The organism is Nocardioides daejeonensis (assembly GCF_003194585.1).
Lineage (GTDB): Bacteria > Actinomycetota > Actinomycetes > Propionibacteriales > Nocardioidaceae > Nocardioides > Nocardioides daejeonensis.
In genome coordinates this window covers 225,364-648,957 of the sequence record NZ_QHKZ01000003.1, presented here as the reverse complement: position 1 = coordinate 648,957, position 423,594 = coordinate 225,364, and the positions used below count along the sequence as shown (strand labels likewise).

Annotated in this window: 383 protein-coding genes and 6 tRNA genes; 269 read left to right on the top strand and 120 right to left on the bottom strand. The window is 69.9% G+C overall.

The window, feature by feature from the left end; translation table 11 throughout:
- Positions 1 to 120: 120 nt before the first annotated feature.
- The 5 genes from DNK54_RS11120 to DNK54_RS11105 all read right to left on the bottom strand — a co-directional run bounded on the left by DNK54_RS11120 (position 121) and on the right by DNK54_RS11105 (position 4,265).
- Positions 121 to 1,482, bottom strand: coding sequence for a TrpB-like pyridoxal phosphate-dependent enzyme (locus DNK54_RS11120; RefSeq protein WP_110207005.1), 1,362 nt, complete (start codon positions 1,480 to 1,482; stop codon positions 121 to 123).
- 255 nt (positions 1,483 to 1,737) lie between these two features.
- On the bottom strand, positions 1,738 to 1,860 hold the full coding sequence (locus DNK54_RS21700) for a hypothetical protein (RefSeq protein ID WP_275426257.1): 123 nt from the start codon (positions 1,858 to 1,860) through the stop codon (positions 1,738 to 1,740).
- A gap of 65 nt (positions 1,861 to 1,925) precedes the next feature.
- Entirely contained in the window at positions 1,926 to 2,771 is an 846-nt protein-coding gene (locus tag DNK54_RS11115) for an acyl-CoA thioesterase domain-containing protein (protein WP_110207004.1), read from the bottom strand.
- 85 nt (positions 2,772 to 2,856) lie between these two features.
- Positions 2,857 to 3,744, bottom strand: a complete 888-nt coding sequence (locus DNK54_RS11110; RefSeq protein ID WP_110207003.1) for a 1,4-dihydroxy-2-naphthoate polyprenyltransferase — start codon at positions 3,742 to 3,744, stop codon at positions 2,857 to 2,859.
- Between the two features lie 35 nt (positions 3,745 to 3,779).
- Positions 3,780 to 4,265, bottom strand: a complete 486-nt coding sequence (locus DNK54_RS11105; protein ID WP_110207002.1) for a GNAT family N-acetyltransferase — start codon at positions 4,263 to 4,265, stop codon at positions 3,780 to 3,782.
- Positions 4,266 to 4,366: 101 nt separating this feature from the next.
- Here DNK54_RS11105 and DNK54_RS11100 point away from each other — a divergent pair, with 101 nt between their 5' ends.
- From DNK54_RS11100 to menD, 3 genes are all read left to right on the top strand, one after another.
- Positions 4,367 to 5,506 (top strand): AMP-binding protein, encoded by a 1,140-nt coding sequence (locus DNK54_RS11100; RefSeq protein WP_110207001.1) that lies wholly within the window; start codon positions 4,367 to 4,369, stop codon positions 5,504 to 5,506.
- 121 nt (positions 5,507 to 5,627) lie between these two features.
- On the top strand, positions 5,628 to 6,605 hold the full coding sequence (locus DNK54_RS11095) for an o-succinylbenzoate synthase (protein WP_239460044.1): 978 nt from the start codon (positions 5,628 to 5,630) through the stop codon (positions 6,603 to 6,605).
- Positions 6,602 to 8,227, top strand: a complete 1,626-nt coding sequence (menD, locus tag DNK54_RS11090) for a 2-succinyl-5-enolpyruvyl-6-hydroxy-3-cyclohexene-1-carboxylic-acid synthase (protein WP_110206999.1) — start codon at positions 6,602 to 6,604, stop codon at positions 8,225 to 8,227. Before DNK54_RS11095 ends, menD begins: the two co-directional genes overlap by 4 nt.
- Positions 8,228 to 8,235: 8 nt before the next feature.
- Here the strand turns inward: menD and DNK54_RS11085 are convergent, their stop codons facing one another.
- Positions 8,236 to 10,080 carry a sensor histidine kinase gene (locus DNK54_RS11085; protein WP_162602405.1) on the bottom strand — a complete coding sequence of 615 codons (1,845 nt, stop codon included), beginning with the start codon at positions 10,078 to 10,080 and terminating at the stop codon, positions 8,236 to 8,238.
- A 181-nt stretch (positions 10,081 to 10,261) separates the two neighbouring features.
- Between DNK54_RS11085 and DNK54_RS11080 the strand changes: the two genes are divergently transcribed.
- The 14 genes from DNK54_RS11080 to DNK54_RS11015 all read left to right on the top strand — a co-directional run bounded on the left by DNK54_RS11080 (position 10,262) and on the right by DNK54_RS11015 (position 26,561).
- A complete protein-coding gene (locus DNK54_RS11080; protein ID WP_110206997.1) occupies positions 10,262 to 11,296 on the top strand; it encodes a DUF1707 SHOCT-like domain-containing protein in 1,035 nt (344 codons plus the stop codon).
- A 135-nt stretch (positions 11,297 to 11,431) separates the two neighbouring features.
- Positions 11,432 to 12,070, top strand: coding sequence for an MBL fold metallo-hydrolase (locus DNK54_RS11075; protein ID WP_110206996.1), 639 nt, complete (start codon positions 11,432 to 11,434; stop codon positions 12,068 to 12,070).
- 284 nt (positions 12,071 to 12,354) lie between these two features.
- On the top strand, positions 12,355 to 13,407 hold the full coding sequence (locus tag DNK54_RS11070; protein ID WP_204164521.1) for a polyamine ABC transporter substrate-binding protein: 1,053 nt from the start codon (positions 12,355 to 12,357) through the stop codon (positions 13,405 to 13,407).
- Positions 13,404 to 14,309, top strand: coding sequence for an ABC transporter permease (locus DNK54_RS11065; RefSeq protein WP_204164520.1), 906 nt, complete (start codon positions 13,404 to 13,406; stop codon positions 14,307 to 14,309). The genes DNK54_RS11070 and DNK54_RS11065 overlap by 4 nt, the downstream gene beginning before the upstream one ends.
- Entirely contained in the window at positions 14,306 to 15,130 is an 825-nt protein-coding gene (locus DNK54_RS11060) for an ABC transporter permease (RefSeq protein ID WP_110206995.1), read from the top strand. The genes DNK54_RS11065 and DNK54_RS11060 overlap by 4 nt, the downstream gene beginning before the upstream one ends.
- A gap of 1 nt (position 15,131) precedes the next feature.
- Positions 15,132 to 16,238 carry an ABC transporter ATP-binding protein gene (locus tag DNK54_RS11055; protein ID WP_110206994.1) on the top strand — a complete coding sequence of 369 codons (1,107 nt, stop codon included), beginning with the start codon at positions 15,132 to 15,134 and terminating at the stop codon, positions 16,236 to 16,238.
- On the top strand, positions 16,235 to 17,935 hold the full coding sequence (locus DNK54_RS11050) for a thiamine pyrophosphate-binding protein (protein WP_110206993.1): 1,701 nt from the start codon (positions 16,235 to 16,237) through the stop codon (positions 17,933 to 17,935). The genes DNK54_RS11055 and DNK54_RS11050 overlap by 4 nt, the downstream gene beginning before the upstream one ends.
- Positions 17,932 to 18,891 (top strand): C-terminal binding protein, encoded by a 960-nt coding sequence (locus DNK54_RS11045; protein ID WP_204164519.1) that lies wholly within the window; start codon positions 17,932 to 17,934, stop codon positions 18,889 to 18,891. The genes DNK54_RS11050 and DNK54_RS11045 overlap by 4 nt, the downstream gene beginning before the upstream one ends.
- A complete protein-coding gene (locus DNK54_RS11040; RefSeq protein ID WP_110206992.1) occupies positions 18,888 to 19,832 on the top strand; it encodes a DMT family transporter in 945 nt (314 codons plus the stop codon). Before DNK54_RS11045 ends, DNK54_RS11040 begins: the two co-directional genes overlap by 4 nt.
- 2 nt (positions 19,833 to 19,834) lie before the next feature.
- Entirely contained in the window at positions 19,835 to 20,815 is a 981-nt protein-coding gene (locus tag DNK54_RS11035; protein ID WP_110206991.1) for an NAD(P)H-dependent flavin oxidoreductase, read from the top strand.
- 296 nt (positions 20,816 to 21,111) lie between these two features.
- The gene (locus tag DNK54_RS11030; protein ID WP_110206990.1) at positions 21,112 to 21,720 is read left to right on the top strand and encodes a TetR/AcrR family transcriptional regulator; all 609 of its coding nucleotides are present in this window, start codon (positions 21,112 to 21,114) and stop codon (positions 21,718 to 21,720) included.
- A 172-nt stretch (positions 21,721 to 21,892) separates the two neighbouring features.
- Positions 21,893 to 23,056 (top strand): acyl-CoA dehydrogenase family protein, encoded by a 1,164-nt coding sequence (locus DNK54_RS11025; RefSeq protein WP_110206989.1) that lies wholly within the window; start codon positions 21,893 to 21,895, stop codon positions 23,054 to 23,056.
- Positions 23,056 to 25,137: an acetate--CoA ligase family protein gene (locus DNK54_RS11020; protein ID WP_110206988.1), complete on the top strand. Its 2,082-nt coding sequence runs from the start codon at positions 23,056 to 23,058 to the stop codon at positions 25,135 to 25,137. The genes DNK54_RS11025 and DNK54_RS11020 overlap by 1 nt, the downstream gene beginning before the upstream one ends.
- Positions 25,134 to 26,561: an aldehyde dehydrogenase family protein gene (locus tag DNK54_RS11015; protein WP_110206987.1), complete on the top strand. Its 1,428-nt coding sequence runs from the start codon at positions 25,134 to 25,136 to the stop codon at positions 26,559 to 26,561. The genes DNK54_RS11020 and DNK54_RS11015 overlap by 4 nt, the downstream gene beginning before the upstream one ends.
- Before the next feature lie 133 nt (positions 26,562 to 26,694).
- Here DNK54_RS11015 and DNK54_RS11010 read toward each other — a convergent pair whose 3' ends face one another.
- From DNK54_RS11010 to DNK54_RS10995, 4 genes are read right to left on the bottom strand one after another with little or no spacing between them, the layout of a single operon-like run.
- A complete protein-coding gene (locus DNK54_RS11010; protein ID WP_110206986.1) occupies positions 26,695 to 27,954 on the bottom strand; it encodes an isochorismate synthase in 1,260 nt (419 codons plus the stop codon).
- 60 nt (positions 27,955 to 28,014) lie between these two features.
- The gene (locus DNK54_RS11005; protein ID WP_110206985.1) at positions 28,015 to 28,389 is read right to left on the bottom strand and encodes a hypothetical protein; all 375 of its coding nucleotides are present in this window, start codon (positions 28,387 to 28,389) and stop codon (positions 28,015 to 28,017) included.
- A complete protein-coding gene (locus tag DNK54_RS11000) occupies positions 28,386 to 29,111 on the bottom strand; it encodes a hypothetical protein (protein WP_110206984.1) in 726 nt (241 codons plus the stop codon). The genes DNK54_RS11005 and DNK54_RS11000 overlap by 4 nt, the downstream gene beginning before the upstream one ends.
- Positions 29,108 to 29,602, bottom strand: coding sequence for a hypothetical protein (locus tag DNK54_RS10995; RefSeq protein ID WP_110206983.1), 495 nt, complete (start codon positions 29,600 to 29,602; stop codon positions 29,108 to 29,110). Before DNK54_RS10995 ends, DNK54_RS11000 begins: the two co-directional genes overlap by 4 nt.
- Positions 29,603 to 29,639: 37 nt before the next feature.
- Between DNK54_RS10995 and DNK54_RS10990 the strand changes: the two genes are divergently transcribed.
- Positions 29,640 to 29,960, top strand: a complete 321-nt coding sequence (locus DNK54_RS10990; RefSeq protein ID WP_110206982.1) for a hypothetical protein — start codon at positions 29,640 to 29,642, stop codon at positions 29,958 to 29,960.
- Here the strand turns inward: DNK54_RS10990 and DNK54_RS10985 are convergent.
- A complete protein-coding gene (locus DNK54_RS10985; RefSeq protein ID WP_110206981.1) occupies positions 29,948 to 30,916 on the bottom strand; it encodes a L,D-transpeptidase family protein in 969 nt (322 codons plus the stop codon). The genes DNK54_RS10990 and DNK54_RS10985 overlap by 13 nt on opposite strands.
- Positions 30,917 to 31,173: 257 nt before the next feature.
- On the opposite strand from DNK54_RS10985, the gene DNK54_RS10980 reads away from it, so the two are divergent.
- The 18 genes from DNK54_RS10980 to DNK54_RS10895 all read left to right on the top strand — a co-directional run bounded on the left by DNK54_RS10980 (position 31,174) and on the right by DNK54_RS10895 (position 51,311).
- Positions 31,174 to 32,115 carry a hypothetical protein gene (locus DNK54_RS10980; protein WP_110206980.1) on the top strand — a complete coding sequence of 314 codons (942 nt, stop codon included), beginning with the start codon at positions 31,174 to 31,176 and terminating at the stop codon, positions 32,113 to 32,115.
- 100 nt (positions 32,116 to 32,215) lie between these two features.
- On the top strand, positions 32,216 to 32,905 hold the full coding sequence (locus DNK54_RS10975) for a demethylmenaquinone methyltransferase (RefSeq protein WP_110206979.1): 690 nt from the start codon (positions 32,216 to 32,218) through the stop codon (positions 32,903 to 32,905).
- Between the two features lie 247 nt (positions 32,906 to 33,152).
- Positions 33,153 to 34,460, top strand: a complete 1,308-nt coding sequence (locus tag DNK54_RS10970; RefSeq protein WP_110206978.1) for a geranylgeranyl reductase family protein — start codon at positions 33,153 to 33,155, stop codon at positions 34,458 to 34,460.
- Between the two features lie 19 nt (positions 34,461 to 34,479).
- Complete coding sequence (locus tag DNK54_RS10965; RefSeq protein WP_110206977.1) at positions 34,480 to 34,839, top strand: NADH-quinone oxidoreductase subunit A; 360 nt, start codon at positions 34,480 to 34,482, stop codon at positions 34,837 to 34,839.
- Positions 34,840 to 34,852: 13 nt separating this feature from the next.
- A complete protein-coding gene (locus tag DNK54_RS10960; RefSeq protein WP_110206976.1) occupies positions 34,853 to 35,407 on the top strand; it encodes a NuoB/complex I 20 kDa subunit family protein in 555 nt (184 codons plus the stop codon).
- 94 nt (positions 35,408 to 35,501) lie between these two features.
- Complete coding sequence (locus DNK54_RS10955) at positions 35,502 to 36,206, top strand: NADH-quinone oxidoreductase subunit C (RefSeq protein ID WP_110206975.1); 705 nt, start codon at positions 35,502 to 35,504, stop codon at positions 36,204 to 36,206.
- On the top strand, positions 36,206 to 37,591 hold the full coding sequence (locus DNK54_RS10950) for an NADH-quinone oxidoreductase subunit D (protein WP_110206974.1): 1,386 nt from the start codon (positions 36,206 to 36,208) through the stop codon (positions 37,589 to 37,591). The genes DNK54_RS10955 and DNK54_RS10950 overlap by 1 nt, the downstream gene beginning before the upstream one ends.
- 52 nt (positions 37,592 to 37,643) lie before the next feature.
- Complete coding sequence (gene nuoE / locus DNK54_RS10945) at positions 37,644 to 38,324, top strand: NADH-quinone oxidoreductase subunit NuoE (RefSeq protein ID WP_110206973.1); 681 nt, start codon at positions 37,644 to 37,646, stop codon at positions 38,322 to 38,324.
- Position 38,325: 1 nt separating this feature from the next.
- On the top strand, positions 38,326 to 39,687 hold the full coding sequence (nuoF, locus tag DNK54_RS10940; protein ID WP_110206972.1) for an NADH-quinone oxidoreductase subunit NuoF: 1,362 nt from the start codon (positions 38,326 to 38,328) through the stop codon (positions 39,685 to 39,687).
- Entirely contained in the window at positions 39,684 to 42,143 is a 2,460-nt protein-coding gene (locus DNK54_RS10935) for an NADH-quinone oxidoreductase subunit G (protein WP_239460034.1), read from the top strand. The genes nuoF and DNK54_RS10935 overlap by 4 nt, the downstream gene beginning before the upstream one ends.
- Before the next feature lie 5 nt (positions 42,144 to 42,148).
- Positions 42,149 to 43,417 carry an NADH-quinone oxidoreductase subunit NuoH gene (gene nuoH / locus DNK54_RS10930; RefSeq protein WP_110207071.1) on the top strand — a complete coding sequence of 423 codons (1,269 nt, stop codon included), beginning with the start codon at positions 42,149 to 42,151 and terminating at the stop codon, positions 43,415 to 43,417.
- Positions 43,417 to 43,986 carry an NADH-quinone oxidoreductase subunit NuoI gene (gene nuoI, locus DNK54_RS10925; RefSeq protein WP_110206970.1) on the top strand — a complete coding sequence of 190 codons (570 nt, stop codon included), beginning with the start codon at positions 43,417 to 43,419 and terminating at the stop codon, positions 43,984 to 43,986. Before nuoH ends, nuoI begins: the two co-directional genes overlap by 1 nt.
- Positions 43,983 to 44,864, top strand: coding sequence for an NADH-quinone oxidoreductase subunit J (locus DNK54_RS10920; RefSeq protein WP_110206969.1), 882 nt, complete (start codon positions 43,983 to 43,985; stop codon positions 44,862 to 44,864). The genes nuoI and DNK54_RS10920 overlap by 4 nt, the downstream gene beginning before the upstream one ends.
- Positions 44,864 to 45,163 carry an NADH-quinone oxidoreductase subunit NuoK gene (nuoK, locus tag DNK54_RS10915; RefSeq protein ID WP_110206968.1) on the top strand — a complete coding sequence of 100 codons (300 nt, stop codon included), beginning with the start codon at positions 44,864 to 44,866 and terminating at the stop codon, positions 45,161 to 45,163. Before DNK54_RS10920 ends, nuoK begins: the two co-directional genes overlap by 1 nt.
- An 82-nt stretch (positions 45,164 to 45,245) precedes the next feature.
- On the top strand, positions 45,246 to 47,129 hold the full coding sequence (gene nuoL, locus DNK54_RS10910; protein WP_110207070.1) for an NADH-quinone oxidoreductase subunit L: 1,884 nt from the start codon (positions 45,246 to 45,248) through the stop codon (positions 47,127 to 47,129).
- Positions 47,129 to 48,721: an NADH-quinone oxidoreductase subunit M gene (locus DNK54_RS10905; RefSeq protein WP_110206967.1), complete on the top strand. Its 1,593-nt coding sequence runs from the start codon at positions 47,129 to 47,131 to the stop codon at positions 48,719 to 48,721. Before nuoL ends, DNK54_RS10905 begins: the two co-directional genes overlap by 1 nt.
- Complete coding sequence (gene nuoN / locus DNK54_RS10900) at positions 48,718 to 50,304, top strand: NADH-quinone oxidoreductase subunit NuoN (RefSeq protein WP_110206966.1); 1,587 nt, start codon at positions 48,718 to 48,720, stop codon at positions 50,302 to 50,304. Before DNK54_RS10905 ends, nuoN begins: the two co-directional genes overlap by 4 nt.
- The gene (locus DNK54_RS10895) at positions 50,301 to 51,311 is read left to right on the top strand and encodes a polyprenyl synthetase family protein (RefSeq protein ID WP_110206965.1); all 1,011 of its coding nucleotides are present in this window, start codon (positions 50,301 to 50,303) and stop codon (positions 51,309 to 51,311) included. Before nuoN ends, DNK54_RS10895 begins: the two co-directional genes overlap by 4 nt.
- A gap of 154 nt (positions 51,312 to 51,465) precedes the next feature.
- Here DNK54_RS10895 and DNK54_RS10890 read toward each other — a convergent pair whose 3' ends face one another.
- Entirely contained in the window at positions 51,466 to 51,825 is a 360-nt protein-coding gene (locus tag DNK54_RS10890; protein WP_110206964.1) for a hypothetical protein, read from the bottom strand.
- A 158-nt stretch (positions 51,826 to 51,983) separates the two neighbouring features.
- Between DNK54_RS10890 and DNK54_RS10885 the strand changes: the two genes are divergently transcribed.
- The 4 genes from DNK54_RS10885 to DNK54_RS10870 are packed head-to-tail and all read left to right on the top strand — an operon-like array spanning position 51,984 to position 55,406.
- Entirely contained in the window at positions 51,984 to 52,304 is a 321-nt protein-coding gene (locus DNK54_RS10885) for a hypothetical protein (RefSeq protein WP_204164518.1), read from the top strand.
- Complete coding sequence (locus tag DNK54_RS10880; protein ID WP_110206963.1) at positions 52,304 to 52,750, top strand: Zn-ribbon domain-containing OB-fold protein; 447 nt, start codon at positions 52,304 to 52,306, stop codon at positions 52,748 to 52,750. Before DNK54_RS10885 ends, DNK54_RS10880 begins: the two co-directional genes overlap by 1 nt.
- Positions 52,747 to 53,931 carry a thiolase C-terminal domain-containing protein gene (locus DNK54_RS10875; protein WP_110206962.1) on the top strand — a complete coding sequence of 395 codons (1,185 nt, stop codon included), beginning with the start codon at positions 52,747 to 52,749 and terminating at the stop codon, positions 53,929 to 53,931. The genes DNK54_RS10880 and DNK54_RS10875 overlap by 4 nt, the downstream gene beginning before the upstream one ends.
- Positions 53,932 to 53,969: 38 nt before the next feature.
- A complete protein-coding gene (locus DNK54_RS10870; protein ID WP_110206961.1) occupies positions 53,970 to 55,406 on the top strand; it encodes an aldehyde dehydrogenase in 1,437 nt (478 codons plus the stop codon).
- 90 nt (positions 55,407 to 55,496) lie between these two features.
- Here DNK54_RS10870 and DNK54_RS10865 read toward each other — a convergent pair whose 3' ends face one another.
- Entirely contained in the window at positions 55,497 to 56,630 is a 1,134-nt protein-coding gene (locus DNK54_RS10865) for an acyl-CoA dehydrogenase family protein (protein ID WP_110206960.1), read from the bottom strand.
- Positions 56,631 to 56,734: 104 nt separating this feature from the next.
- Positions 56,735 to 57,364 carry a TetR family transcriptional regulator gene (locus DNK54_RS10860; protein WP_110206959.1) on the bottom strand — a complete coding sequence of 210 codons (630 nt, stop codon included), beginning with the start codon at positions 57,362 to 57,364 and terminating at the stop codon, positions 56,735 to 56,737.
- A 161-nt stretch (positions 57,365 to 57,525) separates the two neighbouring features.
- Between DNK54_RS10860 and DNK54_RS10855 the strand changes: the two genes are divergently transcribed.
- Complete coding sequence (locus DNK54_RS10855; RefSeq protein ID WP_110206958.1) at positions 57,526 to 58,185, top strand: hotdog domain-containing protein; 660 nt, start codon at positions 57,526 to 57,528, stop codon at positions 58,183 to 58,185.
- On the opposite strand, the gene mftF is transcribed toward DNK54_RS10855, so the two are convergent.
- Genes mftF through mftA form a run of 7 tightly spaced genes read right to left on the bottom strand, consistent with a single transcriptional unit; the run spans position 58,157 to position 64,041 of the window.
- Positions 58,157 to 59,563 (bottom strand): mycofactocin biosynthesis glycosyltransferase MftF, encoded by a 1,407-nt coding sequence (gene mftF / locus DNK54_RS10850; RefSeq protein ID WP_239460033.1) that lies wholly within the window; start codon positions 59,561 to 59,563, stop codon positions 58,157 to 58,159. The genes DNK54_RS10855 and mftF overlap by 29 nt on opposite strands.
- A 35-nt stretch (positions 59,564 to 59,598) precedes the next feature.
- Complete coding sequence (locus DNK54_RS10845; RefSeq protein ID WP_239460032.1) at positions 59,599 to 60,357, bottom strand: mycofactocin-coupled SDR family oxidoreductase; 759 nt, start codon at positions 60,355 to 60,357, stop codon at positions 59,599 to 59,601.
- A gap of 11 nt (positions 60,358 to 60,368) precedes the next feature.
- Positions 60,369 to 61,040 carry a mycofactocin biosynthesis peptidyl-dipeptidase MftE gene (gene mftE, locus DNK54_RS10840; protein WP_110206955.1) on the bottom strand — a complete coding sequence of 224 codons (672 nt, stop codon included), beginning with the start codon at positions 61,038 to 61,040 and terminating at the stop codon, positions 60,369 to 60,371.
- Between the two features lies 1 nt (position 61,041).
- Positions 61,042 to 62,289 (bottom strand): pre-mycofactocin synthase MftD, encoded by a 1,248-nt coding sequence (gene mftD, locus DNK54_RS10835; protein WP_110206954.1) that lies wholly within the window; start codon positions 62,287 to 62,289, stop codon positions 61,042 to 61,044.
- Positions 62,290 to 63,615 carry a mycofactocin radical SAM maturase gene (mftC, locus tag DNK54_RS10830; protein ID WP_110206953.1) on the bottom strand — a complete coding sequence of 442 codons (1,326 nt, stop codon included), beginning with the start codon at positions 63,613 to 63,615 and terminating at the stop codon, positions 62,290 to 62,292.
- On the bottom strand, positions 63,612 to 63,932 hold the full coding sequence (gene mftB, locus DNK54_RS10825) for a mycofactocin biosynthesis chaperone MftB (protein ID WP_239460031.1): 321 nt from the start codon (positions 63,930 to 63,932) through the stop codon (positions 63,612 to 63,614). The genes mftC and mftB overlap by 4 nt, the downstream gene beginning before the upstream one ends.
- 16 nt (positions 63,933 to 63,948) lie before the next feature.
- On the bottom strand, positions 63,949 to 64,041 hold the full coding sequence (gene mftA / locus DNK54_RS10820; protein WP_110206952.1) for a mycofactocin precursor MftA: 93 nt from the start codon (positions 64,039 to 64,041) through the stop codon (positions 63,949 to 63,951).
- A 99-nt stretch (positions 64,042 to 64,140) separates the two neighbouring features.
- Here mftA and mftR point away from each other — a divergent pair, with 99 nt between their 5' ends.
- The 3 genes from mftR to DNK54_RS10805 all read left to right on the top strand — a co-directional run bounded on the left by mftR (position 64,141) and on the right by DNK54_RS10805 (position 67,223).
- Entirely contained in the window at positions 64,141 to 64,749 is a 609-nt protein-coding gene (gene mftR / locus DNK54_RS10815) for a mycofactocin system transcriptional regulator (protein ID WP_110206951.1), read from the top strand.
- Between the two features lie 100 nt (positions 64,750 to 64,849).
- Entirely contained in the window at positions 64,850 to 65,842 is a 993-nt protein-coding gene (locus DNK54_RS10810) for an alpha/beta fold hydrolase (protein ID WP_162602404.1), read from the top strand.
- Positions 65,832 to 67,223 (top strand): wax ester/triacylglycerol synthase domain-containing protein, encoded by a 1,392-nt coding sequence (locus DNK54_RS10805; RefSeq protein WP_110206949.1) that lies wholly within the window; start codon positions 65,832 to 65,834, stop codon positions 67,221 to 67,223. The genes DNK54_RS10810 and DNK54_RS10805 overlap by 11 nt, the downstream gene beginning before the upstream one ends.
- A gap of 156 nt (positions 67,224 to 67,379) precedes the next feature.
- On the opposite strand, the gene DNK54_RS10800 is transcribed toward DNK54_RS10805, so the two are convergent.
- Genes DNK54_RS10800 through DNK54_RS10790 form a run of 3 tightly spaced genes read right to left on the bottom strand, consistent with a single transcriptional unit; the run spans position 67,380 to position 72,107 of the window.
- Entirely contained in the window at positions 67,380 to 68,018 is a 639-nt protein-coding gene (locus DNK54_RS10800) for a DUF2461 domain-containing protein (RefSeq protein WP_110206948.1), read from the bottom strand.
- Positions 68,019 to 68,071: 53 nt separating this feature from the next.
- Complete coding sequence (locus DNK54_RS10795) at positions 68,072 to 69,712, bottom strand: ABC-F family ATP-binding cassette domain-containing protein (RefSeq protein WP_110206947.1); 1,641 nt, start codon at positions 69,710 to 69,712, stop codon at positions 68,072 to 68,074.
- A 31-nt stretch (positions 69,713 to 69,743) separates the two neighbouring features.
- A complete protein-coding gene (locus tag DNK54_RS10790) occupies positions 69,744 to 72,107 on the bottom strand; it encodes an ATP-binding protein (RefSeq protein ID WP_110206946.1) in 2,364 nt (787 codons plus the stop codon).
- A 185-nt stretch (positions 72,108 to 72,292) separates the two neighbouring features.
- Between DNK54_RS10790 and DNK54_RS10785 the strand changes: the two genes are divergently transcribed.
- From DNK54_RS10785 to DNK54_RS10760, 6 genes are all read left to right on the top strand, one after another.
- Complete coding sequence (locus tag DNK54_RS10785) at positions 72,293 to 72,841, top strand: DUF4232 domain-containing protein (protein WP_162602403.1); 549 nt, start codon at positions 72,293 to 72,295, stop codon at positions 72,839 to 72,841.
- 99 nt (positions 72,842 to 72,940) lie between these two features.
- Positions 72,941 to 73,366, top strand: coding sequence for a VOC family protein (locus tag DNK54_RS10780; protein ID WP_110206944.1), 426 nt, complete (start codon positions 72,941 to 72,943; stop codon positions 73,364 to 73,366).
- 76 nt (positions 73,367 to 73,442) lie between these two features.
- Positions 73,443 to 74,399 (top strand): siderophore-interacting protein, encoded by a 957-nt coding sequence (locus DNK54_RS10775; protein WP_110206943.1) that lies wholly within the window; start codon positions 73,443 to 73,445, stop codon positions 74,397 to 74,399.
- Between the two features lie 99 nt (positions 74,400 to 74,498).
- Complete coding sequence (locus tag DNK54_RS21475; protein ID WP_239460042.1) at positions 74,499 to 75,716, top strand: helix-turn-helix transcriptional regulator; 1,218 nt, start codon at positions 74,499 to 74,501, stop codon at positions 75,714 to 75,716.
- Entirely contained in the window at positions 75,713 to 76,264 is a 552-nt protein-coding gene (locus DNK54_RS10765; protein WP_110206941.1) for a hypothetical protein, read from the top strand. The genes DNK54_RS21475 and DNK54_RS10765 overlap by 4 nt, the downstream gene beginning before the upstream one ends.
- A 154-nt stretch (positions 76,265 to 76,418) precedes the next feature.
- Positions 76,419 to 78,311 (top strand): hypothetical protein, encoded by a 1,893-nt coding sequence (locus tag DNK54_RS10760; protein WP_110206940.1) that lies wholly within the window; start codon positions 76,419 to 76,421, stop codon positions 78,309 to 78,311.
- 56 nt (positions 78,312 to 78,367) lie between these two features.
- Here DNK54_RS10760 and DNK54_RS10755 read toward each other — a convergent pair.
- From DNK54_RS10755 to dcd, 3 genes are all read right to left on the bottom strand, one after another.
- Positions 78,368 to 78,443 (bottom strand) — tRNA-Gly (locus tag DNK54_RS10755).
- A 27-nt stretch (positions 78,444 to 78,470) separates the two neighbouring features.
- Positions 78,471 to 79,235 carry an SGNH/GDSL hydrolase family protein gene (locus DNK54_RS10750; RefSeq protein WP_110206939.1) on the bottom strand — a complete coding sequence of 255 codons (765 nt, stop codon included), beginning with the start codon at positions 79,233 to 79,235 and terminating at the stop codon, positions 78,471 to 78,473.
- Complete coding sequence (dcd, locus tag DNK54_RS10745) at positions 79,235 to 79,810, bottom strand: dCTP deaminase (RefSeq protein WP_110206938.1); 576 nt, start codon at positions 79,808 to 79,810, stop codon at positions 79,235 to 79,237. Before dcd ends, DNK54_RS10750 begins: the two co-directional genes overlap by 1 nt.
- Positions 79,811 to 79,914: 104 nt before the next feature.
- Between dcd and DNK54_RS10740 the strand changes: the two genes are divergently transcribed.
- Positions 79,915 to 80,436, top strand: coding sequence for a hypothetical protein (locus DNK54_RS10740; protein ID WP_162602401.1), 522 nt, complete (start codon positions 79,915 to 79,917; stop codon positions 80,434 to 80,436).
- 101 nt (positions 80,437 to 80,537) lie between these two features.
- Here DNK54_RS10740 and DNK54_RS10735 read toward each other — a convergent pair whose 3' ends face one another.
- Entirely contained in the window at positions 80,538 to 80,900 is a 363-nt protein-coding gene (locus DNK54_RS10735; protein WP_110206936.1) for a hypothetical protein, read from the bottom strand.
- 216 nt (positions 80,901 to 81,116) lie between these two features.
- Entirely contained in the window at positions 81,117 to 84,386 is a 3,270-nt protein-coding gene (locus DNK54_RS10730; RefSeq protein ID WP_110206935.1) for a heterodisulfide reductase-related iron-sulfur binding cluster, read from the bottom strand.
- Between the two features lie 219 nt (positions 84,387 to 84,605).
- Between DNK54_RS10730 and DNK54_RS10725 the strand changes: the two genes are divergently transcribed.
- Positions 84,606 to 85,574, top strand: a complete 969-nt coding sequence (locus DNK54_RS10725) for an EamA family transporter (protein ID WP_204164517.1) — start codon at positions 84,606 to 84,608, stop codon at positions 85,572 to 85,574.
- Positions 85,575 to 85,643: 69 nt separating this feature from the next.
- On the opposite strand, the gene DNK54_RS10720 is transcribed toward DNK54_RS10725, so the two are convergent.
- Complete coding sequence (locus DNK54_RS10720) at positions 85,644 to 88,103, bottom strand: hypothetical protein (protein WP_162602400.1); 2,460 nt, start codon at positions 88,101 to 88,103, stop codon at positions 85,644 to 85,646.
- 30 nt (positions 88,104 to 88,133) lie between these two features.
- Complete coding sequence (locus DNK54_RS10715; protein ID WP_110206933.1) at positions 88,134 to 88,907, bottom strand: IclR family transcriptional regulator; 774 nt, start codon at positions 88,905 to 88,907, stop codon at positions 88,134 to 88,136.
- 164 nt (positions 88,908 to 89,071) lie between these two features.
- On the opposite strand from DNK54_RS10715, the gene DNK54_RS10710 reads away from it, so the two are divergent.
- Together DNK54_RS10710 and DNK54_RS10705 are read left to right on the top strand one after the other, a co-directional pair.
- On the top strand, positions 89,072 to 89,752 hold the full coding sequence (locus DNK54_RS10710; RefSeq protein ID WP_110206932.1) for a nitroreductase: 681 nt from the start codon (positions 89,072 to 89,074) through the stop codon (positions 89,750 to 89,752).
- Positions 89,749 to 90,816, top strand: a complete 1,068-nt coding sequence (locus tag DNK54_RS10705) for an MBL fold metallo-hydrolase (protein WP_110206931.1) — start codon at positions 89,749 to 89,751, stop codon at positions 90,814 to 90,816. Before DNK54_RS10710 ends, DNK54_RS10705 begins: the two co-directional genes overlap by 4 nt.
- Positions 90,817 to 91,210: 394 nt before the next feature.
- Here DNK54_RS10705 and DNK54_RS10700 read toward each other — a convergent pair whose 3' ends face one another.
- Together DNK54_RS10700 and DNK54_RS10695 are read right to left on the bottom strand one after the other, a co-directional pair.
- Complete coding sequence (locus tag DNK54_RS10700; RefSeq protein ID WP_204164516.1) at positions 91,211 to 92,407, bottom strand: MFS transporter; 1,197 nt, start codon at positions 92,405 to 92,407, stop codon at positions 91,211 to 91,213.
- Between the two features lie 56 nt (positions 92,408 to 92,463).
- Positions 92,464 to 92,967 (bottom strand): PGPGW domain-containing protein, encoded by a 504-nt coding sequence (locus DNK54_RS10695; protein ID WP_110206930.1) that lies wholly within the window; start codon positions 92,965 to 92,967, stop codon positions 92,464 to 92,466.
- A gap of 103 nt (positions 92,968 to 93,070) precedes the next feature.
- On the opposite strand from DNK54_RS10695, the gene DNK54_RS10690 reads away from it, so the two are divergent.
- Positions 93,071 to 93,907, top strand: a complete 837-nt coding sequence (locus DNK54_RS10690) for a PhzF family phenazine biosynthesis protein (protein ID WP_110206929.1) — start codon at positions 93,071 to 93,073, stop codon at positions 93,905 to 93,907.
- Positions 93,908 to 94,009: 102 nt separating this feature from the next.
- Here the strand turns inward: DNK54_RS10690 and DNK54_RS10685 are convergent, their stop codons facing one another.
- Positions 94,010 to 94,675, bottom strand: a complete 666-nt coding sequence (locus DNK54_RS10685; protein WP_239460030.1) for a response regulator transcription factor — start codon at positions 94,673 to 94,675, stop codon at positions 94,010 to 94,012.
- A complete protein-coding gene (locus DNK54_RS10680; RefSeq protein WP_110206928.1) occupies positions 94,660 to 95,937 on the bottom strand; it encodes a sensor histidine kinase in 1,278 nt (425 codons plus the stop codon). The genes DNK54_RS10685 and DNK54_RS10680 overlap by 16 nt, the downstream gene beginning before the upstream one ends.
- 197 nt (positions 95,938 to 96,134) lie before the next feature.
- Here DNK54_RS10680 and DNK54_RS10675 point away from each other — a divergent pair, with 197 nt between their 5' ends.
- From DNK54_RS10675 to DNK54_RS10640, 7 genes are all read left to right on the top strand, one after another.
- Complete coding sequence (locus DNK54_RS10675) at positions 96,135 to 96,851, top strand: ABC transporter ATP-binding protein (protein ID WP_239460029.1); 717 nt, start codon at positions 96,135 to 96,137, stop codon at positions 96,849 to 96,851.
- Positions 96,848 to 98,746 (top strand): FtsX-like permease family protein, encoded by a 1,899-nt coding sequence (locus tag DNK54_RS10670; protein WP_110206926.1) that lies wholly within the window; start codon positions 96,848 to 96,850, stop codon positions 98,744 to 98,746. The genes DNK54_RS10675 and DNK54_RS10670 overlap by 4 nt, the downstream gene beginning before the upstream one ends.
- Before the next feature lie 99 nt (positions 98,747 to 98,845).
- Positions 98,846 to 99,739, top strand: coding sequence for a sulfite exporter TauE/SafE family protein (locus DNK54_RS10665; RefSeq protein ID WP_110206925.1), 894 nt, complete (start codon positions 98,846 to 98,848; stop codon positions 99,737 to 99,739).
- A 116-nt stretch (positions 99,740 to 99,855) separates the two neighbouring features.
- A complete protein-coding gene (locus DNK54_RS10660; RefSeq protein WP_110206924.1) occupies positions 99,856 to 101,085 on the top strand; it encodes a M20 metallopeptidase family protein in 1,230 nt (409 codons plus the stop codon).
- 110 nt (positions 101,086 to 101,195) lie between these two features.
- Positions 101,196 to 102,914, top strand: a complete 1,719-nt coding sequence (gene hutH, locus DNK54_RS10655; protein ID WP_239460028.1) for a histidine ammonia-lyase — start codon at positions 101,196 to 101,198, stop codon at positions 102,912 to 102,914.
- Positions 102,911 to 104,584 (top strand): urocanate hydratase, encoded by a 1,674-nt coding sequence (gene hutU / locus DNK54_RS10645; RefSeq protein WP_110206923.1) that lies wholly within the window; start codon positions 102,911 to 102,913, stop codon positions 104,582 to 104,584. The genes hutH and hutU overlap by 4 nt, the downstream gene beginning before the upstream one ends.
- 119 nt (positions 104,585 to 104,703) lie before the next feature.
- Positions 104,704 to 105,087: a hypothetical protein gene (locus DNK54_RS10640; protein WP_110206922.1), complete on the top strand. Its 384-nt coding sequence runs from the start codon at positions 104,704 to 104,706 to the stop codon at positions 105,085 to 105,087.
- Between the two features lie 137 nt (positions 105,088 to 105,224).
- On the opposite strand, the gene DNK54_RS10635 is transcribed toward DNK54_RS10640, so the two are convergent.
- On the bottom strand, positions 105,225 to 106,058 hold the full coding sequence (locus DNK54_RS10635) for a hypothetical protein (RefSeq protein WP_110206921.1): 834 nt from the start codon (positions 106,056 to 106,058) through the stop codon (positions 105,225 to 105,227).
- A 438-nt stretch (positions 106,059 to 106,496) separates the two neighbouring features.
- On the opposite strand from DNK54_RS10635, the gene DNK54_RS10630 reads away from it, so the two are divergent.
- The 7 genes from DNK54_RS10630 (at position 106,497) to DNK54_RS10605 (ending at position 115,300) form a co-directional block, all read left to right on the top strand.
- Positions 106,497 to 107,105: a nitroreductase family protein gene (locus tag DNK54_RS10630; protein ID WP_110206920.1), complete on the top strand. Its 609-nt coding sequence runs from the start codon at positions 106,497 to 106,499 to the stop codon at positions 107,103 to 107,105.
- 90 nt (positions 107,106 to 107,195) lie between these two features.
- A complete protein-coding gene (locus DNK54_RS10625) occupies positions 107,196 to 108,392 on the top strand; it encodes an allantoate amidohydrolase (protein WP_110206919.1) in 1,197 nt (398 codons plus the stop codon).
- A gap of 13 nt (positions 108,393 to 108,405) precedes the next feature.
- On the top strand, positions 108,406 to 109,719 hold the full coding sequence (locus DNK54_RS10620; protein WP_110206918.1) for a formimidoylglutamate deiminase: 1,314 nt from the start codon (positions 108,406 to 108,408) through the stop codon (positions 109,717 to 109,719).
- 28 nt (positions 109,720 to 109,747) lie between these two features.
- Entirely contained in the window at positions 109,748 to 110,911 is a 1,164-nt protein-coding gene (gene hutI / locus DNK54_RS10615) for an imidazolonepropionase (protein WP_110206917.1), read from the top strand.
- 223 nt (positions 110,912 to 111,134) lie between these two features.
- Positions 111,135 to 111,281, top strand: a complete 147-nt coding sequence (locus DNK54_RS21100) for a hypothetical protein (RefSeq protein ID WP_162602399.1) — start codon at positions 111,135 to 111,137, stop codon at positions 111,279 to 111,281.
- Positions 111,282 to 111,316: 35 nt separating this feature from the next.
- Entirely contained in the window at positions 111,317 to 114,265 is a 2,949-nt protein-coding gene (locus DNK54_RS10610) for a helix-turn-helix transcriptional regulator (protein ID WP_162602398.1), read from the top strand.
- A gap of 126 nt (positions 114,266 to 114,391) precedes the next feature.
- A complete protein-coding gene (locus DNK54_RS10605) occupies positions 114,392 to 115,300 on the top strand; it encodes a sucrase ferredoxin (protein WP_110206915.1) in 909 nt (302 codons plus the stop codon).
- 48 nt (positions 115,301 to 115,348) lie between these two features.
- Here the strand turns inward: DNK54_RS10605 and DNK54_RS10600 are convergent, their stop codons facing one another.
- The 5 genes from DNK54_RS10600 to DNK54_RS10580 all read right to left on the bottom strand — a co-directional run bounded on the left by DNK54_RS10600 (position 115,349) and on the right by DNK54_RS10580 (position 120,242).
- Positions 115,349 to 115,789 (bottom strand): hypothetical protein, encoded by a 441-nt coding sequence (locus DNK54_RS10600; RefSeq protein WP_110206914.1) that lies wholly within the window; start codon positions 115,787 to 115,789, stop codon positions 115,349 to 115,351.
- A 222-nt stretch (positions 115,790 to 116,011) separates the two neighbouring features.
- A complete protein-coding gene (locus tag DNK54_RS10595; protein ID WP_110206913.1) occupies positions 116,012 to 117,148 on the bottom strand; it encodes a sulfotransferase family protein in 1,137 nt (378 codons plus the stop codon).
- Positions 117,149 to 117,215: 67 nt separating this feature from the next.
- Positions 117,216 to 118,001 carry an SDR family oxidoreductase gene (locus DNK54_RS10590; RefSeq protein ID WP_110206912.1) on the bottom strand — a complete coding sequence of 262 codons (786 nt, stop codon included), beginning with the start codon at positions 117,999 to 118,001 and terminating at the stop codon, positions 117,216 to 117,218.
- A gap of 157 nt (positions 118,002 to 118,158) precedes the next feature.
- Positions 118,159 to 119,364, bottom strand: a complete 1,206-nt coding sequence (locus tag DNK54_RS10585) for a hypothetical protein (RefSeq protein ID WP_110206911.1) — start codon at positions 119,362 to 119,364, stop codon at positions 118,159 to 118,161.
- Between the two features lie 2 nt (positions 119,365 to 119,366).
- Complete coding sequence (locus DNK54_RS10580) at positions 119,367 to 120,242, bottom strand: TIGR03619 family F420-dependent LLM class oxidoreductase (protein ID WP_110206910.1); 876 nt, start codon at positions 120,240 to 120,242, stop codon at positions 119,367 to 119,369.
- An 84-nt stretch (positions 120,243 to 120,326) separates the two neighbouring features.
- Here DNK54_RS10580 and DNK54_RS10575 point away from each other — a divergent pair, with 84 nt between their 5' ends.
- A complete protein-coding gene (locus DNK54_RS10575) occupies positions 120,327 to 120,761 on the top strand; it encodes a nuclear transport factor 2 family protein (RefSeq protein ID WP_110206909.1) in 435 nt (144 codons plus the stop codon).
- A gap of 196 nt (positions 120,762 to 120,957) precedes the next feature.
- Positions 120,958 to 121,572 (top strand): hypothetical protein, encoded by a 615-nt coding sequence (locus DNK54_RS10570; protein WP_110206908.1) that lies wholly within the window; start codon positions 120,958 to 120,960, stop codon positions 121,570 to 121,572.
- A 199-nt stretch (positions 121,573 to 121,771) separates the two neighbouring features.
- On the opposite strand, the gene DNK54_RS10565 is transcribed toward DNK54_RS10570, so the two are convergent.
- Both DNK54_RS10565 and DNK54_RS10560 read right to left on the bottom strand, forming a co-directional pair.
- Positions 121,772 to 122,338, bottom strand: coding sequence for a mismatch-specific DNA-glycosylase (locus tag DNK54_RS10565; protein WP_110206907.1), 567 nt, complete (start codon positions 122,336 to 122,338; stop codon positions 121,772 to 121,774).
- A gap of 47 nt (positions 122,339 to 122,385) precedes the next feature.
- Positions 122,386 to 123,228, bottom strand: coding sequence for an aldo/keto reductase (locus tag DNK54_RS10560; protein WP_110206906.1), 843 nt, complete (start codon positions 123,226 to 123,228; stop codon positions 122,386 to 122,388).
- Between the two features lie 279 nt (positions 123,229 to 123,507).
- On the opposite strand from DNK54_RS10560, the gene dnaK reads away from it, so the two are divergent.
- The 8 genes from dnaK (at position 123,508) to DNK54_RS10520 (ending at position 134,206) form a co-directional block, all read left to right on the top strand.
- The gene (gene dnaK, locus DNK54_RS10555; protein ID WP_110206905.1) at positions 123,508 to 125,355 is read left to right on the top strand and encodes a molecular chaperone DnaK; all 1,848 of its coding nucleotides are present in this window, start codon (positions 123,508 to 123,510) and stop codon (positions 125,353 to 125,355) included.
- A complete protein-coding gene (gene grpE, locus DNK54_RS10550; protein ID WP_239460027.1) occupies positions 125,352 to 126,014 on the top strand; it encodes a nucleotide exchange factor GrpE in 663 nt (220 codons plus the stop codon). Before dnaK ends, grpE begins: the two co-directional genes overlap by 4 nt.
- Positions 126,015 to 126,053: 39 nt before the next feature.
- The gene (gene dnaJ, locus DNK54_RS10545; RefSeq protein ID WP_110206904.1) at positions 126,054 to 127,184 is read left to right on the top strand and encodes a molecular chaperone DnaJ; all 1,131 of its coding nucleotides are present in this window, start codon (positions 126,054 to 126,056) and stop codon (positions 127,182 to 127,184) included.
- 5 nt (positions 127,185 to 127,189) lie between these two features.
- Positions 127,190 to 127,615: a heat shock protein transcriptional repressor HspR gene (locus DNK54_RS10540; RefSeq protein WP_204164515.1), complete on the top strand. Its 426-nt coding sequence runs from the start codon at positions 127,190 to 127,192 to the stop codon at positions 127,613 to 127,615.
- Positions 127,616 to 127,836: 221 nt separating this feature from the next.
- Positions 127,837 to 129,186, top strand: coding sequence for a DUF445 domain-containing protein (locus tag DNK54_RS10535; protein ID WP_110206902.1), 1,350 nt, complete (start codon positions 127,837 to 127,839; stop codon positions 129,184 to 129,186).
- A gap of 14 nt (positions 129,187 to 129,200) precedes the next feature.
- Positions 129,201 to 130,121 (top strand): Abi-alpha family protein, encoded by a 921-nt coding sequence (locus DNK54_RS10530; protein WP_239460026.1) that lies wholly within the window; start codon positions 129,201 to 129,203, stop codon positions 130,119 to 130,121.
- Between the two features lie 224 nt (positions 130,122 to 130,345).
- Positions 130,346 to 132,931 carry an ATP-dependent chaperone ClpB gene (gene clpB / locus DNK54_RS10525; protein ID WP_110206900.1) on the top strand — a complete coding sequence of 862 codons (2,586 nt, stop codon included), beginning with the start codon at positions 130,346 to 130,348 and terminating at the stop codon, positions 132,929 to 132,931.
- Between the two features lie 171 nt (positions 132,932 to 133,102).
- Positions 133,103 to 134,206, top strand: coding sequence for a hypothetical protein (locus tag DNK54_RS10520; RefSeq protein ID WP_110206899.1), 1,104 nt, complete (start codon positions 133,103 to 133,105; stop codon positions 134,204 to 134,206).
- A gap of 9 nt (positions 134,207 to 134,215) precedes the next feature.
- On the opposite strand, the gene DNK54_RS10515 is transcribed toward DNK54_RS10520, so the two are convergent.
- Positions 134,216 to 135,103, bottom strand: coding sequence for a carboxymuconolactone decarboxylase family protein (locus DNK54_RS10515; RefSeq protein ID WP_110206898.1), 888 nt, complete (start codon positions 135,101 to 135,103; stop codon positions 134,216 to 134,218).
- Positions 135,104 to 135,169: 66 nt separating this feature from the next.
- Positions 135,170 to 136,354: a pyridoxal phosphate-dependent aminotransferase gene (locus DNK54_RS10510; protein WP_110206897.1), complete on the bottom strand. Its 1,185-nt coding sequence runs from the start codon at positions 136,352 to 136,354 to the stop codon at positions 135,170 to 135,172.
- Between the two features lie 20 nt (positions 136,355 to 136,374).
- Here DNK54_RS10510 and DNK54_RS10505 point away from each other — a divergent pair, with 20 nt between their 5' ends.
- Positions 136,375 to 137,049, top strand: coding sequence for a class E sortase (locus DNK54_RS10505; protein WP_110206896.1), 675 nt, complete (start codon positions 136,375 to 136,377; stop codon positions 137,047 to 137,049).
- A gap of 269 nt (positions 137,050 to 137,318) precedes the next feature.
- Here DNK54_RS10505 and DNK54_RS10500 read toward each other — a convergent pair whose 3' ends face one another.
- A complete protein-coding gene (locus tag DNK54_RS10500; protein ID WP_239460025.1) occupies positions 137,319 to 137,978 on the bottom strand; it encodes a VTT domain-containing protein in 660 nt (219 codons plus the stop codon).
- 191 nt (positions 137,979 to 138,169) lie between these two features.
- Here DNK54_RS10500 and DNK54_RS10495 point away from each other — a divergent pair, with 191 nt between their 5' ends.
- The 3 genes from DNK54_RS10495 to DNK54_RS10485 all read left to right on the top strand — a co-directional run bounded on the left by DNK54_RS10495 (position 138,170) and on the right by DNK54_RS10485 (position 140,336).
- Positions 138,170 to 138,817, top strand: a complete 648-nt coding sequence (locus tag DNK54_RS10495; protein ID WP_110207062.1) for a TrmH family RNA methyltransferase — start codon at positions 138,170 to 138,172, stop codon at positions 138,815 to 138,817.
- Between the two features lie 64 nt (positions 138,818 to 138,881).
- Positions 138,882 to 139,916, top strand: coding sequence for a class II fructose-bisphosphate aldolase (gene fbaA, locus DNK54_RS10490; RefSeq protein WP_110206895.1), 1,035 nt, complete (start codon positions 138,882 to 138,884; stop codon positions 139,914 to 139,916).
- Between the two features lie 6 nt (positions 139,917 to 139,922).
- Positions 139,923 to 140,336, top strand: a complete 414-nt coding sequence (locus DNK54_RS10485) for a DUF3151 domain-containing protein (RefSeq protein WP_239460024.1) — start codon at positions 139,923 to 139,925, stop codon at positions 140,334 to 140,336.
- An 81-nt stretch (positions 140,337 to 140,417) separates the two neighbouring features.
- Here the strand turns inward: DNK54_RS10485 and lysS are convergent, their stop codons facing one another.
- A complete protein-coding gene (lysS, locus tag DNK54_RS10480) occupies positions 140,418 to 142,067 on the bottom strand; it encodes a lysine--tRNA ligase (protein WP_110206894.1) in 1,650 nt (549 codons plus the stop codon).
- A gap of 216 nt (positions 142,068 to 142,283) precedes the next feature.
- Here lysS and DNK54_RS10475 point away from each other — a divergent pair, with 216 nt between their 5' ends.
- Positions 142,284 to 143,282, top strand: a complete 999-nt coding sequence (locus DNK54_RS10475; protein ID WP_110206893.1) for a helix-turn-helix transcriptional regulator — start codon at positions 142,284 to 142,286, stop codon at positions 143,280 to 143,282.
- Between the two features lie 102 nt (positions 143,283 to 143,384).
- On the opposite strand, the gene DNK54_RS10470 is transcribed toward DNK54_RS10475, so the two are convergent.
- Both DNK54_RS10470 and DNK54_RS10465 read right to left on the bottom strand, forming a co-directional pair.
- The gene (locus tag DNK54_RS10470) at positions 143,385 to 144,983 is read right to left on the bottom strand and encodes a TolB family protein (protein ID WP_110206892.1); all 1,599 of its coding nucleotides are present in this window, start codon (positions 144,981 to 144,983) and stop codon (positions 143,385 to 143,387) included.
- Positions 144,984 to 145,141: 158 nt separating this feature from the next.
- Complete coding sequence (locus DNK54_RS10465; protein WP_239460023.1) at positions 145,142 to 146,056, bottom strand: diacylglycerol/lipid kinase family protein; 915 nt, start codon at positions 146,054 to 146,056, stop codon at positions 145,142 to 145,144.
- A gap of 121 nt (positions 146,057 to 146,177) precedes the next feature.
- Between DNK54_RS10465 and DNK54_RS10460 the strand changes: the two genes are divergently transcribed.
- The 8 genes from DNK54_RS10460 to DNK54_RS10430 all read left to right on the top strand — a co-directional run bounded on the left by DNK54_RS10460 (position 146,178) and on the right by DNK54_RS10430 (position 160,007).
- Positions 146,178 to 147,461 carry an adenylosuccinate synthase gene (locus DNK54_RS10460; RefSeq protein WP_110206890.1) on the top strand — a complete coding sequence of 428 codons (1,284 nt, stop codon included), beginning with the start codon at positions 146,178 to 146,180 and terminating at the stop codon, positions 147,459 to 147,461.
- Positions 147,462 to 147,556: 95 nt separating this feature from the next.
- Positions 147,557 to 152,269, top strand: coding sequence for an AAA family ATPase (locus DNK54_RS10455; RefSeq protein ID WP_162602397.1), 4,713 nt, complete (start codon positions 147,557 to 147,559; stop codon positions 152,267 to 152,269).
- Between the two features lie 44 nt (positions 152,270 to 152,313).
- Complete coding sequence (gene purD, locus DNK54_RS10450; RefSeq protein ID WP_110206888.1) at positions 152,314 to 153,594, top strand: phosphoribosylamine--glycine ligase; 1,281 nt, start codon at positions 152,314 to 152,316, stop codon at positions 153,592 to 153,594.
- Between the two features lie 51 nt (positions 153,595 to 153,645).
- The gene (locus DNK54_RS21095) at positions 153,646 to 153,804 is read left to right on the top strand and encodes a hypothetical protein (RefSeq protein WP_162602396.1); all 159 of its coding nucleotides are present in this window, start codon (positions 153,646 to 153,648) and stop codon (positions 153,802 to 153,804) included.
- 59 nt (positions 153,805 to 153,863) lie between these two features.
- On the top strand, positions 153,864 to 155,282 hold the full coding sequence (gene purB, locus DNK54_RS10445) for an adenylosuccinate lyase (protein ID WP_239460022.1): 1,419 nt from the start codon (positions 153,864 to 153,866) through the stop codon (positions 155,280 to 155,282).
- Between the two features lie 466 nt (positions 155,283 to 155,748).
- On the top strand, positions 155,749 to 157,470 hold the full coding sequence (locus DNK54_RS10440) for a BCCT family transporter (RefSeq protein WP_239460021.1): 1,722 nt from the start codon (positions 155,749 to 155,751) through the stop codon (positions 157,468 to 157,470).
- 119 nt (positions 157,471 to 157,589) lie between these two features.
- Complete coding sequence (locus tag DNK54_RS21285; RefSeq protein WP_204164513.1) at positions 157,590 to 158,465, top strand: hypothetical protein; 876 nt, start codon at positions 157,590 to 157,592, stop codon at positions 158,463 to 158,465.
- Positions 158,466 to 158,696: 231 nt separating this feature from the next.
- Positions 158,697 to 160,007, top strand: coding sequence for a hypothetical protein (locus DNK54_RS10430; RefSeq protein WP_110206885.1), 1,311 nt, complete (start codon positions 158,697 to 158,699; stop codon positions 160,005 to 160,007).
- A 72-nt stretch (positions 160,008 to 160,079) separates the two neighbouring features.
- Here DNK54_RS10430 and DNK54_RS10425 read toward each other — a convergent pair whose 3' ends face one another.
- The 4 genes from DNK54_RS10425 to DNK54_RS10410 all read right to left on the bottom strand — a co-directional run bounded on the left by DNK54_RS10425 (position 160,080) and on the right by DNK54_RS10410 (position 162,760).
- Positions 160,080 to 160,388 (bottom strand): antibiotic biosynthesis monooxygenase family protein, encoded by a 309-nt coding sequence (locus tag DNK54_RS10425; protein ID WP_110206884.1) that lies wholly within the window; start codon positions 160,386 to 160,388, stop codon positions 160,080 to 160,082.
- A 127-nt stretch (positions 160,389 to 160,515) separates the two neighbouring features.
- Entirely contained in the window at positions 160,516 to 161,313 is a 798-nt protein-coding gene (locus tag DNK54_RS10420) for an SDR family NAD(P)-dependent oxidoreductase (RefSeq protein WP_110206883.1), read from the bottom strand.
- Positions 161,310 to 161,624, bottom strand: a complete 315-nt coding sequence (locus tag DNK54_RS10415) for a ferredoxin (protein ID WP_110206882.1) — start codon at positions 161,622 to 161,624, stop codon at positions 161,310 to 161,312. The genes DNK54_RS10420 and DNK54_RS10415 overlap by 4 nt, the downstream gene beginning before the upstream one ends.
- Positions 161,624 to 162,760, bottom strand: a complete 1,137-nt coding sequence (locus DNK54_RS10410; protein ID WP_110206881.1) for a 3-ketosteroid-9-alpha-monooxygenase, oxygenase component — start codon at positions 162,758 to 162,760, stop codon at positions 161,624 to 161,626. The genes DNK54_RS10415 and DNK54_RS10410 overlap by 1 nt, the downstream gene beginning before the upstream one ends.
- Positions 162,761 to 162,945: 185 nt before the next feature.
- Here DNK54_RS10410 and DNK54_RS10405 point away from each other — a divergent pair, with 185 nt between their 5' ends.
- Both DNK54_RS10405 and DNK54_RS10400 read left to right on the top strand, forming a co-directional pair.
- Entirely contained in the window at positions 162,946 to 163,575 is a 630-nt protein-coding gene (locus DNK54_RS10405; RefSeq protein WP_110206880.1) for a TetR/AcrR family transcriptional regulator, read from the top strand.
- Between the two features lie 2 nt (positions 163,576 to 163,577).
- A complete protein-coding gene (locus tag DNK54_RS10400; RefSeq protein WP_110206879.1) occupies positions 163,578 to 164,342 on the top strand; it encodes an SDR family oxidoreductase in 765 nt (254 codons plus the stop codon).
- A 110-nt stretch (positions 164,343 to 164,452) separates the two neighbouring features.
- On the opposite strand, the gene DNK54_RS10395 is transcribed toward DNK54_RS10400, so the two are convergent.
- On the bottom strand, positions 164,453 to 165,214 hold the full coding sequence (locus DNK54_RS10395; protein WP_110206878.1) for an SDR family NAD(P)-dependent oxidoreductase: 762 nt from the start codon (positions 165,212 to 165,214) through the stop codon (positions 164,453 to 164,455).
- Positions 165,215 to 165,419: 205 nt separating this feature from the next.
- Between DNK54_RS10395 and casG (DNK54_RS10390) the strand changes: the two genes are divergently transcribed.
- From casG (DNK54_RS10390) to DNK54_RS10370, 5 genes are all read left to right on the top strand, one after another.
- Positions 165,420 to 167,078, top strand: coding sequence for a steroid-24-oyl-CoA synthetase (gene casG, locus DNK54_RS10390; protein WP_110206877.1), 1,659 nt, complete (start codon positions 165,420 to 165,422; stop codon positions 167,076 to 167,078).
- 158 nt (positions 167,079 to 167,236) lie between these two features.
- Positions 167,237 to 168,175: an ABC transporter permease gene (locus tag DNK54_RS10385; protein ID WP_204164512.1), complete on the top strand. Its 939-nt coding sequence runs from the start codon at positions 167,237 to 167,239 to the stop codon at positions 168,173 to 168,175.
- Positions 168,162 to 169,283: an ABC transporter permease gene (locus DNK54_RS10380; protein WP_204164511.1), complete on the top strand. Its 1,122-nt coding sequence runs from the start codon at positions 168,162 to 168,164 to the stop codon at positions 169,281 to 169,283. Before DNK54_RS10385 ends, DNK54_RS10380 begins: the two co-directional genes overlap by 14 nt.
- Positions 169,280 to 170,311 carry an ABC transporter ATP-binding protein gene (locus tag DNK54_RS10375; RefSeq protein WP_110206875.1) on the top strand — a complete coding sequence of 344 codons (1,032 nt, stop codon included), beginning with the start codon at positions 169,280 to 169,282 and terminating at the stop codon, positions 170,309 to 170,311. The genes DNK54_RS10380 and DNK54_RS10375 overlap by 4 nt, the downstream gene beginning before the upstream one ends.
- Positions 170,289 to 171,305, top strand: coding sequence for an ABC transporter ATP-binding protein (locus tag DNK54_RS10370; protein ID WP_204164510.1), 1,017 nt, complete (start codon positions 170,289 to 170,291; stop codon positions 171,303 to 171,305). Before DNK54_RS10375 ends, DNK54_RS10370 begins: the two co-directional genes overlap by 23 nt.
- A 297-nt stretch (positions 171,306 to 171,602) precedes the next feature.
- Here the strand turns inward: DNK54_RS10370 and DNK54_RS10365 are convergent, their stop codons facing one another.
- Entirely contained in the window at positions 171,603 to 173,228 is a 1,626-nt protein-coding gene (locus DNK54_RS10365) for an ABC transporter substrate-binding protein (RefSeq protein WP_162602395.1), read from the bottom strand.
- Positions 173,229 to 173,402: 174 nt separating this feature from the next.
- On the opposite strand from DNK54_RS10365, the gene DNK54_RS10360 reads away from it, so the two are divergent.
- Positions 173,403 to 174,143 (top strand): TSUP family transporter, encoded by a 741-nt coding sequence (locus DNK54_RS10360; protein ID WP_162602394.1) that lies wholly within the window; start codon positions 173,403 to 173,405, stop codon positions 174,141 to 174,143.
- A gap of 130 nt (positions 174,144 to 174,273) precedes the next feature.
- Here the strand turns inward: DNK54_RS10360 and DNK54_RS10355 are convergent, their stop codons facing one another.
- From DNK54_RS10355 to DNK54_RS10345, 3 genes are all read right to left on the bottom strand, one after another.
- Positions 174,274 to 174,675, bottom strand: coding sequence for a hypothetical protein (locus tag DNK54_RS10355; RefSeq protein ID WP_110206871.1), 402 nt, complete (start codon positions 174,673 to 174,675; stop codon positions 174,274 to 174,276).
- Positions 174,672 to 174,908: a methyl-accepting chemotaxis domain-containing protein gene (locus DNK54_RS10350; protein ID WP_110206870.1), complete on the bottom strand. Its 237-nt coding sequence runs from the start codon at positions 174,906 to 174,908 to the stop codon at positions 174,672 to 174,674. Before DNK54_RS10350 ends, DNK54_RS10355 begins: the two co-directional genes overlap by 4 nt.
- Before the next feature lie 99 nt (positions 174,909 to 175,007).
- Positions 175,008 to 175,583, bottom strand: coding sequence for a TetR/AcrR family transcriptional regulator (locus DNK54_RS10345; protein ID WP_110206869.1), 576 nt, complete (start codon positions 175,581 to 175,583; stop codon positions 175,008 to 175,010).
- Between the two features lie 112 nt (positions 175,584 to 175,695).
- On the opposite strand from DNK54_RS10345, the gene DNK54_RS10340 reads away from it, so the two are divergent.
- The 12 genes from DNK54_RS10340 (at position 175,696) to DNK54_RS10285 (ending at position 188,175) form a co-directional block, all read left to right on the top strand.
- A complete protein-coding gene (locus DNK54_RS10340; protein WP_204164509.1) occupies positions 175,696 to 176,268 on the top strand; it encodes an FAS1-like dehydratase domain-containing protein in 573 nt (190 codons plus the stop codon).
- A complete protein-coding gene (locus DNK54_RS10335) occupies positions 176,265 to 176,702 on the top strand; it encodes a Zn-ribbon domain-containing OB-fold protein (RefSeq protein WP_110206868.1) in 438 nt (145 codons plus the stop codon). The genes DNK54_RS10340 and DNK54_RS10335 overlap by 4 nt, the downstream gene beginning before the upstream one ends.
- Positions 176,699 to 177,139, top strand: coding sequence for a hotdog family protein (locus tag DNK54_RS10330; protein WP_110206867.1), 441 nt, complete (start codon positions 176,699 to 176,701; stop codon positions 177,137 to 177,139). Before DNK54_RS10335 ends, DNK54_RS10330 begins: the two co-directional genes overlap by 4 nt.
- Positions 177,136 to 178,314 carry a lipid-transfer protein gene (locus DNK54_RS10325; RefSeq protein WP_110206866.1) on the top strand — a complete coding sequence of 393 codons (1,179 nt, stop codon included), beginning with the start codon at positions 177,136 to 177,138 and terminating at the stop codon, positions 178,312 to 178,314. Before DNK54_RS10330 ends, DNK54_RS10325 begins: the two co-directional genes overlap by 4 nt.
- A gap of 41 nt (positions 178,315 to 178,355) precedes the next feature.
- Positions 178,356 to 179,606, top strand: a complete 1,251-nt coding sequence (locus DNK54_RS10320; RefSeq protein ID WP_204164508.1) for a DegT/DnrJ/EryC1/StrS family aminotransferase — start codon at positions 178,356 to 178,358, stop codon at positions 179,604 to 179,606.
- Positions 179,606 to 180,442, top strand: a complete 837-nt coding sequence (locus tag DNK54_RS10315; RefSeq protein WP_110206865.1) for an SDR family NAD(P)-dependent oxidoreductase — start codon at positions 179,606 to 179,608, stop codon at positions 180,440 to 180,442. Before DNK54_RS10320 ends, DNK54_RS10315 begins: the two co-directional genes overlap by 1 nt.
- Positions 180,439 to 181,581 carry a steroid 3-ketoacyl-CoA thiolase gene (locus DNK54_RS10310; RefSeq protein ID WP_110206864.1) on the top strand — a complete coding sequence of 381 codons (1,143 nt, stop codon included), beginning with the start codon at positions 180,439 to 180,441 and terminating at the stop codon, positions 181,579 to 181,581. The genes DNK54_RS10315 and DNK54_RS10310 overlap by 4 nt, the downstream gene beginning before the upstream one ends.
- Before the next feature lie 12 nt (positions 181,582 to 181,593).
- Positions 181,594 to 182,775, top strand: coding sequence for an acyl-CoA dehydrogenase family protein (locus DNK54_RS10305; protein WP_110206863.1), 1,182 nt, complete (start codon positions 181,594 to 181,596; stop codon positions 182,773 to 182,775).
- An 82-nt stretch (positions 182,776 to 182,857) separates the two neighbouring features.
- Entirely contained in the window at positions 182,858 to 184,006 is a 1,149-nt protein-coding gene (locus tag DNK54_RS10300; RefSeq protein WP_204164507.1) for an acyl-CoA dehydrogenase family protein, read from the top strand.
- A complete protein-coding gene (locus DNK54_RS10295; RefSeq protein WP_110206862.1) occupies positions 184,003 to 184,923 on the top strand; it encodes an SDR family NAD(P)-dependent oxidoreductase in 921 nt (306 codons plus the stop codon). The genes DNK54_RS10300 and DNK54_RS10295 overlap by 4 nt, the downstream gene beginning before the upstream one ends.
- A 262-nt stretch (positions 184,924 to 185,185) precedes the next feature.
- Complete coding sequence (locus DNK54_RS10290) at positions 185,186 to 187,372, top strand: acyl-CoA dehydrogenase family protein (protein ID WP_110206861.1); 2,187 nt, start codon at positions 185,186 to 185,188, stop codon at positions 187,370 to 187,372.
- Between the two features lie 14 nt (positions 187,373 to 187,386).
- A complete protein-coding gene (locus DNK54_RS10285) occupies positions 187,387 to 188,175 on the top strand; it encodes an enoyl-CoA hydratase/isomerase family protein (RefSeq protein WP_110206860.1) in 789 nt (262 codons plus the stop codon).
- A gap of 120 nt (positions 188,176 to 188,295) precedes the next feature.
- Here the strand turns inward: DNK54_RS10285 and DNK54_RS10280 are convergent, their stop codons facing one another.
- Both DNK54_RS10280 and DNK54_RS10275 read right to left on the bottom strand, forming a co-directional pair.
- Entirely contained in the window at positions 188,296 to 189,900 is a 1,605-nt protein-coding gene (locus DNK54_RS10280; protein WP_110206859.1) for an ABC transporter substrate-binding protein, read from the bottom strand.
- 89 nt (positions 189,901 to 189,989) lie between these two features.
- Complete coding sequence (locus tag DNK54_RS10275) at positions 189,990 to 191,042, bottom strand: hypothetical protein (protein WP_110206858.1); 1,053 nt, start codon at positions 191,040 to 191,042, stop codon at positions 189,990 to 189,992.
- 191 nt (positions 191,043 to 191,233) lie between these two features.
- Between DNK54_RS10275 and DNK54_RS10270 the strand changes: the two genes are divergently transcribed.
- A complete protein-coding gene (locus tag DNK54_RS10270; RefSeq protein ID WP_110206857.1) occupies positions 191,234 to 191,851 on the top strand; it encodes a TetR/AcrR family transcriptional regulator in 618 nt (205 codons plus the stop codon).
- Positions 191,852 to 191,948: 97 nt separating this feature from the next.
- Here the strand turns inward: DNK54_RS10270 and DNK54_RS10265 are convergent, their stop codons facing one another.
- From DNK54_RS10265 to DNK54_RS10225, 9 genes are all read right to left on the bottom strand, one after another.
- Positions 191,949 to 192,713 (bottom strand): enoyl-CoA hydratase/isomerase family protein, encoded by a 765-nt coding sequence (locus DNK54_RS10265; RefSeq protein ID WP_110206856.1) that lies wholly within the window; start codon positions 192,711 to 192,713, stop codon positions 191,949 to 191,951.
- Complete coding sequence (locus DNK54_RS10260; protein ID WP_110206855.1) at positions 192,710 to 193,117, bottom strand: VOC family protein; 408 nt, start codon at positions 193,115 to 193,117, stop codon at positions 192,710 to 192,712. The genes DNK54_RS10265 and DNK54_RS10260 overlap by 4 nt, the downstream gene beginning before the upstream one ends.
- On the bottom strand, positions 193,114 to 194,568 hold the full coding sequence (locus tag DNK54_RS10255) for an AMP-binding protein (protein WP_162602393.1): 1,455 nt from the start codon (positions 194,566 to 194,568) through the stop codon (positions 193,114 to 193,116). The genes DNK54_RS10260 and DNK54_RS10255 overlap by 4 nt, the downstream gene beginning before the upstream one ends.
- Positions 194,565 to 195,308: an SDR family NAD(P)-dependent oxidoreductase gene (locus DNK54_RS10250; protein ID WP_110206853.1), complete on the bottom strand. Its 744-nt coding sequence runs from the start codon at positions 195,306 to 195,308 to the stop codon at positions 194,565 to 194,567. Before DNK54_RS10250 ends, DNK54_RS10255 begins: the two co-directional genes overlap by 4 nt.
- 147 nt (positions 195,309 to 195,455) lie before the next feature.
- A complete protein-coding gene (locus DNK54_RS10245; RefSeq protein WP_110206852.1) occupies positions 195,456 to 196,466 on the bottom strand; it encodes a TIGR03617 family F420-dependent LLM class oxidoreductase in 1,011 nt (336 codons plus the stop codon).
- A gap of 19 nt (positions 196,467 to 196,485) precedes the next feature.
- Complete coding sequence (locus tag DNK54_RS10240; RefSeq protein ID WP_110206851.1) at positions 196,486 to 196,977, bottom strand: nuclear transport factor 2 family protein; 492 nt, start codon at positions 196,975 to 196,977, stop codon at positions 196,486 to 196,488.
- Positions 196,978 to 196,988: 11 nt separating this feature from the next.
- Positions 196,989 to 197,792 (bottom strand): SDR family NAD(P)-dependent oxidoreductase, encoded by an 804-nt coding sequence (locus DNK54_RS10235; RefSeq protein WP_110206850.1) that lies wholly within the window; start codon positions 197,790 to 197,792, stop codon positions 196,989 to 196,991.
- Positions 197,789 to 198,277: a nuclear transport factor 2 family protein gene (locus DNK54_RS10230; protein ID WP_162602392.1), complete on the bottom strand. Its 489-nt coding sequence runs from the start codon at positions 198,275 to 198,277 to the stop codon at positions 197,789 to 197,791. Before DNK54_RS10230 ends, DNK54_RS10235 begins: the two co-directional genes overlap by 4 nt.
- A complete protein-coding gene (locus DNK54_RS10225; RefSeq protein WP_110206848.1) occupies positions 198,274 to 199,161 on the bottom strand; it encodes an LLM class F420-dependent oxidoreductase in 888 nt (295 codons plus the stop codon). The genes DNK54_RS10230 and DNK54_RS10225 overlap by 4 nt, the downstream gene beginning before the upstream one ends.
- A 151-nt stretch (positions 199,162 to 199,312) precedes the next feature.
- Here DNK54_RS10225 and DNK54_RS10220 point away from each other — a divergent pair, with 151 nt between their 5' ends.
- From DNK54_RS10220 to DNK54_RS10195, 6 genes are read left to right on the top strand one after another with little or no spacing between them, the layout of a single operon-like run.
- On the top strand, positions 199,313 to 200,443 hold the full coding sequence (locus DNK54_RS10220) for a steroid 3-ketoacyl-CoA thiolase (RefSeq protein ID WP_110206847.1): 1,131 nt from the start codon (positions 199,313 to 199,315) through the stop codon (positions 200,441 to 200,443).
- A gap of 1 nt (position 200,444) precedes the next feature.
- Complete coding sequence (locus DNK54_RS10215) at positions 200,445 to 201,029, top strand: PaaI family thioesterase (protein WP_110206846.1); 585 nt, start codon at positions 200,445 to 200,447, stop codon at positions 201,027 to 201,029.
- Positions 201,026 to 201,850: an SDR family NAD(P)-dependent oxidoreductase gene (locus DNK54_RS10210; RefSeq protein ID WP_110206845.1), complete on the top strand. Its 825-nt coding sequence runs from the start codon at positions 201,026 to 201,028 to the stop codon at positions 201,848 to 201,850. Before DNK54_RS10215 ends, DNK54_RS10210 begins: the two co-directional genes overlap by 4 nt.
- A gap of 35 nt (positions 201,851 to 201,885) precedes the next feature.
- Positions 201,886 to 203,502 (top strand): steroid-24-oyl-CoA synthetase, encoded by a 1,617-nt coding sequence (casG, locus tag DNK54_RS10205; protein ID WP_110206844.1) that lies wholly within the window; start codon positions 201,886 to 201,888, stop codon positions 203,500 to 203,502.
- Entirely contained in the window at positions 203,499 to 205,106 is a 1,608-nt protein-coding gene (locus tag DNK54_RS21470) for an acyl-CoA carboxylase subunit beta (RefSeq protein ID WP_239460020.1), read from the top strand. The genes casG (DNK54_RS10205) and DNK54_RS21470 overlap by 4 nt, the downstream gene beginning before the upstream one ends.
- Positions 205,103 to 206,074: an SDR family NAD(P)-dependent oxidoreductase gene (locus tag DNK54_RS10195; RefSeq protein WP_239460019.1), complete on the top strand. Its 972-nt coding sequence runs from the start codon at positions 205,103 to 205,105 to the stop codon at positions 206,072 to 206,074. The genes DNK54_RS21470 and DNK54_RS10195 overlap by 4 nt, the downstream gene beginning before the upstream one ends.
- 176 nt (positions 206,075 to 206,250) lie before the next feature.
- Here DNK54_RS10195 and DNK54_RS10190 read toward each other — a convergent pair whose 3' ends face one another.
- Together DNK54_RS10190 and DNK54_RS10185 are read right to left on the bottom strand one after the other, a co-directional pair.
- A complete protein-coding gene (locus DNK54_RS10190; protein ID WP_110206843.1) occupies positions 206,251 to 206,592 on the bottom strand; it encodes a DUF2200 domain-containing protein in 342 nt (113 codons plus the stop codon).
- A 136-nt stretch (positions 206,593 to 206,728) separates the two neighbouring features.
- Positions 206,729 to 207,547 (bottom strand): IclR family transcriptional regulator, encoded by an 819-nt coding sequence (locus DNK54_RS10185; RefSeq protein WP_204164506.1) that lies wholly within the window; start codon positions 207,545 to 207,547, stop codon positions 206,729 to 206,731.
- Between the two features lie 156 nt (positions 207,548 to 207,703).
- Here DNK54_RS10185 and DNK54_RS10180 point away from each other — a divergent pair, with 156 nt between their 5' ends.
- From DNK54_RS10180 to DNK54_RS10130, 11 genes are all read left to right on the top strand, one after another.
- Positions 207,704 to 208,888, top strand: coding sequence for an acyl-CoA dehydrogenase family protein (locus DNK54_RS10180; protein WP_110206842.1), 1,185 nt, complete (start codon positions 207,704 to 207,706; stop codon positions 208,886 to 208,888).
- Positions 208,889 to 208,906: 18 nt separating this feature from the next.
- A complete protein-coding gene (locus DNK54_RS10175; RefSeq protein ID WP_110206841.1) occupies positions 208,907 to 210,019 on the top strand; it encodes an acyl-CoA dehydrogenase family protein in 1,113 nt (370 codons plus the stop codon).
- Positions 210,009 to 211,220 carry a CaiB/BaiF CoA transferase family protein gene (locus DNK54_RS10170; RefSeq protein WP_110206840.1) on the top strand — a complete coding sequence of 404 codons (1,212 nt, stop codon included), beginning with the start codon at positions 210,009 to 210,011 and terminating at the stop codon, positions 211,218 to 211,220. The genes DNK54_RS10175 and DNK54_RS10170 overlap by 11 nt, the downstream gene beginning before the upstream one ends.
- Positions 211,220 to 212,503: a CaiB/BaiF CoA transferase family protein gene (locus DNK54_RS10165; protein WP_110206839.1), complete on the top strand. Its 1,284-nt coding sequence runs from the start codon at positions 211,220 to 211,222 to the stop codon at positions 212,501 to 212,503. The genes DNK54_RS10170 and DNK54_RS10165 overlap by 1 nt, the downstream gene beginning before the upstream one ends.
- 34 nt (positions 212,504 to 212,537) lie before the next feature.
- Entirely contained in the window at positions 212,538 to 213,038 is a 501-nt protein-coding gene (locus DNK54_RS10160; protein WP_110206838.1) for a MaoC family dehydratase, read from the top strand.
- A gap of 13 nt (positions 213,039 to 213,051) precedes the next feature.
- On the top strand, positions 213,052 to 213,504 hold the full coding sequence (locus DNK54_RS10155; RefSeq protein WP_204164505.1) for a hotdog family protein: 453 nt from the start codon (positions 213,052 to 213,054) through the stop codon (positions 213,502 to 213,504).
- Positions 213,504 to 214,703 carry a thiolase family protein gene (locus DNK54_RS10150; RefSeq protein ID WP_110206836.1) on the top strand — a complete coding sequence of 400 codons (1,200 nt, stop codon included), beginning with the start codon at positions 213,504 to 213,506 and terminating at the stop codon, positions 214,701 to 214,703. The genes DNK54_RS10155 and DNK54_RS10150 overlap by 1 nt, the downstream gene beginning before the upstream one ends.
- A 2-nt stretch (positions 214,704 to 214,705) precedes the next feature.
- Positions 214,706 to 215,134: a Zn-ribbon domain-containing OB-fold protein gene (locus DNK54_RS10145; protein WP_110206835.1), complete on the top strand. Its 429-nt coding sequence runs from the start codon at positions 214,706 to 214,708 to the stop codon at positions 215,132 to 215,134.
- Positions 215,135 to 215,180: 46 nt separating this feature from the next.
- A complete protein-coding gene (locus tag DNK54_RS10140) occupies positions 215,181 to 216,908 on the top strand; it encodes an N-acyl-D-amino-acid deacylase family protein (RefSeq protein ID WP_110206834.1) in 1,728 nt (575 codons plus the stop codon).
- Between the two features lie 275 nt (positions 216,909 to 217,183).
- Positions 217,184 to 218,773, top strand: a complete 1,590-nt coding sequence (locus DNK54_RS10135; protein ID WP_110206833.1) for an ABC transporter substrate-binding protein — start codon at positions 217,184 to 217,186, stop codon at positions 218,771 to 218,773.
- A 215-nt stretch (positions 218,774 to 218,988) separates the two neighbouring features.
- A complete protein-coding gene (locus tag DNK54_RS10130) occupies positions 218,989 to 219,942 on the top strand; it encodes a hypothetical protein (protein WP_110206832.1) in 954 nt (317 codons plus the stop codon).
- 151 nt (positions 219,943 to 220,093) lie between these two features.
- Here the strand turns inward: DNK54_RS10130 and DNK54_RS10125 are convergent, their stop codons facing one another.
- Genes DNK54_RS10125 through DNK54_RS10110 form a run of 4 tightly spaced genes read right to left on the bottom strand, consistent with a single transcriptional unit; the run spans position 220,094 to position 225,142 of the window.
- A complete protein-coding gene (locus DNK54_RS10125) occupies positions 220,094 to 221,692 on the bottom strand; it encodes a flavin-containing monooxygenase (RefSeq protein WP_110206831.1) in 1,599 nt (532 codons plus the stop codon).
- Positions 221,689 to 222,627 carry an alpha/beta hydrolase gene (locus tag DNK54_RS10120; RefSeq protein WP_110206830.1) on the bottom strand — a complete coding sequence of 313 codons (939 nt, stop codon included), beginning with the start codon at positions 222,625 to 222,627 and terminating at the stop codon, positions 221,689 to 221,691. The genes DNK54_RS10125 and DNK54_RS10120 overlap by 4 nt, the downstream gene beginning before the upstream one ends.
- A complete protein-coding gene (locus DNK54_RS10115) occupies positions 222,624 to 223,727 on the bottom strand; it encodes a Zn-dependent alcohol dehydrogenase (protein WP_110206829.1) in 1,104 nt (367 codons plus the stop codon). Before DNK54_RS10115 ends, DNK54_RS10120 begins: the two co-directional genes overlap by 4 nt.
- Positions 223,727 to 225,142, bottom strand: coding sequence for an aldehyde dehydrogenase family protein (locus DNK54_RS10110; protein ID WP_110206828.1), 1,416 nt, complete (start codon positions 225,140 to 225,142; stop codon positions 223,727 to 223,729). Before DNK54_RS10110 ends, DNK54_RS10115 begins: the two co-directional genes overlap by 1 nt.
- A 291-nt stretch (positions 225,143 to 225,433) precedes the next feature.
- On the opposite strand from DNK54_RS10110, the gene DNK54_RS10105 reads away from it, so the two are divergent.
- From DNK54_RS10105 to DNK54_RS10085, 5 genes are read left to right on the top strand one after another with little or no spacing between them, the layout of a single operon-like run.
- Complete coding sequence (locus tag DNK54_RS10105) at positions 225,434 to 226,375, top strand: ABC transporter permease (RefSeq protein ID WP_239460041.1); 942 nt, start codon at positions 225,434 to 225,436, stop codon at positions 226,373 to 226,375.
- Positions 226,368 to 227,471 carry an ABC transporter permease gene (locus DNK54_RS10100; RefSeq protein ID WP_110206827.1) on the top strand — a complete coding sequence of 368 codons (1,104 nt, stop codon included), beginning with the start codon at positions 226,368 to 226,370 and terminating at the stop codon, positions 227,469 to 227,471. Before DNK54_RS10105 ends, DNK54_RS10100 begins: the two co-directional genes overlap by 8 nt.
- A gap of 10 nt (positions 227,472 to 227,481) precedes the next feature.
- The gene (locus tag DNK54_RS10095) at positions 227,482 to 228,516 is read left to right on the top strand and encodes an ABC transporter ATP-binding protein (protein ID WP_204164503.1); all 1,035 of its coding nucleotides are present in this window, start codon (positions 227,482 to 227,484) and stop codon (positions 228,514 to 228,516) included.
- Positions 228,516 to 229,523 (top strand): ABC transporter ATP-binding protein, encoded by a 1,008-nt coding sequence (locus DNK54_RS10090; protein WP_110206826.1) that lies wholly within the window; start codon positions 228,516 to 228,518, stop codon positions 229,521 to 229,523. The genes DNK54_RS10095 and DNK54_RS10090 overlap by 1 nt, the downstream gene beginning before the upstream one ends.
- A gap of 2 nt (positions 229,524 to 229,525) precedes the next feature.
- Positions 229,526 to 231,214 (top strand): AMP-binding protein, encoded by a 1,689-nt coding sequence (locus tag DNK54_RS10085; protein ID WP_110206825.1) that lies wholly within the window; start codon positions 229,526 to 229,528, stop codon positions 231,212 to 231,214.
- 243 nt (positions 231,215 to 231,457) lie between these two features.
- Here DNK54_RS10085 and DNK54_RS10080 read toward each other — a convergent pair whose 3' ends face one another.
- Positions 231,458 to 232,108: a PadR family transcriptional regulator gene (locus DNK54_RS10080; RefSeq protein ID WP_110206824.1), complete on the bottom strand. Its 651-nt coding sequence runs from the start codon at positions 232,106 to 232,108 to the stop codon at positions 231,458 to 231,460.
- 144 nt (positions 232,109 to 232,252) lie between these two features.
- Here DNK54_RS10080 and DNK54_RS10075 point away from each other — a divergent pair, with 144 nt between their 5' ends.
- From DNK54_RS10075 to DNK54_RS10055, 5 genes are all read left to right on the top strand, one after another.
- Entirely contained in the window at positions 232,253 to 233,191 is a 939-nt protein-coding gene (locus DNK54_RS10075; protein ID WP_110206823.1) for an alpha/beta hydrolase, read from the top strand.
- Positions 233,188 to 234,801: a flavin-containing monooxygenase gene (locus tag DNK54_RS10070; RefSeq protein WP_110206822.1), complete on the top strand. Its 1,614-nt coding sequence runs from the start codon at positions 233,188 to 233,190 to the stop codon at positions 234,799 to 234,801. The genes DNK54_RS10075 and DNK54_RS10070 overlap by 4 nt, the downstream gene beginning before the upstream one ends.
- Before the next feature lie 17 nt (positions 234,802 to 234,818).
- Complete coding sequence (locus DNK54_RS10065; RefSeq protein WP_110206821.1) at positions 234,819 to 235,532, top strand: SDR family NAD(P)-dependent oxidoreductase; 714 nt, start codon at positions 234,819 to 234,821, stop codon at positions 235,530 to 235,532.
- A gap of 78 nt (positions 235,533 to 235,610) precedes the next feature.
- Positions 235,611 to 237,080, top strand: coding sequence for an AMP-binding protein (locus DNK54_RS10060; RefSeq protein ID WP_162602390.1), 1,470 nt, complete (start codon positions 235,611 to 235,613; stop codon positions 237,078 to 237,080).
- A 20-nt stretch (positions 237,081 to 237,100) separates the two neighbouring features.
- Positions 237,101 to 238,501, top strand: a complete 1,401-nt coding sequence (locus DNK54_RS10055) for an MFS transporter (protein ID WP_162602389.1) — start codon at positions 237,101 to 237,103, stop codon at positions 238,499 to 238,501.
- Positions 238,502 to 238,587: 86 nt separating this feature from the next.
- Here DNK54_RS10055 and DNK54_RS10050 read toward each other — a convergent pair whose 3' ends face one another.
- The gene (locus tag DNK54_RS10050; RefSeq protein WP_110206818.1) at positions 238,588 to 239,325 is read right to left on the bottom strand and encodes a GntR family transcriptional regulator; all 738 of its coding nucleotides are present in this window, start codon (positions 239,323 to 239,325) and stop codon (positions 238,588 to 238,590) included.
- A 118-nt stretch (positions 239,326 to 239,443) separates the two neighbouring features.
- Between DNK54_RS10050 and DNK54_RS10045 the strand changes: the two genes are divergently transcribed.
- From DNK54_RS10045 to DNK54_RS10035, 3 genes are all read left to right on the top strand, one after another.
- Positions 239,444 to 240,247 (top strand): enoyl-CoA hydratase/isomerase family protein, encoded by an 804-nt coding sequence (locus DNK54_RS10045; RefSeq protein WP_204164502.1) that lies wholly within the window; start codon positions 239,444 to 239,446, stop codon positions 240,245 to 240,247.
- Positions 240,248 to 240,297: 50 nt separating this feature from the next.
- The gene (locus DNK54_RS10040) at positions 240,298 to 241,902 is read left to right on the top strand and encodes an ABC transporter substrate-binding protein (protein ID WP_110206816.1); all 1,605 of its coding nucleotides are present in this window, start codon (positions 240,298 to 240,300) and stop codon (positions 241,900 to 241,902) included.
- 167 nt (positions 241,903 to 242,069) lie between these two features.
- Positions 242,070 to 242,819 carry an SDR family NAD(P)-dependent oxidoreductase gene (locus DNK54_RS10035; RefSeq protein ID WP_110206815.1) on the top strand — a complete coding sequence of 250 codons (750 nt, stop codon included), beginning with the start codon at positions 242,070 to 242,072 and terminating at the stop codon, positions 242,817 to 242,819.
- 189 nt (positions 242,820 to 243,008) lie between these two features.
- Here DNK54_RS10035 and DNK54_RS10030 read toward each other — a convergent pair whose 3' ends face one another.
- The 3 genes from DNK54_RS10030 to DNK54_RS10020 all read right to left on the bottom strand — a co-directional run bounded on the left by DNK54_RS10030 (position 243,009) and on the right by DNK54_RS10020 (position 246,965).
- A complete protein-coding gene (locus DNK54_RS10030; RefSeq protein ID WP_110206814.1) occupies positions 243,009 to 243,692 on the bottom strand; it encodes a response regulator in 684 nt (227 codons plus the stop codon).
- Complete coding sequence (locus DNK54_RS10025) at positions 243,689 to 245,707, bottom strand: sensor histidine kinase (RefSeq protein WP_110206813.1); 2,019 nt, start codon at positions 245,705 to 245,707, stop codon at positions 243,689 to 243,691. The genes DNK54_RS10030 and DNK54_RS10025 overlap by 4 nt, the downstream gene beginning before the upstream one ends.
- Positions 245,708 to 246,362: 655 nt before the next feature.
- A complete protein-coding gene (locus DNK54_RS10020) occupies positions 246,363 to 246,965 on the bottom strand; it encodes a TetR/AcrR family transcriptional regulator (protein WP_110206812.1) in 603 nt (200 codons plus the stop codon).
- 116 nt (positions 246,966 to 247,081) lie between these two features.
- On the opposite strand from DNK54_RS10020, the gene DNK54_RS10015 reads away from it, so the two are divergent.
- The 9 genes from DNK54_RS10015 to kynA all read left to right on the top strand — a co-directional run bounded on the left by DNK54_RS10015 (position 247,082) and on the right by kynA (position 256,078).
- Positions 247,082 to 248,242 (top strand): acyl-CoA dehydrogenase family protein, encoded by a 1,161-nt coding sequence (locus DNK54_RS10015; RefSeq protein WP_110206811.1) that lies wholly within the window; start codon positions 247,082 to 247,084, stop codon positions 248,240 to 248,242.
- Positions 248,239 to 249,204 carry a bifunctional MaoC family dehydratase N-terminal/OB-fold nucleic acid binding domain-containing protein gene (locus DNK54_RS10010; protein ID WP_110206810.1) on the top strand — a complete coding sequence of 322 codons (966 nt, stop codon included), beginning with the start codon at positions 248,239 to 248,241 and terminating at the stop codon, positions 249,202 to 249,204. Before DNK54_RS10015 ends, DNK54_RS10010 begins: the two co-directional genes overlap by 4 nt.
- Positions 249,204 to 250,334: an acyl-CoA dehydrogenase family protein gene (locus DNK54_RS10005; protein ID WP_110206809.1), complete on the top strand. Its 1,131-nt coding sequence runs from the start codon at positions 249,204 to 249,206 to the stop codon at positions 250,332 to 250,334. The genes DNK54_RS10010 and DNK54_RS10005 overlap by 1 nt, the downstream gene beginning before the upstream one ends.
- The gene (locus tag DNK54_RS10000; protein WP_110206808.1) at positions 250,331 to 250,756 is read left to right on the top strand and encodes a MaoC family dehydratase; all 426 of its coding nucleotides are present in this window, start codon (positions 250,331 to 250,333) and stop codon (positions 250,754 to 250,756) included. Before DNK54_RS10005 ends, DNK54_RS10000 begins: the two co-directional genes overlap by 4 nt.
- On the top strand, positions 250,753 to 251,925 hold the full coding sequence (locus DNK54_RS09995; RefSeq protein ID WP_110206807.1) for a lipid-transfer protein: 1,173 nt from the start codon (positions 250,753 to 250,755) through the stop codon (positions 251,923 to 251,925). Before DNK54_RS10000 ends, DNK54_RS09995 begins: the two co-directional genes overlap by 4 nt.
- Positions 251,926 to 252,090: 165 nt before the next feature.
- On the top strand, positions 252,091 to 252,741 hold the full coding sequence (locus DNK54_RS09990; RefSeq protein WP_110206806.1) for a hypothetical protein: 651 nt from the start codon (positions 252,091 to 252,093) through the stop codon (positions 252,739 to 252,741).
- A gap of 172 nt (positions 252,742 to 252,913) precedes the next feature.
- Complete coding sequence (locus tag DNK54_RS09985; RefSeq protein ID WP_110206805.1) at positions 252,914 to 254,332, top strand: amidase; 1,419 nt, start codon at positions 252,914 to 252,916, stop codon at positions 254,330 to 254,332.
- Complete coding sequence (locus DNK54_RS09980) at positions 254,332 to 255,078, top strand: hypothetical protein (RefSeq protein ID WP_110206804.1); 747 nt, start codon at positions 254,332 to 254,334, stop codon at positions 255,076 to 255,078. Before DNK54_RS09985 ends, DNK54_RS09980 begins: the two co-directional genes overlap by 1 nt.
- Before the next feature lie 151 nt (positions 255,079 to 255,229).
- Positions 255,230 to 256,078 carry a tryptophan 2,3-dioxygenase gene (kynA, locus tag DNK54_RS09975; RefSeq protein ID WP_110206803.1) on the top strand — a complete coding sequence of 283 codons (849 nt, stop codon included), beginning with the start codon at positions 255,230 to 255,232 and terminating at the stop codon, positions 256,076 to 256,078.
- A gap of 144 nt (positions 256,079 to 256,222) precedes the next feature.
- On the opposite strand, the gene DNK54_RS09970 is transcribed toward kynA, so the two are convergent.
- Genes DNK54_RS09970 through DNK54_RS09960 form a run of 3 tightly spaced genes read right to left on the bottom strand, consistent with a single transcriptional unit; the run spans position 256,223 to position 260,963 of the window.
- Complete coding sequence (locus tag DNK54_RS09970; RefSeq protein ID WP_110206802.1) at positions 256,223 to 257,638, bottom strand: phytoene desaturase family protein; 1,416 nt, start codon at positions 257,636 to 257,638, stop codon at positions 256,223 to 256,225.
- Entirely contained in the window at positions 257,635 to 259,452 is a 1,818-nt protein-coding gene (locus tag DNK54_RS09965; RefSeq protein ID WP_110206801.1) for a DUF3556 domain-containing protein, read from the bottom strand. Before DNK54_RS09965 ends, DNK54_RS09970 begins: the two co-directional genes overlap by 4 nt.
- A 47-nt stretch (positions 259,453 to 259,499) precedes the next feature.
- A complete protein-coding gene (locus DNK54_RS09960) occupies positions 259,500 to 260,963 on the bottom strand; it encodes a class I adenylate-forming enzyme family protein (protein WP_110206800.1) in 1,464 nt (487 codons plus the stop codon).
- Between the two features lie 326 nt (positions 260,964 to 261,289).
- Between DNK54_RS09960 and DNK54_RS09955 the strand changes: the two genes are divergently transcribed.
- Together DNK54_RS09955 and DNK54_RS09950 are read left to right on the top strand one after the other, a co-directional pair.
- On the top strand, positions 261,290 to 262,570 hold the full coding sequence (locus DNK54_RS09955; RefSeq protein WP_110206799.1) for a PucR family transcriptional regulator: 1,281 nt from the start codon (positions 261,290 to 261,292) through the stop codon (positions 262,568 to 262,570).
- Positions 262,571 to 262,580: 10 nt separating this feature from the next.
- Complete coding sequence (locus tag DNK54_RS09950; protein WP_204164501.1) at positions 262,581 to 262,985, top strand: hypothetical protein; 405 nt, start codon at positions 262,581 to 262,583, stop codon at positions 262,983 to 262,985.
- 103 nt (positions 262,986 to 263,088) lie between these two features.
- Here the strand turns inward: DNK54_RS09950 and DNK54_RS09945 are convergent, their stop codons facing one another.
- Positions 263,089 to 264,801, bottom strand: coding sequence for an aldehyde dehydrogenase family protein (locus tag DNK54_RS09945; protein ID WP_110206797.1), 1,713 nt, complete (start codon positions 264,799 to 264,801; stop codon positions 263,089 to 263,091).
- 1 nt (position 264,802) lies between these two features.
- The gene (locus DNK54_RS09940; protein ID WP_110206796.1) at positions 264,803 to 266,386 is read right to left on the bottom strand and encodes a GMC family oxidoreductase; all 1,584 of its coding nucleotides are present in this window, start codon (positions 266,384 to 266,386) and stop codon (positions 264,803 to 264,805) included.
- Between the two features lie 184 nt (positions 266,387 to 266,570).
- Here DNK54_RS09940 and DNK54_RS09935 point away from each other — a divergent pair, with 184 nt between their 5' ends.
- The 14 genes from DNK54_RS09935 to DNK54_RS09870 all read left to right on the top strand — a co-directional run bounded on the left by DNK54_RS09935 (position 266,571) and on the right by DNK54_RS09870 (position 282,748).
- Positions 266,571 to 267,815: a PucR family transcriptional regulator gene (locus tag DNK54_RS09935; protein ID WP_110206795.1), complete on the top strand. Its 1,245-nt coding sequence runs from the start codon at positions 266,571 to 266,573 to the stop codon at positions 267,813 to 267,815.
- A gap of 134 nt (positions 267,816 to 267,949) precedes the next feature.
- A complete protein-coding gene (locus DNK54_RS09930) occupies positions 267,950 to 268,786 on the top strand; it encodes an MlaE family ABC transporter permease (protein WP_204164500.1) in 837 nt (278 codons plus the stop codon).
- 13 nt (positions 268,787 to 268,799) lie between these two features.
- Positions 268,800 to 269,657, top strand: a complete 858-nt coding sequence (locus DNK54_RS09925; RefSeq protein WP_204164499.1) for an ABC transporter permease — start codon at positions 268,800 to 268,802, stop codon at positions 269,655 to 269,657.
- A 40-nt stretch (positions 269,658 to 269,697) separates the two neighbouring features.
- On the top strand, positions 269,698 to 270,510 hold the full coding sequence (locus DNK54_RS09920; RefSeq protein WP_110206794.1) for an ABC transporter ATP-binding protein: 813 nt from the start codon (positions 269,698 to 269,700) through the stop codon (positions 270,508 to 270,510).
- A complete protein-coding gene (locus DNK54_RS09915; protein WP_110206793.1) occupies positions 270,510 to 271,736 on the top strand; it encodes an MlaD family protein in 1,227 nt (408 codons plus the stop codon). The genes DNK54_RS09920 and DNK54_RS09915 overlap by 1 nt, the downstream gene beginning before the upstream one ends.
- Positions 271,733 to 273,103 carry an MlaD family protein gene (locus DNK54_RS09910; protein ID WP_110206792.1) on the top strand — a complete coding sequence of 457 codons (1,371 nt, stop codon included), beginning with the start codon at positions 271,733 to 271,735 and terminating at the stop codon, positions 273,101 to 273,103. Before DNK54_RS09915 ends, DNK54_RS09910 begins: the two co-directional genes overlap by 4 nt.
- 1 nt (position 273,104) lies before the next feature.
- Complete coding sequence (locus DNK54_RS09905; RefSeq protein ID WP_110206791.1) at positions 273,105 to 274,331, top strand: MlaD family protein; 1,227 nt, start codon at positions 273,105 to 273,107, stop codon at positions 274,329 to 274,331.
- A 9-nt stretch (positions 274,332 to 274,340) separates the two neighbouring features.
- On the top strand, positions 274,341 to 275,705 hold the full coding sequence (locus tag DNK54_RS09900; RefSeq protein ID WP_110206790.1) for an MlaD family protein: 1,365 nt from the start codon (positions 274,341 to 274,343) through the stop codon (positions 275,703 to 275,705).
- On the top strand, positions 275,702 to 276,934 hold the full coding sequence (locus DNK54_RS09895) for an MlaD family protein (RefSeq protein WP_110206789.1): 1,233 nt from the start codon (positions 275,702 to 275,704) through the stop codon (positions 276,932 to 276,934). The genes DNK54_RS09900 and DNK54_RS09895 overlap by 4 nt, the downstream gene beginning before the upstream one ends.
- On the top strand, positions 276,931 to 278,223 hold the full coding sequence (locus tag DNK54_RS09890) for an MlaD family protein (protein WP_110206788.1): 1,293 nt from the start codon (positions 276,931 to 276,933) through the stop codon (positions 278,221 to 278,223). Before DNK54_RS09895 ends, DNK54_RS09890 begins: the two co-directional genes overlap by 4 nt.
- Entirely contained in the window at positions 278,220 to 280,562 is a 2,343-nt protein-coding gene (locus DNK54_RS09885) for an RND transporter family protein (protein WP_162602388.1), read from the top strand. The genes DNK54_RS09890 and DNK54_RS09885 overlap by 4 nt, the downstream gene beginning before the upstream one ends.
- Positions 280,559 to 281,575, top strand: coding sequence for a peptidylprolyl isomerase (locus DNK54_RS21085; protein WP_162602387.1), 1,017 nt, complete (start codon positions 280,559 to 280,561; stop codon positions 281,573 to 281,575). The genes DNK54_RS09885 and DNK54_RS21085 overlap by 4 nt, the downstream gene beginning before the upstream one ends.
- Positions 281,572 to 281,793, top strand: coding sequence for a hypothetical protein (locus DNK54_RS09875; RefSeq protein WP_110206786.1), 222 nt, complete (start codon positions 281,572 to 281,574; stop codon positions 281,791 to 281,793). Before DNK54_RS21085 ends, DNK54_RS09875 begins: the two co-directional genes overlap by 4 nt.
- Positions 281,794 to 281,818: 25 nt before the next feature.
- Complete coding sequence (locus DNK54_RS09870) at positions 281,819 to 282,748, top strand: alpha/beta hydrolase (RefSeq protein WP_110206785.1); 930 nt, start codon at positions 281,819 to 281,821, stop codon at positions 282,746 to 282,748.
- Between the two features lie 263 nt (positions 282,749 to 283,011).
- On the opposite strand, the gene DNK54_RS09865 is transcribed toward DNK54_RS09870, so the two are convergent.
- The 4 genes from DNK54_RS09865 to DNK54_RS09850 are packed head-to-tail and all read right to left on the bottom strand — an operon-like array spanning position 283,012 to position 287,606.
- On the bottom strand, positions 283,012 to 283,218 hold the full coding sequence (locus DNK54_RS09865; RefSeq protein WP_110206784.1) for a YgaP family membrane protein: 207 nt from the start codon (positions 283,216 to 283,218) through the stop codon (positions 283,012 to 283,014).
- 19 nt (positions 283,219 to 283,237) lie between these two features.
- Positions 283,238 to 285,382, bottom strand: coding sequence for an MMPL family transporter (locus DNK54_RS09860; RefSeq protein ID WP_110206783.1), 2,145 nt, complete (start codon positions 285,380 to 285,382; stop codon positions 283,238 to 283,240).
- Between the two features lie 44 nt (positions 285,383 to 285,426).
- A complete protein-coding gene (locus tag DNK54_RS09855; RefSeq protein WP_110206782.1) occupies positions 285,427 to 286,215 on the bottom strand; it encodes a sulfite exporter TauE/SafE family protein in 789 nt (262 codons plus the stop codon).
- The gene (locus tag DNK54_RS09850) at positions 286,212 to 287,606 is read right to left on the bottom strand and encodes an MBL fold metallo-hydrolase (protein ID WP_110206781.1); all 1,395 of its coding nucleotides are present in this window, start codon (positions 287,604 to 287,606) and stop codon (positions 286,212 to 286,214) included. Before DNK54_RS09850 ends, DNK54_RS09855 begins: the two co-directional genes overlap by 4 nt.
- A gap of 117 nt (positions 287,607 to 287,723) precedes the next feature.
- Between DNK54_RS09850 and DNK54_RS09845 the strand changes: the two genes are divergently transcribed.
- Together DNK54_RS09845 and DNK54_RS09840 are read left to right on the top strand one after the other, a co-directional pair.
- Positions 287,724 to 287,984, top strand: a complete 261-nt coding sequence (locus DNK54_RS09845) for a metal-sensitive transcriptional regulator (protein ID WP_110206780.1) — start codon at positions 287,724 to 287,726, stop codon at positions 287,982 to 287,984.
- A 23-nt stretch (positions 287,985 to 288,007) separates the two neighbouring features.
- Positions 288,008 to 288,661, top strand: coding sequence for a GyrI-like domain-containing protein (locus DNK54_RS09840; protein ID WP_110206779.1), 654 nt, complete (start codon positions 288,008 to 288,010; stop codon positions 288,659 to 288,661).
- A gap of 107 nt (positions 288,662 to 288,768) precedes the next feature.
- On the opposite strand, the gene fahA is transcribed toward DNK54_RS09840, so the two are convergent.
- Together fahA and DNK54_RS09830 are read right to left on the bottom strand one after the other, a co-directional pair.
- Positions 288,769 to 289,962 (bottom strand): fumarylacetoacetase, encoded by a 1,194-nt coding sequence (gene fahA / locus DNK54_RS09835; protein WP_110206778.1) that lies wholly within the window; start codon positions 289,960 to 289,962, stop codon positions 288,769 to 288,771.
- Positions 289,963 to 290,823, bottom strand: a complete 861-nt coding sequence (locus DNK54_RS09830; protein ID WP_239460018.1) for a hypothetical protein — start codon at positions 290,821 to 290,823, stop codon at positions 289,963 to 289,965.
- Between the two features lie 66 nt (positions 290,824 to 290,889).
- On the opposite strand from DNK54_RS09830, the gene DNK54_RS09825 reads away from it, so the two are divergent.
- The 6 genes from DNK54_RS09825 to catC all read left to right on the top strand — a co-directional run bounded on the left by DNK54_RS09825 (position 290,890) and on the right by catC (position 296,606).
- Entirely contained in the window at positions 290,890 to 292,089 is a 1,200-nt protein-coding gene (locus DNK54_RS09825) for a homogentisate 1,2-dioxygenase (RefSeq protein WP_110206777.1), read from the top strand.
- A gap of 335 nt (positions 292,090 to 292,424) precedes the next feature.
- A complete protein-coding gene (locus tag DNK54_RS09820; RefSeq protein ID WP_162602386.1) occupies positions 292,425 to 293,219 on the top strand; it encodes a DUF3152 domain-containing protein in 795 nt (264 codons plus the stop codon).
- Between the two features lie 27 nt (positions 293,220 to 293,246).
- A complete protein-coding gene (locus DNK54_RS09815) occupies positions 293,247 to 294,242 on the top strand; it encodes a pirin family protein (RefSeq protein ID WP_110206775.1) in 996 nt (331 codons plus the stop codon).
- Between the two features lie 119 nt (positions 294,243 to 294,361).
- On the top strand, positions 294,362 to 295,465 hold the full coding sequence (locus DNK54_RS09810; RefSeq protein WP_110206774.1) for a mandelate racemase/muconate lactonizing enzyme family protein: 1,104 nt from the start codon (positions 294,362 to 294,364) through the stop codon (positions 295,463 to 295,465).
- A 26-nt stretch (positions 295,466 to 295,491) separates the two neighbouring features.
- Positions 295,492 to 296,325: a catechol 1,2-dioxygenase gene (catA, locus tag DNK54_RS09805; RefSeq protein ID WP_239460017.1), complete on the top strand. Its 834-nt coding sequence runs from the start codon at positions 295,492 to 295,494 to the stop codon at positions 296,323 to 296,325.
- Positions 296,325 to 296,606, top strand: a complete 282-nt coding sequence (gene catC, locus DNK54_RS09800; protein WP_110206772.1) for a muconolactone Delta-isomerase — start codon at positions 296,325 to 296,327, stop codon at positions 296,604 to 296,606. The genes catA and catC overlap by 1 nt, the downstream gene beginning before the upstream one ends.
- Positions 296,607 to 296,718: 112 nt before the next feature.
- On the opposite strand, the gene pcaD is transcribed toward catC, so the two are convergent.
- On the bottom strand, positions 296,719 to 297,501 hold the full coding sequence (gene pcaD, locus DNK54_RS09795) for a 3-oxoadipate enol-lactonase (RefSeq protein ID WP_110206771.1): 783 nt from the start codon (positions 297,499 to 297,501) through the stop codon (positions 296,719 to 296,721).
- The gene (locus DNK54_RS09790) at positions 297,498 to 298,724 is read right to left on the bottom strand and encodes an acetyl-CoA C-acetyltransferase (RefSeq protein ID WP_110206770.1); all 1,227 of its coding nucleotides are present in this window, start codon (positions 298,722 to 298,724) and stop codon (positions 297,498 to 297,500) included. Before DNK54_RS09790 ends, pcaD begins: the two co-directional genes overlap by 4 nt.
- A 79-nt stretch (positions 298,725 to 298,803) precedes the next feature.
- On the opposite strand from DNK54_RS09790, the gene DNK54_RS09785 reads away from it, so the two are divergent.
- Positions 298,804 to 299,697, top strand: a complete 894-nt coding sequence (locus DNK54_RS09785) for a LysR substrate-binding domain-containing protein (protein ID WP_110206769.1) — start codon at positions 298,804 to 298,806, stop codon at positions 299,695 to 299,697.
- Positions 299,698 to 299,721: 24 nt separating this feature from the next.
- On the opposite strand, the gene DNK54_RS09780 is transcribed toward DNK54_RS09785, so the two are convergent.
- Entirely contained in the window at positions 299,722 to 300,540 is an 819-nt protein-coding gene (locus DNK54_RS09780) for an IclR family transcriptional regulator domain-containing protein (protein ID WP_110206768.1), read from the bottom strand.
- A 143-nt stretch (positions 300,541 to 300,683) separates the two neighbouring features.
- Here DNK54_RS09780 and DNK54_RS09775 point away from each other — a divergent pair, with 143 nt between their 5' ends.
- The 4 genes from DNK54_RS09775 to DNK54_RS09760 all read left to right on the top strand — a co-directional run bounded on the left by DNK54_RS09775 (position 300,684) and on the right by DNK54_RS09760 (position 304,124).
- Positions 300,684 to 301,244 carry a flavin reductase family protein gene (locus DNK54_RS09775; RefSeq protein WP_110206767.1) on the top strand — a complete coding sequence of 187 codons (561 nt, stop codon included), beginning with the start codon at positions 300,684 to 300,686 and terminating at the stop codon, positions 301,242 to 301,244.
- A gap of 32 nt (positions 301,245 to 301,276) precedes the next feature.
- Positions 301,277 to 302,851, top strand: a complete 1,575-nt coding sequence (locus DNK54_RS09770) for a 4-hydroxyphenylacetate 3-hydroxylase family protein (protein WP_110206766.1) — start codon at positions 301,277 to 301,279, stop codon at positions 302,849 to 302,851.
- A gap of 68 nt (positions 302,852 to 302,919) precedes the next feature.
- A complete protein-coding gene (locus tag DNK54_RS09765) occupies positions 302,920 to 303,519 on the top strand; it encodes an FAD synthetase family protein (protein WP_110206765.1) in 600 nt (199 codons plus the stop codon).
- 17 nt (positions 303,520 to 303,536) lie between these two features.
- Entirely contained in the window at positions 303,537 to 304,124 is a 588-nt protein-coding gene (locus DNK54_RS09760) for a flavin reductase family protein (RefSeq protein WP_110206764.1), read from the top strand.
- Here the strand turns inward: DNK54_RS09760 and DNK54_RS09755 are convergent.
- Both DNK54_RS09755 and DNK54_RS09750 read right to left on the bottom strand, forming a co-directional pair.
- On the bottom strand, positions 304,108 to 304,731 hold the full coding sequence (locus DNK54_RS09755; protein ID WP_110206763.1) for an RNA polymerase sigma factor: 624 nt from the start codon (positions 304,729 to 304,731) through the stop codon (positions 304,108 to 304,110). The two genes, DNK54_RS09760 and DNK54_RS09755, sit on opposite strands and share 17 nt — an antisense overlap.
- Position 304,732: 1 nt before the next feature.
- Entirely contained in the window at positions 304,733 to 305,647 is a 915-nt protein-coding gene (locus tag DNK54_RS09750) for a hypothetical protein (RefSeq protein ID WP_110206762.1), read from the bottom strand.
- 184 nt (positions 305,648 to 305,831) lie between these two features.
- Here DNK54_RS09750 and DNK54_RS09745 point away from each other — a divergent pair, with 184 nt between their 5' ends.
- The 10 genes from DNK54_RS09745 (at position 305,832) to DNK54_RS09700 (ending at position 311,567) form a co-directional block, all read left to right on the top strand.
- Positions 305,832 to 306,443, top strand: a complete 612-nt coding sequence (locus DNK54_RS09745; protein ID WP_110207046.1) for a DNA-3-methyladenine glycosylase I — start codon at positions 305,832 to 305,834, stop codon at positions 306,441 to 306,443.
- Entirely contained in the window at positions 306,437 to 306,814 is a 378-nt protein-coding gene (locus tag DNK54_RS09740) for a CidA/LrgA family protein (protein ID WP_204164498.1), read from the top strand. Before DNK54_RS09745 ends, DNK54_RS09740 begins: the two co-directional genes overlap by 7 nt.
- Positions 306,811 to 307,518: an LrgB family protein gene (locus DNK54_RS09735; protein WP_204164497.1), complete on the top strand. Its 708-nt coding sequence runs from the start codon at positions 306,811 to 306,813 to the stop codon at positions 307,516 to 307,518. Before DNK54_RS09740 ends, DNK54_RS09735 begins: the two co-directional genes overlap by 4 nt.
- Before the next feature lie 181 nt (positions 307,519 to 307,699).
- Positions 307,700 to 309,112 carry an amidase gene (locus tag DNK54_RS09730; RefSeq protein WP_110206761.1) on the top strand — a complete coding sequence of 471 codons (1,413 nt, stop codon included), beginning with the start codon at positions 307,700 to 307,702 and terminating at the stop codon, positions 309,110 to 309,112.
- Positions 309,113 to 309,163: 51 nt separating this feature from the next.
- Positions 309,164 to 309,236 (top strand) — tRNA-Thr (locus tag DNK54_RS09725).
- A gap of 49 nt (positions 309,237 to 309,285) precedes the next feature.
- Positions 309,286 to 309,359 (top strand) — tRNA-Met (locus DNK54_RS09720).
- 55 nt (positions 309,360 to 309,414) lie between these two features.
- Positions 309,415 to 309,585, top strand: coding sequence for a 50S ribosomal protein L33 (rpmG, locus tag DNK54_RS09715; RefSeq protein WP_110206760.1), 171 nt, complete (start codon positions 309,415 to 309,417; stop codon positions 309,583 to 309,585).
- 164 nt (positions 309,586 to 309,749) lie between these two features.
- Positions 309,750 to 310,148: an FAS1-like dehydratase domain-containing protein gene (locus DNK54_RS09710; protein WP_110206759.1), complete on the top strand. Its 399-nt coding sequence runs from the start codon at positions 309,750 to 309,752 to the stop codon at positions 310,146 to 310,148.
- Positions 310,148 to 310,534 (top strand): MaoC/PaaZ C-terminal domain-containing protein, encoded by a 387-nt coding sequence (locus tag DNK54_RS09705; protein ID WP_110206758.1) that lies wholly within the window; start codon positions 310,148 to 310,150, stop codon positions 310,532 to 310,534. The genes DNK54_RS09710 and DNK54_RS09705 overlap by 1 nt, the downstream gene beginning before the upstream one ends.
- Entirely contained in the window at positions 310,527 to 311,567 is a 1,041-nt protein-coding gene (locus DNK54_RS09700) for a UDP-N-acetylmuramate dehydrogenase (protein ID WP_239460016.1), read from the top strand. The genes DNK54_RS09705 and DNK54_RS09700 overlap by 8 nt, the downstream gene beginning before the upstream one ends.
- Before the next feature lie 52 nt (positions 311,568 to 311,619).
- On the opposite strand, the gene DNK54_RS09695 is transcribed toward DNK54_RS09700, so the two are convergent.
- Together DNK54_RS09695 and DNK54_RS09690 are read right to left on the bottom strand one after the other, a co-directional pair.
- Positions 311,620 to 312,663, bottom strand: a complete 1,044-nt coding sequence (locus DNK54_RS09695; protein WP_110206757.1) for an adenosine deaminase — start codon at positions 312,661 to 312,663, stop codon at positions 311,620 to 311,622.
- Positions 312,664 to 312,671: 8 nt separating this feature from the next.
- Positions 312,672 to 313,940, bottom strand: a complete 1,269-nt coding sequence (locus DNK54_RS09690; RefSeq protein ID WP_204164528.1) for an aspartate aminotransferase type Ic — start codon at positions 313,938 to 313,940, stop codon at positions 312,672 to 312,674.
- Between the two features lie 223 nt (positions 313,941 to 314,163).
- On the opposite strand from DNK54_RS09690, the gene DNK54_RS09685 reads away from it, so the two are divergent.
- The 21 genes from DNK54_RS09685 to DNK54_RS09585 all read left to right on the top strand — a co-directional run bounded on the left by DNK54_RS09685 (position 314,164) and on the right by DNK54_RS09585 (position 338,209).
- A tRNA-Trp gene (locus tag DNK54_RS09685) sits at positions 314,164 to 314,236 on the top strand.
- A gap of 48 nt (positions 314,237 to 314,284) precedes the next feature.
- Positions 314,285 to 314,554 carry a preprotein translocase subunit SecE gene (gene secE, locus DNK54_RS09680; RefSeq protein ID WP_204164496.1) on the top strand — a complete coding sequence of 90 codons (270 nt, stop codon included), beginning with the start codon at positions 314,285 to 314,287 and terminating at the stop codon, positions 314,552 to 314,554.
- 49 nt (positions 314,555 to 314,603) lie between these two features.
- Positions 314,604 to 315,431 carry a transcription termination/antitermination protein NusG gene (nusG, locus tag DNK54_RS09675; protein WP_110206755.1) on the top strand — a complete coding sequence of 276 codons (828 nt, stop codon included), beginning with the start codon at positions 314,604 to 314,606 and terminating at the stop codon, positions 315,429 to 315,431.
- 89 nt (positions 315,432 to 315,520) lie between these two features.
- Positions 315,521 to 315,949 carry a 50S ribosomal protein L11 gene (rplK, locus tag DNK54_RS09670; protein WP_110206754.1) on the top strand — a complete coding sequence of 143 codons (429 nt, stop codon included), beginning with the start codon at positions 315,521 to 315,523 and terminating at the stop codon, positions 315,947 to 315,949.
- A gap of 97 nt (positions 315,950 to 316,046) precedes the next feature.
- Positions 316,047 to 316,760 carry a 50S ribosomal protein L1 gene (rplA, locus tag DNK54_RS09665; protein ID WP_110206753.1) on the top strand — a complete coding sequence of 238 codons (714 nt, stop codon included), beginning with the start codon at positions 316,047 to 316,049 and terminating at the stop codon, positions 316,758 to 316,760.
- A gap of 146 nt (positions 316,761 to 316,906) precedes the next feature.
- On the top strand, positions 316,907 to 317,743 hold the full coding sequence (locus DNK54_RS09660; protein WP_110206752.1) for a hypothetical protein: 837 nt from the start codon (positions 316,907 to 316,909) through the stop codon (positions 317,741 to 317,743).
- A 265-nt stretch (positions 317,744 to 318,008) separates the two neighbouring features.
- Positions 318,009 to 318,638, top strand: coding sequence for a 50S ribosomal protein L10 (rplJ, locus tag DNK54_RS09655; protein WP_110206751.1), 630 nt, complete (start codon positions 318,009 to 318,011; stop codon positions 318,636 to 318,638).
- Positions 318,639 to 318,714: 76 nt separating this feature from the next.
- Positions 318,715 to 319,107, top strand: coding sequence for a 50S ribosomal protein L7/L12 (gene rplL, locus DNK54_RS09650; RefSeq protein WP_110206750.1), 393 nt, complete (start codon positions 318,715 to 318,717; stop codon positions 319,105 to 319,107).
- Between the two features lie 249 nt (positions 319,108 to 319,356).
- The gene (locus DNK54_RS09645) at positions 319,357 to 320,313 is read left to right on the top strand and encodes an ABC transporter ATP-binding protein (protein WP_110206749.1); all 957 of its coding nucleotides are present in this window, start codon (positions 319,357 to 319,359) and stop codon (positions 320,311 to 320,313) included.
- A 15-nt stretch (positions 320,314 to 320,328) separates the two neighbouring features.
- Entirely contained in the window at positions 320,329 to 321,111 is a 783-nt protein-coding gene (locus DNK54_RS09640; protein ID WP_110206748.1) for an MlaE family ABC transporter permease, read from the top strand.
- 5 nt (positions 321,112 to 321,116) lie between these two features.
- Positions 321,117 to 321,944: an MlaE family ABC transporter permease gene (locus DNK54_RS09635; protein ID WP_110206747.1), complete on the top strand. Its 828-nt coding sequence runs from the start codon at positions 321,117 to 321,119 to the stop codon at positions 321,942 to 321,944.
- Positions 321,945 to 321,947: 3 nt separating this feature from the next.
- The gene (locus DNK54_RS09630) at positions 321,948 to 323,234 is read left to right on the top strand and encodes an MCE family protein (protein WP_110206746.1); all 1,287 of its coding nucleotides are present in this window, start codon (positions 321,948 to 321,950) and stop codon (positions 323,232 to 323,234) included.
- Positions 323,235 to 323,289: 55 nt separating this feature from the next.
- Positions 323,290 to 324,336, top strand: coding sequence for an MCE family protein (locus tag DNK54_RS09625; RefSeq protein ID WP_110206745.1), 1,047 nt, complete (start codon positions 323,290 to 323,292; stop codon positions 324,334 to 324,336).
- Positions 324,333 to 325,307 carry an MCE family protein gene (locus DNK54_RS09620; protein WP_239460015.1) on the top strand — a complete coding sequence of 325 codons (975 nt, stop codon included), beginning with the start codon at positions 324,333 to 324,335 and terminating at the stop codon, positions 325,305 to 325,307. The genes DNK54_RS09625 and DNK54_RS09620 overlap by 4 nt, the downstream gene beginning before the upstream one ends.
- A 1-nt stretch (position 325,308) precedes the next feature.
- Positions 325,309 to 326,421: an MCE family protein gene (locus DNK54_RS09615; protein WP_110206744.1), complete on the top strand. Its 1,113-nt coding sequence runs from the start codon at positions 325,309 to 325,311 to the stop codon at positions 326,419 to 326,421.
- A complete protein-coding gene (locus DNK54_RS09610) occupies positions 326,418 to 327,695 on the top strand; it encodes an MCE family protein (RefSeq protein ID WP_110206743.1) in 1,278 nt (425 codons plus the stop codon). Before DNK54_RS09615 ends, DNK54_RS09610 begins: the two co-directional genes overlap by 4 nt.
- On the top strand, positions 327,692 to 328,966 hold the full coding sequence (locus DNK54_RS09605; protein WP_110206742.1) for an MCE family protein: 1,275 nt from the start codon (positions 327,692 to 327,694) through the stop codon (positions 328,964 to 328,966). The genes DNK54_RS09610 and DNK54_RS09605 overlap by 4 nt, the downstream gene beginning before the upstream one ends.
- A gap of 2 nt (positions 328,967 to 328,968) precedes the next feature.
- On the top strand, positions 328,969 to 329,631 hold the full coding sequence (locus DNK54_RS09600) for a hypothetical protein (RefSeq protein ID WP_110206741.1): 663 nt from the start codon (positions 328,969 to 328,971) through the stop codon (positions 329,629 to 329,631).
- The gene (locus DNK54_RS09595) at positions 329,628 to 330,485 is read left to right on the top strand and encodes a J domain-containing protein (RefSeq protein WP_110206740.1); all 858 of its coding nucleotides are present in this window, start codon (positions 329,628 to 329,630) and stop codon (positions 330,483 to 330,485) included. The genes DNK54_RS09600 and DNK54_RS09595 overlap by 4 nt, the downstream gene beginning before the upstream one ends.
- Positions 330,486 to 330,741: 256 nt before the next feature.
- Positions 330,742 to 334,257, top strand: a complete 3,516-nt coding sequence (gene rpoB, locus DNK54_RS09590; RefSeq protein WP_110206739.1) for a DNA-directed RNA polymerase subunit beta — start codon at positions 330,742 to 330,744, stop codon at positions 334,255 to 334,257.
- A 127-nt stretch (positions 334,258 to 334,384) separates the two neighbouring features.
- Positions 334,385 to 338,209 carry a DNA-directed RNA polymerase subunit beta' gene (locus DNK54_RS09585; RefSeq protein ID WP_110206738.1) on the top strand — a complete coding sequence of 1,275 codons (3,825 nt, stop codon included), beginning with the start codon at positions 334,385 to 334,387 and terminating at the stop codon, positions 338,207 to 338,209.
- A gap of 165 nt (positions 338,210 to 338,374) precedes the next feature.
- Here the strand turns inward: DNK54_RS09585 and DNK54_RS09580 are convergent, their stop codons facing one another.
- Both DNK54_RS09580 and DNK54_RS09575 read right to left on the bottom strand, forming a co-directional pair.
- Complete coding sequence (locus DNK54_RS09580; protein ID WP_110206737.1) at positions 338,375 to 339,397, bottom strand: acyltransferase family protein; 1,023 nt, start codon at positions 339,395 to 339,397, stop codon at positions 338,375 to 338,377.
- A 9-nt stretch (positions 339,398 to 339,406) separates the two neighbouring features.
- Entirely contained in the window at positions 339,407 to 340,477 is a 1,071-nt protein-coding gene (locus DNK54_RS09575) for an acyltransferase family protein (protein WP_110206736.1), read from the bottom strand.
- A 143-nt stretch (positions 340,478 to 340,620) separates the two neighbouring features.
- Here DNK54_RS09575 and DNK54_RS09570 point away from each other — a divergent pair, with 143 nt between their 5' ends.
- From DNK54_RS09570 to DNK54_RS09555, 4 genes are all read left to right on the top strand, one after another.
- Entirely contained in the window at positions 340,621 to 341,514 is an 894-nt protein-coding gene (locus DNK54_RS09570) for an NUDIX hydrolase (RefSeq protein WP_110206735.1), read from the top strand.
- Between the two features lie 88 nt (positions 341,515 to 341,602).
- Positions 341,603 to 342,820 carry a class I SAM-dependent methyltransferase gene (locus DNK54_RS09565; protein WP_110206734.1) on the top strand — a complete coding sequence of 406 codons (1,218 nt, stop codon included), beginning with the start codon at positions 341,603 to 341,605 and terminating at the stop codon, positions 342,818 to 342,820.
- Between the two features lies 1 nt (position 342,821).
- Positions 342,822 to 343,793, top strand: a complete 972-nt coding sequence (locus DNK54_RS09560; protein ID WP_110206733.1) for a hypothetical protein — start codon at positions 342,822 to 342,824, stop codon at positions 343,791 to 343,793.
- Positions 343,790 to 344,095 carry a DUF1905 domain-containing protein gene (locus tag DNK54_RS09555; protein ID WP_110206732.1) on the top strand — a complete coding sequence of 102 codons (306 nt, stop codon included), beginning with the start codon at positions 343,790 to 343,792 and terminating at the stop codon, positions 344,093 to 344,095. Before DNK54_RS09560 ends, DNK54_RS09555 begins: the two co-directional genes overlap by 4 nt.
- Positions 344,096 to 344,379: 284 nt before the next feature.
- On the opposite strand, the gene serC is transcribed toward DNK54_RS09555, so the two are convergent.
- Complete coding sequence (serC, locus tag DNK54_RS09550) at positions 344,380 to 345,501, bottom strand: phosphoserine transaminase (protein ID WP_110206731.1); 1,122 nt, start codon at positions 345,499 to 345,501, stop codon at positions 344,380 to 344,382.
- A 96-nt stretch (positions 345,502 to 345,597) separates the two neighbouring features.
- Here serC and DNK54_RS09545 point away from each other — a divergent pair, with 96 nt between their 5' ends.
- The 3 genes from DNK54_RS09545 (at position 345,598) to DNK54_RS09535 (ending at position 346,960) form a co-directional block, all read left to right on the top strand.
- Complete coding sequence (locus tag DNK54_RS09545; protein ID WP_110206730.1) at positions 345,598 to 346,035, top strand: zinc ribbon domain-containing protein; 438 nt, start codon at positions 345,598 to 345,600, stop codon at positions 346,033 to 346,035.
- Between the two features lie 113 nt (positions 346,036 to 346,148).
- Positions 346,149 to 346,436: a ribosomal protein L7/L12 gene (locus tag DNK54_RS09540; RefSeq protein ID WP_110206729.1), complete on the top strand. Its 288-nt coding sequence runs from the start codon at positions 346,149 to 346,151 to the stop codon at positions 346,434 to 346,436.
- On the top strand, positions 346,436 to 346,960 hold the full coding sequence (locus tag DNK54_RS09535) for a GNAT family N-acetyltransferase (protein WP_110206728.1): 525 nt from the start codon (positions 346,436 to 346,438) through the stop codon (positions 346,958 to 346,960). The genes DNK54_RS09540 and DNK54_RS09535 overlap by 1 nt, the downstream gene beginning before the upstream one ends.
- A gap of 9 nt (positions 346,961 to 346,969) precedes the next feature.
- On the opposite strand, the gene DNK54_RS09530 is transcribed toward DNK54_RS09535, so the two are convergent.
- Both DNK54_RS09530 and DNK54_RS09525 read right to left on the bottom strand, forming a co-directional pair.
- Complete coding sequence (locus DNK54_RS09530; RefSeq protein ID WP_110206727.1) at positions 346,970 to 347,824, bottom strand: ABC transporter permease; 855 nt, start codon at positions 347,822 to 347,824, stop codon at positions 346,970 to 346,972.
- Entirely contained in the window at positions 347,821 to 348,747 is a 927-nt protein-coding gene (locus DNK54_RS09525; RefSeq protein WP_110207040.1) for an ABC transporter ATP-binding protein, read from the bottom strand. Before DNK54_RS09525 ends, DNK54_RS09530 begins: the two co-directional genes overlap by 4 nt.
- A 132-nt stretch (positions 348,748 to 348,879) precedes the next feature.
- On the opposite strand from DNK54_RS09525, the gene DNK54_RS09520 reads away from it, so the two are divergent.
- Positions 348,880 to 349,983, top strand: coding sequence for a sensor histidine kinase (locus tag DNK54_RS09520; protein WP_110206726.1), 1,104 nt, complete (start codon positions 348,880 to 348,882; stop codon positions 349,981 to 349,983).
- Positions 349,980 to 350,648, top strand: a complete 669-nt coding sequence (locus tag DNK54_RS09515; protein WP_110206725.1) for a response regulator — start codon at positions 349,980 to 349,982, stop codon at positions 350,646 to 350,648. The genes DNK54_RS09520 and DNK54_RS09515 overlap by 4 nt, the downstream gene beginning before the upstream one ends.
- A gap of 103 nt (positions 350,649 to 350,751) precedes the next feature.
- Here DNK54_RS09515 and DNK54_RS09510 read toward each other — a convergent pair whose 3' ends face one another.
- Positions 350,752 to 351,855, bottom strand: coding sequence for a citrate synthase 2 (locus tag DNK54_RS09510; protein ID WP_110206724.1), 1,104 nt, complete (start codon positions 351,853 to 351,855; stop codon positions 350,752 to 350,754).
- Between the two features lie 151 nt (positions 351,856 to 352,006).
- Between DNK54_RS09510 and pdxH the strand changes: the two genes are divergently transcribed.
- A complete protein-coding gene (gene pdxH, locus DNK54_RS09505) occupies positions 352,007 to 352,645 on the top strand; it encodes a pyridoxamine 5'-phosphate oxidase (RefSeq protein WP_239460013.1) in 639 nt (212 codons plus the stop codon).
- 84 nt (positions 352,646 to 352,729) lie between these two features.
- On the top strand, positions 352,730 to 354,313 hold the full coding sequence (locus tag DNK54_RS09500) for a GAF domain-containing sensor histidine kinase (protein ID WP_110206723.1): 1,584 nt from the start codon (positions 352,730 to 352,732) through the stop codon (positions 354,311 to 354,313).
- On the opposite strand, the gene DNK54_RS09495 is transcribed toward DNK54_RS09500, so the two are convergent.
- Entirely contained in the window at positions 354,300 to 355,331 is a 1,032-nt protein-coding gene (locus DNK54_RS09495) for a DUF4349 domain-containing protein (protein WP_162602385.1), read from the bottom strand. The two genes, DNK54_RS09500 and DNK54_RS09495, sit on opposite strands and share 14 nt — an antisense overlap.
- Before the next feature lie 58 nt (positions 355,332 to 355,389).
- Between DNK54_RS09495 and hemG the strand changes: the two genes are divergently transcribed.
- Positions 355,390 to 356,754 (top strand): protoporphyrinogen oxidase, encoded by a 1,365-nt coding sequence (gene hemG, locus DNK54_RS09490; protein ID WP_110206721.1) that lies wholly within the window; start codon positions 355,390 to 355,392, stop codon positions 356,752 to 356,754.
- A gap of 63 nt (positions 356,755 to 356,817) precedes the next feature.
- Here hemG and hemQ read toward each other — a convergent pair whose 3' ends face one another.
- Together hemQ and msrB are read right to left on the bottom strand one after the other, a co-directional pair.
- Positions 356,818 to 357,516, bottom strand: a complete 699-nt coding sequence (gene hemQ / locus DNK54_RS09485; RefSeq protein WP_110206720.1) for a hydrogen peroxide-dependent heme synthase — start codon at positions 357,514 to 357,516, stop codon at positions 356,818 to 356,820.
- 42 nt (positions 357,517 to 357,558) lie between these two features.
- Positions 357,559 to 357,963 (bottom strand): peptide-methionine (R)-S-oxide reductase MsrB, encoded by a 405-nt coding sequence (gene msrB, locus DNK54_RS09480; RefSeq protein WP_110206719.1) that lies wholly within the window; start codon positions 357,961 to 357,963, stop codon positions 357,559 to 357,561.
- 75 nt (positions 357,964 to 358,038) lie between these two features.
- Here msrB and DNK54_RS09475 point away from each other — a divergent pair, with 75 nt between their 5' ends.
- Positions 358,039 to 359,127, top strand: coding sequence for a DNA polymerase domain-containing protein (locus DNK54_RS09475; protein ID WP_110206718.1), 1,089 nt, complete (start codon positions 358,039 to 358,041; stop codon positions 359,125 to 359,127).
- A 325-nt stretch (positions 359,128 to 359,452) separates the two neighbouring features.
- On the opposite strand, the gene DNK54_RS09470 is transcribed toward DNK54_RS09475, so the two are convergent.
- Together DNK54_RS09470 and DNK54_RS09465 are read right to left on the bottom strand one after the other, a co-directional pair.
- Positions 359,453 to 360,007 carry a hypothetical protein gene (locus DNK54_RS09470; RefSeq protein ID WP_110206717.1) on the bottom strand — a complete coding sequence of 185 codons (555 nt, stop codon included), beginning with the start codon at positions 360,005 to 360,007 and terminating at the stop codon, positions 359,453 to 359,455.
- A 17-nt stretch (positions 360,008 to 360,024) separates the two neighbouring features.
- On the bottom strand, positions 360,025 to 361,113 hold the full coding sequence (locus DNK54_RS09465) for an ATP-dependent DNA ligase (RefSeq protein WP_204164495.1): 1,089 nt from the start codon (positions 361,111 to 361,113) through the stop codon (positions 360,025 to 360,027).
- Positions 361,114 to 361,305: 192 nt separating this feature from the next.
- Between DNK54_RS09465 and DNK54_RS09460 the strand changes: the two genes are divergently transcribed.
- Positions 361,306 to 361,387: transfer RNA gene (locus DNK54_RS09460), tRNA-Gln, on the top strand.
- 20 nt (positions 361,388 to 361,407) lie between these two features.
- Here DNK54_RS09460 and DNK54_RS09455 read toward each other — a convergent pair.
- Positions 361,408 to 362,292 carry a LysR substrate-binding domain-containing protein gene (locus DNK54_RS09455; RefSeq protein WP_110206716.1) on the bottom strand — a complete coding sequence of 295 codons (885 nt, stop codon included), beginning with the start codon at positions 362,290 to 362,292 and terminating at the stop codon, positions 361,408 to 361,410.
- A 73-nt stretch (positions 362,293 to 362,365) separates the two neighbouring features.
- Between DNK54_RS09455 and DNK54_RS09450 the strand changes: the two genes are divergently transcribed.
- From DNK54_RS09450 to DNK54_RS09440, 3 genes are read left to right on the top strand one after another with little or no spacing between them, the layout of a single operon-like run.
- Entirely contained in the window at positions 362,366 to 363,550 is a 1,185-nt protein-coding gene (locus DNK54_RS09450) for a thiolase family protein (RefSeq protein WP_110206715.1), read from the top strand.
- On the top strand, positions 363,550 to 364,245 hold the full coding sequence (locus tag DNK54_RS09445; protein WP_110206714.1) for a 3-oxoacid CoA-transferase subunit A: 696 nt from the start codon (positions 363,550 to 363,552) through the stop codon (positions 364,243 to 364,245). The genes DNK54_RS09450 and DNK54_RS09445 overlap by 1 nt, the downstream gene beginning before the upstream one ends.
- Positions 364,242 to 364,952, top strand: coding sequence for a 3-oxoacid CoA-transferase subunit B (locus DNK54_RS09440; protein WP_110206713.1), 711 nt, complete (start codon positions 364,242 to 364,244; stop codon positions 364,950 to 364,952). Before DNK54_RS09445 ends, DNK54_RS09440 begins: the two co-directional genes overlap by 4 nt.
- A 16-nt stretch (positions 364,953 to 364,968) precedes the next feature.
- Here DNK54_RS09440 and DNK54_RS21080 read toward each other — a convergent pair whose 3' ends face one another.
- A complete protein-coding gene (locus tag DNK54_RS21080) occupies positions 364,969 to 365,967 on the bottom strand; it encodes a YeiH family protein (RefSeq protein WP_162602384.1) in 999 nt (332 codons plus the stop codon).
- 70 nt (positions 365,968 to 366,037) lie between these two features.
- On the opposite strand from DNK54_RS21080, the gene DNK54_RS21075 reads away from it, so the two are divergent.
- The 4 genes from DNK54_RS21075 to DNK54_RS09420 all read left to right on the top strand — a co-directional run bounded on the left by DNK54_RS21075 (position 366,038) and on the right by DNK54_RS09420 (position 371,191).
- Positions 366,038 to 366,919, top strand: coding sequence for a LysR family transcriptional regulator (locus tag DNK54_RS21075; RefSeq protein WP_162602383.1), 882 nt, complete (start codon positions 366,038 to 366,040; stop codon positions 366,917 to 366,919).
- A 119-nt stretch (positions 366,920 to 367,038) separates the two neighbouring features.
- On the top strand, positions 367,039 to 368,442 hold the full coding sequence (glmU, locus tag DNK54_RS09430; protein WP_110206711.1) for a bifunctional UDP-N-acetylglucosamine diphosphorylase/glucosamine-1-phosphate N-acetyltransferase GlmU: 1,404 nt from the start codon (positions 367,039 to 367,041) through the stop codon (positions 368,440 to 368,442).
- A gap of 100 nt (positions 368,443 to 368,542) precedes the next feature.
- Positions 368,543 to 369,523 carry a ribose-phosphate diphosphokinase gene (locus DNK54_RS09425; protein ID WP_204164494.1) on the top strand — a complete coding sequence of 327 codons (981 nt, stop codon included), beginning with the start codon at positions 368,543 to 368,545 and terminating at the stop codon, positions 369,521 to 369,523.
- 87 nt (positions 369,524 to 369,610) lie between these two features.
- The gene (locus DNK54_RS09420) at positions 369,611 to 371,191 is read left to right on the top strand and encodes an MXAN_6640 family putative metalloprotease (protein WP_110206709.1); all 1,581 of its coding nucleotides are present in this window, start codon (positions 369,611 to 369,613) and stop codon (positions 371,189 to 371,191) included.
- A 30-nt stretch (positions 371,192 to 371,221) separates the two neighbouring features.
- Here DNK54_RS09420 and DNK54_RS09415 read toward each other — a convergent pair whose 3' ends face one another.
- Positions 371,222 to 371,869, bottom strand: coding sequence for a maleylpyruvate isomerase family mycothiol-dependent enzyme (locus DNK54_RS09415; protein ID WP_162602382.1), 648 nt, complete (start codon positions 371,867 to 371,869; stop codon positions 371,222 to 371,224).
- Positions 371,870 to 372,143: 274 nt separating this feature from the next.
- On the opposite strand from DNK54_RS09415, the gene DNK54_RS09410 reads away from it, so the two are divergent.
- The 16 genes from DNK54_RS09410 (at position 372,144) to DNK54_RS09335 (ending at position 395,624) form a co-directional block, all read left to right on the top strand.
- A complete protein-coding gene (locus DNK54_RS09410) occupies positions 372,144 to 372,755 on the top strand; it encodes a 50S ribosomal protein L25/general stress protein Ctc (RefSeq protein ID WP_110206707.1) in 612 nt (203 codons plus the stop codon).
- A gap of 41 nt (positions 372,756 to 372,796) precedes the next feature.
- The gene (gene pth / locus DNK54_RS09405) at positions 372,797 to 373,384 is read left to right on the top strand and encodes an aminoacyl-tRNA hydrolase (protein WP_110206706.1); all 588 of its coding nucleotides are present in this window, start codon (positions 372,797 to 372,799) and stop codon (positions 373,382 to 373,384) included.
- Between the two features lie 26 nt (positions 373,385 to 373,410).
- On the top strand, positions 373,411 to 374,178 hold the full coding sequence (locus DNK54_RS09400) for a 3'(2'),5'-bisphosphate nucleotidase CysQ (protein WP_110206705.1): 768 nt from the start codon (positions 373,411 to 373,413) through the stop codon (positions 374,176 to 374,178).
- Entirely contained in the window at positions 374,175 to 374,780 is a 606-nt protein-coding gene (locus tag DNK54_RS09395; RefSeq protein ID WP_162602381.1) for an HAD family hydrolase, read from the top strand. Before DNK54_RS09400 ends, DNK54_RS09395 begins: the two co-directional genes overlap by 4 nt.
- Positions 374,781 to 374,903: 123 nt before the next feature.
- Complete coding sequence (locus DNK54_RS09390; RefSeq protein WP_239460012.1) at positions 374,904 to 375,665, top strand: lytic transglycosylase domain-containing protein; 762 nt, start codon at positions 374,904 to 374,906, stop codon at positions 375,663 to 375,665.
- A 357-nt stretch (positions 375,666 to 376,022) separates the two neighbouring features.
- The gene (gene pstC, locus DNK54_RS09385) at positions 376,023 to 377,030 is read left to right on the top strand and encodes a phosphate ABC transporter permease subunit PstC (protein ID WP_110206703.1); all 1,008 of its coding nucleotides are present in this window, start codon (positions 376,023 to 376,025) and stop codon (positions 377,028 to 377,030) included.
- Positions 377,030 to 378,226 carry a phosphate ABC transporter permease PstA gene (pstA, locus tag DNK54_RS09380; RefSeq protein ID WP_110206702.1) on the top strand — a complete coding sequence of 399 codons (1,197 nt, stop codon included), beginning with the start codon at positions 377,030 to 377,032 and terminating at the stop codon, positions 378,224 to 378,226. Before pstC ends, pstA begins: the two co-directional genes overlap by 1 nt.
- Positions 378,227 to 378,267: 41 nt before the next feature.
- Positions 378,268 to 379,866 (top strand): substrate-binding domain-containing protein, encoded by a 1,599-nt coding sequence (locus tag DNK54_RS09375; protein ID WP_239460011.1) that lies wholly within the window; start codon positions 378,268 to 378,270, stop codon positions 379,864 to 379,866.
- The gene (locus DNK54_RS09370; RefSeq protein WP_110206701.1) at positions 379,866 to 382,397 is read left to right on the top strand and encodes a hypothetical protein; all 2,532 of its coding nucleotides are present in this window, start codon (positions 379,866 to 379,868) and stop codon (positions 382,395 to 382,397) included. The genes DNK54_RS09375 and DNK54_RS09370 overlap by 1 nt, the downstream gene beginning before the upstream one ends.
- Positions 382,394 to 383,302: a sortase gene (locus tag DNK54_RS09365; RefSeq protein WP_110206700.1), complete on the top strand. Its 909-nt coding sequence runs from the start codon at positions 382,394 to 382,396 to the stop codon at positions 383,300 to 383,302. The genes DNK54_RS09370 and DNK54_RS09365 overlap by 4 nt, the downstream gene beginning before the upstream one ends.
- Positions 383,303 to 383,377: 75 nt before the next feature.
- On the top strand, positions 383,378 to 385,207 hold the full coding sequence (locus tag DNK54_RS09360) for an Ig-like domain repeat protein (protein WP_110206699.1): 1,830 nt from the start codon (positions 383,378 to 383,380) through the stop codon (positions 385,205 to 385,207).
- Between the two features lie 147 nt (positions 385,208 to 385,354).
- The gene (locus tag DNK54_RS09355) at positions 385,355 to 386,170 is read left to right on the top strand and encodes a phosphate ABC transporter ATP-binding protein (RefSeq protein ID WP_476739115.1); all 816 of its coding nucleotides are present in this window, start codon (positions 385,355 to 385,357) and stop codon (positions 386,168 to 386,170) included.
- 256 nt (positions 386,171 to 386,426) lie between these two features.
- On the top strand, positions 386,427 to 386,870 hold the full coding sequence (locus DNK54_RS09350; RefSeq protein ID WP_110206698.1) for a Zn-ribbon domain-containing OB-fold protein: 444 nt from the start codon (positions 386,427 to 386,429) through the stop codon (positions 386,868 to 386,870).
- The gene (locus tag DNK54_RS09345) at positions 386,870 to 388,060 is read left to right on the top strand and encodes a lipid-transfer protein (protein WP_110206697.1); all 1,191 of its coding nucleotides are present in this window, start codon (positions 386,870 to 386,872) and stop codon (positions 388,058 to 388,060) included. Before DNK54_RS09350 ends, DNK54_RS09345 begins: the two co-directional genes overlap by 1 nt.
- A gap of 353 nt (positions 388,061 to 388,413) precedes the next feature.
- Positions 388,414 to 392,211, top strand: coding sequence for an Ig-like domain-containing protein (locus DNK54_RS09340; RefSeq protein WP_162602380.1), 3,798 nt, complete (start codon positions 388,414 to 388,416; stop codon positions 392,209 to 392,211).
- Between the two features lie 23 nt (positions 392,212 to 392,234).
- On the top strand, positions 392,235 to 395,624 hold the full coding sequence (locus tag DNK54_RS09335) for an Ig-like domain repeat protein (protein WP_110206695.1): 3,390 nt from the start codon (positions 392,235 to 392,237) through the stop codon (positions 395,622 to 395,624).
- A 124-nt stretch (positions 395,625 to 395,748) separates the two neighbouring features.
- Here DNK54_RS09335 and DNK54_RS09330 read toward each other — a convergent pair whose 3' ends face one another.
- The gene (locus tag DNK54_RS09330) at positions 395,749 to 396,138 is read right to left on the bottom strand and encodes a VOC family protein (RefSeq protein ID WP_110206694.1); all 390 of its coding nucleotides are present in this window, start codon (positions 396,136 to 396,138) and stop codon (positions 395,749 to 395,751) included.
- Between the two features lie 194 nt (positions 396,139 to 396,332).
- On the opposite strand from DNK54_RS09330, the gene mfd reads away from it, so the two are divergent.
- From mfd to DNK54_RS09315, 3 genes are all read left to right on the top strand, one after another.
- Entirely contained in the window at positions 396,333 to 399,854 is a 3,522-nt protein-coding gene (mfd, locus tag DNK54_RS09325) for a transcription-repair coupling factor (RefSeq protein WP_420846373.1), read from the top strand.
- Positions 399,855 to 399,922: 68 nt separating this feature from the next.
- On the top strand, positions 399,923 to 400,642 hold the full coding sequence (locus DNK54_RS09320) for a hypothetical protein (protein ID WP_110206693.1): 720 nt from the start codon (positions 399,923 to 399,925) through the stop codon (positions 400,640 to 400,642).
- A 95-nt stretch (positions 400,643 to 400,737) separates the two neighbouring features.
- Positions 400,738 to 401,190 (top strand): MazG nucleotide pyrophosphohydrolase domain-containing protein, encoded by a 453-nt coding sequence (locus DNK54_RS09315; RefSeq protein ID WP_204164493.1) that lies wholly within the window; start codon positions 400,738 to 400,740, stop codon positions 401,188 to 401,190.
- 94 nt (positions 401,191 to 401,284) lie between these two features.
- On the opposite strand, the gene DNK54_RS09310 is transcribed toward DNK54_RS09315, so the two are convergent.
- The 4 genes from DNK54_RS09310 to DNK54_RS09295 all read right to left on the bottom strand — a co-directional run bounded on the left by DNK54_RS09310 (position 401,285) and on the right by DNK54_RS09295 (position 406,280).
- On the bottom strand, positions 401,285 to 403,912 hold the full coding sequence (locus DNK54_RS09310; protein WP_162602379.1) for an esterase-like activity of phytase family protein: 2,628 nt from the start codon (positions 403,910 to 403,912) through the stop codon (positions 401,285 to 401,287).
- 189 nt (positions 403,913 to 404,101) lie between these two features.
- A complete protein-coding gene (locus tag DNK54_RS21695) occupies positions 404,102 to 405,133 on the bottom strand; it encodes a collagen-like domain-containing protein (protein WP_110206691.1) in 1,032 nt (343 codons plus the stop codon).
- A gap of 79 nt (positions 405,134 to 405,212) precedes the next feature.
- Positions 405,213 to 405,776 (bottom strand): tetratricopeptide repeat protein, encoded by a 564-nt coding sequence (locus tag DNK54_RS09300; protein ID WP_110206690.1) that lies wholly within the window; start codon positions 405,774 to 405,776, stop codon positions 405,213 to 405,215.
- A 69-nt stretch (positions 405,777 to 405,845) separates the two neighbouring features.
- Entirely contained in the window at positions 405,846 to 406,280 is a 435-nt protein-coding gene (locus DNK54_RS09295; RefSeq protein WP_110206689.1) for a YybH family protein, read from the bottom strand.
- Positions 406,281 to 406,676: 396 nt separating this feature from the next.
- Here DNK54_RS09295 and eno point away from each other — a divergent pair, with 396 nt between their 5' ends.
- The 8 genes from eno (at position 406,677) to DNK54_RS09255 (ending at position 412,246) form a co-directional block, all read left to right on the top strand.
- A complete protein-coding gene (gene eno / locus DNK54_RS09290; protein ID WP_110206688.1) occupies positions 406,677 to 407,957 on the top strand; it encodes a phosphopyruvate hydratase in 1,281 nt (426 codons plus the stop codon).
- 3 nt (positions 407,958 to 407,960) lie between these two features.
- The gene (locus DNK54_RS09285) at positions 407,961 to 408,524 is read left to right on the top strand and encodes an FtsB family cell division protein (RefSeq protein ID WP_110206687.1); all 564 of its coding nucleotides are present in this window, start codon (positions 407,961 to 407,963) and stop codon (positions 408,522 to 408,524) included.
- On the top strand, positions 408,521 to 409,045 hold the full coding sequence (locus tag DNK54_RS09280; protein ID WP_110206686.1) for a DUF501 domain-containing protein: 525 nt from the start codon (positions 408,521 to 408,523) through the stop codon (positions 409,043 to 409,045). The genes DNK54_RS09285 and DNK54_RS09280 overlap by 4 nt, the downstream gene beginning before the upstream one ends.
- A gap of 4 nt (positions 409,046 to 409,049) precedes the next feature.
- Positions 409,050 to 409,970 carry a Ppx/GppA phosphatase family protein gene (locus tag DNK54_RS09275; protein WP_110206685.1) on the top strand — a complete coding sequence of 307 codons (921 nt, stop codon included), beginning with the start codon at positions 409,050 to 409,052 and terminating at the stop codon, positions 409,968 to 409,970.
- 2 nt (positions 409,971 to 409,972) lie between these two features.
- Entirely contained in the window at positions 409,973 to 410,830 is an 858-nt protein-coding gene (locus DNK54_RS09270) for a uracil-DNA glycosylase (RefSeq protein WP_275426256.1), read from the top strand.
- A 235-nt stretch (positions 410,831 to 411,065) separates the two neighbouring features.
- Positions 411,066 to 411,584: a glycine cleavage system transcriptional repressor gene (locus DNK54_RS09265; RefSeq protein WP_110206684.1), complete on the top strand. Its 519-nt coding sequence runs from the start codon at positions 411,066 to 411,068 to the stop codon at positions 411,582 to 411,584.
- Entirely contained in the window at positions 411,581 to 412,141 is a 561-nt protein-coding gene (gene def, locus DNK54_RS09260) for a peptide deformylase (RefSeq protein WP_239460010.1), read from the top strand. Before DNK54_RS09265 ends, def begins: the two co-directional genes overlap by 4 nt.
- Before the next feature lie 32 nt (positions 412,142 to 412,173).
- Positions 412,174 to 412,246 (top strand) — tRNA-Leu (locus DNK54_RS09255).
- 17 nt (positions 412,247 to 412,263) lie between these two features.
- Here DNK54_RS09255 and DNK54_RS21280 read toward each other — a convergent pair.
- Positions 412,264 to 413,040 (bottom strand): LysR family transcriptional regulator, encoded by a 777-nt coding sequence (locus DNK54_RS21280; RefSeq protein ID WP_204164492.1) that lies wholly within the window; start codon positions 413,038 to 413,040, stop codon positions 412,264 to 412,266.
- Positions 413,041 to 413,172: 132 nt separating this feature from the next.
- Between DNK54_RS21280 and DNK54_RS09245 the strand changes: the two genes are divergently transcribed.
- The 5 genes from DNK54_RS09245 to DNK54_RS09225 all read left to right on the top strand — a co-directional run bounded on the left by DNK54_RS09245 (position 413,173) and on the right by DNK54_RS09225 (position 418,344).
- Positions 413,173 to 414,444 carry an acyl-CoA dehydrogenase family protein gene (locus DNK54_RS09245; RefSeq protein ID WP_239460009.1) on the top strand — a complete coding sequence of 424 codons (1,272 nt, stop codon included), beginning with the start codon at positions 413,173 to 413,175 and terminating at the stop codon, positions 414,442 to 414,444.
- Complete coding sequence (locus DNK54_RS09240) at positions 414,441 to 415,649, top strand: SfnB family sulfur acquisition oxidoreductase (protein WP_110206683.1); 1,209 nt, start codon at positions 414,441 to 414,443, stop codon at positions 415,647 to 415,649. The genes DNK54_RS09245 and DNK54_RS09240 overlap by 4 nt, the downstream gene beginning before the upstream one ends.
- Positions 415,650 to 415,667: 18 nt before the next feature.
- On the top strand, positions 415,668 to 416,870 hold the full coding sequence (locus DNK54_RS09235; protein WP_110206682.1) for an LLM class flavin-dependent oxidoreductase: 1,203 nt from the start codon (positions 415,668 to 415,670) through the stop codon (positions 416,868 to 416,870).
- A complete protein-coding gene (locus DNK54_RS09230) occupies positions 416,867 to 417,433 on the top strand; it encodes a flavin reductase family protein (RefSeq protein ID WP_110206681.1) in 567 nt (188 codons plus the stop codon). The genes DNK54_RS09235 and DNK54_RS09230 overlap by 4 nt, the downstream gene beginning before the upstream one ends.
- Positions 417,434 to 417,522: 89 nt before the next feature.
- Positions 417,523 to 418,344: a Bax inhibitor-1/YccA family protein gene (locus DNK54_RS09225; RefSeq protein WP_110206680.1), complete on the top strand. Its 822-nt coding sequence runs from the start codon at positions 417,523 to 417,525 to the stop codon at positions 418,342 to 418,344.
- A gap of 119 nt (positions 418,345 to 418,463) precedes the next feature.
- On the opposite strand, the gene DNK54_RS09220 is transcribed toward DNK54_RS09225, so the two are convergent.
- On the bottom strand, positions 418,464 to 419,489 hold the full coding sequence (locus tag DNK54_RS09220; protein ID WP_110206679.1) for an SGNH/GDSL hydrolase family protein: 1,026 nt from the start codon (positions 419,487 to 419,489) through the stop codon (positions 418,464 to 418,466).
- Positions 419,490 to 419,688: 199 nt separating this feature from the next.
- On the opposite strand from DNK54_RS09220, the gene DNK54_RS09215 reads away from it, so the two are divergent.
- The 4 genes from DNK54_RS09215 (at position 419,689) to DNK54_RS09200 (ending at position 423,171) form a co-directional block, all read left to right on the top strand.
- Positions 419,689 to 421,101: a cystathionine beta-synthase gene (locus tag DNK54_RS09215; RefSeq protein WP_110206678.1), complete on the top strand. Its 1,413-nt coding sequence runs from the start codon at positions 419,689 to 419,691 to the stop codon at positions 421,099 to 421,101.
- Positions 421,102 to 421,291: 190 nt separating this feature from the next.
- Positions 421,292 to 421,996, top strand: coding sequence for a collagen-like triple helix repeat-containing protein (locus DNK54_RS09210; RefSeq protein ID WP_110206677.1), 705 nt, complete (start codon positions 421,292 to 421,294; stop codon positions 421,994 to 421,996).
- Between the two features lie 82 nt (positions 421,997 to 422,078).
- Positions 422,079 to 422,528 (top strand): acyl-CoA thioesterase, encoded by a 450-nt coding sequence (locus DNK54_RS09205; protein ID WP_110206676.1) that lies wholly within the window; start codon positions 422,079 to 422,081, stop codon positions 422,526 to 422,528.
- Between the two features lie 4 nt (positions 422,529 to 422,532).
- Positions 422,533 to 423,171, top strand: coding sequence for a YigZ family protein (locus DNK54_RS09200; RefSeq protein WP_110206675.1), 639 nt, complete (start codon positions 422,533 to 422,535; stop codon positions 423,169 to 423,171).
- A gap of 59 nt (positions 423,172 to 423,230) precedes the next feature.
- Here DNK54_RS09200 and DNK54_RS09195 read toward each other — a convergent pair whose 3' ends face one another.
- On the bottom strand, positions 423,231 to 423,431 hold the full coding sequence (locus DNK54_RS09195) for a hypothetical protein (protein WP_162602378.1): 201 nt from the start codon (positions 423,429 to 423,431) through the stop codon (positions 423,231 to 423,233).
- Positions 423,432 to 423,594 lie beyond the last annotated feature (163 nt).

The window sequence follows — 423,594 nt, the reverse complement described above, 5'->3', positions numbered from 1 at the left end:
CCGCGTGCGTCGCCAGACACGCTCCGCCCGTCGCGACCCCCAACCCAGAACAGAGACGCCGCCGCAGCAACCAGCCGCGGCGGCGTCTCGCCATGCCTCTTGACAGACAGGGACTACATATCAGTAGCCCTCGACCACCGGGACCGCGGCGAGGGCCTGCTGGAGGTCCGCGTCGGAGAGCGGGTCGTCCTCAAGGCGACCGCCGAGGTAGGAGTCGTAGGCGCCGAGCTCGAGCAGCCCGTGGCCCGAGAGCAGGATCACGATGACCTTCTCCTCGCCCAACTCCTTGGCGGCAAGCGCCTCGCGACGGGCCTGGGCAAGAGCGTGCGAGGACTCGGGGGCGGGCACGATGCCTTCGGTACGGGCGAACTCGACCGCTGCTTCGAAGCACTCGCTCTGGTGCAGCGAGGTGGCCTCGATCAGACCCTCGTGCACGGTGTGCGAGACCAGCGGTGCCATGCCGTGGTAGCGAAGGCCGCCGGCGTGGATCGGGGATGGCACGAAGTCGTGGCCCAGCGTATACATCTTCATCAGCGGCGTCAGGCCCGCGGTGTCGCCGAAGTCGTAGCGGTACTCGCCGCGGGTCAGTGTCGGGCAGGAGGCGGGCTCGACCGCGAGGATCCGCGGGCTCTGGTTGCCCGCCAGCTTCTCCCGCAGGAACGGGAACGCCAGTCCGGCGAAGTTCGACCCGCCGCCGGCGCAACCGATCACCAGGTCGGCGCCGGACTCGCCGGCCTTCGCCAGCTGCTTGAGCGTCTCCTCGCCGGAGATCGTCTGGTGCAGCAGCACGTGGTTGAGCACGGAACCGAGGGCGTACTTCGCTCCCTCGTCCTGCGCGGCGAGCTCGACGGCCTCGGAGATCGCGATGCCCAGCGAACCTGGGTGGTCCTCGGGGAACGCCTTGCCGGACTCGGTCATCCGGCTCGGCGACCGGTGCACCTTGCCGCCGAAGACCTCGATCAGCGTGCGGCGCTGCGGCTTCGTGTCGTACGACGCCCCGACCTGCCAGACCTCGCACTCCAGGCCGAAGAGCGAGCAGGCGTAGGAGAGCGCTGTACCCCACTGGCCTGCGCCGGTCTCGGTGGTCAGCCGGGTGATGCCGTTGATCTTGTTGTAGTAGACCTGCGGCACGGAGGTGTTGACCTTGTGCGAGCCAGCCGGCGAGACGCCCTCGTACTTGTAGTAGATCCGCGCCGGTGTGCCGAGCTTCTGCTCCAGGTTGAGGGCACGGTAGAGCGGGGAGGGCCGGTACTGCTGGTAGACCTCGCGGACCGGCTCCGGGATCTCCACGTAACGCTCGGTGGTGACCTCCTGGGCGATCAGCTCCGGCGGGAAGAGCGGCGCCAGGTCGTCAGGCCCGACGGGCTGGTGGGTCGCCGGGTGCAACGGCGGCGGCGGAGGAGTCGGCAGGTCCGCGACGATGTTGTACCAATGCGTCGGCATCTCCGACTCGTCGAGAAGGATCTTGCGGGGCTCGCTCATGGGTGTCTCTCCCGGGTGGTCGCGGCTCGGATGAGCACATCCAACACCACAGGGAGGGCGCGGCGGCGGCCGGTCCTAGTGATTGCGCCAGTCGGGCAGAGGCCGGCTGGCCGCCGCCCCAGCACGCACCTGAGCACATTCTCCTCAGTCGCGGTGGCTCCGCCACGGCTCCCTCGTCGGCAGCACTCGTGCACGCACTGGAACTGCGCCCACCTCGCCAGCCCCTACTGGCGCAACACTGACAACGAGGACCGTCTACTTCAGGTGCCGGTCGATCCGCGAGCGCGACTGCCCGAGCACCTTCGCGAGGATCGGTGCCCGCAGCTTGTAGACCGCGAAGCCGACGGCGACGACCAACAGCAGGATCAAGAGCCACATGCTGTCAGCCTACGGCGCGGCAGGATGCGCTGCTCGCGACGGCCGAGCCTTCTGTGAACAGGTGCTCAGACGCGGGTGGTGGGGTCGCTGCCCTTGCTGTTGCGCTTGAAGGCGTTGCCGAAGTCGACGGTGCGCTTGGCGTTGGAGACCGCGGTGACGATCGACGTACCGAGGGGGCCCTCGCGGTCGAAGACGAGCGCGCTGCCCACCGAGACCCCGTCGTACGACGTGTGGTCGAGCGCGCAGAGCCCGATCTCGGGGCTGACCGGGCGACGGGCAAGGGTCAGAGTGACGTCGGCGTTGATGTAGTTCACGCCGGCGGTGCCCCAGTTGGTGACCAGCGTCGTCGAGTCGGCGACCGCCGCGGCGGCGGCGAAGCCGCTCGGCTGCTCACCCGAGACGATCCAGGGCACGGTGTTCCAGATCGTCTTGTGCTCGGCGTTCTGGTGCGCCAGGAAGTCGGGCGACCAGCCCTCGGCGCTGTGGAAGAGCGGTGGCCGTGGTCCCGAGGCCGGCGGGGCCACGTCGAGCGGAGGCGGCACGGGCAGGTCGGTGGGCTTCCAGACCTGGCCGGGCGGCTCCTCGGTGGGCTTGAGGAAGAGCACGGACGCACGCGCCATCAGCTCACCCTCCTGCTCGAGGCGCACGTCGACCAGTGCCAACCGGTTGCCTTCGCGGACCACGTCGGCGACCAGGTCGCAGGGAGCCATCGCCGCTGGTCGGAAGAGGTCGACCGTGTGCCGGCTGGGCACCAGGTCGTCGCGTCCCAGGCCGAGGATCGTGTGCTCGGCCGTGAGGCCGAGGGCACCGCTGATCGCGACGCCGTGCATCTGCTCCGCGGACCACAGGCTGCGGGCCACCTCGGTGGGCACGAGCTGCTCACCCTCGCGGCGGAAGAACGAGATGTCCACGGGCGCTCCTCAGTTGTAGGACCCAGCAATTGTGGCAGGTGCTGCCGGCCGGCGTACGACGCCCGCCCACTCTGCGGGCTGGCAGTCAGGCGGTGAGCGTGAGCGCTGCGAAGATCGCGACGGCACAGCCAAGCTGCGCGACACCGATCTGCTGCAGCACCGGGATCAGCGCCGGTCCGGTCTTGCCGGTCAGCACCCGGCGCAGTGGCCGACCCGCCATCGGCACCAGCACCAGCCCGGTCAGCGCCCACCAGGTCGTGGTGGCGGCCAGTCCGACCACACCGACCGCCGCCAGGAGCACCAGAGCGGCGAAGAAGAGCCGGGTCCGCTCCGCGCCCAGCCGTACGGCGAGCGTCAGCTTCCCCGACTCGGTGTCGGTCGGGATGTCACGCAGGTTGTTGGCCACCAGGACCGCGCACGCGAGGGCGCCGATCGGCACCGCGGCCCAGAGGGAGTCGAGCACCGGAGCGCGGCTGGTCGAGCCGGTCTGCACGAAGGTGGTGCCCATGACGGCGACCAGGCCGAAGAAGACGAAGACCATCACCTCGCCGAGGCCGAGGTAGCCGTAGGGCTTGGAGCCGCCGGTGTAGAACCAGGCAGCGATGACGCAGACCAGGCCGACCGCCACCAGCCACCAGGCGGTGGTGGCCGCGAGTACCAGCCCCGCGGCAGCGGCCACGCCGAAGCTGAGGAAGGCGGCGCGCTTGACCAGGGCCGGCTCGACGAGCCCGGAGCCGACCAGGCGCTGTGGGCCGACCCGGTCGGCGTCGGTGCCGCGGATCCCGTCGGAGTAGTCGTTGGCGTAGTTGACGCCGACCTGGAGGGCGAGCGAGACGACGAGGGCGAGCAGCGCCTTCCACCCCACTGCCTCGTGGTGGTGCGCGGCCACCGCGGTACCGGTGAGCACCGGTGCGAGGGCTGCGGGGAGGGTCCGGGGCCGGGCACCGGCGATCCACTGCGAGGGGGAGGCCATGGCTGACGATTCAACCGCACCGAGCCGCGCTGCGCCTACTGAGTGCGGGATGCGGGCGCGCCGCCGTCGACTCGGAGCTGCATGTCGAGGTGCGGGATGCCGTCCTCGTCGTACTCCGATCCGGTCGCGACGAACCCGAACTCCTCGTAGAACCGGCGCAGATGCGCCTGTGCGGAGATCAGCACCGGTCGCCCGGGCCAGTGGGCGAGGCAGAGGTCGATGCTGCGGGCCACCAGCTCGCGGCCCAGACCGGTGCCGCGGCCGCCCGGCGCGACGACGATGCGACCGATCCGCACGGCCGCCGGTCCGGCGAGGAACCGGCTGCAGGCAAGCAGGTTGTCGCCGTCGAGCGCGAGCAGGTGACGGGTCGTGGCTGCCAGGTCGTGTCCGTCGATGTCGGGATAGGGGCAGTCCTGCTCGACGATGAACACCTCGTTGCGCAGTCGGAGCAGGTCGTGGAGCTGGCGGGTGCTGAGGTCGGCGGGCGCGAGGTCGAGCCAGGTCGGCGTTGTGGTGGGCACAGATCCATTCAACCCGGCTGTCGGGCCGCAGACCGTGCCCGTCGCGCACGGTCCTCGCCACCGGACGCCGGTGACCGCCCCTGGAGCGATAGCGTGACCGGGTGACGTCACTGAGGCCGGTGCGGGGTGAGACGACCGACGTGGTCGCGGCCCTGAGCCGATGGCTGGCGGAGGTGGACGAACCGGCCGCGCTGATCGTCGAGACCTCCGGATCGACAGGTCGGCCGAAGCGGGTCGAGCTCTCCCGACGCGCGCTGCTCGCGTCTGCGGACGCGACCCACGAACGGTTGGGGGGCGCCGGGTGCTGGCTGCTCGCGCTCCCGGTCACCTATGTCGCCGGACTCCAGGTCGCGCTCCGCTCCCTGCGAGCCGGCCGGCCGCCGATCGTCGTCGACGGCGACTGGGTCGCCGCGGTCCAGGAGGCCGGGTCCGGGCGCTGCTACACGTCGCTGGTGCCGACCCAACTGCACCGGCTGCTGGAGGATCCCGCGACGACCGACGCGCTCGCGAGGCTTGACGCCGTACTGCTCGGGGGCGGGCCGATCGACCCGGTGCTGCGCGCTCGTGCCGAGGATGCCGGCGTGACGGTCGTGGCGACGTACGGGTCGAGCGAGACGAGCGGTGGCTGCGTCTACGACGGCGTGCCGCTGGCCGGTGTCGAGATCACCATCGACGACTCCGGCCGCCTCCTGATCGGCGGGCCGATGCTCTTCGACGGCTACGAGGGCGACCCCGAGCTCACTGCTGCCACCCTCGTCGGCGGGTGGTTGGTGACCAGCGATCTCGGCCGCTTCGAGGACGGGCGGTTGCAGGTGCTCGGCCGCGTCGACGATGTGGTGATCAGCGGCGGCGTCAACGTGCCGACCCCGGCCGTCGCAGCCAGGTTGCGCGAACACCCAGAGGTCGCGGAGTGCCACGTGATCGGCGTACCGGATGAGGAGTGGGGGCAGCGCGTGGTCGCCTTCGTGCGACCGAACGTGGCTTCTCAACCTGATGAAGCTGGCGCTTCGACCTGCCGAAGCTGGCCACTCGACCTGCCGAAGGTGGCCACTCGACCTGTTCTCGGTGACGCCTCGGCGGTAGGAGCGGTGCGGGAGTGGGTCGCGTCGGGGGCGGGGATCGATCGGCGCTGGGCGCCCCGGCAGGTGGTCGTGGTCGATGCGTTCCCGCTGCTGGAGAACGGCAAGCTCGACCGCCTCGCGCTCCGCTCCCTCGCCACGTCGAGACGCCAGCTTCAGTAGGTCGAGACGCCACCTTCGACAGGTCGAGACGCCACCTTCGGCAGGTCGAGATGCCAGCTTCAGTAGGTTGAGACGCCACCTTCATTCATCGAAGCAGTGCGAAAGGGGAGCTGTGAGTGAGCTGATCGCCTGGCGACTGCCGCTGCACACCCGCTTTCGTGGGCTGGACGTGCGTGAGGGGGCACTGATCGGCGGCCCTGGCGGTTGGGGGGAGTGGAGCCCGTTCGTCGAGTACGACGTCGCGGAGGTCGAGCCCTGGCTGCGGTGCGCCGAGGAGGCGGCAGCCGGTGACTGGCCGACGCCGGTGCGGGAGGAGGTGCCGGTCAACGTCACGGTGCCGGCGACCGATCCCGAGCGGGCCCATGCCATCACCACGTCCGGGGGCTGCCGCACCGCGAAGGTCAAGGTCGCCGAGCGGGGACAGCGGCTCGCCGACGACATAGCTCGGGTGGAGGCCGTCCGCGATGCCCTCGGCCCGGGCGGGCTGATCCGGGTCGACGCCAACGGCGGCTGGGACGTCGACACCGCGGTGGCTGCGATCGCTGCCCTCGACCGCGCCGCGCGGGGTCTGGAGTACGTCGAGCAGCCGGTCCCCGATGTCGAGTCCTTGGCCGTCGTTCGCCGCCGGGTGGCGGTGCCGATCGCGGCCGACGAGTCGATCCGACGAGCAGCGGACCCCTACCGCGTCCGTGATCTGGAGGCCGCCGACATCGCGGTGCTGAAGGTCCAGCCGCTGGGGGGCGTCCGCGCCTGCCTGCGGATCGCGGAGGAGATCGGCCTGCCGGTCGTGGTCTCCAGCGCGCTCGAGTCGAGTCTCGGTCTCGCGGCCGGAGTCGCGTTGGCCGCTGCGCTGCCGGACCTTCCGCACGCCTGCGGGCTGGCCACCGCACAGCTCATGCAAGCCGACCTCCTCGCCGAGCGGCTGCTGCCCGATCAAGGCGTCCTGCGGGTGCCGCCGACCGGCGCGCTGCGTCCCGAACCAGCGCTGCTCGCCGGTGCACGCGCCCCGGAGGAGCGTCAACGCTGGTGGCGGCGCCGGCACCAGGAGGTGCTCGACTACCGCGCTGCCGCCGGGGTGAGGGAGGATCCACCCCGATGATCCCGCCGCCCGTGAACCCGTCCACCCGCCTTGCGCGGGAGCTCGTCGAGGAGATCGTGGCCGCCGGCACTACCGACGTGGTGCTCTCGCCGGGGTCACGCAATGCGCCGCTCGGCTTCGCCGTCTGGGAGGCGGACCGGGCGGGAGCGCTGCGTCTGCACACTCGCATCGACGAGCGCTCGGCCGGGTTCCTCGCCCTCGGGCTGGGAAAGGCCGGGCGACCGACCGCGGTGGTCTGCACCTCCGGAACCGCGGTGGCCAACCTGCATCCGGCGGTGCTCGAAGCGGCGCATGCCGGGGTGCCGCTGACCCTGCTGACCGCCGACCGTCCGGCCCGCCTCCGAGGCACCGGCGCTGCGCAGACGACCGACCAGGTCGGCATCTTCGGTGCCGCTGCCCGCTGCTTCGACGTGGCCGCCGGAGATGATCGCACCGACTTGCGCAAGGCGCTCGGTGCACCCGACCGCCCGATCCACATCAACGTCCAGCTGGAGCTTCCGCTGGTGCCCGACGGTCGCTGGGAGTCGCGGGCCGAGCCCGCCCTGCCGCGCCGCCGGATGATCTGGCCGACGGTGGAGCCCGAGCCGATCGACCTCGGCCCGCGCACCGTCGTGGTCGCCGGGGACGACGCCGGTCCCGCCGTACGCCGCCTGGCCGAGCAGGCCGGTTGGCCGCTGCTGGCCGAGCCGAGCAGCGGGGCGCGCACCGGTGAGCACGCGATCCGCGCCTATCGCCTGCTGCTGGGGACCGCCCTCGGGGCAGAGATCCAGCGGGTCGTGGTCGGTGGTCACCCGACGCTGTCGCGCCCGGTGACCCGGCTGCTGGAGCGCCCCGACGTAGAGGTGGTGGCGCTCCCGGCGCCGGGAGTCTGGAGGGAGCGGCCGTTCCCGGTACGGCGGCACGCGGAGGCACTGGCACCGCAGGGAACCGCAGACCCGCACTGGTTGGCTCGATGGCAGCAGGCCGACCGGGACCTCTCCCGCAGGATCGGGCGCCTGCTGGCCCAGGAGGGTGAGCTCACGGCCTATCAGGTGGCGGCGACGGTGAGCGATGCCGTACCGCCGGGGGGTCTGCTCTTCATCGGCGCGTCCAGCCCGATCCGCGATCTTGACCTGCTCGCCCGCCCCCATCCCGTCGGGGAGCACCGGATGTATCTGTCCAACCGTGGCCTGGCTGGCATCGACGGCACCGTCTCGGCGGCGATCGGTGCCGCTCTCGGCCGCCCGCAGTCCACCCGCAGCTTCGCGCTGCTCGGCGATGTGACGTTCCTGCACGACGCGGGAGGCCTGGTGCTCGGCCCGGACGAGCCGCGACCGGACCTGACCCTCATCGTGGTGAACGACGACGGCGGCTCGATCTTCACCGTGCTCGAGCAGGGCGACCCGGCGTACGCCGAGAGCTTCGACCGGGTCTTCGGCACGCCGCACGGCGTCGACCTCGCCGCGCTGTGTGCCGCGACCCGTACGCCGCACTGGCGGGTCGAGTCGCGAGCCGAGCTGGAGCAGGCCCTGGCGTCACCCAACGGCGGGATCGAGGTGGTCGAGGTCCGCGTACGCCGCGACAACCGCCGCGAGCTCGATGCCCGGATCCGGGAGCTCGCGCAGTCGCTCACCCTGGAGTGAGCCAGCCGTCAGAGCATCGGGAGCCGCACCCACACGGTGGTGCCCACCTGCGGCTCCGAGGCGATCTCGACCTGGCCGCCGAGGTCGGCGACGAGCCGCGCGACGATGACCATCCCCAACCCCGTCCCGGGGCGCGAGCGCACCCAGGGATCGTCACTGCGCCAGAAGTCGTCCCAGATCCGCTCCAGCTCGGGTGCGCTCATCCCGATCCCGGTGTCGGTCCAGCTCAGCGTCACCTGGTGCTCGGACCGATCGACGCGGATCACCACCTTGCCGCCGCTCGGCGTGTACTTGATCGCGTTCGAGGTCAGGTTGCTCAGGACCCGGCGCAGCTCGGTCGCCGAACCGCTCACCAGTGCCTCGGAGGCGGTCGCCTCGAGGGTCAGGGTGAGGTCGGCGTTCTCGGCGCGCACGGTGTAGAGCTCGGTTGTCTCCCGCAGCAGGGCGACCACGTCGACGGGTACGTCGTCGAGGACGTCGCCGGCCTCCTCGGCGCGGTGGAAGGCATGGAGAGCCTGCGCCACCTCCTGCACCTCCGCGGTGCCGACTCGGAGGGCGTCGAGGATGCGTTGATGCAGTTGCGGGTTGTCCTGCGCGGTGGTCAACAGATCGAGGTAGTTGCGGATGGCGCCGAGCGGTGCGCCCAGGTCGTGGCGGACCCCCGCGGCGAGGCGGGAGTGCTCCTCGACGGTCTCGCGTAGCTCGTCGACCAGCTGCTGCTCCTCGCGGCGGCCGAGGTGCTGTTGGGCGGCGTGGGCGAGCTCGGCGGCGAACTCGCGCGCCCCGCGGACCTCGGCGCGCGTCCACGGCGCCCGGATGGCGCTGCGCTCCAGGGCGAGGGCACCGAGACAGGCACGGTCGGTCCCGATCGGTACGACCAGGAGGCCGGCCTGCCGGCTGCCGTCGTCACGCCGTCGCGGCGGTGTGCGCCCGACCTCGTCGTGGCTCCACCAGGCGACGACCTGGTCGCGGTCGACGACCGCGTCCGTCCAGCGAGGGCGCCCCACCATGGTGGGAGTCACGGTGCGCTGCTCGACGGTGAGGTCGGACGCGAACCACACCACCCCCACCCGGTCGGCGACGACGCCGGCCTCCAGGGCCGCGGTGGCGGCGTACATGACCTGACCGAAGGAGCTCTCGTCGCTCGGGGCGGCTGCGGCCCGCACGGCATGCAGCAGCCGGAGCCGCTGCCGGGTCTCCTCGCGCTCGATGGCGGCAAGGATGGCGCGCGAGGCCAGGGCCCCGACCTGGTTGAGGTGCTGCCGTCGCGCCGCGCCGGGCAGCTTGCCGTCGCCCGGCACGTCGACCAGCAAGCTGGCGACCAGGCGCTCCTCGGTGTCGTAGATCGGGCAGACGAGCTCGTTGCGCGGATCCCAGTCGTCCTCGCCGGTGGCGTCGGGCAGGTCTGCGATCCAGGTGTGGGCCAGCACCTCCTCCGAGACGTCCTCGGCGGAGGAGAACTTCCATAGGCCCCAGTCGCCCGACTGGCCGACACAGGCCAGCCAGAGGTCGAGGGGGATGGCTGACTCCTCCATCTGCTCGGGGCTGATCCCGGCCCCGACCTCGGCGATCATCTGGAGATGGTCGTCGTCGCGCAGCCGCGCGACGGCCGCCACCTGGAAGCCGGTCAGCTCGACCACGTCGCGCAGGATCGCCTCCAGTTCCCCGCGCAGGTGCTCGTCGACCAAGGCCAGTGCGCTCACCGCGACGCCCGCGCGCACGGCATCGAACGGCTGGAGCACCTCGACCGCGGTCGCCGACCGGGGCGGGGTACGCCGGGGGCGCCGATAGCGGGAGCCGCCAGGCGCGGAAGGGCGTGGCGACCCCTCCGCTGATCCGGCTGCTGTGGTCACGTCGCTCTCTCCGATCAGGAGACTGCTGACGCGTCTCCTGATGATGAGACGGTCGGCTCGGTGGTTCATGACGGAGGTGCGTCCTGCTCGCGGGCGCTCGAGACGTGCTGGTCGATCTCGCCTGTGGCGTGCCGCGACCTGAACCAGCGCTTCCCTCTAGGGCGTGACCTAGCATCGAGGGGTGATCTTCGGGCGAAAGCACCAGGCGGAGCGCGACGCCGCCATGGCCATGGTGCGGGAGGCAGCCGCGGCCGGCCGGATCACCGCGCTCGACCGTGACCGCAGGATCCAGGACCTGGCGCATGCGAGCTCGCTGGACGATATCGAGGTGCACCTGCGCGACCTGCGGTTGCCGGCCGGTGCGTTTCAGGAGCCGGAGGTCGTCCCGGCGCCGACGGTGGAGCCCGCGCTCGGCGCCTCCTCGCCCGCAGAAGCCGCGCCGATTCCCCGCTCCGAGCCGCCTCCTGGCGTCGGCACGACGTCGCCGAACCCGCCGCCGTGGGCGCATCCCGCCGGGCCGGCTCTGCCGGCCTCGAACGCTCCCGCGCCGTGGGCCGCGGTGGGAAGCCCGCGCCCGGGAGCCGCTCCGGCGCCGGGCCCACCCGGCTTCGCCGGTTTCCGGACGCGACCTGCGGCACCGCAGTTCCCCGTCAGGCCCGCGAACCGGAAGGGCTGCCTCTTCGCGGTGATCGCCGCGTTCGTGGGTATCTCGCTGGTCGGTCCGCTCATCGGGCTGATCGGGATCGTCTCCTCCTTCGACAGCGGTTCGGAGTCGAGCAGTCGCAGCGTTGTGGCGAAGGAGTCGCCGGAGCTGCTCACCCGCCGGGGCTGGGACCGGATGGTCGCCACACTCGCCGCAGAGGTGGGCAGTACGGAGGTGACGATGGCGACGGTCTACGACGGCTACGCGGTGCTGATGGTGCCCTCCGGCTCCAGGTCCACGCTCTATTACTACGACGGCGCGCTGGAGGCCCAGAGCCGGGGGACATCCACTGACCCGGCCTTCGACCTGGCAGACCTCTCCCCACGGCTCCTGCCCGGTCTGCTGCGCAAGGCCGGCCGAGGCGTGGACGACGTGGAGAGCCGCTATGTCGTGGTACGCCGCGACTCGGACTCGGCGCCGACGCTGTGGGTGTACGTGAACGGCGGTGGTCAGACCGGCTACGTCCAGTCGGACTTCAGCGGCCGGGTCCGCTACGACAGCCACGACCACTGACCGACCCGCCGGCCCGGCCCCGGTTCGCATCTGCGTGGTCTTGGAGGTTCCGCCACCAGGGCGAATGCCGGCAGGCCCTGACGGGTGGAGCCTCCTGTGGTGCGGCCACGGGGCTCGCGTGCGTAGGCTGGCCGGGTGCGGATCACGAAGTTCGGCCACGCATGCGTGCGGTTGGAGCACGCCGGGGTGCGCCTGGTGATCGACCCCGGCATGTTCACCGAGGTCGACGCCGTCGCCGGGGCCGACGCACTGCTGATCACCCACGAGCATCCGGACCACTACACCGCGGACCTGCTGCGCGCGAGCGATGCGCCGATCGTCACGATCGATGCGGTGGCTCGGAAGATCGCCGCCGAGGCGCCGGAGCTCGCCTCCCGGGTCCGTGTGGTGGCGCCGGGGGAGCTGCTCGATCTCGGTCTGCCGGTCACCGTCGTCGGTGAGCTGCACGCGGTGATCCACCCCGACCTGCCGCGCTTCTCCAACAGCGGCTATCTCGTCGGACTGGGCGACGCCACCGTCTACCACCCCGGCGACTCGCTGACCCTGCCGGAGGTGCGTGTCGACGTCCTCTGCGGACCGGCCAGTGCGCCGTGGCTCAAGGCCAGCGAGGCGGTCGACTTCGCCCGAGCCGTCGCGGCACCCCGCAACCTCGCGATCCACGACCGCATCTACACCGAGGCCGCTCACGGCATCCTCCAGACGCAGATGGACGCCCTCCTGCCGTCCGGTCAGAGCTGGCAGCGGATCCCGGACGGCAGCGACCTCGACCTCTGACCCGCTTGCGGCGCCGCTGAGGGCCGATGCCGATGCCGCCGTGGCGTCGTACGCCGCGTCGTTGCGTCCTGCCTTGCGGCTGCCTCGGTGACCAGGAAGCAGGACGTTGCGCGGTGCGTCCTGCGAGGTGGTCGCCCGCGCCGCCGATGGGCAGGACGTCCGCCTGAAGGCGCCCGGTTCGAGGCTGTCGGACGGCCCTCGGGAACTTTTCTGGCGGGAGGTCTTGACGGGTGACCCGGGTCACGCTTTCATATATAACTAATCCATCAGTCAAAAAAGGAGCCATGATGCGGACGAAGGCGATCTCTCTGGTGTCGACGGCGGCACTCGTGCTCTCCGTTGCAGCGTGTGGCGGTGGCGAGGACTCGGACTCAGTGACCGTCACCATGTGGGGTGGGCAGGCGCAGGAGGCGCACGTCAAGTCCTACTTCACGCCGTGGGCGAAGGAGGCGGACGTCAGCATCCGCCAGGACTCGCCGACCGACTACGCCAAGCTGGACGCCCAGGTGAAGTCGGGCAAGGTCAGCTGGGGTCTGGCCGAGGTCGAACCCAACTACGCCAAGAGCGCCTGCGACGCGGGCAAGCTCGAGAAGCTGCCGGAGCGCGTCGTCGAGGCGGCGCAGAAGGCGGAGATCGACCCCGCGCAGATGAACGACTGCGCCATCCCGATCCTCCAGTACACCTTCAGCATCGCCTACAACACCGACAAGTTCGGCGACAAGCACCCGACCAACTGGGCGGAGTTCTTCGACACGAAGGCGTTCCCCGGCAAGCGCGGCTTCTGGAAGTACGTCACCGGCGGCATCTTCGAGGCAGCGCTCCTGGCCGACGGCGTCGCGCCCGACGAGCTCTACCCGCTCGACCTCGACCGCGCCTTCCGCAAGCTCGACTCCATCAAGGACGACATCGTCTGGTACGACACCGGTGACCAGCAGATCCAGCTGGTGGCCAGCGGTGAGGCGCCCCTGGTCCAGGCCTGGAACGGTCGCGTCACGCAGGCCGCGAAGGCCGGCGAGCCGGTGGCCAACGAGTACGGCCAGAACCTGATCTCCTACGACCAGATCGTCATCCCCAAGGGATACAAGAACGCCGAGCTGGCGCAGGACTGGATGGTCTGGTTCCTCGAGAACCCGCAGGCCCAGGCCGACGACGTGACCGCGTCCGGCTACGGCCCGGCCTCGCCGCAGGCGGTGGAGCTGGTGCCCGCCGACGTCCAGCCCGACGTCGCCGGTGGTGCCGAGGTCAACGAGCAGTCCGCCGCCCTGATGAACTACGACTACTGGGCGGAGAACTACGACGAGGTCACCAAGCGCTTCAACACCTGGATCGCCAAGTGAGTCTCGCGCAGACCACCGGGCGGGGAGGGGCCGGGCGCCGCAGCGCCCGCCCCTCCCGGCTCCGGGCCTACTTCACCGTGGACGGCTGGGGTCTGCTGATCCTGCCGCTGGTGGTGTTCCTGGCCGTGATCTTCGTGGTCCCGCTGGGCATGCTCATCGCCAAGAGCTTCACCGACCCGACGCTGGGCCTGGACAACTACCGCGAGATCTTCGCGGAGTCGCTCTACCTCAAGATCCTCACCAACACCTTCGTCATCGCCCTGAGCGTGACCGCGGTGACGCTGCTGCTCGCGTACCCGTACGCCTACCTCATGACGATCGCGACGCCCGTCTGGCGCACCGTGCTGCTGCTCCTGGTGCTGGTGCCGTTCTGGACCAGTGTCCTGGTGCGGAGCTTCGCGCTGGTGCTGCTGCTGCGCGACACGGGAGTGCTCAACACGATTGCCCAGGACGTCGGTCTGATCAGTGAGCCGTTCCCGATCATGCGCACGATGAAGGGCGTCATCTTCGGCATGGTCCAGGTGGCCCTGCCCTTCGCCGTTCTCCCGATCTACGCCACGATGCGCAACATCGACACCCGGCTGACCAAGGCCGCCCAGGGTCTGGGCGACCGGCCGTCCGGTGCCTTCTGGCGGGTGTTCGTCCCGCTGAGCATGCCGGGCGTGGCCGCCGGTCTTCTGCTGACCTTCATCCAGGCGCTCGGCTACTACATCACCCCGGCGATGCTGGGCGGGCCGAAGAACACCATGATCGGCGAGCTCATCGTGCAGCAGGTGAGCACCGTGCTGCAGTTCGGCTTCGCCGCTGCCCTCGCGGTCCTCCTGCTCTCCACCACCTTCGTCCTGCTCGCCATCGCGAGCCGGTTCATGAACCTCGAACGCATGTTGATGGGGCGGTCATGACGCGTGTACTCACCCGGGCCGGCCTGATCCTGCTGGCCGCCCTGATCGGTGCCTACATCCTGCTGCCGATCCTGATCATCCTGCCGATGTCGGTCTCCGACAGCGCCTTCCTCACGTTCCCGCCGAAGGGCTTCACCTGGCAGTGGTTCGAGGAGCTCAAGCTCGACCCCACCTGGCTGGAGGCGGCAACCGCCAGCCTTCGCGTCGCTGCGCTCTCGGCCATCCTCAGCGTGGTGCTGGGCACCTTGGCGGCGCTCGCTCTGGTGCGCGGCAGGTTCCCCTTCCGGGGGCCCGTGCTCATGGTGCTGCTGGCCCCGCTGATCGTGCCGTACGTGATCGTCGGCCTTGCCGTCTATATCGCGTTCCTCGAAGTGGGACTCACCGAGACCACTCTCGGGTTCGTCCTGGTGCACACCTGTCTGGGCGTGCCCTACGTGATGATCAACGTCTGTGCCGGACTGGTCGCCGTCGACCGGCGCCTCGAGATGGCCTCGATGAACCTCGGTGCCGGACCGGTCAGCACCTTCTTCCGGATCACGCTCCCGGCGATCCTGCCCAACATGCTGGCCGGGGCGCTCTTCGCCTTCATCACCAGCTGGGACGAGGTGGTCGTCGCGATCTTCATGTCCGGCCCGACGCTCACCACCTTGCCGGTCAAGATGTGGGCCGGTATCCGGGTCCAGATCGATCCCACCCTGGCCGCCATCTCCAGCCTGGCGCTGCTCGTCATCGTCGGCTGCTTCCTGATCATCGGCCTGGGCCGACTGGTGCAACGCCTGCTCGCCCGCCGCAACCTCTCCTCCGACAGCACAGGTGCCTGACATGCCCAAGAACGCCAACACCCAGGAGCCGCTGACCGGTGCCTCGATCGAGGTGGACCGGATCCGCAAGGTCTACGGCTCCACGACGATCCTCAACGACATCGACCTCGACATCAGGGCCGGCGAGTTCCTGACCCTGCTCGGCGCCAGCGGCTCCGGCAAGTCGACGCTGCTCAACATCATCGCGGGCTTCATCAAGGCCGACGGCGGCGACGTGCGGGTCGACGGGAAAAGCATCACCTCGGTGCCCGCCCACAAGCGCGGCCTGGGGATGGTCTTCCAGCACTACGCGCTCTTCCCGCACATGTCGGTCTACGACAACGTCGCCTACGGCCTGCGGCGCCACGGTTTCCCGAAGGCAGAGATCCCGGGTCTGGTCGCCGATGCGCTGGAGATGGTGGAGATGGGCCACCTCGGCAAGCGTCGCCCGGCCGAGCTCTCCGGTGGCCAGCAGCAGCGCGTGGCCCTGGCCCGCGCGGTCGTCTTCCGCCCCCGCGTACTGCTCATGGACGAGCCGCTCGGTGCGCTCGACAAGATGCTGCGCGAGCAGCTCCAGCTGGAGATCCGCCGGCTGCACAAGGAGATGGGCATCACCTTCGTCTTCGTCACCCACGACCAGGAGGAGGCGCTCACCATGTCGGACCGCATCGCCCTCCTGGAGAAGGGCGACATCGTGCAGCTCGGCACCCCCGAGGAGCTGTACGACGCCCCGAGCTGCCGCTACGCCGCCGAGTTCATCGGCGTCTCCAACATCATGACTGGCTCCCGCGCCGGGGACGTCTTCACCGACACCCGCAACCAGACCACCCACAAGGTGTCGGGCGGGGCCGCGGACGGCACCGTCCTCATGGTTCGTCCGGAGCGCCTGCGGGTGAGTGCCGGCCAGGTGGGCCCCGCTGGACATGAGAACGCCTTGCCGGCGATCGTCTCGGACTGCGTCTACCTAGGGAGCGACCGCACCGTGCACGTGCGCACCGCCTCCGGTGAGGAGATGGTCGCGCGCACCGAGGTGCCGCGTACCGACGACGGCATCCAGCCCGGCGTGCCCGTCACCTTGACCTGGAACATCGAGGACGCGCGCGTGCTCGCCGAGGAGGCTGCGCGATGAGCGGCGCCGCGAGCACCAGCATGACCGGCGGCGAGGCGCTGGTCCGGGCCTTGGCCGACCACGGTGTCGACACCGTCTTCGGCATCCCGGGCACGCACAACCTGTCGGCGTACGCCGCCCTGGCGAGGCACGGGATCACCCACGTCTCCCCGCGGCACGAGCAGGGCGCCGGCTATGCCGCCGACGGCTACGCCCGCTCCAGCGGGCGCGTGGGCGTGGCGCTGACCACCACCGGGCCGGCGATCCTCAACGCCGCCGCGGCAGCCGCGCAGGCCTACTCCGACTCGGTCCCGGTGCTCTTCATCTCGCCGGGCATGCCGTTGCAGCATCCCGGCATGGGCAACGGCCTGCTGCACGAGATCAAGAACCAGCCGGGATCGATGGAGGCCGTCCTCGGGGTCAGCATCCGGGTCACCAGCGTCGCCGAGATCCCCTTGGCGGTCGCGCAGGCCTTCGCCACGATGCTCGAGGGGCGGCCGCGCCCGGTCCACCTGGAGATCCCGCTCGACCTCCTCGACGTCGTCGCCGAGGTCGCCGGCGTACCTCCGGTCCTCTTCGGCACGCTGCAGCCGGCTCCCGCGGCGGTGGAGGCTGCGGTCTCGCTGCTCGACGGGGCCGAGCGTGTGGTCATGGTGACCGGTGGCGGCGCCTTCCACGCCGCCGACCAGGCTCGCCGGCTCGCGGAGCGGCTCGACGCCGCCGTGCTCAGCACCGCCAACGGCAAGGGCACGGTCCCCGAGGACCACCCGCTCTTCGTCGGCACCGGCCTCCAGCACGCGGCCGCCCGTGAGCTCTGCGGCGGCGCCGACGTGGTGCTGGCGGTCGGCACCGAGTTCGCGCCCTCCGACTGGTGGGGCGGCCTGCCGGACTTCTCCGGCCGGGTGATCCGCATCGACATCGACGGCGCCGAGATCAACGCCAACGTGGTGCCCGACGTCGCGGTCGTCGGCGACGCCGCCGCCACTCTCGATCAGCTCCTCGAACGCACCCGTGTGCACGATCCTGCGGAGTGGACAGCACCGTGGCGGGCTCGGCTCCTCGAGCAGGCCGCCGTCGAGGGTGCCCCCTGGTTGGAGATGGTGCAGGCGCTCACCGAGGTCCTGCCTCGCGACACGATCGTGGCCGCCGACAACGCGATGGCCGTCTACTACGGCGCGCTCTCGAACCTGCCGCTGCACCGCCCGCACGCCTTCCTCTACCCGACGGGCGCCGGCACGCTCGGCTTCGGCCTCCCCGCGGGCATCGGGGCGAAGGTGGCGCAGCCGGAGGCGCCGGTCCTGGTGCTGCAGGGCGACGGCGGGATCATGTTCACGATCGCCGAGCTCGCGATGGCGGCCGAGGCGCGCCTTGCCCTGCCCGTCGTGATCGTCGACAACGGCGGCTACGGCGAGATCCGCAACGAGATGGAGGACCGTGGCGAGCCGATCCACGCCGTCGGGCTCGGCCACCCGGACTTCGTCCAGCTCGGTCGATCGCTGGGCTGCCACGGCATCCATGTCGAGGACGCCCTCGGCCTGGCCGCTGCGGTCAAGGAGGCGTTCGACGCCGACCGCCCCACCGTGATCCACATCCGCGAGCACAGCCGCGCCTCCGGCGACGGTGTCGACTCGAGCCGCGCCTCCGGCGACGGTGTCGACTCGAGCCGCGCCTCCGGCGACGGTGTCGACTCGAGCCGCGCCTCCGGCGACGGGGCATGACCGCCACGATGACCAGTCGCCCGATCGCGGTGTACGCCGACATCGTCGACCTCGACCCCACCCCCGGGGTGCGGCGGCTGGAGGAGGCGGGCTTCGACGTACGCATCCTCGACACCGCCGATCCGGCGGCGATCGTCGCCGGGGCCCGGGACGCCCAGGCGCTGCTGGTCGGCTACGCGCCGGTCACGGCACAGATGTTGGCCGAGCTTCCGGAGCTTCGGGTGGTCGCGACGCAGTCCGTCGGCGTCGACACCGTCGACCTGGAGGCCTGTCGCACCCGGGGCGTCGCCGTGCGCAACGTGCCGGGAGCTGCCACCGAGGAGGTGGCCGCCCACGCGCTCGCGATGTCGCTGGCACTCGTGCGTGGCCTGCCCTTCCTCGGTCGTGCCGTCGCCGGCGGCGTGTGGGACGGCACAGACGAGCGGTTGCTGCGCCCCTCCGAGCTGACCATCGGGGTGCTCGGCCTGGGTCGGATCGGCGCCGCCTACGCCCGGATGATCCGCCCGCTGGTGGCCCGCGTCGTCGGCTACGACCCGCTGGCCGCCGCGCCCGTCGGCGTCGAGCAGGGCACGCTGGACGAGGTCCTCGCGGCCAGCGACCTGATCAGCCTGCACCTGCCCTCGACCGAACAGACCCGGGGCATGTTCGACGCCGAACGCCTCGCGCAGCTGCGTCCTGGTGCCCTCCTGGTGAACGTCTCCCGTGGCGACCTGGTGGTGTCCGAGGCGTTGATCGGTGCGCTCGACGACGGACGCGTCGGCGCCGCGGCGCTCGACGTGCTCGGTCAGGAGCCGCCGGCGGCCGACGATCCGCTGGTCGCCCATCCCCGCACGCTCGTGACGCCGCACGTCGCCTATCTCTCGGCGGCGAGCGCGCGCGACTACGTGCTGCACCAGGCCGAGGCTGTGGTCGATCAGCTGGCACCGGTCGCCCCGCGCGCTCGGGACCGCGGGTGACCGCCCAGGCCGACCTCGCCCGTACCCCCACCCGCACGCTGCCCACCGCGGCGCTCGCCCTGCTGGGGGTGGCGGTCATGTGGGGATCGTCGTTCCCGATCTCGAAGGACCTCCTGGTCCACCTGCCGGTGAGCGACTACCTGGCGGTCCGCTTCGCGCTGGCGTCGCTAGCCGTCTGGGTCTTCCGGCCGCGGATCCTCTTCACCCTGACCCGGCGCCAGCTCGGGGTGGGGGTGCTGCTCGGGCTGATCTACGGCACCGGACAGTTCCTCCAGTTCGTAGGTCTGAGCCACGCAGCGGTGACCGTCTCAGCCTTCCTGGTCTCCATGTACGTCGTCGTGGTGCCGATCTTCAGCGCCGTCGTACATCGCACCCGGGTGCCGCTCGCCACGGGAGTCGCCGTACTGCTGGCCGTCACCGGCGTGATGGCGATGTCGTTGCGTGGCTGGTCCTTCGGCTATGGCGAGTCGCTCGTGCTCTCGAGCTCCCTGCTGTACGCCGCCCACATCCTCACCACCGGCCGTCTGGTCCGCACTGGCGAGGCGCATGCGATCACGCTCGTGCAGATGGTGACCATCTCCGTGGTCTGTGCTGCGGCCGGCGTGCACGACGGCATCACCCTCCCGCACGGCGCCGACTGGTGGCCGATGCTCTATCTCGCGCTCGTCTGCGGCGGCCTGGCGATGGTGGTGCAGGCCTGGTCGCAGGCGCGGATCACCGTCTCCCAGGCCTCGGTGGTGATGGTCACCGAGCCCGTCTGGGCCTCGATGTTCGCCGTCGTGATCTGGTCCGAGGCCCTCGACCTCCGCACCGTGCTCGGTGCGGGCCTGGTGCTGGCCGCCGCCGTCCTGGTGCTGACCGACCGGGGGCGGCCCGTCCCTGTGGTCGATCCCCTACCCGTTCAACCGTCCCCGACCGAGTTCCCCCATCACGAGGAGTGACCATGGCCTTCAACAACGAGTTCACCGAGACCTTCGGCATCGAGCACCCGATCGTCTGCGGCGGCATGCTCGCCGTCGGTACGGCGGAGCTGATCGCCGGCGTCGCCAACGCCGGTGCGCTGGGCTTCCTCAGTGCGCTCACCCAACCGACCCCGGAGGCTCTGGCAGCGGAGATCAGCCGCTGCCAGGAGATGACGGACAAGCCGTTCGGCGTGAACCTGACCATCCTGCCGACCATCGACCCGGTGCCCTATGACGAGTACCGCGAGGCGATCATCGAGTCCGGGATCAAGATCGTCGAGACCGCCGGCAGCAACCCGGCGCCGCACCTTCCCTCGTTCAAGGCTGCCGGAGTCAAGGTCATCCACAAGGCGGTCGCGGTGCGGCACGCGGTCAAGGCGCAGTCGCTCGGCGTGGACGCGGTGAGCATCGACGGCTTCGAGTGCGCCGGCCACCCTGGCGACGACGACATCCCTGGCCTGGTGCTCATCCCGGCCGCCGCGCGCAAGCTGGACATCCCGATCATCGCCTCGGGCGGCTTCGCCACCGGCAGCGGCCTGGTCGCCGCACTCGCGCTGGGTGCGTGCGCGATCAACATGGGCACCCGGTTCGAGGCGACCGTCGAGGCGCCGATCCACCAGAACGTGAAGGACCAGATCGTCGCCAACAGCGAACTCGACACCACGCTGGTGTTCCGCGAGTTCCGCAACACTGCCCGCGTCGCCAAGAACGCGGTCTCCGACGAGATCAAGCGGATCGGCTCCCAGCCGGATGCCACCTTCGCCGACGTCGCACACCTGGCCTCGGGTGCACGCGGCCGCAAGGAGGTGCTTGCTGGTGGCGATGTCGACGGCGGCATGTGGTGGGCCAGCCAGGCGCAGGGCCTGATCGACAGCGTCGAGACCTGCCAGGAGGTGGTGACCTCGATCATCGCCGAGGCCGAGGAGTTGATCGGCAAGCGTCTTCCGGCGCAGCTCGCCTGAGCCGTCCGCCGCCGGACGTCCTGCCCCTAGGTCGCTGGAGCAGCCAGGTGGCAGGACGTTGTGGGGAGGTCCTGCGGGGTGGTTGCTCGGGCAGCCAGGTGGCAGGACGTTGTGGGGGAGGTCCTGCGGGGTGGTTGCTGGAGCAGCCAGGTGGCAGGACGTTGTGGAGGAAGCCGGCGGGAACGGCCGGTGCCACGGGTGGAACCCAAGGTTGACCAATGGGTCAATCAACCCGGAGAGTGAGGGCGGGCGCAGCGCGCGCGTCTCGACAACGGAAAGGATCGGTGCAAGCCGACATGGCCAGACCGAGTGTGGAAGCCGAGCGCAAGGCGCAGATCCTCGGGGCCGCGTGCGCGGTGCTCGCCGACGTGGGCTTCACCGCGTTGCGCATCTCCGACGTCGCGAAGAGGGTCGGCACCAGCACCGGCACGGTGCACTACTACTTCCCCACCAAGCGCGACCTGACGACAGCGGCGTTCGAATGGAACTTCGAGCGCTCCCTGGAGCGGCGGCAGCACATCCTCGAGCTCCACGACGATCCGCGGACGGAGCTGCGCGCCTTCGTCGACTCGTACCTGCCCGGCGACGAGGTCACCGTGCAGGCCTGGCACGTGTGGGCGGAGCTCTGGGTGGAGGCCCTGCACGACGACGACCTCGCGGCGCTCAACGAGCGGGTCTACGGCGCCTGGCGCAAGATCGTCTGCCGGATCATCGAGGAGGGGCAGGCGGCCGGCCACTTCCGGGCCGGAGACGCGCTGAACCTCGCCAACGGCCTCATCGGCCTGATCGACGGGCTGAGCCTGCAGGTCCTGCTGGGCTCGAAGGAGATGGACGTCGAGCGGATGCGTGTGGTCTGCGACGAGTGGCTCGCCGCCCTCGATGTGGTGGAGCCGATCCGCTCCTAGGGCACACCTGTGCGGTAACCCCCGACGACCCCGACCGATCCCGGTCGGGGTCGTCGGGCATTTCGGCCCAGAAAGTACGACGTGACCCTTGACACGTCGCCGTTCCCGGCTCCATGCTTGATGCATAACTGATCCGTCAGTCAAAAATAAGTGCCGACCAAGGAGACGCCTCATGTCCCGTCCGATCCGCGACGCCTTCCCCCGCACCGAGGAGCAGGAGGAGTTCATCCGCCTCGCCCGTGAGTTCGCGGCCAAGGAGATCCGTCCCCGCGCCGCCGAGGTGGACGCGGCGGACACCCAGTCGCCCCTCGACCTGTGGAAGAAGGCCGCCGAGATCGGCCTCACCCACTACATGCTTCCCGAGGAGTACGGCGGCGGCGGGATCACCGACCTGACCACCCAGGCGCTGGTCCAGCAGGAGCTCTGCTACGGCGACATCTCCATCGGCAACTTCCTCACCTCCAACGGCTTCTTCTCGGGCCCGATCGAGGCGCTGGGCACCGAGGAGCAGAAGAAGAAGTGGCTCGGCCTGATCTGCTCCGACAACCCGCCGATCACCGCCCTGGCCACCACCGAGCCGGGCAGCGGCTCCGACGCCGCCAGCATCCAGACCCGCGCGGTGCTCGACGGCGACCACTACGTGCTCAACGGCCAGAAGACCTGGATCTCCAACGCGCCGTACGCCGAGTACTTCGTCGTCTTCGCCACCGTCGACCCGAGCAAGCGCTCCCGTGGCGTCACCGCGTTCATCGTGCCCCGCACCGCTGAGGGCCTCACCGTCGGTCAGCCGATGACCAAGCACGGTCAGAAGGGCATCGTCAACGCCGAGGTGTTCCTCGACAACGTGCGGGTGCCCGTCGAGGACCGGCTCGGCGAGGAGGGCCAGGGCTTCTACGGCCTGATGAGCACCTTCGACGCCTCCCGGATCCTTATCGGCTCCTCGGCGACCGGCCTCGCCCGCGCCGCCCTGGACACGGCCCTGCAGTACGCCCAGGAGCGGGAGCAGTTCGGCACCGCGATCATCAACCACCAGGCTGTGGCGTTCCGCCTCGCTGAGATGGCCACCAAGGTCGACACCTCGCACCTGCTCACCATGCGCGCCGCCCGCCTCTTCGACGAGATCGGCTCGGCCACCGAGGAAGCAGCCATCGCCAAGCTGGTGGCGTCCGAGAACGCGACCTTCGTCGCCTCCGCCGCACTGGCCACCCACGGTGGTTGGGGCTACTCCCGCGAGTTCCCGGTCGAGCGCTGGCTGCGCGACGCCAAGCTCGAGGAGATCGAGGAGGGCACCTCCGACATCCAGAAGCTCATCATCTCCCGCTCGATCGCCAAGTGATGACCACCCAGTTGACCCGTACGCCGGAGCTCGCCGGCCTCGACGGCATGTGGGACCCCGAGGTGGTCACCGTCGTCGGCGCCTCCGCCGACACCTCGAAGTGGGGCTGGTTCCTGGCCCGCGGAGCCCTCCGCGGTGCTGGGCGGCGCACCGTCCACCTCGTCAACCGGCGCGGCGTCGACGTCGAGGGCGTGCCGACCGTGCGCTCGCTGGAGGAGATCGACGGCCCGCTCGGCCTCGTGGTGCTCTCCGTGCCGGCCGCCTCGGTGCCGGAGGTCGTGGAGGAGGCGCTGCGTCGCGGAGCCACCGGCTTCCTGGGCATCACCGCGGGCATCGACCGTGCCGTCGGCCGAGTAGGCGCCGAACGCGAGCTGGCCGAGCGGATCCGCTCCGCCGGTGCGCGGATCATCGGCCCCAACTGCCTGGGCATCTTCGACGTGGAGACCGACCTGCACCTGGCCTGGGGCGAGTTCGCTCCGGGGCACATCGGTGTGGTCTCCCAGAGTGGTCAGCTGGGCTCCGAGATCGCCGGCCTGGCCGCCCAGCGTGGCCTGGGCGTCTCCCGATTCGTCTCCGTCGGCAACCAGGTCGACGTCAGTGCCGCCGAGGCGCTGGCGGCACTGGCCGACCACGACCGGACCCGGGTGGCCATCCTCTACGCCGAGAGCTTCGGGGACGGCACCGCCGTCGTCGACGCGGTGCAGAGGCTGCGTGCCGCGGGCAAGCAGACGGTCGTCCTCACGGTCGGCGCCAGCGGCGCCAGCCAGGCGGCCGCCGCCTCCCACACCGGGTCGATGACCTCCGGCATGGACATCGTCGACGCCGCCTGCCGGGCGGCTGGGGCGATCCGCGTCGCGACGCCCACCCAGGCCGTCGAGCTGGCGGCCCTGCTCAGCCAGGCGCCGCTCCCGACCGGGGGCCGGGTCGCGCTGATCGCCGACAGCGGCGGTCAGGGAGCCGTCGCTGCCGACGTCGCCGATGCCGCGGGACTCGACGTGGTGCCCTTCTCCGACGAGCGTCGTGGGCTCGTCGCCGGGCTGCTTCCGGCAGATGCCGGCGTGGGCAACCCGATCGATCTGGCCGGTGGCGGCGAGCAGGACCTCGCCACCTATGCGCGGGTCGTGGAGACCTGCCTCGAGGACACCGAGGTCGACGCGGTCGTGCTGTCGGGCTACTTCGGCAGCTACGCGGTCGATACCCCGGCACAGGCCGACCAGGAGCGAGCCGTCGTCGAGACCCTCGCCGCCGCAGTGGCCGGGCACGGCAAGCCGGTGCTGCTGCACTCGATGTGCACCGACTCGAGCAGCCTCGACCGGGCCCGCGAGCTCGGCCTGCCGGTCTTCGCGAGCATCGAGGCCGCGCTCCACGCCCTCGCCGGCGCAGCCCGGATCGGTCGTGACGCACGGCCGATCAGCGTGCCCCAGCTGCCGGTCGAGCTGCCTCGTGTGCGGCCCGGCTACCTGGCGGCGCGTGAGCTGCTGCAGACCGTCGGCATCGCCTTCCCCGGCGCCGCCGAGGTGCGTACCGTCGAGACCGTGCGTGTCGCGACCGAGCAGTTGCAGGGCCCCTGGGTGCTCAAGGCCGACTGGATCGAGCACAAGACGGAGCACGGGGCCGTCGTGATCGGGCTGCGGGACGCCGACGCCGCGGTCGCCGCGTTCGAGGAGATGCACGCCCGTCTCGGCGACGGCGCCTACGTCCTGGAGGAGATGGACCAGCGGTCGCAGACCGTCGAGGTCATCGCCGGCCTGCGCCACGACGCCGCCTTCGGGCCGGTCATCATGGTCGGCGCCGGCGGCACCGAGGCCGAGCTGTGGCGCGACACCGTGTTGGAGCTCGCCCCGGTCACCGTCGAGACCGCCCACACGATGCTGGAGCGGCTGGTCAGCTACCGGCTGCTGACCGGCTGGCGCGGCCGGCCGGGCGTCGACTTGGATGCACTGGCCCGCACCGTCTCCGCGCTCTCCCAGCTTGCCGGCGTACCCGGTGTGGGCGAGGTGGAGGTGAACCCGCTGCGTGCGGCAGCCGACGGCGTCCTCGCCGTCGACGCTCTGGTGATCCAGGAGAAGGAGCAGCCATGACGATCGTCGACCCGACCCGGGCCGAGTGGCAGCGCGACTCGGCCCTGGTCGGCGGCCGGTGGGTGGCGGTCGCCGAGACCGAAGCCGTCGAGAACCCGGCCACTGCCGAGCTCTTCGGTCGCGCGGCCCGCTGCGACGCCGTCCTGGTGGACGCGGCGGTACGCGCGGCGCGCGCCGCCTTCGACGGCTGGTCGACGCGTGACCGGGCCGACCGCTTGGCGCTGCTGCGTCGGTGGCAGGCCGAGACGGAGGCGCGACGCGACCTGATGGTCGAGGCGACCGTCTTGGAGGTCGGAGCTCCGGTCACCGTGGCCCGCGAGGCCCACGTCGACCTGGCTCTCGACATCATCCGCACCACCCTGGACGAGTTGGAGGGTCCCGAGCCGATCGAGCGGATCGGCAACTCGCTCGTCGTCCGGGAGCCGGTCGGGGTGGTCGCCTCGATCACCCCCTGGAACTACCCGCTCTACCAGCTGGTGCTCAAGGTGGTCGCCGCGATCGCAGCCGGCTGCACGGTGGTCGCCAAGCCCGCGGAGCTGACCCCGTTGTCGGCGTACCTGCTGGCCGATGCCGCGGTCGCTGCGGGTCTGCCCGACGGGGTCTTCAACCTGGTGCCGGGGCGCGGCCGCGAGGTCGGCCAGGTGCTGGCCGAGCACGAGGAGGTGGACCTCGTCTCCTTCACCGGCTCGACCGGCGTCGGTGCCGGTGTCGCTGCGACGGCGGCAACCTCCATCAAGCGGGTCTGCCTGGAGCTCGGGGGCAAGTCGGCGAGCGTCGTGCTCGACGGTGCCGACTTCGAGACCGCTGTGCGCACCACCGTCGACATGGCGATGCTCAACACCGGCCAGACCTGCAGCGCGTGGACCCGGTTGCTGGTCCCGGCCGCGCGGCTCGACGAGGCGGTGGAGCTCGCCGCCGCCCACGCGGGTGCGCTCGTGGTGGGCGACCCGACGGCCGAGGAGACCGATCTCGGCCCGCTGGCCTCGGCCCAGCAGTTGGCCACCGTCCGGTCGATGGTGGCGCGCGCCCGGGAGGCGGGTGCGCGCATCCTCGGCGATCGCCCGGTCCCCGAGCAGGGGCACTTCCACCCGCCGCTGGTCGTCGCCGACGTGGATGCCTCCGACGAGATCGTCCAGGACGAGGTCTTCGGGCCGGTGCTGGTCGTGCTGGGACACGCCGGCACCGACGACGCGGTGCGCCTGGCCAACGACAGCGACTACGGGCTGGCGGGTGCCGTCTGGGCCGCCGACACCGAGGCCGGTGTGGCTGTCGCCCGCCGCCTGCGCACCGGTCAGGTCGACGTCAACGGCGCCGACTTCAACGTGCGAGCGCCGTTCGGCGGCTTCAAGAAGTCCGGTTATGGCCGGGAGCTGGGTGCCTTCGGCATCGAGGAGTTCACCGAGATCAAGTCGATCCAGATCTGACCCTTCGCCTCACGTCCTGCCCTCCGGTCGCTCCCGCGACCGAGGCGCAGGACGTCAGCACGTGGGTGCCTCAGGACGTCCTGCGCAGCGGTTGCTCCGGCGACCACAGCGCAGGACGTCGTGCGTGGGCGGGTCAGGAGAGGGCGTCGCGCACCGGCACGAACTTGGCCTGCGACTCGGCGAGCTCGGCCTCCGGCGCGGAGTCGCCGACGATGCCGCACCCTGCGAAGAGGCGTACGGCGTTGCCCGCCACCTCGCCCGACCGCAGCGCGATGCCCCACTCGCCGTCACCCGAGGCATCCATCCAACCCACCGGGCCGGCGTACCGGCTGCGCTCCATGCCCTCGATCTCGGAGATGAGGGCGACCGCAGCAGGGGTCGGGGTGCCGCCGACCGCGGCCGAGGGGTGCAGTGCCTCGGCCAGGCGCAGCGACGAGACCGACTCCGCGGTGTGCGGCGCATCGTGCACCACGCCCGCGACATCGGTGGCCAGGTGCATCACGTTGGGCAGGTGCAGCACGAACGGGATCTCCGGCACGTTCATGCCGGAGCAGTGCGGCTCGAGCGCCTCGGCGACCGAACGGACGGCGTACTCGTGCTCCTCGAGATCCTTCGAGGAGCGGGCGAGAGCGGCGGCCAGGGCGAGGTCGCGCTCGTCGTCCCCGGTGCGTCGGATCGTGCCGGCCAGCACCCGTGAAGTGACCAGTCCGCGCTCGCGGCGGACCAGCATCTCGGGGGTCGCGCCGAACATGCCGTCCACGTGGAAGGTCCAGCACATCGGGTAGTCCTGGGCGAGTCGGCGTAGCGGCCAGCGCACGTCGATGTCGGTCTCGGCGGTGGCGAGGAGGTCGCGCGCCAGGACGACCTTCTCCAGGTCGCCTCGGTTGATGCGGGCCACCGCTTCGGCGACGACGGCCATCCACTCCTCGCCGTTGCGCGAGCCGTCGGCGAAGGTGACCACCGGGGGAGTCGGCGTCTCAGCGGCGACCAGCTCGGGTGACGGATGGTCGACGGTGGTCACCCAGGCATGCGGCCCGCGCCGTCCCACGACGATGCGCGGCAGCACCAGCACGGAGTCGCCTGGCTCGTCGGCGAAGCCGAAGGTGCCGAAGCAGATCGGCCCGGTGCCCGGCTCCCGCAGCTGGTCATGGATCTCCATCCGGGCGACGAGCTCGGCCCACCACTTGGCGGCGTCGGAGAAACGGGTCGGGCCCGAGGTGCGGACCACTGCCGCCACGCCCCAGCCCACCAGGCCCTCACCCTGGCGAACCCAGGAGACCGGGGCGTCGGCGGGCAGCAGGGCCATCAGGTCGCCGTCGGCGGGGAGGCTGTCGAGGTCGATCGGCACCGTGCGTACGACGAGACCGGCCGCGGTCGTCGCACGGGTGCTCATGACTGCTCAGCCTACGAGATCGCGCGAACAGGACGCATGCCGACCGGAGCAAGCGGTCGGTCAGTCCTCGCGGAGCAGCGGGTTGTCGCCGGGCCGTGCCTCGGGCTCCCGGGTAGGTGGCAGTCCGGCGGCGAGCCGGCGCTGGTCCTCCTCGGCGATGCCCTGGTTGACCAGCGCGGCGCGCTGCTCGGGGCTCAGGTCGGACCACTGTCGAGCGAAGGCGTCCATCCCACGGTCGAGCTCGGCGACCATCGCCGGCTCACGCACCAGCTCGCGGACGGTACGCCGCCCGTCGAGCACCTCCTGCACCAGGCGGCGTACCTCGGGCTGATCGGTCTGCTCCGCGATGCGGGTGAGATTGGCCCGGAGGGCCTCGGCGCGCAGCGGATCGCCGCGGGTGAAGGCGGCGATCGGGTCCCAGTCCTCCGGCATCATGCCGACACCTGCGGGTGGTCGTACGCGCTGCCGGGCAGCTCCAGCTTGTCGTCGACGTTCAGGAGCGCGAGCGAGCCGGCGGTGAGGCCCACCACCCCCTTGGCGATCGTCGATGCGTTGCCATGGGCCTCGACGACCTTCATCCAGGTGCTCGTCGCCTTGTAGGCGAGGTAGGCGGTCCCCGCGCCGCCGATGGCCAGCCCCACGCCGGTCCACGAGAAGGCACCCGTCGCGCACGCAGCGATGCCGATCTCGATCAGGTAGTCGAGGAGCAGGCCGAGCAGGTCGCTGATCGTCTCGCCGGTGCTCTTGATGCCGGTCGCGGTGGTGTTGAACGCGGTGGCGAGGTCGTGCAGGGGCGCGCGCAGCTCGTCGATGTCGACGGCCAGCCGCTCGAACCAGATCTGGGCGTTCTCTGCCGCATGACCGTCCCACTTCGGAGCCATCGTGAGGTTCGCGCTCTGGACCTCGGCCGCCAGCACCTCGGCGTACTCGGCGAGCTGGTCCAGCGCGGAGGCTGCCTGGGCGACCTTCTGCCAGTCGCCCGCGAGCTCCTCGGAGAGCCAGGTGGCAGGATCGGTGCCGATGACGATCTCGATGCCCTTGCGCAGATAGAACGAGGGGGAGATCCAGTCGGAGAGGCCGAGCAGCACGTCGACCCCCGACGGCATCTGGGCCTGCGGCCAGGGATAGTCCAGGGCCGCGCTCGGGAGTCCGCTCATGCCTGTACCCCCGTGCCGGAGCCGGTGCCGTAGCCGCCCGTGTAGGGGTCGAACGGTCCGGGCGCCATGATCACCCCGTCCTCGTCGTCCTCGTGCTCCTCCGGCACGTAGTCGCCCGGATCCTCGGGCGCGGTATCGACGACCGGGTCGTCGACGTAGCGCTCGTCCTTGGGGATCTTGGGCTCTGGGGGGATCTGCGCGTCCATCCGGGCCAGGCTGTTGTGGTCGCTCTGGTCGTAGTGGCGGGCGACGAGCCCCAGCTCGTTGCCGGAGTCGTGCAGCAGGCTGTCGAGCCGGCTGAGCACGTCGAGCACCTTGAGCCGGGTGTCGGTGCAGACGTTGTCGACGTGGACGAAGAGCACACCGTTGTCGGCGCCGCTGACGTCCAGGTGCTCGATGGCGTAGGAGGTGGCAACGCTGGTGTCCGACCCGAGTTCCTTCAAGCGGGTCTTCGCGGTGCGCAGGGCGGCCGTCTCGACTCGGAAGTTCATGTTTGTCTGCTCTCCCGGCGGGGGCAGGTTGAAACCCATGGAGCGAACGGAGGCCGGGATGGATGCGGCACAGGAGGCGGCTGTCCTCGCGCGTTGGCGGATCCGCCTGGGCATCGCCGTCGCTGTGATGGCAGGCATCGTCCTCGTGCACACCGCACTGGCGGTCGGCTACGGCGAGCTCTCTCTCACCACGCTGTCGTGGTGGGGCGGCCTGGCAGCCGTCGTCCTGGCCAGGCGGTCGGTGCCCCGGGGCCTGTCACCGGAGCACCGACCGCAGCTCGCGGCCTCGGCGAGATGGACGGTCCTGGCGCTGCTGCTCTTCGTCGCCGTCCCGGTGCTGATCGCTCAGCTCCAGTAGACGATCACCTTGTCGCCGACCTGCACCTGGTCGAAGAGCCACTTGATGCCCTCGTAGTCGCGCACGTTGACGCAGCCGTGCGAGGCGCCGCTGTAGCCCCGGGCAGCGAAGTCCGAGGAGTAGTGCACGGCCTGACCGCCGGAGAAGAACATCGCGAAGGGCATCTCGCTGTCGTAGAGCGAGGAGACGTGGTCGCGCGACTTGCTCTGCACGGTGAAGGCGCCCTCCCTGGTCGGGGTGGAGCTGGCGCCGAAGCGCACGTCGAACGTGGTGACCACCTTGCCGTCCACAACCCAGCGCACGGTGCGGCTGCTCTTGTCGACGCAGAGCGCGCGTCCCGTGGTGCAGCGCGGGCCCAGGGCGGCCTGGGTGGTGCCGGACGGCGGCGCGATGTTGTGCTTCTCCTCGTGCGTCGGGGCGTGCGTCATCCCGTGCAGGCGGTCCAGGGTGCGCTGGTCGACCTCCCCGGTCACCGGGATCTCGCGCTTCTCCTGGAAGCCGCGGACGGCGGTGACCGTCGTCGCGTCGTAGGTGCCGGTGATGGTGCCGCTCAGCCAGGCGATCTGCTTCAGCCGGGCCTGGAGGTCACGAACCTCCTCGCCGTCGTCGCCGCTCGCATAGAGCGCCGGCCCGGGGGTCAGCTCGGGCTTGGCAGGCTTCGTCGGCTTGGCGGGCTTGGTCGGGTCGTTGCTGGCGGAGCCGCTCGGGTCGACGCTCTCGGGGCTCGTGGTGTCACCTGGCGTCTCGTCAGCGCCTAGGGTCGGCGAGCCGTCTTCCTTCGGTGACTGGTCGTCGCGCGGCGTGACCTTCCCGGGCGTCTGGGTGGGCCTCTGCTGCGCGCTGGTCGCTGCCGGGTCATGTTCGAGGTGCGTGACGGCGTACCCCGCGCCGTAGGCGGTTGCTGTCAGCAGCACCCCCGCCGCCATGGTCAACAAGACGATTCGTAGCGCGCGCATGGTTCCTCCCCTGTGTCCCGAGTTGGTTCACTTTTCAGACGCATCGGCGGGTGGCCAGGTTGCGTCGAAACTCCAGAAATTTTTGACCGGGCGGTGGTGCGAGGGGTTCACGTGCGCGATTCGTGCCGATGATCTGCCCGGGTGATGGCATGAGGGGTTCATGTGCACGATTCGCGCCGGTAGCCCGCGCGGCTCCGTCTGCGGGGTGCCTGTGGAGAGCGCCAGCGGAGAGCGTCCAGCGCGGGCATGCTGCGGTTATGGCTGCCAAGGCCCTCATGCTGGATACACGTCTCCCGTTCACGCTACGAGAGGCGGTTGCGGCAGGCGTGCCCGCCTACGCCCTGCGGTCCAGGCGTTTCAAGCAGGTACTGCGCGGGATCTACGTCTCGAGAGAGGTGGTGGTGACCGATGAGGTGATGTGCCGCGCGGCGCTCAAGGCGGTGCCGGACCCAAGCGCCCACGTCAGCCATGTCAGCGCCGCGCGACTGCATGGCCTGCCCGTCCCTGAACTCCCCGACGAACACGTCACGGTGACCACGGCCGCCGCCCGGCGCCGGCGACGTGGCGTCGTCTGCCACGTTGGTCCTCCGGGGGCCGTGACGACGAGGCGTGGTCTGAGGGTGTCATCGCCCGAGCGGGTGTTTGCTGAACTTGCCGCCCTGGTCTCGCTGGTTGACCTTGTGGTCGTGGGCGATCACGTGGTGCGGCGTGAGCTGTGCGCCGTCGAGCGGTTGCGTGCGGCTGCGAGCAACTCGCCGCTGCCCGGTCGGGTACGAGCTAAAGAAGCGGCGGACCTCGTGCGCGAGCGGGTCGACTCGCCGGTCGAAACCCGCCTGCGGCTGCTGCTGCGCTTTGCGGGGTTGCCCGAGCCGGTGACCAACTACGAGGTCCGTGATGCTCGGGGACTTCTGTTGCGGCGTCATGACCTAGCGCTCCCGGAGCAGCGTTTGGCGTTCGAAGTGCAGGGCAGGCATCACGTCGAGGCGCAGCAGACCTGGGAGTCTGATATCGACCGGCTGGAGGAGAGCAACGCCGAAGACTGGAGAACGGTTCAGGTCCCCGGCCGGGCGACCTACCAAGCGCCGGGTCGAGTCCTTCGTACCGCGTGGCGGGCCATGCGTCAGTGTGGTGCTCCCGGCGTACCGGCTGACTTCGGGCAGTTGAGTGACCTGTGGCGCCAACACTTCCGCTCCGACTGATGTCGCCACGGGTGCATGTGCGCGATTCATGCCGATGAGCTGCGCTGGGGGTGGCATGACAGGTGCACGTGGGCGATTCGCGACACCGTAGGGTGACCACGTGACCCGTGCCGACCTCGACAAGGACCCCCGCGACGTACGCCGGATGTTCGACGCAGTGGCCAAGCGCTACGACATCACCAACGACGTGCTCTCGCTCGGGCAGGACCGGCGGTGGCGCAAGGACGTGATCGACGCGGTCGCCCCGAAGCCGGGGGAGCGGGTGCTCGATCTCGCCGCCGGCACCGGTACGTCGAGCCAGCCGTTCGCCGACCGCGGCGCGGTGGTGGTGCCCTGCGACTTCTCGCTCGGCATGCTGCAGGTGGGCAAGCGTGCGAAGCCTGCGTTGCCGTTCACCGCGGGCGACGGGACCAAGCTGCCGTTCGCCGACGCGACCTTCGACGCGGTGACCATCTCCTTCGGACTGCGCAACATCGTCGACCCGGTCGCCGGGCTGGCCGAGATGCGGCGGGTCACCAAGCCGGGCGGCCGGATCGTGGTGTGCGAGTTCAGCCACCCCACCAACGCAGCGTTCCGGACGGTCTACATCGAGTACCTGATGCGAGCGCTGCCGCCGGTCGCGCGGGCCATCTCCTCGAGCCCCGACGCCTACGTCTACCTGGCCGAGTCGATCCGGGCCTGGCCGGACCAGCAGGGCCTGGCTCGCCAGATCCACCAGGCCGGCTGGCACTCCTGCGAGATCCGCAACCTGAGCGGCGGCATCGTCGCGCTCCACCGCGCCTGGGCATGAGCCCCCGGCCTGCGACGTACCCGCCACGGTCGCTGCTCCGCGCCGCGGAGTAGAGCCAGGGCGAAGGGCACGGCGGCAGCGAGCTACCCATTTTCGGCACGTTGCCGTGCCTTAAATCCCCAGGTCAGCCCACGAATGTGAGCTGACCCACCCCCCTTCACTCCTGTGATTCACAACTCATACACTGTGAGGAGCACCACTCGTGAATGCATTCACAAGGTCACAACCAGAAGGACGGGAGGCCCCGATGAGCACCGCCGCAGCCCACTCCTTCCTGGAGGCTGATGCGCAGGTGATCGTCGTCGGTGCTGGCCCCGCTGGTGCCGCCACGGCCTATCACCTGGCGACTGCTGGTGTTGACGTGCTGCTGCTGGAGAAGGGGGCCTTCCCCCGCGACAAGATCTGCGGAGACGGGCTCACGCCGCGGGCGGTCAAGCAGCTGCTGGCGATGGGCATCGACCTCGACCAGCCGGGGTGGCAGCGCAACAAGGGCCTGCGGATCGTCGGTGCCGGGCACCGGATCGAGCTGCCCTGGCCCGAGCTCTCGGACTTCCCGTCGTTCGGCATGGCGCGGGCACGGATGGAGCTCGACGAGCTGCTCGCCCGCCATGCTCAGAAGGCCGGCGCCCGGTTGCAGGAGCAGACCGCGGTTACCGGCCCGATCGTCGACGAGCGCACCGGCCGGGTGGTCGGGGTGACGGCTCGGGCGACCGACGAACGCGGTCGGAAGGTCGGCCCGGAGCTCTCCTACCGGGCCCCTCTGGTCGTCGCCTGCGACGGCGTCAGTGCCCGGTTGGCGATGGCGTTGGGCCTGGCCCGGCGTGAAGACCGTCCGATGGCGGTCGCCTGCCGTGCCTACTACCGCACGCCGATGCACGACGACCCGTGGATGGAGTCGTGGCTGGAGCTGTGGGACGGCAAGCCGGGGGAGAGCAACAAGCTGCCCGGCTACGGCTGGATCTTCCCGCTCGGCGACGGCACCGCCAACGTGGGACTGGGAATCCTCAACTCCAGCTCCTTCTTCCAGCAGATGGACTACAAGGAGTCGATGCGCACGTGGCTCGGGCAGCTCGATCCGGGCCTGGGGTTCACCGACGACAACCTGGTAGCGCCGATCCGCTCCGCCGCGCTGCCGATGGGCTTCAACCGCAAGCCGCACTACACCCGCGGCACCCTGCTCGTCGGGGACTCTGGCGGCATGGTGAACCCGTTCAACGGCGAGGGGATCGACTACGCACTCGAGGCCGGCCACATCGCTGCCGAGGTGATCGTCCAGGCCCTCGCCCGGCCCGAGGGCCCGGCTCGGGAGCGGGTGCTGCACGGCTATCAGACGGCGCTCGACGAGGCGTACGGCGGCTACTTCACGCTGGGACGCTGGTTTGCCAAGCTCGTCGGCAGCCCCGCCTTCATGAAGTACGCGACGACGTACGGCCTGCCGCGCAAGCACCTCATGCGCTTCACCCTCAAGCTCATGGCCAACCTCACCGACGCGCGTGGTGGAGACGCCCATGACCGGATCATCAACGCGCTCGCGAAGGCGGTCCCGGATGCCTAGATTGGCGAAGGAGATCTAGATGGAGCTCTATACCCCCGTCCTGGCGCTCGCGGTCCTGGCCGCCGGATTCGCGATCTTCTCGATCGTGATGAGCGTGCTGGTCGGACCCAAGCGCTACAACCGGGCGCGACTCGACGCCTACGAGTGCGGGATCGAGCCGACGCCGCAGGCCATCGGGGGTGGCCGCTTCCCGGTGAAGTACTACATCACCGCGATGCTCTTCATCGTCTTCGACATCGAGATCATCTTCCTCTACCCGTGGGCGGTGCGCTTCGACGCGCTCGGCTTCTTCGGTCTCGCGGAGATGGTCATCTTCATCGCCACGGTCTTCGTCGCCTACGCCTACGTGTGGCGACGCGGCGGCCTGGATTGGGAATGAGAGGGGTTCACTGATGGGACTCGAGGAGAAGCTCCCCTCCGGAGTGCTGCTGACCACTGTCGAGGGCGTCGCCGGCTACATGCGCAAGGCGTCCTTCTGGCCGGCCACCTTCGGTCTCGCCTGCTGCGCCATCGAGATGATGACGACCGGCGGCCCGAAGTACGACCTCTCCCGCTTCGGCATGGAGGTCTTCCGCGCCAGCCCGCGTCAGGCCGACCTGATGATCGTCGCTGGCCGGGTGAGCCAGAAGATGGCGCCGGTGCTGCGCCAGATCTACGACCAGATGGCTGAGCCCAAGTGGGTGCTGGCGATGGGCGTCTGCGCCAGCTCCGGCGGCATGTTCAACAACTACGCGATCGTGCAGGGCGTCGACCATGTCGTGCCGGTCGACATGTACCTGCCCGGCTGCCCGCCGCGCCCGGAGATGCTGATCGACGCGATCCTCAAGCTGCACGACCAGGTGCAGCACACCAAGCTGGGCAAGAACCGCCGCGACCAGATCCTCGAGTTGGAGAGCGCTGGACTCAACGCGCTGCCGACCTCCGAGCAGAAGGGGATGCTGCGATGAGCCCGGGTCTCGACAGGCTCGACCACCGATCTGGGGTGCGACAGGCTCGCCCGCCGGTGGAGGCACCGTGGGGCTCGTCGCGAGAGGAGAACCGATGACCGAGGAGCCGCAGAACAAGGAGCTCGCCGAGGCCGGCGGCCCGGCTGCGGTCGAGAGCATCGGTCAGCGCGCCGGGATGTTCGGCGTGAAGGGGAGTGGCGACACCAGCGGCTTCGGCGGCCTCGTGCAGCCGACCCTCTATCCCGGCCCCGCGCAGCGTCCCTTCGGCCCTTCGACGAGTTCAGGAGAGTCGGGCTGGTTCGACATCGTGGCCGACGGCCTGGACGGGCTGATCGAGAGAGTGGTGATCCACCGCGGCGAGATCACCTTCCACGTGCACCGTGACCACCTGGTCGAGGCGATGCAGCGCCTCCGTGACGAGCCGAGCCTTCGCTTCGAGTTCTCCGCAGGCGTCAGTGGCGTGCACTACCCCGACGACACGGGCCGCGAGCTGCACGCTGTCTACAGCCTGGTGTCTATGACCTGGAACCGGCGGATCCGGGTCGAGGTGAGCTGCCCCGACAGCGACCCGCACCTGCCGAGCACCGTGGCCCTCTATCCCACCCACGACTGGCACGAGCGAGAGGTCTGGGACTTCTTCGGGGTGATCTTCGACGGCCATCCCGCGCTCGTGCGCATCCAGATGCCCGACGACTGGCCGGGGCATCCGCAGCGCAAGGACTACCCCCTGGGCGGCATCCCGGTGGAATACAAGGGCGCCACCGTGCCGCCGCCGGACCAGCGGAGGAGCTACAACTGATGGACGTTTCGACGAGCTCAACGCGAGCGACAGGCTCAACCGACGGCACCGAGACGACCGACGCCTACGCGGGCACCTCGGAGACCACCTCCGGGCGCGTCTACACCGTCACCGGTCAGGACTGGGACACCCTGGTGGAGGGCGTCGGCGAGCACGCCGACGAGCGGATCGTCGTCAACATGGGTCCGCAGCATCCGTCCACGCACGGTGTCCTCCGGCTCATCCTCGAGCTCGAGGGAGAGACGGTGACCGAGGCGCGCTGCGGGATCGGCTACCTGCACACCGGCATCGAGAAGAACATGGAGTTCCGCACCTGGACCCAGGGCGTGACCTTCTGCACCCGGATGGACTACCTGTCGCCGTTCTACAACGAGGCGACCTACGTGCTGGGTGTCGAGCGGCTGCTCGACATCGAGGACGACATCCCGGAGAAGGCACAGGTCATGCGGGTGCTCCTGATGGAGCTCAACCGCATCTCCAGCCACCTGGTCGCGATCGCCACCGGCGGCATGGAGATCGGTGCTCTCACCGTGATGACCGTCGGCTTCCGTGAGCGTGAGCTGGTGCTCGACCTCTTCGAGCTGATCACCGGGCTGCGGATGAACCACGCGTTCTTCCGCCCTGGCGGCGTGGCCCAGGACCTGCCGGCCGGTGCGCTCGACGAGATCCGCGACTTCGTGAAGCTCATGAAGAAGCGGCTCCCGGAGTACGCCGACCTCTGCAACGCCAACCCGATCTTCAAGGCCCGCCTCGAGGGCGTCGGCTACCTGGATCTGGCCGGCTGCCTCTCGCTGGGTCTCTCCGGCCCGGTGCTCCGGTCGACCGGGTACGCGTGGGACCTGCGCAAGACCCAGCCGTACTGCGGGTACGAGGACTACGAGTTCGACGTGCAGACCTGGGACACCTCCGACTCCTACGGCCGGTTCCGGATCCGGCTCAACGAGATGTGGGAGTCGCTGCGGATCGTCGAACAGGCCGTCGATCGACTGGCCGGCCTCGAAGGTGCGCCGGTCATGGTGGCCGACAAGAAGATCGCCTGGCCCAGCCAGCTGGCCATCGGCTCCGACGGCATGGGCAACAGCCTCGACCACATCAAGCACATCATGGGCGAGTCGATGGAGGCCCTGATCCACCACTTCAAGCTGGTGACCGAGGGCTTCCGGGTGCCGCCGGGCCAGGCCTATGTGCCGGTGGAGTCGCCCCGCGGGGAGCTCGGAGCCCACGTCGTCTCCGACGGCGGCACCCGGCCCTTCCGGGTGCACTTCCGAGACCCGTCCTTCACGAACCTTCAGGCGACCAGCGTGATGAGCGAGGGCGGCATGGTGGCTGACGTCATTGTCGCCATCGCCTCCATCGACCCGGTGATGGGAGGCGTCGACCGATGAGGTCTCGACAGGCTCGACCACCGATGGCGCGCGAGGAGAAGGGTGGGCACCGATGAGCGAGGCACTGGACAGCAAGGCGATCGAGGAGCTGCGGCAGATCGCGGGCCGCTATCCGCAGGCACGTTCCGGGCTGCTGCCGATGCTGCATCTGGTGCAGAGCGTCCAGGGGCGGATCACTCCTGAGGGCATCGAGACGTGCGCGGAGATCCTCGGGATCAGTGCCGCCGAGGTCTCCGGCGTGGCGACCTTCTACACGATGTACAAGCGGCGCCCGGTCGGTGACTACCACGTCGGCGTCTGTACCAACACGCTCTGCGCGGTGATGGGCGGCGACGCGATCTTCGAGCGGCTCAAGGATCACCTGGGCGTCGGCAACGACGAGGTGGCCGATGAGCGTGCCGGTGACAAGGCGACGGTCTCGTTGGAGCACGTCGAGTGCAACGCCGCCTGCGACTTCGCGCCGGTCGTGATGGTCAACTGGGAGTTCATGGACAACCAGACGCCGGAGTCCGCGACCCAGCTGGTCGACGATCTGCGAGCAGGCACCCCGGTGCAGTCCACCCGCGGCCCGAGACTCTGCACCTGGCGGGAGGCGGAGCGCGTGCTGGCCGGCTTCGAGGACGGCCTGGCCGACGAGGGCCCGGCAGCAGGACCGGCCTCGCTGGTCGGGTTGGAGATTGCCCGCGAGCAGGGCTGGACGGCGCCGGCCACGGCACCGGGAAAGGGTGAGTGAGATGGTCTCGACAAGCTCGACCGACGGCGGCGCAGCTCCCAGCACCCTGACCCCCGTCCTCACCGACAACTGGGACGCGGAGCGCTCCTGGACGCTGGCGGCGTACGAGGCCGGCGGCGGGTACGCAGCGCTGCGCAAGGCCCTCTCGACGCTGCAGCCCGACGAGATCATCACGATGGTCAAGGACTCCGGTCTTCGTGGCCGCGGCGGTGCCGGCTTCCCGACGGGCATGAAGTGGAGCTTCATCCCGCAGGACAACCCGAACCCGAAGTACCTCGTCGTCAACGCCGACGAGTCCGAGCCGGGCACCTGCAAAGACATCCCGCTGATGATGGCCAGCCCCCACACGCTGGTCGAGGGCGTCATCCTCAGCTCCTACGCGATCCGCGCCAACCACGCCTTCATCTACGTACGTGGCGAGGTGTTGCACGTGGTGCGGCGCTTGCGGGCCGCCGTACGGGAGGCGTACGACGCTGGGCACCTCGGCAAGGACATTCACGGATCCGGCTACGACCTCGACCTGGTGATCCACGCCGGTGCTGGTGCCTACATCTGCGGCGAGGAGACCGCCCTCCTCGACTCGCTGGAGGGGCGTCGCGGCCAACCGCGGTTGCGTCCGCCGTTCCCCGCGGTCGCGGGTCTCTATGCCAGCCCGACGGTGATCAACAACGTTGAGTCGATCAGCTCGGTGCCGAGCATCGTCGCCAACGGCGCCGACTGGTTCGCCTCGATGGGCACCGAGAAGTCCAAGGGCTACGTGATCTACAGCCTCTCGGGCCACGTGAAGCGGCCCGGCCAGTACGAGGCGCCGCTCGGCATCACCCTGCGCGAGCTGCTTGACCTTGGCGGCGGGATGCGCGACGGCCACGAGCTGAAGTTCTGGACCCCCGGTGGCTCGAGCACACCGCTGCTCACCCCCGAGCACCTCGACATGCCGCTCGACTATGAGTCGGTCGGTGCCGCGGGCTCGATGCTCGGCACCCGGGCGCTGCAGATCTTCGACGAGACCACCTGCGTAGTGCGCGCGGTGCTGCGCTGGCTCGAGTTCTACAAGCACGAGTCCTGTGGCAAGTGCACGCCGTGCCGTGAGGGCACCTGGTGGCTGGTGCAGAACCTGGCGAAGCTTGAGAAGGGTGAGTTCCGTCGTGATGAGGGCGAGCAGATCCTCGACCTGCTCCTCGACCAGTGCGACAACATCCTGGGTCGTGCGTTCTGTGCACTCGGCGACGGCGCCACCAGCCCGGTCACGTCGTCGGTGCAGTACTTCCGCGATGAGTATCTGGCCCACCTCGACGGTGGTGGCTGTCCGTTCGATCCGGCTGCCTCCACGGCATGGGCCGTGCGGGAAGGAGTCAAGCAATGAGTGAGCCGGTTGCCACCGTCACCCTCACCATCGACGGCGTCGAGGTGACGGTGCCCAGGGACACGCTGGTGATCCGGGCCGCCGAGCAGATCGGCATCCAGATCCCGCGCTTCTGCGACCACCCGCTGCTGGCCCCGGCCGGGGCCTGCCGCCAGTGCCTGGTCGAGGTTGCCCTGCCGGGCCCCGACGGGAGCCTGCGGCAGATGCAGGGGCCACCCGGTCGGATGAAGCCACAGGCCTCCTGCACCCTCGTCGCCTCGCAGGGGATGGTGGTCAACACACAGCTCACCTCCGCGGCCGCCGACAAGGCCCAGCACGGAGTCATGGAGCTGCTGCTGATCAACCATCCGCTCGACTGCCCGGTCTGCGACAAGGGTGGCGAGTGCCCCTTGCAGAACCAGGCGATGAGCAACGGCCAGGGCGAGTCGCGGTTCCACGAGACCGGCGGCATCAAGCGCACCTTCCCCAAGCCGATCAACATCTCCGAGCAGATCCTGCTCGACCGAGAGCGGTGCATCGTGTGCCAGCGTTGCACTCGCTTCGCGGCCGAGATCCCCGGCGACACCTTCATCTCGTTGCTGGAGCGTGGTGCGCAGCAGCAGATCGGCATCGCCCCGGCCGCCGACGGCGAGCACGGTCCGGGCGACCTGTCGGTCAACGGCGAGCCGTTCGCGTCGTACTTCTCCGGCAACACGATCCAGATCTGTCCGGTGGGCGCGCTCACCAGCGCCGAGTACCGGTTCCGCTCCCGCCCCTTCGACCTGGTCTCGACGCCGGGCGTCGCCGAGCACGACGCGTGCGGCTCCGCGATCCGGATCGACCACCGTCGCGGCAAGGTGATGCGCCGTCTCTCCGGGAACGACCCCGAAGTCAACGAGGAGTGGATCACCGACAAGGACCGTTTCGCCTTCCACTACGCGCGTACGCCGGACCGTCTCAAGCACCCGCTGGTACGCGACGCCGCGACAGGTGAGCTGCGGGCCGCCTCCTGGCCGGAGGCCTTCGCCGTCGCCGCCCGCGGACTGGCCGCAGCCAAGGCCGCCGGCGGTGTCGGCGTGCTCACCGGCGGGCGTCTCATCGCCGAGGACGCCTACGCCTACAGCAAGTTCGCTCGGACGGTGCTCGACACCAACGACATCGACTTCCGCGCTCGCCCGCACTCGGCCGAGGAGGCGGAGTTCCTGGCGAGCGAGGTCGTGCTCACCATGCCGGTGACGTACGCCGACCTGGAGAAGGCGGCGACCGTCGTACTCGTGGGCCTCGAGCCCGAGGACGAGGCAGGCGCGATCTTCCTGCGGCTGCGCAAGGCGACGCGAGCCGGCCGCACCAAGGTCGTGGCGATCGCGCCGTTCACCTCACGCGGGCTCGCGAAGCTCGACGCCACGGTCCTCCTCACCGCCCCCGGTGAGGAGGCCGCCGCCCTGGCTGCGCTCGCCGAGCGCGCCGGTGTCACCGTCGACGCCGACACGGTGGTGCTGGCCGGGGAGCGTCTGGCCACCTCGACCGGTGCGCTGACGGCCGCCGCCGATCTCGCCCGGAGCACCGGTGCGCGGCTCGCCTGGGTGCCACGGCGCGCCGGCGACCGGGGTGCCGTGGAGACCGGCTGCCTGCCCAACCTGCTGCCCGGTGGACGTCCCGTGGGGGACGCCGCCGCCCGGGTCGATGTGGCCACCGCCTGGGGCATCGACGCGGTGCCCGGCGCACCCGGCCGCGACGGCGACGCGATCCTTGCCGCGGCCGCCTCGGGCGAGCTCGGCGGCCTGGTCGTGGCCGGGGTCGGCCTGGAGGACCTCGCAGACCCGACGGTAGCCCGGGCGGCGATCGATGCTGCCGGCTTCGTGGTGGCGCTCGAGCTGTGCGCCACCGACGTCACCCGGGCTGCGGACGTCGTCTTCCCGGTGGCTCCGGTCACCGACAAGCCCGGCATGTTCGTCACCTGGGAGGGCCGGCCGCGCACTTTCGAGGCGGTGTTCGACGTGCCCGGATCGCTCCCCGACCTGCGTGCGCTGGCCGGCATCGCCGACGAGCTCGGCAGGCCGCTCGGCTTCCGCACGGTCACCGAGGCGCGCGCCGAGATGATGCAGGTGGGGCCCTGGGACGGTGCCCGCGCAGCGGCCGGCACGGCGCCTCCCGCCAAGCCGCGGCGCCTGGCCGCCAACCGGTTCTGGTTGGCGCACTGGAAGCTGATGCTCGACAACGGTGTGATGCAGGTCGGCGACAAGGCCCTGGCCGCGACCGCCCGCGCCGCTGTCGTGCGCGTCTCGGCCTCCACGGCCGCCGCGTTGCACGGCGCCTCCGCGGTGACCCTGACCGGTGACCGCGGTGAGATCACGCTCCCGGTGGAGGTCGCCGACGTACCGGACGACACCGTGTGGATGCCCAGCAACAGCCACGGGAGCGGGGTGCTGGCCGGACTGGCCTCGCCCGGCTCCTCCGTCACCGTGAAGGGTGCGTGAGCGGCATGACCGTGATGGCTGCGGACAGCCTGGCCGCGTTCGGCAACGACCCCGTCTGGCTCAGCTTCGTCAAGGCTGGCCTGATCTTCGTGGTGCTCGTGCTGCTGACCCTCTTCAACATCTGGTTCGAGCGCCGGGTCGTGGCGCGGATGCAGCACCGCGTCGGCCCGAACGTGCATGGGCCCTTCGGTCTCCTCCAGTCGCTGGCCGACGGCGTGAAGCTCGCGCTCAAGGAGGACCTGATCCCGAAGAACGCCGACAAGATCGTCTTCATCCTGGCGCCGGTGTTGGCGACCATCCCGGCCTTCGTCACCTTCGCGGTGATCCCCTTCGGTCCCGAGGTGAATCTCTTCGGCGAGCACACGCCGTTGCAGCTGACCGACATGCCCGTCGCGGTGCTTTTCGTGATGGCGATCGCCTCGATCGGGATCTACGGCATCGTGCTCGGCGGCTGGTCCTCCGGATCGACCTACTCCCTGCTCGGCGGGTTGCGATCGAGCGCGCAGATGATCTCCTACGAGGTTGCGATGGGTCTCGCCCTGGTCGCGGTCTTCCTCTACGCCGGGTCGATGTCGACCTCGGAGATCGTGGCAGCACAGGACGACGTCTGGTTCGCGTTCGTGCTGGTGCCGTCCTTCGTGATCTACGTGATCGCGATGGTCGGCGAGACCAACCGGGCGCCCTTCGACCTCCCCGAGGCCGAAGGCGAGCTGGTGGGCGGCTTCCACACCGAGTACTCCTCGCTGAAGTTCGCCCTCTTCTTCCTCGCCGAGTACATCAACATGGCGACCGTCTCCGCGCTGGCGACGACGCTCTTCCTCGGTGGCTGGCACGCGCCGTGGCCGATCTCCCAGCTCTGGGACGGCGCCAACGCGGGCTACTGGCCGCTGATCTGGTTCTTCGGGAAGATGTATCTCTTCATCTTCATGTTCATCTGGCTGCGCGGGTCGCTCCCTCGACTGCGCTACGACCAGTTCATGGCCTTCGGGTGGAAGCGCCTCATCCCCATTGCGTTGGTATGGATCGTCGCCGTGGCCACCATCCGAGCCGCTACCAACGACGACGGCCTCAACCGTGAGCAGCTGCTCACGGTGGTCGGTGTGCTCGCCGCCGTCTGCCTGGTGCTCTTCCTGATCCCGGAGCGCAAGAAGCCTGTCGTCGACGAGGTCGACGACGCCGACACGGCGGCGGGGGCCTTCCCGGTGCCGCCGATGCCGGCCGGGGGTGCCGTCCGCGGTGCCGCCGCCCCGCTCACCTTCCGTGAGGAGAAGTGATGGCCGACCAGCCGAGTCTCAAGGAACAGTTCTGGGACCCGATCGCCGGGTTCGGGGTCACCTTCCGGACGATGTTCCGCAAGGTGGTCACCGAGCAGTACCCCTTCGAGAAGCTGCCGACAGCGCCGCGGTTCCACGGTCGACACCAGCTCAACCGCTGGCCCGACGGCCTGGAGAAGTGTGTGGGCTGCGAGCTCTGTGCCTGGGCCTGCCCGGCCGACGCGATCTATGTCGAGGGCGCCTCCAACAGCGATGCGCCCGACGCCGAGGGGAACTCGCAGCGGTTCAGCCCCGGTGAGCGCTACGGCCGCGTCTACCAGATCAACTACCTGCGCTGCATCCTGTGCGGACTCTGCATCGAGGCCTGCCCCACCCGGGCGCTCACGATGACCAACGAGTACGAGCTCGCCGACTCCTCGCGCGAGTCGCTGATCTACGAGAAGTCCGACCTGCTCGCACCGTTGCTGCCCGGGATGGAGCAGCCGCCGCACGCGATGCTCCTGGGCGACGACGAGGGCGACTACTACCGGGGCACTCACCGGCAGCCCGAGAGCGAGGTGACCTCGTGACGGCCTTCTGGATCCTTGCGCCGATCATGGTCCTCGCGGCCCTCGGCATCCTCTTCGTGCGCAAGGCGGTGCATGCGGCGTTGCTCCTCGCCGTCGTGATGGTGTCGCTCGCCGTGCTGTATGCCGGTCTCGACGCCCCGTTCCTCTTCGCGGTGCAGATCATCGTCTACACCGGCGCGATCCTGATGCTCTTCCTCTTCGTGCTGATGCTGGTCGGGGTCGACGCCTCCGACTCGGTGGTCGAGACGATCAAGGGCCAGCGCTTCCTGGCTGCCGTCCTCGGCGTGCTCATGGTCGTCACCTTGGTGGTCGGTCTGTCGCAGGTCAGCTTCGGCACCGTGGTCGGTCTGGACTCGGCCAACGAGGGCGGCAACGTGGAGGCGCTGGCGGACCTGCTCTTCAGCAAGTACGTCTTCGCCTTCGAGGTCACCTCCGCCCTGCTCATCACCGCCGCCCTCGGCGCGATGCTGCTGGCCCACCGCGAGCGGGTCACGCCCAAGGCCGGCCAGCGAGAGCAGGCCGAGCAGCGGATGCGCGACTACGCGGCCAGCGGGAAGCACCCGGGGCCGCTCCCGGCGCCCGGTGTCTACGCGCGGCACAACGCGGTCGACACGCCTGCGCTGCTCCCCGACGGCTCGCCCTCGGAGGCGTCCATCTCGCGGGTGCTGGCCGCCCGGGGTGCGGTCCGCACCGCGCGCGCCGACCAGGTCGACGAGGTGGTGCGCCAGCTGGCAGCACCGGGCGCGCAGACCGAGGTGGTCGACGTACCGGACCTGGAAGGGGACGAAGTGACCAGCGCCAGCGACGTGGCCGTGGGGAAGAGCGACGCCTCGGAGCCCGGAAGCGACTCCACGTCGGGAGAGGGGGACCGGGCCTGATGGAGACCGAGCCCTACATCCTGCTCTCCGCCATCCTGTTCACGATCGGCGCGGTCGGGGTCCTGGTACGCCGCAACGCGATCGTGGTGTTCATGTGCGTCGAGCTGATGCTCAACGCGTCCAACCTGGCGCTCGTGACGTTCGCCAAGGCCAACGGCAACCTCGAGGGGCAGGTGGCGGCCTTCTTCGTGATGGTCGTCGCCGCTGCGGAGGTCGTGGTCGGCCTGGCGATCATCATGACCATCTTCCGCACCCGCCGCTCGGCCTCGGTCGACGACGCCAGTCTGTTGAGGTTCTGAGGTGACCGAGTTGCATCCCGCTGTCACGACGCTGATCACCTCCGCGCACGGCGAGACCGTGGTCCCGTCGGTCGCCGAGGGCATCTACTCCCTCGGCTGGCTGATCATCGCGCTGCCGCTTGCCGGCGCTGCCCTCCTGCTCGTCGGGGGCCGCCGTACCGACCGGTGGGGCCACCTGCTCGGCACCGCCACCGCGGTCGGCTCCTTCGTCATCGGCCTGGTGATGTTCATCAGCCTGCTGGGCGAGGACGAGGGGGCGCGCAGCCAGACCCAGCATCTGTGGACCTGGTTCGCCACCGACTCGCTCGACGTCGGCTTCGACCTGCTCTACGACCCGCTGTCGTCACTCTTCGTGCTGCTGATCACCGGCGTGGGCTCGCTGATCCACATCTACTCGATCGGCTACATGGCGCACGACGAGCGCCGTCGCCGTTTCTTCGCCTACCTGAACCTCTTCATCGCGGCGATGCTGATGCTGGTGCTGGCCGGCAACTACCTCGGCATCTTCCTGGGCTGGGAGGGCGTGGGCCTCGCCTCGTACCTGCTCATCGGCTTCTGGCAGCACAAGCCGTCCGCCGCTGCCGCGGCCAAGAAGGCGTTCGTGATGAACCGGGTCGGCGACGTCGGCATGTCGTTGGCGATCTACCTGATGGTGGTCACCTTCGGGAGCACCGCCTTCACGGTGATCTCTGCCAACAACCACGGCGCCAGCGAGGCCACGATGAACGCGATCGGGCTGCTGCTCCTGCTCGGTGCCTGCGGAAAGAGTGCCCAGGTGCCGCTGCAGGGTTGGTTGCTGGACGCGATGGAGGGCCCTACTCCGGTCTCCGCCCTCATCCACGCCGCCACGATGGTGACCGCCGGGGTCTACCTGATCATCCGGTCCAACTTCATCTTCGAGAACGCGCCGGTCGCACAGACCGTGGTGGTCATCGTCGCCGTTGTCACGCTGTTGTGGGGCGCGGTCATCGGTTGCGCCAAGGACGACATCAAGAAGGCCCTGGCCGGCTCGACCATGAGCCAGATCGGCTACATGATGCTGGGCGCCGGCCTCGGCGTCGCCGGCTACGCGTTTGCGATCTTCCACCTGATCACGCACGGCTTCTTCAAGGCCAACATGTTCCTGGGGGCCGGGTCGGTGATGCACGGCATGGACGACGACGTGAACATGCGCCACTACGGCGCACTCAACAAGGTCATGCCGATCACCTTCCTCACCTTCGCGATGGGCTACCTCGCCATCATCGGCTTCCCCGGCTTCTCGGGGTTCTGGTCGAAGGACAAGCTGATCGAGACCGCGTTCGTCGAGAACACCTGGGTCGGCCTGGCCGCACTCCTCGGAGCCGGCATCACCGCGTTCTACATGACGCGGCTGATGCTGATGACCTTCTTCACCCAGAAGCGGTGGAAGGATCCCGAGACCGGCCACGAGCCGCATCCGCACGAGTCGCCCGCCGTGATGACGGTGCCGTTGATCGTGCTGGGTGCGCTCTCGGTCGTCGGTGGCATCATGCTCGCCGGCAACTGGATCGTCGACTTCCTCGCACCCGTCGTCGGCCACGCGGAGCACCACGAGCCGCCGATTCCCGCCCTGGCCCTGACCGCGATCATCGTCGCCGTGGTGGCCGTCGGCGTGGCGATCGCCTGGTTCACCGTCGGCAGGCAGGAGGTCCCGCGGGTCGCCCCGCAGGATGTCTCTCCGCTGACCAAGGCGGCCCGTGCCGACCTCTACGGCGACGCGATCAACGACACGCTGGTGGTCGCCCCGACGATGTCGCTGGCGCGTACCCTCGACTCCCTCGACCGGCACGTCATCGACGGCGCGGTCGAAGGTCAGGGCAACGCGACCAGCGGCCTGGCTGAGCTCCTGCGCAAGACGCAGAACGGCTACGTCCGGTCCTATGCCCTGTCCGTGCTGGCGGGCGCAGTGATCCTCGCCCTGGCTCTCCTGGCGGTGAACTGGTGATGAGTGACTTTCCCTGGCTGACCACGCTCGGCCTGCTGCCACTGGTCGGCGCGGTGGTGACGGCGTACCTGCCCTCCGAGCCGGGTGCCGCCCTGCCGAAGCAGCTGGCGCTGGTCTTCTCCGTGCTCACCCTCGCCATCACCGTCGGGCTCGCGTTCGACTACGACGCGGGTGCGGGCATGCAGTACACGGAGTCGCACACCTGGATCGAGGCGTTCGGGGCGCACTATGCGCTCGGGCTCGATGGTCTGGCGCTCACCCTGGTGCTGCTCACGGCGCTGCTCGTTCCGGTCGTCGTCCTGGCCTCGTGGCACGACGCCGACGATCGCAACACCTCGGCGTTCTTCGCGTGGATCCTCGCCCTCGAGGGCCTGGCGATGTTCGTCTTCCTCGCGCAGGACGTCTTCCTCTTCTACATGGCCTTCGAGGCGACGCTGATCCCGGCGTACTTCCTGATCGGCTCCTTCGGGCACGGCGCGGAGCGCGCGCATGCTGCCATGAAGTTCCTGCTCTACATGCTGGCCGGCGGTCTGATCATGCTGGCATCGGTGGTGGGGCTCTATGCCGTCTCCGCAGCGAACGGCAACCCGACCTACCTCATCTCCGAGCTGGCCGCGATGGGCTTCGACAAGGAGACGGGCCGCTGGCTGTTCCTCGGTTTCTTCATCGCCTTCGCGATCAAGGCACCGCTCTTCCCGGTGCACACGTGGCTGCCGGACACCACGGCCAACGCCACCCCGGGTACGTCGGTGCTGCTGATCTGCGTGCTCGACAAGATCGGCACCTACGGGATGCTGCGCTTCTGCTTGGAGCTCTTCCCAGAGGCGTCGAAGTGGGCGACCCCGGCAGTCATCGTCATCGCGGTCATCTCGATCATCTACGGCGCCCTGCTGGCGATCGTCCAGGACGACATGCTCAAGCTCATCGGTCTGACCTCGCTGTCGCACTTCGGCCTGATCACCCTGGGCATCTTCGTGATGAACAGCAACGGCATCTCGGGCGCCATCTTCTACATGTTCAACCACGGCCTGGCGACCGCGGTGATGTTCCTGGTCGCCGGCTACCTGATGCGACGCAGCGGCTCGCAGCTGATCCCCGACCACGGTGGCGTGGAGAAGAAGGCGCCGCTCCTGGCCGGCCTCTTCCTGGTGGGCGGCCTCGGCACCTTGGGCCTGCCCGGCCTCTCGCCGTTCGTCTCAGAGTTCCTGGTGCTGCTGGGCGGCTTCGACTACCACTGGGTCGTGGGTGCCTTCTCGGTGACCGCGATCGTGCTGGCCGCGATCTACGTGCTGCGGATGTACCAGCGCCTGATGACCGGGCCGGCGTACGCCGGGGAGCTGAGCGACCTGCGACCGCGCGAGGTGCTGGCGGTCGCGCCGCTGGTGCTGGCCATGGTCGGCTTCGGCTTCTATCCGCAGCCGGTGATGGACATCGTCAACCCGGCGGTCGAGACGGTGATGGTCGCGATCGACCAGCAGGACGATCCCCCGACGGTGCCTCTGGACTGGGCCGAGCATGCCGAGCACGGTGACGGACACGGTGGTGCCGACGAGGGACATGCCGACGACGAGCAGGGTGGTGACCACCAGTGAAGGACTTCGTGAAGCCCGTCATCGACTACGCCGAGCTGTGGCCGCTCTTCGCGGTCTTCGGCGTCGCGTGCATCGGGGTGGCCGTCGAGGCGTTCGCTCCGCGCCGGGTGCGCTACCCGGTGCAGCTGGTGCTGGCCCTGGCGGGTTCGATCGCTGCTCTGGTCGGCGTCGTGCTGATCGGCCGCGACCTCAGCTCCGGCGGCTCGGTGAAGGGCGAGGTCGTCATGATGGGCGCGCTCGCCGTCGACGGGCCGACGCTCTTCGGCTGGGGACTGCTCTTGGTGGTCGCCATCGCAGGTGCGCTGCTCTTCGGTGAGCGGCGCCTCGAAGGCGGGGTCAGCGCGTTCGCCGGCCAGGCCGCCGCGCTGCCCGGCGCTGAGCCGGAGCGCGACGCCGACGCCGTGCGTCTCGACCACACCGAGGTCTTCCCCCTGCTCATGTTCGCCGTCGGCGGCATGATGGTCTTCGCGGCCGCCAACGACCTCCTGACCTTCTTCGTCGGCCTCGAAGTGCTGTCGCTGCCGCTCTACCTGCTCACTGGTCTGGCGCGTCGCCGTCGGCTGCTGAGCCAGGAGGCGGCGCTCAAGTACTTCCTGCTCGGCGCCTTCTCCTCCGGGTTCGTGATCTACGGCATCGCCTTGATCTACGGCTACGCCGGCACGATGTCGTTCGCCGGGATCCACGAGGCGATCAGCAACAACCTGGGCAACCGGACGATGCTGCTGATCGGCCTCGCGATGGTGCTGGTCGGCCTGCTCTTCAAGGTCGGCGCCGCGCCGTTCCAGGCCTGGACCCCCGACGTCTACCAGGGCGCGCCCACCCAGGTCACCGCCTTCATGGGGGCCGCGACCAAGGTCGCGGCGTTCTTCGCGATGATGCGCTTCCTCTACGTGGCGTTCGGCTCCGAGCGGTGGAGCTGGGTGCCGGTGCTCTCGGTGATCGCGGTGCTCACGATGGTGATCGGCGCGATCCTGGCCGTCGCCCAGACCGACGTGAAGCGGATGCTCGCCTACTCCTCGATCACGCACACCGGCTTCCTGATCACCGGCCTCGTCGGTGCTCGGTCGGCGGGCCTGCTGACCGACAACGAGATCACCTCCACCCAGTCGGTGCTCTTCTATCTCGTCACCTACTCCTTCATGACGCTGGGAGCCTTCGCCGTGGTCTCGCTGGTGCGCGACGCCTCCGGGGAGACCACCGACTTCTCACGGTGGGCCGGACTCGGCAAGGAGTCTCCGCTGGTGGCGGGCGTCTTCGCGCTCTTCCTCCTCGGCTTCGCCGGGATCCCGCTGACGGCCGGATTCGCCGGGAAGTGGGCAGTCTTCGCCTCGGCGATGTCCGCGGGCCTCTGGCAGGTCGTGATCGCCGCGGTGCTGACGTCGGCACTCGCCGTCTTCTTCTACGTCCGGCTGATCGTGGTCATGTACTTCCACGAGCCCGAGGGTGAGGGGCCGTCGGTCGCGTTGCCGAGCGTGATGACCGCGGTGACGATCGCCGCCGCCGCGGTGGTGACCGTCGCGCTGGGCATTCTGCCCGGCCCGGTGCTCGATCTTGCGGCGCATGCGGGAGACTTCATCAGGTGAGCCCCAGCAACTCCGCCCCCGCCCTCGCCCTGCCGATCACCGACGAGGCGCTCGCTGAGCGCCTGCGCCGCCGGATGGCGGTCGTCGAGGAAGCCTTGGCCGGACACGCCCGGAGCGAGGCGGACTTCGTCACCGAGGCGGCCCAGCACCTCATGGAGGCTGGCGGCAAGCGCTTCCGGCCGCTCCTGGTGCTCCTGGCTGCCGAGGCAGGGGACCGAGCGGACTCGGACGAGGTCATCACCGCGGCCTGCGTCGTCGAGCTCACCCACCTGGCGTCGCTCTACCACGACGACGTGATGGACGAGGCGGAACTGCGTCGTGGCGCCGACTCGGCCAACGCCCGCTGGGACAACCACGTCGCGATCCTCACCGGCGACTGGCTGTTCTCGAAGTCCTCGGAGCTGACCGCCGACCTCGGTGCCGACGCCGTGCGGATCCAGGCCCAGACCTTCACCCGGCTGGTCGAGGGCCAGATCCTGGAGACGGTGAAGCCGGGCCCGGGGGTCTCGGCGCTCGACCACTACCTGCGGGTGGTGGCCGGCAAGACCGGCTCCCTGATCGCCACCTCCGCGCTCTACGGTGCCCGATTCGGCGGCGCCAGCAACGAGGTCGAAGAGGCGCTCGCCGCCTACGGCGAGATGGTCGGCTCCGCCTTCCAGCTCTCCGACGACATCCTCGACGTCGCCTCCGAGACCGACGAGTCCGGGAAGACCCCCGGCACCGACCTGCGTGAGGGTGTGATGACCCTCCCGGTGCTGATGGCTCTCGAGTCCGAGGACCCGGCCGACGCACGTCTCCACGAACTGCTGCGCGGTGACCTCACCGACGACGCCCTCCTCGCCGAGACCCTCACCCTCCTCCGCGCCCACTCGGCGATGGACGAGGCCCGCCGCTACGTCATCGCCCGTGCCGGCGAGGCGAAGGCGCGGCTCGCCGTACTCCCCGACGGCCCCGTGCGCTCGGCCCTCGAGGCCTTCGCCGACGCCGTCGCCATCCGCTCCGCCTGAGCTGGTGTGGATTCCCCGCCCGGGCGGGGAACTTGTCGCTTGTATGCCGTAGCTACGCACACCAAGCAACAGTTTTGGGCACACAGTGTGACGGTTGTGACTCGCGTCTGACGCAAGGTCGCTGCGTGGCTCGTCTGGCGCGTGGCGTGGTGCGTCAGTCGCCCGTGTCGGCGCTGGCGTCACCCTCGGCGTCGAGGACCTTCTTGGCCAAGCCGAAGAGGGTGCCTGCGCGGAAGGCGAGGTCGGCCGCCTCCTGGATGTGCGCTTGGCACTGTGCCAGGCGCTCCGGAGTGAGCTCCGGGTACTTCTCGGGGTCGACGGAGGCGTCGAGGCTCTCGCTGAGCTCGTCGAGGACCTCGGGAAGCAGGTGACCGGCGACGTTGAGATGACCGAGCAGGGCACGCAAGGTCACCGGTGAGGTGGCGTCGGCGCTGATCTGCTTCATGGCGCGGATGGACTCGTAGAGCAGTTCCGCGTCCTGGACGACGTTGAGCTGTTCCATCTCGTTGGGCATGTGTCCTCCGCGCCGTTGGGCTGTTGAACTCACGATCGGGACTTCGCTCAGCATAGGCGCGTAGCAGCGTCCTGGGGGAGAGGTTGCGCCATCGCGGGACCGTTGCCGATTTTAACTAATATCGTTAGGCTGAACTTCGACCTATCCCAGGAGGAGTTGTGGCTGTGCAGGGTGTTGATCAAGAGGGCTTCGAGAGCGTCTATCGACGCCATGTCGACAACGTGGTCGCCGGCAACATGCGCGATGTGCTCGCCGATATGGCCCCTGGCTCCGTGCCCTCCGTCTTCGAGGGGGTGCGGACTCCCCAGGGGCCGGTGCGCTCCGCGGACGTCCTGGCGGCACGGGTCGACGGCCAACGGGCGGTCGGTGAGGCCGTCTACCGGCTCGAGGACGAGGTTGTGGGGCTGCGCTCCGGCTGGGTGTACGACGGCAGCCGGTGGGTCGCGGACCAGCTGGAGAACTTCGACGCGGAGGCGTGATGGCGCGCCCTGCTCAGTCGTCGACCACCCTGCCGCTGCCCTGTGGCCCGGCGTCCGATGAGGTCGATCGACCCTATTGGGACGGGTTGCGGGCGGGTCGCCTCCTGCTCCCGCGATGCTCCGACTGCGGTGCCTGGCGTGAGCCCGGCCGGATCCTCTGTGACGGATGTTGGTCCTTCGCGGTCGACTGGGCCGAGGTGCGAGCCGCCGGCCGGATCTTCACGTGGATCCGCAGCCGTCGCGACTTCATGGACGATCTCGACGTGCTGGCGCCGTACGAGACCGTCGTGGTGGCACTCGACGACGTGCCGGTGCGGCTGCTCGGGCTACTGAGTGACGACGCCGCACTGGAGCCGGAGATCGGGCAGGCGGTGGCCGGTTGGATCGACGAACCGGCCAATGCTGCTTGGCCGGTGCTGCGTTGGACGAGGGAGGGCGACCGATGAGTGCGTTGCGTGGAGCAACGGCCGTTGTCGGGGTCGCTGAGTTCCACTACCCCCGCGGTACGGCGCCCGTCGGCGAGCGAGCGATGGTCCTGCGCGCGATCCTCGAGGCGTGTGCCGACGCGGGAATCTCGCCGCGCGAGGTGGACGGATTCTGCTCCTATGCAGGTGGCGACAACAGCGGCCCGGTGCTCGCCTCGGAGCTCGGCATCGACGAGTTGCGATGGTCGAGCATGGTCTGGGGCGGCGGGGGCGGCGGTGCTGCAGCCGCCATCAACGCTGCGGCGGCCGCGATCGTCTCCGGCCAGGCTGAGTGTGTGGTGGCCTTCCGGGGCATGTCCCAGGCCGACTCGGGTCGCCTCGGCTATGCGAAGTACTACTTCGACAACCACTACCTGCCGCATGGCGCAGCCACCCCTGCGCACGTGTGCGCGCTGCGGACCCAGCGCCTGCTCGAGCACGATGGCGTGCCCGCCAGCGCGATGCGCAACCTGGTGCTGGCGGCGTATGCGCATGCCCAGCAGAACCCGTCGGCCGCTGCCTACGGCAAGCCGCTGGACGAGGCCGGCTATCTGGCCGGCGCGCCGATCGTGGAGCCCTTCCGGCTCTACGACTGCTCCCGCGAGAACGACGGCGCGGTCGCGCTGCTCCTGGTCTCCGCCGAGCGCGCGAAGCGACTCGGAACGCGGGCGGCGCACGTGCTTGCCGGCGTGCAGGGCGCGCCCGGTGGCTATTCGGCGCGCAACGACAGCGAGGACGCCTCGATCTACACCTCGGCCGGCTTCGGCCCAGGGCCGCGGACGGCCGGCGTCGCGGCGCGTCTGTGGAAGCAGGCCGGCGTCGCACCCAGCGAGGTGGATGTCGTGCAGGTGTACGAGAACTTCAGCGGCCCCGCCGTCGCCTCACTGATCGACCACGGCCTCTGTCCGCCGGGACCGGGCGCGGGGGAGTTCATGACCGTGGAGAACCTGACCGCACCGGCGGGCCGGCTTCCGGTCAACACGGCTGGCGGCAACGTCGCCGACTCCTTCGTCAACGGTATGGGGCTCGCGGTCGAGGCGGTCCGCCAGATCCGCGGGGAGTCGGTCAACCAGGTCACCGGTGCCGAGACGTCCCTGTTCATCGGCGGTCCGATGGCGCCGCTGGTGAGCTCCGTGCTCTTCGGCAGCGCGAGCACTCTCTGATGACGAAGCAGGACCCGAAACCGCCCCAGGAGAAGCACATGAGCGAGCAGATCGAGCGTCCCGAGGTGTACGTCGACGGCACCTGGCGCCGCCCGGCCACGGGTGGGAGCGCCGCGATGGTCGAGGCCGCCACCGGCCGCCCCTTCGGACGCGTGGGGCTCGGCGGTGTGGAGGAGATCGATGCCGCGGTGGCTGCGGCCCGTGCGGCGCTGTCCGGACCGTGGGCGGCGTACTCCCCCGAGGAACGGGCGGCGTCGATTGAGGCGTTCGCTGCAGAGCTGAAGCGGCGTGCCCGTGACACCGCGACCCTGGTGACCAGGGAGAACGGAATGCCGATCAGCCTCTCCGGCATCGTCAACGGGTTGGCGCCGTATGCGATCACCCGCTACTACGCGAGCCTTGCCGCTGGCCTGGGGGAGAGCGACGTGCGCCCCAGCCCGACCGGTGGCCGGACCATCGTGACTCGACAGCCGGTCGGCGTGGTCGCTGCGATCACCCCGTGGAACTACCCCCAGGCCTTGGCGATCATGAAGGTGGCGCCCGCGCTTGCGGCCGGATGTGCAGTGGTGCTGAAGCCGCCTCCGGAAGCTGCGCTCGACGGCCTGGTGCTCGCCGATGCAGCGGCCGCCGCCGGCCTGCCGCCAGGTGTGCTCAACGTGGTCCCCGGGGGCCGCGAGGCTGGAGCGCATCTGGTGGCGCACCCTGGCGTCGACAAGGTTGCCTTCACTGGCTCCACCGGAGCCGGCCGGGCGATCGGGGCGACGACCGGCGACCTGTTGCGTCCTACCACCCTTGAGCTCGGCGGCAAGTCGGTCTCCCTCGTTGCACCAGACGCCGACCTCGACCTCGTTGCCGCCAAGCTCTGGGAGGTCTCGTTGCCCAACAACGGCCAGACCTGCCACGCCGCCACGCGCATCCTCGCGCCGCGAGGACGCTACGACGAGGTGGTCGAGGCCGTCACGGAGACGGTCGGCGGCCTGCGCGTCGGCGATCCACTCGATCCAGGCACTCAGATCGGGCCCGTCGTCTCGTCGCTCCAGCAAGAGCGCGTCCTCGGCTATGTGGAGAAGGGGCGTGGGGAGGGCGCCCGGGTCACCACGGGCGGCGGGCGTCCGGACCGTCCGGGATGGTACGTCGAGCCGACGGTCTTCGCCGACGTCACCAACGACATGGCGGTGGCACGCGAGGAGATCTTCGGACCGGTGCTGTGCGTGATCCCCTACGCCGACGAGGCAGAGGCGATCGCGATCGCGAACGACTCCGACTACGGTCTCGGCGGTGTCGTATGGACCTCCGACGAGGAGCGGGGCATCGCCTTGGCGCAGCAGATCGAGACCGGCACCGTCGGCGTCAACCATTACGAGCTGCACATCAACGCGCCGTTCGGCGGAGTGAAGGCGAGCGGGGTGGGACGGGAGCTGGGTCCGGAAGGGCTGAGCCCGTACCTGCGCACGACCTCGATCTACCTGCCCTGAGCCGGCTAGGCCCCTGGCTGGGGGAGGCGGGTCGAGGGGCCAGGGTCCGCCGGTGCGTGTGCGCCGGCGGACCCTCGGTGTCCGGTGACGTCAGCGCAGCAGGTCCTTCGCGACGATCTCCATCATGATCTCGTTGGTCCCGCCGTAGATCCGCTGCACCCGCGCATCGATGAACGCCCGGGCGACGGGGTACTCGAGCATGTAGCCGTATCCGCCGTGCAGCTGGACGCCGGCGTCGATCACGTCATGCTGCAGCTGGGTCGCCCAGGCCTTGGCCTTGGCGGCATCGATCGCCGAGAGGTCGCCGGCATTGTGCAGGCGGACGCAGCGGTCGATGTAGGCGCGGGAGACCTCGACCGCAGTGCGCAGCTCTGCGAGCTGGTGGGCGGGTCGTTGGAAGTCGGCGATGCGCTTGCCGAAGGCGGTGCGTTCCTTCACGTAGTCGATGGTCCACGTGAGGACGGCCTCGGCGGAGGCCTGCCCGGCGATCGCGATGCCGAGGCGCTCCAGCGGCAGGCTCTGCTTGAGATAGGTGAGGCCTTGCCCGATCTCGCCGAGCACGTCAGCATCGGGCACGAAGACCTGGTCGAAGAAGAGCTCGGCGGTGTCCTGGGCATGCAGGCCCACCTTGTCGAGCTTGCGGCCGCGAGCGAAGCCCTCGGCCCCATCGGGTACGACGAAGAGGCTGAACGACTCGTCGGTGCGGGCGAAGACGATCACCAGGTCGGCCAGGATGCCCGACGTGATGAAGGTCTTCGCGCCCGAGACCCGCCAGCCTCCCTCCACGCGTGTTGCCCGGGTCGTGATGCCACGCAGGTCGGAGCCGGCGCCCGGCTCGGTCATGGCGATGGCGCCGATGGTGGCCCCCGATACGAAGCCCGGCAGCCAACGGGCCGACTGCTCGGCGGTCGCATGTCGGAGCAGGTAGTTGAGGACGATGTCGTCGTTGGTCGAGAAGCCCGACTGCAACGACGAGGCGCCGGCGCGGGCGATCTCGTACTGGAGCACGGCCCGGTACCGGTAGTCGCGCTCGCCGGGGCCGCCGTACTGCTCGGGAACCGCCAGGCCGAGCAGGCCCTGCTTGCCGGCCTCCAGCCAGGTCTCGCGGTCGATCAGCCGCTGCTCGGTCCACCGGTCGAGGTGCGGCTCGACCGAACGAGCCACGAACTCGCGGACCACGGTGCGATAGGCCTCGTGGTCCGGTTCGAAGAGATCGCTCTCCATGTCATCTCCCTTGACGCATAATCTATTGTCAATAGATTATGCGTCACGTGGGTCGCTGGCGCCAAGGGCCGCCCGGGGCGATGTCCTTCGTGTCGCGTGGCTGGTCAGGCGTCGTGGGCGCCGAAGTGCGAGACGCCGAGCAGGTAGCTGCGGATGCCGTTCTCGAAGATCTGCTTCGCGTTGAGCTGGTTCGCCTCGGCGGCCCGGGTCAGGACGGGGTGGTTCTCGGGATCGGCGTGCTCGAAGCGGACCCGTGCGCGTGACGGCGGCCGCATCGCCTCCGCGAGCGTGGCGCCGATGGAGAACTTCTCCAGTCCGTCCAGGATCTGGATCCACTGGTCCTCGGCCACGCCGCAATCCTGGAGGTACTCCGCGGCCTCCTCGTAGAGATCGGTGAGGGCGTCGCGGGGGAGCAACTGGAGCAAGATGGGCGCGGCGCGCCGGTGCTTGAGCACGGCGGTCCGGAAGTTCATGCTCAACTGGGTGAACCAGTCCTGCCAGTCGCCGCTGCGAGGCTTCGGCGGAAGGTGGGTGCCGGCGACGATGGTGCGTGCGACCTCGGCCAGGATCTCGTTCTTGTCGCTGAAGTGGTGGTAGAGCGAGGGTGCTTTGACGTTCAGCTCGCGGGCAAGGCGGGGGAGGCTGAGGGACTCGAGCCCATCCTCGTCGATGATGCGCAGGGCGGCCTGGATCGTCGCCTCCCTGCTGATCAGGGGGGTGCTCGGTCGAGCCATCGACTCCGCTCCTTGGGTGGCGGCTGCGGGGCGCAGGTAGTGAGCGATTGCTAACCGAAAGGTTCTCGGTCTGGGCACAGGTTACCGCGTGCCGTCCTGTGTCGGTGCGGGCCGCAGGGATCGAGGGCAAGAAGATACCTAATGAGGTAAGATTGATTGCCATGTCCGACGATCATGTGCTGAGCCGACCCTGGTCGGAGCGGATCGGTGTGCCCGAGTCCTTCACGGGCCGTGAGGCTCCGGTCGACCAGGAGCTGCTGCCCGGGGGCGCGCACTGGGGGCCGTTGCTGGAGGAGGCACGTCGTTGGCTCGACGCGTTGACGGAGGCCGCTCCGCCCCAGGGGCTCGGCGTCGAGATGCGGACGACCCTGGCCCGGTGGGCGTCCGAGCTCACCGAGCACCGCGTTGCGGAGATCGATCAACCCTGGGGGCATCGCGTCGACCTGGCCGCCCGTGGCCAGGCGCTGGCACCGCACTTCGAGCTGACGCGGCGTGAACCTGACCGGCTCACCGGCACGGTGACCTTCGGCCGCTTCCACCTCGGCGGCCATGGTGCTGTCCACGGTGGCGCGGTCGCGCTCTTCTTCGACGAGGTGCTCGGTCGCTTCAGCGACACTGGCGGACGCCCCGCCGCGCGCACCGTCTCGCTGGATGTCTCCTTCCGATCGATCACGCCCGTGGGACGACGACTCGACGTCCACGTGTGGTTCGACTCCGAACGCGGACGCAAGCGCACGCTGCGTGGTGAGATCCGCGATGGCGACGTGCTGTGTGCGGAGGCGACCGGGCTCTTCATCGCCCTGCTGGCGCACCAGGTCTGAGTCGGCCGCGGGGTGGGAGCCGGGGCGCCAGGCAACGTGCTGACTGACGTGTGCGTGCCCGGAGTACGCCGCTCCACAGACCGGCGCCGTAGGCGAGATCGTGCAGCCGCCGCCCGGCGACCCGCGCGAGGTACGGCGGGTCGCCGGCCTTCGTAGGCACGCAGGCGGCGAGTTCGAGGACGACTGCCGTCGCCGCCGTACGCCGGCCGGCGCGGCTGAGCAGGCCGGCAGCGGCAAGCGGCCACCAGTGACGCAGGGTCAGGTCACGCGCCTGCCCGACCGCTCCGGTGAGGGCGTGCGCCGTGATCCGTGTCGTCTCCCAGGAGCCTTCCCGGCCCGCGGGGAGTGCTGGTCGCACCTTCCGGTAGGTCGCGACGGCAGCGGCGGCCACCAGCGGTGTGGCCAGGCGTGACCGCGCGAGCACCGAGAAGGCGGCAAGGCCTTGGAGACGTGTGAACGCTGCGGGAGCCACGGTGTCGCCGTGACGCTCGGCCAGCGCTGCGCCGCTGCCGCCGTAGGTGAAGACCCGGCCGAGCCAGGTGCGTGCGCTGCCGCGGACGTCGTGCTCGGCGATGACCTCCGGGGCGTAGCGAACCCGGTGCCCGCGCCGCAGCATCCGCCAGACCAGGTCGACGTCCTCGCCTGCGCGCAGCGCAGCATCGAATCCGTCGCCGAGCGTCGCGCGCCTGGCGACCAGGCACGCGCTGGGGAGCCACGCGACCCGCGAGCCGCGGGCCACCGCGGCCGGCTGATCGCCCTGGTCCAGGGAGGAGCGAGCGGCATCGAACCGTTGGAACCAGCGGGCTTGCTGCTCCCGCGCCACTCCGCGGACCCGGGGGCCGACCAGCGCCACCTGTGGATCGGAGAGATGCCGCGTCAGGTCGAGCAGCCGGTCTGCGTCGATGACCACGTCGGAGTCGACGAAGGCCACCAGCGGGGTGTCGATGTGGGCGACACCTGCGTTGCGGGCGCCGCCGGGGCCGAGGTTCTCCGGGAGCGAGAGCAGCCGCGCGCCGTGACGTGCAGTCACCTCGGCGATGCGACCAGGCCTCAGTGACGCGTCGTCGACGACCACGCACGTCAGTGGTGCGAGGGCGCGCAGGCAGCGATCGAGCTGCTCGGGCCGATCCCGCACCGGCACGACGACGGTGAGCTCGGTGGCGTCGTGCCGCGGGAGGCAACCGACCTCGGGGTAGGCCAGGTTAGTGGCCAGCAGGCGGTCCGCGATCGTCGCCGACATCGCGCCTCGCACCTCGATCGGAGGTGCCGCGCCGACCATGCGGGCAGCGGCGGCGCTCAGGCGGAGCGTCGTCAGCGGAGTGCCGCCGACAAGGAGGCTGCCGCCGGCGAGACGCCGGACGTCGGGAGCGACGCGCACCGTGAACCCACGCGGCAGCCTCGCCGGAACCGGGCTCACCGGAAGCCGCCGTCTGCGCGCACCACACCACCGTTGAGGGCGGCACCGCCGAGCGGGGAGCAGCAGTGGGCGATCGAGGCCGCCACCTCCTCGGGTGCGAGCGGGCGGGCGAGGAGCTGGTGCGCGACGAGTTCGTCGGTGGTGACGCCGTACAACTCAGCGGTGCGGTCGAGCATCGCAGTCCGTGTGGAGCCGGGGGAGACGGCGCTGGCGGTGACGCCGGTGCCGGCGAGGTCGGCGGCGAGTCCGCGCACGATGCCGAGGGCGGCGTGCTTGCTGGCGTTGTAGGCGGCCAGATGAAAGAGGCCGGTGTGATCGGCCGCGGAGACGACCGCGACGAATCGGCAGCCGGCCGGGTCGGGTCCGGCGAGCATGGCTGGTACGGCGGCTGCGGCCAGGTGCCAGACGCCGGCCGCATTCACTGACCAGGCCAGCGCCAGGTCGCTCGCCGGTGCGTCCCACAGCGAGGTGCCGCCGGTGAGGATGCCGGCCGCCGCGACGGCGACGTCGAGCCGCCCCCAGGTCTGTATCGCCCGGTCCGTCGCGGCTCGGATCGCGGCTATGTTCCGCACGTCGGCGACGTGCCCGATCACCTGTCCCGGAGCGGAGGAGACGACCGAGGCGAGGTCGGCCTCCGTGCCCTGGGGGTAGGGCGCGTCGGCACCGGCGCACCAGTCGACGGCCAGCACGTGGCAGCCGTCGGCGACCAGGCGGCGTACGGTGGCGGCACCGATGCCGCGGGCCGCACCGGTCACCACCGCAACCCTCATGGTGAGCCCAGGCGCTGCCGGATCCGCTTGATCATCAGCTCCATGATCTGCGCTCCTTCGAGGGCGCTCGCTCCGTGCGGATCGCCGAGCACCCCGTTGGCCGAGACGGCGCGCACGCCCGCCGAGACCAGCGTGGGCAGGATCTCCCGCAGGGGCTGGCGATTGCCGGCCTCCGCCCGGTCCAGGCGCACGTGCCACGGCGCGAGATGGAGCATCAGCGACGTCTCGGTCCGACCGGCGTGAAGGTCGACCTCTTCGGTGGCACAGGGAACCCACCGCACCTCGTGCCCCTCGCTCACCAGCTGTCCGACCGCCGCATCGAGGGCGTTGACGTTGCCGCCGTGTGCGTTGACCAGCACGGTACGGCGGGCCCAGCAGTGCAGGGAGCGAACCAGCTCGACGACGACCTGGGTGAGTGCCGGCGTACCGATGGAGCAGGTGCCGGGGAACTCCTGATGCTCCCCGGAGGCTGCATAGGCGAGGGGCGGTGCCAGCCACCCGCCCGACAGCGTGCCGTCGGCGATCAGCGCCTGTGCGACGGCGACCGCGATGACCGTGTCGGTCTCCAGGGGCAGGTGTGGTCCGTGCTGCTCGATGGAGCCGACCGGCACCACGACGAGGTCGGCCGCCTCGGTGTCCGGCCACGTGGCGGAGGCGAGGGTAGCCATCTCAGGCCTCAAGGACCGCCGGACGAGGGGCACCCAAGGCGCGGTGGAAGTCGGGGGGCACCAGCAGCTGGTCGGGGCTGAGCTCGTGCACGGAGGAGAGGCCCATGCCCATCAGCGCGGAGTCGATGCCGCTGCGTAGCACGTCGAGGACGTTCTCCACGCCGGCTTGACCGTTGGCGGCCAGGCCCCAGAGATAGGCGCGCCCGATCATCACCGCCTTCGCGCCGAGTGCGACGGCCTTGACCACGTCGGAGCCCCGGCGGATCCCGCCGTCCATGAGGACGTCGATCTGGTCCCCGACCGCCGAGCTGATGGGATGCACCATCCTGATGGCGGCGGGGGTGCCGTCGAGGTTGTTGCCGCCATGGTTGGAGACCGAGATGGCCTGCACCCCGGCGTCGACCGCCCGGCGGGCATCGTCAATCCTGCAGACACCCTTGAGCATGAAGGGCTTCTCGCCGGAGATCTGCGCCCACTGCTCCCGCATCCAGGCGACGTCCTCCCAGGACGGCGGGGTGGTGGTCATCCACTCGTAGTAGGCGCCGAAGAAGGTCGGGGCTGGGCCGAGACGTCCGTCGGCGCCGCTGGGAGCCAGGTTGGGTGCGGTGAGGTCCGGGATCTGGCCGGTGCGGCCGAACTGGTAGAGCCAGCGCGGCTTGGTGGCGACCTTCGGCGCCATGCGCACCATCGTCTTGAGGTCGACCTTCTCGGGGATTTCGGGGCTGCCCCAGTCGCGGCCCATCGAGAACGACCAGTCCAGCGTCGCGATCAGGCCGAGGGCGCCGGCGTCGGCGGCGCGCTGCATGCGTTGCAGCATGACGTCCCGCTCGCCGGTCCAGTACATCTGGAAGAAGGTACGGGCTCCGGTGGCGACGACCTCCTCGATCGGCTTGGAGGCGAAGTTCGACAATCCCATCAGCGTGCCTCGTGCCGCTGCTGCGTGCGCGACGGCCACCTCGCCCTCGGGATGCACGGCCTGGACGCCGGTTGGGGAGATGAGCACGGGCAGCGAGACTTCCTGGCCCATCACCGTCGTGCGCTGGTCACGGTCCGGCAGCTGCCCGGCGACGTGCGGCGCAAAGCCGATCTCAGCGAAGGCGGTCTGGTTGCTCTGGGCGCTCTGGCCTCGTTCGGAGCCGGCGACCAGGGCGCCGTACACGGGCCGGGGGAGTCGCCTGCGGGCCCGTTCCTGCGCCACCGCGACGGACTCGAACCAGGGGTTCTGCTTCCACGGATTCTCGATCTTCATCTAGCGGCAGGCCTTTCCGGGCTCGGCGCTGCACCCGCAGCCGCCGGAGGTGGTGGGCGTGAAGCCCGCCAGTGGGCTCTCCGCGCAAGCAGAGACCGGTGGCGATGCCGGCGCGGCAGCCCTCTGGTCGGTGTCAGGGCGTCGGCTGAGCGTGAGCATCACTGGCTGGTTGCGTGGGGGTGTGGCTCTGGAGTGGTCCTGGCTGGCTGCGGGGATGGTGCGTCCGCCGGCCTCGTTGAGCCGCTCGAGGGCGGTCTCGCCGTAGCCCTGCACGCATTCGGGGTCGGGGCCGTCCATCGGCAGGCCGGTGAAGAACTTCGCGGCCATGCAGCCGCCGCGGCAGGAGTCGAAGAACGAGCACTTCGAACACGCGCCGCCGGTCTGCGGGCGACGCAGGTCGGTGAAGAGGTCGGACTCCTGCCACACCCGTCGGAAGCCACCCTCGTCGAGCAGGTTGCCGGCAAGGAAGTTGTCGTGGATGGCGAACGGGCAGGCATAGACGTCGCCGATCGGGTCGATCAGGCAGACCACCCGGCCGGCGCCGCACAGGTTCAGGCCCGGGAGTGCCTCGCCGAAGGCGGAGAGGTGGAAGAAGGAGTCTCCGGTGAGCACCTTCTCTCCGTTGGCCATCAGCCAGTCGTAGAGCTCGCGCTGCTGCTCCGGGAGCGGGTGCAGCTCGTCCCACACGTCCGCGCCGCGGCCGGAGGGACGCAGCCGGGTCAGCCGCAGCGTGGCGCCGTAACGGTCGGCGATCGCCTTGAACTCGTCGAGTTGGCTGAGGTTCTGCCGGGTGCAGACCACCGAGATCTTCGCGTCGGCGAAGCCGGCCGCCTGCAGGTTCTCCAGGGCGCGGATCGCGGTGTCGAAGGAGCCCGGGCCGCGCACGTAGTCGTTGACCTCCGCGGTGGCGCCGTCGAGGGAGATCTGTACGTCGACGTAGCCGTTGCAGGCGGGGGAGGCCAGGAACGCCGCGCGGTCGGGGGTGAGCCGGACGCCGTTGGTGGAGAACTTCACGCCGACCTGGTGGTCGATGGCGTATTGCAGCAGGTGCCAGAAGTCAGGACGGATCGTCGGCTCGCCGCCGCCGATGTTGACGTAGAAGACCTGCATCCGCTGCAGCTCGTCGATCACGGCCTCGCACTGCTCGGTGGTCAGCTCGCGCGGGTCGCGACGACCCGAGGACGACAGGCAGTGGGCGCAGGCGAGGTTGCAGGCGTAGGTGAGCTCCCAGGTCAGGCAGATCGGGGCATCGAGGCCGTACTCGAACTGCTGCACCAGGCTGCCGCCGGTGGGGCGCACCCGGGGCAGGGAGGGGGCGAGGGTCATCGGGGATCTCCGTGGTGAGCGGCGCCGGCCGGACGCGGCGCGAGCATGTCGGTGGCAACGAGCCCGGCGAGAGCCCGCTGATAGGCGGGATGGTCGGCTTCGGGCACGCCGACCATGAGCAGCGCCTCGCGCGCTGTGGGGTGCTCGCCGAGCCGGGTGACGACCTCCACCAGAAGCGGATGCTTCAAGAAGGTCAGCCGCCGGTTGCCGAAGTGGTAGGCGAGTGCGCCGAACGGCTCGGGGCGGAGCGCGACGGCGGGCGACAGTGTCCATCCCTGGTCCAGCACGGTCATCTCCGATGTGGGCTGCGTCGGCACGGCGAGCACCTCGGCGTCAGTAGACGCCGCACATCCCGTCGATCGAGACCTCTTCGATGAGCTCCTCGACGACGGGTGCAGGACTCTCCTGCTCGGGGGTGTGGGTCATGTCAGCCTCCTGACGGTCGTGCCACGGTGGTCGCCGCCACATTAAGTGCACCGATGGCAACAATGGAAGAGATTTACCGAAAATGATTAGGTAATCGCCATGACGCATGGGCGACGCTCTCCGGCGGGCCGGCCCGAGGTGACCTCGCACGCGGAGATCGAGCGCGTCGCCTTCCAGCTCTTCGCCGCGCGCGGGTTCGAGGGCACCCCCTTGGAGGCCATTGCCGAGGGTGTCGGGGTGAGCCGGCGGACACTGTTCCGCTACTTCGCCTCGAAGAACGACATCCCCTGGGGGCGGTTCGATCGGACCCTGGAGCACTTCCGTGAGCTGTTGGCGGTGATGCCCGAGGATCTCCCGCTGGAGGAGGCGGTGCATCGCGGCGTCGTCGCCTTCAATCGGTTCCCCGACGATGCCGATCCGGGGCACCGGGAGCGGATGCGGCTGATCTTGGAGACGCCGACCCTCCAGGCCCATTCGGTGCTCCGCTACCGGCAGTGGCGCCGGGTGATCCAGGAGTACGTCGCCGAGCGGCGGGCGGAGCGAGTCGACGACCTCGTCCCTCGGCTCGTCGGTCATGTCTCGCTCGGCGTCGCCATCGCGGCGTACGAGCAATGGCTCGAGGATGAGTCGCTCGGCCTGGAGCGGCTCCTGGGTGACCTGCGGGACGCCTTGCGGCTCTACCTGGCTGACCCCTGTTGTCGCGAATAGCGCGGTCCGGCAGCGTGCTCCTCGGCCCTTGCTGCCGACGCGGCACTGAGTTAATCTAATGATGTTAGATAACTGAAGGGCGGACTCGATGACACCCACGATGAGGCGGACGATCCGCTGCGCCACCGCCGGCGCAGCGGGCCTTGCTGCCGCTGGCTTCGCCTCCCGCTGCGTGACGCGGTGCCGGCAGGCGCCGGGGCCCGAGGAGTGGACGGGCTCCGATTGGAGCCAGCAGGTGCGCGACTACGCCTACGTCGAGGGTCGCATCCGCTACCTCGACCATGGCAGCGGTCCGGCGCTGGTGCTCCTGCACGGGATGGCCAGCAGTTGGCAATGGTGGTTGCCCGTCCTTCCCGAACTGGGGCGTCGCTTCCGTGTGATTGCGATCGACCTGCCGGGCTTTGGCGGATCCGATCCGCTGACGCCGGGGTGGACGATGGCCGACCAGGCCGATGCGGTCGCCGCGCTGTGCGCGCACCTCGACGTCGACCACCCGGTGGTGCTCGGTCATTCGATGGGTGGTCTTGTCGCGCTGGCGCTGGAGGCGGGATACCCCGAGCTGGTCCAGCGGCTGGTGCTGGTCGGCGCCGGAGGCGTCCCGATGAGCGAGCGACACCTCGAGATCGTGCTGGCCGGCCTGCGCTTCGCCCAGCGCCTGGTGGCCAGTCCGCGGGTGCTCAGGCTGCTCGCCCGCAGGCCGGGACTGCTCCGGGCCATGCTCGCCTCCGCCATGGTCCACCCGGGCCGCCTGTCGGATGCTCTCGCCGTCCAGGTGGCGCCCTCGCTGGCTGCGCCTGCCTTCGCCGACTCGATCGCGGCCAGCGCGGTTGCCGTCCGTCACTCGGAGCAGGAGCAGGTCCAGGCGCCCACGCTGCTTCTCTGGGGCGAGCGTGACCGGTTCGCTCCGCTGAGCAGTGCGTTCCAGATGAGGGCCCGCGTCCCCCACGCGCACCTCGAGGCGATCGCTGACGTCGGGCATCTCCCGATGATCGAGGAGCCGGAGCGATTCGCCCGCCTCCTCCATCGCTACGCCGATCCGACCCGCCCGCTGCCGGGACACAACCCTCCAGGAAGGGACCGCCATGTCCGTTGAGAACCCGTCCGAGCCGCCCTGGGGTGGCGGTCAGGAGATGACCGAGCTCGAGTCGACGATGTGGCGTGCCAACAGGCATCCGGAGAACTCCACGCAGGGTGGCGTGCTGGAGGTGCTGGACGGCACGCCGGACTGGGACGAGTTGGTCGCCTGGCATCGCTTCGGGCTCGAGCAGTACCCGCGCTTCACCCAGAAGGTCGTCGAGCCGGCGTTGCCGGTGGGGCCGCCGGTCTGGGTGGATGACCCGGAGTTCGATCTCGACCATCATCTGACGCGCGTCCGGCTCGACGGTGCCGGCACCATGGAGCAACTGCTCGACGTCGCTCGCGACGCGGCGCTGGTTCCGCTGGACGCGGCGCGTGCGCCGTGGCGCGGGGTGTTCATCGAGGGCCTGGAGGGCGGCCGGTCGGCGTACTTCCTCGTCGTCCACCACTGCCTGATGGACGGTCACGGCAGTGTGCAACTGCTCGCCGACCTGCACGGTCGCGACCGCAAGGCCGTCGAAGGAGCTACTCGGTCGACGCGTCGGGATGGCTCCGCCAACACATGGGCAGTGGCGGCCGGTCAGGTCGTCGGCAGGGCGCGGAGGGCACCCCGTCTCGCCACTCGCACGCTGGGGCTCGCCGTGCGCGCGCTGCGCGATCCGGCGGGCTCGGTCGGTTTCGTCGGCTCGGTCGGACGCGTGCTCGCGCAGCCGCAACCCAGTGAGTCGCCGCTGCTCAGCTCGGGTGCACGGACCAACTGGCAGTACGGCGTGCTCTCCTGCGACCTCGGCCGGCTCAAGGCGGCAGGGCGATCGGTCGGTGGCACCATCAACGATGCCTACGTCAGCGCCGTTCTCGGCGGCCTGCGGCGATACCACGAGGCACATGGCGAGCCCATCGGCGACGTGGTGATCAACATGCCGGTGTCGATGCGTGGCAACGACGACCCGCGTGGCGGCAACCGGTTCGCGGCTGCATTCCTCAACGCGCCGTCGTCGGTGGTCGACCCTGCCGAGCGCATGAGAGTGCTGCGGTCGCAGGTGCAACGGATCAGCAAGGAGCCGGCGCTGGACTTCTTCAGCATCGTCCTGCCGGTGCTCAACCGGGCACCGGTGCAGCTGCTCACACCGCTCTTCACCGGCATGCAGAACCGCACCGACGTCACCATCAGCAACGTCCCCGGCATTCGTCACGAGGTCAAGATGCTCGGGGTGCCCGTCTCAGGCATCTACTACTTCGGCCCGCTCCCCGGCTCGCCGGTGATGGTCGTCCTCTATTCGCTCAACGGCTCCGCCCACATCGGCATCAACTGCGACGGCGACGTCTTCGACCCGAGCGAGCTGTTCGCGCACCTGCAGGACGGGCTCGACGAGATCCTCGCCCTTGCCGGGCCCTGACCTCGTGTGTGGATTCCCCGCCCGGGCGGGGAACTTGTCGCTTGTATGCCGTAGCTACGCACACCAAGCAACAGTTTTGGGCACACAGTGTGACGCGTGGTGTCGCGTGAGCCGGAGGGCACGTGGGCGCGGTGAGTCCCTGGATGGCGATTGGGGTTACTCCAGCGTGTCGGTCCGGGGAGCCACCCACTCGATGAGAGGCCGGAGCTGTCGCCAACCGTCGCGGACGACGCCCACCAGCTCCGGGCCCTGGATCACCGAGCCGAAGCCGAGGCTGCGGGTGACCACGAGGGAGCGGTGCCGCAGCAGCTCGATCCGCGGGTGATCGGCGTCGTACCCGCGGGGTTTGGTCTTGAGTCGGTCGCCACCGACCTCCCAGTCGTCGCTGGCGAGTCGTTCGACGGTCCGGACGAGCTCCGGTCCGGTCAGGTCCGAGTCGATCGCGGCACGTACGGCGGCCAGCCGGGTGGCGCTCGCCTCGTAGAAGCCTCCGCCGATCCGGACCCCGCGCGCCGAGAGCTCGACGTACCACCCGGTTGCCGGGGCGACGCCCACGAACGCCCCCTGATGGGTCTTGTACGGTGTCTTGTCCTTCGCGAACCGTACGTCCCGGTAGGGCCGGAACACCTTGGCGGTGCCGAACTCCTCAGCCAGCGCTTCGGTCAACGTGACCATCGGAGCCTTCACACTCTCCGCGTATACGTGCTTGTTGGCCTCCCAGAAGGACTTGGTGTTGTCGACCTCGAGGTCGTCGTAGAAGTCGAGCGCCGCCTCGGGAAATCCTTGGAAACTCACGGACCGAGCCTACGGTCACGCGTCGTCGTGACGAAGGCGACCGGGACGGGTGCTCACACCCGCACCGTCACCTGGCCGTCCGAGACCTCCCAGTGCTGGTCGGTGCGCAGGTTGGCCAGCAGGCGCCGGTCATGGGTCACCACCAGCAGGGTGCCCTCGTAGCGGTCGAGAGCCTGCTCGAGCTGGAGGATCGCCGGTAGGTCGAGGTGGTTCGTCGGCTCGTCGAGCACCAGCAGGTTCACGCCGCGGGCCTGCAGCAGAGCCATCGCGGCGCGGGTCCGTTCCCCGCCGGACAGTCGATCGACCCGACTCGCCACGTGATCGGCCTTCAGGCCGAACTTGGCGAGCAGGGTGCGTACGTCGGCCGGGCTCATCTCTGGGACGACGGCCTCGAACGCATCGCCCAGAGGCCGGTCCTCGGCGAATCCGGTGCGCGCCTGATCGATGCCGCCCACCGCGATCGTGGCGCCCAGTGAGGCGCGTCCCGCGCTCGGGGACAACTCGCCGAGCAACAGGCGCAGCAGCGTCGACTTGCCCGCCCCGTTGGGCCCGGTGATCGCAACCCGGTCGCCGGCGTCGACCTGCAGCGACACCGGTCCCAGGGTGAAGTCTCCCTGCTGCACCACTGCCTGGTCCAAGGTCGCGGCCACGGTCGAGCCGCGCGGTGCTGCCGCGATCTCGAACTGCAGCACCCATTCCTTGCGCGGCTCCTCGACCTCTTCGAGCCGGGCGATCCGCGACTCCATCTGGCGGACCTTCTGCGCCTGCTTCTCGCTTGACTCGGACTGTGCTCGGCGCCGGATCTTGTCGTTGTCGGGACTCTTCTTCATCGCGTTGCGCACGCCCTGGGAGGACCACTCCCGCTGGGTGCGGGCACGCGCCACCAGGTCACCCTTCTTGGCCGCGAACTCCTCGTAGGCGTCGCGAGCGTGCTGCTTGGCGACGGCTCGTTCGTGCAGGAAAGACTCGTAACCGCCATCGTGGACCGTCACCTGGTTCTGGGCCAGGTCGAGTTCCACGATCCGCGTGGCGACCCTGGACAGGAACTCCCGATCGTGCGAGATCAGCACGACACCGGCTCGTAGGCCGGTCACGAACGCCTCCAGGCGCTCGAGGCCGGGCAGGTCCAGGTCGTTGGTGGGCTCGTCCAGCAACACCACGTCGAAGCGGCTCAGCAGCAGTGCAGCCAACGCCGCGCGCGCTGCCTGACCGCCGGAGAGCCCGGTCATCGGCGCGTCGGGGCCGACGGTGAGGCCCAGTTCGGCCAGGGTTGCGGGAATCCGGTCGTCCAGGTCTGCGGCGCCGCTGGCCATCCACCGGTCGAACGCCGCGGCATAGGCGTCGTCGGCCCCTGGCGCATCACTGCCGAGCAGGGCGGCGCTCGCCTCCATGGCCCGGGTTGCCTCGCGAGCGCCGGTACGGCGGGCGATGTAGTCCGCGATGGTCTCGCCGTCGATGCGCTCGTGCTCCTGGGGCAGGTGGCCCACGAAGGCGTCCGGAGGGGCGGTCGTGACCGAGCCGTCGAGGGGTTCGTCCAATCCGCCGAGGAGCCGCAGCAGGGTCGACTTGCCCGCGCCGTTGGCGCCGAGGATCCCGACCACCTCGCCGGGCGAGACCGTGAGGTTCAGGCCTTCGAACAGGGTGCGGTGGCCGAATCCTCCAGCGAGGTCCTTGGCCACGAGAGTGCCGGTCACGGCAACAACCGTAGTGGTGGTGCTGGGATGCCTACCGGGCGGACAGGTTGTGCACGGGAGGGTCAGTGAGATCGAACGTGATCTCGACCAGGTCCTGCCCGCCGAGCGACTGGACGCTCATCGCCTCGGTGTTCCGGGCTTCACGGGCGAGCCGGTCCGCGAGGAGCGGCGTCGGCGCGACGAGCGTCATCACCAAGCCGCGGCCGGTGACGAAGAGAGAGGTGGTGAGGGTGGTCCCACGAGGCAGCGTCCCGATGACGGAGAGGAGCGTCGGGCCCAGCTCTCCTGCCTGCTCCGTCCCGGCGTCCGTCGCGCCCGACCGCACGGTCAGACCGATGCCTCGTTCGCTCGCGGCGCTCAGTGCATGGGCGAACCAGGTGCCCATCCGGGTGAGCTGAGGGTCCAGCGTCGTCAGCTGCCGGAGGAAGTGCTCCTGGTTGCCGCAGCGGGTCTGCACGTCCGGGTCGTGGGGGCTCATCCGCCCTTCGCCGATGGCACGCAGCAGGTCGACGGATTGATCGAGCCCAGCCTGCCGCCACCGGCGCCGGGCCTCGTCGGCGGCGTCGACGGCGGCCGTCTCGACCCGGATGGCGAACCGCTCCTGGTGATCGCGGGAGGCCCGCCTGACGACGGCGGTGAGCGTACTCATGAACGCCGCGACGCCGAGGACGACGCCGACGCCCGCGGTGGCTGCTGCGACGTTGATCAGTGCTGCGTCGGTCGAGCGCGGTGCTACGGCCGCTGCCACGGCGAGCCCGGTGCCGAAGTAGGTCATCAGAGCGAGGATCCTCGTTGCTCGTGAGGCCGCGAGGAGGACCAGCGCCAGCGTCGGGCCGACCGGTGCCACCGCCTGCCAGAGCAGCGGGTCCTCCTGCCCGAAACCGACCGACCACGCAGAAGCCAGATAGGCCGCAGGCCCGGCGACAAGCAGGATCACCGCGGTCCCGCGGGGGAGTCGGGGTCGGGAGCGCACGCGCCAGGCCATCCAGCATGCCCACGCGACCAGGGGCGGCATCAGCCACTCCGGCGTGGGCCGCGCCTGGTGATTGAAGAGGGCCAGTGAGGTCGCGACCACGATGAGGCCGCCCAGGACCAGGGCGGAGGCTCGGGCTCGCACCTCCCGCAGCAGCTCCTCGGCGTCGACCGACTCGACGGCGACGGAGCTGCCGTCGGAGAGGAGGCCGCTGAGTGGATAGGTCATCCGCACCGTGGTGCCCTTGCCCGGTGCGCTGTCGAAGGATGCGGTGATCCCGACCTCGCGAGCGCGGTCGAGGATCGAGCGCTGGACGCCGCCCTCCGGTCGGAGCGCCGCGTCCGTACCTCTGCCGTCGTCGCGGATCTCCACGACGGCCAGGCCCGCGCGGCGGTCGACGGTGACGGTGACCTCCTCGCTTCCCGAGTGCTTGGCGGCGTTCTGCACGGCTTCGGCAGTCGCCCGGCCGAACGCCCGTACGACGGGGGCGGGGAGGAGCGCCTCCAGCTGTGCGATCGAGTCGTCCGGCATCCCGGAGTGCCGCACGCGGATGCCGGAGGGACGGGCGGCGTCCCGAAGGCGCTCGCGGGCCGGCGGCTCCTCCGGAGTGCTGGCGCGGAGGAGCTCCAGTGCCTCGACGTCGTCGAGGCACCGTCTGCGGACGGCATGGTGGTCGTCGAGAGCCGAGCCACCGTTGGCGATCGCCCCCAGCGTGTTGATCGCGGTGTCATGCAGGACCCGGGCGTCCTCGGCGACCTGCTTGCGTGCAGAGCCCCGCGCTTCCAGGTCAGCGAGCGCGGACTCCAGCTCCTTCGCCTCCCGGTCCACGTCGTGGGTGTAGTCGATGATGAAGGAGAGCCCTACGCGTGCCGACGGCGTGGTCGCGAGCAGGAAGACCGCGAACGAGAGGGGCAGGATGTGCGGCCAGTCAGGTCGAGTCGCCACCATGGTGGCGGGTACGACGAGCAGCGCGACCCCGGGCACCAGCCGCCACCAGCGACCATCGAGGACGTAAGCGTGCGCGAGGACCACCATCCACCACGCCGCGAACAGGAGCACGCTGTCGGTCGACGGGGCGACGTTCCAGTCGAGGAGGAAGGTGGCATAGACGCTGGCGACCACGGCGGTCCGATTCCATCCGCATCGCAGTGTCGCCAGGCTCAGAAGCAGGCAGGCCGCGTGCGCCGCAGCGACTCCGGTGGCGAGCGGGGTCCAGCCGAGCGAGGTGAAGGCGGACAGGACGAGCGCGCCCTGCCATCCCGCCATGCCCACGAGCAGAGCAGTGCGGATCGACCGCTCCAGGCTGGCCGTCGCCCATCCGTCGGTGGCCTGCTCTCCGCGGGGGTAGCGCAGGCGGCGGATCCCCTCGGCGGCCAGGGTCGTCAGGGGGATCGCAGCGAGGCGTCGGCGGTGAAGAGCCACCGGGCGATCCTAGTGAGGAGGAAGAGGAGGGATCGGGCGTTTCCCCCGGTTCTGCCGGGATGGCCGCATGTCGGCGAACGATTCTTCGTCACTTCTCAGCCGTTCGGGGTCGCGTGGCAGCCGGGGCGGGTGTGTCCTGGAAGTCCCCGTCGGTTCTCGGCGGGGTCGACACGAGAGGAGAGACCATGCACATCACGCGCATCCCCAGGCGAACGCGTCTGCGCGGACTCGGCGCCGTGCTCGCCGCGCTCATGGTGGTGGGTCTGCCGACCCCGACGCTCGCGGCGGCGAGCGCAAGGACGCCGTCCGCGGCGTCGCCGCCCGCCTGTACGGCGGCGATGACGAAGATCTCCTTCCGCGCCGGCCAGGGTGCCGCCGGATCGATCTACGGCCACGTCCGGGTGAAGAACGTGTCGAGGCAGACGTGCACGACCCATGGGTACGGCGGCATCTCCTATGTCGGCTACGGCGACGGCACGCAGGTGGGCGCCGCGGCGCAGCGGACCCGGGCGAAGGTCCGGACGGTCACGTTGGCTCCGGGGCAGCGGGCCCGGGCGCGGGTGCAGATGGTGGAGGCGGGCAACTACCCGCGGCGTACGTGTGGCCCGACGAAGGTCGACGGCTTCCGGGTGTATCTGCCCGGCGAGACGCACGCCGCCTTCGCCCGCTACCGGACAACGGGGTGTGCGAACGCCCACGTGCAGCTGCTCTACAACAAGCCCTACCGGCGCTGACCGATGCGCTGGTCGAGCACCAGTGTCGGTCGTCCGCGCGATGATTTCCCGGCACCGCGATGGTCTCCATGACAACCGAACCACTACCGAGGAGGACGTATGACCACCACGTTGAACCCGTACCTGAACTTCCGCGGCGCCGCGCGTGAGGCGCTGGCCTTCTACCAGGAGGTCTTCGGCGGCGACGTCAGCACGATGACCTACGCCGACATGGGCGGCATGGGCCTGCCGGAGGAGCACAGTGCCTGGGTCATGCACGGTCAGCTCACCACCGGCGACGGACTGACGCTGATGGGGGCCGACGTACCGCCGTCGCATCAGGAGCAGATCATCGAGGTCGCGCAGATCGCGTTGAGCGGCGGTCCGGAGGACGAGGAGCTGCTGCGGACCCGGTTCGCACGACTCTGCGAGGGCGGCCAGATGCACGTGCCGCTGGAGAAGGCGCCGTGGGGTGACTGGTTCGGCATGTGCGCCGACCGCTACGGGCAGCACTGGATGATCAACATCGCGGGGGAGGTCGCCTGACGATCGACGGGCAGGGTCCCCACCGGGATCGTATTTAGGTTAGGCTCCCCTTGGTCAATTCAGAAGGGATCCTTCCATGACCACGACCCTCGTGACTCCGCCCCGCATCCTCGACGTCGTCGAGGTGACCCGCGTCGAGTTGCTGAGCCCGACGTTCGTGAGGATCGAGCTCGGCGGTCCCGCGTTGGCCGACTTCGGTGTGGACGGGCCGCTCATGGACCAGCGGATCAAGCTGATCTTCCCCAATGACGCCGGAGTGCTGCCGCCGCTGGAGAGCGACGATCACGAGAACTGGTACGCCGCGTGGTCCGCACTTCCCGACGAGGAGCGCGGGCACATGCGCACCTACACGGCCCGGAAGGTGATCGGCGAGGGCGAGCAGACCCGGCTCGTGGTGGACTTCGTGCTGCACTTGGCGCCTGGTGCCAGCGGCCCGGCCGCACGTTGGGCCGCAGCGGCGAAGGTGGGCGACCGGCTGGCGATCGTCGCGCCGCGGCGCGGCTACGACTTCGGTGGGATCGAGTTCCTGCCGGGCACCGCTCGCTCGCTGCTGCTGGTGGGCGACGAGACCGCCGTCCCTGCTGTCTCCGCGATCCTCGAGCAGCTCCCGGCCAATGCCATCGGCACCGCCTTCCTCGAGGTGCCGGTGAGCGCAGACATCTTGCACCTGGTCGCTCCAGCCGGGGTCGAGGTGATCTGGCTACCGCGTAACGGCCAGCCGCACGGCGACCGACTGACCGTCGCTGTGCGTGATCACTTCGGGCTGGCGGAGGTCGTGGGCGAGGTCGCGACTGTCGCCGACGACGCCGTCGACCCCGACCTGTGGGAGACGCCCACCTGGTCGTCGTCGGGGGAGGAGATCGCTGCCACCCGCCTGGTGGGCCACGATCTGGCCGGGCTCTACGCCTGGATCGCGGGCGAGTCGAAGGTGGTCACGGCGCTGCGTCGTGTGCTCGTCAACGAGCTGGAGGTGGACCGCAGCCAGGTGGCCTTCATGGGCTACTGGCGCGAGGGCGTGGCCATGCGCTCCTGACGCCTGCCCCTCGGCGGAGCGCTGACCCGAAGGTGCCGCGCGCGTCCGCTGCGCTGGCTGTCGAGGCTACTGTCGGGGCAGGACGTCACGGGGGTGGAGATGAGAGGCGGCGCTCCGGGGTCGGGGCTGGTGGGGCGGCGCGCGGAGTTCGCGCAGCTGGTCCGCAGCATCGACGAGCCCGGAGGCGTTGGCGCCGTGATCGGCGAGCCAGGTATCGGCAAGACCGCTCTGGTCCACCGGCTGCTCGCCGAGGCCGGCGAGGGCCGCGGACATCTCGGCGGTGCCCTCGCCACCGTCTCCCAGATCTCCTACCTCGCCCTGCGGCGTGCCGTCGCGGCGGGTCTGCCGTCCGGCGCCTGGGTGCGCGAGCCGGCGCACGTCGCCGCTGCCGTCGCCGCTCACGTGGCTGACGGGGTGCTGGCGGTCGAGGACCTGCAGTGGGCGGACCCGGGGACCCTCGCAGTGCTGGAGCTCCTGGCGGGTCGCGTGCGCCTGGTGCTCTCCGTGCGCAGCGGTGACACAGGGAGCGAACCGGCGCTCGCGCTCGTACGCCGGATGGATGCGACCGAGGTGCTCCTCCGGCCGCTGGAGACCGCTGATGCGCTCACCTTGCTCGACAGCCGCGCGCCCGGCACGCCGCCGAACGCGGCGGCCGCGCTGCTCCACCGGGCTGCAGGGAACCCGATGCTGCTGGTGGAGCTGGCAGCGGGAGAGGAACGGGTGGCGAGCGTCGTCCTGGGGCTCCTGGCACGGCTCCGGCCGCTACCTCAGCTGGCACGGCAGTCGATGACGCTCCTGGCGCTGGCCGGGGGCGAGCTGCCTATCGAGCTCGTGGCCGGCGTCACGGAGCTGCAGGCGAGCGAGCTCGTCGAGGTCGGCGACGGCCGCGTGGTTGCACGCCACGCCCTGCTGCTCGACGCGATCGTCGAGCGGATCGACCCGGCTCGACGACGCGGCCTGCGCGCGGCGTTGGCGGCGGTGCTCGGGCCGTCGGGCGGCCCGACCCCGACGGCAGGCGACGATCGGCTTCGCGAGCTTCGGGCGGCGGTCGCGGTCTTGAGCACTGGCGCCGAGGCTGGAGACGACGCGGCTGGCGCCTCGGCTCTCGACGCTGCGACCGGGGCGGGAGCCGGCGGTCTCACAGCGCGTGAGCTCGACGTGGTGGCGTTGGTGGGCGAAGGTCTCACCGACCGGGCGATCGCAAATCGGCTCGGCCTCTCCGTACGGACCGTCGAGACCCACCTCGCCTCCGCGCGCCGCAAGCTGGGCGCGGGTAACCGGAGGCAGGCTGCGCTCCTCGCCGGAGCCGACCGGTGAGGCCCCTGATCGTCGTCGAAGGTCGCGACGAGGAGTGGGTGCACGCCGTCCACCAGGTGCGGGCGGTGGGCTGGCCGGTGAGCTCGGGACTCTGCGACCACGCGGCGTTTCCGGTCACGGGCTGCTCCGGCGTGGTGTGCAGCGCTGTGGTCAGCGACTCGGCTGGGGCGGCGCGTGCGGTCCTTGCCGGGGTAGCGGGGCACGGCTTGGTGGTCCTGGCCGGTGCCGGTCGAGACGTCAACGATCGACTCTGCGACGACCTGCGCCACCTCGGCGAGCTGGATCACCGGGTCGGGGTGAGAAGGACACCGGTTCTGACCGCCGAGCAGCATGCTCTCCTCGACGGCCTGCGGGCCGGAGAGCAGATCGGCACCCTCGCGGAGCGGCTCTTCCTCTCCCGCCGCTCCGTGGAGCGCCGGCTCGCGCTGCTGCGTGAGCTCTTCGCTGTCGACGGCAACGTGGCGCTGGCCGCGGCGTACGGCACGCAGTTGGCAGAAGTCCCGGTGCCAGGCCCGGACCAGCCGGGCCGCGGTGTCGCATTTCCCTGATGTGGGGTCGCTGGGCGGCGTCCTAGCGTCTGTGTGACGAAGACCGAGCCGGCCCCAGAGGCGTGCCAGGGCAGCCGGAGTGCTGCGTCTGTCCCTCCGGTCCGCCGGCCTTGCTGTGGCCATCGCAACGACGGTCACTGGAGAGGACACCTGCATGGGCGCCCTGCGCACTCTGACCGCTGCCATGGCACTGACCGTGTCAGCAGCATCGGCCACCATCGTTCCCACGTCGTCAGCCACGGCCGCGACGACCTACATCTGGAACCAGGGGTGGGACGATGCCGGCAACTCGATTCCCGGCTCGGACCACAGGAGTTGGGACAACGCCAAGAATTGGTCCCCGCAGGGGGTGCCGGGCCCAGGCGACAGCGTGGTCCTGGAGCAGGCACCCTTCCAAGGCGCGACGACGCTCACGGTGCCGGAGGGCATGGTCCTGGACTCGTTCGTCGTGCGTGGCAGCACGACCGGCAACGTCTACCTGCAGGGAGCCCCTCTGCGTGTCACCGGCTCGTTCGACTGGACCGGCGGGCAGATCGGCATCCCGATCGAAGTCGCCGGCACCGGTCGGCTGGCCGCCGGGCAGGTGAAGAGCCTGGCCTACCTCGCCGGCCGGGTGGGCATGCTGAAGGTGACCGGCAGCCTCCTGCTCGACGACATCGGGACGGCGGACGATCAGCGCCTGACCACGACGCCCGACGCGCAGGGTGACGAGGACGGCATCTACGTCGCCCCCGGCGGCGAGCTGCGAACCGAGGGCACCAACCTGGTCGCGGGCACGAACTGCTGCGTCGACCCGGCGCGCGTCGTCATCGACGGCACGCTCCACGTGGGCACCGGGACGACGACCGTCCGTGCGGCCGAGCTCGGTCTCCACGGCACGACCCGCATCGTCCCGGACGCGACGCTCGTCTCGACGGTGGGGCCGGTGAGACTCGGCGACGGTGCCCGCTACATCGGGGGAGGGACGCTCGACTTCACCGCGACCGCCGCGGTCGTGACGAACCCGGCTCAGGAGCGGGTGCCGGGCGGGATCCTCATGGAAGGCATGGGCGAGCTGGCAGACGGGACCCGCATCCATCTCGGCCCGGCCGCCAAGCTGACCGGCGTCGGTGGCTTCGACGGACCCGGGACGCTGGACGTCTCCGCCCCTGCCGGTAGTGGAAGCCAGGGCGCCGTCATCCATGCCGACCTCACCACCGGCGCCGCGACCCGCCTGCGTCTGGGGGGTGGGGTGCCGTCACGTCTGGAGGCGTGGAAGGCCGATCTGCCCGGCTACCAGGGAGTGCTCCGGGTCGAGGGCGAGGCCGAGCTGGCTGCCGGGTCGGCGTTCGTCACCCAGGCCAGGACGAGGACCGTGATCGCCCGTGGCGGCTCGTTGCGTCTTGAGCCGCGGACGACGTGGGGCAACGGCGACTGCTGCCTCGCGCCGGCGCGTCTGACGAACGACGGCACGCTCACCGTTGCGGCCGGAGCGGGCGCGGATCCGAAGGTCGTGCGTGTGGACCTGAGGACGACGGGCGTGCTCTCGGTTGCGGCCGGTCGGCAGCTGCGGACCGAGGATCAGCCGGTCCGGTTGGGTGGCACGTTGCAGGTCTCCGGCGGCGGTGCGCCGGACAAGGAGCGCGCCGTCGTCACCGGCCAGAAGATCATCGGCAGCTTCGCCTGCGTACGCCCTTCAGGCCAGGTTGCGACGTACACCGCCACTCGGGTGAGCGTGACCGGGGTGATCGGCAGCCTGACGGGCTGTCCCCCGCGCGGGAAGCCCGTGAGCCTCGGGACGAAGAAGGTCGCGAAGAAGAGCTCGGCCCGATTCACCGCCACCAAGGGCGTGTCGACGAAGGCGACGAAGGTGCTGGTCGCCGTCACCGTCGTCAAGGCCAAGGGCGTGGTCAAGATCGCTGTCGACGGCGCTCCTGCCTTCACCGTCGGCAAGGGCACCACGACTCGCTACGTGGTCGCCAAGCGTGTGAAGAAGAAGTTCGTCGTCGTCGGTAACGGAGGGAAGAAGCCGATCACGGTGAAGGTGACCATGCTCGGCGCCGCCTGACGGATGCCTGAGATGCGACGAGGCCCTGACTGTCATCAGTCAGGGCCTCGTCGTTGTGGAGCGGACGACGAGGTTCGAACTCGCGACATTCAGCTTGGGAAGCTGACGCTCTACCAACTGAGCTACGTCCGCACGACCACGAAAGCGGTCGGTGAGATGCTACTCGATCGGCGCCAACGTGGGCCGTTTGGGGGTGACCGTGTCGCCGGAGGAACGACCGGTCAGGCGACGGTGCACCCAGGGGAGAGCGGAGGTGCGGGCCCAGTCGAGATTCTCGCGGCGCTGCTCGCGGGCCGTGCGCAGCGGCAACGGGGGGAGGAGCGGATCGTCGATGGCGTGCGGGATCCCGAGCGTCTCCAGCACGTGCTGGGCCATCCGTTGGTGGCCGGCCGGACCCATGTGCAGGCGGTCGGTGTCCCAGTAGCGCCAGTCGCGGTACTCCCGCATGCGCCAGAAGTCGACGACCGTGGCGCCGTACCGGTCGGCTGACTCGCGGACGAGCTCGTTGTAGAGGGCGAACCGGCCGCGCAGCGAGCCGAAGATCCCATGGGGACCCGCATCGAACGCAGTCCACACCAGCAGTCGCGCTCCGGTCCCGGCGAGTCGGCCGAGGGCTTCGTCGTACGCCGCCACGGCACCGTCGAGGTCGACCTTGGGTCGGAGCATGTCGTTGCCGCCGGCGTAGATGGTGACCAGGTCGGGCTGCATCGCCAGCGCCGGCTCGATCTGCTCCTCGAGGATCGCGGGCAGCTTGCGTCCGCGGATCGCCAGGTTGGCGTACCGGAAGTCGGGGTGGTGCCTGGCGAGCTGCTCCGCGACCCGGTCCGCCCAGCCGCGCAGCCCGTTCGGGTGGCGGGGGTCGGGGTCACCGACGCCCTCGGTGAAGGAGTCGCCCAGGGCCACGTAGCGCTGGAACGACACCATCAGATCTCGGTCCGGTGGAAGTTCTGGAAGGAGCGCGACGGCGTGGGGCCGCGCTGGCCCTGGTAGCGGGAGCCGTACTTCTCCGAGCCGTAGGGGTGCTGCGCCGGCGACGAGAGCCGGAAGAAGCAGAGCTGTCCGACCTTCATGCCTGGGTAGAGCTTGATCGGCAGGGTGGCGACGTTGGCGAGCTCGAGCGTCACGTGGCCGCTGAAGCCGGGGTCGACGAATCCCGCCGTGGCATGCGTGAGGAGGCCGAGTCGGCCCAGGGAGGACTTGCCCTCCACCCGCGCAGCGATGTCGTCGGGCAGGGTCACGACCTCGTAGGTGGAGCCGAGCACGAACTCGCCCGGGTGCAGGATGAAGGGCTCGTCGCCCATCGGCTCCACCATGCGGGTCAGGTCGGACTGGTCGGCCGCGGGGTCGATGTGCGGATAGCGGTGGTTCTCGAAGACCCGGAAGAAGCGATCCAGCCGGAAGTCGATGCTGGACGGCTGCACCATGGCAGGGTCGTAGGGCTCGATGGCGATCCGTTGGGCCTCGATCTCGGCGAGGATGTCGCGGTCGGAGAGCAGCATTCTGGCAGCCTAGTGGTCCCGGTGACGTGGTGAGCGATCAGCCTCTGCGCCGCCGGGCGCGGAGTGGCAGCGTCACGTGAGGGCCGGTCGATTAGATTGGTGCGGTGAGTACGCCGCCACCTGACTCCCGCGGGACCGCGCACATTGGCCACGAGGTCGTCGTGACCGGACCCGGCGTCGACACGCGGCGGCGCTGGATCCTGCTCGGCGTCGCGATCGTGATCTTCCTGATCGTCCTCTTCCTTCTGAGCCGTGTCGGCGCGGAGCGGGGGAACGAGGTGCGCTTCGGATTCCCCGATGCCGTCGACGGGATGGCGCTGACGAAGCCCGACCGCGCTCCCGAGGCACGCAACCGGACCATCGTCGCCCACTACGACCGCCGCGGCGACGGCCTGCCGACCGTCGTCGTCGAGTGGCTGCCGCACCAGCGCCTCGACGCGGCGCTCGACGGTGGCGAGCAGGTGACGGACGGGATGCGCTGCGTACGAGCTCCGCAGCCCACCTGCGCGACCAAGGTCCGCGACGGCGTGGTGCGGGTGACCCAGGGATCCAGCGACATCAACGAGGTGCGCCACCTGACTCAGGCCTTCCTCGCCGCCCGGGTCAAGCCCGATACTCGCGACTGACCCTTCCCTCGGTCAGTTTCCCCGCCCGGGCGGGGAAACCGATGCTTGTAGGCCGTAGCTACACACGCCAGGCAAGCAATTTCCCCGGCAGGTGGGGCGGTCTAGCGCTCGAGGGCCTGGTTGTGGAGGTGGACCAGGCCGGGGGCGTCGGCGCGGAGCTGCTGGAGCAGTGCGAAGACCTCGCGGGTGCCGAGACCCCTGGAGGAGGAGGGCATGCCGGTGATCCGGTCGAGGGCGAGATCCTCGGGGAGACGGATGCCGATCTCGAAGCGGTAGTGGGTGTCCTCGAGGCTGAAGTCGATGTCGGCAACCGTGCCGGAGTGGTAGTCGCCGGAGAGGGCGTCCCACAGGACGACCCGCTCCCCGGGCTCCAGGCCGCGGTCGAGAGCCAGGTCGGAGTGGTTGAGCAGGATCGAGCGGGCGCGGCGAGTGAACTCGCTCATCTCGATGCCGATCAACTCCATGACTGCTCCTCCCGGGTGCTTCGCTGCTGCTTCAACGACGGCGACCGCCGGATGTCACGCATCATGGGCTGTGTCACATCACTGGTGCAGACCAGGGATGCAGATCTCCCTCATATCGGGGAGACCAGCAGGTGTTGTGCGGGAGGCCACACGCAACAGCGCCGCTCCTGATGCCACCAGGTGGCACCGAAGAGCGGCGCTGTCAGACGCGACGGGTCAGAGGTCGAACAACGAGCCGGCCTGGTTGATGTCGGCCTGCTTCGGGGTGTTCTCCGGCCCGGGTGCTGCCTTCGGCGCCTCCGCCTCGGGCTCGGTCTCAGCCTCGGGCTCAGCGACCTCCGCCTCGGGCTCAGCGACCTTCGTCTCGGTCTCGGGCTCGGTCTCGGACCCAGCTGCTGCCGGAGTCTCCTCCGGGACCTCGGGCTCGGCCGCCGCGGCCGGGTGGGCCGCGGGTGCGGTCGGCTCGGGCGCCACAATGTCGAAGAGCGAGCCGCCGGCGCTGAGATCGGGCACCTCGGCAGCCGGCACGGCTGCGGGAGCCGCAGGAGTGGCGACCTCCGAAGTCGCGGCTTCGGCTGGGGTCGACTCTTCAGCCTCTGGCTCGACCGCGACCTCGGTGGCCGACTCGGCCGGCCCAACCGGCTCGGGTGCAGGTGCAGCGATGTCGAAGAGCGAGCCGCTGCCCAGGTCGGCGACCGGTTCGGCAGGCTTCGACGCGGCAGGCTTGCTCTCGACGGGCTTCGCCTTGGTTGCGGGCGCCTCGGCGGGCTTCTCGGCCGCCGGCGCTTCGGCGGGCGCGGCGATGTCGAAGAGCGATCCACCGGAACCGAGGTCCGGGCTCGGTGCCGCGGCAGGTGCGGCCTTCGCCTCCGGCTCGGGGGTGGCGGCCGGAGCCGTCTCCTCAGGAGCGCCGAGGTCGAAGAGCGAGCCGCTTGCGGGCTTCTCCTCCGCGGGTGCGGGCGTATCGAAGAGAGACCCGCCCTCCTGCTTCGCCGGAGCCTCGTCGAAGAGCGAGCCGCCCGACGAGCCCTCGTCGAAGAGCGAACCGCCTGCCTGCTTGGTCGACGCTGCGGGTGCCTCCTCCGCAGGGGCATCGAAGAGCGAGCTTCCCCCGCTGGCCTTGGCGTTCGGCCCGACGTCGGCCGGCTTGGCGACGGTCTCGTCGGTGAGTGTGACGTCGCCGGCCTCCGGCTCCGCCTTGGTGGCGACCGAACCGGACTTGGCGACCGGGGCGGCGGACTGACCGGGCTTGAACTTGGTGGCGACCTCGCCCTTGACCGAGGCGAGCAGCATCTGCGCGACGTCGAGCACCTCGACCTCTTCGCGGGCGTTGCCGGCAGCCTGCTCGGCGGTGAGGCCGTCGGCCAGCATCACCCGGCAGAAGGGGCAGCCGACGGCGATCTGGTCGGCACCGGTGCCCACGGCCTCCTTGGTGCGGTTGACGTTGATCCGCTCGCCGAGCGTCTCCTCCATCCACATGCGCGCGCCACCGGCGCCGCAGCAGAACGAGCGCTCCGAGTTGCGCTCCATCTCGTGGAACTCAGCCCCGGGCAGCACCTGCAGCAGCTCGCGCGGCGGCGAGTAGACACCGTTGTGGCGACCGATGTAGCAGGGGTCGTGGTAGGTGATCGAGCGCTTGTGCGCACCCTCGCCGGTCTTGATCGGGGTCAGCTTGCCTTCGCGCACAAGGCGGTTGAGCAGCTGCGTGTGGTGCACGACCTCGAGCTCGATGCCGAAGTCCTTGTACTCGTTCTTCAGGGTGTTGAAGCAGTGCGCACAGGTCGAGACGACCTTCTTGACCTTGTACTCCTTGAAGGTCTCGACGTTCTGTGCGGCCAGGCCCTGGAAGACGAACTCGTTGCCGGCCCGGCGAGCCGGGTCGCCGGTGCAGGTCTCCCCGTTGCCCAGTACGCCGAAGCTCACCCCGGCCATGTCGAGCAGCTCGGCCACCGCGCGGGTCGTCTTCTTGGCGCGGTCCTCGTAGGCACCGGCGCAGCCGACCCAGAAGAGCCAGTCGACGGACTCGAGCGACTCCAGGTCCTCCCCGACGACCTTCACGTCGAAGGGGAGGTCCTTCGCCCAGTCCATGCGGGCGTTCGCCGACATGTTCCACGGGTTGCCCTTGTTCTCCAGGCCCTTGAAGAGCCCGTTGAGCTCGGCCGGGAAGTTGGACTCGACCAGCACCTGGTAGCGACGCATGTCGACGATGTGGTCGACGTGCTCGATATCGACCGGGCACTGCTGCACGCAGGCACCGCACGAGGTGCAGCTCCACAGGACGTCCTCGTCGATGACGTAGTCCGCGCCCTCGGGGTTGTAGAACCAGTCGTAGACCTCGGTGCCGGCGCCCTGCGCCTCGTCGCCAGCGCCGGAGCCGATCAGCGAGGTGCGGGCGGTGGCGGACTCTTCGCCGCCCACGGTCGCGTAGGCGTGCTCGCGAAGGCCCATCATCAGCAGCTTCGGGGAGAGCGGCTTCTCGGTGTTCCAGGCCGGGCACTGCGACTGGCAGCGACCGCACTCGGTGCAGGTGGTGAAGTCGAGGATGCCCTTCCAGGAGAAGTCCTGGATCGAGCCGACGCCGAGGGTGGAGTCCTCGTCGAGGTCGTCGATGTCGTCGAGCGTGATCGGCTTGCCGGCCGAGGTCAGCGGCTTCAACGCACCCAGCGCCGTGGTGAGCGGAGTCGCGTCGAGCGAGGTGCGCGGGGTGGACTCGCGCTTGAACCAGATGTTGAACCAGGCGGTGAAGCGGTGCCAGGCAACGCCCATGGTCAGGTTGGTGCTGATGACGATCAGCCAGACCATCGCGGAGACGATCTTGACCATCGCGATGAAGAAGATGATGTTCTCCAGCGTGCCGATCGAGCCGTGGCCGGTCGGGTACAGGTTGCCGAAGACCTGGGACACCGGGAAGTGGGCGCCGGTGGCGTGCTCGGCGTGCTCCCCGCCGTGCGCCTGCGCAAGGTTGTACTCCGCGCCCCGGATGAAGAGGATCGCGGAGCTCTCCAGCAGCACCATCGCCTCGACGAAGTACGCCTGCCACATGGTGGAGCCGAAGAAGCGGCTGCGACGTCCCTCGGAGTCGGGGCGGTGCTGGAGCCGGTAGACGATCAGCGGAATGATCGCCAGGGTGCCGAAGAGGCCGAGGAGTTCGGCGATCCACTCGTAGACGGCCCACTTGCCGATGATCGGGATCGTCCACTCGGGATCGAAGAGCTGGAAGAAGGCCGCGCCGACCGCTGTCGACAGCACGATGAATGCCGCGAACGCGAACCAGTGCAGCGCACCGACCCACGTCCATTGCAGCATCCGTGTGTGCAGCACGGTTTCCTTCAGCATGGTCAGCGTGCGCGCGCCCGGCTGGTCGGCGCGACCGGTGGCCGCCTGGCCGACCCGGATCGTCGCCAGCATCGCCCGCACGGCGCGGACGGTCAGGGCGATCGCCACAACGCTGACGGCGAGCGACACCACGATGGCAATGGTCTGCATGGATCAAGCTCCTGAGCCTGGTGGAGACATACGTCGACCGAGCCTATTCCGGCCAACGGTCAGCCGTCAGGTAAGGCAAGGGTGACCTCTATCTTACCGACTGGTAACTTTTCCTCTGCTGCGGCCGGGGAAGTCGGCATCACGACTTCGGCGGGGGATCGACGCAAGCTGGCCGGAAAACGCCGTGCGGCAGGATCTCGTGACCACCAGAATGGGCCGGTGACCGCCACTATCGAGCCGACGACTGCCCCGCGACGTACCGCCTCGGTCGCGGCGATCGCGGTCGCGCTGCTTCTCGTCTATGTGATCTGGGGCTCGACGTACCTGGGCATCCGTGTGGTGGTGGAAGACGTCCCGCCGATGCTCGGGATGGGCGCGCGGTTCCTCTGCGCGGCTGCACTGCTGGCGCTGGTGTTGGGGCTGCGCAAGGGCTTCGGGGCGCTTCGTGTCAGCCGCGCGGAGCTGCTTGGCTGTGGGTTCCTGGGACTGATGCTGCCGGTGCTGGGGAACGGTGTGGTCGCCCTGGGTGAGAGCAAGGGGGCGCCGTCGGGGCTGACCGCGCTGCTCGTGGCGACGGCGCCGTTGACCATCATGGTCTTCCGTGCGGCAACCGGCGATCGTCCGGGCCGTTGGTCGGTGCTGGGGGTGCTGATCGGCCTGGTCGGGGTCGCGTTCCTGGTGCTCACCAGCAACTCCTCCGAGCAGAACCGGGTGCCGTTGGTGGCGACGTTGCTGGTGCTCATGGCGGCGACCTTCTGGGCCTTCGGGTCGTGGTACCAGCCGCGCCTCACCATGCCGACGGATCCGCTGGTCGCGACGGTGCACGAGATGTGGACCGGTGGCGTGATCCTGCTGCTGTTCGGCTTCCTGCGCGGTGAGCGTGCCGGGTTCACGGGCCACCCCACGCAGGCCTGGGTCGCCTGGGTCTACCTCGTGGTCTTCGGGTCGATGGTCGGCTACACCGCCTACGTGTGGCTGCTCGCCAATGCGCCGATCTCGCTGGTGGCGACGTATGCCTACGTCAACCCGGTGGTGGCTGTCGCGCTGGGCGCTCTCATCCTCGACGAGGTGGTGACCGGCGCGATGCTCGTCGGCGGCCTCCTGATCGTGGTCGCCGTCGCCGTGGTGATCAGCGTTGAGCGACCGCGGGTGGAGAGGCCCGACGAACCCGCTCCGGTCGAGCCCTGAGCCGCTGGGTCTCGACCCTTCCACAGGATCAGGACGGCGCAGGCCCGACCGCCGGGTCTCGACCGCTGGTCAGGCGCGGCGTACGGCGGAGACCTTGCCCTTGTTGGTGAAGGTGACCTTCATCTTCACCGACTTGCCGCCGTGCCAGGCGCAGAGCACGTAGGCGTTGCCCAAGCGCTGGTAGGGCTGGCCGACCTTCTTCATCACCTTGCGGGTGGTCATGCCGCGCTTCACCAGCTTGCCCACCTTCGCCACGCTCTTGCGGAGGTTGGCGTTGCGGCAGGAGTCGGCGCGGAGGCCGTAGGCGCGCTCCCAGGTCTGCAGGTAGGCCTCCGCCCCGCGGCCCAGGTCCTTCTGGATCGCCTGGCCGCCGCCGAGGTTGACCAGGTCTTGGATCCAGTCGGGGTAGAGGCCGTAGTGCGCGACGCCGTCGACGTTGACGTCGTACACCCGCTCGCCGCTGCGCTGCTTGTTGATCTTCACGCCGTTGAGGCCGCGGATCGGGTAGGTCACCTTGTTCTTGGCGTCGGCGCCGCGCGGCATGCCCTGCTGGGCCAGGCCGTTGATGTCGGCGCCGTAGCCGAAGCCGAAGTAGTAGCGCTTGTCAGCCCAGCCGAGGTGCCGCTTCCACTTCTGCACGAAGCCGGTGGAGTCGCCGGCCATCGGGGCGATGAAGCCGCCGAGCTTGTAGATCCGCGGGTAGGCGTCGGGGGTGGACCACGAGTGGCTGGAGACGACGCCGGAGTACTTCCACTCGTCCATCAGGTCGAGGGTCGACTGTCGCGCCTTGACGCTCATGTGGTCGGGGTCGATCAGGCTGTGCTTGTCACGCAGCAGCTCGAGGACGTACTCGCCCAGGTCGGTCAGGCCGCGCCGGTTGCAGTGCATCGGCCGTCCATAGATCGGCAGCGCGATCGGCAGCTTCAGGCCGAAGGCGATGTCGGCGACCGCGCCGAAGAGTGCGTCCTGCTGCGAGCCGGCGATGTCGGGGAACGCCAGCTGCGTCTTGTCGGCGGACTCGCCGTCGCTCGGCTCGCAGTGCTTCATCGCCCAGAACGAGCCGGTCTCCAAGAAGTTCGCCACGTTGACCAGGGGGCCGACCGCGCCCTCGTCACCGGCGACGCCGGCAAGCGCGTTGTCGAACTTGTTCACCAGCTCCCACTGACGCACGCCGATCTTGTGCAGCTCATTGAGCTGCCGGGTGATGGATGCCTTGTTGCACTGCGGGATGTCGAGCTTCATGGTGCAGCCGAAGGGGATGCTCACCTCGATACCCATGATCACGGCGAGCTTGCCCTGGTTGATCACCTTCCGCGCCTGGAACGGGTCGGTGACGATGCGGTACCAACCCTTGCCCGGCCCGCCGTACTGCGCGTCGATGTAGCGCTCCATCTGGCGCATCCGCTGGGCCTGGAGACGCGCGGAGTCCATGTCGTCGCAGGAGTTGCGCTTCGACGGATAGATCTGGCAGAGCTTGCCGTTCTCGACGAGCAGGTTGACGAAGACGCGCTGCCCGCCGCGCCAAGAGCGCTCCAGCCACTTGTAGTAGGTGCCCTCGTGGGTGAGCGACTCCGGTGCCGGCCAGTCGGTGAGCTTGGGCCAGCCCGCCGGGTCGTGGCTCATCTTGCCGGAGAGCACCGACTCCAGGAGCGCGCCCTTGCCGTCGGTGAGCTTGTGATCCTTGCAGTCCTGCAGGGCGTACGGCGCGCCGTACTTGTCCCAGGGCTTTCCGCAGTGGATGTTGCCGCCGAGGAACTCGAAGGCCATGCCGTGCACGTGCGGGTCGACGTACCCCCGGACCTCCTGGAAGTCGGTGATGCCGGCGTGCGGGTTGCCGGTGACGTTGACCTGCGCCTCCGGGTACGCCGCGCAGCCCTTGGTGCGCCGCAGCTTGAACTTGGTCGGGGTCGAGCCGGTCGCGAACCCGGGGCCGGCCTTGGTCAGCCAGCTGCCGTCGCCGAGCTGGAAGGTGAACTTCTTGCCAACGGTGCGGGTCACCCACTCGCCGGCGGTGGACGGTTGCGCGGCCCAGTTCGCGGTGCCCTTGCCGCCGGTGAGGAAGGTGCGCTGCTTGGAGTAGAGGAGGTTGACGCCCAGGTCGGTCGGCTGGAACCAGACCGGCGTGCCGGCCACCGAGTAGCAGCCGCCGGCGACGGCGTAGCGGTTCTGCGGCACCTTGCGCCGGGCCGGCTGCAGGTCGACGCGCTTGAGCTTCGGGTCCGGGAGCTTGCGCTGGGAGGCGACGTAGTTGGTGTTGCGACGCGCCTGCACGGCGGTCGTCGGGTCCTCCGTGCCGGGCTCGAGGCCGGCACGAGTGATCGTGTTCTTGGTCGTCGGATCGTCGTGGCGGTGGTTGTGGCCGTCGTCGGCCAGGGCCAGGGCGATCGACTGCTCGCTGGTCGCCTGATAGAGCGACCGCACCGACTCGGTGCGGCTGAAGGAGAAGTCAGGAAGGACGACTGCGGCGCCGACGAGGGCGACTGCGACAGTCGAGGTGAGCACGAGTCGAACCGAAGAACTGCTTCTCATGGTTGCCTCAACGAGTAGGGGAGACCTGGGTCACGCTGATTCTGGGTCAGATGACCCGATCCGTCCAGAGACGCGACCGGATATGAGACGCGCGGTGCGGCGTACCTCGTCGGCGAAGCGGAGCTCGGCGGCCGGGCTGGGGAAGGTGAGTGCCACCCCCGCCACCGGATAGCCGTTGTGGTCGACCACGGCTGCCGCGACACTGGCGAAGCCGGGAGTCACCTCGCCGTCCTCGGCCGCGTGGCCGCGCTGGCGCGTCTCGCTCAGCAGGGTCCGCAGTGCACTCAGGCTGGTAGGCCCGGCGCCGTGACGGTCGACGAAGCTGGCTCGGTCCGGATGCAGTGCCCGCACCTGCGCGGCGGGGAGCCCGGCCAGGATCGCCCGACCGCTCGCGGTCAGATGAGCAGGAAGGCGGACGCCGACATCGGTGACCAGCGGCGGGCGACCGGGTGCGCGCTCCTCCAGGACGTAGAGGACGTCACGCCCGTGCAGCACCGCGAGGTGGGCGTTGTGGCCGGTGCGGTCGACCAGCTCGGCCAAGGGGCGGCGGGCGATCCGGGCCAGCGGCTCCTGGCGGCTGTAGCCGGAGCCGACCTCGAAGGCGGCCACGCCGAGCCCGTAGCGCCTCTCGTCCGGGAGATGGCTGACGAAGCCTTCGGCGGCCATCACGTTGAGGAGGTGGTAGGCCGAGGAGCGAGGCAGGTCGCAATCGCGGGCGATCCGCTCCAGCGGCACCGGCCCGGGCTGGGTCGCCAGGTAGCGCAGCACGCGAAGGGCGCGGGTGGCGGCCGGGACCTGGCTCATGACTCACTTTCTCACGTGGAGGACGTGGCAGCGCCTCGCGCTCGGCGGCTCGTGGTGCCACGGTGTGGTTCCTGCTCCGCCTGTCGACCGGGAGTGGTGCGCCGTCGTCGCCGGGCGGTCGCCATACTGGGAATCTGCAACAACTCACTGTCCAGGAGGGCGACATGGAACTCGAGACCGTGCTCAAGGAGCGCTGGAGCTGTCGTGGGTTCCGGCCCGACCCGGTGCCGGAGGAGACGCTGCGCTCCGTGCTGACGCTGGCTCAGCGGACCCCGTCGTGGTGCAACACCCAGCCGTGGCACACCCACCTGGTCAGCGGCGAGGCGCTCGCGCAGTTGGCGAAGGTGCTTACCGAGGCCGCCACCTCTGCGCCGCTCGACACCGACTTCCCGATCCCCGCCGGCTACCACGGTGCCTACGACGAGCGGCGGCGTACCGCCGGCTACGCGCTCTACGCCAGCCTCGGCATCGAGCGTTCGGACCGCCCGGCTCGTGACCTGCAGATTCTGAAGAACTTCTCCTTCTTCGGCGCTCCGCACGCCGCGATCATCACGACCGACCGCGATCTCGGCGTGTACGGCGCGATCGACTGCGGCGGCTATGTCGCCAACCTCGTCAATGCGGCGCACGACGCTGGCTTGGCGACGGTTCCGCAGGCTGCGCTGGCCTTCTACTCCAGTCACCTCAGGGAGTTCCTCGGCCTGCCCGAGGATCGTCAGGTGGTCTGCGGCGTCTCCCTCGGGTACGCCGACCCGGAGCATCCGGCGAACTCTTTCCGCACGGAGCGGGCCGAGGTGACCGACGCGGTCACCTTCGTCTCCGACGTGGCGGGTGAGGGCCGATGAGCAAGGGCGGGGTGGCGACCGGCCACGCGATCTCTCCGGACTCCGGGCGGCACTGGGCCGACGAGGGCGCCTGGAAGGTCGCCGACGGGATCTACCGGGTGCCGTTGCCGCTGCCGATGGACGCGCTGAAGGCAGTCAACGTCTATGTGATCGAGAGCGATGACGGCCTGACGCTCGTCGACGGTGGGTGGTCGATCCCGGTCGCCCGCGAGATCCTCGATCGGTCGCTCCGCTCGATCGGCTCCGGGTTCGGCGACATCAGGCGCTTCCTGGTCACGCACGTGCACCGCGACCACTACACGATGGCGGCGGTGCTCGGCGCCGAGTTCGGCGCCGAGGTCGCGCTGGGTGTCGAAGAGCGACCGGCGCTCGAACTGCTGCTCAATGTCGACGAGCTGACCGAGAGTCCCTTCGCTGCTGTCCTGCGGACCGCGGGCGCTCAGGAGATCGCCGAGGCATGGGCGGCCGGCAGCGACGGCGAGCTGCCGGATCCGGTGCAGTGGGCGCTGCCGGACCTGTGGATCGAGAGGGACCGGACCTTCGAGGTCGGAACCAGGACGCTCGACGCCGTGCACACGCCGGGGCACACGCCGGGGCACTACGTCTACGCCGACCGCTCCGAAGGGGTGCTCTTCTCCGGTGACCACGTGCTTCCGACGATCACGCCCTCGATCGGCTTCACGGTGCCGCCGGCCGACCAGCCGCTCAGCCAGTTCATGGCGTCGCTGGCGAAGGTGCGCTCGCTTCCCGACCTCCGCGTGCTGCCGGCTCACGGGCCGGTGGCGCCGTCCGCCTATGCACGGGTCGACGAGCTCCTGGCGCACCACGAGGAGCGTCTCGATCTCTGTCTGAAGTCCCTGCTGGAGCGTGGCTCGGCGACCTCGCTGGTGGTCGCCAAGGACCTCGGGTGGACGCGGCACGAACGCAGCTTCTCCGAGCTCGACATGTTCAGTCAGGGGATGGCCGCGATGGAGACCAAGGCCCACCTCGAGGTGCTGGTCGCCCGCGGCCTCGCCACCCAGGTGGACAACCCGGACGGGATCGTCTTCACTCCCACCCCCTAGCGGCCGAGTGCGCGCGAACGACACGTCGAGTACGCGCGAATGATGCGTTGAGTGCGCGCGAACGATGCGTTGAGTGCGCGAAAGTAGCGGGGCGCTTTCCGAGCGCTCTGCCCTGTCCGAGTCCTGCGCTGAGCGTTTGCGCGTGATCCCACCTAGGTGCGCGACGCCCCAAGGGCCGTGTGAGGCACGACGGTGAGTCGCAGCTCCACGTGGTCGCCGGCAACTGCCGACTCCGTACGCGATGGAGTGACTGCCACGTCGCTGGCGCTGTCCACTTGCGCTGCTCGACGCACCATTCGCGCGTACTCAACGCACCATGCGCGCGCACTCAACGCACCATTCGCGCGCACTCAACGCACCATTCGCGCGTACTCGACGCTTCATTTGCGCGTAGTCAACGGGGTTGTGGGGAGTCGTCGGCAGGGTTGGCGCGTTCGCCGGCGAGTGGCACCAGGGCGACGGCGAGCGCGGGGAAGAGGGCGGCCAGCGCGAACGCCGTGGCGTAGGAGGTCTGCGTGATCGCCCACGCGGCGACCGGAGGCACGGCGGAGGCGGCGAGGTACTGGCTGGTGTTCTGGATGCCGAGTGCCCGGCCGGACCAGTAGGCGCCGGCGCGCTCGGCGACAGCGGTGAAGGCCAGCCCGTTGTCGGCGACCGTGATGACGGTGGCCAGCACGAGCAGGAGTACGGCGACCGGCCAGTCGAGTGCGGCGGTGGCGCCGAGCGCGACCATCACTCCGGCAGCCACCACAGTGATCCATCGCAGCGGACGCATCCTGCTGCCGACGCGGTCGGAGAGGTGCCCCGCGGTGATCCGGCCGGCGGCCCCGGCGAGCTGCATGGCGGCGACGAGACCGCCGGCGGCGGCCGCCGACCAGTGCCGGTCCTCGACCAGCCACACCAGGGCGAAGGTCCAGACCAGGAACTGCGGGACGACCAGCAGCACGGAGACCGCGTGGATGCGCAGCAGGTAGTCGTCACGCCGGTAGGGGTTGGCCGACGTGGCAGCCGTCCGCGGCGGACGAGGAGGATCGGTGACCACGAGGGCCACGACCGTGGCGGCGAGCGCCGCCGCCAGCACGGGTACGCCGAGCGCTCGGGTGACGCCGTACCGCTCGGCGACGACGGCGAGGCTGATCGCCGCGACTCCGACTCCGAGGGGCTGTGCGGTCTGTCGGATGCCCATGGCGAGTCCGCGCCGTTCGGGCGGGAACCAGCCGACGACGACCCTGCCGCTGGCGGCCGCGGTGCTGGCGGCGCACGCTCCGGCGGCGAAGAGAGCAACGGCCAGCGTGACGGGATGGTGCACCGCCATCGCGACGCAGCCGGCGGCTGCGGTGCTGGTCAGCCCGGCCAGGAGCGCCAATCGTTCGCCGTAGCGGTCGGTGATCAGGCCCCAGGGCACCAGCATCAGCATCACGCCCAGTGTGGGCGCCGCTGCGACGGTGCTGGCCTCGGTCAGGGAGAGGCCGTCAGCGCGCAGCGCCGGGATGAGGAAGGCGGCGCCGTGGATGCTGACGGCGGCCGCTCCCTGTGCCAGCGTGCTGGCGCCGAGCATCGCCCAACGGCGGCGGTTGCTCGGGTGCAGCATGCGGCCAGTGAATCACGGCGTCCGATATTCAAGACGCGGCGTCTCGAAAATTGAGATCAATCGCGCAAGTGGTGCATCGCCTCTCGGAAGTCCTCGTCTGCCTCCTTGATCTCGGCCTCGATCTCAGCGACCGCCTCCGGCTTGTCGTGGAAGCGGCGGTAGGAGTAGACGATCAGCACCAGCGCCACGATGCCGGAGACGATCTGGGTGATGCCGGTGACGATGCCGCCCGGCAACCACCACTTGTCGTCGAACCACCACCAGTCGGGTGCCTCCGGGCCGGCGATCCACAGCACGCCGCAGGCGATCAGGCCGAGTGCGAGCGTCGAGGACATCACGATGCGCGGCCAGGTCTCCACGCCCTCGGCGGCGCCTTTGAGAGCGCGGTACTTGATCGGAGCCAGTCGGCGCTCTGCCCACTCGTACTGCTGGGAGAGGATCGCCATGCCGCCGAAGATCATCAGCAGCCCGGGCCCGGGAAGGACCAGCGCCGCCACGCCCGCGATCACCAGCACCCAGCCGGTGATCTCGAGGAGGATGCGTTTGGTGGTGGCGATCATGGGGTCCACTCTTCCAGACTCCGTCGACACGCAAACCCGTCCGGTCGCGGCAGCTGGGAGGCTCGGTCGGTGTCCGTCACCGCGCAGGGTGCAGGATCGGACCATGCGCAGCTACGACTTCTCCCAAGTGGACGTCTTCGCCCCCGGCCCGCTCACCGGTAACCCCGTCGCCGTCGTGCACGACGCGGAGGGGCTCGACGATGCCGAGATGGCAGCGTTCGCGCGCTGGACGAACCTCTCTGAGACGACGTTCCTGCTGCCGCCGCGGGACCCCGCCGCCGACTACCGGCTGCGGATCTTCACGCCCGGCGGAGAGCTGCCCTTCGCCGGGCATCCGACCTTGGGCAGTGCGCACGCCTGGCTGGCGTTGGGCGGTGCCGTAGCCGGCGATGCGCTGGTGCAGGAGTGCGGCATCGGCAACGTGACGCTGCGGCGTACGGGGGACCGGTTGGCGTTCCAGGCTCCCGACTTCCTGCGCGAGGGCCCGGTCGAGGACCGTGATCGTGCCCGCGCGATTGCCTCCCTCGGCCTGCCCGAGGAGGCGGCTGTCGACGCCTGGTGGCTCGACAACGGTCCGGGTTGGCTCGGGCTCCGGCTGCGCAGTGCCGACGACGTCTTGGCCATCCGGCCGGACCCGGCGCTGATGGGCGACCTCAAGATCGGTGTGATCGGGCCGCATGCTCCCGGCGGGCCAGCCGACTTCGAGGTGCGCGCGTTCGCCTCGTCGATCGGGGTGGACGAGGATCCCGTGACTGGCTCGCTCAATGCCGGCTTCGCCCGCTGGCTGATCCGTTCCGGCGTCGCCCCCGCGTCGTACGTCGCCCGGCAGGGGACCGCCCTCGGGCGCGACGGACGGGTGCACATCGACACGGACGCTGACGGTGAGCAGTGGGTGGGCGGCGAATGCCGGACCCTCATCTCCGGCTCACTCGCGCTCTGAGGTCCCGCGCCGGAGCCGTCTGGCGCTGATCGTCGAACTTGGCGTCTCGACGCACGAATCCTGGCGTTTCAACGCGCTGATCCTGGCGTTTCGACGGCTCGGTCAGCGGCGGCGGAGCCAGGTGAGGACGGCGGAGACCCGTCGATCGCTGTCGGGGTCGAGGTCGAGGGCGGCGTAGATGTTGCCGATGTGCTTGCGCACGGCGGCCTCGCTGACGACGAGCTCGTCGGCGATGGAGGCGTTCGTGCGCCCCTCCGCCATGAGGGAGAGCACTTCCCGCTCCCGGTCGGTCAGGGTCGCGAGCGGCCCGTCGTCGCGACGCCGGGCAAGGAGCTGCCGCACCACTTCGGGGTCGACCACCAGCCCGCCCCGGGCCACGCGATAGACGGAGTCCAGGAACTCCCGGACATGTCCCACGCGCTCCTTGAGCAGGTAGCCCGTGCCCGCGGTGCCCGGTGCCTCCAGCAGCGTGTCGAGATAGGCGTCGGCGACGTACTGACTCAGCACCAGGATCGCGATCTCCGGATGCGTCTCACGGATGGCGGCCGCGGCCCGGAGTCCCTCGTCGGAGTGGCCCGGCGGCATTCGCACGTCGGTGATGACCAGGTCGGGAAGCTCGTGGCGGGTGAGGGTGACGAGAGCGTCAGCATCGGCGACGGCTGCGGCGACCACGTGACCGGCCCTCTCCAGGATCCCGACCAAGCCCTCACGCAGCAACGCGAAGTCCTCCGCCACCACCACGCGCAGCGACCTCATCTGCTCGGCCATGGGCACCGCATCCTCACCTCGGTCGGCCCGCCCGGCGGGCTGCTCACCGTCAGCGTGCCACCCAGGGCCGCGAGCCGGTGAGCGAGGCCGGTCAGCCCGCTGCCGGCTGCGGGATCCGCGCCGCCGCGACCGTCGTCGCTGACCGCCAGCTCCAGCCAGCCACCTGCTCTCGTCCCCGCGACCTGGGCCCGCTGAGCGTCCGCGTGGCGCACCACGTTGGTGAGCGCTTCGCTGACCACGAAGTACGCCGCCGCCTCCGCCGGCCCCGTCGCGCGCTCGACCGTCGCCAGGTCGACGGCCACGGGGAAGGGCAGTCGGTCCGCGATCTCGCGGACGGCCGCCTCCAACCCCCGGTCGACCAGGACGCGCGGGTGGATGCCGCGCAGCGTCGCGCGCAGGTCGGCGAGCGCCTCCTCTGCTTGGGTCTGCGCAGCGCGCACCAGGTCACGTGCCGGGCCGTCCTCAAGCTCGTAGTCGGCGCTGCCCAGGGTCATGGACAGCGCGACGAGCCGCTGCTGGACGCCGTCGTGGAGATCGCGCTCGATCCGCTGCCGCTCGACCTCGAACGCGTCGACCAGATGCAGTCGGGAGCGGTTGAGCTCGCTCACGCGACGAGCCAGCTCCTCCTCCGAGGAGGCGAGGAGCAGGCGTGCGAGCGCGGCCTGGGCTCCGGCGAGAGCGGTCACCAGATAGCTGCCGACGAGCCAGAGCACGGGCAGGCCGACCAGCGTGAAGGGAACCGCCTGCCAGGCTGAGGTCAGCGTCCAGGGGCCGAGCGCCACCGCGTCGGCAGAGGCCAACGCTGGCGCGGCCGCCAGCACCACGAGAAACAGCAGCGTGTTGGCAACCACGACGAGATCGGCCAGCCAGAGGGGCAGAGCCAGCAGGACGGCGTACCCCAGCTCCCGGGCCGTAGGCAGCTCCCGGCGGCGTTGCCGCCACCGCGTGAGAGGGCCACCGGTCGCCGGTGGCCGCGCTTCCGGAAGTACGCCGGCACCCGGCTGGATCCGGGCCAGCCGACGCCGCTCGATCCGGGCCAGCGCCGTCGGGAGCATCGGTAGGGAGAGCAGCAGCGGGATGCCGAGCAGGATGGGCGCGGTGACCATGCCGGTCGCCAGCAGGAGGAGCGTGCTGCACAGGAAGGCGAGGCCGAGGAGCGCGGAGCCGGCGAGGTAGCGCCAGGAGCGGAGCGGCCACCCCGAGCACAGGAAGCGCCACGGTGGCTGGCGCATCGCTGCCCATGCGTCGGCTGGTCGCTCCATGCCGGCCAGCCTAGGGCCGCTCCGGCCTCGCTCCGGTCGCCCAGGCGCCCCGGCTGGGGTAGCGCGCACGCTACCGGGAACGGGCGTGGGCGCCAGCGCGCTCGCCGCTTGCGTTCCGGTGTGCTGGAGTCATGTCCGTTCACCTGCAGCACACTCCTCCCGCCGCCCCTGCCTCCGCACCCCGTCAGGAGCCTGCCGTGCGCCTCGATCAGGTGGCGCGCCACCACGGCACCGGGGGAAGCCGTGTCGACGCGCTCCGCGGCATCAGCCATGTCTTCGCCGCCGGCACCTTCACGGCCGTCATGGGCCCGTCGGGGTCGGGCAAGTCGACGCTGCTCCAGTGCGCGGCGGGTCTTGATCGACCCGACGCCGGATCGGTCTGGATCGGCGGCCTCGAGATCACCCGGATCTCGGAGACGATGCGGACGGCACTGCGACGCGATCGCATCGGGTTCGTCTTTCAGGCCTACAACCTGCTTCCGGCACTCACCGCCGCCGACAACGTGGCGCTGCCGCTGCGGCTGGCGGGGCGGCGCCCGGACCGGCGCTCGGTGCGGGAGGCGCTGGCGCGGGTCGGACTGACGGACCAGGCCGGCCGCCGGCCCGGGCAGCTCTCCGGTGGCCAGCAGCAGCGGGTCGCCCTGGCCCGCGCGCTGCTCACCCGCCCGGAAGTGCTCTTCGCCGACGAACCGACCGGCGCGCTGGACCGGAGCACCGGTCGGCTCGTGCTCGAGCTGCTCCGCAGGTCTGTCGACGAGGAAGGCCTGACCATCGTCATGGTGACGCACGACCCGGTGGCCGCGGCGTACGCCGACGAAGTGCTCTTCCTTGCGGATGGCGCCCTGGTGGGCCGTCTGGATGCCTCGACGCCCGACCGGATCGCGGCAGCGATGAACCACCTGGAGCCGGCATGATCGGCGTCGCCGTGCGGACTGCGCGGCACGGCGCGGGCCGGCACCTCGGCAGCTTCGTCGCCACGGGACTCGGGGTGGCGCTCATCGCCCTGGTCGGGCTGCTGATCGCCTCTGTCGAGACCTACCTCGACCGACTCGGTCCCGGGGAGCAGGAGCTGCGAACCGCCTTGCAGGACACCACGTCACTGCTGGGCGTGATGGCCGGCTTCGCGGGTTTCATGGCGATCTTCGTCGTGGCCAGCACCTGCAGCTTCGTGGTGGCTTCCCGATCCCGTGAGCTCGGGCTGCTGCGCCTGGTCGGCGCTTCGCCGCGTCAGGTGAAGCGACTGATCCGGATCGAGACCCTGGTGGTTGCCGCCGCGGCCTCCGCCGCCGGCTCGGCGCTCGGGCTGTTGCTCTTCCCCGCGGCCTCGGCCTTGCTGGCGGCGCGTGACCTCGCCCCCGGCGGACTGCCGGTGCCCGATCCCGGGCTTCCCCTGCTGGTCGCTTCCTCGATCGGCGTGATGGTGGCGTGGCTCGGAGGCTGGACCGCCTCCCGCAGAGCTGCGCGAGTCAGCCCGGCGGCGGCGCTTCAAGAAGCCGATGAGCTCGGCGCCCGCACCGGCGTACTGAGGCTGGTCGTGGGCACGCTGTGCCTGGCCGGGGGAGCGGCGATGCTCCTCGGGATCCGTGCCGGGGATCCGCTGCTGGCGATGATCCTCGCGATCTTCGTCCCCGAGGTCTGGGTGGTCGCGCTGATCTGTCTGGGGCCGCTGCTGCTGCCGCCGTTGGTCCGGGTGGCCACCTGGCCGGTGCGCCGGCACCCGCTCTGGGCGCTGGCGCGGGAGAACGCGGCTGCCCGGGCGCGTCGTACGACGTCACTCGCCGCGCCGGTGCTGGCGCTGTCGGCGATCGCGGGCTCGTTGATGGTGACGCTGGCCTTCGCCGCCGACTGGGAGTACGGCATCGCCGACGACCAGCTGCAGGTGCCCTTGGTGGTGACCACCTCCACGCCGGACCAGGTGGCACGGCTCCGGGAACTGCCGGGGCTGGAGCTGGAGCCGCGCGAGGTGACCAGCATGGACACGCTGGGGGAGATGGGCGACTCGGATGTGCAGGTCGAGGGGATCGATCCCGCGCTCAGCGCCAGGCTCCGGGGCATCCGAGCGCACCGTGGTGACCTCGCCGACCTGACCGGGCGCAGCGTCGCCGTCGCGAGGTCGGTGGCCTGGGACAGTGGCATCAAGCTCGGCGGCATGCTCCCGGTGCGGTTCGCCGACGGGCGACGGGAGTCGTTGCGCGTCGTGGCCCTGGTCGACGACGCTGCCACCCTGCAGAGCGACTACCTCGTCCCGGCGGCGTTGGCGCGCAAGCACGGCGTCCGCCCGCAGGGCACCTGGTTCGTCCGCCCCACCACCGTCGCGCCGAGCATGGTGCTCGCCGACTGGGATCCGGTGGCCGGCCGGGCGCAGAGCAAGGCGGCCTGGCTGGCCGACCGTGACGCCGAGCTGCGCGAGCAGAACCAGATCGGGCTGTGGGCAGTGCTCGGGCCGACCGGCCTCTACGCGGGGCTGGCGATCGCGAACACGCTGCTGCTCGGCAGCGTCCAGCGGCGCCAGGAGTTTCGCGCGCTGCGGCTGGTCGGAGCGACCGTGCGCCAGGTGCGACGGATGGTGGCCGCGGAGGCCATGGCTGTGGCCGCCGTCGCGCTCGTGCTCGGCGGACTGGTGACCGCGGTGACCGGCTGGCTGTTGCGGGCGCCGATGACGGCCGGCCTGGGGGAGGTGCCGCTGACGGTGCCGTGGCTCCCGCTGGCTGCCATCGCTGCCACGTGCGTGACGGTGGCGACCGCCTCAGCCCTGGGCGGTACGGCGGCGCTCGGCCGGGAAGGCACCGTGCCCGTGGCTGCCGGGTGAGGGTCGGGTCACGCGGGCTTGCGTCCACCAAGGCGATAATGTTTACTAATCCACTATATAAAGGAAATCTATGGTGAATCATCTGGAAGGAGTGGGGCGATGCGCAAGCTGCTGGTCCTCGGCTTCGTGGGTCTGTTGGCCCAACTCATCGACGGCTCGCTCGGGATGGCCTACGGCGTCACGTCGTCCACCCTGCTGCTGACCGCCGGCATCGCGCCCGCGGCGGCCTCTGCGGCGGTCCACTTCTCGGAGATCGGCACCTCACTGGTCTCCGGCATCTCCCACTCCAAGTTCGGCAACGTCGACTGGCGCACCGTGGGGATCCTGGCCGTGCCCGGCTTCGTCGGCGCTTTCGCCGGAGCGACTTTCCTGGTCAGCCTCGACGGGGACGTTGCCAAGCCCTGGGTGGCCGGCATCCTGCTCGCCCTGGGGGCCTACGTGATCTGGCGGTTTCTGGTGCTGGGCGGTCGGCGACCGGAGTTCAAGGGCCGGCCGGGCGTCGGCTTCCTCGCCCCGATGGGCCTCTTCGGTGGGGCGCTCGACGCCGTCGGCGGCGGTGGCTGGGGTCCGGTCGGCACCACCACTCTGCTCTCGTCGGGACGCCTGGAGCCGCGCAAGGTGATCGGCTCGATCGACACCTCCGAGTTCGTCGTGGCCGTCGGTGGCTCGCTCGGCTTCCTGCTCGCCCTCGGATCTGCGGGCATCGACTGGCAGATCGTCGCCGCGCTGCTGATCGGCGGCGTGATCGCCGCACCCGTGGCGGCCTGGCTGGTGCGCGTGTTGCCGGCCCGGGTCCTGGGCGTTGCTGCCGGTGGGATGATCGTGCTGACCAACTCCCGCACGCTGCTGCTCACCCTCGGTCTGGAGGAGGCGCAGGTGTGGTGGACCGTCGCCGGCCTTGCTGCGATCTGGGTCGCCGGTCTGGTCTGGGCTGTCCGTCAGGAGCGGTCCTCGCTCGCCGGTGCCGAGGAGAAGGTGCTCGTCGAGGCGTGAGTCCCGGCCGGGTCCGCACGAGTGCGTGTGAACGATTGCGGACGCAGTCGGTGGCCGCCGCCTTACTGACCGGGAGGCGGCGGCCATCGGCGTCGTGGCGCTGGCAGCATGACTGCATGTCTGAGTCTCCTGTGTTGCGGTCGGCTCCGGATCTGCGCGCCGATGCGGCGCAGCTCCTGGACGACCTCGTCGCGCTGCGGCGTGACCTCCACCAGCACCCCGAGGTCGGGCTCGACCTCCCGCGCACCCAGCAGGCGGTGCTCGAGGCGTTGGCGGGTCTCGACCTGGAGATCACCCTGGGCCGCTCGTCGACGTCGATCGTCGCGGTGCTGCGTGGCGCCGAGCCGGGGCCGACCGTGCTCCTGCGCGGCGACATGGATGCGCTGCCGATCGTCGAGCAGGTCGAGCTGCCCTATCGCGCCAACAACGGACTCATGCACGCCTGCGGCCACGACCTCCACGCGGCTGGACTGGTCGGCGCCGCCCACCTGCTTGCGGCCCGGCGCGACCAGATCGCTGGGTCGGTCGTCTTCATGTTCCAGCCCGGCGAGGAGGGGCACGATGGTGCCGGGCACATGCTGGAGGAGGGCGTCCTCGAGGCTTCGGGGCAGGCCCCCGAGGCGGCGTACGCGATCCATGTCGGGACGGGGGAGCGCGGCATGTTCTGGACGGGTGTCGGCCCGGTTCTGGCCAGCTCCAGCACGCTGCGAGTCGCCCTGACCGGGCGCGGTGGGCACGCCAGCACGCCGTCGGCCGCGCTCGACCCGGTGCCGGCGCTGGCCGAGCTGGTGCCGGCGATGCAGGTTGTGGTGACCCGCGCGGTCAACGTCAGCGACCCGGCAGTCCTGACGGTCACCCGGCTCGGCGCCGGTGACGCGGACAACGTGATTCCCGACCGGGCCTGGCTCTCGGGCACGCTGCGCACCTTCTCCGCCGCGACCCTCGACCTCCTGGAGGAACGGCTGGCCGCGCTGGTCGACGGGATCGCTGCGGCCCACGGCCTCAGTGCCGACTTCGAGCTCGAGCGCGGCTATCCGGCGACTGTCAACGACGAGGCGACGACCGTGCGGGTCGAGGAGCTGATTCGCGCGGAGTTCGGTGCCGAGCGGCACGCTCGCATCGCGACGCCTTATATGGGTTCCGAGGACTTCTCGCGGGTGCTGGAGCGGGTGCCGGGCTGCTACATCTTCCTCGGCGCCAAGCCGGATCACGTCGCCGCCGGCGCGACGTACCCACACGCGTCCGACGCGGAGTACGACGACGCGGTGCTGGCCGACCAGGCCGCGCTGCTCGCGCTCCTCGCCTGGCAGCACGTGGGTGCTGACGAGCCGCCGCCGCAGCGCTGAAGCTGGCGTCTCGACGGCTGACGCAGGCGCCTCGACGTGGGTCTCGGATCTGAGACACCGCCGAGGCGGGGCCGCTGGACGCCGGCGGTGCGGCGGATCACGCTGGAGGCATGACTTTGATCCAGATCGGCGTCGGACCGCTCAGCTTCGCCGACGTCGTCGCGGTGGCCCGTGACGGCGCCCAGGTCGCGCTCAGCCCCGAGGCGTTGCAGGCGATCGATCGGGCGCGGGCGGTGGTCGAGGAGCTAGCGGCAGGCGAGCAGCCGGCGTACGGCGTCTCCACCGGCTTCGGTGCGCTTGCGACCCGACACATCCCCACCGAGATGCGGCAGCAACTGCAGCGCAGCCTGGTGCGCAGCCACGCCGCCGGCTCCGGTCCGGAGGTGGAGCGCGAGGTGGTGCGGGCGCTGATGCTGTTGCGGCTCTCCACGCTGGCCACCGGTCACACCGGCGTGCGCCGGGAGACCGCGCAGCTGATCGCCGCGCTGCTCAACCACCAGATCACCCCGGTGGTACACGAGTTCGGCTCGCTGGGCTGCTCGGGCGACCTCGCCCCGCTGGCCCACTGCGCGCTCGCGCTGATGGGCGAAGGACCTGTGCGCGACGCGGACGGGCGGCGTACCAGTGCGGCGGAGGCGCTGGAGGCAGCGGGGTTGGCGCCCGTGCAGCTCCAGGCCAAGGAGGGACTGGCACTGATCAACGGCACCGACGGGATGCTGGGCATGCTGGTGTTGTCCCTGACCGACCTGACCGCGCTGCTCAAGGTCGCCGACGTGACTGCCGCGATGTCGGTGGAGGGTCAGCTCGGCACCGACCGGGTCTTCGCCCCGGAGCTGCAGGCCATCCGCCCGCACCCCGGGCAAGCGGCGTCGGCGGCCAACCTGCGACGGCTGCTGGCCGACTCCGGCGTCGTCGCCTCGCACCGCGGGCCCGACTGCAACCGGGTGCAGGACGCCTACTCGCTGCGCTGCTCGCCGCAGGTGCACGGAGCTGTGCGTGACACGATCGCCCACGCCGCGAGCGTCGCCGAACGCGAGTTGGCCAGCGCCGTGGACAACCCGGTGGTCCTGGTGGAGGCCGACGGCACCGGACGACTGGAGTCCAACGGCAACTTCCACGGGGCGCCGGTCGCCTATGTGCTCGACTTCCTGGCGATCGCCGTCGCCGATCTGGCCTCACTGGCCGAGCGGCGTACCGACCGGTTCCTCGACAAGGCCCGCAACCACGGGCTGCCGCCCTTCCTGGCCGACGACCCCGGCGTCGACTCCGGGCTGATGATCGCCCAATACACCCAGGCCTCGATCGTCTCGGAGCTCAAGCGCCTCGCCGCCCCGGCGTCGGCCGACTCGATCCCCTCCAGCGCCATGCAGGAGGACCACGTCTCGATGGGCTGGAACGGCGCTCGCAAGCTGCGTCGCGCCGTCGACGGCCTCTCCCGCGTGCTGGCCATCGAGATGATCGCCGGCGTTCGGGCCCTGCAACTTCGGGTCTCGACAAGCTCGACCACCGGGGGGACAGGCTCGACCACCGGGGGGACAAGCTCGACCACCGGGGGGACAGGCTCGACCACCGGGGGGACAAGCTCGACCACCGGGGGGACAGGCTCGACCACCGGGGGGACAAGCTCGACCACCGGGGGGACAAGCTCGACCACCGGGATGGAGCCGGCGCCCGCCTCGCGCGCACTCATCGACCTGCTCGGGCGCCATCACGTCGGCACGCCGGGGCCGGACCGCTTCCTGGCGCCGGAGATCGAGACCGCCCACCACCTGCTCATCGACGGCGCCGTGCTGGCAGCCGTCCAGGATGCGATCGGAGAACTGCAGTGACCAGCCAGTCGTCCCGCACCATCAAGGCGGCCACCGGGGCCGCGCTCACCGCCCGTTCCTGGCAGACCGAGGCGCCCCTGCGGATGCTGATGAACAACCTCGACCCGGAGAACGCGGAGAACCCGGCCGAGCTCGTGGTCTACGGCGGCACCGGCAAGGCGGCACGCAACTGGGAGTCGTACGACGCCCTGGTGCGGACCCTCAGCACCCTCGCCCACGACGAGACGATGCTCGTGCAGTCCGGCAAGCCGGTCGGCGTCATGCGGACCCATGAATGGGCGCCCCGGGTGCTGATCGCCAACTCCAACCTGGTCGGCGACTGGGCAAACTGGGAGGAGTTCCGGCGACTCGAGGAGCTCGGGCTCACCATGTACGGCCAGATGACGGCCGGCTCCTGGATCTATATCGGCACCCAGGGGATCCTGCAGGGCACCTTCGAGACGTTCGCCGCGGTCGCCGACAAGAGGTTCGAGGGCACGCTGGCCGGCACCATCACGCTGACCGCGGGCCTCGGTGGCATGGGCGGTGCCCAGCCGCTAGCCGTCACCATGAACGACGGCGTCGCGATCTGTGTCGACGTCGACGACTCCCGGATCAGGCGGCGCATCGAGCACCGCTACCTCGACGTACGCGCGGAGTCACTCGAGCACGCCCTCGAGTTGGCCGTCGCCGCCCGGGACGAGCGACGCCCTCTCTCGATCGGGGTGCTCGGCAACGCCGCCGAGATCTTCCCGCGCCTGCTGGAGTCGGGCGCGCCGATCGACATCGTCACCGACCAGACCTCCGCGCACGACCCGCTCTCCTACCTTCCCCTCGGGGTCCCGTTCGAGGAATGGCACGAGCGGGCCGCCGCGGATCCGGAGGGGTTCACCCGCGCGGCGCAGGCGTCGATGGCGGCGCACGTCCGCGCGATGGTCGAGTTCCAAGATGCCGGTGCCGAGGTGTTCGACTACGGCAACTCGATCCGGGACGAGGCACGCAAGGGCGGCTACGACCGTGCCTTCGCGTTCCCAGGCTTCGTGCCGGCGTACATCCGCCCGCTCTTCTGTGAGGGCAAGGGACCGTTCCGGTGGGCAGCGCTGTCGGGGGACCCGGCCGACATCGCGGCCACCGACCGCGCCATCCTCGAGCTCTTCCCCGACAACGCGCGACTTCGCAAGTGGATCACCATGGCGCAGGAGCGGGTGCACTTCCAGGGGCTGCCGGCGCGCATCTGCTGGCTCGGGTACGGCGAACGGCACTTGGCCGGACTGAAGTTCAACGAGATGGTGGCCTCGGGTGAGCTGAAGGCGCCGATCGTGATCGGCCGCGACCACCTCGACTGCGGTTCGGTCGCGTCGCCCTACCGGGAGACCGAGGCGATGCTCGACGGCTCCGACGCGATCGCCGACTGGGCACTGCTCAACGCGCTGGTCAACACCGCCTCAGGTGCCACCTGGGTCTCGATCCACCACGGTGGCGGCGTCGGCATGGGCCGCTCGATCCACGCCGGGCAGGTCTGCGTCGCCGACGGCACCGACCTCGCGGCACAGAAGATCGAGCGCGTGCTCACCAACGACCCCGGGATGGGGGTCATCCGATACGTCGACGCCGGCTACGACCGCGCGCGCGAGGTGGCGGCTGAGCGCGGGGTGCGGATCCCGATGGCGGAGGAGGGGCTCCGCCCGTAGCGAACGCGGACTGGCCGCCGCCCAGTGCCCACCGGAACAACGTCCACCTCGACAGCCCAGGACCTTCTTATGCGCGTACTAGGGTCGCTCGGGTGCGGGCGATGCAGTGGAGGCGGCCGGTGAGCGCCGTGCTTGTTGTGACCGTGCTCGTCGGCGCCTATCTCGTCCCGTCCACCTGGAGCACCGACGCGCTCACCTGGCGCGACCTGCTCCGTGCCTGGGGCGCTGTCGTCGCCGTGACTGCTGTCGTTGCCGTGGTCGTCGAGCGACTGCGATCGTGGGACTGGCCGGTGGAGGGCCTGGTGCTGGGGTCGCCGCTTCTGGGGGCCGCAGTCGGCGCGGCGCTCCTGATCGGCGGGGGCCACGAGACCTCGGGTGAGGCGACCAACGGGCTGGTGTTCATGACCGGCTTCTCCGGCATCGTGGGCCTGGTCGCAGCGCTGCTCTGCGTGGCGGCCGGGTGGCTGTTCGAGAGCCGCGCGAGGCGTCGGCGTTCCGACTGAGGGTGCACGTGCACCTGTGGTGACGGCGGCGTCGGTTACGCGTGCTGGACAGGGTGCACGTCCCCGCGGTTGCCGCCCCTCGGCACGTCGGGAGTCGGGCACCGTTCGCACGGGTCGCCCCGGCGCGGGACTCGCGTTCAGCCTTGATGGGTGCGGGGCCGCATGCCCAACCCCACTGCGATCCGGACCGCGAGCGCTACGAGTGCCGCGACCAGCCCGATGATCAGGGTGGAGCGCAGTCCGGCGACCAGGGCGTCCCAGATGGCGCCGCCGGCGTCGTTGACCTCGTCGCGGACCAAGGAGCCGGCTACCGAGAGCGCGATCAGGCTGACCCCGAGCGTGACGGCGACGGCGCCGGCGAGCTGGCCGACGGTCGCGAGTCGTCGCCGAGCGGTGGCCAGGGTGATCACGATGAGAACGAAGGCCATGATCGGCAGCCAGTAGCCGGCCGTCTCCAGGAGCTGCCATGCGGTGCGCGCCTGTTCGAGCTCCTTCGGCGCCACCATCTGCACGGTCAGGTCGGCCGCGGAGAGGTCGACGGTGACACCCTGCTTGGCGAGCTCGCCGGTGAGCTGGGCGGCCAACGGGGCGAGATCGATCTGCACGGTCTGGCCGGGGGGCAGGGTGTCGCCGGAGAGCAGCTTGACGACCTCGCGATGCAGCACCCGGTTCGCCTCGCGCCAGACGGCGGGGAACTCGGGACCGGTCACCGCCCGGGCGGCCGCCTGCCGCACCTGTGCCTGTATCTCGGCGCGGGTGTTGAGCGGTGCGCCGACGGCTTGGAGTGCCGCCCGGCTCAGGCCCGCTGCCATGGTGGTGGTCACGGCGTTGTCGGTCGCGATCGGCTCGACCGTCTCCACGTAGGCGTCGGTGTCGTCGAGCATCGTGGCCGCCCAGGCGGAGACGATGCCCAGCGGCACCAACAGGGCGCAGACGAGCACGAGCAGCCAGGTCACGAGGCGTGGGATCACGGCCCCACGCTACGGGGACGCCGGGCGTAGGTCCGGTGGTGACAGCCGCGACACGGACGCGACACGCCGCCCTGGGGGCTGAAGGGGCGACGCGCCGAAGGCACAGGGCGCCGTACGAGCAGGACGGTCGTCGGTGGCGACGGGGCAGGCCCGGGCAGAACGAACACGCAGGGGCGAGCCTCCTGTTCGTGCGGGCGCTTCATCGGCCGCCGGCGGCACTCTGCGCGCCGGTCTCGGGACGCAAGGTTTGGGGACGCAAGGTTTGCGCGGTCGGAGGCCCGGGTAGGAGAGGTCGTGGTAGCCCCGGTCACGGTGGCATCTCGGGAGTCACCGGGCCGGGGCGTTCGTGAGCCTCGCCGGAGGGTGTGTGGCGTGTTCCGCGCCCGGGTACCCACCTCCACCGGACGAGCGCGTGGCGATGGGCCTGAGAATGGTGGCATGGAGTTCCGTGAGGTCGTACGCCGTCGCCGCATGATCCGTCGCTACGCCGACCGGCCGGTCGACCCGGCTCTCATCGACCGCATGCTCGAGCACGCAGTGCGGGCCCCCAGTGCCGGGTTCAGTCAGGGCTGGGCGTTCCTGCGGCTCGACACCCCGGAGGACGTCGAGCGCTTCTGGAACGCCACCTCGCCCGACCCGGGGGCGAGCAACCGGTGGCTCGACGGCATGAGGACCGCTCCGGTCGTCCTCGTGCCGCTGTCGATCAAGGACGCCTACCTCGACCGCTACGCCGAGCCCGACAAGGGCTGGACCGACCGCGACGAGGCGCGCTGGCCGGTGCCCTACTGGCACACCGACACGGCGATGGCCGCGATGCTCGCACTGCTCACCGCGGTCGACGAGGGTCTGGGTGCCTGCTTCTTCGGCATCCCGCCCGAGCGCATCCCGGCCTTCCGCGACTCCTTCGACGTGCCGGAGAGCCACGTGCCCGTCGGCGCCATCACGGTGGGCCACCGGCTGCCCGACAGCGGGGCACCCGGGTCGGCCGTGCGGCGTACTCGACGGCCGATCGAGGAGGTCGTGCACCGGGGGCGGTTCCGCGCCTGAGCGGGACCGTGTGTCTCCGGAGTCTGGGATCCGAGACGCTGTCGGCGCGGATGCGTTGACCGCGCCGGGCGGGTTCGCTGGACTGTTCCCATGACCTTCGAGGCGATGTGGCACGACCTGGCTCCGATCGGGCGCACCGCCTCCGGCGGCTACTTCCGGCAACCGTTCACCGCGGCCGAGCGCGAATGTCACGCCTGGTTCCTCACCGAGTGCGCCCGCCGCGACCTCACCGTCCACACCGACGGCGTCGGCAACGTGGTCGCCTGGTGGCGACCGGAGGGAGCCGCCGGTCCGGGCGTGCTCACCGGGTCCCACCTCGACTCGGTCCTCGACGGCGGGGCGTACGACGGACCGCTGGGCGTGGTGTCGGCGTTGGCCGCCCTCGACCTGCTGCGCGAGCGTGGCGTCGCGCCGTCGCGCCCGCTGGGCATCGGGGTGTTCGTCGAGGAGGAGGGCTCGCGATTCGGCTCCGCCTGCCTGGGCAGCCGGCTGGCGACCGGTGCGCTCACCCCGGCCGCCGCGACGGAGCTGCGGGACCGTGACGGGGTCTGGCTTGCCGACGCGATGGCCGAGCACGGGTTGGCGCCGACGTCGTCGGACCTCCTCGACGGGGTGGGCGTCTTCCTCGAGCTGCACGTCGAGCAGGGGCGCGCGTTGATCGACCACGATGCAGCGGTCGGTGTCGCCAGTGGCATCTGGCCGCACGGTCGCTATCGGTTCGACTTCACCGGGGTGGCCGACCACGCCGGCACGACGCGCATGGAGGACCGTCACGACCCGATGCTCACGCACGCGATGACGGTGCTCGCGGCCAACAAGCAGGCGCGGTTGCAGGGAGCCCGGGCCACTTTCGGCCGGATCGAGGTGGTGCCGAACGGGACCAACGCCGTACCGTCGCGGGTCACCGGGTGGCTCGACGCCCGCGCTCGGGACGAAGAGGCGTTGACCGCGCTGGTCGCCGCCATCTCCACCCAGGCGCAGGACAGAGCCGGTCGCGACGGCACCAGCCTCCAGGTCACGCCCGAGTCGGTCTCGGCGTCCGTGCACTTCGAGCCCGAGCTGGCGGCGCGGCTCGCCACCGAGCACGACGGCGGTGCCTGGCCGGTGCTGCCTACCCAGGCGGGGCACGACGCCGGGGTGCTCTCGCTGGCCGGCATCCCGACCGCGATGCTCTTCGTCCGCAATCCCACGGGGGTCTCGCACTCGCCGCACGAGCATGCGGAGATGGCTGACTGCCTGCTCGGCGTGCACGCTCTCGCCGACTCCCTGGAACGGCTGCTCCGATGAGCCGGCTCGTGCCATGAGCCGCGCGACGAGACTCCGTCTGGAGCGGGCATTCATCGACGGCGTCGTCCGCGACGACGTCACCGTCGAGATCGCCGACGGCCGGTTCTCCGCGGTCGGCGTGGACCCGGCGGCGGACGCCGAGCGAGTCGAGGGACTCGCCGTCCCCGGCTTCGCCAACTGCCACAGCCACGTCTTCCACCGGGCGCTGCGCGGCCGGACCCAGACCGGCGGGGGAACCTTCTGGACCTGGCGCGAGCAGATGTACGCCGTCGCGCAACGCCTCGACCCCGACACGTTGCATGCCCTGGCCACCGCGACGTTCCGCGAGATGCTCGCCGCCGGCTACACCTCCGTGGGGGAGTTCCACTACCTGCACCACGCCCCTTCCGGTGCCCGCTACACCGAGGCGAACGTCATGGGGACCGCACTGCTCACCGCTGCCGCCGAGGTCGGGATCCGGATCACGCTGCTCGACACCTGCTACCTGGCGGCGGGTATCGGTCGTGATCCCGAGGGCGTCCAGCGGCGCTTCAGCGACGGCGACGCGCAGACCTGGGCCGAGCGGGTGGCCGAGCTCGACGCTCTCGACGGCCGGGCCCGCATCGGTGCTGCGATCCACTCGGTGCGAGCGGTGCCGCGGGAGCAACTGTCGATCGTGGTCGCGGCCGCGCGCAACCGGCCGCTGCACGTGCACCTCAGCGAGCAGGTTGCCGAGAACGAGCAGTGCTTGGCCGCCCACGGGATGACCCCGACCGCGCTGCTCCACGACGCGGGTGCCCTCACGCCGCTCACCTCCGCGGTCCATGCCACGCATCTCACCGAGACCGACATCGCACTGCTCGGCAGCAGCGGTACCCATGCCTGCTTCTGCCCCACCACGGAACGGGACCTCGGCGACGGGGTCGGCCCCAGCCGCGCCCTGCACGCAGCGGGCTCCTCCCTCACTCTGGGCAGCGACAGCCATGCCGTGATCGACCCGTTCGAAGAGATGCGAGCTGTAGAGCTGGACGAGCGACTGGTCAGCATGACCCGCGGGCACTGGTCGGCCACCGAGCTGCTGGACGCGGGCGGCCGCATCGGGCAGGCGAGCCTGGGCTACGCAGACGCCGGGCGGATCGCCGTCGGTCAACGCGCCGACCTCGTCGTGCTCGACCTTGGCTCGCCACGCACGGCCGGCACTGGTGCGGGTGCCGAGACGGCGGTCTTCGCCGCGAGTGCTGCGGACGTGCGTGAGGTCTGGGCCGACGGCGTTCGCCACGATGCCGGTGTCCTGCGGGAGCAGGCCGGCCTCGAGCTGGCGCGGGTGATCGGAGGGTTGTGGGGATGATGAGGGCGTGTACCGAGAGAGGTAGCGGATGAGCAGCCTGCTGGTCGACAACATCGGCGAACTCACCACCTGGGACTCCGAGCGCCCCCAGCGCCTGGACGCTGCGCTCGTGATCGAAGGCGACCGGGTGGTGTGGAGCGGGCCGGCCGGTGCCGCCCCGGCGGCGGATGCGGCGTACGACGCGGGTGGGCGGGCGGTGCTCCCGGGGTTCGTCGACAGCCACAGCCACCTGGTCTTCGCCGGCGACCGGGCTGCGGAGTTCGCCGCGCGGATGAGCGGGGAGCCGTACGCCGCGGGCGGGATCCGCACCACAGTGGCCGCCACCCGGGCCGCCAGCGACGAGATACTGAGTGCGAACGTCGCTCGGCTCGTCGCCGAGATGCGGCGCCAGGGCACCACCACGGTGGAGATCAAGAGCGGCTACGGACTCACGGTCGCGGACGAGGCGCGTTCGCTCGCCGTCGCCCGCGGCTTCACCGAGGAGACGACCTTCCTCGGTGCCCACGTGGTGCCGGAGGGGAGCGATGCCGACGAGTACGTCGCGCTGGTGACGGGGCCGATGCTGGCCGCCGCGGCGCCGTACGCCAGGTGGATCGACGTCTTCTGCGAGGCCGGTGCGTTCGATGCGGACCAGGCGCGGGCGGTGCTGGGCGCCGGGGCATCGACCGGTCTGGCGGGGCGGCTGCACGCCAACCAACTGGGCCACGGCCCGGGGGTGCTGCTGGCCTGCGAGCTGGGCCTGGCGGCGGTCGACCACTGCACCTACCTCAGCGATGCGGACGTGGCGGCGCTGGCCGAGTCGGGCACGGTCGCCACCTTGCTGCCCGGCGTGGACTTCTCCACGCGGCAGCCCTGGCCCGATGCGCGCCGGCTGCTGGACGCGGGCGCTCGGGTCGCGCTCGCCTCCGACTGCAACCCCGGCTCGTGCTACACCTCCTCGCTCCCGTTCTGCATCGCCCTGGCGGTCCGCGACCTGCGGATGACGCCGCTCGAAGCGGTCCGGGCGGCCACCCTCGGCGGAGCCGAGGCGCTGCGTCGTGCCGATGTCGGGCACCTGCGGGTCGGGGCGCGGGCTGACCTCACCGTCCTGGAGGCACCCTCCGCCGTCCACCTCGCCTACCGTCCCGGTGTCCCTCTCGTCCGGGAGGTCCTGGTCGCGGGACGCCCCACCCACTCCGCGGATCTGCGCTGAGTCGGTGGGTGTCCGCGTTGACGGGTGCGAGCGCGCCGCGACGGGGTGCGACCGCCGGGGAGCCTGAATCGGGTGCGAGCCGATGCGCGGCGTCGCGCGCCCGGGCTGCCGACGTACTGAATCTGAGGCACCTGAGCTCCGCGCCTAAGGCACCTTCCCGATGTGCGCGGCTACCTCAGACGCGCAGAGTCGACCCATCGAACGCAGCAGATGGGAGATCGCCATGGACACCACGAACTACTACTTCGCCCGGGCCGAGCTCGCCTACCGTCAGGAGCAGGCTCGCCGGGAGGTGCGCTCGGCGCGCCGCAAGCGTCGCCAGGACGCCGCACCCTCCAGCAAGCCGTGGGACCTCGAAGGCCTGCGCTGACCGTGCGAGGCGTCGCCGTCGAAACCCAGGAGCAGATGTCGGGGCCAACCGGCATCATGGGGGACGTGGCGACCACCGGCATCCGACAGACCCTGGTCGGACGCGACCGCGAACTGGCCGAGATGTGTGCCCTCCTGGGTATCACCTCCTCCCCGACACCGCGGCCCGAGATGCACGTCGTCCTGTTGTCCGGCGATGCCGGTGTAGGCAAGACGCGTCTTCTCACCGAGCTGCGCGACAGGGCGTTCGCCAAGGGCTGGCAGGTGGTGGCAGGGCACTGTCTCGACTTCGGTGACAGCGCCCTGCCCTATCTCCCCTTCTCTGAGGTGCTCGGGCGCTTGGCAGGCGACCACCCCGAGGTGGTGGCGGGGGTCGCGACCGCTCACCCCGGCCTGGCCCGACTGCAGCCCGGCAGGCGGATGCTGACCGATGCCAGCGACGAGCGCGTCTCGGTCGACAGGGCCGAGCTCTTCGATGCGTTCCATGCGCTGCTCGGCGAGGCGGGCGCGGTCCAGCCACTGCTGATGGTGATCGAGGATGCGCACTGGGCCGATCCATCGACCCGGGACCTGATCAGCTTCCTCTGCTCGCGGCCGCACCCGACGCAGGTCGCCGTGGTCGTCAGCTATCGCGGCGAGGACCTGCACCGTCGGCATCCGCTGCGCGCCAAGGCCGCCGAGTGGGCGCGGATCCAGGGCGTGGCCCGGATGCAGCTCGATCCGCTCGATGACTCGTCGGTGCGCGAGCTGGTGCGTGGCCTTCACCCCGAGCCGTTGACCGAGTCCGACCTGGCCGGCATCGTGGGGCGCGCCGAAGGCAACGCCTTCTTCGTCGAGGAGCTCGTCGGCGCCTCGCGCGGAGGTGTCCCGGTCGATCTCGCCGACCTGCTGCTCCTCCGACTCGACCGCCTCGACGAGATCGCCCGGCAGGTGGTGCGCACCATGTCCGTGGCTGGACGCCGTGTCTCGCACGACCTGTTGGCGGCAGTCAGCGGCGTCACGCCGACCGAGCTCGATCAGGCACTGCGCAACGCGGTCGAGACCCATGTCGTGATCACTGCCGGCAGCCACGGCTACGCGTTCCGTCATGCCCTCTTGGCCGAGGCCGTGTACGACGACCTGCTGCCGGGTGAGCGAGTCCGGATCCACGCGTCGTACGTCGAGGCGCTGCGGTCCGGCGTCGCCGCGGGTACCGCTGCCGAACTGGCTCGGCACGCCCGCTCCGCGCTCGACCTCTCGACCGCACTCGTGGCGAGCATCCAGGCGGGCGACGAGGCGGCCTCGGTGGGCGGACCTGACGAGGCTGCCCGACACTACGAGCACGCATTGGAGATCGCCGAGGACCCTCAGCATGCCGGTGACCTGGACGTGTCGGCGCTGGTGCTCAAGACGGCCGATGCGCTGGTCGACAGCGGCAGCGTGATCCGCGCCCAGAACCTGCTGGCCCGGCATCTTCGTGCGGTCTCGGGCACGGCCAGCCCGACGACCTCCGCCCAGTTGCATCTTCAGGTCGCCTACACCGCGTTGATGACCGACAACGACATCGACTGGCACGCCCACCTCCGCAGTGCACAGGCGCTGATCCCGGCCGAACCCTGCCGTGATCGTGCCCGGCTGTTGGCCGCCTCCGCGCGGATCATGGCGCTGCGCAAGCTGCCCGAGGCCAGGGAGACCGCGACGGAGGCGCTGGCGCTGGCCGAGACCCTGAAGATGCCACGGACGGCGAGCGACGCGACGACCACCCTGGTCGGCCTCGATCGTGAGGTGCCGATCGAGCAGCTCGCAGCGGCATTGGAGGAGAGCGCCGCCCGGGCTGTGCAGACCGGTGCGGTGGCTGCCGAGCTGCGTGCGCTCTTCCTGCTCGGACGTGCCTACCAGGATCGCGGGCTCCTGACCGAGTCGGTCGACACCTACGCACGCGCGGTGGAGCGCGCCCGCAAGCGGGGCATTCCCTGGGCGCCGTTCGCCTTCGACGCGCGGTTGCAGTGGGCTCAGGTCGCCTATCTGCTCGGTGACTGGACGGAGGTGCTCCGCCTGACCGACGTGGAGGGGCAGGCGCCGCCGCCGCTGCTCGAGGCACTCCTAGCGGTCTGGCGGAGCGCGGTGCTCTCTGCCCGCGGCGAGTCGCAGCTCGACGAGTTGCGGCGTCACCGGCGCTATTGGGAGCGCGACGGGATGGTGGCCATCGTCGGTGCTCCCGTAGAGATCGCCGAGCTCGGCAGGCAGGGGAGCGCCGAGGAGGCGTACGCCGTCGCGCAGTCGGCGCTCGAGATGCTGAGCGCCAACTGGGGGCCGATGTTCCAGGCGCGGGTGCGGCTCAGCGCCGAGACGATCGCCGCCCTAGCCACGAACGTCTCCGACGGAACAAGTGACGAGCGCTCGAAGCAGGCTGCACGCGCCGAGGAGCTCTTCGCCCAGGCGCTCACCGTGGTGCAGAACCATCAAGAGGGCTTCGGCTTCTGGGGCCCGGAGTCGCGCGCCTGGGCCTGCCGGATCGAGGCGGAGATCCTGCGGATGCGCTGGCTCTCCGGTATCGACGCCCCACCGCTGGATGCGCTGATCGATGCGTGGCAGGACGCAGCCGAGCATTTCGCCGGGCTCGGCCATCCTTTCGAGGTCGCGGTCTCCCGGCTACGTCTCGCCGAGGTGATGCGCGCATCGGGCGACACGCTCCGGGCGCGCGAGGAGGCCGATCTCGCCCGCGACGACGCGGCACGCCTCGGTGCTCAGCCCCTCCTCGGCGCGTTACGGCAGTTGGGCACGACTCCGGTGCGGCTGGTGGCAGACGAGGAGAGCTTGACGCCGCGTGAGAGCGAGATCCTGGCGCTGGTTGCGGCCGGACGGAGCAACGGCGAGATCGGTCAGCAGCTCTTCATCAGCACCAAGACGGTCTCCGTGCACGTCTCCAACATGCTGCGCAAGCTCGGCGCCTCCGGGCGCACCGAGGCAGTGGCCATCGCGAGGCGCCGCGGCATCGAGCTGTAGCTCGCCGGCTCGCGCGGCAGCCGGCACGTGCGGTAGCCGGGTCCGCGGCAGCCGGCACGCGCGACATCCGGCACGTGCGGCAGCCGGGGTCCGTGGCAGAGCGTGGCGGTCCGGCAGACTGGAGGGGTGGATGCACCCTCCGATCCGGTCGGCGATGTGCCGAGCCCGCAGCGTCGGCCTTGCGCGCTCGGGGCTGGGGCCGAGCAGCTTGCCGGCACGGCGTCGTACGACGTCACGCACCTGCTCATTGAGCACTCCGGACGTTGGGGCCGCAAAGCCTTCGCGGAGAGCGACCTGCCCGATCACGTGCGGGCGACGGTGGCAGCCCGGGCGGAGAGTGCCGGCGTACGGGTGCACCTGATCCGTCGGCACGGACGAGCCGGCACTGCGGACGGCTTCCGGATCTATGGGGCGAACACCATGCCCGGGAGCCGGTGGCTCGGCACGGCACTCCTCGCTGACCCCGACGAGCTGCTCGATCTCGACCTTCGGGCCTGGGGCCGGGGACGGATGGCTGGCTTGGACCGGGTCGGCCATCCGCTGCTCCTGGTCTGCACCAACGGAAGGCGAGACGCCTGCTGCGCCGAGTTCGGTCGGCCGATCGCCAAGGCTCTGGCACGGGACTATCCGGAGGAGACCTGGGAGGTGACGCACCTGGGGGGCCATCGCTTCGCCGGAGCGATGCTGACCTTGCCCTCCGGACTCTCCTACGGCCGGCTCGATCCGGCGGCCGCACTCGCCGTCGCCGAGAGCACGCAGCGCGGCGACCTGGTGCCGAGCCACCTGCGCGGCCGGGTCTGCTATCCGCCTGCCGCACAGGTGGCTGAGGTGCTGCTGCGGGAGCAGCACGGGTGGCGCGGGATCGATGACCTGGAGCTGGCGACGGTCACCGAGTCAGGCCAACGGGCAACGGCCACGTTCGTGCGCGAGGGCGGGCACGTGACGGTGGAGCTGGAACAGGAGGAGGGGCCCGCGGTGCGGGCGAGCTGCAGCGACCTGGCGCCGAGGCCGACCGTCCGGTGGCGCCGACTCTGACGAGGTGTGGGCTGCCGGCCCCGCGAGCGTGCCCCAGCCTGTGCCCGATCATGCGGCTGTCCCCGACGCGCCTGGCTGGAACGAGGTGGCCAGGAGCTCGAAGGTGTCGCAGAAGTCCACGTAGTCGCGATGGTCGACGGTCGCGGTGAGGGTCCAGGCGGTATCGGCCAGCAACCAGACCCAGATCTCGGTGATGACGTCACGTGAGTCGAGGCGGTGCAGCACTCGTACGTAGCAGGCATCAGTGATGCCGAGGTCGTGGATCTCCGCATCCTCCACGTCGACGTCCTGCAGAGCTTCGCGCAACTCCTCGACCCGGACCCGCAGGAGGTCGCGCAGGCTCAACGCGGAGGGTGCACTGGTGAGCGTCGCTCGTGGTCGGAAGCTGCTGTCGGGCAGGTGATCGGAGAGGAGCAGGTCGACGCCCGTCTCAAGACATCGTTCGAAGCTCCACCCTGCCGGGATGACGACACTCGGAGAAGAATCCATGCCGTCACGCTAGGCACGCCGACCGACACGCGGCGTACTCCGCAGAGCCTCTTGTGGAGAAACAGCAAGGTGCACAGCCAGTACGCCCCAGAACGGGCCACGCGTGGTCTCCCACGCCTCGCCACACGCGTCACACTGTGTGACAGAAACTGTTGCTTGGTGTGTGTAGCTACGGCCTACAAGCGTCAGTTTCCCCGCCCGGGCGGGGAAACTGACGGAGGGTTAGAAGGCAGCGCGCACCTGCTCCTCGGTGAGCCCGTAGTCGGCGAGGGAGTACTGGTGAGCGGGGCGGCGTCCGCCCTTCTTGGACTCGGCGTCCATCGCCTCGACCTCGGTGGCGACCTGCTTCGACCAGTCCAGGCCGAAGGCGTCGTAGATCGAGCGGGTGACCGAGATCGGGTTGGCGACGAACTCGCGGTAGTCGACGTCGACGAACTGCGCCGGGTCGTACTTCTTGCGAGCCTCGGCGAAGGAGGCGTGCGAGCGGGCCAGCATCTCGAGCTGGGTCTCGCCGATGCGTTCGCCGACGAAGGTCGTGGACCAGCCGGCGGTGGCCTCGGCGGAGAGCGAGCAGGCCGAGGCGATGGAGACCACCGGGTCCCGATGGGTCTGCACGACGAGCGCGTCCGGGAAGACAGCCATCAGCGCATCGAGCGCAGCCAGGTGCGACGGGTTCTTGAGCACCCAGCGGCGATCCTGGTCGTTCATGCCGATGAGCTGCAGGTTCGCCTTGTAGCGCTCGTACGCGGGGGTCCAGTCCTGCGCGGCCAGCCAGGCGGAGTAGTTGGGCACGTCAGCGAGCGACTCGTAGCTGATCGACATGCCTGCCTGACGCAGGATCCGCCAGCACTCCTCGACGGTGGTGGCGTCGATGTAGTGGATCCCCATGAACTCGGGGCTCTCGATGTGGTGCTGGGAGTAGGCGGCGTTGATCCCGGCGAAGATCGGATCTGCCTCCCAGGTCTCCCGCGGCGGACGGGGCTGCGGGTACTCGGTCAGCCACACCTCCAGCCCCTGGTGCCGTTCGTCGACGGTGAGCAGGCGGTGCAGTGCCGTGGTGCCGGTGCGCGGGAGGCCGACCACGAAGATCGGCCGCTCGATCTTGACCTCGGCGTAGCCCGGGTGGGCGCCGAAGCCGTGCTGGCTCAGCAGGCGGCCGACGAGGGCGCTCTTCACCTGAGCGCGCTGCATGTAGTTGCCGACCCCGGTCAGGCCGGCCGTCGGCGCGTTGAGGTCGTCGACGAGCAGGCGCAGGCCCGCCTCGTGCTCGGTGCCGCCGAAGTCGCTCAGCCCGGTGGTGCGTACTGCCGCAGCGGCGATGTCGTCGTAGGTGCCGACGTCGGAGCGTTCGCGGGCCATGGGGTCTCCTCGTTCGTGGGTGGTCTCGACGGGCTCGACTGCCGTCTGTCGGGCTCGACCTTCGTGGTCAGTTGTTGTGGAACTCGCCGCAGTCGACGTTGAGCATGGTGCCGGTGACGGCGCTCGACCAGTCGCTGGCGAAGAAGAGCGCGGCGCGGGCGACCTCGTCGGGTGTCGCCAGACGCTTGAGGTCGGTGGGGTCCGCCTTCTCGGCGTACACCTCCTCGTGGGTGCGCCCGGACTCGCTGGCGATCCAGTCGAAGTAGGCCTTGTTGACGTCTTCGTAGATGTACGACGGCGCGATCGAGTTGACGCGGATGCCTCGAGGCCCGAGCTCGGTAGCGAGCGACGAGGCAAGGTGGGCCAGCGTGCCCTTGGAGAGCTTGTAGCCGGAGTACTCGGGCTGGGAGGAGTGCACCACGCACGAGTTCACCATGATGATCGAGCCCTTCGACTCGGCAAGGGCGTCGGCGAAGAGCGAAGAGAGCCGGAGCGGGGCGAAGACGTTGGTCTCCTGCGCGGTCCGCAGGCTCTCGACCGTCAGTGTGCTGATCGGGTCCATTGGCGGGATGGCGAACGCGTTGTTGATCAGGCAGTCGACCCGACCGAACTCCGCCAACGTCGCCTCGACCAATGCGGCCCGCTGCTCCTCGTCGTTGATATCAGTCGGTACGACGAGCGCGCGGCGTCCGTAGGACCGGACCACCTCGGCCATCTTCTCCAGTCGACGCTCGGTCCGGGAGACGAGCACCAGATCGGCTCCTGCCTGCGCTGCCTCCTCACCCAGTGCACGGCCGAGGCCGGGGCCGACGCCGGAGAGCACGATCACCTTGTCCTGCAGCAAGTTCACCATGTCGAGAGGGTAGAACGTGTTTCAGTTCACGTCGAGTGCCGGTTTCGGTGCGCGGGCGGCTGGGCTCGCCTGGGCGGTGCCGCCATCGCAAGCGACCCCTTGGCTCAAGCCCTGCGAAGCGACCAGAACCGGGCGGTTATAGCGACGGGGGATCGAGTCAGGAGAGCATGCGGCGCGCGATGCCGACCTGGCGGGCCTCGATGCGGGTAGCCCACTCCTCGGGTGTCACCCGGTTGCACTCGACGTACGGCAGGTGCTGCTCGAGCTCGTCGAGCCAGACCACCTCGACCTGCGGGCCGTCGTCCGGGGTCAGGGCGCGGGCGGTGCGCTGCCAGCGCAGCATCATGACCCCCTGCTCGTGACCGGTCGTCTCGAGCCAGTTCGCGACGCCCGGGTTCGACTCCGAGATCACGTAGCGCAGGACGCCGTCGGGGTCGGCCTGCGACTGGGCGCGGGTCAGCGAGGTCTGGTGGTGCTCGTAGTCGGTGGAGACATACCAGCGCGATCCGATCTGGATGGCCTGGTAGGGCGCGGCGTTGCAGACGGGGACGCTGACGATCATCGCCCGTTCCCGGCCGTCGACCGGTGCGAGGTCGTAGTGGCCGATCGAGGAGAACTGGCTGGTCAGGCCGCCCGGGGTCGACTGCGGGGCGGTCAGGGTGTTGACCGGCTCCTTGTAGGTGAACCACTCGGGGAAGGCGAACCAGGTGGGGATCCGGCCGGTGAGCAGCTTGGCCGCGACGCCGAACCGCTTCGCCACCTTGGCCGGGTCGAAGGCCGCGCGGGGACGCCCGGCGGTGTCGAGCCGCTGGATCCGGATCTGGCCCCGCTCCTCGGTCGTCCAGTCGTCGTAGACCTCGCGGATGATCAGAGTGGAGCCCTTCTTCAGCCCCAGCTCCGGGCCGAAGCGCCATTCGAAGGTGCCGTCGTCGGCCACCTCCAGCTCCCGGTCGTCGAACGCCGCCAGGCTGGTCGGGCTGCCGTCAGCGGTGTAGCCGCCGTCCATGATCTGGAAGGAGAGGTCGGCGGTCGTGCCGCGCACCCCTGAGACGACGTACGACGCACCCTCGGTCAGGTAGGCGTTGAAGTAGATCGCATCGGGGTTGTCCAGGCCCTGGCGCGCGTACTGGTGGGTGGGGTTGATGAGCACCGGGTGCTCGAGGTCGTGGTCGAAGGCCATCTGCACCGCCGAGCGGATGCTGCCGGCGAGATAGTCGTAGCCCTCGGCCAGGTCCTGAGGACCGACCGGGAACGGTGGGTTGGCGATCAGCTGCTCCGCCTCGCGAACGGCGTCGGCGAAGGCCTGAGTGGCGGCGGTGAGGCCGGCCGCGGCGTCGTATCCCGTGTGCTCCCGGTCGGTCATGATCACTCCACCTTCGAGATGATGCTGTCTGCGTAGCGGTTCAGGGCCTCGATCTTCGTCTCGATCGGCTCGGGGTCCGGGCCCACGATGTAGGGCACCCGGAAGCCGACGATGCAGTCGGTGACGCCCTTGTCCTCCAGGCGCTTGATGCCGTCCAGGGTGTAGGCGTCGTAGGAGATCACGTGGATCTCGAAGTCGTCGCGAGTGTCGCCCTCTTCCTTGCGGATCTCGGCGAGACGACCGAGCAGGCGGTCGAGCTCCTCGCCGTCGCCGCCGGCGTGCATCCAGCCATCGCCCTTGCGTACGGCGCGGCGCAGCGCGGCGTCGCTGTGTCCACCGACAAGCAGGGGGATCGGCTTGGTCGGGGCGGGAGTCTGCTTCATCTCGGCGATCTCATAGAACTCGCCCGCGTAGCCGAAGAACTCACCGGAGGTGAGGCCGCGGAAGATGTCGATGCACTCGTCCATCCGCTTGCCACGCTTGGCCCACGGCACGCCCAGGGCCTCGAAGTCCTCGGGCCAGGGCGAGAGGCCCACGCCCATGGTGAGGCGGTTGTCGGAGAGGAAGGCGACCGAGGATGCCTGCTTGGCGATGAGCACGGGCGGCCGCACCGGCAGCTTGAGCACGAAGGGGGTGAGCCGCAGCGTCTTGGTGACTGCGAAGACGTGCGCGCAGAAGATCATCGTCTCGATGAACTCCTTGTCCTCGAGGAACTCGCGGTCGCCGGTGTCCGTGTACGGATAGCGGGAGTCGGACTCCCTGGGGTAGATCAGCGAGTCGGCGACGGTCATCGAGGTGTACCCGGCCGCCTCCGCAGCCTGGGCGAGCGGGGCGTAGTAGTGGGCCCGGGTCATGGCTTCGGCGTAGGTGAATCGCATGGATGCACACTAGAACTCGTTTCACTTTTCTGGAAGTGTGCATCCCGGTGGACGAACCCCGTCCCGCATGGCTGGGAGGCTTCCGTGGACCTGTCCGAGATCGGTGATCGGCTCGAGGTGACCGACGTGATCACCCGCTACACCCGCGCGATCGACACGCGCAGCTTCGCCGACCTGCCCGGCGATGTCTTCACCCCCGATGCGGTGCTCGACTACTCCTCGGTGGGCGGGCCGATCGGGCCGCCGGACGAGGTGGTGCCGTGGGTGGAGCGCGGGTTGAGCGGCTTCGCGCGCTACCAGCACATCATCGGCCAGGTCTCCATCGCCTTCGCCGGGCCGGAGCGTGCTGAGGCGCGGGTGACGGCGTACTTCACCAACCCGATGGTCGCAACGGCGCCCGACGGCACGGAGAACCTGGTCGAGGTCGGCGGTTACTACCACCACACGATGGTGCGTACGGTCGATGGCTGGCGCTCCCGGCACCTGATCGACGAGAACGTCTGGATGCGCGGGTTCTGACCCGGCTCCCGGGCCGGAGCGTCCGGGACGCGCCCCGGCGTGCGCGGACTGAGTAGGGCGGATGCGTCCGGTTGCCGCCCCGCCTGACAGCCCCTGCTGACGGAACCGCCGGCAGGAGAGGCCCGCGAGAGCGGGATATTCGCCGACCTTTGCAAGAATGGCCCCTCAACCTCCGAACCGAGCCTGTGGAGCCACCGTGTCCGAGAAGGACAGTCGAGAAGAGAACCCGGTCGTCAACGGGTTGGTCGCGCTGGCGGCCGTCGCGGTGGTCGTCGGCGTGCTCGGCGGGATCGGCGTGGTCACCGCGACCCGGGTGCTGGGCCTCAGCGACGCGAGTGACGCGGCAGCGAACTCGTCCGGCGAGGGAGGCGCCTCGCTCTACATGCCGAAGCCGTCCCGCACCACGGAGGCCTCCGGTCCGCTGGTGACCCTCGCTCCCACGGACGACGAGGCGAGCGGCAGTGGCTCCGAGTCGGCCGACCCGGAGGAGAGCGAGACCAGTGAGGATCCGACCGAGAGCGAGAGCGCCGCGGAGGGTCGGATCACGCTGAGCCAAGGTGCTTTCGAGGTCTCCCCGGGGGAGCAGCTCTACCTCTCCGGCATCTACCCGGGCGGCGAGGGCACCGTGCTCGACATCGAGTACAAGAGCGGCAACGGCGCCTGGGAGGAGTTCCCGCTCGACGTCAACGTCGCCAACGAGACCTTCTCCACCTACGTCGAGACCTACCGCAGCGGCGAGGTCTCCTGGCGTGTCGTCGACAGCGCCAAGAACGTGCGCTCCAACGAGGTCACCGTCAAGTACGCCAACTGAGCACGGCGTACGTCGGGTCGAGTGCGCGCGTACGCCGGGTCGAGTGCGCGCAAATGAGGTGTTCACTTCGCGCATACGACGCGTTGAGTGCGCGCGAATGGTGCGTTGAGTTAGCGCGAATGGCAGTGCCTGCGCAATACGCGCGCACTCAACGCGCCATATGCGCTGACTCGAACCGTGATTTGCGCGAACTCGACGCTCAGAGCACGCCGGCGGCGCGGGCAGCCTCGGCGTAGGCGCGAGCCAGCGAGTCGACGGTGTCGTGGGCGTTGAGCCCGCTGGGATTCGGCACCACCCAGACCTGGCTCGTTCCCCAGTCGTAGGGCTGCAGGCCCGCCTTCGCCTTCGGCTCCCGGAAGGCGGTGCGGTACGCCGTGATCCCGGCGACCGCCACCACCCGCGGCGCGCGCTCCTCGACCAGTCGTCGCAACCGCTCGCCGCCGGCGACCAGCTCCTGACGGCTCAGCTCGTCGGCCCGGGCGGTGGCTCGTGCCACGACGTTGGTGATGCCGATGCCGCGCGCCTTCATCGCGGCCCGGTCGGCGTCGGTCATCCCGTCGGAGGGCGAGATCGGCTCGAGGATGATCCCGGCCCTCAGCAGCGCCGGGTAGAAGCGGTTGCCGGGGTGGGCGAAGTGCGTCTGCGTGGCGGCCGTCCAGAGCCCGGGATTGATGCCGACGAAGAGGAGTCGCAGGTCCGGCCCGAGCAGGTCGGGCACCTCCTGGTCGCGGTAGCTCTCCAGCTCGGCACGGGTGAAGGACGCCATGCAGCGCAGTATCCCCGGAGCGCCGGTGCGACGCTCCGGGAGGGGGATCAGCCGATCCAGTCGAAGACGGCGGGGTTCGGTCCCATCCGGCCTTCGGCGCCCTTGTCGAGGGTCCCCAGGGCAGCCATGTCGTCCTCGGTGAGTTCGAAGTCGGTGACCGCGAAGTTGGAGCGCATCCGCCCGGGGTCGACGCTCTTGGGGAAGACGATGGCGCCGCGCTGCAGGTGCCAGCGGAGTGCGACCTGGGTCTCGCTCCGACCGAGCCGGTCGGCGATCGCCTTCACGACGGGGTCTCCGACCACCTTGCCGCGCGCGATCGGCGACCAGGCCTCCGTGAGTACGCCGTGGGCCGCGTTGGCCGCACGCACGGCGGTGTTGTCGAAGTAGGGGTGCACCTCGACCTGGTTGACGACGGGGATGATCCCGGTCTCCGCGACGATCCGGTCGAGGTGGTCGGGCTCGAAGTTCGACACGCCGACCGAGCGGGCCCGGCCGTCGGCGGTGAGCTCGGTCATCGCCCGCCAGGTGGAGACGTAGTCGCCGTCGTACTGGGTGGGCACGGGCCAGTGGATGAGGAAGAGGTCGACGTGGTCGAGGCCGAGCGCGCTGAGCGACTCGTCGAAGGAGCGCCGTACGTCGTCGGGGCGGTGGTAGCTGTTGTGCAGCTTGGTGGTGATGAAGAGCTCGTCCCGGGGCAGGCCGGACGCGCGGACGGCCTCGCCGACACCCTGCTCGTTGCCGTACATCTGGGCGGTGTCGATGTGGCGGTAGCCGACCTCGAGGGCCTGGGCGACGACGCCGGCGGTCTCGGCCGGGTCGACCTGGAAGACCCCGAAGCCGAGCTGCGGGATCGTGTGTCCGTCGTTCATGGTGAGTGCGGGAACCGTCATGGCACTCAGCCTTCCATGGTGTGCGAAATCGCCCGTGCCGCCCGGGCCGGAGAGTCCGTCGAACGCGGGACGGCTCGCCGAAGAAATGTTCGCCGGGAGGGAATGATCCGCGCAGCCTGCCCGTTGGACTGAGCAGAAACCTGAGTCGATACGACTCAACTAATGTGACTGAGTGGGCACCACCGTGGCACACTGGCCACATCCGGCCCTCGGCGGCGTACCTCGCGCCGGCGTGGCCGCCATCAGACCAACGCAATCAGCACACGACTAGGAGATCCCATGGCCCGCGCAGTCGGCATCGACCTCGGCACCACCAACTCGGTGGTCGCTGTTCTTGAGGGTGGCGAGCCCACCGTCATCGCAAACGCAGAGGGCGCTCGCACCACCCCGTCGGTGGTCGCGTTCGCCAAGTCCGGCGAGGTCCTCGTCGGCGAGGTGGCCAAGCGCCAGGCGGTCACCAACGTCGACCGCACCATCCGCTCGGTGAAGCGCCACATGGGCACCGACTGGAAGACCCAGGTCGACGACAAGTCGTTCACGCCCCAGCAGATCAGCGCGTTCGTGCTGCAGAAGCTCAAGCGGGACGCCGAGGCCTACCTGGGCGAGACCGTCACCGACGCGGTGATCACCGTTCCGGCGTACTTCTCCGACGCGCAGCGCCAGGCCACCAAGGAGGCCGGTGAGATCGCGGGCCTCAACGTCTCCCGCATCGTCAACGAGCCCACCGCGGCCGCACTGGCCTATGGCCTCGACAAGGGCGACGACCAGACGATTCTCGTCTTCGACCTCGGTGGCGGCACGTTCGACGTCTCGCTGTTGGAGATCGGCGAGGGCGTCGTGGAGGTCAAGGCCACCTCGGGTGACAACCACCTCGGTGGCGACGACTGGGACAACCGCATCGTCGACTGGATGGTCGACAAGTTCAAGGCCGGCAACGGCGTCGACCTCTCCGGCGACAAGATCGCCAAGCAGCGCCTCCAGGAGGCCGCGGAGAAGGCGAAGATCGAGCTCTCCAGCTCCAGCGAGACCACGATCCACCTGCCCTACATCACCCACGGCGAGTCCGGCCCGCTCCACTTCGAGGAGAAGCTGACCCGCGCCGAGTTCCAGAAGCTGACCGCCGACCTGCTCGAGCGCACCAAGGCGCCGTTCCAGGCGGTGCTCAAGGACGGTGGCGTGCCGATCTCCGGTATCGACCACGTCGTCCTCGTCGGTGGCTCCACCCGGATGCCTGCGGTGACCGAGGTCGTCAAGGACCTGCTCGGCGGCAAGGAGCCCAACAAGGGCGTCAACCCCGACGAGGTCGTCGCACTGGGCGCGGCCCTGCAGGCGGGCGTCCTCAAGGGCGAGGTCAAGGACGTGCTGCTCCTCGACGTCACCCCCCTGAGCCTCGGCATCGAGACCAAGGGCGGCGTGATGACCACCCTGATCGAGCGCAACACCACCATCCCGACCAAGCGTTCGGAGATCTTCACCACCGCCGACGACAACCAGCCGTCGGTGGAGATCAAGGTCGCCCAGGGCGAGCGTCAGATGTGGGGCCAGAACCAGCCGCTCGGCAACTTCGAGCTGACCGGCCTCCCGCCGGCCCCGCGCGGCGTGCCGAAGATCGAGGTCACCTTCGACATCGACGCCAACGGCATCGTGCACGTCTCCGCGAAGGACCACGCCTCGGGTCGCGAGCAGTCGATGACCATCTCCGGCGGCTCGGCACTGAGCAAGGACGAGATCGACCGGATGGTCAAGGAGGCGGAGCAGTACGCCGCCGAGGACGCCGACCGCCGCAAGGTCGTCGACGCCCGCAACCAGGCCGACAGCCTCGTCTACACGACCGAGAAGTTCCTCGCCGACAACGGTGACAAGATCCCCGACGACGTGAAGACCGAGGTCCAGGCCGACGTCGACGCGCTGAAGGCCACCCTGGAGAACGCCGAGGCGACCGCCGAGGAGCTCGAGGCCGGTGTCGCCAAGCTCGGTGAGTCCAGCCAGAAGATGGGTGCCGCGATGTACGCCGCCGCCGAGGCCGACCAGGCCGCTGCGGGTGGCAGCACCGGCAGCACCGGCGAGGCGGACGACGACGTGGTCGACGCGGAGATCGTCGACGACGCCGAGGGTGACGACAAGTGACCTCGCCCCACGAGCAGGAGTCGGCCGGGGCGTCGCAGGACGCTCCGGCCGACGCCGAGGTCATCGGTGAGGCGTCTGACATCAGCGGCGCCGCCAACATGGTCGAGGAGGGTGCCCCGTTGGAGCCCGGTGACCAGGCCATGGTCGACGGCGAGCAGTCCGCCGGTGGTGATGCAGGCCAGGTCGACGAGGTGGCTGCCGCGCGTGCCGAGGCCGCAGAGCGCACCGCTGATCTGCAGCGGCTGCAGGCGGAGTTCCTCAACTACAAGCGGCGGGTCGAGCGCGATCGCGAGCTGATCAAGGAGAACGCCACGTTCTCCGCGCTCTCCCCGATCACCGAGGTGCTCGACACTATCGATCGGGCCCGCGAGCACGGCGAACTCGATGACGGACTGCGTGCCGTCGCCGAGCAGCTCGAGCAGGTCGTCGCCCGCCAGGGCCTCGTCCGCTTCGGGGCGCCCGGGGATGCGTTCGACCCGAACCTCCACGACGCCCTCTCCCATGTGGGGGAGGACCCGGAGATCACGGTCACCACGTGCAAGGTCGTGGTGCGCGCCGGCTACCGCATCGGCGAGCGAGTGGTCCGCGCCGCCCAGGTGCTGGTGGCGGACCCGGCCGGACCTGCGCCGGCAGCAGACACGGAAGAGAGCCAGGGCTGACGCCCGGTTCGTTCAAGACGAGGGAAGGGAGGTGCGCGCATGACGACCGGTAAGGCCGACTGGGCCAACAAGGACTACTACGCCGAGCTCGGTGTCTCCAAGGACGCGAGCGCCGAGGAGATCAAGAAGGCCTACCGCAAGCTTGCGCGCGCCAACCACCCCGACTCCAATCCGGGGGACACCGCCAAGCACGACAAGTTCAAGGCGGTCGCCGAGGCCTATGACGTCGTCGGCGACGCCGACAAGCGCAAGCAGTACGACGAGATCCGCAGCATGCCGGTCGGTGGCTTCGGCGGCGCCGGCGGTTTCGACCTGAGCGACCTGCTCCGGGACCGAGCGGGCGGCTCGGGCGGCGGGTTCGGCGACATGTTCGGCGACCTCTTCGGCGGTGGCCGGCAGCGCGGCCGCCGCGCGCGCAAGGGCCCCGACGTCGAGACCGGAGCCACGATCAGCTTCACCGACGCGCTCGACGGCGTCACGATCAGCCTCCGGCTGACCAGCGACTCACCGTGTGCCACCTGCGGAGGCAGCGGCGGCAAGCCGGGCACCAAGCCGCATATCTGTCCCCAGTGCGAGGGCTCCGGCATGGTCGCCGGCTCCGTCGGTGGCGCCTTCACCCTCAACGAGACCTGCCCCGCTTGCGGTGGTCGGCAGCTCGTGTACGACGAGCCGTGCCCGACCTGCCTCGGCTCCGGCCGCGGTCAGTCGGCGCGCACGATCCAGGCGCGCATCCCTGCCGGGGTCAAGGACGGCCAGCGGATCCGGCTCCGCGGCAAGGGCGGCGCCGGCGAGAACGGTGGCCCCGCCGGGGACCTCTACGTCACGGTCAAGGTGACCCCGCACCGCCTCTTCGCACGCAAGGGCGACAACCTGACCCTCGACGTACCTGTGGGGTTCGATGAGCTGGCGCTGGGGGCCGACATCAAGGTGCCCACCTTGGGCGGCGCGCCGGTGACCCTGAAGATCCCTGCCGGCACGCCCGACGGCCGCACCTTCCGGGTGCGGGGCAAGGGCCCGAAGCGGGCCGACGGCACCCACGGCGACCTGCTGGTCGCGGTCAAGGTGCAGGTACCGGCGGTCCTCGACGAGGCGACCCGAGCCGCCGTCGAGGCCTATCGTGAGGCCACGGCAGGGAAGCCGCTGCGCGGCAATCTCTTCGAAGGGAGCTGATGGCCATGGCGTCCGTGGAGCGTCCCGACCCCGAGGTCGGCGTCTACGTGATCAGTGTCGCCGCCCAGCTCGCCGGACTGCATCCCCAGACGCTCCGCACCTACGAGCGCATGGGCCTGATCCTCCCGCAGCGCACCGGCGGCGGTGGTCGCCGCTACTCCCACCGCGACATCGAGAAGTTGCGCACCATCGCCGAGCTCACCGCCAGCGGCATCGGCATCGAAGGGGTGCGCCGCATCGTCGAGCTGGAGAACCAGGCCGCCGCCCTCGCTGCCCGCAACGAGGAGCTGATAGCCGAGCTCGAGGCCACCCGCGCGGCGCTGCGGCAGGCGCTCGCCACCCGCGGCGCCCCCCGCCCCGACAACAAGCTCCCCGTCCTCCGCACCCCCGACCCTGGCCAGTCCGTCGTCGTCTGGCGGCGCGGCCGCTGAGCGTCAGATTCCCCGCCCGGGCGGGGAATCTGACGCTTGGTGTGCGTAGCTACGGCACACAGGCAAACAATTTCGTCACACAGTCCGGCGTACGGCGCCACCACAGTCGCGGCGGGCGGGGAATGAAACGCTGTTCGGACTCCGAGTTACTCCGGTAACCTCCGCGTGGGGAGAAGAGGGACTACTCGACGCACGCGTGATCGGCGTCCGGCAACAAGGTGGTGAGTGCGACGTTCGATCGAGTCCTCGACTGGTTGGCCGACGTCGACTGGTTCCTCCAGGACCTTCACGGCACGTGGGAATGGTTCGCCTTCCTGAGCATCCCGCTCTTCACCGGGGTGATCGGTTGGCTGATCAACTGGACCGGCCTGATCATGCTCTTCTCTCCGATCAACTTCCACGGCTTCCGGGTGCCCGGCATGTCCGAGCTGGCCAGGCTCGCTCCCCGCAAGCTGCAGGAGGTTCCCGGTGTCCTGATCGGCGGCGTGGGCTGGCAGGGCATCGTCCCCGCGCGTGCAGCCAAGATGGGCAGCATCGCCGTCGACAAGGCGATCGCCAAGCTGGGAACCCCTGCCGAGTTCTACCAGCAGCTTGAGCCGGAGAAGATCGGCGAGCACATCGTCAACATGTTCGAGCCGGAGATCCCGCAGCTCGTCGACGAGGTGATGCGGCGCAGCCATCCGGCCTTCTGGCGCGACCTCCCGGCGACTGGCAAGCGGGCGATCATCGCCCGGGTGCAGGCGCAGCTGCCGAGCGTTGTCGGCACCGTGACCACCGAGATCGGCGTGCACATCGACCAGCTCCTCGACCCGAAGATCATGGTCATCGACCACTTCCGCAAGAACCCGGCGCTGGTGGTGCGGGTGTTCAAGGACATCGGGCAGAAGGAGCTCAACCTGATGGTGAACTTCGGGTTCATCTTCGGCTTCCTGCTCGGCGTCCCGGCTGCCTTCGTCTACCACTGGGTGCACCTGTGGTGGGTGTTGCCGGTGCTCGGCGTGATCATCGGGTGGATCACCAATGCCCTCGGCATGTGGCTGATCTTCGAACCCACGGAGCCAAAGCGCTATTTCGGGGTCCGCTTCCACGGTCTCTTCCTGCGCCGGCAGAACGAGGCGGCGGAGGTCTATGCCCAGATCATCGCCGACGACGTGATCACGCTGGAGCGGATCGGTGACTTCCTCATGGACGGCCCCCGCGGGGACCGTACGCGCCAGATGCTCGCCGCCGCCCTCGGTCCTGCCATCGACAAGGCCGCCGGTCCCGCTCGCGGCGCCGCTCGGATCGCGTTGGGTGGCTCGACCTACGACCGCATCAAGGACGAGTTCGCCACGGAGGCGGTCGGTCGCACCCTCACCCCCTTCAAGGACGCCGAGTTCAGCAAGCAGCAGTCGGAGAAGATCCGGACCCTGATCGCCGCGCGCACCAAGGAGCTTCCGCCGCGGGACTTCGTGGAGATGATGCGCTCCGCCATCCGCGAGGACGAGTGGATGCTCTACGCTCACGGCGCCATCATGGGAGCGGCCGGTGGTCTCATCCACGAGCTGATCTTCAAGGTCGGCGGAGCCTGATGACGGAGGAACCTGTGAGCGACGGAGCCGAGCGAGGCGCGAGCGGGCGACCGAGCAACGAACGACTGCCCGAGCGTCGCCCCGGCGCGACCCCGGCGGTGGACGCACTGCCAGGCCTGGTCCGGCTGGCGGCCACGTCGTGGCTGCGGACCGCCGAGTGGGGCGTCGTCGCCGGCGTGAAGACCGGACGCCGGATGCTCAAGGCCGCCACGAACCCGCAGACCGCCGTCGAGGTGGCGCAAGGTTTCGCAGCCGCCTCGGGCGTGATCGCCGACCTGGCCAAGGCGGTCAGCAGCGGGATGCCGGTGCCCGAAGCGGTGATCCAGGTCAGTACGTCGCTGAGCAACTCCGAGCAGCGGGCCGAGGCGCAGGAGAAGCAGGTCGAGCTGCGCCAGCTCCGCCAGCAGCAGTCGCTGCGGGAGCAGGGCGAGGCGCTGCTGGCGCGCTCCCGCGACGTCTGGAACAACGAGCAGGGCCACCCGGCGTACGCGCGGATCCTCGACGAGATGGCGCCCGACGAGGGCCGCATCCTGCTGCTGCTCCTACGCGGCGGACCTCAGCCGAGTGTCGACGTACGCACGGGGGGCGCGGTAGGGCTGGTCAGCTCGACGCTGGTGGCGCCCGGGCTCAACATGATCGGGCCGCGGGCGGGCGTTCGCTACCTCGACCAGGTGCCGTCGTACCTCAACAACCTCTTCCGGCTCGGGCTGGTCTGGTTCTCGCGCGAGCAGCTGCGCGATCCGCTGGAGTACCAGGTGGTGGAGGCGCAGCCCGACGTGCTCGCGGCGATGCACTCGGTGCGCTCCGCGAAGGTGGTGCGCCGCAGCATCCACCTGACCCCGTTCGGGGAGGACTTCTGCAGGACCTGCCTGCTTCCCGAGGGCGCCGACGTCTCCGAACTGCCCGAACACCAGGCGCCACACGATCTGGACTGAGCCCCGAGGGCAGTCTCCTGCGGTGTCAGCGACGGGAGCCGGCCGTCATAGCGGGGAGTGCGAGGCGGAGCAAAAAAGCCAGGGTTGAGCGGAATGGACTCAACTTTCCTGATGTTGTGATGAGTGAGGCCCGTCGGGTCTCGACAAGCCGCCGTACGACGCGATGGTCTTGTCACACGATGGTGGTCCAGTGACGGGCCATCCGCACCAGGAGGGAAGCTGCGTTGAGCCAGTTCGGAGCCGACAAGTTCACCACCCGCAGCCGCGAGGCGATCGAGGCTGCCCAGCTCAGCGCCACGCGCAGTGGCAACACCCAGACCGAGCCGATCCACCTGCTGGTGGCCCTGCTCGACGATGCCGAAGGCACCGCCCGCAACCTCATCGGCAAGGCGGGGGTGGACCCGCTCACCGTGCTTGCCGCCGCGCAGGCCGCGCAGGCCGCGCTGCCCAGTGCTACCGGTGCCACCGTGCAGCAGCCGGGCGCCTCCCCCGCGTTGACCCGGGTGCTGGCCGCCGCCCTCGACCTCGCGTCGTCCATGAAGGACGACTACGTCGCCTCCGAGCACCTGCTGATCGGCCTGGCGGGAGTGGAGAGCAGCGCCAGCGCTGTGCTCCGCGACGCCGGCCTCACCGAGGAGGGGCTGCGGGACGGGCTCACCGCCGTACGCGGGAACCGACGGGTGACCAGTCAGGAGGCCGAGTCGACGTACGAGAGCCTGGAGAAGTACTCCGTCGACCTCACCAGGGCCGCCGAGGAGGGACGGCTCGACCCGGTGATCGGACGGGACGCCGAGATCCGCCGCGTCATCCAGGTGCTGAGCCGCCGCACCAAGAACAACCCGGTGCTGATCGGCGAGCCCGGCGTCGGCAAGACCGCCGTCGTCGAGGGGCTCGCCCAGCGCGTGGTCGCCGGCGATGTGCCCGACTCCCTCAAGGGACGCCGGGTGCTCAGCCTCGACCTGGCGGCGATGGTCGCGGGTGCGAAGTACCGTGGCGAGTTCGAGGAGCGCCTTAAGGCCGTCCTGGAGGAGATCAAGGACGCCGGCGGCCAAGTGGTCACCTTCATCGACGAGCTGCACACCGTCGTCGGAGCGGGCGCGGGTGGCGACAGCCAGATGGACGCCGGCAACATGCTCAAGCCGATGCTCGCCCGCGGTGAGCTGCACATGATCGGCGCTACGACGCTCGACGAGTACCGGGAGTCCATCGAGAAGGACCCGGCGCTGGAGCGGCGCTTCCAGCAGGTGTACGTCGGCGAGCCGAGTGTCGAGGACACCATCCAGATCCTGCGCGGCATCCAGGAGAAGTACGAGGCCCACCACGGCGTGCGGATCACCGACGCCGCGCTGGTGGCCGCCGCCAGCCTGAGCGACCGTTACATCACCGGCCGGCAGCTCCCCGACAAGGCGATCGACCTGATCGACGAGGCCGCCTCGCGGCTGCGGATGGAGCGGGAATCCTCCCCGGAGGAGATCGACGTGCTCCGCCGTGCGGTGGACCGCCTCAAGATGGAGGAGTTCGCCCTCGCCAAGGAGAGCGACGAGGCCAGCAAGGAGCGGCTGGAGCGGTTGCGCGCAGACCTCGCCGACCGTGAGGAGCGACTCCGCGCCCTGGAGGTGCGGTGGGAGCGCGAGAAGGCGTCGCTGGAGGGTGAGGGTGAGCTGCGCCGTCGCCTCGACGCGATCAAGGTGCAGGCCGACAAGCTGATGCGCGAGGGCAAGCTCGACGAGGCCAGCGCCATCCTCTACGGCCAGATCCCGGAGCTGGAGAAGGCACTCGCCGCCTCCGCCGAGGCCGAGGCAGCCGAGGTCGAGCCACTGGTCGGCGACGAGGTCGGTGCCCAGGAGATCGCCGACGTGGTCGAGGCCTGGACCGGGATCCCCACCGGCAAGATGCTGCAGGGCGAGACCGCCAAGCTGCTCGAGATGGAGCAGGTCATCGGCGAGCGCCTGATCGGACAGGAGGCCGCGGTCAATGCCGTGAGCGACGCGGTGCGCCGTTCACGTGCGGGGGTCGCCGACCCCAACCGGCCGACCGGCTCCTTCCTCTTCCTCGGGCCTACCGGCACCGGCAAGACCGAGCTGGCCAAGTCGCTGGCCGACTTCCTCTTCGACGACGAGCGCGCGATCGTGCGCATCGACATGAGCGAGTACTCCGAGAAGCACTCGGTCGCCCGCCTCGTCGGTGCCCCTCCCGGCTATGTCGGCTACGACGAGGGCGGTCAGCTCACCGAGGCCGTGCGCCGGCGCCCGTACTCGGTGGTGTTGCTGGACGAGGTCGAGAAGGCGCACCCGGAGGTCTTCGACATCCTGCTGCAGGTGCTCGACGACGGCCGGTTGACCGACGGCCAGGGCCGCACGGTCGACTTCCGCAACACGCTGCTGATCCTCACCAGCAACCTCGGCTCGACCTACCTGGTCGACCCGTCGCTGTCGCCCGAGGCCAAGCACGAGTCGGTGATGGGGGTCGTTCGCGGGCACTTCAAGCCGGAGTTCCTCAACAGGCTCGACGAGATCGTGCTCTTCGAGGCCCTCTCGAAGGAGGCGCTCACCCACATCGTCGACCTGCAGCTGGGTCTGCTGGAGAAGCGCCTGGCCGTACGCCGCATCACCATCTCGGTGACCGACGAGGCCAAGACCTGGCTCGCCGACCATGGCTACGACCCGGCGTACGGTGCCCGGCCGCTGCGGCGCTTGATCCAGACCGCGATCGGCGACCCCCTGGCCCGGCTGCTGATCGCGGGCGCCGTGACCGATGGCGGCGAGGTGCGGGTGACGTTGGGAGCCGACGGGCTCGAGCTCAACGCCTGAGCACGTCGCTCATCGAGGTGCGCCGAGGGCTGCTGACACCGGTTCCAGCCCTCGGCGCACCGAAAGCGCTCGGTACGGCTGCTCTCCGGCATGTGCCGAACCGGTGTCGGCGGAGCACCTTCGCCGTCACCGGTTCGCGGTCGTTTCGACGTGGCTGAGAGACTGGTCGGCATGAGTGAACGCACCGTGCCGCGTCCGCCCCAGGTCACGTTCTCGGGGTGGGCGATCCTCGTCGGCTCGGTCGTGGTGCTCATCTCGGTCTACGACACCGTCGCGCGACTGCGCTCGATCGACACCCGCGAGCAGATCGAGAAGTCGCTCTCGGAGCCGCCGCTGAGCGGCACCGGACTCGACCTGCAGCGGGTCATCGACCTGATGCACGGCGCCTCCCTGGTGGCGGGCGCGTGCGCCGCCGCCATGGCGATCCTCGGCGTCTTCGTGCTGCAGCGGCACCAGCAGGCGCGTGTGGTGATCAGCGTGCTCGCTGTCCCGCTCTTCGTGAGCGGCCTGCTGGTCGGTGGGTTCGCGGCCTCCTTGGTCGCGGTCTCCGTCGTGCTGCTCTGGACGCGCCCGGCGCGGGACTGGTTCGCCGGGCGCGCACCCCAGCCGCGGACGCGCGAGGCGGGGGAGTGGCCCGCGGCGGGTGGCAGCGGCGCTTGGCCGCAGCAGACGGGCCAGGCCCCGCAGGAGACGCAGGGTCACGAGCATCTGCCCGGGTCCGGGCAGGACGCCCTGCCGACGCCTCAGGCCGAGGTGCCGCCCGCGGGGCCGGAGGGCCCTCGCCCCTGGGCGGGGTACGGCGCTGCCAACCCGGCGCTCGCTCGTCGCGCCCCGCGCCGCCCAGGCGAGCTCGTCGCGGCTTGTGTGCTGGTGTGGGTGTTCGCCGGTTTCTCGTTGGCGAGCACCCTGACCGCGATGCTCGTGCTGCCGGCCGACGACACGATCCTGCGGGACCTCTACGAGTCCGACGAGCGGTTCTCTGACAGCGGAGTCGCCCTCTCCACGCTGCGCACCATGGTCGTGGTGATGAGCGTGCTGCTCTCTGCCTGGGCGCTGGCCGCCCTGGCGATGGCCGGGTTCGCCTTCGCCGGATTCGGCTGGGCGCGCTGGATCCTCTTCGCCTCGTGCGTCGCCACCGCGCTCTTCTCGCTGCTCCTGGCCGCCGGCGCTCCGATGATGCTCGTGCTCACCGGAGCTTCGGCGTACGCCGCGGTGCTGCTCACCCGGTCGCCGGTCACCGCCTGGTACTCCAACCGGCGCGATGCGCGGCGCTGACGGGCCTCCTCAGACCTCTGCGAAGACCGGGATGCCGTCGCTTCCCACGTGGTAGTGCTCCACGCCGTCGGTCACCCGGGCCGCGTCCGCGCCGAGTGCGACCATGATCTTGTTGACGCCGTTGCGCGCCACATCGAGCACGACCTCCAGCTGCTCCTCCGGGCTCAGGTGACGCCGTACGTCGGCGAGCAGGTCGTCGGAGAGGTGAGCGGGCGACCAGATCACCGCATCGGCAAGTGCCACGGCGGCGCGGTGACGCGGCTCGAGGTCGACCTGCGCCTGCGCGTCGTCGGCGAGTCCCGACAGGACGCTCTCGTCGGCGCCGGCCGCGATCGCGGTGGTGTCCCGCAGCGACTTGCAGAGCCGGCAGTTGTGTGCCGCCGCCCCGCGTAGCCTGACCACCTCGGTGGTCACCGCATCGAGAGCCTGGAGCTGGCCCATGGCGGGGATGAGCCGGGCGACCACGTCGGTGAGCAGGTCGCTCGGGGTGCGCCACGCGATCTCGTCGTAGTCACTGTCGGCGTCCTCGGGGAAGAGCCGAGTGAGCGCGTGGTCGACCCGCGGCAGCATGTCGGCGACCCAGAGCGCCGCCACCACGTTGCCGCTCTCGGCCCCGACTGCCTCGGTGAACCGGCCCCTCAGCTCGTCGTCGACGGAGGAGACGTCGACGCAGAACTGCTCAGCGAACTCGACCACGACCGGCGCGTACTCCGGCAGGGTGGGTATGCCCGGCGGCAGCGGCAAGCCGTCCAACCCGTTGGCGGCGGCGCAGGTGCTCCGGAGCAGGCCGACGAGCGCAGCGGTCTCGCCGGTGCCGGCCTGGGCGACCAGGGCCTGCCAAGGTCGCACGACGTCGGGAGCCCAGCGGGCCAGGACGGTGGTAGTGCCTCGTGACATGGCGGCACGGTAGTGCGTTCGCGCGCGGTCGGGAAGGTCCCGGTGTCACCGACCAGGAGTCGGGTGTCACCCGGAGCGCGATCCGGGCGGCGCCCGGAGGTCGGCGCGCGCCAGCCTCTCCAGGCCCTCTGTGGTGACCGCGGCGTCCTTGCAGAAAGCCCAACGGACCAGGTGTCGCCCGGCCTCCTGATCGTCATGGAAGCCCTGGGTCGGGATCGCCACGACCCCCGCCCGCTCGGGCAGGGCGAGGCAGAAGGCGCGGCCGTCGGGCCAGCCGAGCGCGCGAACGTCGGTCAGTGCGAAGTAGGTGCCCTCGGGGATGCGCACGTCGAGGTCAAGCGCAGCAAGCCCGGAGCAGAGCAGGTCGCGCCGCAGCTGCAGATCGGCGGCGAGCTCCTCGTACGCCCGCCACTCATGGTCGAGGGCATGTGCGATGGCGGGTTGCAGGGGGCTGCCGCTGGTGAAGGAGAGCCACTGCTTCGCCGCCAGGACCGCGCCGACCAAGTCGGCCGGCCCGGTTGCCCAGCCGACCTTCCACCCGGTGAACGAGAAGGACTTGCCGGCGCTGGAGAGAGTCACGGTGCGCTCGAACATTCCCGGGAGCGTGCACAACGGCACGTGGCGGTGGCCGTCGAAGACGAGATGCTCGTAGACCTCGTCCGTGACGACCACCAGGTCGTGTTCGATCGCGAGGTCGGCGATCGCCTGCAGCTCCTCGGGGCGGAGCACGGTTCCGGTCGGGTTGTGCGGGCTGTTGAGCAGGATCACCCGGGTTCGGTCGGTGACCGCGGCCTGCAACGCAGCCACGTCGAGACGGTAGTCCGGGGCGCGCAGGGTGACCGGGCGGCGTACCCCACCGGCGAAGGCGATCATTGCGAGGTAGGAGTCGTAGTAGGGCTCCAGCACCACCACCTCGTCGCCCGGGTCGACGAGGCCCAGGAGGGCAGCCGCGATGCCCTCGGTCGCGCCGGTGGTCACGACCACCTCGGTGTCGGGATCCAGATCGAGCCCGTAGTGCCGGTGCTGGTGGCGCGCGATCGCCTCCCGCAGCTCGCGCACCCCGATGCCCGGGGCGTACTGGTTGCGTCCGTTCCGCAGCGCGGAGACCGCGGCCTCGACGACGCTCGCCGGGCCGTCGGCGTCGGGAAAGCCTTGTCCGAGGTTGATCGCCCCGGTACGTACCGCGAGCGCGGACATCTCGGAGAAGATCGTGGGAGGGATGCCGTCCAGGCGTTGCGCGTGACCAGCCATGCTGTTGAGAGTATGGCCTCGTGGGTGGGAGACGACAGCGGCCTCGCCGGCCGTGGAGCTGGTGGCTGGGCCTCGGGCTGGTGGTGGCCGGACTCGGCGTGCTCGGCTGGTTCGGCTGGCAGTTCTGGGGGACCAACTGGGTCGCCAAGCGTGCTCACGCTCGCATCATCGAGCAGGTGGAGAAGGACTGGGCCGAGCACCCGGACGGACGTGACCCGGTGCGTGTTCCGGAAGGGGACGTGGAGGCGATCATCCGGATCCCCCGCTTCGGGGGTGAGTACGCCGTCCCGGTGCTTCGTGGCACCTCGGACGCGGTGCTGGCGCGAGGTTATGGCCACTTCACGGAGAGCGTGGGTGCGGGTGAGCGCGGCAACTACGCCCTCACCGCGCATCGGGTCACACACGGGGAGCCGCTCCGCGACCTGCCCTCGCTCCGTGCCGGCGACGAGGTGCTGGTCGAGACGCGCGAGGCGACGTACACCTATCGGCTGGTGACCGGGGGCGACGACCTGGAAGTGACCTTCCGCGACACGTGGGTGGTCGACACGTTGCCGACCAACCCGGATCCCGACGGCCCGCAACCGAGGCAGAAGAAGGGCCAGCGCCTGCTCACCTTGGCCACCTGCGCCGAGCTCTTCCACACCGACAACCGGCTCGTCGTCTTCGGCGAGCTCACGGACAAGCAACTCCGCTGACCCCGTCGAGACGCCAGCTTCAGCACGTTGAGACGCCACTTTCAGCACGTTGAGGCGCCAGCTTCAGCACGTTGAGGCGCCAGCTTCAGCGCGTTGAGGCGCCAGCTTCAGCGCGTTGAGGCGCCAGCTTCAGCGCGTTGAGGCGCCACTTTCAGCACGTTGAGGCGCCACTTTCAGCACGTCGAGACGCCAACTTCAGTGCGGCGAGTCATCGTGTCAGCCTGTTGAAACTGGCTTCTCGACGTGTTGAAAGTGGCTTCTCGACAGGGTCAGGCGGAGGGCTGACGGCGGTGGCGCCACCATTCGAAGGCCATCGGCAGCACCGAGATGGCCACGATCACCAGGAGCGCGGCCTCGATGTTGTGCTGCAGGAACTCGACGCCTCCGAGGAAGTAGCCGAGCAGGGTGATTCCGACGGCCCAGAGCAGGGCGCCGACGAAGGACCAGAGGAAGAAGTGGCGCCGGTCCATCTTGCCGACGCCTGCGACGAGGGTGATGAAGGTGCGGACGATCGGCACGAAGCGGCCCAGTACCAGCGCCTTCGCGCCGTGCTTCGCGAAGAACTCCTCGGTCTTCGTGAAGTACTCGGGTCTCAGGAAGCGTCCACGCCGTTCATAGATCTTCGGTCCGAGGAAGCGCCCGATCTCGTAGCCGGTGACGTTGCCGAGGAAGGCGGCGCCCGCGAGGAGCGCACAGGCGACACCGATGTTGACGTCGATCCCGGCCTCACCTGCTCCGGCCCGGTGGATGAAGAGCCCGACGCTGAAGAGCAGCGAGTCACCCGGCAGGATCGGGAAGAGCAGCCCGCACTCGATGAAGACGATGGCCACGCTCACCCAGAACATCTCCTGGCCGAACTGGTCCAGGAGCCACTCGGGGTCCATCCACTTCATGCCGAGCAGCATCGGGGCGAGAAGGTCCGCGGTCACGGGCGAAGCGTAGCCGGGACGTCCTGCGGGAGGGTTGTTCGGGCGACTGGGGGGCAGGACGTTGGGTGGGAGGTCCTGCGGGAGGGCTGCTCGGGCGACCGGGGGGCAGGACGTTGGGCGGGAGGTACGACGGAGCATCGCCCCGGGTAGCGTGACCCGCCGTGGAGGACGAGCGCGCGCCGTACGACCCGATGCCGCACGGACCGGCCGAGGTCGGAGTGGGTCCGTGGCCGGGCGGGGACGCCGACTGGCCGGAGGATCCGCGCTTGGACCCCGAGTTGCTTCGGCACGGCGACCGCCGCAACGTCGTCGACCGTTACCGCTACTGGTCGATGGAGGCGATCGTTGCCGACCTCGACACCCGTCGGCACGATTTCCACGTCGCCATCGAGAACTGGCAGCACGACTTCAACATCGGCACCATCGTGCGCACCGCCAACGCCTTCCTCGCCGCCGAGGTGCACATCGTCGGCAACCGCCGGTGGAACAAGCGTGGCGCGATGGTGACCGACCGCTACCAGCACGTGCGCCACCACGCCACGCCCGACGACCTGGCGGCCTACCTGCACGAGCGAGACGTGCGGCTGTTGGGCATCGACAACCTGCCGGGATCGGACCACCTGGAGACCATGGCGATGCCGCGCCGGGTCTGCTTCCTCTTCGGGCAGGAGGGGCCCGGCCTCTCCGAACGGGCCCGTGAGGTCGTCGACGGCACCTTCTCGATCGCCCAGTTCGGCTCCACCCGCTCGATCAACGCCTCCGCCGCCGGCGCGATCGCCATGCACTCCTGGATCCGCCAGTACGCCGACCTCTCGGGCGAGGAGGCCTGGCGCGGGTAGGCATGGCCTGGCGCCGGTAGGGTGAGTGGCGTCGTACCGGAGCACCTGATGGAGGACCGCCCCCATGCCCATCGCCACCCCCGAGATCTACGCCGAGATGCTCGACGCGGCCAAGGCGAAGTCGTTCGCCTACCCGGCGATCAACGTCTCGTCGTCGCAGACGCTCAATGCGGCGTTGAAGGGCTTCGCGGACGCCGGCTCCGACGGCATCATCCAGATCTCCACCGGGGGCGCGGAGTATCTCTCCGGGCCGAGCGTGAAGGACATGGTGACCGGCTCGGTCGCCTTCGCCGCCTATGCCGCCGAGGTCGCCAAGAACTACCCGGTCAACATCGCGCTGCACACCGACCACTGCCCGAAGGACAAGCTCGACGGCTTCGTGCGGCCGCTGCTGGCGATCTCCGCCGAGCGGGTCGCCCGCGGTGAGGCACCGCTCTTCCAGTCGCACATGTGGGACGGCTCCGCGGTGCCGCTGGAGGAGAACCTCCAGATCGCCGAGGAGCTCCTGGCCGCCTGCGCTGCGGCCAAGATCGTCCTCGAGATCGAGGTCGGCGTGGTCGGCGGCGAGGAGGACGGCGTCGTCGCCGAGATCGACGAGAAGCTCTACACGACCCCCGAGGACGCGCTGGCGACCGTGCGCGCGCTCGGTGTCGGCGAGCGCGGCCGCTACCTGACGGCGCTGACCTTCGGCAACGTCCACGGGGTCTACAAGCCGGGCAACGTGAAGCTCCGCCCCGAGATCCTCAAGCAGGCCCAGGAGGCCGTGGTCGCCGAGCTCGGCCTGGCAGCGGGCAGCTCGCCCTTCGACCTCGTCTTCCACGGCGGCTCGGGCTCGACCCCGGAGGAGATCGCCGCCGCCGTCGACTACGGCGTGGTGAAGATGAACGTCGACACCGACACCCAGTACGCCTTCACGCGGCCCGCCGCTGCGCACATGTTCGCCAACTACGATGGTGTGCTCAAGGTCGACGGCGAGGTGGGCAACAAGAAGGCCTACGACCCGCGCGCCTGGGGCAAGGCGGCCGAGGCGGGCATGGCCGCCCGCATCGTCGAGGCCTGCGAGAACCTCCGCTCCGCCGGCACCTCCCTGAAGGGCTGATCCACCGTGAACTTTCCCGACCTGATGGCCGGACCTCCGCCCACCCACCTTCCCGTCGACCCGGCCTCGGCCGAGCTGACCGCGGGTACGACGCCCGTCGACGTGGTCCGTACGCACCCGGCCTCGCCGGCCGCATGGGCGGCGCTCGCCCAGCAGGCGGTCGAGACCGGTGCCGACGACGTCACCCTCTATGCCTACGCCCGGGTCGGCTACCACCGCAGCCTCGACCTGCTGCGTCGCAACGGCTGGAAGGGGCACGGCCCCGTCCCGTGGGAGCACGAGCCCAACCGAGGCTTCCTCACCTGCCTCGCGCTGCTGACCAAGGCCGCGCGGGCGATCGGCGAGGTCGACGAGGCGGAGCGCTGCGCGACCTTCCTGCGGGACTCCAGCCCGACGGCGTACGACGTGCTCCTCGGCTGAGTGCCGACCAGACGGCGCCTGGTGGGGTGCTGTCGGCGAGAAGGGGCGTCACCGTCCCCGTGAGGCGACCACAACCCCGCGCTACGGCGTGAGGAGGCGGCGGACCCGCTCCGCGCCGAGCGCCACGATCAGCGTCGGGAGGCGGGGCCCCCGGTCGGCGTCGACGAGCAGGTTGTAGAGCAGCTTGAAGAAGACCTTCTGGTCGGCCTTGACCTCGTCGCTCGGCTTCTCCTCGACGGCGAAGCCGCGGGCCAGCTTGGGCACGCCGTAGACCAGGGTGGTCACCTCGTCCTGGTCGAGGTCGCCGTCGAAGTCGGCGAGGCCGTCGACCAGCAGCCGCAGCCAGCCGGACTCCTGCTCGTCGAGCGCAGCGAGCCGGTCAGCGTCGGGCGCCTCGCGCACCGTTGTGCGCTCCTCGGCGGGCACGAACTCGTGGGTCCACTGCATCGCCTTGGCCAGCCGCGGCTCGAGCTCGGATACCGATGCGTGCGGGAAGCCCACGTGCGAGATCACCTGGGAGATCAGGTCGGCGGAGCCTGCGGTCACGTCGGCGACGGAGGAGAGCGTGCGGAACGGCACCCGAACCGTCGGCGTGGGCAGTGTGGTGTCGGCAGTCGCGGCGGCGCGCTCCCAGGCGAGCACCGCGACGTCGCGCTTGGCAGGGTCGGCGGCCTTCTTGGTGAGGGCGTCCCACTCGTCGTACAGGCGCACGACCTCGGGACCGAAGTCGATGTCGAAGGTCTGCTTCGGGGCGCGGCGCACGTAGAGCCAGCGCAGGATCGCCGGCTCCAGGATGCGGAGCGCGTCGGCGGCCGTGGGCACGCCGCCGGCCGACGAGGACATCTTCTGCATGCCCGCGAACCCCACGAAGCCGTAGGCGACGAACGACGGAGCGGTGGCGCCGAAGATCTTCACGACGTCCTTGCCGACGGTGTACGACGACCCGGGGGTCGCGTGGTCGGCGCCGCCGGGCTCGAAGTCGACGCCCTCGAAGGCCCAGCGCATCGGCCAGTCGACCTTCCAGACCAGCTTGCCTTCGTCCTGGGTGGCGACGTTGGTGGTGTGGGACTCGCCGCAGGCCTGGCACCGGTAGGCGAGGTCGGTGGTCGCGTCGTCGTAGGAGAGCAGGGTGACGGTGTCGCGTCCGCAGCCGCGGCAGTAGGGCTTGTAGGGGAAGCGGCTCAGGTCTTCTGCCGGCTCGGCCTCCGCCGCCTCGTCGTCGCCCTTCTTGGTGCGGTAGCGGCTCAGCACGGTCTCGACCTGCGCCCGCTCGCGGATCGCCAGCAGGATCTGGTCGCGGTAGGTGCCGGCGCGGTACTTCTCGGTCTGGGAGACCTCGACCATCTCCACGCCCATCTCGGCGAGCGCCTCGCGCAGCGGCGCCTTGTAGTGCTCGGCCCACGAGGTGTGGCACTCCCACGGGTCCGGCACCGCGGAGAGTGGCCGGCCGATGTGGTCGGCCCACTCGGCAGGGACACCGGCGGGCACCTTGCGGAAGCGGTCGTAGTCGTCCCAGCTGTGCAGATGGCGTACGTCGACGCCGCGGCGGCGCAGTTCGTCGGCGACGAAGTGCACGGTCAGGAACTCGCGCAGGTTGCCGAGGTGGACCGGCCCGCTGGGGGAGGCCCCGGACGCACAGGTCACCGGCTTGCCCTCGCCGGCGTGACGGACCGCCTCGTCGGCGGCCCGGGTCACCCAGTCGGTGGGAACCTGCGAGGCGTTTCGGGCCATGGATCGATGCTCCTGAGCTCAGAGGTCACGCGGGCGCGTGACTGATCCCAGGCTACTGGTGGCGACCGCTGGCCTGCGGACGAGGGCCAGGGCCGGGAACGAGGAAGGACGACGGAACAGTCCCCCGCCCTGTTCCGCCGTCCTTCGGGTGGATTTTTGCAAAGCCGCGCGACCGCATGCTGTCGCCAATCGGACGTTGGCAGTAACCTGCCAGCAATGCTGATCACACCGCTGCTCCGCGAACTAGGTCTGGATTCCGGGGAGCAGGCGCTCTACCTGCGTCTCCGCCCCTGTTCCGGCATGTCGCTGGACGCGCTCGCACGGGACTGGTCGACCACCGAGGACGAACTGGCCGAGATCGTGCGCCCGCTGGTCGGATGCGGGCTGGTCGCCTGGGGTGATCCCCTGATCGTCCGGAGCCCGGCCCAGGCGCTCGCCGCCGGTCTCGAGGTGGAGCTCGCCGCTGCTCGCCGGGCGCTGACCGGGTTGGGCCGGGTGCGGGAGCTGGTCGAGCTGCTGCCGACGCTTCCGGCGGAGGACCCTTCCGTCCCCGGCCCCCGGCCCCTCCTCGGAGAGACGGTCGAGGAGGAGTCCGTCGAGCAGGTCCTGGTGTCGTGGTTGGGTCGGGCCGAGGGTGAGCTGCTGTGGTTCCGCCCCGGGCCCTGGCATCTCTACGACCAGGGCCTGGTCGCGCAGGCTGTCGCTGCCGCCGTCGCCCGGGGTGTGCGCTCACGAGCCGTCTACCCCGCGCGGGTGCTGGTGGAGGAGCCGCAGATCGTCCTGGCCCGTGCCGAGGCGGGGGAGGAGGTCCGTCTGGTCGCCGACCTGCCCAGCCCGCTGGGGATCGTTGGCGGAGTAGGTGCGATGCTCCCCGAGCCGTTCGGCGTTCCGCGCTCGGGACTGCCGGGCCACCCCGGCAACCGGCGGGTCCAGGTCCGGCAGCCGGCTCTGGTCGCCGCCCTCACCGGCTACGCGGAGGAGGTCTGGGAGCGGGCCGTCTCGCTGCCGGGCTCCGCTCGCGACCGTGCCGCGGCCGGGCGACACCGGCTCCTGCTGGAGCAGTTGGTCGACGGGGCCAAGGACGAGCAGATCGCACGAGCGCTGGGCCTCTCGCTGCGCACCGTCCGGCGGCGGATCGCTGCCCTGATGGAGGAGCTGGCCGTCGAAAGCCGCTTCCAGGCAGGGGTGGAGGCGGTCCGCCGGGGCTGGATCTGAGCCGTGGCGCGTGCTTCATGCTCAATGGCCGAGATGGGGTGTCGTGGGGCACACACGCACTCCACGACACCCCTAATCCTTTTGGGTGGACTTCTCCACCGATCAGCGGATGGTGACTCTGCCCTTGCGGAGCTGATGGCCGGCGTACCGGACGGTGACGTTGTATCTGCCGCGGGCCCGTGGCGCCTTGAGTACCAACTTCTTGCTCTTGACCGTCACCGTCGTCGTGATCTTCTTCTTGCCGCTCTTCCAGATGACCTGCAGTGACTGCTTGGCGGCGATTCCGGAGGTAGCGACCTTGGCCTTCGGATGCTTGCGCTTCCACGTCATCTTCTTGGGCAGTTTACCGACCTTCGCGAGCAGCGCCGGATAGGCGCCGTTGAGCGATCGGACGAACACCTGGCCCCAGCCGCCCGTGCCGACGGGGGTGAGGTTGCCGCCATGAGTCTCGAAGAGCACGTGTTGCCCGTCGCCGCTGATCGCCGACCTGCGGCTGCTCAGTGCGTTCTGACCGCCGTTCCTGCGCACGCTGACCCGGGTCGTTTGACCGGTCACGGCGTCGTGACGGAAGACGTCGGCCTGTCCGTTAGTGTCGCCAGCGACCAGATTGCTCGCGCTTGAGGTGAAGCTGATGTAGCGGCCATCAGCACTGATGGCCGGTGCCGTGCTGTGGGCATTGCCCCAAGCGCCAGTTGAGCTGCGGCTAACCGCGGCTGTGGTGCCGTTCACCAGGTTGTGCACATAGACGACGTCGATTGCCGCCGGGGCACCGGCGACCAATGCAGGCGTGTTCCGAGCCACGAACGCAATGCGCGTCCCGTCGGCGCTGAGTGCGGGTTGCCCGCTTCCATCTTCGCCGACCGGCACCATGGCTGTCGTTCCTGCGGTCCGGTCGCGGATGAAGATGTCCGGATCGCTGTTGGTGTCGCCCGGGACTACCGTCGAGCTGCCGGAGTGGAAGGCGACCCGCCTAGCGTGACGGCTGATGCCAAGCGAGGATGCAGGTAGGACGCTTTCTGCAAGCCCGTGCTGTCCCCGGCTGACCATCTCAAGTTCTCCGGTCACGGTGTCTTTGAGGTAGGCCTCTGTCGCCGTGCTGTCGCCGCTGACCAAGCCGGAGGCGCCGCTGACGAAGCCAACGTAGCGACCCTCGGGGCTGATCGCCGGCGACCCGGCGCCATAGGTGGACGGGCCGGGGATTGTCAACTGGGCGCCGTTGGTGCTGGTGCTGACCCGCGTTGTGGTCCTCGCCTTGAGGTCGCGTACGAAGATGTCTGACTTGCCGTTGGTATCGTCGGGAACCAGGTTAGTTGCGTAGGACTGGAAGGCAACGTACCGCGCATCGTCGCTCATGACAGGGTCAAAGCTGCCTTGGTTCGCCAGTTGGCCCCGGTGGCCTACGGACACCAGCGTGGTCGTCCCTAGCTTGCGGTCGCGCAGAAAGACTTGGACGTTTAGTGTGTGGTGCGTCTTCCCTGTCAGCGGGGCTGCCGACTCAATGAGCGCGTAGCGTCCATCTTTGCTCAGCGAGTCCCTCTGGATAGGTCGGTCGCCGAGCGTGCTTCCTCCGTGCCCGCCGTGAAAGCCGCCGGTGGTGACGCTGACACGGTCGGTGAAGGGCTTGGTGGTCGCGGCGGCGCTGGGGCTCGCGAGTGCGCTGCCGACGATCGCCGTCGCACTGAGCAGTGCGACGGCAGACATGCGGCGGAGGGTGCCTGGAGTACTAGTCTCGAGGGGACGCAAGAGATGGCCTTTCGATCAAGAGAGCGAAGGGCCACCATCGCCGGGGGTCTTACAGGTTTCTTAAAGCGCGCCATGAGCGTACGCGCAGCTGCTGAGTCGGCGACCATTGTTGGCGCTCAGCTCGTCGTGGGGGAGACGCGCGGCCGGAGCAGGCGGTAGGCGCCCTCCTCCACGTGCCAGGTGCGGCGGCGTACGGGACCGTCGATCTCGCCGTCGGCACTGCACCAGAACTTCTCACCCGAGACGCTCACCCGACTGCCGCGGACGGTGGTCACGTCGTGTCGCTCGGTGTGCTCCCCCCGCCCCAGACGTACGACGTACCCCAGCTGGGCGCGCCGGCTCACCGCCCGCGAGACCATCACGTCGGCCCGGCCGTCCGAAGGGTCGGCGTCCGGAGTCAGGGTGGTGCCGCCGCCGACATCGGAGCCGATCCCGACCGACACCATGAGCACCCGCTGGCCGGGCGGGTTGACGACCTCGCCGTCGACCTCCACCCGGAGCCGGAGCACCCGCGGGTTGATCGCCGACAGCACCGCGCCGATCGGGTAGCCGACCCGACCGAGTCCTACCTTGCCGAGCACCGACTTCACCCCAGCGCCGAGCCGGCCGGCTTCCGCGGAGACGCCGAGATGGACGTGGTTGACCACGACGTTGCCCGCGTCGTCGACCAGCAGGTCGGTCGGCGTGGGCGTGCCGGTGAGCACCGCCTCCGCCGCCTCCGCCGGGTCCAGGGGCAGCCCGGTCCCGCGGGCGAAGTCGTTGCCAGTGCCGAGCGGGATCAGGCCGAGGGTGTGGTCCCCCAGCTCACGCCGCCGGTGCAGGGTGGAGACCACGGCGTGGAGGCTGCCGTCGCCGCCCGCGACGACCAGGGTGCGACTGCCGGCGCGATGCAGGACACCGTCGAGCTCCCCGGGATTGCTGGTCTCCGCAACTTCCACGGAGCTCTTCGCACGGAGCACGTCCAAGGCGCGCTCCAGCTCTGCCGGATCGCCGCCGGCGCCCGGGTTGGTGATGACGAGAATCGGCTTCACCCGGAGAGCGTGCCATGAGTTCGCGAATCGTGGTCGGCCTGGGCCGAGGTGGTAGCGTGCGGGCGCAAGAGCCCCGTGCATTGCATCGGGGCTGTTTCTTTGTCTAAGGGGTGACTCCCAGATGCCCGCAGTTGTTGTTCTCGGTGCCCAGTGGGGCGATGAAGGCAAGGGCAAGGCCACCGACCTGTTGGCGACCTCCAGCCCGATCGACTACGTGGTGCGGACCAGTGGCGGCCACAACGCCGGTCACACCATCGTGGTGAACGGTGAGAAGTACGCCACCCATCTCCTGCCGAGCGGCATCCTCACGCCGGGAGCGACCAGCGTCATCGCGAACGGCGTCGTGGTCTCTCCCGAGGCGCTCTTCCGGGAGCTCGACGGGCTGATCGAGCGCGGCGTCGAGGTGGCGGATCTCGTGGTCAGCGCCAATGCACACATCATCGCCTCCTACCACTCGACGATCGACAAGGTCTCCGAGCGGTTCCTCGGGAAGAACCAGATCGGCACGACCGGGCGGGGCATCGGGCCTGCGTACGGCGACAAGGTCAACCGGGTCGGTGTGCGGGTCGCGGACCTCTTCGACGAAGACGTGCTGCGCACCAAGATCGAGGCAGCGCTCGACATCCGCAACCACGTGCTCACCAAGGTCTACAACCGCCGTGCGATCCAGGTCGACGCGGTCGTGGAGGAGCTGACGGCGTACGTCGATCGGCTGCGCCCGATGGTCGCCGACACCTCGCTGCTGCTCAACCGGGCGCTCGACGAGGGTAAGACGGTGCTCTTCGAGGGCGCCCAGGCGACCATGCTCGACGTCGACCACGGCACTTACCCGTTCGTGACCTCCTCCTCGCCGATCGCGGGCGGGGTGTGCACCGGTGCCGGCATCGGCCCGACCCGGATCGACCGCGTCATCGGCGTGATCAAGGCCTACACGACGCGGGTGGGCTCCGGCCCGTTCCCGACCGAGCTCTTCGACGAGGACGGCGAGAACCTGCAGCGGATCGGCGGCGAGATCGGCGTCTCCACCGGCCGGACCCGGCGCTGCGGCTGGTACGACGCGGTGATCGCCCGCTACGCCGCGCGCATCAACGGCCTCACTGAGTTCTTCCTCACCAAGCTCGACGTGCTCGACTCGTGGGCGCGGATCCCGGTCTGCGTCGCCTACGAGATCGACGGCGTGCGGGTCGAGGAGATGCCGATGACCCAGCCGGAGTTCGAGCGGGCGACGCCCGTCTACGAGTACTTCGAGGGCTGGCAGACCGACATCTCCGGGTGCCGTACCTTCGCCGACCTGCCGCCGAACGCGCAGGTCTATGTGAAGGCGCTCGAGGAGCTGAGCGGCGCGAAGTTCTGGGGGATCGGCGTCGGCCCCGGCCGTGAGCAGACCATCGTCGTCCACGACTGACCTTCGGATCGATCGGATCGTGGCACCCTGCTGGGGTTCTTCGGGAATGTCCTGAACGCGTCGCTTGTCTGGGCTAGGGTCTGGATCTCAGTCAGGTGGAGGGGGTTCGGGACGTGCTGGCCGCAGGCGTGCCCTGGGTCGGTAGGACCCGAGAACTGGAGCAGCTGGGCAAGGCGTGGGAGCGCGCGCCGTACGGCCTGCGGGTCATCACGATCACCGGCGAGCCGGGGATCGGAAAGACTCGCCTCGCCGCCGAGTTCCTCGCCGAGCTGAGCGGGCAAGGAGCCCGGGTGCTTCGGGGTCGCTGCCCCGAGTTCCTCGGCAGCGCCTTCACGCCCCTCGTGGAGGCACTGCGTGCGGATCTCGCTGGCCGTGGTCCCGCGGACCTGGTGCAACGTCTCGGCTCCGGAGCGGGCGAGCTCGTCCGACTGGTCCCGGAGCTCTCCGAGGCCGTCCCGCTGGCGAGGACGGAAGTGAGCGCCGACCCGGCGCTGGCGCGGATGCGGATCCTGGAGGCGCTGGCCGCTTGGCTCCGTTCCGCCGCGGCGACGGATCGGGTCTGTCTCTTCCTTGACGACGTGCATTGGGCAGACCCGGAGACGATGAGCGTCATCGAGTACCTCGTCGGCGCCTGCCGGGAGCTGCCACTGCTGGTGTTGCTGACATCGCGCGAACTCGAGTCGGCGCAGGCCGACGCCTTCCTGGCCGGCCCTCTGCAGCCCTCGGGAACGGTCGCCAGGATTCCGCTGACCGGGCTCAGCGATGACGAGGTCGACCGGCTCATCGGGGCCGAACTGCTGCTCGGTGGCGCGGCGCCGCAACGGTCCAAAGAGTTCGTGGGGCGGGTCCGTGACGTGGCAGGCGGCAACCCGCTCTTCGTGCGGGAACTCGCCCGTCAACGGGGCGACGGGCATGGGGGGTCGCGGGCGGGGGACGAAGCGTCCGCCGTGGTGCCAGCAGCGCTTGCTGACGTGATCCGTCAGCGGGCCGCTCGACTACCTGACCCGGTTCGCCTCAGCCTGCAGACGGCGGCCGTGATCGGTCGCGAGTTCGACCCCGCGGTGCTTGCCGAGGCGGTCGAGTTGCCCGTCAGCGAGGTCGACCGGCACCTCACGGCGGCGACAGCGGCGTCGTTGGTGGAGGAGCATTCGGCCGCCCCGCTGCGCTATCGCTTCTGCCACGACGCGGTACGGACCGCCTTGTACGACGGGCATGGTCCGTTGCAACGCGCCGACCTGCACCGCCGGGTCGGCGGGGTGCTGCAGAAGCGGGTGCCGGCCGCTGCCTCCGAGAGCCACCATCGCGCGCTCGGTCACCACCTCGGTCGCTCCGGTGAGCCCGAGCTGGAGCGGCGCGCGAGCATGCACCTGCGCCGGGCGGCCGAGCTCAGCAGCGACCGCCGCGGGCACGCGGCCGCGGCGCAGCTCTACTCTCGCGCTGAGTCTCTGCTTGGTGAAGGTGCGCCGGCTGCGGAGCGGTGCGACTTGATGATCGCCCGCGGCACGGTCGAGTTCTACGCCGGCATCCCGGCGTTCCGCGACACGTTGCTCGACGCAGCCCGCGAGGCCGCCAGGACGGACCAGGTCGACCAACTGGTGCGCGCCGTCGTCGCGAACCATCGTGGGTGGTACTCGAGCACGACCGGCGTCGACAGGGAGCGCGTCGAGCTCATCGAGCTGGCGCTGCTGCGCTGCCCGCGCGAGGACTCGGAGGCGTTGGCCAGGCTCAACGCGATGTGGGCGATGGAGAACGTCCGCGATCCAGGGGAGCGAGCAAGGGTGTTGGAGCGCAGCATCGCGGCTGCGACGATCGCCGAGGAGGTCGCCGACCCCGACCTGCTCATCAGCATCCTGTGTGACCGCTTCTCGGTGATGTACGCCAGCTTCGAGAACCCGCGTGGATGCGTCGAGCTGGCCAAGCGGATCGAGCAGCTGGCGCGCACCAGCGGCGACGAGGGGCACCTGCTCAACGCCGCAGTCGCTGTCGCACAGTCCACGATGATGACCGGCGACTTCGCCACCTCCGATGACGCGCTGGCGTTGGCCGAAGTCCTGGCAGCCCGGGTTCACCGACCGGTCCGGCTCTGGTTGGCCCAGGTCTGGATCGCTACGCGGACGGCGATGCGCGGCGACCTGGAACGCGGCGAGAGCCTCGCCGGTGCGGCCCTCGAGTACGGCGTCTCGTTGGACCAGCCGGACGCCTTCACCTGGTATGCAGGGCAGCTGTTCAGCCTGCGGTTCCTCGGGAACCGGATCGCGGAGCTGGTCGACGCCATCGAGGAACAGGTCGCCGAGCACGCCGCTGCGGTACCCGCCTGGCAGGCGGGCCTCGCCTATGCGTTCGCCGTCGTCGGCCGTACCGAGGAGGCGAAGCAGATCGTCTCGGAGTTCGCCGCCCAGGAGCTCGGGCAGCTGCCGTACGACATGATCCGGCTCCCCGGCTTGGCCTTCTTGGCCAGCGCGGTCGCAGCCCTGGAAGATCGCGGGACCGCGCGGATGGTCTACGACGCCCTCGCCCCGTACACGACGATGTTCGCCCACAACGGCACCGTCGACGCCGGACCGATCGACCTCCATCTCGGCGCTCTGGCAGTCACCCTCGAGGACCCGGCGCTGGCCCGGGTCCATCTCGCCGACGCCGCCTGGCAGTGTGAGTCCGTCGGAGCTGCCGCGTGGCAGCCACACGTGGACCACTGGCTCCGCGCTGCCGAAGCACTCACCGCTCGTCGCGCCTCGCACTATCTTGCGCAGGGCCAACGCCACTGGTTCGTCGGAGAGCAGCTTGCGGCGTACGGGGCCTATGACCACGCTTGGGAGATCGCCGCCGCGGAAGGCGCCCACACCGAGGCGGCGCGAGCGGCGGTCGGACCAGAGCTCGACCACGAGTCGACGGGGCAGCGCGCGATGGAATCCGCCCGGCGCTGCGCTGCTGTGCTTCCGCACCTTGCCCCGCACGAGACGGCGCTCCGCAGGCAGGTGCTGCTGACGATGGCGCTGGCCGAGTTCGCCACCGATCCAACCCGCGGCCGGGAGTCGGTGCAGCGCGTTCGACGCTCCGCCGATCAGAGTGCCACGGGCGATCCGGTCGCCGAGCTGACGCAGCTCGTGGCGGAGGCACTTGCCGCAGGTCCCTTCGAGCCGAGGGCCGACCGGCTCGTGACGGCACAACGGATCCTGACCGAGGTGGAGACCCAGAACATCCGGTGGCTGGCCAACGCCGCGTACTTCCTGCTGCTCTCCGCGTTGTTGGAAGCCGGTGAGACCCCCGCCCTCGACGCCGCGTTGAGCTGGCGCAGCAGCTTCCTCACCAGGATGCCGCATCTGATGACCGGCCGGATCCGGGGCCGGTTCCGGTGTGCTCGCGCGCTCCTCGACGGGGACACGGACCGGGCCGCCGCGATCGCGGCGGAGCTGCTCGCCGACACGGAGGCGGTCGATGACGGCGGAAGGAGCGGGGCATGGCTCGCCCAGAGCGCGGTCATCGCCTGGCAGCGAGGTGACAGCGCAGCCCTCGAGTCCCTCTTCCTGCGGGCTCGACAGGAGGAGCCCCACGAGCCGCTGTGGCCGACCTCGCTGGCCTGGCTCTGGCAGAGCCAAGGTCGCGCGGATGCTGCTGCCGCGCTGGTGGCGCTGCTGCCGGAGCCGGCCACGCTCCTGCAGGGTCGCAACGGACTTGCGACCCTGACGGTGTGGGCAGAGCTCGCCCGCGTGACAGGCGATCGCGGACGCATGACGGAGCTCCTCGAACTGCTTGTCCCTCACGCCGGTCGTGTCGTCACGATCGGTTCTGGTCTCGTGTTCTGGGGCACGGTCGATCGACCCCTCGGGCTGGTGCACGAGTGCCTGGGTCGGCCAGCGCAGGCACGTCGTCATCTCGAGGCGGCACGGGACCTGTGCCTACGGGTCGGCGCCCAGCCGTGGCTCGTCGAGGCCCAGCTGACGCTTGCGGAGTTCGGCGACCGTAACGCCGATCCCGACCTCGACGTCGCGGGGCTGGCAAGCCAGGCACTCGCCGGAGCGCGGCGGATGGGAATGCCAGCCCTCGCCGCGTCGGCCCAGCGCCTCCTCGACGCTCGGGCGACCGCCGAGGCGCACGAGGGACGCCTTCCGGCCGTGGCGACGAACCTTGTGGAGAACGCAGCCGAGGGTCGGACGCAGATCCGTGTGCTCGGAGGATTCGCGGTGGTGGGTGCTGACGGCAGCCACGTGCGGTGGACCTCGCGCAAGGCACGGACCCTGCTGAAGTACCTGGTCGCCAGCCGTGGCGCCGCCGTACACAGGGAGTCGGCCATGCACCTGCTGTGGCCGGACGAGGAGCCTGAGAATCTCGCCAATCGGTTCTCGGTCGCCCTCGCGACCGTGCGGCGGGCACTGGATCCGGCGCGGGCCGCCGCGACCCAGCACCATGTCCAGCTGCACGACGATCTGCTTCGGCTCAATCTCGAACACCTCGACATCGATCTCGACGAGTTCCATGCGCTGGCGGTCTCGGGCGATCGTGCCGCGTTGAGGAAGGCGCTGAAGCTCTACCGGGGTGACCCGTTTGCCGACGAGGCCGATGCGGAGTGGACGCTCGGGGTCCGTGCGCAGGCGCAGTTGGCAGTGCGGCACGCCACCACCAGGTTGGCGAGACTGGAGGCGGAGCGCGGCGATCTGATCGGTGCGGCGGGACTCTTCCGGAAGGTGTTGGCGGACGACCCCCACTCCGAGGCGGCGGGACGGGGACTTGCCGGCGTCCTCAGGGCGCTGGGAGCTCACGCGGAGGCGGACCAGGTTGAGGCTGGCATGGCCGAGTTCGCGCCGGGCTGACGCTGTCGCATCGGTGGCGCAGGTGCCGACTAGACTCCGCGCACGTGAAGACCTTGGTGATCGGCACTGGCGGCCGCGAGCACGCGTTGGCGCTCGCCCTCTCCCGGGATCCCGCGGTGAGCGAGGTGCATGCGGCACCCGGCAACCCGGGGATCGGCGCCTTCGCCACGCTCCACCCGGTCGACCCGATGGACGGCGCCGCTGTGGCTGCTCTCGCGGTGGAGGTGGGTGCCGAGCTGGTCGTGGTCGGCCCCGAGGCGCCGCTCGTCGCCGGTGTCGCCGACGCGGTCACCGCAGCCGGGATCGCCTGCTTCGGCCCCTCGTCCGCCGCCGCTCAGCTCGAGGGCTCCAAGGCCTTCTCGAAGGAGGTCATGGCAGCCGCGGGGGTGCCCACGGCGGGCTCGCGCGTCTGCACCACTCCTGACGAGGTCGCGGCTGCGCTCGACGCCTTCGGGGCGCCGTACGTCGTGAAGGACGATGCGCTCGCCGCAGGCAAGGGCGTCGTGGTCACGACCGACCGCGCTGAGGCACTTGCGCACGCCGCGGGTTGCGGCCGCGTGGTCGTGGAGGAGTTCCTCGACGGTCCGGAGGTCTCCCTCTTCGCGGTCTGCGACGGTCACGCGGCCTACCCGCTGCAGCCGGCTCAGGACTTCAAGCGGATCTTCGACGGTGGCCGCGGGCCCAACACCGGCGGGATGGGCTCCTACTCGCCACTCCCGTGGGCGCCGGACGACCTGGCCGCCACCGTGATGGCGCAGGTGGTCGACCCCACGCTCGCCGAGATGGAGCGCCGGGGCGCGCCGTTCGTCGGCTGCCTCTACGTCGGACTCGCCCTGACCGACGACGGGCCCAAGGTCATCGAGTTCAACTGCCGCTTCGGTGATCCCGACATTCAGCCGGTCCTGGCGGTCCTGGAGTCGCCGCTCGGCGAGCTGCTGCTGGCTGCTGCCCGAGGCAGGCTGCCCGAGATCGCTCCGCCCCGCTTCCGTGACGGCGCCTCCGTGACCGTCGTGTTGGCTTCGGCCGGCTACCCCGAGTCGTCCTCGAAGGGCGACGTCATCACCGGCGTCGGCCGTGCCAACGGGGTCGCCGACGTCGACGTGATCCACGCCGGCACCGCCGTCACCGGATCCGGCGGTGAGCAGGCGCTGGTCACCGCCGGCGGCCGGGTGCTCGCCGTCCGTGCGCTCGGGTACGACGTCGCCGACGCCCGCGCCCGGGCCTACGCAGCCGCCGACCTGATCTCGTTCGACGGCATGCAGCGGCGCAGCGACATCGCCGCCGAGCCGCTCGGCGTGACCGAAGGCGCCTCCCTCCGCGACTGAGCTGCCGCTCTGACGCACCCCCATGCGTCGGAGGTGCTTGCCAGCCTTCCTTTGAGCCCGATCGCGGGTGATCATGGAGAGGAGTCTGGATGTGTCGAGGGGCGCTGGGAGTTGCTGGCGAGTTTCGATGCGCGGGATCCGACCGGGGAGGTCGAGGTGCCCGGCTATGGCGCCGTGGTGATCCGGCTCGACGATGTGCTGCCCGACTGACGTCTCGTCAGCGGAGGCGGTGATCTCCTCGGGCGGGTGCGGGTGAGATCATGGGCACCGTGACTGTGCCCAACGTGCTTGCCACCCGCTACGCCGCTGCCGACCTCGCCGAGATCTGGTCTCCCGAGCACAAGATCGTCCTGGAGCGACAGCTGTGGATCGCGGTGCTGAAGGCGCAGCGCGACCTGGGGATCGACGTACCGGACGGGGTCGTGGAGGCCTACGAAGCGGTCGTCGACCAAGTCGACCTCGCCTCGATCGCCGCGCGAGAGCGGGTCACCCGACACGACGTGAAGGCGCGCATCGAGGAGTTCTGCGCGCTCGCCGGGCACGAGCACATCCACAAGGGCATGACTTCGCGCGACCTCACCGAGAACGTCGAGCAGCTGCAGGTACGCCGCTCGCTCGAGGTGGTCCGCGACCGCGCTGTCGCAACACTCGCCCGGCTGGCTCGCCTGGCCGCCGAGCACGAGGCGACGGTCATGGCGGGCCGCTCCCACAACGTCGCCGCACAGGCGACCACGCTGGGCAAGCGGTTCGCCACCGTTGCCGACGAGATGCTGGTTGCGGTGCAGCGCGTCGAGGAGCTGTTGGCCCGCTACCCGCTGCGCGGCATCAAGGGTCCGGTGGGCACCGCGCAGGACATGCTCGACCTGCTCGACGGCGACGCCACCAAGCTCGCCGAGCTCGAGCACCGGGTCGCGGTGCACCTGGGCTTCGAGGCCGTGCTGACCTCGGTCGGTCAGGTCTATCCGCGCTCGCTCGACTTCGAGGTCGTCTCGGCGCTGGTGCAGTTGGTCGCCGGCCCCTCCAACCTCGCCACCACGATCCGGCTGATGGCCGGCATCGAACTGGTCACCGAGGGTTTCAAGGAGGGCCAGGTCGGCTCGTCGGCGATGCCGCACAAGATGAACACCCGCTCCTGCGAGCGGGTCAACGGTCTCGCCGTGATCCTGCGCGGTCACCTCTCCATGGTCGGCGAGCTCGCCGGTGACCAGTGGAACGAGGGCGACGTCTCCTGCTCGGTCGTGCGCCGGGTCGCCCTGCCCGACGCCTTCTTCGCGGCCGACGGCCTCTTCCAGACCTTCCTCACCGTGCTCGACGAGTTCGGTGCTTTCCCTGCCGTCATCCAGCGTGAGCTCGACCGCTACCTGCCGTTCCTGGCCACCACGAAGGTGCTCATGTCGGCGGTGCGCAACGGAGTCGGACGCGAGGCCGCGCACGAGGCGATCAAGGAGCACGCGGTCGGTGTGGCCCTGGAGATGCGCCAGGGCCTCGCGGTCAACGATCTCTTCGACCGGCTGGCAGCCGACACGCGGCTCGGCCTCACCCGCGAGCAGATCGGTGCGCTGGTCGCGGAGCCGATCGATTTCACCGGTGCCGCCGTCGACCAGGTGCGCGCCGTGGTGAGCGCCGTCGAGACGCTGGCTGCGCGTTACCCGGAGGCTGCGTCGTACGCCCCGGGTGAGATCCTCTGACCCGCCGAAACGCCACGTGTAGACAGTTGACTAGCCACTTTCAGACACTTGAGACGCCAGTTTCACGGCGTCGTGCAAGGAAACTGGCGTCTCAAGTGTCTGAAAGTGGCGTCTCAACACGCTGAACTTGGCGTTTCGACGCAGGCTCTGGACGTGTCGAGTAGCGCTTCGAGGATTCGGGTTTGTCGGGCGGTTTGCCGGGTATGGTCAGTTGGTCTTGTGACCCGATCCCGTGAGGAGGAGGCGCGGACCGCGCCTGCGAATCGTGACTCAGAACAATGCGCCAGACCCTACCGAACAGACCGAGACCGACAGCGCTTCCACTGCACCACCCAGCAACGCAGCATCACGTAGCAGCTCAGGACCCAGCAGCTCAGCAGCACCCAAGAACGCCACCACCCTGATCGGCACCGGCCCTGGTGCCGACCATGCCGCGACCCAGGTCCACCCTGCCCTCGACTTCCCTGTGGAGGTCGAGGAGGCCCAGGACACCAGCAAGCTCGACCGCGTCGTCTTCGGCATCACCGCCGGCCTGGCGATCGGCTTCCTCGTCTGGGGCTTCGTGAGCACCAACTCGCTCAGCAACGCCTCGGGCGATGCGCTCGGGTGGGCGATGGAGTACCTCGGCTGGTTCTTCGTGCTGACCGCCTCCGGGTTCGTGGTCTTCGCGATCTGGCTGGCCCTCGGCAAGTACGGCGGCATCCCGCTCGGGCGTGACGACGACGAGCCGGAGTTCCGCACCTCCTCGTGGATCGCCATGATGTTCTCCGCTGGCATGGGCATCGGGCTGATGTTCTACGGCGTGAGCGAGCCGCTCACCTTCTTCGCCGGTGATGCGACCGATCCGGACCTGCCTGCCGGCATTCCCGGAACCGACGGGATGGACCAGGTGGAGCTGGCCCGGCAGGCGATGGCCCAGACACTCTTCCACTGGACGCTGCACCCCTGGGCGATCTACGCGGTCGTCGGTCTCGCCATCGCCTACGGCGTCTTCCGCAAGGGTCGGCTCCAGCTGGTCAGCTCGGCGTTCGAGTCGCTGCTGGGCAAGCGGGTGCATGGTCCGGTCGGCAAGGTCATCGACATGCTGGCGATCTTCGCGACGCTCTTCGGCTCCGCTGCCTCACTGGGCCTGGGTGCGCTGCAGATCAAGGAAGGCGTGCAGATCTTCGGTGGCGCGGGCGAGATCGGCAACGGGGTCCTGGTCGGCATCATCACCTTCCTCACGATCTGCTTCATCCTGTCGGCGGTCTCCGGGGTCTCCCGGGGCATCCAGTACCTGTCGAACATCAACATGGTGTTGGCGCTGCTGCTGGCGCTCTTCGTCTTCATCGTGGGGCCGACGATGTTCATCCTGAACTTCCTGCCCAGCGTGATGACCGAGTACGTCGGCCTGATGCCGGAAATGGCCGGCCGGGTCAACGGCCAAGGCGCCTACACCGAGTCCTGGCTGACCTACTACACCGTCTTCTACTGGGCCTGGTGGATCTCTTGGACGCCCTTCGTCGGCATGTTCATCGCTCGGATCTCCAAGGGCCGCACCATCCGCCAGTTCGTCACAGGGGTGCTGCTGGTGCCGAGCCTGGTCAGCCTGGTCTGGTTCGCCATCTTCGGCGGTGCCGCCATCAAGTTCGAGATGGACGGCAAGGGCGTCTACGACGGCGGCGCCGAGGCGCAGCTCTTCAACACGCTCGACCAGCTGCCGTGGGCCTCGATCGCGACCGTGCTGGTGATCATCCTGGTGGGCATCTTCTTCGTCTCGGGCGCCGACGCGGCCTCGATCGTGATGGGTTCGCTCTCCCAGCACGGGGCGCTTGAGCCGAAGCGCGCACCGGTCATCTTCTGGGGTGTCGCCACCGGCGCCGTGGCCGCGGTGATGCTGCTGATCGGTGGGCAGACCGCGTTGGACGGACTCAAGAACATCACCATCGTGGCGGCCGTGCCCTTCGTCTTCGTGATGGTGGGTCTCTGCGTCGCCCTGGTGAAGGACCTCGCCCACGACCCGCTCGTCGTCCGCCGTCAGTACGCCGTCGAGGCGGTCCATCAGGCGGTAGTCACCGGCGTCACGGAGCACGGCGACGACTTCATGCTCTCCGTGGAGCGAGACGAGTCCGTCGAGGAGCCGGAGGAGACATCCGCGGACGATCCGGAGGCGACGGACGGGAAGGCCGCAGGCCCGGCCACCGGGTGAAATTCCTTCTGGGCCATGCCGGCTGTCCGATCGGTCGGTTTTAGGGGCATCCCCTCCCCATGTCCGGGTGACCGAGCGCACACTCGTGAGCGGTATCCGTGACATGGGGAGGAAACCCGATGAGTAGTGCATTGAAGCGAGTCCTGGTCGCCATCACGATGGTGGCGCTGGCACTCGGTCTGACCGCGTTGCCGGCCGGCACCGCCAACGCCGCGCCGGGCGATCCGGGGTGCGTTGCCGCTCAGCAGTCGGCGAGCACCGCCAAGACCGCTGTCGCGAAGGCGAAGCAGAAGGTCAAGAAGGCCAAGCAGAAGGTCAAGAAGGCCAAGGCCACCCACCAGAAGGCCAAGGTCAAGAAGGCCAAGAAGAAGGTCACCAAGGCGAAGAAGAACCTCGCCAACAAGAAGGCCGCCCTCTCGCGGGCGAAGTCGAACGCCGCGGCGAAGTGTGCGGCACCGGCAGCGGACCCGACCGACGCCTTCAGCCAGCTGCTCGCCCTCTTCATGCAGGGGGCCGGGGGGCTCCCGGGCGGCGGTCTGCCCGACGGCTTCGACCTCGACGCCTTCACCGAGCTGCTCAACGGCTTCGGCGGCGGCACCGGCGGCCTGCCGATCCCGGACGGCTTCGACCCGACCCAGCTGGCTGGCATGTTCGAGATGTTCACGCAGTACCTGGACCCGTCGATGCTCGACCCTGAGATGCTGACCGGCCTGTTGGGCGGCATGGACCCGGCGATGCTGACCGACCTGCTCGGTGGGCTTGCCGGAGGCGGCATCCCGACCGACATGGACCCGGCTGCGTTGCTGGAGATCTTCACCGCGATGGCGGGCCAGTTCGGCTCGATCCCGGGGGCCGGCGACCTGCCGATCCCCACCGACCCGGGCGCGCTCATCGAGCTGCTCACCGGTCTCGGTGACCTGCTCGGCGGACTGGGCCTGGACCTGGGTGGGCTGTTGGGTGGCGGTGGCCTCCCGATCCCGCTGCCCTTTCCCTGAGTAGCGAACACGACAAGGACCGCGGTCCTCGCCTTCCGGGGCGGGGGCCGCGGTCTTCTTGCGTGGCACTCAACCCGGTCGGCAGCCTTCCGGAGCGCCGGCGTACGACGCATGGCCCGTCCGGGTGATGCCGGTCTGGCTGTTCGGTGCGGTTTTTCCGATTAGGCAGGGAGAGCGCTGCCGGCGCCCCCAGACTTGTCGCGGTATCACCGATGGGGAGGGAGACCCTGGATGATCAAGCTGAAGCGCCTGCTCGTGTCCACCACGCTGGTGGCCGTCACGGCCGGATTGATGGCGTTGCCGATGACCGCGGCGGAGGCCGCTCCCGCCGACCAGGCAGCGTGCGTCGCCGCGCAGCGTGCAGAGGGCGCGCGGGCAGCCGAGGTGCATGCGGCCAAGGCGAAGGTGGCCAAGGCCAAGAAGTTGGTCAAGAAGGCGAAGAAGTCCGCTCGGCCCGCGACGGTCAAGAAGGCCAAGGTGCGCAAGGCCAAGAAGGCCGTGACCAAGGCAAAGAGCAAGCTGCACCGGGCCAAGGCGGCGCACGCCACTGCCCGGCAGAAGACGGCCAAGGCCTGCGCTGAGGTTCCTGCCAGCCCAGCCGGCAACCAGCTCGGCCAGCTGCTCGCACTGCTGAGCCAGAGTGGCGCGAAGAGCCCCTCGCTGCCGGGTGGCATCGGTGGCGCGAACGGTGCGCCGGTCGATGCGGCGCAGCTCACCAACCTGCTCGCGGTGCTCGGCGGTGGCCAGCTGCCGGCTCTCGACGCCGGCCTGCTCGCTGGGATCACCGAGGGCTTCGGCATGCCGCTCGACGCAGGCCTCCTCTCGGAGCTGCTCGGCGGCGCTCTGGACCCGGCACAGATCACCTCGCTCCTCAGCGGTGGAGCCGACCCTGCGATGCTGCTGGAGGTCTTCAAGGGGATCGCCGGACAGTTCGGCGCGCTCGGCGGCGGTGCGCTTCCCATCCCGACCGACCCGATGGCGTTGTTCACCCTCTTCCGTACCGGTCTGGACGCTCTCGTCGGTCACCTCGATCCCGCCGCGCTCGGATCGGTGCTCCGGCTCTTCACCCAGTTCGCCCAACTGGCCGGTGGCGACACCAGCACGTTGCCGACGCTCGGCGTCGAGCAGCTCAAGCAGCTGCTCACCGGGTTCCTTCCGGCAGAGGTGATCGGCGCTCTCGACCCGACGGACCTGCTGAGCCTGCTGGGTGGCTTCAACAACCTGCCGACCAGCCCGGAGCAGGTGCTGGCGCTCTTCGGAGGTCTGCTCTCGCCAGCTCAGCTCGAGGCACTCCTCACCGGGAGCGCCGATGCCAGCACCATGGCGGTCGCCTTCGGTGACCTGCTGAAGAACTTCTCCGTGCTCACCGACCTGGAGCTGCCCGGTGGCGTCGACCTCGGTGTGTTGACCGGCCTGATCGACAACGTCGTCAGCCTTGTCACGGACCTGCTCGGTGGACTACTCGGTGGCGGCCCCACGCTGCCGATCCCGGAGATCCCGATCGTCTGCGACATCCTGCCGCTGCCGATCCTCTGCAAGTGACGCGCTGAGCAGCACGACGGCCCCGGGACCGCTCGGTCCCGGGGCCGTCGTCCTGCTCTGGACTCGAAGGAGTCAGGAGCCCGGGCGCACCTCCAACACCACGTCGAACTCCAGCAGCTGGGCACCTGTGGCGACCGGCTTGCCGTGCTCCCCGGCGTGGGCGGCCCGGGCCGACCCGTCGCGCCAGGCGGCGTACGACTCCTCGTCCTCCCACTCGGTCAGCACGAAGTACCGGTCCTCACCTGCCGTCGGGCGGAGCAGCTGGAAGCCGAGGAACCCCGGAGAGTCCTCGACGGTGCCGGCGCGCGCTGCGAAGCGGCGCTCCAACTCGGCGTGGGCCTGCGGAGGGACGGCGATGGCGTTGATCTTCACGACAGACATGTCCGCAGACTATCGGCGTGACCCCGGTCCGTGCCCCCAGCTGTCCGACGTACCAACGGAAGGTGGCTCCCATCATCACGATGAGAGCCACCTTCCGTTGGTACGTCGGGAGCGGTGCGTCGGCTGTCTAGCCGTGTCGCGGCACCATCATCCTCATGACCTTCTCGGTGCCGAGCACCAGCTTCGCCCGGTCGGGGATGGAGCGCATCTCGACGACCTTGGCGCCGGTGGAGATGACCTGCACCGGCCCGTCGGCGATGGCGTCGAGCGCTTCACGAGCGGCGTCCGCCGGCTCCGTCACGGCAACACCGGGCACGTCGAAGTTGAGGCCGGCGCGCACCATCGCGGGGGTGCGGGTGAGGCCGAGGACGAACTCGAGCACATCGACGCCGTACTCGCGCAGCTCCGACCAGAGTCCCTCCGCGAAGATACGGCTGAACGCCTTCACGCCACCGTAGATGCTCTCGGAGGTGCAGCCGACGTAGCCTGCCAGCGAGCCGATGAGGATGATTCCGCCGCGACCGCGCTCCTTCATCTGCCGGCCGTAGTGGTGGGTCAGCGCCAGCATCGCGGTGAGGTTGAGGTCGATGACGCCCTGGAACCCCTCCAGCTCGCCCTGCAGGAACGGCCCGCCGTAGCTGTTGGCGCCGGCGTTGTAGATCAGCAGACCGACCTCGACGTCAGCGGTGGCGCCGGTGATCCGGGTGATGGCGGCCGGATCGGTGAGGTCTGCGGACAAGGTACGCACCTCGACCCCGTGGGTCGACCGCACCTTCTCTGCCGTCTCCTCCAGGGGGCCGGGCTTGCGAGCGACGAGCAACAGGTGGAAGCCGTCCGCAGCGAGCTGGTCGGCGAACTCGGCGCCCACCCCCTCGGAGCCGCCGGCGATGACGGCCCACGGGCCGTACTTGGCGAGGTCGGTCACTGATGTCCTTCCGGGTTGGTCTTCAGGGGATCCTGGTCCTGGATCTCGAGGGAGCCGCGCACAGCGGCCTCGCGGATCGACTCCTTGAGGGCCGAACAGCCCAGGAACGCGTTCCGGTTCGGCCGCTCCTGCGGCGGCAGCGTCTGACGCCGTTCGTTGCAGGCGGCCAGGGCCTGCTCCGTCCACTGCACCGAGGTCTGGTCCCAACTGCTCTTGCGAGCCAGCACCTGGGCCGCGCACGCGGTGCAGGTGACCGACTGCATCGGCCCGTCGTCGAGGCGTACGTCGGGCCGTGGCGCCGGCGTACCCATCAGCTCGTGGCCGCGCGGGCCGCCAGGTTCGCCTCGACCTCGGTGCGCCACGCCTCGTTGGGTCGGGTGGTGTCGATCTCGAACTCGAACCGGTCGGTCATCTCCGGCGTCACCTCGGCGGCGTCGACGTAGAACTGCTCGTACCAGCGGCGCAGCTGGTAGACCGGGCCGTCCTCCTCGCAGAGCAGCGGGTTGTCGATCTTCGTCTTGCTCTTCCAGATAGCGACGTCCTGCTCGAAGCCGTACTTGATGAACTTGCCGGTGGTGGCGGCGAGCTGCTCGGCCTCGTCGTCGGAGACGCCCTCCTTCTTCTCCACGATGATCCCGTACTGCAGCACGAAGGAGTTGGAGTCGATGGGGTAGTGGCAGTTGATCAGGATCGTGTCGACGTCCATGTCCTCGTAGTGGTACGTGACCTCGTCGATCATGAACGACGGTCCGTGGTACGCCGCCACGGAGGTGGTGCCGAGCACCACCGGGCTGCTGCCACCCCGGGCCGCGCGGATGTCCTCACGCCCGGTGCCGTTCATGTACTGGTAGGCGCTGGTGCCCTCGAAGACGTTCTTGAAGTACGTCGGGAAGGAGTAGTGGATGTAGAAGAAGTGGGCCATGTCGACGACGTTGTCCACGATCTCGCGGCAGTTGGCGCCCTCGATGACGGTCTCGTACCAGAGCCAGTCGGTCCAGCGGTCGCTGTCGACCTGCGGGATCCGGGGGATCGTCACGTCGGCGGGGGGCGGGTTGCCCTCCGGGTCGTTCCAGACGAAGACCATGCCGTCCTGGATCATCGTCGGCCAGGCGGCGGTGCGGGCCCGCAGCGGGACGCGGCGCGCGTAGGGGATCTGCTTGCAGCGACCGTCGCCGCCCCAGCGCCAGTCGTGGAACGGGCAGGCGATCTCGTTGCCCTTGACGGTGCCCTGGGAGAGGTCACCGCCCATGTGCCGGCAGTAGGCGTCCAGCACGTTGACCGCGCCGTCCTCGCCGGCGAACACGACGAGCTTCTGCCCGAACGCGTTGATCTGATGGGGCTTTCCGTCGCTGAGATCGCGCTCGAGCCCCAAGCAGTGCCAGCCCCGGGCGAACCGCGTGGGCGCGGCGTCAACCTCGATCCGGCGTACGGCAGTGTCCTCGGTCATCTGGCACCCTCCTGAAAGCATCTGCTGACTTCCCCTGAGTGTGGCCGCCTTCCGCGATTCGAGCCCCCTGGCATTCCCACTCAGCGGTAAGGCAAAGTCGGGGCGATCGGACGGTGGGAAACACTGGACGTGCTGTGAGCCGAGCCACACCCCCGGTGTGGGCGGATCGAACAAGGGGGAAGACAGTGCCGCGAATCGCGGAGAACAGGGCGCCGGCCGAGCCGGTGTCGGCCGACCAGAAGGAGCGCTACCAACGCATCCTCCGGGCGGCTGCGCGGCTGGGCACCCAGCACGGCCACGAACGGATGCAGATGACCGACGTGGCCAAGGAGGCCGGCGTCGCCATCGCCACCCTCTACCGCTACTTCCCCTCCAAGAACGACCTGTTCCTCGGTCTGCTCCGCAGCCAGGTGAACACGCTGGTGCCGGTGACGGTCGATGCCGGCGCGCTGCCGTCGCAGGCAGTCGCCGAGACCCTGCTCATCGCCAGCCGTCGGCTCCTGGAGCGGCCTCTCCTCGCGACGGCGATGCTGCAGGCGAACAACGCGGCGCAGCTCAAGATCGGGCCTGAAGGCTCCGACGTCACCAACTCGTTCCACGTCGTGCTCTTCCGGGCGCTCGGGATCACCGATGCCACCGCCCAGGACGAGCGCATGGTGCGGTTGGTCGAGCAGGCCTGGTACGGCGTCCTGATCTCCGTGCTCAACAGCGTGATCACCGCCGAGGAGAGTGAGGACGACATCCGCCTCACCTGTGAGCTGCTTCTCGGCCCCACCTATGACCGATCCCGCGGCGACGCGGAGAACCAGGAGTGAAGATGAGTCGCAAGGTCGCCCTGACCGGATCCGCCGCCGGCATCGGCGCCGCCACCGCCGCGCTGTTGCGCGAGCGCGGTGACGAGGTGATCGGGGTCGACATCCGGGACGCCGACGTGGTTGCCGACCTCTCCACCCCGGAGGGGCGCCAGGCCGCTATTGCCGGGGTGCTGGAGCGTTGCGGAGGCGAGCTGGACGGGCTGATCACCGTGGCCGGCCTCAGCCAGGCAGGACCGCCCCAGGTGAGTGTCAACTACTTCGGCACCGTCGACCTGGTCACCGGGCTGCAGCCTGCGCTTGCCGCCGCCCGCGGCAAGGTGGCACTGGTCGGCTCGATCGCGGGCACCCAGCCGAACTCCCCGGACATCGTGGCCGCATGCCTGGCAGGCGATGAGGCGGCGGCCCTGGAGGCTGCGGCAGCCGCGAGCCATCCCACCGCGATCTACCCCTCGACCAAGAGCGCAGTCGCCCAGTGGATGCGCAGCGTGGCAGCCACCCCGGAGTTCGCCGGCGCAGGCATCCCGATCAACGCGGTCGCGCCTGGCGTGGTGCTCACCGCCATGTCCGCCGGGCTGATCAGCGACCCGGAGTGGAAGAAGATCATGGATCAGGCCGTCCCGATGCCGCTCAACGGGTACTCGGAGCCCGAGGTGATCGGCAACGCCCTGCTGTGGCTCATCGCGCCGGAGAACACCCACATGACCGGGCAGGTCATCTACGTCGACGGTGGCGCCGAGGTCAGCCTCCGGCCGCATGACCTCTTCTGAGCCTGGCCTCGCCTGAGCCTGGGTCTCGACAGGCTCGACCGCCGGTGGACGGGTCTCGACAGGCTCGACCACCGGTGGATGGGTCAACCACCGGCGGTCGAGAGGGCCGGTCAGCCGAAGTGGGCCTGGCCGCCGTCAAGGGGGATGGTGGCACCGGTGAGGTAGCGCATGTCCTGGCCGCAGAGGGCGACCACGGCGCGGCCGATGTCGGTCTCGGGATCGCCGACGTACTTCATCGGGATCGAGGCGATGAACTCCTCCGCCTCCTCCGGGTTGTTCTCGATCCACCACTTCAGGCCGGGGGAGAGGGCGTGCGGCGCGATGCTGTTGACCCGGATCCCGTCACTCGCCCACTCGACGGCCGCGGTGCGGCTGACCGAGCGGAGCGCGGACTTCGCGGCGGCGTACGCGCCGTAGTTCGAGAGGTCCCAGCGGACCATCGCGGCGGTCACCAGGTTGATGATCGAGCCACCGCCCGCCGCCTTGAGGTGCGGGTGCGCTGCGGTCATGAACGCGAAGGCAGCGAAGGGGCCGCTGACGAAGCCCTTCGTGAACTGCTTGAGGTTGGTCTGCAGCAGCGGGCCGAGGGTGCCCGAGTAGGCGTTGTTGACGAGGATGTCGAGCCTGCCCATCTCCTCGGCGACCTGGTCGACCAGGCCGGGGATCGACTCAGTGTCCATGACGTCGGCGGTGTAGATCTCGGCGCGCACGCCGCGGGCCCGCAGTTGCTCGGCAGTGTCGGCCAGCTTGGCCTCGGTACGGCCCACGACCGCCACGTCCACGCCCTCGGTGGCGAGCGCCAGCGCGATGCCCTGGCCCACGCCCTGGCCGGCGCCGGTCACCAGCGCCACCTTGCCCTTGAACTCGCTCATCGCCTGTCTCCTGCCTCGTCGCGTCACCGGGGGACGGGGTCGTCCCTACCTGTCGGGGAACATCGTGGTGGGACCCGCCGACGGCACGCGATGGGTTCCCGGTCATCGGGAACCTCGGAACCCCGCAGGTGAGCCCGCACACATACTTCCTGATGCGTCGACGCCGGGGGAGCGTCGGCGGCCGACGCATCCGAGTGGAGGAACGATGACGCAGACCGACGCAGCGCTCGCGGCCCAGCAGCTTCTGGCAGGGCTGAGCGGCCCGGGCGGCCAGTGGGAGCTGGAGCCGGCTGAGATCCTCGGCGTCGAGGTGCCGGTCTTCAAGAACCGCTTCCGCTCCCTCCACGAGATGCTCGCCAGTTCGCAGCAGTGGGGCGACAGCCCCTACGTCGTCTCCCTCGACGGCACCTTGACGTACGCCGAGCACCTGGCTCGTGTCTCCTCCCTCGCCCGGGCGCTCCGTGAGGAGCACGGCATCGGCAAGGGCGACCGCGTGGCGATCGCCTCGGCCAACAACGTCGGGTGGATCCAGGCGTTCTGGGCGACGGTCTCGATCGGCGCGATCGCCGTCGGCTACAACGCCTGGTGGTCGCCGCGGGAGCTCGCCTACGGTCTTGAGCACGCCACCCCCAAGCTGATCTTCGCCGACGGCAAGCGACAAGCGGCGTACGCCTCCCTGGGGGTGACGGTGCCGGTCCTCGACATCGAGGCAGACCTGGACCGGATGGCGACCGCCCACCCCGACGCGCCGCCGCCGAGCGAGGACGTGGCCGAGGACGACCCGGCCGTCATCCTCTACACCTCGGGCACGTCGGGCCGGCCGAAGGGCGCCGTGCACTCGCACCGCAACGTGGCCGCTGTCGTGGAGTACCACCGCTACTCCGACGCGCTCGCTGCTGCGTTCGGCGACCCGACCGACCCGCGCCAGAAGACCTACCTGCTTGCCATGCCGCTCTTCCACGTCGGCAGCCTCCACAACCTGATCGCTCCGCGGCTCGCCACCGGCAGCAAGGTCGCCCTGCACCTGGGCGCCTTCGACGTGGCGAAGGTGCTGGAGCTGGTCGAGAAGGCACACGTCACCCACTGGGGCGCCGTGCCCACGATGGCCAACAGGCTGCTCGCCTTCGACCGTGTCGGCGACTACGACACCTCGTCGCTCTACGCCTTCTCGCTGGCCTCGGCGCCGTCATCGGTGGAGTTCAAGCAGCGGCTGCGTGAGGGGCTGCCCTTCGCGTCGGCGCTGGTCGACTCCTACGGCATGACCGAGACCTGCACCGCGATCTGCGTGGCGACGCCGATCGATCTGGCCGAGGCCCCGGGGTCCCTCGGGCGGCCGATCATCGGTGTGGAGATGCAGGTGCGGGACGTGAACGGCCGAGTGCTCCCTCCCGGCGAGGAGGGCGAGGTGCACACTCGTTCGTGCTTCACGATGCTCGGCTACTGGAACAACCCCGAGGCCACCGCCGCGGCATTCACGGAGGACCGCTGGCTGCGTACCGGCGACCTCGGTACGCTCGACGAGCAGGGCCGGCTGCGGCTCTCCAGTCGGCGCTCCGACCTCATCATCCGCGGTGGCGAGAACGTCTACCCGGCCGAGGTCGAGGGAGTGCTGGCCGAGCACCCCTCGGTCGCCGAGTGCGTCGTGCTCGGCGTCCCGCACTCCGACCTGGGCCAGGAGGTCGGGGCGGTGGTTGTCGCGCAGGGTGCCGACGATCCGGGCGCGCTGGAGCTCGAGCTGCGCAGGCACGCCGCGGAGAACCTGGCCCACTACAAGGTGCCGACGCACTGGAAGATCGTCGACTCCCCGCTGCCGCGCAACGCCACCGGCAAGGTGATCCGCACCGCCGTCAGCCTGGCGCCGTGACCGCCTCGCCGCCCCGCTGAACCTCGTCCCGCCGACCCGAGCGACCGCTACGCCCCTCACCGTTCGAACTGCCGCCGCGCAGGGCTTCCGGTGAGTGGGACAGGTCACATCCCGGGTCTCGACCCGATGGGAAATTCACTCCTGTGTTGCGTCAATTCGTGTTGCGAGTCCTGGAGCTCCTGGCAGTCCTGCTGCTGGTGAGCTTCGGCGTCTTCGCGCTTCTCTCCCTGGTGCCGGGCGATCCGGCGGTCGCCGTCCTGGGTGAAGGCCGGGAACCGTCGGAGTACGCCGCCCTCCGGGACGAGATGGGTCTCAACGACCCCTTCTTCACCCGCTACTTCGACTGGTTCGGCGGCGTACTGCACGGCGACCTCGGCAGCTCGCTGATCCCGCCGGTGGTGCCGGTCTGGGATCGTCTCGTGGCAGCCATGCCGGTGAGCCTGGAGCTCGCCGGGCTCGGCCTGCTGATCGCGCTGGTCGTCTCCGTGCCGCTGGCGATGTGGTCGGCCTACAACGAGGGCGGCCGGATCGACCGGGCCATCGGCGCCTTCACCTTCGGGCTGCTGTCGTTGCCTTCGTTCCTCGTCGGCCTGGTGCTCATCGCGGTCCTGGTCAACTCGATGGGCTGGTTCCCGCGGACAGGCTGGGTGCGGATCACCGACGACTTCGGTGGCAATCTGAGCCATGTCTTCCTGCCGGCGCTGACGATCGCCCTGATGGAGATGGCGATGTTCACCCGGATCCTGCGCAACGACCTGGTGACCACGCTCAACGAGGACTTCATCCTCGCTGCCCGGGCCAAGGGCATGCCGCCGCTGCGGATCATGGTGAGCGACGCGCTCCGCCCCTCCTCGTTCTCGTTGGTGACCATCCTGGGGCTGAGCATCGGCCGCCTGGTCGGGTCCACGGTGATCGTGGAGTATCTCTTCTCCTTGCCGGGCATGGGCCGTCTCGTGATCGAGGCCGCCAGCACCGGCAACTACCCGATGGTGCAGGGCGCCGTGTTGCTGATCGCCGTGGTCTACGTCCTCAGCAGCGCTCTCATCGACCTCTCCTATGGCTATCTCGACCCGAGGACGCGCCGTGCCCGAGCCTGACATCAACCACACCGGTGACCCCGTGGACGCACCGGTCCCTGCCGCCGCTGCGGGCACCGCGCTGCTCGATCCGGGTGAGGAGACCGCTGCCAAGCCGCGGGTCTCCCGCAGGACGCAGCTGCTCGTCGGCGCACCCATGCTCGTCGGCGGTCTGGCCCTGGCCGGCTTCGCCGCCACCACCGCGTTGCTGATCACGCTGGCGAAGGTGCTGCTCCTGGTGGTCGGCCTGCTGGTCGCGATGAACGGCCTCGGCCGGATCGCCGAGGCCGTCCGCGGCAAGTCGGTCGACATCGTCTTCGTGCTCGGCATGACCTGGCTGACCGTGCTCATCGGCCTTGCGGTGCTGGCGCCGCTGCTGCCGTTGGGCAACCACAACGACGCGACCCAGGGCCTGTACGCTCCGATCTTCGCCGAGCCGGAGCTCGGCTCGGAGTACCCGCTGGGCACCAACAACTACGGTCTGGACATGCTCGCCCGGGCCATCTACGGCGCCCGTACGTCGTTGGTCGTCTCGCTCTTCGCGATCCTGATCGGCACCACCGTGGGCGGTCTGATCGGCATGGTTGCGGGCTTCCTGCGCGGTGCGACCGACCGAGTGGTCGGCATCCTCGCCAACGCACTGCTCGCGGTGCCGCCGCTGGTCTTGCTCATCGCGCTCGGCACGGTGCTGTCGCCGAACCTGCGCAACCTGTCGATCGCCCTCTCGCTGTTGACCATCCCGAGCATGGTGCGCGTCGCCCGCGCCAACACGATCACCTTCGCCCAGCGCGAGTTCGTGCTGGCCGCCCAGGCGATCGGCGCCACCCGCATGCGCCTGCTGCGCAAGGAGCTGCTGCCCAACGTGGTGCTTCCGGTCGCGTCGATGGGCGTCGTGATGGTCTCGATGCTGATCGTCGCGGAGGCGTCGCTCTCCTACCTGGGCCTTGGCATCCGTGCGCCCGAGCCGACCTGGGGCAACATGATCGCCGAGGGTGAGGGCGGGGTCATGGAGGCCCACCCGTTCATCGTGATCGTCCCGGGCCTGTGCCTCTTCCTGACCGTCTTCTCCTTCAACCTGCTGGGCGAGAAGGTCCAGAAGCGCTGGGACCCGAGGAGTGCCAAGCTGTGACCAGTGAATCCAAGAGCCCCATCCTGGTGGTGGAGAACCTCCGCACCGTCTTCCATACCCCACGGGGCGACGTACGGGCGGTCGACGGGGTCTCCTTCGAGCTGCGACCGGGCGAGACGCTCGGCCTGGTGGGTGAGTCCGGCTCCGGCAAGTCGGTGCTGGGCCGCACCGTCATGGGTCTCATCTCGAACGACGCCCGCACCACCGTCACCGGCAAGGTGACGCTGGGCGGGGTCGACGTGCACGGGGTGAAGCGCGCCGTACGCCGCAAGCTGTGGGGCACCGAGGTCGCGATGGTCTTCCAGGACCCGATGACCTCTCTCAACCCGGTCAAGCGGATCGGCACCCACCTCACCGAGACCTTGCGCTTCCACCTGCGCTGCACGCGCAAGGAGGCGGAGGAGCGCGCCGTTGAGCTGCTTACGCAGGTCGGCATCCCCGAGCCGAAGCGCCGGATGCGGCAGTACCCGCACGAGATGTCGGGTGGCATGCGGCAGCGGGTCGTCATCGCGATGGCACTGGCCTGCGACCCGCGCCTGCTGATCGCCGACGAGCCCACCACTGCCCTCGACGTGACCGTGCAGAAGCAGATCCTCGACCTGCTCGGCAATCTCACCACCGAGCGGGACATGGCCACGGTGCTGGTCAGCCACGATCTCGGCGCCGTCGCCGGGCGGACCGACCGGGTGCAGGTGATGTACGCCGGCCGAACCGTCGAACAGGGCCGGACCAGCGAGGTCTTCGCGGCGCCGACGCACCCCTACACCGATGCGCTGCTCGCCTCGATCCCGCAGATCGAGAACGCACCGCACAGCCTGCTGCGTGCGATCGAGGGCAACCCGCCCGACATGGCGAACCCGCCCGGCGGATGCCGCTTCGCTCCGCGCTGTGGGTACGCCGACACGACCTGCACGAGCGACCTCCCGCTCCTTCAGCCGCTCGCCGGCCCCGGTCGGTCGGTCGCCTGCCACCATCCGCTTCTGGCCGGTGCGGCCCCCGTAGGAAGTGAGCACACCCATGGCCGGTAGCGGCATCGCGCACCTGCGCGCAGACGAGAAGCGCGCCTTGACCGTCGAGAACCTCGTGGTCGAGTTCCCGGTGACCGGCGGCGTCGTGCATGCCGTCTCCGACCTGAGCATCGACGTACTCCCGGGGGAGACGCTCGGGATCCTGGGTGAGTCCGGCTGCGGCAAGTCCAGCGCCGGCCGAGCCCTGATGCAGCTGCCGGCGCCCACCTCGGGGCGGGTGCTGCTCGGTGACGCCGAGCTGACTGCGCTCAAGAAGAACGACATGCGTCGGGCGCGCGCCAAGATGCAGATGATCATGCAGGATCCGGTCTCTGCGCTGAACCCGCGGCGCAAGGTCAAGGACCTGGTCGCCGAGGGTCTCGAGGTCTGGGGCTTCGAGGGCAAGGACCGCGCGAAGTTCGTCGACGACCTGCTCTCCTCCGTCGGCCTGGACCCGGCTGTGGTCCGGGACCGGCGTCCCCACGAGCTCTCTGGTGGCCAGTGCCAGCGTGTCTGCATCGCCCGCTCGCTCGCCTTGGACCCCGACGTGCTCATCTGCGACGAGCCGGTCTCCAGTCTGGATGTCTCGGTCCAGGCGCAGGTCCTCAACCTGCTCGAGGAGACGCGCGAGCGCTACGACCTGAGCATGATCTTCATCGCCCACGACGTAGCCGTGGTGAAGAACATCAGCGACCGGGTCATGGTCATGTATCTCGGCAAGACCTGCGAGGTCATTCCGTCCGACGACATGCAGAACAAGGCCCTGCACCCCTACACGCGGCTGCTCCTCGCCTCCGTCCCCAGCGCTGCCGATGCGCAGGCTCGGGCCGCCGGCGAGGCCACCGCCGAAGCTCCGGTCAAGGACGTCGAGCTGCCGTCGCCGCTCAACCCCCCGAGCGGCTGCCGGTTCCGGACCCGCTGCCCCTTGGCCACCGAGCAGTGTGCTGCCGAGGAGCCCGTGCTCCGCGAGATGCGCCCGGGCCAGTTCGTGGCCTGCCACAACGTCAGCGCCTGACCTGACGCCGTCGCGTCGAGACGCCAGCTTCGACACGTTGAGTCGCCAGCTTCGACACGTTGAGTCGCCAAGATTTGCGCGAACACCGCGCACTAAAGCTGGCGCCTCAACTCACTGAAGCTGGCGTTTCGACGTGCTGAAGGTGGCGTGTCGACGAAGCGGGCCGGCGTCCCCTCCTGGGGGATGCCGGCCCGCTTCTTGGTGCTGTTCCGTCGGTTCGAGCGTTGACCCGTCGGTTCGAGCGTTGACCCGTCGGTTCGAGCGTGGCCCGTCGGACGGAGGTGGCGCTGGGGAGGGTCAGCTCTTCCAGGCCTGGTGGTAGAGCATCAGGAACTCGCTGCTGGGCAGGATGCCGTGGACGTTCTCGTTCCAGGGGAAGAAGAAGCCGCCGGGAGCGATGGCGATGCCGGGGACCGTCTCCTGCCACAGCTCGTTGATCTGGGTGAGGATCGAGGTCGCCTCCTCGCCGGTGGCCGCCTGCAGGCTGCCGATCAGCTTGTCCATCTCGGGGTTGCTGTAGCCGGACGGGTTGGCGGGCGAGGCTCCGATGAGCTGGCTGGAGAAGCGCGAATAGGGGTCGTCGACCGGGATGCTCATCGACGACGACGCGATGTCGTAGTCATGCGTGACATAGATGCGGCTGGTCTGGTCGGCGATGTTGTTGAGCAGCTCGACCTGGACCGTGAAGCCGGCCGCCTCGAGCATCGCCTGGATGGTCACGGCGGCGGTCTTGGAGGTCTGGTCGGACTGACCCAGGTAGACGAGCTTGGTGCTCACGCCGTCGGCCTTGGCCTCCTCGACGAGCTTCTTCGCCTCCGCGATGTTGGTCTCCGGGGTGGTCACCTCGGTGTAGTACGGCGCCGAGGGCGTGTAGATGTTGCGGCTCGCGATGCCGTGGCCGTCGGCCGTGCGCTCAAGGAACGCCTCCGGGTCGAAGGCGAGGTCCATCGCCTTGCGGAGCCGCTCGTCGGCACCGGGGCGCCCCTCGCGGTTGTTGATCCAGACCATCGAGCCCAGGCCGACCGGCACCAGCGCCCCGGCGGTGCCGCTGGTGCGCGCCTCCTCGACAACACCCGGAGTGCGGACGGAGGCCTGGTCGATGTCACCGCGCTTCAGGGAGTCCATCCGCGCCTGGTCGGAGGCAGGCCAGACGAAACGAAGCTTGTCGAGGTGGGGACGCTCGCCGAAGTAGTCGTCGTTGCGGGTCAGCACGAGCTCCTCGCTCGGCTTGTAGTCCTCGAAGACGAACGGACCGGCGCCGATCGGCTTGAACTTGTCCTTGCCGCCGGCGATCGCCTTCGGCGCGACGATCATGCCGGGACCGGTAGCGAGCATGGCCGGGAAGCTCGCCCACGGTGCCTTCATGACGAAGTCGATGGTGGTGGCGTCGACCGGCTTCATCTCGCTGAGGTTGGTGTAGAGCAGCAGCGTGTTGAAGCCCTGGTTGGACATGTAGTAGCCGATGCTGCCCATCACCGCGGCGGCGTCCACGGGGGTGCCGTCGGAGAACTTCACACCCTTGCGCAGGGTAAGTCGCCAGGTGGTGTTGTCGTCGCTGGTGAGGGATTCGGCCAACTGCGGCACGTAGGCGCCGGCCTCGTCGTCCCAGCGCATCAGCACGTCGTAGATCGCCGCCATCGCGGAGGCTCCTACAGCCCCGTTGGGAATGGTCACGGTGGGGTCGAGGGAGCGAGGCTCGCCGTAGTCGCCAACCGTGAGGGTGCCGCCGTCCTTCGGGGTGCCGCCGTCGTCGGCACCGTAGACGCCACCGGCCCAGATCTCGTCCTTGCTCATGGACGATTTCTCGCTCTTGTCCTTGTCGTTGTCCTTGTCACCGCCCGAGTCGGCACATCCCGTGACGAGCAGGGTGCTCGCCAGGAAGGCGGCACCGACGCGCGTCAGTGTTGTGGTGCGAATCCTCACTGGGTCCTCCATCTCAACGGCGCAGGAAGGCGCCCCTCCCGCTGATGTGTCGGCGGTCACAGTAGGTGTGAGGAACGCCACTGCTGACGAGGCGTCCCGTTGAGTGGGAGGCTCGCTCCGGCGGGGGTGGTTCATGCGATCAGGTGGGGCGGCCAGAGCGTAGGTACGCCGGAAGTGGAGTTTCTCGTGGAAGTGGCCGGCCTGCTTGCCCTGGGGGCGGTCGTCTACCTCTTGGCGTCGGCGGCCCAGGCGATCACCGGCTTCGGCATGGCGCTGCTCGCCGTCCCGGTGCTGATCCCCGTGGTGGGTCCGGTCCCAGCTGTCGTCTCGAGCGTCCTGGTGAGCGTGGTGCTGTGTGCGCGGGCCTGGTGGCGCGAGCGCGACGAGGTCGACGTCCGCCTGGCCATGCGGGTCTCGGTGGCCGCCGCCTTCGGGCTGCCGTTGGGCCTGGTGCTGCTCCTGCTCTTGACCGAGGTGCAACTCTCCCTTGCGGTCGCTGTGTCGGTCGTCCTCGGGGTGCTGGTGCTTGCCCTGGTCAAGCTGCCGCCGGTGGGACGGGTCGGCGAGGTCGCCGGAGGCTTCGTGAGCGGGGCGCTGCTCACCTCGACCGGGCTCAACGGGCCGCCGTTGGTCATCACCTTCCAGGCCGCAGGGCTGGAGCCGCGCCGTTTCCGGGCGACGCTGCAGGCAGCGTTCCTCGCTCAGGACGTGGTGGCCGTGATCGGATTCCTGGTCGTCGCCAAGATCGACCTGACTGCCGGACTCGTCGCGCTCGGCGGCATCGCGGGAGTCCCTGCCGGATGGGCGCTGGGAGACAAGGTGTTCGGCGCCTTGCGCCCCGAGACGTTCCGCAAGGTCGTCCTGGCCGGACTCGTGATGACCGCATGCGCGTCGGTCGCCCTGGTGCTGCGTTGAGTGCGCGCCACCCCGCGGGGTGACGTTCCGCTGCCGTGCGGGGAGATGGCGAAGGCGGGGAGGCGGCGTGTTCTCCGTCCTCCCCGCCTTCGGCGGGCCGACCATGCGTCGGTCTGTGACCGGGATCGGGTCACTTGCTGAGCTTGGCCAGCTTGCGAGCCTGCTTGCCGATCTCCTCGATCTGCTCACGGATGCCGTCCACGTCCTTCTTGGACGGACGGACCGCGTCGGCGGTGCGCTTGGCGCCCTTGCGCGCCTTCTTCTCGACCTTGCCGGCGACGTCGATGATGTCGTCGAGGATCTCCAAGGTGTCGTCGATCAGCGACCCGAGGCAGTTGGCCGCCGGGGCGTCCTTGCGCTTCTTCTTGCTGGGGGACTTCTTGGCGGCCTTGGCGGGCGCAGAGGTCTCGACGGTGGGGGCCTCGGGTGCCGCGGGCGCCTTCTTGGCCGGGGTGCGCTTGGCCGGGGTGCGCTTGGCCGGCGCGCGCTTCGTCGCGCTCGCCGCGGCGGGCGACGCGGTGGCGGTGGTCACTTGCCTACCTTGGCGAGCTTCTTGGTCTGCTTGCCCAGGTCCTCGATCTGGTTGCGCAGCGCCTTGACGTCCTTCTTGGAGGGGCGGGCGGCCTTCAGTGCCTTCTTGGAGCCCTTGCGGCTCTTCTTCTCAATGTCGCCGGCGGTGTCGACCAGGTCGTCGAGCAGGTCCTTGGTGGCGTCGATCATGCCGCTGAGGTAGTTGCTGACCTGCTTGTTCTTGTTCTTCGCCATCGTTCTCACTCCTTGGTGTGGGTTGTTCGATGACGTGAACTTTACGCAGTGCGTAGGTTATTACGCAACGCATTATGACGCACGTCACGCACCGCTGGCTCAGTCGGCCAGGAAGCCCTGAAGGAAGAGGCGCACCATCTGCTCGGTGAACTCGGTGCGCGAGTGCTGCTCGCGCACCGGCCAGTGGCGGCTGGCCCACAGTGCGTCGCGCACGGTGCGGTAGAAGGTCTCCACAGGTACGTCGTCGCGGAAGGTGCCCTCCGACACGCCCGCCTTGATCGCCGTGATCCAGTAGTTGCGCATCTCGCGCGAAGCGTCGTCGACGGCGTCCAGTAGGCCGTGGGCGCGCAGGTACTGCCGATCCTGCTGGTAGATCGCGGTGGGCTGCGGGTGCTCCTCGATGATCGCCAGAGTGGCTGCGATCAGTCGCTCCACCGTCTCTCGAGGAGTCGCCGCCTCGGCGCTCGCGGCCGCGAACCGGCGCTGGATGTCGGCCATGTAGTCCGCCATCAGCTCGGCGACGATCGCATCCTTGGAGCGGAACCAGTGATAGAGGCTGCCGGAGTGCACGCCTGCCCGGTCGCCGATCTCGCGGACGGTGGTCGCGCCGACGCCGCGGCTGGCGAAGAGGTCGGCGGCGACCTCGAGGATCTCGGAGCGGGTGTCGCGTGCCATGGCATTCCTTCGCTGGTCGCTGCGGTCCGACTGAGTGAGACCTCCGTATACCGGAGTCCCGGTGTGGAGCATTCTTGCACCAAGCGCTTGCTCAAATCCGAAGGAGTGGCCGGTGAGTGGACCAGAGACCGACGCCCTGCATGCACAGTTGACGGCTTTCGTCGGCCAACAGGCCGAGCCAGACCGGGTCTCCCGGTACGCCGTCAACGAGGCGATGATCCGCAACTGGGTCGAGGCCCATGAGGACGAGAACCCCATCTATGTCGACGCCGGGGCCGCCGCTGCGACCGGCCGCGCCTCGGTGATCTGCCCGCCTGCCATGGCCTCCACGTGGGTGATGAGCGGGCTCAAGCGTTACCGCGAGGTGCAGCGGCTTCGAGCAGAGGGGGTCCAGGAGGACTTCGCCTACTCTCGGATGCTCGCGTTGCTCGACGAGCACGGCTACACCTCCGTCGTCGCCACCGACCTCGAGCAGAGCTACCTGCGCGAGATGGTGCCCGGCGACCGGATCCGCTGTGAGTTCACGATCGAGGCGGTCTCCCCGTTCAAGCAGACGGGCTTGGGGCACGGCTGCTGGATCACCCTGCTCAAGCGGTACGTCAACCAGCACGACGAGCTCCTCGTCGAGGAGCGGTTCAAGTTGCTGCGCTTCGACCCGACCCAGAAGAAGGCGGTGGCCTCGTGACCGGCATCCCCCATCTGATCCGTACCCAGGACAACAGCTTCTTCTTCGACGCGGCCGCCGCCGGCCGGTTGGAGATCCAGCGCTGCGTCACCTGCGGCGCCCTGCGCCACCCGCCCGGCCCGGCCTGTCCGGCCTGCCGCTCGTTCGCGTGGGACACGGTCGTCTCCAGTCGGCTGGGCACGCTCCACTCCTGGACGGTGCTGCACCACCCCAAGGACGACGCCTTCACCTATCCGCTCGGCGTCGCGCTGGTCGACCTCGAGGAGGGCACCCGGTTCGTCGCCGACATGAGTGGCTTCGACCTCGACGCCCTCGAGATCGGCATGGAGGTCGAGATCGGGTTCGGCGAGCATGCGCACGGCGAGATCCTGCCGCGCGTCTTCCCGCGAGGTGCCGCCGAGGGCGTGGCGACCGAGGCCGGGGGTGCGCAGTGAGCGACTTCCCGGCGTACGACGTGGGCACTGTGCTGCCCACGTTGGAGATCCCGCTCGACCGGACCACCATCGTGGCCACGGCGATCGCCTCTCAGGACTTCGAGGATGTGCATCACGATCCCGGCAAGGCCCAGGGTCGCGGGACCCCCGACATCTTCATGAGCATCAACTCCACCAACGGCTTCATCGACCGTTATGTCACCGACTGGGCCGGCCCGAACGGTCAGATCCGCAAGGTGTCGCTGCGGTTGGGGGTGCCGAACTTCCCCGGTGACGTGATGACGATGACCGGCGAGGTCGTCGCCGTTCGCCAGGCAGAGGCGCCGGGAGGGGCCGACGAGGTCGAGATCAAGGTCGTGGGCCGCAACTCCCAGGGGCCGCACGTGACAGCCACGGTCGTCGTGGCGCCGTACCGTCGAGAAGGAGCAGCACGATGAGCGGATTCGCCCGCCAGACCGCGATCGCCGGCATCGGCGCCACCGACTTCTCCAAGGACTCCGGGCGCAGCGAGTGGCAGCTCGCCTGTGAGGCGACCCTCGCCGCCCTCCAGGATGCGCAGATCGGCGTGGAGGAGGTTGACGGCTTCGCGCTCTTCACCATGGAGACCAACCCGGAGATCGCCGTCGCCCGCGCACTCGGCATCCCGGAGCTGAAGTTCTTCAGCCGGATCCCGCACGGTGGCGGAGGGGCCTGCGCGCCGGTCCAGCAGGCAGCGCTGGCGGTCTCCAGCGGTGTCGCCGACGTGGTCGTCGTCTACCGCGCGTTCAACGAGCGCTCCGGGCACCGCTTCGGTGCCGGACCGCCGCCGTTCGCCTACACCGCGAACACGGACCAGGAGTACCGGAACTGGATCAACCCCTACGGGCTGCTCACCCCGGCCCAGCAGGAGGCGTTCCTGGCCCGCCGCTACATGCATGAGTACGGCGCCACCTCCGAGGACTTCGGCCGCATCAGCGTGTTGTCACGCAAGCATGCGGCCAAGAACCCGAAGGCCTGGTTCTACGAGCGCCCGATCACGTTGGAGGACCACCAGAACTCCCGCATGATCGCCGACCCGATGCGACTGCTCGACTGCTGCCAGGAGAGCGACGGCGGGGTGGCGTTGGTCATCGTCAGTGCCGAGCGAGCCCGCGACCTGCCGCACCCACCGGCGATCATCGCCGGCGCGGCGCAGGGTGTCGGGCCGCAGCAGATCTCGATGAGCTCCTACTACCGCGACGACATCGACGCGATGCCGGAGGTCGAGCTCGTCGCCCGTCAGCTGTGGGCGCAGGCCGGCATCCGCCCCGACGACGTCGACGCAGCGATCCTCTACGACGCCTTCACGCCGATGGTGCTGCTCCAGCTGGAGGAGTACGGCTTCTGTGGCCGTGGCGAGGCTCCGGCCTTCATCCGCGACGGCCATCTCGAGCTCGACGGACGACTCCCGATCAACACGCACGGGGGCCAGCTCGGCGAGGGCTACATCCACGGCGTCAACGGCATCGCCGAGGGTGTCCGCCTGATCCGCGGCACCTCGGTCAACCAGCCCGGCAAGCAGCTCGACCACGTGCTCGTCACCGGCGGATCGCCGGTGCCGCACTCCGCGATCGTGCTTGCCACCGACCACTGAGCGGTCACTCCGCCCATCCCACCCAGCAAGGAGAGACATCCGTGACTGCAGAAGCCGCCGCGACCCCCGACGTGCTCACTGAGCGCATCACCTATGCCCGCGCCACCCACGGCCAGGCCGAGATCGACGCCGTCCTCGAGGTGCTGCACCGAGGCCATCAAGGCCTGCGCATCGGCCCGTCCGTCTTCGAGCTGGAGCGCCGCGTCCCCGAGCTCTCGGGCAAGAAGTACGGCGTGATGTGCAACTCGGGCTCGTCCGGGCTCTACCTGGCGGTCGAGCTGCTCGACCTGCCGAAGGGGAGCGAGGTGATCACCTCGCCGCTCACCTTCTCGACCGACGTCGCGCCGATCGTGCGGGCCGGGCTGGTGCCGGTCTTCGTCGACGTGCGGCCCAACACGTTCAACATCGACGAGGACAAGATCGAGGCGATGGTCACCGAGAACACCTCGGCGATCCTGGTGCCGAACCTGGCCGGCAACTGCCCCGACTGGGACAAGATCCGCGAGGTCGCGGACCGACACGGTCTCAAGGTCATCGAGGATTCGTGCGACGCCCTCGGTGCGACCCTGCGGGGCACCCCGACCGGAGCCCGCGCGGACATCTCGGTGACCAGCTTCTCGATGGCGCACATCATCACCTGCGCCGGCACCGGCGGCATGGTGATGATGGACGACGTGGAGACCCGTGACCGTGCGCTGCTGCTGCGTCGCTGGGGACGGCGCTCGGAGCCGAACCTCTTCGGCTCCGCTGCCGAGAACGGTGGCGGCCGGGTCTTCCGCGAGGATCTCGACGGCGTCGACTACGACAACGACTTCATCTTCGACGAGCTCTCCTGGAACTTCGAGCCGCAGGAGCTGGGGGCGGCGTACGGCGTCGTGCAGCTCAACAAGCTCGCGGAGAACTACCGAATCCGCAAGGCGACCTGGCAGGCCTACACCGATGCCTATGGCCGGTTCCCGCAGTTCTTCACCACGCCGGTGGAGACCGAGGGGCTCGACACCGCCTGGCTCTGCTACCCGGTGATGGTCAACGCCGACGCTCCCTTCACCCGTAGTGACCTGCAGGAGCACCTCGATGCGTGTGGCATCGACACGCGCACCGTCTGGAGCGGCAACATCGTCCGGCACCCGATGATGGCCGGCATCACGCACCGCGTGCCGGAGGAGGGTCTTCCGGAGGCGGACGCCGTCTTCGAGCGCGGCATGACGCTCGGCATGAGCCACGGGCTGCCTCCGGAGCACGTGCAGCGGATCGCGGACGCGATCGCGTCGATGGCGGAGAAGCACCTCTGATGGCCGGCGCTCGCTTCGCCGGCCGCCGGGCACTCGTCTCCGGAGCCAGCCGGGGGATCGGGGCCGCAGCCGTCGAGCGTCTGGCGGCCGAGGGTGCCGACGTCGTTGCGGTCGCGCGCACCTGGGAGCGCCACGACCACCTCGACGGCAACCTGAAGGAGGTTGTCGAGGGAGCGCGCCGGTACGGCACCACGGTCGAGGCGATCATGGCCGACCTCGCGTCGCCGGAGAGCCGCGCCGGGCTGGTCGGCCGTGCCGCCGAGGCGCTCGGAGGGCCGATCGACCTCCTGATCAACAACGCTGCGGCAGCGATGTACCAGCCGCTGGTCGACTACCCGTCGAAGCGCAGCCACCTGACGTTCGAGGTCAACGTGCATGCGCCGCTCGACCTGGCACAGCAGGCGATCCCGGCGATGGTGGAGCGCGGCGAGGGGTGGATCGTCAACGTCTCCAGTGCCACCGCCAACCTGCGTCCCGGCCCCCCCTTCCACCTGCCGCCGCCCGGGAGCCACATGGCCGTGTACGGCGCCTCGAAGGCCGCGCTCAACCGGCTCACCAACGGCCTCGGCGCCGAGCTCTACGGCACCGGAGTGCGCGTCAACACGGTGGAGCCGCGCTTCGGCGTGCTCACCGAGGGTGCTGCCGAGCTCGTCGGGGACAAGTTCGAGGCGGATGTCTTCGAGTCGATGGAGGAGATGGTCGAGGGGATGCTGGTGCTCTGCGACTGCGCTCCCGACCTGACCGGCGGGGTCCGGGTCAGCCTGGATCTCCTGGAGGAGCGCGACATCACCGCCCTGGGTCTGGACGCCCGCCCACGAGAAGGAGCAGGACGATGAGCACGCCGGTGCTGGTGGACATGGTCCGCACCCCGTTCGGCAAGCGAGAGGGATGGGTCTCCGGGCTGCATGCCACCGAGCTGCTCGGGCACGTGCAGCGTGGAGTGCTGGACCGCAACGGCGTGGACCCGACCGTGGTCGACCAGGCCATCGGCGGCTGCGTCACGCCCATCGGTGAGCAGTTCGGCAACATCACCCGCACCTCCTGGATGCATGCCGGGCTGCCCGCCGAGGTCGGATGCACCACCATCGACGCCCAGTGCGGGACCTCCTCGCAGGCGGTCCAGCTGCTGCTCGGCCAGGTCGCCTTCGGCGCCGTCGACGCTGGTGTCGCCTGCGGCGTCGAGGTGATGAGCAGGGTGCCGTTGACCTACAAGCAGGGCAGCGGACTCGGCACGCCGCGACCTGCCGACTGGTCGCTGAACACCCCCGACCAGTACACGGCCGCCGACCGGATCGCCGTACGTCGCGGCTTCGGTCGCGAGGATCTCGACGCCTTCGGGGTGCGCTCCCAGGAGCGGGCTGCCGCAGCCTGGGCCGCGGGGCGCTTCGACCGCCAGGTGCTGCCGGTGGAGGTGCCGCAGGCCGACGGCTCGACGATGCGGATCGAGCGCGACCAGGGGCTGCGCGCCAGCACGCTCGAAGGATTGGCCGGGCTGAAGCCGGTCAAGGAAGGCGGCCTGCACACCGCCGGCACTTCTTCGCAGGTCTCCGACGGGGCCAGCGCTGCCCTGATCACCTCGGCTGCCCGCGCGGCCGAGCTGGGCCTGACGCCGCGAGCCCGGGTGCTCGGCCAGACGGTCGTCGGCGGCGATCTGGAGTACATGCTCGACAACCCGATTCTCGCGGCTCGCAAGGTGCTCGACCGGGCCGGTGTCGCTCTCGCCGACATCGACGTCTTCGAGGTCAACGAGGCGTTCGCCTCGGTTCCGATGTCGTTCGCCCAGGTGCTGGAGATCGACCCGGAGCGCTTGAACGTCAACGGCGGGGCCATCGCACTGGGGCATCCCGCGGGCGCCACCGGCATCCGCCTGCTGGCCACCGCCGTGGAGGAGCTGGAGCGTCGCGACGCCGCGCTGGCCCTCGTCGCCATCTGCGCCTCCGCCGCCACAACCTGCGTCTTGCTCGAACGACTCTGAAAGGACGCTGCCATGCATCCCGAACTCTCCGCCGCCTCCCGGCGGCTGCGCCAGGAGCTGCGCGACTACTTCTCCTCGGTCATCAACGACGAGGACCGCGCCGCCCTGGTCGACCAGACCGAGGGTGGCCCCGTCTTCGACCGGATCTACCGGCAGATGGGCGCCGACGGCTGGCTCGGGTTGGGCTGGCCCGAGGAGTACGGCGGCCGGGGCGAGGACCCCGAGGCGCTCTACGTCTTCTACGACGAGGCACTGCGCGCGGGCGCGCCGCTGTCGCTGGTCACGCTCAACACCGTGGCACCGACCCTGATGGCCCACGGCACGGCCGAGCAGAAGGACTACTTCCTGCCCCGGATCCTCTCCGGCGAGCTCGTCTTCGCGATCGGCTACACCGAGCCCTCGGCCGGCACCGACCTCGCATCGCTCCAGACGCGCGCGGTGGTCGATGGTGACGACCTGGTGATCAACGGCAACAAGATCTTCACCAGTGCCGGCGTCTTCGCCGACTGGATCTGGCTGGCGGTACGCACCGATCCCGATGCGCCGCGCCACCAGGGCATCTCGGTGGTCCTGGTGCCGACCTCCTCGCCCGGCTTCTCGGTGACGGAGATCCACACGGTCGGCGGCATCTCCACCTCCGCGACCTACTACGAGGACGTGCGGGTGCCGCGCACCAACCTCGTGGGGGAGATGAACCAGGGGTGGGGTCTGGTGACCAACCAGCTCAACCACGAGCGGGTGGCCCTGGCCGCCCGCAACGGCATCGCCAACGAGCTGCTCGACGAGACGATCGCCTGGGCACGCTCACAGCCCCTCGGCTCCGGCACCCTGTACGACGTCCCGTGGGTCCGCTCGACCCTCGCCGAGGTCTACGCGCTGCTGAGCGCCGCGGACCTGCTCAGCCTGCGGCTGGTCTCCGACGTGGCCGCCAACACGCTGGCCGGTGGCGACTCCGCGGCCGCGAAGGTGTTCGGCACCGAGGCCGTCGTCACCAGCTACGGCCGCCTGCAGGACGTGCTCGGCGCCTACGGCCTGCTGCGTCCCGGCTCGCCGGGCGCTGCGGTCGCGGGCCGGGTGGAGACCCTGGCCCGCCGGGCGCAGAACAACACCTTCGGCGGCGGCACCAACGAGGTCATGCGCGAGATCGTCGCCGGCAAGACCCTCGGCATGACCCTCTCCGCCCGCCGCCGCTGACCCCCCACGTCGAGACGCCAACTTCAGCACGTCGAGACGCCAACTTCAGCGTCGCACCGTCACCCACACATGAGGTTTCCTGATGGACAGCACCATTGAAGAGATGAGCTTCACTCTCCCCGAGGACCACGCGGCGCTGGCGGCGTTGGCCGAGGAGATCTTCGCCGACCAGGCGTCCACCGAGCGCGTTGTGGAGGTGGAGCGCGCCGAGGGCGGGTTCGACCGCCGCCTGTGGAAGCTGTTGGCCGACTCCGGACTGCTCGCCGCCTGCCTGCCCGAATCCACCGGCGGTGGCGGGATGGGCGTACTCGGCCTGGTGACCATCGCCGAGCAGCAGGGGCGCAGGGTCGCGCCGGTGCCGTTCTGGTCGGTGGTGGCCGCGGCGGCCTGGCCGATCGCGGAGTTCGGCTCCGTGACGCTGAAGGAGCGGTTGCTCGACCGGATCCTGAGCGGGGACGCTCTCGTCGTCGGTGCCTTCGACGGTGTGGCCGGCGAGGTTGGCGTGACCGGGGTGCGTGACGCGGACGCGGTCGTCGTCGAGGGCACGGCCGTGGGCGTTCCGGCGGCGGCCGAGGCGGAGGCTGTCGTCGTTCCGGTGCGACTGGCCGACGGCACGACGAACGTGGTGGTCGTGGCCACGGGCGCCTCGGGAGTGACCGTGACGCCTGTTGCCGCGACTGGCCAGGGAAGCGCCGCGACGGTGCGCTTCCAGGGCGTCCGGGTGAGCAACGAGGACGTGCTCGACGGAGGCGACGTCGACGTGGCCGCCTGGACCCTGCAGCGCGCCCGACTCGCCCTCTGCGGCGTGCAGCTCGGCACCTGCGCCGAGGCACTGACGGCGACGGCGGCGTACGTCTCGCAGCGGGAGCAGTTCGGCCGCCCGATCTCGACCAACCAGGCGGTGGCGGTGCGCGCCGCCGATGCGCACCTGGACACGGAGGCGATCCGGCTGACCACGCTGCGTGCCGCCTGGCTGCTCGACTCCGGACGCGACCAGGAGGCGGAGTCCGCGGTGCTGGTCGCGAAGTTCTGGGCCGCACGCGGGGGACTGCGCGTGGTCCACGCGACCCAGCACCTCCACGGCGGCATCGGCGCCGACATCGACTACCCCATCCATCGCTACTTCCTCTGGGGGCGGCAGGCGGCCTTCAGCCTGGGTGGCTCCGACCAGCTCGCGGCTGAGCTGGGGGCCGTCCTCGAGTCGGCGCCTCCGATCGGCGCGCCGGCGTGACCGACCACGTCGCCGTCGTCACCGGTGCCGCCCGCGGCATCGGCCGTGCGATCGCGCGGCGGCTGGCTGCCGAGGGCATCGCGGTGGCTGCGGTCTCCCGCACCCGGCGCGGGGGCGACGGCGCGCTCGCCGGCTCGTTGGAAGAGACCGTGGCGCTGATCCGTGGAGCCGGCGGCAGGGCCGACGCCTTCGTCGTCGATCTGGGACGCCCCGATCTGGACCGGCCCGCGCTCATCGGGGAGGTCGAGCAGAAGCTGGGCGGCACCGTCGACATCCTCGTCAACAACGTCGCCGCGACCCGGCGCTACGACGTGCCGTTCGAGGAGATGACGCGCGCCTGGTTCCAGGACTCGGTGGAGACGAACGTCTGGAACACCTGGGACCTGATGCGGGCGGTGGTTCCCGGCATGCGACGCCGGGGTGCCGGCTGGGTGCTCAACATCTCCTCCCGTCAGGCCGGTCCTCGGGTCGGTCCACCCTTCGCCTTCCACCCGCTCGCCGGCTCGGTGCTGTACGGCGGCACGAAGGCGATGCTCGACCGGCTGACGACCGGGGCGGCGATGGAGCTGCATCCGCACGGGATCGCGGTCAACGCGCTCTCCCCCAACCGCGGGGTGGCGACCGAGCACGCCGCAGGGGTCGTGCCGGGGTGGCCCTCGGAGCCGGAAGAGACCATGGCCGAGGCGGCGCTGCTGCTGTGCACCGGCGACCCGGCGACACTCACCGGCCGGGTCGCCTACAGCCTGCCGCTGCTGCACGAGTTCCGGCGCCCGGTCCGCTCGGTCGACGGCTCCGACCTCGTCGCAGGCTGGCAGCCCGATGACCTCGACCCCTCGGGCTTCCTGCCCGACTACCTCCGCTTCGCCCCCGCGCCGCCGGTGCCGGAGAGCCTCCGCGAGGCTGTGCCCAGCGCTTGAGCGCGTTGGAGAAGGTCATGGCCTGCTGCGCACATGGGATGTGCTGCTTGCGACGGCCGATTCTTCTCCACCACGTACTGAGCCGACTGTGCTGGGGTCCCACTCAGCAACACTTTGCAACCACCCGCGACGGGGCGGCTGGATCATCGGGGCGGACGCCGTCATGCGCCGCCCTAGGCCCCCGGGCGACGTGCGGCCGTGCGCGGCCGACACGATCCGCTGCCACACGCTGTCGCTTCGAGTCCAGGAAGTCAGGACCCTCATGCCCATCGCCCTAGACGAAGACCTCCGCGCCCTCGCCGACTCGGTCGGTGGCCTCGCCGCTCGGCACGCCGCCACCGAAGACACGCGTGGACGCTTCGCCGACCTCGCTGCCGGCGTACGGCCGCCGGTGTGGCAGGTCCTGCTCGACAACGGCCTGCACGCCTTGCACCTCCCGGAGGAGGTCGGGGGAGCAGGCGTCGGACTGCCTGAGCTGGCGGTCGTCGCCGAGCAGTCCGGCACCGCGTTGCTTCCCGGCCCCTGGCTGCCCACGGTGACTGCGAGCGCCGCCCTGCTCCGCCTGGACCCGGCCCACGAGCTGGTGGCCGACTTCGCCGGAGGAGCCACCGGCGCCCTGGTGCGCGGCGGATTGACGGCTGAACCGGCCGGCGACGCCTGGAGGCTGCACGGCACCTCGGCTCCCGCGCTCGGGCTCGTCGGTGCGGACCACGCGCTCGTGGGCGCGCGGTCCGCGGCGGGCGAGACCCGCTGGTTCGTCCTGTCCGGCAGCGAGCTCGCCGACCGCGTCGAGGCAGGCGACGCCGTCGACCTCACCCGCTCCATCGGCCGGCTGCGGGCCGACGGACTCACGCTGCTCCCGCTGGCGACGACCGGCGACGTGGCGGTCGACCTCGTGATGGCCGCCCTGTACGGCGCCGAGGCGGCCGGAGTGTCGGCGTGGGCGCTGCGCACCGCCGTCGACTACGTGAAGACCCGGGTTCAGTTCGGGCAGCCGGTCGGTGCCTTCCAGGCGGTGCAGCACAAGGCGGCGATGATGCTGGTGCGCGCCGAGGTGGCAGCCGCCTCTGCCTGGGATGCGGCGCGAGCCGGTGGGGACGCCGCGGAGCAGCAGCAGCTCGCCGCGGCCCAGGCGGCCCTCAACGCCGTGGCACCGTCGGTCGACCTCACGCTCGACCTGGTCTCGCTGCTGGGTGGCATCGGCTTCACCTGGGAGCACGACGCGCATCTCTACCAACGCCGTGCGCTGTCGCTCGCCGCGCTCATCGGCACCACCGACTCGTGGGCCCAGCGGTTGGGCGAGCGCGCCATCGAGGTACGGCGCGACTTCTCGTTCCTCGACCCCTCGACGCTTCCGGAGCTGCGCGCGGAGGTCGGTCCGGTGCTCGACCGGGTCGCTGCCCTCACCGGCGCGGACGCCAACCAGACGTGGGCCCGGATCACGCCCGGGCCGATCGCCGACCTGCTCACCGAGGCGCGCCTGGTCTCACCGCACTACCCCGCGCCGTACGGACGGGATGCGGGGGTGCAGGAACAGGCGGTCATCGCCGACGAGTTCGAGGCGCGTGGGCTGACTCCGCCAAGCACCGTGATCGGCGAGTGGGTGCTGCCGACGCTGCTGGTGCACGGCAGCGCTGCGCAGCAGGAGCGCTTCATCGCGCCATCGCTGCGTGGCGAGATCATCTGGTGCCAGCTCTTCAGCGAGCCCGGCGCAGGCTCCGACCTGGCCTCGCTCAGCACCAAGGCCACCAAGGTCGACGGAGGCTGGCTGCTCAACGGCCAGAAGGTGTGGAACTCCGGTGCTCACGAGGCCCACTGGGGGGTCTGCCTGGCGCGGTCGGACGCCTCGGCGCCCAAGCACAAGGGCATCTCCTACTTCCTCGTCGACATGAGCTCGCCCGGTGTCGACGTGCGTCCCCTGAAGCAGTCGACCGGACGAGCGGAGTTCAACGAGGTCTTCCTCGACGACGTCTTCGTGCCCGACGACTGCCTGGTCGGCGCGCGTGAGCAGGGCTGGCGCCTGGCCGTCACCACGCTCGGCAACGAGCGGCTCAGCATGGGCGGGCGCCTGACCCACGGAAGCGCTGACCGCTTCCTGGAACTGCTCCAGGAGGAGCGCACCGACGTCGACCGTGCCGAGGTGCTGCGCGCCTTCGGGCGTTCGACCGCGCGCGAGATCGCCCTCTCGGCGCTCAACCTGCGCAGCATCCTGGCCCGGCTCTCGGGCCTCGAGATCGGTGCCGAGACGAGCGTGCAGAAGGTCTTCAACACGCTTGCTCAGAAGGACGGCTCCTTCGACCTGCTCCGCGTGCTCGGCCCGGAGGGTGCGGTGCTCGAAGGCGGCCACGCGATCGACCACATCGGCCTGCCGGCCGTTCTCTTCGGGGGAGGCACCACCGAGATCCAGCTCAACGTCATCGCCCAGCGCGTGTTGGGTCTGCCACGCTGAGCGAGACTGCGCCCATGGACCTGCGCACCCTTCGGTACGACGTCACGGACGGCATCGCCACGATCACGCTGGACCGCCCGGCCCGCCGCAACGCCTTCGGCAGCGGCATGGGTCGTGAGCTGGCCGAGGCGTACCGCCGGTGCGACCTCGACGATGACGTCAGGGTCGTCGTACTCACCGGGGCCCCGCCGGCGTTCTGCGCAGGTGCGGACCTGGAGGCCGGTACGGAGACGTTCGCCGGCACGGGGGAGGGCTTCAGCGCTGCGGGCGTACGCTTTCCCGCCTTCCGGGTGCGCAAGCCCGTGCTGGCCGCGGTCAACGGTCATGCGATCGGCATCGGCCTGACGCTGGCGCTCCAGTGCGACGTGCGGGTGATGGCAGCGGACGCGAAGTACGGCGTCGTGCAGGCTCGACTCGGACTGCTCGGCGACGCCTACGTGCACTGGGTGCTGCCGCGTCTCGTCGGGGTCTCCCGGGCCGCGGAGCTTCTCTTCACGGGCCGCACCTTCGACGGCCGCCAGGCCGAGGCATGGGGGCTGTGCAGCCAGGTCCAGCCGGCCGCCGAGGTGCTCCCGGCGACGTTGGCGATCGCGACGGAGATGGCTGAGGCCGCGCCGATGTCGTTGGCGGCCAGCAAGCAGACGCTGTGGGCCTCGCTCGCTCGTGACGCCGCCGAGGTGGAGCGGCTGGAGACGCATTGGCACGAGGTGCTGATGGCGCACGACGACGTGCGCGAGGGCATGCGGGCGGCGCTGGAGCGCCGCCCGGCTCGGTGGACCGGGCGGGTCAGCGACCTGCCCTGACGGTCACGGCCTCGGCGCCCGGATCCGCGGCGACGTTTGTCGGCCACCGGTGACAGCGGCCCCGCAACGCGCAGACGGTGCCGCTGCGCGAGGCAGCGGCACCGTCGACGGAGACGAGGGTCAGCTCTTCCAGGTCTTGGAGTAGAGCACCATCGAGTTGGCGGCACCGGTCACCGCGCGGACGTTCTCGTTCCAGACCACCGTCTCGGCGTAGGGACCGAAGACGAGGAACGGCACATCGGCGTTGACCTGCTGCTGGATGCGGTCCATCACCGCCTTCTGCTCCTCGTAGCTGGGCGCTACCTGGAACTCCTCGAGCAGCGCGTCCATCGCCTTGCTGGTGTAGGAGCCGTAGAGCTGGTTGCCGGTGCTGTGCATGATCGCGAACATCTTGGGGATCGGGTCGGACTCGCGGAAGGAGTGTCCCCATGCCGAGACGTCGTAGTCCCGGTCGATGACGACCTTGTTGATCAGATCGGCGACGGTGCGCATGAGGTCGATCTCGACCTCGAAGCCGACCGCCTCCAGGAGCGCCTTCACGGCCAGAGCGGTGTCGCGCGAGGCAGGGTCGGAGCCGTCGACGTAGTGGATCTTGCCGTCGAAGCCGTCGGCCTTGGCCTGCTCCAGCAACTCCTTGGCGGCGTCCGGGTCGTAGGCAAGCCCCTCGGTGTCGCCGTGCCAGCGCGAGTACCCCGGGAAGATCGTCGGGCTGCCGCCGCCCGCGCCCTTGAAGGCGCGCTCGGTGAGCAGCTGCGTGTCGATCGCCAGCTGCATCGCCTTGCGGACCCGCGGGTCCTCGCCGGGGCGCCCTTCGGAGGCGTTGATGAGTGCGCTGTTCTGCGCGGCGGTCATGTTGACGTAGGCATGCGGCTTCGACTTGAGCACGTCCTCGACCTGGTCGGGCTCACGCACGAAGGCGACGTCGATCTCGCCCTTGCGCTGCGACTCCAGTGCGGTCAGTGCGCTGGGCAGGTAGACGAACTTCACGGAGTCCAGGTGCGGCTTGCCGTCCCAGTAGTCGGCGCGGGCGTTGAGCGTCAGTGACTCCTGAGGTGCCCACGGGCCGAGGGTGAACGGCCCCGCCCCGATCGGCTTGAAGCTCTCTCCCTCGCCGGACTTCTCTCCGACGACCATCCCCGGACCGGTGGAGAGGATGCCCGGGAACTGTGCCCACGGCTTCGCCAGGGTGTAGACCACCGTGCTCGGATCCGGCGTCTCGACCTTCGTCACGTTCGCCTTCCACAGGGCCGACTCGGGCCCGGACAGCGCGACGTACCGCTCCTGGCTGCGCTTGACGGCGGCTGAGTCGAGGGTGCTGCCGTCAGAGAAGAGGACGCCGTCGCGCAGTCGGAGGGTCCAGGTGACGTTGTCGTCGGACTCCAGCGACTCCGCGAGCTGCGGCACGAAGGTGGTGTCGCTCGCCTCGTAGCGCATCAGGGTGTCGTAGATGTTCAGCATCTCCGAGCCGCCGGTGGTGAGCGCGGCGATGGTGACGGCAGGATCGAGCGAGCGCGGCTCGGCGAAGGAGGCCATAGTCAATGTGCCGCCGTCGACGGGGTCCCCGGCCTTGTCGGTGCCGATGTAGCCCTCGGTGATCGAGCTGAGATCGACCGCCTCGCGCTTCGGGCCACCGCCCGAGGTCGCCGACGAGCAGCCGGCCACCAGCAACGTGGCGAGCCCGGCAGCGAGCAGCGCCTGGACTCTCTTGGTTCTGCGTCGGATCATCCGACTCTCCTGTCGTGTCGCCCCGAGGGGCCGGTTTGTTGTTGATCTGCACGGCCGTGTGCCGTGCGGTGCCCGAGACGTTGGGTGGGTCAGGAGACCCGGTCGAGTGGAGCCTCGGCGGGGTACGCCGTCGGTGCGACCGCGTACGCCGTGGCGAGGGTCTTGACGAACTCGTCGTCGTGCAGGGGGTCGCTCGGCTCGGTGAAGCGGATGCCGCGAGCCCGGAGATCGCGGATCAACAGGTTGAAGACGGTCTCGAGGTCCAGGTCGTCGGTGTGGTCGTAGTAGCGCGACACCTCTGCCAGGTCCCGGAAGACCCGGGCGCCGTAGTGGAAGAGGAAGCGCATGTCCCGCACCGGATGCCGCGCGATCACCTGGTCGCCGTTGCGGATCACCCAGTGCTGGGGGTCCTCCGCCGCGATCACGCTGTCGAGCCGGAACTCGGGCGGGTTCGCACGGCGCTGGACGGGTCCGCTGGCTTCGCCGCGGTGGAACATCCGCGGGTTGTGGACGACGACCGCGTCGTTCCAGAAGGGCGCGGCGATGCGCTGTGGGGGTGCTGCGGGGCCCTCGGGCCAGTAGGTGAACCCGCCGTCGACCTCTGAGCGGTAGAAGTAGGTGATCACCTGGCCGGTGGGGACCTCCCAGCGATCGAAGAGGCCGGACTTGGCCATCACGGCGCTCAGCCACACGGGCACCTTCATCATGTCCATGCCACGCCACACCTGTGGATCGAAGTGACCGGCGTCGAGGCTGTGCGCCGGAGCCCTGAGGTTGAAGAAGAACTGCGCCGGGATCGCATACGGCGCACCGAACATCTCCTTCACGAGGTTCAGCAGCCTGGTGCTGTAGAAGACGTCCTGGATCTCCTCGTGCAGCGCCACCGCCTGCTGGGCGAAGTAGCCCCGGAAGGTGGGCGTGATGAGGTCGCTCAACGAGAGCTCGGTAGCGGGCCGGCCTGCGCCGGCGACCGCGAGGAACTCCTCCGCGCTGGAGAAGGTCTGAGCGGCGATCGACTGCCACGGGCCCTTCTCCTGGAGGACGCCGAAGAGCCGGTCGAGCTCGTCGGGTGTGTAGAGGTCGGGGACCAGGCGCGGGGCGGCGACCGGCGTGAAGGCCTGCTGGGCGCGAGCGATGTCCATCAACGCTCCTCTCGATAACTGAAACAAGGTTCTAGTTAGTGGCGCGTGTCACGGTAGTTGCGAGGTCCGTTGGCTGTCGCTTCGGTTCCACTGGGCTGGAGTGAGAGGTGCGGTAGCGGTTGCAGGATGCATGGGCAGTAGCACGGAGAATCCGAGAACCACGTTCCGGTTGTGTTGCTAGGGTGCGCGCCATGCCCTCCACTGCCGACCGCCCGCTCGATATCGAGCCGTTGACCGCCAGTCAGCGCTTGCGACGGACGGCGGTGACCCGTGCGGTGCTCGACCTGCTCGAGGGCCTGCCGTCGGAGCAGATCCAGATGCGTGAGGTCTCCGCGCGCTCCGGCGTCGCACTGGCGACGGTCTACCGCTACTTCCCGACGAAGGAGCAGCTCCTTGCGGCCGCCATGGCGGCATGGAACGACCACCACGTCGAGCGCTTCAAGAAGCGCCGTGCGGCGATCGACTTCAGCACGCCTGCGGCGGAGCGGGCGCTGGTGCTGGCCAGCGCCAACCTCGGCGTCTATCGCCACCGGCCGCACCACGCCCGCTTGGAGATCGAGCTGCACGCCTCAGCGGATCCCTACGTCATCGAGACGCTGGAGCAGCGTGCGGTCAACAACCGGGCCACTCTCTTCGAGCTCATTCCCGACGTCAGCCCCGACGTGGCCCGGGTGGCGTCGCTGGCGATCGGCGGCACCCTCTTCACCGCGTTGGCGCTCTGGACGACGGGTCGGATCAGCTTCGCCCGCGCGCAGGCCAACATCACCGATGTCGTGCGGCTGACGCTGGCGCCACGCCTGACGACCTAGGAGGTCGCCTGGGCGTCGACAGCGCCCCCTGGCGGAACCTCCAGGCGTGGCCCGAGGTTTCGGTGGGCTCCTGCGAGGCTTTCCAGCCCGGACCGGTTCAGGTCCATTGGGGCGTACGCCGCTCCAGGAAGGCCTGCGCACCCTCGCGGGCGTCGGGTCCGGCGAGGACCTCGGTCACCGCGGCATCGACGTGGCTCCATGCCTCGGCCGCGGAGAGGTCGGTGGCGTCGCGGAGCAGGCCACGGGTGAGCCGCACCGCATGGGGGCTGTTGGCGGCGATGGTGGTGGCGAGCGCCAGTGCTCGGGGCAGCACCTCGTCTGCCGGGACGACGTGGTTGACCAGGCCCAGCGCGTGGGCCCGCGTCGCGTCGATCGCCTCGGCGGTCAGCGCCAGCTCGAAGGCCACCGCGCGGGGGATGCGCAAGGGCAGGAACGTCCCGCCCGCCCCCGCGACCAGGCCTCGGGCCACCTCCGGCAGGCCGAAGCGAGCGTGGGGGGCGGAGATCACCAGGTCGCACGCCAGCATGAGCTCGAAGCCCCCGGCGACCGCGGTGCCGTTGACGGCCGCGATGAGCGGCTTGGTGCTGCCGTCGGTCAGCAGCCGCTTGTAGGTGGAGGTCTCGGGTCGCGTCGTCGGCGCGCCGGGCTCGCTGCTGCTGACCCGGGTGAGGTCCATGCCCGCGCAGAAGGCACGGTCGCCGGTGCCGGTGAGGACGATGGCCCGCACGGCAGGGTCCGCCTCGTGAGCCTCGAGGGCGTGCACGATGCCGTCGATCATCGCGGCATTCAGCGCGTTGCGCTTCTCCGGCCGATCCAAGGTGATGAGGCCGACCGGGCCGTCGGTGTGGGCAGTGACAGTCACGAGGTGACCTCCAGAAACTCGATCCAGTTGCGGTCCGGGTCCTCGACTGCGGCAGCGCGCATGCCGGGACCTACGGGGGTGGGTCTCATCGCCACGCGGTGGCCGGCCTGCCGGCAGGCCTCCGCGAGGTCATCGAGGGCGTGCACGTTCAGGGTGAGGTAGCGCATGCCGGTCACGCCGGCACGGAGCCCGCCCGCGGGTGAGGCGCCGGTGGGCGGGCGCAGGGGCGCCACCAGCTTGAGGGTGCTCGCGCCGAGGTCGAGCAGCAGCAGGCGGCCGACCTCGGGCACCTCGAGATCGCCGCGCACCGGGAGGCCGAGCAGGTCGCGATAGAAGCCGAGCGAGGCGTCGAGGTCGGAGACGACCAGGCCGATGTCGAGGTGGGGACGGGCCAGCTGCATCATCGGGCCGCCTCCCGCGCTGCGAGACGGGCATCGCGGATGGCGGAGCGTCGTACCTTGCCGGCGTCGTCGCGCAGCTGGTCGGTGACGAACTCGAACCGGCGGGGGACCTTCACCCGGGCGAGACGCTCGCGCAGGTAGGCCCGCAGCTCCTGGTCGGGATCCTGCGCCTCCCACTCCGGCGCCAGTTGTACGACGGCATGGACGTACTGCCCGAGGTCTTCGTCGGGGAGCCCGATCACCACGGCGCCCACCACGTGGGGGTGGGCCTCCAAGGCGCCCTCGATCTCCGCCGGATAGACGTTGACGCCACCGGAGACGATCATGTCGGTGCGGCGATCGGTCAGGTGCACGTAGCCGGTATCGTCGATGAAGGCCAGGTCGCCGTAGCCTCGCCACTCCCCGGCCGGGTCCGGTTGGCCGATGTAGGCATGATGACCGGTGCCGCGAGTGCGGAAGACGAGCTCGCCGATCTCGCCGGCGGGCACGTCGCGGCCCTCCGCGTCGATCACCCGCACGTCGTCGTCGGCACGGCCGATGGCACCCGGGTGGGCCACCGCCTCGTCGCCGGTGATCCGCAGGCCGCCCTGCTCCTCCGTGCCGCCGTACCACTCCAGGACGCGGTCGGAGCCGAGCCAGGCCATCCACTCCTGCTTGAGCCAGGTCGGCCAGGGGGCGCCGGTGCTGAAGAGCAGGCGCAGCCGGCTCAGGTCCGTGCTCGCTCGTGCTTCGTCGCCGAGGCGCCAGATCCGGTGGGTCATCGTCGGGACGAGGAAGGTCCAGGTGACCTGCTGCTCCTCCAGGAGGAGGAGCGCCTCAGCGGCGTCGAACCGCTCCGCGATGACGACGGAGGCGCCGGTGATCAGGCCAGCGGTGGTGAAGATGAACGGGCCCTGGTGATACAGCGGACCGGGCACGAAGACGGTGTCGGAGCCGCGGATCGTGTAGCGCTCGGTGGCCGGGTCTGCGGCGGCGGGCACGCCGGCCAGGATCAGCTTCGGCCGACCGGTGCTGCCGCCGGAGCCGATCAGCTTCCACGGGTGCGTACCGGTCGGTGCGTCGAGGTCGATGGCCGGGTCGGTCTCGGCGGCGAGCGCGGTGGGGGCCAGGGAGCGCCACCTCGGGTCGGGGTCGCCGACGACGAGCGCGGGGGAGGCAAGCTCGAGAAGTGCGCTGCGTTCGGCGTCCGGCAGGTGGCTGGCGAGCGGGAACGGGACCGCGTCCAGACGCCAGGCGGCGAAGGTGGTGACCAGGAAGGCGATGCCGTTGGGCAGGGCGATCGCGACCGTGTCGCCGGCCCGCACTCCGCTTGCCTGCAGGTGTCGTGCGGCGCGCTCCACGGCATCGGCGAACTCGCGACGGGTCAGCGACGTGGCTCCGCACCGAAGCGCGAGCCGGTCGGGATCCGCGGCGGCGTGATGGGCCGGGATCAGTCCGAGAGGAAGTGCGGTCACCGGCCGAACACCGTCCCGCCGTTGAGGTGGATGACCTGGCCGTTGACCAGGCCGCCGTCGTCGGAGGCGAGCCACGTCACGGCTGCGCCGACCTCCTCGGGCCGGCCGAGCCGCTTGATCGGTACCGAGTTGATGAGCCGGTCGACGCTCGGGTCGCCAGCGCGGGCGACGCCCTCCATCAGGCCGAGCGCCAGCGAGTTGGCGGTGATCCCGGCCGGGCCGTACTCGACCGCGAGATGTCGCACCAGGCTCTCGCCCCCGGCCTTCGCTGCGCCGTACGCCGCGACGCCGATGGCGAGGCCCCGACTCGAAGCGCCCGAAGAGATCTGGACGATCCGGCCCCAGCCGGCCTCGACCTGGCCGGGCAGCACCAGCTGGGACAGGTGCATGAAGGCGGCAAGGTTGAGGGAGAGCTGCAGCTGCCAGTCCGCCTCGGGCATCTCGGCGAAGCGGTTCGGGCGACCTCCGCCGGGCGGGACCCCCGCGTTGTTGACCAGGATGTCGACCCGACGGTCCTGCAGGGCGGCTGCGACCGCCCCGCGGTCGGTGACGTCGAAGGGCAGCGCCTCGGCGTGCTCGATCTCCTCTGCCGTCTGGCGAGCGCGGTCGGCGTCCAGGTCGTTGACGAGGACCCGGGCGCCGGCGGCCGAGAGACGCGCGGCGATGCCGCGGCCGACACCTTGGCCGGCGCCGGTGACGAGGGCGGTTCTGCCTTGCAGGACTGGGGGATGGGCGGCCATCGGTGCGGCAACCTCCGTCGGATCGGTGGCGGGACGCAGGGGAGCGTCTTGGCGATAGCGGCGATCATGCGCAGCAAACTGGAACCGGGTTCTCGTTGTTCCCGTCAGGCGGGAGCAGTCCGCCAGGCCCCGGAGGTGGTTCGCCGCTCAGCTCTCGTGGATCGCCGTGGCCAGGTCGGCGATGGCGGGCAGCGGTGGTACGCCGCCCGTGAAGTAGGCGCAGACCCGGTCCGAGAGCGCGCCGAAGCGGGCCGCGATCTTGGCCGCGCACTCCTCGGGCGTGCCGCGCACCGCGATGGCGTCGAGCAGGTCGTCGTCGATAGCGGCCGCCATCTCCTGGAGCCTGCCCTCACGCTGCAGCCCCTGCAGGTAGGGCTGGAGATCGCCGATCCCCTCCGCGTCGAGCACCGGCGCGTAGGCCGGGGTGGAGGCGTAGAACGCGAGGAGCGACCGGGCGCCCGCCACCGCCGCCTGGTACTGCTCGTCGGTCGTGCCCATCGCGGTGATCACCTCGGGCACCAGGGCGACCTCGTCCGGCGCGCGGCCGGCCCGCTCCAAGCCCTCGCGCAGCGCCGGCAACGTGCGCTCCTCGATGTGCCGGATCGTGTTGAAGGGCATCACCAGCAGCCCGTCGGAGACTTCGCCTGCAGTACGCGTCATCAACGGGCCCAAGGCGCCCATCATCACGGGAGGCGGGCCCCAGGGCAGTGGCTCGGGCGTGAAGGTGGGCGGCATGAAGTCGTGCCGGGTGAACTCGCCGCGGAACTCCGGCCGACGTCCCTCCGCCCAGGCTGCGAGGATCTCGCGGGTGGCGGCGACGGCCTCCCGCATCCGCTTGGCGGGCTGCGACCAGGTGCTGCCGTAGCGCCGCTCGATGTGGGTCTTCACCTGCGAGCCCAGTCCGAGGGTGAACTGCCCCCCGGAGAGGGCATGCAGATCGTGGGCGAGGTGCGCCAGGTGCATCGGGCTGCGGGGCAGTGCGACCGCGATGTTGGTCATGATGGGCAGGTCGGTGGCCTGAGCTGCGAGAGCAAGGGGCAGGAAGACGTCATGCTGGCCCTCGAAGGTGAAGAGGCCGTCGATGCCGGTGGCGGCGAGCTCGACGGCACGCGCGGCGGCGTCGGTGGGGGCGGCGTCGAGCCGGAGGTCGATGCGCATCTGCAGTGTCCTTCCAGGGTCAGCCGAGCAGTCGCGTCCGCAGCCGCTCGATCGGGTCCGTGCCGTCCCGTCGTGCCAGTGTGCCGGCGGGGGCGCTCAGCCGGCCGGCGTCCTGTCGGGTCCACTCCCGCACCGCCCAGCGTTCGACGATCCCCCACCGGTCGTCGCGCCGCTCGAGGTGGTCGACGTAGCGGACGCCGGTGGTGAAGAAGCGCGACGGCGGATCCTCAGGTCCGCCCCAGTGCGTGGCGTGCGCGTAGGTCTCCGCCACCGCGACGTCGCCGCGGACCTCGGCCAGATGGTTGCCGACCATGTGGTGGGTGCCGCCGGCCGAACGACCCAGCAGCGGACGCAGCCACTCGACGTACTCCTCGACGGGGCCGTCGAAGCCGGTGTGATGGTCGATCCCACCCGGGTGATAGCAGCTGCGCACCAGCTCGAGGTCGATCCGATCGATGCCTCGGCAGTAGCGCAGCACCAGGTCGTGTATCGCCCGCCGGTCGGCCTCCATGGACGCTCCGCTCACGGGTGGTCGGGCATGTTGGTCCAGCCCTTGCCGTCGACGCGTCCGTACCAGCCCGATGCGGCCAGGGTGCCCCCGTCGACCGGCACCGTGTGGCCGGTGACGAAGCGGGCCTGGTCCGAGGCGAGGAAGGCGACCACGGAGGCATAGTCGGCGACCTCGCCGTAGTGCCCCAGCGGGATCCAGTGCTTCACCAGCTCGGGGTCGCGACCGCGCAGCATCGCTTCCCGCGAGGTCTGCGGGGTGTCGGCCAGGTCGGGGGCGATCGCGTTGACCCGCACGCCATACCGGCCGACCTCGACGGCCAGGCTCCTGGTGAAGGCCGAGACGCCTGCGTTGTAGGCCGAGTAGGCCGCATGGCCCGGGATGCCTCGGAACGCCTCGACCGTGGAGTTGTTGACGATCGCTCCGGCGCCCTGCGCCACCATCGTGGGCAGCAGCGCGTGCGTCACCTTGAGCACGTGCAGCAGGTTGAGCTCGTAGAGCCGCTGCCACTGCTCCGGCTTGGAGTGCAGGAACGTCTTCGACGCGGGCCGGAAGTCCCCGACGTTGTTGACCAGGACGTCGACCCGGCCGTGCCGCTCGACCGCCGCGGCGATCTCAGCCACCGTCTCGTCGGTCGACACGTCGCCCACGACGGTCTCGACTCGTCCGCCGGCCGCCGTGATCTCCGCGGCCGTGGTGGCCGCTGCCTGGGCGTCGATGTCGACCAGAAGCACATGGTCTCCGTCGGCCGCCAGACGGCGGCTGATCGCTCCGCCGATGCCCAGAGCCCCTCCCGTGACGACGCTGGTCCGGCTCATCTGGTGTCCTCCTGGGGATTGTGGGTGGGCCCGACGGCCCGGGGGCTCCGGGACTCGATGGAGACGATCCGCAGCTCCCGTCGAGCGAAGCGCCACCCGGCGTCGGTGCGGCGATAGGCATCGCGGTAGACCAGATGCCAGACCAGGTCGCGCGCATCGCGCCCGGCAGTGGGTGCGCTCAGGTGATGGGCGGTGCAGGTGACCCGCCCGGCGGCGGTCCGCTCGTCGAGCGCATCGACCACGACCCCGTGCACGGCATGGAAGGTGGCGGTGAAGCCGCCGAGGGCGGCCATCGCCGCCGCGAGCGCTGGACGGCCCTCGTGCACCACCGTCGGCCCGAGCTCGTGCGGGGGAGCGGGGGCGACCAGCACGCCGTCGGCAACGAAGAGCTGCGCGGCCTCCGCCGGCCGATGGTCGTCGACCTCGGCGGCGTAGCGATCGACGAGGGCGCGGATCGCCTCGCGATCTGTGGCCGCGTCGCTCACGGCGCGGTCAGCTCCAGACGCTCCGCGCACGCGCTGAGCTCGTCCTTGGCCTGCCGCAGGTCCGCAGTGGGCGTCATCGCCAGCACGATCCGGTCGGCCCCCTGAGCGGCCAGCTTCTCGGCGCGTGCGAGGTCGATCTTCGCTACCAGGTGACCCAGCGACAGTTCCAGGGCGTCGGCGTCGCGACCCGCCTCGTCGGCGGTCCGGCGCATCAGGTCGACGATCTCGGCGAGCTGCTCACCCATGACGCCGAGCGGCTGCAACCCGTCGCCGTACCGGCCCGCGCGTCGCGCCGCCGCCTTGGAGTGACCGCCGATGTGCAGCGGCACACCGCCGCGCTGCACCGGCTTGGGGTAGCTCATTGCGTTGTCGAAGCGGAAGAACTCCCCGTCGAAGTCAGCGCCCTCGGGCGAGGTGTCGGCCCACAGCGCTCGCAGCACCTGCAACTGCTCGTCCGCACGCCGGCCGCGCGTGGCGAAGTCGACGCCGCTGGCCTCGATCTCCTCCTTCATCCACCCCATGCCAGCACACACGCGGAGCCGGCCGCCGGAGAGGACGTCGATGGTGGCGAGCCGCTTGGCGAGCACCACCGGGTGGTGGTGGGGAAGCACCAGGACGCCGGTCGCCAGGCCCAGCGTCGTCGTCTTGGCGGCCAGGAAGGCCATCAGGTCGAGCGGGTCGGGGATGACCTGGTCGTCGGCGAGCTCCATCTTGCCGGAGGCGTCGTAGGGGTACTCGCTGGAGTACCTGCTGACCACGACGGCGTGCTCGACCGCGACGAGCGACTCGAAGCCGCACGCCTCGACGTGCTGGGCGAAGGCCGTCATCCACTCTGGGTCGGCGGTGACGTTGGCAGCGACGGGTGCGATGACGGCGTACTTCATGCACGCGACCCTAGGGAGCCGCTCGGCCTGCCCCGGTTGCGTTCCCGGTAGCCGGAACCGGGCAGTTTCACCTGCCGGGATCGCGCTCAGAGGCGGCCTCGGCCACTCCCTACGGTGCGGAGGCACCAGCCCCACCGTCCCAGGAGTTCCCATGTCGCACCCGGTGATCGTCGATGCCGCTCGTACCCCCTACGGCAAGAGGGGTGGAGCGTTGGCCGACATCCACGCGGTCGACCTTCTGGCCCACACCCAGCGGGCCGCACTCGACCGGGTCGGCCTCGACCCGACCGCTGTGGAGCAGGTGATCGGCGGCTGTGTGACGCAAGCAGGGGAGCAGTCCGGAAACGTGGCGCGCTTCGCCTGGCTGCATGCCGGGCTGCCGGAGGAGACCGGCGTGACCACGATCGACGTGCAGTGCGGCTCCGCCCAGCACTCCGTCACCCTGCTCGCGGCGCAGATCGCGGCCGGCCAGATCGAGGTCGGCCTGGCGTGCGGTGTCGAGGCGATGACCCGGGTGCCGCTGCTCTCCAACCTCGGCGAGGTCGGCAAGCCGCGCCCGGAGAGCTGGGAGGTCGACCTGCCCGCCCAGTTCGAGGGCGCCGATCGGATCGCGGAGCGCCGTGGTCTCAGCCGGTCCGATCTCGACGCCTTCGGTCTCCGCTCCCAGCAGCGTGCCCGGGATGCGTGGGACGCCGGCCGGCTGGACCGCCAGATCCTGCCCGTCACCCTGCCCGACGGCCGGACCTTCGATCGTGATGAGGGGCTGCGCGAGACCAGCCTCGATGCGCTGGCCGGTCTGCGTACGATCCGCGAGGGCGGACTGCACACCGCCGGCACCTCCTCACAGATCTCCGACGGCGCGACGGCCGCGGTGCTGATGAGCGAGGAGAAGGCGCACGCGCTCGGCCTGCGTCCGCGGGCTCGCATGGTGGCGCAGACCTTGGTCGGCGGCGAGCCGCGCTACTTGCTCGACGGTCCGGTGCGGGCCGGGGAGCGGCTCTTCGCCAGGAGCGGGTTGACGGTGAAGGACATCGAGGTCTTCGAGGTCAACGAGGCGTTCGCGGCCGTGCCGATGTCGTTCGCGCAGGTGCACGGCGTCGACCCGGAGCGCCTCAACGTCAACGGCGGAGCCATCGCGATCGGCCACCCGGTCGGATCGACCGGCATCCGCCTGATCGCCAACGTGATCGACGAACTGGAGCGCCGCGATGCGCAGTTCGGTCTGGTCGCCATCTGCACTGGTGGCGCTCAGGCCACCGGCGCCATCATCGAGAGGATCTGACATGGACGACGAGGCTCAGCGGGCCGCGGTGGGAGAGCTGGTGCTCTCGACCCGGGACCTGATGCTTGCCGTGGGCACCACGGAGCTCCCACCTGAGGAGGTCGCTGCGGCCCGTGCCGAGATCGACGCGCTGGCAGCTCGTCTCGGGGTCGGCCGCCGGGACCGCGTGCTTCGCGCCGGCTTCGACGGCCCGGCCAAGGCCAAGGCGAACGGCGTCCCCTGGCGCTCCTTCGCCTACAACCCGATGGCGATCCCCTTCGACATGACGTTCGAGGGCACCACCGCTCGCGGTCGGCTGGAGGCGAACGCCATCCACGAGGGCCCGGCCGACTCGCTGCACGGGGGCTACGCCGCACACCTCATGGACTGTGTGCTCGGCACGATGATGCAGGCCAACGGCTACCGGGCCGTCACCGGAACCCTGGAGATCCGCTACGTGCGTCGTACGCCGCTCGACCAGCCGCTCGAGCTCTTCGGCGAGATCGTCCGCTCGGCCGGGCGCAAGCACACCGCACGCGGATGGATCAGCCATGACGGTGAACCCACCGTAGAAGCAACGGGACTCTTCGTGGAGGTAGCTCGATGACCTATGCACTCACCGGACTGGACGGCAAGGTGGCAGTGGTCACCGGAGCCGGGCGGATGCGCTCGATCGGGCGCTCGATCGCGGTCGAGCTGGCACGCGCCGGCTGCGACGTGGTGCTCACCGGCACCGGACGCGACCCGTCGACGTACCCCGCCGACGAGCAGGAGGTGGGCTGGCGCGACATCGAGCAGGTCGCCGAGGAGGTGCGGGCGCTCGGGCGCCGTGCGCTCCCGGTGATCTCGGACGTCTCCGACGCCGAGGCGGTAGAGACGCTGCGCGACCGTACGCTCGCCGAGTTCGGCCGCGTCGACGTGCTGGTCAACAACGCCGCTGCCTCCCGCGGCGGCGACCGCGTGCCTGTGCTGGACCTCGACATCGAGGCGTGGGACCGGGTGATCCGGATCAACCTGCGGGGTCCGTTCCTGATGACGCGCGCCTTCGGCCGGGTGATGGCCGACAGCGGGAACGGCGGCGCGATCATCAACATCTCCTCGATCGGCGGGAAGCTGGGCGGCCCGGGCACCGGGGCGTACTCCGCCTCGAAGGCCGGCCTGCAGTCGCTCACGTCGTCGACGGCGAAGGAACTCGGCCCGTCCGGCGTTCGCGTCAACGCGCTCTGCCCGGGAGTCACCGGCACGAGTCGTCTCGACGACTGGGACCACGACACCTGGCAGGCCTACGTGCGCGCCAACCTGCCTCTGCAGCGTGTCGGCGAGCCGACCGAGGTGGCCCATGCGGCTGTCTTCCTCGCCAGCGACCAGGCGGCGTGGGTGACCGGCCAGGCGTGGAACATCGACGGCGGTCAGCTCACTATCCGCTGATGGCCATCGAACCGAGAACGCAAGGAAAGAGCCCCATGACCACACGAGACGAAGTCGTTGCTCGGCTGACCGCGCTCGGTGCCCCCTTCGAGATCGGTCTGGAGGACGTGCTCGGCCACGACCTCGAGGTCTTCTCCCACCGTGAGCGTTCCGTGGGCGAGCTGCTACGTCGCTCGCTGGAGTTCGGTGACCGTGAGTACCTGGTGACGCCGCGGTTGCGGCTCACCTTCGCCGAGCACCTCTCCCGGGTGGCCGCGCTGGCCACCGCACTTCGGGACCGGTACGGCGTGCAACCTGGCGACCGCGTCGCGATCTGCGCCGCCAACTCGCCCGAGTGGGTGATGGTCTTCTGGGCGACCACGGCGCTCGGTGCCGTGACGGTCGGCATGAACGCGATGGGCGCTGCTCCGGAGCTCGCCCATGCGCTCGACCTCACCGAGCCGGCCGTGGTCATCGCCGATGACCCGCGCCGCCGCGTGCTCGGCGAGTCGGAGGTGCCGCTGCTCGCCATCGAGGACGACGTGCCGCGGCTGATCGAGGAGTTCCGGGGCGCTGACCTGCCCGAGGTGAAGGTGGCCGAGGACGATCCTGCGGTCATCTTCTTCACCTCCGGCACCACGGGGCGACCGAAGGGCGCCACCCACTCGCACCGCAACGTCGTGGCGGCAGTCTGGTTCCACCTGCTCAACGACGCGGTGGCGGCCGAGCTCGGTCACCCGCAGACGGATCGTCGCTACCTGCTGGTGACGCCGCTCTTCCACATCGCGGCGCTGCACAACCTCGCCGTCGTGCGGATGGCGGTCGGTGACACCGCCGTGATCCACGAGGGGAAGTTCGACATCGACCGTGTGCTGCGGCTGATCGAGCAGGAGCGGGTGACCAACTGGGGAGCCGTGCCGACGATGCTGTCGCGGCTCGTCGAGGCCGACCTGTCGGCGTACGACCTCTCCTCGTTGCGCACCATCTCGGTAGGCAGCGCACCGTCTTCGCCGAGTCTCAAGCAGCGGTTGCGGGAGGCCCTCCCGGCTGCCGGCCAGTCGCTGGGCACGACGTACGGGCTCACCGAATCGTCGACGGCGGCGACCCTCGCGACCGCGGCCGAACTGGCTGCCGACCCGGAGACGGTGGGCCGTCCCGTGCCCACCCAGCAGGTGCAGGTGCGCGACGCCGACGGGAACCCGGTGGCCGACGGCGTGGAAGGGGAGATCCATCTGCGCGGCGTCCACATGATGCTCGGCTACTGGCGTGACCCGGGGGCCACGATGGAGGCGCACACCGATGACGGCTGGTTCCGTACTGGGGACCTCGGCAGCATGCGCGACGGCCAGCTGCGCATCGCGTCGCGTCGGTCCGACCTGATCATCCGGGGCGGGGAGAACGTCTATCCCGCTGAGGTGGAGGCGCAGCTGGTCACACACCCGTCGGTGCGGGAGTGCATCGTGCTCGGCGTCCCGGATGCCGACTTCGGCCAGGCGGTCAGTGCGGTCGTCGTGGTCGACCCGGACGGTGCCTGCAGCGAGGAGGAGCTGCGCGAGTTCCTGCGGGAGCGGCTGGCACGCTACAAGGTGCCGACACGATGGCGAGTCACGACCGAGGAGCTGCCGCGCAATGCCACCGGCAAGGTGAACCGGCGTCAGGTGGTGCTCCCGTGAGTGAGCGTCAGCGAGCGAGCCAACCCGTGCCGAGTGAGCGTCAGCGAGCGAGCCAACCCGTGCCGAGCGAGCGTCAGCGAGCGAGCCAGACGGGGTCGAGCGAGCACCGGGACGCCTGGGAGCCGCTGCTGGCAGGCCTGGAGCGGCGCCGTGAGCAGGCCCGCCGGATGGGTGGGCCCGAGAAGCTCGACAAGGTACGCCGCAGCGGCCGTCTCGACGCGCGTGCCCGGATCGCCGCGTTGCTGGATGTGGGCAGCTTCACCGAGCTCGGCCTGCTTGCCGGTGACGCCGACACTCCGGCCGACGCGTTCGTAGCCGGCTCGGGCACCATCGACGGCCGACCGGTGCTGGTCGGGTCGGAGGACTTCACGGTTGCCGGCGGGTCCATCGGAGTGGCTGCGGCGAGCAAGCGCGCCCGGCTCGCCGAGCTGGCCCGTCGCGAGCTGTGTCCGCTGGTGCTCTTCCTTGAGGGTGCCGGCCACCGGGCCACGAACCAGCTGCATCCGCATCGGCCCGCCCCCAACGACCTGCAGGCGCTGGTGGAGCTTTCGGGGCTGGTGCCGACCGTGGCGATCGTGACCGGACCGTCGGCCGGCCACGGCGCCCTCGCTGCGCCGCTCTCCGACCTGACGGTGATGGTGCGCGGCGACGCCTCGCTCTTCACCGCCGGTCCGCCGCTGGTGAAGGCCGCGCTGGGCGAGACGGTGACGAAGGAGCAGCTGGGGGGCGTCGACGTACATGCCGGGGCCAGTGGGCTGGCCCAGCTGGTGGTCGACGATCAGGCGCAGGCCGTTGCCGTGGTTCGGCGCTGGCTCGGCCACCTTCCCTCCAACGCATGGCAGCGACCGCCGGTGCAGGCGGGGGCGCCCGGGCGCCGGCTCCTCGAGGGGATCCTCGACGTCGTGCCGCCGAACGACCGGCAGCCCTACGACATGCGCCTGGTCCTTGCGGACCTCGTCGACGCGGACAGCCTGTTGGAGCTCTCCCCGGACTATGGGCGCTCCCTGATCACCGCAGTGGGCCGCATCCAGGGCGAGCCGGTCGCGATCGTCGCCAACCAGCCGTCGGTGCTGGCCGGCGCCATCGACGTGGCGGCGGCGGAGAAGGGGGCACGGTTCGTCGAGCACGTCACCGCCTTCCACCTGCCGTTGCTGCAGTTGGCCGACAATCCCGGCGTCCTTGCGGGAAGCGTCTCCGAACGTGCCGGGATCCTCCGCTCCGCGGCCCGCTTCTTCGCGGCGCAGCACCGCACGACCGTGCCCAAGATCCATGTCACGCTGCGCAAGGCCTTCGGCTTCGGCAGCTCGGTGATGGGACAGAACGCCTACGGCGGGCAGACCGTCTCGCTTGCCTTCCCCGGCGCCACGCTCGGTGGCATCCCGGCCGCGGTCGGCGGCGCCACCTCCGGGGCCGACGAGCAGACCAAGCAGGCGCTGGTCGCCAACGAGGCTGCGGGACCATGGCGACTCGCCTCCTCGGCGACGTACGACGACGTGATCGATCCGCGGGAGCTGCGCAACGCCGTGATCGACGCGCTGCGTCTGGCTCGGGGGCGCCAGGCGGAGCCGGTCGCGCCGGTCGCTCACGTCGGTGGGCTGCCGTGAGCTCGCTCGATCCGGCGCTCGTTCGGCTGTTGGACGGTGTCGACCTCACCGGCCGGACCGTGGTGGTCACCGGTGCCACCACCGGCATGGGCCTGGAGACGGCGTACGCACTTGCCGCGGCTGGGGCCTCGACGGTCCTGGCCGGTCGCGATGCGGAGCGTCTGTCGGCGGCGCGGGCGCGGGTGGCCGAGGTGGCGACCGCCCTGGTGCACACGGTGGAGCTGGACCTCGCCGACCTCGTCTCTGTCGGCCGGGGTGCCGTCGAGCTCGCCGGGCTCGTGGAGCGGATCGACGTGCTGATCAACAACGCCGGGGTGATGTTCACGCCGCTGTTGCGCACGGCTCAGGGGCACGAGCTTCAGTTCGGCACCAACCACCTCGGCCACTTCGCGCTCACCACCGCCCTGCGCCCCCTGCTGGGCGACGGCTCGCGGATCGTCAACCTCTCCTCCGCAGGTCACCGCCTGGGCGAGGTGGAGCTGGGCGACGTCGACTGGCGCCGACGCGACTACGACAAGTTCGCGGCGTATGGCGCAGCGAAGAGCGCCAACATCCTCTTCACGGTCGAGGCCGACCGGCGCTGGCGGGCCGCTGGGGTCCGCTCCTTCGCTGTGCACCCCGGCACCGTCGCCACCGACCTCGCCCGCCACATGGACCGCGACGACTTCAAGGAGATGGTGCGGCTCGCGAGCTCCGCCTCCACGGCGCCCTCTGGCTCCTCGTCGGTGTCGGTCGAGGAGCCGCCGCGGAGGATGACCTTCGCGACCCCCGCCCAGGGTGCCGCGACCAGCGTGTGGGCAGCCACCACCCCCGAACTCGACGGCCGCGGCGGGCTCTACCTCGCCGACTGTGCCGTCTCCTCCGACGTTCGTCCCTCCGCCACCGACCCCGAGCGCGCCACCGCGCTCTGGGCGCTCAGCGAGGAGCTCGTCTCGGCCGCCTCCTCCGCCTCCACAGACGGGCGGTAACGCGGGGTTCGGGTCGCTTCGCCAGGCTGTGACGCGTCTTTCGACACCAGCGCCGCACCAGGCAGCGGTGTGCTCACGGCAGCCTGGACGACGCGGCAGCCCCGGAGCACGCGGCAGTCTGGACGACGGTGCAGCCCGGAGCACGCGGCAGTCTGGACGACGCGGCAGCCCGGAGCTCAGCCGCGCAGCACCTTCCCCATCGCCTTGCCCCGAGCGAGCTCGTCGACCAGCTTGTCGAGGTAGCGGATCTGCTGCATCAACGGGTCCTCGACCTCCTCGACGCGGATCCCGCAGACGACACCCTTGATCAGGCTGACGTTCGGGTGGATCCGGGCAGCGGCGAAGAACTCCTCGAACGTCGTGCCGGCGGCAAGGCGCCGCGCCAGCTCAGTCTCGTCGTACCCGGTCAGCCAGCAGATCACCTCGTCCAACTCAGCCTTCGTCCGTCCCTTCCGCTCCACCTTCGCCAGGTAGTGCGGATAGACCGACGCGACGCTCGTGGTGAAGATCCGGTGCACCTGCCCGAGCCTAGCCGCGCTCGTCAGTTTCCCCGCCCGGGCGGGGAAACTCACGCTTGTGTGCTGTAGCTACGGCCTACAAGCGACAAGTTCCCCGCTTGGGCGGGGAATCTTGAGGCGTATGGGGCTGGTGGGGTCAACGCCCGCGGCGGCGGGTGGTGGGCGGGGTCCAGTTGGGGAAGAGGATCTGGGAGGTACGGCGAGCGGCGTGGGCGACGAGGGGGGCGATCTGGTCGATGCGTGGGCCGCCGCGGAGGGCGACGGAGATGGCGGCGACCGGGCCCTGGGGGCCGAGGACCGGGGCGGCGACGGTGCCGATGCCGAGACGGCAGACCTCGGGGCGGGTGATGGAGAGGCCGTGCTGCTGGCGCACCCGGACCAGCATCCGGTGCAGGGCGGAGAGCTCGCCAGGGGGAGTGGAGAAGCGGGTGAACATCGCGTCGACGCTCTCGGGCTCGATGCCCGCGAGCAGCGCGCGGCCGCTGGCGGTGGTGTCGGCGCGGAGGCGAGACCCGACTGCGGAGGGGATGCTTGCCAACGCCTGGCCGCCGACCTTGTCGAGGTAGTGGACGCTCGATCCCTCGAGGACGGAGAGGTGCGCGACGCCGCCGGTGCGCAGCTGCAGCACGTTGAGCTGGTCGGCGGCGGCCGCGCGTACGTTGGAGTGATCATGGCCGCGCATCCCGATCCGCAGGGCACGCGCGCCGAGCTGGTAGCCGGCGACGTCGTGCTCCAGCCAGTCGAGCTCGACCATCTGCGTCAGCAGCCGGAAGGCCGTGGAGCGAGGCAGCCCGGTGGCGTCGGTGATGTCGTCGAGCAGGAGCCGATCGGTGGCGTGGGTGAAGACATCAAGGATCTGGGTGAGGCGTTCCACCACACCGGGCCGCGGCGACCGATCGTCCGCGGCACCCCTGGTGATCGCCGTCGTGGACAGGTCTACCGGCATCGTCGTCATGGCGCGTCGTCCTCCGTTCCCGGAACAGTTGCTGTTCACAACCTAGCATTTGCTTGGGTGACCCGAGTCTCATTCTGCTGGATTGATCCTGGCGAGACCAGAGTACGGCCTGTTATTACTGTTCGAAATAGTTCGAATCGACGGACGGTTGGTGTGATGCAGTTCGAGTTGGACGACGACCAGCGGGCCTGGCTGGCGGAGGTGCGGGAGTTCCTCAGTGCCCACGTGACGCCGGCCTTGAAGGCCGAGCTCGCCGAGCACGATCTCGAGTTCAAGGGCGGCGAGGTTGCGGCGTTCCGGCGGGCCATCGGGGAGAAGGGCTGGTTCGGGCTCAACTGGCCGGTGGAGTACGGCGGACTCGGCCTCAGCGCCGTGCACCAACACCTGCTGGTGAGCGAGTTCGAGTACTGGGGCGTGCCGGGCCCGGACCTCACGGTCACCTCGGTGGCACCGATGATCATGCGGCACGGCACCGAGCAGAACAAGGCCGAGTTCCTGCCGCCCATCGCCCGTGGCGAGATGATCTGCGCGGTCGGCTACTCCGAGCCGGACGCCGGCACCGACCTCGCCTCGCTGCGCACCCGGGCGGTGCTCGACGAGAGCACGGGCGAGTGGGTGATCAACGGCTCCAAGATCTGGAACAGCGGCGCGCAGCGCTCCACGCACGAGTGGCTCTGCGTGCGTACCGACCCGGACGCTCCGCGTCACAAGGGCATCTCGGTGATCATCGTGCCGATCGACCACCCCGGAGTGCAGATCCGCCCGCTCATCGCCTGGTCGGGCTACCGCACCAACGAGGCCTTCTTCGACGACGTGCGGGTGCCTGCCACGAACCTGATCGGCGAGGTCAACCAGGGCTGGCGCTACATCACCGGTGCTCTCGACCTCGAGCGCGGCGCGCTCACCAACGCCGGAGACCTGCGTCGTTCCGTCGAGGACCTGGTCGAGCTCGCTCGCCAGCCTCAGGCCGACGGCACCGTCCCCGCCGACGATCCGGTCGCCGTACGCCGTCTCGCGGGCCTGGTCGCCGACGTGGAAGCCGCCACCCTGATGGGCTACGAGGCGGCTTCGCTGCTGGCGGAGGGAACCATCCCCACGGTGCAGGTGAGCACCGAGAAGATCTTCACCAGCGAGCTGCGGCAGCGGATCGCCGACACGGCGATGGATCTGCTCGGGCCCGCGGGTCTGCTGGCGCACCGCAACCCCGAGGCTCCGCTGGCCGGCGCCTACGAGCGCCTCTACCGCACTGCGCCGCTGCTCCGCTTCGGCGCCGGCACCAACGAGGTGCTGCGCGACGTCATCGCGCAACGCGGCCACGCCCTGCCCAGCTATGGACGCTGACCGAGACCAGGAGGAAGCATGAAACTCGTCGCGAGCCCGGAGGAACGAGACCTCCGCGCGATGTTGCACGACCTGTTGGCGGCCGAGTGCCCGACCACCCTGGTGCGGTCGCTGCGCGAACCCGGCGCCGACCGGTTCCCCGCCACGCTGTGGAAGTCGTTGACCGCCGCCGGGGTGCTCGGCCTCCCCTTCGCCGAGGAGTACGGCGGCATGGGAGGTCGTCTCGACGACGTCGCCACCTACGTGCTCGAGGCCGGACGTGCGCTGGCGCCCTCGGTGGTGACCAGCACGCTGGCGTTCGGCATCGCCGTCGATCGCCTCGGCGGAGACGACCTGCGGGCCCGCCACCTACCCGCGCTGAGTGCCGGCGAGCTGCGCGGCACGATCGCCCTGGCCGCCCCCGGCAACGCCCACGACGCCCGCCCAGCCTTCACGGCGCAGCGCGACGGCGCGAGGTGGCGGATCTCCGGGCAGGCCGAGTACGTTCCCGATCTCGACCTTGCTGACCGGGTGCTGGTCACCGCGGACGCGGAGGGGGAGACGATCGGAGTCGTCCTCGCCGCGCGGGCCGACGGTGTCCGGTCGGAGCCGCTCGACGTCATGGGCGGGCCCGGGCAGTTCCGGCTCGTTCTCGACGGGGTCGGTGTCGAGGATGCCGACGTGACGGCTCCGCTGGGCGCGCCGCAGCTGCGGGCCGTCTCCCACGCCGTGGCCGCGCTGCACTGCGTCGAGCTGGTCGGCGTGGCCGAGGAGGCACTGCGCCGGGCGGTCGAGCACGTGCGCGAGCGCCACCAGTTCGGGCGGCCCCTCGGCTCCTTCCAGGCGGCCCAGCACCTGGTCGCCGACATGCACATCGGCATCCAGGCAGCACGGCTCTCCGCGCTCGCCGCGGTAGCCGCGCTGGGCCGCGGCGAGTCGGGAGTGCGTGAGTCGGCCGTGGCCCGGATGCACGCCACCAAGGCGGCGAAGGTCGCCACCCTCGATGCCCATCAGTTGCACGGAGGCATGGGCTACGTGCTCGAGACCGACCTGCACCTGTGGTCCGAGCGGGCCCGGGTGCTCGCCACGCTCGACGGCACCGCCGACACCGCCGCTTCCTGGCTCGCCGAGGAGGTCGGCCTTGACTCCTGACTCCACTGCACAGCAGGGCCGCCAGGTGCTCTCCGACATTCGGGTGCTCGACCTCTCTCGGTGGGTCGCCGGCGAGTTCGCCACCAAGACGTTCGCCGACTTCGGCGCCGACGTGATCAAGGTCGAGAAGCCAGGGGAGGGCAGCTTCACTCGTGCCTGGGGACCATTTCCCGAGGACCGTCCCGACCCGGAGCGGAGCGCGCTCTTCCTGCACCTCAACACCAACAAGCGCTCGGTCGTGCTCGACCTGCGCGACGACGCCGACCGCGAGGTGCTGCTCGCCCTGGTGCGACGCTCGCATGCCGTGGTGGAGTCGTTCCGCCCCGGCCACCTCGAAGATCTCGGCCTCGGCCCCGACGTGCTGCGGGCCGTCAATCCGGGTCTCGTCCTCACCCGGATCAGTGCCTTCGGCCAGACCGGGCCCTATCGGGACCGGGAGGCCAGTGGCCTCGTGCTGCAGGCCACCGGCGGGCCGATGAACGCGACCGGCCAGGCCGACCGTGCTCCGCTGCGCAAGCCCGGCCTGCTCGAGCACTACACGGTGGGCCGTTCGGCAGCGCAGGCGACGATGGCCGCCGTGCTGCGGGCGCGGCGTACCGGCAAGGGCGCGACGCTGGACGTCTCCGGCCAGGAGGTGCTGCTTGCCGGTGCCGACCGGAGGGCGTCCTACCTGCTCTCGGCGGCGTACTCGGGCATGACCGCACCGCGCGGCGCGCGCAGTCCGCACCGGCACGGGGCGACGTTCACCGGGCCTTTCCGCGCCAGCGACGGCTTCGTCATGGTCTATGTGACCAACCAGGTCTTCTGGAACCGTTTCGTGGAGCTCGTCGGTGCCGACGACCCCGGCTTCCGGGAGCGCTACCTGGACAGACAGACCGTCGCCGGGCAGGACCGTGAGGAGTTCCTCGCCTACGTTGCGGACTGGATCGCGCAGCGTCCCAAGGTCGAGGTGATGGAGGCCGCGGAGGCGCGCCGCATCCCGGTGACGGCGTACCTGTCCGTCTCCGAGGTGATGGACCACGAGCACTTCCGGCAGCGCGGTGTCTTCGTCGCCGCCGACCACCCGGTTGCCGGGCGTCTGGAGTACGCCGGAGCCCCCTGGCGCATGGAGCGTGGCTTCGCGCTGCGCACCACCGCGCCCCTGCTGGACCAGCACGGCGCGGAGATCCGCGCGGAGCTCGCAGAAGAGGGAGTTGCCTGATGACGGACGCGACCGATCTGCCGCTGAGCGGCATCCGCGTGGTCGATCTGACCGTGGTCTGGTCCGGGCCGGGGGCAGCGGCGCTGCTCGGCGACCTGGGCGCCGAGGTCATCCGGGTCGAGGGCAACGACCGGATGAGCCGCCAGGTCTCGGCCCGCACGACCAAGGAGTCGATCGCCGCCACGGGCTACCACGGGGGCACCTATCCCGACAAGGATCCGGGTGCGCGCCCCTACGATCGGTCCGCGGTCTTCAACTGGCACGCACGCAACAAGCTCGCCGTCAGCATGAACCTGGACACCCCCGAGGGGCACGAGGCATTCCTCGATCTGGTCCGGATCAGCGACGTCCTTCTCGAGAACAACACCAATGGCGTGTTGGAGAAGCTCGGCATCGGCCACGAGCGGCTGCTGGAGGTGAATCCGCGCCTCGTCGTCGCCCGGATGCCCCCCTTGGGCATGACCGGTCCGATGAGCGGTTACCTCGGCTACGGACCGAACTTCAACTCGCTCGTCGGGATCGCCGCGATGGACGGCTACGAGGGCGAGGAGCCCGACTCCGCCGGCGAGAACTACCACATGGACGAGGCCGCACCGGCCGGCGTCGCCTTTGCGGTGGAGGCCGCTTTGTGGGACCGGGAGAACACCGGACGCGGCGGACTCGTCGAGATCGCCCAGGCCGAGAACGTACTGGTCGAGATCGGCGAGTACTTCCTCGACCGGCAGTTCAACGACCGCGACCCCGAGGTGCTCGGCAACACCGACCCGCATGCCCTGCAGGACGTCTTCGCCACCGCGGACGCCGACCGCTGGGTCGCGGTCTCGGTACGCGACGACCGCGACTGGGCGGCCCTGAACGGCGTCCTGGACGACGACGAGCTGCGTGCGCTGGGGGCGGATGCGGCCGGGCGGCGTACGCACAGCGCGGCCGTCCGGCAGCGGATCGGCACTTGGTGCGCAGCCCGGCCTGTGGACGCGGTGGTGGCGGAGCTGGTCGCCGCGGGTGTCCCGGTGGCCGAGGTGATGTCTGAGCCACGGCTGCTCGAAGACCCGCACCTGGCCGCCCGCGGCTGGTTCCGAGAGCGGAGCCACCCGTCGATCGGCACCCACCGCTACCCGGGGCACCCGTGGCGCAGCGACGACTTCGAGCTCGCCTGGGGACGGCCGGTGCCGGGCTTCGGCGAGGACAACGAGTACGTCTACCTCACCCTCCTGGGCATGCCCCGTGAGAAGTACGACGACCTGGTCGCACGCGGCCTGGTCACCGATCACCAACTGGTCTGAGACCCGAGACCAGCCTGAGTTCCGAGAGGCAACGATGACCGAGCTTTCGCTGATCCCCGACGAGGTGGCCGCCCGCGTGGGCACCGAGGCCGCCCGCGCCACCGGCGAGGTGAACCGCCGTGACTGGCAGCGCTGGGCGGTCGCGGTCGGCGACGAGAACCCGCTGTGGTTCGACGCCGAACACGCCCGAGCCCACGGGTACGACGACGTGATCTGCCCGCCGCTCTACCTGCAGTACGCGGTGCTCGGGGTGACCCCGATGTCCGCGCTGCGCGCCGACGGCTCCTCGGGTGCGGCCAGCGGCAACCTGCAGTTCCCCGATGCTCCCAAGCGGATGGCCGGTGGCGAGTCGACGACGTTCCACCTGCCGGCCTATCACCGCGACGAGCTGACCATGGTGCGCGTCATCGATTCGATCGTGGAGAAGCATGGCCGCTCGGGCCGCTTCGTGCTGGTCACCTGGCGCACCACCTACACCAACCAACGCGACGAGCTGGTGGCCGAGGCCACCACCTCGATGATCGCCCGACCCTGAGCGAGGGATGACGATGAGCGAGCAGGTCTGCTTCGAAGACGTCGCGATCGGCGACGTCCTGCCGACGCTGGAGGTGGTGGTCGACGAGACCCAGATGTTCCTCTTCTCGGCGGCCACCTACAACGCGCACCGGATCCACTACGACAAGGACTGGGCGCGTGACAAGGAGGGCTACGACAACGTCCTGGTGCAGGGGCCGCTCCAGGCGGCCCTGTTGGCCCGCGCGGTGACCGACTGGGTAGGCGCCTCGGGCCGCCTAGTCACCTTCTCGGTGCAGAACCGCGCCACGGCACTGCCCGGCGAGACGCTGCTCTTCGGCGGCACCGTCACCGCGGTGCGCGGCCAGGGCGACGGCACCGGCCTGGTCGACTTGGAGATCGCCGGTCGACGTGGGGAGACCGTGCTGATGCCGGGCACTGCGATCGTTTCGCTTCCGGCCCGGGCCGTCATCGGGGCTGGTGCCTGATGGGGCTGCGCGGAGAGGCCGCGATCGTCGGCATCGCCGAGCTCCCGGCGCTGAAGCTCAAGGATGCCCAGCCCGCGTTCACGATCGACCAGTACGCACGGCTGGCGCAGCAGGTCTGTGCCGACGCAGGCCTCGAGCCGACGCTGGTCAATGGCCTGGTCACGCATGGGATCGGCGAGTCGGCGATGTTCGCGCCGGCCACGCTCTCGGAGTACCTGGGACTTCCGCTCGACTTCGGTGAGCGGGTGGACCTGGGCGGCGCGACCGCGGCCGGCATGGTGTGGCGCGCCGCTGCCGCCGTCGAGCTCGGCATCTGTGACGCCGTACTCGCGGTGGTTCCGGGGTCGCTGGCCGTCCCCCGCTCGCAGCGCCGTCCTGCGGTCGACCCCGGCTGGTACGGCGCTTCCAGCAACAACTACGGCTCGCCCCAGGCTGAGTTCGAGATTCCCTACGGCAACGTCGGCCAGAACGGCCCGTACGCCCAGATCGCCCAGCGGTACGCCGCCGAGTTCGGCTACGACCCGGAGGCGACGGCGGCGATCGCGGTCGCCCAGCGCACCAACGCGTGCGCGCACCCCGGTGCGATCTTCCACGGCAAGCCGATCACGACCCAGGACGTGCTGGACTCGCCGATGATCGCCGACCCGATCCACATGCTCGAGGTCGTGATGCGGGTGCACGGCGGGGCCGGCGTGCTGATCGTCAACGCCGATCTCGCCAAGCGAGCACGCAACCGTCCGGTGTGGGTCAAGGGCTTCGGCGAGCACGTCGCCTTCAAGACCCCGACGTACGCCGACGACCTGGTGCGCACGCCCATCGCACGTGCCGCGGACCGGGCGTTCACGATGGCCGGGCTCGAGCGGACGGACGTCGACATGGCGTCGATCTACGACTGCTACACGATCACCGTGCTGATGAGTCTCGAGGACGCCGGATTCTGCGCCAAGGGCACCGGCATGTCCTGGGTGCGCGAGCACGACCTGACCTTCCGCGGCGACTTCCCGGTGAACACGGCGGGTGGCCAGCTCTCCTTCGGCCAGGCGGGGATGGCCGGCGGCATGCACCACGTCGTCGACGGTGCCCGCCAGGTGATGGGTCGCGCGGGTGACGCTCAGGTCGCCGACTGTCATACCGCCTTCGTCACCGGCAACGGCGGAATCATGAGCGAGCAGGTCGCCCTGCTCCTGCAGGGAGAGTGACGATGAACGCCCCGACGACGCAACCCAAGCCGATGCCCGAGCCGACGCCGGTGTCCCAGCCGTTCTGGGATGCGCTTGCGGAGGGCCGGGTGCTCATCCAGTACTCGCCCTCGGCGGGGGAGTACGTCTTCTACCCGCGCACACTGGCGCCTCGCACGCTTGCGGACGACCTGGAGTGGCGGGAGATCTCCGGCCGCGGCACCGTCTACACCTTCACCGTCGCCGACCGTCCGACCGCACCTCCGTGGGTCGACGCGGTGCCTCAGTTGCTGGCCGTCGTGGAGTGGGACGAGGGACCGCGGGTGAGCACCGAACTCGTCGGCGTCGAGCCGGCCGACATCCGCATCGGCATGCGGGTCGAGCCGGTCTTCGACCGCGACCCCGACTCCGGCACGACCCTGCTCCGCTACCGACCCGACACCACTTCCTGACCGCGCAACCTGACCAGGTGCAGCGCCTCCGAGAGGAACCAAGAGCATGAGTGAGTTCGATCTGATCGTTCGCGGCGGCACGCTGGTGGACGGCACCGGTGAGCCGCGCCGTACCGCCGACGTCGCCGTGAGGGACGGCATCGTCGTCGAGGTCGGCCAGGTGAGTGGCCGCGCCAGCCAGGAGATCGATGCCGACGGCGCGATCGTCGCGCCCGGCTTCGTCGACGTGCACACGCACTACGACGGACAGGCGACCTGGGACAGCTACCTGCAGCCTTCCTCCTGGCACGGCGTGACCACCGTGGTGATGGGCAACTGCGGCGTCGGGTTCGCGCCGGTGCAGCCGCAGGACCGCAACCGGCTGGTGGAGCTGATGGAGGGCGTCGAGGACATCCCCGGCGTCGCCCTCACCGAGGGGCTGCCGTGGACCTGGCAGTCCTTCCCCGAGTACCTGGACGCGCTGGAGACCCGCGCTCACGACCTCGACTTCGCCGCCCAGGTGCCGCACGCGGCGCTGCGGGTCCGGGTGATGGGGGAGCGCGCCGCGGCGCACACGCTCTCCACCGAGGAGGAGTCGCAGCTGATGGCGAAGCTCGCGGTCGAGGCGATCGAGGCCGGTGCGGTGGGCTTCAGCACGTCGCGGACGCTCAACCACAAGTCGATCTCGGGGGAGCTCACGCCGTCGTACGCCGCCGGGCGGGACGAGCTCACCACCATCTCCCGTGCCATCGGTGCGTCGGGCAAGGGTGTGCTGCAGCTCGTCACCGACTGGGACGACGAGTCGATCGAGACCGACTTCGACCTGATCCGGTCGATGGTCGCCGCGGCCGGTCGGCCGATGTCCTTCTCGCTCTCGCAGACGGCTGCCCACCCGGACCGCTTCCGCAAGGCTCTTGCCTTCCTCGAGGAGGCGAACGCGGAGGGGCATCGGCTCCGTGCCCAGGTCGCCGTCCGCGGCATCGGCATCCTGCTCGGCCTGGACCTCACCCTCAACCCGTTCGTCTCCAACCCGGCGTACCAGCGCATCGCCGACCTGCCGTTGGCTGAGCGGGCGCGGCGGATGGCGGATCCCGAGGTACGGCGGGAGATCCTCGAGATCGGGATCGTCAAGAACCCGAACCTGATCGGCGGTCAGTTCCTGGACCGGATCGAGGTGATGTTCGAGCTGGAGAACCAGCCGAACTACGAGCCGGACGCCAGCCAGACCCTCGCCCGCAGGGCGGCTGCTGCGGGTGTCGACCCGACCGAACTGATCTACGACATCCTGGTCAGTGACGGCGGCCGCGGCATGATCTACCAGCCCTTCACGAACTACGTCGACGGATCGTTGAACGGGGCACGCGAGCAGCTCGTGCACCCGTTCACCATCCCGGGACTCTCCGACGGCGGTGCCCACGTCGGCACGATCTGCGACGGCAGCTTCCCGACCACCCTGCTGCAGCACTGGGTGCGGGATCGGGCAGCGGACCGGTTGGCTCTGGAGTTCGTGGTGGCTCGTCAGGCGCGCGCGACCGCGGAGGCTGTGGGCTTCTTCGACAGGGGCCTGCTGGCGCCCGGCTACAAGGCGGACCTCAACGTCATCGACTTCGAGGGGCTGCTTCTTCACAAGCCTGAGGTCCACCACGACCTTCCTGCCGGCGGTCGGCGGCTGCTGCAGCGGGCCGACGGCTATCTCCACACGGTCGTCTCGGGCCAGGAGACCTACCGCAACGGCGAGGCGACCGGTGCGCTGCCTGGCCGCCTCGTGCGAGGCGCGCAGCCCACCCCGCGTTGAGTGCGCGCAAGTGGTGGGTTGAGTGCGCGCAAGTGGTGGGTTGAGTGCGCGCAAGTAGCGCGTTGAGTGCGCGCAAGTGGTGGGTTGAGTGCGCGCAAGTGGTGCGTTGAGTTCGCGCAAGTGGTGGGTTGAGTGCGCGCAAGTGGTGCGTTGAGTGGGAGGCAGGCGCCGCGCAAGCCCCAGTCTCACTGATATGAAATAGGGCTGGTCGATGTATGTCTAATAGGTATAGCGTCGCTGAGAGCAATCCCGAGATCCAAACAAGGAGAACAGTCATGCGCAGGTTCCCAGTGCTTCGCACCGCGGTGGCAGCGGTGGCAGCGACCGCCCTGCTGGCGGCCTGCAGCGAGTCGGAGGGTGTCGACTCCGGCCCCAAGGAGCGTACGTACCAGGAGGGCATGGTGGGGGACTCCTCCACGGGCACTCCCACGAAGGGCGGTACCTTCACCTGGGCCTCGTTCAGCGAGCCCCGCTCGCTGGACCCGGCCGTGACCATCGCCGCGGCCACCACTGGTGGCGTGGAGATGGCGGCCATCTACGACACGCTGATGCGGTACGACCCGGAGAAGACCGACTTCGTGCCGAAGCTCGCCGAGTCGCTGGAGAGCAACGCCGAGGGCACGGAGTGGACCCTCAAGCTGCGTGAGGGCATCACCTTCAGCGACGGCACCGCGCTCGATGCTGAGGCGGTCAAGTGGAGCCAGGAGCGCTACGCGACCAACAAGGGTCCCGAGGCCGCGCTGTGGGCGGGCAACGTCCAGGAGGTCCAGGTCGTCGACCCGCAGACCATCGTCTACAAGCTCGGCAACCCCTGGTTCCTCTTCCCGAGCATCCTCAGCACGGGACCCGGCATGATCGTGGCGAAGTCCGCGGACAAGGGCGCGGAGTTCGCGCCGGTCGGTGCCGGTGCCTACGCGCTGGACAAGTGGGCGCCGCAGGAGTCGATCACCCTCAAGGCTCGCTCGGACTACTGGGACGGTGCGCCGAACCTCGACTCGTTCAAGATCGTCTACCTTCCGGACCAGAAGACCGGCATCGACTCGATGGAGAAGGGCGACATCGACAGCGTGCTGCTGCGTGACCCCGACCTGGTCGACGCCATGCTCGACACCGACCCCAACGGCTACATGAACGTGGTGGCCGCCAGCAACGTGGCGCTGATCAACGCCACGGAGGGTCACCCTGGTGCCGACGCGCGGGTGCGCAAGGCGCTTGCCATGGGCATCGACCCGGACCTGGTGCGCGAGCGCGCCTACAGCGGCCACGGCCTGGCCGGCTCGTCCATGTTCATGGACTACTCGCGCTGGCACACCGACACCGAGGGTCTCGCCTACGACCCGGACGAGGCGAAGAAGCTCCTCGAGGAGGCCAAGGCCGACGGCTACGACGGCAAGATCAACTACCTCGACGCCTCCGACCCCGGCTCGCGCAACACCGCGCTCGCGGTCAAGGCGAACCTGGAGGCGATCGGCTTCGAGGTCACGCTCGACCTCAAGCGCACCGTCGCCGAGCAGATCAACGCCATCGCGGTCAACCGCGACTACGACGTCGCTGCCTGGGGCCTGAGCTTCCGTGAGGCCGACCCGTTCTCCAAGATGTACTCCACCCTGCACAGCTCCGGCACCCAGACCTACGGCATGGTCACCAGCCCGGAGATGGACGCGGCGATCCAGGAGTTCCAGGAGGCTGGCGACCAGGACGCCCAGCTCGCCGCGATGGACAAGGCCCAGCAGATCATCAACGAGGACGTCCCCTTCCTCAACTGGAGCCCCATGCCCGAGATCACCGTGTGGAACGACAACGTCCACGGCGTCGTCCCTGGCTCCTCCTCGATCTTCTTCGTTGAGGACGCCTGGATCTCCTGATCCCTTCCAGAGAGGGTGATTCCCCGCCCGGGCGGGGAATCACCCTCTTGGTGTGTGTAGCTACGGCACACAAGCATGCAATAACGTCACACAGTCCCAGGTGAGCTGCCGATCAGTAGCCCGATCTTGGTGCGGCTTCCTGTGGAGGCGGACGCTCTTCCACAGGCGGTGATGGTGCCGGATCGGCGCGTTCTCCGCGGCGGAAGCATCGCCGCATGACAACACTGTGGACACCACGGACAGAGGACACCGGCTACATCTCTCGCACGGAGCTCCTGGCCCTCGGGTACGACGACGCTTTCATCCAGCGACGCCTCCGGGGAGGGGTGTGGACCCGGATCCGGAACGGCGCCTACGCCGTCACGGAGGCCTGGGAGCGGAAGACCCCGGTTGAGCAGCACTTGATCCGCGCGCGATCGGTTCAACGACATGCGCGCAGCCCGGTCCTCCTCTCGCATGTCACCGCCCTTCTTGCGCACGACCTACCCGTTTGGGAGGCCGATCTCCGCGACGTCCACATCACCGGGCGCCGTACGGCGGGCCGCAAGGAAGCGGGGATATGTCACCACCGCGGGATGTTGGTCGACAGTGACGGCGTCGACGTCGGCCAAGACCGCGCCACCCACCCCGCCCGGGCCGTGCTCGAGTACGCCACGATGACCGACCTCGAGCACGGCTTGGTTGCTGCCGATGGCGCCTTGCACAAGCGGCTCGTCACGGCGGAGCAGATGCATCGGCAAGCGCAGCGGATGACGCATTGGCCGGGTGCGCACTGTTTGCGACTTCTGCTCTCGCTCATGGATCCGCGCATCGAGTCGCCCGGCGAGAGTCGGGTGCGCCATCTGTGCTGGGTCTTCGGGATCCCGATGCCCGTGCCCCAGTTCGAGGTACGTGACGCCTGGGGTCGTGTGATCGCTTTTTTGGACCTTGCCTGGCCGGAGTACGGCGTGTTCCTCGAGTTCGACGGACGGGTGAAGTACGCGCAGCTTGCTCGGCCCGGGGAGGACGCGGTCGACGTCGTGATGCGCGAGAAGAGACGTGAGCAGCGGATCGATGACCGGCTCGGTTGGGATCGGATGCGCGTGGTCTGGGCCGAGCTCGACAGCCGGGCTCGGCTTGCGCGGCGGATCACCGGACGCCTGGAGCGCGCCGCAGGTGGCTCGCTTTGAGCCGGTCCTGGTCCCGCCGCGGCACCTGTCGTGGCGCCGTATGTCGCCTCACGCGTCACACTGCGTACAGGAATTGTGTGCTTGGTTTGCGTAGCTACGGCCTACAAGCGACAAGTTCCCCGCCCGGGCGGGGAAACTTGTCGCCTGCCGGTCAGCGCAGGAGGAGGCCCGGGTAGCCCCGGGCGGCGAGGTCGTCGCAGTGAGCGCGGTAGGCGCCGACGCCGCCGATGTAGGGGAGGAAGACGCGGGGCTTGCCGGGGATGTTGGCGCCCATGTACCAGGAGTCGGTCTGCGGGTAGAGGGTGGCGTTGCCGGCGGCCTGGACATGATCGGTCCACTCCTTCTCGGCGACCTCGTCGGCCTCGACGAGAGTCCGGCCGGTGGCCCGCAGGTGGGCGATGAGGTCGCTGAGCCATTCGACGTGCTGCTCGATGGAGACCACTGCGTTGCTGAGTGCCGAGGGGCTGCCCGGGCCGGTGACGGTGAAGAGGTTCGGGAAGCCGGCGACGCTGATGCCGAGGTAGCTGCGCGGCCCTTCGGCCCAGGCCTCGCGCAGGGACCGGCCGCCACGGCCGACGATGTCGAGGGCGAGCAGGGGGCCGGTCATGGCGTCGTACCCGGTGGCGAAGATGAGCATGTCGAGGGGGTACTCCGCCTCGCTCGTCCGCACGCCGGAGGCGGTGATCCGCTCGATCGGCGTACGCCGGAGGTTGACCAGCTCGACGTCTTCGCGGTTGAAGGTGGCGTAGTAGCCGGTGTCGAGGCAGGGTCGCTTGGTCCCGAACGCGTAGCCGCGCGGCGTCAGGTCCTGCGCGGTCTGCGGGTCGTCGACCAGCTCGACGATCCGCTCGCGCACGAAGTCGGCTGCGGTGTCGTTGGACTCCTGGTTGCGCACGAGATCGTTGTAGGCCTGCAGGATCCCGGTCAGCGTGCCCTCGGCCCAGCGCTCCCGGTACGTCGCGATCCGCTCCTCCTCGCTGACTTCCAGTGCACTCTGGGTCGGGGGGTCGAGCAGGATGCCGTAGGAGCTGGTGCGCACCTGCTCGCGCACCTCGGGGTAGCGGGCCTTCAGATCGGCGATGTGCTCGGGATCCGGGGTGTGGTTGTGTGCCGGCAGGCTGAAGTTGGGCGTGCGCTGGAAGACGGTGAGGTGGGCGGCCTGCTGCGCCACGATCGGGATCGTCTGGATGCCGGAGGAGCCGGTCCCGATCACCCCGACGCGCAGCCCGCTGAAGTCGACCGGCTCGTGCGGCCACCGCCCGGTGTGCAGCACCGGCCCGGCGAAGTCGTCGCGGCCGGGGATGTCGGGCAGGTTGGCCGACGAGAGCAGGCCCACCCCCAGGACGACGTACGTCGCCTCGACCTGTACGCCGTCCTCTGTCGTCACGGTCCAGCGTCCGGTCGGTTCGTCGAACCGCAGGCTGCTCACCCGGGTCTCGAAGGCGATGTCGCGCCGCAGGTCGAACCGGTCGGCGACATGCTCGAGGTAGCGCAGGATCTCCGGCTGGGCGGCGTACTTCTCGCTCCACTCCCATTCGCGGGCGAGGTCGTCGTCGAAGGAGTAGCTGTAGTAGATGCTCTCGATGTCGCAGCGAGCACCGGGATAGCGGTTCCAGTACCAGGTGCCGCCGACATCGGAGCCGGCCTCGTAGACCTGGACGTCGAGTCCGAGGCCGCGGAGCCGGTGCAGCGCATAGAGGCCGGCGAAACCGGCTCCGACCACAACGGCGTCGACAGTGCGGGTGCTCATCGAATTGCCCCTTCCTGGGCGAGGTGTAGGTCGATCAGTTGGGCGACGTGAGCCAGAGCCTCGCCCTGTGCGGGCAACAGCCCGACCATGGTGAAGAAGCCGTGCATCTGCCCTGCGAAGTCGCGGTGGTCGACGGCGACGCCGGCGGCGCGGAGGCGCTCGGCGTAGGCGTGGCCCTCGTCGCGCAGGACGTCGTGCTCGGCGGTCACCACGACGGCCGGTGGCAGCCCGGCGAGGTCCTCGGCACGGAGCGGGGAGACGTCGGCATGGTCCCGGTGCTCGGCCGCCACGTAGTGGTCCCAGAACCAGCGCAGGGTGTCCCGGTTGAGGGCGAGCTGGTTGGCCGGATCGGTGTAGGAGGCGTTGTCGAAGTCGTGGTCGGTGACCGGGTAGACCAGCACCTGCAGTGCGATCGCCGGCCCGGAGTCCTCGCGGGCCCGGCGCGCCAGGATCGTGGCGAGGTTGCCGCCGGCACTGTCCCCGGCGACGACCAGGGGCGCACCGGTGACGGCGAGCTCCGAGCGGTGTGCGTCGACCCAGGTCAATGCCGCCCAGGCGTCGTCGACCGCGGCCGGCCAGGGTGCCTCCGGGGCGAGCCGATACGAGGCGAGGACGACCGTGCAGCGGGTCGCCTCGGCGAGCTGACGCCCCAACGCCTCGTGTTCGGCGATGGAGCCGACCACCCAGCCGCCGCCGTGCAGGTAGAGCAGGATGCCGCGCGGGTTCGACGGCACCAGCACGCGTGCGGGCAACTCGCCGCCCGGCCCCGAGATGAGCACGTCCTCGCTCCGGTCCGGTTCGGGACCAGGTGGGTAGAGCTGGGCGAGTCCGGCTATGCGGGCGCGCGCCTCGACCGGCGTCACCTCATGCATCGGCGGCCCACCGGCGGCGGCCAGCTGGGCGAGGAGCGTGGCAGTGGCGTCGTCGAGGGTCACCGGGGCTCACCTCCGAACGTGATGAGCTGCCGGGCGACTCCGCCTTCGCCGAGCCGCCGGTAGGCATCGTTGATGCCGTCGAGACCGGTGCTGCGCGAGACCAGGCTGTCGAGCCGCAGCTTGCCGGCCAGGTAGAGGTCGACGTAGCGGGGGATGTCGGTGATGAACTGGTTGGAGCCGATCTGGGAGCCTTGCAGCCTCTTCTCGACCAGCAGCTCGATCCCGGAGATGCTGACCTGCTCGCCGGGCGCCATCATGCCGACGACGGTGGCGGTGCCGCCGCGCCGGGCCATGGAGAAGGCCTGCTGCGTGGTGCGCGCCAGGCCGACGGCCTCGAAGGCATGGTGCACACCGCCGTCGGTGAGGTCGCGGACCGCCTCGACGGCGTCCACCTGGGAGGCGTCTACGACATCGGTTGCCCCGAAGCTCTTCGCGAGCTCCAGCTTCGCCGGGTCCGTGTCGACCGCGACGATCTTCGCGGCGCTCACCAGCTCGGCGCCATGGATCGCGCTGAGCCCGACTCCGCCGCAGCCGATCACTGCGACCGTCTCTCCGGGCCGTACGCCGGCCGTGCGGAAGACCGCGCCGAGTCCGGTGAGCACGCCGCAGCCGAGCAGTGCGGCGACGTCGAGCGGCATCCGGTCGTCGATGCGCACGAGCGCATTGCGGTGCACCAGGGCGAGCTCGGAGAAGCTGGAGAGGTGCAGGAACTGAGTGATCGGCTGGTCGTCCAGTCGCAGCCGCGGCGGCGCGCCGGCGGGTCGGCCGAGCCCTGCCTTGGTGCAGATCGCCGGACGGCCCGAGAGGCAGAACTCGCAGCGGCCGCAGAAGACCGACAGGCATTCGACGACGTGGTCGCCCGGTGCGAGGTCGTGGACGGCGCTGCCCACGGCCTCGACGACCCCTGCGGCCTCGTGTCCGAGGACGGTCGGCACGGGATGCGGCATCACGCCGCGCATGAAGTGCAGATCGGAGTGGCAGACGCCGGCAGCGACGGTGCGCACGAGCACCTCGTCGGGGGCGGGATCGTCGACGACGACGTCGCGCAGGACGAGGTCTCCGGGGCTGGACTCGAGGACGGCGGCACGGCTGACGGGCATCAGTTCTCCTGGGGTGCGGGCGGCTGGATGGACTTGACCTCGAGGAACTCCTCGAGGCCGAGGCGGCCGTACTCGCGGCCGTTGCCGGACTGGCGGTAGCCGCCGAACGGTGCCAGGCGGTTGCTGTTGAGGCCGTTGACGTGGACGGTCCCGGAGCGGATCCGACGGGCGACCGCGACAGCGCGCTCGGCGTCGCCGCCGAAGACGCCGGCACTCAGGCCGTACGGCGTCGCGTTGGCCAGTGCGACGGCGTCGTCGTCGCCGCGATGGGTGCTGAGCGCGAGCACGGGCCCGAAGACCTCGTTGCGGGCGACGCGCATCTCCTGCGTGACGCCGCCGAGCAGCACCGGTTCCATCCGGTAGCCGGCCTCCGGCAGGGATGGCTCGGCGGTGCCGTGCAGCACTTGGGCCCCATCCTCGACCGCCTCACGCAGGTGCCCGGCGACTCGCTGCCACTGCGTCTCGGAGACGAGCGGGCCGAGGGTCGGACCGACGGCGGCCGCGGTCGCGGTGGCGATGGCGACAGCCTCGTCGTACCGCTCCTCGGGGACGATGAGCCTGGTCCAGGCGGCGCAGGTCTGCCCGGTGTTCATGAGGCCGAAGCCGACCGAGGTCTGCACGGCACGTGCGAACTCTTCGGTGCTCAGGTCGTCGAGCAGCACGCTGGGCGACTTGCCGCCGAGCTCGAGGGTGACCCGCTTGACGGTCTCGGCGGCGAGGGCGCCGATCCGGCGCCCGACAGCGGTCGAGCCGGTGAAGGTGACCATGTCGACGTCCGGGTGCCGGGCCAGTGCCTCACCCACCACCGGCCCGCGGCCGGCCAGCACGTTCAGCCAGCCGGCGGGCACCCCCACCTCGTGGGCGACCTCCGCCAGCAGGTACGACGACAGAGGAGTGAGCTCCGCCGGCTTCAGCACCACTGGGCAACCGGCGGCGAGGGCGGAGCCGATCTTGGCCATCGCCTGGTGGAGGGGGAAGTTCCAGGGCGTGATGGCAGCGACGACGCCGATCGGCTCGCGGGCGAGGAAGGACGGCCCGAGCGGCTCGTCGAAGTCGTAGCTCTCGGCGACCTCGATGGTCGTGGCGAGGGTGCCGAGCGGCATGCCGACCTGCACCTGGCGTGAGAACTGGTCGGGCGAGCCCATCTCGGCGGAGATCAGGTCTGCGAACTCGTCTGTCCGCTCGGCGATCCGGTCATGCAGAGCGCGCAGGGCGCGGAGCCGGTCGGGCAGGGGCCAGGCAGCGCCCTCGAACGCGCGTCGGGCGGCGGCGACCGCACGGTCGACGTCCTGCTCGTCGGCCAGACGGACGGAGGCGGTCGGCGTCCCGGTCCGCGGATCGATGACGTCGTGCCACTCGTCGCCGTGCGGCAGCACCCAGGTGCCGTCCAGATAGATGTTCTCGTGCTTGTCCATGGCCCGCTCGCTGCTCCTCGTTCGGTCGGTAGCATTCCAACTTTCACTATGTCTAAATGAAATAGTTGCGGCTCGCAAGCGATCGCTCCCATTTGATGGCAGGGGAGAAGTGACAGCCGCTCGCTGTGTCCGTAATATTCGAGTTGCCAATATGCCGACTAGTCATATCGATGAGTTGGTGGGCTGCCGACGTGACGAAGTGCTCCCGCGCGATGGGAGTGACGCTCGCCGAGGCCGCTCTCGGTGATTGGCTCACCGCTGGACTTGTGGAAGGAGGAGACGTTGACCAAAGTGCTGAAGCGCGTCGCGGAGCTCGTGGCTGTGCTGTTCATCGTCAGCCTGGGAACGTTCTGGTTGGTCTCCAAGATGGACACCGACCCGGCGGTGACCATGCTGGGCGAGGGGCGCACGGAGGCGGAGTACGCCGCGGTGCGCGACGACCTCGGCCTCAACGATCCGCTGCTCGTCCGCTACTGGGACTGGCTGAGCCACGCCGTCACCGGTGACCTCGGCAAGTCGGTGGTGCCGCCGTACAACGGGATCTCCGACCGGATCGCCGGCGCGCTGCCGGTCAGCGTCGAGCTCGCCGTGCTCGGCATGGGCATGGCGCTGCTCTTCTGCATCCCGCTGGCGATGTGGTCGGCGTACCGACCTGGGGGCCGTGTCGACCGGCTTGTCGGCGCGGGGGCGCTCGGTGTCCTCTCCATCCCGAGCTTCCTGGCGGGTCTGCTCATCATCATGGTGCTCGCCAATGGGCTCGGCTGGTTCCCGCGGGCGCAATGGACCCGGCTAGGAGACGGGATCGGGCAGAACCTCTATCACGCCTTCCTGCCCGCCTTGACGATCGCGCTCGCCGAGACCGCGATGTTCACCCGGATCCTGCGCAACGACCTGGTGACCACGTTGCAGGACGACTTCATCATGTCGGCCAAGGCGAAGGGCATGGGGCCGGTGCACATCATGGTGAGCGATGCCCTGCGGCCGTCCTCGTTCTCGCTGATGACGCTCATGGGCATCGGTCTCGGCCGCCTCATCGGCAGCACGGTGATCGTCGAGTATCTCTTCGCGCTGCCCGGCATGGGCTCGTTGGTGATCGGTGCCGCCAACACCGGGGACTTCGTGACCGTGCAAGGTGCGGTGCTCGTCATCGCCGTCATATACGTGCTGACCAATGCCTTGATCGACGCCTCGTACGGCTACCTCGACCCGCGGATCAGGAGGGCTCATGTCTGACCTCGCCCAGACCACGGATCCGGCCGGCGCCATGGATCCGGCGGCTGCCGCCGTCACCGTCGTCTCGGCGGAGGATGCTGCCGCCGTCCGGCTCGGGACGCCGGGACTGCTGCGCTGCTGGCTACCCCTGCTTGCCGGTGTGGCTGCCTTCGTCGTCGCGCTGGTTGCCCTGCGCGGCCAGGGCTGGCTGACCGCCGCAGTGGCGCTGCTCGGCCTGATCCTCATGCATGCCGGCGGCGCCGCCCTCGGCCGCCGTCGCAAGGGTCCGGAGTTCGACCTGACTGCCTGGCTCTGCGCGATCTGGCTGGCCATCATCATCCTGGCCGCCGTCTTCGCGCCGATGCTTCCGCTGGCCGAGGAGCAGAACCTCTCGCTCACGCTCGACCAGCCCGTGATGGCCCGGCCGGACCTGCTGACCGACCATCCGCTGGGCACCAACAACTTCGGCCTCGACCTTCTGGCGCGTGTCATCTACGGCGCCCGCGCCTCCCTGGTCGTCTCCATCGGCGCCGTCGTCATCGCCCTCGTGGTGGGGGGTTCCATCGGGATCGCCGCCGGCTACTTCCGCAAGCTGACCGACGCGACCGTCGGCATCCTCACCAACTCGCTCCTCGCGATCCCGCCGCTCATCCTGCTGATCGCGCTGGCCACCGTGCTCGACCCGACACTGCCCAACATCGCGTTCGCGCTCTCGCTGATGGCGCTGCCCAGCATGGTGCGGATGGCCCGTGCCAGCACGCTCACGTTCGTGCAGCGCGAGTTCGTGCTCGCCGGCAAGGCGATGGGTGCCAGCCACCTGCGGCTGATGATGCGAGAGCTGCTGCCCAACGTGATCCTGCCGTTGCTCTCCTACGGCATGATCATCGTCTCCGTGCTGATCGTCGCGGAGTCGTCGCTCAGCTTCCTGGGCCTGGGCATCCAGGCGCCTGAGCCGTCCTGGGGCAACATGATCGCCGAGGGCGAGGGCAACACCTTCGAGGAGCACCCGCACATCGTGCTGGTGCCTGGCGCCGCGGTCTTCCTGACCGTGTTCGCGTTCAACATGCTCGGGGAGAAGGCGCGCAAGCGCTTCGATCCCCGCCAGGCGAAGATCTGAGGTGCCGACGGTGACCAGCAACGCCACCCGCGAGTCGACCCGCCCCGCAGAGCGGCCGCGAAGCGGCACCCTGCTCGCGGTCGAAGACCTACGGACCGTGATCCACACCGCCCGCGGCGACCTCAAGGCCGTCGACGGGGTGAGCTTCACCCTCGACCGCGGCGAGACGATCGGCATCGTCGGCGAGTCAGGATCCGGCAAGTCGGTGCTCGGCCGCACGATCATGGGCCTGCACACCACGGGGCCGACCACGACGATCTCGGGCCGCGTGATGTTCGACGGCCGCGACGTCCAGTCGCTGGGCCCCAAGGATCTTCGCTCCCTCTGGGGTTCGCAGATCGGCATGGTCTTCCAGGACCCGATGACTGCGCTCAACCCGGTCAAGAAGATCGGGGTGCACCTCACCGAGACGCTGCGCAAGCACCAGGGGCTCGGGCGTACGCCGGCCCGGGAGCGGGCTGTCGAACTGCTCGATCTCGTCGGCATCCCGGATCCGCGGCGACGGATCGACCAGTTTCCGCACGAGATGTCGGGCGGCATGCGCCAGCGTGTCGTGATCGCCATGGCGTTGGCCAACGAGCCGGCCCTGCTCATCGCCGACGAGCCCACGACGGCTCTCGACGTCACCGTGCAGCGGCAGATCCTCGACCTGCTCGGCAACCTCCAGGCCGAGATGGGCATGGCGATCATCCTGATCAGCCACAACCTGGGCGTCGTCGCAGGCCGCGCCGACCGGGTCGCGGTGATGTACGCCGGCCGGGTCGCCGAGACCGCCGACGCCAAGACCCTGTTCGCAGATCCGCGGCACCCCTACTCCGAGGCCCTGCTCCGCGCGATCCCACGCCTGCACGAGCCGCCGCACGTACGGCTCGCGGCCATCGACGGCGCGCCGCCCAACATGGTGCAGCCGCCGGTCGGCTGCCGCTTCGCGCCGCGGTGTGCCTATGCCCAGGAGGACTGCCGCACGGTGCTGCCCGAGCTGGAGCCCGCCGCCACCGGTCACCTTTTCGCCTGCCACCACCCCGTGAACCGAGGAGAGAACTGATGTCCGGCACGCTCGCGACGCAGCCCCCCGCCGTACCCGAGGAGCGGGGCGATGAGCGGGTGCTGGTGGTCGACGACCTGGTCGTGGAGTTCCCGGCCAAGGGCGGCGGTACCGTGCACGCGGTCTCCGGTATCAGCTTCGAGCTCCGCGACGGAGAGACGCTCGGCATCCTCGGCGAGTCCGGCTGTGGCAAGTCGAGCGCGGGCCGCGCGCTGATGCAGCTGCCCCCGCCGACCTCCGGCTCGGTGCTGCTCAACGACGTCGAGCTGGTCGGGCACACCGGCCGGACGCTGCGACGCAAGCGCGCCAAGATGCAGATGATCTTCCAGGACCCGGTCTCGTCGCTGAACCCGCGGCGCAAGGTGAAGGACCTGGTGGCCGAGGGGCCGCGGATCTGGGGGCGGAAGGTCACCGAGGACCAGATCCGCGAGCTGCTGCTCGCGGTCGGCCTCGACCCCGAGTCGGTCTGGGACCGTCGCCCCCACGAGCTCTCCGGTGGCCAGTGCCAGCGGCTCTGCATCGCACGAGCGCTCATGCTCGATCCGCAGGTGCTGATCTGCGACGAGCCCGTCTCGAGCCTCGACGTCTCGGTGCAGGCGCAGATCCTCAACCTGCTCGAGGACACTAAGCAGCGCTACCGGTTGAGCATGATCTTCATCGCGCACGATCTCGCCGTGGTGAAGAACATCAGCGACCGGATCATGGTGATGTACCTCGGCCGGATCTGCGAGGTGATCCCCGCCGACCGGCTCGCTGAGCACGCGTTGCACCCCTACACGAAGCTGCTGCTCGAGTCGGTGCCCGAAGCCCAGCTGCCCGACGCCGAGCTTGAGGTGGAGGAGGTCGGCGTCACCAACGCCGAGCTGCCCTCGCCGCTGGACCCGCCCAGCGGATGTCGGTTCCGGACCCGTTGCCCCCTGGCCACCGAGATCTGCGCGACCGAGGCACCGCCGCTGCGGGAGTCGGTCAGCGGTCACCTGGTCGCCTGCCACCACGCGGAGGTGTGATCGTGGAGACGTTTGCTGATGTGGTCCGTGCCCGATGGGGTGACCAGGGCCGCGGCCTGGTCTTCGAGGACAGCACCTGGACCTGGGACGAGGTGGTCCGTGAGGGTGCGCAGCGCGCCGCGGCGCTGAGTGCCGCCGTACCGGTCCCGGAGGGGCGGCAGATCCATGTCGGGGTGCTGCTCGACAACGTCCCCGACTTCGTCTTCTGGATCTGTGGCGGTGCGCTCGCCGGAGCTGTCGTCGTGGGCATCAACTCCAGTCGGAGCGGTCCGGAGCTGGCCCACGACATCCGGCACGCCGACGTCGACTTCGTCGTCACCGAGAGCCGGCTCGCGCATCTGCTGGAGGGGACCGACCACGGGATCCCCGCCGAGCGGATCGTCAACGTGGACGACCCGGCGTACCTCGACTTCCTGGCGCCGTTCAAGGGCGCGGAGCTCCCGGAGAGCAGGCCGGGGCCCGAGGAGATCGCGCTGCTGCTCTTCAGCTCCGGTTCGACCGGAGCGCCGAAGGCCGTCATCGTCGGTCAGGGCCGGCTCGGCCGACTGCTTGAGGCGATGGTCGTGCGGGCGCGGCTGAGTCGGAGCTCGGTGACCTACCTGTGCATGCCGCTCTTCCACGGCAACGCGCTGATGCTCAACCTGGGTGCGGCGATGCATGCGGGAGCCACCGTCACGATGGTTCGCAAGTTCTCGGCGAGCGCCTTCGCTCCCGACATCCACCGGCACGGCGTCACCTTCGTCAACTACGTCGGGCGTGCGCTCTCCTACGTCCTCAGCCGGCCGGAGCTCCCGCAGGACCGGGAGAGCACGCTGGAGCTGGCCTTCGGCACCGAAGCGTCTGAAGTGGACGTCGCTCGCTTCACCGAGCGGTTCGGCTGCGAGGTGATGGAGGGGTACGGCCTCAGCGAAGGCGTGCTCCGCATCAACCGCACCCCCGACTCACCGTCGGGCTCCCTGGGGCTGCCGGTCGGTGGTGCCGACGTACGGGTGCTCGACGAGGCGACGGGGGAGGAGTGCCCGCGTGCCCGGTTCGACGAGGCCGGCCGGCTGGTCAACAGCGAGGCAGTGGGCCAGATCGTCGGGGTGGGCCTCGCGCACACCTTCGAGGGCTACTACAAGAACCCGGGCGCCATGGCTGACCGGATCAACGGAGAAGACTTCTGGACGGGCGACCTCGCCTACCGCGACGAGGCGGGCTTCTTCTACTTCGCCGGCCGGTCGTCGGACTGGCTCCGTGTCGACAGTGAGAACTTCGCCGCGGCGCCGGTGGAGCGGGTGATCCAGCGGCTTCCCGGCGTCCTCTCCGCGCCCGTGTACGCCGTCCCCGACGCCAGCACCGGCGATCAGGTGATGTGTGCGATCGAGCTGGAGCCGGGCGCCGAGTTCGACGCTGCCTCCTTCGGCCGCCACCTCGCCGAACAGCCGGAGATGTCGGCCAAGTGGTGGCCTCGCTACGTGCGGATCGTCGACCAGATCCCGCTGACGGGAAGCAACAAGGTCAACAAGGCGCCACTGCGAGCCGCCGCCTGGTGCACCACCGACCCCGTCTGGATGCGCGTCGGCCGCACCGAGGAGTACGTCCTCCTCGACGACGCCTCCCGCGCTGCCATCGCCGCCGACTTCACCGCCCACAGCCGCCAGGCCCTCCTCCCCCCGCCTAGCGTCGACTTCGCGCAAGTGCGGGGTTGAGTGCGCGCGAATGACGCGTTGAGTGCGCGCGAATGCGGGGTTGAGTGCGCGCAAGTGACGCGTTGAGTGCGCGCAGATGCGGGGTTGAGATGTCAGGCCCAGGCGAGGCGCACCATCACGTTTAGGGCGAGAAGTGCGAGAAGTCGCTTTCTATGCACCGAACGTGGCGACTCGACGTGCTGAACCTGGCTTCTCAACGCTGCGTTTGAGCGCACTCAACGCGGCGTTTGCGCGAAGTCGGCGTCAGGAGGAGTGGCTGCGGAGCTCGTCAGAGGTACGACGGGCGCTGGAGGTACGACGGGAGCTGCGGCTGCGGCCCTGCTTGCGGGCGAGCTTGTCGAGGTCGGCGAGCATGGCGTCGGCGCGGTCGCGCTCGTCCTCGTAGTACTTCGTTGACCAGTTGAGGACCATCAGCGGGAACGCCCAGCCGGGTTCGTGGGCGGCGCCCTCGGCATCGGCGATGGCACGGACCCGCATCTTCTCGGCATGGTCGCGGTGCTCGACCAGCACCTCGCGCAGGTGGGCGGGGTCTCCGGCGTGGCCGAGCCACATCCGCAGCATCACGCCGTGCTTGAGCACGGCCGGCTCGACCGGCGCCTCGTTGGCCCAGCGGGACATCGCCTCCTCGCCGGCCGGCGTGATCCGGTAGAGCCGCTTGCCGCGGACATCGTCCTTGTTGACGACGCGTGAGGTGGCGTAGCCGATCTCCTCGAGCTTGCGCAGCTCGCTGTAGATCTGGCTGTAGGACGGTGCCCAGTAGAAGAAGCGCAGGCTCCAGTCGGCCCACTTCTTCAGGTCGTAGCCCGACAGTTCCTCCCCGAAGGAGAGCAGTCCCAGCGTCGCCCAGCTCGTCGGCCGGAGGCTGGGCAGGTCTGTCGGTTCCTCGTTCGGCATGCCCGCACTCTACTGGAATCCTGCACCGATAACTGTGTCGGGCAGTCATATTTCTGTTCGGACCTCCAGCCGGTTGGGACCGCCGCTTGCGTCGGCCGAGTATTTCTAATAGGAATACTGCTAACGATAGTGGTAGGAGGCGATATGCTGGACGAGGTCGATCAGATGCTCGCCGTGCTGGACGGCGGATTCCCGCCGGTGCACGAGATGACCGGAGCCGAGGCGCGTGCGGCGGTAGCGGCGCGACGCCAGCCGGTCGCCAACATCGATGACGTGAGGGCGGCTGAGGACCTCGTCCTCGACGGCGTGCCGGTGCGGCGCTATCTCCCGCACGGAACGCAGGAGCAGCCTCGCCCGGTCGTCGTCTTCGCACACGGAGGCGGCTTCGTCTTCTGCGACATCGAGACGCATGACGGTTTCTGTCGCATGCTCGCCAAGCACACGGGCGCGGTGGTCGTCTCCGTCGACTACCGCCTGGCTCCCGAGCACCGCGCACCGGCCGCCGCCGACGACATGTCGACCGTGGTCGAGCACGTCGTGGCGCACGCCGAGGCGTGGGGTGTCGACCCGGCCGCCGTGCTGGTTGCGGGTGACAGCGCGGGTGGCAACCTCGCCGCGGTCGCGGCACTGCGGGCCCGCGCTGCGGGGATCGACCTCGCCGGGCAGGTGTTGCTCTACCCCGTGATCGAGCCCGACTTCGAGACGGAGAGCTACCGCCGCTTCGGCACCGGCCACTTCAACACCCGCGCTGCGATGGAGTGGTACTGGGAGCAGTACCTCGGGGGTGCCGCGCTCCCCGAGCCCGCCTGGCAGGTTGCGCCGCTGCGCGCCGACGACCACGGCGACCTTGCCCCGGCAGTCGTGGTGACCGCCGGTCGCGACCCACTCAGCTCGGAGGGAGAGCGGTACGCCGCAACCCTCCGCAGTGCCGGCGTACCCGTGCGTCACCGGCACTACCCCGACCTGTTCCACGGCTTCGCCACCATCGGCCCGTTCGCCCCGGCAGCCTCCGCGCGCTCGCTGCTGTGGCGCGACATCGCCGCGCTGCTGGCGACCGCCCCGACTCCCAGGAGTACATCGTGACCAGTCCTCAAGAGACGACAGCCGACCACGACGTCGTGGTGATCGGGGCCGGATTCGCCGGCCTCTATGCCGTGCATCGCGCGAACGAGCGCGGTCATCGGGTGCTCGGCATCGAAGCTGCCCACGGCCCCGGTGGCACTTGGTACTGGAACCGGTACCCAGGGGCTCGTTGCGACGTCGAGAGCCTCGACTACTCCTACTCGTTCGACGAGCAGCTTCAACAGGAGTGGCGCTGGTCGGAGCGCTATGCGACCCAGCCGGAGATCCTCCGCTACATCGAGCACGTTGCCGATCGCTTCGATCTGCGTCGGCACTACCGTTTCGGCGAGCGAGTGCTTGCGGCCAGCTTCGACGAGGCGTCGGCGCAGTGGACCGTCCGCACCGATGCGGGCACCGTCGCCACCACCCGCCACCTGATCTGCGCGACAGGCAGCCTCTCGGCCCCGCACCGCCCCGACATCCCTGGCCTCGACGACTTCGAGGGCGACGTGCTGATGACCGCCAACTGGCCGCACGAAGGGGTTGACCTCACCGGCCGACGGGTCGCCGTGATCGGCACCGGGTCGAGTGGCGTCCAGTCGGTGCCGCTGCTCGCCGAGCAGGCCGAGTCGCTCGTCGTCTTCCAGCGGTCGCCGAACTTCAGCGTGCCGGCGTTCAACCGCTCGATCCCCGACGACGAGTACGCCGAGGCGTTGCGCACCTACGCCGAGCGGCGGGCGAAGTCGTGGGCCAGCACGGCTGGCTCGCCGCATGTCGGCTACGACCGGGAGGCGCTCGACCTCACCCCGGAGGAGCGCCGCGCGGTCTTCGACGAGTGGTGGCAGCGGGGCGGGGTGCTCTTCGCCAAAGCGTTCCCGCGGCAGACCATCGACCCCGAGATCAACGACCTGGCCCGCGAGTACGCCGCCGAGCAGGTACGGAGCCGGGTGCACGATGCGCAGGTCGCCGAGGACCTCATCCCGAACGACCACCCGATCGGCACCAAGCGGATCTGCACCGACTCCGGTTACTTCGAGACCTTCAACCGCGACAACGTCTCGCTGGTGAACCTGCGTCGGGAGCCGATCGAGACGTTCGTGAAGTGGGGTGCGAAGACCGCGACGAGCTCCTACGAGTTCGACACCCTGGTGCTGGCCACCGGCTTCGATGCGCTGACCGGTGCCCTCACGCGCATGGACGTGCGCGGGACGGATGGCGTGACGATGGCCGAGAGATGGGCGGACGGGCCGTTGACGCTGCTCGGTCTCTCGGTGCCGGGCTTCCCGAACCTGTACAACATCTCGGGTGCAGGCAGCCCGTCGGTGCTGGCCAACATGGTGCTGACCGCCGAGCAGCATGTCGACTGGGTGCTCGACCTGATCGCCCATCTCGACGAACGAGGCTTCCGTGCTGCCGAAGCCCGCGAGGACGCCGCCGTCGCGTGGACCAAGCACGTTGACGAGGTTGCCAACGGCACGCTCTTCACGAAGGCGAACTCCTGGTACATGGGCGCCAACATCGAGGGCAAGGCGCGCGGCTTCATCCCCTACATCGGCGGTTTCAAGACCTATATCGACCACTGCGAGTCGGTGCGTGACGGCGGCTACCGCGGCTACGTGCTGAGCTCCTGAGAGGACCATCACCCACCATGACACTCGTGCGCTGTGACGACCGCGTCGTCCTCATCACCGGGGCCGCCCGAGGCCAGGGTGCCGCGGAGGCGGAGCTCTTCGCCGAGCTCGGGGCCACCGTCGTGCTGACCGATGTCGACGCCGTCGAGGTCGAGTCCACCGCTGCCGGAGTCGGTGCTTCCTGGCACCACCACGACACCGCCTCCCGCGACGACTGGGCACGGGTGGTCGCGGCGGTGGTGGAGCAGCACGGGCGTATCGACGTGCTCGTCAACAACGCCGGCATCTATCGCACCGGTGACATCACCACCTGGCCGCAGGACGACCTTGAGCGACTCCTCTCCATCAATCTCCTCGGCCCGGTGCTGGGCATGCAGACCGTCGCGCCCGTGATGCCGTCGGGTGGCTCGATCGTCAACGTCGCCTCGATCTCCGGCCTGCGCGGCCATGCCGGCGCCCTCCCGTACGCCGCCTCGAAGTGGGGGCTGCGCGGGGCGAGCCGGTCTGCGGCCCGGGAGTTCGCTCCCCGGGGCATCCGGGTCAACTGTGTCTGCCCAGGGTCCGTGGACACGCCGATGATCGCGGAGAGCACGATGGATCTGAGCCATCTGCCGATCCCGCGGCGCGGTACGGCCGACGAGGTGGCAGCGCTGGTCGCCTTCCTCGCGTCGGACGCCAGCTCCTACACCACCGGTGCCGACTTCGTCGTCGATGGTGGAGCCACCGCCTAGTGCGACACGAGAGGTCGGGCGATCTCGTGAACGGAACCGATGCCGCAGCTCCGACACCTGGCTGGTTCAATCGCAGGCATGTCCTCGGTCGCCCCGCCGCGCACGCTCGTTGAGCTGTGCACGTCCCGCGCGCGCTCCCACGGCAACGCCGTGGCACTGGATGACGGACATCGTGTGCTGACCTATGCCGGCTTCGCCGAGCACGTCGTCGTCGCCGCCCGTCTGCTGCGATCGCGCGGGGTGGGCCCCGGCGACCGCGTGCTGCTGGTCGGCCGCAACTCGACCGCGTGGGTGGTTGCGGCCTTCGGCGTCTTCCACCTGGGCGCCACGGTGGTGCCACTGGGGCACGGTGTGCCCGCGGTGGACCGACGCCGCGCCGTCGAGCGGCTGCGCCCGGTCGCTGTCGTGGCCGACCCCGGTGCGTGGAGCAGCGGCGATCCGGAGCTGCCGCTCCTCAGCACGGAGGAGCTCCTCGAGGCGAACGGCAGCGAGCGGCTCGGGGAGCTTCCCGACGTCGTACCGACGACGCCGGCGATCGTGCTCGCGACCTCGGGCACCACGGGTTCGGTGAAGTACGTGCCGATGACCCACGGGCAGCTCACCACCCTCTACACAGGCATCGCCTCCCGCCTCGGCCTCAGGGCCGAGGACCGGCTGCTCTGCGTCGTACCGCTGGCGCACTCCTTCGGCTTCAACGGGGTGCTGCTGATCGCACTCTGCGTGGGCGCTGCGGTCCGCCTCGTCGGGCAGTACGACGCCGCGCGGCTGCCCGAGCTGGTGGCGGCCGAGCGGCTCACCGTGCTGGCCGGGCCGCCGACGATCTACTACGACCTGCATCTCGCGAAGGCCCGGTTCGCCGAGGTCCGGCTCGCGATCACCGGCAGCACCGAGGTCGAGACCGTGCGGATGCGGGCGATCTGCGACGACCTGGGCATCGCGGAGCTGGTCTCCGGCTACGGCATGACTGAGACCTGCGGCTCGGTGGCGATCGGCAGGATCGGCCCGGAGCCGGGGGAGCACGCATGGCTGGAGCTGCTGGAGGGGATCGAGGCCCGTGCGGAGGCGGGGCCTGGGAGCAGCGGTGGCCCTGGGCGACTCCGGGTGCGTGGCTACAACGTGCTCGAGAGCTATGCCGACAGCCCGGAGCGGGTCGTCGACGCCGACGGGTGGTTCGACACCGGCGATCTGGCGCTGATCGATGACCAGGGCCGGTTGGCGATCGTGTCGCGGCTCAAGGACACCGTGATCGTGAGTGGGTTCAACGTCCTCCCGCAGGAGGTGGAGCGGGTGCTGGTCGATCACCCGGCTGTGGCTCACGCGGTGGTGGTCGGCGTTCCGGACCAACGGCAGGGCGAGCGGCTGGTGGCGTGTGTCGTGGTGGAGGGCGTCCGGCCCACCGAGGAGTCACTGCGCGTGCACCTGCGAGAGCATCTCGCGGCCTACAAGGTTCCTGGCACGATCGTCTACGTCGATGAGCTGCCGACCACCAGCACCGGCAAGGTGTTGCGCGCGGTGGTGCGTGAACGACTGATGGTGGCGAGGGGTTGACCGGCCCGACCGATCGCGCGGTGACAGCTCCGGCGGTCGACGAGCCGCCCCGTCTGCTGGTGGCCGGCCTGATCACCCTGACGACCGTGATCGGGGTGATCGGCAGCCTGGGGGCGCCCCTCGTTCCCGAGATCGCCAAGTCCGAGGGTGTCTCACTCGGCGCCGCCCAGTGGTCGTTGACCGCGACCCTGTTCGTTGGAGCGCTGAGTCCGCCGTTGGTCGGCCGACTCGGCGGCGGCACCCGGCGGCGTACGGCCGCGTTGGTGTGCCTGGCAGCGGTCTGCTTCGGCACCTTGATCGCCGCTCTCCCGTTGGGGTTCGGTGCACTGGTGGCGGGCCGCGCCCTGCAGGGGCTGGGTTTCGGGATCGTCCCGTTGGCCTTCGCAGTCGCACGTGATCGGCTCCCGGAGGAGAGGGCGCGCCGCGCGCTGGCGTCGATCTCGATCGCCAACGTGGTCAGCGCGGGCCTCGGCTTCCCGATCGCGGCGCTGGCTGCCGACGTGCTCGGGGTGAAGGGGGCCTTCTGGGGCGCCTTCGTGTTCACGGTCGTGGCGCTGGTGGTCGGCTGGCGCGTCGTGCCCCCCGGGGATCCGTCTGGGGACGGCCCGACCGACTACGTCGGCACCCTCCTGCTGGGTGGCGCGACCTTCTGCATCCTGCTGGCGATCAGCCGTGCGGAGGCGTGGGGGTACACCTCCGCCAGGATCGTCGGGCTGGTGGCCGCGGCCCTCCTGGTGCTGTCGCTCAGCGTGTTCTGGCTGCTACGCCATCCCACGCCACTGGTCGATCTGCGTGTCGCCGCACTCCCGGGTGTGCTCGGCGCACACGTCGCCTCGTTGCTGGGCGGCGTCGGGATGTATCTGATGATGGCCACCGTGATGGTGCTGGTGCAGGCCGACCCGGGCATCGGCGACGGGTTGGGCCGTTCGGTCACCTGGGCGGGTCTCATGCTCACGCCGTACGCCGTCGCCAGCGTGCTGGGCAACCGGATCGCCTTGGCCATGGGACCGGTGATCGGTGCCGACCTGCTGTTGCCGCTGGGCTGCCTGGCCTTCGGCGTCTCCAACCTCATGTTGGCGCTGTGGCATGACCAGCTCTGGCAGATCGCACTGGTGATGCTGGTCGGCGGCATCGGCAGCGGCACTACCTTCAACTCGATCCCCTGGTTGATGGTCCGCGTCGTGCCGGCCACGGAGACGGGCAGTGCCCTGGCGCTCAACCTGGTCGTGCGGATGCTCGGCTTCGCCACCGGCAGTGCGCTCTCGGTCGCGGTGCTCCAGCATCTTGCCCGCGGTGGTCATCCCACGGATGCGGGCTACAGCGCGGCGGGCTGGCTCGGTCTCGCCTTCTGCCTTGTCGCCGCCACCGTCTGCGGCGTCCAGGCGCGCACCGCTCGCCGTGTGCTGGCTGCCACGCCCTGACGCCGGAGCGCCCTGACGCCGGAGCGCCCTGACGCCGGAGCGCCCTGATGTCCAGAGCTCCCGGGGCGCCCTGACGTCCGGCGCGTTCAGTCGCCCAGGTCGAGGATGCTGTTGATCGTGAATCGCTCGCCCGGATGCGTGTGGATGCTGACTGCCAGCAGCATGTCGTCATGCCCCAGGTGCCGGCGGCTGATCTCGAGCCCGGGGGAGCGGGGGGCGACGCCGAGTGCGGTGGCGATCCGCCGGGGGAGTGAGACCGCACGGACCGTCTGCTCGATCCGCCGTGCGCCGAGTGCACCGGCGTTGGCAGCCGTCCCGTCGGGCGTGATGTCCTCGGGCACCTGGTCGGGCCGGACGAACTGCTCGGTCCAGCCCACCGGCGGCGCATCCGGGTCGCTACGCAGCAGGCGCGCTCCCTGCACCAGCACCCAGGCGGCCCCCACCTCGGTGCCGAGTCGGTCCGCTAGTGCGGCGTCGGCGACGACCTCGCTGACCTCCGGCGACGGCACCTGCGTGGTGCGGTAGAACGCGATCAGTTCGTCGCGGTCGGCTACGAACGGGACGTAGCGCGTGGCCGGATGCCTGCTCACCACCGTGCTGCCGACGCCGGCGCGGCGGGTGATCAGGCCGAGGTCCTCCAGTTGCCGCAGTGCCTGCCGCACGGTGCCGCGGCTCAGTCCATGGCTGCTGCACAGCTCGGCCTCGGTCGGCAGGCGGCTGCCGACCGGATGCTCGCCGCGTCCGACGGCGGCGACCAGGTCGGCAGCGAGCCGGGCGTGCCGGGGCGGCCGGCGGCCAGGTCCTGAAGCATCGATGGCAGGCATTCCTCACAGTCTGCGCCGGGGAGTCCGGATGAGTGGCATCCGTGGTTGACAGGCCACCGGCAGGGCTTGCATGTTGTCCCGGTCACAGTCGATTTGTCTAGTCAAAGTGGGTTGTCCCGTGGAGATTCTGCTGGAAGAGGCGGAGCCCGGCCTGTTCGTGCTCACCATGAACCGCCCGGAGACCCTCAACTCGCTGGGACTGGGCATGGTCGCCGAGATGCGCGCGGCGCTGCTCGACCTCAACCGAAGTGACGGCGTACGCGCGGTGGTGCTGACGGGCGCGGGGCGCGGCTTCAGCTCGGGTGCCGAGGTGAAGTCGACCGAGCGTCGTCATCAGCCGGACGAACGGCAGAACCCGGTCTCCCACCTCCTGCAACAGCAGGAGACCTTGGTCGAGATCCATGAGCTGATCCACCGGATGCGGGTGCCGGTGCTGGCCGCCGTGAACGGTGTCGCGGTCGGCGGCGGTCTCTCGCTCAGCCTGGCCTGCGACGTGCGGTTCGCTTCGGAGAGCGCCCGGTTCGGTGCGATCTTCATCCGCCATGGCATCTCGGCCGCCGACATGGGCACCAGCTATTTCCTGCCCCGTCTGGTCGGTGCCTCCCGAGCCGCTGAGCTGATGCTGACCGGCCGGATCTTCGATGCCGCGGAGGCGGAGCGGATCGGGCTGGTGCTCGACGTCGTACCCGATGGTGAGGTGGTCGACCGGGCCCTCGCCACGGCGCGACAGATCGCAGAGAACGCGCCGCTGGGCGTGTGGATGACCAAGGAGACCATGTGGCAGACCATCGACGCCCCGTCGTTGCGCCATGCCCTCGACATGGAGAACCGCACCCAGATCATGTGCGTGGGCAGCGGGGAGCTGGAACGTGCCTTCAACGGATTCGGTGACCGGTCCCGTCCGGACTGGCTGCATCTGTGAGGCCGACGGAGGGCGCGGGCGGGCCGCGCCGCCGAGGAGAGAGGAATGGCATGACCACACGTAGGACCGGCCGCTGGATGGCCGCCGTACTGGCTGTCGGGCTGGTGCTCACCGGCTGTGCCAGCGGTGACGACAAGGACGACGACAACAAGGTCGTCGCGGAGGTGCCGGCAGGCTTCGCCAACGGCTTCGTGGGCGAGCAGGACGACAGCGGAGAGGCCAAGGAGGGCGGTACTTTCCAGGTCGCCACCTACTCCGAGGCCCGCAGCCTCGATCCGACGGTCACCATCGCGAACGGCAGCAGCGGCGGCACCGAGATGGCGGCCGTCTACGACCTCCTGGTGCGGCAGGACGGCGAGACCGGTGACTTCGTGCCGCAGATGGCCGAGGCCATCGAGCCGAACGACGACAACTCGGTCTGGACCCTCACGCTGCGCGAGGGCGTCGAGTTCAGCGACGGCACGCCGCTCGATGCCGACGCTGTGGTCTGGAGCCAGCAGCGGTACGTCGAGAAGCGCGGCGGCCAGGCCTCCATCTGGGCCGCGATGGTCAAGGACGCGAAGGCGGTCGACGCACGCACGGTCGAGTACACGCTCAGCCAGTCGTGGCCGGGCTTCCCGTATCTGCTCGCCACCGGGCCTGGGATGATCGTGGCGAAGGCCTCGGATGCAGGTGAGCAGTTCACGCCCATCGGCGCCGGACCCTTCACCTATGAGAAGTACGCACCCAACGAGGAGCTGCTGCTCGCCGCGCGGGCCGACTACTGGGGCGGCAAGCCGCACCTGGAGAAGCTCCGCTTCTACTACACGCCGATCGAGCAGGGACGTCTCGACGTGCTGCGCAACGGCGAGGCCGACATGGCCTACCTGCGTGAGCCGATCACCGCGAAGGCAGCGCTGGACGACGGCTTCGGCGGCTTCATGGAGATCGGCAGCATGTCCCGTGGTCTGCTGCTCAACCACCGCGAGGGCGCTGCCACTGCCGACGTGCGGATCCGGCAGGCGATCGTGCACGCCATCGACCTCGACCTGCTCAACAAGCGCACCACCGAGGGCAAGGGCATCGTCACCGCCGGCCTCTTCCCGGAGCTCTCCGACTGGGACCTGACCACCGAGCCGCTGCAGTTCGACGCGGCCAAGGCGAAGGAGCTGCTGGACGCCGCCAAGGCCGACGGGTACGACGGCAAGATCAGCTTCAAGGGCGTCGCCAAGGTCTCGGAGGCGACCGGCGTGACGCTCAAGGGTCTGCTCGAGGCGGTCGGCTTCAAGGTCAGCCTCGATTACGTGCCCTCGATCACCGACCTGGTCAACGACATCTATGTCACCAACGACTTCGACATGGTGATCTGGGGCTTCGGCATGCCGGACCGCGCTGTCTATCCCGAGCTCTACGAGAAGGTGCACAGCAACTCGGGCAGCAACGCCGGTGCGTCGAAGGACGCCGAGATGGACGTGCTCATCGAGGAGCTGGGCGCCGCGCCGACCGTTGCGGAGCAGACGGCTGCGCTGGAGAAGATCCAGGCTCGGTGGAACGAGACCGTGCCCTACGCCCCGCTCGGTGCCACACCGGAGTGGAGCGCCTGGGGCGACAAGGTGCACGGCGTGGTGCCGAGCATCGACAGCATCATGCTGCTCGGAGATGCCTGGAAGGCCTGAGGCGCGCCCCCGGTGGTCGAGCCTGTCGAGACCCGGTGGTCGGGCACCTTAACCCGGTGGTCGAGCCTGTCGAGACCCGGTGGTCGGGCACCTCAACCCGGTGGTCGAGCCCCAATCCGGTGGTCGAGCCTGTCGAGACCACTACGCAACGTTGGAGAGGTACGTCGATGAATGATCTTGCTGGCCAGGTAGCCCTGGTGACGGGGGCGGGGACCGGCCTCGGTCGCCGGTTCGCCCGCACCTTGGCCGCGGCGGGAGCCGCCGTGGCGGTCTGCGGCCGTCGTCACGCACCCCTCGCAACGTTGGTGGCCGAGATCGAGCAGGAGGGCGGGCGCGCGCTCGCCCTCCCGCTCGATGTGCGGGACGCAGCGGCGATCGTGGCCGCCGTCGACCAGGTCGAGACCGATCTCGGGCCGGTCTCGATCCTGGTCAACAACGCCGGCATCCCCGACGCACGCCGGGCGCACAAGATGCCACTCGAGTTGGTGGACGCCGTCTTGGAGACCAACCTGCGCGGCCCGTGGCTGCTAGCGACCGAGATCGGTCGCCGGCTGATCGAGACCGAGCGTCCGGGCCGGATCGTCAACGTCTCCTCGATGTCCGGCTACTACACCGCCGGTGGCGGCGCCGCGCTGTACGCCGTCACGAAGGCGGGGGTGAACCGGATGACGGAGGCGCTGGCCGTGGAGTGGGCGCGGTATCCGATCAACGTCAACGGCATCGCGCCCGGCTCCTTCAGCTCTGAGATGATGGACGGCCTGATCGAGCGCGTCGGCGACATCTCGGGCTCCTTCCCGCGCAAGCGTCTCGGCGATCCGGCCCAACTCGACAGCACCCTGCTCTATCTGGTCTCTCCTGCCTCGGAGTTTGTGACCGGCACGGTGATCAAGGTCGACGACGGGCAGATGCCACGCTGAGTGATGCGCGGCGGCGGCGCGGGCCGCTTCGCGCATACTCGTCGTCATGAAGCCCTCGAACCGGGAGCGCGCCTCAGCGCTACTCAGGTCTCTTTACTGAACCGCCCCGGAGTTTCCGGAGGCTTTGGTGTGTGGCTTGCAGAGGAGCCTCCTTCGTGACACTGAGCGATCCAGAGCTGAGTCGCCTGTTCACCCCCCGCCGCCCTCGCCCAGCCCCGCCTCGCGGGCTCGGACGATGAGGTCGGAGCGGTCGCGCGCGTGCAGCTTGGTGATGATGCCGTAGACGTAGTTGCGCACGGTCTTGCTGCTCAGCACGAGGCGGCGGGCGATGGTGGAGTTGTCGTAGCCGAGGGCGACCAGCTCCAGCACCTCGCGTTCACGTCCGGTCAGTTCGGGGAAGACGCTGGCACCGCGCGTACGAGCCCCGGAGAGGTAGGTGGCCGCGCGGCGGGCGACCTCGGGGCCGAGCAGCATCTCGCCGTTCGCGACCGCCCGTACGGCGCGTTCCACCTCGGGAGCCGCCGCTCCCTTGAGCAGGTAGCCCCGGGCTCCGGCCCGGATGGCGGCGAAGAGCGAGTCGTCGTCGCCGAGCATGGTGACCACCAGGACGGCCGTGTCGGGCATGGAGGTGGTGATCCGCCGGGTCGCCTCGATGCCGGCGCCTGCGCCGTCGGGGTCCGCCGCCGCGCCGCCGGCGGTCAGGTCGAGGTCCATCAGCACGACGTCGGGGCGGTGCTCCTCCACGACGGCGACCGCGCCGTCGCCGTCGCTGGCCCGGCCGACGACCTCGATCCCCGCTAACGAGTCGAGCAGCGCGGCCATGCCGATCAGGAAGACCGGATGGTCGTCGACCACCACCACACGGATACTCACGGCAGCACCACCGTCACTTTCGCTCCTCCGTCATCGCTGACCAGGTCGAACGACCCGCCCAACTCCATCGCGCGTTCCCGCATCGAACTCAGCCCGATGCCCGGCGTCGCCTGTGGATCGACCCCGTTGCCGTCGTCCTCGACCTCCAGCACTGCCGCTCCGTCGTCGTCGACGTCGAGCCGCACCAGGCAACGACGTGCTCCCGCATGCCGATGTGCGTTGCGGACCCCCTCCGCCGCGATGTGGTACGCCGCCACCTGGTGCTGCTCGGGCAGCCGGTCCGCGCCACTCACCGCGACGCTCACCCGGAAGCGGTCGTCGGTGAACCGCGCCGCGAGGCCCTGCAGCGCTTCGTCCAGGCGGCCGACTTCCAGGGCCGGAGGCAGCAGCACCCGCGCCATCTGTCGCACGTCGTCGGCCCGCCGGTTCAGTTCCACGCAGACCTGTTCGAGCAGGGCGGCATCCGCCGGCCGCAGGGTCGAGGTGTTGGCGATGGCCGCCAAGGCAAGGGTGACACCGGAGAGTGACGGACCCAGGCCGTCGTGGAGCTCACGGCGCAGCAGACGACGCTCCTCCTGACGTACCTCCAGGAGGCGACGTCTGGTCTGCTCCAGCACCGTGTTGACACCGGCGAGCTCGACGGCGATCGCGACCAGGCCGGAGAGCTGGGTGGTCACCCGGACCGTCCGCGGGTCCAGGCGGCGACCGAGCGGAGCGGCGAGGCCGAGGCGCCCGACCTCGACACCGCGACTGTGCAGGGGCAGCGTGAGTGCGATCGGGGCGGGCCCTCCCGACTCGACGCGGGCGCCAGCGTCGCCGGTGACCGGGTCGAGGGCGGTGAGCTCGACCCTGCGCAGACCCAGTCCGCTGCGCAGGCCTGCTGCCAGGTCGGTGAGCAGGTCCTCGCCGGAATCCGCGGTGCCGAGGTGGCGGCCGAGATCGGCGAGCAGATGGGCGATGTCGGCGCCCGGACCGAAGACGAGGTCGTCGACCCGCCGCTGCACCCAGGTGCGCAACGGAGTGACGCCGAGAGCGACGACGACGACGGAGATCAGGCTGACCGCGTCGTCGGTCAGAGGCAGCGCTCGGCCGCCGAGCCAGACCAGCACGATGTAGCTCGCCACGACCAGGCCGCCGAGCAGGGCTGCCACGATCGAGCGTGAGATGGCGAGGTCGACGGTCCAGGACTCGTCCTGCACTACGAGGGCGAAGGTTCCGGCCAGCAGCATCATCTGAGCGACGAACATCGTCGGCGCTGCCGCCGTCAGGGAGGTGCCGCCGAGCGCGAGGCCGATCTCGAAGAACACGTAGGAGAGCGCGAGCACCACCACGGAGGAGAGCACCCAGGTCAGCGCTCGCCGCTCGGCACCGCCCGACCGGGCCATCCGGCGTACCAGGTGCACGATGCCGGGTACCGCCAGCAGGAGGTAGAGCGACACCAGCCAGGTGTCGGCGGTCGAGGCCGCCGAGCTGACCCGGTGGGGCGCGAAGGCGTGCTCCGGCGGACCGCCTTCGGCGGGCTCGAGGAACTTGACCAGGCCGCCGGCGACCGCGACGCCGAGTCCGATCCGCCCGGCGAGCAAGGGCAGTCGAGAGTCCGACCGACCGGCGACGATCAGCCACGGCAGGGCGAGCAGCGCGCTCAGCGCTCCCACCAGCCATGCCGACGCGGCGAGCGACGCAGCGAGCGCCTCTCCCGGTACTCGGCCCTCGGCGGCGAGCAGTGTCCACTGGATGCCCAGGCCGGAGAGGGCGAAGCCGAGGCCGACGAGGGCGAGCGCCCAGCCGGCGAGCTGGCGGCTGCGGAGGGCGACGTACGCGCCGAAGGGTCCGTAGACGAGACCGAGCAGCAGATCGAGCACGAAGAACTCGGGGTGGATGTAGTCCCCGGCCTCAGCGCGGAAGTTGAACGGAGCGATCAGGATCGAGGCCAGGCAGGCCGCCAGCACCGAGGCGCCGAGCGCGCCCGCGCCGAGTCGCCACGTGCGGGACGCGGGCTCTCGTGCTCCGGTCACCGCCGCTCCTCTCACGCGCTCCGTCAGGGGATCATCGTGCCCGCTCCGGCCCGGTTGCGAGGGGGATTTGTCCCGGTAACCCGGGCCGTGTACACCGCGTGTGACTTCTGTGCGGAATTCCGCGCTTGGGTTCAAGGGGCCAGCGCAACACTCGATGAAGTGGATGGACCTGCAGCGCTGAGCGAGCCCGTGCAGCGATCCGTCCACCGAGGTCGTCCAGTTCGTCGAGCAGGTCAGCGGCCCCCAGATCTGGTTCCGGGTGCGTTGGGTGAGCGGACGAATCACGCCTGCGCGGGAGAGTCGGTCGATGGCACGGTAGGCAGAGGCAGTCGACAGATTCAGGCGGTCCTCGATCTCGGCTGCGGTGAAGATCGGCGAGGTAGGCAGCGAGGCGAGGACCGCAGCGGGTGCACTTCCGGCGCGGGGGCCTCCTGCTTGCGCGTGCCAGCGTTCGGGCAGCGCGGCAAGTCGGTCAGCCGTGGTGGATGCCTCTTGCGCGGCAACGATCGAAGAGCGCGCGAAGGCACGGGTGATGGGGCCCCAGGTGGGCCGTCACTCATGATTCCAGCAGACTGTCTATTATCAATTGGCCTTCATAAGTGAGAACAACGACACCAGTCTTCTCGCTTACGCGCGGACGTTCCTTGCGATGCGCTCAGGGCAGCAGCCGCTGGGTGGCCTCGGTCAGGATGTCGCTGACCTCGTCGGGGTCGCGGCCGGAGGCGACGCCGATCATCGCGCCGAGGAACATCATGGAGAGCATCCGGGCGGCGGCCTCGATCTCCTCCTCGGTATGCCCGGAGGTGTCGCCGGCCCGGAGGGTCTGGCCGATCCAGGCGGCCTGCTCCGGACCGAAGCCGATGACGCCCTGCTCGGTCGCCAGGGCGGGCGCGCTGGCGACGTAACCGCGGTAGAGCGCCTGATAGAGCAGGGGCTTCTCGCCGGCCTCACGCAGGATCCGGCGGAAGACCTCGGCCAGGCGAGCGGCCGGGGTACGACCGCGCGGGGTGCGCTGCTTGACGCTCTCGCTGGAGCGTTCGCCCAGTGACATCAGCGCCTCGAGGAGGAGCTGGTCCTTGGAACTCGCGTGCTGGTAGGCGGTCGGCACGGAGACACCGGCGGCCGCGGCGACCGGGCGGATGCCGACGGCGTCGTACCCGCCCTCGGTGGCGAGCTCGATGACGGCGGTCAGGAGCTTGGCCCGGGTCGCGGCGCGTGCCGGGGAGAGCACCGTCTGAACGACGCGGGGAGCGGACATGCGCACCACCCTACCGCCCGCACTGCCGCCTGAATAGACACTTGGTTGACACATGTCTACTCGGATGACAACCTGATCCGGCAGCGGCCGTGGTGGCCGCCGGATCGAGGAGTGTCATGGACCTGCGAGAGACCCCCGCGCAGCAGGCGCTGCGTCAGGAGCTGCGCGAGTACTTCGCCCAGCTGCTGCCCGACGACGAGCGTCGCGAGGTCGGCGAGACCGGCGCCGGAGGCCCGCGGTTCCGCGAGGTCGTGAAGATGATGGGTCGCGACGGCTGGCTCGGCGTCGGCTGGCCCAAGGAGTACGGCGGCCGCGGGATGGGCGCCGAGGAGCAGTTCATCTTCTACGACGAGATCCAGCGCGCTGGCGTGCCGTTCCCGCTGGTCACCATCAACACGGTCGGGCCGACGCTGATGCAGTTCGGCACCGAGGAGCAGAAGCAGAAGTACCTGCCCGGCATGCTCACCGGCGACATCGTCTTCGCGATCGGCTACACCGAGCCTGAGGCCGGCACCGACCTCGCGTCGCTGAAGACGCGAGCAGTCGTCGACGGCGACGACTTCGTCGTCAACGGCTCCAAGGTCTTCACCACCGGTGGCAACACCTCCGACTACGTGTGGCTGGCCACCCGGACCGACCCGGACGCCCCCAAGCACAAGGGCATCTCGATCCTGATCGTCCCGTGCGACGACCCCGGCTACTCCTGGAGCCAGATCACCTCGGTCGGCGGCATCCACCCCTGCGCCACCTACTACCAAGACATCCGCGTCAACAAGAGCGAGCTGGTCGGCGAGCTCAACGGCGGCTGGTCCCTGATCACCGCGCAGCTCAACCATGAGCGGGTCGCGCTCGCGGCGCTCGGCGGCCGGATGATCCAGCTCTGGGAGCAGACGTTGGCATGGGCCAAGGAGACCGGCGTCATCGACAAGCCCTGGGTGCGCAGCGAGTTCGCCCGCACCTACGCGAAGCTTGAGGCGATGCGGCTGATGAACTGGAAGCTCGCCGCCGCCGTCGGCGACCACACGTTGCGCGGCGAGCAGGCCGGCGCCGCGAAGGCCTACGGCACCGAGACCCACATCGATCTGCAACGCACCCTCTTCCAGATCCTGGGCGCGGCCGGCCGGATCCGCCCGAACTCGCATGCCGCCGTCCTGCACGGCCAGGTCGAGCAGCTCTCCCGCCAGGGCCTGGTCAACACCTTCGGTGGCGGCGTCAACGAGGTGCTCCGCGACATGATCGCGACCATGGGCCTCGGCATGCCGAGGAGCAAGCGATGAGCGCAACGTACGAAGAGCGACTGAACGCCTGGGTGGGCAAGCAGCTCGTCCGGCCCACGCCGGCGGCTGATCCGGTCAACGTGCCGATGATCCGACACTGGGTCGAGGCGCTCGACGTCGCCAACCCGGTGCACCTCGACGTCGAGGCAGCCCACGCGACCGGGCGGGGAGACGTCGTCGCTCCGGCGTCGATGATCCAGGCGTGGATCATGCGCGGCTACGCCAAGACGGTGCGCCCGCAGGCAGGCGCCGACGACCCCTACGCCGAGTTCATCGCGCTGCTCAACGAGGGCGGCTACACCTCGGTGGTGGCTACCGACTCCGACTTCGAGTTCATGCGCGAGCTGGTGCCTGGCGACCACGTCAGCGCCGACGAGTCCGTCGAATCGATCAGCCCCGAGAAGACCACCGGGTTGGGCGCCGGTCGCTTCGTCACCACGGTGAAGACCTACCGCGACGCCTCCGGCGAGGTGCTGGCCACCCAGAAGTGGCGCACCCTGCGTTTCAAGCCGAAGGCCGCTGCGCAGGCGGAGCCCGAGAAGCCGCAGGCGCTGCGCCCCCGCGCCGCGATCAACCTCGACAACCAGTTCTGGTTCGAGGCAGCCAAGGAGCACCGCCTGGTGATCCAGCGCTGCACCGCCTGCCAGACCCTGCGCCACCCGGTCGGGCCCCAGTGCCCGCACTGCCAGTCCTTCGACTGGGACACCGTCGAGGCTTCGGGGCGCGCCACGCTCTACTCGTTCACGGTGGCCCACCACCCCCGGCACCCCGCCTTCGACTACCCGCTCGTCATCGCGGTCGTCGAGCTCGAGGAGGGGACCCGCCTCATCACCAACCTGGTCGGCATCGCGCCCGAGGACGCGGTCATCGGCATGCCCCTCGAGCTCGAGTGGTTGGACGCCGACGCCGACCTGACCCTGCCCGTCTTCCGGGCCGCCAGCGCAGCTGGGGAGGAGAACTGATGGACTTCCAGATCGACGAGGACATCCAGGCCCTGGCGGGCCTGGCCAAGGAGATCTTCGACGACCGCGCCGACACGGATCGGGTGCGCGCTGTCGAGGGCTCCGAGAGCCGGGTCGACGACGCACTGTGGGCCTCGCTCGCACAGGCCGGACTGCTCGGACTCACCATCGCCGAGGAGCACGGCGGCGCCGGCCTCGGGCTCGACGCACTCGCCGTCGTACTCGAGGAGCAGGGGCGTCACGTCGCTCCGGTGCCGTTGTGGTCGGCTGCCGTCTCGGCCGAGGCGATCGCCCGCTTCGGCAGTGACGCCCAGCAGGCCGACCTGCTCCCGGGCATCGCCTCCGGGGAGGCGCGGATCGCGCTGGCGCTGGAGGAGTACGACGGAGCCGAGCCCGAGGCGCCGCGCACCCGTGCCGTCGCCGAAGGAGGCGGTTTCCGGCTCACCGGTGTCAAGGCCGTCGTGCCGACCCTCGCCGGCGCCGACCGGGTGCTCGTGTCGGCCTCCGCGGAGGCAGGCCCGGGGCTTTTCCTGGTCGCCCTCGATGCCGAGGGTGTGTCGGTCGAGCTCTCCGACACCACCATGTACGACCTCGCCGGCGAGCTCACCCTCGACGGCGCCCCCGCCGTCGCGGTCGGGGAGCCCGGTGGCCAGGCGCTTTCGGTTGCGCTGCGTCTCGGCGCACTTGCGCTCGCCGCGCTGCAGGTCGGCGTCACCGACGGCGCGATGCGACTCGCCGCCTCCTACCTGAGTGGTCGCGAGCAGTTCGGTCGCCCGCTGGGGAGCTTCCAGGCGGTGCAGCACCAGGTCGCTGACTGCTGGATCGACATCGACGGCATGCGGGTCACCTTGTGGCAGGCGCTGGCCGCCGACGCCGACGATCCCACCGGCAACGACCCGCTGCGCGCCGCCGAGCGGGCCGGCTGGGTCGCCAAGTGGTGGTGTGACCAGGCCGGTCTCGACGTCGTCCATCGCGCGCAGCACGTGCACGGCGGCATGGGCGTCGACACCGACTACCCGGTGCATCGGCACTTCCTGTGGGGCAAGCAGATCTCCTCCACCCTCGGCGGTGCCTCGGCTGCGCTGGCTGCGCTCGGTGGCCTGATCGCAACCACGGAGGTGCGGTCATGACCGTCGCGCCCACCCGGGTCGCCTCGCAGGTCACGGTGGGGGAGGCCCTGCCGGAGCACCCGATCCCGCTCACCCGCACCTTCATCGTCGCGACAGCCATCGCCAGCCGCGACTACCAGGACGTCCACCACGACCCGGCCCTCGCGGTCGAGCGTGGGTCCAAGGACATCTTCATGAACATCCTCACCAGCAACGGCCTGGTCGAGTCCTACGTCGCCGCCTGGGCGGGCCCGGCAGCCGTGATCAAGCGGATCAAGATCCGGCTCGGCGCACCCAACTACCCCGGCGACACCATGACCATGACCGGCACCGTCAGCGCGGTCGAGGGTCGCCTGGTCACCGTCGAGGTCAAGGGCGTCAACAGCCTCGGCCCGCACGCCAGCGGCAGCGTCGTGGTCGAGCTTCCGGAGGAGCGAGCATGAGCAGCCTGTCCGGCGCCACCGCCATCGTCGGCATCGGTGCGACCGAGTTCTCCAAGGAGTCCGGCCGCTCGGAGCTTCAACTCGGGTGCGAGGCGGTCACAGCGGCGATCGCCGACGCCGGCCTGGAGCCCGGCGACGTCGACGGGCTGGTCACCTTCACGGCCGAGTCCAGCTCGGAGATCCACATCGCCCGCAACGTCGGCATCGGCGACCTGACCTTCTTCTCGCGGGTCGGCTACGGCGGTGGCGCGGCAGCTGGCACGGTGGCGCACGCCGCAGCAGCCATCCACGCCGGACTGGCCGACGTGGTGGTCTGCTGGCGTTCCTTCAACGAGCGCTCCGGCGAGCGCTATGGCCTCGGCCAGGCCAACCGGCCGATGGACACCAATGCCGACCGGGCGGCGTACTCGTGGATGACGCCGTTCGGCCTCTCCACCCCCGCGCAGTGGGTGGCGATGTTCGCGCAGCGCTACATGCACGAGTACGGCGCGACCTCGGAGGACTTCGGCCGGATCTCGGTGATCGACCGGGCCCGGGCGGCGACCAACCCGAAGGCGCACTTCTACGGTCGTCCCATCACCCTCGAGGAGCACCAGGCCTCGCGCTGGATCGCCGAGCCGCTGCACCTGCTGGACTGCTGCCAGGAGACAGACGGCGGCCAGGCGCTGGTGTTGGTCTCCGCCGAGCGCGCCAAGGATCTGCCGCAGAAGCCGGCGTACGTCGTCGGTGCGGCTCAGGGATCCGGGGAAGACCAGCACATGATGACCTCCTACTACCGTCCCGATATCTCGGGCATCCCGGAGATGGGCCTGGTCGGTCGTCAGCTGTGGGAGCAGAGCGGACTGAGCGCTGCCGACATGGATGCGGCGATCCTCTACGACCACTTCACTCCGTTCGTCCTTGCGCAGTTGGAGGAGCTCGGCTTCTGCGGTCGTGGCGAGGCGTCGGACTTCATCAGGTCAGGGGCACTCGAGCTTGACGGCGCGGTGCCGCTCAACACCCACGGCGGCCAGCTCGGCGAGGCCTATCTGCACGGCATGAACGGCATCGCCGAGGCGGTGCGTCTCGTCCGAGGCACGTCGGTCAACCAGCCGAAGGCGGTTGACAACGTCGTCGTCACCGCCGGCACCGGCGTGCCGACCTCCGGGGTGGTGCTCGGCGCCCGCTGAGCCCGCCCACCCTGAGTTTCCGCGTCTCGCCCGGCGATCCCGGGCGGGGCGCGGAGCCCATTTCGGCCGGCGGAGATGAGTATCCGCACTCGGGTACGGAGCACCAGATCTCCCTAGGGTCGAGTCATCGGTCGCCGCGCGGGTGACCCACGGAGAGGAACTCGGATGAGGACCGGACAGATGATGAAGAAGACAGTCTCGGCAGGGGCTGCGGCGACGGTGCTGCTGGGGCTAGGTGTCCTGGCGCCTGCCGGGGCGGACGCAACCACCCCCGTTGCGCGGCCGACGGGCTCCTCGGTGACGGCGAAGCAGTTGCCGGGGCTCGCGCAGGTCGCGAAGATCGCGCCGGAGTTGGCGAACGGACTCCGCGTCGTCGATCGGGCGAAGCGGGTCGAGGGGCCGGGCAAGACCTGTCGCGCCGAGTCGTCCACGAAGGCCGCCAGCGGGCGGAGCGCGCTCTACATGCCGAAGGACTTCACCGGTGAGGGCGCCACCGACATGCTTGTCTATCTCGAGGTCTTCGAGATGAAGACGAAGAAGGACGCCACCAAGGTCGCCGGCAGCTACCGCCGCTTCGCCAAGTTGTGCTCCGGCAAGCAACTCGACGGTGCCACGATCTCGCGCCTGGCCCTGCCCAAGATCGGCCAGCAGCGCGCGGCGATGCGGATGACCGCGGACGACGGCTACGAAGGGGCGCTGACGATCGTGCGGCGCGGTCGGACGGTGGTGATCACCACGGTCGGGGACGGCCAGGTGGTCAAGCGGGCCGATGCCGTCGCGCTGACCCGGCTGGCCTTCCGCACGGCGACGACGTGACCGACGGCCGCTGACGAGAAGAACAGTGCCGTGGTCTGCTGTCACCAGGTGACAGCAGACCACGGCACTGTGCATGCTCCGACTCTTCCGTTCTCCGGGATCCCGCCGGGGGAGTGGTGCCGGTCACGCCTAGCCTGACGGGCGTCGTACCTGCCGAGGAGGAGCCGTATCCATGAGTGACGCCCGCATGACGCTGCCCGACACCGACGCCGTCGGGATGGCGGAGCTGGTCCGCACGGGAGAGGTGAGTGCGCGCGAGCTCACGGAGGCCGCGATCGCTCGGATCGAGGCGGAGAACCCGCGTCTCAACGCCGTCGTGGCGACTCGCTTCGAGGAGGCGTTGGCAGAGGTCGACGCCGGCCTGCCCGACGGGCCGCTGACCGGCGTTCCGGTGTTGATCAAGGATCTCAGCATGCAGGTCGCCGGCCTGCCCAACACCAACGGCAGCCGGCTCTTCGCCGACAACGTCGCCCAGCAGGACGCCGAGCTCGTCGCCCGCTACAAGCGCGCCGGCATGGTCGTGCTCGGCACGACCAACACCCCCGAGTTCGGCCTGAACCCCAGCACCGAGCCGCTCCTCTTCGGGGCCACGCACAACCCGCGCAACCTCGGTCGCTCCGCCGGTGGATCCAGCGGCGGCTCGGCCGCCGCAGTCGCCGCCGGGATGGTGCCGGTCGCCCACGCGAGCGACGGGGGCGGGTCGATCCGCATCCCCGCCTCCATGAACGGTCTCGTCGGCCTCAAACCCAGCCGTGGCCGCGTGACGCCGTACCCCCGCCCCTCGCTCCTGAGCGGCCCGGCTTCTTGCCACCACGTCGTCACCACCTCGGTGCGCGACACCGCGGTCATGCTCGACATCTCCTCGCCGTGGATCCCGGGCACGGTGATCGGCCTTCCACAGCCCAGCGTTCCCTTCGCGACCAGCGCCGGTACGCCGCCGCGGCCGTTGCGGATCGCCGTGGCGACGAGCCTGGGTGAGGGCAACCCGGAGACGCAGGCCGACATCGTTGCCGTCGTCGAGGCCACCGCCGCGTTGTGCGAGTCCCTCGGACACACCGTCGTCCCGGTGCCGGCGCCCCACGATCCGTCCACCCTGGGCGGAGAGGCCGCGCCGTTGATGGGCGTCGCCTTCACCGCGATGGTGCAGGCGCGGCTGGCCGAGCTGGGCCGCGAGCTCGCCGACGACGACCTCGAGCCGTTCACCCGCCTCCTCTTCGAGCACTACTCCAAGCTGCCCGCCACCGCGCTCGCAGCCGCCCTCTCCGCCTCGCAGCGCGTGGGTTGGGAGGTGGGACGACTCTTCAACGACTACGACCTGCTGCTCACCCCCACGCTTGCCGCCTCGCCGCCGGAGCTGGGTATGCTCGACCCCACGAACATCGAGGTCATGTATGCCAAGGCCGGTGTCTACGCCGCCTGGACGGCCGTCTTCAACGCCACCGGCATGCCGGCCATCTCGCTGCCGATGGGCACCGACGAGCTCGGCCTCCCGGTCGGTGTGCAGTTTGCCGCCGACCTCGGCCAGGAGGCGCTGCTCCTCTCCCTCGCCGGGCAGCTCGAGACAGCCCAGCCCTGGCAGCGCCTCGCCTGATGCCCAGCCTCGCCACCTGTCGCCGCGCCTTCTTCTCCTTCCCGCACGTCACCGACGCGGCGCGGGCGGAGGACTACCACGCCTGGCACCTGCTCGATCACCAGCCGCAGAACCTGGCTCTGCCCGGGGTGCTCCACGGCGACCGTTGGGTCCGTACGCCGGAGTGTCGGGAGGCGAGCGAGGTCGACCGGGAGCCGGCACTCGGCATCGCGGATCACGTCGCGATCTACTGGTTCGCCGATCCGGTCCGCGAGTCGGTCGCCGAGTGGTTCGAGCTCGGGCGCACCACCGGTGAGGAGGGGCGGCGTCCTGACCTGGCCTGGACCGAACGGCGGGCCACCGGCTTCTTCCGGCCGCTCGGCGGCGTCGTCTCCGACGGCGTCAGCATCACCGCCGAGGCGCTGCCCTACCGCCAGCACGCTGGTGTGATCCTCGAGGTGCTGCGAGTGGACGCCCCAGGAAGCGTCGCCGCGGACGAGCAGGCCCGGAGCTGGCACCGCGACGCCCTCCCCGCCGTACGACGCCACCCCGGTGTCGCCGGCACCTGGGCCTTCGCGAGCCGCGACGTCACCCTGCGGTCCGCTGCGGGCGAGGTGACGCAACCCGCTGCGGGAGCCCTGCAGGTGGCGCTGCACTTCTGCCTGACCGACCCGGTCGAGGTCGCCGGGGCGCTGCCACCCGCCGACCCCCACGTCGTGCTGCGTAGTCCGCTGATCTCGGCACGCGCCGTGCCCGTGCGCGGTTGAGGGTCGGCGACTCCCGACCCGCTGAAAGTGGCGTCTCGACCCGCTGAAAGTGGCGTCTCGACCCGCTGAAAGTGGCGTCTCAACCCGCTGAAAGTGGCGTCTCGACGGCTTAGCTGGCACCGGGCAGGCCGTCGGTCGGTAGTGTCGACTCATGGGAGCGCAGGACAACACGCGTGAGCTGGAGGAGTCGGTGGTTACCGACTTCTCCGACCGGATGAGCTACGGGGGCTATCTCGATCTAGGCACGCTGCTGTCGGCGCAGCGCCCGCTCAGCGATCCGGAGCACCACGACGAGCTGCTCTTCATCGTGCAGCACCAGACCACCGAGCTGTGGCTCAAGCTCGTCCTGCACGAGCTCACCGCCGCCTGCCGCTGGCTCCAGCAGGACGAGCTCGGGCATGCGCTGAAGGCCATCGCGCGGGTCAAGCACGTGCAGAAGACCCTCGCCGACCAGTGGTCGGTGCTGGCCACGCTGACACCGAGCGAGTATGTCGAGTTCCGCGGTGTCCTGGGCAACTCCAGCGGCTTCCAGTCCTGGCAGTACCGCGCGGTCGAGTTCACCCTGGGCAACAAGAACGCCGCGATGCTCAAGGTCTTCGACGCCGATCCGGCCGCCCAGACGATGGTCCGCGCCGCTCTCGAGGCTCCGTCGCTCTACGACGAGTTTCTCCGTCACTTGGGCCGCCGTGGCTACCCGGTGCCCGAGGAGATCCGGAGTCGCGACGTGACTCGCGCCTGGACGTTCCGGCCGGACCTGGTGCCGGTCTTCACCGCGATCTATGCCGACGCGCAGACGCACTGGTCGGCGTACGAGACCTGCGAGGAGCTGGTCGACCTGGAGGACAACTTCCAGCTGTGGAGGTTCCGGCACCTCAAGACGGTCGAACGGATCATCGGCATGAAGGGTGGCACCGGCGGATCCAGCGGGGCGCCGTTCCTACGGCGTGCGCTCGACCTCACCTTCTTCCCCGAGCTCTACGCCGTGCGGACCCAGCTCTGACCGGTCTCTCTGTGAACCGGATGAACCCTGCCCCGGGCCGGATCTCCATCGGTCGACTCGTGAGGGAGGAGGCAACGTCAGTGAGGGACGAGATCCGGGCCGGGGCAGGGGCGGCGGTGCGGCCCGTGGGCGGGCCGCACCGACTCAGCGGTTGAGCCGTGTCAGGGCCCGCTGCGCGGCGTTGTACCCGCACATTCCGTGTGCGCCGGCCCCGGGCGGGGTGGCCGCTGAGCAGATGTAGACGCCGGGAACCCCGGTGTCGTAGGGCTGCGTGGTGGCGCGCGGCCGGAACACGAGTTGCAGCGCGTCGTTGGCGCCCGTGGTCACGTCACCACCCACGTAGTTCTCGTTGTGCTGGGACATCTCGGTGGTGCTGCGGACGGCCACCGCGCGGATCCGATCGCGGAAGCCGGGGGCGTAGTGCTCGATCCGCCGGATGATCGTCTCCGTTGCATCGCCCGTCCATCCGGCGGGCACATGCGCGTAGGAGTACAGCGGATGCAGGTCACCACGAGAGCGAGTGGGGTCGGCCACGAACTGCTGGCCGACCAGGACGAACGGGTGCTCCGGCATCTCCCCGCGGGCCACCGCCCGCTCAGCCGCGACGGTCTCGGCAGGCGAGCCGGTCACGTGCACCGTGCCGGCGCGCCTGCTCTCCTCATGCGTCCACGGCACGCCACCTTCGACCGCGAAGTCCACCTTGAAGGTGCCCGGCCCATGCCGATAGCGGGTGTAGGCACGTCGAACCCGCCCGGGGAGCCGCGCCCCCAGGATCGAGGCCGCACCCCCGGGTGTGGTGTCCAGCATGACGACATCGGCCTCGCCGATCTCATCGATCGTGTTCACCCGCCGTCCGGTCTCGAACCGGACGCCGTGCTCGGCGCAGCGCTTGAGGATCGCGTCCCGGATCGACGCCGATCCGCCCTCGGCTGCTGGCCATCCGTAGCGGTGCGCGGCGGTGCCGAGGGCCACGCCGATCGCTGAGGAGGCGATCGTGCCGAGCGGACGGAAGGCGTGGGCTGCGACCCCCAGATAGAGCGCGGCCGCCTCCTCGGAGCGCAGCGTCTTGGCGACCATGGTCGCCGGAGCTCCGGACCAGAGCCCGAACCTGGCCAGGTGGAGGGGGTGCTTCGGCACGTGCAGCATCGGCTGGAAGAACTCGCCGACGATGGTGTCGAACCTCTCCGTGAGAGGTCCGAAGATCCGCTCCCACCCGCGACCACCGCGGCCGAGCCCGGCCGCGGTGGCCGCGACGGAGCGGGTGGCGACCGCGCCCCGGCCACCCTCGAGAGGGTGGGCGTACTCGTGCTCGGCCCAGCGCCAGGTGAGCCCCGCGCCCGCCAGGTCGAAGCGCTCCGCGAACGGCGAGCCGAGCCCGAAGGGATGCAGCGCCGAGCACTCGTCGTGGATCAGGCCGGGCAGGGTCAGCTCGCTGGACCGCGTGCCACCTCCCAAGGTCTCCGCCGCCTCGATCACCGTCACCTGCATCCCGGCGGCGGCGAGGGTGAGGGCGGCAGCGAGCCCGTTGGGCCCGCTGCCGACCACGGTGGCGTTGGTCATGCCTGGGCGCCTGCTGCGTCGCCGGCCGGCACCTCGGCACGCCAGTCGACGGTGAACGGAGCCGGGCCGTTGGGCAGCCACGGCTGCTCCTTGACGACGTCCTTGACAACCCAGCTGCCGGTCTCCACGATGCCCAGCGCGAGGTCGTAGACCATGTACTCCTGGACCCCCGACGCGATCGGGATCGGCTGTGACTCCACCCAGACCACGATGGCTTCGCCGGGCTTGAACTGGAGGCGCCGCTGGATCTCCTCGAGCAGCTGGTCGTCGTGGAGGTGACCGTCGCCGAAGTTCCAACCGATCACCGCGTTGCAGAGGAACTCCGCCTCGCGGATGCTGTAGTCGTTGTATCGCTCACCCAGATAGGTCTGCATCACGGAGAAGAGACCGCGGCCCTGGCTGTGCATCGAGCGCCAGCCGAGCGTGAGCTGCAGGGTCATCTCGGCAATGTCCGGGTCGTAGCCCATGCCGTCGACCAGTTGGTCGATCTGGTTCTTCGCCGGGTTGCCCAGCTCGTTGAGCCGCGCTTCCGCACCGGGCTGGAACGCCCAGATCGCGGAGGCCCAGTTGCCGGCGTACTGGCGCATCGACGGCAGGAAGGAGACCAGGTCGGGGCGGAGGTTGCCCAGGATCGGGAAGAAGACCAGGCCCACGAGCAGGACCGGCAGCATCCAGGCCGCGCTGAAGTCGGTGACGGCGAAGCCCTCCTCGGCAGGGAAGCCGACGAAGAGGTGCACCGCGATGAACGCGAAGAGCACGTTCCACTCCAGCGGCACCGCCAGGGGGAAGGTCGAGATGATGAAGACGTGGAACAGCACCATGCAGCACGCGGCGATGATGGTCAGCTCGTGCGAGGGGCTGAAGAGCAGCACCAACGGAACTGCCAGCTCGGCCAAGGTGCCCATGATGTGCGCCATGAACCAGGCGAGGCCGGAGGGCTGCAGGTCGTTCGGGAAGTTCTTGTAGTGCTTGAGCTTGAGTGCCTTCGGCATCCAGGGGGTGTTGGAGACCATCGGCGGTACGACGCGCTCGAAGTGCTGGTTCATCTTGGAGATCGCGGCACCGACCCAGATGGCGACGATGATCATCTTGGCGGCGATGACGAAGTCCGAGAACTCCATGTCGAGGGCGCCCCAGCCGAGCGCGGCCGAGACGATCAGGACCGGCAGGTGCTGCTCGCCGCGGCTGGCGAGGAAGAGGATCTTGTCACGCAGGCCGCACAGGATGAGCAGGACGATCGGCGCGACGAAGTACTTCGGGTCCACCAGGTCGTAGCTGGCGCTGCCATAGCCGGTGGGGTTCGCGACTGCGACGCCATCGGTGAAGAGCGGGAACGCGTAGGCAGCCAGGCAGCCAAGGTAGAGGACGACGTCGAGGGGGCTGCGGGTGGCGCCGGCGGTTCCGGGCACCTTGTCGGGCCACGGCGGCAGCTTGATGGTGCCGGGCCTGGCCCAGTAGAGGATGCCTCCGGTCATCGGCTTGAAGTGGGCTGCCAGCGGGCCCCAGGTGCCGCCCAGCCCGAAGAGCTCCAGGAAGAGCGTCCACAAGATGAGCTTCTGGTAGACGATCGGCTCGTTCCACCACGCCCCGTAGTCGAAGTACCCACCGACGTCGGAGGTCAGGACCGAGACGGCGATGCCGCCGCCGATGTAGAGGACGAGCAGCTTAACGATGTAGATGCAGTGCACCATCTTCTGCGTGCCGAAGCCGTTCTCCGCCCAGAACTGGGAGAGGAACTTGATGCGCTCTTGGTGGGGACGTTGGAGGAACTCCTGGGGGTCCACGTCCGGGACCACAGGGGTGAGGAAGGGCATGGTGTTCTCCTGATGTGACGGGCGATGCGGGATGTGCTTGCGGCCGGTCAGCCGACCGGAGCGGACGCCTCTCGACGCAGGGTCGGCTTGTCGATCTTGCCGACGGGGTTCTTCGGGAGCGCCTCGACGATGTGGATCGCCGCAGGCACCTTGACCTTGGTGAGGCCTGCTCGACAGGTCTCGAGCAGCGCCTCCTCGGTGACGTCAGAGCCGGGGTAGGGGGCGATGTACGCGACGACGATCTCGCCGTACACGGGATCGGGCTGACCCACGACGGCGGCCTCGAGCACACCGGGGTGGGTGTGCAGGACCTCCTCGATCTCCTTCGGGTAGAGGTTCTCCCCGCCCCGGATGATGAGGTCCTTGATGCGGTCGACGATGCGCAGGTAGCCGTCCTCGTCGAGGATGCCGACGTCGCCGGTGTGCAACCAGCCGTCACGCAGTGTCTCCGCGGTCGCCTCGGGCCGGTTCAGGTAGCCGACCATCACGTTGGCTCCCTGGATGACGACCTCGCCGCGCTCTCCGGCCGGCAGCAGCTCGCCGGTCGGCCCCATGATCTCGACCCGCTGGCCAGGCATGGCCGGTCCGACGGTGCCGATCTTGCGTACGCCGTTGACCGGGTTGACGCACGAGGCGCAGCTGCCCTCGGTCAAGCCGTAGCCCTCGACGAGTCCGAAGCCGAACCGCTGCTCGACCGCCGTCAAGAGCTCCTGCGAGGCGGGTGCCGCGCCGCAGACACCGAACCGGATCGAGCTGAAGTCGGTCGTCCCCGACTGGGCGACCAGCATCGAGTAGATCGTCGGTACGGCGGAGAAGTAGGTCGGTCGGAACATCTCGACAGCCTCGAAGAAGCCCTCGACGGAGAAGCGGCCCATCACCCGGGTCTCAGCGCCCACCCTGGCCGGGCTGAGGAAGCTCACGAAGAGCGCGTTGGAGTGGAAGAGCGGCAGGAAGAGGAGGCACCGGTCGGTGTCCGTGAGCTCCATGCGCTCGACCATGCCGGCCGACATCGCGTCGAGATTGGCGTGGCTGAGCATCACGCCCTTGGGTCTGCCTGTGGAGCCACTGGTGTAGATCAGCAGCGCGATCTCGTCGGGAGACGTCGTCGGCTCGAAGTGGAGCTCCCGGGTGGGGATCCGGCGGAGGTTCTCGACCCAGATCACGGGCCGACCGGCATGAGGCGCGTCGGGACCGATGTTGATCACGAGCGCGGACTGGGCGTCGTCGATCTGGTAGTCGCCCTCCCGAGCGGTGAACGCCGGATTGATCGGGGTCGCGGCAGCGCCGAGCCGCCAGGCCGCGACCAGGCAGACCAGCAGCTCGACTCGGTTCGGGAGCATGATCGCGACGACGTCGCCGGCGCCGATGCCCTGCTCAGCGAACTGCTCGGCCACCGCCACGGTCCACTCGTCGAACTCTTGCCGGGTGAGGCTCAGACGGTCGTCGCTCATGAACCTCCGGTCAGGCTCGAAGCCGGCCTGACGCCAAGGCAGGTGACCCAGATCCGCCATTTCCACTCCTCAAGTCGGTGTCGGAGAGAGCCCGATCTCTCAGCAGCACCGTAGGAAGCGGTGTGGCGCCGATCACTGGTCGTCGATCACAAACCTCGGGGTCCGGCTCGGTCGTCGAGCACTGAGGACTGTGAGCCGCGAACAAAAGAAGGCCGATTGCTTGGTCTTTCGAGCCAGTATTCGGCCGGCTGGGGAGTGGTTACGTGACTCTGCTGGCATCTCGTCGTTGACCGGCTCATCATGCAGATATGAATCGACTGTGTGTCCCCGCTTCGGGGAGCACCGGCTCCACCGCATCCGGGGAGCCCGTCCTCAGGGAGGCATTCATGACCGTGACCCAGGCCGTGCCCGGCCAACGGAGTCATGCGGAGCTGGTCCGCGACCATGTGGCGCAGGTTGCCGGAGCGCTGACCGGTCGGCTCAACCAGGTGACGTCGCAGATGAGCGATCTCCTGGCGAGCAAGATCGAGGAGCTGGACCTGGAGCCGTTGCTCCTCGACATGCTGCACGCCAGCGTGGAGGGCAACGTCGTCACCATCCTCCGCGCCCTGGAGTACCAGATCCCTCCCGACCGGCTGGAGCCGCCGAGCGCGGCGGTGGAGTACGCGCGGCGGCTGGCCCAGCGCGGGATCTCCATGAACGCCCTCGTCCGTGCCTATCGGCTCGGCCAGCAGGACCTGATGCGGGAGGCGTTCGCGGCCTCCGAGGCGGTCGGCTCGGCTGAGGCGGTCCGCGCGGACGCCTTCGAGGAGGTGGTGCAGACCTGCTTCGACTACATCGACTGGATCAGCCAGCGCGTCATCGTCGTCTACGAGGCCGAGCGCGAGTCCTGGCTCGCCAACCAGAGCAATGCGCGCGACGCGAAGGTGCGCGAGATCCTGGCCGGCGCGGAGGTCGAGGTGACCGCGGCCGAGGACGTGCTCGGGTTCCGCTTGCGCGGTCATCACGTGGCCGTCGTCGCGTGGACCAGCGAGGCCGGCCTGCGCGACGACCAGTTCAGCCGCTCGACGAAGGCGATGCGCGAGCTGGCAGCGCGGATCGGCGGTGGGCGCCCCCTGGTCGTCGGCTGCGACCGGGCCACCGTCTGGGGATGGATCCCCTTGCCGAGGGAGTGGCGCTTCGATCGCGAGCTGACCCGCTGGCGAGACGCCGATCGCCCGGGGCCGGTCATGGCGCTGGGCAGCCGTGGAGCGGGGGTCGAGGGGTTCCGCCGGAGCCACAACGAGGCGCTCCAGGTGCACCGGGTGGCCTCGCTCGGTGGGCAGCCGGAGCGGATGGTGCTCTCTCACGACGAGCCGGGAATGGCGGCGACCGCGCTGCTCTCCCACAACCTGACCGCGTCGCGCGACTGGGTGCGCAGCGTGCTGGGTGAGCTGGTCCGCGACGACGACGTGTCGGCGCGCCACCGGTTGACCTTGCTGGAGTTCCTGCGACACGACATGAACTACACCGCCACGGCCGAGGCCATGATGATGCACAAGAACTCGATCAAGTACCGGCTCACCGCGGCCGAGGCCGCGTTGCCGGTGCCGCTGCTCGACAACCGCCTCGACATCGAGCTGGCCCTCACCGCATGTGCCTGGCTCGGCCCGGCGATGATCGGCTGAGGCGATGGGTGTGAGCCGAGCCGACCGATCCGATCGGAAGCCCAGCAGTCCGACGGCAGGTGCCGCGGGTCGGGTCGACGTACCCAACGCGGTACGCGGCGCATCGACCGGCTTCAGCATCCTCGTCATCGGGGGGCTGCTTGCGCCTTTCGCGGCCATGGTCTCGGCCCCGGCCGGCGCGATCTGGTTGGCCGGGGTGGCGGTGACCGCGTTCGCTGTCGCCGCCCGACGCAGCGCCCTGGCCGGCAACCCCTTCGTGCACGGTGCGGTGGCGGCGCTGATCTCCTACCTGCTGGTGCTGCCGCTCATCCTGCCCTTCGAGGCCGGCCGGAACGTGACGCAGATTCTGCTGACGGCAGCCACGGCGCTGGTCGTCGGACCCCTGAGCGCCTGGTACGCCGCCCGGCGCGCCTGAGCACGTGGCGGGGAGGAACGTCCTTCCCCGCCACGTACGGACACCCGGAGCGTCAGGCCCGGCCGGACGACACCGGGTTCGGTCCTCGACCCGGCGGAACCTCTCAGCCGCGCAGCGCGGAGGCGAACACGCCCGGCAGCTTGCGCCACCGCGGTGCGGCCGAGAAGCGCACCAGCCGCTCGCCGGTGGTGGCGGCGGTCCGGTTGTGCACGAACCAGGGCGGCAACGGCGTCAGCGCCGCGCTCCCCGTGGCCCAGGAGCGCGGGAAGGGACGGAAGGGACCGCGGACGATCGTCCGTTCAGGCTGTGCCAGGAGCAGGCCGTTGTGCACCACCCCGTGTCCGGACTGGATGTCGTCGGCCGTGTGCCCGGGGAAGGCGCCCCAGGTCGCGTACGGCGAGAGGTAGCCCACCGCGGTCCAGGCATTGATCGCGATGGTCCCGTAGCGCAGGTCGGCGAGGAGCTGGTCGAGCCGGTCGCCGCCGAGCGCACGCAGATCTCGTGGATGAGCCAGGAGATTGGCACCGAGCGTGCCGCGGAGCTGGTCGTTCGCGAAGTCGATCGCGGTGCGCAGGTACTCCGCACCCTCGCCGGGCAGCTCGGTGACGCCGAGGACGGGCCCGAAGAACTCGTTCGAGAACGCGGGGTCGGCGCTCCCCGCCTCCAGGCACGGCAGCAGCGTCCGCTCCGGAGTGCCGCCCACCTCCTCGTGCGGCGTCGCACTGCTCCGCGCAGCCGCGATCCGGGAGGGAGTCCCCGGGTACCAGGCCGGTCGAGCGGGAGCCGTCGCCAACGCGCGGCGTACGGCGTCAAGGAAGTCGGCCTTCTGGGGCCAGTCCGCGCTGACCACCAGGACCTGCCCGGCGACGCAGTTCGAGCCGGAGTTGTGCAGCCGCATAGTGGCCACGTGCTTCGCCTGGAACTCCAGGTCTCGCCGCGACCATCGGCCGGGCACCACGATCACCGGCGAGACACCACCGAGCTCGCTCGTGATGGGCTTCCGGAGCTTCGGCGTACCGGCGGCTCGGTTGGCGTCGCCCTCGGAGCCCGCGCCCCAGACGATGGCATCGTGGGTCGCCTCGGAGCCGGTCATGTGCACGGCGTCGATGGCGTCGTGCGCGATGACGGCGGCGCCGAGCTCCACGTCGCTGGAGAAGACCTGGACCGCCCCGATCCTGATGAACGGCTCGAAGATCGCTTCGAAGACCGGGAGCAGCGCATCGGTGACGGGGTTGAGCTTGAGGGCCACCGACCGGTTGTCGGCGTAGAGCACATAGAGCGCGTCGAGCGGTGCGATCGAGAAGATGTTGCCCGCGCCGAGGACGACACAGGAGCCGCGCACCGCACGGGGATCACGCAGCCCGAGTCCCGCCGTGCGCCGCACCTCCTCCGCACTCACGCCCGGCCGGCACCAGACCTCGGCGGAGAACCCCGAGAGGAGCAGCCGGTCCCACACGCTGTGCGGCAGGATGTCGATCGCCACCCGATCGCCCGGTGCGCGGCGGGTGGCGAAGCCGTCGACAGGGGAGTCGCCCTGCTCGAGCTTCGCCAGGCTCTGGATGAGGTGACCGGTGTAGTAGAGCGTCGCCCACGGACCGGAGATCCACTCCTCGCCCACGGCGGCGGAGTCCGGCGCGAGCCCCTTGATCTCGGCGGCGATGCGCACCCACTCGGCAGCATGCCTGTCGATCAGGCCGGCCAGCTGCTCCAGGAGTCGGCGGCGTCCCTGCAGGTCGATGCCTGCCCATGCCTCGGCGCCAGCACGGGCGGTCTCCGCGATCTGGTCTGCTCGCTGGCTGGTTGCCTCGACGGTCATCTCAGGCTCCGCTCGTGATCAGGTCGGCGGCCTTCTCGCCGATCAGCATGGTCGGTGCATGGGTGTTGCCGTGGGTGACGCGGGGCATCGCCGAGGTGTCGGCGACCCGCAGGCCGGTGACACCGTGCACACGCAGGGCGGGGTCCAGCACCCCCTCGCTCTCCCGTCCCATCCGCGCTGTGCAGCTGGGGTGATAGGTGTGCTCGACGCCTTGCCGCACGGCCTCCTCGAGCTCGGTGCGGCTGGTGCCGAACGTCGGGCCGGGGTGGATCTCGTGGTTGGCGAACCCGTGGAGGGCCTTCGTGGCCATCACCTCCCGCGCCCGTTCGATCCCCTCGACCATCGAGGTCATGTCGTCGGGATGGGAGAAGTAGTTGTTGCAGATCCGCACCTTGGCCTCCGGGTCCGCCGAGGCGAGCCGGACCGTGCCCTCCGACTTCGCGCCCACCATCGAGAGTCCGATCGCGATCGCCTGCCCGTCGTACTCGGCGGCACCGTGTTCCCAGAAGTACGCCGGCGCCCCGATCATCTGCATGGACGGCGCCTCGTCGGCCACGCTGGTGTGGAAGAACGCGCCGGCCTCACCGATGTTGGAGGTGAGCATTCCCTTGCGCTGCAGGAAGAACTTGAGCAGCTGCGCCGGCTTTTCGGCGAACGCGAGGTTGTCGGGATGGCTGCTGTCCCAGTTCACCAGGTACATCGGGTGATCCATCAGGTGCGCGCCCACATGCGGGTTGTCGACGACGGTCGCGATCCCGTGCTCAGCGAGGTGGTCGGCAGGGCCGATGCCGGAGAGCATCAGCAGCTGCGGTGTGTTGTAGGCCCCGGCGCAGAGGATGACCTCCCGGCGGGCGCGCAGCGTCTGCAGCTCCTTGCCGACCCGGGCGGAGACGCCGACAGCACGACCCGACTCGATCAGCACCCTGTGCACGAGGGCACGTGAGGTGATGGTGAGGTTGGGGCGCTTGCGGTGCGGGGCGAGGTAGCCGTCCCACACGGTCCAGCGCTGGCCGCGGCGGGTGAAGCGCTGATAGAGGGAGGCGCCCTCCTGCTGCGCGCCGTTGAAGTCGTCGGTCCGGCCGATCCCGGCCTCCACCATCGCCTCGACGAGCCGGCGCGAGCCTTCGCGCGGATCCGGTGCGTCCTCGACGTACTGCGGGCCGTGTGCTCCGTGGAACTCGCTCGCGCCGCGGCTGTTCGTCTCCATCCGCCGGAAGAGCGGTAGCACCTCGTCGTAGGACCAGCCGGTGGCGCCTGCCTTGGCCCAGCCGTCGTAGTCGGCACGGTTGCCGCGGATGTAGATCATGGCGTTCATGCCGCTGGTGCCGCCGAGCATCTTGCCGCGCGGTTGGTAGATGCGCCGGCCGCCGAGCTGCGGCTCCGGCTCGGACTCGTAGTCCCAGTCCAGGGCGGTATGGAACTGCTTGGCGAAGGCGGCGGGGATCTGGACGTTCAGATTCGGCCGGCTGCGGCCACCGGCCTCCAGCACGAGCACGGAGACCCCGGGGTCCTCGGTCAGGCGGCTGGCGAGCACTGCGCCTCCCGAGCCGCTGCCCACCACGATGTAGTCGTACTCGCGCATCATCTGTCCTCTCGTCGTGCAGCTGCACCGTGCTTCGCACGGTGCAGCCAGCGTGGTGGGAGACGCCCGTCGCGCGCTTGTGAGGCAGGCCACATCGACCTCGTCGTTTTGTGACACACTCCAAGCCGCGACGTCCGTGCGCCACTTCTACTGCTCGCAGGCGTTGGAGACACCAAAGGAGGTCGAGATGGCGAGCAGGCGCGACGATGCTCCGACAGTCAAGGTGTGGCTGCAGGGGTTCGTGGAGGCGGCCCTGCATCCCGACGAGGTCGACCAGTTCGTGCGGAGCGTGGACGACGAGATCCTGGGTGCGATCCCCGAGATCGCCGGCGACCCGACGCTGGTCGAGGAGCTGCACGCGTCCACGCGCGCCCACTGGCGCAACTTCCTGGTGGTGGGCCTCTCCGAGGAGTACCGGCTGGCCCTCCCGCCCGCCGCTGTGGCCCTGAGCCTGTCGATCGCCCGTAGGCACCTGGACATCGGCGTTCTGCTCAAGGTCTACCGCGTCGCCAACAAGAGCACGTTCCGCTACCTCACCGAACACACCCAACCCGAGATGCTGCCGCCGGGCCTGCCGCGCGACGAGGCGCTGCTGACGCTCTGGCAGCGGGCCGAGCTGTGGATCGACGACTCCGTCGAGTCGTTGATCATCCACTTCACCGAGGAGCGATCGGCGCTCACCGAAGGCACCCAGGCCCGCCGCGGGGAGCTGATCGGCTCGCTGATCGCCGGTGCCCGCCCCAGCGCGCTCGCGGAGCGGATCCTGGGTCACAGGTTCGGGCTCTGGCAGACCGCCTTCGTGCTCTCCGCCACCTCGCCGTCCCAGCAGGAGATCGAGGCGCCGTTCTACGATCTCGCGGTCCGGGTCTGCACCCTGCTCGGACTGCCACAGCCGCTGACCACGCTGGCAGCGAGTCGGGAGATCTGGGGCTGGGTGGCCACGCCGGAGCCGCCCGTGCTCGCGCTGGAGCCGGCCGCCGAGCTGATGACGTCGCTGGAGCTTCACCTGGCCTTCGGGCGTCCCTGTCAGGGAGCGGAGGCATTCCGCCTCAGTCATCTGCAGGCGATCGCCGCCCAGCGGGTGGGCGTGCACGCGCCGGCTGCATGCCATGCGTACGGCGAGGTCGAACTCGTCAGCCTCGTCGGCGACAGCGAGCTCACCCGGGAGATGATCCGCCGTGAGCTGGGTCCCCTGCTCGGTCCGGTCCGGGGTTACGACGTGCTCCGGCGAACCGCCCTCGTCTATCTCCAGGCGGGTCAGAGCTTCGACCTGGCTGCCGAGCGACTGTTCGTCCACCCCAACACGGTCCGCTACCGGATCGGCAGGATCGAGGAGCAGCTCGGCTGCCGCATCGCCCAGCGGGCCGCGGTGCTGGAGACCGCGCTGAGCTGGCTCGACGTCTACGGCAGCGACGCGCTCGGCCGCCCCTGAGGCCGGTCGCAGCCGGGCTGCTCGGCGCTCACAAAGCCCCTGAGGGTTTTTGTAACCGGTGACTATGACGTTCATCACGCATCGCTGAAAAGGTGGTTCGCGACTCCCACCCGAGCTAGGCGGTGACCCTTTCCATGGCGAATGCGACGCGTGCTGCGGCGCCGAGATCGCGCAAGACGGCTCCCAAGCCAGGCACCCTCGCTGCCGGTGTCGCCGAGCTGGGTGACATGACCAAGCTCGGCGGCACCGTCACCTGGATGGCGGTCCGCGGACCGTGGGACTACTGGCGCGATGCGGTCGACCAGATGTTCCTGATCCTCAAGCAGTGCTGGATCCCGATGGCCATCTCCTGCACGTTCTTCGGCCTCGGCGCCCCCGGCCTGCAGGGCGGCAACATCTACTCCATGTTCGGCATGCCCGAGCGCCTCGGCTCGTTCTTCATCATGGCGAGCATCCGCGAGTTCGCCCCTTGGGTGAACGCGATGGTCGTCGCCGGCGTGGTCGGATCGGCGATCACCGCAGACCTCGGGGCACGCCGGATCAGAGACGAGATCGACGCGATGGAGGTGCTGGGTCTCGACCCGGTGCGGGTCCTCGCACTGCCGCGGATCGTCGCGGTCACGATCATCACCGGCCTGCTGGACATCGTGGCGCTCTGCTTCGGGCTGCTCGGAGGCTTCATCGCCGCCGTACCGCTGCTGGGGGCCAACCCGTGGGCGTTCTACGAGAGCCTCTTCGCCAACCTCACCACGCCCGACATCTGGGGCAGCGTCGTCAAGACCACGCTCTTCGGCCTGATCATCGGCGTCGTCTGCTGCTACAAGGGCATGTACGCCAAGGGCGGCGCGATCGGCGTTGGCCGTGCGGTCAACCAGGCCGTGGTCATCGCGTTCGCGCTGATCTGGATCGTCAACGTGGTCTTCACCAACATCCTGCTCGGGCTCAACCCCGAGATCCAGGTCTTCAAGTGAGAGGGCTGTATCGATGACGATCGCCCCCGAGGGCCGCAAACGCCCCGAAGCGCCCACCCCTGCCGACAGCGAGTTCTCGCTGGCGAGCATGGGCAACTCCGTCCGTGGCGCACTCACCACGGGCGGCGAGATCCTTCGCTTCTCCGGCGAGGTGATCCGCAGCCTTCCCGAGGTCCGGATCCACTGGACCGAGATCGTCCGACAGGCGGGCATCCTGGTGCTCTCCAGCGGCCTGATCATCTGGGCGATGCAGTTCGTGATGGGCACGATGTGCGGCACCGAAGCCATCTACACCCTCAAACAGGTGGGCGCCCCGATCTACTCCGGGATCTTCAACGCCTGGTGCGCCGTACGCGAGCTGGTGCCCTACATGTGGGGCTACATCCTGGCCGCCAAGGTGGGCTGCGGCCTGGTCGCGGAGATCGGGTCGATGCGGATCGCCGAGGAGGTCGACGCCCTCGAGGTCATGGGCGTCGACTCCCGCAGCTACCTCGTCGGCACCCGGGTGGTCGCAGCCTGGCTTGCGATGCCGTTCCTCTACGCGGTCAGCCTGGGCATGATGTCGCTGGGCGAGATCCTGGTGACCGTCTACTACATCGGCGGCGTCTCCCCAGGCGGCCACATGTCGATCTTCTGGCTCTACCAGAACCCGTTCGACTACCTCTACTCGATGATCAAGGGCATGACGATGGGCACCTGCATCGTCTTCGTGGCCTGCTACTACGGCTACACCGTGCGTGGTGGCTCGGTCGAAGTCGGGAAGAACACTGCGAAGTCCATGGTGCTCAACATGGTGCTCATCCATCTCATCGGAGCGCTCGGCACCCAGCTCTTCTGGGGTCTGTCACCCAACGCGCCCATCGGCAACTAGCCGCCGGCCGTCCCGCCGTCTCTGCAAGAGGAAGAAACTGATGACTCTCGATCTCGCTCGTCCCGGTGACACGATCGCGCGCGGCCTCGCCCCGGTGAGGCAGCACTCGATGGAGGTGCGCAACGTCCACAAGAGCTTCGGTCCCTACGACATCTTGACCGGGATGAACCTCAACTTCGTCGACAACGCGATCACCACCATCCTGGGGCCCTCCGGCACCGGCAAGAGCGTGCTGATCAAGCACCTGGTGGGACTCCTGGAGCCGGACCAGGGCGAGGTCGTGATCTTCGGCCAGGACATCTGGAAGATCAGCAAGCAGGAGCGCTATGACCTGCGCAAGCGCTTCGGGGTGCTCTTCCAGGACGGCGCGCTCTTCGGCTCGATGAACATCTTCGACAACGTCTGCTTCCCGTTGCGCAAGCACACCGACATGCGCGAGAAGGAGATCCGCGACCTCGTCATGGACAGGCTCCAGGAGGTGGGCCTCGAGGGGGCGGCGGCCAAGCTCCCCAGCGAGGTCTCCGGTGGCATGCGCAAGCGCGCCGGATTCGCACGCGCCCTGATCCTCGACCCCGACATCGTCATGTTCGACGAGCCCGACTCCGGCCTCGACCCGGTGCGCACCAGCCTGCTCAACGACGTCATCCTCGACATGCACGAGCGACACAAGGGCACCTACATGGTCGTCACCCACGACATGGCGACCGCGCGCAAGGTGAGCGACTACATCGGGGTGGTCTGGAAGGGCAAGTGCATCCACTACAGCGAAGCACAGGCCGCCTTCGACTCCGACAGCCCCTTCGTGCGCCAGTTCCTGGCCGGCTCGTCGGCCGGCCCCCTGGGGATGGACTGATGGCTCGGGGCATCGTCGCCGGGATCGCGGGCCTGGCACTGGTCGGCGGCCTCGCCGTCTGGGCCGTGGACGGCGACGACTACACCGTGCGGGCCGTCCTGCCGAACGCCAACAACCTCTTCGTCGGCAGCTCGGTGATGCAGGACGGCTACAAGGCCGGCTCGGTCAAGAGCATCGAGGTCGAGGACGGCAAGGCGCTGGTGGAGCTGTCGGTCGACGACGACTTCGGACCACTCCACGACGGCGCCACCGTCGAGGTGGTCTGGAAGGCTGCCCTGGGCGAGCGCCTGGTGCGGATCGTCGACGGCGATGAGGGAAGCCCCGAGCTTCCGGACGGCGCCCTGCTGAGCGGCGTCCAGCGGGAGCCGATCGAGCTCGATGCGGTGCTCTCCTCGCTCGACGCCCCCACCCGCAAGCACCTCGCCTCGCTGGTCAGCCAGCTCGAGGGGACACTGGCCGGCCGGGAGCAGGACGCGAACGCGAGCCTGGAGGCGGCCGGGCCCGCCCTTCGCGAGCTGGGCGCGGTGCTCCGTGAGGTCGGCACCGACGGACAGGCGATCGAGCAGATCGGCCGGCAGTTCAACGAGACTCTTGAGATCCTCGCCTCGCGCAGCGACAAGATCGACGGCATCGTGCGCAGCCTCGCCGCCACCACCGACACCGTTGCCCGGCAGGAGGACGAGCTCGGCACCACGCTCGAGCGACTGCCGCCGGTGCTGCGTTCCGCAACCCGGACCCTCGGCCGGGTCCCGGAGACCGTGGACGTCTCGCTTCCGATGCTCGAGGAGCTGGCCCCGGCGACCGCCAACCTGCGCCCGGTGGCGGCCAACCTGCGGCCGCTACTCCGTGATCTGCGGCCGACGGTCGCCGACCTCGTCCCGACGCTTGAGAGCCTCTCGGAGCTGCTGGGTCTCACGCCCGATCTGCTCGACGTCGGCACCGCGACGGTGCCCGACGCCGACAACGCACTGCAGCAGCTGACCCCGGCCCTGGACTTCCTCCGGCCCTACACGCCTGAGCTGGTGGGCTGGGCGTCGCAGTGGGGAGCGGCCGGTGGTAACTACGACCGCAACGGGAAGTACGTGCGGTTCCACATCATGGCGGGCGCCGAAAGTGTCGTGCCCGCACTCGGGCCCGGTCCCGGCGTGACCCAGAACCTCACGCCCGCGCCCGGCTCCCCGGTCGGACAGCCATGGACCGATGCCTACGGAAGCGAGATGCGATGAAGGCCCTGGCAGACGTCGGCAAGGCGGGCCTGGCGGCCGTGGTCCTGGCCGGCTCGGTGACGCTGCTGGCCCACCAGCTCGACGGCGACGACGACGCGATGTTCAAGGCCCGCTTCGTCTCGGCCGCCCCGCTCGTCGAGGGCAGCCAGGTGAAGATCGACGGCGTGGTCGTGGGGACGGTCGGCGACTTCACGGTCCGCGACGGCCTGGCCGAGGTCAGCCTCGACCTCGACGACGTCGCGCTGCCGCTTCACGAGGACGCCCGGCTCACCATCCGGCCGGTCAGCCTGCTCGGCGAGCGGTACGTCGACCTCGACCGGGGGAGTGCCGATGCTCCCGTCCTGGACCGCGGCGGCGTCATCCCCGAGAGCCAGACCGCGACGTCGGTAGGGCTCGACGAGGTGCTGAACACGGTGGACGACCCAACCGGGGCTGGCCTTCAGGCGTTGGTGACCACGCTCGGCGAGGGCATGCAGGGCAACGGCGCCAACGTCGCCGAGGTGATCAAGGCACTCTCGCCGAGCATGCGCGAGACCCGCGCGCTCGCCCAGGTCCTCGACGAGCACAACGAGCTGCTCGGCAGGCTCGTCGACAACTTCGAGCCGGTGGCCGGTGCGCTGGCGGCCCGCGACGGCAAGGCGATGGACCGCCTGGTGGGGGCCTCCGACGAGGTGCTGGCCGTCGTGCAGCGACGGCAGGAGCGCCTCGATGCCACGCTCGAGAAGCTGCCCTCGACCCTGTCGGTGCTGCGCAGCACACTGGCCAACCTGCGGACCGCGGCCGACAACACCGCACCCACGCTGGCCGAGCTCCGACCACTGACCGACAAGCTCCCCGAGTTCTCAGCGGAGCTGCGCGAGTTCAGCGAGGTGCTCGACCCGGCGCTGGCCTCCTCCGAGCCGGTGCTGAAGCGGGCCGATGAGCTGCTGCGCTCGGCCGCGCCGGTGGCGGCGGACCTGCGCCGCTCCGGGCCCGACCTGGCCAAGACGCTCGATGGCGCGGAGGAAGTGGTGGACCGGCTCACCAAGAACCGGGACGACCTCTTCAAGTGGGTGCGCTACTGGGCGCTCACCACCAACGGTCGCGATGGCCTGTCGCACTACTTCCGGGTGAGCGCGACGGTCAACCCGCAGATGCTCACCGGGTTGCTGCCGGCCACGCCCACCCGCGACAAGACGAAGCCGACGCAGTCCCAGCAGGAGCAGCCGAAGGAGTCGCGCAAGGACCCGCTGGGCCTACAGGACACCCTCGACGGGCTGCTCGGCGATCTGCTGGGCCCGCTGACCGGCAAGGACAAGCGCAACCCGACCGGCTTGACCCAGACGCAGGAGTCCGGGCTGTTGGGTCTGCTCCTGGGAGGACGATGAGATGGGCGACAACACACTGGGCCGGTGGCTCCGCGGACCGCTGGGGATCGGCACGCTGGTGGTCGGCCTCTTCGCCGGTGCCGTCGTCTTCGGCCTCAACGCCACCAACGGCATGCCGTTGGCGGAACGGCGCGAGGTCAAGGTGGAGTTCGCCGATCTCAGCGGCCTCAACCGGGGTGACGACGTACGCATCGCCGGGAGTCGGGTCGGGTACGTCGACCGGATGGCCCTGGAGGACGGGCGTGCGATCGCGGTGCTCAAGCTCGACGATCCCGACACCGAGGTCTATGCCAACAGCACCGCGCGGGTCTCCGACCGCTCGGGCCTGGGGCAGAAGTACGTGAACCTCGATCCGGGCGACGACACCGCCCCGCAGCTCGCGGAGTCCGAGGTCATCCCAGCGGAGCGGACGATGCGCTCGGAGGACATCAACGTGCTCCTCGACGTCTTCGACGAGAAGACCCGTGACCAGGCGTCCAAGGCCCTGCGCAACCTGGGCGGCGGCATGATCGGCCACGGTGAGGACGCACATGCGTTCCTCCGCAAGGCACCGGAGATCGTCCGTTCGACGGGCAAGGTGGCGGGCGCGCTCGCCGCCGATCGGGGGGAGCCGCTCGAGGCGATGCTGGAGTCCGCCGACCAGCTCAGCGCCCGGTTCGCCGGTCGCCAGGACGAGCTGGCTGCGCTCATCGACGAGTTCGGCACCACGATCGACTCGCTCGCCGTCGATGACGGTGCGGCGGTGGACGCCTCGCTGGACCAAGCGCCCGACACGCTCGACGCGGCTCGCGGTGCGTTGCAGAGTCTCGACCGCCCGCTCGCCGATCTCGCTGTCGCGACCCGGCAGCTCCGTCCGGGAGCGAGCGCTCTCGGCGCGGCGACCCCCGATCTGCGTGCCTTCCTGCGCGACGGGGTCGGTCCCGTCGGCAAGGTGCCGTCGGTGAACAAGGCCGCCGAGCCGGGGGTGAAGGCGATCGACGACCTGGTGATCGACGCGCGTCCGCTGGCTCGCCAGCTGGTCTCCACCGGGCGGTCGGGCGCGCCGCTGGGAGGCGTCCTCGGGGCCTATGCGGGGGACATCTCGCACTACTACTCGGCGGCCGTCGGCTCCCTGGCCCAGGGAGACAGCGCCGGCAACTGGCTCCGGATCATGCTGCTGCCGAGCGCGGAGGTCGTCGGCCTCCCCGTCGCCGTCAACCGCGACCCCTACCCGGCTCCGAGGAACTGAGGACTCGCCGTGACCAGAAGGACACCCCAGAACGGGAGCTCCCGGACGCCGCGGTCGGCGTCACGTGCCGCGACGCCAGCACCCAGCACCCACGCCAGGAAGAAGGTCAGCACTCCGTTCCGGCTCGGCGTGATCTTCGTGTCCGTCGCGGGCGTCGCAGCCGTGCTGCTCTTCCAGAAGGCACAGCTCAGCGCCGCACTGCGTCCGGGCGAGGCGCTGGAGATCCAGTTCGCCGAGGCGCATCGGCTCCGCCCGGCCGTCTCCGACGTCAAGATCGCGGGCGTGTCGGTCGGCGTTGTGCGCTCCGTGGATCGAGGCGACGACCGCACCACCGTCGAGGTCAAGGTCGATGAGGAGGCGCTGGAGGCGATGGGCACGGCGCCGTCGGCACGTATCCGCCCGGCCACCCTGCTCGGCGGCAACTACTACGTCGAGATCATCCCCGGCGGCCGTCGCGGGACCTTCGCGGGCACGATCCCGGTAGAGCGCACCGAACTGCCCGTCGAGCTCGACGGAGTCAGCTCCGCCTTCCCCGCCGAGGCGCGACGGGGCGTGCAGTCCTCCACGAAGGCCCTGGACCAGACCCTGGATCGCGGCGGAGCCGACTCGCTGCGCGCTCTGGTCAGGAGTGCGCCGGCGCCATTGCGCTCCACCGGCGAGGTGCTTGCCGGTCTGCAGGGCACCCAGCCACGTCGCGATCTCAGCCGGCTGGTGTCGGGCCTCGAGAACGCCTCGACCGTGCTCTCCTCCCGCAATGCCGACCTGGGCAACAGCGTGACCGATCTCGCGGCAGTGACGCGTGTGCTGGAGAGCCGCCGCGACGACCTGGCCTCGGTGACCCGGAGCATGCCGGGCACGTTGGAGGAGACCAGCCAGATGCTCGACGAGCTCGACGGGGTGCTGACCACGCTGGAGGAGACTGCGGAGCCGGCACGGCCCGCGGTGCACGAGCTGGCACGCGTGCTCGACCGAGCAGCCCCGGTGCTTGCCAAGGCGCGGCCGGTGGTCGGTGACCTCCGCGGCGTCCTGCGCGATGCGCGGCCGCTGGTGCACACGCTGGTTCCCACCGCGCGCGATCTCGACGCCACCGTCGACAACGTCCGCGGCCCGGTGCTCGACCGGGTCAACGGGCCGATCATCGGCCAGCTGATGTCGCCCTGGCACGGCACGGACGAGTACGCGAAGGGCGGCGCGGACCGCCCGCTCTACAAGGAGCTCGGCTACATGCTGTCGAACCTCGCCGCGGCGAACTCGGCCGATGTCAACGGTTCCATGATCTCCTTCCAGCCCGCGGTCGGGCCTGCCTCGTTGGCGGGGCTGCCGATCAGCCTGGAGCAGCTCTTCTCCGCCTACGCCACGGGAGTCCAGCAATGAGTCGATCCCTTGCGCGCCTCTGGGAGCGCACGCTCAGCGAACCAGGTCTCGGGCGCAACCTGACGGCCATCGGCGTGCTGGTCGTGCTGGGCACCCTCTTCGCCGGCTACTTCCTCGCCCACCAGCGCTTCAACCCGCCGTGGGAGGACCGCTACACGGTCTACGCCGTCTTCGACGAGGCGGCGGCGATCAGTCCGGGCAACGGCCAGGAGGTGCGCATCGCCGGCGTCGAGGTCGGTGACATCCGCTCGGCCGAGGTGACCCGCGACGGCAAGGCTCGGCTGGAGCTGCGGATCGACTCGGACCAGGTGGTGCGCGAGGACGCAACCCTGTTGCTGCGACCCAAGAGCCCGCTCAACGACATGTACATCGAGATCAGTCCAGGCTCCACTGACGCGGCGAAGCTCGGCGACGGTGACACGGTGCCGGTCGAGCAGACGGTCTCCCCGGTGCAGGTCGACGACGTCTTGTCCCACCTCGACTCCAACGCGCAGGCAGCGCTGAGCAGCCTGCTCTCCGAGTCTGACGTCGCGCTCGTCAACGCGAAGCGGCAACTGCCGGACGGGCTGGCGCAGACGCGCCGGCTGCTTGAGGAGCTGCAGCCCGTGATGACCCGGCTGGAGACCCGCCGCGAGACGTTGGCCAGGCTGGTCAACGCCCTCGCCGACGTCTCCGAGGCCGCCGGTGCCAACGATGAGCGGCTGGCCCGGATGGCGCGCTCGCTGAGCACCACCCTGCACACGGTGGCAGGGCGCAGCGGCGATCTGGACGCGACCATCGCGCAGCTGCCGGAGCTCTCCGCGGACCTGCGCACGACGTCGGTCGCGGTCACGAAGCTGGCCGGCGAGCTGAACCCGACACTGGCCAACGTGCACGAGGCCAGCGACGAGCTGCCCGGCGCGCTGCGACGCTTCGGTGACAGCGTGGACGAGCTCGACGACTTCCTCGACGACGCCCGGCCGGTGCTCGACAAGGCCGGCCCGGTGGTGGGCGACCTGAGGCAGGCTGCTCCCAGCGTGCGGGCGATCGCGGGTGACCTGCGACCGTTGAGCCGCAACGCACAACCGTTGACCGCTCACGCTGTGCCGCGGCTCGACGACGTGGCGGCGTTCGTCTACAACACCAACTCGGTAGCAAGCCTGCGCGATGCCAACCGCGGCATCCTGCGTGGCCTGTTCACCGTCTCGGCGACCCAGTCGCTCCCGTTGGGTTCAGGAGGCCAGCGATGAGGATCCCCCACGCCGTGGCGCCCAAGCTTCGGGCCCTGACGGTCGTCGCGTTCGTCGCACTGTGCGCCACGATCTTCAGCTTCCTTTGGCTGCAGGCCGGTGGAAAGCTCCCGGTGGTCTCGCGCGCCGGTTACCAGGTGACCGTCCCGGTCGCCGACCTCGACAACCTGGTCTTCCAGTCCGACGTGCGCATCGCCGGAGTCGAGGTCGGCCAGATCGAGAAGATCGACGTCCAGGGCCGCACCGCGATGGTCACGCTCGAGCTCGACGACGACATCGCGCCGCTCCACGAGGGTGCCACGGTCACCGTGCGCAACAAGACGATGATCGAGGAGACCTATCTCGAGATCACCGATGGTGAGGGCCGCGAGTACGCCAACGGAGACACGCTCCCTGCCGAGGCGGTCCAGGGCAGCGTGCAGCTCAACGACGTCTTGAGCAGCCTGGACGACGAGACGCGTGCGGACCTCACACAGCTGGTGCGCTCGGGCGGCCGATCGACCGCGGGACGCCAGGACGACGTGGACGCCGTGCTCACGGGCCTGGGTGACCTGGGTGGGAGCGCGGGTGCGCTGAAGGCGCTCGCCGCACAGTCGGAGGACCTGCGCAAGCTCGTCGGGTCGGCGACGCAGGTGCTCGACGCCCTGGACACGCAGCAGGGCCGGATCGTCGACATGGTGCGGGATGCGCAGCGGTTGACCAAGGTCACCAGCGGGCAGCGTGCCGACGTCGAGGCCGTCGTCCGGGAGCTGCCCCCGCTGCTGGCCCGCACCGAGGCGGCCAGCCACAGCCTGGACGAGCTCGCCGACCCACTGGGGCGGGTCTCGGCCAACCTGCGTGCCTCGGCGCCGGACCTCGACCGCGCGTTGCGGGAGCTGCCGGCCACCACGCGTGACCTACGCGGCGCGCTGCCCTCCCTGGACCGCACCCTCACCCGGGCGCCGGCGACGCTGACCCGGCTGAGCCCGTTCCAGGAGGCCGCGTCGCCGCTCTGGGACACGCTCGAGGTGAACCTCGCGGACCTGAACCCGATGCTCGCGTACATGTCGCCGTACGGGCGCGACATGGTCTCGTACTGGTCGAACTTCATCGAGTTCGCCGGCGGCCACGACCAGAACGGCCCGATCGCACGGGTCAAGCCGGTCTTCAGCGCCAACACGCTCAACCTCCCGGTGCCGCTCAAGGTCGGCACGATGTACAACCCCTACCCGGATCCGGGCGCGCACCTGCGCCCGCGCAACTTCCAGGGTGAGTACCCGCGGATCGAGGAGGAGCCGATCCCGCGATGAGGATGCCGAACCTGAGCTCCCTGCGCCGTCCCCTCGGGGGCGGCGCAGGGAGACGGCTGCTCCTCCTCGCCGGTGCTCCGGTGCTGCTCACCGGCATAGTGCTCGGACTGGCCAGGGTCGAGGTCGAGACGGGCGTCGAGGAGTTCGTGCCGCGCGACGCGGACTCGGTCTCCGCCACCATCGAGGTGGCGGAGGAGTTCGGCGGCGATCCCATCGTGGTGCTGCTGGAGTCCGCCCAGCCGGGAACACTGGTGGGCAAGGAGAGCCTGCCTGTGCTGCTCCGCCTGGAAGGTGAGCTTGCCGCACTGCCCGACGTGGCGCGGGTCTACGGGCCGGGTACGGTGCTCAACCAGATCGCCGGTCAGGCGCAGGTCTTCCTCGCCGAGCTCAGCGGCTATCGCGACGGGCTGATCGGCCGCGCGGAACAGCGGGCACGGAGCCGTGGTGCCAGCGAGGCCGAGATCAGGTCCGCCGGCAAAGCAGCCACACGGCGGTTCGACGAGCGGTACGCCGCGCTCCTCTCGCAGGGTCTCCCCGGCGGGCTGCCCACCCTGCACAACCAGGCATTCGTAGACCGCGTGATCTTCAACGACGAGGGCGATCCCCGGCCGCAGTGGGACTTCCTGGTGCCGCGCGCGGACGCGCTTGCGATCCTGGTGCGGCCCGATGCCTCGCTGCGCCAGAGCGAGACCGAGGCGCTGGTCGAGGCCGTGCGCCAGACCGTCGACGACAGTGACATCGCGGCCAGTCGCACGTCGGTCACCGGCGTCCCGGCCGTCGTCGCGGCGCTCGGTGAGCAGATGCGTCACGAGATCCCGGTGCTCGGCGCTGCCGCCGCTGTGGCAGTCGGCCTCTGGTTCCTGTTGACCAGCTGGACCCGGCGTCGCTGGAGGCTGCTGCCGCTGGGCGCCAGCCTGCTCGGCACCGCCTGCACGCTGTCCCTCGCCGGATGGGTCGGTCGCCCGCTGGCGCTGACTGCGGTCGCGTTCCTGCCCGTCCTGCTGGGGATCGGCTCCGACTTCATGACCTATCTCCACCGGGGCGTCGGCGTACGGACCGTGCTGGCTGCGGCGCTCGCATCGGCGGCCGGCTTCGCGGCTCTGGCCATCTCACCGGTCCCCGCCGTGGCCGACCTCGGCATCAGCCTCGGGATCGGGCTCCTGGTCACCGTGCTGGTCTCGGTCCTTGCGCAGCGCTGGCTGCCCGCCGCCGCATCCGAGGCGCACCCGGAGCAGGGGGAGTCCGCGCCCGGTGCGACGGCGACGACCGCCGCGCAGGCATCCCGCGGCGTGCGCCTCGTCATCCTGGCGGTTCCGACGCTTGCGGCGGCGGTGGGCTGGGTGCTCTTCCCGACGCTGAGCATCCAATCCGACTTCCGCTCGCTCGCCTCCGGGCTCGACGAGTTCGACAAGGCGCGCAGCGTCGAGCGTGTGATGGGTGCGTCCGGCGAGGTCAGCGTGGCGATCTCCGGCGAGGACGTGCTGGCTCCCGACGCGATCGGTTGGATGACCACCGCGCGTCGCGACATCATCGCGACCCACGGAGACGCACTCACGCCGGTGCTCTCCCCGCCGGACGTGCTCTCGTTCCTCGGCTCCGACCCCACACCCGAGCAGGTGAGCGCCGCGCTGCGGCTCCTCCCCGGCTACCTAGCCTCCAGCGTGGTCTCGACCGATCGGGATCTCGCGGTCATGGTGTACGGCGTCTCCCTCGACGACGTCGACGCGTTGCGAGAGCTGCGGCACTACCTGGACGGTGTGGCGAGGTCCGCCCCGGCCGGAGTCGACGTCCGGCTGGCGGGGTTGCCGGTGATCGCCGTCGACGCACACGCGGCGATGCAGGACGACCGGCTGCTCACGGCCGCCCTGGGGATCGTCGCCGCGGGCCTCGCGCTGCTGCTGGTGCTCAGCAGGCGTCGCGACGCCCTGCTTGCCGTGGTGACGGCCGTGATCGCCTCCGGTCTCGTGATGGCGGTCATGGTGCTGGCCGACGTCGCGCTCACCCCGATGACTGCCGGACTCGGCTCGCTCACGGCGGCAGTTGCCTGCGAGTTCGCGGTGGTGCTGGCGCACGGGGCACGGGTCGGCGACCGCCGGATCATGCGATCGGTGGATCTCGCCGCCGCCGCGACGGCGACCGGCTATGCCGTGCTTGCCCTCTCCGACCTCGGCCTGATCCGCGGCTTCGGCCTGCTTCTCGCCGGCACCGTCATCGTCTCCCTCGGCACCGCGCGCCTCGTCGTATGGGCCGTCGCCGCGCCAGCATCGCCTTCGCGCGGCGGCGCCACCGAGCCCGAGCCCGAGCCCGTTCGATCCCAGCCCCTGGAGGTGGTCCGATGAACCGCGTCGTTGCCGGTGGTGCAGCGCTGGTGCTCCTGGTCGCGGGAGTGCTGATGATCTGGCGACCCTGGCAGGACGACCTGCCTGATGATGCGGCACTCCGGGTGGGGGAGCAGATCGTCACGGTCGACGCCCTGGACGCGCGCAACGATTCACTGCGCGCCCTCTACGGGATCCAGGAGCCGAGCGACGAGAAGGGTCGTGACGGTTTCCGTCGGCAGGCGGCCAAGTCCATGGCGATCGGCATCGTGCTCGAGAAGGCGGTCGAGGAGGAGGGGGTCGAGGTCGCCGACAAGGAGGTCGACCGGGCGCTCGCCGACTTCGTCGCTGCCCAGTTCGGTGACGACCGCGAGGCGTTCCTCGACTCGCTCGGCAACGTCAACACCTCGGAGACCGCGGTGCGCAACGAGATCCGCCGGCAGCTGGAGCTGCGCCTGCTGCTGGAGGTCATCGCCGGTGACGTGACCGTGTCGAAGGAGGAGCTCCGTGCCGCCTTCGAGGAGCGGCGCGCCCAGCTGGACCTGCCCGAGCGCCGCGACGTCAACAACATCGTGGTCTCCGAGCGCCGGGAGGCGAAGCAGCTGCGCAGCGAGCTCGACGGCGGTGCGCGGGTCGCGGAGCTGGCCCGGGCTCGCAGCATCGACGGCGCCACCCGAGACCTGGGCGGCGCGCTCGGTCCGGTCAGCCGGTCGGACCTGGTTCCCGCGGTCGCCAAGGTGGTCTTCTCGACCGCGGCCGGCGGCGCCTACGGACCGGTCCAGGGCCCGCAGGGGTGGAACGTCGGCGTCGTCGCGGAGGTGCTGCCGCCGAGGAAGGCCACCTTCGCCGGCGTGCGCAGCGAACTGCGCAAGACGCTGGCCGCGGAGAAGGCGCAGGCGGCGTGGAGCGGGTGGCTGTCGGCCCGGCTCCGCAAGGCCGACATCGAGTACGCCGACTCCTACCGTCCCGATGACCCGGACGCGGTGACGACCTGGCAGGAGTACGACGGGCAGGGGACGGGGGCCGACCGATGATGGGCTACCTCGACGTCGCCACCTGCCTGTTGGTCGCCTGCATCCTGCTTCCGCTCGGTGCCTGGGGGAGGGCACAGGCCGACTCGCTGGTGGTCGATGCGATCCAGGGCCAGGAGCGCGACGAGCGGATCGCCGTCCTGCGCCGAGGAGCACTGACCTGTCAGGTGCTCTCGGTCGTCTTCTTCCTGGCCGCCTTCGTGCTGCTCGTCGTCAACTGAACGCCCGTCCCGCGAAAGGTCCTTCATGCCCCTCGATCCCCACGCTGCTGCCTGGCTCCAGAGCATCGCCGATGCCGGTGTGCCGCCGCTCAACGAGATGTCCGTGGCCGACGCCCGGGCCACCTATCAGGCAGTGGTGCAGCAGTGCGGCCTGCCACCCGAGCCGGTCGCCGACGTACGGGATCTCACCGTTCCCGGCGCGGCAGGCGAGATCCCGGTGCGGGTCTACACGCCTGAGGGCGAGGGACCCTTCCCCGCGTTGGTGTACTTCCACGGCGGCGGATGGGTGCTCGGTGACCTCACCGTCGTGGACGGGCCCTGCACCTTGTTGGCCAACCGGGCGAAGGCTGTCGTGGTCTCGGTCGACTACCGGCTGGCGCCCGAGCATCCGTTCCCCGCCGCGGTCGAGGACTGCGTTGCTGTGACCCGCTGGGTGGCTGCGGAGGCAGACCGGCTCGACATCGATCCCGCCAACGTCGCCGTCGCCGGGGACAGCGCCGGTGGCAACCTCGCTGCTGTCGTCGCCCTCGACGCGCGGGCGGCCGGTGGGCCGGATCTCGTCGGCCAGGTGCTGCTCTACCCGGTGACGGTCTTCGAGCGGGACACGCCGTCATCCCGCGAGAACGGTGCCGGGTACTTCCTCACCACCGAGCTGATGGACTGGTTCAGCGACCACTACGCCGCCGACGCGAAGGACGTCCGCGTCTCGCCCCTGCTCGCCGAGGAGCTCGCCGGCCTGCCTGCCGCCTACGTGGTCACCGCAGAGTTCGACCCGCTGCGCGACGAGGGTGAGGCCTATGCGGAGCGACTGCGTGAGGCCGGCGTGCCCGTGGAGGTACGCCGCCACGACGGTCAGATCCACGCGTTCGCCGCCAATCTGGCCGGCGTGATGGGGCAGGGACGCGTCGCGCTCGAGGAGGCCGGCGCGTATCTGCACGAGCTCTTCACCAGCTGACCACCCCTCGGTAGGAACAGCCGTGGGCGCCGAGCGGATTGCTCGGCGCCCACGGCTCACCGGGACCTGATGGCGGTTATCTGCGGAGGAGTCGGCTCAGCAGTCCAGGCCCCTTCGGGTCGTTCTCGTGGCCGGCGCAGCGCGCAGCCTTCGGCACGTTGCGCATGACCTGATCGACGTGCATGCCGCAGCCGGCCCACGTGGTCAGGCCGCACTTCTTGCAGGTGACGGGACGACACATGATGGTTCTCGCTTCCGTGGAGTCAGGCGTTGAAGGCGCATCCGTCGCGGACGCCGAGGCGCCGGAAGACGTAGGCCGCGGGGCAGAAGCCGGTGATGCTGGACTGCAGCAGGTTGGCGCCGACGAAAGCGGTCAGCAGCAGCCACCAGGCAGAGAGCGTCGCGGCGAGCAGGGCGCTGAGCAGCACCATGGTGCCGGCGAGGGCGAGGACGGCTCGGTCGAGGTTCACGGTATTTCCTTCCGTTCGATCAGTCGTGGGCGAAGGTGATGGTGGGCAGCACCTTCCGGAGCCAGGCGGGGCACCACCAGGCGGCATCGCCGGTGAGCCGGAGCAGCACCGGAAGCAAGACCAGACGCACCAGGAACGCGTCGAGCAGGACGGCGATGCCGAGGATGACGCCCATCTCCTTCGGCGGCAGCGGGCCGGAGAGTGCGAAGGTGAAGAAGACCGCGACCATCACCGCACCCGCCGCGAAGATCACCCGGCCGGAGTGGGCCAGCGAGCCGACCATCGCCTCGTGTGGGTCGCCGCTGCGCTCGAAGTGCTCCTTGGCCGAGGCGAGCAGGAAGACGGTGTAGTCCATCGCGATCGCGAAGATCATCGCGAAGAAGAAGACCGGTGCCCACGCGTCGAGGAACCCCTGGCTCTCGAAGCCGAGCAACCCCGCGCCGTACCCCTCCTGGAAGACGAGCCGGGCCACGCCGAAGGCCGCCGCCGTCGAGAGCAGCGAAGCGACGGTGCCGAGCAGCGAGATCAACGGCGCCTGCAGGGCGAAGAGCAGCAGCAGGAAGCCGAGAGCGAGGATCACGCCGAGCACCAGCGGGGTGGAGGCGTCCAACTGACTCTTCAGGTCCAGGTTCTCGACGGCAGCGCCGCCGACGAGGGCGTCGTGGGGCAGTGCGTCGCGGAGTCGGTCGACAGTCTCGGCCAGCGCCGGGTCGGACGGGTCGACGGTCGGGATCGCCTGGACCATCACCAGGTCGGTCTCCTCTCCCACCTGGGCGGGCATGCTCATCGCGACGCCGGGGTCCGCGGCCAGCGTGCTGGCGACGGTGTCGGCATCTGCGGCGGCGGCCACGATCTGCAAGGCCCCGGGAGCTCCCTCCCCGAACGCCTTCTGGACCAGGTCGTAGCCGATCCGCGCGCTGGCATCCTCAGGCAGCACCTTGATGGAGGGCATGGCGGTCTTCAAGCCGATCAGGGGGAGGGCGAGCAGCACCAGGGCCAGCAGCGCGGCCGTGCCGTAGGTCCAGGGACGGCGCCACAGGCGCTCTCCCCAGGCGGCGAACCTGGGTGAGCGGTGCTCGCCCGTCCGCACCCACGGCAGGGCCAGCTTGTTGATGCGGTGGTCGAGCTTGGCGAGCACGAGGGGAAGCAGGGTCAGGGTGGCGCCCAGGATGAAGACGACGGAGAGCATGATGCCCCCGGCCATCGACCGGAACGAGGGAGAGGGGACGAGCATCACGGCCGACAGGGAGACGAGGACGGTGACGCCGGAGAGCAGCACCGCCTTGCCGGCGGTGTCCATCATCTCGGCGATCGCCTCGGGCACCGAGCGGCCGGTGCCCATCCGGGCGGCGCGGTAGCGCACGACGAGGAAGAGGGCATAGTCGATGCCCAGCGCGAGCGCGAACATCATCGCGAAGTTCATCGCCCAGATCGAGACCGGCACGAGCTCGTTGATCAGCACCAGCGATCCGGCAGAGGCGACGAGGCCGGCGAGGGTGAGCAGCAACGGGAGACCCGCTGCCACCAGAGCGCCGAAGGCCAGCACCAGGATCGCCAGGGTCACCGGCCACGACACCATCTCCGACTTCAGCATCGCGTCGAGATTGGCCTCGTTGAAGTCCGACCAGAGCTGGGATGAGCCGGTCGGATCGACGGTGACGCCATCGCGGGAGAGGGAGCGCAGTTCGTCCTTGAGGTCGTCGGCGACCCGCACCATCTCGTTGGTGTCGACGCCTGCCCCGGCCATGACGATCGCGGTCCGGCCGTCCTCGCTCAAGGTGGCGCCGGGTGTCGGCGGCACGACGCCGGCAAGCCGCTTCTCGTCCTCGAGCGTGGCGATGACGTCGGCCACGATCTCGGCTCCGGCACCGTCGGTGAGCGTGCCGTCCTCGCTGTGCACGACGATCTGCAGCGCCGAGCTGGCGTTGCCGCCGAAGTGGTCCTCGGCCAGGGTGCGCACCGCCACCGACTCCGAGCCGTCGGCCTGCCACCCGGCGCCGGAGAGCTCGGCTTCCACCCGGGGAGCGAAGAGGCCGAGCCCGACCACCAGGAGCACCCAGATCAGGGCGGTGGTGCGGGGCCGGGCGAGCGCGCCGAGGCCGAGACGGCCGAGTGGGCCAGGACGTCGTTCGGTCGAGGGTGGTGCGGAGGAGGTGGGGGGCATGACGGTTCCTTCGTGAGGTGAGAGGGAGGGATCAGGTGGATCGATCAGGTGGTGGACCAGGCGCCGGCGCCGGCGATCGCGAGCAGGATCCCGGCGAAGCCGGGCACCAGCAGTCGACGCGGGACGCGCGCGGCCTGACGAGCCGCGACCGGAGCACTCAACGCCGCGGCCGCGGTCAGCAGCAGTACCGGCAGCCAGGCGACCTCGAAGCCGAGCGCGAGACGGACAGCCAGCGCGCCGGTGCTGGTGACTGCGATGGCGACCAGCGAGGTGCCGACCGCGATGGCTGCCGGGACGCCCAGGGCGAGCACCAGCGCAGGGGCGGCCAGGAAGCCCGCGCCGACGCCGAAGAGCCCGGTCACCGTGCCGACTCCGGTGGCGGTGACGGGTATCTTGAGCGCCCGTGGGCAGGCGCAGCCGAGCCGGGGCGAGAGGGTGAGGATCGGCTCGGCCCAGTCGCCGCTCGGCTCACCACCGCGGGGACCGGCCAACAACGCCAGTGCCACGACCACGAGCAGCCCGGAGAACGCCCAGGTCAGCTGTTCCTCCGGTAGGCGATGGGCCAGCGAGGAGCCCACGAACGAGCCTGCGGTCGCCACCGTGCCGAAGGCCAGTCCGCGGGCGAGCAGGACCGTCCCCTGGCGCCGGGCGGCAGCAGCGCCGATCGCGGCCGCCACGGCGACGACCACGAGCGATCCTGTGGTCGCGGTGTGTGCGTCCTGGCCGAAGAGGTGGGCGAGCACAGGCACCGCCAGGATCGAGCCGCCGGCACCCAGCAGGCCCAGCAGGGTGCCGATCGCCAGCCCGGCAGCGACGCCGAGAAGGAGGGTCATCGCTCGACGAGACCCAGGGTGTGGGCCTCGTCGAAGGCGTCGTCGACGGCGATCGGCCGACGGCCCGCGGCCGCCAGGATCGAGGCCGCGATCGACGCTCGGTAGCCACCGGCACAGTGCACCCAGACCTCCCCGGCCGGCACCTCGTCGATGCGGTCGACGAGCGAGTGCAGGGGGACGTTCTGCGCGTCCGGGAGGTGAGCCTCGGCGTACTCGAGCTCGCGGCGGACGTCGAGGACGTGCACGGCGCGGTGGTGGCGCACCTGCGCAAGGTCGGCGAAGGTCGCGCGAGGGAAGCTCTCCAGCGGCCGGTCGGACCAGGTCGCCGGGTCGCCGGTCGCCTGCCCGCGGATCCCCTCGATCCCGATGCGACTCAACTCGCGCTGGGCCTCAGCCACCTGCTCGACGCTCTCGCCGACGAGAGTGAGCGGCGTTCCCCACGGGATGATCCACCCCAGGTACGTCGCCAAGGAACCGTCGGCTCCCACGTTGAAGGTGCCGGGCGCATGCGCCGCGGCGAAGGCGGTACGGGTGCGCAGGTCGACCACCCACTCTCCGGCTTCCAAGCGTCGCCGGACCTCGGCGGCATCGACCTCTGCCGGGGCGGTGAGGTCCGCAGCGGGCTGACCCGAGGCGTTGAGCGGGCCCATGTGTGCGTAGTAGGCGGGCCACGAGTCGAGAGCGGCGAGCATCTGGTCGACGTACGTCGCGACGTCCTGGGTCAGAGCGGGGTTGGTCGTGCGCTCGATGCCGACAGTGGAGTTGAGGGCCTGGGTCGGGGTGGCTGAGCAGAAGGAGCCGAAGCCGTGCGTCGGGTAGACCTCGGTGTCGTCGGGCAGCAGGTCGGCGAGCCGGTTCACCGAGTCGTGCTGGTGGTGGGCCAGGGCGTGAGTGTGGTCGGGGCCGAGCAGGTCGGGCCGGCCGGTGGCGCCGAAGAGCATGGAGCCGCCGGAGAAGACCGCCTCGGACTGGTCGGCGCCCTGCCCTGCCTCGTGCAGCGCGTAGGAGAGGTGGGTGAAGGTGTGCCCGGGAGTGGAGACCGCCGTGATCCGCATCCGGCTCCCGATCGCCACGGTCTCGCCGTCGCTGATCGGCTCGCGATCGAAGGACACCTCGTCGGCGCCGTTGACGTAGTACGCCGCCCCGTGCTTCGCGGCCAGCGCGTGGCCGCCGCTGACGTAGTCGTTGTGGAGGTGGGTCTCGAAGACCGCCTGCAGGCGCACGTCCTGCTCGACGAGCAGGGCCTCGATCCGGTCGAGGTCGCGCTGCGGATCGATGACGAATGCCAGCTCTCCGTCGTGCACCAAGTAGCTGCGGTCGCCCAGTGTGGGCGTCTCCAGCGTCACGACAGTGAAGCCGCGTGCCGTCGTGCTGCTCTCCTGCGTGTCCATCCGACACCTCCTTAATACCCCTAGGGGTATATCTCGATGCGGCTACGTTAACACCCCCGGGGGTATAGTCAAATGTGGGACTGCGTCCCCAGGCGGGAAGCTGGCGAAGGAGGAGTCATGGAGTTGGATCCGCAGCAGATGGGTCCGGTGATCAACCGGATCAAGCGCGCTCAGGGTCAGCTGGCCGGCGTGCTGCGCATGCTGGAGGAGGGACGCGAGTGCGAAGACGTCGTCACGCAGTTGGCTGCGGTCTCCAAGGCGCTCGACCGGGCCGGCTTCGCGATCGTGGCCACCGGCATGCAGCACTGCCTCGCCGAAGGGGGAGCGGACTCGCTCGACGTGAAGAAGATGGAGAAGCTCTTCCTCTCCCTGGCGTGAGTCGGCTGGCATGATCGGGCGTGATGGTGGCGAAGGTCGATCTCAAGCGGGCGCTGGACCGGTATCGCGCTCCCGTGGGGAGCTTCCGCCTGCTCGACCTTCCCGTCCAGCGCTACCTGATGATCGACGGCCACGGCGACCCGAACGTCACGTCCGCCCCCGGGGCGCCGGGGCCTGCGGCCTACCCGGAGGCCCTGGCTGCGCTCTATCCCGTCGCCTACGCCCTCAAGTTCGCTAGTCGGCTGGTGACGGGCCGCGACTACGTCGTGCCGCCACTCGAAGGCCTGTGGTGGGCCGACGATCTCAGCCTCTTCACCACCGCCCGCGACAAGAGCCGCTGGGACTGGACGATGATGATCCTCGTGCCCGACTGGGTGGACGCCTCGCTCGCCGATGCTGCCATCGCGCAGGTGGGTGCCAAGCGCACCGGCCGGCCCGAGCGCCTCGACGACCTCCGGCTCGAGGCGCTCGACGAGGGCCGATGCGTCCAGACCCTCCACGTCGGCAGCTACGACGACGAGGCCGCGATCCTGGCGCGCATGCACCATGAGTTCATCCCCGCCCACGGCCTCGAGATGACCGGCAAGCACCACGAGATCTACCTCAGCGACCCACGCCGGACCGCGCCGGAGAAGCTGCGCACCCTGCTCCGGCAGCCCGTCCGCCCGGGCTGTTGAGGCGGCGTACCGCTGGGCACTTGGCGTGGAAATTGTGTGCTTGGTGTGCGTAGCTACGGCCTACAAGCGACAAGTTCCCCGCCCGGGCGGGGAAACTGAGCGCGTGGCTACTCCGCGGGGAGGATGGTGCCGGTGACCTCGCCGAGTGCGATCCGGCCGCCGAGGGCGCCGGGGGCGGTGTAGCGGAGGGTGACGGTGTCGCCGTCCTCCAGGGCGAGCCGCCGCTGGGGGCCGAAGGGGGTGCTCCAGCCGTGGGAGAGCTCGAGGAGGGAGCCCTCCTGGCCGGGCTCGGGGCCGGAGACGGTGCCGGAGGCGTAGAGGTCGCCGGTGCGGACCGATGCGCCGTTGACGGTCAGGTGGGCGAGCATCTGGGCCGGGCTCCAATACATGGAGCGGTACGGCGGCCGCGAGACCACGTGGCCGTTCAACTCCACCTCGATCGCGATGTCGAGTGCCATGGCCCGGTCGGGGTCGAGGTAGTCCAGCGGGCGCGGGACCTGCCTGGGCATCGGCACCCAGGCCGCCTCGAGCGCGGCCAGGGGGGTGACCCAGTGGGAGATCGACGTGGCGAAGGACTTGGCGAGGAAGGGGCCGAGCGGAACGTATTCCCAGGCCTGGATGTCCCGTGCCGACCAGTCGTTGACGCCGACCACTCCGAAGACGTGGGCCTGGAAGTGCCGCATCGGCACCGGCGAGCCGTGCTGGCTCGGCCGACCGACGACGAATCCCAGCTCCGCCTCGATGTCCAGCCGGGTCGAGGGGCCGAAGACCGGACCGGTCTCGCCGCGGCGCTGGCCGGAGGGACGTCGTACGCCGGTATCGCTGGCAACGATGGTGCCGGAGCGACCGTGGTAGCCGACCGGGAGGTGCTTCCAGTTGGGCAGCAGTGGCTCCTGGTCCGGGCGGAAGATCCGGCCGACGTTGCTGGCGTGATGCTCCGAAGCGTAGAAGTCGACGTAGTCGCCCACGTCGATCGGCAGGTGCAGCTCGACCTCGCTCAGCGGCGTCAGGTACGGCGCCACCTCGGGCTGCCAGGCCAGATCGGTGAGCGCATGACGGAGCCAGTTCCGCAGCCCGGTGAGCTGGTCCTGGCCGCACGCCATCAGCGGGTTGAGGTTGGTGGCGGCGAGCGCGGAGGCGGTGTCGAGTCGCTGGCGGCGGGCCAACGGCGCGAGGTCGAGCACGTGCTCGCCGATGCGGACGCCGACGTGCCGCTGGCCGTCCGCCCGGCTGAAGACTCCGTAGGGCAGGTTGTCGACGTCCCACGCCGAGCCCGCGGCTCCAGGTGCCCACGTGTCCATTCAGATCTCCATCAGGCCGAGGTCGAGCAGATCGTCGTGCGGTTCGGTCACATCACAGCAGCCGAAGGAGGTGAACCAGCGTCGGGCACGCGCGAGATCGTCGCCGAGTTCTCGACAGCTCTCGGCCAGGGCGTCGGCGCTGTGCTCGCCGAGCACGCCGGCGACGCTCTGGAGGTCGGCGCCGTCCCAGGCTGCCGCGGTCGCGAGCAGGATGTTGAGGAATCCGTGGTGCGTCCAGTCGCCGTCCCGGCTCTCGTGGCGCACGGCGTGATGCAGCCCTGCGGTGCACTTGAACGGGGTCTCGCGGTCGAGTGCGGCGTCGATGCAGGCGGCCAGGTCGGCGCTGGCGGGGAAGGCGGAGGCGTCGAGGCCGCCGGTGCGGAACTTGAGGCGTTGCTCGACCGCGGCGACCTCGTCGGCGGCAGCCAGCCAGCCGGCGCTGGGCCTGGTCACGGGAAGCTCGACATGCAGGCGGACGTCGCGGCCGGTCGCGTCCAGTGCTGCGGTGACACGGCGGGCGTTGCCGGCCAGGTCGTCGAGGTCGCGCAAGGCGATCTCGACGGCTGCCACCTCGATGCCGAGACGTTCGGCCAGGTCGAGCGGGCCGGCGATCTGCCCTGCCCCGCCGGTGATCACCACGGCCACGGGGCCGTCGAAGTCGCGCAGTCGAGGAAGGTCGGCGTCCTTCACGACGAAGCTGCCGACGAGGCCGCGCCAGGGGAGCGAGCGCCGGGCTTCGTAGGCCGTTGCCGCCTCGCCCAGGTCGGCATCGCCCGGCGGGAAGGTGGCGGCGTCGTCGACCAGGCCATGCCAGGTCGGCGCCAGGTCGGCGGCCTCGGGGGCTAGCGGTGTGGAGCTCACGGGTCCTACTCTAGGGATTCAGATAGCGAACGCAAGTGTTCGATAAACGAACAACAGGAGTGCGCCATGGTCCACTACCGCGCCGCCGGTCTCCTGCCTCGGCAGCGGCACACGCAGCTTCGTGACGAGCTCGGTCGGCTGCTCGTCGAGGAGCTGATGGGGGAGGAGGGTTTCTCCTCCGACTCCTCGCTGCTGCATCACCGCGGCGTCCCCTCCGCCATCGTCGGCGCGGAGGAGTGGCGACTGCCCGACCAGGCCCTCGTGCCCAACCATCCGCTCCGGCCGCGGCACCTGCGACTGCATGACGTGGCCTTCGCGGCCGATGCCAACGCGGTGGAGCACCGGCGCCTGGTGCTCGGCAATGCCGATGTCCGGATCAGCAGTGTCGTCGCGGTCGAGCCCTCGCCGCTCACGCGCAACGCGATCGGCGACGAGTGCGTCTACGTCGAGGCGGGGCGCGGGACGGTCGAGACCGTGTTCGGCATCCTCGACTACCGAGCGGGCGACTATGTCGTGATCCCGCGCGCTAGCACCCATCGCTGGATCCCGGCGGTCCCCAGCCGGCTCTACTGCATCGAGGCGGCCAGTCACATCGCCCCGCCACGGCGCTACCTCTCGCGCTACGGGCAGCTCCTCGAGCACGCGCCGTACTGCGAGCGCGACCAGCACGGTCCGCGCGATCTCGAGGCTCTCACCGAGACCTACGCCGGGCAGACCGAGGTGCCGGTGCTGGTCAAGCACCGCGTGCGTACGGCGCCCGGCGGCGTCGGGGGCACCGTGATGACGGCCGCCACGCACCCCTTCGATGTGGTGGGCTGGGACGGCTGCCTCTATCCCTGGACTCTGAACATCGAGGACTACATGCCGATCACCGGCAAGGTGCACCAGCCGCCGCCAGTGCACCAGGTGCTGGAGGGGCACAACTTCGTGATCTGCAACTTCCTGCCTCGCAAGGTCGACTACCACCCGCTCGCGGTGCCGGTGCCCTACTACCACTCCAACGTCGACTCCGACGAGGTCATGCTCTACGTCGCGGGCGACTACGAGGCGCGCAAGGGATCGGGGATCGGCATCGGCTCGGTCTCGCTGCATCCGGGTGGGCATGCCCATGGACCGCAGCCGTCGGCGATCGAGGCTGCCCTGGGTACCGACCGCTTCGAGGAGACCGCCGTCATGGTCGACACCTTCGCTCCGCTCGAGCTGGGCGAGGCCGGGCTGGCTGTCGAGGATCCGGAGTACGCGTGGAGCTGGGCGCGCGAGGGGTGATTCGGGGCCGGTAGCCTCGGGGAATGCGTGGACGTTCGGTGCTTTTCGCTCTCGTTCTCGTCGTGTCCGTGATGGCATTCGGGGCAGGACCGGCTGCGGCTGCTCCGCCCGTCTTGACCAACCCGCCGACAGTGACCGGGACGCCGGTCTTCCGTGGTGTCCTGGAGGCGTCTCCGGGGACGTGGTTGCCGGAGCCCGCCTCTGTCAGCGTGGTGTGGCTTCGAGACGGCGTGCCGATCGCCGATGCCACGGGAGTCCGATACCGGCTCGAGCTCGACGACGTCGGTCGGTCGCTCTCGGTTCGGGTAACCGCGCATCATGAGGAGGGCGTTACCGTGGCGGAGTCCCATGCGGTCAAGGTGCGCAAGGCGCGCCTGCGCGTCGTACGACGTCCCGAGGTCCGGGGCAGCGGGCGCCTCGGCAGCACGCTTGTCGCCACCAAGCCCGCTTTCGACCACCGGCCGAGGCGCGTGAGCCGACAGTGGCTGCGCGACGGCAGGCCCATCAAGCGAGCCACAGGCAAGCGCTATGTGGTGACGCACCGAGACGTCGGCCACCGGATCCGGGTGCGGTGGACCGCTCGGACGGACGGTTTCCAGAAGAAGCAGGTGCGCAGCCGCGGCGTCGCGGCGCGGCACCGAGTCGCGGTACGCCGTACCGTCACCTACTCGGTGGAGACCCGGGGGCTCATCACTGCGTCTCTCCCGAGGTTCCGCAAGCTCGCGCAACGCAGCTACGAGGACGCTCGCGGGTGGCGGGCGGCGGGGATCCGGTTTCGTCGTGTGGCGCGGGGCGGGAACTTCACCCTGGTCCTGGCGGAGCCTTCCTGGCTGCCACGCTTCTCCCCGGTGTGCAGTGTCCAGTGGAGCTGCCGGGTGGGGCGCTACGTGGTGATCAACCAGACCCGTTGGCAACAGGCGTCGCCTGCCTGGAACGCTGCGGGCGGGTCGCTGCGCGACTACCGGCACATGGTGGTCAACCACGAGACGGGTCACTGGCTCGGGCACGGCCACCGCAGTTGCCCCGGGCCAGGGGCGGCGGCGCCCGTGATGCAGCAGCAGTCGAAGGGCCTTTCTGGCTGCCGATTCAACCCCTTCCCGACGCGGGCAGAGCTCGGTGCTACTCGCTGAGCTCGCGAGCGAGGCAGACTGGGTGCCATGAGCAACCAGGAGCGCCATCCCGACGAAGTGGTCTGCGCCGAAGGCGCCTCGGTGCCCGGCGTCGAGGTGATCGGCCCGCGCGAGGTTCCGCTGGGCGGCCCGCGGGCGATGTTGGTGCGCCGGACCCTCCCGTCGCGCGAGCGATCGCTGATCGGCGCCTGGTGCTTCGTCGACCACTACGGCCCCGATCTGGTCTCCGACTCGGGCGGGATGGTCGTCGCTGCGCACCCGCACACCGGTCTGGCCACGGTGAGCTGGCTCTTCACCGGCGAGATCGAGCACCGGGACAGTGCCGGCAACGTCGCGATGGTCCGGCCCGGCGAGGTGAACCTGATGACGGCCGGCCACGGGATCAGTCACTCCGAGGTGTCGACGCCGGAGACCACCACCCTGCACGGAGCCCAGCTCTGGGTCGCCTTGCCGGCCGACGCCCGTGACGTGGCCCCCGGCTTCGAGCACTACGCGCCTCCGCCGCGCACCGGGCCGGGCTGGACCGCCCGGGTCTTCCTCGGCTCGCTGCTGGGCGACGCCTCGCCGGTGCGCACGCACACCGAGCTGCTCGGGGCCGAGCTGCTCCTGGAGGCCGGCGCGGAGATCGTCGTCGACGTGGCCGAGGGCTTCGAGCACGGCGTGCTCCTCGACCAGGGCGCGATCCAGGTCGACGGCACCGGTCTCGCCGCAGGTGAGCTCGGCTACCTGGCCCCCGGCTGCGCCACCATCACCCTCGCCGCACAGCGCGACTCGCGTCTGCTTCTGCTGGGCGGCCCGCCCTTCGGTGAGTCGATCATCATGTGGTGGAACTTCGTCGGGCGCAGTCATGAGGAGATCGTGGAGTTCCGCGAGCGGTGGCAGGAGCAGATCACCAGGGACGGAGAGGTCGTCGACTCAGGCCTCGAGGTGGGCGGTGGTCGGTTCGGGCAGGTGCCCGGTCAGCCGCTGCCGCCGATCCCGGCTCCTCCGATGCCCAACGCCCGGCTGCGCGAGCGGCGCTGAGGGTCTGGCGGATTGAGATTCTGAACGTCCTATTGATCAGAAACAAAGTCTTTCTCTTGAATCAATAGCCCGTCCTACGCTGACTGCACACGTTGTGATGCACGTCATGAGGAGCACGGGTGAAGATCAGCAAGGTCGAGGCGATCCCCTTCGCCATCCCCTACCGCAAGCCCCTGGTGTTCGCCAGTGGCGAGGTGCGGGTGGCCGAGCATGTGCTGGTCCGGGTACACACCGACGACGGCCTGGTCGGGACGGCCGAGGCGCCCCCGCGCCCCTTCACCTACGGGGAGACGCAGGCCTCGATCATCGCGGTCGTCGACGGCATCCTCGGCCCGGCGATGGCCGGCGCCTCGCCGCTCGACCGTGAAGCCATCCATGCCCGGCTCAACAAGACCGTCGGCAACCCGACGGCCAAGGCCGCCCTCGACATGGCGTTGTGGGACCTCATCGGCCAGGCCGTGGGTGTGCCCGTGACCCAGCTCCTCGGCGGGTTCACCGATCGGATGCGGGTCTCGCACATGCTCGGCTTCGACGAGCCGGGAGCGATGGCCGACGAGGCGGAGCGGATGCTCGACGTCTTCGGGATCCGCACCTTCAAGGTGAAGGTGGGGCGCTCTCCGGTCGAGCTCGACGTCGCGGTCTGCCGGGCGATCCGGGAACGGCTCGGGGACCGGGTGGAGCTCTACGTCGACGGCAACCGTGGGTGGAGCGCCTCCCAGTCCCTGCGTGCGCTGCGTCAGATGGCCGACCTCGATCTCACCATGGCCGAGGAGCTCTGCCCTGCCGACGACGTACTGGGCCGGCGGTGGCTCGTCGAGCACAGCCCGCTGCCCTTCGTCGCCGACGAGTCGGTCTCCACCCCCGCCGAGGTGACCAGGGAGATCCTCGGCGGCAGTGCCACCATGGTGAGCATCAAGACCGCGCGCACCGGCTTCACCGGTTCCCAGCGCGTGCACCACCTCTGCGAGTCGCTGGGCGTCGAGGTCGTCATGGGCAACCAGATCGACGGCCAGCTCGGCTCGCTCTGCTCGGCCGCCTTCGGGGCCGCCTATCGAAGCACCTCCGCCCGGGCGGGCGAACTCTCGAACTTCCTCGACATGAGCGACGACCTCCTTGCCGACCCGCTGGAGATCCGGGAGGGCGAGCTGCTCGTCCGCGAGCTGCCCGGCCTCGGCATCGAGATCGACGAAGACAAGCTGGCGCACTACCGCCAGGACACCTGAACCGCACCAAGAAGGAGATGACATCGATGAGCATTGCCACTGCTGCCGCGTCCGGAGCCTCGGCCACCGAGCGATTCCAGGCCGACAAGCTGCTCGGTGTGGGGGAGACCCCTCCCGAGCGGGTGAGCGAACTCGCCGGCGAGGTGATCGCCGCGATCCACGAGACGGTCCGCAAGCACCAGGTCACCTACGACGAGTACAACGCGCTGAAGGCGTGGCTGATCGGAGTCGGACAGGACGGCGAGTGGCCGCTCTTCCTCGACGTGTGGATCGAGCACGTGGTCGAGGAGGTCGCCAACGCCGACCGATCCGGTTCGAAGGGCACGATCGAGGGGCCGTACTACGTGCCCAACGCCCCCAAGCAGGGCGCGCGCGCACGGATGCCCATGCGCGCGGACGAGGCGGGGACGCCGTTGCTCTTCCAGGGGCAGGTCACCGACCTCTCCGGGGCTCCGGTGCCCGGCGCCAAGATCGAGCTCTGGCAGGCGGACGCCGCCGGCTTCTACTCGCAGTTCGCCCCCGGCATCCCCGAGTGGAACCTGCGCATCACCGCCATCGCCGACGAGGAGGGCCGCTACTGGATCGAGACGATCCAGCCCGCGCCCTACCAGATCCCCACTGACGGCTCCTGCGGCAAGCTGATCGCGGCCGCCGGCTGGCACGCATGGCGCCCGGCCCACCTGCACCTGAAGGTCTCCGCGCCGGGCCGCCAGCTGATCACCACCCAGCTCTACTTCCCCGGGGATCCCCACAACGGCGACGACATCGCCTCCGCTGTGAAGCCCGAGCTGATGCTCGACGTGGTGGAGGGCGAGGCGGGCAACGTGACGACGTACGACTTCGTGCTGGACCCCGCCTGATGCTCTTCCACGCCCGCATGGACGTCCGGATCCCCCACGACATGGATCCGGACGTCCGTGCCGACCTCGTCGCCCGTGAACGTGCCTACTCCCAGGAGCTGCAGCGTGCCGGCAAGTGGCCGCACCTGTGGCGGATCGTGGGGGAGTACGCCAACGTCTCGGTCTTCGACGTCGCCGACAACAACGAACTGCACGACCTCCTCGCGGGCCTGCCGCTCTTCCCCTACATGGAGATCGTGGTCACGCCGCTGGCCACGCACCCCTCCGACATCGACGCCTGAGCGCGGTCCAACGTCCTGCGCCCTGGTTGCTCCGGCGACCAGGGCGCAGGACGTTGTGGTGGGTGTCCTGCGTGCTGGTTGCTCCGACGACCAGGGCGCAGGACGTACGGCGTCACTCCGGGGGCGCGCCGAGGAGGTGGGCGAGGACCGCATCGCCGATTGTCTCGGGCTGCTCGTCGTTCGCCAGGTGCGCTGCGTCCGGCACCACGAGCAGGGAGCCGTCGACGACGCTCTCGGCGATCGCCTGCAGGTGCGCAGGCCCGGTGGCCGGGTCATCGGCACCGGCGATCGCCAGGGTGGGGGCGGTGATCGAGGACAGTTGGTCGCGCAGGTCCATCGTGGCGATCGCCTCGCAGCTGGCGGCGTACCCCTCGGGCGGGGTGGCGGCCACCATCTGTCGCGCACGCGCCACGCGCTCGTGCTCGCGGGCGAGGAAACCGGGTGAGTACCACCGATCCACGACTGCCTCCGCCACCGCGCTGGTGCCCGTCGACCGCACCAGCGCGGCGCGGTCGAGCCAGTTGGCCGCCGGTCCCAGGTAGGGCGAGGTGCACAGCGTCACCAGCCGATCGATCCGCGCCGGCTCGCGTGCGGCGAGCCGCATGCCGGTCATGCCGCCCAAGGAGAGTCCGACGAGGTGCACCCGCTCCAGACCGAGATGGTCGAGCAGCGCGATCACGTCGTCGGCGAGGTCGTCGATGGTGGCGGGGCCGGGCACCACGGCCGAGTCGCCGTGCCCCCGGGTGTCGTAGCGGACGACCGTCAGGTGCCGCTGCCACAGTTCGATGTTGCGGTCCCACATGTGCCGGGTGGAGCCCAGCGAGTTCGAGAGCACGACCGCCGGGGCGTCGGCAGGTCCTGGCAGGACGTCGTAGTCGACCAGCGGCGTGCTCATCGCACAGCCTCGAAGACCGCGGCCAGGCCCTGGCCGCCGCCGATGCACATGGTCTCCAGCCCGAAGCGTGCCTCGCGACGCCGCAGCTCGCGGGCGAGGGTGGCCAGGATCCGGGCGCCGGTCGCGCCGACGGGATGGCCGAGGGAGATGCCGGAGCCGTTCACGTTGACCCGGGCATCGTCGTCGGCCATCCCGAGTTCGCGAAGGCAGGCGAGGACCTGGGCTGCAAAGGCCTCGTTGAGCTCGATCAGGTCGAGCTGTGCCAGGTCGATCCCGGCGCGGGAGAGTGCCAGCGCCGTGGCGGGCACCGGTCCGATGCCCATCGTTGCCGGTGGTACGCCGGCCACCGCCCAGGCGCGCAGCGTGACGAAGGCGTCGAGCCCGCGTCGATCGGCCTCGGCCCGGGTGGTCACGATGCACATCGCGGCACCGTCGTTCTGGCCACTGGCGTTGCCGGCCGTGACCGTGGCCTCGTCGTCGACCGCCAACCGGACCGGACGCAGCGCGGCCAGCGCCTCCGCGGTCGTCTCTGGCCGTGGATGCTCGTCGACCTCGATGTGCGTGTCCGGTCGGCCACGGCGACCGGGCACGACCACGGGCACGATCTCGTCGTCGAAGCGGCCCGCGCCCTGGGCCTCCGCCCAACGTTGCTGGGAGGCGAGCGCGAGGGCGTCCTGGTCCTCCCGGCTGATGCGGTAGTCGCGGCGCAGGTTCTCCGCCGTCTCGATCATGCCGCCGGGCACCGGATGGTTGCGGCCGCCCGCGGTGACCCGGCCCCTCGCGAGGCGGTCCATCAGCCGGGTGCCGTCGCCACGGATGCCGGTCCGCAGGCCGAGGGCGTAGTGCTCGGCCTGCGACATCGACTCCGCGCCACCGGCGACGACCATGCGAGAGGCGCCGGTGGCGACCTGCATCGCCGCGTTGAGGACGGCTTGCAGGCCCGAGCCGCAGCGGCGGTCGATCTGCTGGCCGGGGACCCTGACGTCGAGCCCGGCGTCGAGCGCGGCGACCCGGCCGAGTGCCGGAGCCTCGCCGTTGGGATAGCACTGGCCGAGGATCACGTCGTCGATGTCACCGCCGTCCAGACCGGTGCGGTCGACAAGCTCGGCCAGGACCGTCGCGGCCAGCGTCGTCACCGGAACATCGGCGAAGACTCCGCCGTAGGCACCTACCGGGGTGCGCAGTGGCTCGCAGATGACGATGTCAGTCGCTTCGGTGGCCATGAAGCCAATCTAGGGAGGTCGGGGCGCAGCTTCTATAGGTGAGATATACGCATTCCCCGGATTCTCATATGCTCTGCATATGGAACTGCGTCACCTGCGCTACTTCGTGGCCGTCGCGGAGGAGTTGCACTTCGGTCGGGCTGCCGAACGGCTCCACATGGCCCAGCCTCCGCTCTCCCAACAGATCAAGCAGCTCGAGGCCGAGCTGGGCTTCGCGCTCTTCGAGCGGACGACGCGCCAGGTCGCCCTGACGCCGGCCGGCGAGCGCTACCTGGAGCGGACCCGGGCGGTCCTGCTTGCCGTCGACCAGGCAGGCGCGGAGGCCAAGCGCGTCTCGACCGGAGAGGTCGGCAGGGTCGCGCTGGGCTTCATCGGCTCGGCGACGTACTCGCTGTTGCCGGAGCTGGCCCGGGGGCTCCGGGACTCCTTCGCCGACATCGAGTTCGACTTCAAGGGCGAGATGCTGACGCCCGACCAGGAGGCGGCGCTGCGCGACGGCTCGATCGACGTCGCGATCCTGCGCACGCCGGTCACCGACGGCGCGCTCGAGGTCGAGGTGGTACGCCGCGAGTCTCTGGTGGTTGCGCTGCCTGTCGGCCATCGGCTGGCGGAGCAGGAGAGCGTCCGGGTCAAGGAACTGAAGGGCGAGCCCTTCATCAGCTACCCGTCCGAGCATCGCTCCGTCCTTCACGACGCGGTCCAGGCGCTCTGCAGGCGGGCCGGCTTCCGGCCCCGCAAGGTCGCGCAGGTCGCCGAGACCTCCACGATGGTCGTCTTCGTGGCTGCCGGCCTCGGGGTCGCGGTGCTGCCTGAGTCCGTGACGGCGCTGAGCCTGCCCGGCGTCGCCTTCCGGCCCGTGGCGGACCGGGTGACGGTCGACCTCGCGATCGGTTGGCATCCGGAGCGGCTCACCCCGGCCGCCGAGCTCGTCGTCGACCATCTGCGGGCCGTCTTCGGCGAGCGCGAGGGCTGAGCGGCGTCGCCATCGCCCGACGGTTCAGAAGAACCCGTCGCGATCCCCGGGGCGCACCCGCCTGCCTGCGGTGGCGAGGGTGGAGAGGTCCTCCTCGATGGCTGCGGCGATCTCCAACAGCTGGGGCACGACGCCGGTCTGGATCTGCTTGGTGCTGCTGCGCAGCCGGGTCGTCGAGTGCGAGAGTGCTGCGACGACCTCGCCCTGGACGTCGCGCACCGGCACCGCCGCAGCGAGGAACCCCTCCTCCAGCTCACTGTCGACGATCGCCCACCCGTCGATGCGCACCTGGTGCAGCAGGTCACGCAGCGCCACGGGGTCGGTCACGGTGCGCGGGGTGAGCTGGCGCAGCGGGACGGAGGCCAGGGCATGCTCCACTGCGCGCTCCTCTGCCCAGGCCAGGAGCACCCGGCCCATGGCGGTGGCGTGGGTCGGGAGCCGTGTGCCGATGTCCACGCTGGTGGCCATCACGCGGCGTACGTGCACGCGTCCGACGTAGATCACGTGGGGCCCGTCCAGCTGTCCCAGTGACGCGGACTCGTGTGTCAGCTCCGCCAGTCGCTGCAGGTGCGGTTGGGCGATCTCCACGATGCTGTGCGTGGCCGCGAAGTGCTGCCCGATGGTGAGCACCCGCGGGGTCAGCGTCCAGTGGCCCTGCTCGGGGCGCACGTACCCGAGGTGCTGCAGGGTGAGCAGGATCCGTCGTACGGCGGGGCGCGAGAGCCCGGTCCGCGCGGCCAGCTCGGCCGAGGTGGGTGTCGGCATCTCCTCGTCGAAGGCCAGGAGCACCGCGAAGCCCCGTTCGATGCTCTGCACCAGGTCGCGCTGGTTGATCTCATTCATATTCAGATCCGCTCAATCGGGCGTAATTGAGTATGGCGATTCCCGGCTGCTGCCCTTGACGGGCCGATGTGAGGTGGGCCACTGTCGATGTGAACGCACTGCGTGCACATTGTACGCACACCGTACCAGAAGAGGTGAGACGGATGGATCAGCGACTCCTGCGCGACGCCTTCGGCCAGTTCGCCACGGGCGTGACGGTGGTGACCTGCACGAACGCCGATGGTGAGCCGCACGGCGCGACGGTCAACGCCTTCACCGCCGTCTCCCTGGACCCGCCCTTGGCCCAGGTGACCCTCGGCAGGAGTTCACGGGCCTGCGAGTTCCTTGCCGACCGTGAGTTCGGGATCAACATCCTCGCCGCCGACCAGGTCGACGTCGCCTGGCACTTCGCGGGCCGTCCGGCCGCGGTCAGCCCCGCGTGGCTCGACGACGGTCCGGTACCGGTGCTCGCGGGTACGGCCGCGACCATCCGCTGCCGGCCGTGGCGTACCTACGACGGCGGAGACCACCTGATCGTGATCGGTGAGGTGGAGCAGGTGCGGATCGCCGGTGTCGACCCGCTGCTCTTCCACGCCGGTGCCTTCCGCCACCTCGGCACCGTCGAGAGCACCTGCCACTGGCACGGCTCGATCGACAACCCCGACCACGGCTGGTTCGACTCGACCGCCGCCTTCACCCCGCTCGCCGCCTCGGCGGCGTCCTGACCCCCATCCCATCCCCCGGAGGAACCGAGAAGATGACTGCTACCCAGGAACGAAAGACCAGCTCCGTCGAAGACGGCCCCAACGACGTCCGGCCGATGACCGGTGCGGAGTACATCGAGTCGCTGCGCGACGACCGCGAGATCTGGATCTACGGAGAGCGGGTCAAGGACGTCACCGAGCACCCGGCGTTCCGCAACCCGGTGCGGATGACCGCGCGGCTCTACGACTCGCTGCACGACGACGCCACGAAGGGCGTCATGACGGTGCCGACAGACACCGGCAACGGCGGTTTCACGCACCCGTTCTTCCGCGCCCCGCGCAGCAGTGCCGATCTGCTCGCCGACAAGGCCGCCATCGAGCACTGGGCGCGCCAGACCTGGGGCTGGATGGGACGCAGCCCCGACTACAAGGCCAGCTTCCTCGGCACCCTCGGCGGGAACACGGAGTTCTATCAGCCGTTCGAGGAGAACGCGAAGCGCTGGTACAAGGAGAGCCAGGAGCGGGTCCTCTACTGGAACCACGCCATCATCAACCCGCCGGTCGACCGCGACCTTCCGCCCGACGAGGCCGGTGAGGTCTTCATGCGCGTGGAGAAGGAGACCGACGCCGGGGTCATCGTCTCCGGCGCCAAGGTGGTCGCCACCGGATCCGCGATCACCAACTACAACTTCATCGCGCACTACGGCCTGCCGATCCGGAAGAAGGAGTACGCGATCGTCTGCACCGTGCCGATGGATGCGCCGGGTGTGAAGCTGATCTGCCGCCCGTCGTACACGATGCAGGCCGACGTGATGGGCAGCCCGTTCGACTACCCGCTGTCGAGCCGGATGGACGAGAACGACACCATCTTCGTCTTCGACAAGGTGCTGGTGCCCTGGGAGAACATCTTCGTCTACGGCGACGTCGAGAAGATCAACGGCTTCTTCCCGCAGTCCGGGTTCATCCCGCGGTTCACCTTCCACGGCTGCGTCCGGCTCTCCGTGAAGCTCGACTTCATCGCCGGCCTGTTGCTCAAGGCGCTCGAGGCGACCGGCAGCAAGGACTTCCGCGGCGTGCAGACGCGGGTCGGCGAGGTCATCGGCTGGCGCAACCTCTTCCGGGCGATCGCCGACGCGATGGCGATGAACCCCGATGAAGGCCCCAACGGCACGGTCCTGCCGAAGCTCGACTACGGCCTCATCTACCGGCTCTTCATGATCCAGGGCTACCCCCGCGTCAAGGAGATCATCCAGCAGGACGTCGCCTCGGGACTGATCTACCTGAACTCCAACGCGATCGACTTCAAGACGCCGGAGGTCCGTCCCTACCTCGACAAGTACGTGCGTGGCTCCAACGGCTACGACGCCGTCGACCGGGTCAAGGTGATGAAGGCGCTGTGGGACTCGGTCGGATCGGAGTTCGGAGGCCGCCACGAGCTGTACGAGCGCAACTACTCGGGCAACCACGAGAACGTGCGGGCCGAGATCCTCTTCGCGGCGGAGGCCCAGGGTCAGACCGACGCGATGAAGGGCTTCGCCGAGTCGATGATGGCCGAGTACGACCTGGACGGCTGGACCGTTCCTGACCTGGTCAACCCCGGCGACATCAGCCGGATCCTCAAGAAGTGACCCGACGCTGAGTACCCGGACCGGGCCGCGGCGTCGCTGCGGCCCGGTCCCTCGACCGGGAGGTCGCCATGCACACGCAGACATCCGTGCTCGCCCCGATGCGCGGGTGGGGTCAGCCCGCAGCCGGCCCGGCCGTAGTGACCGCGGGCGTCTTCGACGGCTTCCACCGCGGGCATGAGGCACTGGTACGCCGCGCTGTCGGCCATGCCTCCCGGCTCCGGCTCCCGACGGTGCTGGTCACCTTCGACCCGCATCCGTTGGCAGTGCTTGCTCCCGGGGCGGCGCCGCGTCAGCTGCTGTCGATCGCCGACCGCGTCGATCATGCGACCAGCCTGGGTGTCGATCGCGTGGTGGTGCTTCCCTTCACGGCGGAGCTCGCGGTGCAGCCGGCAGCCGGCTTCGTGGCTGACCTGGTCGACCACGTGCGGCCGGTCCGCCTGGTCGTCGGCTCGAACTTCCGCTGCGGCCGAGGTGGCGAGGGCGACGTCGCACGGCTGCGCGAGCTCGGCCGCGAGGCGGGATTCAGTGTCGAGGCAGTCGACCTGGTGGAGGCGCGCGGGCGCACCTGCTCCTCCACCGAGATCCGTCGCTGCCTCGCCGACGGCGACGTCACAACAGCCCGGGAGCTCCTCGGCCGCAACGACCCGCGACTGCTCGTCTCCACCTGATCGGGGATGCTCGAAGCATGAGCGACCGCGTGCTGCTCGACGTCGACGACGCCGAGGTCCATCCCTACCGTCTGCTGACCGCCCTGGTGGTCCCGCGGCCGATCGCCTGGATCTCGACGGTCTCTGCAGCTGGTGTCGGCAACCTCGCCCCGCATTCGTTCTTCACCGTGGTGAGCGCCAGCCCGCCGATGGTGCAGTTCACGTCCGTCGGCGCCAAGGACACCCTCCGCAACGTGCAGGAGACCGGCGAATTCGTCGTCAACGTGGCCGACCTGCCCGAGGTCGACCACGTGAACGCCAGCAGCGCCCGGTTCGCGCCCGAGGTCGACGAAGCAGAGCAGCTGGGCATCGCGATGGAGCCGTCGTACCGGGTGCGGCCGCCGCGCGTCGCGGAGTCGCCGGCGGCGATCGAGTGCCGGTTGCACCGGACCCTTCCCATCGGGGACTCCACCATCGTCATCGGCGAGGTGCGCTGCTTCGCGGTACGCCGCGACGTGCTCCTCGACGGGCATCCGACGATGGCGCGACTCCAGCCGCTCTCACGCCTCGGCCGCGACGAGTGGGGTCTGCCGCCCGAGGTGGTCCACCTCACGCGTCCGCGTTGACCGCCCCCTCCTGACCTACCCACCGAACGGGCTGCGGCACGGGCGCTTGCTCAGCCCTCTCGGTGGGGACGTCGGGCGCGGCACGGGCGACCAGTCGCTGGACGGCCGGATCCGCTCCCAGCGCCTGCCGAGCTCGGTGCAGACGCACCCGCGCCGTGCCGGGACGCACGCCGAGAGCCATCGCCAGCTCGGCCGGCGTCAGCCCCTCCCAGCCGACCAGTTGGAGCACCTCGCGGTCGGCTGGGCGCAGCCGGGCGAGCGCTGCGGCGACTTCGCCGGCCAGCCGTTCCTTCTCGGCCGACTCGGGCGTGGTGGGTTCGGCGTCCGCTCCCGCCGTGCCCGAGCCCACGCCCTCACCTGGCCAGAAGCGCCTGCTTCGCTGCTCCCGCTCGTGCGCCACAAGCAGCCGCCGAGCCACGCCGAAGAGCCAAGCCCGGCGGAAGACCGGTGCCGGCAGGTCGGACCGCCTTCGCCACGCCACGGCGTAGGTCTCGGCCACCAGGTCTTCGGCGTCGCTGCTGGTGCGGCGGCGTACGTAGGAGAAGAGGTCGGGGGCGGTCTGGCGATAGAGCTCCTCGAACTCCTCCGAGGTGATGCTGCGCGGCATGTCAGCGCTCGACGTGGCGCAGCCGGTCGAGGTGCTTCAGCATCTCCTGGACCTCTGGGTCGTCGAGGTTGCCCGGTCGAGCGACCGTCGTGGACCGTTGCAGCGCCCGGTCGCTCGACGGGTGCTGGGACTGCCTGGCCTCTCGCTTCTCGTGGAAGATCGGCCATGAGGCATCGGGCAGGTCGGGCACCAGCGACGCGTCGCATCCACTGCCGTTGTCGACCAGAGCCTTCGCGACCGCACGCTGGTCCCGGCCCTCGACCGCTGTGCTCAACACGTCGAGGTAGGCGTATTCGTCGCTGCCGTCCGCGCGGAACAAGGCGTCCGCGACGGTGATCGCGGGCCAGGTGTCGGCCGACTGGATCTGCTTGATCGCCGCATTCCGCGCGGGCTCGTCGCCGCTCCGGGTCGACACCGCCCACTGATTCGCCCAGGCGCAGACCGCGTCGGCCGCGATCCACGAGCGCACCGCGCCGGTCGACACCAGGACTCTCTCGCTCCCGGGTGTGGTCGCCAGCGACTTGACCTGCCAGTCCAGCGAGGCCTGTCGCGCCTCGTCACTGGGGAACGGCACGTCGGCGGACTCTGCCGCGAAGACCTCGCGAAGGTCCGGTGCCGAGGTGTCGAGCCGCTCGCCGGCGCCGCCGAGGCGGAGATCCTCCTCGTCGACCGGGCCCGCGCCGGTCCGGGCGGTGTTGAGGTCGGCGACCGCGATCCCGGAGAACCCGGTCACTGCCACGGCAGCCGCCACGCCGACCAGGATCCGACCGCGCCGCGCCCGCGGGCGGGTGGGAGTCGCCGCGGCGTCGATCCGGTTCCAGGTCCGGTCGACCTCCGCCTGCGTCGGCTCCGGCAGGTCGGGCGCCGAGCGGGCAAGCAGGGCATCGTGCTCGTCGCTCCATGAAGGGGTGGGCATGGGTTCCTCCAGCAGGGTCGGTCCAGTCTCACCTCTACCTGTTGCCGCGTTACAGAACCGTGCCGGGTGCACGAACCGCACGTGTCGACTCCCGGCGCTTCCGCGGCCGGTGCGCTGGGTGCGGCGGTGCGCGGCAGCGTCGCCCGGCTTCGGCCTGCGCGCGAGCCGGTGGACAATGGCGGTCATGGTCGACGACACCGGGATCGATGAGGACGGAGTCCCCCGCTGCCCCTGGGCCGGCCCTCCGGGCACCATGCGCACCTACCACGACACCGAGTGGGGGATGCCGATCCACGGCGAGAGCGCGCTCTTCGAGCGCCTCACCCTCGAGGCCTTCCAGTCGGGGCTCTCCTGGCGGGTGATCCTCGACAAGCGCGACGGCTTCCGTCGCGCCTTCGCCGACTTCGACGCCGAGCAGGTCGCCGAGTTCGACCCGCCGCGGTGCGACGCGCTCATGCAGGACGCCTCGATCGTCCGCAACCGACGCAAGATCGAGGCCTGTGTCGTCAACGCCCGGGCGATCCTCGAGCTGCGTGAGCGCGGAGGGCTGGAGGCGTTGGTGCACTCCTTCCGCCCGGCCCGCACCGCGGTGCCCCGCACGCCGGAGGAGGCGCCGACCGTCTCGCCCGAGAGCACAGCCCTGAGCAAGGAGCTGAAGCGACGGGGGTTCGCCTTCGTCGGGCCGACCACCATGCATGCGCTCATGGAGGCCATCGGCCTGGTCGACAACCACCTCGCCAGCTGTCACCGGCGCGGAGCGAGCGGGCTCTGGACCGCGGAGGGGGAGCCGTGCTGAACGGGATCATGTGGCTGCTGGTCTTCCAGTTCGTGGGCGAGCTCCTCGCGCGCGGGCTCGACCTGCCGGTGCCCGGCCCGGTCATCGGCATGCTGCTGCTCTTCATCGCGCTCCAGGTCCGCCGCCCGCCCGAGCAGGCCGGGGTCCTCCGCGGCTCCGATCGGCTGCTGCGGCACCTGCAGCTGCTCTTCGTGCCTCCCGCTGTCGGCGTGATCACCTACGGTGCCGTGCTCCGCGAGGACTGGCTGCCGATCACCGGCGGCCTGCTGCTCTCCTGGCTGGCCGGGCTGGCGGTCACCGGCCTGCTGGTCACCCTGATGCTGCGCCTGCGCAACCGCGGGGCCGGGCCGGTGGGGGAGCAGCCGTCGTGAGCGACGTGCAGGACCTGCTGCGCACGTCGCCGCTGACTGGCGTGCTGCTCACGTTGGTGGGCTACCGGATCGGCCTGGAGGTCAAGCGCTGGTCGGGCAACCACCCGCTGGCGCAGCCGGTGTTGATCGCGGTGCTCGTGATCGGGCCGCTGCTGTGGCTGCTCGACCTCGACTACGAGGAGTACCTCAACGGAGGGGCGATCATCGCCTTCTTCCTCGGGCCTGCCACCGTCGCTCTCGCCGTACCGCTCTATCGGCAGGCGCACCACCTGCGCGAGCTGCTGGTGCCGATGCTGGTGGCGCTGCCGATCGGCACCTTGGTTTCGGTGGTCAGCGGCATGGTGCTGGTGCGGGCGCTCGGCGGCGACCGGGCGCTGGAGCTGACGATGGCACCGAAGTCTGCGACCACGCCGATCGCCATCCAGATCACCGACCAGGTAGGGGGTATCCCCTCACTGGTCGCCGCCTTCACCATCGCGGCCGGGATCATCGGTGCCATCTGCGCCCCTGCCGTCATGGATCTGCTCGGCATCCGCGACCGCCGGGCACGTGGTTTGGCGATGGGCGCGGTCTCCCACGGGGTCGGAACCTCCCGCTCGCTCCATGACAACCCCACCGAAGGTGCCTTCTCCGGCCTCTCGATGGGACTCACCGCGCTCGCCACCAGCCTCGTCGTGCCGTTGGTCGTTCACTTCCTGCGGTAGCCCCCGAGTGCGCGCAAATCCCCCGCCGAGTGCGCGCAAATGACGCGCCGAGTGCGCGCAATTCCCTCGCCGAGTGCGCGCAAATGACGCGTTGAGGACGCGCGTACGGCGGATCGGGGGTTCGCGCCAGGCTTCAGTCGACTCTGAGACGACCGTCCTACCGAGCGGTAGCCTTCGGGCCATGAGTCGCATCCATGCGTTCGCCGACGACGCCCTCGGTGACCACGACGCCGTTGCCCTGACCGAGATGATCGCCCGTGGCGAGGTCTCCGCGCCCGAGCTCGTCGAGGCGGCGATCACCCGGATCGACCAGGTCGATCCCGCCCTCGGCGCGGTCGCCTATCGGGACTGGGACCGGGCCCGGCGGGAGGCCAAGCGTCCGCTCCCCGGCTTCTTCTCCGGCGTACCGACCCTGGTCAAGGACAACTCCGATGTCGCGGGGATGCCCTCACGGCACGGCTGCGACGCCTTCGTCGCCGGCCCGGCCCGGCAGGACGGCGACTTCGCCGCGATGTACCGACGCACCGGCCTGCTGGTGATGGGCAAGAGCCAGCTCTCCGAGTTCGGCTTCAGCGCCTCGGCCGAGCACCCGCGTCTGGGGCCGGTGCGCAACCCGTGGGACACCGAGCGTACCGCCGGCGCGTCCTCCTCTGGTGCTGCGGCGCTGGTCGCCGCGGGGGCACTGCCGATCGCTCACGCCAACGACGGTGGCGGGTCGATCCGGATCCCGGCATCGGTCAACGGTCTGGTCGGCTTCAAGCCCACGCGCAACCGGATCGCCCAGGACAAGATGACCCGCGACATGCCTGTGCGCATCGTCGCCGACGGCGTCGTGACCCGCTCCGTGCGCGACACGGCCGCCTTCCTGCGTGAGGCGGAGAAGGTGCACCGCAACCTGAAGCTGGCTCCTGTCGGTGACATCCAGCGCCCCGGGCGACGCCGGCTCAAGGTGGCGTTGGTCACCACTTCGGTCGGCCGCTCCGCCTCGCCCGAGGTGGCCGAGCTGACCCGGGCGACCGGACGCCTCCTGGAGCAGCTCGGACACCATGTCGAGGAGGTTGAGCCGCCGGTGCCGGCGTACTTCCCGGCGGACTTCCAACTCTACTGGTCGCTGCTCGCCTCCTTCATGGTGCTCAACGGCAAGCGGACTTTCAACGGCACCTGGGACCGGAGCAGGCTCGACAACCTGACGCTGGGGCTCTTCAGGCACTTCAAGAAGAACGTGCACCGACTGCCGCTGGCGACGACGCGCCTGGCCGCCTCCGGCGCCGTCTCCCAGCGGTTCTTCGCCGGGTACGACGTGGTGCTCACCCCGACGCTCGCTCACGAGACGCCGCGGATCGGCCACCTCGACCCGACCCAGGAGTTCGAGGTGATCATGGACCGTCTGCTCGACTGGGTCGCCTTCACGCCGCTGCAGAACGCGACCGGCGATCCGGCGATCTCGCTGCCCTTGGCGGCGACTGCCAACGGCCTCCCGCAGGGCATGATGTTCGGGGCCGCTCGGGGGCAGGAAGCGACCCTTCTGGAGCTTGCTTTCGAGCTCGAGGAGGCCCGCCCGTTCGCCCGAATTCAGGGGGTCGTGAACGCCTGAGACCCTCGATTTTGGTGGGGGAGGATGTCTGTGTAGTGTTCTCTCTCGCTTGCCCCTTTAGCTCAGTCGGCAGAGCGTCTCCATGGTAAGGAGAAGGTCTACGGTTCGATTCCGTAAAGGGGCTCTGGGTTGGGGCCCGGCCGGTTCACGCCGGTCGGGCACCCCGTCCCGGTGGCGGGGTAGCTCAGGTGGTTAGAGCACACGACTCATAATCGTGGTGTCGCGGGTTCGAGTCCCGCCCTCGCTACTCAGTACGACGCAACGCACCGAACCAGGTGCACAACCTGTGGAGAAGGATTCCCGTGGCCAGCAAGAGCTCTGACGTTCGCCCGAAGATCACGCTTGCGTGCGTCGACTGCAAGGAGCGGAACTACATCACCAAGAAGAACCGGCGGAACGACCCCGACCGGCTCGAGCTGAAGAAGTTCTGCCCGCGTTGCCGCACCCACACGGCGCACCGCGAGACCCGCTGAGGCTCCGCGCCCAGCACTTCGAGATCTGACGATCGAGGGCGACACCCCCGCCGGGGGTGTCGCCCTCGACGCCATTTCCCGGGAACGCCGCGAGCCCGACGCCCGGATCTCGAGTGTGCGATGCGTCGACGAGGGTGAGCGCGGGCGTTGGTAGCGTTCCCGTCATGCCGATCGACGCCACCCTGGTAGGCCGGAAGTTCCCGCCCACCGCGCCGTACGAGGTCACGCAGGTCAAGGTGCGGGAGTTCGCCGAAGCGATCGGCGCGACGCCCGCGGACGGAGTGGTGCCGCCGACGTTCCCGATCGTCGTCGCCTTCGCCGCGATGAACGACTTCCTCGCCGAGGTCGAGGCTGACCTCTTCCGGATCGTCCACGGCGAGCAGCGGTTCGCGTACGAGCGCCCCGTCCGGATCGGCGACGTGCTCAGCGCCACGCTAGTCGTCGACTCGCTGCGGCAGATCGGCGGCAACGACATCCTCGGCACCACGAGCCTGATCACCGCTGCCGACGGCTCGGTGGTGTGCCGCACCAAGTCCACGCTGATCCACCGGGCGGAGGCCTGATGACCGAGCTCGCCGCCCAACAGTTCACCGTGACCCGTGCCGACCTGGTCCGCTACGCGGGCGCCAGCGGCGACTTCAACCCCATCCACTGGTCCGAGCGGGTGGCCACCTCGGTCGGCCTGCCGGGCGTGATCGCGCACGGGATGCTCACCCTGGCGCTGGCCGCCCGGGCGGTCGAGGAGTGGGCCGGTGGCGCCGACCGGATCGTCGAGTTCGGCGCCAAGTTCACCAAGCCGGTCGTCGTCCCCGACGACGACCGGGGCGTCGTGGTGGAGGTGACCGGCAGCGTCTCCGCCGAGGACGACGACCGGCGCACCATCGCCGTCAAGGTCACCTGCGAGGGCGTCGGCGTGCTCGGCGCCATGAAGGCGGTCGTGCGTGCCTGACGGCGGCATCCGTCTGGCGGAGCTCACCACGCTCCGTGTGGGAGGCGCGGCCGCTCGCTTCGTACGCGCCACGACCGCTGCGGAGCTGGTGGCTGCGGTCTCCGACGCCGACGCCGCACAGGAGCCGGTGCTCCTCGTCGGCGGCGGCAGCAACCTGCTGGTCGCTGACGACGGCTTCGCCGGCGTGGTGGTGCAGATCGCCTCCGACGGCCTGGAGGTAGCCGACGACGGAGACAGCGTGCTGGTCACCGTGCAGGCGGGTATGGCCTGGGACGACTTGGTCGCGCGGGCCGTGGCAGCGGGGTGGAGCGGCATCGAGGCGCTCTCCGGGATCCCCGGCTCGGTTGGCGCCACGCCGATCCAGAACGTGGGCGCGTACGGCCAGGAGGTTGCCACGACGATCGACGAGGTCGAGGTCTGGGACCGCCGCCTGCGCGGTGTACGCCGCTTCGCCGGTCGCGAGTGCTCCTTCGGCTATCGGCACAGTCGGTTCAAGGCCGATCCCAGCCGGTTCGTGGTGCTCGCCGTGACCTTCCGGCTGGTCGTGGAGCCGCTGGGACAGCCGGTCCGCTACGCGGAGCTGGGGCGCCGACTCGGGGTGGAGCCGGGGGAGCGGGCGCCGCTGGCCGCCGTGCGGGCCGCGGTCCTGGCCCTGCGCGCGGGCAAGGGCATGGTCCTCGACCCCGCCGACCACGACACCTGGAGTGCCGGCTCCTTCTTCACCAACCCGGTGCTCGACAGCGCAGCCGCGGCCCGGCTCCCTGAGGACGCGCCGCGCTATGACCAGCCCGACGGCACGGTGAAGACCAGCGCTGCTTGGCTGATCGAGCACGCCGGCTTCGGCAAGGGCTTCGCGCTGACGCCGGCGGCCCCGGCCAGCCTCTCCACCAAGCACACCCTGGCGCTGACCAACCGCGGCGCCGCTCGGGCGAGCGACCTCCTGGCTCTCGCCCGGCAGGTCCGTGACGGCGTCGAGACGCGCTTCGGCGTACGGCTGGTCAACGAGCCGGTGCTCGTCAACTGCTCCCTCTGACCGATCGTCCCTAACAGATTCGTGGTCAAAACGGGAAACGACCACGAATCTGTTAGGGACGATCCAGGTCGGTGGGGGAGGTGAGCCAGGCGTCGATGTCGGCGAGGGCGCGGGCGATGACGTCGGAGGGGGCGCGCGAGGCCCGGAAGGACATCCGGGCGAGCTCCGCGAGCTGGGCGTCGGAGAGTTCGTGAGCGGCGCGCATGGTGGCGTACTGGCCCTCCAGGCGGGAGCCGAAGAGGAGCGGGTCGTCGGCGCCCAGGGCGACGGTGGCCCCCGCGTCGAGAAGCTGTGGCAACGGCACGGAAGTGAGGTCGGAGTAGACACCGAGGGCGACGTTGGAGACCGGGCAGACCTCGAGGGCGACGCCCGTGGAGACGATCCGCTCGAGAAGTGCCGGGTCCTCCGCGGAACGCACCCCGTGCCCGAGGCGCTGCGCATGCAGATGGTCGAGGCAGAGCCGGACATGATCGGGGCCGCGCAGCTCGCCGCCGTGCGGCGCCAGCATCAGGCCGGCCCGCTCGGCGATGGCGAAGGCATGGGCGAAGTCCGCGGTCGCGCCCCGGCGCTCGTCGTTGGAGAGCCCGAAGCCGACCACGCCGCGACCGGCGTACTGGGCGGCCAGGCGGGCCAGGATGCGTGCGTCGAGGGGATGCCGGGTCCGGTTGGCCGCGATCACCACAGCCATGCCCAGTCCGGTGCGCTCGGAGGCGTCCCGGACGCAGTCGAGCACGAGGTCCGTGAAGGCGGTGATGCCGCCGAAGAGATGCGCGTAGCCGCTGGGGTCGACCTGGATCTCCAGCCAGCGCCCGCCTTCTCGCACATCGTCCTCGGCCGCTTCCAGGACGAGGCGCCGCACGTCCTCGGGCGTGCGCAGCACCGAGCGCGCCACGTCGTACAGGCGCTGGAACCGGAACCAGCCCTTCTCGTCGGCCGCCGAGAGCTGCGGTGGCCACTCCTCGACCAACGCCTCCGGCAGGTGTACGCCGTCGCGCTGGGCCAGCTCGACCAGGGTCGCGTGCCGCATCGACCCAGTGAAGTGCAGGTGCAGGTGCGCCTTCGGGAGGCTGGCGAGGTCGCGCGCCGGCAACGTCATGCCGCCGTTCAGCCGGCGAGCTTCTCCGCGGCCGCCAGCAGCACGCAGGTCGCCACGGCCTCCATCGCCTCGGTCACCGCGTCGGGTGCCGGGAAGGTGGGTGCGAGGCGGATGTTGCGGTCGCGTGGGTCGTCGCCGTGGGGGAAGGAGGAGCCGGCTGGGGTGAGCGCGATGCCCGCCTCCTTGGCGAGCTGAACCACCCGCGAAGCGGTGCCGTCGAGCACGTCGAGGCTGACGAAGTAGCCACCGCTGGGCCGGGTCCACTCCGCCACGCCGAGACCGCCCAGCCGGGAGTCCAGCACCCGCTCCACCTCGGCGAACTTCGGCGCGATGATGGCGCGGTGCTTCTGCATGTGGTCACGCACACCCTGCGCGCTGCCGAAGAACTGGGAGTGCCGCAGCTGGTTGAGCTTGTCGGGACCGATCGCGCCCTTGCCGAGGTGGCCGACGTACCAGCGCACGGTCTCCACGGAGCCGGCCAGGAAGGCGACGCCGGCACCGGCGTAAGTGATCTTCGAGGTCGAGGCGAACATGATCGGCCGGTGCGGGTGGCCCGCCTCGGCCGCAAGGGTGAGGATGTCGGCGCTCTTCGCCTCGTCCTCGGTGAGGTGGTGGAACGCATAGGCGTTGTCCCACAGGATCTTGAAGTCCGGCGCGGCCGTCTTCATGCTCGCCAGGCGTCGGGCGACCTCGTCGGAGACGATCGAGCCGCTCGGGTTGGCGTAGGTGGGCACCACCCACATGCCCTTGAAGCTGGGGTCGTCGGCGACGAGCGCCTCGACGGCGTCGACGTCGGGACCGTCGTCGTTCATCGGCACGGTCACCATCTCGATGCCGAACCACTCCAGCAGCGTGAAGTGCCGGTCATAGCCGGGCACCGGGCAGACGAAGCGGACCTTCTGCTCCTTGCCCCACGGGCGCTCTCCATCGACGGCTCCCTTGAGCCAGAGGTCGACGAGCACCTCGCGCATCATCACCAGGCTCGAGTTGCCTCCGGCGACGACCTGCTCGGGCTCGATCCACAGCAGGTCGGCGAACATCGCCCGGAGCTCCGCGATGCCCTCCAGGCCGCCGTAGTTGCGGACGTCGACCCCGGCCTTGTCCTTCGTGCCGGTCGGCAACGCGAGCAGCGCGTCGGAGAGGTCGAGCTGCGACGGTGCAGGCTTGCCGCGCGTGAGGTCGAGCGAGAGGTTGCGACCCTGCAGGTCGGCGTAGGCGCCACGCTGCTCGTCGCGGAAGGCGGCGAGCTCTGCGGGGGATCGGTCGGCCAGGGGCATGGTGTTCTGGGGCGCGCTCACGGGCACCATGGTTCCACGCGGCGTACTCGCGATGCCACGTGGTTCCGAGTGTCGACCACGCAGGTACGGCGTAGCCCCGGTCCGACGCCCCTCTCCAGTCTCATTTGGACTCACCCTTGGGCTTGCGCATAGACTCCTTCCTTGGTGTCTCTCGCCAGGATCGGTCACGCCCTCAACGGGTGTCAGCGGTCGGAGACATCGGAGGGCACTAGCTCAACTGGCAGAGCATCGGTCTCCAAAACCGAAGGTTGGGGGTTCAAGTCCCTCGTGCCCTGCAAGAGAAGTCGGAGTTGCTCCGGTTCGCTGAGGCGGTCCGGGCAGCCATGGGAAGTCAGCGGAAGGTGGAGGACGTGGCCAAGAGCGACGCGGAGCGTGGGTCGTCGGACAAGACCCAGCGCACCGGCCCGGTCACCTTCACGAAGCAGTCGGTGGCGGAGCTGCGCAAGGTCGTCTGGCCGACGCAGGAGCAGCTGATCACCTACTTCATCGTGGTGATGGTCTTCGTGATCGTCCTCATGGCGTTCGTGTCGCTGCTCGACCTCGGGCTCGGCAAGCTGGTCTTCCAGATCTTCGGCGACGCCGGCACCCAGTAGGCGTCCGCCGCACCCGTGGCCCCAGGGCCACAGTGACAATTCATCAACCATGACGGAGCAACACGTGTCGGACCAGTACGACGAAGCAGCAGCTGACGAGGCGCTCGAGCAGGGCGTCGACCCTGTTGCCGCGGACGCTGACCTCGACGCCGAGGAGTCGGTGTCCGAGGAGACCGCCGAGGTCGTCGAGGGCGCGGAAGCCGACGAGGCAGACGACGCCGCCGAGGAGTCCGAGATCGCCGAGCAGGCCGTGACGGACCCGCTTGAGGCGTGGCGCAACGAGCTTTGGGCGAAGCCCGGCGACTGGTACGTCATCCACACCTACTCCGGCATGGAGAAGCGGGTGAAGGCGAACCTCGAGAACCGCGTGATCTCGCTCAACATGGAGGACTACATCCACGAGGTCGTGGTCCCCACCGAGGATGTCGCGGAGATCAAGAACGGTCAGCGCAAGACCGTCAACCGCACCCGCTTCCCGGGCTACGTGCTGGTCCGCATGGACCTCACCGACGAGTCCTGGGCCGCCGTCCGGCACACGCCGTCGGTCACCGGCTTCGTGGGCAACGCCCACCAGCCGATGCCGCTGAGCCTGGCCGAGGTGGAGAACTGGCTCGCCCCGACCATCGAGGCCGAGGTGGAGACCGAGGTCGCCGCTGCGGGTGGCGAGGCGACGTCCGCGCAGCCCGCGCGCAAGCCGATCGAGGTCGCGGACTTCGACGTCTCCGACTCCGTGATGGTGGTCGACGGTCCGTTCGCCACGCTGCACGCGACGATCACCGAGATCAACGCGGAGGCACAGAGGGTCAAGGCCCTCGTCGAGATCTTCGGCCGGGAGACCCCGGTCGAGCTGAGCTTCAACCAGATCCAGCGGGTCTGAGGCTCACCAGCAACACACAGGTGGCAGAGGGCCGCGACCGGCTCTCGACACGACCACGAAACCGCAAGTCAAAAGGACGCGATTAGACAATGCCTCCCAAGAAGAAGATCGCTGCCCTGGTCAAGGTGCAGCTGCAGGCTGGCTCCGCCACGCCGGCGCCGCCGGTGGGTACCGCTCTCGGTCCCCACGGTGTGAACATCATGGACTTCTGCAAGGCCTACAACGCCCAGACGGAGTCCATGCGTGGCAACGTGATCCCGGTCGAGATCACCATCTACGAGGACCGCAGCTTCACCTTCATCACCAAGACGCCTCCGGCGGCTGAGCTGATCAAGAAGGCTGCTGGCCTGAGCAAGGGCTCGAGCGTCCCCAACAAGGACAAGGTCGCCAAGCTGACCAAGGACCAGGTGCGCGAGATCGCCCAGACCAAGCTCCCGGACCTCAACGCCAACGACATCGACGCCGCGATGAAGATCGTCGAGGGCACCGCCCGCTCGATGGGCGTGACGACCGACTGATTCCGCCTCGCCGGAGTCCGTCCTCACGCACAGCCTGAAATCCGTGGCAGAGCCGCGCTGGCTCGTCGACCACATCTTCCGAAAGTAGGAACAACCCATGCAGCGCAGCAAGACCTACCGCGCGGCCGCCGAGACCTTCGACAAGAACGAGGTCTACGCACCGCTCGCCGCGATCAAGATCGCGAAGAACTCCAGCAAGAAGAAGTTCGACGAGACCGTCGACGTGGTCATGCGCCTCGGCGTCGACCCCCGCAAGGCCGACCAGATGGTGCGCGGCACCGTCAACCTCCCGCACGGCACCGGCAAGACCGCTCGGGTCCTGGTGTTCGCCAACGCCGACAAGGCGGAGGCGGCTCGTGAGGCCGGCGCCGACTTCGTCGGTGGCGACGAGCTCATCGAGAAGGTCAACGGCGGCTGGCTGGACTTCGACGCCGTCGTGGCCACGCCCGACATGATGGGCAAGGTCGGCCGCCTCGGTCGCGTCCTCGGCCCCCGCTCGCTGATGCCGAACCCGAAGACCGGCACCGTCACCCCCGACGTGGCCAAGGCCGTCGCCGACATCAAGGGCGGCAAGATCGAGTTCCGCGTCGACCGCCACGCCAACCTGCACTTCATCATCGGCAAGGCGTCCTTCACCGAGGCCCAGCTCGCGGAGAACTACGCCGCGGCGCTGGAGGAGGTGCTTCGTCTGAAGCCGGCCAGCTCCAAGGGCCGCTACATCAAGAAGATCACCGTCTCCACCACGATGGGCCCCGGCATCCTCATCGACCCCAACCGCACGCGCAACGTTGCGGGTGAGGACGAGGCCTGAGCCTCTCGCGTCTCACGAACGCCCCGGTCACCCTCGGTGACCGGGGCGTTCTGCATCCGGCCGCTGCTCGCCTCGGTGACGTGGCCACGCCGCATCGTGGACGCCCAGAGACGCCCGCTGACCGCGGGCGTGCTTGACTTCGCACCATGTCCAGCCAGTTCCCGCGCTCCACCGCCCTCACCGCCGGCGTCGCCGGTCTCGTCGCCCTCGGGGCGCTGCTCGGCTGGGGCTACCTGGGCGACAAGGACGACGACACGCGTCCCGCGGCGGGCTCCTCCGCCGAGGCGCTCCCGGAGCTTCCCGGCGACTTCCAGGCGATCCCCGCCAAGGAGCTCTTCGCCACGGTCGCCTCCGCCCAGCGCGCTGCCGGTGGCTGGGAGGTCTCCTCCGTGGCCGAGATGGCCGGGGAGAAGACGCCGACCACGCTGCAGCAAGTGGCGATCACCGACAACGGGGCTGACTTCCGGATCGAGATGACGATCGACGGCACGCTGGTCGAGGGACTGTGGATCGACCAGGTCTTCTATCTCCAGGGCTTCAACCCGAAGAAGTGGGCGGAGAGCTGGTACCGGGTGCCCGACGACGAGGCTCAGCAGTCGCAGTTCGCCACGATGGTGGAGGCCAGCAGCGCCGCGAGCCTCACCGCTTTCGGAGAGCCCGCGACGTACGACGTGGTGGGCGTCGAGCAGGTGAGCGAGCTCGACGACGACGTGGTGGAGGCGGTCCACTACCGGGTCACGGTCGACCCGTCGTCGCTCTCCGGCCAGCAGGGTGCGGCCGCCGGTGAGGCGTTCACGATCGACCTGTGGGTCGATGCCGAGGACCGGCCCGTCCAGGTCGACAGCACGCTGAGCAGCGGCGGCCAGGACTACCGCACCACGCTCTTCTACTCCGACTACGGCAAGGATTTCGGCCTGGCCGCCCCGGCTCGCGGCGACGTCACCGAGCGGACCCCGCCGGCGATGCGACGCAGCGCCTCCTGACGGACCGTCGCGACGCCACCCCGCGATTTGGCACCGGCCCGACCGGGTCGGTAGTGTTCCGTGCTGTAACCAGAGACCGCCGGTCGCTGTGCCTCCCTCCGGGGCGGTACGCCGAAGGTCCCCTTGTAAGGGGCGGCCCGCGCAGGTGACAGAGCAGCTCTCCTCGAGAGATCACGCCCTGGCCCTGCGCCGGGGCGTTTCGCATTTCGACCAGGGATGCGGAGCCGTGGGGGTCTCGACGACGAAGTAGTTCGGAAGGAGACCCATGGCGCGGCCAGACAAGGCAGCAGCTGTGGCCGAGGTCGTTGACCAGTTCAACGCCTCTGCCGGTGCTGTGCTGACCGAGTACCGCGGTCTCACCGTTGCGGAGCTGCAGCAGCTGCGGCGCTCCCTCGGCGAGAACGCCAACTACGCCGTGGTCAAGAACACGCTCGCCCAGATCGCCGCCAAGGAGGCGGGGATCGAGGGCTTCGACGACCTGTTGGTCGGGCCGACCGCCATCGCGTTCATCAACGGTGACGTGGTCGAGGCCGCCAAGGGTCTGCGTGACTTTGCCAAGGCAAACCCCGCCCTTGTGATCAAGGGTGGTGTCCTGGACGGAAACCTCCTCGACGCGAACGAGATCGCCAAGCTGGCCGATCTCGAGTCGCGCGAGGTGCTGCTGGGCAAGCTCGCCGGCGCGATGCTGGCGTCGCTCTCCCAGGCCGTCTACCTGCTCAACGCCCCGCTCTCCCAGGCTGCCCGGCTCGCCGGCGCCCTGGAGGCCAAGGCGCAGCAGGACCCCTCGATCCTCGCAGGTGGTGCCGGTACTCCGGTCGACGCCGCCGAGGACGCCCCGGCCGAGGAGGCTGCCGAGCCGGCAGCCGAGACCGAAGCCGAGTCCACCGAGGCCTGATCGGGCCGACGTACCACCGCATATACCAGGCCCTTCGCCTGACCGACGAGGGCCACAAACGGAAGGAAGCGCCATCATGGCGAAGCTCAGCACTGACGAGCTGCTCGACGCGTTCAAGGAAATGACCCTGATCGAGCTCTCCGAGTTCGTGAAGCAGTTCGAGGAGACCTTCGGCGTGACCGCCGCGGCTCCGGTTGCCGTTGCCGCTGCTCCGGCCGCGGGTGGCGCCGGTGGCGACGCCGGTGCGGCCGAGGAGAAGGACTCGTTCGACGTCGTTCTCGAGGCCGCCGGTGAGAAGAAGATCAACGTCATCAAGGAGGTGCGCGCCCTGACCTCCCTCGGCCTGAAGGAGGCCAAGGAGCTTGTCGAGGGTGCCCCCAAGGCCATCCTCGAGGGCGTTGACAAGGCTGCCGCCGAGAAGGCCAAGGAGGCCCTCGAGGGCGCCGGAGCCACCGTCACCCTCAAGTGATCTCACGGCTCCGGAACTGCTCCGGAGCCACTGCGAAGGACAGTCTCTCCTCCGGGAGGGACTGTCCTTCGGCACATTTGCGAGGCCCCGATTTGGCGATGTGACTCAAACCTCAGGACAGGGGTGACCTGCACCGCAAAAGGCCGTAACCTCTGGCCCGACACAAGCGTTGTTACTGAGAAGTCGCCTGGGGCAGGCAGAGGCGTGTCCCGCTGGTCGACTCGGGTGTGAGCACGAGGAGAGGACGCCATGGGCGTTGAGATCAAGATCCAGGAGCTGACCAAGTCCTTTGGTAAGCAGCTGATCTGGGGTGATGTGACGCTGGATATCCCTGCCGGGGAGATCTGCGTGATGCTCGGCCCGTCGGGTACGGGCAAGTCGGTGCTCCTCAAGACTCTCATCGGTCTGCTCAAGCCCGACAAGGGCTCGGTCATCATCGAAGGCACCGACATCGCGTCGTGCTCCGAGAAGGATCTCTACGAGATCCGCAAGCTCTTCGGCGTCCTGTTCCAGGACGGGGCCATGTTCGGCTCGATGAACCTCTACGACAACGTCGCCTTCCCGCTGCGCGAGCACACGAAGAAGTCGGAGTCGGAGATCCGTGACATCGTCATGGAGAAGATGGACCTGGTGGGTCTGATCGGTGCGGAGACGAAGCTCCCCGGTGAGATCTCCGGTGGTATGCGCAAGCGGGCCGGCCTGGCCCGCGCGCTGGTGCTCGACCCCGAGATCGTGCTCTTCGACGAGCCGGACTCCGGTCTCGACCCGGTGCGTACGGCGTTCCTCAACCAGCTGATCGTCGACCTGAACGCTCAGATCGACGCCACGTTCCTGATCGTGACCCACGACATCAACACCGCGCGTACGGTTCCGGACAACATCGGTCTGCTGTACCACAAGCACCTGGCGATGTTCGGTCCCCGCGAGATGCTGCTGAGCTCGGAAGAGCCGGTGGTGCGCCAGTTCCTGAACGCCCAGCGGGTGGGGCCGATCGGCATGTCCGAGGAGAAGGACGCCGACGACCTGGCCGCCGAGGCAGACCAGGAACTGCCCCCGCTGCCGCCGATCCCGCTGCAGCTGGAGCCGTCCAACGGCATTCCGCGACGCAGCCAGCGGCCGCCGGGCGAGTGGTGCCGGCTCAACGGCATCACGCCTCCTCCGGGTTCCTTCGCGAGCGCCAACGCCGGCCTCACGCCGGGCGTCTGAGCCTGCCGGACAACGATGGCCATCACCTCAGCACGGGTCCTCCGCCCCGTCGGGACTGCAGGCAACCTGTTTGCCTTCGGTCTCGACGTCGGCCGGGGCCTCTTCCGGCGCCCCTTCCAGTTGCGGGAGTTCATCCAGCAGGCCTGGTTCATTGCGTCGGTGACGATCATTCCGACTGCACTCGTCGCCATCCCCTTCGGCGCGGTCATCGCGCTGCAGGTCGGTGGACTGATCAAGCAGTTCGGCGCCCAGTCCTTCACCGGATCCGCCTCGGTCCTGGCGGTGGTCCGGGAGGCCGGGCCGATCGCCACCTCGCTGTTGATCGCCGGCGCCGGCGGGTCGGCCATCGCGGCCGACCTGGGTGCGCGGAAGATCCGCGAGGAGCTCGACGCCATGATGGTGCTGGGCATCGACCCGATCCAGCGCCTGGTCGTGCCCCGGGTGCTGGCCTGCATGCTCGTCGCGGTCTTCCTCAACGGGTTGGTCTCGGTCGTCGGAGTCGCTGGTGGCTACGTCTTCAACGTCGTGCTGCAAGACGGCACACCAGGGGCCTATTTATCGAGCTTCACAGCCTTAGCCCAACTGGCCGACCTCTGGCAGGGCATGATCAAGGCGCTCGTCTTCGGCCTCATTGCCGCGATCGTGGCGTGCTACAAGGGCATGAACGCCGGCGGGGGCCCGAAGGGCGTCGGTGACGCGGTGAACGAGTCGGTCGTCATCACCTTCATGCTTCTGTTCGTCGTCAACTTCGTCATGAGCGCGATCTACTTCCAGCTCGTGCCGCCGAAGACAGGGTGACGCCGATGTCAGGCATGCGTTCGGTCATCGACCGACCCGTCAAGCTCCTCGACACGATGGGGGAGCAGCTCGCCTTCTATCTCCGCGCGCTCGCGTGGACGCCGCGTACCGTGCGCCGCTACAAGAAGGAGGTGCTGCGGATCCTGGCCGAGGTGACCCTCGGCTCCGGCTCCCTGGCCGTCATCGGCGGCACCGTCGGCGTCATCACCGCGATGTGCTTCTTCACCGGCACCGAGGTGGGCCTGCAGGGCTACGCAGCTCTCAACCAGATCGGCACCGCGGCCTTCTCCGGCTTCGTCTCCGCCTACTTCAACACCCGGGAGATCGCGCCCCTGGTCGCCGGCATCGCGCTGGCGGCCACCGTCGGGTGCGGCTTCACGGCACAGCTGGGTGCCATGCGCATCTCCGAGGAGATCGACGCCCTCGAGGTGATGGCGATCCCGTCACTGCCGTTCCTCGTCACCACCCGCATCATCGGTGGCCTGATCGCGGTCATCCCGCTCTACGTCGTCGGCCTGCTCTCGTCCTACTTCGCCACCCGACTCACGGTGACGATGTTCTTCGGCCAGAGCTCCGGCACCTACGACCACTACTTCCAGCAGTTCCTGCCGCCCGGCGACGTGCTGTGGTCCTTCGGCAAGGTGCTGGTCTTCGCGGTCACCGTGATCCTGATCCACTGCTACCACGGCTACAACGCCAGCGGCGGGCCTGCCGGCGTCGGCGTGGCCGTAGGCCGGGCCGTGCGTACCTCGATCGTCGCCATCAATGTCGTCGATCTCTTCCTGTCGATGGCGATCTGGGGCACCACGACCACCGTCAGATTGGCGGGTTGAGGCATGAACCGCATCCTGGGCAGCCACAAGCTGATCGGCCTGGTCTTCCTGGCTCTCATCGCCTCCGGAATCTGGCTTACCGGCGCCATCTTCACCAAGAAGTTCACCGCCTACGACAAGGTCACCCTCGAGACCTCCACCATCGGTCTCTCGCTGCCCGCACGGGCGGACGTCAAGATCCGTGGCGTCCAGGTCGGCGAGGTGCTGGATTCGAAGGTCGTCAGCGACGGCACCGGCGCCGAGCTGGTGCTCGGCATCTACCCCGACAAGATCGGGATCATCCCGCGCAACGTCACGGCGCGGATCGAGCCCAAGACGCTCTTCGGTGAGAAGTACGTCGCCCTGCAGGTCCCGGACCAGCCCGAGTCGCGCTCGATCAAGGCGGGCGACCGGATCACCCAGACGGTGGTGGCCACCGAGGTGGAGGAGGCGCTCAACGACCTCTACCCGCTGCTCCGCACCGTGCAGCCGGCCGACCTCAGCCACACCTTGAGCGCCGTGGCGACCGCACTCTCCGGCCGGGGCGAGGCCGTGGGCCGCAGCCTCGAGACCCTCGACGGCTATCTGCGCAAGATGAACCCGCAGCTCCCGCAGCTGATCGAGGACATCAAGCTGACCAGCAAGGTGGCTGGCGTCTACGAGGAGGTCATGCCCGAGCTGGCCGACATCCTGCGGGGCACGGTCACCACCGGCAACACGCTGCTGGAGCGCGAGAAGGACGTGAACAAGCTCTTCACCGACGTCGCCCGCTTCTCCGATGTGACCGGGGCCTTCCTGGCCAAGAACGAGACCAATCTGGTCCGCGTCGGTGAGCTGAGCGCCCAGCAGCTCCGGGTTCTCGGGAAGTACGCTCCGCAGTTCCCCTGCCTGGTCAGCGGCGTCGTCAATGCCGGCAAGGCGCAGGCGGAGGCATTCCGCGGATTCGTCCTGCACATCAACCTCGAGGTGATCCCGAACCAGCCCCGGGCCTACGACCAGGGTGACCGCCCCGTGCTGCGCGAGAAGCGCGGTCCGCATTGCGGCGCGCTGCCGAACCCGCCCTACACGCAGGCGAACCCGTTCCGCGACATTCCGAACTTCGACGACGGGGTCAACCGTCCGACCGGCAAGGGGACCATGCGCACCGTGCCCGGCTTCGAGATGAGCAGCGAGGCAGGCTCGGCCGACGAGGCCGACCTGGCGCGCGGCCTGCTCGCCGCTCAGCTCGGCCAGAGCTCCGGCGAGGTCTCCGACCTCGGCGTCCTGCTCTTCGCCCCGATGCTGCGCGGCACGGAGGTGACGTTGCGATGAGCCACCTCCCCCCCTCCGCTGCACTCCTCGGTCGCACGTTCGATCGGGGGCCTCGATGAGCATCCTCGACAAGAAGACCAGTCTCGACCTCGTCAAGCTCGTCGTCTTCATGGTGATCACGGCGATCTTCACGAGTGCGCTGGTGCTGGTGATCGGCAACATCACCGGTGGCTCGGCACGGGAGTTCCGCGCCGACTTCGTGGACGCGACCGGTGTGGTGAAGGGCGACGACGTCCGGATCGCCGGTGTGAAGGTCGGCACCGTCAAGGACGTCGAGATCGTCGACCGCACGCGGGCCAGGGTGACCTTCAGCGTCGCCGACGAAGCGCGCGTCACCGAGGGCACCCAGGTGGCGATCCGCTACCGCAACCTCGTCGGCCAGCGCTACCTGTCGCTCAGCGAGTCCGGGGAGAGCGCCGACAAGCAGGCGACCAACAAGGTCATCCCGGTCGACCGGACCTCGCCGGCGCTCGACCTGACGGTGCTCTTCAACGGCTTCAAGCCGCTCTTCCAGGCGCTCTCGCCCCAGGACCTCGACCAGCTCTCCTACGAGATCATCCAGGTGTTCCAGAACGAGGGCGGCACCGTCGAGGGGCTGTTGGGCCACACCGCCGAGATCACCCAGACGCTCTCGGAGCGGGACGCCGTCATCGGCGACCTGATCCTCAACCTCAACGAGGTCCTGGTGACGGTCGGTGACCGCGACGACCAGCTCAGCGGGCTGATCGTGAACCTCCGCGACCTGGTCAGCGGTCTGGTGGACGACAAGGACGCGATCCTCGACTCGCTCGACGACATCTCCGCCCTGGCCGTGCAGACCGCCGACCTCGCGAAGGGTGTCCGCGCGCCGTTGGTCAACGACGTGAAGGCGCTGCGCCAGGTCGCCGGCAATCTGGCACGCAACCGGGCCGAGATCGATCGCGCCCTTCAGGTCCTTCCCATCAAGCTGACGAAGATCGGCCGCACCGCGACGTACGGCTCCTACTTCAACTTCTTCCTGTGCTCCTTCACCGGGCAGGTGAAGGTCGGGCCGCTGCCCCCGCTGGCCGTGACCTACCCGCCGACGGAGAGCCTGACTCCGAAGAGGTGTTTCCTGAAGTGAGCAAGCCATTCCGTGAGCGCAACCCGGTCGTGATCGGGGCGATCAGCCTGGCCGTGATCGTCGCGGCCGTGCTGATGGCGTTCCGCGCCGACGACCTGCCCCTGATCGGTGGCGGCGACACCTACTACGCCTCCTTCAGCGAGGCCGGCGGCCTCAAGGCCAACGACGAGGTCCGGATCGCCGGCGTGCGCGTCGGCAAGGTCAAGAAGGTCGAGCTCGACGGCGACCACGTCAAGGTCACCTTCAAGATCGACGAGGGGGCCGAGTTCGGGCCCGACTCCCGCGCCGAGATCAAGGTGAAGACGATCCTCGGCGCGATGTTCCTCGCGATCGAGCCGATCGGCTCCGGCCAGATGAAGCAGGGCTCGACGATCCCGGTCGCCCGGACGAGCTCGCCGTACGACGTCGTCGACGCCTTCACCGGCCTCGCCGAGCGGTCGGGCGAGATCAACACCGATCAGCTGGCGAAGTCCTTCCGGACGCTCTCCGCGCTGGCCGAGAACACGCCGGAGGAGTTCCAGGCGGCGCTCAAGGGAGTCTCCTCCCTCTCCCGCAACCTGGCTGCACGAGACGAGCAGATCAACACGCTGCTGCAGAACCTGCGCAAGGTCTCCGGTGTGCTCGGCGACCGCGACGACGACATCATCACGTTGATGAAGCAGGCCGACGTGCTCTTCAAGGCGCTCACCGGACGGCGTGAGGCGATCCACAACCTGTTGGTCTCCACGACCACGATGTCGCAGGAGCTGCAGGCGCTGGTGCGGGACACGAAGGCCGATCTGAAGCCGGCTCTCACCGAGCTCGACACGGTGGTCAAGGTGCTGTTGAAGAACCAGGACAACCTCGACGAGTCGTTGCGCACGATGGCGCCGTTCTACCGCCTGTTTGCGAGCACGCTCGGCAACGGACCGTGGTTCGACACCTGGATCACCAACATTCCGCCTCCGCCACAGCTGGGAGGGGGACGCTGACATGAAGAGGCTCATCATTCCCGGGATCATCGTGGTGCTGCTCGCCGTGGCCGCCTTCACGATGTTCCGCAGCGAGGACCGCAAGTACCTCACCGCCAGCTTCGACCGCACCGTGGCGGTCTACGAGGGCTCGGAGGTCCGGATCCTCGGCGTCCGAGTGGGCGAGGTGGAGTCGGTCGAGCCGGCCGGCACCTCGGTCAAGGTCAAGCTCTGGTACGACGCCGACATCAACCTGCCCGCCGATGCTCAGGCCGTGATCGTGACCCCGAACGTGGTGGGGGACCGGTTCGTCCAGCTCACCCCGGTCTACACGGGCGGCGACACGCTCCCTGACAACGCCACCCTGACGATGGAGGACACCTCCTCGCCGCTCGAGCTCGACGAGATCTACGAGAGCATCGACACCCTGGTCGTGGCGCTGGGACCGGACGGCGCCAACAGCGAGGGCGCGCTCTCCGAGCTGCTCCAGGTCGGTGCCGACAACCTCGAGGGTCAGGGCGAGGAGATCAACCGCACCCTGAAGGACCTCGGTCGCTTCACCGGCACGCTGGAGAACAACAAGGAGGAGCTCTTCGGAGCCGCAGAGGAGCTGCAACGCTTCATCTCGACACTGGCCGACAACGATCAGCTGGTGCGCGACTTCAACCACTCGATCGCCTCGGTCTCCGAGATGCTCGCCGGCGAGCGCCAGGAACTGGCCGCCTCGCTCCAGAACCTCGGGGGCGCTCTCGGGTCCGTCCGTGACTTCGTCAAGGACAACGAGGAGCTGCTGGGCAAGAACATCCGTGGCCTCGACAAGGTGGCGAAGGTGCTGGTGAAGCGCCGTGCGGAGCTCGACGAGATCCTCACCGCGGGCCCGGTGGCGCTCAACAACCTCGCGCTCACCTACAACCCGCAGGCCGGAACCCTCGACGTCTCGGCCAACCTGGAGAACGCCGGGCACGTGCTGGCGACCAACCCCTCACTCTTCCTGTGCTCGGTGGTCGGCACCGCCGACCCGACCGGGGTGGTCTGCAACCTGCTCGACGCACTGCTCGGCAAGAAGCGTGCCGCGACGTCGGCGGACGAGCCCGTCGAGCCCACGCTCGCGGCAGCGATGGGAGTGGCGCGATGAAGCTCCGGGGAATCTCACGCGCCGGCCTGGCCGCCGCGACCGCACTGCTGGTCTCCTCCTGCGGCTTCTCGATCTACGACATGCCGCTGCCCGGCGGTACTGACACCGGCGCCGACCCCATCGAGGTCACGGTGACGTTCCCGGACGTGCTGGACCTGGTGCCGCAGTCGACCGTCAAGGTCAACGACGTCAGCGTCGGCAAGGTGAAGAAGGTCGAGCTCGTCGACAACCAGGCGAAGGTCACGCTGGAGGTCCGCAAGGACGTCAACCTGCCCGCCAACGCCGAGGCCTCGATCCGCCAGACCAGCCTGCTCGGTGAGAAATTCGTCTCGCTCAGCGCTCCGTCCGACCCCTCGCCGGAGCGTCTCAAGGACCACAGCCAGATCGCGGTCGAGCGGACCAACCGCAACCCCGAGGTCGAAGAGGTCCTGGGTGCCCTGAGCCTGGTGCTCAACGGCGGTGGCGTCGACCAGCTGAAGACGATCACCACGGAGCTCAACAAGGCGTTCGACGGACGTGAGGGTGCCGCCAAGTCGGTGCTCACCCAGCTGCAGACCTTCATGGGCGAGCTGGACGACAACAAGGACGCCATCGTCACCGCCATCGAGCGGCTCAACGCTCTCTCCATCAGCGCCAACGAGCAGAAGGACGCCATCACGTCCGCGCTTGACGAGCTGCCGGCCGCGCTGACCTCGATCGACCAGCAGCGCGGCGACCTGGTGAAGATGCTCAAGGCGCTCAACAAGCTGGGCGACGTGGGCACCCGGGTGATCAAGGCGTCGAAGACCGCCACGATCGATGCGCTCTCGGAGCTGCAGCCGGTGCTCTTCAGCCTTGCCAAGACCGGTGACGACTTCGCCAAGTCCTTCCACGTGCTGCTCACCTACCCCTTCGTCGACGAAGCCGTCGGCCGAGACCCGCAGCAGGCACGCAACCTGCACATGGGTGACTTCGTGAACCTGGCGATCAAGCTCGACGTGCGGCTGCTGGGGGAGAAGGGCGAGGGTGGCCTGCCGGAGATCCTTCCCAACGTCAACAGCCCGGCCGACCTGCTCACCTACTGCAAGGACGGCAAGAACCAGCAGAACCTGATCTGTGCCCTCCTGAGTGGCGGCGGGTTGTTGCCCAAGCCACGGCGTACCGCGGAGACCGACGCTACTCAGACCGGCCTGAACCGGAGCGCGCCCGGCACGATCAGCGTGCCGCTCTCGGAGCTCATGAAGGACAACGACCCGGCCCTGGTCGGTCTGCTGCTGCGGGGGGTGGCCCAGTGATCACACGCCGTACCAAGATCCAGCTGGTGATCTTCGTGGTCATCACGCTCCTCGGCGTCTCTTTCGTGGGGGCCAAGTACGCCCGCCTCGACCGGCTCTTCTTCGATGACAGCTACACGGTCGTCGCGCACTTCCCCGACTCCGGTGGCATCTTCGAGGGTGCCGAGGTCAGCTACCGCGGCACCACCGTGGGGCGTGTCGGCGAGATGAAGCTGACCGATCAGGGCGTCGACGTCCATCTCGACATCGACAACAAGTGGGACCGGATCCCGGCCGACACGCTTGCGGTCGTCGCCAACCGGTCCGCGGTCGGTGAGCAATATGTCGACATCCAGCCGCAGGCGAACGAGGGTCCGTACCTGAAGGACCGCTCGCAGATCGCGCAGGAGAACACCCAGACGCCGATCCCGACCTCCAAGCTGATCGCCGACGTCGCGACCACGGTCGGCGGCGTCGATCGGGACGCGCTGCGCACTGTCGTGCACGAGCTCGGCACGGCGTTCCAGGACACCGGCGAGGACCTGGGGCAGATCATCGACACGACGACCTCGTTCATCGAGACGGCGAACGCCAACTTCGACCTCACCACGGCGCTGATCCGCTCGAGCAACACGGTGCTCACCTCGCAGGTCGACCTGGCCGGCTCGATCCGCAGCTTCGCTCGCGACCTCAGCCTCTTCAGCACCACGCTGGCCGGCTCGGACGCCGACCTGCGCACGGTGATCGACAACGGGTCGGCGGCTGCCAACACCCTGCGTCGGTTCATCGAGGAGAACGACGTCGCGATCACCTCGCTGCTCAACAACGTGCGGACCACCAGTGAGGTCGTCGTGGCGAACCTCGACGGCCTCGAGCACCTTCTGGTCGTCTACCCGTACGCCGTCGAGGGCGGCTTCACGGTGGCCGCCAAGGACCCCGACACGGGTCTGTACGACGCGCACTTCGGCCTCGTCCTGACTCCCCACCAGTTGTGCCGCAGCAACTACCAGGCCACCGACCAGCGCAACCCCAACAACGGTGAGTGGCGTGACCTGCCGACCCAGGTGGGCTGTCGTGAGCCGGCGAACAAGTCCAACGCGCGGGGTGCTCAGAACGTGCTCAAGCGCGCGCCCGTCGTCGCTACCTGGGACCCGGAGACCGACGACCTGGTCTGGTCGACCGGCGTGGACGGTCAGGCCGACATGGCGGGAACGGGTAGCCTGACCGCTCCCGGCGCTACCCCCAGCCTCTCCTGGCTGCTGCTGCGCAACGCTGCCTCATCGACGGAGTGATCGTGTCTGGAACCGATGGCGAGACCGGCCCCCGGTCCCGCGTGGCGAGGAGCGCCCTCGCGGCGGTCCTGACGCTGCTGCTGGTCGCCTCCTTCGTATGGCTGATCCTGGGCTTGCGGTCGGACGATGACTCCGGCGAGGGTGGCGCCGACGATCGGGCTGCCGCGATGCTGGCTGCTCGGAGCTACGTCGAGGCAGCCTCGAACTTCGGTCCCTCGGACCTCGACGAGCAGAAGCTGCTCACGGCCTACCGGGACCGGGTGACGCCGCTGATCTCGACCTCCTATCGCGAGGAGTTCGACAAGCAGGTCGACAACGTCACCCCGCTCGCGGTCCAGGGCTTCGCCACGACCACGACGGTCGATCGGGTGGGTGTTGTGGAGATCTCGGCGGACCGCGCGACGGTCCTCGTCGGCGGTGAGACGGCCCGAGCCATCCAGAACAAGACCGAGCAGCCCCAGGGCTACACGCTCGAGCTGACCTTGGTGAAGGTCGGCGGCAACTGGCTCATCGACCAGACCCCCTGCAACGTCGCCCAGAACCCGGAGTGCACCACCGCGCCGGCTCCCAGCGCGACCGAGACGCCCACGGGCCAGCCCGAGCCCGACGAGCAGCCCACGACGAAGAAGTCATCGAAGGGCGAAGAGAAGGACCAGCGTCGATGAGCGCCAGTTGGTACGACGTCCTGGGGGTCGCTCCCGAGGCGAGCGAGGAAGAGATCCGCGCGGCCTGGCGCGAGGCGACGGCAGACCTGGAACCTACCGACCGGCGCTTCGACCTCTACAACCAGGCCGCCAAGGTCCTCCTCGACACCCAGGCGCGCGCCGCCTACGACCGCGAGCAAGACGCCCCGGTGGTCGAGCCTGTCGAGACCGAGTCGGCTGCGGTGGTCGAGCCTGTCGAGACCGGGGCGACTTCGGTGGTCGAGCCTGTCGAGACGGAGTCGGCGCCCCACGCGCGTGGCGGCGTACCCACGTGGCTGCTGGCAGCGCTCGCCCTGGCCGTCCTGCTGGTCGGCGGCTTCGCCGGCTACGTGCAGACCCGCGACACGGACGCTGACACGCCGAGCAACGAGGCGGCGGTGCGCGAGGCGAAGTCGGTCCTGGAGCAGAGCTTCGGCAACGTGCTCACCTACCGGTGGGACGACCTGGAGACCGCGCACCAGCGGGCGGTAGCGGTGCTGACGCCGCAGTACCGTTGCGAGTTCGACAAGGTCTGGGCCGTGGTGCTGGAGAAGGCGGAGCAGGTCAAGGCTGTGGTGCGCACCGACGTGCTGCGCAGCGGCGTGACAGCCGTCAGCGACGACGGCGATCGTGTGCAGCTGGTCGCGGTCATCCGCAACCAGGCCAGCAACGCGGGCGGCGACCAGGGCGTCGGCACGTTGATGCTCGGCGTCACGATGGTGCACCGGGACGGTACCTGGCTGATCGACGACGTCGATGGTCTCGAAGGTGGGGACGAGGCGGCTGCGGGCGACCCGTGTGGCTCGGCCGCGCCCTCGGAGAGCCCGTCCGAGTAGGAGGCTGCGACCGCCCCGCGCGGCGTGACCTCCGGCGCCGCGCCGGACGGCTGCTTGACCTGATCGTGTCGGAGAGTCATGCTTTCGGGCAGTGGCACACGAGGCGTCAGGCCGGACCGTATCGCGCCTTGCGTGGACCCCTTGTGGCGGTGTAAGGTCGATCCTTGCGCCTGCCCTCAAATGCTTCCTGCCTGTCCGGTGGCCGGTTTGTGGTGGGCTGGCGCCTCCCAGAGCGAACCTCCTCTAAGGACAACTCTTGGCCGCGCGCGCAGAAGCCAGCAACAACCCCCGTCGGATCTCCTTCGCGAAGATCACCGAGCCCCTCGAAATCCCGCGCCTCCTCGCCCTCCAGACCGACAGCTTCGACTGGCTGATCGGCAACGAGCGTTGGCAGCAGGACGTCGAGCGTCGGCTCGAAGCTGGTGAGGATGTCTCCCGCAAGTCGGGCCTCACCGAGATCTTCGAAGAGATCTCGCCGATCGAGGACTTCTCCGAGACGATGTCGCTCTCGTTCGAGAACCCTCTCTTCTACGACCCGAAGTACACCGTGGACGAGTGCAAGGAGAAGGACTTCACCTACTCCGCGCCCCTCTACGTCTCCGCCGAGTTCACCAACAACGACACCGGCGAGATCAAGGGCCAGACGGTCTTCATGGGCGAGTTCCCGCTGATGACCGACAAGGGCACCTTCGTGATCAACGGCACCGAGCGTGTCGTCGTCTCCCAGCTGGTCCGCTCCCCGGGCGTCTACTTCGAGCGCACCGCCGACAAGACCTCCGACAAGGACATCTACACCTCCAAGGTGATCCCGTCGCGGGGTGCCTGGCTGGAGTTCGAGATCGACAAGCGCGACATGGTCGGCGTTCGTCTCGACCGCAAGCGCAAGCAGAACGTCACCGTGCTGCTCAAGGCCCTGGTCGCCGTCGCCGAGGAGATCGGCGAGGAGTACGACTACGAGGCGACGATGGAGGAGCTGCGTCAGTACGAGTCGATCCAGCTCACCCTCGAGAAGGACAACACGCAGGGTCCCGACGACGCTCTGCTCGACATCTACCGCAAGCTTCGCCCGGGTGAGCCGCCGACGCGCGAGGCCGCGCTGACCCTGCTGAAGAACTACTACTTCAACGGCAAGCGCTACGACCTGGCCAAGGTCGGTCGCTACAAGATCAACAAGAAGCTCGGCCAGCACGAGGCCTTCGACCACCAGACGCTGACCATCGCCGACGTGGTGGCCACCATCCGCTACGTCGTCCGCCTGCACAACGGCGACGACGTGATGGTCGACGGTCAGGGCAACGAGCTCGTCGACGCCGACGGCAAGCCGCTCGAGGTGCGCGCCGACGACATCGACCACTTCGGCAACCGTCGCATGCGCACCGTGGGCGAGCTGATCCAGAACCAGCTCCGCACCGGTCTGGCACGCATGGAGCGGGTGGTCCGCGAGCGGATGACGACCCAGGACGTCGAGGCGATCACGCCGCAGTCGCTGATCAACATCCGCCCGGTCGTCGCGGCGCTGAAGGAGTTCTTCGGGACCTCGCAGCTGTCGCAGTTCATGGACCAGACCAACCCGATCGCCGGGTTGACCCACAAGCGCCGCCTCTCGGCGCTCGGCCCGGGTGGTCTCTCTCGTGACCGCGCCGGCATGGAGGTCCGTGACGTCCACACCTCGCACTACGGCCGCATGTGCCCGATCGAGACGCCGGAAGGCCCCAACATCGGTCTGATCGGCTCGCTCGCCTCCTACGGGCGGATCAACCCGTTCGGTTTCGTGGAGACGCCGTACCGGAAGGTCGTCGACGGCCAGGTCACCGACCAGATCGACTACCTGACTGCCGACGACGAGGACAAGTACGTCATCGCGCAGGCCAACGCCAAGCTCGACGCCGCCGGTCGCTTCGCCGAGGAGCGGGTGCTGGTCCGCCAGCGCCAGGGCGAGGTCTCCGAGATCCTGGCCGCCGAGGTGGACTACATGGACGTCTCGCCGCGCCAGATGGTGTCGGTCGCGACCGCCCTCATTCCGTTCCTCGAGCATGACGACGCCAACCGTGCCCTCATGGGTGCCAACATGCAGCGCCAGGCCGTGCCGCTGATCCGCAGCGACTCGCCGCTGGTCGGCACCGGCATGGAGCTGCGCGCCGCGGTCGACGCGGGCGATGTGGTCACCGCTGACCAGGCGGGTGTGGTCAAGTCGGTCTCCGCCGACCTGATCGAGACCATGAACGACGACGGCACCTACTCGTCGTACCGGCTGGCCAAGTTCCGCCGCTCCAACCAGGGCACCTGCATCAACCAGCGTCCGCTGGTGACCGAGGGTGACCGGGTCGAGGTCGGCAGCCCGATCGCTGACGGTCCCTGCACCGACGACGCGGAGATGGCGCTCGGCGCCAACCTGCTCGTCGCGTTCATGCCGTGGCAGGGTCACAACTACGAGGACGCCATCATCCTCAGCCAGCGTCTCGTCCAGGAGGACATGCTCACCTCGATCCACATCGAGGAGCACGAGGTCGACGCTCGCGACACCAAGCTGGGCCCCGAGGAGATCACCCGGGACATCCCGAACGTCTCCGACGAGAACCTGGCCGACCTCGACGAGCGCGGCATCATCCGGATCGGCGCCGAGGTCACCACCGGCGACATCCTCGTCGGCAAGGTGACGCCGAAGGGCGAGACCGAGCTGACCCCGGAGGAGCGGCTGCTCCGCGCCATCTTCGGTGAGAAGGCGCGCGAGGTCCGCGACACCTCCATGAAGGTGCCCCACGGTGAGTCCGGCACGGTCATCGGCGTTCGCGTCTTCGATCGTGAGGAGGGCGACGAGCTGCCCCCGGGCGTCAACCAGCTGGTGCGGGTCTACGTCGCCCAGAAGCGCAAGATCTCCGTCGGTGACAAGCTGGCCGGCCGCCACGGCAACAAGGGCGTCATCGCCAAGATCCTGCCGATCGAGGACATGCCCTTCATGGAGGACGGCACGCCCGTCGACGTCGTGCTCAACCCGCTGGGTGTGCCGCGTCGTATGAACATCGGCCAGATCCTCGAGCTCCACCTCGGCTGGTTGGCCAAGCAGGGCTGGGACCTCAACCTCACCGACAACGAGGGGGAGTGGAAGCAGCGCCTGATCGACATCCACGCCGACAAGGCCACCGCCAACACGAAGGTCGCCACGCCGGTCTTCGACGGTGCGCGTGAGGACGAGATCACCGGTCTGCTGAGCGCGACCCTGCCCAACCGTGACGGTGAGCGGATGGTCAAGGAGAACGGCAAGGCGAGCCTGTTCGACGGGCGTACCGGCGAGCCGTTCCCGGACCCGGTCGCGGTGGGCTACATGTACATCCTCAAGCTCCACCACCTGGTCGACGACAAGATCCACGCACGCAGCACCGGCCCCTACTCGATGATCACGCAGCAGCCGCTGGGCGGTAAGGCCCAGTTCGGTGGCCAGCGGTTCGGTGAGATGGAGGTCTGGGCGATGGAGGCGTACGGCGCCGCCTACGCCCTGCAGGAGCTGCTCACGATCAAGTCCGACGACGTTCCCGGCCGGGTCAAGGTCTACGAGGCGATCGTCAAGGGCGAGAACATCCCCGACTCCGGCATCCCCGAGTCGTTCAAGGTCCTCGTCAAGGAGATGCAGTCGCTCTGCCTCAACGTCGAGGTGCTGTCGCAGGACGGCTCCACGATCGAGATGCGCGACGCGGAGGAGGACGTCTTCCGTGCCGCCGAGGAGCTCGGCATCGACCTGTCCCGTCGCGAGCCCAGCTCGGTCGAAGAAGTCTGATGATCTCGACAGGCTCGATCACCGCCGCGGCGGTCGTCACCGCTCCGGTGGCTTCGGTGGTCGAGCTTGTCGAGACCCAGTCCACACAAATCTTTCATTCCAGAACTAACGAAGGACAGCAGCCAACGTGCTCGACGTGAACTTCTTCGACCAGCTTCGGATCGGCCTGGCCACTGCGGACGACATCCGCACGTGGAGCCACGGCGAGGTCAAGAAGCCGGAAACCATCAACTACCGCACGCTCAAGCCCGAGCGTGACGGCCTCTTCTGCGAGAAGATCTTCGGTCCCACCCGGGACTGGGAGTGCTACTGCGGCAAGTACAAGCGCGTGCGCTTCAAGGGCATCATCTGTGAGCGTTGCGGCGTCGAGGTGACCCGCTCCAAGGTCCGCCGTGAGCGGATGGGCCACATCGAGCTGGCCGCCCCGGTCACCCACATCTGGTACTTCAAGGGTGTCCCGAGCCGGCTCGGCTACCTGCTCGACCTGGCGCCGAAGGACCTTGAGAAGGTCATCTACTTCGCGGCCTACATGATCACCTCGGTCGATGAGGACGCCCGGCACCGCGACCTGACCCAGCTCGAGGGCAAGATCGACCTGGAGCGCAAGCGGCTCGAGGGCCGTCGCGACTCCGCGATCGAGGACCGCGCCCGCAAGCTGGAGGAGGACCTTGCCACTCTCGAGGCCGAGGGTGCCAAGGCGGACGCCCGGCGCAAGGTCAAGGACGGCGCCGAGCGCGAGATGGCGCAGCTGCGTAAGCGCTCCGACGCCGAGCTCGCCCGCCTCGAGGAGGTCTGGGACACCTTCAAGAGCCTGAAGGTCCAGGACCTCATGGGCGACGAGATGCTCTACCGCGAGATGCAGGCCTGGTTCGGCAAGTACTTCGAGGGCCACATGGGCGCCACGGCGATCCAGAAGCGCCTGCAGACGTTCGACATCGAGGCCGAGGTGGAGTCGCTGCGCGAGACCATCGCCACCGGCAAGGGCCAGCGCAAGGTCCGTGCCCTCAAGCGTCTCAAGGTGGTCGACGCCTTCCGCAAGACCGGCAACAGCCCGCTGGGCATGGTGTTGGACGCCGTCCCGGTGATCCCGCCGGACCTGCGGCCGATGGTCCAGCTCGACGGTGGCCGCTTCGCCACCTCCGACCTGAACGACCTCTACCGTCGCGTGATCAACCGGAACAACCGCCTCAAGCGGCTGCTCGATCTCGGCGCGCCGGAGATCATCGTCAACAACGAGAAGCGGATGCTCCAGGAGGCCGTCGACTCGCTCTTCGACAACGGCCGTCGTGGTCGCCCCGTCACCGGCCCGGGCAACCGGCCGCTGAAGTCGCTCTCCGACATGCTCAAGGGCAAGCAGGGTCGCTTCCGTCAGAACCTGCTCGGCAAGCGCGTGGACTACTCGGGTCGTTCGGTGATCGTCTCCGGCCCGACGCTGAAGCTGCACCAGTGCGGTCTGCCCAAGCAGATGGCCCTGGAGCTCTTCAAGCCGTTCGTGATGAAGCGCCTGGTCGACCTGTCGCACGCGCAGAACATCAAGTCCGCCAAGCGGATGGTGGAGCGCGGCGTCCGGGCCGAGGTCTGGGACGTGCTCGAAGAGGTCATCACCGAGCACCCGGTGCTGCTCAACCGTGCACCCACGCTGCACCGACTCGGCATCCAGGCGTTCGAGCCGCAGCTCATCGAGGGCAAGGCCATCCAGCTGCACCCGCTCGTCTGTGGCGCGTTCAACGCCGACTTCGACGGTGACCAGATGGCCGTCCACCTGCCGCTGTCGGCCGAGGCTCAGGCCGAGGCCCGGATCCTGATGCTGTCGACCAACAACATCTTGAAGCCGTCCGACGGCCGGCCGGTCACCATGCCGAGCCAGGACATGATCATCGGTCTGTTCTTCCTCACCACCGACCGTGAGGGCGAGCCGGGCGAGGGCCGTGCCTTCGCGTCCCAGGCCGAGGCGATCATGGCCTTCGACCGGGGCGAGATCTCGCTGCAGAGCCGGATCAAGCTGCGGATCGACGGCGAGACGGTGGAGACCACGCTGGGTCGCACGTACTTCAACGACACCCTTCCCGCCGACTACCGCTTCGTGAACTACGAGGTCGGCAAGAAGCAGCTGGGTGCCATCGTCAACGACCTGGCCGAGCGCTACTCCAAGGTCGAGGTCGCGGCGTCGCTGGACGCGTTGAAGGACACCGGCTTCCACTGGGCCACCCGCTCGGGTGTCACCGTCTCCATCGACGATGTGACCACCCCGGCGTCGAAGGCCGACATCCTGTCGGGCTTCGAGGAGCAGGCGGCGAAGGTCCAGAAGCAGTTCGAGCGCGGTCTGGTCACCGACGAGGAGCGCCGTCAGGAGCTCATCGAGATCTGGACCCAGGCGGCTGCCGAGGTCGGCAAGGCCATGGAGACCAACTTCGACAAGGCCAACCCGATCTACATGATGGTCGACTCGGGTGCGTCCGGAAACATGAACCAGATCCGTCAGGTCGCGGCCATGCGTGGTCTGGTGGCGAACCCCAAGGGCGAGATCATCCCGCGGCCGATCAAGTCGAACTTCCGGGAGGGCCTGACCGTCCTGGAGTACTTCATCGCCACGCACGGTGCCCGCAAGGGTCTGGCCGACACCGCGCTGCGTACCGCCGACTCGGGCTACCTGACCCGTCGTCTGGTGGACGTCTCGCAGGACGTCATCATCCGTGAGGACGACTGTGGCACCGAGCGTGGTCTGCCCAAGGTGATCGGCGTGGCCGGTCCCGACGGCGTGGTGCGCAAGGACGAGAACGCCGAGACCGCCGCCTACGCGCGCACCTCGGCCGTCGACGTGGCCCACCCGACGTCCGGCGAGGTCCTCGTCGGCGCCGGTGAGGACCTCGGCGACGTCAAGATCGCCGAGCTCATCGAGGCCGGCGTGACCGAGGTCAAGGTGCGCTCCGTGCTCACCTGCGAGGCCAGCACCGGGACCTGTGCCAAGTGCTACGGCCGCTCGCTGGCCACCGGCAAGCTGGTCGACATCGGTGAGGCCGTCGGCATCATCGCCGCCCAGTCGATCGGTGAGCCCGGCACGCAGCTGACCATGCGTACCTTCCACACCGGTGGCGTGGCCTCCGCCGACGACATCACGCAGGGTCTGCCCCGCGTGGTGGAGCTCTTCGAGGCCCGGACCCCCAAGGGTCTGGCCCCGATCTCGGAGGCGGCCGGTCGTGTGGAGATCGAGGAGGGTGACAAGGCCCGCAAGGTCCTGGTCACCCCCGACGACGGCTCCGAGGTCGTGGAGTACCCGGTCAGCCGGCGTTCGCGTCTGCTGGTCCAGGACGGTGACCACGTGGAGGTCGGTGACAAGTTCACCCAGGGCACGGAGGACCCCAAGGAGGTCCTGCGGATCCTCGGTGTGCGTCGCGCCCAGCAGCACCTGGTGGACGAGGTCCAGGCGGTGTACCGCAGCCAGGGTGTGTCGATCCACGACAAGCACATCGAGATCATCGTGCGGCAGATGCTGCGCCGGATCACGGTGATCGAGTCGGGCGACACCAACCTGCTGCCCTCCGACCTGGTCGACCGGACCCGCTTCGAGCAGGAGAACAAGCGGGTGCTGGCCGAGGGCGGCAAGCCGGCCTCGGGTCGTCCGGAGCTCATGGGTATCACCAAGGCATCGCTGGCCACCGAGTCGTGGCTCTCGGCGGCCTCCTTCCAGGAGACCACCCGGGTGCTCACGGACGCCGCGATCAACGGCCGCAGCGACTCGCTGCTCGGTCTGAAGGAGAACGTGATCATCGGAAAGCTGATCCCGGCGGGTACCGGCCTCGAGCGGTACCGCAACATCCGGGTGGAGCCGACCGAGGAGGCCCGTGCCGCGGCGTACTCGGTCACCGGCTACGACTCCTACGACTACGGGTTCGGAGGCACCGGCCAGGCCGTCGCCCTCGACGACTTCGACTTCGGCACCTACCAGAACTGAGGTAGCCCGGTCGGACTCACGGCCCCGACCTCCCCACGGGGAGGCCGGGGCCGCTCCCATCTCCAGGAGCGACCCGGTGCGGGCGGGGGCGCCTGGGTCGTCCCTAACAGATTCGTGGTCAGAACGCGATCTGACCACGAATCTGTTAGGGACGATCGGGTTCTGTTAGGGGCGGGCGGTGCGGCGGCGCTTGCGGAGCTGAGCGACGGGGTCGACGAGCCAGACGAGGCGTGAGGCGACCGGGGGAGAGGCCAGGACCGTGGAGACGGCGATGGCGCCGGCGAGGGTCAGCCAGAGCACCCAGTCACCCTGCGCCTGGGCCCATTCGGGGAAGCCGAGTCGCCAGGCGGCACGGATGACGAACCCGTGGAAGAGGTAGACGACGAGCGTGGCCGATCCGAGGGCGGTGAACCAGTGCCGTCCACGCGGCACCAGGCTGAAGACCGCGAGCGCAGCCGCGAAGCCCACTGCCATCACGCCCAGACGGAGCAGCATGCCGGTGGTGTCGTCGACGTAGACGCCGTCAGCGCGGAGCGATGAATAGGGGAAGGAGTACCAGAGCCAGCGGGTGCTGATCCAGTCGTCGGTGCGCGCGGCCAGCTGCCACGCCCCCACCAGTACGACGGCACCCGCGAGAGCTGCCCACCTCGACTTGAGCATGGCGAGGTGCTCCGGCCGGACCAAGAGGCCGAACGTGAAGAAGGGGAGCAGCCCGACGACTCGGGACAGGTCGAACCACTCGGTCCAGTCCGCGGTGATCGTGCCGAACCAGAGGCTTGCGGCGACACTCACCGGGAACATCAGCCAGTGCCGACCCAGGATCGGGCTCGCCAGGCGCCACAGGATGGTGGCGACGAGGTACCACATCGGCCAGCCCGGATTGATCAGGTAGGGACCAGCGACGGTGACGTCGTTCCAGTGGTAGTTGGCCTGGCGCATGACGGTCTCGAAGACCAGGTAGGGGAGCAGCAGGCCCGTGGCCAGTGCGCTGAGGTGGCGCCGCGACCAGGTGAAGCTCCGTGAGAAGTAGCCCGTGACCAGCACGAACGCTGGAATGTGCCACGCGTAGATGAAGTCGTAGAGCTGCGCGTCGAGAGCCGTGTCGAGATGGGCCAGCGGCAGCGCGTGCCCCATGACGACGAAGGTCACCAGCACGTACTTGACGTTGTCCAACCACGGATCCCGCACCGGAGCACGCTAACGGATGGCGTCGTCCGTCCCGGCAGCCGTCTCCGCCGCGGGCGCGTCTTCGGCCCCGTTTCCCGCCCCGTCTCCCGAGGGTGCGGTGGCCCGGCGGCGTCGCCACGACCCGACGGGATCCACTGCCCAGATCAGCCAGCGGGAGACCCACGGGTTGGTCAGCAGCACGGTGAGCGCGAGAGCGGAGCCGGCGGCGGTCCAGAGCGCGGCGGTCGGGTGCTCCGGAGCCCAGTCGAAGATCTCCGCGGTCTGTGCCCACCGCACGACGAAGCCGTGTCCGAGGTAGCCGACCAGCGACGCCGCGCCCAGGTTCGTGAACCACGTCGCGCGCCGCGGCACGAGGGAGAGCGCGGCGAGTGCGCCGGCGATGCTCATCCCCAGGAGTCGGAGTCGGATCTCGTACGACTCCACCCGGTCGAAGCCGAGGACGTCGTAGCTGCGGTCCCACCACAGGAAGGCGATCCGGGCCCAATCGCCGATGTCGGCGGCGCTGTGCCACAGCCAGAGCATCACACCGACGGCGGGGATGCGCACCCACCAGGAGGTCAGATAGGTCAGCCAGCTCTTCCGGGCGTGGAGGCCGATCACGAAGAACGGCAGCATCGCGAAGGCCTTGGGAATGTCGAAGAGGGTCCGCTCCCAGGTTCCCGCCCAGAGACTCAGCGGGACGGAGAGCGGGATCACCAGCCAGTGCTTGCGCAGCAGCGGGGTGGCCAGCCGCCACATGGCGAGGACGACCAGGTACCACATGCTCCAGTGCGGCTCGAGCCAGAGCGCCCCGGTCTGTGGCTGGTCCAGGTGCTGGCGCCAGTAGTACATCGCCGCGTCGAAGATGAGATAGGGCAGCAGCAGGGTCGTCGCCAGGGCGAGGAGATGGGTGCGATCCCAGCGGAAGCTCTTGGAGAGATAGCCCGAGATCAGGACGAACGCCGGCATGTGCCAGAAGTAGACGAAGGTGTAGGTCTGGATGTTGCGCTCGTCGACCAGCGCCAGCCCCAGAGTGTGGCCGAAGACGACGAACGCGATCAGCGCGAACTTCGCGTTGTCCAACCATGGATCCCTCGCCATGTCGCTCCACGGTAGCCGCCGCCTGGTTGTCCCGCGGGGTTGCTGTCGCTTCACAAGCGTCGGGAGGCCGTCTCTCGACAGCAGCACCGCTCCGCGGGAGCCGGCTGGCCACCCCGCCCCTACCCAACCTCTAGGATCGGTGCGTGGCACGGGTACCGAAGCGGCAGCGGGTGGCGGCGTACGCCGTGATCCTGCGGGATGCGGAGATCCTGCTCTCGCGCTTGGCGCCCCGGATCTCCCGCTCACCGCTGTGGACCCTGCCGGGCGGCGGCCTCGACCACGGCGAGGACCCGCGGGCCGCGGTGCTGCGCGAGATCGTGGAGGAGACCGGGCTCGACGCCCACATCGGCGACGTCGCTCGCGTCTACTCGATGCACAACCCGAAGGCAGGCCCGGCCGAACCGGGGCGCGGAGGCCGCTCGGACTACCACGCGCTGCGCATCGTGTACGAGGGTTGGGTGGCGCCCAACGCGCCGGAGCCGCGCGTGATCGAGGTCGACGGTTCCACGGTCGAGGCCGCGTGGCACCCGCTTGCCGAGGTCCTTGCCGGCAAGGTCCCGGTCACCAGCCTGGTCACCGAGGCGCTCGCCGACCACGTGAAGCACCGACTGCAGCGCGTCGCCGCCTATGCACTGGTACGCCGCGACGATCGTGTCCTGCTCACCCGGATCTCGGCTCTGGGCCACCACAGCGGGAGCTGGACGCTGCCGGGCGGCGGCGTCGAGCACGGGGAGTCGCCGGCCGGCGCGCTGGAGCGGGAGCTGCAGGAGGAGTGCGGGGTGCGCGGTGTCGTGGGGCAGTTGCTCACGGTGCACGACGTCCACTTCGAGGGCACCGCCCCCAGCGGACGTCTCGAGGACTTCCACGGCATCCATCTCGTCTATGCGGTCGACCTTCCGGCCACCGCCGAGCCGCGGGTGGTGGAGCAGGAGGGTACGACCGACGAGGTCGCCTGGGTGCCGGTCGCCGACATCGAGACGGGCCGGATCCCGGTGCTCGACGTGGTCCGGCACGCGCTCGCGGCGCCGGTAGTCTGAGCTGCATGAATCCCCGCCACCGCCGCCTGATCATCCCGCTGGCGCTGATCGCCCTGCTCGTGATCGTCGTCGTGGCCGCGGTGATCTGATGGGCGCGGAGCCGGTCCTGCGGGTGCTCTCTCGGATCCGCCAGATGATCCTCGACGACGCCACCTTGGTACGTGCGGTGGGCTCCGGCCGGATCCGGGGGCAGCAGACCACCTGGCGGCGCGTGGAACTGCGCTGGGTCGACCTCAAGGGCGGTCGCCATCTCCAGGTGACGGCGTACGACGAGACGCAGGCCTTCACTCACAACCACACGCAGGGCGACGCGGCCCGGGACGCGGTCGACGCGCTGCTTGACGAGCCGTTCGCCAACTGGCACGTCGAGACGGCCACCGAGCAGCACCAGGTGAAGGTCACCCGCAAGCACGAGGCGTTCCTGCACACCACGGAGCGCAGTGCGCCTGCGGAGCCGCAGCGCTCCCATGACTTGCCCAAGAACCGGCTACTGCCCGAGGACGACCCGGTGCTGGTGGCGCTCGGTATCTCCGACCGCGACGGCAGGATCAAGCCCAGTCGGCAGGCGAAGTATCGCCAGGTCGAGGAGTTCCTGCGGTTGCTCGACGCCGCGATCAGCGAGGCGATCGCGGGCGGGCACCTGCGCAAGGCGACGACGGACGACCCCCTGCGCCTGGTCGATCTGGGCTGCGGCAACGCCTACCTGACCTTCGCTGCCCAGCGCTATCTCTCCCATGTCCGCGGACTGCCGGTGCATCTCACCGGGGTCGACGTGAAGGAGCAGTCCGCCCGGCACAACGGCGAGGTGGCGGCATCGCTCGGCCTTGCCGGCGAGACCAGCTTCGTGGTGGGTGGGATCGGGGACGTCGTGCTTGATCCGGCGCCCGAAGTGGTGCTGGCCCTCCATGCCTGCGACACCGCGACCGACGACGCGTTGGCCCGCGCTGTGGGGTGGGAAGCACCGCTCGTGCTCGCGGCCCCGTGCTGCCACCACGACCTCGCGGCCCAGATGCGGCGTACGCCGACCCCGGCGCCGTACGCGATGGTGACGCGGCACGGCATCCTCAGGGAACGGTTCGCCGACACGATGACCGACGCGATCCGCGCGGCCCTGCTGCGCTTGCAGGGCTACAAGGTCGACGTGGTGGAGTTCGTCGAGAGCCAGCACACGCCGCGCAACACCCTGGTCCGTGCGGTGCGCGCGGGCAAGCGGGTCAGTGGCGGCAGTGCCCGCAAGGAGTACACCGACCTCGTGGAGAGCTGGGCGATCCGGCCGCGGTTGGCCGTGCTGCTCGATGAGGCGTGACGTGGCCCTCGGAGCTGCCGCCCTGGTCGCGCCCCTGACGATCGCCCTGCTGGTGGCGCCTGCCGCGGCGCCCGGAGAGGTTGAGCTCACCTTCACCGACCCCGACATCATCGAGTCCAGTGGCCTGGTGATGACCGAGCGGTTCGCCGTGACGGTCAACGACTCGGGTGACCGCGCGCGCATCTTCACGGTGGACCGCCGCACCGGGCGCACCGTCGGCACCACTACCTGGGACGCCGAGCCTGTCGACATCGAGGCTCTGGCCCCGGCCGGCGCCGACGAGGTGTGGGTCGGCGACATCGGCGACAACCTCGGTCGTCGCGAAACGGTGACGGTCACCCGGGTGCCGTTCGGCGAGGGCGACCGGACAGTGCCGGGCGACTCCTACGAGCTGGTCTATCCGGACGGCCCGCGGGACGCCGAGGCGTTGGCCGCCGACCCGCGCACCGGGCGTCTCGTCGTGTTCAGCAAGGCAGTGCTGGGCGGCACCGTCTACCTGGCGCCCAAACGCCTCGACCCGACACAGCCGAACCGGCTCGAGGCGGTCGCCGACGCCCCGGGACTGATCACCGACGCCGCGTTCTGGCCGGACGGCTCCCGGATCGTCGTGCGCAACTACGGACGCGCCGTCGTGCTGGCGGCGGACGACTACCAGGAGCTGGGCGACGTCCGCTTGCCACCTCAACGGCAGGGCGAGGGGATCGCCGTGGATCCCGAGGGCGGGGTCTTCCTGAGCTCGGAGGGGGTGCGCTCCGACGTGCTCCGGGTGACACTGCCGGCCGAGCTGCTCGGTGGCGCCTCGTCGAATCCTGAGGAGACCGACGAGGACGCTGCTCCGGGCGATCCTGCCGAGAGTCGGGACGCGGATTCCAGCTCCAGTGACTCGGAGCCCGACCGGTGGCCGTGGCTCCTGGGCACTGGCCTGGGCGTGATCGCGTTGGTGGCACTGGTGCGATCGCTGCGTCCTCGATGAGCGCCGGTCACGAGTTCACGGCCACGCTGTGGCGATGGCTGGACAAGGAGGGACGGCCGGGCGCCTGGTACTTCATCAGCCTGCCCTTCGACCTGGCAGATGAGATCGAGGCGAGCCGCGTCCCTGGACCGGGGTTCGGCAGCGTGCGCGTCGAGGTCGTGATCGGCAGTAGCCGCTGGCAGACCTCCCTCTTTCCCAGCGCCGAGCAGAAGACCTACGTGCTGCCGGTCAAGAAGCAGGTGCGCACCGCGCAGGGACTCGACGAGGGGAGCCCCTGCACCGTGGGGATCACCCTGCTCTGAGCAGATCGCGCGCGGCCGGACGTGCCTGCGCTCTTCTGGTGCCCGAAGACGCTCGCGTGGCGGGAACCTCGCCGTGAGTCTGGGCGTCGCACTGAGCGAAAGGTGGGCGTGGAGGCTGGCTGTAGAGCCGGGGGCAGTCGTCGCAGGCATTGAGACAGTCGCCGAGTTCCGAGCATCAGCCGAGCAGTAAGCGATCGCGAAAAGCGCTGTGCCGCGCTGCACTGTCATCAGGTGACAGTGCAGCGCGGCACAGTGCTGCTACGCGCTGAAGACGGGCCAGTAGGTCAGCTCAGCGCCTCGACGACGTGGTCGATGCAGGCGGTCAGGGCCTCGATGTCGGCCGGGTCGATCGCCGGATACATCGCGATCCGCAGCTGGTTGCGTCCGAGCTTGCGGTAGGGCTCGGTGTCGACGATGCCGTTGGCGCGCAGCACCTTGGCCACCTGGGCGGCGTCGATGCTGTCGTCGAAGTCGACGGTGCCGATCACCAGGGAGCGGTGGTCGGGGTTGGCGACGTACGGCGTGGTGTAGCTGGTCTTCTCCGCCCAGCCGTAGAGGGCGTCGGAGGAGGCGGTGGTGCGCTCCACCATCCCGGTCAGCCCGCCGTTGGCGTTCATCCAGTCCAACTGCTCGGCCATCAGGAAGAGCGTGGCGACCGAGGGCGTGTTGTAGGTCTGGTTCTTCTTCGAGTTGTCGATCGCCGTAGGCAGGCTGAAGAACGGCGGGATGTAGCGGTCGGTCGCCGCGATCTCCTCGGCGCGAGCGAGGGCGCGCGGAGACATGGCAGCGATCCAGAGGCCGCCGTCGGAGGCGAAGCACTTCTGCGGTGCGAAGTAGTAGGCGTCGACCTGGTTGAGGTCGACCGGCAGTCCACCGGCGCCGGAGGTGGCGTCGACCAGCACGAGGGCGTCGTCGGCGACACCCGCAGGGCGCAGCACCGGTGCCATCACGGCGGTCGAGGTCTCGTTGTGCGCCCACGCGTAGGCGTCGACACCGTCCTCGGCGACCGCGTCGGGGCGCGAGCCCGGGTCGGAGGAGATGACCGACGGCTCGGCCAGCCAAGGAGCCTTCTTGGTCGAGGTGGCGAACTTCGAGGAGAACTCACCGAAGGTCAGGTGCTGGCTCTTGTTGCGGATCAGGCCGAAGGCGGCGATGTCCCAGAACGCCGTCGCGCCACCGTTGCCCAGCACGATCTCGTAGCCCTCGGGCAGGTTGAAGAGTGCAGCGAGGCCCTCGCGAACCCGACCCACCGTGTCCTTGACGGGCGCCTGCCGGTGGGAGGTGCCGAGCAGCTTGTCACCGGTGGCGGCCAGCGCGTCGAGGTGGGAGGTCTGGATCTTGGAGGGACCAGCGCCGAACCGACCGTCGGCGGGCTTGATGCTGGCAGGGATCTGGACGTCGGTCACGACCGGCTTCCTTTCGGTGTGGACGCGGGGCCGAGGCGCGTCGCCCCGGCACGCCTATTCTGGCATCCACCTCCCACCCCACCCCAAGGAGTCCGCATGACGCAGCCCGGGCTGCCCCGTCAGGCCCAGATCCGCTCCGGCTCGCGGGTCGCGGGCCTGATCCTCACCACGCTCGGCGCGGTCCTCTTCGTCGGTGGATTCATCGGGTTCGTCGTGACCGGCTTCCTGGAGGTCTCCGGTGACGCCGACCCGTTCGAGCAGGAGGGCCTCCCCACGCCCGTCTACTGGTTCCTGGGTGTCTTCGCCGGGATCATCTGCCTGGCGATCGGCCGGCCCCTGCTGGCTGCGGGCTTCGGCGGTACGGTGCTCCGGTACGGCGCCGGTGAGGCGATGCCGGTCCTGAAGGAGTCGCTCGCCTACCTCCAGGGTGACGCATCCGGAGCGGAGAAGACCGGACCCTTCTGCCGGGCGTGCGGGGTGCGCAACGACGCGGAGGCACGCTTCTGCGACGCCTGTGGCCAGCCGTTGGCCTGACGGCACCCGCGCCGTACGTCCAGGTGAAGGACAGGCCGCCGCAGACCACCGCAGGGCCGCAGGCAGCCACCCGATCGGAGGCGGCGTACCGGGAGACTGGGTAGGTTGGGTGGATGGGGATCTTCAGTGGAGGCGAAGTCTCGCGCGACGAGTTCGAGCGGCTGGCGCGCAGGGTGGAGCAGTTGGAGCGCACGGTGGCGGCCCTGAGCCTGCAGCAGGGCGGCGGCTACGCAGGTGGCTCGACCGCCGCGGCGGGGAGCTCCTCCGCACCGGGCGGCCCGGACCTCACCGAGGTGATGGCGTTGAAGCAGCAGGGGAAGCTGATCCATGCGATCAAGCTCTACCGCGAGTTGACGGGGCTCGGCCTCAAGGAGGCCAAGGAAGCTGTCGAACGGCTCTGATGTCGCGCGCCGAGGAGCAGCGCTGGACCATCGAGCGCGTCGCGATCGACCATCCTGATGCGGTGACGCTGGTAGCTGCGGTCCAGGCGGAGTACGTCGAGCGTTACGGTGGCCCGGACGACTCGCCCGTCGACGTGGCGGAGTTCGAGGTGCCGCAGGGCGCCTTCTTCGTCGGCAGCCTGGAGGGCGTGCCGGTGGCCACGGGGGCGTGGCGTCGCAGTGGGGTGAGCGCTCTGGGCTCGACCGCGACTGCGGAGGTCAAGCGGATGTACGTCGTCCCAGCTGCGCGGCGCCGAGGGCTCTCACGCCGGATGCTCGCCCACCTGGAGCGCACGGCCGCCGAGGCCGGCGCGGCGGTGCTCGTCCTGGAGACCGGCACCCGGCAGCCGGAGGCGATCGCACTCTACGAGTCCTCCGGCTACCGACCGGTGCCCGGCTTCGGTCACTACCGCGACTCGCCCTTGTCGAGGTGCTTCGCCAAGGCGCTGCGACCGGACGCCGGCGCGTCTGCGTCGAGCTCGTAGGGATCCGGTTCAGGCGACGTCGCGCCGGCGTACCAGCCACAGCGCGAGGGCCGGCAGGACCACGACGTAGGCGAGCACGGTCCAGCCGGCTTGGGTGCCGGAGATCGCGTCCAGGACCCCGGGCGTGCTGTCGCCGCCTTGATCGACGCCGACCAGCGCGCCGATCAAGGAGCCCGCAGCGGTACCGGGCAGCACGGCGGTCGCTGCCTCGACCGGGCCCAGCAGGGTGCCCACACCACGCAGCAGGTTCTCCACCACCAGTGCCCAGACCAGTCCGAGACCGACGGAGAGCGCGGGCCCACGGGCAAGGGTGCCGAGCAGGTAGCCGGCGAGCGTCCACATCTCCAGCACCAGGAACCCGGCGCCGAACGCCTCCAGGACCGCGCTCAGGGACGGCCAGACGAGCGGCTGGGACTCGGCCGCCGCGATCGCCAGGGCACAGGCCAGGTCGAAGGCGAAGGAGACCACCAGGATCCCGACCACGAACATGGTGAGGGCGGTGATCGAGCCACCCGTGACGGCCGTGCGGGAGGGCCCCTGGGTGTAGATGGTCTTCCAGGTGCCCCAGCCGTAGCCGTTGCCGGCCACGATCGCGCCCAGCACCATGAGCAGGGCGCCACCGAACATCGGCATGCCCTGCACGAAGACGTGTGGCACGTTGGCCGGCATCATCTCGGCCAGGAGCGCCGTACGCGTGCTGCCCTCGTTGGCGAAGCTGGTGTCGCCGCTCGTGTAGGCGAGCAGGTTGAACAGGTAGCCGAACATCAGGCTCAGCGCCAGCCATGCGCCGACGGTCACCCAGACCGCAGGCCAGCGACGCAACCGCAGGAGCTCGGCCCGGGTGCAGGCGATCAGGGTGCTCATGACGTCTCCTCCAACTGTCGGTGTGCTCCGGAGCGTGGCTCTGTCATCTCGAAGAACACGTCCTCGAGGCTGCGTTCGGTGCGGCGTACCTCCTGGACGTCGACTCCTGCGGAGACCAGGGCACGGACCAGGGCAGGTGTTGCAGCGTTCGGGAGGTCGAGCTCGACGCGGTCTCCGTCCAGCCGGACGCCGTCCTCCCCGCCGAGCCGCATCGCCACCGCCAGCGTGATGTCGAGCGGGGAACCGAGCACGCTGAGCCGCGAGTCGCCACGCAGCTCCTGCACCGGGGCCTCACGCAGCAGCCGGCCCCGACTGATCACGCCGACCCGGTCGCAGATCTCCTCGACCTCGTCGAGGAGGTGGCTGGAGAGCAGCACCGTCTGGCCACCACGGGCCAACGCGACGATCAGGGATCGCATGTCGGCCATCCCGGCAGGGTCGAGCCCGTTCGTGGGCTCGTCGAGCACGACCAGCTCCGGCGCTCCCAGGAGCGCCGAGGCGACACCGAGTCGCTGCTTCATGCCGAGCGAGTAGGACCGGAACCGGTCGTCACCGCGGTCGCTGAGGTCGACCCGTTCGAGTGCCGCGTCCACCTCGGTCTCCGGAAGCTGTCGGTAGCGCGCCATCACCCGCAGGTTGTCGCGCCCGGAGAGATACGGATAGAAGCCCGGGCCCTCGATCAGCGCGCCGACCTTCGCGGTGACCCCGGGACTCCCTGCCGTCCGACCCAGCACGTGGGCGGTGCCCGAGGTTGCTCGGACCAGGCCGAGCAGCATGCGCAGGGTCGTCGTCTTGCCGGCGCCGTTGGGACCCAGGAACCCGTAGACCTCCCCGCGTCGGACCGTGAGGTCGACACGGTCGACGGCCAGCCGGGCGCCGTACCTCTTGGTCAGTGCGTGGGTCTGCACCACGTTCTCGTTCATGTCGCCGAGACTGCCGCCGACCGCGCGCCCGTGCATCCGTCGGTGAGAGGCGTCCTCCTACGCAGGATCGCGTAGGAGGAAGTCGCTCGTCGCCGTACTCCTGTGAGCGCCCGACGGCCTAGCGTCGAGGGCATGCAGAAGAACGTATGGATCGCGAAGCGCTGGTGGCTGCTCCCCGTCATGGTCATCATCGGGGCCGGCTCCGTCGGCACCAACCTCGCAGGCGAGGGGCAGTACGACGCCGGCTACGGCGCCCGGGTCGCTGCGGTGGCGTGCGCGCTGCTTGCCGCCGCCACGCTCGTGGCGATCGACAGGCAGCCCGCGGTCCTGGTGGTGACCGGTGCGCTGTGCGGCGGCTACTTCGCCCTCGGCGGAGAGAACGGGCCGATCTTCTTCGTGTTGATCGTCGCCGCCTTCCTGCTGGCGTTGCGCCGTCCTGTCCGGGTCTGGCTCCCGGCGCTGTTGGCCGCTGCCGTACTGCTGTGGCTGGGCCTGCTGGTCCGTGGCCTGCGCTGGGACGAGCTGGTGATCGGCACCTGGCAGTCGATCGGCGTGGGTGCCCTGGTGGCCGCGGCCACCGCCATCGGGACGTCGGTGCGTCACGGACGCGCCGCCGGGCGCGACCGGGTCTCCCGGGTCGCCGCTGAGGAGCGGCTGCGGATGGCACAGGACCTGCACGACGGCGTCGGACACGGGCTCGCAGTGATCGCCATGCAGGCGGGCGTCGGGCTGCATGTGCTGGATCGCGACACCGAGGCGGTTCGTGACGCCCTGACGGCCATCCGCGAGACAAGCAGAGAGGCACTGACCGCCTTGCGCAGCGAGCTCTCCCAGCTCACCGGTGAGGCGGCTCCCCGCGCGCCGCGTCGTGGACTCTCCGACCTCGGTGCGCTGGTCGCTCGGATGCGCTCGGCGGGCGTCGAGGTGCGGGTGGTCGGCGAGCCTCCGGTGGCCGGCGAGGAGGTCGGCGCGGTCGCCTATGCGGTGGTCCAGGAGTCGCTGACCAACGTGCTACGGCATGCAGCCGCTCGCACCGCGACCGTGGAGATCGGTCAGCAGGACGGCCGGATGAGCATCACCATCACCGATGACGGGGTCGGTGCGATGGGGCACGATGAGGGCATGGGTCTGTCGGGCATGCGGTCGCGGGTCACGGCGGTGGGCGGTGCGTTCACGGCCGGACCGGCCACGGGCGGCGGCTTCTGCGTGCGGGCGGTACTCCCGCTCACCCCATGAGCGCTCCGGTCCGGGTGGTCCTCGTCGACGATCAGGCGCTGGTCCGGATGGGGTTGCGCACGCTCCTCGGCAGCGAGCCCGACCTCGAGGTGGTGGGCGAGGCGCAAGACGGTCGTAGCGGCATGATGACGATCCGTCGGGAGCGGCCCGACGTGGTGCTGTGCGACATTCGCATGCCCGGAGGCGACGGTCTCGAGCTGTTGCGCGCGGTCGGCGAGGACGCGGACCTGGAGCAGGTGCGGGTGGTCATGCTGACCACGTTCGAGCTCGACGAGTACGTCTTCGAAGCGCTGCGCCTGGGCGCCAGCGGCTTCCTGCTGAAGGACGCCGAGCCGACCGCGTTGCTCGACGCGGTCCGGGTCGTCGCCGCCGGAGGCTCACTGCTCGCGCCGTCGGTGACGCGCCGGGTGATCGAGCACTTCGGAGCCGCGGCGCCACGTCGGTCGCCGCACCCCGAGCTGGCGCGGCTCACCGAGCGGGAGCGCGAGATGGTCGCCTGGGTGGCGACCGGGTGGTCGAACCAGGAGATCGCCGACCAGCTGGTGGTCAGCCCCGACACGGTCCGCACCCACGTGTCCCGCGCGATGGTGAAGCTCGGCGCGCGGGACCGTGCGCAGTTGGTGGTCTTCGCGATCGAGTCCGGACTCGAGCCGCCCGCGCGGTGATCGAGCCGACCCGGTGATCGAGCTTGTCGAGATCCGGTCTCGGCAGGCTCGACCTCCGGGGTTGGCTGCCGGTCTCGGCAGGCTCGACCTCCGGAGGCGGGCGTCAGTTGGCCCAGTCGGGGTTCCAGCCGTCGACGGCGTCGGCGGGGCGGCTGCTCGGGCCGGCGTAGAGGGCGGACGGCCGGATCAGGCGACCGGTCTTCTTCTGCTCCAGGATGTGCGCCGACCAGCCGCCGGTGCGGGCGCAGGTGAACATCGAGGTGAACATGTTGGCCGGCACCTCGGCGAAGTCGAGGACGATCGCCGCCCAGAACTCCACGTTGGTCTCCAGGACGCGGTCGGGACGACGCTCACGCAGCTCGGCGAGGGCCGCCTTCTCCAGGGCCTCGGCGACCTCGTAGCGGGGCGCGTCGAGCTCCTTGGCCGTACGACGCAGCACACGGGCGCGAGGGTCCTCGGCGCGGTAGACACGGTGGCCGAAGCCCATCAGGCGCTCGCCGGCGTCCAGCAGCTCCTTCACGTACGCCGCGGCGTCCCCGCGCTCCTCGACGTCGCGGATCATGCCGAGCACCCGGGAGGGCGCGCCGCCGTGCAGCGGGCCCGACATGGCACCGATCGCTCCGGAGAAGGCGGCTGCCACGTCGGCGCCGGTGGAGGTGATGACGCGTGCGGTGAAGGTGGAGGCGTTCATGCCGTGCTCGGCGGCGGAGCTCCAGTAGGCGTCGATCGCCTTGACGTGCGCCGGGTCGGCCTCGCCCTTCCAGCGGATCAGGAACTTCTCGGCGAGGGTCTTGCCTTCGTCGACGGTGCGCTGGGAGACGACCGGCTTGTGCAGACCGCGTGCCGACTGGGCGGCGTACGAGAGCACCATGACCGCGACCCGGGCGAGGTCGTCGCGGGCCTGCTCGTCGCTGATGTCGTAGGTCTGCCCGAAGCCGAAGGCAGGCGCGAGCATCGCGACCGCGGCCTGCACGTCGACACGCACGTCACCGGTGTGCACGGGAAGGTTGTAGGGCTCGGCGGGAGGCAGGCCCGGCGTATAGCTGCCGTCGATCAGCAGCCCCCAGACGTTCTCGAACGGCACCCGGCCGACGATGTCCTCGATGTCGACTCCGCGATAGCGCAGTGCCGACCCCTCCTTGTCCGGTTCGGCGATCTCGGTCTTGAACGCGACTACGCCTTCCAGGCCCTCGTGCACCTCAGTCATTCCGGGCGACTCCTCTGCTGCCACTCTGCCTCGCGTCCCGGCCAGACGGCCGAGCCCTCACGCATTCTGCCCCGTCCCCCCGGAGCGGACCAGCAGCGGGCTCTGGGGAGCGCCGAACGGGGACGATCGGAGGTTGCCTAGAGTCGGCATCGTGAGCGCATCCGACAACCCCTGGGCGGCCCGCCGGATCGAGTACGCGACGGCCGGACTGGCCGAGTCGGACCTCGCCGCCGATCCGGTCGCGATGTTCCGCCGTTGGTACGACGACGCGGCTGACCTGCCGGAGCCCAACGCCGTGGTCGTGGCCACCGTCTCCGCGGACGGATGGCCTTCCGCGCGCACGGTGCTGTTGAAGGGGATGGACGCCGACGGCGCACGCTTCTTCACCAATCAGGCTTCGCGCAAGGGCACCGACCTCGCTGCCCAGCCGCGCTGCGCCCTCCTCTTCCCCTGGCACCCGCTGGAGCGGCAGGTACGGGTCGAGGGAGTCGCCGAGCCGCTGTCGAGGGCGGAGGTGGCGGCGTACTTCCACTCACGACCGCGCGGCTCCCAGCTCGGCGCCTGGGCCTCGCACCAGTCGCAGCCCACGACGACGGACGAGCTGGAGCGCGCCTTCGCTGCTGCCGAGGCGGCGTACCCGGTCGAGGTGCCGGTGCCCGACGACTGGGGTGGCTACCTGGTGCGCCCGGTGCGCTGGGAGTTCTGGCAGGGCCGGCGGAACCGACTCCACGACCGGCTCTGCTACGTGCGTGAAGGTGCCTCCTGGCGGATTGAGAGACTCGCCCCCTGACACCGGTGGCCTTCCGCCGAGCGCGGGGCTGCGGCCACGCCAAACCGCTGACGTGCCGGGATCCGCGGCACTAGGCTCGGCGGTGTGGCGACGACCGATACCCAGACTCCCGACGACGCGGCGCTGCTGCTCGACGCGGTGGTCGCCATCGGCTCCGACCTCGACCTGACCAGCGTGCTGCGCCGGATCATCGAGACGTCATGCGCGATCACCGAGGCGAAGTACGGCTTCCTTGCGATTCTCGGCGAGGACGGCAGCATCATGGACTTCGTCACCCACGGGCTCAGCGCCCGGGAGATCGAGCACATCCGGCGCCTGCCCCAGGCGGTGGGACTGCTCGGCGTGATCACGCATGCCGACCGCCCCGTGCGCCTCGACGAGGTCTCCCAGCATCCGCAGGCTGCCGGGTTCCCGCAGCATCACCCCGACATGCACACGTTCCTCGGAGTGCCGGTGCGGATCGGCGACCAGGTCTTCGGCAACCTCTATCTCACCGAGAAGCGGGGTGGCCGTCCGTTCAGCCCGGCCGACGAGGCGCGGGTCGAGGCGTTGGCGGGCGCGGCCGGCTACGTCATCGACAACGCCCGGGCCTACGCTCTCTCCGAGGTACGCCGCAGGTGGGTGCGTGCGTCGGCGCGGGTCACCGAGCGCCTGCAGTCGGGGGAGGTCGGCGCGGCCGTCGATCTCGTGGTGCGCGGCGCCCGCGAGGCGTGCGACGGCAGCCTGGCCGTCCTGGTGAGCCCCAGCCTCGACGGGTGCCCTGAGGTGCTGGCTGCCGACGTGCCCGAAGAGACGGACGTAGCCCAGTGGCTGGCCACTTGGGCCGACGACATCGCGAGGGTCGGCGACCAGGAGCGGATCCTGGTGCGGCCGGGCCAGGGCACCAGCACCGTCGTGCTGGTGTGGATGCGCACCATGCTCGCCCGCCGCGGCGTGCTGGTGCTCAGGCTGCCGAGCGGCCGCGGCTCGATCGACGAGGGCACCGCCGAGATGATCAGCGTCTTCGCCGACCAGGCCTCCCTCGCCTTCGACCGCGCCCAGTCGATCAGCGACCGTCAGGAGCTGCTACTCATCGCCGAGCGAGAGCGGATCGCACGTGATCTCCACGATGTGGTGATCCAGCGGATCTTCGCCACCGGCCTGCAACTGCAGGGCCTGCGGGGTCGCATGACCGACCCCGAGATGCAGGCGCGGCTGACCGACGCGGTGGCCGACCTCGACGCAACCATCCGTGACGTTCGCACCAGCATCTTCGAGCTCAAGCAGCGCCGTCGCGGGAGCCTTCGCGGGGAGCTGGCCGACCTCGCCGTCGGCTACACGCCGATCCTGGGCTACGCCCCGAAGCTGCGGACCTCCGGCCCGGTCGACACCCTGATACCCGAGGCGGTCGGCCAGCAGATGCTCTCCGTGCTCCGCGAGGCGCTCAGCAATGTCGCCCAGCACTCCGCCGCCACCTCCTGCGACGTGCGGGTCGACACCGACGGCGAACGGGCGACGCTCGTGGTCGACGACGACGGTCGCGGCGTGCCGGCGGAGCGCCTGGAGAGCGGCCTACGCAATGCCCGGCTACGGGCACAGGAGCTCGGCGGCGCCATGACGGTGACGCCGCGCGAGGAGGGCAGCGGCACCCGCGTCACCTGGCAGGTGCCCTTGCTCAGCCACCGATAGCGGGCTCGACCGGATCCTGGCGTCGGGCCGGGCGTCGGCGGATCAGCAGCCACACCGGCGCCAGCAGGAGTGCGAGGACGGCGCCGAACGGAAGCACCATGCCCGCGCCGGTGGCCAGCGTCACCACGACCGAGGTGAGGCCGGACCAGCCGTCCTTGAGTCCGGCGACGAAGCCACTCTCGTCGTCCTTCTTCTCGGGATCCTTCGCTTCCTCTTCCACCGTGGCGAGGGAGAGGGTGATGGTCGAGAGCTCGCTCTGGTCGCTGAGATAGGCCAGCTTCGCCTTCTGCGACTCGAGGTCGGCCTGGCGTCGGGCCAGCTGGGACTCGATGGAGATCACCTGGTTGAGGTTCTCCGCCCGGGCCAGCAGGCTCTGGATGCGCTCGATGCTGCGCTCCTGGCTGCGGATCCGGGTCTCGAAGTCGATCACCTTCGTCGTGACGTCCTCCGCGCTGCGTGAGGAGGAGCGCAGGTGCCCGAGCTCGGCCAGTGCCTCCATCAGCTTGTCGAACGACTTCTGCGGCACCCGGATCTCCATGCGCACGCGGTTCACCGCATCGTCCTCGGTGCCGGTCTCCTCGCTGGCCACCTCGCCGTCGAACTGGTCGACCAGCGCCTTGGCGTCGAAGCGGGTCGCCCCGACATCCTCGCTGGCAAGGGAGACGTTGCCCTTCTGGATGACGGCACGGTCGGTCGGCGCGGCCCGGCGGAGCTCGCGGGTCGGCGCCTCCACCGTGAGCGCACTGAGGGTGTCGGCCGCCTCGGCCCGACCGGACTGCGGGCTATAGGGCTCTCCGTCCGCGCTCGCCGCATCGAGTTCGCCCACCGCGTTCGGAGCATCTACGGAGGCGGCGGTCGGTTCGGCGCTCGCGGCCGCCGCGTCGCCGCCACCACCGTCGTCCGCTCCGGCGCAGGCGGCGGCCCCGGCGAGAAGCCCGAGGGTGGCGACCAGGAGTCCGATCCGTCGGGTGTGCAGTCGAGGAAGAGTACGCATGGAGGTGGGACGCGGGCTGGCCACCGCCGGTTCCCTCCTGCTGCCACGCGCCCTTCGGTCGAGCGCGGCTAGCCTTGGCGCCATGACGCGCGTGGTGGTGGTCGGTGGCGGCATCTCCGGCCTGGTCGCTGCCCGTGCGGTCGGCCGCCGACCGGGCATCGAGGCGCTGGTGCTGGAGGGAGCGTCGCGGACCGGCGGCAAGCTGCGCCGGGAGACGGTGGCGGGAGTCGCTGTCGATGTCGGAGCGGAGGCGATGCTGCACCGCCGTCCCGAAGGGGGTGCGCTCGCAGCGGAGCTGGGCGTGCCGCTGGTGCATCCGACCGGAGCCACCTCGCGGGTCTGGTGGGGCGATGAGCTGCGCCCGCTACCGCGCAGCCTGATGGGCGTGCCGATGGACCTGTCCGCCCTGGAGAGCTCTGGACTGCTCACCCCGGCGGGCCTTGCCGCGGTGCGTGCCGAGCCGCGGTTGCCGACCACGACGCTCGATGCTGATGTCTCGGTAGCCGAGCTGGTCGGAGGACGACTGGGGCCGGAGGTGGTCGACCGCCTGGTCGAGCCCCTGCTCGGTGGGGTGTACGCCGGCCATGCGGCCGAGATCTCGGTCCGGGCCGCCGTGCCGCAGCTTGTGGCGATGGCGAACCGCGGCTCGCTGCTCGAGCAGGCCCTGGCGCTGCCGACGTCTACCACGCCGGTCTTCGCTGGCTTGGAGGGCGGCATGGGGCGGCTGCCGGCCCTGATCGAGGAGGCCGGAGACTTCGCGGTACGCCGCGACGCGATGGTGCGCGGGTTGCGTCGGTCGGGCAGCGGCTACCGGCTCGTGGTCGGTTCGGCGGACCGGCCCGAGGAGATCGCTGCGGACGCGGTCATCCTGGCGGTGCCCGCGGCGCCGGCCGCACGACTGCTCGGTGACCTCGCTCCGGAGGCGGCGCGACGCCTCTCCGGCATCGACACGGCATCGGTCGTGGTGGTGACCTTCGCCTTCCGCGTCGCGGACCTCGCCGGGCACCCCAGCCTCGACGGGGGCGTGTCGGGCTTCTTGGTGCCGCCCTCCCAAGGCCGCCGGGTCAAGGCGGCGACCTTCTCCTTCGCCAAGTGGGCGTGGGTACGCGCCGCGGGCGGTGGTGACGTCGTACACCTGAGGACGTCGTTGGGGCGTCACGGGGAGGCGACCGCCCTCCAGGCCACCGATGAGGAGCTGGTGGCCTGGTCGCTGCAGGACCTCGCTGCTGCCACGGGCCTGGTCGCCGAGCCGGTCGACGTGCACGTGCAGCGCTGGGGCGGTGCGCTACCCCAGTACGCCGTGGGTCACCTCGAGCGTGTGGCCGCCATTCGCGCGGACGTCGGCGCGATACCCGGCCTCGCGGTCTGCGGCGCCAGCTACGACGGCGTCGGGATCCCGGCCTGCATCGGCTCCGCGCTCCGTGCCGCTGCCGACGTGCTGCGCTGATCTGCGCGACGTCAGGCGTTCAGCGAGTCGGAACTCCTCCGACGCAGGTCGACCGGGCGGGGCTCAGGGGAGTCGGTCGAGGAGGTCGCCGATGGAGGTGCGGGCGCCGGTGTAGAACGGCACCTCCTCGCGTACGTGTCGGCGGGCATCGGAGGCGCGCAGGTGCCGCATCAGGTCGACGATCCGGTCGAGCTCGTCGGCCTCGAAGGCGAGCATCCACTCGTAGTCGCCGAGTGCGAAGCTGGCCACCGTGTTGGCACGCACGTCGGGGTAGTCGCGGGCCTGCTTGCCGTGCTCGGCCAGCATCCGACGGCGCTCGGAGTCTTCGAGCAGGTACCACTCGTAGGACCGCACGAACGGGTAGACACAGACGTGGGCGCGCGGCTCCTCGTCGGCGAGGAAGGCGGGGATGTGGCTCTTGTTGAACTCCGCCGGGCGGTGCAGCGCCATCTGCGACCAGACCGGCTCCAGCCGGCGCCCGAAGGCGGTCCGCCGCAGCCGGTTGTAGGCCGACTGCAGCTGCTCCGACTTCGCGGCATGCCACCACACCATCAGGTCGGCGTCCGCGCGCAGGCCCGAGACGTCGTAGATCCCGCGGACCGTGACGTCCTCGCCAGCCAGCTCGTCCAACAGCGCCTGGACCTCCCCGGCCTCACTGGCCCGGTCGGTGTCGCCGAGGACGTCGCGCAGCTTGAAGACCGACCACATCGTGTAGCGGATCGTGTCGTTGAGTTCGCGGGCCCGGGCAGCGTTGGAGGTCATGTTGGCATTCTGCCGCGCCCGCAATGCGGGCGGAGGACGGGGTCAGGCGGACTCGCGGGGCGCGAGCGTGAGGCTGATGGAGTTGATGCAGTAGCGATCACCGGTCGGGGTGCCGTAGCCGTCGGGGAAGACGTGCCCCAGGTGGGAGCCGCAGTTGGCGCACCGCACCTCGACCCGGCGCATGCCGAGGGAGTTGTCCTCCAGGTATTCGATGGTGTCGGTGATCGGCTGGTAGAAGGAGGGCCAGCCGCAACCGGAGTGGAACTTGGTGTCGCTGGTGAAGAGCTCGGCCTGGCAGGCGCGGCAGTGATAGACCCCAGTGGTCTCGGTGTCGGTGTACTCCCCGACGAACGGTCGCTCGGTGCCGGCCTGACGGAGTACCTGGTACTCCTCGGAGCTCAGCTGGTCGCGCCACTCCTGGTCGCTCTTCTCCACGTTGTAGGCCATGCACCCAATCTAGCCCCGCTCTGGGTGCCGGTGTCGTCCCCCGACGGAGGTACGCCGACCGGCTAGCGTTCAGTCATGGCGAAGGCAGCGGCAGCGATGGTCGAGGCAGGCGGGCGCGAGGTCCGGGTGAGCAGCCCGGACCGGATCATCTACGAGGCCACCGACCGCACACCCGAGGTGACCAAGCTGATGGTTGCGGAGTACTTCGCCTCCGTCGGTGGGCCCTTCATGCAGGCCAACGGCGACCGCCCGGTGGCGCTCGAGCGCTGGCCCGGTGGGTGGCGCGAAGGGATGCGGCTGTCGGTCGGCCCCATGGGTCAGCAGCAGGGCGACGGCTTCTACTCGAAGCGGCTGCCGAAGGGTGCGCCTGACTGGATCGAGACGCGCCGGGTGACGACGCCGAACGGACGCCCGATCGACGAGCTCTGCCTGACCGAGCCGGCAGCCGCGGTCTGGGCCGCACATATGGGCACCTTGACGTTTCATCCGTGGGCGGTGCGCGCCGCCGACGTCGATCATCCCGACGAGCTCCGCATCGACCTCGACCCGCAGCCGGCGGCGACCTTCGCCGATGTGAAGCGGATCGCCGCGCTGGCCCGTGAGCTCTTCGACGAGCTCGGGCTCCGCGCGTTCGTGAAGACCTCGGGCAACCGGGGGATCCACGTCTACGTGCGGATCAGGCCGGCGTGGTCCTTCGAGGAGGTGCGGCACGCCGCGATCGGCTTCGGCCGGGAGCTGGAGCGTCGTGACGGCGGCGTCACCACGAACTGGTGGCGGGAGGAGCGCGCGGAGGACGCGGTCTTCCTCGACTTCAACCAGAACCTGCGTGATCGCACCGTCGCCGGCGCTTGGTCGCTGCGTCCGAAGGCGGGCGCGCCGGTGAGCACGCCGATGAGCTGGTCGCAGCTGGCCGACGTCGCGGACCCTGGGGAGTTCAACCTCTTCACGGTGCGTGACTTCCTCGCGGACGGCGACCCGTGGGCGGAGATGGACGCGGTGCAGCACAGCCTGGACCCGCTGCTCGAGCTGTGGGAGAGCCTGCCGGGCGGCGAGCTGAACTTCCCTCCCGACCACCCGAAGATGCCCGGAGAGCCTCCTCGTGTGCAGCCGTCGAAGAAGGTCGCGGAGCACTGGGATGCCGAAGGCAACCGGATCGAGCCGTAGCGCTACGGGTGCTTCTTGCTCGCGAGGAGCTTCGGGACCCGAGACATGGCTGAGATGCGATTGCGCAGACGGCGAAGGCCAGCGAACCCCCGGGGCCTTGTCGTATCCAGGCGAGGGGCGGCGTGCTGAGGCTCCATGCCTTCTCGCTGGCGCCCATGGACGGGGACACCTTCATGTGGGTGGACCTCAAGCCGACATCGCGAAGAAGGTCGCCGAGTGCTGGGACGCCGAAGGTATCCGGAGCGCCCCCTCACCCCCGCGCTGTGTCACCGAGCGAGGTCGCACGTTGCGACGTACGGGCGCGGCACGGTCGACGGCCGCGAGGCTAGACCCCGGTCTCGCCCTGCTCGTCGAAGGTCTCCTTCTCCAGCAGGTGGAGCACCGGGACGCCGAGCTTGCGGCGTGCCTTGGAGGTCCAGTCGACGTGGAAGAACTCCGCGACGACGTGCGGGCGGGTGAGGATGATCGCTTCGCGACCGTCCGCCTTCGACACCGCTTCGGCGAGCGCGTCGACGGGGGCGCCGCGTACGACCTCGCCGTCGGCCGTGGCGCCGGCCTCCTGCAGCTGTCGCAACGACTCGGCGAGTGCCTCCTGGGAGCGCTCCTCGCAGTCGCGGCGTACCTCGGCGAGGTCGACCTCGCTGATCGCGATGGCGGGCGCGGCCATGACCTCGCCGGCGGCGAGCGAGCCCATGGCGGCCTCCACGCGGGCGGCGGCGTCCTCGACGGGCAGCAGCACGTGGTAGCGCACCTGCTGGCCCTCGTCGCGCAGCTCCTGGTGGAGCGAGGTCACCTGCTGGGCGTCGAGCCGGGTGAGGGCTTCCTCGCACAACAGCACCACGTTGTAGGTCTCGGTCTGCTCTGGATTCTGCGCGGTCATGGGAGGCCTCCTGACACTCATCCGTTACCCAAGATCGTAGCCAAGTCATAGCGAGCCGGCTGCTCCAGTTGGTCGTACCCGCACGACTCCGGGTCGCGGTCGGGGCGCCAGCGCTTGAACTGGGCGGTGTGTCGGAAGCGGCGGCCCTCCATGTGGTCGTAGCCCACTTCCAGCACCCGCTCGGGGCGCAGCGGGGTGAACGAGAGGTCCTTGCCCGCCGACCAACGGCTCTGCGTGCCCGGGACCCGGTCGGGATTGGCGATCATCCACTCACCCCACGGGTGGTCGGCGATGTCGCAGACCAACGGTCGGAGCTCGGTGATGAGCTCCGCGCGACGAGCGGCCGTGAAGCTGGCGCTGACGCCGATGTGCTGGAGCCGACCCTCGTCGTACAGGCCGAGGAGGAGCGAACCGAGCAGCGGGTTCTCCGGGGTGGACGTCTTGTGCTCGCGGTAGCCGGCGACGACGACGTCGGCGGTCCGGGCGTGCTTCACCTTGAGCATCGTGCGCTGGTTGGGCTGGTACGCCGCGTCGAGCGGCTTCGCGATCACCCCGTCGAAGCCTGCACCCTCGAACTCGGTGAACCAGGCGTGCGCCTCGTCGGGGTTCTCGGTGGTGCGGGTGAGGTGGCAGGGGCCGTCGACTCCGGCCAACGCCTCCGCCAACGCTGTACGGCGCTCCCGCAGCGGCCGCTCGACCCAGGCGGTGTCGCCGAGCGCGAGCAGGTCGAACGCGACGAACCCGGCCGGGGTCTGCTCGGAGAGCAGGTTGATCCGCGATTCTGCCGGGTGGATCCGCTCCTGCAGCACCTCGAACTCCAGCCGTTGCTGCCCCGGCTCGCCGCGGGCCACGAACAGCTCGCCGTCGAGCACACAGCGGTCGGGCAGCTGCTCCCGTGCGGCCGCGACGATCTCGGGGAAGTAGCGGGTCAGCGGCTTGGTGTTGCGCGAGGCCAGCTCCACCTCGTCGCCGTCCTTGAAGACGATGCAGCGGAAGCCGTCCCACTTGGGCTCGAAGAGCATGCTGCCCTTCGTGGCCGCGGCTGCCACGCTCGCGACCGGCTTGGCCAGCATGGGCAGGACGGGAGGCATCACGGGGAGGTCCACCTGCTCACCGTAGGGGATCGTGGGGGAGGGGAGGGCTCACAGCGCGGTGGGGGGGCGCTTGGATGGAGCGCACGGGTCGCGATTTCGGCCGGGCACGACCCTCCCGCTCCATCGAGCGCGCCGTGGTGGGGGAGCAGATGCGACGTCCGGGGCGGCGTACGCCTAGACTCACTGCCCATCTGCGACAACCGATCCCCGGTTGGTCTGCCGGCAGGGCCCGCCTGACTTTGAATCAGGATTAGCGACGTAGGTTCGACTCCTACCCGGGGAGCCAAGTGGCCCGAGAGCGTCGGGTCAGGAGAGTGCGGCGATGACCTCCAGGGTCCGTCGCAGGTGCGGCTCGGAGCGGCCGGCCAGGTGGGCGACAGCCAGCTCGACGCTGCGCGCCGGTCGGACCAGGGGGCGGAAGGCGACGCCGTCCAGCGAGAGCGCGGTGACCGGCTCGGGGACCACCGCCGCACCGAGGCCGCCAGCCACGAGCGTGACCAGGGTCGAGGACTCGTCCACCTCGTGGCGGATCCTCGGAGTGAGACCGGCGTCGGCGAAGAGGCGGCGCACCACCTCGTACATCGCCGACCGTCGGTCCGCGGAGTGCACGATGAGGTCCACGCCCTCAAGATCGGCCACGCGGATCTGGCGACGGGCGGCGAGCGGGTGGCTGTCGGGGACGGCGACCACGAGCCGCTCGGTACGCAGCGGCGTGACGGTCAGCATCCCGTCGGCCACCGGAGGCCGGAGCAGGGCGATGTCGATCGTCCCGCGACGCAGTGCCTCGACCTGGTCGGAGACCAGCATCTCGCCACGGAAGGCGAAGTCGACCCCGGGCAGTTCCTCGGCCAGGCGTCGGGAGAGCGCCGGCAGCAGGCTGTAGGTCGCGGAGCCGACGCAGCCGATCGCAAGCCTGCCCACGACGCCCGCGGCGACGCGACGCGCCTCGTCTGCCGCCGCATCGACGGACGCCAGTATCGTCCGCGCCCGCAGCAGGTACGCCGCGCCGGCCGCGGTCAGGTCGACCCGCCGGGTCGTGCGCACGAACAGCTCGACGCCCACCTCCGCCTCGAGTCGTCGGATCTGCTGGGAGAGGGGTGGCTGGGCCATATGCAGGCGCTCGGCGGCCCTGCCGAAGTGGCGCTCCTCGGCGACGACGACGAAGTAGCGGAGGTGACGCAGGAGATCCATATCAGAATCCGTCTCAAACGTGTCTCATATTGGTACTTCACAATATCAACCGGGCTGCCTACCGTCAGGAGCTGTGAGCTCCTACGTCTATGCAGCAGTGCGGACGCCGTTCGGCAGGTTCAACGGCGGCCTGGCGAGCGCGCGCCCCGACGATCTCGGTGCCGCGGTGATCCGGTCGGTGCTGGCCCGGGTCCCCGCCCTCGACCCGACGGCCATCGGCGACGTCGTCTGGGGCAACGCCAACGGCGCCGGGGAGGACAACCGCAACGTCGGCCGGATGGCAGCGTTGCTCGGCGGCCTGCCGGTCAGCGTCCCGGCGACGACCGTCAACCGGCTCTGCGGCTCCAGCCTCGACGCGGTCATGGCCGGTGCGCGCACCATCGAGACCGGCGATGCGGAGATCGTGCTGACCGGCGGCGTCGAGTCGATGACCCGCGCCCCGTGGGTGCTGCCGAAGCCGGACCGTGCGTTCCCGATCAGCGATGCGACCGCGGTCTCCACGGCGCTCGGTTGGCGGTTGGTCAACCCGCGGATGCCGGCAGAGTGGACGGTCGGTCTCGGCGAGGCCAACGAGCAACTGCAGGAGCGCTTCGGCATCTCCCGGGAGCGGCAGGATGCGTTCGCGGCCCGCTCCCACCGTCTTGCCCACCAGGCGTGGGAGGACGGCTTCTACGACGACCTGGTAGCTCCGGTCGAGGGCACCGGGCTGCTCCGTGACGAGGGCATCCGCCCGGCCAGCACCCCGGAGTCGCTGGCCGGGCTGAGGCCGGCGTTCCGCCCGGACGGCACCATCACCGCCGGCAACGCCTCCCCGCTCAGCGACGGCGCCTCGGCGGTGCTGCTCGGATCGGAGCGTGCCGCCGACCTTCTCGGTACGCCGCCGCTGGCGCGGGTGGCCGGGCGGGCGGCGTACGCCCTGGAGCCGCAGGCATTCGGCTACGCGCCCGTCGAAGCGGCGAACGCGGCGCTCGCACGAGCGGGCATCGGCTGGGGCGAGGTGGGGGCGGTGGAGCTCAACGAGGCGTTCGCCGTGCAGTCGCTGGCGTGTGTCGATGCGTGGCCGATCGATCCCGAGATCGTCAACCGCAAGGGTGGCGCCATCGCACTCGGTCACCCGCTCGGTGCGTCAGGCGGCCGGCTGATCGGCACGCTGGCGAAGGTGCTGCGCGAGGGCGGCCTGCGCTGGGGCGTCGCCGCCATCTGTATCGGCGTCGGTCAAGGGCTGGCCGTCGTCTTGGAGAACGAGGAGGCGCGCTGATGGCGCGAACGCAGCTGCTGGAGACGGCCGACGAGGCCGTGGCGGGGATCGAGGACGGCTCGACGGTGCTCGTTGGGGGCTTCGGGTTGGCCGGGATGCCCTTCGACCTGATCGATGCACTGATCAGGCAGGGAGCCACCGACCTGACGATCGTCTCCAACAACGCAGGGAACGGCGAGGTCGGCCTCGCCGCCCTGCTCAAGGCTGGGCGGGTGCGGAAGGTGCTCTGCTCCTTCCCACGGCAGTCGGACTCCTACGTCTTCGACGAGCTCTATCTCGCCGGACGGATCGAGCTCGAGGTGGTCCCGCAGGGCAACCTGGCGGAGCGGATGCGGGCAGCGGGCGCGGGGATCGGCGCCTTCTACGGTCCGACCGCCGTCGGCACGTCGTTGGCCGAGGGGAAGGAGTCGCGGGTGATCGACGGCCGCGAGTACCTGCTCGAGTACCCGATCCGGGGTGACTACGCCTTGATCTCGGCCCACCACGCCGACCGGCTCGGCAACCTGGTCTATCGCAAGACCGCTCGCAACTTCGGGCCCGTGATGGCCGCTGCCGCCAGCACCACGATCGTCCAGGTGAACGGCGTCGTCGAGACCGGCAGCCTCGATCCGGAAGCGGTGGTCACGCCGTCCATCTACGTCGACCGCGTCGTTGCGGTCGAGGAGCGCCACTACACCGTCCAGGGGGCACGATGACCGACCTGTTCCACGCCGGCACTGCGGAGGACCACCCTGTCGAGACCGGCACCGTCGAGCACCTCGACCGCGGTCCGCTCACGATGGACGAGCTCGCCGAGGTGATCGCGCGCGACATCCCCGAGGGCTCCTTCCTCAACCTCGGGATCGGCCAGCCGACGAAGATCGCCGACCACCTGCCTGCGGAGCTGGGCGTCATCCTGCACACCGAGAACGGGATGCTCGGGATGGGGCCGGCCGCGGACGGCGACCAGATCGATCCCGACCTGACCAACGCGGGCAAGGTGCCGGTGACCGAACTGCCCGGCGCCTCCTATTTCCACCACGCGGACTCGTTCGCGATGATGCGCGGCGGTCACCTCGACGTGTGCGTGCTCGGCGCCTACCAGGTGGCGGCCAACGGCGACCTCGCCAACTGGCACACCGGCAAGCCCGATGCGATCCCTGCCGTCGGCGGGGCCATGGATCTCGCGATCGGTGCCAAGGACGTCCTGGTGATGATGACCCTCTTCGGCAAGGACGGCACGCCCAAGCTGGTGCGCTCGTGCTCGTATCCGTTGACCGGGGTCGGCTGCGTGAGTCGTGTCTACACCGACCACGGGATCTTCGAGGTGGGCGGCGAGAGCGTGGTCGTCCGCGCCACCTGGGGGATCAGCGTCGCCGACCTGGAAGAGCGGCTCGGGATGCCGCTGGCCACGGTCGCCTGACACCCGGCGACCGTCGTCAGCCCGTGATGAGCACGGTGGTGGCGACGAGCGAGACGCTCACCGCGATGAACGTGGCGACCGACGCCAGCGCGAGCGCCCGCAGGTTGAGGGGCAGCAGCTTGCGGAGATCGAGCCCCAGTCCCAGTCCGAACATCGCCGCGGCCAGCAGCACGGTCGCCACCGCGTTCAGCGGCGCCACCGATGCCTGGGGGAGCAGACCCGCAGTGCGGATCGCAGCGGCGAGAAGGAACCCGACGACGAACCAGGGGACGAGCTGCTGGCGGGCTGCGACCGCGGTCTCGACGCCTCTCGTCCGGAAGCGTGCTCCGGCGAGGGCATAGATGGGTGCGAGCAACGCCACGCGACCGAGCTTCACGCTCATGGCGACCGCAGCCGCAACGCCGCCGGCGATCGCGGATGCCGCAACCACCTGAGCAACCTCATGGATCGATGCGCCGATCCAGACCGCGGTCTGCAGGTCGCCGAGCCCCAGTGTCTGGGCGAGTACGGGGACGGCGAGCAGGGTGCCGGTGCCGAAGAGAGTGATCAGGGCGACGGCAAGCGCGACGTCCTCCGTACGGCGTCGGATCCCGCTCTCGACGGCGGCGATCGCCGCGGCGCCGCAGACCGCGCATCCAGCGGCGATCATGGTGACCAGTCCGCGGTCCATCCCCATCCGGTCGCCGATCGCGCAACTGGCGAAGTAGGTCACGGCGACGACCAGCAGGATCACCGTGACGCCGCGCAGCCCCACCTCTGCGAGATCGCTCGCCTCGAGCCGGAAGCCCAACAGGACGACTCCCCAGCGCAACAGCAGCTTGGTGGCGGCCTCCGGGTCAGCAGGGATCAGGCGACGTGCGGCGGAGATGTTGACCGCGGCTGCCCCGAGCGCCATCGCGATCAGCAAGGGGCTGACCAGCGGTACGGCGAGGCCGAGGGCGAGCGCAAGGCCGCCGGCTGCGAGCAGCGCGCCGTGGGCGCGCGACACCTGGTGGCTGCGGGTCGGGAGGGGCATGAGTCGAGCCTGACCGCCCGGAGCGGCCCGGAGTAGGCCCCGGATCCGTCTTAGGTCATCATGGTTGTTTATGAGCTGGGATCTGGTCTCACTGCAGCTGCTGGTCGCGGTCCGGCAGCACGGCAGCCTCGGCCGTGCAGCACGAGAGCTCGGCATGACGCAACCGGCAGCCAGCGCCCGGCTCCGGGCCCTGGAAGGGCAGTGCGGACTCAATCTGGTGACCCGCTCGCCGCGCGGTTCGGCGCTCACCGAGGACGGTGCGGTCGTCTGCGACGCGGCGCGACGGGTGCTTCGGGAGGCCGACCGCTTCGAGAGCACCCTGGCCACGTTGCGCCACGAGAGCCAACGGTCACTGAGCATCGCGGCGAGCATGACGATCGCCGAGCATCTGGTGCCTATCTGGGTGGGGCAGCTGCGGGTCGAGCTGCCCGACGTGGTCACCGGGCTGGTCGTGGCGAACAGCGACGACGTGATCCAGATGGTGCGTGAGGGGCGGGTCGAGATGGGGTTCGTGGAGAGCCCCGTCGAGGCACGTGACCTGCGGATGCGGACGGTGCGCTGGGACGAGGTGCAGGTGCTGGTGGCCCCCGGGCACCCGTGGGCGGATCGCAGCACTCCTGTCACCCGAGTCGAGCTGCGCCGTACGCCGCTGGTCCAGCGCGAGCCGGGGAGCGGCACCCGCAGCACCTTCGAACGGGCGTTGGGAGGCGAGGCACCCGTCGCGCTGCAGGCAAGCTCGACCCATGCGATCCTCAGCGCCGCGCGGACCGGCATCGGCCCTGCGGTGGTCTCGGCCATCGCCGCGCACGACGATCGGGCCGCCGGGCATCTGGTGCCGGTCCGGACGGAGCTCGACCTCCGCCGTCCGCTGCGCGCCGCGTGGCGTCCCCACACCCGCCTCCGCTCCCCGCTGAGCGACTTCCTCAAGGTGGCCGCTGCGGGCGACGGATGACCCGAACGGCTGGGCAACCGTGCTGTGCCCACCTTGCCCGGCCTCGGCGTACCGCCGCGGCTTCGGGGGGTACGCCGTCCGGCCCCTGGCCGCGGGGCGAGAGTTAGGGTCGGAGCGTGATGACCAAGGAGCTGACCGTCGTCGTCCTCGCTGCCGGGGGCGGCACCCGGATGAAGAGCAAGACCATGAAGGTGCTGCACCGCATCGGAGGGCGCAGCATGGTCGGTCACGTCCTCACCGCCGTCCAGGCGATGGAACCGCACCGGGTCGTCGCCGTGGTCGGCACCCAGCGCGAGCAGGTCGGGCCGCACATCCTCGAGCACGTGCCCGACGCCGTGCTTGCCGTCCAGGAGTCCCTCGACGGCACGGGCGACGCGGTCCGGGTGGCGCTGGCCGCGGTCGGCGCGCAGGTGACCGGCACCGTCGTGGTGGTCACCGGCGACACTCCGTTGCTGCAGGGGGAGAGCCTGCGGGCCTTCGCGGAGGAGCACGACGCGGCCGAGCGCGCGGTGAGCATCCTCACCGGTCGGGTGCCCAACCCCTTCGGGTACGGCCGCATCATCCGCAACGCCGAGGGCGACGTCGAGGGCATCGTTGAGGAGAAGGACGCCACGCCGGCGCAGCGTGAGATCGACGAGATCAACTCCGGGATCCTGGCCTTCGACGCGGCCTTCCTGCGCGACGCGCTCGGGGGCCTGACCAACGACAACGCCGGCGGCGAGTACTACCTGACCGACACCGTGCGCATCGCCCGCGACGCCGGCCTCACCGTCGGTGCCCACGTCCTCGACGACGTACGCCAGACGGAGGGCGCGAACGACCGGGTGCAGCTTGCGGCGCTCGGCCGTGAGCTCAACCGGCGCATCGTGGAGGAGTGGATGCGGGCCGGCGTCACCGTCATGGATCCGGCGACCACCTGGATCGAGGCCGACGTGGTGCTCGAGCCCGACGTCACCATCCTGCCCGGCTGCCAGCTGCTCGGCGCCACGCTGGTCCGGGAGGACGCGGTGGTCGGCCCGGACTCGACGCTCAAAGACTGCGAGATCGGCGCGGGTGCCCGGGTGGTGCGCACCCACGGTGAGCTCGCCGTGGTCGGCGACGAGGCGACGGTCGGGCCCTTCTCCTACCTGCGACCCGGCACCACCGTGGGCACGCAGGGCAAGATCGGCGCCTTCGTCGAGACCAAGAACGCCCAGATCGGCGATCGCTCCAAAGTGCCGCATCTCTCCTACGTCGGCGACGCCGAGATCGGCACCGATGCCAACATCGGCGCCGGCACGATCTTCGCCAACTACGACGGCGAGCGGAAGCACCGCACGACGGTGGGAGACCGGGCCAAGACGGGCTCCAACAACACCTTCATCGCTCCGGTGGCCATCGGCGACGACGCGATGACGGGAGGTGGCACGACGGTACGACGTGACGTGCCGGACGGTGCGTTGGCGGTCTCCGCCTCGCCCCAGCGCAACCTGCCGGACTGGAAGAAGCGTCGCGCGGCGCTGCAGGAGGGCACGGGCGCGTGAGCGGAGTCTCATCCGGGGGACCCGTGATTTCCAACCACGGATCCCGGGGGCAGAATCGGACGCGGCGGCAATGACCGAGCAACCAACAGGGAGCACCAGCGTGACCGGAGTGAAGCGAGCCACCGAGAAGAACCTCATGGTCTTCAGCGGCCGGGCCCATCCAGCCCTTGCCGAGGAGGTCGCCCGGCAGCTCGACACCCGCCTGGTGCCGACGTCGGCCTATGAATTCGCCAACGGCGAGATCTACGTGCGCTACGAGGAGTCGGTGCGCGGCTGCGACGCCTTCGTGATCCAGAGCCACACCGCGCCGATCAACGAGTGGATCATGGAGCACCTGATCATGGTCGACGCGCTCAAGCGCGCCTCGGCCAAGCGGATCACCGTGGTGATGCCGTTCTGGGGATACAGCCGCCAGGACAAGAAGCACCGTGGGCGCGAGCCGATCTCGGCCCGCCTTATGGCGGACCTCTTCAAGACCGCGGGCGCCAATCGGATCATCACCGTCGACCTGCACGCCGATCAGCTCCAGGGCTTCTTCGACGGTCCGGTGGACCACCTGATGGCGCTCCCGGTGCTCACCGACTACATCAAGGCCAAGTACGGCGACCAGCCGCTCGCCGTGGTCTCGCCGGACGCGGGCCGAATCAAGGTCGCCGAGCGCTGGTCTGCCCGGCTGGGGGGTGCGCCGCTGGCGTTCATCCACAAGACCCGTCGTACCGACGTAGCCAACGAGGTCGTCGCCAACCGTGTCGTCGGCGACATCACGGGCCGGATCTGCGTGCTGGCCGACGACATGATCGACACCGGCGGCACCATCGTGAAGGCCGCCGAGGCGCTCATGGCCGACGGTGCCGCGGGTGTTGTGCTGGCCGCGACCCACGCCATCCTCTCGGACCCCGCCGTCGACCGGCTCAAGAACAGTCCGGCGCTGGAGGTGGTCATCACCGACACGCTTCCGGTGCCGGAGGAGAAGCAGTTCGACAAGCTCACCACCCTGTCGATCGCGCCGTTGCTGGCACGGGCGATCCGTGCGGTCTTCGAGGACGGCTCCGTCACGTCGATGTTCGACGGACACGCCTGAGTACGTGCGGGGCGGCGCGCAACGCTCAGGATGGTGACTCCTTCTCGGGGTGGCTGCGGAGCCGTCCGACTCGACTAGGCTGCGCTGGTGAGTCTTCGAGCCATCACCACTGCAGGCCTGGGTCTGGTCACCGCGCTGACGCTCGCGGTCGTCCCCGCCGAGGCGTCCCCCGACCGATCCGCCACCAGCGCTCCGGAGCGCGCTGAGGCGACGCAAGCCCTCGACGCGGTCGAGAGGCTCTTCGCGCCGAGCTCCGCGCGGGCCCGCAAGGTCGCCGACGGTGTCCGTCCGGACGTCACCCTGGCGTTGCGTGAGCTCTGGCGTACCAAGGGCGCGCTGGCGCCTGCGCAGCGTCGGGTCGCCGAGCGCTACCTGGCCCGCCCGGTCGCCGGGGAGCTTGCGCCGGACGAGCGCGTCATCAACGGCACCATCGCGACCGACTGCACGCTTGCGACCATGTGCGTGCACTACACCGGCGACGGCACCCAGGACCAGGTCACGCCCTCCTACCTGGCCACCGTCAAGACGGTCCTGGCAGAGGTGGACGGCAAGTACGCCAGCGCCGGCTACCGGTCGCCCCTTCCCGACTCGGGTCAGGGAGGAAACGCGAAGCTCGACGTCTACCTGATGGACCTGCGCCCCGACGGCATGTACGGGTACTGCGCCAACGACGGCGATCTCGTCGAAGGTCAGTACACCTACCCGGTCTACTGCGTGCTCGACAACGACTTCGTCAACTACGCCCTTCCGGCGACCGAATCGCTCAAGGTCACCGTCGCGCACGAGTACTTCCACGCCGTGCAGGGGGCGTACGACTGGCTCGAGGACGCCTGGTTCATGGAGGGTGGCGCGGCCTGGGCCGAGGACGAGGTCTACACCGCGATCAACGACAACCGGCAGTACCTGGCCGACAGCCAGCTGACCGCGCCGTGGGTGCCGCTCGACCTCGGGAGCAACGACGCCAACGTCTACGGCCCGTGGATCTTCTTCCGCTACCTCTCCGAGCGCTGGAAGGCCAAGGGCGGTGGCCAGCCCCTGGTGATGATGCGCAAGATGCTCGAGCGGGTCGACGCCTCCACGCCGGCCAAGCCGGACGACTACTCGACGCTGGCGGTCTCCAACGTCGTCCAGGCGAACCCGAAGATCTACCCCGGCGGTCTGGCCCGCGTCTACAACGAGTTCGCGGCCGCCAACCGGCTGCCGAAGAAGTACTACGCCGAGGGCAGTGCCTACCCGACAGCCAAGCCTGCCGCCTTCACGTTCGGCAAGCGCACCAAGTCGATCGCCACCAAGACGGCTCTCGACAAGCTCGACCACCTGACCAGCTACACGAGCCGGTTGACGCCGCACAAGTCCTTCAAGGCGAAGAAGACGAAGCTGAAGTTCTCCTTCAACCTGCCGAGTCGGCCGGCCAACCCCGGCGTCACGGTGCGGACCTTCCTCAAGAACGGCAAGGTGACCACCAGCTACGTGGCACTCGACAAGTCGGGCGGCGCGAAGAAGGCGTTCGGCTTCTCTGCCAAGAAGGTGAAGTACCTGGAGGTCACGGTCAGCAACGGCAGCGTAGCCACGCAGTGCTGGTATTCGGTGGCCTCGCCGTTCGCCTGCTACGGCCGTCCGTCGCACGACGGTCTGCGACACGCGTTCAGCGCCAAGCTGAAGCGCTGATCCGACTGGCACCTCGGAGCGATCCAGCCCTCAGTCTCTCCGGAGCAGGTCCACGCCTGCCCCGGAGAGGCTCTCTGCTATCCGGGCACGTCCGCACAGCACCAGCAGCAGCTCCTGGGTCGGTCCGGTCACCTCCGCCGCACCGCGCCCGCAGCTCCAGTCGCTGTCGTTCGCCCGCAGGCGTACGGCGCGCAGCAGCTTCCCCGCCCCCATCAAGCGGGCCAGGGGACGCGCTTGGTCGGCCGCCGCGGCTGCGACCTCCGGGGGCGTCTGCCAGGGCACGCCGAGCGCCCTCGTGACGTCGAAGGTGTGCACGACCGTGTCGATCAGGGGGTAGCTCCCGGGCAGCTTGTGCCGGGAGCTCGCATGCGCAGCCAGGAGCGCGACGATCTGCTCGGGCCTCGCCCGACCCCGGGCGATCCCGTCGAGCAGGATCATCCGGTCGAAGTCACCGCGACCGCGCCACAGCATTCCGGGTACCTCCCGCATTCGCAGCGTGGGTGCTGCCGCGACATGGGCGACGACCTCCTGGACCCGCCACCCGGCACAGACCGAGGGTTGTTGCCACTGCTCAGGGGTGAGGTCGGCGACCAGCTCCCGGAAGCGACGCCGTTCGGCATGGATCGCCTGCCAGCGTCGGTCGTCGTCCCCGGTGTCGGGGTGGGCTTCGGCAACCATGGCGCCTCCCGTGTCTCGTTGCGAGCTCGCTCCCCGCGAGCCTAGGGAGCGGTCGCCCATCGAGGGAAGCGCCCGATTTGGCCAGCCCTCGGAGCAGGGCCTAAGATCGTCAGGTTGCCTCGGCGAGGGAGCAGTTGCACCAGCAGCAGACTCCGTGATCGACAGGGCCGGCCTTCACTGCGCCGCGCGCCGATCATGGGAGCGCGGCGCTTCGTGTCTCTCCTCGTCCGCCGGCCCGCCAATCCGAGAAGCAGTACCGATGAGGAGCACACGCATGTCCGCCGAGAAGATCGCCGCCGAGACCCGCACCGAGTTCGGCAAGGGCGCCGCCCGCCGCCTGCGTCGTGAGGGCAAGATCCCCGCGGTCGTCTACGAGCACGGCGACACGCCGGCCCACGTCGCCCTGCCGTCGCACGCCACCACGATGGCGCTCCGCAACGGTGGCGCCAACGCGCTCCTCGAGCTCGAGATCGACGGCAAGGACCAGCTCGCGCTCACCAAGGCGATTCAGGTCGACCCGCTGCGCCGCGTCATCGAGCACATCGACTTCATCGCGGTCAAGCGCGGCGAGAAGGTCGTCGTCGACATCCCCGTCGTGCTGGTCGGCGAGGCCGTGCGCAACACCCTCGTGGTCACCGACGCCACCACGGTGCAGGTCGAGGCCGAGGCCACGCACATCCCCGAGTCGATCGAGGTCTCGATCGAGGGCGCCGAGCCGGGCCTGATGATCCACGTCGGCGACCTCACGCTGCCGTCCGGCGTCGTGCTGCTCTCGGAGACCGATGTCCTGCTCGTCAACGTGACCGAGGCTGCTGCTCAGGACCTGGGCGACGAGACTGCCTCCGAGGGCGACGCCGCTGAGGGCGAGGCCGACGCCGCCGAGTGACGCTCTTCCGTCGCTGGAGGACCGGGAGGAACGAGGAGACGATGACCGACGCACAGGAGGTGTGGTTGGTGGTCGGACTCGGGAACCCCGGTCCTTCCTATTCCGGTCACCGGCACAACATCGGCTATCTCGTCAACGATGAGCTCGCCAAGCGTCTCGGTGGGGGCTTCCGGGCCCACAAGTCCGGTCGTGCCGACGTCGTCGAGGGACGCATCGGCGTACCGGGGCCACGGGTGGTGCTGGTGCGTCCACGCAGCTACATGAACGAGGTCGGCGGGCCGGTCAAGGCGGTCGCCTCCTTCTACAAGGTGCCACCGGAGCGGATCGTGGTGATCCACGACGAGCTCGACATCGACTTCGGCACGTTGCGCACCAAGCTCGGTGGTGGCGACAACGGGCACAACGGGCTGAAGTCGCTGCGCTCCTCCTTCGGCACCGGCGACTTCTACCGGGTGCGTGCCGGCATCGGTCGACCGCCCGGCCGTCAGGAGGTCGCCGACTTCGTGCTCTCCAACTACTCCAGCGCGGAGCGCAAGGAGCTGCCCTTCCAGATCGACGACGCCGCCGACGCCGTCGAGTGCCTGATCACCGAGGGGCTGGAGCGCACCCAGCAGCGGTTCAACCGCTGAGGAGGTCCGCGGGTAGGGTCGGGGCCGTGACTGAGTTCCCCGCCGCTGCGGCCACCGATGACCACGTTCTTGCCGTCTGGCTCGCCGAGCAGGCCGGCGCCCGCCTCCTCGAGATCCGCACCCAGGGACTCGAGGGCAAGGAGCTGAAGGACGCCGGCGACCGCGCCGCCCAGGAGGTGCTTGCCCGGCTGCTTGCCGAGCACCGGCCCGACGACGCCGTCCTCTCGGAGGAGGCCACCGACGACGCAGCCCGGCTGAAGGCACCCCGGGTGTGGATCATCGACCCCCTCGACGGCACCCGGGAGTTCTCCGAGCCGCCGCGTGACGACTGGGCCGTGCACGTCGCCCTGTGGCAGGACGGCGAGCTGACCGTGGGCGCCGTTGCCCAGCCTGCGCTCGGCGAGACGTTCAACACCGGCACGCCGTCGGTGGTGCCGCCGCGCACGTCGCAGCGGCCCCGCATCGCCGTCTCCCGCAGCCGCCCGCCGGCGTTCGTGCAGGCGTTGGCGGAGGCGCTCGACGCCGAGCTGGTGCCGATGGGCTCCGCAGGAGTCAAGGTGATGTCGGTGGTCCGCGACATCGCCGACGCCTACGTGCACGCAGGCGGGCAGTACCAGTGGGACAACGCAGCTCCGGTCGCCGTGGCCCGCGCCGCCGGCCTGTTCTGCTCGCGGGTCGACGGGTCTCCGCTGGTCTACAACGGGGCCGACACCTCGCTGCCCGACCTGATCGTGTGCCGGCCCGAGCTCGCCGAGCAGATCGTCGACTTCGTGCGTCAGCACGGCACGGAGTGACCCGACTCCACCTCCTCCTCGACGCCGACGGAGTCCTGCAGCACCGTCCGGGCGGGTGGGACGGCGCCCTCGCCGCCTACACGGACGACCCAGCAGGGCTCTTCGGCGACCTCGTGATCGAGGAGGCGCCGACCGTCCGAGGCGGCGGCCCCTTCCTGCCGGTGCTCGCCAAGGCGCTGCGCAAGCGCGGGATCCGGGTCGACCCGGAGCAGGTGTACGCCGACGTGTGGGCCGCGATCCGACCGCATCAGGCAGTGCTCGACTGGGTAGCCGAGCTGCGGGCTTCGGGGGTGGGCGTGCACCTGGCCAGCAATCAGCATCCGGAGCGGGCGCGGCTGATGCGCGAGCAACTCGACTACGCCACCCACTTCGACACCTGCTTCTTCTCCTGCGAGCTCGGGGCAGCGAAGCCCACTCCCGAGTTCTTCGACCGCGTCGGCACCACGCTCGGTGCCGCCCCAGGGGCGATGGTGCTGGTCGACGACTCCGTCACCAACACGCGCGCGGCCCGTGCCGCAGGGTTGCGTGCCGCCACCTGGCACCACCGGCAGGGCATCGCCCGTCTCCGCCGCCAGGTCGAGCCCGTCCTCCTCGCCCGTTGAAGCGCCAGCTTCGTCACGTTGAGACGCCAGCTTCAGCGGGTTGAGACGCCAGCTTCGTCACGTTGAGACGCCAGCTTCTCCTCGTCTGCGGTGAACTGGGAGCGATCTTCTATCCTTGCCCGCGTGAACCGGGGGAGCGCGATCGCGGCGAGCGCACTGGCCGGGCTGTTGGTCGTGGGAGCGCTCATCATCGTCGGTGCCATGGCCGTCTGGACGTTGCGCGGCGGCGCGCCCTCTCCACCGTCTGCTGTGGTTGCGCGGGAGGTGCCGCCGACCGTCGCTCCTGTTGCTCCGGCGTACGGGCGGGGGAGCGAGGTGGTGCAACCCGACGCTGCGTGGGTGACCGCGACCAGCAAGAGGACCGGCATCCCCGAGCCCGCGATGCGTGCCTACGGCCGCGCCGCGATCCTGGCGGGCCGGGACCTCCCCGGCTGCCGGATCGGCTGGAACACGTTGGCCGGGGTGGGCTGGAACGAGTCGCACCACGGCACCATCGGCGGCCGCAGTCTCGGCACCGACGGGCGCCCGAACCGGCGCATCCTCGGCCCGGTCCTCGACGGCAGCGGTGCCTTCGCCGCGATCCCGGCCACTCCGGCGTCCCGCCAATGGCACGACAACGCCCGGTGGGATCGCGCGGTAGGGCCCATGCAGTTCATCAGCGAGACCTGGGAGCGTTGGGGCACCGACGCCGACGGCGACGGCGTGGCGGACCCGCACGACCTCGACGATGCGGCCTGGACCGCCGCCCGCTATCTCTGCGCCTCCGGCCGCGACCTGACCACGGGCGACGGCTGGCGGGCGGCGGTGCTCTCCTACAACCGCTCTCTCGAGTACGCCGACGCGGTCTTCCGCGCTGCCACGACGTACGCCGACCGGGTGGGTTGAGCTCGCCGGCCGCGGCCGACGAAGCTGGCGTCTCAACCCGCTGAAGCTGGCGCCCCGACCCGCTGAAGCTGGCGTCTCGACGTGCTGAAGTTGGCGTCTCGACCCGCTGAAGTTGGCGTCTCGACGTGCTGAAGTTGGCGTCTCGACCCGCTGAAGCTGGCGTTTCGACGCTGAGGGTGGCGGGCGGGGAGGTTCGTTCCCGGAACCCATGAGCGCCGTTCGTCGGGCGTTCACTCAGGAAAGCCGCGTCGTTCTCCTGGCCCGTCCACGGTATGTCCGCCGTCGTTCGGGCGCCGGCACCACCGGCCGTGCCGACGGATCGTCGGTCGGCGAACGACGAGCAGTGAGTCCGAACGCTTGACCACCACCCTTCCTGAGCCAGCCGCGGCCGAGATCGCGCCGCGACGGCTCGCCCGCCGCGCGACGGGCACTGATCGCCTCTTCGAGCTGAGCGCTACCGCGGTCGGTGCCGCAGTGCTCGCCATCACCGGCGGCATCGGCGTCTTCCTGGCCTGGCAGGCGGTGCCCACACTCAAGCGCTACGGCTGGTCGTTCTTCACCGAGACCGCCTGGCAGCCCGAGGCGAACGTGCTCGGCATCGGAGCGGTGCTGGCCGGCACCGTCTCGATCGCGCTCGTCGCCCTGGCCATCGCGTTCCCTCTCGCCCTGGCCACTGCCCTCTACATCAGCGAGTACGCGCCGTTCAGGGTCCGACCCACACTGATCTCGCTGGTCGACCTGATGGCCGCGGTGCCGAGCATCGTCTACGGCCTGTGGGGCGCGCTGCTGGTGATGCCGCATGCAGCCGAGCTGGCGCTCTGGATGCACCAGCACCTCGGCTGGCTGCCCTTCTTCGACGTGGACGCCGATCCGAACGCGGCCATGTGGGACCGCAGCCGCTACGTGTCGAGCGCCTTCTGCGCGGGCATCGCCGTCGCGATGATGGTGATGCCGATGGCCTGCGCCGTCATGCGTGAGGTCTTCTCCCAGACCCCGCCCGGCGAGAAGGAGGCTGCACTCGCCCTCGGCGCCACCCGCTGGGGCGTCGTTCGCGCCGTGGTGTTGCCCTTCGGTCGCGGCGGCATCATCGGCGGCACCATGCTCGGCCTCGGCCGGGCGCTCGGCGAGACCATCGCTGTGCTGCTGATCATCTCGCCGGCCTTCGACGTGAAGCTGCGCGTGCTCGAGGTCGGCAGCAACTCGATCAGTGCGCTGATCGCCGGTCGATTCGGCGACGCCAGCCCGGCCCAGCTCTCCGCACTGCTCGCCGCCGGCTTCGTCCTCTTCGTGATCACACTGGTCATCAACACCCTCGCCTCGATCATCGTCAACCGCAGCCGTTCAGGTGCCGGGGCGGAGGCGTGATGGCACAGGCAGCTCCCGAGCTCCAGCGTCCGTACGCCGGCGAGACGGTCCTCCCCGTCCGTGACGAGAGCGCTCCGCGACCGGTCGCCCGCCGCGGACTCGGTGCCGCGAACCCTGACGAGCGTCTGCTCCAGTGGGGCGTCTGGGTCGCTGCTCTCGCGCTGGCCTGGTTGGTGACCCAGCGCCTGCTGCCGCTGGCGGGTCTGCCGTGGTTCCTGATCGTCTGGTTCCTCTGCGGGTTGGTGATGATCGGTGTCACCTCCGTGTTGACCGCTCGACGCGTCGATCTCGTGGACCGACTCGCGCGGACCGTGATCACCGGTGCCGCGGGCCTGGTGGGTCTCGCTCTGGTCAGCGTCGTCGTCTACACGGTGCGGCGCGGCTGGGAGCCGTTGCTGCACGGGAACTTCTTCACCCAGGACATGTCCGGGATCGGCCCCCGCGACCCGTTCACCAGAGGCGGTGTCGCGCACGCGATCGTCGGATCCCTGATCCAGATCGGCATCGCCATCGCGGTCACGGTGCCGCTGGGGATCGGCACGGCCGTCTACATGACCGAGGTCGGTGGCCGGTTCGCCCGGGTGGTGCGCACCATCGTCGAGGCGATGACGGCGCTGCCCTCGATCGTTGCCGGCCTGTTCATCTACACCGTGCTGATCGTCGCCCTCGGGGTACCCAAGTCCGGCATCGCCGCGGCACTGGCGATCGCCGTGATGATGCTGCCGATCATCGCCCGCGCCTCCGACGTGGTCCTGCGCGTGGTGCCGGGCAACCTGCGCGAGGCCAGCCTCGCGCTGGGCGCCAGCCGTTGGCGCACCGTGTGGCACGTGGTGTTGCCGACCGCGCGTCCGGGCCTGGCGACCGCGCTGATCCTCGGCATTGCGCGCGGCATCGGTGAGACCTCGCCGGTGCTGCTCACCTCGGGCGCAGCCACCTTCATGGTGACCGACCCGACGTCCGGCGTCATGAACTCACTGCCGCTCTACATCTTCAGCACCGTGCGCAGTGGTGAGCCGATGGCCGAGTCCCGCGCGTTCGCCGCCGCCACCGTGCTGCTCGGCCTCGTGCTCGTGCTCTTCGTGGTGGCGCGCCTGGCCGCCCGGCCGCGCTCGGCGAAACCGAAGCTCCGGCACCGTCTGCGTGCCGCCGTACCTGTGCTGCGCGGCGGCGTACCCACCCCTTGGAGGAAGCGTTGATCCGCCCGTTCGCCACCACTCTCACGGCCAGAGGTGCCCGCGTGCGCCTCGCCGCCGCCCTGACCTTCGGCCTCGCGATCCTCGTCCCGGCCGCCGCGCTCGGGGCCTCCGGGCCGGCGGCCCGCCCGAGCTACGCCCAGATCGAGGGCTCCGGCTCCACCTGGTCCGAGGTGATCGTGCAGCAGTGGATCGCGGACGTCGACGCCAGCGGCATGAAGGTGACCTACAGCGGCGGCGGCTCCTCGATGGGCCGGAAGAACTTCGCGCAGGGTGTCACCGACTTCGGCATCAGCGAGATCCCGTATCCGGGCGTCGACGAGTTCGGCAACCCCGACAACGCCAACGGCCGCGAGTACGCCTACCTGCCGATCGTCGCCGGCGGCACCGCGTTCACCTACCAGATCAAGGTCGGCGGGAAGATGATCAAGAACCTGCGGCTCTCGGGCGAGACGTTGGCGAAGATCTTCACCAACAAGATCACCAACTGGAACGATCCGGCGATCACCAAGGACAACAACGGCCGCGCGCTGCCCAGTCTCGACATCACTCCGGTGGTGCGCTCCGACGGCTCCGGCACGACGGCGCAGTTCACCACCTGGCTCGACAAGGAGTACCCGTCGCTGTGGCGCCCCTTCTTCGGGCGCTCCGGCTTCACCTCCTACTACCCGCGCAAGGGACGGGCGCTTGCTCAGTCGGGCTCCGACCAGGTGATGAACACCGTTGCCGGGTTCGCGGGCAACGGCACGATCGCGTACGTCGAATACAGCTACCCGGTCAACAAGCACTTTCCGGTCGTGAAGGTGCTCAACAAGGGTGGCTACTACGTCGAGCCGACCCAGTACAACGTCGCGGTGGCGCTGACGAAGGCGCGGATCAACCAGGACAAGAACAGCCAGATGTACCTGACCCAGATCCTCGACGGCGTCTATCGGGCCACGGATCCGCGGGCCTATCCGTTGTCCTCGTACTCCTACATGATCCTGCCGATCGGCGCCGACGACCGCCGGATGACGACGGCGAAGCGACAGACGCTGATGGACTTCATGTACTACTCGTTGTGCGAGGGTCAGTCGAAGGCAGGCCCCTACGGCTATTCGCCGCTGCCGCTCAACCTCGTGAAGGCGGGCTTCGACCAGCTGGGCCGGCTGGCCAAGGCCGACAGCGGGGTGGACGCCTCGAATCGTGACGTGACCCGCTGCAACAACCCCACCTTCGTCGCCGGCAATCTGAACGAGAACAAGCTCGCCAAGACCGCCCCGATGCCGGCTGCCTGCGACAAGGCCGGGGCCGGGCCCTGCGGCACCGAGACCGGCACCGGCAAGCCTTCGACCGATGACAGTGACGGTGACGGTACGCCGGACACGACCGACAGCTCCGGCCCCGGCGGACCGGATGCGCCGGGCAGCGACCCGGACGCTCCCCCCGCGGTCGACCCGGAGACCGGGCAGCCGGTCGTCGACGACGGCACGGCTGCCGCCGCGGAGGTGTTCGCCAATCCGACGGAGGTGAGCGCTGATCGGCGGGCCGAGCGCACGGCCTTCGGATGGCTCGCTGTTGCCGAGCTCTTCGCCCTGATTCTGCTGCCCGGGCTCGGTGCGGCGTGGCTTCGGCGCCGTCGGCCCGGCAAGGTCGGCCTCTGATGAGCGCGCTCCTCCGTGGTCTTGCGGTCGTCCTCGTCGGCTGCCTCAGCATGGTCGGCCTGCTTGTCACCGGACCCAGCTCCGGGGCCACGTCGGCACCGCGTGCCGACTCCGGTGCGGTCACCCAGACCAAGCAGCTCCAGCGGGTCTTCGGCGAGGGCGACGCGGCCGAGGTGATCGATGAGCGCGACGTCTCCGTCTCGGTCAGCCAGACCAGGCAGCTGCGCGGCCGCGAGCGGGTGCGGGTCAGCTGGTCGGGTGCGCGTCCGAGCGGAGCCCGCGCTGCGGATCCCTACGGGGAGAACGGGATGACGCAGGAGTACCCCGTCGTCGTGCTCCAGTGTCGCGGCGTGGACGACCCGTCGGCCCCGGCTGCCCGGCAGCTCAGCCCTGAGACGTGCTGGACGTCCACCCGGCAGCAGCGCAGTCTTGTCGTGCCCGACCGTACGGCGGTCTGGCGCCACGACCTCTACGCCTCCGAGACCGAGCGCGCGGCCAAGTCCGGCCGGGAGCCGTTCCCGAGCAGCGAGTGCGAGGACCCCGCCACGTTCTCCTCGAGGGTCACGCCCTTCCGGACCGCCGACGGCAAGGAGTACCTCGCCTGCACCGCGGCGACAATGCCTCCCGAGGCAGCGGTCGGGGCGGCGTACCCACCCGCCGAGGTGGCCGGTTTCACCGACGCGAACGGTGACGGCACGGTGAGCTTCGAGCTCCGCAGTGAGGTCGAGAACGAGTCCCTGGGCTGCTCCGCAACCACTGCGTGCGCCATCGTGGTCATCCCGATCATGGGCATCAGCTGCGTGGACGAGGACCTCGAGTGTCGCCGGGCCGGGCGCTGGCTGCCGGGCTCGAGCAACTTCGCCAAGCAGGGCATCGACCTGGCCGTCTCGCCCGAACTCTGGTGGTCGGCGTCCAACTGGCGCAACCGCTTCACGTTCCCGGTGACGTTCGGTCTGCCTGCGGATACCTGCGACATCCAGGACACACGTCCGCCGACCGGCTTCTACGGCTCGGAGCTGCTCTCGCAGGCGGCGCTGCAGTGGTCTCCGGCGTACTGCCTGGACAAGAGCCGCTTCAAGTTCCAGCACAACCGGATGCCCGACGAGGCCGGCTTCAAGATCATGGAGACCGGCCAGGGTGCGGCCGCCCTCGTCTCCGGGCAGCGCGAGACGGAGGGGTCGGATCCCGTCGGCTACGCGCCCACCGCGGTGACCGGTTTCGCGATCGGCTACTCGATCGACCGCCCCGACAATGCCGGTGAGTACGCCGACCTGCGGCTCACCCCGCGTCTGGTGGCGAAGCTGCTCACCCAGTCCTATCTCGGCTCGGACCTGGGCCGTGGCCATCCCGGGATGGCCGGCAACCCGCTCGCGATCAACAACGATCCCGAGTTCCGTGAGCTCAACCCGGGACTCGACGAGATCTCCCGGGAGGCGGCGGCGACCGTGCTGTCGCTCTCGGAGTCCTCGGACGTGATCGAGACGTTGACCTCCTGGATCGCCGCGGATCCCGAGGCGCGGGCCTTCGTCGCCGGCAAGCCGGACCGGTGGGGGATGGTGGTGAACCCGTCGTACAAGGGGATCGCGCTGCCCACCCGGGAGTGGCCGATGCTCGACAGCTACGTGCCCGCCAGCGAGCGGGAGTGCCTCAAGCTCAACCCCGCGCCGTACTTCACGCAGCTGGCGGCCCCGGTCTCGACGCTGCGCAAGATCGCCGAGGCGCTCCTCGACGCCTGGCCCAACGTGCAGACCAAGTGCGAGCGAGCCACCGTGGACGACCCGTGGAAGCTCGGCCGCATCGATCGGCAGGGCGTGGGCACGCGGTTCGTGCTCGGCATCGTGAGCCTCGGTGACTCCGCGCGCTTCGGACTGCGCAACGCGTCGCTGCAGACCGCCCCCGGGCGGTTCGTGGCGCCGACCCAGGAGAGCCTCGCAGCAGCCGTGCGGTTGGGCAGGCAGCCGGGCACGATGCTGCCCTTCGTCATCAAGCAGGCAGCGGTCCGCAAGGCAGGCCGCGCCTACCCGGGCACGATGGTCGTCTACACCGCGGCCCGGACCTCGGGGATGGACCGGGCCGAGGCTGCGAAGGTCGCTCAGTTCATCCGGGTGTCGACGCGTGAGGGGCAGCGGCCCGGCCGCGGCAACGGTCAGCTCCCCGCCGGCTACCTGCCGATCCGGGACACCGGCGCGACCGCTCCGCTGTTCCGGTCCGCGCAGTCCGTCGCCACCGCCGTGGCAGCGCAGCGGGAGTCGTCACCTCCGAAGCCGGAGCCGACCGACACCGCGACACCGACGGGCGATCCGGCACCGGAGACCGCACCGACGGCCGACGATGCCCCCGGCGCGGAGGAACCGGGGGACGAGAAGCCGGTCGACGCGAACGTCGTGCCTACCGGTGCGACCACCGCAACGCCGGATGCCGGCTCCGGGCTCGGTCGGGTCGCGCTGCCGCTGGTGTTGTTGCTGGCGGTGCTCGGCGGCATGCTCTCGGGCGCCGCACGCCTCACCCTCCGACTGCGGAGGGCGCGATGACCACGGCCACGCCGGTGCGCGCCGGCAGCCGGCGCCGGCCGGCCGCGCAGCTGACGCAGCCCCCTTCGACCCACGAGGAGCAGCTGCGGCTGTTCTCCACCGCACTCACCGTGGTCGGGATCCTCGCGCTCTGGTTCGCCGCGCAGGTGCTCTTCCTCGGCTCGCTCTCGCAGGACCGGGAGCAGGCGTTGCTGCACGACCGATTCCGGAGCGACCTGGCCACGGCGGTCGCACCGGTCGGTCCGGTGGTGCCGGAACGGACGCCGGTCAGCCTGCTCACCGTCCCCGGCCTGGGCCTCGAGCAGGTCGTCGTCGAGGGCACGTCCTCCGGCGCGCTCCTGAGCGGCCCCGGTCACCGTCGGGACACACCCCTGCCGGGCCAGGTAGGCACGTCGGTGATCTACGGCAAGGGTGCGACGTACGGTGCGCCGTTCGGCCGGATCGCCGAGCTGACGGCCGGCGACCGGATCGAGGTGGTCGCGGGTCAGGGCACCCAGGTGTTCACCGTGACCGGAATCCGGCGCGCCGGCGATCCGCTACCGGCCCGGCCGGTCGAGCAGGAGGCGCGGCTGACCCTGGTCTCCGCCGAGGGCACCGGCCGACTCGCCGCGCTGAGCCGCGGGGAGGTCGTCTACGTCGACGCCTCCGCCAAGGAGGGCTTCCCGGCGCCCGCGGGCCGGTTGGGCGCCGTGCCCGAGGAGGAGCGGGCGATGGCCGTCGACCAGGCGATCCTGCCTCGGTTGGCGTTGCTCCTCGGCCTGCTGGTGGGTGCGACCGCCCTCATCGTGCTGCTCCGGCAGCGCTGGTCCGGCGTCCTCACCTGGGTCATGGCGACGCCCGTCGTCCTGGCGCTCTCGTGGGCCACGACGGACGCCGCGATGCGCCTGCTGCCCAACCTCGTATGACCCCCGAACTCCCTCGGGCCGACCGGCCCAGGGCCCTGGAAACACAACGCAGCACCAACCGATGAGGAGTGTTTGATGTCTGCACGCAGGTACGCCGCAGGTCTGGCGACCGCCGCCGTCGTGGTGGCTTCGTTCGCGGCGGCCCCGGCCGCCTCGGCCGACCCGACCTTCGTCCCGCAGTCCACCGACCTGGTCGGTGTCGGCTCCGACACCAGCCAGTTCGCGCTCGGCTACCTGGCGGACGGGCACACCGTGAACGGTGTCGCCGTCCCCGGATACAACGCCGGCAAGAGCACGAACCGCCTGGTCTCCTTCGACGCCACCGGTGGCGGCAACGTCACCCTGGTCCAGGGCGCCACGCCGATCACCCGGCCCAACGGCTCCGGCGCCGGCAAGGGCCGGCTCTACGGCACCGCCAACGACGCCGACGTCGACTACGCTCGCTCCTCCTCCGCGCTGAACAGCGCCGAGAAGGAGGCGGGGCTCCAGGCGTTCCCGTTCGCCGTCGACGTGCTCGAGATGGCCATCGCCAAGGGCAGCAACGCCCCGGCCTCGGTCTCCGAGGCCGACCTGCTGAAGATCTACACCGGGCAGGTCACCAACTGGAGCCAGATCGGCGGCAAGTCCGGCGTCATCGTGCCGATGATTCCCCAGTCGGGCTCCGGAACCCGCTCCTTCTTCGAGGGCGAGCTCAAGCGGATCAACGGCGGCAACGCGCCGACCCTGGCCGGCAGCGTCGTCGAGGTGCAGGAGCACGACGACACCCCGATCAAGGCCAACCCCCATGCCATCGCCCCCTTCTCGGCCGGCCGGGCGAAGCTGGACGGCACCCTGAACCTGGTCGCCGGTGGCCTGAGCGCCAAGCGGGCGCTCTACAACGTGGTGCGCCAGGCCGACGTCGCCAAGGCCGACATCCTGGGCGTCTTCGGCTCCGACGGCTTCATCTGCTCCGACGCCGCCCGCCCGTTGATCGAGGCTGCCGGGTTCGACCAGATGGCGCGCCCGACCAACGGCGGTGTCTGCGGCGAGGCCACGCAGGGTGCCTCGTCGAACTTCGCCACCAACGTCGCCCAGGCCACCCAGACCGCACTGACCGCCACCTCACCCGCAGGCGGCACCGTGGCGCTGAGCGCCACCGTGAGCGCGGGCGGCAACGCGCCCGACGGCAAGGTGCAGTTCCTCGAGGGCGAGACCGTCGTCGGTGAGGCGAGCATCGCGCAAGGCACTGCCAAGAAGACGTTGACCGGCGTCGCTGCGGGAGCGCACAACTACACTGCACGCTTCCTGCCGACCGGAGTCGCCTACCAGGGCTCTGTCTCCGCGCCGGTCGCCGTCACGGTCAAGGCTGCTGCGCAGGTCGCTGCCGTGGTCGCCCCGGTCAGCACCAGCTACGGCAAGGCGGCGAAGGTCACGGTCACTGTCACCGGGGCGGCCGGCGAGGTGACCGGTCAGGTCACCGCGACCGCCGGTGGCAAGAAGGTCACTGGCAGCCTGGCGTCCGGTACGGCGACCCTCACCCTCCCTGCCGACGTGGCGGTGGGCACCCAGACCGTGGCGGTCGCCTATGCGGGCAACGCGACGTACGGCACGGGGACGGCGACCGCGGAGCTCGCGGTGAGCAAGGGCATCACCAGCCTGAAGTCCGCGTTCGCGAAGAAGATCAAGAAGAACAAGAAGGCGTCGGGCAAGGTCACCGTCACCATCCCGGGCAGCGCGCTGAAGGCGTCCGGCAAGGTGACGGTCAAGGAGGGCAAGAAGGTCCTCGGCACCGGCACGCTCAAGGCGGGTGTCGCGAAGGTGACGCTCAAGTCCCTGAAGAAGGGCAAGCACAAGCTGACCGTCAGCTTCGCCGGCAACGGCAACCTCAAGGCCGCCTCGGCCACCGTCACGGTCACGCAGAAGTGACCTGACGGGCACCCTCGGCGGGCCGGCTCCGGTCGGCCCGCCGATCCCGTCCCACACCAGGAGCATCACGTGAGCAGTCCGGCCGTCACCAACGACGAGACCACCACCATCCCGGCGGTGCCGCCCGGCGCCGGCGTCCCGCGCGAGATCGATCAGCTGCGGGGCCTCCGGCACCGGCGCACAGACGGCCTGGCGACCCTCGAGGCGCGAGAGATCACGGCCTGGTTCGGCGACCGCAGGGTGCTCGACCGGGTGTCGTTGACGATGCCGGCAGGCGGCATCACCGCCCTGATCGGGCCGTCCGGCTGTGGCAAGTCGACGTTCCTGCGCATCCTCAACCGGATGCACGAGCTGGTGCCCTCGGCGGCCCTGGCCGGCGAGGTGCTCCTGGACGGCTCCGACATCTACGCCCCTGACAAGCGGCTGATCGACGCGCGCCGTGAGATCGGGATGGTCTTCCAGAAGCCCAACCCGTTCCCGGCGATGTCCATCCGCGAGAACGTGCTGGCCGGTCTCAAGCTCACCGGCACCCGGGCCTCCCGCGCCACGAAGGAGGAGCTCGTGGAGAGCTGTCTGATCCGCGGGGGGCTCTGGAACGAGGTCAAGGACCGCCTCGACGCCCCCGGAGGTGGCCTCTCCGGTGGTCAGCAGCAGCGCCTGTGCATCGCCCGCTCGCTCGCGATCCGCCCTCGGGTGCTGCTCATGGACGAGCCCTGCTCAGCCCTCGACCCCACCTCCACCCGGGTGATCGAGGAGACGATGCTCGAGCTCGCCGAAGAGGTCACCATCGTCATCGTCACCCACAACATGCAACAGGCTGCCCGCGTCTCCGACCGCTGCGCCTTCTTCCTCGCCGAGCAGGGCACCCCCGGCGTCATCGTCGAGCACGGCGACACCGAAGCCATGTTCCAACACCCCCGCGACCGCCGTACCGAGGACTACGTCAACGGTCGGTTTGGCTGACCCGCCCTCGATCAGTTTCCCCGCCCGGGCGGGGAAACTGGTGCTTGTCGGCCGTAGCTACACACACCAAGCAACAGTTTTCGTCACACAGTGGGACGTGTGGGGCGTACGCCGTCGTGGCGTGGAGATGCCGGGGAGTGCGGCTGAGGCACACCTCACATCCCGCTGCGGGCGCTGAACGGAACAAGAGACCGGCCCGGCCCGTCGATGCGGCACAATCCGTGTGTTCCGACGTCGACGAGGACAGGCGAGGCGAATGACCGAGACACCTGCGGTGGAGGGCTGGTTCACCACCGGCTCCGAGCCCGCGCTGATCGCGAGCAAGTGCGAGGCCTGCGGCACGCTGGCCTTCCCGAAGGGAGTCGACTTCTGTCGCAACCCTGCGTGCGACGGCGAGACGTTCGTCGACGCCGAGCTCTCCCGCACCGGCGTGGTCTGGTCCTACACCGATGCGCAGTACCAGCCGCCGGCGCCGTACACGCCGACCTCCGACCCCTACCAGCCCTTCGCGCTGGCTGCCGTCGAACTGCCCGAGGGCATCGTCGTCCTCGGACAGCTGGCCAGCGGCTTCGGTGTCGACTCGGTGAAGGTCGGTGCCCCGGTCGAGCTCGTGGTCGAGCCGGCCTGGACCGAGGAGGACGGCACCGTGAAGACCATGTGGAAGTGGCGCCCGACCGCCGCAGCCGAGGGAGGCAACTGATGAGCAACGACGTCGCCATCCTGGGTGTCGGCATGCACCCCTGGGGCAAGTGGGGCCACTCGTTCGTCAAGTACGGCGTCAAGGCGGCCCGCGCCGCGCTGGCCGACGCCGGCGTGCCGTGGCAGGACGTCGACCTGATCGTCGGCGGCGAGACCGTGCGCAACGGGTACGGCGGCTACGTCGCCGGTTCGACCTTCGCCCAGGCGCTCGGCTGGAACGGCGCGCGCGTCGCCACGTCGTACGCCGCCTGTGCGACCGGCGCGCAGGCGCTCGACACCGCGCGCTCCCGGATCCTCGCCGGTCAGGCCGAGGTGGCTCTGGTCGTCGGCGCCGACACGACTCCGAAGGGCTTCCTGGCGCCCAACGCGGGGGAGCGCTGGGACGACCCTGACTGGCTGCGCTTCAAGCTCATGGGCATGACCAACCCGGGGTACTTCGCGCTCTATGCGCGACGCCGGATGGACCTGTACGGCGCCACGTCCGAGGACTTCGCCGCGGTCAAGGTCAAGAACGCGCGTCATGGGCTCAACAACCCCTATGCCCGCTACCGCAAGGAGGTCAGCGTCGCGGACGTGGTGAACTCCGCTGTGGTCGCCGACCCGCTGCACCTGCTCGACATCTGTGCGACCTCCGACGGTGGTGCCGCAGTGCTCGTGACGTCGGTCGAATATGCGCGCAAGCACGGCATCGCCGACCCGGTGAAGATCAAGGCCATCTCGACGGTCACGCCGACCTTCCCCAACACGATCATCGACATGCCGCTCTTCTCGACCGAGTCGACGGCTGCGGTGGCCGCCCCGGAGCTGACCTTCAAGGAGTCGATCGGTCACGCGGCGTACGAGGAGGCCGGGATCGCGCCCGAGGACGTCTCGGTCGCCGAGGTCTACGACCTGTCGACGGCACTCGAGCTCGACTGGATCGAGGACCTGCAGCTTGCCAAGCGCGGCGAGGCGGAGGCGCTGCTGCGCGCCGGCGACACCACCATCGGCGGTCGCATCCCGGTCAACCCGTCCGGGGGGCTGGCCTGCTTCGGCGAGGCCGTTCCGGCCCAGGCGCTGGCCCAGGTCTGCGAGCTCACCTGGCAGCTGCGCGGCCAGGCCGAAGGACGCCAGGTCGAGGGCGCGCGGGTGGGCATCACCGCCAACCAGGGCCTCTTCGGCCACGGCTCCTCGGTGATCGTGGCCAGGTAGCACCCCCGCACGAGCGATCGTCCCTAACAGTTTCGTGGTCCCGAGCCGGATCGACCACGAAACTGTTAGGGACGATCGCCTTTGAGGCGCGAAGGTAACGACCGGGACGAGTGCCCCAGAAATGGGGAGAACGAATTCTGGGCGGGGAGGTTACACGGCGCCGGGGCCCGGTCCAGACCACCGTTGAGACCTGCAACACGTTCCTGCTTGACTCCGCGCGTCGCTGGTTCGTGGTGGGCCATGGGAGGGCGACACGTTCGAGAGATGAAGACATGCGTGTGGCAACTCGTGATCCCCTCGTATCCCCGCCCAGGTCGCCCCGGAGAGTACGGCGCCCGCTGACGTTCGCGAGCGTGCTCGCGCTCTGTCTGGGCGTGCTCGTCGGCGTTGCCGGCGGCAGCCCGGCCAACGCGGCCCAGGCCACCGGCGAAGACGTCGCGGCCTGGAACACAGGCTGGTCGTGGACCTACGCCACCTCGTTCCGCTACCAGGCCGAGGGCACCGACGTCACGATCAACGAGAACCTCGTCTACACGGTCGCCGGTGTCGAGACCTTCGCGGGCCAGGAGGCCTACAAGCTCAACATCAGCGGCAACATCACCGGTGGTTCCGGCTCCGTCGCGGTGCCCAGCGTGGGCAACGCCTCGCTCTCGGGCTTCAGCGGCTCAGTCACCGGCACCCGGTTCGTGCGGACCTCCGACCTGGCGGTCCTGCAGGAGACCCAGAAGCAGAACCTGAACGCCACCGCGAAGGTCAGCATCATCAGCCAGGGGATCACTGCCGTGATCAACCTGAAGCTCGACCCGAGCCCGTCGTGGAAGACGCACGACTTCCCGCTCAACGCAGGCGACACCTGGCAGATGAACCAGGAGATCACCTACGAAGGCGGCTTCAGCTACGACGCCGGCTCCCTCGGCGGCACCGGTGCGGACACCTTCGAGGGCGTGCTCCCGTTCCAGGCCCCGGTCTCGGTGGTCAACGAGAACATCACCCAGAACGGCATCGGCACCGTCGCCACCAAGAAGATCTCGGCGGCCTCGGCCGACGGGCAGACCAGCAACAACATCTGGTGGTCCCAGGCCCACAAGAACGACGCACGCGACGTACTCGTGCTGCCGCTCGACGGCGCCAAGCTCACGATGACCAAGAACCTCTCCTCGGCGAGCACGCCGAGCGCCGGCACGACCGTGAGTGCGACCGCGACGCCTTCGTTGACCTGTGCGGGCGGCACCGTCACGGTTGCCGGGACGCTCAGCAGCTTCGCCGCCGGGGTGCCGGTGAACGTCGCGCTCGACAAGTCCCAGATCAACCCCGGACAGCGGGTCACGGCGACCACCACCACCGGTGCCGGTGGCGCCTACAGCGCCACGATCACCGTGCCGTCGGAGAGCGACCAGCTGAGCAAGAACGGTTCGCGGGCCAACTGGGGCGTGACCGTCACGGCCGGGGCCGCGCGGGCGGCCACCAGCGTCGTGGTCACGCACCAGAACTGCACCAGCCTCACCTACACCGGCGACACCGGCGCCCAGCACGGCACCAACGCGACCGTGAAGGCGAAGCTGACCGACCTCACCGGGGCGAGCGCCGCGGGCCGGCAGCTCACGTTCGCGCTCTCCGGCGGCGGCACGGTCTCCGCGACCACCGACGCCGCGGGCGTCGCCACCGCTCAGCTCCCCGTCGGCCTGCCGGTCCGCAACGCGACGGTCAGCGCCAGTTTCGCGGGCACGAGCACGCTGGTGGCGGCTACGGCAAGCAGCCCCTTCGCCGTCGACAAGATCACCACCACCACGACGGTCACGCCGTCCGAGTCCCCGGCGACCCACGGCGAGAACGTCTCCTTCACCGCGTACGTGAACGGAGCCGGTCAGCCCTCCGGGTCGGTGCAGTTCGCCATCGACGGGGCGAACTTCGGTGCGCCGGTCGCGCTCTCCGGCGGCCAGGCCACCAGCGCCGCCATCGACTCGCTCGGACTCGGCAACCACACCGTGACCGCGACGTACCTCGGCAGCGCCGAGCACGCGGGCAGCGACTCCGGTGCGGTCACCTTCCTGGTGCGCCCGCCGCTCCTGGTCACCACCACGACCAGCTCGGCGACGCCCTCGGCGGTGCACTACGGCCAGCAGGTCGTCCTCGGCGCGGTCGTCTCCAGCACTGCCGGTGGCGTCCCGACCGGGCAGGTCACCTTCACCTCCGGTGGCACGGTGCTCGGCACGGTCGGCCTGGACGGCTCGGGCGAGGCCAGCCTCGCCCTCGACGACCTCGCGGCCGGTACCCACAATGTCGTCGCCACCTACTCCGGCGATGACGTCTACCGGGCCAGCTCCGCCAACCCGCGCACGGTCACGGTCACCAAGGCCGGGACGGAGGTCACGTTGACCTCGTCGAGCCCCTCGACCGTCTCCGGCGAGGCCGTGACCTTCACCGCCGACGTGGCGGTGCTCTCGCCGGGCGTCGGTACGCCGATCGGCACGGTGCAGCTGCGGATCGACGGAGCCAACGTCGGCTCGCCGGTCACCCTGGTGGGCGGGACCGCAGTGTTCCCCGCGGTCGGCTCGTTGCTGGCCGGCGGTCACACGGTGACCGCTGTCTATGCCGGCACCGGGAACTTCGACGGCAGCCAGGCCAGTGTGCAGCAGCAGGTCGCCCAGGCCGACACCACCACGACCGTGCTGGTCAGCCCCTCGCCGTCCGCGGAGGGCCAGAACATCACGATCACCGCGGCGGTCACGCCGGTCGCACCGGGCTCCGGCACCCCGACCGGACTGGTCAGCTTCACCGCGAACGGCGACCTCATCGGCGCGACGTCGGTCCAGCCCTCCCCGGGCGGTGCGCAGGCCACCATGGCACTCGCGGACCTCGAGGCGGGCGACCACCAGATCGTGGCGACGTACGTCGGCGACGCGGGCTATGCGACCAGCGTCTCCCAGCAGGTGCAGCACACGGTGATCGCCGGCGCGGCGATCGTCCCGACCACCACGGTGGTGACGTCGTCGGCCAACCCGTCGACCTTCGGCGAGCTGATCTCCTTCAGCGCGCAGGTGGAGGCCGAGGACGGCACCGTGCCCACGGGCATGATCCGGTTCAGCGTCGACGGCGCGCCGTTGGGCGGCCAGGTGGTGCTGGACGGCAACGGACGTGCGGAGAGCACCACGATCGCCTCGCCCGACCCGGGCGACCACACGGTCATCGCGGCCTTCGTGCCCGACGCCGGGTACGGCGGCAGCGGCGACATCCTCGCCCAGACCGTCGCCGCGGCCACCGTCTCCCTCGACCTGACCTCGAGCGACGACAGCAGCGACCACGGCCAGGCCGTCCGGTTCACTGCCACCATCGCCTCGGAGCAGGCCGGCACCGGCGCCCCGACCGGGTTCATCCAGTTCGAGGTCGACGGCCAGCCGCTGGGCGACGCCATCGAGATCGAGGACGGCGCGGCACAGAGCCCGGCGATCTCCTCGCTCTCGCCGGGCGACCACCTGGTCACCGCCGTCTACTCCGGCGACGCCCACTTCGCGCCGACGCTGACGTCGTTGACGCAGCAGGTGGCCAAGGTCGGCACCAGCACCGCGCTGACCGCCTCGAAGACGTCGACCACGTACGGCGACCAGGTCACCTTCACTGCGAAGGTCAACCCTGCAGCCGGCGGGCTGGGCGCCCCGACGGGCACGGTGAAGTTCATGGACGGCGCCACCACGCTGGCGACGGTCGCCGTGGCGGCCGGGCCGGGCAACACCGGCACCGCCAGCTACAGCACGGCGGACCTGGGCGCCGGGAGCCACAACGTGAAGGCCGTCTACTCGGGCTCGGACGCCTTCGCAGGAAGCACCTCGGGACAGGTCGGGGTGAGCGTCGCCAAGCGAGCCACCAGCCTGACTGCCGACGCGGCCGTGGTGAAGCTGCTCCCGCTGGGCCTGCCGCTGGGCTCGCTCCGGGTGACCCTCCGCTCGGGCAGCACGCCGCTGGCCGGACTTCCGCTGCAGTTCAAGATCGGCAACACCGTCGTGTGCACCCTCAACACGGACGCGGCGGGTGTGGCCATCTGCAACGCGGCACCGCAACTGGTGACGCTCATCCTCAGCGGTGGTTACAAGGTCTCCTTCGCGGGTGACGCCAACCACCTCGCCTCCAACGCGAACGGAGTGCTGCTCAAGTGACCACGCGTAGAAGGAACACGCTCATGCGACGATTGCTCGCTCCCGTCGCCTCACTCGCCCTGGCGGCCGGCGTGCTGGTGGTCACCGCGACCCCGGCCTCTGCCACGGTGACCTCGCCCGGCAACGGGTCGACGATCCGAGGCACGGTGACCCTGTCCTCCAGCGGCGCCTCCGGCGGTACGGCCTGTATCACCGGAAGCGGCCACCGGACGATCCTCAGCATGCTCAACTCCGCCAACCAGACGGTGGTGAGCCAGACCAAGGAGAGCTCGGGCTCGTTCAGCTACGACATCAACACCCACAACTACCCGAACGGTGCCTACACCGTGCGCTCGGAGGAGCGGAACCGCACCGGCGCCGTCTTCTGTGGCACGAGCACCAGCACCTACAACAACGCCGTCACGATCGACAACTACGTCGACGTCGTCTACACCGGTGCGTTGACGGCTCCGCAGAACACCAGTGTCGCGGTCTCGGCCAGCCTGGCCGACCCGACCTTGAGCGGTGGCCTGGCCAATCAGCCGATCGTGTTCAGCCTCTCCGGCGGCACGTCGGTCACGGCCAACACCAACGCCCAGGGCGTCGCGACGGCCAACCTGCCGATCAGCGGCCCGCCGCGCTCGGCGACAGTGTCGGCGGCGTTCGTCACCACGGCGTACTACCGCGGTGACAGCGCCAGCGCCCCGTTCACGGTCACCAAGAACGCCAGCAAGGTGACCCTGGCAGCACCCGCCGCCGTGGTGCACGGCCAGACGACGTCATTCACCGCGACGGTGCAGGCGACGAACGGCACCAGCACGCCGACGGGGACCGTCCAGTTCACCGTCGACGGCGCCGACTTCGGCGCCCCGGTGCCGGTCGGCTCCGGCACGGTGACCTCGGCGCCGACGAGCAGCCTCAGCACCGGGAACCACACGGTCGGTGCGGTCTACAGCGGCGACGCGAACATCAACGGCAGCTCCGCCGCCACGGTCACCCAGACCGTCGGAAAGGCGGCGACCGCCACGACGTTGACCAAAGACCAGGCAGGCACGGTCTCCGGCCAGGCCGTCACCTTCACCGCCGAGGTCGACGTGCTCGCTCCCGGCGTCGGTACGCCGGCCGGTGGTGTCCAGTTCACCGTCGACGGTCAGCCGCGGGGCACCGCGGTGCCGCTGTCGGGTGACTCGGCGTCGATCACGATCAGCAACCTGGCCCCGGGCAACCACGACGTCGAGGCGACCTACAACGGCAACGCTGACTTCGCCGCCAGCACCTCTGCCACCGTCACGCACGGCGTCAACAAGGCCGACTCGGCGCTCGAGCTGACCTCCTCGGTCGCGAACCCGGTCTCCGGCCAGGCGGTGAACTTCACGGCCGAGGTCGAGGCCGTCGGCCCCGGCGCAGGTACGCCGACCGGCGAGGTCCAGTTCTTCGTCGACGGCGACCCGCTCGGTGCGCCTGTCGCCCTGAGCAACGGCTCCGCCACCTCGCCCGACGCCCATCTCGACGCGGGCAGCCACGTGGTGAGCGCCAACTACGCCGGTGATGCCAGCTTCGGCGGCGCCAGCGACAACCTCACCCAGAACGTCGCCGCCGCTCAGACCAAGACCACGGTGACCGCCTCGCCGTCGCCGTCGGTCGTCGGCCAGCAGGTGACGCTGCGGGCAGAGGTCGAGCCGGTCGCCCCCGCCAGCGGTGACCCCGTGGGGGCGGTGCAGTTCTTCATCGACGGTCAGTCGCAGGGCACGATCGTCGAGCTGGAGAACGGTGTCGCGGAGTACGTGACGAGCACCCTGGCCAAGGGCAGCCACACGGTGAAGGCCCGCTACCTGAGCGGCACTGCCAACTTCGTGACCAGCACCTCGCCCGAGATCACTCACCAGGTGAACAAGGCCTCCACGACGACCACGGTCGAAAGCTCGGCCCAGGTGTCGGTCTTCGGGCAGAGTGTGACGCTCTCGGCCACGGTCGACGTCACGGCTCCGGGTGCCGGCGCGCCCAGCGGCACCTTGACCTTCAAGGACGGCTCGACCGTGCTGGGCACGGTCAACGTCGACTCGGCGAGCAACTTCCGCGGCTCGATCACCGTCGACGACCTGAGCGTCGGTCAGCACGTCATCAACGTCGTCTACTCCGGTGACGACGACTTCAACGGCAGTGACGGCGTACTCGTGCAGAAGGTGCAGCGCGCTCAGACCTCCGTGGTGGTGACCTCGTCGCTCAACCCGGCACCGTCCGGGAGCCCGGTCTCCTTCACGGCGGCCGTCGCCCCCGTCGCTCCGGGCGCGGGTACGCCGGGCGGCACGGTCCGCTTCACTATCAACGGCGCCAACCTCGGTGCGCCCGTGACGGTGGTCGACGGCCAGGCGACGAGCATTGAGTTCTCGACGCTCTCCCCGGGCACCTACCAGGTGGAGGCCAGCTACAGCGGCGACGCCAACTTCGTGGCCAGCAGCGGCGTCCTCGACCAGGGCACCGGGCAGCAGGTGGCCAAGGCCGACACCGAGATCGAGGTCAGCACCTCGCCGGGGACGTCCGCGCACGGCGAGGCCGTCACGGTGACGACGACGGTCAAGGCCAAGGCCCCGGCCACGGGCCGGCCTACTGGAGCCGTGCAGATCTGGGAGGGCAACCGCCTCCTCGGGGCGACCAGCCTCGTGGCGGGCGCGCCGAAGACCGGCGTCGCGACGTTCGTCACCACGAACCTCACGCCGGGCACCCACACGCTGCGGGCGACCTACGTCGGCAACTTCAACTTCCTGGGCAACGTCGCCGAGACCACGCACACCGTGGGACTGGCGGCAACCGTGACGGGCATCGAGTCGAGCCGCAACCCGGCGACGTACGGCGATGCGGTCACCTTCACCGCCGTCGTGGGCTCGGTCCTTCCCGGCGCAGGTACGCCGACGGGGTCGGTCACCTTCAAGCGCGGCAACCAGGTGCTCGGCACCGCCGCACTGGAGGACGACGGCAACCGTCGGGTGGCGCGCTTCGAGGCCACCGGCCTGGGTGGTGGAACCCACCAGGTCACGGCCGTCTACTCGGGTGACAGCGCCTACGCGTCGAGCGCTTCGGCGAGCTACGCACAGGTCGTGGAGCGCGCGGCGAGCCACCTGGACGCCGAGATCTTCATCAAGCAGCTCGGCGACAACGGCGGCCGGGTCCGGGCGACGCTCACGGGCGCCAACGGCGAGCCGCTGGCCGGCCGGACGCTCACCTTCACCACGACGCAGTCGACGGACCACTCCACGATCCAGATCTGCGACGCGGTGACCAACGCCCAGGGCTACGCCTGGTGCGATGCCACCACCCTGGTCCCGGCGATCATCCTGGACGGCGGCTACGACGTCCGGTACGCCGGCTCGGACGATCACCTGCCGAGCTCGGACCGGGGCACCTACTTCGTCGGGGGACCGGTCTCCAATCCCTGAGTCCACCGATGAATGAGAGAAGGGGCGTCTTCCAGCCGGAGGGCGCCCCTTCTGGTGATCGTCCCTAACAGATTCGTGGTCGAAGCGGCATTTGACCACGAATCTGTTAGGGACGATCGTCTCGTTAGCCGAGTTCGGGCACGGAGCGCAGGATGCAGAACTCGTTGCCCTCGGGGTCGGCGAAGACCACCCAGCCGGAGCCGGGGCCGTACTGGCCGCGGTGGTCGGAGAGCTCGGTGGCGCCCAGTGCGCGGACGCGCTCGATCTCCTCGTCGCGAGTGCCTTCGCGGGGACGCAGGTCGAGGTGGATCCGGTTCTTCGCGACCTTCTCGTCGGGCACCTCGATGAAGAGGAGCTGATGGCCGGTCTGCGGGTCGCGGATCATGCACTCCTCGTGTCCCGGCTCGTTCGGGTCGTCGGGAATGTCCTCGTAGCCGAGCAGGCGCTTCCACCACTCGGAGAGCTCGTAGGCGTTGTGGGCGTCGATCGTGGTGTGGCTGACGAAGCAGGTCATCCCTGCACGCTAGACCCTGCCGCTGGTCCCCCGGCCACCCATTTTCCCCGCCCCGCCCCGGCACCCGGTGTACGCCGCCGACGGCTTCCACGTCGGCCGTAGGATGGACGCGCCACCCCCACCCGGTTCCGGATGGGGGTTGTCCGGCGTCCGAGGAGGGACGCCCGCCCGCTCCATCACGCGAAGGAAACCCCGTGCGTCTCACCGGACTCGTCCGCACCGTCCTCGCCGATCCGACCCTGGCCGCCTCGATGGCCGAGGTCGGGGTCGTCGACGCGCTCGACCTGACCGGGCCGCCCGGGCTGCGTCCATTCCTGGTCGCCGGCCTGCTCGAGCGCGGTCGCACGGTCCTGGTGGTGACGGCGACCCAGCGTGAGGCCGAGGACCTGGTCGACTCGCTGACCGATCTGGTGCCGGCCGAGACGGTCGGCTACTTCCCCAACTGGGAGACGCTGCCGCACGAACGGCTGAGCCCGCGCAGCGACACCGTCGGCAAGCGCCTTGCCGTGCTCCGGCGGATCTGCCACCCCGACGAGGGTGAGCTCAAGGTGATCGTGGCGCCGGTCCGGAGCGTGCTGCAGCCGCAGGTCAAGGGGCTGGGCGACCTCGAACCGGTCGAGTTGAGCGTCGGCGCGAGCGTCGACATCGACGACGTGGGCCAGCGGCTCACCGACGCGGCGTACACCCGGGTCGACCTCGTGGAGAAGCGGGGCGAGTACGCCGTCCGGGGTGGCATCCTCGACGTCTTCCCGCCGACCGAGGAGCACCCGGTCCGCGTGGAGTTCTTCGGCGACGACGTGGAGGAGATCCGCAGCTTCAGCGTCGCCGACCAGCGCACCCTGGAACCGATGGATCGGCTGTGGGCGCCGCCGTGCCGGGAGCTGCTGCTGACTCCGGAGGTGCGTCGCCGGGCCGCCGAGCTCGGTGAGCAGCACCCCCAGCTGCGCGAGCTGACCGAGAAGATCGCCGAGGGCATCGCCGTGGAGGGCATGGAGTCGCTGGCGCCGGTCCTCGTCGACGAGCTGGAGCTGCTGGTGGACCTGATGCCGGCTGACACGCAGGTGCTGGTGCTGGACCCCGAGCGGGCCCGGTCCCGCGCACAGGATCTCGTTGCGACCAGCGAGGAGTTCCTGGCAGCCAGCTGGGCGGCGGCTGCCAGCGGGGGACAGGCGCCGATCGATCTCCAGTCCGCCTCCTACCGCAGCCTCGGCGAGGTGCGGGAGCACGCCCTCGGACTCGGCCTGGCCTGGTGGACGCTGAGTCCCTTCGGCCTCGACGACGAGGCCGCCTCCCTGGCGCCCGAGGCCGGTGCGCCCGAGACGCGGACGGTGGCCGTCGAGCCCGCCGACTCCTACCGGGGTGACGTGGCGGCGGCGATCCGCGACGTACGCGAGTGGGTGGCACAAGGTCGCAACGTCGTGGTCGTCCGGGAGGGCCACGGATCGGCTGAGCGCACCGCGGAGGTGCTCGGGGAGAACGAGCAGCCGGCGCGCTACCTCGAGGAGCTCGTCGAGGCCCCGAGCGCGAAGGGCGTCGTCACGGTGACCACCGGACGCCTGCGCGATGGTCTGGTCGGCGCCGGGTTCGCCGTGCTCACCGACGAGGACATCACCGGCCAGCAGGCCTCCACCCGCGACATGCGCAAGATGCCCGTCCGGCGCAAGAAGCAGATCGACCCGCTCGAGCTCAGCCCGGGCGACTACATCGTGCACGAGCAGCACGGTGTGGGTCGCTTCGTGGAGATGAAGCAGCGGGAGCTGCAGGGGGCCGTGCGCGAGTACCTCGTCCTCGAGTACGGCGCCTCGAAGCGCGGAGCCCCGCCGGACCGTCTCTACGTGCCCGCCGACTCGCTCGACCAGGTGACCCGCTACGTGGGGGGCGAGTCGCCGAGCCTGGACCGGCTGGGCGGCCAGGACTGGACCAAGCGCAAGAACAAGGCACGCCGTGCCGTCCGTGAGATCGCCGCCGAACTGATCAAGCTCTATGCGGCCCGGCAGGCGACCCGAGGCCACGCCTTCGGCCCGGACACCCCGTGGCAGCGCGAGATGGAGGATGCCTTCCCGTTCCAGGAGACACCCGACCAGCTCGCCGTCGTCGACGAGGTCAAGGCCGACATGCGCCAGGTGGTGCCGATGGACCGGCTGGTCTGTGGCGATGTCGGCTACGGCAAGACCGAGATCGCGGTCCGCGCGGCGTTCAAGGCGGTGCAGGACGGCAAGCAGGTGGCGGTGCTGGTGCCCACCACGCTGCTCGTCACCCAGCACCACTCGACCTTCGCGGAACGGATGAGCGGCTTCCCGGTCGTGCTGGAGCAGCTGAGCCGCTTCCAGACCGACAAGGAGGCGAAGGCGGTGATGGAGGGGGTCGCCGCAGGCAGCGTCGACATCGTGATCGGCACCCACCGGTTGCTCAACCCCGACATCAGGTTCAAGGATCTCGGCCTGATCATCGTCGACGAGGAGCAGCGGTTCGGTGTCGAGCACAAGGAGCAGATGAAGCGGCTCCGCACCTCCGTCGATGTGCTCTCGATGTCAGCCACCCCGATCCCGCGCACGCTGGAGATGGCGATCACCGGCATCCGTGAGATGTCGACGATCGCCACGCCTCCGGAGGAGCGGCACCCCGTGCTGACCTACGTCGGTGCCTATGAGGACCGTCAGGTCGTGGCGGCGATCCGGCGCGAACTCCTGCGCGACGGTCAGGTCTTCTACATCCATAACCGGGTCAACTCCATCGAGAAGGCGGCGGGTCGGCTCAAGGAACTGGTGCCCGAGGCGCGGGTCGCCACCGCACACGGGCAGATGAACGAGAAGCAGCTCGAGCAGGTCATGCTCGACTTCTGGGAGAAGCGCTTCGACGTCCTGGTCTGTACGACGCTGGTCGAGTCGGGTCTCGACGTCTCCAACGCCAACACCATGATCATCGAACGGTCCGACACGCTCGGCCTCTCGCAGCTGCACCAGCTCCGCGGCCGGGTGGGCCGGTCGCGCGAGCGGGCCTACGCCTACTTCCTCTACCCGGGGGAGAAGCCGCTGACCGAGACCGCCCACGAGCGCCTGGCCACCCTGGCCCAGCACTCCGACCTGGGCGGCGGCATGGCGATCGCGATGAAGGACCTGGAGATCCGCGGAGCGGGCAACCTGCTCGGCGGCGAGCAGTCCGGCCACATCGCCGACGTCGGCTTCGACCTCTACGTGCGCCTGGTGGGGGAGGCGGTTGCCGAGTTCAAGGGCGACGACGAGCCCGACTTGGGCGAGGTGCGGATCGAGATCCCGATCGAGGCCCATCTGCCTCACGACTACATCGGCACCGAGCGACTGCGTCTGGAGATGTACAAGCGGCTGGCCGAGGTGCGTGCCTACGAGGATGTCGAGGCGCTCGCCGAGGAGATGAAGGACCGCTACGGCAATCCGCCGGCACCGGTGAAGAGCCTGCTCGAGGTCGCTCGGTTCCGGGTCCGTGCACGCCAGGCCGGGATCACCGAGGTCACGATGGCGGGACGCAACGTGCGGTTCGCCCCGGTCGACCTACCCGACTCCCGGGTGGTCCGCCTGAACCGTCTCTATCCCAAGAGCCTGGTCAAGTCGGCCGCCTCGTCGGTGCTGGTGCCACGGCCGCTCCACAAGCCGACCGAGCCGCTGCGCGACGAGGAGCTGCTCAACTGGGCACGCGGCGTGATCGACGCGGTGATCGACCCGGCACCGGCGCCTGCTTGAATGGCATCGTCACGTGTGGCGCCCGCCACATCGCCCACACCGCCGACCGAGCTCCGAGGAGACCCGACGTGACCGTGCGTCCCACCCGCGCCACGCGCGCCGTACTCGCCCTGGCGGCGGCAGCCGCCCTCTCCGTGACCGCAGGATGCGGGGCGGAGCCGCTGCAGAGCGACGTGCATCCGGGGGCTGCCGCAGTGATCGACGGCGAGTCGATCAGCATCGGCGACGTCGACGACCTGACCGAGCGCTACTGCGACTTCGCGGCGGCGCAGCTCAGGTCGCAGGGGCAGCAGGTGCCGATGAGCCTGGTCCGCAACGCCTCCCTCAACCTGCTGGTGCAGCGGCAGATCGCCGAGGACTACGCGGCGGCCCACGACCTCGATCTGGCCCCGGCCCGGCGGCTCATGGAGCAGCAGGCCGACCAGCAGGCCGACCAGCAGCAGGTGCCCGAGAAGGACCGGGCGATCTTCAACCAGGTGCAGCTGCAGCTCGACGCGAGCATCGTCTATCTGGCCGCTGGCGGTGCCGATGCGTTCGCCACCGGACAGATGCCGAGCCAGGACGCGCTCAACGCTGGTTACGCCCTGGTCACGGACTGGGCGAAGGAGCTCAAGGTCAGCTACGACCCGCGCTTCTCCGACATCGCAGCCGAGAAGTACGACGTCAACACGACCACGCTCTCCAGCCCGGCGAGCGAGCTGGCGAAGCTGTCCGCGGCCTTCGATCCCAACCAGCAGGCCGAGGCCGCCTACCTCGACTCCCTCCCCACCGACCAGAAGTGCGGCTGACGCCGCCGAGACGCCAGCTCCAGCATGTCGAAACGCCAGTTCCGCTCCGTTGAAACGCCAGCTTCAGCATGGCGAGTGAGCGCGGATCGCCTGACATGACCTCCGAGCCAGCCCCGTCAATCGAGCCAGCGCCGCTGGCCGAGCCAGTCCCGCTGGCCGAGTCGAATCCGTTGATCGAGCTTGTCGAGATCATGCGCAGGCTGCGCGCCGAGTGCGCCTGGAAGGCCGAGCAGACGCACGAGTCGCTGCTGCCTTACCTCCGCGAGGAGGCGGCGGAGGTCGAGGAGGCGGTCCACGAGAGCGACGACGCGCATCTCTGCGAGGAGCTGGGCGATCTGCTGCTCCAGGTCGTCTTCCATGCAGCTGTCGCCGAGGAGCGGGGCGCCTTCACGATGGACGACGTCGCGGCTGGCATCACGGCCAAGCTCCGCCGTCGCAATCCGCACGTCTTCGACCCGGCCTCCCTCGGCCGGGCACCCGACGACCCGCCCCTGACGGCTGCCGAGGTCAACGCGATCTGGGAACAGGTCAAGGCGACCGAGCGCTAGCCCCACTCGCTGCAACGCTGAGTTGCTGTCGTGGTCGCTTCACAGCCCTTGCGAAGCGACCACGACCCGCGTTACAGCGAGCGGAGGGGAGCGGCTACTTTCGGCGGATCGCGACCTTCACGGGCTTGCTGGTGCTGGCTCCGGAGGTGGAGGTGCCGGCGTACGTCGCCGCGAGCTTGATCGCCTTCTTCTTGCCGATCAGCTTCTTGGTCAGCTTGACCCGGACGACGGCCCTACCGTGCTTCAGCGTGGCCTTGCCGAGCGTGCGCTTGCCCAGGGTGACGGTGACCTTGCCGGTCGTGGTGCCGAGGCGACCGGCCGTGACGGTGACGGAGACCTTCACCTTCTTGCCGGGCTTCGCCTTGGCCTTGTTGGCCTTGACCGTGGTCCGCGTCGCGTAGAGGGCGGGCAGCGCCTTGGCGGCGGTGCCGAGCCGGATCAGCTGGGTCTCTCCGGTGGCGTCGGCCAGGCCGTCGTTGTCGGTGATCGCGTAGAGCCGGCCGTCACCGGCGATGCCGAAGCCTTCGACCTTCTCCTGTGTCCAACCCTGCTGCGCCTGCAGGTGCGGCAGCAGGTCGAGGGCCAGGGTCTTGGCGACCGGCCGCGCGGGCGCGGCACCTGGAGCGGAGGAGGCAGCGGGAGTCGATCCCGCCTTGGCGAGGTCGACGGTGTAGACGCGCTTGACCCGTGCCCGGGGGCCGTTGAGCTTGTCGCGTTCGATCACGCTGACCAGGTCGGGCCCGAGCGCGGTGATCTCGGAGAGGCCGAGCCAGTCGCCCGCCACGTCGGTCTTCTCCAGCGAGTAGGCGAACCAGGTCCACTCGCCGGTGGCGACGGCGTACCGGCCGATCCGCACGAACTCCTCGCCAGCGACCTCCCGCTGCAGGGTCACGAAGACCGTCTCCTGCCCGCCGGTGCCCCAGGCGCTGACCCCCTCGAGTCCCTGCTTGGCCAGGCCATCGGTGATCGCGGCGGGCAGGTCGACCGTCTGCTTGATGACGCCGTCGGAGTCGGTGCGGACGAGCTTGTTCTCCGCGCCCGTCGCGCCCTCCAGCGCAAGCCAGAAGCCGCCCTCGGCACGGGCGTGCAGGCCCTCGATGTCGATGGCCGGCTTGGCGCCGGTGCCGTCGGTCACCTCGATCACCTCGTCGATGACGGCGGGAGTCTGCGTGGTGTCGAGTCCGTAGATCCGCCCCGTCTTGTACGCCGCGTCGCTGGCTGTCCACATCCGTCCGGCGTTGCCCGGGTCGGCACTCAACGCACCCAGGGCGCCCCAGCCGATGGGCTGGCCGTCGACGTCCGCGGAGTAGACGCTCGGGAAGGCGGGGGCACCCGGCCCGAAGGCGAAGAGGCTGACCGTCGCGCGGACGCCCTTCGCCGCCTCGTCGGTCTCGGAGGAGACAGCGATGAGATTGCGGCCCGGGATGGGCAGCAGACCCTCGGGACCGTTGGTGGTGGGCAGGATCTGCACGAACTCCGGGGCGGTCGGGATGCTCATGTCGTAGACGGCGACGAAGTTGCTGCGCTCGGCGCCGACGAACGCGTAGGGCACACCGTCGAAGGTGTCGAAGGCCAGGCCTTCGGGCTCGGGGCCCTTCTTGGCCGCGCGGTCCTCGGTGTGCAGGCCGTGCCGCGTGGCGATCTTCTCGAACGAGTTGCCAGCATCCCAGCGGACCTCCCCGGTGGCGGCGTCGAAGACCGTCCAGCCACGGGTGCCGCCCTTCCAGTCGCCCTCGTTGGCGGTCGCCACCAGGCCGTCGCCGACCCACTGGATCGAGTCGGGCTCGCGCGGAGCGGTGATCGACCCGGTCGGGTCGAAGAGCCCGTCCTTCTTGGTGTCGATGCCGTTGACGGTCACCGAGCCGGCGGAGAAGACCTTGTCGATCGACCTCGAGGCCAGGTCGACGATCACGACGCCGTTGTTCTCCTGCAGCGTCACAGCGACCTTGTTGGCCGCGTTGACGTCCACGTACTCCGGCTCCGGGTCCTCCGGGGTGTCGATCCCGGCCGCGACGAAGGAGTCGAGTGCCGATCCGTCCGCGTTCGTGAACGGCACGGTGCTGGCGGTCCAGCCGGTGGGAGCACCGGCCAGGTCGAGCACCACCAGACCGCCGGCGGGAAGCTGCGGGAGATCGCCCTCGTCGCCGCCGTCGGGCGTGAACTCCTCGTCGCGCTGGTTCTCGATCGCGATGGCGGCATACTTCTTGTCCGGGCTGATCGCGATGGAGTCCGGCTGGCCGCCGAGGTCGATGGTGGTGACGAGGCTGCGGTCGGAGATGCGGAGTACGTCGACGCGACCGCTCGGATGGCCGAAGTCGCCGCCGGTGCTGTCGATCACGACGAGCACGTAGTCACCGACGACCGCGACGCTGGTGGGCTGGTCGTCCGCGTGCCCGGCGGCGAGGTCGATGGTGCCAAGGCCGCGAGGTGCTCGGGGGTCGGCGATGTCGAGGAAGCCGATCCGTTTGCCCAGCGCGTCGGTGTGGATGAGCGTCTTCCCGTCCTCGGAGACTGCGGAGATCTCGGCGACGGTGGGGCTGCTCGGGTCGACGCCGGACGGCAGGTTCTCGTAGACCGGGAAGGTCGCGGTGCGGTGGAACGCCGACGACGCTGGAGCGGGCGCGCCCGCTGCGACGCCCGGTGCGCTCGCTCCGGCGACGGCAAGGAGAGACAGGGGAAGGACGGCGACCGCGGCTGCGGCGACGCTTCGACGGGGGGACATGCGCTGCCTTTCGTTCAACGTCCCCCGTACGACGGGGGCTCGCGCGCACCATCGAAGGCGGCGTTGGCCATGCCATAGCGGGCAAGTGAACAGCGGGCGGCGGGCAAGCGAAAGCGCGCAGGAAAATGCGTCAGAGCGGTCCGGTTGTGTCGCTGGATGACATAACCGGACCGCCCAAGCGCGCGGTGATCAGGGTGTTTGGTCGAGGCACACGACGTAGACGGTCCCGCTGCCCGTGGCGTCCGTGCTGGCATAGGTGGAGGACCATGCCTGTGGTGCGGTGGTCGTGGGCACGCCTGCTGTGGTGCTCGGGAACGAGTCATACCAGCCGACGTTGACGTGGGTGGTGGAGCCGTATTGCCCACCACCCACTGCGAGGTCGCCCGCTTGGCAGGCAGCGGTGATGAGATCGCCGGTGACGCTGCTGACGCCTGTCGTGATGGTGCTGTTGAAGTAGTAGGAGACCGATCCCGCCGGCCCCGGGATGCCCTGAGGGCCCGCCGGCCCCGGGATGCCCTGAGGGCCCTCCGGGCCCTGCGGACCGGGGTCGCCCGGGGGGCCGACCGGGCCAGGATCACCCTGCACGCCCTGCATGCCGGGGGCACCTGGCGAGCCTGGGGTGCCGGGGATGCCCTGGATCCCCTGTGCACCGTCGGAGCCAGTTTCACCGGTCAGACCTTGCGGACCGATGGGACCAGCGACTCCCTGCGGTCCCTGGGGGCCGATCTGACCCTGCGGGCCGACAGGGCCGAGGTCGCCGGCCGGGCCTTGCGTGCCCGGAAGCCCGGGCAGTCCCTGGACACCCTGCGGTCCCTGGGGTCCGGCCGCTCCCGCGGGTCCGGTGTTACCCGTAGCGCCCGCCGGTCCGGCGATGCCCTGCGGTCCCGCCTCGCCCTGCGGTCCCTGGGGGCCGACGGCGCCCGTGGCGCCCTGGGGGCCGGTGGCACCGGTCGCGCCGCGGTCGCCCTTGGCGCCGCGCTGACCGGCGGTGCGCCAGGAGATCTTGGTCTCGCCGGCGTCACAGCTGCGATGCCCCGGCTTGTTGAAGAGCAGGGTCAGGTTGCCCGTGCTGCGGTCGAAGCAGGCACGCAGCGTCGAAGGCGTGTCGTCCTTCGCCGCGGCTGCCGAGGCGCTTCCCCCGACGGGGGCGAGCACTGCCGCGATGGCCAGGGAGGCAGCTGCGGCGCTGATGCCGTGCGTGCGTCGGAGGGTCGAATTCATACGCGAGAGCGTAGAAGTCCGCGGCGGCAGTTGGCGCGCTGAAGTGGCCTGTTCGGGTGAGAAATGGCCGAAGGGTCAGTCAGTCGTAGTCCGGTGCGACTACGTCCTTCATCGACGGGTCGAGCTTGAGGCCTCGAGCGAGGTGCTTCTCGCCCTCCTCCACACGGCCGAGGTGCACGAGCGCGAAGCCGAGGCGCATCTGGGTAGGAGCGAACTCGGGCTGCGCCTCGGCGGCGAGCTGGTAGAGGGCGACCGCCTCCTCGAGGTCGGTCTTCTCGAGGAGGATCGCCTTGTTGAACAGCGCCGGCCCGTACGCCGGGTCGGTGGCGAGCGCGGCGTCGTACTCCTTGATCGCGGTGGCGGTGTCGCCGTCCTGCTGCGCGATCAACCCCAGGTTGTAGTGGGCAAGCAGGTTGCTGGGGTCGAGGGTCAGCACGCTGGCGAACGTGCCGCGGGCCGCCTCCACCTCGCCGGCCGCGAGCTGGTTCGCGCCGGTGCTGACGAGTGTCTCCACTGCGGATGCGGAGACCGGCGCCGGGCCGTCCTTCGCCTCCTTGTCGTCACCGGAGCAGCCCGACGCAACCAGGGCCACGCTCAGGACGACGGCGAGCAGGCGGAGCGAGGTGGAACGAAGCGACGACATGGGTGCTGAGTATGGACCCCTGGCGCGCGCCTGCCAATCCGGTGGCCGTCCGGGGCGGCGCGGGCGCGCTCAGGGCAGAGCAGCGACGTGGGCGTAGAGATCCACTCGCGGCTCAGCGAGGTTGGAGATGTCACCTGCGATCAGCCAGCTGCCCGAGACCCGCCGGAAGAGCGTGCACAGGGCGCCGTTGCCGACGACGCCCTTCGTGCCGTGCACCATCTCGAAGGTCTGCCACTGCCAAGCCAGGTCGCCGGAGACGACGACCGGCCCCAGGGGGACGTCCTCGACCCGAAGGTCCGCGCCGGCGGCGAGCTCGATCCGAGCCCGGAAGAAGTCGGCGATCGCCCCGCGGCCCTGCAGATGGGGCATGCCGGGCACGCTGAGCACGGCGTCGTCGTTGTAGAGCGCGGCAACCGCCTCCACGTCCCGCGCGTTGTAGGCGGCTTTCCAGGCCAGGCTCACTGCGGCGACAGCTGACTGCTCGGTGTCGGGGAGGTCGTTCATGGGCGTCTCCAGATTCGTCGTGGTGCCGTGCTGCCGGCCACGGCGCGGAGCAACGACGCCGGGTTGCGTCGGCGAACGCCATGGCCTGCTGCGCGCGGCCCCACGGGCACCTGGACTTCGTTGTCGTCACTCAACGATGCTGGCGCATCGCTTCGCTCCTCCGCCTTGCCATGCACTCCGCGGATGCCACGCTCGCGACGGGCGAGCGTTTGCCAACGCAACCTAGTGCGCGACCAACGCGTTCCGGTGCGACTCCCAATCATCGGGAACGCGCGTCCTGCGCTCACGGCGCGGCACGTCGTACCGCCAGGGAGCGTGCCTCCCGGCATGGCGGAGGCTGGCGATTAGGCTGGACCCGCACGTCATCCCTCCCTCGACATCAGGAGCACCACCCGCATGGCCGCAATCGAAGCAGTAGGCGCGCGCGAGATCCTCGACTCGCGTGGCAACCCCACCGTCGAGGTGGAGGTCCAGCTGGAGGACGGCAGCTTCGGGCGCGCCGCCGTGCCGAGCGGTGCCTCCACCGGCGCCTTCGAGGCGGTGGAGCTGCGCGACGGCGGCGACCGCTACGTCGGCAAGGGTGTGCAGGAGGCGGTTGAGGTGGTCCTCGACAAGATCGCCCCCGCCATCATCGGGATCCAGGCCGACGACCAGCGTCAGCTCGACCAGACGATGATCGACCTCGACGCCACGCCCAACAAGGGCGCGCTGGGCGCCAACGCGATCCTCGGTGTCTCGCTGGCCGTGGCCCGCGCCGCTGCCGAGTCGGCCGCGCTTCCGCTCTTCCGCTACGTCGGGGGACCCAACGCTCACCTGCTTCCGGTGCCGATGATGAACATCCTGAACGGTGGTGCGCACGCCGACACCAACGTCGACATCCAGGAGTTCATGATCGCGCCGATCGGCGCCGCCTCCTTCCGTGAGGCACTGCGCATGGGCGCCGAGGTCTACCACGCGCTCAAGTCCGTCCTGAAGGAGCGTGGCCTCTCCACCGGCGTCGGCGACGAGGGCGGCTTCGCGCCCGACCTCGAGTCCAACCGCGCCGCTCTCGACCTGATCGCCGAGGCCATCGAGAAGGCCGGCTACGTGCTCGGCAGCGACGTGGTGCTCGCGCTCGACGTGGCCGCCACGGAGTTCTGCGAGAACCGCAGCTACACCTTCGAAGGCGCGCAGAAGACGGCGGAGGAGATGATCGCCTACTACGCCGACCTGGTCGCGAACTACCCGATCGTCTCCATCGAGGACCCGCTCGACGAGGAGGACTGGGATGGCTGGAAGGCGATCACCGAGACCCTCGGCGACAAGACCCAGCTGGTCGGAGACGACCTCTTCGTCACCAACGTCGAGCGCCTGCAGCGCGGCATCGAGGGCGGCCAGGCCAACGCCCTGCTGGTCAAGGTCAACCAGATCGGCTCGTTGACCGAGACGATGGACGCCGTCGAGCTCGCTCACCGCAACGGCTACCGCTCGATGATGAGCCACCGCTCTGGCGAGACCGAGGACACCACCATCGCCGATCTCGCGGTGGCCACCAACTGCGGCCAGATCAAGACCGGTGCCCCGGCCCGGTCCGAGCGGGTGGCGAAGTACAACCAGCTGCTCCGTATCGAGGACGAGCTCGGCGACGCGGCACGCTACGCCGGCGCTGGCGCCTTCCCGCGCTACCGCCAGGGCTGATCCGTGGCAGACCGTCGTCCCGCCCGGAGCCAGGGCCCTCGCGGCAGCCGCCGACCGGCGGCCTCGCGCGGTGCCGGCCGGCGTCCGGGCGCGACGGCGGCAGCACGGGCCCCACGTACGCGCCCCCGGCTCACCGGGCGCGCGACGGTGCTCTTCGTCGTGGTCGCCGTGCTCACCGTCTCCTATGCCTCCAGCCTCAAGACCTGGCTCCAGCAGCGCGAGCACATCGCCGACCTGAAGGCCCAGATCGCGCAGAGCGAGCAGGAGATCTCGGTGCTGGAGCGCGAGAAGCGGCGCTGGGACGACGACGCGTACGCCGAGCAGCAGGCGCGCGAGCGCTTCAACTTCGTGATGCCGGGGGAGCGGGCCTACCGGGTCCTGGACAAGAACGGACGGCCGCTCGACGTCGACCAGCCGCTCAGCGCGCCGGCCGGCACGGAGGAGGCGCCGACCCCCGCCTGGTGGGACGTCGCCTGGGAGTCGGTGCTTCTGGCCGGAGACCCACCCACCGCAGCAGAGACCAAGCAGGATGCTCCTGCAGACAAGCTGGAGGCACCGCAGCAGTGATCAGCCCCGACGACGAGGCCGCGATCGAGGCTCAGCTGGGCCGGGCGCCACGAGGGATCGCCGGCGTCGGGCACCGCTGCCCGTGCGGCAATCCCGATGTGGTGACCACCAGACCGCGCCTGGAGAACGGGACGCCGTTCCCGACGACCTTCTATCTGACCTGCCCCAAGGCGGCGTCGCGGATCGGCACCCTCGAGGCCTCTGGCCTGATGAAGGAGATGCAGGCGCGCCTGGCCGACGACCAGGAGCTGGCAGCCGCCTATCGAGGGGCCCACGAGGCCTACCTCGCAGCGCGTGAGGCGATCGGCCAGGTGCCGGAGATCGAGGGCATCTCGGCCGGGGGGATGCCGGACCGGGTGAAGTGCCTGCACGTGCTTGCCGGCCAGTCGCTCGCTCAGGGGCGTGGAGTGAACCCGCTCGGCGACGAGGTGCTGGACCTGCTCGGTGAGTGGTGGGCCTCCGGGTCCTGCGTCTCCGTCGACGACGGGAACGGTGCCGACGCCGGGGTCGACGCGGGATGAGTGCATGACCACCGTCGCCGCGGTCGATTGCGGCACCAACACCATCAAGCTGATGGTTGCCGACCTGGACCGGGAGACCGGGCGGGCCGACGTACGGGTGCGGGAGTCGCGGATGGTCCGGTTGGGCCAGGGCGTGGACCGCACGGGCGAGCTGGCCCCAGAAGCCTTGGAGAGGACCTTCGCCGCGATCGACGAGTACGCCGCGCTGGTCGCGCAGCACCCGGTGGAGCGGGTCCGGTTCTGTGCCACCTCGGCGGCCCGGGACGCCCGCAACGGTGAGGAGTTCGCAGCAGGTGTCGCCGCCCGGCTCGGGGTGCGCCCCGATGTGGTCGCCGGCACTGAGGAGGCGCGGCTCTCCTTCGACGGCGCGGTCCGCAACCTGCGCGCGAGCCACCCCGAGCCGTTGCTCGTGGTCGACATCGGTGGCGGGTCGACGGAGCTCATCCTCGGCGACCTCGCCTCGGGGGTCCGGCAGGCACACTCGATGGACATCGGGTCGGTGCGGATGCACGAACGTCACCTGGGCGGTGACCCGCCGACCCCGGCGCAGGTGGCGGCCGCCGCCTCGGACATCGACGCCGCGCTCGACGCCTGCCCGGTCGATCCTTCCGAGGCTGCGACGGTGGTCGGCGTCGCCGGCACGATCCTCACCGTCGCGGCAGGCGTGCTCGGCCTGGACCGCTACGACCGGGAGCGGATCGACCAGTCGGTGCTGCCGCGCGACGCCGTCCATCTGCAGGCGGCGGCGTACCTCGGGATGACCGTCGAGGAGCGGCTCGCCCTGCCCTACATGCACCCCGGCCGCGCCGACGTGATCGGTGCCGGTGCGCTGGTGCTCGATCGGGTGCTGGAGCGGACCGGGGTCGGCTCGATCGTGGTCTCCGAGGCCGACATCCTCGACGGCATCGCCTGGTCGTTGGTCTGATCGTGCCCGGGGAGGAGCTCCTGCCGCACCCGGTCACGGGTGCGCCATTCCCCTCCCCGGTGCCCGCCGCCACCGGCTGGCCCGACGACCTGGCGCATCCCGACACTCCGGTTGCCCGCTCCGCTCCAGGCGTACGCCGCCTCGCCGCCGGGGCACGGGACCTGGAGACCCTGGGCGCACGGATCAGTCGCTGCGGGGCGTGTCCGCGGCTGGTCGCCTGGCGGGAGCAGGTGGCGGGTGAGAAGCGGGCCGCCTTCCGTGACGAGCCCTATTGGGGCCGGCCGGTGCCTGGCTGGGGGGACCCGGAGCCGCGGGTGGCGGTGGTCGGGCTGGCCCCGGCAGCCCACGGCGCCAACCGCACCGGGCGCAACTTCACCGGCGACTCCTCGGGCGACTGGCTCTTCGCCAGCCTGCACCGCACCGGCTTCGCCGCGTTGCCGACCAGTCGTCATGCCGGCGACGGGCAGCGGCTGATCGGTGCGCGGCTGATCTCGCCGGTGCGTTGCGCTCCACCAGCCAACAAGCCCACGCCGGAGGAACGGGACACGTGCGCGCCCTGGATCTCCCGGGAGCTCCAGCTCCTGCTGCCGCAGTTGCGGGTGCTGGTGGCCCTCGGGGCCTTCGGCTGGGCGGCGACGTTGCGAGCGCTGGCCGACGCCGGCTTCGAGCTGCCGGCCCCGGCGCCGAAGTTCGGTCACGCCGCTGAGGTCACCTTGACCCGGCCGCTGCGCACCGATGAGGTGACCCTGCTCGGCTGCTACCACCCCAGTCAGCACAACACCCACACGGGCCGCCTCACCCCCGACATGCTCGACGACGTCCTGCGCCGCGCTGCCGACCTCTCCCTGCCCGCCCCCTGAGGTGCGCGAGTTCGCGCAAATGGCGGGTCGAGTTCGCGCAAATGGCGGGTTGAGTTCGCGCGTATGGCGGGTCGAGTTCGCGCAAATGGCGGGTCGAGTTCGCGCAGAACAAGCGTCGAGTTCGCGCAGATGGTGGCCGTTTGCGCGAACTCAACCGGTGATTTGGGCGAAGTCGACGGGGGCCGTGGTCCGGTGGGGGAGGGGTGGGCGAGCGCGGATCTCCTAGACTGCCCCGGTGACTCTCCACGCCATCACCGTCCTGGGCCACGACCGGCCCGGCATCATCGCCCAGTCGACCGCCATCCTCGGCTCCCTCGGGCTGAACCTCGAAGACTCCACGATGACGCTGCTCCGGGGGCGCTTCGCGATGGTGCTGATCAGCGAGGGCGCGGCCGACACCGCGTCGATCGAGGCGGCGCTGGCCCCGCTCGGCAGCAGCGGCGACCTGACGGTGACGGTGCGTGAGCTGCCCGACGACCAGCAGACCGAGCGGCGTACGACGCCGTGGGTGCTGACGGTGCACGGCGGCGATCGTCCGGGGATCGTCTCCTCCGTCGTCGCACAGGTGGCAGCGGTGGGCGGCAACATCACCGACCTGACCACGCGCCTCTCGGGTGAGCTCTACCTGCTCGTTGCCGAAGTGGACCTGCCGGTCGACGTCGACGTCGACGCAGTCCGCGCGGCCCTCAACGCGACCGCCGACCGGCTCGGTGTGGGCGCGACCCTCTCGCCGGTCGAGGCCGACGAGCTGTGAGCGACGTCAACGAACGGGTGGTGGCCTGGACCGCAGACGAGCTCGGCGTCGAAGGCCGGCTGCTCGACGTGGTCAAGGCTCCGGCCCGCGTGCTCTCCGAGCACGGGGCCCAGGTCGATCCGACCGATCCCGAGATCGTGCAGCTCGCCGCCGATCTGGTCGCGACGATGCGGATCTCTCCTGGCTGCGTCGGCCTGGCCGCACCGCAGGTCGGGCGCGGTGTGAAGGTCTTCTCGGTCGACGTCTCGGAGCATCCGAAGACCCGCGACCACCACGGCACCTTCGTGTTGTGCAACGCGGAGGTCGTCGAGTCCTCGCGCAACGAGAAGGCGCGTGAAGGCTGCATGAGCGTTCCTGACTTCACCGGTGACGTGAAGCGCGCCTCCCGGGTGCTGGTGCGTGGCCAGCTGCCGGGGACCGGCGAGGTGGTGGAGGTGCGCGCCAACGCGTTCGAGGCGCGCGCCCTGCAGCACGAGATCGACCACTGCGACGGCTACCTCTTCCTCGACCGCGTCGCCGGCGCGCACGCCATCCACCCGCGTAAGACCTATCTGTAGCCTCGGCACCAGCATCGGCGCACGGCCGAGTCGCCCCCGTATCCCAACGGCAGAGGAAGTCGCCTTAAAAGCGACCGAGTGTGGGTTCGACTCCCACCGGGGGCACGGTGCGCAACCGGACCCTACGGCGAGCGCAGCAGGGTGAGCGCGAGCGTCGGCCCGTCGGCGAGGGGGCGGGCGACCAGGGTGCTGTCGCCGTGCCGGGGCAGCGCGGGCACCAGGGCGATCCCGACCCCGGCCCGCACGGCGCCTTCGGCCACGGCATCCTGACCGCATCGCCAGGCCGTCTCGAGGGGGAGGCTGCCGAGGGGGAGCGCCGAGACCAGCGGCCGGTCGGCGAGCTCGGCCACGCTGACCTTCTGCTGGGTGGCGAGGGAGCAGTCGCCGCGCATCAGGACGTCGACGCCGCCGCGCCATACCTCGACTGCCTCGAGCCCGGTCGGCTCCTGCTCCGTCGCGACATGCAGGAGCAGACAGGCATCGAGCTCTGCGTCGAGCGCGGCGATCGCCTGCGCAGCCGTGCCCAGCGGAACGATCTCCAGTGCGCGCGGCTCGCCGGTGCCGGCCAACGATCTCAGGGCATCGATCGCAACGCCGCCAGTGTCGACGTACGTCACGGCCACCCGCAGGGGCGCGGCAGGACCGGGAACGTCGGCGGCGAGCCGGAGCCGGCGTGCAGCGTCGATGACCTCCATCACCGGCCTCAGCAGTCGTTCTCCGTCCGGCGTCACGCGGGTGCCGGTACGCCGTCGCTCCAGGAGCTGAACGCCCAGCTCGCGTTCGAGATTGCGCACCGACTCGCTCAGGGCGGGCTGCGAGAGGTGCACGTGCTCGCTGGCGCGGCGGAACGAGCCGTGGCGGGTGACTGCCGCGAGGTGTTCCAACTGCTCGATCCGCATCGTGTCTCCTCGTTCGGTGATCGGGGTTCCCGGCAGGGATCCCGTGGCTTCCGTGATGGCGGTCCTTGAACCGCCTTCCGCAATTCTATACAAACTTAGGTGACTTAAACGAATAAGCGAACGGAGGCTCCCGTGACCACCGCCCTTCCCCTGCGCGGCCCCGATCCACGCCCCCCAGAACCGCCGCACCGGCGCTCCGACGAGTCGGACCGCCTGGCCGAGGCGCGGCAGCGACTCGACCCCGTCTTCGAACGCATTGCCGCAGGCACCGTCGACCGCGAGCGCGCCGGCCAGCTGCCGCGCCGTCAGGTCGTCTGGCTCAAGGAGGCCGGCTTCGGCGCCCTCCGGGTTCCCCGTGAGTACGGCGGCGCGGGGCTCGACCTGGTCGAGCTGAGTCGTGTGTGGATCGACCTCGCTGCGGTCGACGCCAACCTCGCCCAGGCGTTCCGTGGGCACTTCGCCTACGTCGAGGACCGGCTCCACCGACAGCGCCACGGCCAGGACCAGCGGCACTGGTGGCGCCGCTTCGTCGCCGGTGAGATGGTCGGCAACGCCTGGGCGGACGGTCCCGACGGGCCAGGAGCACGGCTGGTGCGCGGTGCCGACGGCCTCCGTCTCACCGGGCGCAAGAGCTACACCACGGGCAGCATCTTCGCGGAATGGATGGACGTGCAGGCGCGCGACCTCAAGGGGGAGGTGGTGCAGGTGATCGCCTCCACTGCCCATCCGGGGGTCCGGGTCAGTGACGACTGGCAGGGGTTCGGCCAGCGTGGCACCGGCAGCGGCACCGCGGTCCTCACGGATGTGCCGGTGGATCCCGAGCACATCGCCCCGTTGGCAGAGCGCCCGCCGCATCAGAGCGCGCTCTTCCAGCTCAACCTGCTCGCCACGCTGGTCGGCATCGGTCGCGCGGCGCTGCGCGACACCGTGCTGCAGGTGCGTCGTCGCCACCGCAACTTCTCTCACGCCAACGCTGCTTGGGTGCGCGACGATCCGCAGGTCCTCGGCCTGGTGGGCGAGCTCGCCGCGGCGATCGGCGCATCGGAGGCGATCACCCTGCGTGCCGCCGAGGCGGTCGACCGGGCGGCGAGCGTTGCCGCTGCCGACCTCGATGCCCAGCGCCGACTCGAAGAGGCGGAGATCGCGACGAGCACCGCACAGGTCGCTGCGTCGGAGCTGGTGCTGCGTGCGACCAGCGATCTCTTCGACACGCTGGGCGCCTCCGCCACGACCTCAGCTCTCGACCTCGACCGGCACTGGCGCAATGCCCGCACGGTCGCCTCCCACAACCCGCGGATCCTCAAGGCCCGCGTCGTCGGCGCTCATCTCGTGAACGCCACCCCACCGCCGTACGCGTGGACCGTCGGCACCACCTCCCGTCAGACAGGAACCGTCGCCCGATGACTGCCCTTCAATCCCGTCCCGCCACTGTGCCACTCCTGACCGACACGACTGCGACGGCGACGGCTCGCGACATCGCCACCGAGCTCGCTGAGCAGGCCGCGTGGCGCGATCGCGGGCGATGTCTGCCTCACGAGCAGATCACCCGCCTGGGCGCCTCTGGCCTGCTCGCACTCACCGTGCCTCGTGCCTACGGCGGACCTGGCCTCGGCGCGGTCACCGTCGCCGAGGTCTTCCGCCTGCTTGCCACCGGCGATCCCTCGGTGGCGCAGATCCCGCACAGCCACTTCGTCTACGTCAACGCGCTGCGGGAGAACGGCACCGACGCACAACGGCAGCTGCTCTTCGGCGAGGTGCTTGCTGGGCGCAGCTTCGGCAACGCGCAGTCCGAGACCGGCACGGCCAACGTCCGGGAGCACCGGACGACACTGCATCCCGACGGCCCCGGACGCTGGCGTCTGACCGGCGAGAAGGGCTACTGCACGGGGGCGCTCTTCGCTGATTGGATCCCGGTGCTCGCCCATCTGGGGCCGGACGGCCCCAAGCACGTCGCCTGGGTGCGCCGTGACGCTCCGGGGGTGACGGTGATCGACGACTGGGACGGCCTCGGCCAGCGCACCACTGCCTCCGGCACCGTGCGGCTCGAGCGCGTCGCGGTGGACGACGACCTGGTGACCCCTTACCACCTGACCTTCGACCACCCGCAGGTGTACGGCGCGTGGGCGCAGCTGCTGCATGCCGCGATCGATACCGGCATCGCCAGGGCGGCGCTCACCGAGGCGGCGGCGTTCGTCGCCACCCGGAGTCGGCCCTACCCGGACGCCGGGGTGGCGAGGGCTGCCGAGGATCCCCTCGTCGTGCAGGCCTTCGGCCGTTTCGAGGTCGCGACGAGAGCTGCCGAGGCGTTGCTCCGCGTGGCTGCGGAGCGGGTCGACGCGGCCGAGGCCGATCTCGACGACGAGTCCGCAGCCGCGGCCAGCCTCGCCGTGGCCGCGGCCCGTGCAGCCAGCACGACGGCGGCGCTTGACGTCAGCAACGGTCTCTTCGAGGTCGCCGGCACGCGTGCCGCACTGCGCTCGCTCAACCTCGACCGGCACTGGCGCAACGCGCGTACCCACACCCTCCACGACCCGGTCGCCTGGAAGTACCAGCACCTGGGCCGGTTCGCGGTCGACGGCACGCTGCCGCCGCGCCACGGCCAACTCTGATCACGACAGGAAGATGACATGTCAGACCTCACGTTCCACTGGTTCCTGCCCACCAACGGCGGAGACGGTCGCCACGTGGTCGGTGGCGGCCACGGGGTCCAGGCCGGCTCGTCCGGCCGTCCCGGCGACGTCGGCTACCTGACCCAGGTGGCGCGAGCCGCGGAGGACAACGGCTTCGAGGCCGCGCTGACGCCGGCCGGTGCCTGGTGCCAGGACGCCTGGGTGACCACGGCGATGCTCACCCAGACGACCGAGCGCCTCAAGTACCTGGTCGCCTTCCGCCCGGGCCTGGTGTCGCCGTACCTGGCTGCGCAGATGGCGGCGACCTACGTCAACCTCAGCGGCGGGCGGCTGCTGCTCAACGTCGTCACCGGGGGTGAGAACCACGAGCAGCAGATGTACGGCGACTTCCTCGACAAGGAGGAGCGCTACCAGCGCTGCGACGAGTTCCTCACGATCGTGCGCCGGCTGTGGGCGGGGGAGGAGGTCGACTGGGTCGGTGACCACCTTGCGTTGCGTGGCGCTCGGCTCAACCCGCTGCCGATCGAGCCGCCGGAGATCTACTTCGGAGGATCGTCGCTGGCTGCGGTCGAGGTGGCGGCGCGGCACGCCGACGTCTACCTGACCTGGGGCGAGTCTCCGGACGCGGTGGCGAAGAAGATCGCTCACGTGCGGGCGCGCGCCGCGGTGCACGGCCGGACGGTGCGGTTCGGCATCCGGATGCACACCATCACGCGCGAGACCGAGGCCGAGGCCTGGGCGGAGGCCGACCGCTTGTTGGCGCAGATGACTCCCGAGGCGGTCGCTGCCGTCCAGTCCGGCCTGGCGCGCAGCGAGTCCGAAGGTCAGCGACGGATGCGGGAGCTGCACGCCGGCAGAACCGATCGCCTCGAGATCCATCCGAACGTGTGGGCAGGGATCGGGCTGGTCCGCGGCGGTGCCGGCACCGCCCTGGTCGGCAGTCACGAGCAGGTAGCCGACCGCATCGAGGAGTACGCCGGTCTCGGGATCGACGAGTTCGTGCTCTCGGCGTACCCCCACCTGGAGGGCGCCTACTGGTTCGGCGAGGGAGTCCTGCCGATCCTGGAGGAGCGCGGTCGTTGGAAGTCGCCGGTCCCGCGCGTCGTACGACCGAGCGCCGTCCCCTTCGCGCTCGCCGGGCGACCGCTCGAGTCCGCCGTGCCCGGCTCGGCCGTCTCCAGCAAGGGCGGTGCCGCATGACCGTGCCCGCCCGTGCGCTGCCGCTTCCCCTGACGACCAACCAGGATCTCGACCCGGCGCGACTCCGCGCCGCCTTCGGCGAGTTCCCCAGCGGAGTCGTTGCCGTGGCCGCCCAGGTCGATGGGGCGCCGGTCGGTCTGGCTGCCAGCTCCTTCACCTCGGTGAGCCTGGACCCTCCGCTCGTCTCCATCTCGGTGGCCAACACCTCGGCGACCTGGCCGACGCTACGGCGGGCCGACCACCTCGGTGTGACGGTGCTCGCCGAGCATCACGGCCTGGTGTGCCGGCAGCTCGCCGGTCCGGTGGCGAGCCGTTTCGACGGCGTCGCGCTCTCGGTCAGCAGCCGGGGCGCACTGACTTTGGACGACGGGCTCGTGCAGTTCACCTGCTCGGTGCATCGCGAGGTGGAGGCGGGCGACCACACCCTGATCCTCCTCGAGCTGCACGGTGTCGACCGGACCGCGACCGGCGGTCCGCTGGTCTTCCACAACAGCGCCTTCACCCAGCTCCCGAGCGTCAAACCGGTGGTGAGCGCCGCAAACGGGAACGAACCGACGGCGTGACGCGTTGTCGAGATGTGGGCTTTGCCTACACTTGACGCAACAAGACCGCCGAGCGGTGGTCGCCATCGGCCTCTGAGGAGAGACCAACCATGCAGAGCAACAACCCGGTGTTCAACAGGTCCGAAGGGTTCAACGGCCAGAGTGCGCACCAGGCCACCCTCGGCTACGACTCCGACCCGTCCCAGTGGGGCGTCGGTGTCCCGGGGGCGACCGGCCTGAACGACTACCGCCCGATGACGATCGACTCGGCGGTCCAGAAGACGGCGATCTCGCTCGGCATCGTGATCGTGACCGCGTTCGCGACGTGGATGCTCACCCCGGAGATCTCCGACGCCGACAAGCTGTCGCAGATCTACATGATCGCGATGCTCGGTGCGGGTGCCGCGTTCATCCTCTCGTTGGTGAACTCCTTCAAGAAGGTGATCAGCCCGGCGCTGGTCATGCTGTTCGCGGCTGCCGAGGGTGTCGCCCTGGGTGGCATCAGCAAGTCCTTCGAGGCGATGTTCTACGAGGGCATCGTGATGAACGCCGTCCTCGGCACCTTCGCTGCGTTCGCCGGCACCCTGGCGGCCTACAAGTTCCTCAACATCCAGGTGGGCGACAAGTTCCGCCGCGGCGTGATCGCCGGCATGTTCGGCATGGTGGGCCTCGGTCTGCTGACGCTCGTGCTCAGCCTCTTCGGCATCGACACCGGCCTCTTCGGCATGGGTGCTCTCGGGTTGGTCATGGCGGTCGTGGGCCTGGTGCTCGGTGTCTTCATGCTGATCCTCGACTTCGACTTCGTCGAGCGCGGTGTCGCCGCAGGCCTGCCCGAGGCCGAGTCGTGGCGCGCGGCCTTCGGCCTCACCGTGAGCCTGGTCTGGATCTACACCAACCTGCTCCGCATCCTGGCGATCCTCAACCAGGACTGACACAGCTCTCCAGGAGGCCCGACCGGTGCACCGGTCGGGCCTCCTGCATTGCGGAGCGCTCCCCGCCCACGCGGGCGTGACGCAGTGCTGGTTCGCGGGTGACGCAGTGCTGGTTCGCGTCAGGCGGGAGAGCCCTCTTCGGCGGGGGCTTCGTGCTCGGGTGCCTGCGGCTGGGAGCGCGGGCCCTGGCGACGGTGTCGCAGGGCCACCAGGCGCCCACGTACGCCGCGCAGTGCGCCGCCGGCCTCCGAGCCATCGAGCTCGGTACCAGGCGTCTGCGCAGCCCGTACGGCGGCCCGGGCGATCGGCAGCACGCCCTCGCCGCGCAGGGCCTCGGGAGTCGCCTGCTCTGCGGGGATGAGGTCGAGGGCGGCGAGCGCTGAGGGAAGCAGCACGGCAGCCAGCGACGCGTAGCCTTCCGCGGAGGGATGGAACTGGTCGGGCCCGAAGAGCAGCGCCGGAGCAGCATCGAACTCGGGCCCCAGGATCGAGCCGAGCGAGACGCTTCGGCCGCCGGCCTCGACCACCGCGATGGCCTGGGCCGCGGCGAGGCGTCGCGACCAGGCGCGGGCCACCTGCTTGAGCGGTGGCGGGATCGGCTTGATGGTGCCGAGATCGGGGCAGGTGCCGACGACCACGGTCACGTTGTGGGAGCGCAGTCGGCGCACGGCTTCGGAGAGCAGGTGCACCGAGGTGCTGGGCAGCACGCGATGGGTGACGTCGTTGGCGCCGATCAGGATGATCGCCACGTCGGGCTCGACCGGCAGTGCCGCATCGATCTGGGTGGCGAGGTCGCTGCTCTGGGCGCCGACCACGGCAAAGGAGCGGAAGTAGACGCGGCGTCCGGTCCGCTCGGCCAGCCCGGTGCCGAGTGAGGCGCCCGGAGTCTGCTCGACGTGCTGCACGCCGTACCCGGCGGCGCTCGAGTCACCCAGCAGCGCGACCTTCAGGGCGGGGCCGGGCAGGCCGCGGCCGTACCAACCGGTGGGGTCGGGCGGTGTGCCGGTCGCATTGCCGATCCGGCGCCGGGCCAAGGCCGCCTCGAAGCGGAGGAGTCCATAGAGACTGCCTCCGGCCACGGTCAGGCCGCCGCCGCCGAACGCGGCGGCGGCTGCCAACTTGCGTGCTGCTGCTGCCTTCCCCACGCCGTCGAGGGTACCTACGACCCCTATCCAGCGCCTCGAGGTTGGCTTGTCTTGCCGCTCTTCGGCACTTTCCGAGCTTGTTTCGTCGAGTGCGTCTCGCTTCGTAGTAGGTGTGCGATGAACGATCTCTCCGCGAGGGCGCCGAAGCTGGACCGACGGTAGGGCGAGGAAGGATCGCGGACTGGGTAGCCTGAGCCTCGTGGACTACGTGAACTCGCTGCTGGACCTCATCGGCAATACTCCGCTGCTCCGGCTCAACCGGGCGCTCGACCGGGCCGACGACCACCAAGGTGGGCCGCTGGTGCTGGCCAAGGTCGAATACCTCAACCCGGGCGGCTCGGTGAAGGACCGGATCGCGACGCGGATGATCGAGGCCGCCGAGGCGAGCGGTGCGCTGCAGCCGGGCGGCACGATTGTCGAGCCGACCTCGGGCAACACCGGCGTCGGGCTCGCGATGGTCGCGCAGGCGAAGGGATACAAGTGCATCTTCGTGTGCCCCGACAAGGTCAGCGAAGACAAGCGCAACGTGCTCAAGGCGTACGGCGCCGAGGTGGTCGTCTGTCCCACCGCCGTCGCGCCGGAGCACCCCGACTCCTACTACAACGTCTCCGATCGCCTCGCCTCGCAGCCGGGCGCGTGGAAGCCCGACCAGTACTCCAACCCGCACAACCCGCGCTCCCACTACGAGACCACGGGGCCGGAGATCTGGCGCCAGACCGAAGGGCGCATCACCCACTTCGTGGCGGGCGTCGGTACCGGCGGCACCATCTCCGGGATCGGCCGCTACCTCAAGGAGCAGGCTGCTGCGGTGGGGCGCACCGTCCAGGTAGTCGGCGCCGACCCCGCCGGTTCCGTCTACTCCGGCGGGACTGGCCGCCCGTACCTCGTCGAGGGGGTCGGTGAGGACTTCTGGCCCGAGACCTACGACCGCGACATCGCCGACCGGATCATCGAGGTCTCCGACGCCGACTCGTTCGCCTTCACCCGCCGCCTGGCGCGCGAGGAGGCGCTGCTGGTCGGCGGCTCCTCGGGGATGGCCGCCTTCGCGGCCGCCCAGCTCGCGAAGGAGCTCGAGGGCACGCCAGAAGGAGAGGACGCGGTGATCGTCGTGCTGCTGCCGGACTCCGGTCGTGGCTACCTCACCAAGGTCTTCAACGACGACTGGCTCTCCACCTACGGCTTCCCGACAGGCGCTCCGGCCGAGAGCGAGCGCACCGTCGGCGACGTGTTGCGCGGCAAGTCCGGGCAGCTCCCCGACCTGGTGCACACGCACCCGGCGGAGACGATCGCTGAGGCGGTCCACATCCTGCAGGAGTACGGCGTCTCCCAGATGCCCGTCGTCCGTGCCGAGCCGCCCATCGTGGCAGCGGAGGTGGCTGGCTCCGTCTCCGAGCGCACGCTGCTGGACGCGCTCTTCACCGGCTCCGCGATGCTGACCGACTCCGTCGAGCAGCACATGTCGCCCGCGTTGCCGACGATCGGCTCGACCGAACCGGCGAGTGCCGCGGTCGAGTCCCTCCAGCACGCCGACGCACTGCTGGTGCAGGAGGACGGCAAGCCGGTGGGCGTGCTCACCCGTCAGGACCTGCTCTCGGCGCTCGCCACGCGCTGACAACCGGGACCCCGGCGCGAGGGGTCCCGGTTTCCATAGTCCGGATGGGCCATTTTGGTTGACGATCGCCCGGAATCCGCGGGATTTGGCGGAGCCGGTCGGCGGCGTAGGTGATCATCGTTGCGGCCAAGCGGACGAGCACCCACTCGGGGTGGGCGCCGGGCCAGTAACTGAAAAAGGGGGATGTGCTGTGCACATTCGCAAGAACGTTGCCGCTGTTGCGGCAGGCGCACTGATCATCGTCGGCCTGGGTGCCACGGGCGCTGTCGCCGGCCAGATGGTCGGCAGCAAGCAGATCAAGGACGACGCCGTGAAGTCGCGCCACATCAACGATGGCGCGGTCAAGGAGAAGGACCTCAGCAAGAGCGTCCAGTCCAAGCTCGCCGCGACCGGCGAGAAGGGTGACAAGGGCGACAAGGGTGACGCCGGCGAGCAGGGTCCTGCCGGCCCGGCCGGCCAGGTGGAGATCGTCACCGCGAAGCTCGATGGTGCGAAGTTGATCAACGCCATCGGCGGCTCGATCAACGCCAACTACACGGACCTGGAGACCGGCATCGAGCTTGAGGCCGGTACCTACCTCGTGACGGTCGACGGCTCCTTCTTCAACAAGGCTGGCGATCTCGGCGCTGACGTCTACCCGCAGATCTCGGTGTGGGTCGAGAACAACGACGTCGCCGGATTCCAGTGGCAGACCGATGGTGACATCAGCCCGAACGCGCTCCTGCCGCAGGTGAAGGACCGCCACATCGCAGTCAGCGGCAACACCGTCATCACGCTGAGCAAGAAGACGCGGGTCGGCCTGATCGCTCACGGCTACACCTCCACCCAGGGTGCTGAGGGCTCGGGCAACATCGAGGTCGACAAGGCGCTGATCACCGCCACCAAGATCTCCTGACCCAGGAGTCTCTTCGACCGGAGGCCGGCACCCGCTTGGGTGCCGGCCTCCGGCGTTCTCGGGGCGTGACAGGATGCCAGGCGTGGGAGAGCGAAGCACGACCGAGATCCAAGCGCGGATGCGCGACATCAACGCGGGCGGACACGTCGACAACGTCGAGGCGATCCGGGTGATCGATGAGGCACGACTGCGTTTCTTCCTGCGCTCCGAGGGCGGCGTGCTGCGGCGGCTTCCGGCGGGTGTGACCAACCTGGTCGCCTCGCAGCGGGTCGACTTCCGAGCCGAGATGCGGTTCGCCGACTTCCAGAACTTCCAGGTGACCCAGTGGATCGGCCACCTGGGCAACTCCTCCTTCACCGTGCAGTCCGAGCTCCGGCTGCCCGGTTCGCCCGACGCCGCCGTCGTTGCCGAGTCGGTGGTGGTGCTCTTCTCCACGAGCGCCGGATCGTCGTGGCAGCTCAGCCCGGAGGTGCGCGCAGACCTGACGGCCTACCTGGGTGATCCGGTCGCGTTGCGCGGCCGATCTTCCTGAGCCGATGCCCGGCTACCTCACCGTGGCTCGCGACGGCGAGGCCGAGATCGAGGTGAAGCGCAGCCGCTTCCTCTGCACGCTGGTGCGGGTGGAGGAGGAGGCCGCCGCCCGTGCGGTGGTCGAGCGACTCCGCAAGGAGCACTGGGACGCACGGCACCACTGCTCGGCCTTCCAGCTGGGGCCCCGGGCCGAGGTGCAGCGCTCCTCCGACGACGGGGAGCCGGCCGGCACAGCGGGCGCTCCCATGCTCGACGTGCTCCGCGGCCACGAGGTGAGCGACGTCGTCGCGGTCGTCACACGCTGGTTCGGTGGCGTGCTGCTCGGCGCCGGCGGCCTGGTGCGGGCCTACGGTGACGCCGTACGCGCGGGGTTGGCGGAGGTGGGCACCCTGCGGCGTTCCCTGCTCACGCTGCACGACCTCGAGGTCGCCCACGCCGACGCCGGGCGCGTCGAGACCGATCTGCGGGCCCGCGGGATCACGGTGCTGGGTGCCGACTACACCGCCGCCGTCACCATGCACGTCGCGCTCACCGGCGACCAGGTGGCGCACTGGCCCGGCCTCGTCGCCGAGCTCACCTCCGGAGCCGGCCGGAGCGTCGAGGTCGGCACGCGATGGGTCGACCTCGGCCAGGCAAGTCGCTGAGCGATCGGTCCTGTTGCCTGCTGGGGGGGAGCAGGCAACAGGCCAGGCCAGGGACTTCCTTAGGAGCGGAGCAGCCGCAGGACGCAGTACACGCCGAGCAGCCAAGCACCCAGCGCGACCAGATCGTCGCGGTGCACACCGTGAGTCGCGCTGACCGTGAAGAGCAGCGGGCCCGACAGGGCAGAGCTGCCGGCGACGCTGTAGATCAACAGAAGCGTCATCGCCAGCAGGAGCAGTAGCGCGGACACTCCACGGGACACGGCAGTAGTCTCGGCGAGCCGACCGGGCGTGCAGCGGAGCCACGCCCAGAGGCCGGATCGACAACGTCGAGGGTGCCTGTTTTTTGCAGCTGCTCCTCCGTTTTGCAAGAACGGGCGAAAACGAAGACAAGCGCGCCGATCTCGGGGAGACTGCTCCTCAGAA

Bases quoted from the DNA above. Each gene is read 5' to 3' on its own strand.
- DNK54_RS11120 (WP_110207005.1), bottom strand. From the start codon at position 1,482: ATGAGCGAGCCCCGCAAGATCCTTCTCGACGAGTCGGAGATGCCGACG.
- DNK54_RS21700 (WP_275426257.1), bottom strand. From the start codon at position 1,860: ATGTGGCTCTTGATCCTGCTGTTGGTCGTCGCCGTCGGCTTCGCGGTC.
- DNK54_RS11110 (WP_110207003.1), bottom strand. From the start codon at position 3,744: ATGGCCTCCCCCTCGCAGTGGATCGCCGGTGCCCGGCCCCGGACCCTC.
- menD (WP_110206999.1), top strand. From the start codon at position 6,602: ATGATCCCGCCGCCCGTGAACCCGTCCACCCGCCTTGCGCGGGAGCTC.
- DNK54_RS11070 (WP_204164521.1), top strand. From the start codon at position 12,355: ATGATGCGGACGAAGGCGATCTCTCTGGTGTCGACGGCGGCACTCGTG.
- DNK54_RS11060 (WP_110206995.1), top strand. From the start codon at position 14,306: ATGACGCGTGTACTCACCCGGGCCGGCCTGATCCTGCTGGCCGCCCTG.
- DNK54_RS11055 (WP_110206994.1), top strand. From the start codon at position 15,132: ATGCCCAAGAACGCCAACACCCAGGAGCCGCTGACCGGTGCCTCGATC.
- DNK54_RS11050 (WP_110206993.1), top strand. From the start codon at position 16,235: ATGAGCGGCGCCGCGAGCACCAGCATGACCGGCGGCGAGGCGCTGGTC.
- DNK54_RS11045 (WP_204164519.1), top strand. From the start codon at position 17,932: ATGACCGCCACGATGACCAGTCGCCCGATCGCGGTGTACGCCGACATC.
- DNK54_RS11035 (WP_110206991.1), top strand. From the start codon at position 19,835: ATGGCCTTCAACAACGAGTTCACCGAGACCTTCGGCATCGAGCACCCG.
- DNK54_RS11030 (WP_110206990.1), top strand. From the start codon at position 21,112: ATGGCCAGACCGAGTGTGGAAGCCGAGCGCAAGGCGCAGATCCTCGGG.
- DNK54_RS11025 (WP_110206989.1), top strand. From the start codon at position 21,893: ATGTCCCGTCCGATCCGCGACGCCTTCCCCCGCACCGAGGAGCAGGAG.
- DNK54_RS11020 (WP_110206988.1), top strand. From the start codon at position 23,056: ATGACCACCCAGTTGACCCGTACGCCGGAGCTCGCCGGCCTCGACGGC.
- DNK54_RS11015 (WP_110206987.1), top strand. From the start codon at position 25,134: ATGACGATCGTCGACCCGACCCGGGCCGAGTGGCAGCGCGACTCGGCC.
- DNK54_RS11010 (WP_110206986.1), bottom strand. From the start codon at position 27,954: ATGAGCACCCGTGCGACGACCGCGGCCGGTCTCGTCGTACGCACGGTG.
- DNK54_RS11005 (WP_110206985.1), bottom strand. From the start codon at position 28,389: ATGATGCCGGAGGACTGGGACCCGATCGCCGCCTTCACCCGCGGCGAT.
- DNK54_RS11000 (WP_110206984.1), bottom strand. From the start codon at position 29,111: ATGAGCGGACTCCCGAGCGCGGCCCTGGACTATCCCTGGCCGCAGGCC.
- DNK54_RS10995 (WP_110206983.1), bottom strand. From the start codon at position 29,602: ATGAACTTCCGAGTCGAGACGGCCGCCCTGCGCACCGCGAAGACCCGC.
- DNK54_RS10990 (WP_110206982.1), top strand. From the start codon at position 29,640: ATGGAGCGAACGGAGGCCGGGATGGATGCGGCACAGGAGGCGGCTGTC.
- DNK54_RS10985 (WP_110206981.1), bottom strand. From the start codon at position 30,916: ATGCGCGCGCTACGAATCGTCTTGTTGACCATGGCGGCGGGGGTGCTG.
- DNK54_RS10980 (WP_110206980.1), top strand. From the start codon at position 31,174: ATGGCTGCCAAGGCCCTCATGCTGGATACACGTCTCCCGTTCACGCTA.
- DNK54_RS10970 (WP_110206978.1), top strand. From the start codon at position 33,153: ATGAGCACCGCCGCAGCCCACTCCTTCCTGGAGGCTGATGCGCAGGTG.
- DNK54_RS10965 (WP_110206977.1), top strand. From the start codon at position 34,480: ATGGAGCTCTATACCCCCGTCCTGGCGCTCGCGGTCCTGGCCGCCGGA.
- DNK54_RS10960 (WP_110206976.1), top strand. From the start codon at position 34,853: ATGGGACTCGAGGAGAAGCTCCCCTCCGGAGTGCTGCTGACCACTGTC.
- DNK54_RS10955 (WP_110206975.1), top strand. From the start codon at position 35,502: ATGACCGAGGAGCCGCAGAACAAGGAGCTCGCCGAGGCCGGCGGCCCG.
- DNK54_RS10950 (WP_110206974.1), top strand. From the start codon at position 36,206: ATGGACGTTTCGACGAGCTCAACGCGAGCGACAGGCTCAACCGACGGC.
- nuoE (WP_110206973.1), top strand. From the start codon at position 37,644: ATGAGCGAGGCACTGGACAGCAAGGCGATCGAGGAGCTGCGGCAGATC.
- nuoF (WP_110206972.1), top strand. From the start codon at position 38,326: ATGGTCTCGACAAGCTCGACCGACGGCGGCGCAGCTCCCAGCACCCTG.
- DNK54_RS10935 (WP_239460034.1), top strand. From the start codon at position 39,684: ATGAGTGAGCCGGTTGCCACCGTCACCCTCACCATCGACGGCGTCGAG.
- nuoH (WP_110207071.1), top strand. From the start codon at position 42,149: ATGACCGTGATGGCTGCGGACAGCCTGGCCGCGTTCGGCAACGACCCC.
- nuoI (WP_110206970.1), top strand. From the start codon at position 43,417: ATGGCCGACCAGCCGAGTCTCAAGGAACAGTTCTGGGACCCGATCGCC.
- nuoK (WP_110206968.1), top strand. From the start codon at position 44,864: ATGGAGACCGAGCCCTACATCCTGCTCTCCGCCATCCTGTTCACGATC.
- DNK54_RS10905 (WP_110206967.1), top strand. From the start codon at position 47,129: ATGAGTGACTTTCCCTGGCTGACCACGCTCGGCCTGCTGCCACTGGTC.
- DNK54_RS10890 (WP_110206964.1), bottom strand. From the start codon at position 51,825: ATGCCCAACGAGATGGAACAGCTCAACGTCGTCCAGGACGCGGAACTG.
- DNK54_RS10880 (WP_110206963.1), top strand. From the start codon at position 52,304: ATGGCGCGCCCTGCTCAGTCGTCGACCACCCTGCCGCTGCCCTGTGGC.
- DNK54_RS10875 (WP_110206962.1), top strand. From the start codon at position 52,747: ATGAGTGCGTTGCGTGGAGCAACGGCCGTTGTCGGGGTCGCTGAGTTC.
- DNK54_RS10870 (WP_110206961.1), top strand. From the start codon at position 53,970: ATGAGCGAGCAGATCGAGCGTCCCGAGGTGTACGTCGACGGCACCTGG.
- DNK54_RS10865 (WP_110206960.1), bottom strand. From the start codon at position 56,630: ATGGAGAGCGATCTCTTCGAACCGGACCACGAGGCCTATCGCACCGTG.
- DNK54_RS10860 (WP_110206959.1), bottom strand. From the start codon at position 57,364: ATGGCTCGACCGAGCACCCCCCTGATCAGCAGGGAGGCGACGATCCAG.
- DNK54_RS10855 (WP_110206958.1), top strand. From the start codon at position 57,526: ATGTCCGACGATCATGTGCTGAGCCGACCCTGGTCGGAGCGGATCGGT.
- mftE (WP_110206955.1), bottom strand. From the start codon at position 61,040: ATGGCTACCCTCGCCTCCGCCACGTGGCCGGACACCGAGGCGGCCGAC.
- mftD (WP_110206954.1), bottom strand. From the start codon at position 62,289: ATGAAGATCGAGAATCCGTGGAAGCAGAACCCCTGGTTCGAGTCCGTC.
- mftC (WP_110206953.1), bottom strand. From the start codon at position 63,615: ATGACCCTCGCCCCCTCCCTGCCCCGGGTGCGCCCCACCGGCGGCAGC.
- mftA (WP_110206952.1), bottom strand. From the start codon at position 64,041: ATGACCCACACCCCCGAGCAGGAGAGTCCTGCACCCGTCGTCGAGGAG.
- mftR (WP_110206951.1), top strand. From the start codon at position 64,141: ATGACGCATGGGCGACGCTCTCCGGCGGGCCGGCCCGAGGTGACCTCG.
- DNK54_RS10810 (WP_162602404.1), top strand. From the start codon at position 64,850: ATGAGGCGGACGATCCGCTGCGCCACCGCCGGCGCAGCGGGCCTTGCT.
- DNK54_RS10805 (WP_110206949.1), top strand. From the start codon at position 65,832: ATGTCCGTTGAGAACCCGTCCGAGCCGCCCTGGGGTGGCGGTCAGGAG.
- DNK54_RS10785 (WP_162602403.1), top strand. From the start codon at position 72,293: ATGCACATCACGCGCATCCCCAGGCGAACGCGTCTGCGCGGACTCGGC.
- DNK54_RS10780 (WP_110206944.1), top strand. From the start codon at position 72,941: ATGACCACCACGTTGAACCCGTACCTGAACTTCCGCGGCGCCGCGCGT.
- DNK54_RS10775 (WP_110206943.1), top strand. From the start codon at position 73,443: ATGACCACGACCCTCGTGACTCCGCCCCGCATCCTCGACGTCGTCGAG.
- DNK54_RS21475 (WP_239460042.1), top strand. From the start codon at position 74,499: ATGAGAGGCGGCGCTCCGGGGTCGGGGCTGGTGGGGCGGCGCGCGGAG.
- DNK54_RS10760 (WP_110206940.1), top strand. From the start codon at position 76,419: ATGGGCGCCCTGCGCACTCTGACCGCTGCCATGGCACTGACCGTGTCA.
- DNK54_RS10750 (WP_110206939.1), bottom strand. From the start codon at position 79,235: ATGGTGTCGTTCCAGCGCTACGTGGCCCTGGGCGACTCCTTCACCGAG.
- dcd (WP_110206938.1), bottom strand. From the start codon at position 79,810: ATGCTGCTCTCCGACCGCGACATCCTCGCCGAGATCGAGGCCCAACGG.
- DNK54_RS10735 (WP_110206936.1), bottom strand. From the start codon at position 80,900: ATGGAGTTGATCGGCATCGAGATGAGCGAGTTCACTCGCCGCGCCCGC.
- DNK54_RS10730 (WP_110206935.1), bottom strand. From the start codon at position 84,386: ATGCAGACCATTGCCATCGTGGTGTCGCTCGCCGTCAGCGTTGTGGCG.
- DNK54_RS10720 (WP_162602400.1), bottom strand. From the start codon at position 88,103: ATGAGAAGCAGTTCTTCGGTTCGACTCGTGCTCACCTCGACTGTCGCA.
- DNK54_RS10715 (WP_110206933.1), bottom strand. From the start codon at position 88,907: ATGAGCCAGGTCCCGGCCGCCACCCGCGCCCTTCGCGTGCTGCGCTAC.
- DNK54_RS10710 (WP_110206932.1), top strand. From the start codon at position 89,072: ATGGAACTCGAGACCGTGCTCAAGGAGCGCTGGAGCTGTCGTGGGTTC.
- DNK54_RS10705 (WP_110206931.1), top strand. From the start codon at position 89,749: ATGAGCAAGGGCGGGGTGGCGACCGGCCACGCGATCTCTCCGGACTCC.
- DNK54_RS10700 (WP_204164516.1), bottom strand. From the start codon at position 92,407: ATGCTGCACCCGAGCAACCGCCGCCGTTGGGCGATGCTCGGCGCCAGC.
- DNK54_RS10695 (WP_110206930.1), bottom strand. From the start codon at position 92,967: ATGATCGCCACCACCAAACGCATCCTCCTCGAGATCACCGGCTGGGTG.
- DNK54_RS10690 (WP_110206929.1), top strand. From the start codon at position 93,071: ATGCGCAGCTACGACTTCTCCCAAGTGGACGTCTTCGCCCCCGGCCCG.
- DNK54_RS10685 (WP_239460030.1), bottom strand. From the start codon at position 94,675: ATGGCCGAGCAGATGAGGTCGCTGCGCGTGGTGGTGGCGGAGGACTTC.
- DNK54_RS10680 (WP_110206928.1), bottom strand. From the start codon at position 95,937: ATGGAGCGACCAGCCGACGCATGGGCAGCGATGCGCCAGCCACCGTGG.
- DNK54_RS10670 (WP_110206926.1), top strand. From the start codon at position 96,848: ATGATCGGCGTCGCCGTGCGGACTGCGCGGCACGGCGCGGGCCGGCAC.
- DNK54_RS10665 (WP_110206925.1), top strand. From the start codon at position 98,846: ATGCGCAAGCTGCTGGTCCTCGGCTTCGTGGGTCTGTTGGCCCAACTC.
- DNK54_RS10660 (WP_110206924.1), top strand. From the start codon at position 99,856: ATGTCTGAGTCTCCTGTGTTGCGGTCGGCTCCGGATCTGCGCGCCGAT.
- hutH (WP_239460028.1), top strand. From the start codon at position 101,196: ATGACTTTGATCCAGATCGGCGTCGGACCGCTCAGCTTCGCCGACGTC.
- DNK54_RS10630 (WP_110206920.1), top strand. From the start codon at position 106,497: ATGGAGTTCCGTGAGGTCGTACGCCGTCGCCGCATGATCCGTCGCTAC.
- DNK54_RS10625 (WP_110206919.1), top strand. From the start codon at position 107,196: ATGACCTTCGAGGCGATGTGGCACGACCTGGCTCCGATCGGGCGCACC.
- DNK54_RS10620 (WP_110206918.1), top strand. From the start codon at position 108,406: ATGAGCCGCGCGACGAGACTCCGTCTGGAGCGGGCATTCATCGACGGC.
- hutI (WP_110206917.1), top strand. From the start codon at position 109,748: ATGAGCAGCCTGCTGGTCGACAACATCGGCGAACTCACCACCTGGGAC.
- DNK54_RS21100 (WP_162602399.1), top strand. From the start codon at position 111,135: ATGGACACCACGAACTACTACTTCGCCCGGGCCGAGCTCGCCTACCGT.
- DNK54_RS10610 (WP_162602398.1), top strand. From the start codon at position 111,317: ATGTCGGGGCCAACCGGCATCATGGGGGACGTGGCGACCACCGGCATC.
- DNK54_RS10600 (WP_110206914.1), bottom strand. From the start codon at position 115,789: ATGGATTCTTCTCCGAGTGTCGTCATCCCGGCAGGGTGGAGCTTCGAA.
- DNK54_RS10595 (WP_110206913.1), bottom strand. From the start codon at position 117,148: ATGGCCCGCGAACGCTCCGACGTCGGCACCTACGACGACATCGCCGCT.
- DNK54_RS10590 (WP_110206912.1), bottom strand. From the start codon at position 118,001: ATGGTGAACTTGCTGCAGGACAAGGTGATCGTGCTCTCCGGCGTCGGC.
- DNK54_RS10585 (WP_110206911.1), bottom strand. From the start codon at position 119,364: ATGACCGACCGGGAGCACACGGGATACGACGCCGCGGCCGGCCTCACC.
- DNK54_RS10580 (WP_110206910.1), bottom strand. From the start codon at position 120,242: ATGCGATTCACCTACGCCGAAGCCATGACCCGGGCCCACTACTACGCC.
- DNK54_RS10565 (WP_110206907.1), bottom strand. From the start codon at position 122,338: ATGGCGTCCTTCACCCGTGCCGAGCTGGAGAGCTACCGCGACCAGGAG.
- DNK54_RS10560 (WP_110206906.1), bottom strand. From the start codon at position 123,228: ATGACGGTTCCCGCACTCACCATGAACGACGGACACACGATCCCGCAG.
- dnaK (WP_110206905.1), top strand. From the start codon at position 123,508: ATGGCCCGCGCAGTCGGCATCGACCTCGGCACCACCAACTCGGTGGTC.
- dnaJ (WP_110206904.1), top strand. From the start codon at position 126,054: ATGACGACCGGTAAGGCCGACTGGGCCAACAAGGACTACTACGCCGAG.
- DNK54_RS10540 (WP_204164515.1), top strand. From the start codon at position 127,190: ATGGCGTCCGTGGAGCGTCCCGACCCCGAGGTCGGCGTCTACGTGATC.
- DNK54_RS10520 (WP_110206899.1), top strand. From the start codon at position 133,103: ATGAGTGAACGCACCGTGCCGCGTCCGCCCCAGGTCACGTTCTCGGGG.
- DNK54_RS10515 (WP_110206898.1), bottom strand. From the start codon at position 135,103: ATGTCACGAGGCACTACCACCGTCCTGGCCCGCTGGGCTCCCGACGTC.
- DNK54_RS10510 (WP_110206897.1), bottom strand. From the start codon at position 136,354: ATGGCTGGTCACGCGCAACGCCTGGACGGCATCCCTCCCACGATCTTC.
- DNK54_RS10495 (WP_110207062.1), top strand. From the start codon at position 138,170: ATGCCGCACGGACCGGCCGAGGTCGGAGTGGGTCCGTGGCCGGGCGGG.
- fbaA (WP_110206895.1), top strand. From the start codon at position 138,882: ATGCCCATCGCCACCCCCGAGATCTACGCCGAGATGCTCGACGCGGCC.
- lysS (WP_110206894.1), bottom strand. From the start codon at position 142,067: ATGGCCCGAAACGCCTCGCAGGTTCCCACCGACTGGGTGACCCGGGCC.
- DNK54_RS10475 (WP_110206893.1), top strand. From the start codon at position 142,284: ATGCTGATCACACCGCTGCTCCGCGAACTAGGTCTGGATTCCGGGGAG.
- DNK54_RS10470 (WP_110206892.1), bottom strand. From the start codon at position 144,983: ATGTCTGCCGTCGCACTGCTCAGTGCGACGGCGATCGTCGGCAGCGCA.
- DNK54_RS10460 (WP_110206890.1), top strand. From the start codon at position 146,178: ATGCCCGCAGTTGTTGTTCTCGGTGCCCAGTGGGGCGATGAAGGCAAG.
- DNK54_RS21285 (WP_204164513.1), top strand. From the start codon at position 157,590: ATGAGTAGTGCATTGAAGCGAGTCCTGGTCGCCATCACGATGGTGGCG.
- DNK54_RS10430 (WP_110206885.1), top strand. From the start codon at position 158,697: ATGATCAAGCTGAAGCGCCTGCTCGTGTCCACCACGCTGGTGGCCGTC.
- DNK54_RS10425 (WP_110206884.1), bottom strand. From the start codon at position 160,388: ATGTCTGTCGTGAAGATCAACGCCATCGCCGTCCCTCCGCAGGCCCAC.
- DNK54_RS10415 (WP_110206882.1), bottom strand. From the start codon at position 161,624: ATGGGTACGCCGGCGCCACGGCCCGACGTACGCCTCGACGACGGGCCG.
- DNK54_RS10410 (WP_110206881.1), bottom strand. From the start codon at position 162,760: ATGACCGAGGACACTGCCGTACGCCGGATCGAGGTTGACGCCGCGCCC.
- DNK54_RS10400 (WP_110206879.1), top strand. From the start codon at position 163,578: ATGAGTCGCAAGGTCGCCCTGACCGGATCCGCCGCCGGCATCGGCGCC.
- DNK54_RS10395 (WP_110206878.1), bottom strand. From the start codon at position 165,214: ATGAGCGAGTTCAAGGGCAAGGTGGCGCTGGTGACCGGCGCCGGCCAG.
- casG (WP_110206877.1), top strand. From the start codon at position 165,420: ATGACGCAGACCGACGCAGCGCTCGCGGCCCAGCAGCTTCTGGCAGGG.
- DNK54_RS10350 (WP_110206870.1), bottom strand. From the start codon at position 174,908: ATGGCGAAGAACAAGAACAAGCAGGTCAGCAACTACCTCAGCGGCATG.
- DNK54_RS10345 (WP_110206869.1), bottom strand. From the start codon at position 175,583: ATGGCACGCGACACCCGCTCCGAGATCCTCGAGGTCGCCGCCGACCTC.
- DNK54_RS10325 (WP_110206866.1), top strand. From the start codon at position 177,136: ATGAGCGGATTCGCCCGCCAGACCGCGATCGCCGGCATCGGCGCCACC.
- DNK54_RS10315 (WP_110206865.1), top strand. From the start codon at position 179,606: ATGGCCGGCGCTCGCTTCGCCGGCCGCCGGGCACTCGTCTCCGGAGCC.
- DNK54_RS10310 (WP_110206864.1), top strand. From the start codon at position 180,439: ATGAGCACGCCGGTGCTGGTGGACATGGTCCGCACCCCGTTCGGCAAG.
- DNK54_RS10305 (WP_110206863.1), top strand. From the start codon at position 181,594: ATGCATCCCGAACTCTCCGCCGCCTCCCGGCGGCTGCGCCAGGAGCTG.
- DNK54_RS10300 (WP_204164507.1), top strand. From the start codon at position 182,858: ATGGACAGCACCATTGAAGAGATGAGCTTCACTCTCCCCGAGGACCAC.
- DNK54_RS10290 (WP_110206861.1), top strand. From the start codon at position 185,186: ATGCCCATCGCCCTAGACGAAGACCTCCGCGCCCTCGCCGACTCGGTC.
- DNK54_RS10285 (WP_110206860.1), top strand. From the start codon at position 187,387: ATGGACCTGCGCACCCTTCGGTACGACGTCACGGACGGCATCGCCACG.
- DNK54_RS10280 (WP_110206859.1), bottom strand. From the start codon at position 189,900: ATGATCCGACGCAGAACCAAGAGAGTCCAGGCGCTGCTCGCTGCCGGG.
- DNK54_RS10275 (WP_110206858.1), bottom strand. From the start codon at position 191,042: ATGGACATCGCTCGCGCCCAGCAGGCCTTCACGCCGGTCGCCGCCCCG.
- DNK54_RS10270 (WP_110206857.1), top strand. From the start codon at position 191,234: ATGCCCTCCACTGCCGACCGCCCGCTCGATATCGAGCCGTTGACCGCC.
- DNK54_RS10260 (WP_110206855.1), bottom strand. From the start codon at position 193,117: ATGATGCAGCTGGCCCGTCCCCACCTCGACATCGGCCTGGTCGTCTCC.
- DNK54_RS10250 (WP_110206853.1), bottom strand. From the start codon at position 195,308: ATGGCCGCCCATCCCCCAGTCCTGCAAGGCAGAACCGCCCTCGTCACC.
- DNK54_RS10245 (WP_110206852.1), bottom strand. From the start codon at position 196,466: ATGCGCATCGACCTCCGGCTCGACGCCGCCCCCACCGACGCCGCCGCG.
- DNK54_RS10240 (WP_110206851.1), bottom strand. From the start codon at position 196,977: ATGGAGGCCGACCGGCGGGCGATACACGACCTGGTGCTGCGCTACTGC.
- DNK54_RS10235 (WP_110206850.1), bottom strand. From the start codon at position 197,792: ATGAGCCGGACCAGCGTCGTCACGGGAGGGGCTCTGGGCATCGGCGGA.
- DNK54_RS10225 (WP_110206848.1), bottom strand. From the start codon at position 199,161: ATGAAGTACGCCGTCATCGCACCCGTCGCTGCCAACGTCACCGCCGAC.
- DNK54_RS10220 (WP_110206847.1), top strand. From the start codon at position 199,313: ATGTCGCACCCGGTGATCGTCGATGCCGCTCGTACCCCCTACGGCAAG.
- DNK54_RS10215 (WP_110206846.1), top strand. From the start codon at position 200,445: ATGGACGACGAGGCTCAGCGGGCCGCGGTGGGAGAGCTGGTGCTCTCG.
- DNK54_RS10210 (WP_110206845.1), top strand. From the start codon at position 201,026: ATGACCTATGCACTCACCGGACTGGACGGCAAGGTGGCAGTGGTCACC.
- casG (WP_110206844.1), top strand. From the start codon at position 201,886: ATGACCACACGAGACGAAGTCGTTGCTCGGCTGACCGCGCTCGGTGCC.
- DNK54_RS10185 (WP_204164506.1), bottom strand. From the start codon at position 207,547: ATGACGACGATGCCGGTAGACCTGTCCACGACGGCGATCACCAGGGGT.
- DNK54_RS10180 (WP_110206842.1), top strand. From the start codon at position 207,704: ATGCAGTTCGAGTTGGACGACGACCAGCGGGCCTGGCTGGCGGAGGTG.
- DNK54_RS10175 (WP_110206841.1), top strand. From the start codon at position 208,907: ATGAAACTCGTCGCGAGCCCGGAGGAACGAGACCTCCGCGCGATGTTG.
- DNK54_RS10165 (WP_110206839.1), top strand. From the start codon at position 211,220: ATGACGGACGCGACCGATCTGCCGCTGAGCGGCATCCGCGTGGTCGAT.
- DNK54_RS10160 (WP_110206838.1), top strand. From the start codon at position 212,538: ATGACCGAGCTTTCGCTGATCCCCGACGAGGTGGCCGCCCGCGTGGGC.
- DNK54_RS10155 (WP_204164505.1), top strand. From the start codon at position 213,052: ATGAGCGAGCAGGTCTGCTTCGAAGACGTCGCGATCGGCGACGTCCTG.
- DNK54_RS10150 (WP_110206836.1), top strand. From the start codon at position 213,504: ATGGGGCTGCGCGGAGAGGCCGCGATCGTCGGCATCGCCGAGCTCCCG.
- DNK54_RS10145 (WP_110206835.1), top strand. From the start codon at position 214,706: ATGAACGCCCCGACGACGCAACCCAAGCCGATGCCCGAGCCGACGCCG.
- DNK54_RS10140 (WP_110206834.1), top strand. From the start codon at position 215,181: ATGAGTGAGTTCGATCTGATCGTTCGCGGCGGCACGCTGGTGGACGGC.
- DNK54_RS10135 (WP_110206833.1), top strand. From the start codon at position 217,184: ATGCGCAGGTTCCCAGTGCTTCGCACCGCGGTGGCAGCGGTGGCAGCG.
- DNK54_RS10130 (WP_110206832.1), top strand. From the start codon at position 218,989: ATGACAACACTGTGGACACCACGGACAGAGGACACCGGCTACATCTCT.
- DNK54_RS10125 (WP_110206831.1), bottom strand. From the start codon at position 221,692: ATGAGCACCCGCACTGTCGACGCCGTTGTGGTCGGAGCCGGTTTCGCC.
- DNK54_RS10115 (WP_110206829.1), bottom strand. From the start codon at position 223,727: ATGCCCGTCAGCCGTGCCGCCGTCCTCGAGTCCAGCCCCGGAGACCTC.
- DNK54_RS10110 (WP_110206828.1), bottom strand. From the start codon at position 225,142: ATGGACAAGCACGAGAACATCTATCTGGACGGCACCTGGGTGCTGCCG.
- DNK54_RS10100 (WP_110206827.1), top strand. From the start codon at position 226,368: ATGTCTGACCTCGCCCAGACCACGGATCCGGCCGGCGCCATGGATCCG.
- DNK54_RS10090 (WP_110206826.1), top strand. From the start codon at position 228,516: ATGTCCGGCACGCTCGCGACGCAGCCCCCCGCCGTACCCGAGGAGCGG.
- DNK54_RS10080 (WP_110206824.1), bottom strand. From the start codon at position 232,108: ATGCCGAACGAGGAACCGACAGACCTGCCCAGCCTCCGGCCGACGAGC.
- DNK54_RS10075 (WP_110206823.1), top strand. From the start codon at position 232,253: ATGCTGGACGAGGTCGATCAGATGCTCGCCGTGCTGGACGGCGGATTC.
- DNK54_RS10065 (WP_110206821.1), top strand. From the start codon at position 234,819: ATGACACTCGTGCGCTGTGACGACCGCGTCGTCCTCATCACCGGGGCC.
- DNK54_RS10060 (WP_162602390.1), top strand. From the start codon at position 235,611: ATGTCCTCGGTCGCCCCGCCGCGCACGCTCGTTGAGCTGTGCACGTCC.
- DNK54_RS10050 (WP_110206818.1), bottom strand. From the start codon at position 239,325: ATGCCTGCCATCGATGCTTCAGGACCTGGCCGCCGGCCGCCCCGGCAC.
- DNK54_RS10040 (WP_110206816.1), top strand. From the start codon at position 240,298: ATGACCACACGTAGGACCGGCCGCTGGATGGCCGCCGTACTGGCTGTC.
- DNK54_RS10035 (WP_110206815.1), top strand. From the start codon at position 242,070: ATGAATGATCTTGCTGGCCAGGTAGCCCTGGTGACGGGGGCGGGGACC.
- DNK54_RS10020 (WP_110206812.1), bottom strand. From the start codon at position 246,965: ATGTCCGCTCCCCGCGTCGTTCAGACGGTGCTCTCCCCGGCACGCGCC.
- DNK54_RS10015 (WP_110206811.1), top strand. From the start codon at position 247,082: ATGGACCTGCGAGAGACCCCCGCGCAGCAGGCGCTGCGTCAGGAGCTG.
- DNK54_RS10010 (WP_110206810.1), top strand. From the start codon at position 248,239: ATGAGCGCAACGTACGAAGAGCGACTGAACGCCTGGGTGGGCAAGCAG.
- DNK54_RS10005 (WP_110206809.1), top strand. From the start codon at position 249,204: ATGGACTTCCAGATCGACGAGGACATCCAGGCCCTGGCGGGCCTGGCC.
- DNK54_RS10000 (WP_110206808.1), top strand. From the start codon at position 250,331: ATGACCGTCGCGCCCACCCGGGTCGCCTCGCAGGTCACGGTGGGGGAG.
- DNK54_RS09995 (WP_110206807.1), top strand. From the start codon at position 250,753: ATGAGCAGCCTGTCCGGCGCCACCGCCATCGTCGGCATCGGTGCGACC.
- DNK54_RS09990 (WP_110206806.1), top strand. From the start codon at position 252,091: ATGAGGACCGGACAGATGATGAAGAAGACAGTCTCGGCAGGGGCTGCG.
- DNK54_RS09985 (WP_110206805.1), top strand. From the start codon at position 252,914: ATGAGTGACGCCCGCATGACGCTGCCCGACACCGACGCCGTCGGGATG.
- DNK54_RS09980 (WP_110206804.1), top strand. From the start codon at position 254,332: ATGCCCAGCCTCGCCACCTGTCGCCGCGCCTTCTTCTCCTTCCCGCAC.
- kynA (WP_110206803.1), top strand. From the start codon at position 255,230: ATGGGAGCGCAGGACAACACGCGTGAGCTGGAGGAGTCGGTGGTTACC.
- DNK54_RS09970 (WP_110206802.1), bottom strand. From the start codon at position 257,638: ATGACCAACGCCACCGTGGTCGGCAGCGGGCCCAACGGGCTCGCTGCC.
- DNK54_RS09965 (WP_110206801.1), bottom strand. From the start codon at position 259,452: ATGCCCTTCCTCACCCCTGTGGTCCCGGACGTGGACCCCCAGGAGTTC.
- DNK54_RS09960 (WP_110206800.1), bottom strand. From the start codon at position 260,963: ATGGCGGATCTGGGTCACCTGCCTTGGCGTCAGGCCGGCTTCGAGCCT.
- DNK54_RS09955 (WP_110206799.1), top strand. From the start codon at position 261,290: ATGACCGTGACCCAGGCCGTGCCCGGCCAACGGAGTCATGCGGAGCTG.
- DNK54_RS09945 (WP_110206797.1), bottom strand. From the start codon at position 264,801: ATGACCGTCGAGGCAACCAGCCAGCGAGCAGACCAGATCGCGGAGACC.
- DNK54_RS09940 (WP_110206796.1), bottom strand. From the start codon at position 266,386: ATGATGCGCGAGTACGACTACATCGTGGTGGGCAGCGGCTCGGGAGGC.
- DNK54_RS09935 (WP_110206795.1), top strand. From the start codon at position 266,571: ATGGCGAGCAGGCGCGACGATGCTCCGACAGTCAAGGTGTGGCTGCAG.
- DNK54_RS09930 (WP_204164500.1), top strand. From the start codon at position 267,950: ATGGCGAATGCGACGCGTGCTGCGGCGCCGAGATCGCGCAAGACGGCT.
- DNK54_RS09925 (WP_204164499.1), top strand. From the start codon at position 268,800: ATGACGATCGCCCCCGAGGGCCGCAAACGCCCCGAAGCGCCCACCCCT.
- DNK54_RS09920 (WP_110206794.1), top strand. From the start codon at position 269,698: ATGACTCTCGATCTCGCTCGTCCCGGTGACACGATCGCGCGCGGCCTC.
- DNK54_RS09915 (WP_110206793.1), top strand. From the start codon at position 270,510: ATGGCTCGGGGCATCGTCGCCGGGATCGCGGGCCTGGCACTGGTCGGC.
- DNK54_RS09910 (WP_110206792.1), top strand. From the start codon at position 271,733: ATGAAGGCCCTGGCAGACGTCGGCAAGGCGGGCCTGGCGGCCGTGGTC.
- DNK54_RS09905 (WP_110206791.1), top strand. From the start codon at position 273,105: ATGGGCGACAACACACTGGGCCGGTGGCTCCGCGGACCGCTGGGGATC.
- DNK54_RS09895 (WP_110206789.1), top strand. From the start codon at position 275,702: ATGAGTCGATCCCTTGCGCGCCTCTGGGAGCGCACGCTCAGCGAACCA.
- DNK54_RS09890 (WP_110206788.1), top strand. From the start codon at position 276,931: ATGAGGATCCCCCACGCCGTGGCGCCCAAGCTTCGGGCCCTGACGGTC.
- DNK54_RS09885 (WP_162602388.1), top strand. From the start codon at position 278,220: ATGAGGATGCCGAACCTGAGCTCCCTGCGCCGTCCCCTCGGGGGCGGC.
- DNK54_RS21085 (WP_162602387.1), top strand. From the start codon at position 280,559: ATGAACCGCGTCGTTGCCGGTGGTGCAGCGCTGGTGCTCCTGGTCGCG.
- DNK54_RS09875 (WP_110206786.1), top strand. From the start codon at position 281,572: ATGATGGGCTACCTCGACGTCGCCACCTGCCTGTTGGTCGCCTGCATC.
- DNK54_RS09870 (WP_110206785.1), top strand. From the start codon at position 281,819: ATGCCCCTCGATCCCCACGCTGCTGCCTGGCTCCAGAGCATCGCCGAT.
- DNK54_RS09860 (WP_110206783.1), bottom strand. From the start codon at position 285,382: ATGCCCCCCACCTCCTCCGCACCACCCTCGACCGAACGACGTCCTGGC.
- DNK54_RS09855 (WP_110206782.1), bottom strand. From the start codon at position 286,215: ATGACCCTCCTTCTCGGCGTCGCTGCCGGGCTGGCGATCGGCACCCTG.
- DNK54_RS09850 (WP_110206781.1), bottom strand. From the start codon at position 287,606: ATGGACACGCAGGAGAGCAGCACGACGGCACGCGGCTTCACTGTCGTG.
- DNK54_RS09845 (WP_110206780.1), top strand. From the start codon at position 287,724: ATGGAGTTGGATCCGCAGCAGATGGGTCCGGTGATCAACCGGATCAAG.
- DNK54_RS09840 (WP_110206779.1), top strand. From the start codon at position 288,008: ATGGTGGCGAAGGTCGATCTCAAGCGGGCGCTGGACCGGTATCGCGCT.
- fahA (WP_110206778.1), bottom strand. From the start codon at position 289,962: ATGGACACGTGGGCACCTGGAGCCGCGGGCTCGGCGTGGGACGTCGAC.
- DNK54_RS09825 (WP_110206777.1), top strand. From the start codon at position 290,890: ATGGTCCACTACCGCGCCGCCGGTCTCCTGCCTCGGCAGCGGCACACG.
- DNK54_RS09815 (WP_110206775.1), top strand. From the start codon at position 293,247: ATGAGCAACCAGGAGCGCCATCCCGACGAAGTGGTCTGCGCCGAAGGC.
- catA (WP_239460017.1), top strand. From the start codon at position 295,492: ATGAGCATTGCCACTGCTGCCGCGTCCGGAGCCTCGGCCACCGAGCGA.
- catC (WP_110206772.1), top strand. From the start codon at position 296,325: ATGCTCTTCCACGCCCGCATGGACGTCCGGATCCCCCACGACATGGAT.
- pcaD (WP_110206771.1), bottom strand. From the start codon at position 297,501: ATGAGCACGCCGCTGGTCGACTACGACGTCCTGCCAGGACCTGCCGAC.
- DNK54_RS09790 (WP_110206770.1), bottom strand. From the start codon at position 298,724: ATGGCCACCGAAGCGACTGACATCGTCATCTGCGAGCCACTGCGCACC.
- DNK54_RS09785 (WP_110206769.1), top strand. From the start codon at position 298,804: ATGGAACTGCGTCACCTGCGCTACTTCGTGGCCGTCGCGGAGGAGTTG.
- DNK54_RS09780 (WP_110206768.1), bottom strand. From the start codon at position 300,540: ATGAATGAGATCAACCAGCGCGACCTGGTGCAGAGCATCGAACGGGGC.
- DNK54_RS09775 (WP_110206767.1), top strand. From the start codon at position 300,684: ATGGATCAGCGACTCCTGCGCGACGCCTTCGGCCAGTTCGCCACGGGC.
- DNK54_RS09770 (WP_110206766.1), top strand. From the start codon at position 301,277: ATGACTGCTACCCAGGAACGAAAGACCAGCTCCGTCGAAGACGGCCCC.
- DNK54_RS09765 (WP_110206765.1), top strand. From the start codon at position 302,920: ATGCACACGCAGACATCCGTGCTCGCCCCGATGCGCGGGTGGGGTCAG.
- DNK54_RS09760 (WP_110206764.1), top strand. From the start codon at position 303,537: ATGAGCGACCGCGTGCTGCTCGACGTCGACGACGCCGAGGTCCATCCC.
- DNK54_RS09755 (WP_110206763.1), bottom strand. From the start codon at position 304,731: ATGCCGCGCAGCATCACCTCGGAGGAGTTCGAGGAGCTCTATCGCCAG.
- DNK54_RS09750 (WP_110206762.1), bottom strand. From the start codon at position 305,647: ATGCCCACCCCTTCATGGAGCGACGAGCACGATGCCCTGCTTGCCCGC.
- DNK54_RS09745 (WP_110207046.1), top strand. From the start codon at position 305,832: ATGGTCGACGACACCGGGATCGATGAGGACGGAGTCCCCCGCTGCCCC.
- DNK54_RS09730 (WP_110206761.1), top strand. From the start codon at position 307,700: ATGAGTCGCATCCATGCGTTCGCCGACGACGCCCTCGGTGACCACGAC.
- DNK54_RS09710 (WP_110206759.1), top strand. From the start codon at position 309,750: ATGCCGATCGACGCCACCCTGGTAGGCCGGAAGTTCCCGCCCACCGCG.
- DNK54_RS09705 (WP_110206758.1), top strand. From the start codon at position 310,148: ATGACCGAGCTCGCCGCCCAACAGTTCACCGTGACCCGTGCCGACCTG.
- DNK54_RS09695 (WP_110206757.1), bottom strand. From the start codon at position 312,663: ATGACGTTGCCGGCGCGCGACCTCGCCAGCCTCCCGAAGGCGCACCTG.
- DNK54_RS09690 (WP_204164528.1), bottom strand. From the start codon at position 313,940: ATGCCCCTGGCCGACCGATCCCCCGCAGAGCTCGCCGCCTTCCGCGAC.
- secE (WP_204164496.1), top strand. From the start codon at position 314,285: ATGGGAAGTCAGCGGAAGGTGGAGGACGTGGCCAAGAGCGACGCGGAG.
- nusG (WP_110206755.1), top strand. From the start codon at position 314,604: ATGACGGAGCAACACGTGTCGGACCAGTACGACGAAGCAGCAGCTGAC.
- rplK (WP_110206754.1), top strand. From the start codon at position 315,521: ATGCCTCCCAAGAAGAAGATCGCTGCCCTGGTCAAGGTGCAGCTGCAG.
- rplA (WP_110206753.1), top strand. From the start codon at position 316,047: ATGCAGCGCAGCAAGACCTACCGCGCGGCCGCCGAGACCTTCGACAAG.
- DNK54_RS09660 (WP_110206752.1), top strand. From the start codon at position 316,907: ATGTCCAGCCAGTTCCCGCGCTCCACCGCCCTCACCGCCGGCGTCGCC.
- rplJ (WP_110206751.1), top strand. From the start codon at position 318,009: ATGGCGCGGCCAGACAAGGCAGCAGCTGTGGCCGAGGTCGTTGACCAG.
- rplL (WP_110206750.1), top strand. From the start codon at position 318,715: ATGGCGAAGCTCAGCACTGACGAGCTGCTCGACGCGTTCAAGGAAATG.
- DNK54_RS09645 (WP_110206749.1), top strand. From the start codon at position 319,357: ATGGGCGTTGAGATCAAGATCCAGGAGCTGACCAAGTCCTTTGGTAAG.
- DNK54_RS09640 (WP_110206748.1), top strand. From the start codon at position 320,329: ATGGCCATCACCTCAGCACGGGTCCTCCGCCCCGTCGGGACTGCAGGC.
- DNK54_RS09635 (WP_110206747.1), top strand. From the start codon at position 321,117: ATGTCAGGCATGCGTTCGGTCATCGACCGACCCGTCAAGCTCCTCGAC.
- DNK54_RS09630 (WP_110206746.1), top strand. From the start codon at position 321,948: ATGAACCGCATCCTGGGCAGCCACAAGCTGATCGGCCTGGTCTTCCTG.
- DNK54_RS09625 (WP_110206745.1), top strand. From the start codon at position 323,290: ATGAGCATCCTCGACAAGAAGACCAGTCTCGACCTCGTCAAGCTCGTC.
- DNK54_RS09615 (WP_110206744.1), top strand. From the start codon at position 325,309: ATGAAGAGGCTCATCATTCCCGGGATCATCGTGGTGCTGCTCGCCGTG.
- DNK54_RS09610 (WP_110206743.1), top strand. From the start codon at position 326,418: ATGAAGCTCCGGGGAATCTCACGCGCCGGCCTGGCCGCCGCGACCGCA.
- DNK54_RS09595 (WP_110206740.1), top strand. From the start codon at position 329,628: ATGAGCGCCAGTTGGTACGACGTCCTGGGGGTCGCTCCCGAGGCGAGC.
- DNK54_RS09575 (WP_110206736.1), bottom strand. From the start codon at position 340,477: ATGGCGAGGGATCCATGGTTGGACAACGCGAAGTTCGCGCTGATCGCG.
- DNK54_RS09565 (WP_110206734.1), top strand. From the start codon at position 341,603: ATGGGCGCGGAGCCGGTCCTGCGGGTGCTCTCTCGGATCCGCCAGATG.
- DNK54_RS09555 (WP_110206732.1), top strand. From the start codon at position 343,790: ATGAGCGCCGGTCACGAGTTCACGGCCACGCTGTGGCGATGGCTGGAC.
- DNK54_RS09545 (WP_110206730.1), top strand. From the start codon at position 345,598: ATGACGCAGCCCGGGCTGCCCCGTCAGGCCCAGATCCGCTCCGGCTCG.
- DNK54_RS09540 (WP_110206729.1), top strand. From the start codon at position 346,149: ATGGGGATCTTCAGTGGAGGCGAAGTCTCGCGCGACGAGTTCGAGCGG.
- DNK54_RS09535 (WP_110206728.1), top strand. From the start codon at position 346,436: ATGTCGCGCGCCGAGGAGCAGCGCTGGACCATCGAGCGCGTCGCGATC.
- DNK54_RS09530 (WP_110206727.1), bottom strand. From the start codon at position 347,824: ATGAGCACCCTGATCGCCTGCACCCGGGCCGAGCTCCTGCGGTTGCGT.
- DNK54_RS09525 (WP_110207040.1), bottom strand. From the start codon at position 348,747: ATGAACGAGAACGTGGTGCAGACCCACGCACTGACCAAGAGGTACGGC.
- DNK54_RS09520 (WP_110206726.1), top strand. From the start codon at position 348,880: ATGCAGAAGAACGTATGGATCGCGAAGCGCTGGTGGCTGCTCCCCGTC.
- DNK54_RS09515 (WP_110206725.1), top strand. From the start codon at position 349,980: ATGAGCGCTCCGGTCCGGGTGGTCCTCGTCGACGATCAGGCGCTGGTC.
- DNK54_RS09510 (WP_110206724.1), bottom strand. From the start codon at position 351,855: ATGACTGAGGTGCACGAGGGCCTGGAAGGCGTAGTCGCGTTCAAGACC.
- hemG (WP_110206721.1), top strand. From the start codon at position 355,390: ATGACGCGCGTGGTGGTGGTCGGTGGCGGCATCTCCGGCCTGGTCGCT.
- hemQ (WP_110206720.1), bottom strand. From the start codon at position 357,516: ATGACCTCCAACGCTGCCCGGGCCCGCGAACTCAACGACACGATCCGC.
- msrB (WP_110206719.1), bottom strand. From the start codon at position 357,963: ATGGCCTACAACGTGGAGAAGAGCGACCAGGAGTGGCGCGACCAGCTG.
- DNK54_RS09475 (WP_110206718.1), top strand. From the start codon at position 358,039: ATGGCGAAGGCAGCGGCAGCGATGGTCGAGGCAGGCGGGCGCGAGGTC.
- DNK54_RS09470 (WP_110206717.1), bottom strand. From the start codon at position 360,007: ATGACCGCGCAGAATCCAGAGCAGACCGAGACCTACAACGTGGTGCTG.
- DNK54_RS09455 (WP_110206716.1), bottom strand. From the start codon at position 362,292: ATGGATCTCCTGCGTCACCTCCGCTACTTCGTCGTCGTCGCCGAGGAG.
- DNK54_RS09445 (WP_110206714.1), top strand. From the start codon at position 363,550: ATGGCGCGAACGCAGCTGCTGGAGACGGCCGACGAGGCCGTGGCGGGG.
- DNK54_RS09440 (WP_110206713.1), top strand. From the start codon at position 364,242: ATGACCGACCTGTTCCACGCCGGCACTGCGGAGGACCACCCTGTCGAG.
- DNK54_RS21080 (WP_162602384.1), bottom strand. From the start codon at position 365,967: ATGCCCCTCCCGACCCGCAGCCACCAGGTGTCGCGCGCCCACGGCGCG.
- DNK54_RS21075 (WP_162602383.1), top strand. From the start codon at position 366,038: ATGAGCTGGGATCTGGTCTCACTGCAGCTGCTGGTCGCGGTCCGGCAG.
- glmU (WP_110206711.1), top strand. From the start codon at position 367,039: ATGACCAAGGAGCTGACCGTCGTCGTCCTCGCTGCCGGGGGCGGCACC.
- DNK54_RS09415 (WP_162602382.1), bottom strand. From the start codon at position 371,869: ATGGTTGCCGAAGCCCACCCCGACACCGGGGACGACGACCGACGCTGG.
- DNK54_RS09410 (WP_110206707.1), top strand. From the start codon at position 372,144: ATGTCCGCCGAGAAGATCGCCGCCGAGACCCGCACCGAGTTCGGCAAG.
- pth (WP_110206706.1), top strand. From the start codon at position 372,797: ATGACCGACGCACAGGAGGTGTGGTTGGTGGTCGGACTCGGGAACCCC.
- pstA (WP_110206702.1), top strand. From the start codon at position 377,030: ATGGCACAGGCAGCTCCCGAGCTCCAGCGTCCGTACGCCGGCGAGACG.
- DNK54_RS09370 (WP_110206701.1), top strand. From the start codon at position 379,866: ATGAGCGCGCTCCTCCGTGGTCTTGCGGTCGTCCTCGTCGGCTGCCTC.
- DNK54_RS09365 (WP_110206700.1), top strand. From the start codon at position 382,394: ATGACCACGGCCACGCCGGTGCGCGCCGGCAGCCGGCGCCGGCCGGCC.
- DNK54_RS09360 (WP_110206699.1), top strand. From the start codon at position 383,378: ATGTCTGCACGCAGGTACGCCGCAGGTCTGGCGACCGCCGCCGTCGTG.
- DNK54_RS09350 (WP_110206698.1), top strand. From the start codon at position 386,427: ATGACCGAGACACCTGCGGTGGAGGGCTGGTTCACCACCGGCTCCGAG.
- DNK54_RS09345 (WP_110206697.1), top strand. From the start codon at position 386,870: ATGAGCAACGACGTCGCCATCCTGGGTGTCGGCATGCACCCCTGGGGC.
- DNK54_RS09335 (WP_110206695.1), top strand. From the start codon at position 392,235: ATGCGACGATTGCTCGCTCCCGTCGCCTCACTCGCCCTGGCGGCCGGC.
- DNK54_RS09330 (WP_110206694.1), bottom strand. From the start codon at position 396,138: ATGACCTGCTTCGTCAGCCACACCACGATCGACGCCCACAACGCCTAC.
- DNK54_RS09315 (WP_204164493.1), top strand. From the start codon at position 400,738: ATGACCTCCGAGCCAGCCCCGTCAATCGAGCCAGCGCCGCTGGCCGAG.
- DNK54_RS09310 (WP_162602379.1), bottom strand. From the start codon at position 403,912: ATGTCCCCCCGTCGAAGCGTCGCCGCAGCCGCGGTCGCCGTCCTTCCC.
- DNK54_RS21695 (WP_110206691.1), bottom strand. From the start codon at position 405,133: ATGAATTCGACCCTCCGACGCACGCACGGCATCAGCGCCGCAGCTGCC.
- DNK54_RS09300 (WP_110206690.1), bottom strand. From the start codon at position 405,776: ATGTCGTCGCTTCGTTCCACCTCGCTCCGCCTGCTCGCCGTCGTCCTG.
- DNK54_RS09295 (WP_110206689.1), bottom strand. From the start codon at position 406,280: ATGAACGACCTCCCCGACACCGAGCAGTCAGCTGTCGCCGCAGTGAGC.
- eno (WP_110206688.1), top strand. From the start codon at position 406,677: ATGGCCGCAATCGAAGCAGTAGGCGCGCGCGAGATCCTCGACTCGCGT.
- DNK54_RS09275 (WP_110206685.1), top strand. From the start codon at position 409,050: ATGACCACCGTCGCCGCGGTCGATTGCGGCACCAACACCATCAAGCTG.
- DNK54_RS21280 (WP_204164492.1), bottom strand. From the start codon at position 413,040: ATGCGGATCGAGCAGTTGGAACACCTCGCGGCAGTCACCCGCCACGGC.
- DNK54_RS09240 (WP_110206683.1), top strand. From the start codon at position 414,441: ATGACTGCCCTTCAATCCCGTCCCGCCACTGTGCCACTCCTGACCGAC.
- DNK54_RS09235 (WP_110206682.1), top strand. From the start codon at position 415,668: ATGTCAGACCTCACGTTCCACTGGTTCCTGCCCACCAACGGCGGAGAC.
- DNK54_RS09230 (WP_110206681.1), top strand. From the start codon at position 416,867: ATGACCGTGCCCGCCCGTGCGCTGCCGCTTCCCCTGACGACCAACCAG.
- DNK54_RS09225 (WP_110206680.1), top strand. From the start codon at position 417,523: ATGCAGAGCAACAACCCGGTGTTCAACAGGTCCGAAGGGTTCAACGGC.
- DNK54_RS09200 (WP_110206675.1), top strand. From the start codon at position 422,533: ATGCCCGGCTACCTCACCGTGGCTCGCGACGGCGAGGCCGAGATCGAG.